The 461,373-nt window shown below is 45.9% G+C and carries 404 protein-coding genes, 3 tRNA genes, 20 pseudogenes, 1 riboswitch and 5 other annotated features (2 of these 433 cut by a window edge); of the genes and pseudogenes, 194 read left to right on the top strand and 233 right to left on the bottom strand.

The features are described from left to right. Nucleotides 1-115, bottom strand: partial view of an RluA family pseudouridine synthase gene (locus NIT79A3_RS06530; RefSeq protein ID WP_013965423.1) — the 5' portion only. 899 nt of this gene lie to the left of the window's left edge; the window shows 115 of its 1,014 coding nt (coding positions 1-115); its start codon is at nucleotides 113-115; its stop codon lies beyond the left edge, outside the window. 477 nt (nucleotides 116-592) lie between these two features. Between NIT79A3_RS06530 and NIT79A3_RS06525 the strand changes: the two genes are divergently transcribed. Beyond that, on the top strand, nucleotides 593-3,136 hold the full coding sequence (locus NIT79A3_RS06525; RefSeq protein WP_013965422.1) for an Rne/Rng family ribonuclease: 2,544 nt from the start codon (nucleotides 593-595) through the stop codon (nucleotides 3,134-3,136). A gap of 37 nt (nucleotides 3,137-3,173) precedes the next feature. On the opposite strand, the gene polA is transcribed toward NIT79A3_RS06525, so the two are convergent. Further along, nucleotides 3,174-5,921: a DNA polymerase I gene (gene polA / locus NIT79A3_RS06520; protein ID WP_013965421.1), complete on the bottom strand. Its 2,748-nt coding sequence runs from the start codon at nucleotides 5,919-5,921 to the stop codon at nucleotides 3,174-3,176. Between the two features lie 15 nt (nucleotides 5,922-5,936). Between polA and NIT79A3_RS06515 the strand changes: the two genes are divergently transcribed. The 9 genes from NIT79A3_RS06515 (at nucleotide 5,937) to NIT79A3_RS06475 (ending at nucleotide 15,306) form a co-directional block, all read left to right on the top strand. Then, nucleotides 5,937-6,656 carry a TIGR00730 family Rossman fold protein gene (locus NIT79A3_RS06515; RefSeq protein ID WP_013965420.1) on the top strand — a complete coding sequence of 240 codons (720 nt, stop codon included), beginning with the start codon at nucleotides 5,937-5,939 and terminating at the stop codon, nucleotides 6,654-6,656. 111 nt (nucleotides 6,657-6,767) lie between these two features. Continuing rightward, the gene (locus NIT79A3_RS06510) at nucleotides 6,768-7,115 is read left to right on the top strand and encodes a DUF2782 domain-containing protein (protein WP_348225740.1); all 348 of its coding nucleotides are present in this window, start codon (nucleotides 6,768-6,770) and stop codon (nucleotides 7,113-7,115) included. An 83-nt stretch (nucleotides 7,116-7,198) separates the two neighbouring features. Then, nucleotides 7,199-8,149 carry a homoserine kinase gene (locus NIT79A3_RS06505; RefSeq protein ID WP_013965418.1) on the top strand — a complete coding sequence of 317 codons (951 nt, stop codon included), beginning with the start codon at nucleotides 7,199-7,201 and terminating at the stop codon, nucleotides 8,147-8,149. A gap of 44 nt (nucleotides 8,150-8,193) precedes the next feature. Then, nucleotides 8,194-9,177 carry a BPSS1780 family membrane protein gene (locus NIT79A3_RS06500; protein WP_013965417.1) on the top strand — a complete coding sequence of 328 codons (984 nt, stop codon included), beginning with the start codon at nucleotides 8,194-8,196 and terminating at the stop codon, nucleotides 9,175-9,177. Nucleotides 9,178-9,463: 286 nt separating this feature from the next. Further along, on the top strand, nucleotides 9,464-9,784 hold the full coding sequence (locus NIT79A3_RS06495; protein WP_013965416.1) for a hypothetical protein: 321 nt from the start codon (nucleotides 9,464-9,466) through the stop codon (nucleotides 9,782-9,784). Nucleotides 9,785-9,990: 206 nt separating this feature from the next. Next, nucleotides 9,991-10,905: a C1 family peptidase gene (locus tag NIT79A3_RS06490; RefSeq protein ID WP_013965415.1), complete on the top strand. Its 915-nt coding sequence runs from the start codon at nucleotides 9,991-9,993 to the stop codon at nucleotides 10,903-10,905. 109 nt (nucleotides 10,906-11,014) lie between these two features. Next, a complete protein-coding gene (locus NIT79A3_RS17775) occupies nucleotides 11,015-12,283 on the top strand; it encodes a hypothetical protein (protein ID WP_013965414.1) in 1,269 nt (422 codons plus the stop codon). A gap of 203 nt (nucleotides 12,284-12,486) precedes the next feature. Further along, the gene (locus tag NIT79A3_RS06480; RefSeq protein ID WP_013965413.1) at nucleotides 12,487-13,188 is read left to right on the top strand and encodes a ribonuclease T(2); all 702 of its coding nucleotides are present in this window, start codon (nucleotides 12,487-12,489) and stop codon (nucleotides 13,186-13,188) included. A gap of 186 nt (nucleotides 13,189-13,374) precedes the next feature. Beyond that, nucleotides 13,375-15,306: an alpha-amylase family glycosyl hydrolase gene (locus tag NIT79A3_RS06475; RefSeq protein WP_013965412.1), complete on the top strand. Its 1,932-nt coding sequence runs from the start codon at nucleotides 13,375-13,377 to the stop codon at nucleotides 15,304-15,306. A gap of 213 nt (nucleotides 15,307-15,519) precedes the next feature. Here the strand turns inward: NIT79A3_RS06475 and NIT79A3_RS06470 are convergent, their stop codons facing one another. Both NIT79A3_RS06470 and NIT79A3_RS06465 read right to left on the bottom strand, forming a co-directional pair. Next, entirely contained in the window at nucleotides 15,520-17,721 is a 2,202-nt protein-coding gene (locus tag NIT79A3_RS06470) for a UvrD-helicase domain-containing protein (protein ID WP_013965411.1), read from the bottom strand. 149 nt (nucleotides 17,722-17,870) lie between these two features. Beyond that, nucleotides 17,871-18,740: a phosphoribulokinase gene (locus NIT79A3_RS06465; protein WP_013965410.1), complete on the bottom strand. Its 870-nt coding sequence runs from the start codon at nucleotides 18,738-18,740 to the stop codon at nucleotides 17,871-17,873. Between the two features lie 335 nt (nucleotides 18,741-19,075). Between NIT79A3_RS06465 and NIT79A3_RS06460 the strand changes: the two genes are divergently transcribed. From NIT79A3_RS06460 to NIT79A3_RS06445, 4 genes are all read left to right on the top strand, one after another. Further along, nucleotides 19,076-19,597 (top strand): hypothetical protein, encoded by a 522-nt coding sequence (locus NIT79A3_RS06460; protein WP_013965409.1) that lies wholly within the window; start codon nucleotides 19,076-19,078, stop codon nucleotides 19,595-19,597. A 15-nt stretch (nucleotides 19,598-19,612) separates the two neighbouring features. Next, nucleotides 19,613-20,155, top strand: a complete 543-nt coding sequence (locus NIT79A3_RS06455; RefSeq protein ID WP_013965408.1) for a glycine zipper family protein — start codon at nucleotides 19,613-19,615, stop codon at nucleotides 20,153-20,155. 459 nt (nucleotides 20,156-20,614) lie between these two features. Further along, nucleotides 20,615-21,139, top strand: coding sequence for a hypothetical protein (locus NIT79A3_RS06450; protein WP_013965407.1), 525 nt, complete (start codon nucleotides 20,615-20,617; stop codon nucleotides 21,137-21,139). A 60-nt stretch (nucleotides 21,140-21,199) separates the two neighbouring features. Next, nucleotides 21,200-21,562, top strand: coding sequence for an exosortase system-associated protein, TIGR04073 family (locus tag NIT79A3_RS06445; protein ID WP_013965406.1), 363 nt, complete (start codon nucleotides 21,200-21,202; stop codon nucleotides 21,560-21,562). 80 nt (nucleotides 21,563-21,642) lie between these two features. Here the strand turns inward: NIT79A3_RS06445 and NIT79A3_RS06440 are convergent, their stop codons facing one another. The 4 genes from NIT79A3_RS06440 to NIT79A3_RS06425 all read right to left on the bottom strand — a co-directional run bounded on the left by NIT79A3_RS06440 (nucleotide 21,643) and on the right by NIT79A3_RS06425 (nucleotide 25,376). Next, the gene (locus NIT79A3_RS06440) at nucleotides 21,643-22,842 is read right to left on the bottom strand and encodes a hypothetical protein (RefSeq protein ID WP_041360205.1); all 1,200 of its coding nucleotides are present in this window, start codon (nucleotides 22,840-22,842) and stop codon (nucleotides 21,643-21,645) included. After that, nucleotides 22,839-23,693 carry a phosphate/phosphite/phosphonate ABC transporter substrate-binding protein gene (locus NIT79A3_RS06435; protein ID WP_013965404.1) on the bottom strand — a complete coding sequence of 285 codons (855 nt, stop codon included), beginning with the start codon at nucleotides 23,691-23,693 and terminating at the stop codon, nucleotides 22,839-22,841. The genes NIT79A3_RS06440 and NIT79A3_RS06435 overlap by 4 nt, the downstream gene beginning before the upstream one ends. Nucleotides 23,694-23,704: 11 nt before the next feature. Next, on the bottom strand, nucleotides 23,705-24,823 hold the full coding sequence (locus tag NIT79A3_RS06430) for an acyl-CoA dehydrogenase family protein (protein WP_013965403.1): 1,119 nt from the start codon (nucleotides 24,821-24,823) through the stop codon (nucleotides 23,705-23,707). Nucleotides 24,824-24,926: 103 nt separating this feature from the next. Then, the gene (locus NIT79A3_RS06425; RefSeq protein WP_013965402.1) at nucleotides 24,927-25,376 is read right to left on the bottom strand and encodes a hypothetical protein; all 450 of its coding nucleotides are present in this window, start codon (nucleotides 25,374-25,376) and stop codon (nucleotides 24,927-24,929) included. Between the two features lie 380 nt (nucleotides 25,377-25,756). On the opposite strand from NIT79A3_RS06425, the gene NIT79A3_RS06420 reads away from it, so the two are divergent. Further along, on the top strand, nucleotides 25,757-27,148 hold the full coding sequence (locus NIT79A3_RS06420; RefSeq protein WP_013965401.1) for an alkaline phosphatase PhoX: 1,392 nt from the start codon (nucleotides 25,757-25,759) through the stop codon (nucleotides 27,146-27,148). Between the two features lie 216 nt (nucleotides 27,149-27,364). Here the strand turns inward: NIT79A3_RS06420 and NIT79A3_RS06415 are convergent, their stop codons facing one another. From NIT79A3_RS06415 to NIT79A3_RS06405, 3 genes are all read right to left on the bottom strand, one after another. After that, nucleotides 27,365-29,956 (bottom strand): EAL domain-containing protein, encoded by a 2,592-nt coding sequence (locus NIT79A3_RS06415; protein ID WP_013965400.1) that lies wholly within the window; start codon nucleotides 29,954-29,956, stop codon nucleotides 27,365-27,367. A gap of 1,175 nt (nucleotides 29,957-31,131) precedes the next feature. Continuing rightward, nucleotides 31,132-31,410, bottom strand: a complete 279-nt coding sequence (locus tag NIT79A3_RS06410; RefSeq protein WP_013965399.1) for a hypothetical protein — start codon at nucleotides 31,408-31,410, stop codon at nucleotides 31,132-31,134. Between the two features lie 187 nt (nucleotides 31,411-31,597). Continuing rightward, nucleotides 31,598-32,032 carry a protein YgfX gene (locus tag NIT79A3_RS06405; RefSeq protein WP_013965398.1) on the bottom strand — a complete coding sequence of 145 codons (435 nt, stop codon included), beginning with the start codon at nucleotides 32,030-32,032 and terminating at the stop codon, nucleotides 31,598-31,600. A gap of 166 nt (nucleotides 32,033-32,198) precedes the next feature. Between NIT79A3_RS06405 and NIT79A3_RS06400 the strand changes: the two genes are divergently transcribed. Then, nucleotides 32,199-33,236 (top strand): folate-binding protein YgfZ, encoded by a 1,038-nt coding sequence (locus NIT79A3_RS06400; protein ID WP_013965397.1) that lies wholly within the window; start codon nucleotides 32,199-32,201, stop codon nucleotides 33,234-33,236. Between the two features lie 34 nt (nucleotides 33,237-33,270). Here NIT79A3_RS06400 and NIT79A3_RS06395 read toward each other — a convergent pair whose 3' ends face one another. Then, nucleotides 33,271-33,984, bottom strand: a complete 714-nt coding sequence (locus tag NIT79A3_RS06395) for a DUF502 domain-containing protein (protein WP_013965396.1) — start codon at nucleotides 33,982-33,984, stop codon at nucleotides 33,271-33,273. A 453-nt stretch (nucleotides 33,985-34,437) separates the two neighbouring features. On the opposite strand from NIT79A3_RS06395, the gene NIT79A3_RS06390 reads away from it, so the two are divergent. Both NIT79A3_RS06390 and NIT79A3_RS19385 read left to right on the top strand, forming a co-directional pair. Continuing rightward, the gene (locus tag NIT79A3_RS06390) at nucleotides 34,438-35,901 is read left to right on the top strand and encodes a dynamin family protein (RefSeq protein WP_013965395.1); all 1,464 of its coding nucleotides are present in this window, start codon (nucleotides 34,438-34,440) and stop codon (nucleotides 35,899-35,901) included. Between the two features lie 172 nt (nucleotides 35,902-36,073). Beyond that, nucleotides 36,074-36,902, top strand: a pseudogene (locus tag NIT79A3_RS19385) (IS3 family transposase); the annotation flags it as partial. 197 nt (nucleotides 36,903-37,099) lie between these two features. On the opposite strand, the gene NIT79A3_RS17770 reads toward NIT79A3_RS19385, so the two are convergent. The 8 genes and pseudogenes from NIT79A3_RS17770 to NIT79A3_RS19375 form a co-directional block, all read right to left on the bottom strand. Further along, nucleotides 37,100-38,263 carry a response regulator gene (locus NIT79A3_RS17770; protein WP_013965394.1) on the bottom strand — a complete coding sequence of 388 codons (1,164 nt, stop codon included), beginning with the start codon at nucleotides 38,261-38,263 and terminating at the stop codon, nucleotides 37,100-37,102. A 278-nt stretch (nucleotides 38,264-38,541) separates the two neighbouring features. After that, nucleotides 38,542-39,579, bottom strand: coding sequence for an IS630 family transposase (locus tag NIT79A3_RS06370; RefSeq protein ID WP_013965393.1), 1,038 nt, complete (start codon nucleotides 39,577-39,579; stop codon nucleotides 38,542-38,544). 109 nt (nucleotides 39,580-39,688) lie between these two features. Next, a pseudogene (locus NIT79A3_RS06365) lies at nucleotides 39,689-40,854 on the bottom strand (IS4 family transposase). A 210-nt stretch (nucleotides 40,855-41,064) separates the two neighbouring features. Further along, nucleotides 41,065-41,226 (bottom strand): annotated as a pseudogene (locus tag NIT79A3_RS19380) (IS110 family transposase); the annotation flags it as partial. A 10-nt stretch (nucleotides 41,227-41,236) separates the two neighbouring features. Then, on the bottom strand, nucleotides 41,237-41,785 hold the full coding sequence (locus NIT79A3_RS19075; RefSeq protein ID WP_348225761.1) for an IS630 family transposase: 549 nt from the start codon (nucleotides 41,783-41,785) through the stop codon (nucleotides 41,237-41,239). A gap of 8 nt (nucleotides 41,786-41,793) precedes the next feature. Beyond that, a complete protein-coding gene (locus tag NIT79A3_RS06355) occupies nucleotides 41,794-42,297 on the bottom strand; it encodes a winged helix-turn-helix domain-containing protein (RefSeq protein WP_013964644.1) in 504 nt (167 codons plus the stop codon). A gap of 58 nt (nucleotides 42,298-42,355) precedes the next feature. Then, a pseudogene (locus NIT79A3_RS06350) lies at nucleotides 42,356-43,276 on the bottom strand (IS110 family transposase); the annotation flags it as partial. A gap of 298 nt (nucleotides 43,277-43,574) precedes the next feature. Then, nucleotides 43,575-44,485 (bottom strand): annotated as a pseudogene (locus NIT79A3_RS19375) (IS3 family transposase); the annotation flags it as partial. Continuing rightward, nucleotides 44,091-44,207, bottom strand: a sequence feature (AL1L pseudoknot). Its footprint overlaps the pseudogene before it by 117 nt. Before the next feature lie 99 nt (nucleotides 44,486-44,584). Here NIT79A3_RS19375 and NIT79A3_RS18205 point away from each other — a divergent pair. Then, nucleotides 44,585-45,488: pseudogene (locus tag NIT79A3_RS18205) on the top strand (IS30 family transposase). A gap of 208 nt (nucleotides 45,489-45,696) precedes the next feature. On the opposite strand, the gene NIT79A3_RS06330 reads toward NIT79A3_RS18205, so the two are convergent. The 11 genes from NIT79A3_RS06330 to NIT79A3_RS06280 all read right to left on the bottom strand — a co-directional run bounded on the left by NIT79A3_RS06330 (nucleotide 45,697) and on the right by NIT79A3_RS06280 (nucleotide 54,955). Next, entirely contained in the window at nucleotides 45,697-46,152 is a 456-nt protein-coding gene (locus tag NIT79A3_RS06330; RefSeq protein ID WP_041360676.1) for a peroxiredoxin, read from the bottom strand. 11 nt (nucleotides 46,153-46,163) lie between these two features. After that, complete coding sequence (gene ccmI, locus NIT79A3_RS06325; protein ID WP_013965391.1) at nucleotides 46,164-47,498, bottom strand: c-type cytochrome biogenesis protein CcmI; 1,335 nt, start codon at nucleotides 47,496-47,498, stop codon at nucleotides 46,164-46,166. Next, nucleotides 47,495-48,025: a cytochrome c-type biogenesis protein gene (locus NIT79A3_RS06320; protein WP_013965390.1), complete on the bottom strand. Its 531-nt coding sequence runs from the start codon at nucleotides 48,023-48,025 to the stop codon at nucleotides 47,495-47,497. The genes ccmI and NIT79A3_RS06320 overlap by 4 nt, the downstream gene beginning before the upstream one ends. Nucleotides 48,026-48,039: 14 nt before the next feature. Then, nucleotides 48,040-48,570, bottom strand: coding sequence for a DsbE family thiol:disulfide interchange protein (locus tag NIT79A3_RS06315; protein WP_013965389.1), 531 nt, complete (start codon nucleotides 48,568-48,570; stop codon nucleotides 48,040-48,042). After that, complete coding sequence (locus NIT79A3_RS06310) at nucleotides 48,567-50,621, bottom strand: heme lyase CcmF/NrfE family subunit (protein WP_013965388.1); 2,055 nt, start codon at nucleotides 50,619-50,621, stop codon at nucleotides 48,567-48,569. The genes NIT79A3_RS06315 and NIT79A3_RS06310 overlap by 4 nt, the downstream gene beginning before the upstream one ends. An 83-nt stretch (nucleotides 50,622-50,704) precedes the next feature. Then, nucleotides 50,705-51,154, bottom strand: a complete 450-nt coding sequence (gene ccmE, locus NIT79A3_RS06305) for a cytochrome c maturation protein CcmE (protein WP_013965387.1) — start codon at nucleotides 51,152-51,154, stop codon at nucleotides 50,705-50,707. After that, nucleotides 51,138-51,302, bottom strand: a complete 165-nt coding sequence (gene ccmD, locus NIT79A3_RS06300; protein WP_292928103.1) for a heme exporter protein CcmD — start codon at nucleotides 51,300-51,302, stop codon at nucleotides 51,138-51,140. Before ccmD ends, ccmE begins: the two co-directional genes overlap by 17 nt. Before the next feature lie 32 nt (nucleotides 51,303-51,334). Then, nucleotides 51,335-52,078: a heme ABC transporter permease CcmC gene (gene ccmC / locus NIT79A3_RS06295; RefSeq protein WP_013965385.1), complete on the bottom strand. Its 744-nt coding sequence runs from the start codon at nucleotides 52,076-52,078 to the stop codon at nucleotides 51,335-51,337. A 221-nt stretch (nucleotides 52,079-52,299) separates the two neighbouring features. Continuing rightward, on the bottom strand, nucleotides 52,300-52,959 hold the full coding sequence (gene ccmB / locus NIT79A3_RS06290) for a heme exporter protein CcmB (protein ID WP_013965384.1): 660 nt from the start codon (nucleotides 52,957-52,959) through the stop codon (nucleotides 52,300-52,302). Nucleotide 52,960: 1 nt separating this feature from the next. After that, nucleotides 52,961-53,575, bottom strand: coding sequence for a cytochrome c biogenesis heme-transporting ATPase CcmA (gene ccmA, locus NIT79A3_RS06285; RefSeq protein ID WP_013965383.1), 615 nt, complete (start codon nucleotides 53,573-53,575; stop codon nucleotides 52,961-52,963). A 228-nt stretch (nucleotides 53,576-53,803) separates the two neighbouring features. Next, complete coding sequence (locus NIT79A3_RS06280) at nucleotides 53,804-54,955, bottom strand: class I SAM-dependent RNA methyltransferase (RefSeq protein WP_013965382.1); 1,152 nt, start codon at nucleotides 54,953-54,955, stop codon at nucleotides 53,804-53,806. Between the two features lie 43 nt (nucleotides 54,956-54,998). On the opposite strand from NIT79A3_RS06280, the gene msrB reads away from it, so the two are divergent. The 6 genes from msrB (at nucleotide 54,999) to NIT79A3_RS06250 (ending at nucleotide 60,052) form a co-directional block, all read left to right on the top strand. Next, complete coding sequence (msrB, locus tag NIT79A3_RS06275; protein ID WP_041360201.1) at nucleotides 54,999-55,466, top strand: peptide-methionine (R)-S-oxide reductase MsrB; 468 nt, start codon at nucleotides 54,999-55,001, stop codon at nucleotides 55,464-55,466. Nucleotides 55,467-55,473: 7 nt separating this feature from the next. Further along, complete coding sequence (gene nhaC, locus NIT79A3_RS06270) at nucleotides 55,474-56,898, top strand: Na+/H+ antiporter NhaC (protein ID WP_013965381.1); 1,425 nt, start codon at nucleotides 55,474-55,476, stop codon at nucleotides 56,896-56,898. A 14-nt stretch (nucleotides 56,899-56,912) separates the two neighbouring features. Continuing rightward, the gene (locus NIT79A3_RS06265) at nucleotides 56,913-57,308 is read left to right on the top strand and encodes a hypothetical protein (RefSeq protein WP_013965380.1); all 396 of its coding nucleotides are present in this window, start codon (nucleotides 56,913-56,915) and stop codon (nucleotides 57,306-57,308) included. Nucleotides 57,309-57,321: 13 nt separating this feature from the next. Continuing rightward, nucleotides 57,322-57,783 carry an isoprenylcysteine carboxylmethyltransferase family protein gene (locus NIT79A3_RS06260; protein ID WP_013965379.1) on the top strand — a complete coding sequence of 154 codons (462 nt, stop codon included), beginning with the start codon at nucleotides 57,322-57,324 and terminating at the stop codon, nucleotides 57,781-57,783. A gap of 503 nt (nucleotides 57,784-58,286) precedes the next feature. Further along, nucleotides 58,287-59,249 carry an IS5 family transposase gene (locus NIT79A3_RS06255; protein WP_013964369.1) on the top strand — a complete coding sequence of 321 codons (963 nt, stop codon included), beginning with the start codon at nucleotides 58,287-58,289 and terminating at the stop codon, nucleotides 59,247-59,249. Between the two features lie 182 nt (nucleotides 59,250-59,431). Beyond that, the gene (locus NIT79A3_RS06250; RefSeq protein WP_013965378.1) at nucleotides 59,432-60,052 is read left to right on the top strand and encodes a PEPxxWA-CTERM sorting domain-containing protein; all 621 of its coding nucleotides are present in this window, start codon (nucleotides 59,432-59,434) and stop codon (nucleotides 60,050-60,052) included. Between the two features lie 216 nt (nucleotides 60,053-60,268). Here the strand turns inward: NIT79A3_RS06250 and rimO are convergent, their stop codons facing one another. From rimO to NIT79A3_RS06230, 4 genes are all read right to left on the bottom strand, one after another. Beyond that, nucleotides 60,269-61,597, bottom strand: a complete 1,329-nt coding sequence (rimO, locus tag NIT79A3_RS06245) for a 30S ribosomal protein S12 methylthiotransferase RimO (protein ID WP_013965377.1) — start codon at nucleotides 61,595-61,597, stop codon at nucleotides 60,269-60,271. A 307-nt stretch (nucleotides 61,598-61,904) separates the two neighbouring features. After that, nucleotides 61,905-62,132, bottom strand: coding sequence for a hypothetical protein (locus tag NIT79A3_RS06240; protein WP_013965376.1), 228 nt, complete (start codon nucleotides 62,130-62,132; stop codon nucleotides 61,905-61,907). A 31-nt stretch (nucleotides 62,133-62,163) separates the two neighbouring features. Continuing rightward, complete coding sequence (locus NIT79A3_RS06235; protein WP_013965375.1) at nucleotides 62,164-62,862, bottom strand: hypothetical protein; 699 nt, start codon at nucleotides 62,860-62,862, stop codon at nucleotides 62,164-62,166. 129 nt (nucleotides 62,863-62,991) lie between these two features. Then, nucleotides 62,992-63,906, bottom strand: a complete 915-nt coding sequence (locus tag NIT79A3_RS06230) for a LysR family transcriptional regulator (protein ID WP_013965374.1) — start codon at nucleotides 63,904-63,906, stop codon at nucleotides 62,992-62,994. 191 nt (nucleotides 63,907-64,097) lie between these two features. Here NIT79A3_RS06230 and NIT79A3_RS06225 point away from each other — a divergent pair, with 191 nt between their 5' ends. From NIT79A3_RS06225 to NIT79A3_RS06210, 4 genes are all read left to right on the top strand, one after another. Beyond that, complete coding sequence (locus NIT79A3_RS06225) at nucleotides 64,098-65,519, top strand: form I ribulose bisphosphate carboxylase large subunit (protein WP_013965373.1); 1,422 nt, start codon at nucleotides 64,098-64,100, stop codon at nucleotides 65,517-65,519. A gap of 79 nt (nucleotides 65,520-65,598) precedes the next feature. Continuing rightward, nucleotides 65,599-65,955 (top strand): ribulose bisphosphate carboxylase small subunit, encoded by a 357-nt coding sequence (locus tag NIT79A3_RS06220; protein WP_013965372.1) that lies wholly within the window; start codon nucleotides 65,599-65,601, stop codon nucleotides 65,953-65,955. Nucleotides 65,956-66,062: 107 nt separating this feature from the next. Beyond that, on the top strand, nucleotides 66,063-66,869 hold the full coding sequence (locus NIT79A3_RS06215) for a CbbQ/NirQ/NorQ/GpvN family protein (protein WP_013965371.1): 807 nt from the start codon (nucleotides 66,063-66,065) through the stop codon (nucleotides 66,867-66,869). A gap of 57 nt (nucleotides 66,870-66,926) precedes the next feature. Beyond that, nucleotides 66,927-69,254, top strand: coding sequence for a nitric oxide reductase activation protein NorD (locus NIT79A3_RS06210; RefSeq protein WP_013965370.1), 2,328 nt, complete (start codon nucleotides 66,927-66,929; stop codon nucleotides 69,252-69,254). Between the two features lie 33 nt (nucleotides 69,255-69,287). Here NIT79A3_RS06210 and NIT79A3_RS06205 read toward each other — a convergent pair. After that, a pseudogene (locus tag NIT79A3_RS06205) lies at nucleotides 69,288-70,324 on the bottom strand (IS630 family transposase). Nucleotides 70,325-70,454: 130 nt separating this feature from the next. Between NIT79A3_RS06205 and NIT79A3_RS06200 the strand changes: the two are divergent. Further along, a complete protein-coding gene (locus tag NIT79A3_RS06200; protein ID WP_013965369.1) occupies nucleotides 70,455-71,318 on the top strand; it encodes a hypothetical protein in 864 nt (287 codons plus the stop codon). Nucleotides 71,319-71,571: 253 nt separating this feature from the next. On the opposite strand, the gene NIT79A3_RS06195 is transcribed toward NIT79A3_RS06200, so the two are convergent. Further along, nucleotides 71,572-71,958 carry a DUF86 domain-containing protein gene (locus NIT79A3_RS06195; protein WP_013965368.1) on the bottom strand — a complete coding sequence of 129 codons (387 nt, stop codon included), beginning with the start codon at nucleotides 71,956-71,958 and terminating at the stop codon, nucleotides 71,572-71,574. Between the two features lie 33 nt (nucleotides 71,959-71,991). Further along, nucleotides 71,992-72,387: a nucleotidyltransferase domain-containing protein gene (locus NIT79A3_RS06190; protein WP_013965367.1), complete on the bottom strand. Its 396-nt coding sequence runs from the start codon at nucleotides 72,385-72,387 to the stop codon at nucleotides 71,992-71,994. 441 nt (nucleotides 72,388-72,828) lie between these two features. Here NIT79A3_RS06190 and NIT79A3_RS06185 point away from each other — a divergent pair, with 441 nt between their 5' ends. The 4 genes from NIT79A3_RS06185 to NIT79A3_RS06165 all read left to right on the top strand — a co-directional run bounded on the left by NIT79A3_RS06185 (nucleotide 72,829) and on the right by NIT79A3_RS06165 (nucleotide 75,849). Continuing rightward, nucleotides 72,829-73,215: a hypothetical protein gene (locus NIT79A3_RS06185; RefSeq protein ID WP_013965366.1), complete on the top strand. Its 387-nt coding sequence runs from the start codon at nucleotides 72,829-72,831 to the stop codon at nucleotides 73,213-73,215. Nucleotides 73,216-73,610: 395 nt separating this feature from the next. Further along, nucleotides 73,611-74,213: a hypothetical protein gene (locus NIT79A3_RS06180; RefSeq protein ID WP_013965365.1), complete on the top strand. Its 603-nt coding sequence runs from the start codon at nucleotides 73,611-73,613 to the stop codon at nucleotides 74,211-74,213. Nucleotides 74,214-74,366: 153 nt separating this feature from the next. Further along, nucleotides 74,367-74,567: a YjfB family protein gene (locus NIT79A3_RS06175; RefSeq protein ID WP_013965364.1), complete on the top strand. Its 201-nt coding sequence runs from the start codon at nucleotides 74,367-74,369 to the stop codon at nucleotides 74,565-74,567. A gap of 53 nt (nucleotides 74,568-74,620) precedes the next feature. Continuing rightward, a protein-coding gene (locus tag NIT79A3_RS06165; RefSeq protein ID WP_156796972.1) for an IS3 family transposase occupies nucleotides 74,621-75,849 on the top strand; the annotation gives its coding sequence in 2 pieces (ribosomal slippage) (nucleotides 74,621-74,909 and nucleotides 74,909-75,849; 1,230 coding nt in all). Beyond that, nucleotides 74,899-75,015 (top strand) — a sequence feature (AL1L pseudoknot). Its footprint overlaps the gene before it by 117 nt. Here the strand turns inward: NIT79A3_RS06165 and NIT79A3_RS19070 are convergent. The 4 genes from NIT79A3_RS19070 to NIT79A3_RS06145 all read right to left on the bottom strand — a co-directional run bounded on the left by NIT79A3_RS19070 (nucleotide 75,817) and on the right by NIT79A3_RS06145 (nucleotide 80,086). Further along, the gene (locus NIT79A3_RS19070; protein WP_348225762.1) at nucleotides 75,817-76,554 is read right to left on the bottom strand and encodes a diguanylate cyclase; all 738 of its coding nucleotides are present in this window, start codon (nucleotides 76,552-76,554) and stop codon (nucleotides 75,817-75,819) included. The genes NIT79A3_RS06165 and NIT79A3_RS19070 overlap by 33 nt on opposite strands. A 174-nt stretch (nucleotides 76,555-76,728) precedes the next feature. Next, entirely contained in the window at nucleotides 76,729-77,787 is a 1,059-nt protein-coding gene (locus tag NIT79A3_RS06155; RefSeq protein ID WP_041360199.1) for a GGDEF and EAL domain-containing protein, read from the bottom strand. Nucleotides 77,788-77,843: 56 nt separating this feature from the next. Further along, a complete protein-coding gene (locus tag NIT79A3_RS06150; RefSeq protein WP_013965363.1) occupies nucleotides 77,844-78,575 on the bottom strand; it encodes a Crp/Fnr family transcriptional regulator in 732 nt (243 codons plus the stop codon). Between the two features lie 548 nt (nucleotides 78,576-79,123). After that, nucleotides 79,124-80,086, bottom strand: coding sequence for an IS5 family transposase (locus NIT79A3_RS06145; protein ID WP_013964369.1), 963 nt, complete (start codon nucleotides 80,084-80,086; stop codon nucleotides 79,124-79,126). Nucleotides 80,087-80,462: 376 nt separating this feature from the next. Between NIT79A3_RS06145 and NIT79A3_RS06135 the strand changes: the two genes are divergently transcribed. From NIT79A3_RS06135 to NIT79A3_RS06105, 7 genes are all read left to right on the top strand, one after another. After that, a complete protein-coding gene (locus NIT79A3_RS06135; protein WP_013965361.1) occupies nucleotides 80,463-82,337 on the top strand; it encodes a PAS domain S-box protein in 1,875 nt (624 codons plus the stop codon). After that, on the top strand, nucleotides 82,334-82,996 hold the full coding sequence (locus tag NIT79A3_RS06130) for a response regulator (RefSeq protein WP_013965360.1): 663 nt from the start codon (nucleotides 82,334-82,336) through the stop codon (nucleotides 82,994-82,996). The genes NIT79A3_RS06135 and NIT79A3_RS06130 overlap by 4 nt, the downstream gene beginning before the upstream one ends. A 108-nt stretch (nucleotides 82,997-83,104) precedes the next feature. Beyond that, complete coding sequence (locus tag NIT79A3_RS17755; RefSeq protein WP_013965359.1) at nucleotides 83,105-85,501, top strand: PAS domain S-box protein; 2,397 nt, start codon at nucleotides 83,105-83,107, stop codon at nucleotides 85,499-85,501. Between the two features lie 156 nt (nucleotides 85,502-85,657). After that, complete coding sequence (locus tag NIT79A3_RS06120) at nucleotides 85,658-87,565, top strand: PAS domain-containing protein (RefSeq protein ID WP_013965358.1); 1,908 nt, start codon at nucleotides 85,658-85,660, stop codon at nucleotides 87,563-87,565. Between the two features lie 9 nt (nucleotides 87,566-87,574). Beyond that, nucleotides 87,575-88,249: a response regulator transcription factor gene (locus NIT79A3_RS17750; protein WP_013965357.1), complete on the top strand. Its 675-nt coding sequence runs from the start codon at nucleotides 87,575-87,577 to the stop codon at nucleotides 88,247-88,249. 271 nt (nucleotides 88,250-88,520) lie between these two features. Then, nucleotides 88,521-89,330 (top strand): methane monooxygenase/ammonia monooxygenase subunit C, encoded by an 810-nt coding sequence (locus NIT79A3_RS06110; RefSeq protein ID WP_013965356.1) that lies wholly within the window; start codon nucleotides 88,521-88,523, stop codon nucleotides 89,328-89,330. A 116-nt stretch (nucleotides 89,331-89,446) separates the two neighbouring features. Next, nucleotides 89,447-90,001 (top strand): hypothetical protein, encoded by a 555-nt coding sequence (locus NIT79A3_RS06105; protein WP_013965355.1) that lies wholly within the window; start codon nucleotides 89,447-89,449, stop codon nucleotides 89,999-90,001. 74 nt (nucleotides 90,002-90,075) lie between these two features. Here NIT79A3_RS06105 and NIT79A3_RS06100 read toward each other — a convergent pair whose 3' ends face one another. After that, the gene (locus NIT79A3_RS06100) at nucleotides 90,076-90,624 is read right to left on the bottom strand and encodes a YMGG-like glycine zipper-containing protein (protein WP_013965354.1); all 549 of its coding nucleotides are present in this window, start codon (nucleotides 90,622-90,624) and stop codon (nucleotides 90,076-90,078) included. A 16-nt stretch (nucleotides 90,625-90,640) separates the two neighbouring features. Further along, a complete protein-coding gene (locus tag NIT79A3_RS06095; RefSeq protein WP_013965353.1) occupies nucleotides 90,641-91,066 on the bottom strand; it encodes a hypothetical protein in 426 nt (141 codons plus the stop codon). Between the two features lie 272 nt (nucleotides 91,067-91,338). On the opposite strand from NIT79A3_RS06095, the gene NIT79A3_RS06090 reads away from it, so the two are divergent. Further along, nucleotides 91,339-92,187 (top strand): endonuclease/exonuclease/phosphatase family protein, encoded by an 849-nt coding sequence (locus NIT79A3_RS06090; RefSeq protein WP_013965352.1) that lies wholly within the window; start codon nucleotides 91,339-91,341, stop codon nucleotides 92,185-92,187. A gap of 101 nt (nucleotides 92,188-92,288) precedes the next feature. Continuing rightward, entirely contained in the window at nucleotides 92,289-92,822 is a 534-nt protein-coding gene (locus NIT79A3_RS17745) for an MltR family transcriptional regulator (RefSeq protein WP_013965351.1), read from the top strand. Between the two features lie 106 nt (nucleotides 92,823-92,928). Here NIT79A3_RS17745 and NIT79A3_RS06080 read toward each other — a convergent pair whose 3' ends face one another. The 7 genes from NIT79A3_RS06080 to NIT79A3_RS19370 form a co-directional block, all read right to left on the bottom strand. Then, nucleotides 92,929-93,864 (bottom strand): carbohydrate kinase family protein, encoded by a 936-nt coding sequence (locus NIT79A3_RS06080; protein ID WP_013965350.1) that lies wholly within the window; start codon nucleotides 93,862-93,864, stop codon nucleotides 92,929-92,931. 123 nt (nucleotides 93,865-93,987) lie between these two features. Further along, entirely contained in the window at nucleotides 93,988-95,439 is a 1,452-nt protein-coding gene (gcvPB, locus tag NIT79A3_RS06075) for an aminomethyl-transferring glycine dehydrogenase subunit GcvPB (protein ID WP_013965349.1), read from the bottom strand. 22 nt (nucleotides 95,440-95,461) lie between these two features. Beyond that, nucleotides 95,462-95,956, bottom strand: a complete 495-nt coding sequence (gene tpx / locus NIT79A3_RS06070; protein WP_013965348.1) for a thiol peroxidase — start codon at nucleotides 95,954-95,956, stop codon at nucleotides 95,462-95,464. Nucleotides 95,957-95,993: 37 nt separating this feature from the next. Then, entirely contained in the window at nucleotides 95,994-97,346 is a 1,353-nt protein-coding gene (gene gcvPA / locus NIT79A3_RS06065) for an aminomethyl-transferring glycine dehydrogenase subunit GcvPA (RefSeq protein WP_013965347.1), read from the bottom strand. 75 nt (nucleotides 97,347-97,421) lie between these two features. Beyond that, nucleotides 97,422-97,811: a glycine cleavage system protein GcvH gene (gene gcvH / locus NIT79A3_RS06060; RefSeq protein ID WP_013965346.1), complete on the bottom strand. Its 390-nt coding sequence runs from the start codon at nucleotides 97,809-97,811 to the stop codon at nucleotides 97,422-97,424. 42 nt (nucleotides 97,812-97,853) lie between these two features. Next, a complete protein-coding gene (gene gcvT, locus NIT79A3_RS06055) occupies nucleotides 97,854-98,945 on the bottom strand; it encodes a glycine cleavage system aminomethyltransferase GcvT (protein WP_013965345.1) in 1,092 nt (363 codons plus the stop codon). Between the two features lie 43 nt (nucleotides 98,946-98,988). Then, nucleotides 98,989-99,091: riboswitch (glycine riboswitch) on the bottom strand. Nucleotides 99,092-99,519: 428 nt separating this feature from the next. Then, a complete protein-coding gene (locus NIT79A3_RS19370; protein WP_013965344.1) occupies nucleotides 99,520-103,632 on the bottom strand; it encodes an FG-GAP-like repeat-containing protein in 4,113 nt (1,370 codons plus the stop codon). A 1,562-nt stretch (nucleotides 103,633-105,194) separates the two neighbouring features. Here NIT79A3_RS19370 and NIT79A3_RS06045 point away from each other — a divergent pair. From NIT79A3_RS06045 to NIT79A3_RS06025, 5 genes are all read left to right on the top strand, one after another. Next, on the top strand, nucleotides 105,195-105,911 hold the full coding sequence (locus NIT79A3_RS06045) for a transposase (protein WP_041360195.1): 717 nt from the start codon (nucleotides 105,195-105,197) through the stop codon (nucleotides 105,909-105,911). Between the two features lie 31 nt (nucleotides 105,912-105,942). Continuing rightward, nucleotides 105,943-106,518, top strand: a complete 576-nt coding sequence (locus NIT79A3_RS06040) for a transposase (RefSeq protein WP_156797029.1) — start codon at nucleotides 105,943-105,945, stop codon at nucleotides 106,516-106,518. Between the two features lie 260 nt (nucleotides 106,519-106,778). Further along, a complete protein-coding gene (locus NIT79A3_RS06035) occupies nucleotides 106,779-107,993 on the top strand; it encodes a glycosyltransferase (RefSeq protein ID WP_013965342.1) in 1,215 nt (404 codons plus the stop codon). Continuing rightward, the gene (locus tag NIT79A3_RS06030; RefSeq protein ID WP_013965341.1) at nucleotides 107,990-109,510 is read left to right on the top strand and encodes a hypothetical protein; all 1,521 of its coding nucleotides are present in this window, start codon (nucleotides 107,990-107,992) and stop codon (nucleotides 109,508-109,510) included. Before NIT79A3_RS06035 ends, NIT79A3_RS06030 begins: the two co-directional genes overlap by 4 nt. Before the next feature lie 437 nt (nucleotides 109,511-109,947). Beyond that, entirely contained in the window at nucleotides 109,948-110,745 is a 798-nt protein-coding gene (locus tag NIT79A3_RS06025) for a WecB/TagA/CpsF family glycosyltransferase (RefSeq protein ID WP_049785341.1), read from the top strand. Nucleotides 110,746-111,138: 393 nt separating this feature from the next. Here NIT79A3_RS06025 and NIT79A3_RS06020 read toward each other — a convergent pair. Beyond that, nucleotides 111,139-111,366: pseudogene (locus NIT79A3_RS06020) on the bottom strand (transposase); the annotation flags it as partial. A gap of 51 nt (nucleotides 111,367-111,417) precedes the next feature. Between NIT79A3_RS06020 and NIT79A3_RS18200 the strand changes: the two are divergent. The 3 genes and pseudogenes from NIT79A3_RS18200 (at nucleotide 111,418) to NIT79A3_RS06000 (ending at nucleotide 114,305) form a co-directional block, all read left to right on the top strand. After that, nucleotides 111,418-112,635: pseudogene (locus tag NIT79A3_RS18200) on the top strand (IS3 family transposase). Continuing rightward, nucleotides 111,696-111,812 (top strand) — a sequence feature (AL1L pseudoknot). (Overlaps the previous pseudogene by 117 nt.) Before the next feature lie 121 nt (nucleotides 112,636-112,756). After that, the gene (locus NIT79A3_RS18620; RefSeq protein WP_156797028.1) at nucleotides 112,757-113,002 is read left to right on the top strand and encodes a hypothetical protein; all 246 of its coding nucleotides are present in this window, start codon (nucleotides 112,757-112,759) and stop codon (nucleotides 113,000-113,002) included. Nucleotides 113,003-113,138: 136 nt separating this feature from the next. After that, nucleotides 113,139-114,305 (top strand): hypothetical protein, encoded by a 1,167-nt coding sequence (locus NIT79A3_RS06000; RefSeq protein ID WP_013965338.1) that lies wholly within the window; start codon nucleotides 113,139-113,141, stop codon nucleotides 114,303-114,305. 272 nt (nucleotides 114,306-114,577) lie between these two features. Here the strand turns inward: NIT79A3_RS06000 and tnpA are convergent. The 6 genes and pseudogenes from tnpA to NIT79A3_RS05970 form a co-directional block, all read right to left on the bottom strand. Then, a pseudogene (tnpA, locus tag NIT79A3_RS05995) lies at nucleotides 114,578-114,951 on the bottom strand (IS200/IS605 family transposase). Nucleotides 114,952-115,313: 362 nt separating this feature from the next. Beyond that, on the bottom strand, nucleotides 115,314-115,862 hold the full coding sequence (locus NIT79A3_RS19040; protein ID WP_348225761.1) for an IS630 family transposase: 549 nt from the start codon (nucleotides 115,860-115,862) through the stop codon (nucleotides 115,314-115,316). Between the two features lie 8 nt (nucleotides 115,863-115,870). Continuing rightward, nucleotides 115,871-116,374 carry a winged helix-turn-helix domain-containing protein gene (locus tag NIT79A3_RS05985; RefSeq protein ID WP_013964644.1) on the bottom strand — a complete coding sequence of 168 codons (504 nt, stop codon included), beginning with the start codon at nucleotides 116,372-116,374 and terminating at the stop codon, nucleotides 115,871-115,873. 138 nt (nucleotides 116,375-116,512) lie between these two features. Beyond that, on the bottom strand, nucleotides 116,513-118,096 hold the full coding sequence (locus tag NIT79A3_RS05980) for an IS66 family transposase (protein ID WP_013964261.1): 1,584 nt from the start codon (nucleotides 118,094-118,096) through the stop codon (nucleotides 116,513-116,515). A gap of 49 nt (nucleotides 118,097-118,145) precedes the next feature. Next, the gene (gene tnpB, locus NIT79A3_RS05975) at nucleotides 118,146-118,493 is read right to left on the bottom strand and encodes an IS66 family insertion sequence element accessory protein TnpB (RefSeq protein ID WP_013964262.1); all 348 of its coding nucleotides are present in this window, start codon (nucleotides 118,491-118,493) and stop codon (nucleotides 118,146-118,148) included. Further along, the gene (locus NIT79A3_RS05970) at nucleotides 118,484-118,774 is read right to left on the bottom strand and encodes a transposase (RefSeq protein WP_013964263.1); all 291 of its coding nucleotides are present in this window, start codon (nucleotides 118,772-118,774) and stop codon (nucleotides 118,484-118,486) included. The genes tnpB (NIT79A3_RS05975) and NIT79A3_RS05970 overlap by 10 nt, the downstream gene beginning before the upstream one ends. 32 nt (nucleotides 118,775-118,806) lie before the next feature. Between NIT79A3_RS05970 and NIT79A3_RS19365 the strand changes: the two genes are divergently transcribed. The 3 genes from NIT79A3_RS19365 (at nucleotide 118,807) to NIT79A3_RS17735 (ending at nucleotide 120,738) form a co-directional block, all read left to right on the top strand. Further along, entirely contained in the window at nucleotides 118,807-118,959 is a 153-nt protein-coding gene (locus NIT79A3_RS19365) for a transposase (protein ID WP_348225739.1), read from the top strand. Between the two features lie 48 nt (nucleotides 118,960-119,007). Beyond that, on the top strand, nucleotides 119,008-119,979 hold the full coding sequence (locus NIT79A3_RS05965) for a hypothetical protein (RefSeq protein WP_348225738.1): 972 nt from the start codon (nucleotides 119,008-119,010) through the stop codon (nucleotides 119,977-119,979). A 435-nt stretch (nucleotides 119,980-120,414) separates the two neighbouring features. Next, the gene (locus NIT79A3_RS17735; RefSeq protein ID WP_049785340.1) at nucleotides 120,415-120,738 is read left to right on the top strand and encodes a hypothetical protein; all 324 of its coding nucleotides are present in this window, start codon (nucleotides 120,415-120,417) and stop codon (nucleotides 120,736-120,738) included. Here NIT79A3_RS17735 and NIT79A3_RS18195 read toward each other — a convergent pair. From NIT79A3_RS18195 to NIT79A3_RS05940, 3 genes are all read right to left on the bottom strand, one after another. Continuing rightward, nucleotides 120,735-122,372 (bottom strand): transposase, encoded by a 1,638-nt coding sequence (locus NIT79A3_RS18195; RefSeq protein WP_013965334.1) that lies wholly within the window; start codon nucleotides 122,370-122,372, stop codon nucleotides 120,735-120,737. The genes NIT79A3_RS17735 and NIT79A3_RS18195 overlap by 4 nt on opposite strands. 251 nt (nucleotides 122,373-122,623) lie before the next feature. Beyond that, nucleotides 122,624-123,928, bottom strand: coding sequence for an IS5 family transposase (locus NIT79A3_RS05945; protein WP_013965333.1), 1,305 nt, complete (start codon nucleotides 123,926-123,928; stop codon nucleotides 122,624-122,626). 121 nt (nucleotides 123,929-124,049) lie between these two features. Beyond that, complete coding sequence (locus tag NIT79A3_RS05940; RefSeq protein ID WP_013965332.1) at nucleotides 124,050-124,718, bottom strand: methyltransferase domain-containing protein; 669 nt, start codon at nucleotides 124,716-124,718, stop codon at nucleotides 124,050-124,052. A gap of 222 nt (nucleotides 124,719-124,940) precedes the next feature. On the opposite strand from NIT79A3_RS05940, the gene NIT79A3_RS05935 reads away from it, so the two are divergent. Continuing rightward, nucleotides 124,941-126,077: an IS4 family transposase gene (locus NIT79A3_RS05935; protein ID WP_013965331.1), complete on the top strand. Its 1,137-nt coding sequence runs from the start codon at nucleotides 124,941-124,943 to the stop codon at nucleotides 126,075-126,077. 590 nt (nucleotides 126,078-126,667) lie between these two features. On the opposite strand, the gene NIT79A3_RS05930 is transcribed toward NIT79A3_RS05935, so the two are convergent. The 12 genes from NIT79A3_RS05930 to NIT79A3_RS05875 form a co-directional block, all read right to left on the bottom strand. Then, nucleotides 126,668-127,585, bottom strand: a complete 918-nt coding sequence (locus NIT79A3_RS05930) for a sulfotransferase (protein WP_013965330.1) — start codon at nucleotides 127,583-127,585, stop codon at nucleotides 126,668-126,670. A gap of 146 nt (nucleotides 127,586-127,731) precedes the next feature. After that, entirely contained in the window at nucleotides 127,732-128,499 is a 768-nt protein-coding gene (locus NIT79A3_RS05925; protein WP_013965329.1) for a polysaccharide deacetylase family protein, read from the bottom strand. Between the two features lie 10 nt (nucleotides 128,500-128,509). Further along, nucleotides 128,510-129,382: a sulfotransferase domain-containing protein gene (locus tag NIT79A3_RS05920; RefSeq protein ID WP_013965328.1), complete on the bottom strand. Its 873-nt coding sequence runs from the start codon at nucleotides 129,380-129,382 to the stop codon at nucleotides 128,510-128,512. A gap of 263 nt (nucleotides 129,383-129,645) precedes the next feature. Beyond that, on the bottom strand, nucleotides 129,646-130,383 hold the full coding sequence (locus NIT79A3_RS05915; RefSeq protein WP_013965327.1) for a hypothetical protein: 738 nt from the start codon (nucleotides 130,381-130,383) through the stop codon (nucleotides 129,646-129,648). Nucleotides 130,384-130,499: 116 nt separating this feature from the next. Beyond that, entirely contained in the window at nucleotides 130,500-132,053 is a 1,554-nt protein-coding gene (locus NIT79A3_RS05910; RefSeq protein ID WP_013965326.1) for a hypothetical protein, read from the bottom strand. 182 nt (nucleotides 132,054-132,235) lie between these two features. After that, nucleotides 132,236-132,865, bottom strand: coding sequence for a class I SAM-dependent methyltransferase (locus tag NIT79A3_RS05905; protein ID WP_013965325.1), 630 nt, complete (start codon nucleotides 132,863-132,865; stop codon nucleotides 132,236-132,238). A gap of 159 nt (nucleotides 132,866-133,024) precedes the next feature. Continuing rightward, on the bottom strand, nucleotides 133,025-133,711 hold the full coding sequence (gene epsI / locus NIT79A3_RS05900; protein WP_013965324.1) for an exosortase-associated protein EpsI, B-type: 687 nt from the start codon (nucleotides 133,709-133,711) through the stop codon (nucleotides 133,025-133,027). 137 nt (nucleotides 133,712-133,848) lie between these two features. Then, nucleotides 133,849-134,742: an exosortase B gene (gene xrtB / locus NIT79A3_RS05895; RefSeq protein ID WP_013965323.1), complete on the bottom strand. Its 894-nt coding sequence runs from the start codon at nucleotides 134,740-134,742 to the stop codon at nucleotides 133,849-133,851. A 22-nt stretch (nucleotides 134,743-134,764) separates the two neighbouring features. Then, nucleotides 134,765-135,667, bottom strand: a complete 903-nt coding sequence (gene epsG, locus NIT79A3_RS05890) for a chain length determinant protein tyrosine kinase EpsG (protein ID WP_013965322.1) — start codon at nucleotides 135,665-135,667, stop codon at nucleotides 134,765-134,767. 34 nt (nucleotides 135,668-135,701) lie between these two features. Further along, nucleotides 135,702-137,069, bottom strand: a complete 1,368-nt coding sequence (gene epsF, locus NIT79A3_RS05885) for a chain length determinant protein EpsF (protein ID WP_013965321.1) — start codon at nucleotides 137,067-137,069, stop codon at nucleotides 135,702-135,704. A gap of 79 nt (nucleotides 137,070-137,148) precedes the next feature. Beyond that, nucleotides 137,149-137,949: a polysaccharide export protein EpsE gene (gene epsE / locus NIT79A3_RS05880; RefSeq protein ID WP_041360182.1), complete on the bottom strand. Its 801-nt coding sequence runs from the start codon at nucleotides 137,947-137,949 to the stop codon at nucleotides 137,149-137,151. A gap of 81 nt (nucleotides 137,950-138,030) precedes the next feature. Then, nucleotides 138,031-138,756 (bottom strand): peptidyl-prolyl cis-trans isomerase, encoded by a 726-nt coding sequence (locus NIT79A3_RS05875; RefSeq protein ID WP_156797027.1) that lies wholly within the window; start codon nucleotides 138,754-138,756, stop codon nucleotides 138,031-138,033. Between NIT79A3_RS05875 and NIT79A3_RS05865 the strand changes: the two genes are divergently transcribed. Beyond that, nucleotides 138,691-139,919 (top strand): IS3 family transposase gene (locus NIT79A3_RS05865; protein WP_156796972.1). Its coding sequence is split into 2 segments (ribosomal slippage): nucleotides 138,691-138,979 and nucleotides 138,979-139,919, totalling 1,230 coding nucleotides; the frame shifts between segments, so codons are not numbered across the junction. The genes NIT79A3_RS05875 and NIT79A3_RS05865 overlap by 66 nt on opposite strands. Next, nucleotides 138,969-139,085, top strand: a sequence feature (AL1L pseudoknot). (Overlaps the previous gene by 117 nt.) Here the strand turns inward: NIT79A3_RS05865 and NIT79A3_RS05860 are convergent. Continuing rightward, on the bottom strand, nucleotides 139,887-140,312 hold the full coding sequence (locus tag NIT79A3_RS05860) for a hypothetical protein (protein WP_198009395.1): 426 nt from the start codon (nucleotides 140,310-140,312) through the stop codon (nucleotides 139,887-139,889). The two genes, NIT79A3_RS05865 and NIT79A3_RS05860, sit on opposite strands and share 33 nt — an antisense overlap. Nucleotides 140,313-140,829: 517 nt before the next feature. On the opposite strand from NIT79A3_RS05860, the gene NIT79A3_RS05855 reads away from it, so the two are divergent. Together NIT79A3_RS05855 and NIT79A3_RS05850 are read left to right on the top strand one after the other, a co-directional pair. Then, entirely contained in the window at nucleotides 140,830-141,834 is a 1,005-nt protein-coding gene (locus NIT79A3_RS05855; RefSeq protein WP_013965319.1) for an NAD(P)-dependent alcohol dehydrogenase, read from the top strand. Nucleotides 141,835-141,879: 45 nt separating this feature from the next. After that, complete coding sequence (locus NIT79A3_RS05850) at nucleotides 141,880-142,200, top strand: cupin domain-containing protein (protein ID WP_013965318.1); 321 nt, start codon at nucleotides 141,880-141,882, stop codon at nucleotides 142,198-142,200. A gap of 116 nt (nucleotides 142,201-142,316) precedes the next feature. Here NIT79A3_RS05850 and rpmE read toward each other — a convergent pair whose 3' ends face one another. The 9 genes from rpmE to NIT79A3_RS05810 all read right to left on the bottom strand — a co-directional run bounded on the left by rpmE (nucleotide 142,317) and on the right by NIT79A3_RS05810 (nucleotide 152,238). Next, nucleotides 142,317-142,529 (bottom strand): 50S ribosomal protein L31, encoded by a 213-nt coding sequence (gene rpmE, locus NIT79A3_RS18185; protein WP_013965317.1) that lies wholly within the window; start codon nucleotides 142,527-142,529, stop codon nucleotides 142,317-142,319. A 239-nt stretch (nucleotides 142,530-142,768) separates the two neighbouring features. Then, complete coding sequence (gene rho, locus NIT79A3_RS05845; RefSeq protein WP_013965316.1) at nucleotides 142,769-144,028, bottom strand: transcription termination factor Rho; 1,260 nt, start codon at nucleotides 144,026-144,028, stop codon at nucleotides 142,769-142,771. A 147-nt stretch (nucleotides 144,029-144,175) separates the two neighbouring features. Next, complete coding sequence (trxA, locus tag NIT79A3_RS05840) at nucleotides 144,176-144,502, bottom strand: thioredoxin TrxA (RefSeq protein WP_013965315.1); 327 nt, start codon at nucleotides 144,500-144,502, stop codon at nucleotides 144,176-144,178. A gap of 225 nt (nucleotides 144,503-144,727) precedes the next feature. Continuing rightward, entirely contained in the window at nucleotides 144,728-145,777 is a 1,050-nt protein-coding gene (locus tag NIT79A3_RS05835; protein WP_049785410.1) for an ABC transporter ATP-binding protein, read from the bottom strand. A 10-nt stretch (nucleotides 145,778-145,787) separates the two neighbouring features. Beyond that, a complete protein-coding gene (locus NIT79A3_RS05830; RefSeq protein ID WP_013965313.1) occupies nucleotides 145,788-147,389 on the bottom strand; it encodes an iron ABC transporter permease in 1,602 nt (533 codons plus the stop codon). Nucleotides 147,390-147,493: 104 nt separating this feature from the next. After that, nucleotides 147,494-148,507 (bottom strand): Fe(3+) ABC transporter substrate-binding protein, encoded by a 1,014-nt coding sequence (locus NIT79A3_RS05825; RefSeq protein ID WP_013965312.1) that lies wholly within the window; start codon nucleotides 148,505-148,507, stop codon nucleotides 147,494-147,496. Nucleotides 148,508-148,623: 116 nt separating this feature from the next. Then, complete coding sequence (locus NIT79A3_RS05820; RefSeq protein ID WP_013965311.1) at nucleotides 148,624-149,385, bottom strand: DUF3750 domain-containing protein; 762 nt, start codon at nucleotides 149,383-149,385, stop codon at nucleotides 148,624-148,626. Nucleotides 149,386-149,458: 73 nt separating this feature from the next. Further along, nucleotides 149,459-151,012: a GTPase gene (locus NIT79A3_RS05815; protein WP_013965310.1), complete on the bottom strand. Its 1,554-nt coding sequence runs from the start codon at nucleotides 151,010-151,012 to the stop codon at nucleotides 149,459-149,461. Beyond that, complete coding sequence (locus NIT79A3_RS05810) at nucleotides 151,009-152,238, bottom strand: GTP-binding DUF697 domain-containing protein (RefSeq protein ID WP_013965309.1); 1,230 nt, start codon at nucleotides 152,236-152,238, stop codon at nucleotides 151,009-151,011. Before NIT79A3_RS05810 ends, NIT79A3_RS05815 begins: the two co-directional genes overlap by 4 nt. A 232-nt stretch (nucleotides 152,239-152,470) precedes the next feature. On the opposite strand from NIT79A3_RS05810, the gene NIT79A3_RS05805 reads away from it, so the two are divergent. The 4 genes from NIT79A3_RS05805 (at nucleotide 152,471) to NIT79A3_RS05790 (ending at nucleotide 160,943) form a co-directional block, all read left to right on the top strand. Beyond that, entirely contained in the window at nucleotides 152,471-153,202 is a 732-nt protein-coding gene (locus tag NIT79A3_RS05805) for a tail fiber protein (RefSeq protein ID WP_156797026.1), read from the top strand. A 106-nt stretch (nucleotides 153,203-153,308) separates the two neighbouring features. Further along, on the top strand, nucleotides 153,309-154,274 hold the full coding sequence (locus NIT79A3_RS05800; protein WP_013965307.1) for a tetratricopeptide repeat protein: 966 nt from the start codon (nucleotides 153,309-153,311) through the stop codon (nucleotides 154,272-154,274). A gap of 242 nt (nucleotides 154,275-154,516) precedes the next feature. Further along, nucleotides 154,517-160,555, top strand: coding sequence for a DUF4214 domain-containing protein (locus NIT79A3_RS05795; protein WP_013965306.1), 6,039 nt, complete (start codon nucleotides 154,517-154,519; stop codon nucleotides 160,553-160,555). A gap of 88 nt (nucleotides 160,556-160,643) precedes the next feature. Then, nucleotides 160,644-160,943 carry a hypothetical protein gene (locus tag NIT79A3_RS05790; RefSeq protein ID WP_041360180.1) on the top strand — a complete coding sequence of 100 codons (300 nt, stop codon included), beginning with the start codon at nucleotides 160,644-160,646 and terminating at the stop codon, nucleotides 160,941-160,943. Between the two features lie 306 nt (nucleotides 160,944-161,249). On the opposite strand, the gene NIT79A3_RS05785 is transcribed toward NIT79A3_RS05790, so the two are convergent. After that, on the bottom strand, nucleotides 161,250-162,554 hold the full coding sequence (locus NIT79A3_RS05785) for an IS5 family transposase (RefSeq protein ID WP_013965305.1): 1,305 nt from the start codon (nucleotides 162,552-162,554) through the stop codon (nucleotides 161,250-161,252). Nucleotides 162,555-162,700: 146 nt separating this feature from the next. Here NIT79A3_RS05785 and NIT79A3_RS05780 point away from each other — a divergent pair, with 146 nt between their 5' ends. Continuing rightward, nucleotides 162,701-163,669, top strand: coding sequence for a hypothetical protein (locus NIT79A3_RS05780; RefSeq protein WP_013965304.1), 969 nt, complete (start codon nucleotides 162,701-162,703; stop codon nucleotides 163,667-163,669). 70 nt (nucleotides 163,670-163,739) lie between these two features. On the opposite strand, the gene NIT79A3_RS05775 is transcribed toward NIT79A3_RS05780, so the two are convergent. Further along, a complete protein-coding gene (locus NIT79A3_RS05775) occupies nucleotides 163,740-165,044 on the bottom strand; it encodes a M18 family aminopeptidase (RefSeq protein ID WP_013965303.1) in 1,305 nt (434 codons plus the stop codon). 237 nt (nucleotides 165,045-165,281) lie between these two features. Here NIT79A3_RS05775 and NIT79A3_RS05770 point away from each other — a divergent pair, with 237 nt between their 5' ends. The 3 genes from NIT79A3_RS05770 to NIT79A3_RS05760 all read left to right on the top strand — a co-directional run bounded on the left by NIT79A3_RS05770 (nucleotide 165,282) and on the right by NIT79A3_RS05760 (nucleotide 168,683). Further along, on the top strand, nucleotides 165,282-166,916 hold the full coding sequence (locus NIT79A3_RS05770) for a L,D-transpeptidase family protein (protein WP_013965302.1): 1,635 nt from the start codon (nucleotides 165,282-165,284) through the stop codon (nucleotides 166,914-166,916). A 50-nt stretch (nucleotides 166,917-166,966) separates the two neighbouring features. Continuing rightward, complete coding sequence (locus NIT79A3_RS05765) at nucleotides 166,967-167,566, top strand: DUF882 domain-containing protein (RefSeq protein WP_013965301.1); 600 nt, start codon at nucleotides 166,967-166,969, stop codon at nucleotides 167,564-167,566. 343 nt (nucleotides 167,567-167,909) lie between these two features. Then, nucleotides 167,910-168,683: a hypothetical protein gene (locus tag NIT79A3_RS05760; protein WP_013965300.1), complete on the top strand. Its 774-nt coding sequence runs from the start codon at nucleotides 167,910-167,912 to the stop codon at nucleotides 168,681-168,683. A gap of 127 nt (nucleotides 168,684-168,810) precedes the next feature. On the opposite strand, the gene pyrE is transcribed toward NIT79A3_RS05760, so the two are convergent. Further along, complete coding sequence (pyrE, locus tag NIT79A3_RS05755; RefSeq protein ID WP_013965299.1) at nucleotides 168,811-169,452, bottom strand: orotate phosphoribosyltransferase; 642 nt, start codon at nucleotides 169,450-169,452, stop codon at nucleotides 168,811-168,813. A 26-nt stretch (nucleotides 169,453-169,478) separates the two neighbouring features. Between pyrE and NIT79A3_RS05750 the strand changes: the two genes are divergently transcribed. The 4 genes from NIT79A3_RS05750 to NIT79A3_RS19035 all read left to right on the top strand — a co-directional run bounded on the left by NIT79A3_RS05750 (nucleotide 169,479) and on the right by NIT79A3_RS19035 (nucleotide 173,467). Continuing rightward, nucleotides 169,479-170,252 carry an exodeoxyribonuclease III gene (locus NIT79A3_RS05750; protein ID WP_013965298.1) on the top strand — a complete coding sequence of 258 codons (774 nt, stop codon included), beginning with the start codon at nucleotides 169,479-169,481 and terminating at the stop codon, nucleotides 170,250-170,252. Beyond that, the gene (locus NIT79A3_RS05745; RefSeq protein ID WP_013965297.1) at nucleotides 170,249-171,625 is read left to right on the top strand and encodes an MFS transporter; all 1,377 of its coding nucleotides are present in this window, start codon (nucleotides 170,249-170,251) and stop codon (nucleotides 171,623-171,625) included. Before NIT79A3_RS05750 ends, NIT79A3_RS05745 begins: the two co-directional genes overlap by 4 nt. Nucleotides 171,626-171,631: 6 nt before the next feature. Beyond that, complete coding sequence (gene zapE / locus NIT79A3_RS05740) at nucleotides 171,632-172,843, top strand: cell division protein ZapE (protein WP_013965296.1); 1,212 nt, start codon at nucleotides 171,632-171,634, stop codon at nucleotides 172,841-172,843. 450 nt (nucleotides 172,844-173,293) lie between these two features. Continuing rightward, entirely contained in the window at nucleotides 173,294-173,467 is a 174-nt protein-coding gene (locus NIT79A3_RS19035) for a hypothetical protein (protein ID WP_013965295.1), read from the top strand. Nucleotides 173,468-173,816: 349 nt separating this feature from the next. Here the strand turns inward: NIT79A3_RS19035 and NIT79A3_RS05735 are convergent, their stop codons facing one another. Continuing rightward, nucleotides 173,817-174,203 (bottom strand): hypothetical protein, encoded by a 387-nt coding sequence (locus tag NIT79A3_RS05735; RefSeq protein WP_013965294.1) that lies wholly within the window; start codon nucleotides 174,201-174,203, stop codon nucleotides 173,817-173,819. Nucleotides 174,204-174,480: 277 nt separating this feature from the next. Between NIT79A3_RS05735 and NIT79A3_RS05730 the strand changes: the two genes are divergently transcribed. Further along, nucleotides 174,481-176,967 (top strand): cation-transporting P-type ATPase, encoded by a 2,487-nt coding sequence (locus tag NIT79A3_RS05730; protein ID WP_013965293.1) that lies wholly within the window; start codon nucleotides 174,481-174,483, stop codon nucleotides 176,965-176,967. A gap of 424 nt (nucleotides 176,968-177,391) precedes the next feature. After that, a complete protein-coding gene (locus NIT79A3_RS05725) occupies nucleotides 177,392-178,378 on the top strand; it encodes a malate dehydrogenase (RefSeq protein ID WP_013965292.1) in 987 nt (328 codons plus the stop codon). Nucleotides 178,379-178,414: 36 nt separating this feature from the next. Here NIT79A3_RS05725 and NIT79A3_RS05720 read toward each other — a convergent pair whose 3' ends face one another. Both NIT79A3_RS05720 and fur read right to left on the bottom strand, forming a co-directional pair. Continuing rightward, entirely contained in the window at nucleotides 178,415-179,599 is a 1,185-nt protein-coding gene (locus NIT79A3_RS05720; protein WP_348225737.1) for a lytic murein transglycosylase, read from the bottom strand. A gap of 91 nt (nucleotides 179,600-179,690) precedes the next feature. Then, nucleotides 179,691-180,131: a ferric iron uptake transcriptional regulator gene (gene fur, locus NIT79A3_RS05715; RefSeq protein WP_013965290.1), complete on the bottom strand. Its 441-nt coding sequence runs from the start codon at nucleotides 180,129-180,131 to the stop codon at nucleotides 179,691-179,693. Nucleotides 180,132-180,184: 53 nt separating this feature from the next. Between fur and NIT79A3_RS05710 the strand changes: the two genes are divergently transcribed. Genes NIT79A3_RS05710 through NIT79A3_RS05700 form a run of 3 tightly spaced genes read left to right on the top strand, consistent with a single transcriptional unit; the run spans nucleotide 180,185 to nucleotide 182,321 of the window. Next, the gene (locus NIT79A3_RS05710) at nucleotides 180,185-180,622 is read left to right on the top strand and encodes an outer membrane protein assembly factor BamE (RefSeq protein WP_348225736.1); all 438 of its coding nucleotides are present in this window, start codon (nucleotides 180,185-180,187) and stop codon (nucleotides 180,620-180,622) included. Between the two features lie 42 nt (nucleotides 180,623-180,664). Continuing rightward, nucleotides 180,665-181,471, top strand: coding sequence for a 4-hydroxy-tetrahydrodipicolinate reductase (gene dapB, locus NIT79A3_RS05705; protein WP_013965288.1), 807 nt, complete (start codon nucleotides 180,665-180,667; stop codon nucleotides 181,469-181,471). A gap of 46 nt (nucleotides 181,472-181,517) precedes the next feature. Continuing rightward, nucleotides 181,518-182,321: a symmetrical bis(5'-nucleosyl)-tetraphosphatase gene (locus NIT79A3_RS05700; RefSeq protein WP_013965287.1), complete on the top strand. Its 804-nt coding sequence runs from the start codon at nucleotides 181,518-181,520 to the stop codon at nucleotides 182,319-182,321. On the opposite strand, the gene NIT79A3_RS05695 is transcribed toward NIT79A3_RS05700, so the two are convergent. From NIT79A3_RS05695 to NIT79A3_RS05650, 11 genes and pseudogenes are all read right to left on the bottom strand, one after another. Beyond that, a complete protein-coding gene (locus NIT79A3_RS05695) occupies nucleotides 182,272-183,066 on the bottom strand; it encodes a lysophospholipid acyltransferase family protein (RefSeq protein ID WP_013965286.1) in 795 nt (264 codons plus the stop codon). The genes NIT79A3_RS05700 and NIT79A3_RS05695 overlap by 50 nt on opposite strands. A gap of 385 nt (nucleotides 183,067-183,451) precedes the next feature. Then, nucleotides 183,452-183,769: a nitrogen regulatory protein P-II gene (locus NIT79A3_RS05690; RefSeq protein WP_013965285.1), complete on the bottom strand. Its 318-nt coding sequence runs from the start codon at nucleotides 183,767-183,769 to the stop codon at nucleotides 183,452-183,454. Between the two features lie 43 nt (nucleotides 183,770-183,812). Next, nucleotides 183,813-184,772: a sodium-dependent bicarbonate transport family permease gene (locus NIT79A3_RS05685; RefSeq protein ID WP_013965284.1), complete on the bottom strand. Its 960-nt coding sequence runs from the start codon at nucleotides 184,770-184,772 to the stop codon at nucleotides 183,813-183,815. Between the two features lie 236 nt (nucleotides 184,773-185,008). Continuing rightward, on the bottom strand, nucleotides 185,009-186,298 hold the full coding sequence (locus NIT79A3_RS05680; RefSeq protein WP_013965283.1) for a HAMP domain-containing sensor histidine kinase: 1,290 nt from the start codon (nucleotides 186,296-186,298) through the stop codon (nucleotides 185,009-185,011). Next, nucleotides 186,273-186,968: a response regulator transcription factor gene (locus NIT79A3_RS05675; RefSeq protein ID WP_013965282.1), complete on the bottom strand. Its 696-nt coding sequence runs from the start codon at nucleotides 186,966-186,968 to the stop codon at nucleotides 186,273-186,275. The genes NIT79A3_RS05680 and NIT79A3_RS05675 overlap by 26 nt, the downstream gene beginning before the upstream one ends. A gap of 45 nt (nucleotides 186,969-187,013) precedes the next feature. Continuing rightward, nucleotides 187,014-188,087, bottom strand: coding sequence for a uroporphyrinogen decarboxylase (gene hemE, locus NIT79A3_RS05670; RefSeq protein ID WP_013965281.1), 1,074 nt, complete (start codon nucleotides 188,085-188,087; stop codon nucleotides 187,014-187,016). Nucleotides 188,088-188,261: 174 nt separating this feature from the next. Further along, nucleotides 188,262-189,383, bottom strand: a complete 1,122-nt coding sequence (locus NIT79A3_RS05665; protein ID WP_013965280.1) for a deoxyguanosinetriphosphate triphosphohydrolase — start codon at nucleotides 189,381-189,383, stop codon at nucleotides 188,262-188,264. Continuing rightward, complete coding sequence (aroB, locus tag NIT79A3_RS19360; protein WP_348225760.1) at nucleotides 189,376-190,476, bottom strand: 3-dehydroquinate synthase; 1,101 nt, start codon at nucleotides 190,474-190,476, stop codon at nucleotides 189,376-189,378. The genes NIT79A3_RS05665 and aroB overlap by 8 nt, the downstream gene beginning before the upstream one ends. Before the next feature lie 48 nt (nucleotides 190,477-190,524). Beyond that, nucleotides 190,525-191,104: pseudogene (locus tag NIT79A3_RS19355) on the bottom strand (shikimate kinase); the annotation flags it as partial. 31 nt (nucleotides 191,105-191,135) lie between these two features. Beyond that, nucleotides 191,136-194,291 (bottom strand): multidrug efflux RND transporter permease subunit, encoded by a 3,156-nt coding sequence (locus tag NIT79A3_RS05655; protein ID WP_013965278.1) that lies wholly within the window; start codon nucleotides 194,289-194,291, stop codon nucleotides 191,136-191,138. Between the two features lie 15 nt (nucleotides 194,292-194,306). Then, nucleotides 194,307-195,362 (bottom strand): efflux RND transporter periplasmic adaptor subunit, encoded by a 1,056-nt coding sequence (locus NIT79A3_RS05650; protein WP_156797024.1) that lies wholly within the window; start codon nucleotides 195,360-195,362, stop codon nucleotides 194,307-194,309. 475 nt (nucleotides 195,363-195,837) lie between these two features. On the opposite strand from NIT79A3_RS05650, the gene NIT79A3_RS05645 reads away from it, so the two are divergent. Continuing rightward, complete coding sequence (locus tag NIT79A3_RS05645; protein WP_013965276.1) at nucleotides 195,838-197,547, top strand: multicopper oxidase domain-containing protein; 1,710 nt, start codon at nucleotides 195,838-195,840, stop codon at nucleotides 197,545-197,547. Next, the gene (locus NIT79A3_RS05640; RefSeq protein WP_013965275.1) at nucleotides 197,547-198,530 is read left to right on the top strand and encodes a multicopper oxidase; all 984 of its coding nucleotides are present in this window, start codon (nucleotides 197,547-197,549) and stop codon (nucleotides 198,528-198,530) included. Before NIT79A3_RS05645 ends, NIT79A3_RS05640 begins: the two co-directional genes overlap by 1 nt. 160 nt (nucleotides 198,531-198,690) lie before the next feature. Here the strand turns inward: NIT79A3_RS05640 and NIT79A3_RS05635 are convergent, their stop codons facing one another. Beyond that, the gene (locus NIT79A3_RS05635; protein WP_041360609.1) at nucleotides 198,691-201,129 is read right to left on the bottom strand and encodes an ATP-binding protein; all 2,439 of its coding nucleotides are present in this window, start codon (nucleotides 201,127-201,129) and stop codon (nucleotides 198,691-198,693) included. A gap of 383 nt (nucleotides 201,130-201,512) precedes the next feature. Here NIT79A3_RS05635 and NIT79A3_RS05625 point away from each other — a divergent pair, with 383 nt between their 5' ends. The 8 genes from NIT79A3_RS05625 (at nucleotide 201,513) to ppa (ending at nucleotide 208,187) form a co-directional block, all read left to right on the top strand. Continuing rightward, a complete protein-coding gene (locus NIT79A3_RS05625) occupies nucleotides 201,513-202,175 on the top strand; it encodes a hypothetical protein (protein ID WP_049785338.1) in 663 nt (220 codons plus the stop codon). Then, a protein-coding gene (locus NIT79A3_RS05615) for an IS3 family transposase (protein WP_156796972.1) occupies nucleotides 202,102-203,330 on the top strand; the annotation gives its coding sequence in 2 pieces (ribosomal slippage) (nucleotides 202,102-202,390 and nucleotides 202,390-203,330; 1,230 coding nt in all). The genes NIT79A3_RS05625 and NIT79A3_RS05615 overlap by 74 nt, the downstream gene beginning before the upstream one ends. After that, nucleotides 202,380-202,496, top strand: a sequence feature (AL1L pseudoknot). It overlaps the preceding gene by 117 nt. A gap of 26 nt (nucleotides 203,331-203,356) precedes the next feature. After that, nucleotides 203,357-203,944 (top strand): hypothetical protein, encoded by a 588-nt coding sequence (locus NIT79A3_RS05610; protein WP_198009394.1) that lies wholly within the window; start codon nucleotides 203,357-203,359, stop codon nucleotides 203,942-203,944. A 102-nt stretch (nucleotides 203,945-204,046) separates the two neighbouring features. Next, nucleotides 204,047-204,622 (top strand): DUF2269 family protein, encoded by a 576-nt coding sequence (locus NIT79A3_RS05605; RefSeq protein ID WP_013965273.1) that lies wholly within the window; start codon nucleotides 204,047-204,049, stop codon nucleotides 204,620-204,622. Nucleotides 204,623-204,847: 225 nt separating this feature from the next. Continuing rightward, nucleotides 204,848-205,177 (top strand): metalloregulator ArsR/SmtB family transcription factor, encoded by a 330-nt coding sequence (locus NIT79A3_RS05600; protein WP_041360175.1) that lies wholly within the window; start codon nucleotides 204,848-204,850, stop codon nucleotides 205,175-205,177. A gap of 138 nt (nucleotides 205,178-205,315) precedes the next feature. After that, nucleotides 205,316-205,666: an arsenite efflux transporter metallochaperone ArsD gene (gene arsD, locus NIT79A3_RS05595; protein WP_013965271.1), complete on the top strand. Its 351-nt coding sequence runs from the start codon at nucleotides 205,316-205,318 to the stop codon at nucleotides 205,664-205,666. Nucleotides 205,667-205,680: 14 nt separating this feature from the next. Next, nucleotides 205,681-207,444: an arsenical pump-driving ATPase gene (arsA, locus tag NIT79A3_RS05590; protein WP_013965270.1), complete on the top strand. Its 1,764-nt coding sequence runs from the start codon at nucleotides 205,681-205,683 to the stop codon at nucleotides 207,442-207,444. A gap of 194 nt (nucleotides 207,445-207,638) precedes the next feature. Continuing rightward, on the top strand, nucleotides 207,639-208,187 hold the full coding sequence (gene ppa / locus NIT79A3_RS05585) for an inorganic diphosphatase (RefSeq protein ID WP_013965269.1): 549 nt from the start codon (nucleotides 207,639-207,641) through the stop codon (nucleotides 208,185-208,187). A 67-nt stretch (nucleotides 208,188-208,254) separates the two neighbouring features. Here ppa and NIT79A3_RS05580 read toward each other — a convergent pair whose 3' ends face one another. Then, a complete protein-coding gene (locus NIT79A3_RS05580) occupies nucleotides 208,255-210,135 on the bottom strand; it encodes an EAL domain-containing protein (RefSeq protein WP_013965268.1) in 1,881 nt (626 codons plus the stop codon). Nucleotides 210,136-210,362: 227 nt separating this feature from the next. On the opposite strand from NIT79A3_RS05580, the gene NIT79A3_RS05575 reads away from it, so the two are divergent. Further along, on the top strand, nucleotides 210,363-210,773 hold the full coding sequence (locus tag NIT79A3_RS05575) for a hypothetical protein (RefSeq protein ID WP_013965267.1): 411 nt from the start codon (nucleotides 210,363-210,365) through the stop codon (nucleotides 210,771-210,773). Nucleotides 210,774-210,927: 154 nt separating this feature from the next. Here NIT79A3_RS05575 and NIT79A3_RS05570 read toward each other — a convergent pair whose 3' ends face one another. After that, nucleotides 210,928-212,358, bottom strand: a complete 1,431-nt coding sequence (locus tag NIT79A3_RS05570; RefSeq protein ID WP_013965266.1) for an esterase-like activity of phytase family protein — start codon at nucleotides 212,356-212,358, stop codon at nucleotides 210,928-210,930. A 304-nt stretch (nucleotides 212,359-212,662) separates the two neighbouring features. Further along, nucleotides 212,663-214,537, bottom strand: a complete 1,875-nt coding sequence (locus NIT79A3_RS05565) for a pyruvate kinase (protein WP_013965265.1) — start codon at nucleotides 214,535-214,537, stop codon at nucleotides 212,663-212,665. 113 nt (nucleotides 214,538-214,650) lie between these two features. Between NIT79A3_RS05565 and NIT79A3_RS18605 the strand changes: the two genes are divergently transcribed. Further along, nucleotides 214,651-214,770 carry a VOC family protein gene (locus NIT79A3_RS18605; protein ID WP_156797164.1) on the top strand — a complete coding sequence of 40 codons (120 nt, stop codon included), beginning with the start codon at nucleotides 214,651-214,653 and terminating at the stop codon, nucleotides 214,768-214,770. Nucleotides 214,771-214,935: 165 nt separating this feature from the next. Further along, on the top strand, nucleotides 214,936-215,799 hold the full coding sequence (locus NIT79A3_RS05560; protein WP_013965264.1) for a DNA adenine methylase: 864 nt from the start codon (nucleotides 214,936-214,938) through the stop codon (nucleotides 215,797-215,799). A gap of 250 nt (nucleotides 215,800-216,049) precedes the next feature. Here the strand turns inward: NIT79A3_RS05560 and NIT79A3_RS05555 are convergent, their stop codons facing one another. The 3 genes from NIT79A3_RS05555 to NIT79A3_RS05545 form a co-directional block, all read right to left on the bottom strand. Continuing rightward, nucleotides 216,050-216,466, bottom strand: coding sequence for an NUDIX domain-containing protein (locus NIT79A3_RS05555; RefSeq protein WP_013965263.1), 417 nt, complete (start codon nucleotides 216,464-216,466; stop codon nucleotides 216,050-216,052). A gap of 464 nt (nucleotides 216,467-216,930) precedes the next feature. Further along, nucleotides 216,931-217,683: an AAA family ATPase gene (locus NIT79A3_RS05550; protein WP_013965262.1), complete on the bottom strand. Its 753-nt coding sequence runs from the start codon at nucleotides 217,681-217,683 to the stop codon at nucleotides 216,931-216,933. Then, the gene (locus NIT79A3_RS05545) at nucleotides 217,680-219,200 is read right to left on the bottom strand and encodes a CHAD domain-containing protein (RefSeq protein ID WP_013965261.1); all 1,521 of its coding nucleotides are present in this window, start codon (nucleotides 219,198-219,200) and stop codon (nucleotides 217,680-217,682) included. The genes NIT79A3_RS05550 and NIT79A3_RS05545 overlap by 4 nt, the downstream gene beginning before the upstream one ends. Before the next feature lie 574 nt (nucleotides 219,201-219,774). Here NIT79A3_RS05545 and NIT79A3_RS18180 point away from each other — a divergent pair. Further along, complete coding sequence (locus NIT79A3_RS18180) at nucleotides 219,775-219,927, top strand: PIN domain-containing protein (RefSeq protein ID WP_013965260.1); 153 nt, start codon at nucleotides 219,775-219,777, stop codon at nucleotides 219,925-219,927. Between the two features lie 2 nt (nucleotides 219,928-219,929). On the opposite strand, the pseudogene NIT79A3_RS18600 reads toward NIT79A3_RS18180, so the two are convergent. Next, nucleotides 219,930-220,091: pseudogene (locus NIT79A3_RS18600) on the bottom strand (IS630 family transposase); the annotation flags it as partial. 66 nt (nucleotides 220,092-220,157) lie between these two features. Between NIT79A3_RS18600 and NIT79A3_RS05540 the strand changes: the two are divergent. From NIT79A3_RS05540 to NIT79A3_RS05525, 5 genes and pseudogenes are all read left to right on the top strand, one after another. Beyond that, the gene (locus NIT79A3_RS05540) at nucleotides 220,158-221,135 is read left to right on the top strand and encodes an IS1595-like element ISNtsp3 family transposase (RefSeq protein WP_013965259.1); all 978 of its coding nucleotides are present in this window, start codon (nucleotides 220,158-220,160) and stop codon (nucleotides 221,133-221,135) included. 3 nt (nucleotides 221,136-221,138) lie between these two features. Then, nucleotides 221,139-221,300: pseudogene (locus NIT79A3_RS18595) on the top strand (IS630 family transposase); the annotation flags it as partial. A gap of 378 nt (nucleotides 221,301-221,678) precedes the next feature. Beyond that, the gene (locus NIT79A3_RS05535) at nucleotides 221,679-222,323 is read left to right on the top strand and encodes an NF038129 family PEP-CTERM protein (protein ID WP_013965258.1); all 645 of its coding nucleotides are present in this window, start codon (nucleotides 221,679-221,681) and stop codon (nucleotides 222,321-222,323) included. Continuing rightward, nucleotides 222,313-223,170, top strand: a complete 858-nt coding sequence (locus NIT79A3_RS05530) for a hypothetical protein (RefSeq protein WP_013965257.1) — start codon at nucleotides 222,313-222,315, stop codon at nucleotides 223,168-223,170. The genes NIT79A3_RS05535 and NIT79A3_RS05530 overlap by 11 nt, the downstream gene beginning before the upstream one ends. A gap of 22 nt (nucleotides 223,171-223,192) precedes the next feature. Continuing rightward, nucleotides 223,193-224,443 (top strand): hypothetical protein, encoded by a 1,251-nt coding sequence (locus tag NIT79A3_RS05525; RefSeq protein WP_013965256.1) that lies wholly within the window; start codon nucleotides 223,193-223,195, stop codon nucleotides 224,441-224,443. Between the two features lie 340 nt (nucleotides 224,444-224,783). Here NIT79A3_RS05525 and NIT79A3_RS19350 read toward each other — a convergent pair. Beyond that, nucleotides 224,784-224,960 (bottom strand): annotated as a pseudogene (locus tag NIT79A3_RS19350) (IS5/IS1182 family transposase); the annotation flags it as partial. An 83-nt stretch (nucleotides 224,961-225,043) separates the two neighbouring features. Between NIT79A3_RS19350 and NIT79A3_RS05515 the strand changes: the two are divergent. Continuing rightward, nucleotides 225,044-225,310 carry a hypothetical protein gene (locus NIT79A3_RS05515; RefSeq protein WP_041360170.1) on the top strand — a complete coding sequence of 89 codons (267 nt, stop codon included), beginning with the start codon at nucleotides 225,044-225,046 and terminating at the stop codon, nucleotides 225,308-225,310. Nucleotides 225,311-225,395: 85 nt separating this feature from the next. Here NIT79A3_RS05515 and NIT79A3_RS05510 read toward each other — a convergent pair. From NIT79A3_RS05510 to NIT79A3_RS05420, 18 genes and pseudogenes are all read right to left on the bottom strand, one after another. After that, nucleotides 225,396-226,963 (bottom strand): annotated as a pseudogene (locus tag NIT79A3_RS05510) (IS66 family transposase). 48 nt (nucleotides 226,964-227,011) lie between these two features. Then, nucleotides 227,012-227,359, bottom strand: a complete 348-nt coding sequence (gene tnpB / locus NIT79A3_RS05505) for an IS66 family insertion sequence element accessory protein TnpB (protein ID WP_013965255.1) — start codon at nucleotides 227,357-227,359, stop codon at nucleotides 227,012-227,014. Beyond that, nucleotides 227,350-227,640, bottom strand: a complete 291-nt coding sequence (locus NIT79A3_RS05500) for a hypothetical protein (protein ID WP_013965254.1) — start codon at nucleotides 227,638-227,640, stop codon at nucleotides 227,350-227,352. Before NIT79A3_RS05500 ends, tnpB (NIT79A3_RS05505) begins: the two co-directional genes overlap by 10 nt. A 384-nt stretch (nucleotides 227,641-228,024) precedes the next feature. After that, complete coding sequence (locus tag NIT79A3_RS05495; RefSeq protein ID WP_348225735.1) at nucleotides 228,025-229,134, bottom strand: hypothetical protein; 1,110 nt, start codon at nucleotides 229,132-229,134, stop codon at nucleotides 228,025-228,027. Nucleotides 229,135-230,273: 1,139 nt separating this feature from the next. After that, complete coding sequence (pstB, locus tag NIT79A3_RS05490; RefSeq protein WP_049785407.1) at nucleotides 230,274-231,053, bottom strand: phosphate ABC transporter ATP-binding protein PstB; 780 nt, start codon at nucleotides 231,051-231,053, stop codon at nucleotides 230,274-230,276. A gap of 168 nt (nucleotides 231,054-231,221) precedes the next feature. Beyond that, a complete protein-coding gene (gene pstA / locus NIT79A3_RS05485; protein WP_013965250.1) occupies nucleotides 231,222-232,067 on the bottom strand; it encodes a phosphate ABC transporter permease PstA in 846 nt (281 codons plus the stop codon). A 9-nt stretch (nucleotides 232,068-232,076) separates the two neighbouring features. After that, on the bottom strand, nucleotides 232,077-233,039 hold the full coding sequence (gene pstC / locus NIT79A3_RS05480; protein ID WP_013965249.1) for a phosphate ABC transporter permease subunit PstC: 963 nt from the start codon (nucleotides 233,037-233,039) through the stop codon (nucleotides 232,077-232,079). A gap of 118 nt (nucleotides 233,040-233,157) precedes the next feature. Further along, nucleotides 233,158-234,210 carry a phosphate ABC transporter substrate-binding protein PstS gene (pstS, locus tag NIT79A3_RS05475; protein ID WP_013965248.1) on the bottom strand — a complete coding sequence of 351 codons (1,053 nt, stop codon included), beginning with the start codon at nucleotides 234,208-234,210 and terminating at the stop codon, nucleotides 233,158-233,160. A 268-nt stretch (nucleotides 234,211-234,478) separates the two neighbouring features. Then, complete coding sequence (locus NIT79A3_RS05465; RefSeq protein ID WP_013965246.1) at nucleotides 234,479-234,736, bottom strand: hypothetical protein; 258 nt, start codon at nucleotides 234,734-234,736, stop codon at nucleotides 234,479-234,481. Nucleotides 234,737-235,315: 579 nt separating this feature from the next. Further along, nucleotides 235,316-236,920: a hypothetical protein gene (locus NIT79A3_RS19345; RefSeq protein ID WP_013965245.1), complete on the bottom strand. Its 1,605-nt coding sequence runs from the start codon at nucleotides 236,918-236,920 to the stop codon at nucleotides 235,316-235,318. A gap of 152 nt (nucleotides 236,921-237,072) precedes the next feature. Continuing rightward, nucleotides 237,073-237,351: a hypothetical protein gene (locus NIT79A3_RS05455; RefSeq protein ID WP_013965244.1), complete on the bottom strand. Its 279-nt coding sequence runs from the start codon at nucleotides 237,349-237,351 to the stop codon at nucleotides 237,073-237,075. Between the two features lie 239 nt (nucleotides 237,352-237,590). Beyond that, on the bottom strand, nucleotides 237,591-240,779 hold the full coding sequence (locus NIT79A3_RS05450; protein WP_013965243.1) for a TonB-dependent receptor: 3,189 nt from the start codon (nucleotides 240,777-240,779) through the stop codon (nucleotides 237,591-237,593). 324 nt (nucleotides 240,780-241,103) lie between these two features. Further along, nucleotides 241,104-242,279, bottom strand: a complete 1,176-nt coding sequence (locus NIT79A3_RS05445; protein ID WP_013965242.1) for a tetratricopeptide repeat protein — start codon at nucleotides 242,277-242,279, stop codon at nucleotides 241,104-241,106. A gap of 35 nt (nucleotides 242,280-242,314) precedes the next feature. Continuing rightward, the gene (locus tag NIT79A3_RS05440; protein WP_013965241.1) at nucleotides 242,315-242,950 is read right to left on the bottom strand and encodes an energy transducer TonB; all 636 of its coding nucleotides are present in this window, start codon (nucleotides 242,948-242,950) and stop codon (nucleotides 242,315-242,317) included. A gap of 5 nt (nucleotides 242,951-242,955) precedes the next feature. Beyond that, complete coding sequence (locus NIT79A3_RS05435; protein WP_013965240.1) at nucleotides 242,956-243,360, bottom strand: biopolymer transporter ExbD; 405 nt, start codon at nucleotides 243,358-243,360, stop codon at nucleotides 242,956-242,958. Between the two features lie 2 nt (nucleotides 243,361-243,362). Continuing rightward, entirely contained in the window at nucleotides 243,363-243,974 is a 612-nt protein-coding gene (locus NIT79A3_RS05430) for a MotA/TolQ/ExbB proton channel family protein (RefSeq protein ID WP_013965239.1), read from the bottom strand. Nucleotides 243,975-243,982: 8 nt separating this feature from the next. Further along, on the bottom strand, nucleotides 243,983-245,467 hold the full coding sequence (locus NIT79A3_RS05425; RefSeq protein ID WP_013965238.1) for a MotA/TolQ/ExbB proton channel family protein: 1,485 nt from the start codon (nucleotides 245,465-245,467) through the stop codon (nucleotides 243,983-243,985). Then, a complete protein-coding gene (locus NIT79A3_RS05420) occupies nucleotides 245,464-246,234 on the bottom strand; it encodes a DUF3450 domain-containing protein (RefSeq protein ID WP_348225734.1) in 771 nt (256 codons plus the stop codon). Before NIT79A3_RS05420 ends, NIT79A3_RS05425 begins: the two co-directional genes overlap by 4 nt. 383 nt (nucleotides 246,235-246,617) lie before the next feature. On the opposite strand from NIT79A3_RS05420, the gene NIT79A3_RS05415 reads away from it, so the two are divergent. Continuing rightward, nucleotides 246,618-247,064 (top strand): phosphate-starvation-inducible PsiE family protein, encoded by a 447-nt coding sequence (locus tag NIT79A3_RS05415; protein ID WP_013965236.1) that lies wholly within the window; start codon nucleotides 246,618-246,620, stop codon nucleotides 247,062-247,064. Between the two features lie 199 nt (nucleotides 247,065-247,263). Further along, a complete protein-coding gene (phoB, locus tag NIT79A3_RS05410) occupies nucleotides 247,264-247,992 on the top strand; it encodes a phosphate regulon transcriptional regulator PhoB (RefSeq protein WP_013965235.1) in 729 nt (242 codons plus the stop codon). Between the two features lie 126 nt (nucleotides 247,993-248,118). Here phoB and NIT79A3_RS05405 read toward each other — a convergent pair whose 3' ends face one another. Both NIT79A3_RS05405 and NIT79A3_RS05400 read right to left on the bottom strand, forming a co-directional pair. Then, nucleotides 248,119-248,721 carry a hypothetical protein gene (locus NIT79A3_RS05405; RefSeq protein WP_013965234.1) on the bottom strand — a complete coding sequence of 201 codons (603 nt, stop codon included), beginning with the start codon at nucleotides 248,719-248,721 and terminating at the stop codon, nucleotides 248,119-248,121. Between the two features lie 417 nt (nucleotides 248,722-249,138). Then, complete coding sequence (locus NIT79A3_RS05400; protein WP_348225733.1) at nucleotides 249,139-250,500, bottom strand: cytochrome C; 1,362 nt, start codon at nucleotides 250,498-250,500, stop codon at nucleotides 249,139-249,141. 294 nt (nucleotides 250,501-250,794) lie between these two features. Here NIT79A3_RS05400 and NIT79A3_RS05395 point away from each other — a divergent pair, with 294 nt between their 5' ends. Continuing rightward, the gene (locus NIT79A3_RS05395) at nucleotides 250,795-252,336 is read left to right on the top strand and encodes a M10 family metallopeptidase C-terminal domain-containing protein (RefSeq protein ID WP_013965232.1); all 1,542 of its coding nucleotides are present in this window, start codon (nucleotides 250,795-250,797) and stop codon (nucleotides 252,334-252,336) included. 65 nt (nucleotides 252,337-252,401) lie between these two features. Here the strand turns inward: NIT79A3_RS05395 and NIT79A3_RS05390 are convergent, their stop codons facing one another. Continuing rightward, the gene (locus tag NIT79A3_RS05390; protein ID WP_013965231.1) at nucleotides 252,402-253,961 is read right to left on the bottom strand and encodes a protein kinase; all 1,560 of its coding nucleotides are present in this window, start codon (nucleotides 253,959-253,961) and stop codon (nucleotides 252,402-252,404) included. Nucleotides 253,962-254,350: 389 nt separating this feature from the next. Here NIT79A3_RS05390 and NIT79A3_RS05385 point away from each other — a divergent pair, with 389 nt between their 5' ends. Beyond that, a complete protein-coding gene (locus NIT79A3_RS05385) occupies nucleotides 254,351-255,904 on the top strand; it encodes an APC family permease (protein ID WP_013965230.1) in 1,554 nt (517 codons plus the stop codon). 80 nt (nucleotides 255,905-255,984) lie between these two features. On the opposite strand, the gene NIT79A3_RS05380 is transcribed toward NIT79A3_RS05385, so the two are convergent. The 7 genes from NIT79A3_RS05380 to fdxA all read right to left on the bottom strand — a co-directional run bounded on the left by NIT79A3_RS05380 (nucleotide 255,985) and on the right by fdxA (nucleotide 266,662). Next, the gene (locus tag NIT79A3_RS05380; RefSeq protein WP_013965229.1) at nucleotides 255,985-256,365 is read right to left on the bottom strand and encodes a rhodanese-like domain-containing protein; all 381 of its coding nucleotides are present in this window, start codon (nucleotides 256,363-256,365) and stop codon (nucleotides 255,985-255,987) included. A 297-nt stretch (nucleotides 256,366-256,662) separates the two neighbouring features. Beyond that, nucleotides 256,663-257,925, bottom strand: a complete 1,263-nt coding sequence (locus NIT79A3_RS05375) for a methane monooxygenase/ammonia monooxygenase subunit B (protein WP_013964655.1) — start codon at nucleotides 257,923-257,925, stop codon at nucleotides 256,663-256,665. Then, a complete protein-coding gene (locus tag NIT79A3_RS05370; protein ID WP_013964654.1) occupies nucleotides 257,925-258,749 on the bottom strand; it encodes a methane monooxygenase/ammonia monooxygenase subunit A in 825 nt (274 codons plus the stop codon). Before NIT79A3_RS05370 ends, NIT79A3_RS05375 begins: the two co-directional genes overlap by 1 nt. Nucleotides 258,750-258,929: 180 nt before the next feature. Next, nucleotides 258,930-259,739: a methane monooxygenase/ammonia monooxygenase subunit C gene (locus NIT79A3_RS05365; RefSeq protein ID WP_013964653.1), complete on the bottom strand. Its 810-nt coding sequence runs from the start codon at nucleotides 259,737-259,739 to the stop codon at nucleotides 258,930-258,932. A 336-nt stretch (nucleotides 259,740-260,075) separates the two neighbouring features. After that, nucleotides 260,076-263,552 carry a UvrD-helicase domain-containing protein gene (locus NIT79A3_RS05360; protein ID WP_013965228.1) on the bottom strand — a complete coding sequence of 1,159 codons (3,477 nt, stop codon included), beginning with the start codon at nucleotides 263,550-263,552 and terminating at the stop codon, nucleotides 260,076-260,078. Then, nucleotides 263,545-266,310 (bottom strand): PD-(D/E)XK nuclease family protein, encoded by a 2,766-nt coding sequence (locus NIT79A3_RS05355; RefSeq protein WP_013965227.1) that lies wholly within the window; start codon nucleotides 266,308-266,310, stop codon nucleotides 263,545-263,547. The genes NIT79A3_RS05360 and NIT79A3_RS05355 overlap by 8 nt, the downstream gene beginning before the upstream one ends. A gap of 28 nt (nucleotides 266,311-266,338) precedes the next feature. Continuing rightward, nucleotides 266,339-266,662, bottom strand: a complete 324-nt coding sequence (gene fdxA / locus NIT79A3_RS05350; RefSeq protein ID WP_013965226.1) for a ferredoxin FdxA — start codon at nucleotides 266,660-266,662, stop codon at nucleotides 266,339-266,341. A 328-nt stretch (nucleotides 266,663-266,990) separates the two neighbouring features. On the opposite strand from fdxA, the gene NIT79A3_RS05345 reads away from it, so the two are divergent. From NIT79A3_RS05345 to NIT79A3_RS19340, 6 genes are all read left to right on the top strand, one after another. Further along, nucleotides 266,991-268,322, top strand: a complete 1,332-nt coding sequence (locus tag NIT79A3_RS05345; protein WP_013965225.1) for a transposase — start codon at nucleotides 266,991-266,993, stop codon at nucleotides 268,320-268,322. Between the two features lie 245 nt (nucleotides 268,323-268,567). Beyond that, entirely contained in the window at nucleotides 268,568-269,221 is a 654-nt protein-coding gene (locus tag NIT79A3_RS05340) for a DUF6629 family protein (protein ID WP_013965224.1), read from the top strand. Nucleotides 269,222-269,326: 105 nt separating this feature from the next. After that, entirely contained in the window at nucleotides 269,327-270,241 is a 915-nt protein-coding gene (locus NIT79A3_RS05335) for a peptidylprolyl isomerase (RefSeq protein ID WP_013965223.1), read from the top strand. A gap of 203 nt (nucleotides 270,242-270,444) precedes the next feature. Then, nucleotides 270,445-271,176: a hypothetical protein gene (locus NIT79A3_RS19030; RefSeq protein WP_198009393.1), complete on the top strand. Its 732-nt coding sequence runs from the start codon at nucleotides 270,445-270,447 to the stop codon at nucleotides 271,174-271,176. Continuing rightward, nucleotides 271,077-272,216, top strand: coding sequence for a hypothetical protein (locus NIT79A3_RS19025; protein ID WP_348225759.1), 1,140 nt, complete (start codon nucleotides 271,077-271,079; stop codon nucleotides 272,214-272,216). Before NIT79A3_RS19030 ends, NIT79A3_RS19025 begins: the two co-directional genes overlap by 100 nt. 100 nt (nucleotides 272,217-272,316) lie before the next feature. After that, a complete protein-coding gene (locus tag NIT79A3_RS19340) occupies nucleotides 272,317-272,439 on the top strand; it encodes a hypothetical protein (RefSeq protein WP_348225732.1) in 123 nt (40 codons plus the stop codon). A gap of 83 nt (nucleotides 272,440-272,522) precedes the next feature. On the opposite strand, the gene NIT79A3_RS05325 is transcribed toward NIT79A3_RS19340, so the two are convergent. Both NIT79A3_RS05325 and NIT79A3_RS05320 read right to left on the bottom strand, forming a co-directional pair. After that, the gene (locus NIT79A3_RS05325) at nucleotides 272,523-273,614 is read right to left on the bottom strand and encodes a chitinase (RefSeq protein ID WP_013965222.1); all 1,092 of its coding nucleotides are present in this window, start codon (nucleotides 273,612-273,614) and stop codon (nucleotides 272,523-272,525) included. A 65-nt stretch (nucleotides 273,615-273,679) separates the two neighbouring features. Further along, a complete protein-coding gene (locus NIT79A3_RS05320) occupies nucleotides 273,680-274,516 on the bottom strand; it encodes a hypothetical protein (protein ID WP_013965221.1) in 837 nt (278 codons plus the stop codon). Between the two features lie 457 nt (nucleotides 274,517-274,973). Between NIT79A3_RS05320 and NIT79A3_RS18580 the strand changes: the two genes are divergently transcribed. Together NIT79A3_RS18580 and NIT79A3_RS05310 are read left to right on the top strand one after the other, a co-directional pair. After that, a complete protein-coding gene (locus tag NIT79A3_RS18580; RefSeq protein ID WP_156797020.1) occupies nucleotides 274,974-275,126 on the top strand; it encodes a hypothetical protein in 153 nt (50 codons plus the stop codon). Between the two features lie 104 nt (nucleotides 275,127-275,230). Further along, nucleotides 275,231-276,994 carry an ABC transporter transmembrane domain-containing protein gene (locus NIT79A3_RS05310; protein ID WP_013965219.1) on the top strand — a complete coding sequence of 588 codons (1,764 nt, stop codon included), beginning with the start codon at nucleotides 275,231-275,233 and terminating at the stop codon, nucleotides 276,992-276,994. Between the two features lie 7 nt (nucleotides 276,995-277,001). On the opposite strand, the gene NIT79A3_RS05305 is transcribed toward NIT79A3_RS05310, so the two are convergent. The 4 genes from NIT79A3_RS05305 to NIT79A3_RS05285 all read right to left on the bottom strand — a co-directional run bounded on the left by NIT79A3_RS05305 (nucleotide 277,002) and on the right by NIT79A3_RS05285 (nucleotide 281,815). Continuing rightward, complete coding sequence (locus tag NIT79A3_RS05305) at nucleotides 277,002-277,724, bottom strand: phosphorylase (RefSeq protein ID WP_156797019.1); 723 nt, start codon at nucleotides 277,722-277,724, stop codon at nucleotides 277,002-277,004. Continuing rightward, the gene (shc, locus tag NIT79A3_RS05300; protein WP_013965217.1) at nucleotides 277,715-279,724 is read right to left on the bottom strand and encodes a squalene--hopene cyclase; all 2,010 of its coding nucleotides are present in this window, start codon (nucleotides 279,722-279,724) and stop codon (nucleotides 277,715-277,717) included. Before shc ends, NIT79A3_RS05305 begins: the two co-directional genes overlap by 10 nt. Before the next feature lie 152 nt (nucleotides 279,725-279,876). After that, nucleotides 279,877-280,620 (bottom strand): VacJ family lipoprotein, encoded by a 744-nt coding sequence (locus NIT79A3_RS05295; RefSeq protein ID WP_348225731.1) that lies wholly within the window; start codon nucleotides 280,618-280,620, stop codon nucleotides 279,877-279,879. A gap of 586 nt (nucleotides 280,621-281,206) precedes the next feature. Next, the gene (locus NIT79A3_RS05285) at nucleotides 281,207-281,815 is read right to left on the bottom strand and encodes a MotA/TolQ/ExbB proton channel family protein (RefSeq protein ID WP_013965215.1); all 609 of its coding nucleotides are present in this window, start codon (nucleotides 281,813-281,815) and stop codon (nucleotides 281,207-281,209) included. Between the two features lie 366 nt (nucleotides 281,816-282,181). Between NIT79A3_RS05285 and xseA the strand changes: the two genes are divergently transcribed. Continuing rightward, on the top strand, nucleotides 282,182-283,528 hold the full coding sequence (gene xseA / locus NIT79A3_RS05280) for an exodeoxyribonuclease VII large subunit (RefSeq protein ID WP_013965214.1): 1,347 nt from the start codon (nucleotides 282,182-282,184) through the stop codon (nucleotides 283,526-283,528). A gap of 56 nt (nucleotides 283,529-283,584) precedes the next feature. Beyond that, nucleotides 283,585-283,959 carry a DUF423 domain-containing protein gene (locus tag NIT79A3_RS05275; protein WP_013965213.1) on the top strand — a complete coding sequence of 125 codons (375 nt, stop codon included), beginning with the start codon at nucleotides 283,585-283,587 and terminating at the stop codon, nucleotides 283,957-283,959. Here the strand turns inward: NIT79A3_RS05275 and NIT79A3_RS18575 are convergent. Beyond that, complete coding sequence (locus NIT79A3_RS18575; protein ID WP_156797018.1) at nucleotides 283,940-284,140, bottom strand: hypothetical protein; 201 nt, start codon at nucleotides 284,138-284,140, stop codon at nucleotides 283,940-283,942. The two genes, NIT79A3_RS05275 and NIT79A3_RS18575, sit on opposite strands and share 20 nt — an antisense overlap. A 155-nt stretch (nucleotides 284,141-284,295) precedes the next feature. Between NIT79A3_RS18575 and NIT79A3_RS05270 the strand changes: the two are divergent. Continuing rightward, a pseudogene (locus tag NIT79A3_RS05270) lies at nucleotides 284,296-285,384 on the top strand (IS5 family transposase). A gap of 527 nt (nucleotides 285,385-285,911) precedes the next feature. On the opposite strand, the gene NIT79A3_RS19335 reads toward NIT79A3_RS05270, so the two are convergent. Both NIT79A3_RS19335 and NIT79A3_RS18565 read right to left on the bottom strand, forming a co-directional pair. Continuing rightward, nucleotides 285,912-286,253, bottom strand: a complete 342-nt coding sequence (locus tag NIT79A3_RS19335; protein WP_049785337.1) for a PEP-CTERM sorting domain-containing protein — start codon at nucleotides 286,251-286,253, stop codon at nucleotides 285,912-285,914. Nucleotides 286,254-286,377: 124 nt separating this feature from the next. After that, nucleotides 286,378-286,647, bottom strand: a complete 270-nt coding sequence (locus tag NIT79A3_RS18565) for a hypothetical protein (RefSeq protein WP_156797016.1) — start codon at nucleotides 286,645-286,647, stop codon at nucleotides 286,378-286,380. Nucleotides 286,648-287,031: 384 nt separating this feature from the next. Between NIT79A3_RS18565 and NIT79A3_RS05260 the strand changes: the two genes are divergently transcribed. Together NIT79A3_RS05260 and NIT79A3_RS05255 are read left to right on the top strand one after the other, a co-directional pair. Then, nucleotides 287,032-287,391 carry a hypothetical protein gene (locus tag NIT79A3_RS05260; protein WP_013965212.1) on the top strand — a complete coding sequence of 120 codons (360 nt, stop codon included), beginning with the start codon at nucleotides 287,032-287,034 and terminating at the stop codon, nucleotides 287,389-287,391. A 71-nt stretch (nucleotides 287,392-287,462) separates the two neighbouring features. Beyond that, a complete protein-coding gene (locus NIT79A3_RS05255; protein WP_013965211.1) occupies nucleotides 287,463-287,831 on the top strand; it encodes a DUF393 domain-containing protein in 369 nt (122 codons plus the stop codon). A 34-nt stretch (nucleotides 287,832-287,865) separates the two neighbouring features. On the opposite strand, the gene pyrC is transcribed toward NIT79A3_RS05255, so the two are convergent. Further along, complete coding sequence (gene pyrC, locus NIT79A3_RS05250; RefSeq protein ID WP_013965210.1) at nucleotides 287,866-288,903, bottom strand: dihydroorotase; 1,038 nt, start codon at nucleotides 288,901-288,903, stop codon at nucleotides 287,866-287,868. Between the two features lie 209 nt (nucleotides 288,904-289,112). Further along, complete coding sequence (rsmI, locus tag NIT79A3_RS05245; protein WP_013965209.1) at nucleotides 289,113-289,958, bottom strand: 16S rRNA (cytidine(1402)-2'-O)-methyltransferase; 846 nt, start codon at nucleotides 289,956-289,958, stop codon at nucleotides 289,113-289,115. Between the two features lie 10 nt (nucleotides 289,959-289,968). Between rsmI and NIT79A3_RS05240 the strand changes: the two genes are divergently transcribed. The 3 genes from NIT79A3_RS05240 to NIT79A3_RS05225 all read left to right on the top strand — a co-directional run bounded on the left by NIT79A3_RS05240 (nucleotide 289,969) and on the right by NIT79A3_RS05225 (nucleotide 292,759). Next, entirely contained in the window at nucleotides 289,969-291,087 is a 1,119-nt protein-coding gene (locus tag NIT79A3_RS05240) for a penicillin-binding protein activator (RefSeq protein ID WP_013965208.1), read from the top strand. Next, on the top strand, nucleotides 291,050-291,412 hold the full coding sequence (locus NIT79A3_RS05235) for a YraN family protein (protein ID WP_348225730.1): 363 nt from the start codon (nucleotides 291,050-291,052) through the stop codon (nucleotides 291,410-291,412). Before NIT79A3_RS05240 ends, NIT79A3_RS05235 begins: the two co-directional genes overlap by 38 nt. Nucleotides 291,413-291,593: 181 nt before the next feature. Then, nucleotides 291,594-292,759, top strand: a protein-coding gene (locus NIT79A3_RS05225; protein WP_156797015.1) for an IS3 family transposase whose coding sequence is annotated in 2 segments (ribosomal slippage) — nucleotides 291,594-291,846 and nucleotides 291,846-292,759 — 1,167 coding nt in all. Because the reading frame shifts where the segments join, the coding sequence is not laid out codon by codon here. A gap of 109 nt (nucleotides 292,760-292,868) precedes the next feature. On the opposite strand, the gene NIT79A3_RS05220 is transcribed toward NIT79A3_RS05225, so the two are convergent. Further along, nucleotides 292,869-293,609, bottom strand: a complete 741-nt coding sequence (locus NIT79A3_RS05220) for a pteridine reductase (RefSeq protein WP_013965205.1) — start codon at nucleotides 293,607-293,609, stop codon at nucleotides 292,869-292,871. Between the two features lie 84 nt (nucleotides 293,610-293,693). On the opposite strand from NIT79A3_RS05220, the gene NIT79A3_RS05215 reads away from it, so the two are divergent. The 16 genes and pseudogenes from NIT79A3_RS05215 (at nucleotide 293,694) to NIT79A3_RS05140 (ending at nucleotide 306,378) form a co-directional block, all read left to right on the top strand. Next, nucleotides 293,694-294,881: an SAM-dependent methyltransferase gene (locus tag NIT79A3_RS05215; protein ID WP_013965204.1), complete on the top strand. Its 1,188-nt coding sequence runs from the start codon at nucleotides 293,694-293,696 to the stop codon at nucleotides 294,879-294,881. 165 nt (nucleotides 294,882-295,046) lie between these two features. Beyond that, a complete protein-coding gene (locus tag NIT79A3_RS05210) occupies nucleotides 295,047-295,931 on the top strand; it encodes an HDOD domain-containing protein (protein ID WP_013965203.1) in 885 nt (294 codons plus the stop codon). Between the two features lie 94 nt (nucleotides 295,932-296,025). Further along, the gene (gene hisC / locus NIT79A3_RS05205) at nucleotides 296,026-297,111 is read left to right on the top strand and encodes a histidinol-phosphate transaminase (protein WP_013965202.1); all 1,086 of its coding nucleotides are present in this window, start codon (nucleotides 296,026-296,028) and stop codon (nucleotides 297,109-297,111) included. A 41-nt stretch (nucleotides 297,112-297,152) separates the two neighbouring features. Next, nucleotides 297,153-297,740: an imidazoleglycerol-phosphate dehydratase HisB gene (gene hisB / locus NIT79A3_RS05200; RefSeq protein ID WP_013965201.1), complete on the top strand. Its 588-nt coding sequence runs from the start codon at nucleotides 297,153-297,155 to the stop codon at nucleotides 297,738-297,740. A 26-nt stretch (nucleotides 297,741-297,766) separates the two neighbouring features. Next, complete coding sequence (gene hisH, locus NIT79A3_RS05195) at nucleotides 297,767-298,411, top strand: imidazole glycerol phosphate synthase subunit HisH (protein WP_013965200.1); 645 nt, start codon at nucleotides 297,767-297,769, stop codon at nucleotides 298,409-298,411. A gap of 54 nt (nucleotides 298,412-298,465) precedes the next feature. After that, the gene (gene hisA, locus NIT79A3_RS05190; protein WP_013965199.1) at nucleotides 298,466-299,221 is read left to right on the top strand and encodes a 1-(5-phosphoribosyl)-5-[(5-phosphoribosylamino)methylideneamino]imidazole-4-carboxamide isomerase; all 756 of its coding nucleotides are present in this window, start codon (nucleotides 298,466-298,468) and stop codon (nucleotides 299,219-299,221) included. A gap of 71 nt (nucleotides 299,222-299,292) precedes the next feature. After that, entirely contained in the window at nucleotides 299,293-300,066 is a 774-nt protein-coding gene (gene hisF / locus NIT79A3_RS05185; RefSeq protein WP_013965198.1) for an imidazole glycerol phosphate synthase subunit HisF, read from the top strand. Between the two features lie 55 nt (nucleotides 300,067-300,121). Continuing rightward, nucleotides 300,122-300,511 (top strand): phosphoribosyl-AMP cyclohydrolase, encoded by a 390-nt coding sequence (gene hisI, locus NIT79A3_RS05180; RefSeq protein ID WP_041360160.1) that lies wholly within the window; start codon nucleotides 300,122-300,124, stop codon nucleotides 300,509-300,511. Beyond that, on the top strand, nucleotides 300,508-300,834 hold the full coding sequence (locus tag NIT79A3_RS05175; RefSeq protein ID WP_013965196.1) for a phosphoribosyl-ATP diphosphatase: 327 nt from the start codon (nucleotides 300,508-300,510) through the stop codon (nucleotides 300,832-300,834). The genes hisI and NIT79A3_RS05175 overlap by 4 nt, the downstream gene beginning before the upstream one ends. 3 nt (nucleotides 300,835-300,837) lie before the next feature. Then, nucleotides 300,838-301,188: a histidine triad nucleotide-binding protein gene (locus tag NIT79A3_RS05170; protein WP_013965195.1), complete on the top strand. Its 351-nt coding sequence runs from the start codon at nucleotides 300,838-300,840 to the stop codon at nucleotides 301,186-301,188. 32 nt (nucleotides 301,189-301,220) lie between these two features. Beyond that, a pseudogene (gene tatA / locus NIT79A3_RS19330) lies at nucleotides 301,221-301,421 on the top strand (Sec-independent protein translocase subunit TatA); the annotation flags it as partial. Between the two features lie 226 nt (nucleotides 301,422-301,647). Next, nucleotides 301,648-302,046 (top strand): Sec-independent protein translocase protein TatB, encoded by a 399-nt coding sequence (gene tatB, locus NIT79A3_RS05160; protein ID WP_013965193.1) that lies wholly within the window; start codon nucleotides 301,648-301,650, stop codon nucleotides 302,044-302,046. A 65-nt stretch (nucleotides 302,047-302,111) separates the two neighbouring features. Beyond that, nucleotides 302,112-302,906: a twin-arginine translocase subunit TatC gene (gene tatC, locus NIT79A3_RS05155; RefSeq protein WP_013965192.1), complete on the top strand. Its 795-nt coding sequence runs from the start codon at nucleotides 302,112-302,114 to the stop codon at nucleotides 302,904-302,906. A 120-nt stretch (nucleotides 302,907-303,026) separates the two neighbouring features. Then, nucleotides 303,027-303,644 (top strand): hypothetical protein, encoded by a 618-nt coding sequence (locus NIT79A3_RS05150; RefSeq protein ID WP_013965191.1) that lies wholly within the window; start codon nucleotides 303,027-303,029, stop codon nucleotides 303,642-303,644. Between the two features lie 100 nt (nucleotides 303,645-303,744). Beyond that, entirely contained in the window at nucleotides 303,745-306,138 is a 2,394-nt protein-coding gene (locus tag NIT79A3_RS05145) for a heavy metal translocating P-type ATPase (protein WP_041360158.1), read from the top strand. A gap of 30 nt (nucleotides 306,139-306,168) precedes the next feature. Further along, complete coding sequence (locus NIT79A3_RS05140; RefSeq protein ID WP_013965189.1) at nucleotides 306,169-306,378, top strand: heavy-metal-associated domain-containing protein; 210 nt, start codon at nucleotides 306,169-306,171, stop codon at nucleotides 306,376-306,378. Between the two features lie 877 nt (nucleotides 306,379-307,255). Here NIT79A3_RS05140 and NIT79A3_RS05135 read toward each other — a convergent pair. Genes NIT79A3_RS05135 through NIT79A3_RS05125 form a run of 3 tightly spaced genes read right to left on the bottom strand, consistent with a single transcriptional unit; the run spans nucleotide 307,256 to nucleotide 311,576 of the window. Then, nucleotides 307,256-308,365: a lipocalin-like domain-containing protein gene (locus NIT79A3_RS05135; RefSeq protein ID WP_013965187.1), complete on the bottom strand. Its 1,110-nt coding sequence runs from the start codon at nucleotides 308,363-308,365 to the stop codon at nucleotides 307,256-307,258. Beyond that, a complete protein-coding gene (locus NIT79A3_RS05130; RefSeq protein WP_013965186.1) occupies nucleotides 308,365-310,914 on the bottom strand; it encodes an FtsX-like permease family protein in 2,550 nt (849 codons plus the stop codon). Before NIT79A3_RS05130 ends, NIT79A3_RS05135 begins: the two co-directional genes overlap by 1 nt. Beyond that, on the bottom strand, nucleotides 310,911-311,576 hold the full coding sequence (locus NIT79A3_RS05125; protein ID WP_013965185.1) for an ABC transporter ATP-binding protein: 666 nt from the start codon (nucleotides 311,574-311,576) through the stop codon (nucleotides 310,911-310,913). The genes NIT79A3_RS05130 and NIT79A3_RS05125 overlap by 4 nt, the downstream gene beginning before the upstream one ends. Nucleotides 311,577-311,734: 158 nt before the next feature. On the opposite strand from NIT79A3_RS05125, the gene NIT79A3_RS05120 reads away from it, so the two are divergent. The 3 genes from NIT79A3_RS05120 to NIT79A3_RS05110 all read left to right on the top strand — a co-directional run bounded on the left by NIT79A3_RS05120 (nucleotide 311,735) and on the right by NIT79A3_RS05110 (nucleotide 314,282). Next, nucleotides 311,735-312,016 (top strand): peptidylprolyl isomerase, encoded by a 282-nt coding sequence (locus tag NIT79A3_RS05120; RefSeq protein WP_013965184.1) that lies wholly within the window; start codon nucleotides 311,735-311,737, stop codon nucleotides 312,014-312,016. A gap of 690 nt (nucleotides 312,017-312,706) precedes the next feature. Beyond that, nucleotides 312,707-313,024, top strand: coding sequence for a hypothetical protein (locus tag NIT79A3_RS05115; RefSeq protein ID WP_013965183.1), 318 nt, complete (start codon nucleotides 312,707-312,709; stop codon nucleotides 313,022-313,024). A 427-nt stretch (nucleotides 313,025-313,451) separates the two neighbouring features. Continuing rightward, on the top strand, nucleotides 313,452-314,282 hold the full coding sequence (locus tag NIT79A3_RS05110) for a hypothetical protein (protein ID WP_013965182.1): 831 nt from the start codon (nucleotides 313,452-313,454) through the stop codon (nucleotides 314,280-314,282). A gap of 428 nt (nucleotides 314,283-314,710) precedes the next feature. On the opposite strand, the gene NIT79A3_RS05105 is transcribed toward NIT79A3_RS05110, so the two are convergent. From NIT79A3_RS05105 to NIT79A3_RS04985, 26 genes are all read right to left on the bottom strand, one after another. Next, nucleotides 314,711-315,673 (bottom strand): IS5 family transposase, encoded by a 963-nt coding sequence (locus tag NIT79A3_RS05105; RefSeq protein ID WP_013964369.1) that lies wholly within the window; start codon nucleotides 315,671-315,673, stop codon nucleotides 314,711-314,713. Between the two features lie 252 nt (nucleotides 315,674-315,925). Beyond that, nucleotides 315,926-316,486, bottom strand: a complete 561-nt coding sequence (locus tag NIT79A3_RS05100) for a hypothetical protein (RefSeq protein ID WP_013965181.1) — start codon at nucleotides 316,484-316,486, stop codon at nucleotides 315,926-315,928. A 245-nt stretch (nucleotides 316,487-316,731) separates the two neighbouring features. After that, a complete protein-coding gene (locus tag NIT79A3_RS05095) occupies nucleotides 316,732-317,415 on the bottom strand; it encodes a chitosanase (RefSeq protein WP_013965180.1) in 684 nt (227 codons plus the stop codon). 23 nt (nucleotides 317,416-317,438) lie between these two features. Next, nucleotides 317,439-317,927 (bottom strand): lysozyme inhibitor LprI family protein, encoded by a 489-nt coding sequence (locus tag NIT79A3_RS17715; RefSeq protein ID WP_013965179.1) that lies wholly within the window; start codon nucleotides 317,925-317,927, stop codon nucleotides 317,439-317,441. A 108-nt stretch (nucleotides 317,928-318,035) separates the two neighbouring features. After that, nucleotides 318,036-318,500: a DUF6882 domain-containing protein gene (locus tag NIT79A3_RS17710; protein ID WP_013965178.1), complete on the bottom strand. Its 465-nt coding sequence runs from the start codon at nucleotides 318,498-318,500 to the stop codon at nucleotides 318,036-318,038. A 51-nt stretch (nucleotides 318,501-318,551) separates the two neighbouring features. Next, nucleotides 318,552-321,728 (bottom strand): hypothetical protein, encoded by a 3,177-nt coding sequence (locus NIT79A3_RS05080; RefSeq protein ID WP_013965177.1) that lies wholly within the window; start codon nucleotides 321,726-321,728, stop codon nucleotides 318,552-318,554. A 6-nt stretch (nucleotides 321,729-321,734) separates the two neighbouring features. Continuing rightward, nucleotides 321,735-323,789, bottom strand: coding sequence for an AAA family ATPase (locus tag NIT79A3_RS05075; protein ID WP_013965176.1), 2,055 nt, complete (start codon nucleotides 323,787-323,789; stop codon nucleotides 321,735-321,737). Continuing rightward, on the bottom strand, nucleotides 323,786-325,792 hold the full coding sequence (locus NIT79A3_RS05070) for a hypothetical protein (protein ID WP_013965175.1): 2,007 nt from the start codon (nucleotides 325,790-325,792) through the stop codon (nucleotides 323,786-323,788). Before NIT79A3_RS05070 ends, NIT79A3_RS05075 begins: the two co-directional genes overlap by 4 nt. A gap of 27 nt (nucleotides 325,793-325,819) precedes the next feature. After that, nucleotides 325,820-327,766 (bottom strand): hypothetical protein, encoded by a 1,947-nt coding sequence (locus NIT79A3_RS05065; protein WP_013965174.1) that lies wholly within the window; start codon nucleotides 327,764-327,766, stop codon nucleotides 325,820-325,822. Between the two features lie 114 nt (nucleotides 327,767-327,880). Beyond that, nucleotides 327,881-329,254, bottom strand: coding sequence for a hypothetical protein (locus tag NIT79A3_RS05060; protein WP_013965173.1), 1,374 nt, complete (start codon nucleotides 329,252-329,254; stop codon nucleotides 327,881-327,883). Between the two features lie 30 nt (nucleotides 329,255-329,284). Then, the gene (locus NIT79A3_RS05055) at nucleotides 329,285-330,565 is read right to left on the bottom strand and encodes a hypothetical protein (protein WP_013965172.1); all 1,281 of its coding nucleotides are present in this window, start codon (nucleotides 330,563-330,565) and stop codon (nucleotides 329,285-329,287) included. A gap of 16 nt (nucleotides 330,566-330,581) precedes the next feature. Next, nucleotides 330,582-331,934, bottom strand: coding sequence for a hypothetical protein (locus NIT79A3_RS05050; RefSeq protein ID WP_013965171.1), 1,353 nt, complete (start codon nucleotides 331,932-331,934; stop codon nucleotides 330,582-330,584). A 42-nt stretch (nucleotides 331,935-331,976) separates the two neighbouring features. Continuing rightward, complete coding sequence (locus tag NIT79A3_RS05045) at nucleotides 331,977-334,919, bottom strand: phage tail protein (protein ID WP_013965170.1); 2,943 nt, start codon at nucleotides 334,917-334,919, stop codon at nucleotides 331,977-331,979. After that, a complete protein-coding gene (locus NIT79A3_RS05040) occupies nucleotides 334,919-337,282 on the bottom strand; it encodes a baseplate J/gp47 family protein (RefSeq protein WP_013965169.1) in 2,364 nt (787 codons plus the stop codon). The genes NIT79A3_RS05045 and NIT79A3_RS05040 overlap by 1 nt, the downstream gene beginning before the upstream one ends. 18 nt (nucleotides 337,283-337,300) lie before the next feature. Then, nucleotides 337,301-337,699, bottom strand: coding sequence for a GPW/gp25 family protein (locus tag NIT79A3_RS05035; protein ID WP_013965168.1), 399 nt, complete (start codon nucleotides 337,697-337,699; stop codon nucleotides 337,301-337,303). Then, the gene (locus tag NIT79A3_RS05030) at nucleotides 337,696-339,819 is read right to left on the bottom strand and encodes a hypothetical protein (RefSeq protein ID WP_013965167.1); all 2,124 of its coding nucleotides are present in this window, start codon (nucleotides 339,817-339,819) and stop codon (nucleotides 337,696-337,698) included. Before NIT79A3_RS05030 ends, NIT79A3_RS05035 begins: the two co-directional genes overlap by 4 nt. Before the next feature lie 4 nt (nucleotides 339,820-339,823). Beyond that, nucleotides 339,824-340,546 (bottom strand): phage baseplate assembly protein V, encoded by a 723-nt coding sequence (locus NIT79A3_RS05025; RefSeq protein WP_013965166.1) that lies wholly within the window; start codon nucleotides 340,544-340,546, stop codon nucleotides 339,824-339,826. Then, the gene (locus tag NIT79A3_RS05020; protein WP_013965165.1) at nucleotides 340,546-341,616 is read right to left on the bottom strand and encodes a contractile injection system protein, VgrG/Pvc8 family; all 1,071 of its coding nucleotides are present in this window, start codon (nucleotides 341,614-341,616) and stop codon (nucleotides 340,546-340,548) included. The genes NIT79A3_RS05025 and NIT79A3_RS05020 overlap by 1 nt, the downstream gene beginning before the upstream one ends. A gap of 34 nt (nucleotides 341,617-341,650) precedes the next feature. Beyond that, nucleotides 341,651-341,827, bottom strand: coding sequence for a hypothetical protein (locus tag NIT79A3_RS18560; protein WP_013965164.1), 177 nt, complete (start codon nucleotides 341,825-341,827; stop codon nucleotides 341,651-341,653). A 143-nt stretch (nucleotides 341,828-341,970) separates the two neighbouring features. After that, nucleotides 341,971-342,660: a LysM domain-containing protein gene (locus tag NIT79A3_RS05015; protein ID WP_013965163.1), complete on the bottom strand. Its 690-nt coding sequence runs from the start codon at nucleotides 342,658-342,660 to the stop codon at nucleotides 341,971-341,973. Nucleotides 342,661-342,665: 5 nt separating this feature from the next. After that, a complete protein-coding gene (locus tag NIT79A3_RS05010) occupies nucleotides 342,666-343,133 on the bottom strand; it encodes a phage tail protein (RefSeq protein WP_013965162.1) in 468 nt (155 codons plus the stop codon). A 2-nt stretch (nucleotides 343,134-343,135) separates the two neighbouring features. Beyond that, nucleotides 343,136-345,955 carry a phage tail sheath family protein gene (locus NIT79A3_RS05005; RefSeq protein ID WP_198009391.1) on the bottom strand — a complete coding sequence of 940 codons (2,820 nt, stop codon included), beginning with the start codon at nucleotides 345,953-345,955 and terminating at the stop codon, nucleotides 343,136-343,138. A gap of 113 nt (nucleotides 345,956-346,068) precedes the next feature. Next, nucleotides 346,069-346,521: a phage tail protein gene (locus tag NIT79A3_RS05000; protein WP_013965160.1), complete on the bottom strand. Its 453-nt coding sequence runs from the start codon at nucleotides 346,519-346,521 to the stop codon at nucleotides 346,069-346,071. A gap of 11 nt (nucleotides 346,522-346,532) precedes the next feature. Further along, nucleotides 346,533-348,248, bottom strand: coding sequence for a phage tail sheath subtilisin-like domain-containing protein (locus NIT79A3_RS04995; protein WP_198009390.1), 1,716 nt, complete (start codon nucleotides 348,246-348,248; stop codon nucleotides 346,533-346,535). A 250-nt stretch (nucleotides 348,249-348,498) separates the two neighbouring features. Beyond that, entirely contained in the window at nucleotides 348,499-349,362 is an 864-nt protein-coding gene (locus NIT79A3_RS04990; RefSeq protein WP_013965158.1) for a hypothetical protein, read from the bottom strand. After that, nucleotides 349,359-349,946, bottom strand: coding sequence for a DUF4255 domain-containing protein (locus NIT79A3_RS04985; RefSeq protein WP_013965157.1), 588 nt, complete (start codon nucleotides 349,944-349,946; stop codon nucleotides 349,359-349,361). Before NIT79A3_RS04985 ends, NIT79A3_RS04990 begins: the two co-directional genes overlap by 4 nt. 656 nt (nucleotides 349,947-350,602) lie before the next feature. On the opposite strand from NIT79A3_RS04985, the gene NIT79A3_RS04980 reads away from it, so the two are divergent. Then, nucleotides 350,603-351,709, top strand: coding sequence for a lytic transglycosylase domain-containing protein (locus NIT79A3_RS04980; RefSeq protein WP_013965156.1), 1,107 nt, complete (start codon nucleotides 350,603-350,605; stop codon nucleotides 351,707-351,709). Nucleotides 351,710-351,730: 21 nt separating this feature from the next. Here the strand turns inward: NIT79A3_RS04980 and NIT79A3_RS04975 are convergent, their stop codons facing one another. Continuing rightward, nucleotides 351,731-352,165, bottom strand: a complete 435-nt coding sequence (locus tag NIT79A3_RS04975) for a hypothetical protein (RefSeq protein ID WP_013965155.1) — start codon at nucleotides 352,163-352,165, stop codon at nucleotides 351,731-351,733. A gap of 283 nt (nucleotides 352,166-352,448) precedes the next feature. Here NIT79A3_RS04975 and NIT79A3_RS04970 point away from each other — a divergent pair, with 283 nt between their 5' ends. The 16 genes from NIT79A3_RS04970 to NIT79A3_RS04905 all read left to right on the top strand — a co-directional run bounded on the left by NIT79A3_RS04970 (nucleotide 352,449) and on the right by NIT79A3_RS04905 (nucleotide 365,327). Beyond that, nucleotides 352,449-352,670 carry a YezD family protein gene (locus NIT79A3_RS04970; RefSeq protein ID WP_013965154.1) on the top strand — a complete coding sequence of 74 codons (222 nt, stop codon included), beginning with the start codon at nucleotides 352,449-352,451 and terminating at the stop codon, nucleotides 352,668-352,670. Between the two features lie 145 nt (nucleotides 352,671-352,815). Next, complete coding sequence (locus tag NIT79A3_RS04965; RefSeq protein ID WP_013965153.1) at nucleotides 352,816-354,486, top strand: alginate export family protein; 1,671 nt, start codon at nucleotides 352,816-352,818, stop codon at nucleotides 354,484-354,486. A gap of 31 nt (nucleotides 354,487-354,517) precedes the next feature. Then, on the top strand, nucleotides 354,518-355,516 hold the full coding sequence (locus NIT79A3_RS04960; protein WP_013965152.1) for a sulfate ABC transporter substrate-binding protein: 999 nt from the start codon (nucleotides 354,518-354,520) through the stop codon (nucleotides 355,514-355,516). Nucleotides 355,517-355,564: 48 nt separating this feature from the next. After that, complete coding sequence (locus NIT79A3_RS18165; protein ID WP_013965151.1) at nucleotides 355,565-355,906, top strand: DUF2325 domain-containing protein; 342 nt, start codon at nucleotides 355,565-355,567, stop codon at nucleotides 355,904-355,906. 100 nt (nucleotides 355,907-356,006) lie between these two features. After that, on the top strand, nucleotides 356,007-356,831 hold the full coding sequence (locus NIT79A3_RS04955) for an EAL domain-containing protein (RefSeq protein WP_013965150.1): 825 nt from the start codon (nucleotides 356,007-356,009) through the stop codon (nucleotides 356,829-356,831). Nucleotides 356,832-356,881: 50 nt separating this feature from the next. Then, nucleotides 356,882-357,715 (top strand): sulfate ABC transporter permease subunit CysT, encoded by an 834-nt coding sequence (cysT, locus tag NIT79A3_RS04950; RefSeq protein ID WP_013965149.1) that lies wholly within the window; start codon nucleotides 356,882-356,884, stop codon nucleotides 357,713-357,715. 8 nt (nucleotides 357,716-357,723) lie between these two features. After that, complete coding sequence (cysW, locus tag NIT79A3_RS04945) at nucleotides 357,724-358,602, top strand: sulfate ABC transporter permease subunit CysW (protein ID WP_041360154.1); 879 nt, start codon at nucleotides 357,724-357,726, stop codon at nucleotides 358,600-358,602. Further along, nucleotides 358,599-359,699 (top strand): sulfate ABC transporter ATP-binding protein, encoded by a 1,101-nt coding sequence (locus NIT79A3_RS04940; RefSeq protein WP_013965147.1) that lies wholly within the window; start codon nucleotides 358,599-358,601, stop codon nucleotides 359,697-359,699. Before cysW ends, NIT79A3_RS04940 begins: the two co-directional genes overlap by 4 nt. 116 nt (nucleotides 359,700-359,815) lie before the next feature. Beyond that, on the top strand, nucleotides 359,816-360,676 hold the full coding sequence (locus NIT79A3_RS04935; RefSeq protein WP_013965146.1) for an EAL domain-containing protein: 861 nt from the start codon (nucleotides 359,816-359,818) through the stop codon (nucleotides 360,674-360,676). A 471-nt stretch (nucleotides 360,677-361,147) separates the two neighbouring features. Continuing rightward, nucleotides 361,148-362,806, top strand: coding sequence for an alginate export family protein (locus NIT79A3_RS04930; protein WP_013965145.1), 1,659 nt, complete (start codon nucleotides 361,148-361,150; stop codon nucleotides 362,804-362,806). Nucleotides 362,807-362,927: 121 nt separating this feature from the next. Further along, nucleotides 362,928-363,002, top strand: a tRNA-Gly gene (locus NIT79A3_RS04925). Nucleotides 363,003-363,115: 113 nt separating this feature from the next. Continuing rightward, nucleotides 363,116-363,189, top strand: a tRNA-Cys gene (locus tag NIT79A3_RS04920). Nucleotides 363,190-363,208: 19 nt separating this feature from the next. Then, nucleotides 363,209-363,298: transfer RNA gene (locus NIT79A3_RS04915), tRNA-Leu, on the top strand. A 172-nt stretch (nucleotides 363,299-363,470) separates the two neighbouring features. Next, nucleotides 363,471-364,283 (top strand): Arm DNA-binding domain-containing protein, encoded by an 813-nt coding sequence (locus NIT79A3_RS19325; RefSeq protein WP_348225729.1) that lies wholly within the window; start codon nucleotides 363,471-363,473, stop codon nucleotides 364,281-364,283. Then, a complete protein-coding gene (locus tag NIT79A3_RS19320) occupies nucleotides 364,240-364,740 on the top strand; it encodes a site-specific integrase (protein WP_348225728.1) in 501 nt (166 codons plus the stop codon). The genes NIT79A3_RS19325 and NIT79A3_RS19320 overlap by 44 nt, the downstream gene beginning before the upstream one ends. Nucleotides 364,741-364,829: 89 nt before the next feature. Continuing rightward, on the top strand, nucleotides 364,830-365,327 hold the full coding sequence (locus tag NIT79A3_RS04905; RefSeq protein WP_348225727.1) for a hypothetical protein: 498 nt from the start codon (nucleotides 364,830-364,832) through the stop codon (nucleotides 365,325-365,327). Between the two features lie 56 nt (nucleotides 365,328-365,383). Here the strand turns inward: NIT79A3_RS04905 and NIT79A3_RS18555 are convergent, their stop codons facing one another. Then, the gene (locus tag NIT79A3_RS18555; protein ID WP_156797014.1) at nucleotides 365,384-365,578 is read right to left on the bottom strand and encodes a hypothetical protein; all 195 of its coding nucleotides are present in this window, start codon (nucleotides 365,576-365,578) and stop codon (nucleotides 365,384-365,386) included. A gap of 69 nt (nucleotides 365,579-365,647) precedes the next feature. Between NIT79A3_RS18555 and NIT79A3_RS04900 the strand changes: the two genes are divergently transcribed. The 3 genes from NIT79A3_RS04900 to NIT79A3_RS04890 all read left to right on the top strand — a co-directional run bounded on the left by NIT79A3_RS04900 (nucleotide 365,648) and on the right by NIT79A3_RS04890 (nucleotide 367,735). After that, nucleotides 365,648-366,310, top strand: a complete 663-nt coding sequence (locus NIT79A3_RS04900) for a hypothetical protein (protein WP_013965143.1) — start codon at nucleotides 365,648-365,650, stop codon at nucleotides 366,308-366,310. A 79-nt stretch (nucleotides 366,311-366,389) separates the two neighbouring features. Next, on the top strand, nucleotides 366,390-367,112 hold the full coding sequence (locus NIT79A3_RS04895; RefSeq protein WP_013965142.1) for a sulfite exporter TauE/SafE family protein: 723 nt from the start codon (nucleotides 366,390-366,392) through the stop codon (nucleotides 367,110-367,112). Between the two features lie 212 nt (nucleotides 367,113-367,324). Beyond that, nucleotides 367,325-367,735 (top strand): plasmid recombination protein, encoded by a 411-nt coding sequence (locus NIT79A3_RS04890; RefSeq protein WP_041360152.1) that lies wholly within the window; start codon nucleotides 367,325-367,327, stop codon nucleotides 367,733-367,735. A 910-nt stretch (nucleotides 367,736-368,645) separates the two neighbouring features. Here NIT79A3_RS04890 and NIT79A3_RS19315 read toward each other — a convergent pair. Beyond that, nucleotides 368,646-369,236, bottom strand: a complete 591-nt coding sequence (locus NIT79A3_RS19315) for an FxDxF family PEP-CTERM protein (RefSeq protein WP_013965141.1) — start codon at nucleotides 369,234-369,236, stop codon at nucleotides 368,646-368,648. A 503-nt stretch (nucleotides 369,237-369,739) separates the two neighbouring features. Between NIT79A3_RS19315 and NIT79A3_RS04875 the strand changes: the two genes are divergently transcribed. From NIT79A3_RS04875 to NIT79A3_RS04865, 3 genes are all read left to right on the top strand, one after another. Then, entirely contained in the window at nucleotides 369,740-370,105 is a 366-nt protein-coding gene (locus tag NIT79A3_RS04875) for a hypothetical protein (protein ID WP_013965140.1), read from the top strand. A 125-nt stretch (nucleotides 370,106-370,230) separates the two neighbouring features. Continuing rightward, a complete protein-coding gene (locus NIT79A3_RS04870) occupies nucleotides 370,231-371,469 on the top strand; it encodes an SEC-C metal-binding domain-containing protein (RefSeq protein WP_198009389.1) in 1,239 nt (412 codons plus the stop codon). Between the two features lie 273 nt (nucleotides 371,470-371,742). Then, nucleotides 371,743-371,970, top strand: a complete 228-nt coding sequence (locus tag NIT79A3_RS04865) for a hypothetical protein (RefSeq protein ID WP_013965138.1) — start codon at nucleotides 371,743-371,745, stop codon at nucleotides 371,968-371,970. Nucleotides 371,971-372,050: 80 nt separating this feature from the next. On the opposite strand, the gene NIT79A3_RS04860 is transcribed toward NIT79A3_RS04865, so the two are convergent. Further along, on the bottom strand, nucleotides 372,051-372,545 hold the full coding sequence (locus NIT79A3_RS04860; protein ID WP_013965137.1) for a hypothetical protein: 495 nt from the start codon (nucleotides 372,543-372,545) through the stop codon (nucleotides 372,051-372,053). 410 nt (nucleotides 372,546-372,955) lie between these two features. Continuing rightward, nucleotides 372,956-373,291 carry a small metal-binding protein SmbP gene (smbP, locus tag NIT79A3_RS04855; protein WP_013965136.1) on the bottom strand — a complete coding sequence of 112 codons (336 nt, stop codon included), beginning with the start codon at nucleotides 373,289-373,291 and terminating at the stop codon, nucleotides 372,956-372,958. 342 nt (nucleotides 373,292-373,633) lie between these two features. Here smbP and NIT79A3_RS17705 point away from each other — a divergent pair, with 342 nt between their 5' ends. The 3 genes from NIT79A3_RS17705 to NIT79A3_RS04835 all read left to right on the top strand — a co-directional run bounded on the left by NIT79A3_RS17705 (nucleotide 373,634) and on the right by NIT79A3_RS04835 (nucleotide 376,290). Beyond that, nucleotides 373,634-374,197 (top strand): BRO family protein, encoded by a 564-nt coding sequence (locus tag NIT79A3_RS17705; RefSeq protein ID WP_049785335.1) that lies wholly within the window; start codon nucleotides 373,634-373,636, stop codon nucleotides 374,195-374,197. A gap of 423 nt (nucleotides 374,198-374,620) precedes the next feature. Beyond that, the gene (locus NIT79A3_RS04845; protein ID WP_013965133.1) at nucleotides 374,621-374,968 is read left to right on the top strand and encodes a hypothetical protein; all 348 of its coding nucleotides are present in this window, start codon (nucleotides 374,621-374,623) and stop codon (nucleotides 374,966-374,968) included. 425 nt (nucleotides 374,969-375,393) lie between these two features. Next, entirely contained in the window at nucleotides 375,394-376,290 is an 897-nt protein-coding gene (locus tag NIT79A3_RS04835) for a hypothetical protein (RefSeq protein ID WP_013965131.1), read from the top strand. Between the two features lie 70 nt (nucleotides 376,291-376,360). On the opposite strand, the gene NIT79A3_RS04830 is transcribed toward NIT79A3_RS04835, so the two are convergent. Beyond that, complete coding sequence (locus NIT79A3_RS04830) at nucleotides 376,361-377,653, bottom strand: DUF2130 domain-containing protein (protein WP_013965130.1); 1,293 nt, start codon at nucleotides 377,651-377,653, stop codon at nucleotides 376,361-376,363. 349 nt (nucleotides 377,654-378,002) lie between these two features. Here NIT79A3_RS04830 and NIT79A3_RS04825 point away from each other — a divergent pair, with 349 nt between their 5' ends. The 3 genes from NIT79A3_RS04825 to NIT79A3_RS04815 all read left to right on the top strand — a co-directional run bounded on the left by NIT79A3_RS04825 (nucleotide 378,003) and on the right by NIT79A3_RS04815 (nucleotide 379,671). After that, nucleotides 378,003-378,965 (top strand): methyltransferase domain-containing protein, encoded by a 963-nt coding sequence (locus NIT79A3_RS04825; RefSeq protein WP_013965129.1) that lies wholly within the window; start codon nucleotides 378,003-378,005, stop codon nucleotides 378,963-378,965. Between the two features lie 63 nt (nucleotides 378,966-379,028). After that, nucleotides 379,029-379,253, top strand: a complete 225-nt coding sequence (locus NIT79A3_RS04820) for a hypothetical protein (protein WP_041360148.1) — start codon at nucleotides 379,029-379,031, stop codon at nucleotides 379,251-379,253. Continuing rightward, complete coding sequence (locus NIT79A3_RS04815; protein WP_013965127.1) at nucleotides 379,243-379,671, top strand: PIN domain-containing protein; 429 nt, start codon at nucleotides 379,243-379,245, stop codon at nucleotides 379,669-379,671. The genes NIT79A3_RS04820 and NIT79A3_RS04815 overlap by 11 nt, the downstream gene beginning before the upstream one ends. A gap of 232 nt (nucleotides 379,672-379,903) precedes the next feature. Here the strand turns inward: NIT79A3_RS04815 and NIT79A3_RS19310 are convergent, their stop codons facing one another. After that, on the bottom strand, nucleotides 379,904-380,551 hold the full coding sequence (locus NIT79A3_RS19310) for a DUF4082 domain-containing protein (RefSeq protein ID WP_013965126.1): 648 nt from the start codon (nucleotides 380,549-380,551) through the stop codon (nucleotides 379,904-379,906). A gap of 637 nt (nucleotides 380,552-381,188) precedes the next feature. Here NIT79A3_RS19310 and NIT79A3_RS04805 point away from each other — a divergent pair. The 3 genes from NIT79A3_RS04805 to NIT79A3_RS04795 all read left to right on the top strand — a co-directional run bounded on the left by NIT79A3_RS04805 (nucleotide 381,189) and on the right by NIT79A3_RS04795 (nucleotide 385,803). Further along, complete coding sequence (locus NIT79A3_RS04805) at nucleotides 381,189-382,448, top strand: OFA family MFS transporter (RefSeq protein WP_013965125.1); 1,260 nt, start codon at nucleotides 381,189-381,191, stop codon at nucleotides 382,446-382,448. A 152-nt stretch (nucleotides 382,449-382,600) separates the two neighbouring features. Then, complete coding sequence (locus NIT79A3_RS04800; RefSeq protein ID WP_013965124.1) at nucleotides 382,601-384,814, top strand: endonuclease/exonuclease/phosphatase family protein; 2,214 nt, start codon at nucleotides 382,601-382,603, stop codon at nucleotides 384,812-384,814. Nucleotides 384,815-385,101: 287 nt separating this feature from the next. Further along, entirely contained in the window at nucleotides 385,102-385,803 is a 702-nt protein-coding gene (locus NIT79A3_RS04795; protein ID WP_013965123.1) for a hypothetical protein, read from the top strand. A 239-nt stretch (nucleotides 385,804-386,042) separates the two neighbouring features. Here NIT79A3_RS04795 and NIT79A3_RS04790 read toward each other — a convergent pair whose 3' ends face one another. Further along, nucleotides 386,043-386,492 (bottom strand): hypothetical protein, encoded by a 450-nt coding sequence (locus NIT79A3_RS04790; RefSeq protein ID WP_013965122.1) that lies wholly within the window; start codon nucleotides 386,490-386,492, stop codon nucleotides 386,043-386,045. Between the two features lie 295 nt (nucleotides 386,493-386,787). On the opposite strand from NIT79A3_RS04790, the gene NIT79A3_RS04785 reads away from it, so the two are divergent. Beyond that, nucleotides 386,788-388,392 (top strand): ABC-F family ATPase, encoded by a 1,605-nt coding sequence (locus tag NIT79A3_RS04785; protein ID WP_013965121.1) that lies wholly within the window; start codon nucleotides 386,788-386,790, stop codon nucleotides 388,390-388,392. 142 nt (nucleotides 388,393-388,534) lie between these two features. On the opposite strand, the gene NIT79A3_RS04780 is transcribed toward NIT79A3_RS04785, so the two are convergent. The 5 genes from NIT79A3_RS04780 to NIT79A3_RS04760 all read right to left on the bottom strand — a co-directional run bounded on the left by NIT79A3_RS04780 (nucleotide 388,535) and on the right by NIT79A3_RS04760 (nucleotide 395,545). After that, nucleotides 388,535-389,350, bottom strand: coding sequence for a hypothetical protein (locus NIT79A3_RS04780; RefSeq protein WP_013965119.1), 816 nt, complete (start codon nucleotides 389,348-389,350; stop codon nucleotides 388,535-388,537). Between the two features lie 211 nt (nucleotides 389,351-389,561). Continuing rightward, on the bottom strand, nucleotides 389,562-389,999 hold the full coding sequence (locus NIT79A3_RS04775; RefSeq protein ID WP_013965118.1) for a GNAT family N-acetyltransferase: 438 nt from the start codon (nucleotides 389,997-389,999) through the stop codon (nucleotides 389,562-389,564). A 154-nt stretch (nucleotides 390,000-390,153) separates the two neighbouring features. After that, nucleotides 390,154-391,473 (bottom strand): HipA domain-containing protein, encoded by a 1,320-nt coding sequence (locus NIT79A3_RS04770; protein WP_013965117.1) that lies wholly within the window; start codon nucleotides 391,471-391,473, stop codon nucleotides 390,154-390,156. 16 nt (nucleotides 391,474-391,489) lie between these two features. Beyond that, the gene (locus NIT79A3_RS04765; RefSeq protein WP_041360144.1) at nucleotides 391,490-391,858 is read right to left on the bottom strand and encodes a helix-turn-helix domain-containing protein; all 369 of its coding nucleotides are present in this window, start codon (nucleotides 391,856-391,858) and stop codon (nucleotides 391,490-391,492) included. Nucleotides 391,859-392,041: 183 nt separating this feature from the next. Then, on the bottom strand, nucleotides 392,042-395,545 hold the full coding sequence (locus NIT79A3_RS04760; protein WP_013965115.1) for a DEAD/DEAH box helicase: 3,504 nt from the start codon (nucleotides 395,543-395,545) through the stop codon (nucleotides 392,042-392,044). A gap of 184 nt (nucleotides 395,546-395,729) precedes the next feature. Here NIT79A3_RS04760 and NIT79A3_RS04755 point away from each other — a divergent pair, with 184 nt between their 5' ends. Then, nucleotides 395,730-396,665, top strand: coding sequence for a metallophosphoesterase (locus NIT79A3_RS04755; protein WP_013965114.1), 936 nt, complete (start codon nucleotides 395,730-395,732; stop codon nucleotides 396,663-396,665). A 6-nt stretch (nucleotides 396,666-396,671) separates the two neighbouring features. Here the strand turns inward: NIT79A3_RS04755 and NIT79A3_RS04750 are convergent, their stop codons facing one another. The 4 genes and pseudogenes from NIT79A3_RS04750 to NIT79A3_RS04735 all read right to left on the bottom strand — a co-directional run bounded on the left by NIT79A3_RS04750 (nucleotide 396,672) and on the right by NIT79A3_RS04735 (nucleotide 401,668). Continuing rightward, a complete protein-coding gene (locus NIT79A3_RS04750; protein ID WP_198009388.1) occupies nucleotides 396,672-397,181 on the bottom strand; it encodes a CDP-archaeol synthase in 510 nt (169 codons plus the stop codon). A 235-nt stretch (nucleotides 397,182-397,416) separates the two neighbouring features. Further along, nucleotides 397,417-398,628: an IS110 family transposase gene (locus NIT79A3_RS04745; protein WP_041360563.1), complete on the bottom strand. Its 1,212-nt coding sequence runs from the start codon at nucleotides 398,626-398,628 to the stop codon at nucleotides 397,417-397,419. 203 nt (nucleotides 398,629-398,831) lie between these two features. Continuing rightward, a pseudogene (locus tag NIT79A3_RS04740) lies at nucleotides 398,832-399,989 on the bottom strand (IS256 family transposase); the annotation flags it as partial. Between the two features lie 200 nt (nucleotides 399,990-400,189). Continuing rightward, nucleotides 400,190-401,668: an ISNCY-like element ISNtsp2 family transposase gene (locus tag NIT79A3_RS04735; RefSeq protein WP_013965111.1), complete on the bottom strand. Its 1,479-nt coding sequence runs from the start codon at nucleotides 401,666-401,668 to the stop codon at nucleotides 400,190-400,192. Between the two features lie 181 nt (nucleotides 401,669-401,849). Between NIT79A3_RS04735 and NIT79A3_RS04730 the strand changes: the two are divergent. The 3 genes and pseudogenes from NIT79A3_RS04730 to NIT79A3_RS04720 all read left to right on the top strand — a co-directional run. Beyond that, nucleotides 401,850-403,001: pseudogene (locus NIT79A3_RS04730) on the top strand (IS256 family transposase); the annotation flags it as partial. A gap of 41 nt (nucleotides 403,002-403,042) precedes the next feature. Continuing rightward, nucleotides 403,043-403,612, top strand: coding sequence for a transposase (locus tag NIT79A3_RS04725; RefSeq protein ID WP_348225726.1), 570 nt, complete (start codon nucleotides 403,043-403,045; stop codon nucleotides 403,610-403,612). A gap of 301 nt (nucleotides 403,613-403,913) precedes the next feature. Next, the gene (locus NIT79A3_RS04720; protein ID WP_013965110.1) at nucleotides 403,914-404,903 is read left to right on the top strand and encodes a M10 family metallopeptidase C-terminal domain-containing protein; all 990 of its coding nucleotides are present in this window, start codon (nucleotides 403,914-403,916) and stop codon (nucleotides 404,901-404,903) included. A gap of 277 nt (nucleotides 404,904-405,180) precedes the next feature. Here NIT79A3_RS04720 and NIT79A3_RS04715 read toward each other — a convergent pair whose 3' ends face one another. Next, a complete protein-coding gene (locus tag NIT79A3_RS04715; protein WP_156797013.1) occupies nucleotides 405,181-405,747 on the bottom strand; it encodes a hypothetical protein in 567 nt (188 codons plus the stop codon). A gap of 385 nt (nucleotides 405,748-406,132) precedes the next feature. Here NIT79A3_RS04715 and thiS point away from each other — a divergent pair, with 385 nt between their 5' ends. From thiS to trmB, 3 genes are read left to right on the top strand one after another with little or no spacing between them, the layout of a single operon-like run. Beyond that, complete coding sequence (gene thiS, locus NIT79A3_RS04710) at nucleotides 406,133-406,336, top strand: sulfur carrier protein ThiS (RefSeq protein ID WP_013965108.1); 204 nt, start codon at nucleotides 406,133-406,135, stop codon at nucleotides 406,334-406,336. A 47-nt stretch (nucleotides 406,337-406,383) separates the two neighbouring features. Next, nucleotides 406,384-407,208: a thiazole synthase gene (locus NIT79A3_RS04705; protein ID WP_013965107.1), complete on the top strand. Its 825-nt coding sequence runs from the start codon at nucleotides 406,384-406,386 to the stop codon at nucleotides 407,206-407,208. A 34-nt stretch (nucleotides 407,209-407,242) separates the two neighbouring features. Further along, on the top strand, nucleotides 407,243-407,908 hold the full coding sequence (gene trmB, locus NIT79A3_RS04700; RefSeq protein ID WP_041360142.1) for a tRNA (guanosine(46)-N7)-methyltransferase TrmB: 666 nt from the start codon (nucleotides 407,243-407,245) through the stop codon (nucleotides 407,906-407,908). A 64-nt stretch (nucleotides 407,909-407,972) separates the two neighbouring features. Here trmB and NIT79A3_RS04695 read toward each other — a convergent pair whose 3' ends face one another. The 5 genes from NIT79A3_RS04695 to NIT79A3_RS04675 all read right to left on the bottom strand — a co-directional run bounded on the left by NIT79A3_RS04695 (nucleotide 407,973) and on the right by NIT79A3_RS04675 (nucleotide 412,964). Beyond that, nucleotides 407,973-409,172: an HD-GYP domain-containing protein gene (locus NIT79A3_RS04695; protein ID WP_013965105.1), complete on the bottom strand. Its 1,200-nt coding sequence runs from the start codon at nucleotides 409,170-409,172 to the stop codon at nucleotides 407,973-407,975. A 353-nt stretch (nucleotides 409,173-409,525) separates the two neighbouring features. After that, nucleotides 409,526-409,897, bottom strand: a complete 372-nt coding sequence (locus NIT79A3_RS04690; RefSeq protein ID WP_013965104.1) for a hypothetical protein — start codon at nucleotides 409,895-409,897, stop codon at nucleotides 409,526-409,528. Then, a complete protein-coding gene (gene pepP / locus NIT79A3_RS04685; protein ID WP_013965103.1) occupies nucleotides 409,894-411,201 on the bottom strand; it encodes a Xaa-Pro aminopeptidase in 1,308 nt (435 codons plus the stop codon). Before pepP ends, NIT79A3_RS04690 begins: the two co-directional genes overlap by 4 nt. 40 nt (nucleotides 411,202-411,241) lie before the next feature. Next, nucleotides 411,242-411,976: an N-acetylmuramate alpha-1-phosphate uridylyltransferase MurU gene (murU, locus tag NIT79A3_RS04680; RefSeq protein WP_348225725.1), complete on the bottom strand. Its 735-nt coding sequence runs from the start codon at nucleotides 411,974-411,976 to the stop codon at nucleotides 411,242-411,244. Continuing rightward, complete coding sequence (locus tag NIT79A3_RS04675) at nucleotides 411,960-412,964, bottom strand: phosphotransferase (RefSeq protein WP_013965101.1); 1,005 nt, start codon at nucleotides 412,962-412,964, stop codon at nucleotides 411,960-411,962. Before NIT79A3_RS04675 ends, murU begins: the two co-directional genes overlap by 17 nt. A gap of 222 nt (nucleotides 412,965-413,186) precedes the next feature. Between NIT79A3_RS04675 and NIT79A3_RS04670 the strand changes: the two genes are divergently transcribed. Next, nucleotides 413,187-413,495, top strand: a complete 309-nt coding sequence (locus NIT79A3_RS04670; protein ID WP_013965100.1) for an accessory factor UbiK family protein — start codon at nucleotides 413,187-413,189, stop codon at nucleotides 413,493-413,495. Between the two features lie 77 nt (nucleotides 413,496-413,572). Next, nucleotides 413,573-415,084 (top strand): YifB family Mg chelatase-like AAA ATPase, encoded by a 1,512-nt coding sequence (locus NIT79A3_RS04665; protein ID WP_013965099.1) that lies wholly within the window; start codon nucleotides 413,573-413,575, stop codon nucleotides 415,082-415,084. 58 nt (nucleotides 415,085-415,142) lie between these two features. On the opposite strand, the pseudogene NIT79A3_RS04660 reads toward NIT79A3_RS04665, so the two are convergent. After that, a pseudogene (locus tag NIT79A3_RS04660) lies at nucleotides 415,143-415,736 on the bottom strand (IS4 family transposase); the annotation flags it as partial. Nucleotides 415,737-415,819: 83 nt separating this feature from the next. Here NIT79A3_RS04660 and NIT79A3_RS18160 point away from each other — a divergent pair. Then, complete coding sequence (locus NIT79A3_RS18160; RefSeq protein ID WP_013965098.1) at nucleotides 415,820-417,010, top strand: transposase; 1,191 nt, start codon at nucleotides 415,820-415,822, stop codon at nucleotides 417,008-417,010. Here NIT79A3_RS18160 and NIT79A3_RS04645 read toward each other — a convergent pair. Genes NIT79A3_RS04645 through NIT79A3_RS04635 form a run of 3 tightly spaced genes read right to left on the bottom strand, consistent with a single transcriptional unit; the run spans nucleotide 416,937 to nucleotide 419,198 of the window. Next, nucleotides 416,937-418,520 (bottom strand): IS66 family transposase, encoded by a 1,584-nt coding sequence (locus tag NIT79A3_RS04645; RefSeq protein WP_013964261.1) that lies wholly within the window; start codon nucleotides 418,518-418,520, stop codon nucleotides 416,937-416,939. The genes NIT79A3_RS18160 and NIT79A3_RS04645 overlap by 74 nt on opposite strands. Before the next feature lie 49 nt (nucleotides 418,521-418,569). Further along, nucleotides 418,570-418,917 carry an IS66 family insertion sequence element accessory protein TnpB gene (gene tnpB / locus NIT79A3_RS04640; RefSeq protein WP_013964262.1) on the bottom strand — a complete coding sequence of 116 codons (348 nt, stop codon included), beginning with the start codon at nucleotides 418,915-418,917 and terminating at the stop codon, nucleotides 418,570-418,572. Next, entirely contained in the window at nucleotides 418,908-419,198 is a 291-nt protein-coding gene (locus NIT79A3_RS04635; protein ID WP_013964263.1) for a transposase, read from the bottom strand. The genes tnpB (NIT79A3_RS04640) and NIT79A3_RS04635 overlap by 10 nt, the downstream gene beginning before the upstream one ends. 57 nt (nucleotides 419,199-419,255) lie before the next feature. Between NIT79A3_RS04635 and NIT79A3_RS04630 the strand changes: the two genes are divergently transcribed. After that, nucleotides 419,256-419,822 (top strand): transposase, encoded by a 567-nt coding sequence (locus tag NIT79A3_RS04630; RefSeq protein ID WP_156797012.1) that lies wholly within the window; start codon nucleotides 419,256-419,258, stop codon nucleotides 419,820-419,822. A 26-nt stretch (nucleotides 419,823-419,848) separates the two neighbouring features. After that, nucleotides 419,849-420,127, top strand: a complete 279-nt coding sequence (locus NIT79A3_RS18155) for a UDP-N-acetylglucosamine 2-epimerase (protein ID WP_083817942.1) — start codon at nucleotides 419,849-419,851, stop codon at nucleotides 420,125-420,127. A 211-nt stretch (nucleotides 420,128-420,338) separates the two neighbouring features. On the opposite strand, the gene NIT79A3_RS04625 is transcribed toward NIT79A3_RS18155, so the two are convergent. The 15 genes from NIT79A3_RS04625 to NIT79A3_RS04555 all read right to left on the bottom strand — a co-directional run bounded on the left by NIT79A3_RS04625 (nucleotide 420,339) and on the right by NIT79A3_RS04555 (nucleotide 436,904). Next, nucleotides 420,339-420,656 carry a DUF4389 domain-containing protein gene (locus tag NIT79A3_RS04625; protein ID WP_013965096.1) on the bottom strand — a complete coding sequence of 106 codons (318 nt, stop codon included), beginning with the start codon at nucleotides 420,654-420,656 and terminating at the stop codon, nucleotides 420,339-420,341. A 150-nt stretch (nucleotides 420,657-420,806) separates the two neighbouring features. Beyond that, complete coding sequence (locus NIT79A3_RS04620; protein ID WP_013965095.1) at nucleotides 420,807-421,301, bottom strand: NlpC/P60 family protein; 495 nt, start codon at nucleotides 421,299-421,301, stop codon at nucleotides 420,807-420,809. A gap of 53 nt (nucleotides 421,302-421,354) precedes the next feature. Further along, nucleotides 421,355-422,434, bottom strand: coding sequence for a chemotaxis response regulator protein-glutamate methylesterase (locus NIT79A3_RS04615; RefSeq protein ID WP_013965094.1), 1,080 nt, complete (start codon nucleotides 422,432-422,434; stop codon nucleotides 421,355-421,357). A gap of 37 nt (nucleotides 422,435-422,471) precedes the next feature. Further along, nucleotides 422,472-423,083 (bottom strand): chemoreceptor glutamine deamidase CheD, encoded by a 612-nt coding sequence (gene cheD / locus NIT79A3_RS04610; protein ID WP_013965093.1) that lies wholly within the window; start codon nucleotides 423,081-423,083, stop codon nucleotides 422,472-422,474. Between the two features lie 4 nt (nucleotides 423,084-423,087). After that, nucleotides 423,088-423,954: a CheR family methyltransferase gene (locus tag NIT79A3_RS04605; RefSeq protein ID WP_013965092.1), complete on the bottom strand. Its 867-nt coding sequence runs from the start codon at nucleotides 423,952-423,954 to the stop codon at nucleotides 423,088-423,090. Nucleotides 423,955-424,320: 366 nt separating this feature from the next. Further along, on the bottom strand, nucleotides 424,321-426,057 hold the full coding sequence (locus NIT79A3_RS04600) for a methyl-accepting chemotaxis protein (protein WP_013965091.1): 1,737 nt from the start codon (nucleotides 426,055-426,057) through the stop codon (nucleotides 424,321-424,323). A gap of 63 nt (nucleotides 426,058-426,120) precedes the next feature. Beyond that, nucleotides 426,121-426,633 (bottom strand): chemotaxis protein CheW, encoded by a 513-nt coding sequence (locus tag NIT79A3_RS04595; protein WP_013965090.1) that lies wholly within the window; start codon nucleotides 426,631-426,633, stop codon nucleotides 426,121-426,123. Nucleotides 426,634-426,706: 73 nt separating this feature from the next. After that, a complete protein-coding gene (gene cheA / locus NIT79A3_RS04590; RefSeq protein ID WP_013965089.1) occupies nucleotides 426,707-428,884 on the bottom strand; it encodes a chemotaxis protein CheA in 2,178 nt (725 codons plus the stop codon). A 143-nt stretch (nucleotides 428,885-429,027) separates the two neighbouring features. Continuing rightward, the gene (locus NIT79A3_RS04585) at nucleotides 429,028-429,393 is read right to left on the bottom strand and encodes a response regulator (protein WP_013965088.1); all 366 of its coding nucleotides are present in this window, start codon (nucleotides 429,391-429,393) and stop codon (nucleotides 429,028-429,030) included. A 67-nt stretch (nucleotides 429,394-429,460) separates the two neighbouring features. Beyond that, on the bottom strand, nucleotides 429,461-430,045 hold the full coding sequence (locus NIT79A3_RS04580) for a hypothetical protein (protein ID WP_013965087.1): 585 nt from the start codon (nucleotides 430,043-430,045) through the stop codon (nucleotides 429,461-429,463). Between the two features lie 380 nt (nucleotides 430,046-430,425). Then, nucleotides 430,426-431,664 carry an HDOD domain-containing protein gene (locus NIT79A3_RS04575; RefSeq protein ID WP_013965086.1) on the bottom strand — a complete coding sequence of 413 codons (1,239 nt, stop codon included), beginning with the start codon at nucleotides 431,662-431,664 and terminating at the stop codon, nucleotides 430,426-430,428. Nucleotides 431,665-431,825: 161 nt separating this feature from the next. Beyond that, nucleotides 431,826-432,626 (bottom strand): GGDEF domain-containing protein, encoded by an 801-nt coding sequence (locus tag NIT79A3_RS04570; protein ID WP_013965085.1) that lies wholly within the window; start codon nucleotides 432,624-432,626, stop codon nucleotides 431,826-431,828. Nucleotides 432,627-432,832: 206 nt separating this feature from the next. Then, the gene (locus NIT79A3_RS04565) at nucleotides 432,833-434,545 is read right to left on the bottom strand and encodes a diguanylate cyclase (protein WP_013965084.1); all 1,713 of its coding nucleotides are present in this window, start codon (nucleotides 434,543-434,545) and stop codon (nucleotides 432,833-432,835) included. Between the two features lie 138 nt (nucleotides 434,546-434,683). Continuing rightward, nucleotides 434,684-435,316, bottom strand: coding sequence for a response regulator transcription factor (locus NIT79A3_RS04560; protein ID WP_013965083.1), 633 nt, complete (start codon nucleotides 435,314-435,316; stop codon nucleotides 434,684-434,686). A gap of 16 nt (nucleotides 435,317-435,332) precedes the next feature. Further along, nucleotides 435,333-436,904: a histidine kinase gene (locus tag NIT79A3_RS04555; protein ID WP_013965082.1), complete on the bottom strand. Its 1,572-nt coding sequence runs from the start codon at nucleotides 436,902-436,904 to the stop codon at nucleotides 435,333-435,335. A 296-nt stretch (nucleotides 436,905-437,200) separates the two neighbouring features. Between NIT79A3_RS04555 and NIT79A3_RS04550 the strand changes: the two genes are divergently transcribed. From NIT79A3_RS04550 to NIT79A3_RS04515, 8 genes are all read left to right on the top strand, one after another. After that, on the top strand, nucleotides 437,201-438,652 hold the full coding sequence (locus tag NIT79A3_RS04550; protein ID WP_013965081.1) for a flagellin: 1,452 nt from the start codon (nucleotides 437,201-437,203) through the stop codon (nucleotides 438,650-438,652). Nucleotides 438,653-438,757: 105 nt separating this feature from the next. Beyond that, the gene (locus tag NIT79A3_RS04545; RefSeq protein WP_013965080.1) at nucleotides 438,758-439,129 is read left to right on the top strand and encodes a flagellar protein FlaG; all 372 of its coding nucleotides are present in this window, start codon (nucleotides 438,758-438,760) and stop codon (nucleotides 439,127-439,129) included. A gap of 32 nt (nucleotides 439,130-439,161) precedes the next feature. Beyond that, nucleotides 439,162-441,135, top strand: a complete 1,974-nt coding sequence (gene fliD, locus NIT79A3_RS04540) for a flagellar filament capping protein FliD (protein WP_013965079.1) — start codon at nucleotides 439,162-439,164, stop codon at nucleotides 441,133-441,135. A 55-nt stretch (nucleotides 441,136-441,190) separates the two neighbouring features. Beyond that, nucleotides 441,191-441,619: a flagellar export chaperone FliS gene (fliS, locus tag NIT79A3_RS04535; protein WP_013965078.1), complete on the top strand. Its 429-nt coding sequence runs from the start codon at nucleotides 441,191-441,193 to the stop codon at nucleotides 441,617-441,619. Nucleotides 441,620-441,650: 31 nt separating this feature from the next. Then, nucleotides 441,651-441,986 (top strand): flagellar protein FliT, encoded by a 336-nt coding sequence (locus tag NIT79A3_RS04530; protein ID WP_013965077.1) that lies wholly within the window; start codon nucleotides 441,651-441,653, stop codon nucleotides 441,984-441,986. A 66-nt stretch (nucleotides 441,987-442,052) separates the two neighbouring features. After that, nucleotides 442,053-443,114 (top strand): flagellar hook-length control protein FliK, encoded by a 1,062-nt coding sequence (locus tag NIT79A3_RS04525; RefSeq protein ID WP_013965076.1) that lies wholly within the window; start codon nucleotides 442,053-442,055, stop codon nucleotides 443,112-443,114. Beyond that, the gene (locus tag NIT79A3_RS04520; protein ID WP_013965075.1) at nucleotides 443,101-443,424 is read left to right on the top strand and encodes an EscU/YscU/HrcU family type III secretion system export apparatus switch protein; all 324 of its coding nucleotides are present in this window, start codon (nucleotides 443,101-443,103) and stop codon (nucleotides 443,422-443,424) included. Before NIT79A3_RS04525 ends, NIT79A3_RS04520 begins: the two co-directional genes overlap by 14 nt. 3 nt (nucleotides 443,425-443,427) lie before the next feature. Further along, a complete protein-coding gene (locus NIT79A3_RS04515; protein ID WP_013965074.1) occupies nucleotides 443,428-444,204 on the top strand; it encodes a flagellar brake protein in 777 nt (258 codons plus the stop codon). Nucleotides 444,205-444,271: 67 nt separating this feature from the next. On the opposite strand, the gene NIT79A3_RS04510 is transcribed toward NIT79A3_RS04515, so the two are convergent. Then, nucleotides 444,272-444,613, bottom strand: coding sequence for a YnfA family protein (locus NIT79A3_RS04510; RefSeq protein WP_041360547.1), 342 nt, complete (start codon nucleotides 444,611-444,613; stop codon nucleotides 444,272-444,274). A gap of 108 nt (nucleotides 444,614-444,721) precedes the next feature. Here NIT79A3_RS04510 and NIT79A3_RS04505 point away from each other — a divergent pair, with 108 nt between their 5' ends. The 3 genes from NIT79A3_RS04505 to NIT79A3_RS04495 all read left to right on the top strand — a co-directional run bounded on the left by NIT79A3_RS04505 (nucleotide 444,722) and on the right by NIT79A3_RS04495 (nucleotide 446,764). Then, complete coding sequence (locus NIT79A3_RS04505; protein WP_013965072.1) at nucleotides 444,722-444,976, top strand: Rho-binding antiterminator; 255 nt, start codon at nucleotides 444,722-444,724, stop codon at nucleotides 444,974-444,976. 82 nt (nucleotides 444,977-445,058) lie between these two features. After that, nucleotides 445,059-446,144 (top strand): A/G-specific adenine glycosylase, encoded by a 1,086-nt coding sequence (gene mutY, locus NIT79A3_RS04500; RefSeq protein ID WP_013965071.1) that lies wholly within the window; start codon nucleotides 445,059-445,061, stop codon nucleotides 446,142-446,144. A gap of 17 nt (nucleotides 446,145-446,161) precedes the next feature. Next, entirely contained in the window at nucleotides 446,162-446,764 is a 603-nt protein-coding gene (locus NIT79A3_RS04495; RefSeq protein ID WP_348225724.1) for a 5-formyltetrahydrofolate cyclo-ligase, read from the top strand. Between the two features lie 132 nt (nucleotides 446,765-446,896). On the opposite strand, the gene NIT79A3_RS04490 is transcribed toward NIT79A3_RS04495, so the two are convergent. From NIT79A3_RS04490 to lptC, 9 genes are all read right to left on the bottom strand, one after another. Then, on the bottom strand, nucleotides 446,897-447,514 hold the full coding sequence (locus NIT79A3_RS04490) for a hypothetical protein (protein WP_013965069.1): 618 nt from the start codon (nucleotides 447,512-447,514) through the stop codon (nucleotides 446,897-446,899). A 216-nt stretch (nucleotides 447,515-447,730) separates the two neighbouring features. Next, a complete protein-coding gene (locus tag NIT79A3_RS04485) occupies nucleotides 447,731-448,345 on the bottom strand; it encodes a flavin prenyltransferase UbiX (RefSeq protein WP_013965068.1) in 615 nt (204 codons plus the stop codon). A gap of 71 nt (nucleotides 448,346-448,416) precedes the next feature. Beyond that, on the bottom strand, nucleotides 448,417-449,376 hold the full coding sequence (hprK, locus tag NIT79A3_RS04480; RefSeq protein ID WP_013965067.1) for an HPr(Ser) kinase/phosphatase: 960 nt from the start codon (nucleotides 449,374-449,376) through the stop codon (nucleotides 448,417-448,419). Further along, nucleotides 449,363-449,830 carry a PTS sugar transporter subunit IIA gene (locus NIT79A3_RS04475; RefSeq protein WP_013965066.1) on the bottom strand — a complete coding sequence of 156 codons (468 nt, stop codon included), beginning with the start codon at nucleotides 449,828-449,830 and terminating at the stop codon, nucleotides 449,363-449,365. Before NIT79A3_RS04475 ends, hprK begins: the two co-directional genes overlap by 14 nt. Before the next feature lie 123 nt (nucleotides 449,831-449,953). Next, the gene (raiA, locus tag NIT79A3_RS04470; protein WP_013965065.1) at nucleotides 449,954-450,283 is read right to left on the bottom strand and encodes a ribosome-associated translation inhibitor RaiA; all 330 of its coding nucleotides are present in this window, start codon (nucleotides 450,281-450,283) and stop codon (nucleotides 449,954-449,956) included. Nucleotides 450,284-450,302: 19 nt separating this feature from the next. After that, nucleotides 450,303-451,751: an RNA polymerase factor sigma-54 gene (locus tag NIT79A3_RS04465; protein WP_013965064.1), complete on the bottom strand. Its 1,449-nt coding sequence runs from the start codon at nucleotides 451,749-451,751 to the stop codon at nucleotides 450,303-450,305. 54 nt (nucleotides 451,752-451,805) lie between these two features. After that, complete coding sequence (lptB, locus tag NIT79A3_RS04460) at nucleotides 451,806-452,528, bottom strand: LPS export ABC transporter ATP-binding protein (RefSeq protein ID WP_013965063.1); 723 nt, start codon at nucleotides 452,526-452,528, stop codon at nucleotides 451,806-451,808. A gap of 44 nt (nucleotides 452,529-452,572) precedes the next feature. Beyond that, nucleotides 452,573-453,103: a lipopolysaccharide transport periplasmic protein LptA gene (gene lptA, locus NIT79A3_RS04455; RefSeq protein WP_013965062.1), complete on the bottom strand. Its 531-nt coding sequence runs from the start codon at nucleotides 453,101-453,103 to the stop codon at nucleotides 452,573-452,575. Further along, nucleotides 453,100-453,666: an LPS export ABC transporter periplasmic protein LptC gene (lptC, locus tag NIT79A3_RS04450; RefSeq protein ID WP_013965061.1), complete on the bottom strand. Its 567-nt coding sequence runs from the start codon at nucleotides 453,664-453,666 to the stop codon at nucleotides 453,100-453,102. The genes lptA and lptC overlap by 4 nt, the downstream gene beginning before the upstream one ends. 370 nt (nucleotides 453,667-454,036) lie before the next feature. On the opposite strand from lptC, the gene nadA reads away from it, so the two are divergent. The 4 genes from nadA (at nucleotide 454,037) to NIT79A3_RS04425 (ending at nucleotide 458,312) form a co-directional block, all read left to right on the top strand. Continuing rightward, nucleotides 454,037-455,134 (top strand): quinolinate synthase NadA, encoded by a 1,098-nt coding sequence (gene nadA, locus NIT79A3_RS04440; protein ID WP_013965060.1) that lies wholly within the window; start codon nucleotides 454,037-454,039, stop codon nucleotides 455,132-455,134. Nucleotides 455,135-455,255: 121 nt separating this feature from the next. Beyond that, nucleotides 455,256-456,428 (top strand): cardiolipin synthase ClsB, encoded by a 1,173-nt coding sequence (clsB, locus tag NIT79A3_RS04435; RefSeq protein WP_013965059.1) that lies wholly within the window; start codon nucleotides 455,256-455,258, stop codon nucleotides 456,426-456,428. Nucleotides 456,429-456,484: 56 nt separating this feature from the next. Next, nucleotides 456,485-457,528 carry an L-threonylcarbamoyladenylate synthase gene (locus tag NIT79A3_RS04430; protein WP_013965058.1) on the top strand — a complete coding sequence of 348 codons (1,044 nt, stop codon included), beginning with the start codon at nucleotides 456,485-456,487 and terminating at the stop codon, nucleotides 457,526-457,528. A 1-nt stretch (nucleotide 457,529) separates the two neighbouring features. Then, entirely contained in the window at nucleotides 457,530-458,312 is a 783-nt protein-coding gene (locus NIT79A3_RS04425; RefSeq protein ID WP_013965057.1) for an HAD family hydrolase, read from the top strand. A gap of 626 nt (nucleotides 458,313-458,938) precedes the next feature. On the opposite strand, the gene NIT79A3_RS04420 is transcribed toward NIT79A3_RS04425, so the two are convergent. The 3 genes from NIT79A3_RS04420 to mrdA form a co-directional block, all read right to left on the bottom strand. Then, entirely contained in the window at nucleotides 458,939-459,898 is a 960-nt protein-coding gene (locus tag NIT79A3_RS04420) for a septal ring lytic transglycosylase RlpA family protein (RefSeq protein ID WP_013965056.1), read from the bottom strand. Continuing rightward, the gene (gene rodA, locus NIT79A3_RS04415; RefSeq protein WP_013965055.1) at nucleotides 459,895-460,995 is read right to left on the bottom strand and encodes a rod shape-determining protein RodA; all 1,101 of its coding nucleotides are present in this window, start codon (nucleotides 460,993-460,995) and stop codon (nucleotides 459,895-459,897) included. Before rodA ends, NIT79A3_RS04420 begins: the two co-directional genes overlap by 4 nt. A 206-nt stretch (nucleotides 460,996-461,201) precedes the next feature. Further along, a protein-coding gene (gene mrdA, locus NIT79A3_RS04410) for a penicillin-binding protein 2 (RefSeq protein ID WP_013965054.1) crosses the window boundary here: on the bottom strand, nucleotides 461,202-461,373 show its 3' end. Its footprint extends 1,742 nt past the window's final position; 172 of the gene's 1,914 nt are visible here — the last part of the coding sequence; its start codon lies beyond the right edge, outside the window; it ends in the stop codon at nucleotides 461,202-461,204.

Genomic DNA, 461,373 nt, shown 5'->3' with positions numbered 1-461,373 from the left:
ATAAAAAATTATCAATCCGCTGGTCGCTCCCTTCTTCTTCGATACATTCTTTGACGACTACTGCAAGTGGTTGAATATTATTATTCGAATTTTTAATTTTAAGTGTGGCTTTCAAGTTAGTTTACAAACTGCTGTGAAGAAATATAAGGATTTTGCTTATTTCATTTTAAGTTTCTTTCTGTAAGAATTAACAAATTAATTACAAAAAATGACATATCATTTTTTATAAGATACTGATTAGAAATCAAGGTAGCTTATAAAGAAGTTTTATTAACAATAATTAACATAAAACAAAGTTCCGTTTGGAACTTTATGTAAAATCTGTTACCTTAAAGGGGGCTAATAAAACTTATAACTTATGTATTAGAACAGAATAAATAGGTTTTATTCTGTTCAAGATTACAAAAACTTTCATAAAGAATAAATTAACATACTAAAATACATTAACAAAAAGAAATAAATAATTGATTAATAAATATTATAATAAAACTATTAAACCCAAACCTCGTCATTACAACTACGTATACCAAAAAAATCTATCTGAAGAACTTGTGGATAGTGTACCCATAAATAGAACACGTAAGGTTTGTAAATGAAACGAATGTTATTTAATGCGACCCAACCTGAAGAGTTGCGAGTTGCAATTGTCAATGGCCAAACATTGGTTGACCTTGATATAGAATCCATCAGCAAGGAACAACGCAAAAGCAATATCTACAAAGCTGTCATTACACGAATTGAACCCAGCCTGGAAGCTGCATTTGTAGATTATGGCTGCGAACGTCACGGTTTCTTGCCATTTAAGGAAATCGCTCCCTCCTGCTTCAATGAAAGCGCCGGGTCTAGCAATGGCCGCATCCAGGACCTCCTGCAGGAAGGCCAGGAACTGATCGTACAAGTCGATAAAGATGAGCGTGGAAACAAAGGCGCTGCACTGACAACCTACATTTCACTGGCTGGCCGGTATCTGGTTTTAATACCCAATAACCCAAATAGCGGCGGTGTATCTCGCCGCATAACCGGTGAAGAACGCAACGACTTGCGCGATGTCATCGCAAAGCTTGAAGTGCCTCCGAGCATGAGCATTATTGCTAGAACTGCAGGAATCGGCCGAAGCACGGAAGAACTGCAATGGGACTTGAATTACCTGACACAGCTCTGGTATGCCATTGAGGAAGCTGCGAATAATCAGAATGGCGTTTTCTTGATTTATCAGGAAAGCAGTCTGGTAATACGGGCTATTCGTGATTATTTCAGTCAAGAAATTGGCGAAATTTTAATCGATAGCCGAGATATCTACGAGCAGGCCAGCCAATTCATGGTGCATGTCATGCCCGCCAATGTAGACCGTCTAAAATTTTATCACGATGATGTGCCGTTATTCTCACGCTTCCAAATTGAGCATCAGATAGAAACAGCCTATTCAAGAAAGGTGTCGCTGCCCTCAGGCGGTGCAATTGTTATTGATCATACCGAAGCACTGGTATCGGTTGACGTCAACTCAGCCCGCGCCATTCGCGGATTGGATATCGAGCATACTGCATTGAACACCAATCTTGAAGCAGCGGATGAAATTGCACGTCAATTAAGATTGCGTGACTTGGGCGGACTAATCGTCATCGATTTTATCGATATGGATGTGCAACGCAATCAGCGGGAAGTCGAGGCCAGATTACATGAAGCATTACGGCAAGACCGTGCACGTATTCAGGTAGGAAAAATTTCGCGTTTCGGTTTACTGGAATTATCACGCCAACGGCTGCGTCCTTCGCTGGGTGAAAGTAACTATATTCCATGCGCACGTTGCAACGGAACAGGATTTATTCGCGGCACTGATTCCTCAGCGCTGCACGTGCTGAGAATCATCCAAGAAGAAGCCATGAAAGAAAACACGAGCGCGTTGCATGTGCAACTTCCGGTCGATGTCGCCACATACCTACTCAACGAGAAACGCGCTGAAATTTATGATATCGAGGTTCGACAGAGAATTAATATTGTTTTAATACCCAATATCCATATTGAAACGCCTAATTACACCATCACTCGCTTGCGTCACGAAGATATAAAATCAAACGAAATGGTAGCTAGTTATAAGCTGGTAGAGAAAAATGCCGAAGAAAACAGTCAGCTATCTATCGAACAGAAAAATAAGCCTGTCCGTCTTCAAGCTGCTGTTCAAGGCATAAAACTCGCGCAACCGGCCCCCATCCGGGAAGACAGGTCATCGCGTGACACCTCGCTGCTGGATAAATTTTTTAGTTGGTTTAAACCTGCCAATTCGGAGGAAGTTAAACCCAACATTGAAGAAAAACAACAGACTGAGATTGACAAAACAAAAGCACCGCAAGATCGCGGACGTTCGCGAAGCCGCCGTGGACGCAACAGAAATGAGCGCAATAAAGATATTTCTGCACATGATCAGGCCAAACAAAGTGATTCGACTGACCTCAGCAGCGATGCGAATGCCGCAAATATATTAGTGACTGAGCAACCGCGGCAGCGCACGGCAGTTTCGGAGCGAAAAAACAATAAAAAGAAACAGGTTCAGTCACCCGACTCGGATTCTGCAGCAGATACACTTCCAGAGGGCCTGTCCGCTATAGAACAAGAGAGTCCTGAGAATTCCAGTGTCAAATCCGACGATCGCCGGCGTGCACGCCGACATCGCGGCAATAAAAATCGCAATCAACCGGCACACGCTAAAAGTTCTGACGATGAACAAAATTTAGTGACGGAGGAGCCGCTCGATAGCACAACTGGTAGCGAGGATTTTTCAACAGAAACTCAATCGAATGTTGAGATAACATTACCGATCAACGATAAGCCAGCGGTTGCAGCAACTAGAAAACATCACGCAAAAAAAACAACTGCTGCAATCCCGGTTGAAATTCAGCCAGTTCCAATCACTATTGATGAGCAAGCACCGCTAGCTACAGTAGTCAAATCACCTGAGCCCAATGTAGTTAAAGAGCTACCGGATTTTACAAAAAGCGGGTTAGTGATGATTGAAACACCTCCTGAAAAGGTAGAAATGGTTACTGAAGAAATTATCTTGCCTAAACGACCGCGAAAAAGAGTAAAAGAAGCTGTCGTCACGCAAGCAGAACCTTTAATGCAAGTTGAAACGCGCGAATAAATAAAACGCCCTGCAATAATCAACAGGCGCATTTAACCTAATGTGCCTGCTCCCAATTGTCACCGACACCAACGTCTATCAACAATGGCACATCCAGCTGCAAAACATTGCACATACATCCCGGCAACGAATTTTTTATTAACACAATTTCATCATCCGGCACTTCCAGAACCAATTCATCATGTACCTGCATAATCAGCTTGCTGCGTAACTGCTCCTTGTGCAGCCAGCCATGCACGGCGATCATCGCCAGTTTAATGATATCTGCTGCGGTTCCCTGCATCGGTGCATTGATGGCAGCACGCTCAGCGCCTTGGCGGCGATTTCCATTCGCATTGTTGATCTCGGGCAACCATAACCTGCGTCCCAGCACGGTTTCGACATAACCCAGTTGTCTGGCTTTTTCCCGGGTCTGCTGCATATAGCTTTCCACCCCCGGATACCGCGCAAAATACCGCTCCATATAAGCGCGGGCAGCACTACGTTCAATCCCTAATTGTGCCGCCAGGCCAAATTCAGACATGCCGTATATCAAACCAAAATTAATCACTTTGGCATACCGGCGTTGCTCCTGGTCCACTTGCTCCAGCGGAATTCCAAATATTTCTGCGGCAGTCGCTTTATGAATATCTTCACCGGCTGCAAAGGCCTTTAAAAGACCTTCATCCTGAGAAATATGCGCCATAATCCGTAATTCTATTTGTGAATAATCGGCTGAAATAATCCGGTGGCCTGGTGGCGCGATAAACGCTTCCCGAATCCTGCGGCCTTCGCTGGTTCGCACCGGAATATTCTGCAAATTAGGATCTGAGCTGGCTAAACGTCCTGTCACGGCGACCGCTTGTGCATAATTGGTATGCACCCGGCCCGTATTCCGGTCCATCATCAGAGGAAGTTTGTCGGTATAAGTCGACTTTAACTTGGCAAGACTACGATAATTGAGCAACAATTTAGGCAAAGGATAATCCAGCGCAAGTTGCTGCAAAACATCTTCATCGGTAGAAGGAACGCCGGTCGGTGTTTTCTTGATGATAGGCAGTTTCAGCTGGTTAAACAGAATCTCCTGGATCTGCTTGGGCGAATTCAGATTAAACGGCTGCCCGGCAATTGTATAAGCCTGTTGTTCCAAAGTGTGTAATTTCTCGCCCAGCTCATGGCTTTGCTTTTGCAACAGCTTATAGTCCAGCAAAACACCGTTACGCTCAATTTCAAACAACACATCCAGAATCGGCATTTCGATCATACGATAGATATAATCCAGCCGATCGTCACTTTGGATGGCAGGATATAAAGCTTGATGCAACCGTAATGTGATGTCCGCATCTTCCGCTGCATACCGGGTAGCAACATCAATCGCCACTTCATCAAAACCGATGCGGCTCACACCTTTTCCGGTAACATCGTCATAACTGATTGTTTTAATATCCAGATGCCGCATTGCCATATTATCCATATTATGCGGGCGGTGAGACTCCAGAACGTAGGACTGGAGCAACGTATCATGCACAATACCGTTCAGTTGAATATCATGATTAGCAAAAACATGCTTATCATATTTTAAATTCTGACCCAATTTTGGTTTTTCCGCACTCTCCAACCATGGCTTAAGTTTATTCAATGCCTCATCCAGCGATAATTGCTGCGGCACACCGGTATAATTGTGCATCAATGGCAGGTAAGCTGCCTGATGACTTTCAATACAAAATGAAATGCCCACCAGCTTTGCCTGCATTGGACTTAAACTGGTCGTTTCACTGTCCACCGATACCAGTTGCGCAGCATCCAGCCGGACTAGCCAATCATTCAGCTCGTCTTCTGTAAAGATAGTCTGATAAGTTCCTGGATGTGTCTGAACGGCATTGTTGTTTCCATTATCCGCCGCCGCTGCTGTCTGATTTCTGTTGGGGCCGCCTGATTGCGATTGATTTGCGCTGCTTTGTTGCTGACCTAGCTCACGTAACGACGCCTTCATGTCCAGTTGTTCATAGAGCAGGATCAGTTGCCCGGTGTCCTGAGGCTTAGGTGCAAGATCGGTGATTCTGACAGGAAGATCCACATCACATTTAATCGTTATTAACTGGCGCGCGGTATCGAACCAATCCAGTGCTTTACGTAAATTGTCACCAATCGCTCCCTTGAATTCATCAGCATGTGCAATGATATTGTCCAGCGACCCATATTGTGTAAGCCATTTGACCGCAGTCTTGGGTCCCACTTTGTGCACACCCGGAACGTTATCGGCCGTATCGCCGATCAGCATCAGATAATCCAATATGCGTTCCGGCGTTACGCCAAATTTATCAACCACACTCGCCTCATCGAGTACTTCATTGCTCATGGTATTAACCAGCGTTATGTTTGCGTTGACCAACTGCGCAATATCTTTGTCACCAGTTGAGATGATGCACTGCATATTTTCCTCAACTGCCTGTTTTGCCAGGGTACCGATGACATCGTCGGCTTCCACGCCATCAATAATCAACATTGGCCAGCCCATTGCACGAATGCAGGCATGCAATGGCTCAATTTGAACAGCCAGATCATGCGGCATAGCCGGTCTATGCGCTTTATAAGCAGGATACAGTTCATCCCGGAAAGTTTTACCTTTTGCATCAAACACACACGCGCTATAATCCGCGGGGTAGTCCTTGTGCAAGCGCCGCAGCATATTGAGCACACCGTGAATTGCACCCGTCGGTTCGTTGTTACGATTGCGTAAATCAGGTAATGCATGAAAAGCGCGATATAAATAGGACGAACCATCAACCAGCAACAATGTTTTCATTTACAAAATTTTCCTATGAGCCTACGAGATAAACCGGCCACTCACCTATCTGTAGATAAACCCTGGTCAGCAAAAGAGTCATGGCGCCTGTTTGGAATTATGGCAGAGTTTGTTGAAGGAACAGAACGTCTTGATACCATTCAACCTGCTGTCAGTATTTTTGGCAGCGCGCGTACCAACCCTGACAGCCCACACTATAAATTAGCAGAGCAAATTGCCAAACAACTTTCTGATGCCGGTTTCTCAGTTATCTCCGGTGGTGGGCCAGGTATCATGGAAGCTGCGAATAAAGGCGCTTATTTTGGAAAATCACCCAGCATCGGTCTGAATATTCAATTACCCCACGAACAGCATCGTAATGCTTACCAGGATATCAGCCAGACCTTCCGGCATTTCTTTGCGCGCAAATATATGTTTGTTAAATTTGCCACTGCCTACGTAGTGCTACCCGGCGGCTTTGGCACCTTAGACGAATTAATGGAAGCGCTGACACTGGTGCAAACCGGGAAAACCCGGAAAATGCCCATTATTTTAGTCTATTCGGAATTCTGGCGCGGATTACTGGATTGGTTCCAAAAGACATTAATCGCCGAAGGATTTATTTCAGCGGAAGATATGAATCTGATCCAGATCATTGACGAACCCAGTCAGGTAGTCAATGCAATTTTTCAGTATTATGAAACCAGTGGATTTGAACCCACTGCGGCTGAAAGAGAAATTCAGCTCAATCTTTAACCGTCGTCTGCGATTTTAGGTAGAATACAAAATAATCCCGACACACCGGTAACCAATATGTATCTGTACCGACTTATTTTTATATTGCTGTTAAGCTCTACGATACCTGTCATGGCGCAAACTGAGCAGCCGAAACAGCCGAAAAAATCTTCACAGCCGGATAATTTAATACCGTTGCCTGAAATTCCTGAGTTACCCCGTGATTTGACCGATCCGCCACCGCTTCCGCCCGATATTCAACCGGATCCTGAGCTGGAAACACAAGTTACCATTATAAAACGTGGAGAAGATACTATTGAAGAGCACCGTGTCAATGGCGAGCTTCTTATGATTAAAGTTATACCACGTATCGGTCCGCCTTATTACCTGAAAAAAAACACCGGGAGAGGTTCGCACACGCATGCGGGTGAAGCGGGTATTGATGTCAGTCCACCAATGTGGCAACTGTTGAAATTTTAACTTTATTACAAAGCAAAACAAGACTTAATCCCATGAGGCTCGTCAGATCCTACTTCTTTTTCGTTTTTTTATCCTGTTAACTCATGTCTGTTTTTACACCAGTTACTGATAGCCAGCTCACAGCTTGGTTAAAAGATTATGCGCTTGGCCAGCTCATCAACCTGCAAGGTATCTCCTCGGGCATTGAGAATACCAATTATTTTGTCACGACCACGCAAGGCAAGTTTGTATTGACTCTATTCGAAAAATTAACCAGTCACGAATTGCCTTATTATCTGAATCTAATGGCGCATTTGTCGCAGCATGATATTCCCTGCCCGGCTCCGATCCCTAGACTCGATCACAAGCTCTTAGGTGAACTGAACAGTAAACCAGCTACTATCGTTACTTGTCTGCCGGGACAGTCATTAACGCACCCGACCGCAGAACACTGTGCAGAAGTTGGGAACATATTGGCAAAAATGCACCTATCTGGAAAATCTTATCCCGGAAGAATGAGTAATCCACGGGGATTAACATGGTGGCAAGCCAGAGCGCCCGAGATTTCCCCCTATTTATCTGCAGCTGAGAAATCGTTACTCGAATCAGAACTGAATTTTCAGTTATCACAACAAACCATGGCATTACCCCATGGGGTTATTCATGCGGATCTGTTCCGGGACAATATTTTATTTACCGGTCACAAAATAGGCGGTGTTATTGATTTTTATTTCGCCTGTAATGACGCTTTTTTGTATGATTTGGCAATTGTTGCCAATGACTGGTGCATGACCGAGGAAAAAACTTTGGATAGGCTGCGCGCACTTTCACTTATTAAAGCCTATCATACGATTCGTCCACTATCCGTTTCCGAACAGGATGCCTGGCCAGGCATGTTGCGTGCAGGTGCATTACGTTTCTGGATTTCTCGTCTCTATGACTACCATCTGCCACGCCCGGGGGAACTGACGCATGCCAAAGATCCGGCGCATTTTAGAGAAATATTGAAGAATCACGCGGCAGATCCTGAGAAATTGCGGCAGCTCTGGATATAAATAATAATTAAAACTGTTTACCGAACTTTACTGGAGAAACATCAATGGAAATTCATCAAGTCAACGCGAAACAGGGATTGCAATGGATTTTAAGCGGCTTCTATCTGTTTCTCAAAGCGCCACTGGCTTGGATATTTGTTTGCTTTACCTTGATGTTGATCGCGATGGCAATGGCATTCATACCATTGCTGGGAAAGTTTGTTTTTACTTTGATTTCACCGGTATTTCTGGCCGGAATCATGATGGGCTGTAAGGAGATGGAACAAGGTAAACCAATTGAATTGACGCATCTATTCATTGCTTTCAAAACTAATCCGGCACCATTAATTACCATCGGCGGTATCTATCTGATCGGGCAAATTCTAATCATCGGGCTGGTAATGTTGATTGGAGGTTCTCAGATGACAGACATGTTGTTATATGGAAAAAGAGTCGACGAAAGCGAGTTAATGGGTGTAATGAGCAGCATGCTCACATCTTCACTGATTGTATTGACACTTTCCATCCCACTGATGATGGCTTCCTGGTTCTCACCCTTATTGGTTGTATTCCATAATGTCCCGCCAATTGTTGCAATGCAAAGAAGCTTTTTTGCTTGCCTGAAAAACTTCATCCCGTTTCAGTTGTACGGTGTTACGCTCATAGTGCTGACCATTCTTAGTCTGATGCCCTATGGCCTTGGCCTCGTCATCCTGATTCCCACTATTTTCACTTCAATTTACGTCAGTTACAAAGACATTTTCCTGGCCGAACCACTCCGATTTAAAAATACTGAATCAGATAACGATCATCAGAAAACCAATTGGAACAATGCCGAGGAAGGACAGGCCGAGAATGAAAATAAATCAAAATTGGAAACAGTTCCCATAGAAAACAAACTAAAGGATCAGAGCGAACTGGTTCAATGCGCACGATGTAATATATTTATACCACGGAACGAGGCGATTGAAGACAGAGAGCAATTCTTTTGCAGCGAGGAACACCGCCAACAGCATCAATCTGAAGAGAATTCGATAAATAAGCAATGATCTATTGATGCCATTTAAAACTTGTCCATGCACAGCTAACATCTGGCATATTGGTCGCTTTCTTGCGCCGGGTTTAAATTCACCCCCTGTGCCGATTGAAATCTGACCAGGTGTTTTAATGGCCTAGCCACCCCATCGCTTTAAATAAATAAATTAATCAAGCTGTTTCGGCTCTCATCTCAATAAACATCGAACATTTTTTAGATAAAAATAAGCAAAATGCTTATATATTTCTTCAATCAATAATTCTATATTGGCTTGTCTTTGTCATTCGGGGGCAGTTCAAATGAAACAATATGAAATCCTAGATAATCATAAGATAAATAATTACTTAAGCGAATGGAAAGCTAACCATAAGTTTATTGAAATGGGTCAATTAAGACGTATAAAGATACACGCAGCGCGGCTTATTGATACTATTGATGACAAGAAAAGTGTATCTCCTGCACTGCATCAGCTAATAGAAGCGAGTCTGGTTCTGGAAACAATAGATTCCAAAATTCTCGCTGTTTACTTAAAACGACCACCTGCCATTATCCGTTCCGAGTTTCAAAGCATTCGCAGAATTCTCGGAGAATGCGAGAGAAATTCAATAAGTTTTTATTGATCAAGCCAAGGCGATAAAACTTATACCATTCATCAAGTAATTCCTCGTGTCAATAAAGCGGATATCAGAGTAAAGGTGGATGACAATATGGAATAGTGATCGCCGCAAGAAGAAGCATTTTTAGAATTACTCAGTGGTGTCATGAAATTTGCAGCTTATGCATACCCAGATATCAAACACGTTGTCATTTTTCCAGGAGAATAATTATGAATACTAATGACGTAAAAAACCGAGGAATGGGCTGGCTTCGCGACTTGCCAGATTTCAGAGACTACACACCTGAGCATGAAAAAATTCAACCATTGCTTGCAAAGATGAATGTAGCGAGACCTGCAGCACCAGCCTCATTACCAGCTTCAATCGATCTTAGAGCCTGGTGCTCTCCTATCGAAGATCAGCAAGACTTAGGTTCTTGTACCGCGCAGGCTGGAGCGGGATTAATCGAATTTTATCAAAACAGGGCTTTTGGTACCTACACGGATGTCTCAAGGTTGTTTCTTTATAAAACAACACGAAATTTACTTGGCTTGACGGGTGATACTGGCGCATATCTCAGTTCTACGATGGCTGCCATGACCTTATTTGGAGCACCGCCGGAAAAATACTGGCCGTATACCACGGTGAAACCTAGTCCTGTATCCCCGCCTCCGGCACCTGATTTCGACATGGAACCCCCTGCATTCTGCTATGCCTTTGCGCAAAACTATCAATCCATTGTCTATTATCGGCTTGATCCTATAGGGATCACACCAGCTGACCTGTTACAGCGCATCAAAACCTATCTAGCCGGGAATATGCCGTCTATGTTTGGGTTTACGGTCTACAGCTCCTACCGGCAATCTGGGTCCAATGGTCATTTGCCATTCCCATGTCCGAAAGAAAGTACCGAGGGCGGGCATGCTGTCGTTGCAGTTGGCTATGACGATGCCAAGAAAATCAAGAATCCAATATGTGGAAAAGAATCGACCGGCGCCTTGTTAATTAGAAATTCGTGGGGTACCGGGTGGGGTGAAAAAGGCTACGGTTGGATACCCTACGAATACGTTTTACAAGGACAAGCCGCCGACTGGTGGACGCTATTAAAACAGGAGTATGTAGACTCCAAGCAGTTTGGGTTGTAATGGATTAGCGAGGGGTAAGTAATACTTCTGTGCAAACCAAACTTAAAATAAATGGCGTTTCTGACACATGGATTTTTTGATTTATTGACTCTAACCCAAGGAGAACATCATGTTGAATCAATATATTAAGACTTTAAGCGTTGACGTTAAATGTTTCCATGTTCCTCGAGCAGACAACTATTGCGATTCTAAAAACAAACATGGATTCATTACATTAACGATTGTCGCTAGCATTCTTTTTTCACCCTATTACCTAGCGGTGGCAGCTGATGCTCGAGCACAACCAACAATGGAGATTACCAATCCCAATCTAAGTGGCAAGGATATAACTCAAGGGCAAGCGGTGGCACCGGAAAAAATCTATACGCGTGAAGAGATACTTAAAGCTGAGCCATTAAAGTGGGCACCAGCAGGAAAAGCTGATAAACGGTATCTCGACAATAGCAGCTTCAAGGAAAAACAGCCACAGGTAAAAGGCCGCGTCCAGTTGCAACCTCCCGGTCTACCGAACCCGGAAGCCAACAACCAAGCACAAAAGGAGTTCCCTGACCAGTGGCAATTGCTGAAGGAGCTTGACCAGCAGAGTACCGGGAAACCGATTCACAAGGAAACAGCAGAAACAGCTACACTTCCTGCGGCGGCTCCCGCAGCTACTAATTTTGGTACGCAGGATATTTATACCAGTTACAAGGGTAACTACTGGTCTGTGCAACAAACAGCATATCCTTGGGCAGTTGTTGGCAAGCTGCTTATTGATGGGGGAGGCTATTGCACTGCGCAATCCATTACGGGTGCCCCAAAAAATATCATTGTAACCGCCGCGCATTGCGTTTATGACGTGGACCAAGGATTTAAATCCGGCTGGACTTTCGTGCCGGCAGAGCGCAACGGGGCCGCTCCTTATGGTCAATTCAGGTGGGCCAGCGCTCGAGTTTTGACTGCTTGGACAACGGGCGGTGCCCGGCGCGACGATATTGCTCTAATCCGCCTGCAGAACAATAGCGCCGGCCGGCCTGTCAGCTACTACACTGGCTGGTTCGGATGGCGCCAAAACTATCCGTATACGCGCAGCCTGCATTCTGTCGGCTATGCGAGCAATATTTCTACAGCATGGACCTCAATATGCGCGGCGGAAAGTTTCTATGCCAGTTGTGAGGGTACGGATGTTTTGGTCAAGGGATGTAATATGACATACGGAAGCAGTGGTGGCGCTTGGATCGACGAATATAAGCCCTACGAGATCAGCGGTTATGTTGAAAGCGTAGTTAGTGGCCCTTCATGCGCTGGTGCTTTTGGCCAAACCTTTGTAGGTGCTCATTTCAGCGATGCGAATTTTGGTAAGCTGTGTGCAGCGGAAGGCGGCTGTACAACGCCGTAAGGGTTAAGTGAAAATAATTGTGATCAGCTCGATGGGGTCACAGCGCTTTCTACCCGCATCGGTAAACATAAGTCTGCTTAGCACATATGACGGATACGAAAAGCATGTGGCCCACCGCTGGATTCAGCGATGTGACAGGCAATGAGCATAGATTTTAGTTCTAAAGTTCTTGGAAGACTGTCTTTGTGTCAATTGGAGGATATATGAATAACAAAATATGGCTTATTGTCGTAGGTTGTTTCGCTGCATTTCAGGCAGTTGCCGAACCTTCATGCAATTTAGACCTCAACAAGAACCCTTATTATCGGTTGGAGTTAACAGTACCCGCGGCTTTCTGCAAAAGTGGCGCCAATAAAAGCGATCCCAGTTGTAGAGACTTCCCGAAAGAAGGCGCTATCCAACTGCATGGACTGTGGCCTAATTACTCGCAAGGCTATCCGGAAGGGGTTTGTAATACGCACGAATGCCCGCCCAATCGTCCCACCTATTGCGATTATCCATCTCCTCCCCGCTTGTATGAATCTGGCGGCTGGAAAACATTGAAAGGTTTTATGGCTGGGCTGGAAAAATGTCTGGAACGGCACGAATGGGTGAAACATGGCATTTGCTCACCGATGACGGCCCCGGCTTATTTTGAATGGTCATTGACCAAAGTCAAGGAAATTTCCGAAGCGATTGCACCGTATAAGGATAAGAAAATCAGCCGGAAACAATTCAATATGCTTATCGCCTATAAGCTCCCGGATATCGATGGTGCCATACGTTTGAAATGTTCCGGATCAGACTTGTATAGCCTGAGTGTGTACTATAAATGGGGCGATACCCCGCAAGAAGTCATTCCGACTACTAGTGGTCAGAATTCGTTCGGCAATTGCAAGCAGACATTTCGCATACCATCCAAATAATGTAGAAGGCCATTTGGGGAGAATCAAGTTACTGCGATAAGAATGCAAAAGCTTGCCAACCTTAAGTCGTATGAATGTTGTTGGAGAATCGTTTGTTAATAAGAAGTTGTGATGCTAATAAAGAATCCGCCGCAAGCAGCAGGGTATTAATTGCGATCTTCAATGAACAATTTGGTGTAATAAACCATGCAAGATATTGATAACAAAACTCACGACAATATCGAGCAGTCGATTGCAGATATCGATTGGGCGGCTTATCAAAAACGGCAATTCACACCTTCGCCCGCGGCCTGGGAAGATCAGGTTCTTTATTTTTTAATGCTGGACCGATTTTCTGACGAGAAGGAAAAGGATTATTTCGATAATAACGGTAACCGCGTAATTACCGGAACGACACCCCCTTTTCAATTTGAGCGTGATGCCTATAAAGCGGATCGAGCGCAATGGGCTAACCAGGGTAACCGTTGGCTTGGCGGCACATTAAAAGGTTTGGCAAGCAAGATAGGCTATTTGAAACGCCTGGGTATCACTGCAATTTGGATCAGTCCGGTATTTAAACAGATGCCGAAGGACGAGCATTCTTATCACGGCTATGCCATACAGAATTTCTTGGATGTCGATCCCCATTTCGGCACTCGTCAGGACTTGCAGGATTTGGTGGATATTGCTCATTCCCATGGTATCTACGTTATTCTCGATATAATTTTTAATCATGCTGGCGATGTGTTTGCATATGATGCCGACCGCTACACTTCCAGCGATGAGCATGGCAATCATTTTATGGATCCGCGCTGGGATAATTATCCCTATCGAGTTAAAGGATACCGCAATGCCGAGGGCATTCCTGAAATTCCATTTGCCCGGATCGATGCGGCTGCTCAGCCGGAAGCATGGCCCGATCAAGCCATCTGGCCCGCAGAGTTACAGGACTCAGAAACTTTCACCCGCAAGGGTCGCATTTCAAGTTGGGACTATGATCCGGAATTCCGCGAAGGCGATTTTATTACGCTGAAAGACATCGATCACGGAAAGCATGACTATGATTCCGGTGGCAAAAGGATTATTGATAGCTTTTATCCCTCCAAAGCTCTGGTTACCCTGTGCGACATCTATAAGTTCTGGATCGCTTTCGCCGACATCGACGGCTATCGAATTGATACTGTCAAGCACATGGAACCTGGAGCTACCCGCTATTTCACAGCAGTCATTCAAGAATATGCTCAAAGCCTGCGCAAGGAAAACTTTTATCTGATTGGTGAAATCACCGGGGGCCGGGAATTTGCTTTTGATCTGATGGAAACTACCGGACTCAATGCCGCTTTGGGTATTGACGATATACCGGATAAACTGGAATATCTGGCTAAAGGCTACCGTAATCCGCAATCCTATTTTAGCCTGTTTAGAAATTCAGTATTGGTTGGACAAGGCTCTCATGTCTGGTACGGAAAGCATATCGTCACACTTTTCGACGACCACGATCAAGTCCGTAAAGGCGGGAATAAAGCGCGTTTCTGCGGTGACACGCTAAATCGCGGCTATGCTCATTTACCTGCTGTTGTTGCCCTTAATCTCACCACGATGGGCATTCCCTGCCTTTATTACGGCACGGAGCAAGCCTTCAACGGTGCGGGAGATAATGATCGGTATTTACGTGAATGCATGTTCGGCGGAACATTCGGTTCGATTCAAAGCAACGGTCTGCATTTCTTTAATGAAGAACACAAGATCTACCGGATAATTGCCGCCATTAACCAAACTAGAAAAGAGCGCTTAGCGTTACGTAGAGGACGGCAATATCTTCGGGAGATTTCTGAAAGCGGCGAGGCAGGCACTTTCGGTTATCCACACATGATGGATGACCGGATTCTGTCTGTCGTCCCTTGGTCCCGTATCTTTGATAATCATGAAATAGTACTTGCAATCAATACGGATGTCGATCAGTCCCGAACCGCTTGGGTAACTATTGATAACGATCTGCACGGCGATAAATCGAAATTTCTAAAATGTATCTACTCAACCGACACAGCTCAGATCGATACCACAATTACTATTGAGCAAAAAAATGGCAAAGCGGTCCGTTTAACTGTTCCGCAAGGAGGTTTTGTCATCTATGAGTAGCCTGAACAGGCCAAGCTAACATAGCGAAATCATGTAGATTTGAACCACATTTTTCAAACTTACTCCAAGACAACGCGTGAATTCCTTAAGAAAATGCTGATTACGTTAACTATTTCGGTAACTATGGCCGAAAGCAAAAGTGGGATACCCATCTTTTGGCGCTACTTGCCGGCAAACAGCGGGGAACCGTTACCCCCCACCAGCACCATCACGCTAAACCGCAGTTAACTTTGCATACTCGAGCAATAACCATTTTATTCCGGCATGATCAAAATTAACTTGGACACGTGCTTCGCTACCGCTCCCTTCACAATTGATAATGACACCTCCTCCAAACTTGGCATGCAAAACGTTCTGCCCGATTCTCCATGGATTGCTGGAAAATTTTTGCTGGCTGTAAGTTGCAGTTCTTGGAATAGCTGTCATGGTCTGCTTGCCGGCACCCGAATAGTATGGTTTCTGATCAATTCGAGGCGTTGATTGCAACCATTTCAAGCAACCCTCTGGAATCTCATTCAGGAAACGCGATGCGATGTTATAGCGAGTCTGGCCATGCAACATGCGGCTTTGTGCAAAACTTAAATATAACCTGCGGCGCGCGCGTGTCATCGCCACGTACATCAGACGCCTTTCTTCCGCAATACCATTGATCTCATTCAAGCTGTTTTCATGCGGAAAAAGCCCTTCTTCCAAGCCACTCAAAAATACGCTATGAAACTCCAAGCCTTTGGCGGCATGCACAGTCATTAACTGCAAGGCATCCTGGCCGCTGCCCGCCTGGTGTTCACCGGCTTCCAGTGAGGCATGCGCGAGAAATTCTGCAAGGCTGTCGTCTTCGGCTTCGTGCACAAAACTGGTTGCCGCATTAATCAGTTCATTCAGATTTTCCAGTCTTTCCGCACTTTCTCGCTCTTTGGCATAATGCACTAGCAACTCGCTGTGCGTCAGCATGTTTTCAACAATTTGAGGCAATGGTATGCTGCTGCAGCTTTGACGCATCATCACGATCAACTGGACAAATCCTGCAATGCCTTTTAAAGATTTGGGCGATTCTTGCATGACGGCTGCTTCACCGCCGCATTTCTGCAATGCCGTGGCCCACAAACTGCCGCCTTGCAATTTCGCATCATCCAGCAATTGCTCCAGACTGCGCGCACCAATCCCGCGTGCCGGGAAATTAATCACGCGCAATAGCGCGCTATCGTCGTCAGGATTGGCAATCAAGCGCAAGTAAGCCAACGCATGCTTGATTTCCTGGCGATCAAAGAAACGCATACCGCCGTAAACACGGTACGATATGGCGGCATTAAACAAACTGTGTTCCAAAACCCTGGATTGCGCATTGGAGCGATAGAGCAATGCCATCTCAGACAAGGCAATGCCTTCCGCATGCAAGGTTTTGACTTCTTCAACGATAAATGCAGCTTCATCGAAATCATTCGGTGCATTGTAAACACGCAGTAGCTCGCCCTTGCCTTCGGCGGTCCAAAGATTCTTCCCTAGGCGTTCGCTATTGTTTTCAATCAGTGCGTTGGCAGCATCAAGAATATTGCCGTGCGAGCGGTAATTTTGTTCCAGCTTAATCACTTTGGAGATACCGAAATCACGTTCAAATTCTCGCATATTGCCAGAATAGGCGCCGCGAAATGCATAAATGCTTTGATCGTCATCACCGACCACAAAGACTGCCGCGACATTTTGGGTTCCGGCGCCAGCCAGCAATTTGAGCCATTTGTACTGCAATGGATTGGTATCCTGAAATTCATCCACCAGGATATGACTAAAACGTTCCTGATAATGCTTACACAGAATCTCATTGCGGCTCAGCAATTCGTAACTGCGCAGCAACAATTCAGGGAAATCCACCGCACCTTCCTTGTTACATTGCTGCTCATAAGCTTGATAAAATTCAAGCATGCGGCGGGAAAAAGCATCATCAGCTACAACATAGGCAGCGCGTAATCCAGCTTCTTTGGCATTATTGATAAACCATTGCACCTGGCGCGGCGGGAATTTTTTATCGTCGACCGACAAACTTTTCAGGATACGCTTAACTAAAGCCAGTTGATCAGCGGAATCCAGAATCTGAAATGTTTGCACCAATCCGGCATCCTGATGATGCGTACGCAACATGCGATGACACAACCCATGAAATGTCCCAATCCACATACCGCGTGTATTAATCGGCAGCATGGCGGTAATGCGGGTCAGCATTTCCTTGGCAGCTTTATTGGTGAAAGTCACGGCCAGAATACCGTGCGGACTTGCTTGCCCTGATTGGATCAAATAAACGATACGTGTCGTCAACACGCGTGTTTTTCCACTGCCAGCGCCGGCCAGCACCAATACCGATTGATGCGGTAGCGTAATGGCTTCCAGCTGCTGTGGATTCAGATCTGTTAATAAGGAAGTCATGTAACGATTTTAACCAAGTCTTCCAGGATCATACTGAAACAAATTGTATGAAATGGATTCTGACTCACACTGATTAATTCAGAATCCGTTAGGGGAATATTCGCATCCTCTCGTGATTCATGAATTAACCGGAGATCAGCTGGAAATTGCTACGCTTTGCTTTTTTTAACAATTTCCAAAATCAATGGAGTCAATATGAGTTCTATCGCCATGCCCATTTTTCCACCAGGAACAACAATGGTATTAGGACGGGACATAAATGAATCATGAATCATATTCAGTAAAAAAGGAAAGTCTGCTTTTACCGGATCCCTAAAACGAATCACCACAAAACTCTCATCCAATGTTGGAATTTCACGTGCGATAAATGGATTGGAAGTGTCAACAGTAGGCACACGCTGAAAGTTGATATGGGTGCGTGAAAACTGTGGCGTAATGTAATGCACATAGTCATGCATACGGCGCAGAATGGTGTGCGTTACCGCTTCTGCCGAATATCCGCGGGCATTGGTATCACGAAATATTTTCTGAATCCATTCCAGATTAACGATCGGTACCACGCCGACTAGCAAATCCACGTACTTAGCCACATCTGCCGTATCGCTTTTTGCACCGCCGTGCAGTCCTTCATAAAACAGCAAATCGGAACCGGGCGGGATAGGTGACCAGGGAGTAAATGTACCTGCTTTCTGTTTCCAGGGTTCCGCTTCTTCATCATTATGCAAATACAAACGTGTCTGGCCACTGCCACTTGCACCATATTCCTTGAACAAGGCTTCCAGTTTCTCAAATTCATTGGCTTCCGGACCAAAATGGCTGATCGCACGTCCGTTATTTTTTTCCGATTCTGCCACGGCTTGCTTCATTGATTCACGATCATAACGATGAAAACTATCACCTTCTACGATCGCAGCTTTCAAATGCTCACGGCGAAAAATATGTTCAAAGCTGGATTTTACCGTTGAGGTGCCTGCACCTGAAGATCCGGTAACGGCGATAACCGGGTGTTTTTGCGACATTTTAATATTCTCCTAAAAAATATAACATTTAAGTTCACCGGACCAAGTAAAAGTCATCGACGGCAATTCTGTATTAATATGATACTTCTTTCTTTTCATATTTGGCAGCGGTGATCAATTTGTATTCAGCACTGTTCAGATTGAAAGCGATACGATATCGGGGTCTTATTGGAACTTATAAAATTTAAATCATGTCAGATTGGTTGATTGCATACATAGCATGCGTATTGTATACCAAGACCACACATAAATTGTCTTTGGCATTTGCATAAGTCAGAAGAAAATTAAAAGACTGCTATCACTTGATGATTGGATTGTTTTAGGAAAAAATTCGTATGAAAAGTATCAAATGGCCATTGCTCTCAATTTCATTGCTCGCAATAGTGCTCAATAATTCTGTATTGGCTGAAGGAGATGGTGGTGGTGATAGCGGCGGGGATAGCGGTGGCGATTATGATGGCGACGGCCACCATGACGGCGATGGCCATCACCACCATAACCATAATCATCTTATTCTCGGCATTGGTGGCGGCTATTACGATCCCTGGTTTTGGGGTGGTTACGGTTACTACAATCCGGGATTCTTGGGAAATTACTATGGTCCGGGTTTTTATAGTCCTTATGGCTACCGCGCGTACGGTTATGCAGATCCTTTTTTCAGGCCGTATTATACCTATCCACCCGTTGTTACAGCTCCTTCGCGGCCGCCTGTCTATATACAGCAGCCGGAATCCAAACTCGCACAACCGAAAACCAACTACTGGTACTATTGCCAAAACCCGCAAGGATATTATCCGCATATTAAAGAATGTCCGGGCGGATGGACACAGGTCGCCCCTCAACCCTATGCACAATGATGAAGCGAGAACACCATGAAAGTAATTAAACGAATATTGATAGTAATAATGCTTTGTATATTAGCGGCGTGCGTCAGTTTGCCAAACGGGCCTAGCGTTATGACATTGCCAGGTGCCGGCAAAAGTTTTGACCAATTTCGCCATGATGATTACGACTGCCGTCGCTACGCGTACGAACAAGTGGGCGGCATCACGCCCCGGCAAGCATCGCAATCTAGCGGTATAGAAAGCGCTGCCATTGGCGCCGGACTGGGCGCTGCTGCTGGCGCAGCGATCGCAGGAGGAGGTGGCGCGGCAATCGGTGCCGGTACCGGCCTTTTGGCCGGCGGATTAGTCGGATCGGGCACTGCCAGCGGTTCCGCATACGTCAATCAACAGCGCTACGACATCAGTTACATTCAATGCATGTATGCCAAAGGTCATCGCGTACCAGTATCCGGCAGAATCACCAATGACCCGCCACCTGCAAGTGGCAATAGAGGAATTTCATCTCCGCCAGCAAACTTTAATCCGCCACCACCTCCGCCAGGTAATCCACCGCCTCCACCTCCGCGATAATTTATCATTCACCCGGATATTGCATGAATTCGCACGATGATCACGCATGATATTGGTTTCACAAGGGATTTTTCGAAGAAGCTGTGTAGTTACTCATACACCTGACTGAGACAAATTCCTTGTGGAATCAAGAGACAAGTGAGGGCGTGTGCAATTCATGCAATATCCGGGTTAGCTTGTTACTCGTTCCGGATAACAAGCCAACGAAGAAGCGGCACCGTATATGTTAACTTTGCTTACGATCTCTGGGCTAAAGTCTGAAAATTATTCAATACGCTAGGCACCTTCATCGACTGGCTTATCAAACAGCCAATAACTCAGTATCATATTAAGCTAGAATATGCAGTAGAACAGGATCAGTGATTCATCAGCAATCAATGTTATTCAGGATAACAGCTGAGATTTTGGTTACCCATAAACTACAACTGGATTTTAAGATAAAAACATAGGAGTAAAACTGTGCATCCGATTGTACCTATTATCATGGCACTTGGTGCCATTCTCTTTCTTGCAGGAATAGCCGTTCAAATTCGGCTTGGTTCGCAGCGTATTAACATAATAAAACTACGCGGAAAGGAATATAAAGTTTGGTTTTTTGTAGTGATTACTGTGGTCACAGGTGTGGCGTTAATTATGCTATCGGTTTTGATACCGAAATATATGCCTTATCAGCCTGATTCAGCATCTCAATCATCGCAACCCGTACTATCCAGCAACTTGAAATATGAACTGGATTCCGCTTTATCCAGTATGGATCTTAATAACGATACCATAATGAATGCCATCAGCCGGTTCCAGGTGGAATACCAGGAAGCATCGCAAAGAGGTGAGAAAAACACTATGGATTTGCTCATTCTGGAAATGGCCTATCGGATCAGAACCGAACTGCAGAAGAAGGACTACCCGGAAAACAAGATCGAACGTGAAGTAGAACGAATTATCGGCATTCTGAAGCAACCTGCTAAGCCGGGAAACGGAAAATAAAGAAATTACTCGATATTTCTGTAAAAATAATCACTTTATTAATTACTTAAGGAATTTACTATGAAGAAAATGATTCAAGCACTGTTGATGTTATCCGTCCTATTTTTAGCAGTTCCCAATTTAGCACTTGCAGATGAATATCCTGATAAGGCTCTAGAGAAACTGGGAACTGGCCTTGCTAATGCTGTGACTGGGGTCGTTGAAATACCTAAAACGATAATGATCATCGGCAATAGAGATGGCGTCGTCCATGGAATGACTGTCGGATTCATTAAAGGTATTGCCTATACTGTTGGCCGTTCATTGAGTGGCGCTTTCGATATCGCAACATTCCTTGTACCAACCACATCTATTGTCAAGCCTACCCATATTTGGGATGATTTCAACCGGGAAACAACCTTCGTTGAAGCAAAAATGCGCTAATGGATTTTTTCTCTGCATCATGACTGTGATTACTTAGCCGTCATTGCAATACAATAACAGAGACGCATCTATTCAAATCATTACATAAAATTACGCGTATGCAAGGCAGAGAGTGATTGCGCTCTCTGCCCATCAAAACCAATCTTACGCAAACGCCGCACACGCCCCTGCCCCATATCGGCAATCAGTATTTGCACTTTTCCCCAGCCGGCACGCAGCGCCTCGGGTTGCCATGAACCGGCAGCTAACAATACTAGAGAATCAAATACTTCTTCGTTAAGACCGGCAGTATGAGCCAGCGTATCATGACGGCGTTCAATGGCTGCTGCCAAGCGTTCCAGCAATGCCGGATCTTCTTTCACATGCTGCGTAAGATGGGCAACACCAAACGCAACGTGACGGGCTTCGTCCTGAGCAACCAGCCGCGCTATCTCGCCTGTCACCGGGTCTGGCGCGTGTTGATGCAGAAACTGCAATAATGATAAAAAACTGCCTTCGCCAAGCACCGAGAGTAGCATCGCCGATAATGCAAAATCCGTTTCATCAATCAACGTCTTAAGGGATGCCTGGCCACCGGCCGTGGATAAGCCCAGCTTCGATCTGCGCAACAGCGCTCGCCGGGTAAATACTTCGATGTGACGCGCTTCATCAGCCGCTTGGATCGCCAGTAACTGCATCACTTCGCGGAAATGCGGGTGTATTTGCGCGGCAAATCTGGCTGGAACAACTAGTGCCGCTGTCTCGTTCTCGATAAGGTACGTCATCACTTGCACGACTGCATCCTCAATTTCATCGTGCAACACAAATGGCTCATCCCACGGAATCGCTGTAGCAGGATTCCACTGCGCAGCAGCAGCCTGAGCATATAATCGCGCAGCTTCCTCCGCCCAGACTTCCGCACGCCTGTCGAGGGGAAAATCAAAAGCCGGCGCACCGGCTTCAACCGTCGCGCTTCGGCCTGCCAAACCCCAGTTGGCATGCGCTTGGATTTGCGGAGTGGCGGCCTCACCAGTCGGCTCTGCACCACGCCAGCGCCCATCTTCAGCGCCGCCACGGTATAGCACTGCGACCGGACCACCTGTGATTTGTGAAATTTCGATGTCGTGACCTTGCGCGCGGCACCAGCCGCGTAAATGAATGGCTAGTTCCGGTGCATTGCCATACACCGCAACCGGTGCATGCACCGGCACTGTGCGCAATGCACGTTTTATCAACAAATGCCCACCCTGATCCAACCCCAGCCCGCCGAGCTCGACGCGGCACATACCCTCCTCGATCATGGGCAAGACTTGCTTACGCTAGCAACAAATGCATCGATAGTTTTGAATCGATTGGCAGCTCTGGCCAATAATGCATATTTCTCAGTGCGTCCCGGCCTCCATTGTTTCAATCCTTCGAGATCCAGCAAAGGCCTGACTTGCGGATCATCGTACGACATTGACATCAAGAGAGTACAAAATTGCGCCACAGCCGCTTCGGGCGCATCATCCAGCACGGTAAAATTGCAATGATCATATTCACCAGTCTGTGCAAGAATGCGTGTGCTATTCGATGGCAGCGTACCTTCGCGGGAAAATAACAAATGATTGCCGTCGATCATACAGGCCGCATCGACTGCTCCCTCAATTAATGCTTTGGCGGCATGACGTTCACCCCCAATATGGTCGCCGTGTTTACCAACCAGCACATCAAACAGGCGCACCGCAAAATCTTTTTCCGGCTCAAGACCCGCCTCTGCCAAATGCAATAGCGGGATCAATGTCGCCTGCGGTGAGTCGGAGGCACCCACGGCAACGGTCTTGCCCCGCAAATCCTCAATCGACCGGATCGGCGAATCATTACGCACAATGATCACACTGGTGAGATCGCAATCGCTATCGCGCATGGCAATTGCTTTGACTGTGCGACCGGTTTGAACAGCAATGCGTTCGGTCTGCAACCATGCCAGCGGAGAATTCCATGCAACGTGAAAATGCCCGGCAAAATGCCCTTCCACTTGCCGTTCATAGTTTGAATACAGAATGTAATCAAAATCAAAATTATGCTGCGCAAACCACTTTTGAAAACCATCCCAAATGGTGACAACCTTCGGGTCGTATGCAACTGCTCCCAGTAATAAAGTCGCTGACATGCTGTGTTCTCTCAAAATACCGGCAGACCGCAGATAGCCTTGCCGATGAAATCATACAATTGATCGGTTGTCGGTGCCATCACGGTACCGGCGCGCGCATCGCGAAACCGGCGTTCCACACCAACTTCACGTCGAAACGAGGCACCACCGCAAACACGCATCGCCGTATCCAATACCTGAGTAGCGGATTCGCCGGAAGCGGCTTTGCATTCCAATACGCGCAACATCACATCTTCGCGATTTGTCTCCAACGCATGCAGCGTATCGAGCCACAGACAGCGCGCCTGGTCGGTAGCAATCCGCATCCGCGCAAGATACGCCCGGATAGTCGGCAGCTCAGACAATGACGAATCAAGATATTCATAGCGCGTCCCCATCACGTGATTACACGCAGCCGCCGTCGCACCCTCCATCAATCCGATTCCAGTGGCGGCTGTTAGCACATTGAACAATGGCAGCACCGTCTCGAGCATAATCGCAAGACCCTGGCCATCCCCGCCCAGCATGGCATGGACTGGGATTAAAACATTTTCTGCAGTAACCGGAGTGGAATCATTACCACGTAGACCGAGACCATCAAAACCACCCGCTATCGAAATCCCGCTGCTGTCACTCGGCACCAGCCAAAGGGTACTGGCGCCTTCGGCGGCGATGGGTTTGCTCGACCATACATACAAAGTCGCATGGTGCGCCGACGTCACCCAATTCTTTCTTGCGTTTAAACAGATCCCGTTCTGATCACGCCTTGCTGTGCTCACCGGCGCCCAAAAGTGGCTACGCGATCCCGCTTCGGAAAATGCCAATGTAGCCAGATGATTGCCTTGCGCGAGCTGCTTGCGTACCGCTTCAGCACCATACTTTTCTATGACAGCAGTTGCCGTATAATGCATACAGGTTACCATTGCCGTCGATGCGCATTCCCGTGCGAGACACTCAACCACCAGCGCGGCAGCGCGCGGACCTTGTCCCAGTCCGCCTACGCTTTTTGCACTGATCAATCCCAGCATACCGGTATCACGCAAAGCATCGATCGCCGCCTGCGGAAATGCGCCTGTTTGATCTACCTCGGTTGCGTTCTTCGCTACTATCTCTGTCGCGATTTTTTCTACACTTTCTAAATAGTCGGCCATGAATTTTTATCGATGTGGTGATTGCACCCAAACGGGTGCTAAAGTGTTGAGTTGATTCTTACAAGAAGCTACTTACAACAGGCACGACAGCCAAATCAAAAATTTAAATTGATCCGCCAAAACTTGCAGGCGGGGAATCCGCTGCAAGGCATTCTTTGAATGCATATCCATTTGTTCCCTCAGTTAATCCATTACTTTCAACGAGCACAAAACTGACGCATTCTTTCTCTTTAAAAGAATATCTATATTTATCAGGCTGCGCCATGTCCGGCAAAGCTATTTCATAAAACAAAGCATTCTGGACCCACCAGCGGCCTGATTCCGTAAAACTCTTTACCGTATCATCCGGTTCTGTAAAACTGAATTCAATCATATACGTGCCATCAGCATTTCTCGTTTGCGTCCAGCTTTTTATCGTGCCACCTTCTTCGGTATATTCGCCTTTCCACACCCCGATCAATTTGACGTCAAAAAATGGACTTTGATCACCCGCTGTGATTGAGTTGCAACCGGGTAAACCAATCACCAAAAGTATCAAAAAAACCAGTCTCATTACTTTTCCTTTTATTACTGTTAGCCCAGGCATTTTGATTGAGTTAATGTGAAGAAGAAATTATCGCATTTTTTCAATCCTACATTATCCTTATCAGTGAGTAGCGCGGAAATTTGCGCTGGTCTGCCTGCGTTTCTTTCCACCTTATCATCCGATTCATATTTTCAGATAGACACGTAATAGCGCTGCAATAGAGCCGTCATATTCGGCTTCTATAATCATTCCCGTACTGTAAAGCCATACTCGGTTGTATGCCGGGAACCGGAAAATCCAGGATCTGCAAGGGTAACCAGAAGAAATTTATGACTGCAGATAGCCAGACTGCCTGTACATACCATCGTATAAAAGCAATCTTTGTGCATTACTTTCAGGAGATTCATATGTTCAAGAAAAAAACACTCGCTTTTCTCGTTTCCGGCGCGCTCATAACCATGTCCGGAACCATGCAAGCCACTGCTGCGAGCACCGGGTTTGATAATTTTACTGCCTTATCTAGCAACGTTGCTGCTGGTTCTTTACCGGAATCCAGTCCATTTCAACTCGCTAATCCAAGTTGGACGCAAGTATCCATCGCCAATCGCACCAACCAGTTGACCCAAGGTCAAGCCAATAGCGGCAACTGGGACATGATTGCTGCTAACGAGACCGGAGCCGATGCAGGCCGTTACCTGTTTATGCCATTTGAAACAGGCACTGCAGGTGTTCAGCGCATTGATTTGCTGAATCCCGATTATAATACTCGCACCGTAACCCTCGTTGCACCGGGTACACAAGATTTCGTTTCAGGAGATGCCTCTCGCTGGACACCCTGGGGCAGTCTCCTGACAGCCGAGGAATCGTGGGGTGCTGGCAGCACTAAAGGCCGTCTGTTCGAACTGACCAATCCTGTTACTGCAACAGGCACAGGCGATTCAAATTTCGTGCAACGCTCTGTCATTCCGCATGTATCACACGAAGGCCTGGCGTTCGACACTAACAATAACTTTTACTTCATCGACGAGGTAAACGGCGGCGGCATCTACAAGTACGTCTCAGCCAATCCGAATGCAACCAACGGCGACGATTATTTTGCCGCCGGTCAAACTTTCGTGATGCAGGTCAACGGTGGTGGTAATGCCAATGCGACAGGCGCTATCACCTGGACTCCGATCACCGATGCCAACGGCGGCGCGTTAGCAGGCGTTTCCGTTCTCAACAGCGACGGCAGCATTGATGGCCGCTTGTCTGCCGACAATGCTTTAGGAACCGACTACCAGCGTCCGGAAGATCTGGAGATAGAAACACTGGCTAATGGTGACCAGATCTTGTACGTTGCAACGACTACCACGGACGAAATTTATTCCTTTAATCTTGGTAGCAACACCGCGAGTTTATTTGTCAATTCATCGACTCTCGATCAAGCCACAGGTCTCGGCGTAGGGGGAACATTTCATAATCCAGACAATCTGGCTATTGATGCTGAGGGTAACATATACATCGTTGAGGACCAACCTGGCGGTCAAGCCGACATTTGGTTTGCCACGGATGCCAATAATGATGGCGTAGCCGAATCAATCGGCCGTTGGGCTTCCATGTCCACCTTGGGTGCTGAACCAACGGGGCTTTATTTTGACAAATTCAACCCTAACGTAGCCTATGTCAATGTTCAGCATCCCCTGAGTGGTGATGACCGTACAATCATGATCTCCGTTCCTGAGCCCGAAACCTACGCCATGCTCTTGGCCGGTTTAGGTTTGATTGGTGTTTCTGCTCGCCGCAGAAAATTCCGCTAAATAAGTAATTCAATTACTTAGAACTATGCCAAAACGGGAGCCTCGGCTCCCGTTTCTATCTGGCTTGCAATCAGCAAGTCTTATGCTAAAATTATACTCAATAGTTACTTAAGATACAGTAAGTTATACACACGAAAATACTTTTTTTATTTTCATGTCGATGTAACATAAACGTTATATTATCTAAATTGAAATGAGCAAAGATAATTGCAATAATTAAACATGTATATTCTTTTTCTGCAAAAGCTGCTCAAAACTCTCAATTGGCAATGGTTTACCAAATAAATACCCTTGATAAGCATGGCAGCCCGATTTTGCAAGAAAATCGCGCTGAGCTTCAGTTTCCACGCCCTCAGCAATTACGCTAAGATCAAGGTTCTGCGCTAATACAATGATAGCTTTTGCAATAGAAGCGTCATTATGGTCTGTCAAAACATCGCGCACAAAAGATCGGTCGATCTTCAACTGATCCAGTGGCAGACGCTTCAAGTAAGATAGAGAGGAAAATCCGGTGCCGAAATCATCCAGCGAGAAACCCACACCTTCGGCTCTCAATGCAAACATCTTCTTAATAATTTCGTCTACATTAGAAATCAACAAACTTTCGGTCAGTTCTAATTTTAGTCGTCGCGGATTGGCGCCAGTATTCTTTAGTATTGCAAGAACCTGACCCACGAAGTCTTCCTGATGGAACTGGCGTGCGCTGACATTCACTGAAATGGTGAGATGGGCCATCTTAGGTTGGTTTGCCCATGTGCTCAGTTGATAGCAGGCGGTTTCTAATACCCGATGCCCCAAAGGCAGAATCAATCCGGTCTCTTCGGCCAGCGGAATAAATTCAGCAGGTGATACTATGCCGTATTTGGGATGCTGCCAACGCACTAATGCTTCGGCTCCCAACAGAAACATATCGCTATTCATCTGAGCCTGGTAATAAAGTAAGAACTGATTCTTATTAATTCCTTCCTGGAAATCTTTCTCAAATGTGGCTCGTTTTAACGCGATAGCCTCCATCTCCTGATCAAAGAAATGGAAAGTGTTGCGCCCCATTTCCTTTGATTTGTACATGGCAAGATCAGCTTGTTTCATGAGGTCCTCAATAGAAGACTGAAGGCCATTAAACAAGGTTACGCCAATACTTGCAGTGCTATGGTGTGAAATAGTATCGAGCTGATATGTTTGATTCAGCGTTGTAAGAATTTTTTTACAAACATTACCGACATGAATTGCAGAATCACTTTCATTCTCATTCAGATTCGTTAGCAACATAATAAATTCATCTCCTCCAAGACGCGCTACAGTATCTCCAGCGCGAACACATGTAATGAGACGCTGCGCAACCTGCTTTAGAAGCAGATCGCCCTTATTATGGCCAAGTGTATCATTGAGTGATTTGAAATTATCGAGATCAATAAATAATAATGCACCATGATTGTTACTACGAATATTTGCTAACATGGCCTGAGTTATACGTTCATTCAGAAGAAATCGATTAGGTAAGTCCGTTAGTTGATCAAAAAAAGCCAGCTTCTGGATCTTTTTTTCTGCATTTTTATGTTCAGTAATATCAGAATGCATAGCGACGTAGTGAGTAACAGCTCCGTCACTTCCTTTTACTGCAGAAATTGTTAGCCATTTTGGATAAACTTCACCATTCTTGCGTCGATCCCAAATTTCTCCCTGCCAGCCACCAGTTCTTTTGATGACCTTCCACATTTCACGATAAAAATCATTGTTGTGGCGGCCAGATTGGAGAATGCGTGGAGTTTTACCGATAACTTCTTCAGAAGTGTAACCTGTACTTTTTGTAAATGCCTGATTAACACGTAGAATATTACTTCTGACATCAGTAATCATCATTGCTTCTTGAGATTCAAAACAAATTGCAGCAATACATAATTTTTCTTCAGCTTCTTTTCGTTCATTCTCATGGATATACAGCTTTCTTTGCATATCTAGTAAATCTGCGAGTACGCTATTTTCCATGCCAGATAAGACTGGTATGCTAGTATTAAAATCACCTTGACCAATTCTGCGTATTAACGCATGAATTTCTTTTGCGGAACTCCCCAATGTTATCGACAGTGACACATAGAATCGCCAGAGAATGATAGTTGTGCTTAGAGTAACTGTAATAAATATGATCCGAAATATTAAGGCATTATCTCTTGCAGAATCGATGGCAGTTTGTGTACGTATTCTTACTAATTTATAAGATTCGTTGATAGGTGCCATGATCATTGCTTTGACTTGATGATAATTTTCGTCATGCAGCATTTGCATCGCTTTGGCCCGAGCGAATTCCATATCAGAATAACTAGCGGTCTCAATCAATCTCATGGCATTAAGTTCTAATTCAGCTAAGTTATCCGAATGGATCTTGGCTTCATGCATTTTTTCAAACTCATTGTCAACAAAACTTGTCTGTCGCATAAGATCCAATAATGAGATTGCTTGTCCATTTTCAACACGTCGCAATTGGCTATTTGCTGTTACCAGGTCCCAGTAAATAAACGAATACTCTGCTGGCCTAGGTTGTTTACCATCACGTATATCCAGTATGTCCTGAAAGTACCCTTTAAAACGTAAGTCACTTGTCGCAACATATGTTCTAGCCATCCGAGTCAAATCATCTGAGGTGCGACGCAATTCATCTGTCAATTGAAAGGAGATAAGACGCTGATTATTCGCACGATCAACCAACCTCTCAGAATTGACATAGAAATAAAAGGAAACATAAAGTAACAAGAACATGGCTATCACAAACCAAATCTTTTTAAGAAAAACTAATTTGTTTCTTAAATCCATGTTTTCTCTGTTTACCATGTTAGTTTGACTATCATTTTTGTAATCGCTTTTTATCTATTCAATAACTGAGGAAATCCATATGGTACAATTCAACGGCAGATTTATTGTTATCTTTCGTACAGTTATTAACAGAACTCCAAGGCGACTGCGCCGAAAAAACGGGTAGGGTAGAGAACAGGTTCTCGTCTCCCCTCCCTCATCAAACCGTACATGCGCTATTAACGCACACGACTTTCCGATGCTCTTAACGCCAAAGCATGCACATTTGCACGATCTAAGTTGACTAGCGCGGCTGAAGATGTCGCACCTGCGTTCAATCATCGAGCGCGGAACAGCAGGCTTTACTTGTTAGGCCTGTATAGAGCGTCCTCTGCAGCGTCCCGATCACATCCCAGGGTGGTTAGCAACATGGCAATCCCCTGGATCCTCCACTCTTCGGTTGCATGAACAAAGCAGGATTCCTTCCCTCGTCCGGGGTACTGGGCAATATATCTTCGATAACATGCCGACCCTGCTACCCCGGGAGTTAATGAGCGTAACTTCCGTTATCAGCACCCATCCAACGGCCTTCCCCTTCTGACCACAGGACCGGCTCCCTCAATTCGTTTACGAGGCCATGTGTAGGTTCACTTGCGTTACGGCCTGCTCTCTTGCTGTGTGAAAACTTACGACGCCGCTTCCTTATGCTACCGGGGCGAACGGACAACTCTCCGGACGCGACTTCAACCCGCCAGATTAATGCTGTTACTGTGAACGGTCAGATTGCCGCAATCACGGCTGTACATGGATTCACCATAGCGACGTGAGATACTGCGCCTTTTGTTGCCACCGGAGTACCTGTCATCAATCCTTGACAAGAACGATCTTAGGTATTTGTGTTAATGGCAGTTATCAAAGGAGCATCGTTATGCGAAAACGAGATAAAATGCGGGATTGACTGTGTCAAGGCGAAAAATGAAAAACAATGATGGAAAAACAACTTCCTAGATTCTGTTAAGAAGAATTAACAACAGTTTGTTTATTTTTCTTACACTTAAAGCGGATATGTTTATGAGGAGTTTAGCTTAAATTTGCTGATTATTGCTTGAAGATGGTTACACACAACACTACTTCACTTAAACCACCTAAGCCGATTACACCGGCTTAGGTTAGTTACAACAGTGTTTCTTCAAATACTAGCTGCACTTTCCTGTTTCTGAACCATCAGCTTTAGTTTCTGTGCCGTCTTCTTTCACACAAGAATTCTGGCAAACACCTGATTTCTTACATGCTTTACCGGCTGGAAGGCTCTTTTTCTCAATACAGGTTCCTTCAACCAGATAGCAAACTTGGTTAGCTGCACAGGCAGTTTTGCCATCTTTTTCGGTCTCCAGACTACAACCCGCAAAAGCCTGATTTGTTGCGAAAACCATTGCAATAACTAATATCAACGCATTAACTGTTCTTTTAAACATATTTTCTCCTTTTTTAGGTTTACAAATAAAAAAACTCCCCTCTTTCTTTAATTAGAATAGCAGAAAATTTTTCTATTGGGTGCAAATTGTTTTTACTGTTTACGTCAGAAAATTCTTCTGATAAATTTCAATCCGGCTCCCACTAAAGTGCATTTGATTAAATAGATTACTCGGCAAGTTATGGTTTTTACATACTATTTTTCCACTTCCAGCGCAACCATACCCGGAGCTGCCTGAATTCTTCCGCATCAATGCCGTCAGGCAATATTACTACGCTACGCGAAAAAAATTTTCCAGCAGGCTTTAGATTCAGTACCGTTAGATATGGTGTAACAAAGGTGCCACCTAATATGCCACAACTCATTGATTCACCCGAACGTGTAGTTAATGTGCATTGCATCTCGCCGGATAACTCAAAATACTCCACAGCATCGTTCGCAGTAAGCAAAGCATCCTGCCGCAAATAATAAATTAAACTGAATACCAGTGCGACAGCGGCAATCGCTTTGATATCCAAAGGCAGCTCCAATAGCCCTAATAAACCTGCCATGGCGAGATGAGCCAGACTGAGGATGGCCGCAAGCCGATAGGAAGGTTTGCGATGGATGATCAAAACAGACATAGCTAAAAATCACTTATCGATCATTAAATGTTTCAGTGGCTAGAAATTCGGACCATCTATCACCCCAGCAAAATCGTATCCAAGTTCATTACTTGTGGCTGGATCTTGATTTTACCCTGACGGGATACCGTATAATTACGCTTATCTATTTATTGACAGTTTATGTATGAATCCAGTCTGGCAAGCCTATCTACGCAAGCAACATGCTGTTATTGAAAATAATTGTGTGATTCATTTTGGCGATAGCACAAGGGAACTTAAAGATACGCAAACAGGGACTGTTATGGCTGATCTTTCCCATTATGGCTTGATTCGGTTTTCCGGAGACGATGCGCCAACATTTTTGCAAAGCCAGGTCAGTTGCGATATCCGCGAAATCAAGCAGCAAAAAGCACAATACGGCAGTTACTGCACCCCAAAAGGACGAGTTCTGGCAAGCTTTTTACTGTATCAACACAACGATAATTATTTTATGCAACTCCCAGCCAGTTTGCGCATTCCGATACAAAAACGTTTATCACTCTATGTCCTGCGTGCCAATGTGCAATTGGGTGATGCGAGCGATACTCTGATTCGAATCGGCATTGCAGGCCAAAATGCTGCAGCGCTGATTGAAGAAATCACTGGATTGTCCTGTACAAATGAACCGCTAGGGGTCATTCATCATGAAAATATCACCATCCTTTTCCTGACTCAGAACCGCATAGAATTGATCGCACCAATCGAAAATGCGTCTACACTTTGGGAACATTTTAGCCAACGTGCAAAGCCCGTTGGTGCCAATTGCTGGGATTGGTTGGATATCCAATCCGGAATTCCAGTAATTTTACCCGAAACCCAGGAAGAGTTTTTGCCACAAATGATCAATTTGGATGCGTTTGGCGGTATCAGTTTCAAGAAAGGCTGTTATCCAGGGCAAGAAATCGTAGCACGCACTCAGTATCTTGGAAAACTCAAGCGCCGCATGTTTCTCGCTCACATACCTGCAGTGGAAGCGGTAAAAGCCGGTGATGAACTATATAGCATTGATATGGATGATCAATCCAGTGGCAACATCGTCAACGCGGCATTATCGCCAAACGGAGGTTTTGATATTTTGGCGGTAATCCAGCAAAGCAGCGTTGATTCATCCCAGATTCGTTGGCAATCGCTGCAAGGACCTGTGTTGCAAATCAAATCACTGCCTTATTCGTTGCCTGCATAAAAAGACATCACAACGCTGACGGTGATTTTTATTCCTATTGTTTCTCCGCTGTCTGTTCTTGCTGCTTCGGTTTATTAGTGAAACGCAAACTTTCAGGTGCATTGGTACCGCCCGTCACAACAAATGTCATTGCCTCTTCGGTCGTCCAGTCCGTTAGTATCACGTCTTCCATTGGCAAGATTTCAATATAACCCGATGTAGGATTAGGCGAAGTCGGCACATAGACTGCAGCCAGCTTTCTTCCATTATCTTCGTCATGCATAATTTTCGTAATAAATCCAACAGCTTTCATTTCCGATGACGGGAAACTGATCAAAACAACCCGTTGTCCGGTAACAGGCGGCTTGCTTATTGTGTGCAAAAAACGTTTGGTGGCGCCATAAATCGTTTGTACTAAAGGCACTCTGGCCAGTATATATTCATAAATACTAATGACTTTCTTGCCAATAACAAAAGATGCCAGCAATCCAATACCATACAAACTAACTACCGTCAGCAGTGCTGCAACCGCATGCTGAAAGTTGGAATCCAGCAGCCAGCTCGCTGTAGTATCTGAAAAGGGGCGAACTGCACGCGCCATTCCTTTTAATAAAGGATCTCCAATACGCGCTAATAAATTTAATAAAAAATCAAACACTAGCCAGGTAACCCATAGTGGCGCTACCGTAAGAAAACCAATAAGTATGTAGCGGCCTACATGAGCCGAGCGCGCTGCGGGCTGCTCTCCATCATTTTTTTGTATCGTCATGCTCTAATGTCATCTCCAACCGAACAGTAAACCTACTTCAATTCTTTTTGTTTAATCAGCGCTTCTTTTCTTCCAGTGAAGAACTACGATCACCTATAATTTTTTTCAATGCTAAACAGGCTATGATAATATTATTTTGTGAAAGACCGGTATAAATATTAGAAATATCATTTACTGGCAAGGCAGCATGGTTCTTGGTAGAATCGCTGGGCTAATTGCTTTAATCTCTAACATAGAGACTAGTAATGAATGTGTTATATCAAATAATATCGCGATATCTGTTTTCAATTGCTTCGAAAAATTTGGTCAATTTGCACTCTTTTTCGTTCAAAGAACAAAATAACCTATTGAAAAACAGCATCGTATTATGCGAACTCAATTATTAAATAAAAAACATCACCCACCCAGCATCTGATTCAGGGTGTACTTCTATTAGAATGAAAAGGGACTGTTATGTCACATAGTTCAACACAAATCAATAAATATCTGAAGAGCTTACAAAAACACTTAGCTGACGAGCATCCAGATAATCCGACTCTGGCTAACGCTGTAAAAAGTTTTAGAAAAATGGATTATGTCGGACATAGTATGGGACTAATCGGTAAAGATGAGTCGTATGCAACTTGTGTGACATGGTGGCCTATGATCGCTGTATTAGGTACATTTTCTGCAGGCAAATCGACATATATCAACTCTTATCTGAATATGCCGCTGCAACGCACAGGAAATCAGGCTGTCGATGATAAATTCACAGTAATCTGCTACAGCCGCCATAATGAGGCAAAAACACTTCCTGGCATAGCACTCGATGCAGATCCGCGTTTTCCTTTTTTTCAGATAAGCCGTAGCATTGAAGAAATCTCTGAAGCTGGACAAGAACGTATTGATGCTTACCTACAACTTAAAACCTGCCCATCTGAGAACATACGCGGAAAAATTCTCATTGATTCCCCTGGTTTCGACGCCGACAACCAGCGTGCATCTACATTACGCTTAACGCAGCACATCATTAATCTATCCGATCTTGTTCTGGTATTTTTTGATGCGCGTCATCCAGAACCGAAAGCCATGCAGGATACTTTGGCTTATCTGGTATCGGCAAGTGTTAATCGCGCAGATGCCAATAAATTTCTTTATATTCTTAACCAGATCGATGTCACTGCACAAGAAGACAACCCTGAAGAGGTTGTCTCAGCCTGGCAGCGCTCGCTGGCTGAAGTAGGCTTAGTCACCGGACGATTCTATCGAATTTATAATCCAAGTGCTGCCGTACCGATTGCCAATCCGAATGTCAGAGAACGTTTCGAGAAAAAACGCGAAGAAGATATGGCTGATATCAATGCGCGCATGCACCAAATAGAAGTAGAACGCTCATACCGTATTGTCGGAAAGCTTGAACAAACAGCAAAAGGTATCAAAAACCAAATTGTCAATAAACTTTCTGATATGTTAAAAAAGTGGAAAAGCAGGGTCATTTTATTTGATGCTATGGCATTTGGCACATTGGCTGTATTAGCTGGTGTGGCTTTAACGATGACCGAATCCTGGAGTCTCTTAACAACATTCCCAGCTGAGTTCATGCAAGGCGATTCAAACACCTTAGCTATAGCTTCATTCTTGGCGATCAGCATTATTTATATTCATTTTTCTATTCGCCGCACTGTTGCCAACAACCTGTTGAAAAAGTTGGCTAATGAAATGGGAAATGAGCATGAAGCATACAAACAATATATGCGGGCATTTAACAAGAGTACCGCTGCTATTCGCCCGATGTTCCTGAAAGGTCCGGCCGGCTGGAATGAAGTTGCACAGCAAACCATTGATGAAATCATTAATGAAGCCAATGATTACATCCAAGCGTTAAATGACCAGTTTACGAATCCTTCAGGAAATGAAGGCGAGAATTCACAAGTTTAAAGTTTTTTATCTGAACAGGCTCATACTGAGCGTCCCCCGAAAAATAGTCTTCCAAATGTGACGTACAATTAACGTTACATTTGTGGGGAAGATGATGAGGAAGATACCGAAGCAGGAATACACGGTAGAGTTCAAGGAACAAGCGGTCAAGCAAGTGAAGATCGGGAAGTAAATTGGTTTGATAGCGAAGGAACTGGGCGGGTTGAACAAACGCTGCGCAACTGGGTGAAGATGGCAGCGGCAGGCAAGCTTACCGTTGCGGCTATTAAGGTTGTTACACTGGAACAAATGGATCTATCTCGGTTACGTGCTGAGAACGTAAGGCTGAAACGGGAGTGTAAAATTCTAAAAAAGCAACGGAAATTTTCCCTCGCCGAGATGTGTGCGATATTAGATGTCAGCGTGAGCGGTTACCGGTCGTGGAAGTGTGGTGGCAAACCGGATCGCAAACAGCCTCACGGATAATCAAATGCTAAGGCTGATCCAATCTATTCATGCCGAACTCAAGGGGATCTACGGTAAGTCCTAGAATGGTCAGAGAATTGCTTGACCGTGGGTTCCCAGCTTCCAAAGAAGCGGGTTGAACGTCTAATGCGAGAAAACGGCATTCGTGCAAGGCACAAGCGGCGCTACAAGGTAACGACGGACTCCAAGCACAATCTGCCGATTGTACCGAATCTGTTGGATCGGAATTTTAACCCGGTCGCGCCTAATCAGGTCTGGACATCAGACATCACTTACCTATGGACAGATGAGGGCTGGCTATATCTGGCTATCGTGCTTGATCTGTTTAACCGTGAAGTGGTTGTGGCTGGTCGCTAAAACCGCACATGACTGCCGACATCGTCACAGATGCGCTAATGATGGCATAGTTTCACAAGAAACCTGTAGCAGGATTGATGTACCACTCAGATCGGGGTAACCAATATGCCCGCAAAGAATTTCAGAGAAAGCTCAAGAAATACAGCATGATCTGCTCAATGAGCCGTAAAGGTAATTTCTAGGATAATGCCCTAACCAAAAGTTGGTTCAATAGCTTCAAGAACGAGCGAGTACATGGACTGCTTTATGAAAAGTGCGTAGAGATGACTGCCATGAGCTTCAAGTTAAATTGGCTGATCACTCAACAGCAGGAAGAACTGATAGCATAAAACTGTTCGCCTATTGGAAGAACAAAAACATAAGGAACCTCAACCACTTAATGGTTTCTAAATGATTCACTTGCTGAAGACTCTAATTGTTGAAAATGTTGTTTAGCGTACGTAAAAAGACTAAATCGATTTTTAATACCCAACTTGCTAAAAATGGACGTTAAGTGATTGCGCAGTGTATGTTCGCTCATACACAATTTAGCTGCTATCTGCTTGTTTTGTTCACCACCAGTTCCATCCGAAAATGCCCTAAGAATCATACATTCTTTACGGGCAAGCATTGTTATTTTCTCAGTACTCGCATCAGGCGAGATCTTTTCACGTATACGTGAATTTTGGAGAAAAATACGACCGGTTGTTATTCGATCAAGCCACAATTCCCCATCATGAATTTTTTCAATAGCTCTGAGTATCGTTTGCATTGATTCGTTCCTGTGCACTACACCTCGTGCACCGCTGAGTACTGCGCGATCAATTACTTCTTTATCATGTGTCTCTGTAAATATCACAACTCGCGTATTCCCATTGCCGGAAAAATCTGAAATATAATTCACGCAATCAATATCATCTAAGTAAATGTTTAGTATAAGAATGTCAGGTTGTTTCTCCATAACGAGCTGCTTGGCATCAGAAATGTTTGTTGCTGTACCAATAACTTCCATTCGTGGTTCGCTTTCTATAAGTTTTTCCAATCCCCAAAGCACAATTTGTTGATCGTCAACCAATAAAACCTTGATAGGCTGCACAGAAAATTGCTTGACAAGATTCTTAGTTTTATCAATACCATAATATTGACAAAAACATGACTCAAAATTAGTGTGATTCTTACCATTGCTATATTTATTAATATTACAACCCATTGCAGTAGCAATTGTCATGGTGCGTTGCACAATCAAATCACTGGCATAGGCAGTAAAATAGATACAAATATTGGTATCATCAGATTGTAAATTTAACCGCTGCGTTAAATAGATTCCATCGCAATCACCCAGCGTCATATCAGTTAGAATAAGATCTGGTTTGTCTTTTTTTACTCTTACTAAAGCTTCTTGGCTTGAAGTACAAACACCAGTGACATCATATTCCCACTCTGCAAGTATATTCTTTAGGATCTCACCAGAAATATATTTATCTACAACAATCAGAACCTTAGCGTCACCCATCCTTTTATGTGAGATTCTCGCAAGCACTTGATCTGTTCTATTGGCCATTTATTTTTACCTTTACCTTTAAACAGTTCTACAATAATCAAACATTAACACCCTAATCTACATTCCTGAATAAGCAAAATGCTTATTTCTAAAAATTGTTAAAGGGAAATCTTGCCAAATATAAATATTCTATGCTTTTTATTCTCTAAAGAGCAATTTCCGACAAAACTTACAGCCTTCTTAGAGTACTTATAATTTATAAATTTGTTTTCGGATTTAATTCACAAAACTTTAAATATTTTATGAATTCTATTGATCCGGCCTGATTTATCCGTGAATCAGGCTGCATACCTGACGCGTTCATCCTGGAAGAATTTTTTCGCGCGCTCTGGTGATTCTTCCAGAACCTGCATGTGCTCGGTTGTCGCGGCTCTCAGCTTGGTCTTGGTGCGTACCGGAACCTTCGTATAAAGTGCTTGCTTCAAGTCAGCGTTAAGTCTCTCTTCGGGGTTGAGTTCCGGGCTATAACTGGGTAGATAAAACAACTCAATTTTTTCCTTATGCTCTTCAACCCACGTTTTGACTGGCTTGCTGTGATGCACGCGCAAGTTATCGAGAATCAGAAACACTTTTCTTCCCGTATCCTTGATCAGTGCATCAAGGAATTCAATTAGCTTGTCAGCGTTGAATCCCTCATCAATGATCATCCAGCGTGTCTTGCCCTGATTGGTGGCGGTGGCGATCATCGACAGCTTGTGCCGTGTGCCGCCCACGGCAAAGGTTACGGGTATTTTACCTGTCGGCGCATAGCACCGACCTCGCACATCGGTATTCACCACCGCCGTTTCATCGCCCCAATGAATCTCGGCGCCTTCCAATTTGGCACGATGTTCTATTTCAGGATATATCTTGTCTAACCATGCTTGCACGGCTTCCGAGCTTCGCTCGTAGGCGCGTCGGATCGGCTTTTGTGGGGTGAATCCCCAGCGTTTGAGATAGTTGCCAACACCGCGAACCGTCAGCTTGATTCCATATTTGCGTTCAATCAATTGCATAACCGCAGCGCGGTTCCACAAGGTAAACTCCATCTTCAATTGTTCGGGGCGCTTGTCGCAGATCATTTTCTGAATTGTACGTTCTTGCGCTTCGCTCAGCATGCGCCCACCGCCGGCCTTCTTGCCGCGCGCGGCAGGCTTGAGCGCTGCTGTGCCAGCAGTTCGATAGCAGTTGATTGCAGTGTTTACCGCGTACCAACTGAGACCACTCTGCTCAACAATTTGCATCACTCGCATCCCTTTCCGGTACAGACGAATAACTTGTTTGCGTCTCTCGTGCAGTACTTCTCGCGACTGCTTGCGGGCATCTTCTTTTTCCATGACCAATATGACACATTTCGCCCCTTAAAGTTCACGGATAATTCGTTCCGGGTCAATAGTTAAGTACAGTTCTCAGATAATCTAATACGAATCATTAGTGTCCGGCAATTTAGTTGAATAAATTCAGTTGATTATAACTTTCTGGCGTATCCATTTGCACCTCGGTATTTTTAACCAATTGATCGATAGGCGTTTTCTCGAAAAGAGTCAGGCTTAAAATCTGCAGAATTGTGTAAAGCGAAGCTTCGGTATTGAGCCGCTTTTTCACGATGGCAACCAAGACATAAACTGATATGGCAATCCATATCTGCGTTTTGACTGCGTTCTCAGTAGTTCCGTAGAATCGCTTGATACGAAGATGTGCTTGATCCACTTGAAGAATAGTTCGACCTGCCAGCGACAACGATAAAGCTGAGCGATGGTCAGCGCAGGTAAGTCGAAGTTGTTGGCTAGAAATACCAGATGTTTGTCGTGTTCTGCATCATAGAACTTGATACGCCGCAGGTGCTGAGGATAATCCTTGCTAGCCTTGGGAGCCCTTAGGGCAATGGTTTAGTCACAGCGCAGTCCGGTGGATTTGTCCACGGAGCGAGAGTAGACGCGGCGAAAAAGCAGATTGGATTTAGCGCGTGTTACAAAAAATGCTTGTGCTTGGTGCATGGTGTACCAGCGAGAAAAATCGGTGAAGCCCCGATCCATGATGTAAAAGCTGCCAGCTTCGGGTGTCAGGATGTCGAACACATTGACCTCGTGCATCTTGCCATCGCTGATATGAATGAAGGTTGGAATATTGCCGCGCAGGTCAAGCAGCGTATGCATCTTAACGGCAGCCTTGGTGGAGCGGAAGCGTGCCCACGGAAAGACGCTCAAGCACAAGTCAATGGTCGTGGTATCGAGTGCGTAGACCGTTTGTTCCAGCTCGACAGCAAAGCTGTCGCTGGCGTAAAGCTTTCTGGCTGTCTGGATCAGGCTCATCGCGAAATCCATGTAGATGCGGCAGTCGCGCTGCTCGTTGGCATCGGCCAGCGTACTCTTGGCGATGTTGCCTCGTATGCCCAAATGGTAGAGCTTGGCTTGGTGGGCGCGCAGACAGGTTTCGATGTCGCGCAGACTCTCGCGGTAAGTCAGTTGTGCGAAAGCCATGCACAGAAACTGATCGAGATGCGAAAAAGTCTTGGTGGGATATTTGGAGGGGTAGCGTTGCACACAGCGACGGAATGTGTGAAGGGGTAAATGCTCTATGAGTTGTGCGAATACCAATTTGCCTGAATTCATGATGAGAAACCACGTAGATAAACTTCCAGTTTCGCAAAAAATTCACTTCCAAATCGGTGACACCCCAAAACATACTATTTTATTCTACAGATCAATCGCTTATACAATCATCTTGGTTAAATTGCCGGACACTACTGAATACGAATAGCAAAGCCGTGTTAGTTAGCAATGATAAACGCCTCAAGAGCGTCCCAGATGCCCTTCTAAGTGTCAAGTGGTAATTTGAGTGCTATTGACAACATTATTTCGTTTTCTCAAAGTGTAATATACCTCTCTTGCAATATAGCGTTTAACACAGCGAAGCGCTTCAAGTTTCGTGTGACCCTGAGTTAATCGTTTTTCGACATACTCTTTAGTTCTGGCATCTGTTCTTATTCCAATTTTATTTTAAAACAGCATTAATAATCCAATCCCATCCGGCAATGCTACGCATAGTTTCCTGGTTTAATTCAAAGCTTTTTAGCGCGCTTTCCAGATGTATCTCAAGCGCATCCAGACTATCGAAGGCGCGGTTATGAAAGAATTTTTCCCGCAATTCATCCCATACATGTTCCTGCGGGTTGAGTTCTGGCGAGTAAGGTGGTAGAAACAGGATTCGCATATTCTCTGCCAATTTCATGGTTTGGCTTTTGTGCCAGCCTGCACCGTCCATCACCATAATGATATTTTCATGCGGGTAACGTGCCGCGATTTCATCCACGAAAAGTTGCATGCAGTCCCCGTTCACCCAGGGCAGGATTAGGGAATCAAATCGCCCATCCAGTGGGCTGACTGCGCCATAAGCGTAGGTGTATTGTTGCGTCAGCATGGCACGTACCATGGGACGATGGGGCTTCTTGTCCCAGCGGTGCCGTACATCGCTGATGCGGCCGAAACGCGCTTCATCCTGAAACATTAGACGCAGCGGGCGCGAGACCGCAAAAGCCGCCACTTCCTCGGTTAGCCGCTCGGGGAGTTTTTTTTCCACGCCTCGCGCGCTGCTGGGTCGGCTTGTGGATGGCTTTTATCCGGGGCCAGTTTGCGCCAGCCATGCCGTGCCAACATTTGGTACAGAGTAGACAAAGCCAGTGGCTTGCCCAGCCTAGCTTCAACCGCCGGTTTCAAGGGCGGAACAATGACCACGCCACCGGTAGCAGCCTCACTCAGCACTTCATCCAGAATCCTGGCTTCCTGCTCCAAACTGGCCTTGGCCCGGTTACGTAATTCGCGTTTGCTGCGCGTGGCTTTCTTTTCCTCTCCCGTCGCTGGATCATACCGGGTACGCATTCTGCAGGTGACACCTACTGAACGGCCAATGGCAAGCGCTGTCTGCTCCAGACTCAAACCTAGCGACAATGGCAGCACTATCGCTTGCGCAGCTCGAAGTTCTGCCGCAGTCTTGGCTTTCTTTAACCGTTCCATCGCTACCTCAAGTTGCTCCGTCCCACTTGCCTTCCGTGCCATGATGGCCTCTACCAAAAATAAAAGCTATATTATTACTGTTTTTATCTGTAATTGGAATTAGTCTCCCTATAGCAATAATATGCAACGCACTGTTAGCCGCTCTATCACCACCACGATTTAACCTGTGCCTATTGACCTTGCCGGATGAGGCAGGAATCGGATTGACACCGCACGATGCTGCAAAGCTTGCTTCAGATTTTAAGCGCTCTGGGTTGTCTCCAACGGTAATGAGTAGTTGTGCTGCAGATTCATATCCGATGGCTTTACCTGCAATCAGCTCAGGAGCGAGTTCATCAACAATGACTGAAATCATCACATCCAAATCCGCAATTTCATCGTGTAACTCCAAATATCGCCGTGCAAGCGATTTCAATGCAATTTTGTATGCAGTCGAAATATCACGATACCCACTCAAATCTGGTCGTCAGGCGGCAAGGGTTCGGATTAATTGCATTCGAGTCATTGTGCGTAGCGATTCGTGAATCGCCTCTGGTGCAGAGATAATATTCATTTGGATCATTTGTAGTGCGATACGACGAGCTGCAATGGCGGTTTTCCTGCATAACTTGAGTACTCGTAACGATTCTACCATGCCATCACGAGCTTTCGGTGTCACGGTGCGTATTCCAGCGAATGCCGCATGTGTTGCATTTTCCGCATCGATTGTGTCGTCTTTGCCACGCTTGCGCCGGTCTGTTTTATCAGGTGCGGTGACTTCTAAAATTTCGATATCAAATTGTTGTAGATACCTTAGCAGACCAGCACCGTAAGTCCCTGTACACTCTACGCCAATACGTTTGACTTCACCAAATGACTGCATCCAATTCAACATTGATTTATAACCGTGTCGCGTTGTTGGAAAAGAATTGTTAGCAATTACTCGGTCGTATGCGTCGACTACGGCTGCGAAATGAAGATCTTTGTGTGTGTCGACTCCTCCGACGATGCCCTGATGATTGGATGATGATGGATTATTCATTTCAGCTCCCCATTTTCGAATAATGTTATTGAATAGGGATTCACCGAAACCGATTGCCGGGACAAGACAGTAAAGAGATAAGCGATCAGGCCCTTCTTGGGTCACAGGCAAAGGTGAGGTGAAACCTCACCGTCAGATGTTGCCAAGTAACCGACAGATCCGAGGAATGACACAAATGATGGTCGATCGCTGTGGGAGTCAGGAAACTTGGTAACCCTAACGGTACCAGAGCTCCAATAATTACTCATTCAATGATTGAGTCAACCCATTATTAAAAACTGGTACACGTATTCTTACTATCACTGTGATGAACCAATCCTGCGGTTTCCCGCCGTGCCCATAGCGCCTGTTCCAATGCATCCAGTATCAGATCCGTTCGTAATGAACGACTCACTCGCCAACCAACAATATACCGGGCAAAAACATCGGTGATAAAAGCCACATAAACAAATCCTGTCCATGTCGCTACAAATGTAATATCCGCCACCCACAGTTGATTGGGCCGAGTTGCTACAAATTGCCGGTTAACCTTGTCCGTTGGCCGGTCAAGCAAATCGTCCGCAATGGTTGTCCAACACTTTTTGCCGCGTCGAACACCTTGCATTCCAAGCTTCTTCATCAACCGTTCGACCGTACAACGAGCAATATCAATACCTTCTCGCAACAATTGCCGCCATACTTTGCGAGCACCATAAACCCGGAAATTGTCTTTCCATACCCACTGTATATCAAGTTCTAGTCTCATATCTCGCTTGATGCGATCAGGCAATCGATCGGGATCTCGCTCGCGCGCTTTGTGTTCGTAATAACTCGACGGGGCAATCTGTATTTGTCTGCTGATTGGCTCGACCCCTTATTCCGCTTTGTTGCTATCGACAAATGTCACCATCATTTCGGTCGGCGGTCGAGCTCCGCCTGCGCGAAATAGGCCGATGCCTTACGTAATATCTCGTTGGCTCGCTTTAATTCCCGATTCTCCTGCTCCAACTCCTTGAGCCGCTCACGATCCGCAGTCGATATGCCGCCTCGAATTCCCTGATCAATCTCTGTTCGTCTTACCCAGGTGCGCAACGTCTCCGCTGTACAGCCAATCTTTGATGCGATGGATTTGATCGCCGACCATTGCGAGTCATGCTCCTTTTGCTGCTCGAATACCAATCTTACCGCTCGTTCTCGTACTTCCGGTGAATAACTGATTTGATTCTTCATCTCTTCCTCCTCTCAAATCATTTTATCTCCAGAAAATCCGGGGCGATTCAGCACAGATGAAGCACTACAAGCAGCTTACCAGTGAGCAACTGATACCAGATTTCTGGCTTGAAGAAGGCAGGTTTGAACCAATCACAAATTGCGGATGAAGTGGGCGTACACAAATCGACGATTTCTCGGGAATTCAGACGGAACAAGGGTCGACGTGGCTGGCATTCCAAGCAGGCTCAGGAATTACGGGACGAGCGTCGAAAGGATTGCACCAATGCACAGTGTCACTCATTGCTGGAGTGGACGGAAGTTGAGCGATTGATTCGACAGGACATGAGTCCGGAACAAGCGTCTCAGCGGCTTGCTCTGGAAGGCGGACTGCCTATCAGTCATGAATGCGATCTACTTGCACATTTATGCAGATAAGCGCCGTGGTGGGGACCTGTGGCGGCACTTACGCTGCCAGAAGCCGCGCAGGAAACGATATGCGAGTGGTCAAGAGCGCCGAGGTACAATCAAGAACCGGGTCGGCATTGACGAACGTCCGGCGATCGTGGAACAGAAGAGGCGCATTGGTCACATTGGCCGAGAGGAAGTCGCGCTACATTCTGGCAGCGTAAGTGCCCAACAAACATGCATCGGGTGTGACGGCGGCAGTTACGCGGCTACTGCGCCCTCATAAAGGCAAGTGCTACACCATGACATCGACAACGGGAAAGAGTTTGCGGAGCATGAAACCATCGCGGCGGAACTCGATGCGGATGTTTATTTCGCCCATCCCTACCATTCATGGGAGCGTGGCTTGAATGAGAACAGCAATGGGCTACTGCGACAGTATTTCCCCAAGGGGATGGAATTGGTTGAGGTTACCCAAGAACAAGTGCAATGGGCGGTGGATAGACTCAACCATCGGCCACGCAAAGTGCTTGGATTCAGAATCCCGTTTGAGGTATTCTTCGGAAAGACGGTTCGCTACACCAAATCACCGTTAGCCGTTGCACTTCGAAATTGAATCCGCGACTTGAATATTTTAACATTTCCGGTCGTTATGATCATTAAGAATCAGTTCGTTTATAACTAATATCAGGATCTTATAGATATTTCAGGGTCGACTAATCAGAGGCATATATTGAGTCGACCATAAGCAGTTCGATTTTTTCATAATAGAGAAGGCCGGAATACGGAGATTCTAGTAAATTTTTTATGACCGGATCAATAACCTAAAGTGTCGCAACAAAATCTAAAACTTCTTTTACGTGTCCTGGCACTTTAACACCGCGCCATTCTTTTTTTAATATACCTTGGGCATCTATAACAAAAGTGCTGCGTTCAATACCTAGAACTTGCTTACCATACATATTTTTCATTTTTATGACATCAAATAACTCACAAACCTTCTCATCTTCATCACTTAACAGTTCAAAAGGAAATTGCATTTTTTCCTTAAAATTTTCGTGCGATCTAATACTGTCACGAGAAACACCCACAATTACACAGTTCTTCTCAGTAAAAGCATGCCAGTAATCTCGGAAATCCTGACCTTCTGTTGTACAGCCCGGTGTATCATCTTTTGGATAAAAATAAATAACCAGATTCTTACCAATGTTTCCGGCCAGTGAGAATGCCTTATCCCCAGTCGAAGGCAATACAAAATCGCTTACCACGTGCTCAAGTATTAGCATTACTATTATGGAATTTGTTTATTGATTACTATCGCAATCGCATCATTGCCAATTTTGACGGGGTTACTAAATCCTTGAAGATCCCCGCTAGCAGGAACAGCTTGTCCTGATTTAGAAATTCTTGCCTCAATGACCACCTCAGGAAAACTTGACATTTTCATGGTGGGTGTCATGGCCATATCATCTGTCAATTTAAACGTAGCTGGAAGATCACTTGCCTTCAAGCGTAAAATCGCCAAAGGCATTTTAGGTCCTGATTTGGCTCGTGCATAAATAAATAAAGTGTCATTCGCTGAAGCTTTTGATGCTAATTCTTGGCTAATAGTTACTTGACCAGAAACTGAAAGAGATGCTGGTGCAGTTGTCACAGGTGCATCTGAAGTCATTTTCTCCGGTTGTGTATTAATTTCTTGCTGTGAATTTGTTGCTTTAGCTTGCTGTTGCGTTGTTATTCCTTTACCGCCAGAAGCCAACAATCTAGCTTCAGCAATACTGGTTTTGACTGAATTAGCCAATTGAGAGTCCGCAGGAATCACTTCCAATAATTTTTCCCAATGCGCCGCTGCTTGTTCGAATTTTTCTTGTTCAAACTCAATAGTACCTGCCAATGCCAGAGCCTTCGGATATTGTGGATCAATGCGCAACGCTTCATAAATCAACTCGGCAGGCTTACCCGCTAGACTTCCTTGATTCTTCATTGCCAATACATCGGCATAATCGCTGAGTATTTGCGGATTATTTGGAACCAATTCTGCCAGTTTTGCATAAGTATTACTGGCCTCAGTATAACGTTCCATGATCGCGTAGGTTCGACCCAGCATTACCCATCCTTCAATGTCTTCAGGATTCTTTTTTAATCGTGCGATAAGATTTTCTAGAACTGATGAAAAATTGTCATGCCCTGCAGGTGAATCGCCACCACTTCCACGATTCATTTGGGTAGCATTTGCAAGCTGTGCTTGTGGCAATAATCCACGCGTATCTCCGATAACCAAATAAAGAAAAACTGCGGCTAGTGGTAAAGTCAATGCTATAAAGGTTGATATCGCGATATTATGAATTTTTTTATTTTTTTTGATAATCATTTTTTCTCTCTCAGAAACATCTTGCAACATACGTTGCTGTAACTCTTGTTTACTTTTGTTATATTGTTCCTGGGTCAGGATATCATTTTCCAAATCATTATCAAGTTCAGCGATTTGATCACGGTAAACCGTTATATTTACAGCATCATGTTCTATATATTCAAGCTGAGTATCTCTATTTCTTAATAGCGTAGGAATAATAAATAGCAAAGCTGTTACGACAAAAATTCCAGATATAACCCAAAATGACGTCATACGTTCTTACCTTTTTTATTTTCATTTAGCAAATCTTCAGCTCTCTCAAGTTGTACTTCAGAGAGTGATACATCTTCTATTTGTGCACGGCGACGTCTCAGATAAATTATCAATGATCCCAATCCAATTATGAATAAAATGACAGTACCAAACCATAAAAATATTGTTGTGGGTTTCATTGGTGGATTATAAAGAACAAAATCTCCATATCGATCAACTAAAAACTGAACAATCTCCTCATCAGTCTTATTTGCCTTAATTTGTTCACGAATTTCGCGTCTTATGTCATTAGAAAAATCAGCACGAGAATCGGCGATTGATTCATTCTGACAAACCAGACAGCGTAAATCCATTGTTAACGCCAGCATTCTCTTTTCGACTACCGGATCCTCTGCTACCGGGACAGCTTCTTTTGACCAGCCAACTGATGGAACAATAAGAAATAAAAAGAAAATAATAACCAATCCTTTTATACTATTAAAATGCCGTGATACGACAGAGCTATACAAATTATGATTTTTAAGCATATGAGATTAATTACCTAGGCTTGCTTCTGTAACTCAATTATGAGGGGAATGATCGTCTTTTGTAATGAATCTACTGTTACTGGACCAATTTGTTTATGTCTTATAATACCTTTTTTATCAATCACATAAGTTTCAGGAACACCATAAACACCATAATCAATCCCGACTTTTCCATCAGGGTCAACGATACTAATCGTATATGGGTCGCCATAGCGTTTCAGCCATTGCAACGCCGTAGTGCGCTCATCTTTGTAATTTAGACCATATATTGGAACAATCCCAGAATTAGCCAATTGAACTAACAGGGGGTGCTCGTCACGACAAGCCACACACCATGATGCCCATACATTCAGCAACCAGACTTTACCAAGATTGTCATTAGATGACATCAGTCTATCCGGTTTATGCAAATGGTTAAGCTGAAACATTGGTGCTGGCTTATCAATAAGTGGTGATGGAACTTGCCGTGGATTTAATGTCAAGCCAACAAGCAAGAATGCTGCAAGCACTATAAAAGCAAATAATGGGATCAAATATCGCATCATGCTTTTCTTGTCTCCGCTGCCAATACAGTATTACTCGCTGTCGAAGCAGTTGTTATAGGAATTTCTTCTTGTAAACGCTCTACTTCTGTATTCTTTGCAATAACAGGGCTCGTTTTGGTTATCTTTAAGCGATAGCGGCGATCAGTTACAGATAAGATGCCGCCGATTGCCATCAGCAAACATCCAAACCAGATCCAGTCTACAAACGGTTTGTGATAAGCACGCACTACCCAGGCATTATTGGCCAAAGGCTCACCCAGTGCAACATAAAGATCACGGAATAAGCCAGTATCTATGGCCGCTTCAGTCATTGCCATACCTGACGCATTGTAAGTCCGCTTCTCAGGATGCATTTCCCGAATAACCTTTTCATCTTGAATGACAGCAATGTCGCCACGTACTGCTTTGTAGTTAGGACCAACGACATCGCTCACGCCGTTAAATTGGAATGTATACCCTCCAACCGTCACTTTACTACCTATATCCATCCGCACATCTTTTTCAGTTTCGTAACTATTTACCAGGGTTACACCGATAATAAATACGGCCACACCTAAATGTGCGCAGTGCATTCCATAATAACTTCTGGATTGTTTAATTAGCCGTGAAAATAAACTACCTTGCCCACTATTATTAATTCGATGTTTTATATTAACAAAAGCACAAACTATGATCCAGAAAGCTAACAATAAGCCAAAGCTCACCATTGGTTTCCATTCACCCATAAAATACGGTGCAATCAAGGCAGAAACCACGCTGACAGCAAAAGCCCAACGCAAACGGATTGCTAAAGTCGGCAAACTCATTTGTTTCCAACGCGAAATAGGACCAACACCAATCAGAAAAATAGCGGGTGTCATAACCGGTACGAACACAGCTTCAAAAAAAGGCGGGCCAACCGATAGTTTGCCAAGACCGAGTGCATCGATAATCAAAGGGTACAGAGTTCCGAGTAAAACACTGCTTGCTGCTACCAATAATAATAGATTATTAGCCAGTAACAATGATTCACGTGACAACATATCAAACTTGCCACCCAAACCAACTTTAGGTGCGCGCCATGCAAACAATAATAACGAGGAACTGATGACGATGACCAAGAATGCAAGGATAAATACGCCACGCGCAGGATCCGTCGCAAAAGCATGCACGGAAGTTAGCACGCCCGATCGCACCAGGAATGTTCCCAGCAAGCTTAAGGCAAATGTGGAGATTGCTAGTAAAACTGTCCAGCTTTTGAAGCTGCCACGCTTCTCAGTGACTGCTAAAGAATGAACCAGTGCCGTACCCACCAGCCAAGGCATAAATGATGCATTCTCTACAGGATCCCAAAACCACCAGCCACCCCAGCCCAGCTCATAATATGCCCACCAACTACCCAGCATAATTCCTATCGTCAAAAATACCCACGCAACTATCGTCCAAGGACGCGACCACCGGGCCCAAGTCGCATCCAATCTTCCACTTAACAAGGCTGCAATGGCGAAAGCAAAAGCAACTGAAAACCCCACATACCCCATATAGAGCATAGGTGGATGTATCACCATACCAGCATCTTGCAACAACGGATTTAAATCACTGCCCTCTAATGCTGCTGGTAATAGGCGATCAAATGGGTTTGAAGTAAACAACATGAATAACAAGAAACCTACACTTACTAATCCCAATACACCAATAACTCGCGCTACGATATCATCCGGCAGCTGTTTGCTAAAGACACTGACCGCAACCGACCAACCTGCGAGCATTAATACCCATAGCAATAAAGATCCTTCATGGGAACCCCATGTAGCAGCCAGCCGGAAATGAAATGGCAATTCCGAATTTGAGTTCTTTGCCACATTCATTACTGAGAAATCACTACTGACAAACGAATACCCCAAACATAGAAATGCTATTAAAACAAACACAAATTGTCCCTGCACTACCGGCCTGGCGAGTGCTATCCATGACGGGATACCGCGTGCTGCACCAATAATAGGTAGTGTTCCTTGGATTAAGGCTAAAAGTAGTGCAAGTATTAGGGAAAAGTTACCAATTTCTGGAATCATGATTATATCTTATAAGTTAATGATTATTCAGGATTAAATTATGATATGTTCAGGGATTAGCAAGATAATTCCTGAGGGAATCTTTATTGTGCTAAAGAGGCTTTCTGGGCTTTACCCGCCTGCTCTAAGGCTTCTGCTGCTTCGGGCGGCATATAATTTTCATCGTGCTTAGCAAGTACTTCATCTGCCATAAAAATACCATCGGCAGATATTTTTCCCTGCGCGACAACACCCTTGCCTTCTCTAAACAAATCAGGAAGGATACCTGTATATACTACGGGAATTGTCTGAGCAGTATCAGTCACCGCGAAGCGTACTGTTGTACTATGGTCTTCACGCTTAACGCTACCCTCTTCTACTAATCCACCAATTCGAAAGCTTTTTCCAATAGGCGCTTCCTTTGCAACGACTTGTGATGGACTAAAGAAAAAAACCAGATTGCTTTGGAAGGCATTTAGTACTAAAACAGAAGCGACGCCTAATGCAGCAACTCCTGCAGTAATAATTACAAGTTTTTTATGACGTGGTTTCATTTTTTATCTCTTTTTTATTTAAGCCGTTAATGAGACCGTACTGTCTCTCTAAAGTTCGGCGGCGGTTTGAAATTAGAAAAATTTCACCAAGTATACAAATGAAAGTCACAGCGTATGAACCCCAAACATAGAGTCCGTACCCGCCCATCGCAAAAAACTCTGACAAACTTGACCAATTCATCACATAGCTCCCTTCTTTTGTAACTCTGCCACCCATGCTGTATGGCTTTCACGCTCAAGAATAATGATACGTGTGCGTTTTAATATTACAGCAATGGAATACATCCAGCTTGCCAGTACCATAATAAGCATACCCATCAACATTGTACTCGCCATTGCAGGTGCTTGATTAACGCTTACCGATGCACCTTGATGCAAGGTATTCCACCATTGCACTGAAAAATAGATTATTGGGATATTGACCACGCCTACCAAAGCGATAATTGCTCCAGCCTTATCTGCACGGCGCGGATCATCAATGGCTGCTTGCAGGGACATAAAACCGATATAAAGAAAAAATAGAATTAACTCAGACGTTAATCTTGCATCCCATACCCACCATGTTCCCCACATTGGCTTTCCCCATAGCGCTCCTGTCCATAATGCAATAAAGGTAAACATCGCGCCTGTGGGTGCAATTGCTGTTGCAAGCATGGAGGAAAGCCGTGTATTAAAAGCCAAGCCAATACCTGCCCAGAATGCCATTACAACATAGAGAAACATCGACATCCATGCTGCAGGCACATGAATAAAAATAATCCGGTAAGCTTCCCCTTGCTGAAAATCAGTGGGTGCAACAAAAAAACCAACATAAAGCCCTGCTGCCAGTAATATGAGCGCAACAAAAACGAATATTGGAATCATTTTCCCCGCCAGTGAATAGAAACTAGCAGGAGAAGAATATTTGAACCAATTAATAGCCATATTTATATATTAAAATTCTTTATTAAATTTTATTTCCGATCCAGCCCAGAATTTTGTAACCGCTAATTCTATACTAAAATGACAAAATCAAGAATTGCTTTCTATTAGCAGATTCAATACATTGAAAGTTTCACAAAACGTACTTTGTTTCGTAAAAATAGCAATTTACCGGAAAATATATTCCAGAAACTGAATTCATTGCAACGTAACTAATATTAGCGCTATTCCAATGAAACGCGTAAGGAAGAAGCGGCAGCCCATGGCGCGAAAACAAGCGATACTAAAAGAAATGCACCGATTAATGACAAATGTGCATCAAAACCAACTCCAGCCATATTCGCCTCAACAGCACCGGCACCAAAAATCAGTACAGGAATATAGAGAGGCAAGACTAATAAAGAAACCAATACACCGCCTCCCCGCAATCCTAGGGTCAATGCTGCACCGATAGCTCCAATTAAGCTTAAAACCGGAGTACCCAGCAACAGAGCGGTAGTTAAAACAAACAGCGCCTCAACCGGCAAGTCATATTGAATACCCAATACAGGCGCCATCAATACCAGCGGCACTCCGGTTACCAGCCAATGCGCCAAAGCTTTTCCAAGTACCAAAAGTGATAGCGATTGCGGTGACAACAACATTTGCTCTAATGTGCCATCAAGATAATCATTCGAAAACATTCTGCCGAGAGATAACATTGAAGCCAGTAAAGCAGCGACCCATACTACACCAGGCGCCATCGTGCGCAGCATATTCATTTCCGGCCCAACACTTAATGGAAACAGACTGACTACAATAATAAAAAAAAATAGAGTCGTTAAAACATCTGATTGACGTCGCATAGCCAGTAATAAATCACGTTTAATTATCCACATAAACATATCAGGCCAAGTGCAACTGCGTTGTTGATGTTGCGGTTAAATCAATTTCTTGGTGGGTCGTCATTACCACCATACCGCCTTGCTTCAAATGTCGCTCCAGTAACTCCTGAATCAATTTAACTGCCAGCACATCCAATGCAACTAAAGGTTCATCCAGAATCCATAGCGAAGTTTTACATACAAGCAAACGAGCCAACGCAACACGACGCCGTTGGCCTTGTGATAATACTTTGACAGGCAACACCTCTCTTCCGCCCAACCCCATATAGCCAAGTGCTTCACTTGCCTGGGTATCGTTGATTTCAAAACCTGCTAGCGCGCTTGAAATGCGTAGATTCTCAATGACTGTCAAATCATCTTTTGTACCACTCAAATGACCAATATAGGTCATTGTTGCAAAGTAATCGCCATTTAAGTTACGAATTGACGTGCCACTCCAAAGAATTTCACCAGCGGCAGGATTTGACAATCCACATAGCATGCGTAACAAGCTGGTTTTGCCACTTCCATTGGGACCGCGCACTTGCATTAAACCGCCGGCCTCAAGAGAAAAATTGATATCCTTAAAAAGCTCGCGATCACCACGAACACATGCGAGACTAATTCCTTGCAACATTATTTTTGATCAATCGGTGGAATAAGCAGGGGATTATAGCGCATTGATGATCCCTGTAACACTGCTAACTTAGTACAAGTATCTTGTCATTACTGTAATTCACAGAATATTTCTATCGATTGAAAAAATATCGCTTATCAATATGAATATAAAAAAACCAGCATCTATCATTTCAGCATGAATTACCTATGAAACCGCACGCTCGCGCTTTTCAACAAAGCTTAGTGGCTATCCCCTTCTGAATTCTGCCAAAGCTTCAATATGTGGAGTGTGGGGAAACAAGTCAACCAGTTGAATATCTTTGATTGACCAACCATTCTGATTAAAAAACCAGGCATCACGGGCGAAGGTTTCCGGGTTGCAGGAGATATAATAAATTGTTCTTAATGCGGCGAAGCTTGCGAAAAAACCGTGGTATTTTTTTAAGCCGGCACGGGGCGGATCGAGTACCAAGGTTTCTGCATCAAAGACATTTTTTCTAATATTGCTCCAGATAGAAGGTTTGAAAAGATCGGCGCTCTGGGTAGTTACTTTGGCGAGATTCCTCGCTTTGAGTGCCTGGATCGCACCGTGCTCGGATTCATAAGCAATGATAGATGTGCAATTCGATTCAGCAATGATTTCCGTGAAATTTCCTGAACCACAGAATAATTCCACTACTTTGCCCAAATGCGGATTATGTGCGAGTTTCTCCCGCAACCAGGCTTGCATTCGCTCGTTTTGTGCCGTGTTGCCTTGTTTGAAGGGGCGTCTCTGATTGATGCGAATTTCATCGACTTGCATGTCATCATCCAGATCAATAAATTGCCAGTTGTGATCAGAATCCGCTTGCCATGCGCTATTGGGTAGTTGCTGAAGGGTTGTTTTTATAAGACTCCGGCAGCGCTCATTGAGGACAATACAATCATTGATCGGCGCAATCTGATAAGAGTTATCCGATACAAAACCAAGTTTCTCACCGTCTGTTTTCACCTGACAGCGATTGCGATAGCCGTACAAATTCGGAGCTGGTTGAATGGGGCCGATATTTAATTGAGTAGTGTCAAACCCAGCTCTTTTCATGGCATACACAAAGCGATTCCGTTTTTGCTCAAGTTGGCTTGTATAATCGGCAATCATCCAGGGGCAACCGGTGCAGGAATTTTCTTCCAAGCCAACATGGAGGCATATGGGCGTTTGTCTTTGTGCGGATGAGTGCGTGAGCGTAATCAATTTGGCATAAGCAAATTTCTTGTTGTTGAGTGGCTTATCGATGACTTCAAACTCACCGATATCGCCCGGCCACGTGCCATAAACAAAATAAGACATGTTATTTTGATCGTTCTTGACAACACCCAGGCCTTTTTGTGATAAATGTGTAACCGTGCCATTAAATTTCATATTGAATAATTTGTTCTTGTTTTATTGATCAGGAGAATCCGCTGTGGCGAATCCCTATGAAAATTTTAGAAAAAATCCTGAGCTACTGGAAACCAGCTTGACTACTTTACAGTATCAGGTGACGCAAAATGCCGGTACCGAGCCACCGTTCCAGAACGAATACTGGAATCACAAGGCCGTCGGCATTTATGTCGATATTGTATCGGGTGAACCGTTGTTCGCGTCGATTCATAAGTTTGATTCGGGCACCGGCTGGCCCAGTTTTTCCCAGCCGATTAATGGGCAGGCTATCCAGCTCAAAAGTGATTATGAACTAAGGATCCCGCGCACGGAAGTCCGCAGTCGCTATGCAGACAGCCATTTAGGTCATGTTTTCAACGATGGCCCGCCGCCCACCGGCATGCGCTATTGTATAAACTCTGCTGCATTAAAGTTTATTAAAAAAGAAGATCTGCATACGATGGGTTATGGGGAATTAGCGGCATTATTTGAGGATGATGCAAGAAAGTAGAGATTCAATGGCAGAAAAAGATTCCCCTGTAGAAGAATTACTGACCGCCCAGCGGCCGCCTTCATTATTACATGCGGTCATTTGCTTTGCCGGCGTATTTTTGCTGATTTCGCTCGGTCTGTTTGTTTATGCAGCCAGCATTCATGCGCTCATTTTTCTGGCATTAATTTGGGTCAGTATGCAAGCGCGCTGGCTGGGTTACTCCTTTATCGATATCCGGCACATGATGGATGACGGTATCACCAAGGCGCTGCCGGCCATTTATATTTTTCTGTTGATTGGCATGGTCATAGCCAGCTTCATGCAAAGCGGCACCATTGCGAGTCTGCTTTATTACGGCATATACCTGCTCAGTCCAAGCATATTTCTGGCCACTGGATTGATCTTGTGCAGCTTTATGTCGGTTGCCACCGGCACATCCTGGGGAACCGTTGGAACGGTCGGGGTGGTATTGATGGGTATTGGTGATGCGATAGGCATTCCGTTACCGCTCGTGGCCGGCATGATCGTCTCCGGCGCCACTTTTGGTGATAAATTATCGCCTATTTCCGATACGACCAATCTGGCGGCCATGAGTGCTGGAACTAATCTTTACCGGCATATCGGCTCCATGCTCTATACCACAATTCCCACATTCCTCATTGTACTGGGCATTTTCATTTTCTGGGGCATGCAATATGGTGACAATGCATTGCCGAGAGATCATATTGATGGAATCCGTGTTGCATTAGCGGATGCTTACCAGCTAAATCTGTGGATAACACTGCTCCCCTTATTACTGATGTTTGGCTTGAGTATCAAACGTTATGCTGCTGAAGTCAGCATGACGGGTAGTATTGCCCTGGCCATGTTGATTGCCATTGTTTATCAAGGTAAAGATAGCGTGGATGTAATCAACGCACTTTGGCTGAATTCGGCGGGCACTACCGGGATTGGAAGTATCGATGCTTTGCTCGGGCGTGGCGGTGTTTACAGCATGGCATGGACATTATTATTATCCATCATGGCGTTGGCACTCGGCGGGATTCTGCATCATGCCGGTTTTCTGCGTGTGCTGTTGGTGCATATCATCGCCCGCATCCGGCGAATCAGCACACTCATCGCCACGACCATCGCATCCGGATTAATTGGTAATATGGCAATGGGAGAAGCGTATATTTCGATTATCTTGAATTGCCAGCTATTTAAAAGTGCGTATCAGGAACGCGGATTGGATAAAGCTGTGTTATCGCGCTCGGTAGAAGAAGGCTCCACGCTGACCACAGGGCTTATTCCCTGGACTACTGCTGGCACCTTCTATGCTGCAACCCTTGGGGTCCCGACATTGGACTATGCACCGTATGCTCTACTGAATTTACTGAATCCTTTAGTCTCTATTGGTATGACGTTATTGGGGATTGGGTTATTGCAAAGTAAAACCAGCACGAAATAAAATGGAAATTAAAAATGAAAGAAGAATCAAATCATCGTAGTAATTGGAAAGCTATGCTTATTATTCTAGTGGCCTTGATAGGTGGTTTTCTGTTGTCGTTCCTTGGGTTCGGATTGCTCTGGAGTGGTATAGCTTGGCACGTTCAACTCATCATGATTTTGCCATTTTCGCTTCTGTCTTATGCAATATTCCGCTGGAGTAATGGGATTATGATATCTTGCACTTTTATTTTCATTGGCGCAGCACCGCTTGGCATATTGATTTCCCAATTTCGCGATACGAATGGTTCACACTTGATGCCAATTCTTGTTGTTTTCAGTTGGATCATGGGCATGCTTGCCGGTTATTATTGGGGAAAATTATCGCGAGCCGCCGAATCTAAATCAGCTGAAGATATCGCTTCATCCTAGAGGAAACAATCACATGCATCGTCTCGAACTTAAAATTCCGCCGGTCGCTCTGGTACTCTTATTCGCGCTCGCAATGTGGCTTGTTGCACGAGCGAGTCCGGGGGCGGGTATTCAAATTCCCGATAGAGAATGGGTGGCATTGGTGATTTTGATTGCCGGGTTTGCGTTGATTATCGTCGGCGCTTCTGCATTCATTTCAGCCAAAACAACTGTAAATCCCATGACACCCGAGTTAGCCACATCCATTGTCAGCAGCGGTATATATAAGCTGAGCCGAAATCCCATGTATCTTGGTTTATTTATAATGCTTGCGGCATGGGTGATATTTCTGGGAAACATCCTTTCGGCCTTGCTGTTGCCGTTATTTATTTTGTGTATGAACCGATTCCAGATCATCCCTGAAGAAAATGCTTTGCTGGAGAAATTTGGTGATGGCTATGCCGGATACTTGAAATCGATTCGCCGCTGGCTATGACATCTTCATTTGTTTTATGGTTAGCCAAATAATTTTTCTTATATTTGTTTCCTGCTTCAGATTACCTCAGAACTTTTCTACGACATACTCCCAGCAATCGCTTTTAGCAGTTATATTTTTGATCTAACATCATTAATTACTGCAATCTAAGACACATTACCGGCAACCTGAGTCTCGCAAAATTCCCCTGCTACGCGGTTTCTTTCCTAATTTTCCTGTCCTGTTGATGGATTACCTTATTAACCAGGACAAAGGTACTAACACAAAGCTACCAACACAAAGCTACTAATAAATAAGGATTAATTGACTATAGCACTAGGTTGTTCTAAGAATTAATATGAAGCCATTCAAAAAGATTGCATAAAAGTTTAATGAATCAGGCATCAAAAAGAGTGGCTCTACTAATAGAGATCACATTGTAGTTTTATTAAGGAAACTCTGATTAAGTCCCAAAAACTTGTAAAATACGCGGTAGATTGTAACCACTGCAAGGGAATGCATTGATGAAACAATTAGTATTGTCGATTCCATTATTTATCAAGAAACCAAAAGTAACTCGCCGGCAAAAGTTTCTCGAAGAAATGGAGCAAGTGGTTCCATGGGTAGACTGGACGAATCGGATCGCGCCGCACTATCCGGTAGCAGGTTTGGGACGCAAGCCATTTGCGTTGGAAGCGATGCTGCGGATTCATATGATGCAGCAATGGTTTGGTTATTCAGATCCGGCAATGGAAGAAGCGTTACATGATGTGCCGATGCTACGTGAATTTGCAGGACTAGATGCGGGAGAAGATGTTATGCCTGATGAGACGACGATCCTCAAGTTTCGCCACCTGCTGGAGAAGCATCACTTGGCACAAAGCCTGTTTGCTGAAACAACTGGGCGGTTAGCGCAACAGGGATTATTGCTGCGTCAGGGCACGATAGTTGACGCCACGCTGATAGCGGCTGCGCCATCGACCAAGAACCGGCAACGCAAACGTGATGGCGAGATGAGTTCGACTAAGAAAGGCAACAACTATTACTTTGGATTAAAAGCACACATAGGCGTAGATGCCGATTCCGGCCTGGTGCATAGCCTGGAAATTACCACGGCCAAAGTGGCCGATGGCAACATGATTGATGCGCTGGTACATGGCGAAGAGGCAATTGTATTGGGTGATCGGGCTTATACTCGTAATGATCGCAATCTGGAAGCGCAACGACAGCCGGAAGAGCCGGTCTGGGGTATGCCATTCAAACGCAAGCGCGGTGAGGAATTGCCAGCAGAACATGCCGTGCTCAATCGTATGCTAGCTTCACTACGCGCAAAGGTTGAACATCCGTTTCGTATTGTCAAAAGACAATTTGGTTATACCAAAGTCCGTTACCGAGGATTGTTCAAGAATGCACAACAGCTTTATCTGTTGTTTGCCTTGGCTAATCTTTACCATGTCCGTAAGGTGTGGATGCCAACCACGGGATAATTCCGTCCAATATCCCTGAAAATCAGCATCAGGGGACAGAATAGTATGCAATCTGCTAAAAATTACAGTTATTAATCGCACAATAATGCCTATATTAGCTACTTTACCGATAGCTTTGTCGACAAAACTGGAATAAATAACTTAATCAGAGCTTCCTTAATAATTCCTTTGAGGTGAGAAAAATGAAGAAAAGATTTTTCATGCAACAAACAATAATTACTGCAGCGTTACTGATTGCAGGCGGCACTGCTAATGCGGGGCTTTCGTTTGTTCCAACAAATACAGTAACTCGAACCGAGGCATTTAACATCGGGGGTTTTGCAACCTTGTCCGTTGGCTCAACATTGAGCGTTGGTCATCTCGATTACACTGGCCCAGGGTCGCAAACGGTTACCTACACTTTTCTTGGCCAAGAATCGGGTTTTAACGATAAATTTTATGACATTTTAGGTGGCACCACGCTGCTTGAATCCAATCCGATTGGAACATCGGTCAGTTCATTGGTTAGCGCGATTGGACCGCTAAATTTCAAGTTTGAAGGTGACTCTGGAAAATTCGCATTCAATGGTGGAACATGGGATACCGGTACTTCAATTGGGCTGATTGGAACAAACATGCTCGTCGGCTCCACCATTTATCAGTATGTACTTGGCTACAACGATAGCGCGGGTAGCAGTCATCTTGGTGATTGGGATGATTTCGTTATTGGCGTCAGTGCCGTTCCAGAACCAGAAACCTATGCCATGATGCTGATCGGGTTTGGTTTGATAGGTTTTTCAATCCGCAAACAAAAAGTACGTTAAAGTTAAAGACTAGCTTCAAATTTGTTTAAAAAACCCTTGAATAAATTTGCTCCGCGTGCCCTGCGGCAAGACCGCAGGGCATTACAGCGCAGAAAACCAAAAAGCGGCGCGCTATACTAACGTCAAAAACGCAATCTATAATGATCCCCGTGGCAAAGCCACGGGGAATCGCAAGTTCAAATTGCTGTGCTCAGTGATATGCTGGAATATTGATGTTTAAGTAATAGCATACAAATCATGCGTATCCGAATCAGTGATCTCAACTTCAATAAAATCCCCCGGTTGAACGTGATCCGCTTTTTCCACGTATACCAATCCGTCAATTTCGGGTGCATCAGCACTACTTCTTGCAATCACCTGATTTTCAGTAAGTTCATCAACCATAACCACCATCTTTTGGCCAACTTTCGCTGCCAAACGTTGACGGCTGATTTCTTCCTGCAATTGCATAAACCGCGCACGACGATCTTCCTTAATTTCTTCCGGAACAGGATCGGCAAGCTGATTAGCTGTTGCACCTTCAACCGGTGAATAGCTAAAACACCCGACGCGATCTAATTGCGCCTCCTGCAAGAAGGCTAGTAATTCTTCAAACTCCGCTTCAGTTTCACCCGGGAAACCAACGATAAAGGTGCTGCGTAATGTGATGTCAGGACAAATCTGGCGCCATTGTTGAATGCGTGCCAAATTATTCTCAGCATTGGCGGGGCGTTTCATGGCTTTCAGAATACGTGGATTTGCATGCTGAAACGGCACATCCAGATAAGGCAATATCTTGCCCTCCGCCATCAGTGGGATCACTTCGTCGACATGCGGGTAGGGATAAACATAATGCATGCGCACCCATACTCCTAATGTACCCAATGCCTGCGCAAGCTCGGTCAAGCGGGTTTTAATCGGCCTGCCCTGCCAGAAACCTGTGCGATATTTTACGTCTACGCCATACGCGCTGGTATCTTGTGAAATGATCAAAAGTTCCTTCACACCGGCATTCACTAGATGCTCGGCTTCCTGCATAACTTGATGAATCGGCCGGCTTACCAAATCACCGCGCATCGAAGGGATAATACAAAACGTGCAGCGGTGATTACAGCCTTCAGAAATTTTGATATATGCGTAATGTTTGGGCGTTAACCGGATTCCTTGTGGCGGTACCAAACTGGTAAAAGGATCATGCGATTGCGGCAAATGGGTGTGGATAGCAGACATCACTTCCGGCAGCGCGTGAGGTCCGGTTACGGCCAACACCTGAGGATGGGCTTTTTTAACCACGTCCCCATCCTCTTTCGCACCCAGGCACCCAGTGACAATTACTTTCCCGTTTTCTGCTAGCGCTTCACCGATCGCATCCAGCGATTCCTCAACCGCACTATCAATAAACCCGCAGGTGTTAACAACGACTAAATCTGCATCTTCATAGGAAGATGATATTTCATACCCCTCGGCGCGTAACTGGGTCAAGATTTGTTCAGAATCCACCAGTGCCTTTGGGCAACCAAGAGAAATAAAGCCAACTTTTTGTGAAGCTTGTTTTAATGATGACATGAAATAAAAATTAAATGAAAATAGGATATTGCTAGTGAATACGCACTGAATTCTATCTGATTACGGACTGAAGCAATTTATTTCTTCGCATTGCTGGGAAAGGGAAACACTATAAATAATCTAAGAATCATGCAACATATTTTGAATGGAAACCAATCGGGTCAAGACTATTGAAGGTTTTCTGGAAGTATTCAGCGGAATTGAAGGAACTATCGGTTATCTTTGAAACAGTAACTCCGCTCTGACAGAAACACAGAATAGATTCGCTGATCAGAAGAAAACCGCCTGCACAAATTACAAGCCTACTTTAAGCCGGCCCTGTGAATCGTGCCGCATCAATGATTGACCATAGATGGAAAATTCCACCAATTACTGCAGGAACAATCAGCACGGCAAAAAAGTATCCCACACCTGTGATTACAAAAAACAAAAATGCCGACAATAAACGCCCCTGGACCAGTTGACCCAAACCCGGTATAAAGAAACTACAAACTGCCGCTAATACATTTCCACCCGATCCCTGCCCTGATAACATTGCTCTCCTCTCTCTATTTTCACAGCACTCATTATTTTTTGCTGATTGTATCCTCATCCTTTGCAGGATGCTCATAATCTATACCTATCGTATCACCCGCCATTCTTTTTTCACGTACCTCATCCAAACTACCCAGTTTATCGATTCGCTGTGATGTATCTTGGATAAGCACATCAAGCTTCTTCACGGATTCGGGCGACAGTGTTTTATTTGTCTCAATTTCAAACTTAAAGTAGTGTAAATTATTTAAGAAATTACCTGTGATATCTTGTACTGTTCGCATCGTAGCTTTTAAAACTCTTAACTTTTCTTCCCGTATTTCGACTTCTTTGATGGATTGTATGTTCTTTAATCGCTCTTGGTGTAACTCATGCGCTTTATTTCGTTGCATCAGTGTCAATACCGCTGTTACCCAGATCACTAATATTGCCATCGTGCGGTTTGCAAAAATTTGATACATCGGGATATCACTCGGCGGTGATCCGAGATATCCAACCCCTACCAGTATGGTGCAGATGAAAGCTACGATTAAGGTAAAGCGCTTTTCAGGCGACTTTAACGAGAGCAACACGACAACGACATAGGGAACACCGCTCGCCACACCAAGCGGAGTCATAAAATCCACCAGTAAAACAATCAGTGCGACAAAACCGCATGTCAGATAAACACCGACTCCTGTTTCGTTTTCAGTATCGAACTGATTCTCATTGATGAAGTCTGGTTGGGCCATATCAAACGCTATTGAATAAATTCTGATTAAGAGAGTGTATATGAATTACTTCAAACTATACCTGACAATATTCAGGCATATTCCTATGCATTTCATCAAATAGTGCTTTGACTTATCTTAGAGAAATCTCTATTTCTTTGAATTTGCCATCAATTCTGCAGCTTCTTTTAACAAAAATTCTCTGAAAGCATTGGCAACACCGGATAGGCGCTTATTCTTCCTGTGTACTACATGCCAATAACGGATAATAGGAAAACCCTGCACATCCAGAATCTTCAAACGATTCGTTTCAAGTTCCAATTCTGCCGTATGCTGCGACATAATCCCTAACCCCATACCTGCCTGAACCGCCTGTTTAATCGCTTCGGTTGTGTCTGCTTCCATCCCTTTATTGATTTTGACATCATGCGCTGCAAAAAAACGTTCCATGGCACCGCGCGTTCCTGAACCTGATTCACGTACCAGAAAAATTTCCTTGGCTAATCGCTTAACCGGTATATGCTGTTCTTTGCACAAAGGATGATCCGGCGGCGCTATCACGACCAATGGATTTTCTATAAAAGATTCACTATCAATATCGAGATCATCAGGCGGTTGCCCCATGATTGCAAGGTCGATCAAATTATCAGAGAGCTGTTTCAATACGGTTTCTCGGTTAGAGACATTTAAACTCACTGTTACACCTTTATAACGCTGGCAAAATTTTGCCAATAAATGCGGCGCAAAGTAATTGGCAGTTGTTACCACAGAAATATTTAACTTGCCCCGCTCCATGCCTTTCAATTCATCCAGTGCAACCTCCATATCAGCTAATTGCTGGGAAATTGAACGACTGTATTGATATAACTCACGTCCCGCCTCAGTCAGATAAATTCGTTTCCCCAGTTGCTCAAATAACGGCAAACTAATATTGCCTTCTAGTTGCTTAATCTGCATTGAAACAGCAGGTTGGGTCAAATGGAGTTCATCGGCGGCACGCGAGTAGCTCAAGTGCCGCGCAACCGATTCAAACACTTTCAATTGTCGTAAAGTAAGATGAAGCATACATCAACTCAGTGAGATTCTCATAAACATTACCTTATCATAAATATCAGAATTACTGATTTGTTCTTATAGATAAATAGCGCTATAGTGTGTTTCATAGATTTGAGTAGTCTTGTTTGTAACGCAATATCCTCTCTTTTCTGCCTGTGCTGTTGGCTGGAGTTGAGTGGAACTTAACTGGAGAAGAAACTATGGCAGTAAAAATATATAACGCTGGTGTGAAAGAATATAGACACACTTACTGGACCCCTGATTATACTCCGCTGGATACCGATCTTCTGGCATGTTTCAAAATTACGCCTCAAGCCGGCGTACCTCGTGAAGAAGTTGCTGCTGCAGTAGCTGCAGAATCTTCAACGGGTACCTGGACCACAGTGTGGACTGATCTTTTAACCGATTTGGACTACTACAAAGGACGTGCTTATAAGATTGAAGACGTTCCAGGCGATGACACTTGTTTCTACGCATTCGTAGCTTACCCTATCGATCTTTTTGAAGAAGGCTCCGTGGTTAACGTGCTGACCTCGCTGGTGGGTAACGTGTTCGGTTTTAAAGCGCTACGCGCACTGCGTCTGGAAGATGTTCGTTTCCCGATTGCCTACGTCAAAACCTGCGGCGGACCTCCAGCAGGTATTCAAGTAGAACGCGATCGTCTGAACAAATATGGCCGCGCGCTGTTAGGTTGTACCATTAAGCCTAAACTGGGCCTGTCTGCCAAAAACTACGGCCGTGCTGTATACGAATGTCTGCGCGGCGGTCTGGATCTGACTAAGGACGATGAGAACGTTAATAGTCAACCTTTTATGCGTTGGCGTGATCGTTTCGAATTCGTGGTGGAAGCTTGCCAAAAGGCTGAGCGTGAAACTGGAGAACGTAAAGGTCATTACTTAAACGTAACCGCACCAACTCCAGAAGAAATGTATAAACGTGCAGAGTTTGCTAAAGAATTGGGCGCACCGATCATCATGCATGACTACTTGACGGGTGGTTTAACTGCCAATACGGGACTGGCTAACTGGTGCCGCAACAACGGAATGCTGTTGCACATTCACCGCGCTATGCATGCCGTACTCGATCGCAACCCGCACCATGGCATTCATTTCCGCGTTTTAACCAAGGTACTACGTTTATCCGGGGGTGATCACCTGCATTCCGGTACCGTGGTAGGCAAACTAGAAGGTGACCGTGCAGCAACCCTCGGCTGGATCGATACTATGCGTGACAAATTCATCAAAGAAGACCGCAGCCGCGGCCTGTTCTTCGATCAAGACTGGGGTTCTATGCCAGGTGTATTCCCAGTTGCCTCGGGCGGTATTCACGTTTGGCATATGCCAGCACTGGTTGCTATTTTCGGTGATGATGCCTGCTTGCAATTCGGTGGCGGTACCTTAGGTCACCCATGGGGCAATGCTGCTGGTGCCGCTGCTAACCGCGTGGCATTGGAAGCCTGCGTCGAAGCACGTAACCAAGGTGTTGAAATCGAGAAGGAAGGCAAAGCGATTCTAACCAAAGCTGCTAAGAGCAGTCCCGAACTGAAAATTGCCATGGAAACATGGAAAGAAATTAAGTTCGAGTTTGATACGGTTGATAAGCTCGACGTAGCCCACAAGTAAGCAACACATGACTAAAGAAGAAGAGCCGATAGTTAACATAGCTTTTCTTCTTCATCTCTCTAAAAATGAGGAATAAAGAATGAGCGAAGTAATTGATTACAAATCACGTGTCAGTGATCCAGCAAGCCGTAAGTTTGAGACATTTTCCTACCTGCCTGCGATGTCTGACAAAGATATCAAGAAGCAAGTACAGTATTTAATTAGTAAAGGCTGGAATCCAGCCATTGAGCATACAGAACCAGAGTATGTAATGGATTCCTACTGGTATATGTGGAAACTACCCATGTTTGGTGAAACTGATGTAGACCGCGTGCTGGCAGAAGCTGCTGCGTGTCATAAAGCCAACCCGAATAATCATGTTCGTTTAATTGGCTACAACAATTTCAACCAATCGCAAGGCACTGCCATGGTGATATACCGCGGCAAGACTGTTTAAGATACAACGGGTTTCGTACCCTGGAACCCCCTTTACCTGTAAAAGGATCGGGGGTTTTTTTTGACCAAAATAAAGTACTTTTCAGACAGCTATAACAGGAGTTCATCATGAGCGAAATCATTGATCAATACCGTGTAACTACCGAGCCCTATTACCACCCCGTAGCTGATGAGGTGGAATTATATGAAGCCGCCTATTCGGTGCGCATGCCGATGATGCTGAAAGGTCCTACCGGCTGTGGTAAAACTCGTTTTGTTGAATACATGGCATGGAAATTAAAAAAACCGCTGATAACCGTGGCTTGTAATGAAGATATGACCGCATCCGATCTGGTGGGTCGTTTTTTGTTGGATGCCAATGGCACGCGCTGGCAAGATGGTCCGCTGGCTGTTGCGGCACGCTATGGCGCCATCTGCTATCTGGACGAAGTCGTTGAAGCACGCCAGGATACCACTGTGGTGATCCATCCATTAACCGACAATCGCCGTGTCTTGCCATTGGAAAAAAAAGGCGAGCTTGTTCATGCGCATGCTGACTTCCAGATTGTCATTTCCTACAATCCAGGCTATCAAAGCTTGATGAAAGACCTCAAGCAATCCACCAAACAGCGTTTTGGCGCACTGGATTTTAATTATCCTAACCATGACGTTGAAAGTGAAATCGTGTCGCACGAAACGGGGGTGTCCACTGAAATTGCTGAAAAACTGGTATCAATTGCGGAACGTGCACGCAACCTCAAAGGTCATGGATTGGATGAAGGCATCTCAACGCGTATGCTGATTTACGCCGGTAGCCTCATTGCCAAAAAAGTAGACGCGCATGCCGCTTGCCGTGTTGCTTTGGTTCGACCCATCACCGATGATCCCGATATGCGTGATGCACTGGATGCCGCAGTCAGCACTTTCTTTAATTAAGTGTTGTGATAATTCAGAAACCTATCGATTGTTTTGTAAAAATAAACAGGTGCTCCCATGAGTATTAATCTGGATGACTACAAAGAATTACTGGAAGATTTAGAACCAGAATCGGTTGAATTACTCAAGCATGCATGGCCAGAAGCCGTCAAAACTTTTTCGTCGCGCGGGTTGGATAACTACCTGAAAGGCGCTTCGGCTATTCGTGGATTAGGGCGCGGACGCAGTCTGGTGGATTGTTGGATCGATGAAGTCCCATTGGTAGCCAAAGAAATTGGTGAAGATATTATCAGTGATCTGGCGACTTCTGCACTTTCACTCGCCTCCAGAACTTCCGGCGCAGTGATCGAGCTGGTATTAGCCACCTCCCCCACTGCGGCGAAACGGCTCGGTGATGCGCAGCTATTCCAGAATTATCTGCAATTCCTGAATACCTTGATTGCACAAGCACCGCGCGGCATGCGTCCGATGCTCAACAAACTGGATATTCTGTTTGGGCAACTGACTCTGGGTGGACTGCGCCGCTGGGCGATGTGGGGAGCACATGCGCATCGCACGAATTACGAAGAGCAGATCAAATATTTTGGATTGGAATCCAAGGAATCACTCGCGGTACTGCAAAAAGAACGCAAGGGTACCCTGTTTGTGGATGTGCAACGCCGCATCAATATGTATCTACGCGCACTGTGGGCACGTGATTTTTTCATGAAACCCACCTCCGGTGACTTTGAAACGCGCGAAGGTTACAAACCCTATATCGAAAATTACTTCATTTACCTGCCTGATGCCTATGACAGTCATGCGGGCATACCCGCCACCGAGGTGTATCGTGCCGCTGCAGCGCACGCTGCCGCACATCTGGTGGAAACCAAACAACCGATTTCTGCGGAAGGATTGAGTCCGATGCAAATGGCAGTCATCTCCGTGATCGAAGATGCGCGCGTCGAAGAACGCTCCATCCGCCGCTTCCCGGGATTGCGTAAAACCTGGGCAGTCTTGCATACCGCCACACCGGATAGGGCTGTCACCATGGGCGATTATCTCAATCGCCTGGCACGCGCTATACTCGACCCGGATTATCAGGACAACGACCCTTGGATTATCGAAGGCCGTCAGCTTTTTGCAGCCGCACAGGACAAACTGGATACCTATCAAATCTCATGGGACATTGGCGTTCAACTGACGCATAGTTTTAGAGAAAAAAACATTCCCTTCGCCATGCTATCGGATCAGCTCACCGCACCGTATCGCGACGACAATCGGTATTTCTGGGAATTTGAGGAATTTGACTTAAACAAATCCCTGTCGGCTGGCTATGAAGCGCCCAAACAAATCCGCAAATACGTCAATGTGATGGAATTCGCCAACGAAGTCGAGGTGGAAACCGCCGGTGACGACGCGCAGGAAATCTGGGTCATGGGTACCGAATTTTTTCCTTATGAAGATACCGGCGTTTCCTACAACGACCTAGAAGGCAAAGAACCGGTGTCAGCACCCTACCACTATTCCGAATGGGATTACCAGATTCAACTGGAGCGCCCGGATTGGGCCACGGTTCAGGAAAAACGCGCCAAGCTGGGCGATATACAATGCATCGACGATATCGCGCAGCAATACAAGCGCGAAATCGCACGCATGAAGTTTCTGCTCGATGCCATGCAACCGCAAGGCACGCGCCGCATCCGCAAACTGGAAGATGGCGACGAAATCGATATCAATGCCGCGATCCGTTCAATGATCGACATCCGCATGGGCATGCAACCCGATCCTCGCATCATGATGCGCTCCGTGCGCAAAGTGCGCGACATTTCAGTGCTCGTGCTGCTCGATTTATCCGAATCGACCAACGAAAAAGTTTCTGGCCATGACTACTCCGTGCTAGATCTGACCCGCCAGGCGACGGTACTGCTCGCCAACGCCATCAACAAAATCGGCGATCCTTTCGCGATTCACGGCTTCTGCTCGGACGGGCGGCACGATGTGGAATACTACCGCTACAAGGATTTCGACCAACCCTATAACGAAATCCCCAAAGCCCGGCTCGCCGGCATGACCGGGCAACTCTCCACCCGCATGGGCGCGGCGATGCGCCACGCCACTCATTATTTGAAACTACAGAAATCCGCGAAAAAACTGCTGCTCGTCATCACCGACGGTGAACCCGCCGACGTCGACGTGCGCGACCCGCAATACCTGCGCCACGACACCAAAAAAGCCGTGGAAGAAGCCGGTCGCTCGGGCATTCTCACCTACTGCATGAGCCTCGACCCACGCGCAGATCAGTATGTGTCGCGCATTTTTGGTGAGCGCAATTATCTGGTGGTGGATCATGTGGAACGACTTCCGGAGAAATTACCAGTGTTGTATGCGGGGTTGACGAGATAGAGATAAGTTTATTGATCCGGCCATTAAATAGTTTTAAGCGGCATATTTTACGTACGGATCTTGGAAGTAAGAAGCAACGCGCTCTGGATTATTCTGCAGCATCAACATATGATCATCGACAGCGGCATGTAATTTCTCCTTGGTACGCACCGGAACTTTCGAACCGATAGCCTGCTTCAAATCTGAGTTTAATCTTTCTTCTGGATTTAATTCCGGACTGTAGCTGGGTAAATAAAAGCATTCGATCTTTTCCTTATTTTCTTCCAGCCAAGCCTTCACTGGTTTGCTGTGGTGCACTCTCAAATTATCCAGGATCAAGAACACTTTCTTCCCTGCATCCTTGATCAGTAGTTCGAGAAATTCAATGAGTCTATCTGAATTGAAATTTCCATCAATAATCTGCCAGCGTGCACAGCCTTTGTTGGTTACAGTGGCAATCATTGACAGCCGTTGCCGCGTGCCAGGAGCGTAGGTCACGGGTGTTTTTCCCTTGGGTGCAAAGCCACGTCCTCGCACATCCGTATTGACTAATCCTGTCTCATCACCCCAGTGAATCTCCCCGCCTTCAGTTCGAGCGCGCTTGGCAATATCCGGATATTGCTCATTGAGCCATTGCTTTACCGCCTCCGGGCGTTGTTCATAAGCACGTCGGATCGGCTTCTGCGGGGTAAATCCCCAACGCTTGAGGTAGTGTCCCACCGTGCGTATCGGCATGGATATGCCACATTCCTGCTCAATTAACTGTCTTATCGCCCCACGATTCCACAACGCAAAATCCATCTTCAGTTGCTCAGGACGCTTATCACAAATAAGCCGTTGCAATCTCAACTCCTGCTCTTCGCTTAGGCTGCGTTTGTCACCCGTACGTCGGCCCCGCGTCTACCAGGCTTTAGTCCAGCTGCACCACCTTCTTCATAAAGTCGAATAATCTTCTTCACAGCCGTGTCGCTCAGCTCCGTAACCTGCGCTATTTGCCCAGGTTTCCCGCCTCGCTTGTGAAGACGAATCACTTGCCGGCGACGTTCATGCAGCGCTTCATCTTTTAAGGTTCTTGCATCTATTTTTTCCATCCTCCTACGACATGCAAAATCAACAAAAATTCAAACTATTTATTGGCCGTATCTATAAATACAAATTTCATGAATAAGATAATTTATATAAAATTATGGAATAAAAAATTAATCTTCAGGGAATCAATTTATGGTTAAGCTTTATGTTATTAATGAAGAGCGAAGAAAAGCTTCGGATGAACTAGCTAACATCAGTTGTACCGAAACCACAAATCAGAAAAATAAACGCATTAATAAAAGTGTATTAGCGGAACATATTATAACAATTCAAGAAAGTAAAATAAGAGAGCAAGAAAAATTATGGGATCAACTAAATATTCGAGATTCCAAAAAATATGAAGTAGTAAAAATCTCATATGGAATATTTTCTATATTTTTATCAACTATACTTGCTCTTATAAGTTTTTCCGATAAAGGTAAATTTGACGAAATGGTAAATTCACCTGGATTTATTGCTCTTTTCTCCATAATCGTAATTGGAATGGCTTTAATAAATATGTCTATAATAATGCATATAATTTCCTTCAAACATTCAAGACTTCTATTTATTAGGCAAATCAACTGTCTTAGATATGCTATTGATTCTTGCGACTATGCACTTATTGTTGGAAATTTTCCTTGTAACTCAAAAGAGTTGAGGGATAAAAATAGTGAATATTACAGATGTATTGGGAAGCATCGAAAATTACCTGTAACAAATGATAAATTTAGAGAATTTCATAGAAGGATTTTTGAGTCAGCTGATAATTATACAATCTTGGTTATTGTTTTTCTAACGGTATGCTTGGCGTTACTGCCAATTTTTTATATGTGGAATTCAGGTAGTTCAAATATTATTGGTGCTTTTTCCGCAATCGTAGTTATTTTGTTTTGTCTGATGGTTTATTTTATCCACAAAAAAGCAAACTTAATGACAGATACTGCACTTAATGAAGGAAGAGATTATGACAATGAATCAGAAAAAAGCAACATTGAAATCAATTCTCCCAACTAAACAGCATCGTAATTGCTAGACTAGAGATTTGAACTGATAGCACGGTAGGTTGGAGTGACTCCAGGAACCCCAACCTACCCGTTACAAAAATTCCACTTTAATCGCACAGACGAGGTCTAGAACAGAGAATATTTTTAGGCTCAAGCTCGATAGGATGCGCCGACGCCAAAAGGCGCATCAGTTTTATCATTCAATTTCATAATCTTCATGACTTTTGCTAACCAGAACGCCTTTTCGTCGGCGTGTTTCATGCTTACTCTTTTGGCTGAGAAGCGTCACCCAGCAACAACGCCTGACTGTACTCTAAGAACTCATCCAAATGGGTTTCGATAATACTAATCAAGATGGGTAGTTGCAGCGCCAGATAGTCATGCACAGCAATGTTGCGAAAACCCACCATACGTTTGAGTTTGTCGGCAAGCACGGCATCGATCCAATCGCCCTGTGCCAGCAGTCCGAAGACATCACGCGTACTTTGCGGCACGCCCAGCTTTTCACCCCGGATTACGTGCTGTCCCATGTCCAGCGCTGCTTCGCAAGCCCGTTGAATGTTCAGGATGACCGCATCTTGCCGGGTGAAATCTATGGAAAAAGAGCCGGATTCTTTACATAGTCCTCCCGCGCCCGCGTCACACAGCACTCGATGGTGGCAGCCTTGTTGATCAGCACATCATCAGCCATAGACCTTTCCCCTTTTTTGAATGTCGGATAGCAACCCGGCACGAGCAGTGTCCAGTTCCGTTTTCTCACTCAAGATAGCAGTCTCGTACAAAGCCGCTTGTGCATCCAGTGCCCACCAGCGCTGACCGGTGGTGATGACTTGGTATTGCATCACGGTGGAAGCGGCACGCAGATCGAGCAAATCGACCGGGCAACCAGCCACATCCGCTAGATCACCCGCCAGCGCCCACAATACCAGAGGCTCGGCATAACCCGCGACCAGTACCGCCAGATCGAGGTCACTATCAATTTGTGCTGTGCCTTGAATGCGGCTGCCGAAAGCGTAGATGGCCAGCAGATTGGGCAAACTGGCTTGCAGTGTTTGGATGATGGCGGCTTGGTTCACCATGCGAAGCAGCTCGCTCCAACAAGCCAATCTGATGGTAAATCAAGATCTAAAAACATAAGTTCATGTGCTAAGGAAATCTAAAGAAATAAATTGATTTTGAGCATTTGATCGCATCGGCGTCGCCTAGCAATACTTTGATAAGCGCGCTCTTGTTGATTGTACCAGCCAAACCAATCAGAGTAAGCGCCATTTAACAGGCCGTTGAAAAACGTTTTCGAGGCAGCCGATGCAAGGCAAAAACAGGCGAAAAAGCGCAGTTTATGCTTAATAAATGAGCATTTTGAGTCTGTTTTTAACACCGCAGCGGCAACGCAGATAGTTTTTCAACGGCCTGTTAATGGTTTCCTTTAGTAAAAAACAAGGGTTTCCCCAATATACACAGTGCGTTAGTGAAGTTAAGATGGCATCGTTGGTTAAATAATTATCTGGAGGATACTTACCATGAAAGCACTAAAACTCTCATCACAACTACCACTGGCTGCGTTTATTGCGCTAGTCTTCTTCGCACAAATCAATTCGGTTAGCGCTTCACCAACCGATGCCGTTAGTGGCGACCATGATGCGGTAGCAAGACATTACGAAAATTTGGCTAATGACGCAAAAACAAGGTTACAAGAGAACCGGGCCATACTCGCGGAATATGAAGCACATCCTTATTATTACGGCCGTCAAGGTCAGGATCTTCTATCACACACGACTGCCAATATTCGCGAATACGAAAAGGCTTTGCAAGAAAACCTAAGTAATGCCGATCTCCACAAAAGAATGGCAGCAGAGTCTAATCATCGCGTCAATAAAGCAGCCATTAACTCAAATCATAAACTGTGATTTGACGACAAAGAATTCATATTTTTCTGCTCAAGAATGCCACAAATGCAATCACCGGTTGATGCCGGTGATTGTTCTAATCAAAAAATCCACACTATCCGGTCTTGATAATTTGCTTTTTATCACTGCGTTGATTGCACCCTCAACCAGTGTTGTAGTCAATTAAACAGATGCTTTTCTCAATGCTTTTTCAAATTCCATCCGTGCCGTATTACCGAGAGTTGTCTGGATATGGCTGGGCATTTAGCAGAATCACTTGTTAAGCAAGCCATCATCAGTTATGTTTACGGCACTTTGATAATTTCTGACTGACCCGGTCACGCCAATAAAAGCGGCGAATCCGATTTACTGACAGAAAAAATATTTACTTCTGTATTGAATTAAAAAGGATTGTTATGCTTTCCACGCCAAAATTGCCAGCCCGCAAATTTCCTATTGCTATTTGGGTAAGTGTCATCGCTGTTTTCGTAGCATTCGGAACATTGTATCGCACAAGCTCGCAAGGTGACTTATCCGAAACCTATCCGAAGGGTTTTCGCGGCGGCGCTTGCACTATCGAAACGGAAGCACTGACTATCGGTTACTCAGGTTATTATCTCCCCAAAGATTATGAATCCTCTGAGGATATAATCCGATCACCGTATGTACCCGTTCAATGCGGCAAAGTGCCTGAACCGGCTACACTGAATATTTCAATCGACCTGTTGTATCCGGAATCGGCTCGCGATTACCTGCTGGCAATGCGCTTAGTTCAAATAGAAGTGGATGAAAAAGAGCATCAGAAAGAACACGAGATACTATCGATACCCGCACAGCAACATCGAACGGGGGTGATCACACTGGCATTTAAGTTGCGCGAGCCAGGACAGTACATTCTGTATTTAAATGGCCAGAATACCGAGAACACGGATCTTCAGGTAAAAATCCCGCTACAAGTCGGCTTGAATTGGAAGGATCATCTCAGGAAGAATTTCTCGACATTCTTAAAGAATCACTGACAATTTTGAGCATTCCTCAAGACACACACTATCCACAGTATGTTCAACAAATTAAAAGTGAATCGAAGCGCAGTCCTGTATTTAATTATGTTCCTCTCAAAAAACTCACGCTGCTTGCCGCTATTAACAGTATAAAAGTAAAGGAGAGATTTTATGGATGTTACAGGTATAGCAAATGTGGCCACGGCAATGTCTGATGCCAGCACGAATCAAGCAGTCGGTATTGCAGTTCTTAAAAAAGCGATCGATCTGAATGCTGCCGGTGCGCTCGCTTTGATTGAAGCGCTTCCAGATAATAGTTCCACACAAAATCTACCGGCACATCTTGGAAAAAATATTAATACCATCGCTTAGTTATGAATCGCCCCGGGTTTTGAGGAGGCTCCAAATCTTGAGAGAATGGAGCGATGAACAAAACAAACAAATATTCCCCCGAAGTAAAAGAACGAGCAGTCCGCCTGGTGCAAGAGCATCGCAGTGAGTACCCTTCGCTGTGGGCGACGATAGAATCGATTGCGCCCAAGATCGGCTGCGCGCCGCCGACATTGCATGATTGGGTAAAGAAGCACGAGATCGACACAGGCCTACGAGATGGCATCACCAGTGAAGAGCGCGAACGCATCAAAGCACTGGAGCGTGAGGTCAAGGAATTACGTCGCGCCAATGAAATTCTGAAACTGGCCAGTGCTTTTTTCGCCCAGGCGGAGCTCGACCGCAAACTCAAATCCTGAGGTCGTTCATCGACCGGTATCGTGACACCCACGGGGTCGAGCCGATCTGCAAGGTATTGCAGGTCGCCCCGTCAGGGTATCGGCGTCACGCGGCCGAGCGGCGCAATCCGGCATTGCGTTGCACTCGTGCCCAACGCGATGAGGTTTTGATGCCAGAAATTCAGCGTGTGTGGCAGGCTAACCTGCAGGTGTATGGTGCCGACAAGGTATGGCGGCAACTTAAGCGCGAAGGAATGCAGGTAGCTCGCTGCACTGTTGAACGGCTCATGAAACGGTTGGGGCTGGAAGGTGTGCGGCGCGGCAAGGTTGTGCGAACCACGGTTCCGGACAAGGCGCTGCCGTGCCCGCTGGATCGCGTAAACCGGCAATTCAAGGCGGATCGCCCAAACCAGTTATGGGTGTCGGATTTCACCTATGTTTCCACCTGGCAGGGCTGGCTATATGTCGCGTTCGTCATCGACGTGTTTGCCCGGTGCATCGTGGGTTGGCGGGTCAGTTCCAGCATGCACACGGACTTCGTACTGGATGCGCTGGAGCAGGCTTTATACGCCCGGCAACCGGAGCTGGGTGCCTTGATTCACCACAGCGACCGGGGTTCCCAGTATGTCTCTATCCGTTATACGGAGCGGCTTGCCGAGGCTGGAATAGAACCGTCGGTTGGCAGTAAAGGAGATAGCTACGATAACGCACTAGCCGAAACGATCAACGGGCTTTACAAAGCTGAATTGATTCACAAGCAGGGGCCATGGAAAAACAGGGAATCCGTTGAATTGGCGACGTTGAACTGGGTGTTCTGGTTCAATCACCAGCGTTTGCTTGGACCCATCGGCTATATACCGCCGGCGGAAGCTGAGGCACAATACTACCGGCAGTTAGCCAACTTGGATTCTGCCAAAGTTACTTAAACCAAACAGCCTCCAGAGAACCCGGGGTGATTCAAGTTGTGGATGTTTCCAGCGCAGCAAGGCTTCTGCTTTAGTGATGTGTTGATTAGTTAAATCCAGAATAGGTTGATAGTAGACATGAAGCTCATTGCGTGTCAGTGCTCCCCTAAGATCACCGATAAGTGTCATTTTTTCATTTGCTTTCTGTTGCATTGCAGACGTAAAGTAACAAAAACGTCCGCGTCCTTGCTGTTTTGCAGCGTACATTGCCTGATCCGCGTGTTTCATTAAGCTTTCCATGTCCGTACCATCTTCCGGATAAACGGCAATACCGATACTGGTAGAGATATGATAAACAGCTGGATTTTGATTAAATTGAAACGATTTGCACAGCTCTTGAATAATGTGCTGAGCAACCATCTCAATACGTAGTTTGTTGGTGAATTCCGGTAAAATAATGATAAATTCATCTCCCCCAAGCCGTGCTACGGTATCGATTTCACGCATGCATGACTTGATGCGACTAGCAACTTCTTTAAGCAGCTCATCCCCCGCAGCATGACCGAGAGTATCATTGATGTCCTTGAAATGATCCAGATCAAGGAGAAACAATGACAGTGGTAATCCACTACGATGAGACTTTTTGATTTCCTGAGCTAGCCGATCCTTGAATAAATTGCGATTGGGTAAACCAGTGAGCTGATCGTAATTAGCTTGAGCTAAGATTAGTTCATCTTTTTGTTTTTTCTCAGTGATATCTGAGAACTGTGCGACATAGCAATAGATGTCACCACTAGGATAGCGAATAGCGCTGATGTTTAACCAACTGGCATAAATCGTGCCATTCTTATGGCGTTCCCATATTTCACCTTGCCAGTGATCTGTTTTCCTAATCGATTGTCACATTTCCTGATAAAAGGTTTTGTCATGGCGTCCAGAATTAAAAATTCTGGGGCCCTTACCCACTACATCTGCCAACTCATAGCCTGTCATGCGGGTAAATGCTGGGTTGATTTGTCTAATAATGTTATTTTCATCCGTTACCATAATAGCTTCGTTGCTTGATTGATAAATCGTGCTAGCTAACAACATGAAGTCATCTGACTCCATATGACTGGTAATATCCAAGTTCGTGCCTACCATGTGTAAGGGTTTCCCTGCAGCATCGTATACTACGGTAGCTATGACATGGAGACTACGGATAGTGCCATCTGGCCAACAAACACGGAATACGGTATCGAGTTTTTTTTCGCCACGTAACGCCATTTGGATTTCTTTCTCGATCCGTTGCAAGTCTTTTGGATATACACTTGTACTCCAGTCCTTGTAAACAGCACTGAAGTTATCTTTCGAGATGCCATACAGAGTAAACATCTGATCATCCCAAACCAATTTATCCTGGACTATGTCCCAATGCCAGATGCCCACACCGCTGGCATGTCTGGCTAGTGTCAGATGTTTGATAATTTGGTTAAGCGCATCCTCTGTTTGCTTGAATTGGGTGATATCTGTGGAAATCCCGCACAAACCAATGATTTGACCTTGATCATCGTATATTGGTTGCTTAACTGACTGGCAAATTCGCGTCTCGCCATTTGATTTGATGGTAATCTTTTCTTCTAGCTTGATTGTTTCTCCAAACTCGATCACGCGGCGGTCATTGCACTTTAACTCAGTGACAATTTCCGAATCGAAGAAATCGCAATCTTCCCGGCCGATAATATGGTCAATTGAAGTACGAAAAAGATCTTGAGCGCTCTCATTTACATACGTATAACGTCCCATTCTATCCTTCACGTAAATGAAGCAATCAAGCTGATTCAGAATCGTTTGTAACTCAATTTCTCTGTTTCCCAGCGAAATGACAGGACTATTTAACACAGAATATAGCGGGGATTCCACAGAAGTCATTGGAAATATTTCAGTTGAAGCGATTCTTATTGTTTCTTCTGATGCCATAGTTATGTCAATTCCACAACTACATCCACCGATTTGCTAAGCAGGTTGCCCTCACATCAATGCACACAGTGGATCAGGCGATCAGTTTCTACCCTAACTACTTGATAGCACTCACAAGACAGGCCTTCTAAGCCCGCCCGGTCTAGCACGGCAATATGGCCATGGTGGTGTTCAATTAATCCTTCTAACTGTAATTTTTGAGCAGCCTCCGTGATACCTTCCCGGCGCACCCCCAGCATATTAGCGATCAATTCCTGTGTGATGATCAACTCGTTCGAAGACTGCCGATCAAGAGTTGTCAGCAGCCAGCGGCAAAATCTTTGATCTATCGAATGAAACCGGTTGCAGACCGCCGTTTGTGCTACCTGTGTCATGAACACTTGAGTGTAACGTAGCACTAAATAGTGAAACGACTCATCATTAGGTTTCTCAGGAAGGTGCTCGAATTCTTTCAAAAATACATGTCTTGGCAACCGATAAGCACATCCCTGGCTGCGCACGGCGGCCCAACGCGGCATACTTTTTCCACCCATAAAGAGGGAAACACCGATGATACCTTCATTGCCGATCGCAGCTATTTCTGTACACCCGCCATTCTTCGTGTAGATAAACTTGGACACAATGCAAGTTGTGGGAAAATAGGCGTAAAGCAATTCTTCCCCCGGTTCATAAAGGATTTTTCCGTTGGTTAACAAAACACTCTCCAGATGGGGAGAAATACGTGCATAAACATCTGCAGGCAGGGCGCTGAGAAGATAATTTTGCCGAGTGTTATCCAAGTTATTCATATCTATTCTCCTGATTATAGAGTCGGCCATTAAATAGTTCGATTTGTCATAGCGGCGAAAGCCGGAATACGGAGATTCTAATCAATCTTTTTAATGGCCGGATCAATAGTTGTTATATCTGTTTTAAACTGACGGAAAATCACTGTTAACAGAATGTCTCTTCAAGTTCGTATTTTTTAACATGAAGCGTTTTGAGAAAAAATTAGGGCAACTACTTACTTAGGAGCTAATCTTTGGGTATTGAGGAGAATCGCATCTTGCAGGTTTTATGCGAAAAACGAACAACCAAACATGTTCGAACGTTAGAGAGAGAGAGAGAGAGCCATTAAACAATACGGCTCTCTTCAGTGCGATGAAGGCTTGAGCGCGGATATTCTACTCAAACTACTTAAGGAAGCTCTGATTAAGTTATTTATTCCAGTTTTGTCGACAAAGCTATCGGTAAAGTAGCTAATATAGGCATTATTGTGCGATTAATAACTGTAATTTTTAGCAGATTGCATACTATTCTGTCCCCTGATGCTGATTTTCAGGGATATTGGACGGAATTATCCCGTGGTTGGCATCCACACCTTACGGACATGGTAAAGATTAGCCAAGGCAAACAACAGATAAAGCTGTTGTGCATTCTTGAACAATCCTCGGTAACGGACTTTGGTATAACCAAATTGTCTTTTGACAATACGAAACGGATGTTCAACCTTTGCGCGTAGTGAAGCTAGCATACGATTGAGCACGGCATGTTCTGCTGGCAATTCCTCACCGCGCTTGCGTTTGAATGGCATACCCCAGACCGGCTCTTCCGGCTGTCGTTGCGCTTCCAGATTGCGATCATTACGAGTATAAGCCCGATCACCCAATACAATTGCCTCTTCGCCATGTACCAGCGCATCAATCATGTTGCCATCGGCCACTTTGGCCGTGGTAATTTCCAGGCTATGCACCAGGCCGGAATCGGCATCTACGCCTATGTGTGCTTTTAATCCAAAGTAATAGTTGTTGCCTTTCTTAGTCGAACTCATCTCGCCATCACGTTTGCGTTGCCGGTTCTTGGTCGATGGCGCAGCCGCTATCAGCGTGGCGTCAACTATCGTGCCCTGACGCAGCAATAATCCCTGTTGCGCTAACCGCCCAGTTGTTTCAGCAAACAGGCTTTGTGCCAAGTGATGCTTCTCCAGCAGGTGGCGAAACTTGAGGATCGTCGTCTCATCAGGCATAACATCTTCTCCCGCATCTAGTCCTGCAAATTCACGTAGCATCGGCACATCATGTAACGCTTCTTCCATTGCCGGATCTGAATAACCAAACCATTGCTGCATCATATGAATCCGCAGCATCGCTTCCAACGCAAATGGCTTGCGTCCCAAACCTGCTACCGGATAGTGCGGCGCGATCCGATTCGTCCAGTCTACCCATGGAACCACTTGCTCCATTTCTTCGAGAAACTTTTGCCGGCGAGTTACTTTTGGTTTCTTGATAAATAATGGAATCGACAATACTAATTGTTTCATCAATGCATTCCCTTGCAGTGGTTACAATCTACCGCGTATTTTACAAGTTTTTGGGACTTAATCAGAGTTTCCTTAATAACCAACTCAACAAATGTTTTGCTGATTACTTAGAAAGTGGATCGGTGCTTACCAATAAACCAATACTTACTGATGCCCATCACCGCATGGATAAAATTATTGCGTGGACTAGGGTAGTTCAAATAGAATCATTAAATTAAAACTAAATTCATTATAGTCTGAGAAAGAAATCCTTTCTTTCGTAAGTAATTTTTATGTGCGTACAGTTTTATGCAATGGATCAACGTTACCGCTTAACCTAACATTAAATTTAAAATCTTATTTCGGTTATAAAATGAGCATTGCCCCTAAAAAATAGATGGCCAAGCAATCAATAACCCAATCTGCTTTTCTTTATTTCGATACGCAGCCGCCTTTGTTTCACTACGCTCTGGCGATGCTGACAGTCACCTTAGCCTTGCTCGCGACGTTCAAAATTCCGGTCATTGGCGAGCGCACAGCATTCATGTTATTTTTTTTTGCAATTATCCAGTCCACATTCTGGCTCGGACGAAATCCTGGAATCTTTGCCATCGCTTTATCTTTAATTGCGATTAATGCGTTTATATTATTTCCGATTTGGGCTTCTGCACCCTACGATGCTTTTATTTTAAACGCGGGCTTTTGCATTTTGTCTGTTGTTATCATCGCCACAACCAATCTCCATCGCAGGTCAACTACGGCGCTGTGGAAAAGCCAGAAACGCTATATCGAGATAGTTGAGTCGGCAAGGGACGCGATAATCACAATCGATGCTGATCAAACTATTCTGGTGTTCAATTTAGCAGCGGAAAATATGTTCGGTTGTACCGCAAATGATGCAATCGGAAAACTCATTGAACGTTTTATCCCGGAACGCTTTCGCTTCGACCACTGCTGCATGCATATTCATGCTTCTGGGTATACCGGCTCCACGAACCATAAAACACCCGAACTTTACACTGTGACAGGTCTCCGTACTAATGGCGAGAAATTTCCTATAGAAGCCACCATATCTTGCTGCGAAACAAACGAAAAAAAAACGTTCACTGTCATCCTGCGCGATGTCTCTGAGCGATTGTGCACGGAAGTTGCACTGCGCAAAAGTGAAGCGCAGCTTGCCCTAGTAGTTGATGAGGTAAAGGCAGGCTATTGGGACTGGGATCTCATATCACACACATTATACTTTTCGCCCGAATGGAAGCAGCAAATCGGCATGGACGAAAAGGAAATACCCAACAGCTGGGAAGAATGGAAGAATCGTTTGCATCCCAACGACCAGAAATCGGTTTTAACAGCTATTGAAAACTATATCGGCGAGCGTCAACCAGTTTTTGATATAGAATTTCGCTTACGCCATCAGGATGGTTCGTACCGCTGGATTCACTCACGCGGCGGATTGTTGCGCGATCCCAATAATCATCCCTATCGGATGCTGGGTATCAATTTGGACATTACCGACTACAAGAAGGCAACGGAGCTGAATTTACGGCGCGATTCGATGGAAAGAGCGTTCCGATTATATGTCGCCAGCCAAACAGCCATCGCTATCGCGCATGAACTGAACCAGCCGCTCAGCGCCCTCTCATCCTATACGGATCTCGCATTGACTATGCTGCAAAACGCCAACAAAGATTCGCAAAAGTTCTCTTATATATTGAAAAATTGTTCTCTCCAAGTACTTCGAGCCGGGGAAGTGATACAGCAGTTGATGAGCGTATTGCATAAGGGAGAAACTGTTATCGAAACGATAGATATCAATAACTCGATCCATGAAGCAATCAATTTTATCAAGATGAGTGGATATTTAGATTTAGGTGCTTTTAAATTCGAAATGGATCTCGCAGACGGTCTGCCGCTGGTTGCGGCCAATGGTCTACAAATCCAAAAGATACTGACTATTCTGTTGCAAAATGGCTTAGAGTCTATGCAAGAAAGTGGGAGAAATACCGGAATCATCACCATCACATCGCGTTGCTGCGCCGATGATCCGTCTAGGGCACATGTAACAGTATGCGATAGTGGAATTGGCGTGAAGGACATCACCGCACTTAAACTCATTTTCCAACCCTTCTACACCACCAAATCCGAGGGCTTAGGCATGGGTCTCGCTGTTAGTCGTGCCTTGATAGAAGCGCACAACGGAAAGATGTGGGCTGAGAAAAATGCCATTTCTGGCATAAGTATCCACTTTACTTTACCCTTTGTGATATGAGTACTGAACCTTGTGTTTTTATTGTCGATGACGATTACGCGGTACGCGATGCACTCAGGCTGGTAATTGAAAATGCTGGCCTTACTTGCCAGACTTTTGAAAGCGCTGAGCACTTTCTGCAAGCTTCCTTTCTGAATGAATACGGCTGCTTGCTGCTCGACGTTAACATGCCGGGAATGAGTGGCGATGAATTGCAAGCCGAACTCAACCGTCGCAATATGCACTTTCCGATTATTTTCCTCACCGCGTATGGCAGCATACCTCAAACAGTTCGTGTAATGAAAGCTGGGGCAATCGATTATCTAACGAAGCCTATTTCAAACAATCTGTTAATAAAACGCATTCAGGCCGTGTTGCAAGAGGCAATTAAGCGGAAAGAAAAAGTTCTGGCGATACAAATGCTAAATAGCCGCTTAAACGAACTGACAAGCCGCGAATTAGAGATCTTGCCGTTGATTGCAGCAGGCCATTCCAATAAGGAAATTGGTCGGCAGCTCGGAATAAGTTACCGTACTATTGAAGTTCATCGCGCACGGATATTACGCAAAACCGGCATGACCAGTATCCTGGAATTAGGCCGCTTGTGCGAAGCATGCCAATTGGTGTCAGACCAAGCACCTCAAGAAATGAATGTAAAATCCAACTTTCCAGAATCATGAATTATCATCGTTCTGTAAACTTGTTTTAACAGGATACCGTATGAAAAATTGAAAAACGTTTAATTAAGCTGTCAGTAACACTAATAATCCTCAGAACTAAACATAGGCATGTTAATCGATAACAGATCGCGTGAAGCGCTATTAGCCGAGATAGACGCACTCCGCCTTCGGCTCGAAGAATCTGAACAGATACTGCAAGGTTACGAACGTGTATACCGGATTCTGGTCGAGACCATGAACGAAGGCGCCGCCATCCTAACAATGGATGGCGTCATCCTCTATTGTAATAACCGCTTGGCTACACTGCTGCAAGTAGCGCTAGATCAACTCATCGGATCTTCGTTAGGAGCTTATGTGACCCCCCCGGATTATCCATTGATCACATCCCTTCTGGAAAATCACACCCAGGGTTGCGATAATCAGGAACTCTCCTTGATAAGTGGAGTGGGTAAATCCATACCGGTGCTATTTTCCTGCTGCAGCATAGGATTTTCTGGCAACCAGCGGATAAGCGTGATCATCACCAACAACACTGAGTACAAGCAGACCGAGATGGAGCTTTTTGCCAGTGAAAAGGGGTTTCGTCTATTAGCCGAGGGCATACCGCAAATTGTCTGGGTCACTCGGGCAGATGGCTGGAACTGTTATTTCAACCAACAATGGGTGGAATATACAGGGCTCACACTGGAAGAAAGCTATGGTCACGGATGGAATAAACCTTTTCACCCCGACGACCAACAACGCGCCTGGGATGCCTGGCAGAATGCAGTAATAAACAATGACTCCTATTCACTTGAATGCCGGTTGCGTCGCGCTGACGGGATTTATCGCTGGTGGTTGATTCGCGGCGTGCCTGTTTTAAACAATGCGGGGAATATTCAAAACTGGTTTGGTACTTGTACTGATATCGACAATATCAAGCAAGCCGAGACACTAATACAGATAGCAGCCGAAGCCGAACGAGAACGTGCCGCTACGGCACTCCGCGAGAGTGAATCGTTGTACCGTGCTATCGGAGAATCCATTGATTATGGTGTTTGGGTTTGCGATTCAGAAGGTAGCAATATTTATGCAAGTTCGAGTTTTCTCAATCTCGTCGGACTCACCCAAGATCAATGCTCGAATTTCGGATGGAATAACGTGTTGCACCCCGACGATGCTGAAAGCACCCTTTTGGCTTGGCAAGAGTGTATCCGAACGGGTAGTGTGTGTGATATGGAGCATCGTTTCCGCGGGGCAGATGGGCAATGGCATCCAATTCTAACCCGCGGTGTACCGGTGCGGGACAAAAACGGAAATATCAAATACTGGGCTGGTATCAATCTCGACATCACCCAACAGAAAAAGACTGAAGCGCTACTGCGCGAATCAGACCGGCGCAAAGATGAATTCCTGGCCATGCTCGGTCACGAACTGCGCAACCCGCTCTCGCCCATCAGTAATGTGGCGCAGATCTTGTCTTCATTCCCTCTCCAGGAATCGACATTGAACTGGGCCACTGAGACGCTTAATCGTAATGTGACCCATATTACCAAACTTGTTGATGACTTATTGGATGTGTCGCGCATTACCAGAGGCCTAGTGAAGATCCAACGGGAACGCGTCGAGCTGGTTAAGCTGCTCAAAGATTTGACAGAATCAATTCTGCCATTAATCCAAACAAAACATCAGACGCTCAGTCTCGAATTGCCTTCACAGCCCATCTATCTGCTAGGCGATCCTATCCGTCTTACCCAGGTGTTCGCCAATCTGCTAAACAATGCTGTTAAATATACCGATGCGGGTGGCTGTATTGACCTGAGAGTAGGTGTCGAGTGTTCTTCAATCTTTGTTCACGTCCGGGACAATGGCATGGGCATTGAACCGCAATTGCTGCCTCATATCTTCGATTTATTCATCCAAGGAAGAATAGAACTCGACCGCTCCGAAGGTGGCTTGGGACTTGGTCTTACTTTGGCGAAGAAGCTGATCGAACTACATGGCGGCCAAATCACAGCTCACAGCCAAGGTGTCAACCAGGGTTCACAATTCTTGATTCAGTTACCTGGACTCGTAGACAAAACGATTCTGGCAAAGCCACTAATTCCGCAGAGCCCAACTAAAGAGACTGATCAAAGTCTGCGAATTTTGCTGATTGATGATAATGAGGATGTTGTGGAAAGTACCGCTTTATGGTTTGAGATGTCGGGACATCAAATAGCGATTGCACGCAACGGAACACAGGGCGTATCTACTGCACAGACATTTAAACCTGACGTCATTCTGTTGGATATCGGACTACCCGACATAGATGGTTATCAGGTCGTCAGAAAGCTACGTGATCTGCCTACTACCCGGCGGGTGTTGATTATTGCCTTGAGCGGCTATATGCTAAATAAGACTTTGCTCGAGGAAGTAACTGATTTTGATTATTATCTGTTAAAGCCGCCCAACTTTGACCAATTAAGGAATTTGCTTGCCGAATACAAACGCTCTAATCTGCGTACAGGAGATCTATACACATAAAAAGACTCATCTTCCGCTATCATTACCACAGTGTAATATTGCGTTTATGTGCGATCCCGGAAAAAGGGTAGCGAAAGAATATCAGAAATAACTTGCCTTTTAACCCTTTGGGCATGACGATTATCAACCGCCTTCAACTTCATAATATAACTTCTCATGATTTCTGGATCCAATTTTAACCCGACGGCTTTCGATTCGCTGGAATCCCAGCAAAAACGCCTTTACCGTCTCAGTAAAACAGCCGGAATTGGCGATTGGTCTCATACTTTCAAGACTAACATTACGATCTGGTCGGAGTATTTGTATGATTTTTATGAGTTAGATAAAAACCATGATTGCTCAACCCTGCTTGAAAGCACGCATTTTTATCAGGGATCTGAGAAAGAAAGAATGCTCGCATTGATTGCACAGGTCACCTCTGAGAGAACCGAGCGGACCGAAGAATTTATGATTGTGATGGATGATGGCAAATTCAAATGGCACACCACAACCATCTACCCGATGCTTGATGAGCAAGGAAGCCTAATCGGTTTGTATGGCATTTTGCAAAATATCACAGAAAAAAAACAGGTGGCAGAAAATAAGCAGAAAGAGCATCTTCTCTACAATTACATACTCGATAGATTACCTATCGAGCTGGTCGTGCTGAACAAGGAAGGCCGGTATATTTATGCTAATGATGCAGCCATTAAGAGCAAAGAGCGCCGCGGAATCGTGATTGGAATTAATCCTAGCGGGGATAGCGATCTTGAAAACTGGATTCCTGCTGCTGAATCTAGGCGCAATGAAGTCATGACAGAATGTACGGTTAATAAAAAATCAGTGACTTTTGAAGAGATACTTACTGATTCCGATGGCACAGAACGAACCTATATGCGCAACATGTATCCGCTTTTAGATGAAAACGGTGACGCAGAGCTGCTAATCGGATACGGCATGGACATCACTGCAAGAAAAAAGAACGAATTGGAGATACAGCGAATGGCCATTGTTGCTGAGAAAACCAATGGCATCGTGATGATTACCGATCCCGAAAAGCGCGTGATATGGATCAATAATAGTTTTGAAAAAATCTTGGGGTATAAGTCTGAAGAGGTGATTGGAATTGATCCTGGAATTTTTCTCCAAGGGCCGGAAACCTCTATCGAAACAATCTGTGAAATCACCCGCTCGCTAAGGGATACAGGTACATTCTCCGGTGAAATTCTGAACTATACAAAAAGCGGCGACAAGATCTGGCTTTATCTTAATATCGCTGCGGTTTATGATGACGCCGGCAAATTGATCAACTATGTGGCTGTTGAAAACGATATTACGCTAATAAAAATGGCGGAACAGCGACTTCAAAAAGCCATGGAAAAAGAACGCGAACTCAACCGCTTCAAAACTCAATTCGTCAATCTGGCTTCGCACCAATTCCGCACACCACTTGCAACCATTCGTTCGAGCATTGATCTACTGGATCTGAAAATGGAATCAACCAACCTCAGCACTTCCTTTATCGATTTCTTTCAGAAACACAAAACGATTATGGCAGAGGAAACAACCCGCATGACGGAACTGATGGAAAACATTCTGGACATCGGCCGGATTGACGAAGGCAAAATAGAATTATTCAAGAAAAATCGCCCATTCCAGCAATTTATGGATACATTTGTTCAGTCTAACATTGAACCCATTGGACAGCAGAGAATGCTGAACTACCATTTTGAAGCGCCAGATCGCATTATCAGTATGGATGAAATTCTGCTGCGGAATGTTTTACGCAATGTTGTGTCGAATGCTTTTAAATATTCTGAAGGCAAGCAAGCACCTGAACTTACTGTCACATTCCATGATAATGCTTACTTAATAACGATAAAGGATTATGGAATCGGCATTCCGGAAAAAGATCAGCCATTTCTGTTCCAGTCTTTTTTCCGGGCATCCAATGCCAAGGTTTTTCCCGGAAGCGGACTTGGGCTCATGATCGCCAAAAAATTAATCGTGATACACGGTGGTGATATCAGTTTTGCCAGTACTGCCGGAAACGGTTGTACGGTAACGATTCAATTGTGTTTATAAACAGGAACAATGAACAATACGCTGATTCTTGTAATAGAGGATGAAAAAGCACTACGTGAAAACATAGCCGAGATTATTGCGCATTATGGTTTTCGCGTAATCAGCACACCCACCGGTGAGGAAGGAATCAGAATGGCGCTGGAGTTTATTCCGGACATTATCATTTGCGACATCATGCTTCCTGGAATAGATGGCTTCGAAGTGTTCACCCGAGTAAAGCAGATACCGCAATTACCGGCTACAGCATTTATTTTTCTTACCGCAAAATCGACCCGTTCAGATACCCGCATTGGAATGAACATGGGAGCAGATGATTTTCTCACCAAGCCATTCACGAAGGAAGAATTGATTAATAGCATCAGGGCACGGCTTGAGAAATTATCCAAAAAAAGCAAGCATCAGCTGGAGAACGATGAATTGATTGAGGCGACACTTGAGAAACTGACGAGCCTCACTAAAGCAGAACGCAAAGTACTCAATGCGATATCTGAAGGATACACTACCCCGCAAATTGCTCAGAAGTTGTTTGTGAGCAAAAAAACAATAGAAAATCACCGCGTCAATATTTCCCGAAAACTCAATCTTAGCGGGCCTAATAGCCTAATCAGTTTTGCATTGCGCTTAAGAGCGCACCATTCAAACGATCACTCTCCAGATAGCCACACACCAACCGCATCAAATTAATCCTTCTTCAAACAGCGGTTTTTCGTCATTTGCAACAAATTTAGAATCCCCTCGCGCCTTTTACATTGATTGCCCACAGCCATTTCTCGTATCGAAGATTCTGTGCATCGCACTTAAAAATGAGTGGATCCACTCATTGTAAAAGAATAGCAATACGCTATTCTTAACTGCGTAAAAAAGGGTTTATGAAGACAATCTTATTATTTTAGGAATCAATATACTTTACTAAATCTTTACGCTGTATTCATTAACTAAACAAACGGAGGTTATGATGGCAACAACTTATGGCACAACGGGCGCAAGTTCGAGCGCTAACTATGACATGTCGCTGTGGTACGACTCAAAGTACTACAAGATAGGAATGCTCACCATGTTATTGGTGGCGATATTTTGGATCTGGTATCAAAGGACATTTGCATATTCACACGGCATGGACTCGATGGAACCGGAATTTGACAAAGTGTGGATGGGACTGTGGCGCGTACACATGACCCTGATGCCTTTATTTGCTTTGATCACCTGGGGCTGGATCCTGAAGACCCGTGACACGAAAGAACAACTGGACAACCTGGATCCAAAGTTAGAGATCAAACGTTATTTCTACTGGATGATGTGGCTGGGTGTGTATTTGTTTGGTGTTTACTGGGGCGGAAGCTTCTTCACCGAACAAGATGCATCGTGGCACCAAGTGATTATTCGTGACACTAGCTTCACGCCAAGTCACGTAGTGGTGTTTTACGGCTCATTCCCGATGTACATCGTATGTGGCATAGCCTCATACCTGTACGCGATGACCCGTTTGCCACTGTATAGCCGCGGCACATCATTCCCGCTGGTTATGGCAATTGCAGGCCCATTGATGATTCTGCCTAACGTAGGATTGAACGAATGGGGTCATGCATTCTGGTTCATGGAAGAACTGTTCAGTGCGCCATTGCACTGGGGCTTTGTGATTCTGGGCTGGGCAGGCTTGTTTTCAGGTGGTATCGCAGCACAAATTATCACCCGTTACTCCAACCTGACCGACGTTATCTGGAATAACTCAAGCAAAGAGATTCTGAACAACCGGATAGTTCCTTAATCTCTCTCTCTGGTGTATTTGTAACAATTTTCCGTGGCCTGTTTATACAGGCCGCGGAACTAAAAGCGTATAAAAATACTCCGTAGAATACCAATCAATAAGTGTAGGGGGTTTATATGATTAGACAAATAATAAAAATATGGGCTTTAGCAGCTATGCTTTCCGTAGCACTTTATTCTGGCTTTGCCGCCGCTCACGGCAAGGTATCTTTGGAAGCTGATGCTTGTGTACGTAATATATCCGGCAGTATGGTGCATTTGAGCACTTATCAGCCGCAACACGATCCGGAAGCGGAATACTGCACCGAAATCCCTAAAGAGGGTGAAACTTTGTGGGTTTTAGATCTTGTAGATCAGGCGCTACGTGACATGCCTATTATTATCAAAATTGTAAGAGGCAGCGGCCAAGCATTAAGTGATACGGTAACCTCTTTGTATTCAACCAATCATTCCGATGGCGTCATTAAAGGTGAATTTAATCTGGATGAAGGGCAATATACGCTATTCGTTACAGGAGAAGGCGTACCACCACTGCACTATGAGTATCCACTACGAATTCAAATGACCAATTACAAGGATACTTTTTTAACTGCCGTACCCTATATTATTACTTTCTTGTTACTCGCTTTGCTTACGGATAAATTACTGAAACGGCGAAGAATGCAGCACTAACAATTGTTTGCCTTAAGTTGAGAATACTACATCAGTGGCTTGCTATTTTTTTGATACCAAGCCACTGAGAAATATTATCGTGGAGGTGGAGGCGGCGGATTGCCGGGTGGTGGTGGCGGAGGTACAAAATTTGCTGGCAGCGTTGAAGTTCTCCTGTCTTTGCCGCCACTAGTACCCGGTGGATTATTCATAATTCTGCCATCAACGGGAACACGATGCCCTTTGGCATACATACACTGAGTATAACTGATGTCGTATCGCTGCTGACTGGCGTACCCTGAAGTCGTAGCAGTGCTTGATCCAATCAGTCCACCCAACAATAAGCCTGTGCCAGCACCGATAGCTGCGCCATGGCCGCCCCCTAAAGCAGCACCAGCAGCAGCACCAAGCCCGGCTCCAATAGCTGCACTTTCTATACCACTGGTTCGAGATGCTTGCCGTGGAGTAGTGCCGCCCACTTGTTCATCCGCATACTGTCTGCATTCGTATTCATCGGAACGAAACTGATCAAAACTTTTGCCAGAGCCAGGTAATGTCATCACACTTGGACCGGTTGGTATATTGACACATGCAGTTAATAGGCAGGCAATCAGTAAGACAAATAAAATTCTTGACGTTAACATGTTTTACCTCTTTGCATTATTGTGCAGGTGGTTGGGGAGCAACTTGTAGCCATCCGCCCGGGCAATTTTTGACATACGGATAGTAACCTTCAGGGTTTTGGCAATAATGCCAGTAATTAGTCTGTTGCCGGACCGGCCTGGCTTGTTCTTGCTGGATATAGACAGGTGGGGTTACCGGCACGACTACTGTAGGCGGGTAGCTATAATATGGTCTACTGAAAAATGGATCAGAGTAGCCATAAGAACGATATCCATAGAAACCCGAGCCATAGAAGCCAGAGCCATAAAAACCGGGAGAATATCCGCCTACACTGATACCTATATTGAAATGATTATGCCTGTGGCCATGCCCGTGCCCTCCACGCGCCCAAACGGCATCATTTGCTGTTAGTGCAAGCACGATAACTATAAATATTAGATATATCCAATTTAGATTCTTCATGTCCGCCACCTCGCCGATTAATCCTTAACTCACGCTCTCTTAGGGTGTTGCGGTTGATTATTAAGCCTGCTCCGCAATATCCTCAATTACCATGATTTAGGCCTTTTATTCGAATTGATTGTATTGTTTTATGGCTGAATGAAAGCTGAATAGTCAGAAAGACGCAATTTATGCAAAACAGATTAAAATACATCAAATAAATAACGTCATCCGTACATTCCGGTCAAGGTGATTCACATTGCCCGGCGGACATGACACAAAGGAGGAAAATAGTGAAACTGCTGACCTGGAATATTCAATGGGGACGTGGATTGGACGGACGCGTTGATCTGCAACGCATTTTACAGACTATTCACCAACTGGGAGATTTTGATGTTATCTGTTTACAGGAAGTTGCTGTCAATTTTTCCGGCTTACCAGGCAGCCAAGGTGAAGATCAGATTGCTGAGTTATCGGCTGGATTACCCGGTTACACTGCGATTTATGGTCCCGCGACGGATGTGCCGGATGGTCACGGCGGCCGCAGCCTTTTTGGCAATGCTATTTTCTCCCAGCTACCCGTCGGTCAAATCTGGCGGCATCTTTTGCCGTGGCAAACGGAATTAGCCACACCCAGCATGCAACGAGTAATGGTAGAAGCCGTTGTGACAGCAGATTTTGGTCCGCTACGTGTCATGACTACGCATCTTGAATACTACTCACAGCATCAGCGTAAAATCCAAATCGATGCCATCCGCCGTCTGCACCGTGAGGCTTGCACCATGTCAAAACGCAAATTACTAGCTGAAGAACAAGGCGGAACGTTTGAAGTTTTTCCCAGGCCTGCACAGGCTTTGCTGTGCGGAGACCTGAATTTCCCAGCCACAGCGCCTGAGAAATTGCGAATTCTTGCCCCTTTCAGCAATGACATACCCAGCTTTCACGATACCTGGTCGGTATTACATCCCGGCACACACCATGCACCGACAGTCGGCATTCACTCGGTAGATTTCGTCGACCGCCCAGAATGTTTTGATTTCGTTTTTATTACCGATGGATTAGTAAACCATCTCAAAGCACATGGTATTGATGCAGCAACTGAAGCTTCGGATCATCAACCGGTATGGGTTGAGTTTGGATAAAGTAAAAAATGTGAACAATCAGGTTGTGTCTAAATTCATTACACTAACTATCGCTAGGTAATATACTCAGCTCAATCGTTATTTTTACAAATAGGCATGTCATGATGAATATCGATAAATATTTTGATCGACTCCATATAGAGCTCGAAAAAGATACTGATAGATCTGTAGCAATAGTAGCTGCTGCTTTAGTAGATGACGTATTAAAAGAGTTATTAGCACGAAAGCTGCTACCCCACAAAGATAAAGAAAACTGTATATTCTCTAAACCAGGTAGTCCTATTGGTAGTTTTTCTTCTCGTATTAATGCAGCCTATCAATTAGGCTTGATTTCTTCATTAATGTATAGAGACTTACAGTTGCTGAGGAAAATACGAAATGAATTTGCGCATGAACCATTTGCCCTGTCATTCGATGATCCCTCAATAAAATCAAAAGTTATTGAGTTGGATAAAAAATCAGATTACATCAATCGGAATTCAGAAGCTCGACATAATATAGGGGGGAAAGGTACAAGAATTGACTTTATATTCCTAGTAGGTTGGCGACTTTATGCTTTAACGCGGGCAATTGAAGATATCGAAATAGTACAAGAAAAACCCCCAGAATTTGGCTATATTGACCTTGGTAGCTAATAATACAAATATATAATATACAAGTAATTCAGTCATATAGATAGACTATCACTCTAGTAGCTCGTGTTAACTCAAGTTAATCGCTACCTAAAATGCAAATCCTACTTTAGAAAATATGAGCACCAAAACTCTCAAAATAGTATTGATCAATCTCATCACGAGAAAACCGGTGATTCTGCCCGCCTTTCTGGGCGATTTTTAAGGAACCCATCAATGAGCCGAGTTGCCCGGTTGTTTGCCAATCCAAATTATTGACAATGCCGTACAACAGACCGGCACGATACGCATCGCCGCAGCCGGTTGGGTCAACAATATCTTTGGGTTTGACACAGGGAATCTCAATTTCTTTGCCATCGGCGTAGATGATGGAGCCTTGTGCGCCCAGTGTGATGATCAACGCCTTGGCTTGGTTCGCCAGCGATTCAAGACTGCGTCCTGTGCGGCCTTGCAGCATCTGGCCCTCATAGTCATTAACAGCGATATAATCGGCTTTGTCGATAAAATCCAGCAGTTCTTCCCCGTTATACATTGGCAGGCCTTGACCCGGATCAAAAACAAACGGAATGCCAGCTTCGTGGAATTCACGGGCATGTTGCATCATGCCATCACGCCCATCCGGCGCAATAATCCCTAGCTGAATGTTGCTGGTATCTTTCACGGAATTGAGATGCGAGAAATTCATTGCGCCTGGGTGAAACGCAGTAATCTGATTGTCCGCCAGATCGGTGGTAATGAATGCCTGTGCGGTAAAGGTTTCAGGAATATGCTGCACATGTTGTTGGGTCAGGCGTAATTGTTCAAACCGCGCAGCATAAGGCGCATAATCATCGCCAACGGTCGCCATCATGACCGGTTCACCGCCCAACATTTTTAAGTTGTAGGCGATATTACCGGCACACCCGCCAAATTCACGGCGCATCTCTGGAACCAGGAATGCGACATTTAACACATGAATTTTTTCCGGCAGAATGTGATTCTTAAAATGATCGGGAAAGACCATAATATTATCATAAGCGATAGAACCACAAATCAGTGTGCGCATAGTTTTTATAGCGGTAGTTAGAAAGATTGAAAAGTAACGACAGGTTTATCTGGTACCCTAAGATTCGAGGAAACTTTGATTTCCCCTGCCGTCATACTGAATGTGCGAGATGATTCTTCTTGATCAGGCGCTTGGCTTCCAGGCCAGATCCAGTTCACGCGCTGCTTTGACATCATCCAGTTTACGCACCGGCATGGTGTGTGGCGCGCCTTTTACCAGATCAGGTTGCAGTTCGATTTCCTTCAGAATTTCTTTCATGGATTTCACGAACGCATCCAGTGTTTCCTTGGATTCTGTTTCAGCCGGTTCAATCAATAAGCATTCGGGCACCAGCATCGGAAAATACGTTGTTGGTGCATGATAGCCTTTGTCGAGCAAGCGTTTGGCCAGATTCATCGCGGTGACACCGGTTTTATCTTTAATATCTTTTAGAGTGACAATAAATTCATGGCTGGCACGCCGTGTCGGATAGGCTATTTCAAAACCTGCTTTACTCAATTCGGCCATCAAATAATTGGCATTCAGTGTGGCAAATTCAGAAATGCGATGCATGCCGTGCATTCCCAGCAAACGAATATAGATATAAGCGCGCAGCAATACACCGGCATTACCCATGTGAGCCGATAACCGGCCAATCGATTGGGGTTTTTCTTTTTCAGTAACCCAACGATAAGTATCCCCTTCCTTGGCAACGATAGGAATCGGCATAAACGGCAGCAAACGCTCGGCAACACCCACTGGCGCAGAACCTGGTCCGCCACCACCATGCGGTGTGGAAAAAGTCTTGTGCAAGTTAATATGAATCACGTCAAAACCCATATCACCCGGTTTAACTTTACCCAGTACGGCATTGAGATTGGCACCGTCGTAATACAGCAATCCACCCGCTTGATGCACAACGCGGCTCATTTCTGCCACATTCTTTTCAAATACGCCCAGTGTGGATGGGTTGGTTAGCATCAATCCGGCAGTTTGGGGTCCGACAGCGGCTTTTAATGCAGCCAGATCGACATTACCTTCTTTGTCGGTAGCAATTTCTACGACCTTGAAACCACACATCACAGCGGTAGCCGGGTTAGTACCATGCGCCGCATCCGGCACAATAATTTCAGTACGTGCAAAATCACCGCGTGCTTCATGGTAAGCACGAATCATCATGACACCGATCAATTCACCTTGCGCACCGGCCATTGGCGTCAGGCTCACACCTGCCATGCCGGTGACCGCTTTTAACGTTTCCTGTAATTCATACATACAGGCAAGAAAACCCTGTCCGGTGTCTTCCGGTGCAAGCGGGTGCCTGGAAAGAAATTGTGGCAGCATGGCCAATGAGTTACATGCGCGTGGATTGTATTTCATCGTGCACGAACCCAGCGGGTAAAACTCGGTATCAATCGAGAAATTCTTTTGTGACAAACGTGTGTAATGGCGCACTGTATCCATCTCAGAGACTTCGGGTAGAAGTACTGGCGATTTGCGCAGCAAGTTTTGTGGAATCTTAGCCGTGCTTGCGACAGTCGCCGGTGACTGAGAATAATTACGGCGCCCTGGGCGCGAGTGTTCAAATATCAGCATTTTTTATGGGTAAAACGTTAATTTATTTTAAGGCAGCTAAGGCTGCTTCGTAATTCGGTTCATCAGCAATTTCAGGAACCAGTTCAGCATGGATGATGGTATCCGATTCGTCCAGAACAATGACCGCACGTGCTGTAATTCCAGCAAATGGACTATCTGCTATGAAAACGCCGTAATCCTTCATGAAATTTGCACCACGCATAGTTGAAAGTGTAATCACCTTATCCAGTCCTTCGGCATCGCAGAAGCGGCTCATAGCAAAAGGTAAGTCAGCAGCGATGATCAACACAACTGTATTGTCCATATTGCTAGCTTGCTGATTAAATTTTCGTGTCGAGATCGCGCATACTGGCGTATCCAAGCTAGGAACAATATTCAGCACTTTCTTTTTGCCGGCAAAATTAGCCAAAGTAACATCAGCCAAATCCCTGTTCACGAGAGAAAGCGCCGGCGCTTTCTGTCCGACTTTGGGAAAAGTACCTTCAATTTTGATGGGCTTTCCTTTAAGAGTAACCATAGTTTTTCCTTTATGACGAATTTAAAAAAGAATGTTTCTAACCAATCGCGTGCTTTAAGGCTTCAGCATAATTTTGCAAATCATTCGTTGTCTTAGTTTCTGTCGCACAAACCAGCAATGCATTGCCTAATTCCGGATAATGCCCCTGCAAATCAAGCCCTCCTAGTATGCCTTTTTGTTTTAATTTGGATAATACTTCTGCAACTGGCGCAGATAAAGTTAGCGCAGCTTCGTGGAATACCGGTCCGCTAAATGCTCTTTTCACGCCATTGATTTTCTCCAATCGTTCGACCAGTTCCAGCGTGTTAGCATGCGATTGTGCCGCGACGCGACGCAAACCTTCCGGCCCCAGTAACGACATAAAAATGGTGGCAGCGGTAACCATCAATCCTTGATTGGTACAAATATTGGATGTGGCTTTGGAACGGCGGATATGTTGTTCACGCGCTTGCAATGTCAGTACAAAGCCAGGTTTGTTATCCAGATCCGTGGTACGGCCGATAATACGTCCCGGCATCTGGCGTACTAAATCGTTTTTGCACGCCATAAAACCAAAATATGGACCGCCACTGGAAAGCGGAATACCCAGCGGTTGACCTTCTCCCACGGCAATATCAGCACCTTTGCTACCCCACTCACCGGGCGGGGTCAGTAATGCCAATGCAGTTGGATTCACAACACCAATGGCAAAGGCATTTTTACTGTGCGCCCAGTCGGTCAGGGCATCCACTTGTTCCAGCACGCCAAAGAAATTAGGTTGCGGAATCACCAGTGCGGCAAATTCTTCGTTGGCAAATTCAGACAATGATCCCGGCTCTACTTGCCCTGATTGTGTATTAAATGGCAGTTCGACCACTTCAATTTTTTGATTGCTGACAATCGCGCGAACGACTTGACGATAAACGGGGTGTACTGTTTTCGGAATCAGAATACGCCGTGACGATTTATGTGAGCGAACAGCCATCAAGGCAGCTTCCGCCAGCGCAGTTGCCCCATCATACATGCTGGCGTTGGACACATCCATGCCCGTCAGTGAAGCCATCATCGTCTGGTATTCATACAATAATTGTAAGGTACCTTGACTGGCTTCGGCTTGATACGGTGTGTAGGAAGAGTAAAATTCTCCGCGTGTAGTAATTTGCCAGACGGCAGCGGGAATGTGATGCTCGTAAGCACCCGCCCCGATAAAGTTCTGGTAGAACCCGTCTGTTGTAGCACGTTCCATCATCAGCCGGGTTATTTCCATTTCGCTGAGTCCGGGTGGAACGCCTGTCAATTCACCGCTGACTAATTCTTTAGGAATTTCATCAAACAGTTCTTCAATTGTTTTTGCACCAATGCTGGCCAGCATTTCGGCGATATCTTCTTCGGTGTGTGGAATAAACGGCATGATTTATTTAAAAAAACTTAAAGTAATAAGGTATAAAATAGACAAGCGAATTCAAATCTCAATGCAGATGTGATTTTAGTGGTCTTCGTTTTCAACCAGCACGGTATAGGCTGCGGCATCTAGCAATCCATCCAATTCGGACCCATTGCTCGGCTTCATTTTAAACAACCAGGCGGAAAACGCATCTTCATTAATTTTTCCCGGCTCATCTACCAATGGAGAATTAACCGCAATGACTTCGCCGGAAATAGGTGAATACACATCGGCGGCGGCCTTGACGGATTCAGCGACTGCGCATTCTTCTTTTTGTTTAAGTTTACGTCCAACTTCTGGTAACTCGACAAACACCATATCGCCAAGCAATTCTTGCGCATGATGGGTAATCCCAACAGTTACCGTGCCATCGGCCTCAGGTTTCACCCATTCATGGGATTTGCTATATTTTAAGTTTGTTGGAACACTCATTTTTTACTCCAGATTAAAATAATAATTTTCTACAGTTTCGAATTAAACCAATACATTTCCATTACGCACGAACGGGTATTTTACCACTTTGGCGCGCAGCTTCTTATCACGTACCACCACGTTAACTTCATCACCAACAGCTATCTGTACCGGTAGACGTGCCAAAGCGATCGATTGGTTCATTGTCGGTGAAAATCCACCACTGGTAATTTCGCCCTGATATTCAGCGCCATCGTGTTGACAGACTACTTGCTGGTGGCTGCGCAGCACACCGCGATCGATCAATACCAATCCAACCAGTTGTTGCGTCACAGCGGTATCCACTAATGCTTGTTTGCCAATAAAATCCCGCTCGCTTTTAAGATCTACCGTCCAGGCCAAACCCGACTCCAATGGATTCTTGGTTTCATCCATATCCTGACCGTACAGATTCATCCCGGCTTCCAGGCGTAATGTGTCGCGAGCGCCTAATCCGGCCGGTGCAACACCAACAGCATGCAATGCTTTCCAAAACGTCGGTGCGTCTGCGGCTGGCAGGATAATTTCAAAACCATCTTCACCGGTATACCCCGTGCGTGCAATAAAATACTGATTCACTACGGTGGATTGAAACAGCTTGAGCTCTTCTGTGGCTGCTTGAGAACCTGGAATGACCTGCCAAACTCTGGCACGCGCATTAGGACCTTGCACCGCGACCATAGCCAGATCACGCCGCGGCGTAATTTCTAAACTGGGCGCCAATTCATCGCGCTGTTTGAGCATCCAGGCAACGTCTTTGTCGGCCGTACCGGCGTTCACCACGATGCGGAACCAGGTTTCAGACAGAAAATAAATAATTAGATCATCAATGATGCCGCCCTGGGGGGTCAACATACAGGAATACAAGGCCTTGCCTGGGAGGGTCAGTTTATCAACATTGTTAGCGACCAATTTACGTAAAAAAGCGCGCACATTGTCACCTTTGATATCAACCGGGAGCATATGAGAGACATCAAACATGCCCGCATCCTGGCGTACTTTATGGTGTTCGTCTAACTGTGAGCCGTAATGCAGCGGCATATCCCAGCCACCAAAATCCACCATTTTGGCATTCATGTCGCGGTGGGTTTGATTAAGAGGTGTCATTTTCAGCACGGATTATTCTCCCGAAAATAAAAAAAAGCCATTTCAAATGACTTCGCGCCCCTCTGTCCTTTTTACCTGAGAGATTTACAGATTGCTATCCGCGTGCCCCTTCGGTGGCCAAAAATAATTTCTCGGCACTCTCCAGATTGCCTGTCACAAGCGGTTCTTAAGGAACAAGTTTAACTTGACCATGCCTGAGCGATTCCGGGGGGGTTACGCCTTCGGCGGCGCTGAAAAGAAAGCGCGCTCTCCTGCTTGGACTTTAATGGCAGAGTGCGAACTATACCTTAGTAGCGGCGGTTTATACAAGTCAAATACTGAGGTATGCTGATTTTCATGGAGTCCAAAGTTTCATAAAATAAAAATATGAAATGGAGGAGGAAGATGGAATTACCTCGTACACAATTAGTATAGCCATGAATTTCTGGAGCAATCGCTTAAGGAAGCTCTGACTAACCCTCCTATGTCATTCCGAACAAAGTGAGGAATCTTTGGCAATCAATACCATAGATTTCTCGCTACGCTCGAAATGACAGTTATTCAGAGTTTCCTTAAATTACCTCCGGCAAAGCCGGGCGATTCACTAGATCACTACAATATCCGCATTAGTCATAGCTAATCCAACGCCAATCGCAGCAATTTTTACTGCAGAACCAACACCACTGCCATCAGCATCATATAGCAATGAACCCGTTACATTGTTGTATATAATGAAGTCATTTTTATCCAGCGCTTGTACACCGCTTACAAACTGGTCAAAAGCTAAGATACCGGTAGTTGTTAATGACGTAAATACAGCATTTTCTAACTGGATGGTATCATCAACTACAATGAAATCAGTGATTGTATCGATGTGCCCTGCGGAAGTCAGTTTGAAGATATCTTTACCTATACCACCAGTTAACATATTGGCTCCTGTTCCTCCATCAAGGATATCGTTACCTGCTCCCCCATCTAACTGATTGGAGGCTGTATTTCCGGTGAGGCTGTTAGCCAGATCATTACCCGTGCCGTTGATAGCCGATGTATCTCGCAATATGAGATTCTCAACATTAGCTGATAGCGTGTAGGTCACGCTGCTGCTGACTTTATCAGTGCCCTCATTGATATTTTCAATAATGATATCTGCCCCGTTATCAACATTGTAAAAGTCATCACCCAATCCACCGATTAGGCTATCTGCACCAGCTACACCATTAAGCGTGTCGTTACCAGCACCGCCATTTAATTGATTGGAAGCCGCATTTCCGACGATGATGTTAGCCAGATCATTGCCCGTGCCATTGGTAGCCGACCCTCCTGTCAGTGTAAGATTTTCCACATTGGCTGATAACGTGTAGGTCACGCTGCTGCTGACTTTATCAGTGCCCTCATTGATATTTTCAATAACAGTATCAGCCTCGTTATCAACATTGTAAAAGTCATCGCCCAATCCACCGATTAGGCTATCTGCACCAGCTGCACCATTGAGCGTGTCGTTGCCAGCACCGCCATTTAATTGATTGAAAGCTGCATTTCCGGTAATACTGTTAGCCAGATCATTGCCGATTCCATTGATAGCCAATGCGCCGGTCAGCGTAAAATTCTCAACATTGGTGGGTAGCGTGTAAGTTACACTGCTATTGACTTTATCAATGCCCTCACTCAAATATTCCGTGATGACATCACCGGCATTGTCGACAGTATAAATATCATCGCCCAATCCACCGATTAGGCTATCTGTGCCAGCGCCGCCATTGAGTACATTTATTGCTGCATTTCCAGTGATAGTGTTAGCCAGACTATTGCCCGTGCCATTGATAACCGACCCACCTGTCAATGTAAGATTCTCGACATTAGCTGATAGCGTGTAGGTCACGCTGCTGTTGATTGCATCCGTGCCCTCATTGATATTTTCAATAACGGTATCAGCTTCGTTATCAACATTGTAAAAGTCATCGCCCAATCCACCGATTAGAATATCTGCACCAAGATTACCATTGAGCTTGTCGTTACCAGCGCCGCCATTTAACTGATTGGCGGCTGAATTTCCAGTGATGTTGTTAGCCAGATCATTACCCGTGCCGTTGATAGCCGAGGCATCTCGCAACGTAAGATTCTCCACATTAGCTAATAGCGCGTAGGTCATGTTGCTGTTGATTGTATCAATACCTTCATTGATATTTTCAATAATGGTATCAGCCACGTTATCAATAAGATAATAGTCATCACCCAATCCACCGATTAGAGTATCTGCACCAATATTACCATTGAGCGTATCATTGCCAATTCCTCCATCCAAGATGTTATTTTTCGCGTCGCCTACCAAACGATCGCTGTAATCACTACCAATCAGATTATCAATATTAGTCAGAATGTCTAATCCGGCACCGCCGGTATCTTGCTGAATGGCGATAGCTAAGGAAACCGTTACAGGAGCGGTAGAGTAATAATAAGTTACTGTATCGTTGGATAATGTGCCGACCAGAGTGTCGTTTCCGTCCGTATTGACTAGCAACTTACCTGCATCGAATAAAGTGACCGCAATGGTTAAAGGAGCACTCGCACTGAGTCCATGTGAGTCAGTGACAGTGACAATCAGCGCATAAGTTCCAAGATCAGCCAGACCGGGAGTTCCGCTGATAAATCCTGTGGTAGTATTAAACAGCATCCAGATAGGTAGTGGATTCCCATTGGCAAGTGTGGCGCTATAACTTAGGGAGTTAGAAGTATCTGTGTCACTAAAGGATATGCTTGCATCGTAGCTCCAATCAGTAGTGTCGTATTTCACAGCCTGATCGACTTGGGGGGCTATAACCGTTGGACCATCATTCACAGGTTCTGTTATTCGAACAAGTTGATCTGCGGGGATATTTTCAACGACTTGCACTCTACCGCTAGGCCAATTGATGATTAATTCCTGCGCACTGGTATTGTCCGCAAGTCCAAAATGGAGGCGCTGATAATTTTGTACTGCATTATGGATGCCACCAGATTGTTCGCGAAGCTGCGTCACGCCACCAGCAGTAAGAAAGACTTGTGCACCGATTCCGTCTCGATTAGAGGCCACACCTTGCAAATCAATTTCGAGCCAATGATTGCTATTGCCTTGGTTGTGAAACAGCTGGTAAGGAGCATTTGTAATTAATGGCGATGTTTTTTCTTGATGACCATTGGCTACCAATAAGTCGAGAAAACCATTTAAATCATAATCAGCCGCCATCACGAAATCGCCTTGTCCGATTTCAGTTCCCTCTGCCCCTCCAGCGCCCGAAATAGCGACAAAAATTCCATCACCCTGATTTTCTAAGAGTATATCTGGGGTGTTCAGCACCGAACGATTCGTAACAATGTAGATATCCTGATCCATGTCGTTGTCAAAATCGCCAGCAGTGACGCTTCTGCCTCGAATCGGTATGCTGTTGATCCCCGCCAGGTCGCTTTGATCAATGAATCCTTGCCCAGTATTTATCAGCAATTGATCATCAGGGGGGGGAGGATCCGCTTGAAAGCCAATGGCACTTAACTCGGAAATAGGTTCTGTAGTTTCAATGTTGCCAATTAGATTATTTACTTCTGAACTTGACAGCAATAGTTGCCAGCGCTGCAGATCAGCATCGAAGCCAATGTAAATGCCCCGATCAACCCCTTGAGTATGGGGTAAAATACCTCCTATATTGGTATCATTTGGTGATAAGGTAAAATTCCAGCTGATCGGATGGGTGCCATTTTTTCCTATATATATTTGGTTTAGCGGTATTTGAGATTTGTCAGAGTCGAGAGCTTGAAGGTCAAAAGTTACTTCCCCAGAAGTATCGAACTGGAGACCTTTTTCATTCTTATTCACGGACAAGCTCACTGTAGCCTTATCTGCTCCATTTTGATTCAGATCGCTATCATCACCAGCACCTATAGTCAGGTACAGATCCGGTCTTAAGTCTCCGTTGAAGTCAGCCACCGCCACGTCATAAGCCTTTTTAGCATTGAATATCGTCTCTGAAGTTATATCTCTAAAAGGAATTTGAGTCGTATCATAGACTGTGAATTTTTTGGAACTCCAATTAGCCTCGTTAGCAATCAGATCCAAATTACCATCCCCTGATAAATCAGAAAGGAAAAAGGATGATGCATTGGTTAAATTGAACCCCATGATTGCAGAGACATCCTCGAAAGTACCGTCAGTCCTTTGCTGAAAAATCTTGGCTGGCGCAACTAATCCGTCCGTTCTGGGAACTACGCCTACAACCAGATCCAGTAACCCATCCTTGTTAAAGTCGAACCAAAGTGGATTTCGCCCGCGGGCAAGGGGATAATCAACACCTAGGGAGATGGCTCGATCTTCTAATATTCCTCCTTCATTGACATAGAACTGCTTGGAATATTCAGGGCCGATTCCTACCCCCGCCCCTCCGCCCACTAATTGCACTAAGTCCTGGTCGCCATCGTTATCGAAATCAGCCCATGCCGTTCCATGCAAGTCGTAAATCGGCTGTTTTACAAAGATTTCGGCTGTGGCATCCCTAAAGGTCCCGTTACCTTGGTTCAAATATAGGATGCTATGAGCACCAAAGCTACCGGAGCCACCATAATGATTACCTACCCAAAGATCTGGATAGCTATCGCTGTTAACATCGCCCCAGGCCCCACCCCAAGTTGCTCCCGTATAATCAATCCCCGACTCTGAAGGTGGAATTGCATTGAAAAGAATATTGCTCATGATCCTATTCTCCCAAATTTACCGAATGTTACTTATTGATTTATATATTAAGCACACATAGAATATGTGTTTTCCTAGTAAAATACATTGATAACAAAATTAACGATGCATTATAGGCTTTATTTACTAAAGAAAAATAAGGGAAAGCTTATTTTTTATGAGCGCGAGTAAGCGAAGCGTTAGGCACGTATCAAAGATAAGCATAGATTGCATTTTAGCTAAAAAAACACATTACATTGAATCAGCTGGCTGAAATTTTTTGGCGTTGCAATCAATTAAGGCAGTCAATTAATTTTATTTGAGTGAGACAGACAGTTTGAGGAAATCATTGACAGTTGTTACAGCGAGCCAGGAGTGTAAGTAGCAGGTGTTTTTTCTTTCATTGTGTAAAGCCCATCCTCGCACATCTGCGTTGTACCAATGCCGTCCCAAAGTTATCTATCTATCTGGTGATTCAGGAAGCTCGAAAATGGACTATGCCGATCAAAAACTGAAAAGCAACCTTGAATCGTTTTATGATCAAATTCGACAGATACATCGGAGATTTTGTTTAAACAAGACAAATTTCCTCACAGTTTATTTTACAACCTTGCTAAGTTGATTGATAATTGAAACATGCGTCGATGTGTGTTTTCCGCCAACACTCGACGAAATTTATCAGTAATCGATCAAGTAAGAATATACACCCTTGTAGACGACGTATTACCCCCGCGGCAGAGTGAATTGAGGTTGGAGAAAAATACACGCAGAGCATATTGGTCAGATGCAGCGTAGAGTTAGGAAAAACGAGTGCGCTTGAGCATCAGTCGCGCTTCCTAGATGAACAACTCGTGCAAGCCGTTTGGTGTGGCTTGAAAGATGCGATGGAGAATGGAAAACAGTCAGTTTGATACTGATCACAGATACCACGCTGACTGCGGAACTGGTGATTGAAAATTATTGCCCGCGTTGGCCGATTAAACCTATGTTCAATCAACTGAAGCAAACTTGGGTAATAAAGTAAGCATGACAGCAAGCACAGCGAATCTTACTGCGTTGGGTTAATATTACAATGGTAAATATAAGTATTGGTACGCGGTTAGTCAGCTTCTTAAACAACTCAGCGGTGGGTGCGTGCTGTGCCAGAATGCGCTCTAACACAAAGAAAATCCCAAAACTGCCAGACAAATCAAATCCGCAAAAGATTAATCAAGCTCTTTTGACATATTACTGTCGAACAATGGCGGGATGCAACTTGCAAAAAATTCAGACCACCAAATCGGAAAAAAATAGAGATTGTGAGTATAAATTTCTTAACGTAGCGTAATACAAAGAAAAATAATCGAGTAAATAACAGATTCAAACGAGAAATTCCCAGTTTGATTGATTGAATTCACTCTAGTTATGAAACTAGAGTTTAGAGTCTCAGCCCCAAAGGAGGTAAATCACCGCAAGAAAATAAGAAAAAAGCTTGACAAAGTAGCATAAAAATCGTTGCCGCCTTTCTAAATATCTTTGTTTTTGAAAGATATTTAGAAAGGCGGCTTCCAGAAAGGAATTTTCATTCACTTCTGGAGGCCGCGATGAATGCAAAAGGATATTCTGGTATCCCAAGCGAACTGTGCCATTGGATAACATTTTTGAGCAAGGCGCTACCCATTAGATCAATCGGTACGTTTATCGAGTTGTTGATTGGAGCGATGTTAACACCGACGGGCTTTGTGACAGATGCGTATTTGATGGTGAATATGCGCAACCACTGGACGAGTTATTACAGGTGGTTGCAACATGGAAAATGGTCATGGCTTGGGTTGGCGCGGCAATTTGCACGACTGGTTTTAGCTTGTTTGAGGCAACATACGGTGTATCTGGTGATCGATGATACGCTGACGCTACGCGCAACGAAGAAAGCGCCGGGAAGCCAGATTCATCATCAGCACGGCAACAAGGCAAACCTAGCTGCATATGTGCTGGGGCAATGCTGGGTAAGTCTGGCAATGGTTGCCAAACGGACAAACGGTGAATCGGTTGCGTTGCCGAATCTATCTCGGCTGATGCCAAGCACCGGCAATACCGGCAAGTTGATTGCGGCCAATACGCTGGTACGCGCGATACAAGGCTTACTGCAAGGATTGAAGGTTTATGTGTTGATGGATAGCTGGTATATGCGGCGCCGTGTGATTTCCGCCAACACCCGGCTAGGTTTTTCGGTGATTGGTCAGGTAAGGATAGACACTCGCCTCTACGATCTACCGCTACCCCGGCGTCACGGCGAATTAGGGCGAAGTAGGGCGAAGTAGGAAGTATGGGGAGAAATACACGCCGGAACATATTGATCAACTGCATCGTACCATCACAACGCTCAAGATTTACGGCAAAGAACAACGCGTGCGATTGCGCAGCCAACTGGTCAAAGCGCGCTTTCTCGATGGTCAGTTAGTGCATGCTGTTTGGTGCGAATTTGAAAGAAGCAATGGAGAATGGAAGGCAGCCAGCCTGATATTGAGCACAGACATCACACTGACGGCGGAACAAGTGATTGAAAGCTATAGCCTGCGTTGGTCGATTGAGCCCATGTTCAATCAACTTAAACAAACTTGGGGCATGAAAGAAGCATGGCAGCAAACACGCAAAACCTTACATCGCTGGGTGCATATCACTATGGTGAGCTATGGCTTAGTACAATTGCTGAGTTGCTTAAACAACCCAACAATCGATGCGCTTTGTCAGCATACGCCTTGGCGCAAAGAAAATCCCAAAACTGCCGGACAAATCCGCAGAGGATTGACTCTTCTTTTTCGACATGTTGCGATCAGGCAGTGGTGGGATGCTACTTGCAAAAAATTCAGACCACCTGACTGGGGCAAAAATGAAGATTATAAGCATCAACAGCGTAACACAACGTAATGCAAAGAAAATTAGTGAAGCAATCAACAGACTCCAGCTGAAAATTACCAGCTTGAACTGATGGGTTCGCTCTAAACTCTAGTTATGAAATATATGTCCGATATTTCAGCTATGAGCCGATAGCGGCACTGAGACATCATGACGCTTTTTGTTAGTGAAAGAATGGTTACAACATGCTACTTACCGGATATACAAATGGATATGCTACGCTTTGAAAATAAATTATCTAGTTCTTGTTGCGAGTTGATAGAGAGGCTACCATGAAAATGCTCTACATTCTGGAAGATCGATTTCCACCATTCCGGGCAGACGTAGTGGAGCTGTTCGCCAAGCAGATGCCAGCGCGGGGTCATCGGGTCGACTGGCTAATGCAGCGGGGGCCGGATGCGGTTAATGTATCTTCACCCACAAACTGGTTGGGTAATAATGTGTTTCTCACGCCGCGTAGCGGACACAACGGCCTGCTCGGTCGAATACTGAATAACCTGTTGGACATGTTGGGGGATTTTATGATTCTGCCTCTGGCATTCAAAGGCCAGTACGATGTAATCCAAGTACGCGACAAGTTTTTTGCCTGTCTCATTGCTTGGCTGGCTGCTCGGTTGACCGGTGCTCGTTTTGTTTATTGGATGTCTTATCCATTCGCGGAATCCAAATTGTATGGGGCACGCAATCGGCTAGTAGCTTATCGCCATCTGGTGTGGCTCAAGGGGCAGATCATTTGGGGGTTGCTCTACAAAATCATTTTGCCACTGGCCGACCATATTTTTGTGCAGAGCGAAAGTATGAAGCAAGATGTAGCACAAAAAGGCATTTCTCCCTCCAAGATGACGCCAGTACCTATGGGTGTTCGTGCGGATCTGGTGGGTAAGGCTGAAGATGCTACTGCGCCGAATACACATGCTCCCTTACTACTCCACCTTGGTGTCATTATGCAGTCACGCCAGTCAGAAATTTTGGTGCGTGTGCTTGAGCGGGTGCGGTTACACTACCCAGATGCCCGTCTGTTATATGTAGGAGAAGGCCTGCACTCCAGCGACCGCCGAGCGGTGGAGGAAGAGGCAACTCGGCTGGGATTATCAGATGCTGTTAGCGTATCCGGTTTCCTACCAATGGAGCAGGCCTGGGATCTGGTAAAACGAGCTGACATATGTTTGTCTGCGATAGCGCCAATCCCAATCTTTTTGGTCTCATCCCCAACTAAACTCATTGAATATATGGCCATGGCTAAATGCATTGTTGCAAATGAGCTTCCCGAACAATGCAAAGCCATGCAAGCAAGTGGTGTTGGGCGTTGTATACCATGGGATGAGCAATCATTTGCCGACGAAATCTACCACCTGCTAAGGGATCCTGAACATGCACGGAAGATGGCAGCAAAGGGGCCGGACTGGGTACGGGCACACCGCACATATGACGTGATTGCTGACTTAGTGGAATCACAATATCGCAAATTACTCGGACTAATAGATTGAGTAATCCCGATCTCTATTCCGGAAAACGTTTCCGCCAGGCTATCCAGCATTTTTTGCTAGGAAAAACTGCTCAGGCGATAGCTTCTTTCATTTTTACACTTTGGCTCGTGCGCTTATTGGTACCGGCAGACTACGGCACCTATATGGTTTTGTGGGGCATGGTAGAGATGATGGTGCCTCTGAGTTCATTAGGTATGCTGGAAGCGGTAAGGCGCTTCCTTCCAGAATTGGCTGCACGGGGAGCGCCGGGTGCTCTGGAATGCTTTGTCCGCTGGATGACTCTAGTTCGTCTCGTCATCATGGTTGCTTGGGCGATGCTAATTGCCGCTTTCTGGTCAGAAATCGCCATATGGATGGGTTTCAGTACGCCGCATCAAGATACCACTATACTTGCAGTGGGACTCATCGTTACCGTAATAGGTTATCGCTATGCTTCAGAAATGCTGGAGTGCCTCCTAGAGCAGCGCTGGTCACAACTGGTGCATACTTTTATGCCTTTGGGGCGTCTTACTGGCTTGGTAGTGTTGGTAGTGGTTGACAATCTAACTTTGGAGCGAATACTGTGGGTGGATTTGATTGTTTCGCTGAATTGTTTTTTATTGGCTGAATTCTTCTTAATACGAAAATTGCGCATTTTACCCGGCACTGGTGATTTCCGAATTGGCGCACGCAAGATAGTAGACTTCTCCGGACACATGGCGGGGTTTAACCTGCTAAATGCCATTTCCAGCGCTGGTACGCTACGTATCCTAGTGGCACGTACCTTAGGAATCGAAGCAGCAGGCATATTCGCCTTTTTGCAGCAATTAGTGATGTTCATCGGGCGCTATCTTCCGGCCAACCTTCTATTCAATATTATCCGGCCCATGCTGATTTCTCGCTATGTGGCTGGGGATATAAACGTGGTTAAACAAGGCATGGCGCTGCTGTGGAAGAGTAACCTAATTATTATTACCGCCTACATGGCGATGATAGGCATTGCGGGTGACGAGCTTATGTCACTGGCCAGCAATGGGCAATTTCCCGATATAGGTATGACAATGCTGATTATGGTGTTGGGCTTGGGAGCCAGCAGCCAGCGCCAATTGGTTATCATGGTTATGCAGATTTTCCCATATACTCGCCAATTAAGCTACTTTAGTATTCTGACCGTGCTGACACCGTTAGCAGTTATTGTCGGTTCAGATTGGGGATTGTTTGGAGTGGCTAGTGGGATAGTGTTAAGTACATGGCTGATGAGTTGTCTGATTTTGTTTTGGCTGAATCGTCAGGTTGGACGTATTAACTTGGATTGGTTCGGCTCTATATGTGGGCTTGGTCTGGCGATATTGCTTGCATCCGTAGGCTGGGAGGTTAAAAGTGAATTTGGGCCATGGTGGGCGCTGTCTATAATACTACTAGCTTACGGGCCGGGCTTGGTACTGGTGAAGCCATTAAACTCGCTCGATATGGCGTTATTGAATCGAGGATTGCGTAAATATGCCCATTTTTTAACATTTTTAGCGCGAAAGGGATGATAACAGTGTAAATATATAACATGTTAAAATATTAAATATTTATATTGGGATTATAGAGTTATCGCTATTTGGTTAATGCATTGGAATTACTTTTTAATATTATAAAGCATGAATACAAGAGACATATATAGCTTCTTGATTACAGGTTATGAGCTTATCAAATGCAATATGGCAGTGGATAGATCGCGTTTATGATGGAATTATTGAAACATAAAAACTAGAAAATATAGCCAGGAAACTGTCCAGGGATCGTGATCGCAGCAATGAAATAACCATTTTGAGACAAAATTCTCGATGATTTGAGGCAAATAGTTGTGCTATTGAACGAGATCAATCAAAAAATATGACCAAAATATCTTTTCCGCAAAAGATTGCACTATTCTCAAACAAGTTTCGTCGGCTACGAGCACTTCCAACTATTGTATGAAAAAAATATCATGAGCCATTTTCCTTTATTTGGCCTGAATATAGAAGATAAAAGACTGGCTGAGGCTAGCACGGATATTGTTCGCGATGCGAAGTTAGGTACGCGGCAGAGGGTCTATTTTGTTAATGCTCATTGTATTAATGTAGCTGCCACCGATATAAAGTATCTTAGTGTATTGCAAGATGGAGCCTTGCTGTATGCAGATGGCAGTGGCATGCGGATGGCCTCTAAGCTGGCTGGTTTCTCGCTTAAGGACAATGTTAACGGGACGGATCTGTTTCCGTTGATCTGCCGTGATGCTGCAAATTCAGGGATCAAACTGGCTCTGCTTGGTGCGCGTCCGGGTATCGCGCAACGCTGCGCTGATAATATGAGGAATCAATTTCCTGACCTGAAGTTCGTTTGGATTCATGACGGCTACTTTAGCCTGGATGATGAAATGAACATGATCAAAACCATCAATGATAGTAGCGCACAAATTCTTTTTGTGGCGATGGGAGTACCCAAACAGGAGCTTTGGATCGCTCGCAATGCCGATAAGTTACACGTGCCGGTTATGCTTGGCGTAGGAGCGTTGCTTGATTTCTATTCTGGCACCATACCCCGTGCACCGCAAAGAGTACGTCAACTTGGTTTAGAATGGTTATTTCGTTTCATCTTAGAACCTAGAAGAATGTTTTCCCGTTACATCGTCGGAAACCCAGTTTTTATCATTCGAGCATTATGGTGGCGTTTTCGGGGCCGAAAATACTTGCAGGAAACACCGCTTATCGAAAACGTGAAAAACGGATCACATGGCCGTGACTAACCTAATTTAGTGTTTTATATTTTCCTGGCTATAATCCTCCGCATGCTCTTTGCTTTCAGTGGAGTGCATTAATAAATTTACTCCGCGCGCCCTGCACCTATCCCTGCGGTAAGACCGCGGGGAATCGCAAATTAATTTTTGGATACAATTAGTTTGGGTCTATGTGAATCGTAGTGGGCAAAATCAAAGTCAAGTTCGCTCACTATGGAATGGGGCGTTATTTTGAGGATACTGACTTGAATGTCTGTTTGGTGAAGTACGTTAATTTTCAGGGGATTGTCAACGCCAAATAGAAATGTCCACTTTATCTATTGATCCGGCCATTAAATAGTTTTAAGCGGCATATTTTACATACGGATCCTGGAAGTACGAAGCAACGCGCTCTGGATTATTCTACAGCATCAACATATGATCATCGACAGCGGCATGTAATTTCTCCTTGGTACGCACCGGAACTTTCGAACCGATAGCCTGCTTCAAATCTGAGTTTAATCTTTCTTCTGGATTTAATTCCGGACTGTAGCTGGGTAAATAAAAGCATTCGATCTTTTCCTTATTTTCTTCCAGCCAAGCCTTCACTGGTTTGCTATGGCGCACTCTCAAATTATCCAGGATCAAGAACTGAATCGCCCCGGATTTTCCGGAGATAAAATGATTTGAGAGGAGGAAGAGATGAAGAATCAAATCAGTTATTCACCGGAAGTACGAGAACGAGCGGTAAGATTGGTATTCGAGCAGCAAAAGGAGCATGACTCGCAATGGTCGGCGATCAAATCCATCGCATCAAAGATTGGCTGTACAGCGGAGACGTTGCGCACCTGGGTAAGACGAACAGAGATTGATCAGGGAATTCGAGGCGGCATATCGACTGCGGATCGTGAGCGGCTCAAGGAGTTGGAGCAGGAGAATCGGGAATTAAAGCGAGCCAACGAGATATTACGTAAGGCATCGGCCTATTTCGCGCAGGCGGAGCTCGACCGCCGACCGAAATGATGGTGACATTTGTCGATAGCAACAAAGCGGAATAAGGGGTCGAGCCAATCAGCAGACAAATACAGATTGCCCCGTCGAGTTATTACGAACACAAAGCGCGCGAGCGAGATCCCGATCGATTGCCTGATCGCATCAAGCGAGATATGAGACTAGAACTTGATATACAGCGGGTATGGAAAGACAATTTCCGAGTTTATGGTGCTCGCAAAGTATGGCGGCAGTTGCTGCGAGAAGGTATTGGTGTTGCTCGTTGTACGGTCGAGCGGTTGATGAAGAAGCTTGGAATGCAAGGTGTTCGACGCGGCAAAAAGTGTTGGACAACCATTGCGGACGATTTGCTTGACCGGCCAACGGACAAGGTTAACCGGCAATTTGTAGCAACCCGGCCCAATCAACTGTGGGTGGCGGATATTACATTTGTGGCGACGTGGGTGGGATTTGTTTATGTGGCTTTTATCACTGATGTTTTTGCCCGGTATATTGTTGGTTGGCGAGTGAGTCGTTCATTGCGAACGGATCTGGTACTGGATGCATTGGAACAGGCGCTATGGTCTCGGAAGGAAACCGCAGGATTGATTCATCACAGTGATAGGCAGCCAATATTTATCAATTCGCTATACTGAACGTTTGGTGCAGGCAAATATTGAAGCCTCTGTTGGTAGCATCGGAGATTCTTATGACAATGCCATGGCCGAGACCATCAATGGTTTGTACAAGACCGAAGTCATACGGCATCGCGGTCCTTGGCGCAGTATCGAAGAAGTAGAATTTGCTACATTGGAATGGATGGATTGGTTCAACAATCGAAGACTGCTGGATGCAATCGGATATGTCCCACCGGCAGAATTTGAAAAGGCGCATTATCGCGAACAGGAAGAGTCAGCTGATGCAGCTTGACTCAAGAAAACATGTCTCCGGAAAAACCGGGGCGATTCATTTTACGGGGCGATGTGTAATGCCAATTTTCCGCGCGGCCTATCAACTAAGTTTGCTTTGAGTTGAGGGAGAATAAATTGTCGTGCATATACACCCAGATTCTACGCCAGAGGCCTTTTCAGGCTGGCAGCAAAGGTTGCAAGCGCGCAATACAAAAATCAAAAAAGTTAATCTCTGTGTGCTAACGCACAGAAATTTTAAAAATTTTGTTGTTTGCATTATTATTATTTTGTGGTACTTTCTTATTTCCCGCACTTTCCTGTCATTAGAAATATCTAAAGTAATGTCAGAAAAAGCGGAACATTACCTCTCTTTTTTTCAACTTTGAAATTCCGCAAGTAAGCAATACTAAGAAGCGTCCTTTCTCTGACGAGAAAAGATTTGTTTAGTTCGTAATAACCTAATAGGTCACTTTCAATAGAAAATTGAGAAAATTATCTTAATATCAGATAGGAGTCTTTCGTATGCAAATTACTAATCCCATGAAATCCAAGATCAGCACCAACCTATCCATGGCCGCGAGACAAATGCATAGCATATTGGTCACAATATTGTTCATCATAAGCATGGTTTGGGTTCCCTACGGAACAGTGCATGCCGATGCCGCCGGCGGCGGCGTGACGTCCAGCTCAGTTAAATGGCATCCAGGCCATTACTATTCAATTATGAGTGGGCAAAAAAATGATCCTGCATATCTGAAGCAAGTATATAGCGAACTGGATAACACGCCAGCTCTGCGCGGGGTGCAAATTCGGTATTCTTGGACAGAACTGGAAACATCCTATGGTGTGTATGATTTCACTTCCATTGACAAGCGTCTTGCCGAACTTGCTGCAAAGAATAAACGACTTATAATTCTATTAAATCTAAGAACATTTGATCCTGACACAGCTCTCGTGCCAGACTACTTGAAAAATAATAGTATCTACGAAGGAGGCATATTTCCTTATGCAAGTGGTAGCAGCTCCACCATTAAAGGATACAACATCAAGCTGTGGAATCCCATGGTGCGTGATCGTCTGGCTGCATTATTTAGCGCATTGGGAAAGCGCTTTAATTCCCACAATTACTTTGAAGGTATCGGCCTGACAGAAACCGCCATGGGAACTCCTACAAAACCGCTAACCAGTGTTCAGATAAATGACTATTACAGCAACCTGCTCGTATTAAACCAAAATATGCAAGATTCCTTCCGCAATACTATGACATACCAGTACGCAAACTACTCGCGTCCAATTCTGCCATCATTAATAGACGGCCTCAAAGCGATGGGGGCAGCACTGGGTTGCCCGGATGTTTTCATTGAAGAGCCAGGATTACTCTATTCAGGGACTCCAAAAGGTGTCTATAAATACTATCCTGAAAATTCTGGGCTGATGCCCCTGACAGTTCAAGTGGAGGGTTCGAATTATGAGAATACTCGATATGATGGAACAGGCTATCAGCCTACTGTCTCAGAACTGCTTGCTTTCGCAAAATCCAAACTAAACGTCAACTACATTTTCTGGGTACGAGACTCGGATTATTATCCACAAGTGTTGGAAATGTTGAATTGGAATGGGCAAACAAGCAATCCTTCCGGCGGACTGGATTCGACCTGCCCCAAGAACTATACCTCTTGCATCAACTAGATGTATGAACAAGCCCAATTTTTGGCAAACCTCAAAAATTCCAATAAAATTGCTCCGCGTGCCCTGCGTCAAGATCACAGGATATTGCGTGCGGTGAGGAAAACCAAGAAACGGTGCGCTACGCTAACGTGAATAACGCAATCTATAGTGCTCCCCGTGGTAAGACCACGGGGAATTCAAGTTAAATTGTCAATTAAATTACATCCGGCAGAGCCGGAGGCTTATAGCTAGAGCCCCTCAAAGGGGCTGTTTGTGCGCCGCTAAAGCGGCATCTACATATCCAATTTCAACTGATCATATCGCTCATCTTCTTTTTCCTGATCTCGTATATACGCTCTGACCATTCCGTGAAGTTCTTTCTTCTTCCCAATTTACGCGCTATTGCTATCGCACTTTTACCTTTGATAAAACCCACAACATGTGATACCGAGTACTTCGGTGGAATGCTTATGCACATGTGGATGTGATCCAACATTAAATGCCCCTCTACAATCACGCTTTCTTTCTGATTCGCAAGATCATGCAGCACTGCTCCTATGTGCTTCCTAAGCTTACCGAATATCAGCTTCTTTCGCCTCTTGGGTATAAATACCACATGGTATTTACAATCCCAGCGTGTATGACTCAAACTTTGGTACTCCTTCATCTTTGACTCCTCGTCTCGTGGTTGGGACGAGAACGGTACGACGATTGCCGTAACGGTCAAACCTTCAGGAGTCCCCCGACTGAGCCGGGGGTTTACCTATTATTAAGTAGAGCTTACTCAAAAAGCATAACTAACTGATTGAGTTTAACAATATTTTATTTTTTGGTAAAATAGTGCACGTAAATATGTGAATTAACACCAAAAACCGTGCACTATGATTCGTTATATAAGCCAAAAGCAACTGCCCCTCGAAGGATTTGATACACCGCCAGGCATGATTCTTGATCCCAATAATCGCTGGGTAAAACTGAGGGATTGCCTACCGTGGGATGAGTTGTCCGAGAGTTATTATAATTCCAATTTTATTTTAAAACAGCATTAATAATCCAATCCCATCCGGCAATGCTACGCATAGTCTCCTGGTTTAATTCAAAGCTTTTTAGCGCGCTTTCCAGATGTATCTCAAGCGCATCCAGACTATCGAAGGCGCGGTTATGAAAGAATTTTTCCCGCAATTCATCCCATACATGTTCCTGCGGGTTGAGTTCTGGCGAGTAAGGTGGTAGAAACAGGATTCGCATATTCTCTGCCAATTTCATGGTTTGGCTTTTGTGCCAGCCTGCACCGTCCATCACCATAATGATATTTTCATGCGGGTAACGTGCCGCGATTTCATCCACGAAAAGTTGCATGCAGTCCCCGTTCACCCAGGGCAGGATTAGGGAATCAAATCGCCCATCCAGTGGGCTGACTGCGCCATAAGCGTAGGTGTATTGTTGCGTCAGCATGGCACGTACCATGGGACGATGGGGCTTCTTGTCCCAGCGGTGCCGTACATCGCTGATGCGGCCGAAACGCGCTTCATCCTGAAACATTAGACGCAGCGGGCGCGAGACCGCAAAAGCCGCCACTTCCTCGGTTAGCCGCTCGGGGAGTTTTTTTTCCACGCCTCGCGCGCTGCTGGGTCGGCTTGTGGATGGCTTTTATCCGGGGCCAGTTTGCGCCAGCCATGCCGTGCCAACATTTGGTACAGAGTAGACAAAGCCAGTGGCTTGCCCAGCCTAGCTTCAACCGCCGGTTTCAAGGGCGGAACAATGACCACGCCACCGGTAGCAGCCTCACTCAGCACTTCATCCAGAATCCTGGCTTCCTGCTCCAAACTGGCCTTGGCCCGGTTACGTAATTCGCGTTTGCTGCGCGTGGCTTTCTTTTCCTCTCCCGTCGCTGGATCATACCGGGTACGCATTCTGCAGGTGACACCTACTGAACGGCCAATGGCAAGCGCTGTCTGCTCCAGACTCAAACCTAGCGACAATGGCAGCACTATCGCTTGCGCAGCTCGAAGTTCTGCCGCAGTCTTGGCTTTCTTTAACCGTTCCATCGCTACCTCAAGTTGCTCCGTCCCACTTGCCTTCCGTGCCATGATGGCCTCTACCAAAGGTAAAAGCTATATTATTACTGTTTCTATCTGTAATTGGAATAAGACGTTATGTTCAAGACTGGGCCGCCCAGCCAAAGATGCCAGAATTGTGATTGGAGCGTATCCCTCCAACCCCACCATCTACTCACATTCCTTCAACAATGCTTCAATATCCTCCGGTGCAAGCGGTAGCAATTCATCGATTCGGCTATTAGGCCAGGTGGGGAGTTTTTCGAGGGTGTCGGCTAGCCATTGTGCGGGGTTGAGGCCGTTGAGTTTTGCGGTGCCGAGTAGGGTTTGAATGGCGGCGGCACGTTTTCCGGCGCGTTCGGAGCCGGTGAACAGCCAGTTTTTCTTGCCGAGCGCGATGGGGCGAATAGTGTTTTCGACGGGGTTGTTGTCAATCGGCAGGTGTCCGCTGCTGGCGTAGCGGATTAGGCTTTGCCAGCGCTTCAAGGTGTAGTCGATGGCTTTGGCGGTGCCGCCGCCATTGGCAGTTTGGGCGCGAGTTTGCAGTAACCAGTCGTGCAACGATTGCAGGATCGGCAGGCTTTTTTCTGCACGTAGTATCTGCCGGGCTTCGGTCGATAAGTGCTTGCCTTCGGCTTCGACGGCGTAAAGTCCGCCTATGCGCTGCAACACCTCATACGCGACGGTGCTGGCATTGGCTTGGTGCAGGTCGAAGAATTTGCGGCGCGCGTGCGCCCAGCACCCTAATTCAGTGCAGGGTGATGCTGTTTTGGAGAATAAAGCCTTGTAACCGCCATAGTCGTCTACCAGCAAGTGGCCTTGCCAGCTGTTGAGGAAGTTTTGCGCATGTTTGCCACTACGGCTGGTTTGGTAGTCGAATACGATGATGCGCGGCCCCAACTCAAAATCGTTACTGCGATACGCCCACAGATAGGCGCGTTGCGTTCTTCCGCTGCCGGGATCAAGTTGCGCCACCGGGGTTTCGTCGGCGTGTAACACAGAGCCATGCAATAAGTGCAAAATCAGCCGGTCAACCAGCGGTTGTAGTGCCACGCCTACACGTCCGATCCATTCCGCCAACGTGGAAAGCGATAAAGTGACACCTTCCCGGGCGGCGATTTGTGCGATGCGATACAGCGGCAGGTGATCGAGGTATTTGCAGATCGTGATCCAAGCAAGCAGTCCGGGTGTTGCCATACTGCCGTCGATCACCGCGGGTGGAACCGGTTCCGCGACCACGGTTTCGCAAGCCCGGCAGGCGTATTGCGGGCGGATGTGACGGTGCACGAAGAATTCGGCGGGTTTGACGTCCAGTTGTTCGCTGACGTCTTCGCCGATTTTTACCAGATCGCTGCCGCACTGTTTGCATTGGCAAGATTCCGGTTCATGCCGGTGTTCGATGCGTGGCAGGTGATCCGGCAGAGGTTGGCGCCCAGCGCGTGCACGCTTGGGTTTTTGCGGAACCGGCAGCGGCAGTTGCTCGATTTCCGCTTCGATCGCCGCCGCATCAGTTTGCCAGTCTTCTTCGAACAGGCTGAATTGTGGCTGCGACAGTGCTTCGCTCTTCGCGCCGAAACGAATGCGGCGCAAATGTGCCAGTTCCAGCTTCAGTGCCTGATTCTTCGCTTCCAGCAGTTTGAGCTCGTTTTGTGCTTGCGTAAGCAGTGATTGAATAAGGTTCGATACCTCGGTTTTAGCTTCCGGCGTGAGGTTCAAATGATCTAATTCGATTGACTGTTTTGCGTGCGTTTTCATGGCGTTATTATACTGCAAAACTTGCGCAAAGTGATTCCAGTATTGGCTTTCAGCTATATTTTCTTGCGCAGGATTGCAACCCCAAACGACACCAATCCACCCCGGCAATCAACCACTCCCATTGCAACGCAGTCAGTTCCATCCCGCCCGTATCCGAACGCCCCCAAACGAACCGTCCCTGATGCAAGCGCCGCTGGCACAACCACACGCCGGTGCCGTCCCACAGCAGCACTTTGATGCGATTGCCCGCGCGATTGCAAAACACAAACGCCGAACCCGCACAAGGCGAGCGCTGCAACGCCTGCTCCACCAATACCGACAATCCGTCAATGCCGCGACGCATATCCACCGGCTCAACCATCAACCAAATCTTCCCTGGATTCGCAATCAAAGACACTTCAACAACTCCCCCAGCCAATGCGGCGAAACCGTCGATGGCAGCTCCAACACATGATTGCCTTGACCGCGAAGACGTAGCGTGCTCGTCGGTGCAGGCATCGGTTTGATCGTGACCGGGACCAACGCAGGCGGCCGGATAACCTGACCGGCACGATGCTTGCGAACCCAATTGCCAAACGTCTTGGTATTCAAACCATGTTCCCGGCAATAAGCCGCCTGAGACTTACCGCTGGTTTGCCATGCTTCGATATGAATTCGTCGCGCTTCTGATGATGACATCGTCCCTCCTTGTAAAAGGTTTGAGGATAGCGATGACGTATCAGGGTGTTAATGTGGATGGATTGGAGGCTTACATTGGAGCGGTGATAATTAAACATAAATTATCGATTTCGGATGAAGAGACTGTTGAACAGATTCGAGAAAATCCGTACCTGCAATACTTTATTGGCCTGAAAGGTTTTTAAGCGAAGGCGCCGTTTGCGTCATCATTACTGGTTGAGATACGCAAGCGCATGGGTCAGACGGTATTTGATGAATTTTATGAGGCGATCATCGAAACGGTTGAACCTCGGCGGACAAAGAAGTCAGTCAAAGCAATTGATGATGACAATGACGGCAATGGTGTATCAAATAGCGGTGAGGTAGGCAGCAGCGACACGGGCACTGCAATGGAAGCAGAGCAATCTTTGGCCGATGAGCAGCCGCGCAATCACGGCAAATTAATACTGGATGCCACCGTTGCAGAACAGGCCATACGCTATCCGACAGATCTTGGGCTATTGAGCGAAGCGCGTGAATTGAGTGAGCGTATCATTGATGAACTGCATGCCAAAAGTAATCGTCCACAGAAAAAGAAGCCGCGCACTTATCGCGAGATTGCCAGAAAAGCCTATCTCAGCCTGGTCAAGCTGAGACGGCCATCCAACAGAAAACGCCGTGCCGGTATCAGGCAGCAATTGCAGTTCCTGCAGCGGAATTTAAATCATATTGAACATATGTTAACGGAATATCCGCTTGGCACGCCCATACCATTACCCAATTGGTTGTTGCGCCGCTACTGGGTATTGCCCCATCTGTACCGGCAACACTATGCAATGTACAAAACCAACACCAGACGTTGTGATGATCGCATTGTCAGTATCAGTCAGCCGCATCTTCGGCCCATTATCAGGGGAAAGCAAGGCAAGGCAGTGGAATTTGGCGCCAAAATAAGCGTGAGCTTGACAGGTAAAGGATTGGCGCATGTCGATAAGCTGCACTGGGAGGCGCAACATGAAGGCCATGATCTTCAAGCGCAAGTTGAAGCCTACAAAAAGCGTTACGGCTATTATCCTGAAGTCGTCATTGCCGATACGCTATATGGTTCACGTGATAATCGCAGCTATCTGGAACGCAAGCATATCCGCTTCGCAGGCAAACCACTGGGACGTCCGCCAAAGAGTACACCTGAAAACAAAGATGAGATCAAACGAAAAACTCAGTAGTGCCAGCCATTCATCTTCCGCTGTGGCTACATACCAGATCGTATTTCCTATCTTGGGCAGTGCGCCAAGATAGTGATGTGCCTGCATGAGATCCTGAAAATTGCGCTCCTGTGAGGGGTGAACTGGCGCTACCTGGAGTGATGAATAGGACAATCTGTCTCTCAACCGTTGATTTAAAAACTTCCTTTTACCTCAATTGACAGAGTTTGTCCAGAACTTAGGGTTATCTTTATGTTTCAATTAAAAATACTTAGGTAGCGTGAAACCGCCGTGAACCCCTCCATTGTAACTAGACAAAACTATAATCTATTAATCGCGTCATTATTTGTCATACGCATGGCTTTAGTTACCTTGTTAGCTGCATACGCGATCACCGCCACATATGCGCCAGTATCTGATCCGATCAAATGACATCCGGGTCATTATTATACAATTATGGGCGATAAAAATAATTCTAAATATATGGCAGCAGTATACAACGAACTGAAGAGCACGCCAGCCTTGCGCGGGGTGCAAATTCGTTATACTTGGGCAGAACTGAAAACATCCTATGGTGTGTATGATTTCACATCCATTGAGCAGCGACTTTCTGAACTTTCCACACAGAATAAACGGCTTGTCATTCTTCTTCAATTAAAATCATTCAATCTTAGAATGGCTCTCGCGCCAGACTACTTGAAAGCGGGAATATACGATGGTGGAGTATTCGCTTTTAAAAGTAGCGGCAGTGCTGCCATTAAACCTAAATTCCTCTGTTAGGTCACTCCAATGGCCAAAGAGGGTGGAAGGAAACCGAGGAGCTGTGAATTTTTCGGTCTGGTCGCAATAATTTTGTTAATGATATAGCGTACAAGTACGCCCCAATGATCCGCTATGGTCAACTGAGGCGCATTTGCCAGAACATGATCAAGACCTTTTCGTATATTGGAGATCATCGACTTGATATGATCTCCGGCTGCGTGAGTCAGAGTGAGCAGCAATCGGGATTGACCGGCATGCTGGGTCAGGCGGGCAATGCCGCTGAGCAACATGGGACGGCTAGTGATTGCCTCCAGGCGTGTCTTCGGGTGTGCCAGTCTGACATACCAACTCCACCAATTGTAGATGAGCGCGACTGCTCGCGCTGAGAGGTTGCAACGTTCCAGGTCTTGCGTGGTATAGCCACCCCAACCCCATTGGTTTTTCAGCTCATCGAAGCCGTTCTCGCAGTCGGCCCGATCCCGGTATAACTGGCCAATGGCGTCGAGGGAGTAGTTTGTATTGGTCACCAATATAGCGTATTCCCAGAGTTTAACCTTGTCTGAATGGTCAATGAAGTGGAGCATCGGCTGCTGGTTCTCATTGCTCGTCTCGGCTGCCGCCATGCTGTCTTTGATTCGCCGCCGCAGTACCACTACACGCCGCGCACCACTCCAACCCGTCAGCCGAAGCTTGCCTTCCACCGCGTCAAAGCCTTGCCCCGCGTTCTGCCAGTCGCCTTGCTGCCATTGCCGCTCGATCAGGCGCTTAACTCCGGCAGTTTGCCGTAGCTTGAAGAGGTAGTGCTGTTCAATTCGCTCCATCTCGACCATTACACCTTCATTACCAAAGGCACTGTCACCGCGCACCAGGGCGGAGCGTTCCTCGGCGGCGAGTCGCTCAATTAGCCGGCACAGGCGCGGTAGGCTATGTTTCGCCGCACTGGCTTTACCGCTTTGTACCTCGACATCGAGCACCAGTCGAATGTTGCCGATCCAGTAGGTGTGCAAAGTATGGCTCGGCCGTCCCGGCTTGGTTGGGTTGTAGCCAATCTCGGCACCTGCCTGGTGACCATACAACAGTTTGACGCTGGTGTCGGCATCGAGTATCCAGGGCGTGCGTAAAGATTCTTGGATGCTCTCACCCAGGGCTTTATCCATCCATGCTGTGCTCTTCGCCAGTTGGACTGCGTGGGCAGCGCGTTCTTCTTCGCTACCATACTTCTTGCATGGGGCCGGTGCCAAGTGCGCCAGTGCGCGACGCAGACTCTCGTCACTGATGATCTTGTTCATGCCGAGTATCCGGGGAGCAACTTCATCGCCGCGCAGCCCGGCAACATGTGCATAGCGCCGCTGTCCATCCAAGATCGATAATAGCCAGGTGCCAAGCACATCAACTACCTTGGGTGCGTTGGGACTGGTGTAATCCATTGGACATCCATCCACCCAGCGGGTGAATAACCCAGAAACTTCCAAAAACTCGGCAAAGAATGGTAATTGCCCCAGTGCTGTGGCGCTTCCGCCTTCGTCCCAGCGAACGTGAAACCGGCCACCAGGAGTGGCTACGCTTTGTTCAGCCGTCGTTTGTTCCGTCTCCTGCAAAGTAGTATTGATCGCCTCGACCAGTGTCTTCTTCTCAAATTTAATTTCACCCATTGGGTGAGCCTCCTATTCTGTCGAAAACCCTTACCAGAAATACATTCGTGGCAATTTTACTGGAATCAACTGAGGAAAATAGGTTTAAGAATAAGATCATTCCAGCATAATATCAAGTGCTTGTGGATATTTCAGAGTAAACTATTTACTTAGTCGACCCTGAAAAAGTATCAAACGACAGTTGTTCTGGAAAAGCTACCCGAGAAAACTGGTGCCTACTAAAATGCATGCCCTGGTAGTTTAAATTTCCATCAAGGAATCCGATAAATTTGCAGTTTCCGCCATGGGAAAAAGAGCCAAAAAATGGCCAGCAGCCATTGTTTCAGATTCCAGGCGGCAGCAGCCATCAGCAGGTTGATGCGATCGCCAATAGCGCCTTTCAGATAGTTCCTCGCCATTCGATAATCCGATTTCAGGTGGCCGATAATGGGTTCAATCGCGGCACGCCTCCTGCACTGTTTTCGCTTCTTGTCTTTCTGGTATCGGGTATCCTTCTTTAATGCCTTTCCAGGCAAAATGATCTGGGTTCCATTGACTTCACGTTTGCCGCGGTAGCCGCGATCGCATACGGCTTGCTTAGCTGCTTTCCCGCGCGAAATCTCAACATGACGCAAGATCTCTGGTAACGTATTGCTGTCATGCAGATTCTGTTCGTGACTGATTACGCCGACGATCAGATTACCTTTTGCGGTACTGGCGACCGATGCTTGGCTAGCGTACTCATATTGTTTGTGGTCTTTCCCCTTGGCGACACAGTACACTTGCGGTTCATGCAATGAGTAGATCTTGTTCTTATCGTTTTGCTGTTGCCGTAATACGCGCTCATACAACAGAAAGTCCCGTTGATAGCATTCAAACAGACAGTACTGCGGTAATTCTCTCCTGAGCTCCCGTATCAAGACACCTGCAATGGTTCTGAGCCGCTTTAATGCGCGTTTGGCCTTGGCTCTTTTCTTCACGTGCCGGTAGTGCCGAATATCCAGGCGCAGTGACTTCACTTCTTTGACGAAAGTGCGCCGCTGTGAAATGCCGTGGACGGGGCCAATCTTGTTGAGGCGATTGATAATCTTGATCGCTAGTTTGCTATCTGTCGGGTACGTGATGTTCTTCTCATGCACAGTCGTGTCAACATGAACCACATCTTCCAGCGCTGACTCCCCATGCAAACCAACGCTCATCCGGAAAATCCGCTCTACACCTTGCGCACCTATGCGCTTGCGAAAATGCACCAGCTCCGTGCTATGGCAAGGCAGCTTCTGCTGGAATTCTTTCATGCCGCAAAAGGCCTGGTAATAAGGATTGCGCTTCCACTGCAATACTATCGATTCGTCACTCAGATTCTCTAACTGCTTCAGTATCAATAACCCAACCATCAGCCGGATCGGCTTACTCGGCGCACCTGCCGCCGCCGCGTAATGGATGGAAAATGATTCCTCAAATTCTTGCCAGGGTATCGCTGATGCAAGCTTCAGCAACAAATCATTGGGATCAAGTTGCATCAACAAATCTGTTCCAAACAAATTCGGTTGATGAATCGTACCGCTATGTCTTAGCATTTATTAATCACCATTTCGACCAGAAAACACTTGGATATTTTAACATTTCCGGTCGTTATGATCATTAAGAATCAGTGCATTTATAACTAATATCAGGAGCTTATAGATATTTCAGGGCTGACTAATTAATTTTCAGTCTGTTACAGATAACTGTATAGGTCATCGGAATCCCCAAAAATCTGTTGCGAATAATTTTGTAAGAAGCGCACCCAGATAACTTAAGAAGTTTCTCTAGACGATTATACGAAAACAAATACAAGGTATCCTGGTTAAAGAATGGTCTGAATTTCTTGCACCAAACATAAAACAATGTGTTATTCCAATGTAAAAATGGAACCAACGTGTGAGTTTCTATCGGGAAAAATTTATTTGGTGTTGTAAAATAAACAACACTCCCTACTCTTAGCATTTCTTTCAGAAAAAATAGCTGCCTCGCCTCATCACCAACATGTTCAATTACGGCATTGCTAAAGACTCTATCAAACGACATGTCATCGAATGGAAATTTTTCCCCGTTATACTGCACAAAGTGTTTTCCTGGAAATAACTTATCCATGCTATCCATGTTTTGGATTCCCAGTCCAGTATACTGTTCAGGTGCAAAGCGGAAAGTTTTTAAAAAATAATTTCTTGTTGCTCCCCCAGCCTTGCATTCAGACGAGACACCAACATCCAGTATTTTCTCTGTTCCAGAACAAAGACTATAGAATTGATTCATCTTGTTTTCTCTTGATGCAAACTTAATACGATCTTTAATATTCGTAATGAGACTCTTATCAGCTCTTGTCATATATACTACCCTCTTTTTAGATTCAACTTGCGGTTCCCTGTGGCCTTACTTTATGGTGCGCGGAGCATATTTATTCATGTCTTTTCAGTAGTATCCGGCAATTTAGCCAAGATGATTGTATAAGCGATTGATCTGTAGAATCAAATAGTATGTTTTGGGGTGTCACCGATTTGGAAGTGAATTTTTTGCGAAACTGGAAGTTTATCTACGTGGTTTCTCATCATAAATTCAGACAAATTGGTCTTCGCACAACTCATAGAGCATTTACCCCTTCACACATTCCGTCGCTGTGTGCAACGCTACCCCTCCAAATATCCCACCAAGACTTTTTCGCATCTCGATCAGTTTCTGTGCATGGCCTTCGCACAACTGACTTACCGCGAGAGTCTGCGCGCCCACCAAGCCAAGCTCTACCATTTGGGCATACGAGGCAACATCGCCAAGAGTACGTTGGCTGATGCCAACGAGCAGCGCGACTGCCGCATCTATATGGATTTCGCGATGAGCCTGATCCAGACAGCCAGAAAGCTTTACGCCAGCGACAGCTTTGCTGTCGAGCTGGAACAAACGGTCTACGCACTCGATACCACGACCATTGACTTGTGCTTGAGCGTCTTTCCGTGGGCACGCTTCCGCTCCACCAAGGCTGCCGTTAAGATGCATACGCTGCTTGACCTGCGCGGCAATATTCCAACCTTCATTCATATCAGCGATGGCAAGATGCACGAGGTCAATGTGTTCGACATCCTGACACCCGAAGCTGGCAGCTTTTACATCATGGATCGGGGCTTCACCGATTTTTCTCGCTGGTACACCATGCACCAAGCACAAGCATTTTTTGTAACACGCGCTAAATCCAATCTGCTTTTTCGCCGCGTCTACTCTCGCTCCGTGGACAAATCCACCGGACTGCGCTGTGACCAAACCATTGCCCTAAGGGCTCCCAAGGCTAGCAAGGATTATCCTCAGCACCTGCGGCGTATCAAGTTCTACGATGCAGAACACGACAAGCATCTGGTATTTCTAGCCAACAACTTCGACTTACCTGCGCTGACCATCGCTCAGCTTTATCGTTGTCGCTGGCAGGTCGAACTATTCTTCAAGTGGATCAAGCAACATCTTCGTATCAAGCGTTTCTACGGAACTACTGAGAACGCAGTCAAAACGCAGATATGGATTGCCATATCGGTTTATGTCTTGGTTGCCATCGTGAAAAAGCGGCTCAATACCGAAGCTTCGCTTTACACAATTCTACAGATTTTAAGCCTGACTCTTTTCGAGAAAACACCTATCGATCAATTGGTTAAAAATACCGAGGTGCAAATGGATGCATCAGTTAAAATACACTGTCAACAATAAACGCCATGAGTAGCATCCACGAGAATTAACTTACCTCACCAAACAGGCATTCAAGTCAGCATCATCAAAATAACGCCCGGTTTCATGGTAGGCGAACTTGACTTTTTTTTTACCCACTACCAATCATATAAAGCCAGAAAAAAGTTTGACTCAGTGGTTTGACTGGTACAATCAGGAACGTTTTCATCAAGGTCTTGATAACCAAACTCCCAATGAAGTTTATTATGGTTATGTAACAGTTGATTGTTGAATTTTCTAATTCACTGATGGCAAATGATTTTTTGATAGCCATAAAAACACATAACCAATTGATTAAAAATGAATCGTGTTATTTTGAAAGTCATTTCTAACAACAAATTGTGACATAGCCTTTATTATCAATATCAAGCAATTCATCAGGCTGCCTGAGCTTGATTAACTAGCATTAGCAGAGCTTAATTCTGCCCTCAGGTTGTGCAGTTCATGGGAGCCGCTTCAAGCTTTACACCCCCTGGATATCTCTCTCTCAGTCTGGTCAATTCTCAACCAGCACAGGTAGTTAATTTAAACTCAGCGTTTACACATATGGATTCCATTTTTGTCAGCACATCTCATTCGTCAGTTGTAATAAATCCCCAGCGGCGCAGAGCATCTTTCTGTAGAGCAAGTACCAAATTCAATTCTGATTCAGTCCAGTTGCGGACCCACTTCTCCTGTTTTGGTGCGATTTGCAAGGACTCTATGATCTCCCAGAAAGTTTCATCTGCTTGTGTTTTCACTTCCATGAAATCAAGGATTTGCTGCAATTGACCACAGGGGTCTTGCAGCAGATCGTCATATCGCACCTCCAATAACTGGCTGCTCGGAATTAAAGCAATTCCTTGCTCCAGTGTTTGCATATCCTCAATCCAGTTTCTCGCTGCAAGTTCCAAGGGATTAAAGCCCGCTGCAATCATCTGCTGTGGTGTCTTGCCCGCCCAGTATAAAATGTGGTCGTTCCACCAAGCGACACGTAGCAAAGAATAGGCAACCGCACGACCATCCCTGACTAGATGTATATACTTTGCATCAGGAAATATCTGTTTGAGAATTGGTATACGGCGGTTATTGGCAGTACGTTTGGTCAACAATACTTGCCCATGGGACATCTGGCGAATACGGTCAAATCTGTTTTGCAAACATCCCGACGATTGAGGCTGCAGAAGATAGTCAACAGCGGGTGTTCGTGGAATTCCGCAACTGGCATACACCGATTCACCCTCGTATGGAGTTGGTACAATAGAATGCAGCCACCTGCGCCCTTCATTGAAGTAAGCATTACCCTGCTCTTTGAACCATGACTTACGCTTCAATTCAGGAAACTGGTTGAGAATATGATGCAAGTAAGCCAAAGAAGGCCACTTTGGGAAGCGCATTTGGTAATTGCTTAAATAGGATACACTAGGATGAATGGATAGTATCTTATAGAGTAATGTAGTACCGGAGCGGCCCGCTCCAAGAAGGAATACTACTCTGTTCTTTCTATTCATACCGACACCTTAAATCTTTAAACGCAGTCTCGCAAACAAACAGCAGATAGCAATTGTCAGCCATTAACTATCCGCCGACTTTCCATATCACAAGGAAAGGCAAAAATTCTTTCGTTAATAGTCCGCGCCAATCACACGTAGCGAAATTACCTCAATTTCTTCAGTGTTTGGCTCACTATACGGCGTGCATCAGAAATTAGCGGCATATCATCGGTCGAAAATTTTAATTTCAAGCGAAACTGCCACGGGGCATCGCTCCCTTTTATTTCCAAACGGCGCAAAAGGTATGGGTCTGTACCCTTCTGATTGCGTCCAGATATAGTCGAACATGCTCCTGTATAGCCAGCCTCTATGACAGCATTCCGTGCTAACGAGCTCCAACTTCCAAAGGGATACGCGAAGTGAGGCACTTGTTTACCAAGTATATCTTCCAATGCCGCCTTACTATCATGAACTTCTTTAGCTACGACATCCTTCTCGATCTTTCCAAGCCAAAGATGGTTAACAGTATGACTACCTATATCCACACCAGATCCTGCCAAAGCACGAATCTCAGAGGCGGTAAGCATGCGCCTGCGTGGGAATCCAAAAACTTCAGCATAGTCGTTATACCCGCCTATACGGCCGGCTACAACAAAAACTGAAGCTGGATAATCGAATTCCTGCAGTATCGGAAAAGCGTTTTCATATGCGCATGATATTCCATCATCAAATGTAATCGCCACAGCCTTATCTGGAAGCTCGATTCTACCTGCTATCCCATCCAATACCCTCGCAAAAGAAAGGACTTGGTAACCAGCCTGCCGAATTTGCTCCATATCCTTTCGGAACTCATCTGGCGTTCGACAAAACCGAGCCTCAGCAGCATTCTTTGGAATCGCAATTACATGGTACATAAGCATCGTCACTGGCATAAACAGACTCTCAACTTGATTTTTTACACAATGCCATCCAGCTTGGCCAAGGCAAATCTTTCCGCCCAAGATGATGTGCAAGTTCGTGCATATCATCAGCCAGCATATCTTGCAAATACTTCCTTGTCTCCTCGCGCATGGGTGGAATCACTTGACGTAGCTCAATCTGATTATAGTTGCGGCGTAACTGACGAACCCAATCATTTCTCTTAACTGCTTGAACCACTCCGCCACCGCCCAAAGACCGACAGAGCCTCCCTAAGCGCTTGAGAAACAGATCCAACCCTGTATTTTTATTGATTAAACTCTCATTCACTTTTTTCTCCAGGAACCAGGATTGATGGTCTTCAGTCACACCCAAGAAACGATACAAATTCCTTGCTTGCGTGAAGGGGTCATCGCGAATTTCCTCCTGGAAAATTATTAGTATCTGATCTCTTGGAAATATTGCTAACCAGCGAGCAAGTTGCTTTCCGTAGTGTGACTGCTCAAGGTACATGGGGTTATTTGCTAGCCCGTTCTCAAATTCAAGATTCTGGCCAGTCAAATGGCATAATTTAATTTCATTTAAATGATTGGAGTAAGCTCTTTCAATCGGATCTCGTAGAGAAAGCACGATTCGCATATTTGGATTATAGAGAAATACGCGACTAGGGGTATCGCTATCAGAAAAATATGAAGTGGACACCTCGCCTCGCGTTTTCACAGCATCAACATCACCTAATTGACTTTCATACCATTGATAACCGCGATTATAATAGTTTGAGAAATAATCAACCTCTTTTCCTGAATAAACCCCTATTTCTGGGTGATCAGATAGAACACCATGTACCCAGGTAGACGCGCACTTTTGTGCTCCAATACCTATGAAATCAACCTTCATTTATATATAACCAAATATAAAATGTTGCACGACGCAAAAACTATAGATACATAATGTTTATTCATATAATACCAATCAAAACCATAGGGCGAATGGTAGTTAAGCTAATATCTTCGGCTCCTCTTACCCCCTTTAGAAAAACTCTGGATAAGTTAATTAAATTTATAGTTTGACGCGAGGACAATCGACAGCTCACCCTTCGCGAGGGTTTGACGAGGAACCTAATCACTACTTTCCTAAGGTAAGATGAGTTAATTAATTTTTTAATCTCGGAAAGCATATATATTTCTCCCTGCAGTTCTTTGAACTTTTTTCCCTGCAATCACATGCAAACCGGATTTTTTCAATTCCTTCATTACCTGGGAGTGCAACAATTCGCCATCCTTGGAATGCAAGGATCGAATTAGAATTGATAAATCACGTGTATCAAGAATCCTAGTCATTCCTTTAAGGGCCTCCAATTCCAAGCCGCTTATTGTCATGTGGATATGATTAATGTTATAGATCCCTAAATCAAACATAATATTGTCAAGCGTGTCTAATTCTATACTTTCGATGCCGATAAAATCATTTCCTGACAATCCGTCTTCTATTCGACGCCCGGCTAACTTATTAAAATCCGCTTTTCTTCCAACTTCAATGTTACCTGCTTCACGTCTGGAAGATACACCTTTCGCGACATACACAATATTATTGATACCCCAATTTAGATGAGTCTCTAAATTATACTTGATATTATCTAAGTATCGGGGAATGGCTTCAACCAACACCAGCTTACCTGTGGCGCCAACAGATTCCGACCATTCCATCACAGTATCAATTCTATGCACCCCCACTAGAACAACAATTTCTCCGGATTGGCATAACAAAGAAGGATGAAGTCCATCTTTTGCTTTTAAAAGCAGAGATCGTAGACTGCACTTCAACCCAGGAATAGGTGAATAAGAAATAACCATCTGCAATATACGACGCATCATCTGTTTAGAAATAGATTCAGTCATTAACACTCCCACAAATATCAGATCTCAATTCTCGATTATTTTAATAAAAATTGGCTCCGCGCGTCCTGCGCCAAGACCACGGGAATTACAAGTAAACGATGACATAGCCTATTTCTTTAAGGAATTTTTGCATAAGGCATATATTTAGTTTTTGCATCTAAACGACCGAGATTGTTACTTACTAAATGTGACCAATAGGCTGCCTGACCTAGCATCAGCATCATCAGGAACTGGATGGGAACAGAAGAGAAATGAAATTGCTTATAAGGCAAGGTAATGGCAAGCAACAATAGACCGGTTTCGCCCACTCTGAGGAGTAAACGATGAATTTCTGGAATAGCTTCATTTTTAGCGGAGCACCCCGAGGTTTGCGCACCAGACAGCAGTATAAGAAGAAAGGCCAGGTGTCCTAAGATACCCGTTTCCCATAGCAAAACAAGAGTGGAAGTATCGTTGATCGGATAAGAATATCGCTCTACCAATTCGCCCACACCAAATCTGCTGGCATAAGTTGCTGCCATGCCATAGCCGAACAGGCTATGGTGCACATCGCCACTTTTAACGTTGACATCCCACCACTTCACTAATTGAGCCACGCGTCCCAATCCTTGTGCAGTTTCATTCTCTGGATCTATCGCTCTTATTATTCGATCATAAGTTGAAATAGCCTGATTCATTCCGGCTGCAGGATTATTTTCATAGTGAATCTTTTCGTAGCCAAATAACAAACCGCCAACAAGTAGGATTGCACCGACCACAGCCACGATCGCTTCTATAGGTCGCTGCAATAGCTCTTTACGGTAATACAGGCCAATGACAACCGGAAGCAGCATAACTGATGCCTTGACTTCCGCTAGAGCTAACGCGCCAAGCCCCGACATTATGACCAAAGCCATCCATACTCCATGTAACTTACCTCCACGCCATAACGCAATGCCAAGCAGCATAGCAAGCAGCAACATGACAGCCATAGCGGCACTATCTCCACCACCCTCTATATTGCCATGAAATGTACCTATGACAGCATCCCAGGGAGAACTCCGTGCACTTTTTAGAGCCACGAAGAAATATTGATAAATTGCCATGGGAAATTGCAATATCGCTACAATCATAAGAGCTTTCCACAATTGCACCACCATCTCCTGGCGCACCAGTCCAAACATAAAAACCAGCATTATCGGCCACATGAGCAAATAGTGGCGAGATGCATTCACAAAATCCGCGAATTTAGGATCGGTGATGACAGTGGAGAAAGCTAATAGCAGAAGAAAGATACCAGGCCATAAAAGATTACTTGAGACTGTCGCCGACGAAATTCTGGTTTTGCTACGTAGCAAGTAAGACAGCACCGGCAACAATAATGCTGCACTCACCAAAACAGTTAGCCATTGAAGCTGCGTAAAACGTAAGAAATAGGCACTCGGCCCAGTAATCAGAAACGCCGCCCAAAATATTATCCAGACGGTCCAGCCCACGGGTGCAGAAAGAATAAAAAAAACTCCATACAGCCCCAGCAAAGCAAGTAGAAGATATAAATTACCAAACGCTGCAAGTATGCCGCTTAACACTGACAAAAATAAAATACTAATCAATATTAGAGCAATAGTTAACACCCCCGAACGGGGATTATTATTAGCCTTTAAAAAAGTCGATGCTTTCAAAATAATCAATTCGTTTTGTTAAGTAATATGGCTTTTATGTCATCGTCTATCAAACCAGACCAAGCAATAAGCGACATTTCCAGCCACCGGAATTATTGGCAACACAATATAAAATGGCAAATAAAATCGTTTCTATTACGCGTAATCGATATTTTCCGATCCACTTGTAAGACTATAGAATTCATTGCACGTCAACTACTCTTCAATTTAAAAGCTATACAAAGGGTTTCTGCGAATTTTGGCCGAAACCTGACTAATATATAATTGATCGGAAAGAATATTATCCATTTCCAGCCACGATAATACTGGTATGAATCATCTACGTAACGGACATCAATTACCTCAAAGTTGTATCGATCGAAAAGCTGCCGTATCACCTGCTCCGTAAACCAACAAGTGTGCTCTGAATTTGCACCGCTCTCTCCACGAAGAAGAACACTAATAAAGCGCAACGGATTGATCGGATTTGGAGTTGTCAGTATGAATACCCCATCAGGATTCAGATGCTCCTTTACGCGTTCTATGAACTTACCAAAGTTGTTCAGATGCTCAATCAAGTCTCCAGCGACAATCGCATCAAACTTCTCATCCAATTGCATCACTTCAACATCTGCGCAGACCACTTCATATCCTTTTTGCCTCAACTGTAAAACAGGTTGTTCCAAGTAGTCGACACCAACGACCCTTCGCGCTACCTTTTTAATCTCGCTATGAAGCCACCCTGGTTTTTCTGTTTCTTCAATTGAGTGCCGCACACATCCCAAATCCAATACGGATTTTCCTGTAACAAATCCAATCATCCAACCAATTCGCGGATCCATTAATTCCTCATTGTAAAGTTACAACATTATTTAAAGGCTTATAGCAGCACACAATCTCTCCGTAACGGCATACTGCTTTAATTCCACGATGCAAAAAGATCAATATTTCAATCGACTGCTCTTTTGTGGATGTATCAACACGTCAACAAACTCTGTATTTTATACTTCAGAAGTTCCTATTAATCTGACGCGTTTCTTAACATCAACTGCTGTTAACAAATCCTGTATAAAAATAGACTGGAGCTGATAGGCTTTGTCTTTATCATTATCTATGGAAGAAACACGCACCAACATACCGTCAGGCACCCGTCCGGTCAAACCATAACGCAATTGCTGTAATTTTTGATCGATGCCTGGCAAAACCGCTTTGTTGCCAACTGTAACCCAGTAAGTGATAGGTTCGTTACGATTACCTTTAATCGCTAACAAACGCTTTATCGGTAATTTTCCGTAGCTTGTAAGCAGTTCATCAGCAAAAATCTTCATTATCTCAAAACCCTGCGCGTAATAACATACTTCAGGTTTATGTACTGCCAGATTATCGCTCTGATCTCCACCATACGCCACAGAAAGCATAATACGCTCACCCAGAGTGTTAATATAGGTTCTCGATATCGTTTGGTTATATATCTTATCAAGCTGGGACTGTGTTTCTGCATCTACTTGGAGTGGTATAATAGAACTATCGATTTGCCAATTCCCAAATTGGGCAGGAATCAAAGCATCTAGATTTAGCATTTCCTGTTGATCTGCAATTTTAACAGTGGGAGTCAGGGCCATTGTTAAGGCACCTGATGACACCATCAATATACCTAAAATGATGCTGGTGATTAAAGACTTTTTCATTAATTCTCCTTAGTACAATATAAAATTTATCCGATACAAAAAACTCGTATCAATCAAAAATCACTAAAATTCTGAAAAAAGAATTGTTACAAAACTTACCAGATCTCTAAATCTTTAGATATTTCCCAACTTATTGACTACTTACTTGCAAATTGAGTGGCATTCATAGGCTGTGTCCTAACAAAATATTGCAGTATTGAATCTATTCCCAAAATAAGTATTAATGCGCTAATGAACAAAACCATTCCAGCAAATCCATGCAGAAAACCCTGTCCAGCGGCATCACCATAATGGAAAGTAATCAAGGTAAGAACGATAACGCGAATAACATTAGCAGTAAAAGAAATCGGTATGATAAGAATAGCCAATGTCACATTCCGGAATATTGAAGTATGGTGAACAAGATTCAGATAAAACAACCCCAATGCCTCCAAAGTCAGCAGTGTTTGGAGTCCAGCACAAGCATCAGCTACAAGAAGTTGATATTGTCCAATTTGCAAGATAACGCCATTACGTGCTATAGGATAATTTGCCCAAAATAAAATATTCTCGGCAGTATATGAAACCGCCATTTTCATAGGCATAGTAAGCAAACTAACTAACGTGCCTGGCAATGGAATCATAAACAACAAGAAGAAAATCGGAAACCACATAGCTTTCAGAGCACTGCTACCTCGTTTAATAAGCAAGACAGACGCCAGAACCAGAATAAAAGATCCCATTTCAAAAATTATTATCTGCTGAGAACGGCCGATAATATAAAGAAATAGAGCTATGAAAAAAAATATCCACCCCAGAACTGAGGTTGGTTTTCCTTCACTTCTTTTTATCATTTCTGGCCACTTGCGATAAATAAGCCAGAGCGAAAGGAATAGGATAATTGGGCCATGCGCTTGCTCTTCATTAGTCCACATCCCATTTGCAAGATTATAGAAAGTAGGTATATACAAAGCCAATAGCCCTAACAACACTGGCAACCAGTCTGCTATAACCTGCTTCTCAGTATGAAGTTTGTATGGAATAGTAAACATGTCTCTACCGATGATTAAAAAATCAGTCCATTAAAATGGAACCTATAACTTCGGCTCCACTGCATTTAAGTTGTTCATTCATAGTGCTTATATCATCCAAACGAGTATTATTTTTTTGTGCAACTATCAAAACCCCACTTGTACGAGCAGCGATAGCAAGTGCATCGGAACCACTCGTGAAAGCCACAGAATCGTAAAGAATAATATCAAACTGATTTGCAAGATGATCATTCAGTTCATCGAATGAAGTACGGTTAAGAAGCTCCAAAGGATTAGGTGGAAGTGTTCCTGCTGGCAAAACAGAAAGATCTATGAACGAATCAATTCTGGCAATCACCTCAGAAATATTAGCACGGCCGGCAAGGACATCAGATAAGCCTTGCTTATTTTTTAAATTAAAAATTTCATGTTGATGCGGATAACGCAAGTTCGCATCAACTAGCAATGTGCGCTCACCGAGTTGGGAAAATACTACAGCCAGATTAGCTATAAAAAGACTTACTTCATCGCCGGGATTATAACTAACGATTGTCAGCGCTTTACGTCCTGAAGTAAACCAACGTAACATCAACTGACTACGCACTGCACGAAAAACTTCTACTTGCGCACCGAATGGTTGATAAGCAACCACTAACCCTGGCGGATGATTCCCTTGCCCTGGCAACAGATAAGGGTAGTCAAATTGCTGTGCCAGCACTAACTGAATATCTGCCTCTGTAATCAAACCCAATTGAAGCGCAGCATCACCGAAACGTAGACCTCTCTCTTTTTGTAAGCGCAGTACACGTTCCGCTTCAACAGGTGTAATTTTCCCCATATCTAGCAGTATGTGTCCTATACTGAATTTTCTTAGGGGAGGTACATTGGTACTAATAGAGGCGGTGCCACTAAATTTCCTTGTTTCAGAGGAACCTTGAATGCTCATTTTCTTCTTCCTAATTTAATAAGCTTATATTGATTCATCGTAGCAAACGTAACCAACCTAATTGCAATCGGCCCTGTTGTTTGGGAACCCCTCGCTTTATAATACCAAGCACAGGAACTTGGAGTATATCGACCAAATCTTCTGCAGAACGCACACGCCGGTCAAGCATTTCGGCTAGCAAACCAACGCCTAATGCTAGAGCACTACCCAGAAATACTGATAGAATTATATTGAGCAATATTTTGGGACTGTCCGGTGTATCTGGAATTTTTGCTGTATCGAGTATAGAGACACTTGACAGATTAGATTGCCCCTCGAGACTTGTTTGATTTAAACGTTGCATTGCAGCATTATATGCCTGCTGAGCACCTTCAACATCTTTAACAAGAGGCAGGAGTTCGTCTCTCGCGCGATTAAGAGCCAATACTTTAGCTTTTTGCTCTTCAAGTGCCATGCGGATTCCACTTTCTTGATTGATAGCGGTATTTGTGACAACTCTTATGTGCTTATTCAGCTCAGCTCTCAGTTTTTCAACCTCTGCTTTTGCTCCCGCATAGCTGGGGTGATTACGCCCTAATTTCTGCGAAATCTCTGAAAAACTTGACTCAGCTTGCGTCAAACTAAACTTGAGATTATTAATCATTGGATTTCTACTAATACTATTTTTTTCACCATCGGAGCTATTGTTTTTCGCCCCAGATACTGCCCCCATTACTTCCGCTTGAGCAACTATCAATTGACTAGAGAGATCATTTAGCCGCTTTGTTTCAACATCAAGACGATAATCCACATCGACGATTCCTTGCTCATGTTGGAACTGAGATAGTTTTTTTTGTGCCACTTCTAGTCTGTCACCCAACACGTTAAGCTGCTCAGTAAAGTAGGCTGCTGCTCTTTGTGAGGGCTCAACTGTGAGGCGAATGCTCATCTCCTGATAGGCATTAGCAAATGCATTTGCAATGATAGAAGTAAACATAGGATCGGCACCCTTAAAGCCAATACCAATTACATTGCTATCTCGCGAGGTTTCAATATCCAAATTCTTAACTAGCCAGGCAGCCAACCAATCACGCAATCCCAGATTACTATTGCTACTCTCAAATTGCGCTTTTACTGCTTCACTCTGATCAAGCCTAAGTTGATCTATCACCATCAATGCAATCCTAGAGCTTTTAATGACATCTAACTGAGTTGCCATATAACTTGCATTTAACTGTGCGGGCATTATCACGCCCGTAACAGGATCAGCCCCCTTATTTGTAAGCACCAGAGTTGCTACCGACTTGTAATTTTTGGGCAATAACAGACTCACAACCAAAGTAGTCGCTACAGTCACAATAAGTGTAAGAAGGATAAGTTTGTGACGGGCTAATATAATAAGAAAGAATCGAGATAAATCCATGTGTAAATTCCAGTTTAAACCTAATCTAGTTACAATAGCTGCTTGATATAAAAATACTTAAACAGTTCCTGAACGAATATCAGAACAAGCTTTCTTTGATATAAAGCACATCGTCAGGCTCAACCAAATCACTGGATTTTACTGTTAACATCTGCAAATTACCCTCAGCATCGCGACGCTGAATCCGCAGACCGCGTTCAGTACCCCGTTGGGTCAATCCACCACCAACTGACAGTGCCTGTATAACCGTCATATTACGTTCAAGTCTATAAGTTCCAGGACGCTGAACTTCCCCGTAGATGTAAAAACGGAGAGCCCTCTCAACGTAGATAAGATCTTCACTGCGCACGTTCAAATTTCGAGTTAAATCACCGGAACGAACCATTTCTATAACATCAATGATTTCTTTATTAAATTTGCTCCCGTCCGAACGGATCAGAGTAACCAACTCTCCACCATCAGGAGTTATTCCTCCAGCCATGGCAAGAATATCAGTCAGACTACGCTTACCTTCGATCGGATAACGGCCTTGATTACGAACATAACCAAGTACAGATACCATTTGACTCTGTAGTGAACTGGTTAAGATATTTACTTGGGGTTTACGCAAAATATCACGACTTTCCAGTAGCTTTACTATCTTTCGTTCTGCAGCAGATGGAGTTAATCCATCAACTAATATCTCGCCCAACAGGGGAAAAGTTATACTCCCGGATTCGCTTACTCTCGCTTCAGTAGTGAGATCGGGCTGCCCATAGACAAATATTTTTAATGTATCACCGGGTCCCAATACACTTTCCCTACTATCACCGGCAACCACACTGCCAATACAAATCATCCAAAGTATTGGAAAGATCATCAGAAACTTCAGTTTTTTCATAACATATATCATTTGCCTACAATCCTTAAATCATAACGCGATAGGTTGATAAAGATAAAGCCTTTGAGCAAAAATTTACACTTATTTTATTCCCATGATACCACGCTCAATTGCCCCTTCTGAAACTGGCTCTTCTGTTAGATTTAAATTATTAGTAACATCAGAGGGAGGGGCCACTGTTGATTGAGCAACCGGCTTTTCCGCATTGGATATTGACGTTTTCGCATTAAGATATTCTATTTTTGCTGCCGCGCGCAAGCGAGCAACTTCTGCATCGGTTGCTTCCTTGTATTTTTGATTCATCAAAAATTTCTCAATCTGTGGTGCCGCAACAGCAGCTGTGATTGGACTATCCTTGATCGCATTGACGGAAATAAGCAAACTATTACCTTGCTCGTTGATAATAAAAATAGTGTCTTTACTTTTCTGCTGCATCATTGTCGCCATCTGAGCCGGCAGATCAGTGGTACTTCGCGACGCTAAATTACGGAGATACTGTACTTTATTTTTATCAAGCCACGCCACCACTTCGTCTAGAGACTTAGCTGCATCTATGATTTTTTTTAATTCATCGCCAAGGTCTTTAGTTGCAACGCGCACTATCGTTAAATCAAATTGCTTGCGTTGTGCAAAATATTCGGGATGTTTTTGGTAATAATCATCAATCTCAGCTTTGGATGGTTTAGCGACTTGAATCGCCCCGGGTTTTGAGGAGGCTCCAAATCTTGAGAGAATGGAGCGATGAACAAAACAAACAAATATTCCCCCGAAGTAAAAGAACGAGCAGTCCGCCTGGTGCAAGAGCATCGCAGTGAGTACCCTTCGCTGTGGGCGACGATAGAATCGATTGCGCCCAAGATCGGCTGCGCGCCGCCGACATTGCATGATTGGGTAAAGAAGCACGAGATCGACACAGGCCTACGAGATGGCATCACCAGTGAAGAGCGCGAACGCATCAAAGCACTGGAGCGTGAGGTCAAGGAATTACGTCGCGCCAATGAAATTCTGAAACTGGCCAGTGCTTTTTTCGCCCAGGCGGAGCTCGACCGCAAACTCAAATCCTGAGGTCGTTCATCGACCGGTATCGTGACACCCACGGGGTCGAGCCGATCTGCAAGGTATTGCAGGTCGCCCCGTCAGGGTATCGGCGTCACGCGGCCGAGCGGCGCAATCCGGCATTGCGTTGCACTCGTGCCCAACGCGATGAGGTTTTGATGCCAGAAATTCAGCGTGTGTGGCAGGCTAACCTGCAGGTGTATGGTGCCGACAAGGTATGGCGGCAACTTAAGCGCGAAGGAATGCAGGTAGCTCGCTGCACTGTTGAACGGCTCATGAAACGGTTGGGGCTGGAAGGTGTGCGGCGCGGCAAGGTTGTGCGAACCACGGTTCCGGACAAGGCGCTGCCGTGCCCGCTGGATCGCGTAAACCGGCAATTCAAGGCGGATCGCCCAAACCAGTTATGGGTGTCGGATTTCACCTATGTTTCCACCTGGCAGGGCTGGCTATATGTCGCGTTCGTCATCGACGTGTTTGCCCGGTGCATCGTGGGTTGGCGGGTCAGTTCCAGCATGCACACGGACTTCGTACTGGATGCGCTGGAGCAGGCTTTATACGCCCGGCAACCGGAGCTGGGTGCCTTGATTCACCACAGCGACCGGGGTTCCCAGTATGTCTCTATCCGTTATACGGAGCGGCTTGCCGAGGCTGGAATAGAACCGTCGGTTGGCAGTAAAGGAGATAGCTACGATAACGCACTAGCCGAAACGATCAACGGGCTTTACAAAGCTGAATTGATTCACAAGCAGGGGCCATGGAAAAACAGGGAATCCGTTGAATTGGCGACGTTGAACTGGGTGTTCTGGTTCAATCACCAGCGTTTGCTTGGACCCATCGGCTATATACCGCCGGCGGAAGCTGAGGCACAATACTACCGGCAGTTAGCCAACTTGGATTCTGCCAAAGTTACTTAAACCAAACAGCCTCCAGAGAACCCGGGGTGATTCAACTTTACTTACAATAGTTTGCATATATGCTTGTGAAATAATTTGAGCATTAGCTCTTTCACGCGCCTGCATGACATCGGGAGTCCGATCAAGTTTGTTACTTATAGCTTCGTCCATAATCAATTGACGAGCAATGAGTGATTCCAATAATTGTTTGCTAGCTGCTTCATACTGATCAGGGCGAATATTGGCACGTTTTATTTCATCATTAAGTTGAAGCATGGTAACTTCTTTGCCATTAACACTAACTAAGGCTTGTCCGGATTTTTTTTCTTTAGGTTCACTGTCGCAAGCTGTAAGAACTAAAACAAAAATACTCACAAACCCAATCAATGCCATCTGCCTATATGTTAATACCATAGTACTTTTCCCTTTATAGTTACAAATATATAATGAAGCAACTTTCAATGTGTCTTACATATCGCCACATTAAACACAAAATAAAATCAATAAGATCGAGCGATCATTCTCAAATTAGCTACGACAATTAAACTAGAAACTTTAACACTTAAAGTATTATCTCACAAAATACACCAATATCCATTACAAATCAAACATATATTAAACTGCAGAACCATATATTATAAAAGCTTATTACTCACTTACTGAGCCACCTATGAAGAAGAATTCTGAATAAGTAGATTATTTGCGCCTTATTTGACAATGAATTTCGTCATTTTGTTTCAGCGCAATTACTTCTACAGCAGGATAAAACTATAAATATTTGGACTATTTAAAGTTGATTCAGCTTCCAAAACTCTCTGCTAAAATGCATTTATAGCCAATAAATAATAGAGCAATAAGCTTAATATACTAAATATCAGTTTCATTTTAATGACATAACAATCAAATGATAAATTATCTCGAGAGGAAATTAATGATTAAAGCATATGCTGCATTTAAAGAGGGCGGAGAAATTCAACCCTTTGAATACGAGCCAGGATTATTGAGTACTCACGATGTTGAAATAGCGATTGAGCATTGTGGTATTTGTCATAGCGATCTGAGCATGCTACACAATGAGTGGGGAATTACTCAATATCCATTTGTACCAGGTCATGAAATTATTGGCACGATTGCAGCAAAAGGAGCACATGTGCAAAATTTTCAACTCGGGCAACGAGTCGGCCTTGGTTGGCACGCTGGCTATTGTATGATCTGCCATAGTTGCATGTCCGGCGATCACAATCTTTGCGCACAAGCGGAATCAACGATTGTTAGTCGTCATGGGGGATTTGCAGATAGAGTTCGCGCCAATGCTGCCAGCATTATTGCCCTACCGGATAGCATAAACGCACAAACTGCGGGACCTCTTTTCTGTGGTGGAATTACTGTTTTTAATCCTCTACTGCAATTCAATATTCAGCCTACTGCCAGAGTTGCGGTTATTGGCATAGGAGGTTTAGGGCATATTGCCTTACAATTTCTGAAAGCGTGGGGTTGTCAGGTAACTGCCTTTACATCCAGTGATGATAAAAAGAAAGAAGCACTGGCGTTAGGTGCACACAAAGTTCTGAATACGCGCAACCCAGCTGAACTTGGCGCTGCAAAAAACCAGTTTGACTTAATTTTATCGACAGTGAATGTGAAACTCGACTGGAATGCCTATATAGCGACCTTGCGCCCCAAAGGCCGTTTACATTTCTTAGGTGTAACCCTTGAATCTCTGGATATCAACGTATTCCCTTTAATTTCAAATCAGTGCTCAGTTTCAGGTTCACCTGTCGGTAGTCCAGCAAGTTTGAAAACGATGCTGAATTTTGTAGAACAACATGATATTGAACCAATCGTTGAAATATTTCGTTTTGATCAGATCAATGAAGCATTAGCAAGATTAGCAAGTGGTAAAGCGAAATATCGTATTGTCCTTAGCAATCATTAGTGCTATCTATCAGCGAAATAACGGTATGGGCAACACACATCAAAAATGAAATCACAAAATATTTTTTCTAAAACTCCTCAAAACTTGGAAAAAGAAGAGTTCTTTGAAATTCTTATCAAGAATGATGCGGTAACAATAGAAAAAATTATTTCAAAAGGCCATAAATCTCCAGAATCTGATTGGTATGATCAGGAAAAAAATGAGTGGGTTATGGTTTTAAAAGGAAAAGCTATATTATCTTTTGAAGACAAAACGTCAGTCCATCTTAATGAGGGGGATTTCATTAATATCCCCTCTCATAAGAAGCACAGAGTTGCATGGACAGATCCTGATAACGAAACTATCTGGCTTGCTGTTCATTATTGAGGCGCTGCCTGAATTGGAACCAACTACTTGGATAATAGAATCCGACTTATCCGAGCAACATGTAAACGGAGAAATTCAGCTGGTGAGTCGATATCACCATGACATGGCGCCGGCAATTATTTGGACGCTTGCCTGCCGTATTTCTGACGAAATTTCTCAACCCTACCAGCGGTATCTACAATCTTCTGTTTTCCCGTATAAAAGGGATGACAAAGAGAACACACCTCAATATTCAGAGGTTTATTCATGGTCGAGCGTGTATTAAAAACACTACCACAACTACAAGTTACCGTTATCTCCTGGTAATCTGGATGAATGTCTGCTTTCATTGCCAATATCCTCAATTATTCCATCCCTAAAGGGGAATTAAAAAACCGTGCATTATCCTTTAATGTACGTACCTGTGCAACTATCAATCGATAGGGCACCTCTAAAAATCCAAATTTAGTCACAATACTTTGATACTCACAAAAAATGTTTCCTTACATATCAGTTATATGCTGAGTCACAATTTTTTGCTCGCGCCTCGTTTTGTTTAGAATTTTGAATTTTTAGAAGCACCCTATACTTAGACACGTCTCATCGAATCAAAGAAATCAGAATTATTCTTGGTCGCCTTGATTTTATCCAGTAAAAATGCCATGGCATCCATATCATCCATTGGATGCAATAATTTACGTAATACCCAAATTTTTTGCAAAACCTCTGGAGGAATTAGTAATTCTTCTCGACGAGTGCCTGATCGATTCACATTGATCGCTGGATATATCCGTTTCTCAGCCATTTTCCGATCAAGATGGATCTCCATATTGCCAGTACCCTTAAATTCTTCATAAATCACATCATCCATACGTGATCCCGTATCGATCAATGCTGTTGCAATAATAGTCAGTGATCCGCCCTCTTCAACATTACGGGCAGCGCCAAAAAAACGTTTAGGCCGTTGCAGCGCGCTTGCATCTACGCCGCCAGTTAGTACTTTACCAGAAGCAGGCACCACCGTATTATAAGCGCGTGCCAGCCGCGTGATCGAATCGAGCAATATGACGACATCCTTCTTATGTTCTACCAAGCGCTTAGCTTTCTCAATCACCATATCAGCAACTTGCACGTGCCGCATGGCCGATTCATCAAAAGTGGAAGAAATTACCTCCCCCCTGACAGAGCGAATCATCTCCGTTACCTCTTCAGGACGCTCGTCAATCAGCAACACTATTAAAATCACATCAGGATAATTAGCTGCAATGGCATGTGCAATATGCTGCAACATTACGGTTTTACCTGATTTTGGGCTAGCAACCAGTAAACCGCGCTGACCTTTACCGATAGGCGCAATCAAATCAATAATTCGGCTTGTAATATTCTCTTCAGCCTTAATGTCACGCTCAAGAATAAGCCGTTCATCAGGAAATAGTGGCGTCAGATTCTCAAACAGGATTTTTTGTTTAGAATTCTCTGGAGGCTCGTTATTAACTTTATCAACTTTAACCAACGCAAAATAGCGCTCACCATCTTTAGGAGGACGAATCTCACCATCAATTGAATCGCCTGTATGCAAGTTAAAACGTCTGATTTGACTGGGTGAAATATAAATATCATCAGGACCCGCCAAATATGAGGTATCTGGAGAACGTAAAAAACCGAACCCATCCTGTAATACTTCCAGTGTTCCATGGCCATAAATATTTTCGCCTTTCCGCGCCTGATTTTTTAGCAATGCAAAAATCAGATCCTGCTTTCGCATTCGGTTAGCACCATCAATTTCATTTTCGATGGCCATTTTTACTAATTCAGTTACATGTAGGTTTTTTAGATCTGATAAACGCATGAAGAAGCTCGTGAAAAAAGAATACTTACTTAAAAGATAGTGACGCTGGAAGGAAAGTTGTTACGGACGGGATAATTAAATATAGGGCTGTGGTTTTTTTAAATCTGTATCACCCACAAATCAACTATTTATATAAGACTAGCGGGTTTAAATATGACTGTCAATAAATGCTGTTAATTGCGATTTTGATAATGCCCCGACTTTCGTCGCTTCAATATTTCCATTCTTAAATAACATCAATGTGGGAATACCGCGAATACCATATTTCGGTGGTGTTATCTGATTTTCATCGATATTCAGTTTGGCTACTTTAAGGCGCTCACCATATTCACCTGCAATTTCATCGAGTATTGGAGCTATCATCTTGCACGGACCACACCATTCCGCCCAGTAATCAACCAGCACGGGCGTTGTCGATTGCAAAACTTCCGCATCAAAATTAGCATCAGTAACGTAATGAATATGCTGACTCATATAATCCTCATTCAAATTATTCGGTTTTTAAGATTAGTAATCCCCAACATTATCTCAGAGATTGTTTTAAGGGATTATTTGGAATAAAGCTGTAAAAGAAAGGTATACACACTAATTTGCTATGCTATAGAAAAAATTGTTAAAAGGGAAGCATCATTTTTTTAAAAAATGCTCAGAAAAACAAATTGAGTAAAGTTTCTACACAAAATGAGTTCAAAACGACTGTCATAGCACTGACTGACGGAATGCAACAATATGATCAGCTTCAAGCTTGATGCCTATTTTCTCACCAATCACATGATTATGGTGGCTAGGCACCAACGCTAGTACCTTGGCTCCGCCAGAAAGACGCAATGTATATAAAATCTCTGCACCGCGAAATGCTTTATTAATAACTGTTGCCTGCAACGGACTGTTATCATCATGTACGATATCATCTGGACGCACTAACACATCTACTTTACAGCCATTATCGCAGTACTGCGGAATCTCGCCATTTAAAATTCCCAATTCGATCGCAACCTGCTGTGCACTAATAACTGTACCTGGAAGGAATACCCCTTGACCGACAAAATTTGCCACAAAACGATTTGCCGGACGATGATAAAGATTGAAAGCTGTATCCCATTGCTGAATTTCACCTTGCTGCATAACGCCAATCACATCGGCAATCGCAAATGCTTCCGCTTGATCATGGGTTACCAGAATAGCTGTAATCCCCTGATCCTTAAGAATCTCACGCACTTCCACGCTTAAGCGTTCACGCAAGCTGACATCCAGATTGGAAAAGGGTTCATCTAACAACAGCAACTCGGGTTTAGGTGCCAGTGCACGCGCAAGGGCTACCCGTTGTTGTTGACCACCTGATAATTCATGCGGATATTTGCCGGATACACTAACCAGTTGTACAACCTGCAACAACTCATCCACACGCCGTTCGCGTTCCGTTCTGGTTAATCGATGCAAACCAAAACCGATATTGGCAGCCACATCCAGATGTGGAAATAACGCGTAATCCTGAAAAACCATACCAATCCGTCTTTGTTCCGGCGGCACAAGAATATCTGCGCTACTCACACAAACACCATTGAGCAAAATTTCTCCTGCAGACACCGGCTCAAAACCAGCAATACACCGCAGTGCGGTAGTCTTACCACAACCACTGGGACCCAGCAAACAACCGATATTCCCTTTTTGTAATGCCAGTGATAAATCATGAATAACGACTTGCTCGCCATATGCTTGCCGGACATTGTTAAGTTGCAGCAGTGCGATACTCATCAATCTACTTCTCAGTTTGGCGCATAAACAAGAAAATCGGTATCAATCCAGCCAGCACTAGCGTCACAGCGGGCAAAGCCGCTTGCTCCCATTGTCCTTCCGAAGTCATCTCGAAAATCCGGACAGCCAGTGTATCCCAACCGAATGGACGCGTCATCAGTGTGATCGGCATCTCTTTCATGACATCGACGAACACTAAGGTGGCAGCCGTATAAATACCCGGCTTCAACATCGGAATATGCACCTTCCTTATCATTGCCCAACCATGCATCCCAAGGCTCATTGCCGCCTCATCGATACTATGTGTAATACGTTGCATGGCGCCATCGATGGGATAGTGACTGACCGCCATAAACCGTATCAAATAGGCAATCAGCATAGTGATCAATGTTCCTTGTATCAACTGCCCCGTTTCGATCTGAAACCAGCGCAAAGCTAATTCGCTGAGCTGCCCATCCAGCCATGCCAGCGGTACATACACACCAATCGCCAAAATTGTACCGGGCAATGCATAGCCTATCGTTGCTGTTCGTACTGCATACCGCGTAGCTGGGCCCGGATAGCGCCGTGAAGCATAAACCATAGTAATCACAACCAGGCAAATCAACAAAGCTGCCAAACCCGACAATGATAATGAATGCCAGAGAAATTCTAAGTACCGGGCTACGTCATAATCTGGTGTAAACGACTGTATGGCCCAAATACATAATTGTGTAACCGGCAACAAAAATGCCAATAACAATACACACAGAACAAAACCCGTAACCGCCCAATTATGCCAGCCCATAAGCTGAATACGCTGCGCCCGCTCAGTTCTTTTATTTTCAGCATAACGCATACGCGACCTGAATTGCTGTTCCAGAACAATCACGACGAAAACAATAACAATCAGCAACGAAGCCAACTGAGAAGCCGCATGCAACGAAAACATACTGAACCATGCCTTGTAAATGGCTGTCGTAAATGTATTGTAGTTAAACACTGCGACCGTGCCGAAATCCGCCAATGTTTCCATCAATACCAGCATGATACCCCCGGCTATCCAGGGACGCGCCATCGGCAACACCACTTTAAAGAAGCCTTGTTTGCGGTTAAATCCGAGGGATTGCGCTACTTCCAGCGATCGTTTTCCCTGACTCAAGAAAGCATTCCGTGCCAGTAAATACACATAAGGATAAAAAGCCAGGGTCATAACAATGATGACCCCTGCCCTGTTTCGTATATCCGGGAACCAGGATAAATCGGAATCCAGCCATGCACGCAGTGTGGTTTGTATAGGACCGGTAAAATCAAACAGGCCCAATGCAACAAATGCCGTCACATAAGCAGGTATCGCCAGTGGTAACAACAAAGCCCAGGAAAAAAAGCGGCGGCCGGGAAATTCATAGACAGCCGTAAACCAAGCCAGACTGATACCCAGCAATGCGGTACCAACGATCACACCCAATGCAAGCCAAAGCGTATTGATGAGCAAAAGAGGTAGCGTGGTTTCCACCAGGTGTTGCCAAATATCACTGGCAGGCGCAAAAAAAGATGAAACAATCACACCGACAGGCGCCAGCACCAACGCAGCAGCTATAAAAGGAACCAAACGCCAGAAGCTCATAAGCAATGAGGGATTGAATAATGCAGAAAAATTCCCGGTTGAAGAGATTCTATTTTTTACCAACCTATGCGGTCTGCATCGTTCTTTGCATTCAACCTGATTTTTTACCGGTAACCCGCACGATCCATCAATTTCACAGCGGTTGTCTGTAATTCACCGGCTTTAACCAAATTCATTGGATTTTGCTTAAAACTGCCCCAGGCCGCAACAAATGGATCCACGCTAATTCTTGGATTGGCTGGATACTCCATATTTACATCAGCAAAAAGATTTTGTGCTTTATCGGATGATAGAAATTCCAGTAATTTGATGGCAGCTTGCTCATTGCGATTGTAACGCGTAATCCCTGCACCTGAAATATTGACATGCACGCCGCTGTTATTCTGGTTTGGCCAAAAAATTGCCAACGGCAAGTTGGGATCTTTCTGCATTAAACGGCCAAAGTAATAGGTATTGACCAAAGTCACATCACATTTACCGGCCGCAACAAATTCCAAAGCCCGGGTGTCATCCGACAACGGATCTGTTGCCAAGTTGGCCACCCAGCCTCTGACAATTTTCTCCGCTTCAGTTTCACCGTGTTCCGCAATCAACATCGCTACCAGAGATTGGTTATACACTTTCTTGGAGGTGCGCAAGCATAACCGTTTGTTCCATTTGGAATCAGCCAGATCTTCGTACGTGGAGAGCTCGGAAGGATTTACTTTTTTTGTGTTATAAATTAATGTGCGTGCGCGTATTGACAAGCCAAACCATTCATTACCGGGATCCCGCAAATGCACCGGAATATTGTTCTCCAGCACCTCTGATTTGATAGGTTTCAGCAATCCTGCCCGCGCCGCCGCCCAAAGGTTACCGGCATCCGCCGTTATCAGCATATCAGCCGGAGTATTTTTTCCCTCTGCTTCCAATCGAGCAAGCAAAGCGCCTTCATTGTCCGTTGTATATTTGACCTTAATCCCGGTTTCCTTGGTAAAAGCGTCAAACATCGGTTTAATCAGTTGCTCAATCCGTGCAGAATAAACCACCACTTCTTCGGCATGTGCTGAGTGCGCGACAAACAAAGAGAAAAGAAAAGAAACTGCGACAACAAAACGGCTTGCGTTAAATCTTGGCATGACAAAACTTCCAGGCAAAAATGTTCATAGGCTCAATGCATCATTCTTGTTTACTATATTATGAATACGAATAATTATCAATTAAATATCGCAGGCTCAGGATCTTACGATTACAACTATTTTTCAATCACTGGCTGAGGCCATAAATCCAAATCTTTGCGTCCCACCAGTGGCAATCTGATTGCTGGCGAGTTCCAATTAGCACCAAACGACAGACCTAACAGATTGAATTCAATGCCTTCAACAGCGCTGACCAGAACACCCAACAAACCAAAAAATGAAATCTGAAAGCCGCTGCCACTCGGTGCTTGCGAAATCAACCGATAGCCCAGATAATCCTTACCGATCGCCGTTGGCGGCAGATCAAGCTGAAGTTCCGGTACCGACCGCGAAACCCAAGCCGTAAACGTATTGGAATTGGGTCCCGGCCAAATCGTATACTCTTTCGCATAGGGATAATTCCGTGCCGCTTGATCAATTTTCTCAATCAGTGCATCCACGCCATCACCGCGTTTCTCCAGCAATATTTCAGGCATATTGCCGTACCAGCGCCTATCGGGCACATTCTCGTAAATCACTAATACCGGCATTCTCCTGCGTTGCAACCATCCGATTACTTCATAGATGGTATAGAACTTTGCTTGAGCGGGTTTCACGGCGATCCAGGTATGGATTCCCAAATAACCCCGCCAGCCATAAGCACGCGCACCATAGATCTGAATAATCGCTTCCGGCGTTGCAACAGGATCAGGCGCCAACCCAACCGGTTCACGGCTGGCATTCCACCAGTATTGCGCCTGCGCACGATCAGGAATAACCGCTAATACGATGAAACTAAGTAAAAGAAGAAAGGGAAATACAAATTGCTTTATAAACATTTCTTAGTCTATCCGCTATTCGCAAAATTAAAATCACGCAATTCGTCTTCTGATTTGATCCAACCCATGCGCACTACCGCCCGGAACGTTTACCCAGCATCTCCGGCAAATCCCGCAGAAACCGTCCGGCACCGGCCATCTGTCGACGCAACATGACCCAATCTTCGGCGCGTTTTCTGGCATCCAGACAACGTATCAGACGCGCTCTGAGCGCTTCATCCTGATGACTCAATATGCCTGCCCACAGCGTGTCATCCACGTTATACACTTTTCCTTCCAGCAGACAAACTGGAATGACCTGCTCAACCGGTACAGCCAAATCAGTAGCGATGGCCCGCACTGCAGCAGTGATGTTGACTGCCTTGATATCCTGCCGATTTGTCAAATCGTAAGGGGGATGCCATTCATTTACTGGCCGCAAGCGATCGATAAAATTGGCAACAACCAGCAATGGCGGGGAGCGGCGATCCATTCGCGCAGCCAGGAATGCACGCAAAGTATCGATGCAGTTACGCTCAGTCTGCCGATCGGGACGATTAGCCGGGCTAATCCATAAAATCAAATCGGCATTCCCGGCTGCCGTCAACATTTGCTTATCGTCAAAAAAAGGGCTGTCACATCCCGGGCTATCGAAGATCAATGCCTGGGTTAGCCCTTCACGTGACAAAATGAATGGTTGAAGTGCTTGGGTCGTATCAGGCAATACATCCGTGGTGGTTGTGAGTTTCCCAAACAAGGCATTGATCAAACTGGATTTACCCGCATTGGACCGTCCAAGAACAAGAATACGCAATGGCTCAACAGTTGACTTTGCCTTTTCCTCAACTTGTTCTAGGTCTGCCTGGGATTCCGGTGTTGGTGATGTTGTAGGCTCTTCGTCGCCCAGCGGTAGACGGCCGCTATACAGATCAATCGCGTAATAGCCGACCTTGCAGATATAGGCACGCAAAAACCAGCTATGCAATTCATTCCTGGCCTGATCAAAACTGCGTTCGCGCAAATGCCGCCACGCTTCACTAAGCAAAGCATTGACCGGATTGAAAATGACGCTGCCTGCCCGGTAGATATTCACTATTTGTTCTGCCTTGGCCTTCCAGCGCTGTATCCGGAACAAATCACCGATAGTCAGGCGATTGCTAAATGGTATTTTTTCAGCGACATCCCGGCGCAAATCACGGCTCGCGCGTTCGATAATCAATAAGGTATGCGGCACAGTCAGTTCAAGCAGCGGCTTTTCAACATTCGGGTGATAACAATGCGCAACGGTTTGCAGTGCTTTCTGCCCCAGTTCCAGCACCCATGTGCCGTCTTCAAGCGGCCAATCCTCTGGATTACAGGTTTCCGCCAATGCTTCGACTTTTCGCCACACGACTTCCGCACTCGGCGGCCAATCCGGGTTAGGCTCGGTAACCGTATCCGTTAGTAATTGTCGTTCACGCCGCACCAGCCACTGCTGCAAACCGTAACCCAGACCGCCGCATACCACCATCGCAATCAACCAAATCTGTAAATTGCCGCTCTGCCACAACCACAACACCCCAAAGCCAAGCAACGCCAACACGGGCAATATCAGCAGAATGAGTACCAATAATCGTAGCGGATCAACGACTGGAAGTGGCGCTTTCATCCTGGTTTACCCCGCAAACGTTCCTTAAGTAGCGATGCCCCACGCTCCAGCTCATCCGCATAGATGCGGCGCAATGCCTCAGGATCGACATTCAAACCATCCTTGCGCCGGATAAAGAAATAGATCGCTGCCTTGCCTAATGCATACGTAGTCGCACCACTGGAACTGGCACCCCACACTGCACCCACCGTTTGCCCCCAGAAAGGAATCACCTTAACCACCGCCCGGCTGAGCAACCGTATCATATAACTGGACGCAATCCCCGCACCCATCAACCCCAAAAATTCTGTCATAGTGCTTTTATCCCAGCGCTGCCCGTATAAGATAGCCAGGCTATGCAAGAGTTTGGCCTGAACCGCCGACACTGCAACCAGGTCCACCACCGGCAAAGCACCCAAGCCTGCCGCTGCAAGCGCATAACCCGAAATTTGCTGGTGCGCAGCACGTGCATACAGGTCATGCACTTCTTTATCACCGCTGAGTTGCTGTTGCAAACCTAACGGCAAAAGTGACTCAATCGCTTGCCACAAGGCTTCTAAACCATAATCCGGCGGGTCAAACCCATCTTCAGGCAACGTCAAATCGACCGCTACCCAGCGCGACGGGGAAAATCCAGGTAATTGCTTTAAAGTATCCCGTTGCGCCAGCAAAGCGCGGCGCAAATCGAGCGGAATAGTTTCCGGTAAGGGATCCTCGGCATACGGCCACGGATGCAAATGTCCGAATTGATCAGGATAAAGCTCGTGCAAACCGGTCTGCACAATCAGCAAAGGCCATTCGGGATGGCGCTGACGAATGGTATGCAGCACGTCAAACACCGCAATCTGATTGATATCAGCCACTTTCATCACAGCAACCAGCAAATGCGCCTGAGACTCGCAATACTGCATATCGTCACCGGGATCATATGAAATCTCACCCAGACCGCGCGTATCCAGAAACCGGATAACCGGCACTTCAGCCGGGAAATCATAAAAACGGGAACTGCGCGTGCACGGCTGGAAACCATTACCGATCTCAGCGGTTTCGCTACCGGTCAACGCTCGGATAATCGAAGTTTTGCCAGATTGTGTCTTACCCAGCAGCCATAGTACGGGAACCGGCATCTTCGCGCGTGCCTCGCGCAACGATGCTTCCAGCAATGTTTTGTCAACACCGGGTTCGAGCAGCGCCGTGCGGAGTTGCTCCCAGTATTCTGTCCAGTTTTTTAGATCGCTCAGTTTCATCAGACTGCCATCTTATCATCAGTGTAAAACAGATTTAAGTTTGAGACCGTATATTGATTCAAGACAATTTCAATTGTCCGGGTGCTTTCAACGGAATAAAGGGCATAAAGCACCTTATTACAACATTATGTTAGGATTAGTGCACTGTTACGATAAAAGGAGAAATTCATCGCCAGTATCAAATGTTACGCTTGAAATTAAAAGCCAAATCTTAATCAAAGGGGAAGGACTGATGAAACACACGAAAAAGACGCAAGGTTTTTTTACTCTCACCACAGCCATAGCACTCCTGGCTGCAACACCTGACGACGCCACTGCCGCCTATGAGCCATTTGTTGGGGAAATCAGTTATGTCGCATTTAATTTTGCACCGGACGGGTGGTTTCAATGCAACGGGCAAACACTGCCCATCAACCAGTACGCAGCACTTTACTCCTTACTGGGCACTACCTACGGCGGGGATGGTGTCACTAACTTTAAGCTGCCTGACATGCGAGGAAAAGTACCGGTACACCAGGGACAATCCCCAGGATACTCAAATTTCACGATGGGCCAAACCAGTGGCGCTGAAAATGTTACGCTCACGGCCACGCAACTGCCGATACATTCGCATCCAGCTACCGCAGTTTCAACATCCACTTCTGCGGTTGCCCCCGGCGCTAGTGCAACTTCCACACTCAAAGCTGCCAATGCAACGGGTGACATGACTACTCCAGGCAGTAATGCAATTGCCACATCGTCTGCAGCCCTTATCAAGATATATTCCTCCACAACGGCGCCAAACGTGAATATGCACGCCGGCTCCATTGAAACCACTCTGAGTGGCGTTAATGTGACGACCACAACCAATACAGCGGTCACAGTAGGCAATACCGGAAGCTCTCAGCCATTCTCAATCATGCAGTCCTACACAACGGTTAACTGCATCATTGCCTGGCAAGGTGTTTTTCCGTCACGGCCTTAAACCGTAAAGAAATTTTAAACATGAAATAAGGAATCACCGGATTAACGGGCAATCAATGAATACACGCATCGATGACGCCTATTATCCGTGATTCCTGCTGACAAAAATGAAAAAAGCGTTACTGATATTTTTATCTGCTGTGCTGTTGTCCGAAAGCAATCCCGGTGGCGCAAATGCACAACTGGACAGCAGTCAGGTGATGAAGGATGCGCAAGTGGCCCTGGCATCTGGGGAATACGAAAAAGCCTTTGCCGGATACGATGCCGCTGCCAGGAATGATCAAAACGCGCTGGCACAATTCACCCTCGGCCTTTTTTACCAAAATGGCTGGGGACGCGCAATTGATAAGACCGCCGCCTGCCAATGGTTTGAAAAAGCCGCACAAGGCGGCATTCCGGTTGCGCAACATCTGACCGGAATCTGTCTTGACGATGGCACGCACCGCCCGGCAGATCCAACCGCAGCTGCCAGCTGGTTTCAGAAAGCGGCACAGGCTGGACATTTTCATTCTTACTGCCATCTCGGCAATCTGCTTATGACTGGCAGAGGCGTGCCCAAGGACCCCGTAAAAGCCCTTGAACTCTGCCGTCCCGCTGCACACCAAGGTTCGATTCCGGCACAGCTATGGCTGGGAAAATTTTATTTGCAAGGCGATCCATCTATCCAGGATAAACAGGAAGCTTACCGCTGGTTTTCTGCCGCCGCGCAAAAACTAGCGCCTGAAGGTTTTTATTATTTAGGCATACTCATGCAACAAGAACCACCGGAAGAACAAACCGCGAGAAAAACTCGGCAACTGTTTGAACAAGCCGCCGCACTCAAATTTGTACCGGCATATTTTCAAGCAGGAAATCATTTTTATCATGCAGAACCGGATCCGGAAACAAACCAATTATCGGCAGAAAATCTGGCAAAAGCGTATTTGTGGATATCTGCCGCCATACAACGATCCGAGGATACCGAAGAAATTCTTGCTGCCCAATCAATCCGGCAAAAAATACTCGCCATCATGCCAGAAACCTGGTTAGCCGAACTCGACCAGAAAATTGCACAACATTTACAGCGAAAGTAAGCAGAAACATTTGATGAAATCCAATCGCACCGGTATCAAAATGACCACCTAAACACCAGTGACTCTTAAGGAACCTCTGAATAACTGTCATTTCGAGCATAGCGATAAATCTATCCTGTTGATTCGTGAAGATTCCTCACTCCGTTCGGAATGTCAAAGATGGGTTATCCGGAGACTCCTTAAGTGATGTATTGACAACAACGGTTAATCTGCAGTTCTAAAGCACTTAAAGGAGTAACGCAATGACGACTACCAATTTCGACAGCGGTTCGCTAGTCACTAACGATGGCGTTACTTCGGCCACCTATAGCGGATGGACATTCGGTGCCAGCAGCGCAATCGATTTCGCAAATGCCAGCGCTGCGGATCTTCCCGTGCTTCTGAATCAATCCGGCGGACGATCGATTATTCTCAATTATAACGGTGCCAATGTAACCAATTTCTATTTCAAATCTTCCGATGGCTCCGATTTTCAGCTCAATTCATTCAAGATTGACAATGGCCCGAATGGCGCCTCAAGTTCTTTGACCATTGCCGGTTACCGGGATGGCGCTTTGATCGTTGCGGCGGAATCGGTCAATTTAACCAGCAGCGATGCGGCTGGAAATATCACTTATACGCAGCAAAACAATGCAGCAACAGAATATAGCGGATTGCTGTCGTTCAACTCTGCATTTAACAATGTTGACGAAATACGTTTTGTTTTTGGTAGTCTGGTAGAACTAACCGTTGATGATATTGATATTTCAGCAGCGGTTGTCCCTCCCACCATCACCTCAGCCACTTACGACGCCAGCACCAATTCGCTAGTTGTGACTGGTACCAATCTGACCGCAACTTCCGGTGCTTTGAACGACATCGATGTGTCAAAACTGACATTGACCGGACAAGGCGGCGCAACGTATACGCTCACTTCGTCAAACGTTGAAATCGACTCGGCCACTCAGTTTACCGTTGCTTTGAGTGCCACCGATCAGATTAACGTGGAAGGACTGCTAAACAAAAACGGCACTACTTCGGTAGGCGCCACCACCTACAATATCGCGGCAGCGGCTGACTGGAATCCTGCGCAAACTGGTAATGCGGATGCTACCGGTAACGCAATAACCGTCAGTAATGTACAAACGCCCGCCATCACTTCAGCCACTTACGACGCCAGTACCGGCAGTTTAACTGTCACCGGCTCAAATTTAGTAAAAGCCAGCGGTGCCACCAACGACATCGACGCCTCAAAACTCACGTTCACCGGTGAAGGCGGCACGACCTATACGCTGACCGACTCCAGCGATGTTGAAATTACTTCCGGAACTGCATTTACCGTGACACTGAGCAGTACCGACAAGGCCGCCGTCAATCAAATTATCAACAAAAATGGCACCAGTTCAACCAGCGCGACAACCTATAACCTGGCGGCTACCGATGACTGGAATACGGTAATTGGCAATACCGATATCTCGGATGCAACCGGCAACGGCATTACCGTCAATAACGTGGCCGCGCCCGCGATCACGTCCGCCACGTACGATGCCAGTACCGGTGCATTGGTAGTCACCGGTACTGGCTTCTTTAATCTGAGCGGTGCAACCAATGATATTGATGCCTCCAAATTCACGTTCACCGGCGAAGGCAGTGCCACCTACACACTGACCGATTCCGCTGATGTTGAAATCACGTCCGGAACCGCATTTACCGTGACTCTGAGCAGCACCGACAAAGCTGCCGTGAATCAAATTATCAACAAGAATGGCACCAATTCTACCGGCGCAACAACTTACAATTTGGCGGCTGCGGAAGATTGGGCGGCCGGTGCCGATGCATCCGTCAATGTGGCCGATGCGACGGGCAACGGCATAACAGCATCCAATGTGGCTACACCGGCCATCACATCGGCTACTTATGACGCCAGCACCGGCACACTGGTTATAACCGGTACCGGTTTCTTGAAAAGCAGCGGTGCGGCGAATGATATTGATGTCTCCAAATTCACGTTCACCGGTGAAGGCAGCACAACCTATACGCTGACCGATTCCGCCGATGTCGAGATTACTTCCGGCACAGCGTTCACTGTTACATTGAGCAGTACCGACAAAGCTGCCGTCAATCAGATGATCAACAAGAACGGCACTTCCTCAACCAGCGGTACCACTTACAACCTGGCTGCGGCGGAAGATTGGGCCTCCGGTGCGAGTGCGGCGGTTACTGTGGCCGATCTCACCGGCAACGGCATTACCACTTCCAACGTTGCCGCGCCGGCCATGACGTCCGCCACATATGACTACAGCAGCAACGTATTAACCGTTACCGGAACCGGTTTTTTGCAGAAAAGCGGCGCCAGCAATGACATCGACCTTTCCAAGCTGACCATCACTGGAGAAGGTGGCGCAACCTACACGCTCACCACTGCTACGAATATAGAAATCACGTCGGGAACTGCTTTCTCGGTGACACTAACCGGCGCTGACTTGATCAATGTTGAGACATTACTCAATAAAAACGGCACATCAGCGGTCAGCAGCACGACGTATAACCTGGCCGGAGCCGAAGATTGGGCTGCCGGAGCCGATGCCGCAGTGACTGTGGCCGATCTGACCGGCAACGGTATTACGGTCAGTAACTATGCGGCACCCGCCATTACTTCCGCTACTTTTGACACCAGCACCAACGTGCTGACGGTCACCGGAACCAATTTGGTTTCTAACAGCGGTGCGACTAATGATGTAGCAGTTTCACTGCTTACATTAACGGGTGAGGGCGGAAGCTATGCGTTGACTTCGCCGACTGTGGAAGTGACTTCGGCAACTTCCTTCAGCGTCACGCTGAATGCTGCTGACCAGTTGGTGGTTCATGGATTGCTGAATAAGGATGGCACGGCTTCTTCCAGTGCAACGACCTACAATGTCGCGGCGGCTGAAGACTGGATGGCTGGCAGCGCATCTTCGATCACCATCGCCGACCTGACAGGCAACGGAATCACGGTGAGCAATGTGCAGACGCCCGCCATTACTTCAGCCACATACGACTCCGACTCCGGAATATTGGTTGTCACTGGCACCAATCTCTTCAACAAGGCCGGAGCAAGTAACGACATTGATATTTCAACGCTGACCTTGACCGGCGGTACTGCAAGCGCGACCTACACCATTACCAGTGCCTCGGATGTGGAAATCACTTCGGCGACTTCTTTCAGCGTAACGCTATCCGGCGCAGACAAAACCAGTGTCGATGCCTTGCTGGACCAAACCGGCACGACTTCTTCCGGCGGTTCTACCTACAATCTGGCCGCCGCAGACAACTGGCTGGCGGGTGCCAATGCGACACCCGATATCAGCGATGCAACCAATGCAGTCACGGTTTCAATCAATCCGCGGATTACTTCGGCTACCTATGATGCCTCATCCGGTTCCCTGGTCGTTACCGGCACAAATCTGCAAGCCAATGGCGGCGGTTTCGACATCGATGCCTCCAAATTAACTTTCACCGGCGAAGGCAGCGCGACCTACACGCTGACCGATTCCGCCGATGTCGAAATCACCTCCGGCACGGCTTTCACTGTCACACTCAGCGCCACCGACAAAGCGGCCATCAACCAGATCGTCAACAAGAACGGCGCAATTTCAACCGGCGGGACTACTTACAACCTGGCTGCGGCAGATGACTGGGATACCAATGTCACCACCGGCGATACCTTGGATGCCAGCGGAAATGGCATCACCGCATCCAACGTAGCCGCACCCGCCATTACTTCGGCCACCTATAACGCCAGCACCGGCGCGCTGGTTGTCACCGGTACCGGCTTGCTGAAAAGCAGCGGCGCGGCCAATGATATCGATGCATCCAAGTTCACATTCACCGGCGAAGGCGGCGCGACTTATACACTGACCGATTCCGCCGATGTCGAGATCGCTTCCGGCACAGCATTTACAGTAACATTGAGCAGCACCGACAAGGCAGCAGTCAATCAGATCGTCAATAAAAATGGCACTGCTTCCACCGATGCAACCACCTACAATCTGGCCGCTGCAGAAGATTGGGCCGCAGGCGCTAATGCGGCGGTCAACGTAGTCGATGCCACCGGTAACGGCATCACCACTTCCAATGTTGCCGTACCCGCCATCACATCCGCCACTTATACTGCCAGCACCGGTGCGCTGGTTGTGACCGGCAGCGGTTTCCTGAAGGCAAGTGGTGCCGCCAACGACATCGATGCCTCCAAGTTCACTTTCACCGGTGAAGGCGGCGCTACTTATACGCTGACCGACTCCGCCGATGTCGAAATCACTTCCGGCACTGCATTCACAATCACTTTGAGCAGCACGGACAAAACCGCTGTGAATCTGCTGCTGAACAAAGATGGCACAGCTTCTACCGATGCGACAACCTACAATCTGGCCGCAGCGGAAGATTGGGCGGCAGGTGCCGATACGGCGGTTACTGTTGCGGATCTGACCAGTAACGATATTACTGCAACCATCTCGGTTTCTTCATCCGGTGGCGGCGGCACTGGCGGAGGCAGCACGAGCACAACGACCACGATCATAGACGGCACGGTTACCCAAACCACCATTCAACCGGATGGCACTGTGGTAACAACTATCCCGGCCGTCACTGCAGAACGGCAGGATGATCCCGCTTCGTTATTCAATGATTATGCGGATATTCCTATTATCACCAATGCTACGGGCGATGCCCTGTTGACAGCCAGCTTGCCGGCCGGAGTCGGTTTGAGTATTGCTGGCCAGGCGAAGGAATTGAATCTGGCAGATGCCAAAGATGATCTGATTCAACGCATCGAGCAAAAAACTGGCGTAAATAGTGACTTGAGTCAGGAAGCCATCCAGCATGCCGAGGATTTTCTATCCGCATTGGCTGCGGATGAACAAGTTATCGTGCAAGTTGTCACCCCGGCAGTCAGTAATAATCGCGTGCCGGATGTGCCCATTGTCATTACTGGATCGAATCTTGCCGGCAGTAGCAAACAAATCCTCATCATTGATACCAGCAATCTCCCATCCGGCACCATCATCCAACTGGATAATGTCGCGTTTGCATCGATTATCGGTGCCGTGCGCGTAATAGGCGGTAACGGCGAGAATTTTGTCGTTGGCGATAATCACAACCAGTTCATTGTTCTGGGTGCGGATGACGACATATTGTTCGGCGGCGGCGGTAATGACACAATCGGCAGTCTGGGCGGCAACGATCAAACTTCCGGCGATGCGGGTAATGATACCGTTTATGGCGGTACCGGAAATGACCTATTAAACGGTGGAACCGGCAATGATCGTCTCAACGGCGGTTTGGGTTTTGATAGCGCAGTTCAAGCAGGACAATTATCCGATTACCGGGTTGCAGTGCATGGCAACGCGATCACGCTAACGCATAGTAATGGCGAAATCGATACACTGACCGATGTTGAGCTAGTCCGTTTTGCCAGCGGCCCCAGTCTGGCGATTGCATACTCCGAGGTTGAAGCGGTTGCCCATCATCTGGCTAAAACCTGGCTGGAGCGAGATTTGACGGCCGCAGAAGGCAGCGCGGTACAAAATTGGGTGGGTGCAACGACGGACGATATTTTAGCGGCCTTCCACAGCTTGCCTGAAGCAGCGGCATTCCGAGATAAAACCAGCGACGAATTACTGGCCGGACTGGAAACCAATCCAAACATTATCCGGGTCGATACAATCCGTGACTTTACCGGCGGTGATGAAGATAATCAGGGTTATTTGCCGCTAGGACTGGCCATCAATGCCGATGGCGGCGCAGGTTTTGATGTATTGCGCATGCTGGGTCATCGTGACGACGTGCATCTGGAGTTTGTCGATAATCGTCTGGAATTGACACAACTCAGTGATGGCGCCATGTTCAGCATTAAGAGTGCCGAAATGATTACATTCGACAACAATGAAACCGTCGTGATTGCGCATAATCAAACTGAAGGTATTCTGGCACGCCTGGTGCACAGCTTCTTTAACCGCGATGCCACCGCAGCGGAATGGCAACTCGGACGCGAAACACTGCAACAGCCTTACGATCCGGATGCAATTCTGGATTGGTTCCAGCAGCATGCCGGTTTGCAAGATCTATCCGATACCGACTATGTGCAAACGATTTATACCCAGACATTGGGGCGATCTGCAACCGGCGATGAACTCAATCTGCAATTATCTCGGCTGGAAAGCAACCAAGTCGATCGCAATTGGCTGCCAGTTGAGATTGCACAAAGTTCCGAAGCTGTCACCCATCTGATTGGCAGTGTCCTATTGCAGGACGGGTGGGTATAGTTTCCAGGGAATCTCTAAAAAATTGTCATTTCGAGCAACGCGAGAAATCTATAGCGTAAATACGACAAGATTCCTCACTGCGTTCGGAATGACAAATGCTGGTTATTCAGAATCGACTTCACCGGGTAAGGCTGTCGGCGATTTGACAGGATCAGACAACAATAACGAAAAAAATATTCCAATCAATCTCAGGCCCATTAATTGGGCACAATCCTACCGCGAAGTGCGGACGTTAGCGGGGCTTCTCCAGCGTTTCAATCAGGAAGAGAATTTCGGCGGCCATCGCGTAATTCAAATCTGGCGCATCGGCAAGCGTGCGGTCGCGGTTGCCAGTCAACGCTCGGATGGTCGAAGCTTTGCCAGACTGCGTCTTGCCCAGCAGCCATAACACGGGAACCGAGATCTTCGCGCGCGCCTCGCGCAACGAAGAACTGGAAAGGCGTAATAATGAAATTGATTTGCTTGAAGTCAAGGCAGATTTTTATAGGCAGAAGCTAGTGCTTGAAAGTCGTTTTAGGATGATGTAGCAGAGAAGTTTTTAAAGCTGTGTAAGTATCAAATTTAGTGATATATTCACGGAAATAATATGTAGCTAGTCGACCCTGAAAAAGTATCAAACGACAGTTGTTCTGGAAAAGCTACCCGAGAAAACTGGTGCCTACTAAAATGCATGCCCTGGTAGTTTAAATTTCCATCAAGGAATCCGATAAATTTGCAGTTTTCGCCATGGGAAAAAGAGCCAAAAAATGGCCAGCAGCCATTGTTTCAGATTCCAGGCGGCAGCAGCCATCAGCAGGTTGATGCGATCGCCAATAGCGCCTTTCAGATAGTTCCTCGCCATTCGATAATCCGATTTCAGGTGGCCGATAATGGGTTCAATCGCGGCACGCCTCCTGCACTGTTTTCGCTTCTTGTCTTTCTGGTATCGGGTATCTTTCTTGAGTCCTTTTCCGGGCAAAATGATCTGGGTTCCATTGACTTCACGTTTGCCGCGGTAGCCGCGATCGCATACGGCTTGCTTAGCTGCTTTCCCGCGCGAAATCTCAACATGACGCAAGATCTCTGGTAACGTATTGCTGTCATGCAGATTCTGTTCGTGACTGATTACGCCGACGATCAGATTACCTTTTGCGGTACTGGCGACCGATGCTTGGCTAGCGTACTCATATTGTTTGTGGTCTTTCCCCTTGGCGACACAGTACACTTGCGGTTCATGCAATGAGTAGATCTTGTTCTTATCGTTTTGCTGTTGCCGTAATACGCGCTCATACAACAGAAAGTCCCGTTGATAGCATTCAAACAGACAGTACTGCGGTAATTCTCTCCTGAGCTCCCGTATCAAGACACCTGCAATGGTTCTGAGCCGCTTTAATGCGCGTTTGGCCTTGGCTCTTTTCTTCACGTGCCGGTAGTGCCGAATATCCAGGCGCAGTGACTTCACTTCTTTGACGAAAGTGCGCCGCTGTGAAATACCGTGGGCGGGGCCAATCTTGTTGAGGCGATTGATAATCTTGATCGCTAGTTTGCTATCTGTCGGGTACGTGATGTTCTTCTCATGCACAGTCGTGTCAACATGAACCACATCTTCCAGCGCTGATTCCCCATGCAAACCAACACTCATCCGGAAAATCCGCTCTACACCTTGCGCGCCTAGGCGCTTGCGAAAATGTACTAGCTCCGTACTATGGCAAGGCAGCTTTTGCTGGAATTCTTTCATGCCGCAAAAGGCCTGGTAATAAGGATTGCGCTTCCACTGCAATACTATCGATTCGTCACTCAGATTCTCTAACTGCTTCAGTATCAATAACCCAACCATCAGCCGGATCGGCTTACTCGGCGCACCTGCCGCCGTCGTGTAATGGATGGAAAATGATTCCTCAAATTCTTGCCAGGGTATCGCTGATGCAAGCTTCAGCAACAAATCATTGGGATCAAGTTGCATCAACAAATCTGTTCCAAACAAATTCGGTTGATGAATCGTACTGCTATGTCTTAGCATTTTTAATCACCATTTCGACCAGAAAACACTTGGATATTTTAACATTTCCGGTCGTTATGAGCATTAAGAATCAGTGCATTTATAACTAATATCAGGAGCTTATAGATATTTCAGGGCTGACTAGCTATTTACATGGAGATCGTATCTTGACATTAGTCGTTGCCAGATTAATCAATAACGAAATTTTTGTTGTTGCTGATACAAAGTTTACGATTCCCCAAGAAAAAAAACCATTATCCTCTAGAAGAAACGTAATCACTCAAGCAGAGCAATATTTTGGAGGCTTGAAAGTAATCATACTTTTTCCAGGACTATTTGTAGCATTTGCAAACGAAATTTCATTTGCTAAAGATGCGATTGAAAAGATTTATGATAAAAAAATAAATTTAATCAACAAGGATCAAACAATTGATTACTTTTTTGATCGACATTGCAGAAGTCAATATCAAACAGACTTCATTATCGGGTTTATATGCAGCAGTGACAATAATCCCGAAAATTTTGAAAAAGAAATAGTGAAAATTTCCGAAGGCCATATAGAAAGAGGAAAAAATGTTGTATATATCGGTGATAAAGATGCCTTTACAAAATTTCAGAGTTATTCACTTCTAAAAGAACTTAAGCATCCATCTCCTAATTTCACATTAAGAAGATTAGGAAAAGAAAGTAACCCTGATTTTCAACAAAATTTGGTTAATTCTATCCATGCGATAGATCAAGTTATAAGAGATCTTGAAATTCCAACTGTTGATGGGGTTTGTACAACCCTTACATCCGAGAACGATGAATTTCGCTACATGGAAAGTGTGGAATTTTTCGGAAAACCGATTCCAATAAAAAAAGAACCAAGCTCACCAGTTTATTTCGGCGGAGCAGCAGAAGGATCTGACAACCGGCATATAGGAGCGTACTTAGTTCCGGGAGTTGGGATTTTCTCCGTTTTTTTAGATTCTGGAAAGTTTGGTGTCATTTATAACCCAATAGAATCTTTTAATCCTGAAATTGTTCACTGCAATTCTATGGAAGAATTCGCTATATCTATTAAAAAAAGAACTGATAAAGCTATAGAAAAAATCAAAATCTATCAGGAATCACAATTAATGCAATTCGTTTAGCGCACAGTTTTATTAAAATCATCAGTTAATACAAACGGCAAGCACTTCGTCCCTAAACTGGTTGCCGCGCCTAATCGCTAAAAAACCGCTTCAGCACCTTAATCATATAGTCATGATCCTGCACACCGGCGCTTTCGCGGATGCTGTGCATCGCCCACATCGGGCAGCCGACATCGATACTGCGGATGCCGAGCTTCGCCGAGGCGATCGGGCCGATCGTGCTGCCGCACGGCAAGTCACTGCGGTGCGAGTAGCGTTGATGGGGAACACCGGCTTCTTCGCACCACTGGATAAAGCGCGCGGTGGAGACGCTTTCGGAGCTGTAGCGGCGGTTGGCGTTGGATTTGATCACCGGGCCTTTGTTGACGAAAACTTTGTGATCTGCGTCATAGGACGAAGGGAAATTGGGGTGATAGGCATGCGCCATGTCCGCGCTGATCAAGAAACTCTGCGCCAACGCGCGCGCCGTGTCTTCGCGCTCCAGCGATGTGGCGATGCTGATGCGTTGCAAGACATCGGATAAAAAGCTGCCTCCAGCGCCGATATGGCTTTCGCTGCCGATTTCTTCGTGATCGAAAAACGCGCACACCAGTGTGCTTCCCGCATTGTTCAGGATGGTATCGTCGAGCAAGGCTTGCAGCCCGGCGTGGCAGGAAGCCAGGTTGTCGATCTGACTATCCGCGTAAAATTCCTGATTCGCGCCCCAGAACGTGCCTTTTTGCGTGTCGTAAACCGCCAAATCCCATGACAAAATTTGCGTGGCGCCGATGCCTGCCACCTGTTCCAGCAACGCCATAAAATAAGGTTGTGGCAACTGGTCTCCGGTCAATTGCGCGAACAGCAGCAGCAATTCGTTTTGTTTGTGCAGCTTCAAGCCGTCTTCATTGACGCTCCGATTCATGTGAATCGCCAGATTCGGCAAGCGCAGCAGTGGCCGGTCGAAGCGCACCAATTTGTAGGCAAGATTTCCCTTTTCATCGCTATAGCTGATCCGTCCGGCCAGACTCAGATCACGATCGGCAAAGGTCGCGAGTATCGGCCCGCCGTAAATCTCAACCCCGAGCCGGGCGATGCCGTCGCTCACAGTTGCGGCATTCGGCCTGATGCGGAATCCCGGTGAATCCGTGTGCGCGCCAACAATCTTGAACCCTGATTCGGCGGGTGCTTTGTGTCCCAGCACGAACAGCACGATCGACGAATCATCGCGCACCACATAATACCGCCCGCCCGCTTGCAATTGCCACTTGGCCGTCTCATTGAGCCGGACAAACTGAAATGCTTCAATTGCCGCTTCAATCGACGCGACCGCATGCCAAGGACTTGGGCTTTTGTCGATAAAGTCCAATAACTGTTTTACGTGCTGTTTAGCTGTCATATTTATATTCTAATTCAATTGCTTATATGAGAATCTCTGTTCTCCCCGCACAAAATATACGTAATGCCGGATATTTAGTCAAACGCCCTGCTGCGTGTTCAATAAGCGTTATTTGATTAAAAAATCGAGAAATGCGCGGTGATTTTACCTTTCAGCCAAATATGTGAAAGCAGGCATTGATGGTAAAATCCGGAAACTCCCTGATAAAAACATTGCCGCATCGAAAGGAACCACAGTTTGCCGTGCTACCCACTTAAACCCCTCTCACTAATTTTACAATTCTTTTGTTGCGCTCTTTTACTATTAAATTCTCCGATTTCTCATGCGCTGGCCATTGAAGCCAAACAAATAGAAAAACAACTCTCAAAACCCGCTTTGTTTGGCTTGAGCAAAACCGAAATTGCGGATTTGCAGCGATTTTATGCCGCCCGGAATCATCAGCCGGTGTGGATAACATCGGAACCGGAATTAACTCTACTCGAAATAGCATTAAATTTCATCGCCAATGCGGAATCCGAGGGACTGGATAGCCACGATTATCAATTGCAGCAGTTGCAGCAACTGCTGCAGCAAATCGGTCAATCTTTGCCCGCAGCAATTGAGCTGGAAATACGCACGACGCATGCACTGTTGATATTGGCACGCGATTTATCGCGCGGGCGGTTCACAGCGGCCAAAGCTGACGAGGATTGGCATATTCCACAAGCCGGCTTCGATGCGGTAGCCTTCTTGCGCGAAGCAATCAGAACCAACCGTCTGCAACAATCACTTAATGATTTGCCCCCAAAGCAACCGAGCTATCAGTTGCTCAAGCAAACACTGGCGCGCTACCAGGCACTTGCCAACAGCCATATCGAGTGGGTGCATATTCCTAGCGCACCGTCGATCCGGCCGGGAGACACGCACACAAACATCCCATTGATCCGCCAACGCATCGCGCAAGCGTATGCCGCCGATGGAATCGACGACTATCACATTGCTCCCACTGCAAGCGAGCACTACGATGACGAGCTGGTTACGGCCATTCAAGCATTTCAAGCGCAACATGGGTTGAATACCGACGGTGTTATCGGCAAAAACACCATCCGCGCCCTCAATGTCCCGCTTGACAGAAAAATCCGCCAACTGCGTATCAATATGGAGCGCTTGCGCTGGCTTCCGAGAAATCTGGGGGAACGCTACGTGCTGGTCAACACGGCCGGGTTCCGGCTTTCAGTCGTCGAGAAAGATAAACAGGTTCTCGATATGCGCATTATCGTCGGGCGCGATTACCGCTCAACGCCTACCTTTAATGGCAGGCTCTCGCATATGATTCTGAATCCGTACTGGAATGTTCCTGACAGTATTGCGCGCAAAGACTTACTACCGAAACAACAGAGTGACCTGAGTCATTTCGCCTCATTAAATATCAAAGTCTTTCCGAATCACAACCGGAATGGTGAAGCCATCGATCCGGACACGATCGATTGGCAAGCAATCAAACACAGATTTCCCTATGTTTTGCGCCAAGATCCAGGAAAAAACAATGCATTAGGCAGAATTAAATTCATGTTTTCCAATTCATTTGATATTTATCTGCACGACACGCCCTCCAAATCACTTTTCCAGAGGGATATTCGCACATTCAGTTCCGGGTGCATCCGGCTGGAAAAACCGCTGGAATTTGCGGCATTTGCACTGGGGAAACAAGAGCTACCGGAGAAATTCCTTGCTGACCTGGAAAGCAGCCAAACCACCACCGTGTATTTACCCAAACCACTGCCCATTTACTTAGTGTATATTACGGCCTGGATTGATGAGCAAGAAAAGCTGCGCTTTTCCCCTGATATTTATGACCGGGATATGCGCGCTTTGCGGTATGCTCGCTGGTAATAATTAATTATTCGCACACATTCGCAACATTTTCAAGGAGAAAATAGCCGATGATACGAAACCTTCTAAATCAAACCCACGTATCCGAAACAGAACCAGAACCAAGCCGCCGCCGCTTTTTAAAAGCCGGATTAGGCGCATGCACTTTACTGACCCTTCCAATGGCTGCAACGTCTGTCCATGCAGCAATCAAGAGACCATTCGAGAAAAAACTGAGTTTTCTTAACTTACACACCGGCGAACGCACGCGTGCGACCTTCTGGGCCAATGGCCGCTATATTCCTGAAGGAATGCGCGCTATCAATCATGTGCTGCGCGACCATCGTACCGGTGATCGCTTTGCGATAGATCCTGATCTATTCGATATTCTGCATCAGTTGCAATACAGATTGAGAACCAATCAGGAATTCCATGTCGTTTCCGCGTACCGCTCCCCTGCCACCAATGCCAAGTTGGCGGAACAAAGCGGTGGCGTTGCTAAAAACAGCATGCATACGCATGGAAAGGCCATCGACATTCGCTTGCCAGGACGTAAATTATCCGATCTGCGCGCTGCTGCGTTGTCATTACAAATGGGTGGTGTCGGTTATTATCCCTCGTCCAATTTTATTCATTTGGATACCGGGCGCGTGCGCTTTTGGGGCGGTTAAGTTTATTGCATTACTCTAATCAATCAACTGCTGGCTTTATTGCGTAATGCATGCGAGCAAAGCAATTTGATAAAGTTAGTATTATTGATCTTCTCGCTCGAATCTGTGTTTTATGCAAACAGATCGAATCAAACCTACTCGATTAACGTTCTAACAGCATGCTCACTGGCATTCTCTGCGTTTGCTTTGCTTGTGTTCTTCGATTTATAGTATGCTTTAATTCCCAAACCCAAACCCATACCAATAGAATAAAAAAGCATCAACCTAAGATTATTAAGATCAGTATTAACAATGGTCTGGGTGGAAAAAAGCAGTAAACGACAACTATTCAGGAGCAAGAAACATGAATAAGCCACTAGCGATTCAACAATCGAAACTTATGCTTGTTTTTACAGCATCACTGGCAATTCTATTTCCATTATCCGGCAAAGCTGATTCACTCATTGACGATAACTGCATCAATGTGACCAAACGTCCCCTTTCTGATTTCCTAAACGCGCAAGGAACCTTGAACGATCCCCCCCAATTTTTCCCGCCTGTAAAAGATTATTCTGGCTGGGCTGGTGGCGATGGAATTAACTTTGCTTTGGTTGACTACGCCGGACTAGCCGATAAATATATCCAAGCCCAAACGGGGCACTCTATCGGCACCAAAGTTCATGGCGTTGTGTTGGAATGCGCACTCCCCAATGGCAAAGCTCAGGTTTCGGTTACACTGATTACTACCAAAGCATTAGGATTTGCGCAATCCATTCAGGATCTTGTTAACAATAATTTTGATTTTCTCAATACTCCCACAATTTTCGGTACTAAAGTTCAAGACGTGATCAATGGAGCAAAACCTGCCACCGGATCGGTCGACCTTTCAACAACTTTCTCCATTTCTGCGCCAGGCACCAGCTTGCCTGACCTAATTGATGTCGTGTTTAATCCAGCAGCGTACGCTCCAGTCAAAATAAGCTTTAAGTCAACGACTCGCGGAAAGTGTACCAACAGTGAAGCTGAAGCCCATCTAGATGTACACCAAGTTGGCGCCACAAATGAGAGCAATGCATTAGTTTTCCAGAAAGAAAAAGTAAGTATTAATGGCAAAAAAGGTGGCAACTGCGGCAGTTAAAAGTAAGAATATTCCCCGCTGGAGCAAATTAATCCTGTTTCGGAAGCATTTGCTCCATTCGAGTAAATCAACAAATCCAATATTGAAATATAATACAATAAAGTCAAATAATTATAGAAAATTCTTTTCAGTCAATACCATATTGTGCGCGATAGCTTTGCACTGCATCTAAATAATGCGTCAATTCCGTGTGATCGTGTAGGTACTCAATCAAATCGTCCAGATTAATAATCGAAGTCACCGAGAGGCCGTGCGTTTGCTGCACTTCCTGCACCGCAGAGAGCTCTCCAATCCCCCGTTCCATCCGATCAAGCGCAATCACAACACCGCTTGGCGCAGCATCCGAGCTTTTAATCAGATCGACCGATTCGCGCACTGAAGTGCCCGCAGAAATCACGTCATCGACTATCAACACTCGTCCTTTCAGCGGAGATCCGACCAGCACACCGCCTTCTCCATGATCTTTCACTTCCTTGCGATTAAAGCAGAATGGATAGTTGTGTCCCATTTCTGCCAGCGCGATAGCAATCGTGCTGACCAGCGGAATCCCCTTGTACGCGGGACCGAACAGCATATCAAACGGAAGCTGGGCAGCGACAATCGCTTTGGCGTAAAATTGCCCGAGCTTACGCAGTGAATCGCCATCGTTAAACAAACCGGCATTGAAAAAATAAGGGGACATGCGCCCTGCTTTGGTTTTAAATTCACCAAAGCACAACACATTGCGCTCAATGGCGAACTGAATAAATGCCTGCCGGAAATCGGACATAACTTGATCAATCCAAAAATAAAGATATGCAAATTATAACGCTTAACCTGAACGGCGTTCGCGCAGCCGCAAAAAAAGGCTTTTTTGAATGGCTGGCCGTACAATCGGCGGATATTGTGTGTGTGCAGGAATTAAAAGCGCAATTGCCCGATCTTTCCGGCGACATGCTGTCACCCGACAGTTATCACGGTTACTTTCATTGCGCGACGCAAAAAGGCTACAGCGGTGTCGGTATTTATTGCCGCAAGCAACCGGATAACGTCATTGAAGGCATCGGCATCCCGGAGATTGATGCCGAAGGCCGTTTTATTCAGGCGGATTTTGGCAATTTGAGTATCATTTCACTCTACCTGCCATCCGGATCCAGCGGCGAACACCGGCAGATTGCGAAATTCTTTTTTATGGAAAAATTCTTTCCGGTACTGAAAACATTGATGGCCAGTGGCCGAGAAATTATTTTGTGCGGCGACTGGAATATCGCACATAAGGAAATTGATCTGAAAAACTGGCGTTCCAATCAGAAAAATTCCGGATTCCTGCCTGAAGAACGTATGTGGTTGTCGAATGTTCTGGATGACGTTGGTTTTGTCGACGTATTCCGGCAGCTTAATCCGGAACCCGATCAATACACCTGGTGGTCGAATCGCGGACAAGCCTGGACCAAGAACGTGGGTTGGCGGATCGATTATCAGGTTGCCACACCGGTGATTGCACAAAAAGCGCGCAGTGTTTCCATTTTTAAAACGGAACGTTTCTCCGATCATGCGCCGTTGATTATCGACTACGATCACATTTTATGAAATCCACAGGATTTTCCGGTTGGTTGCAGGCACTGCATGTCTATACGAATCCGCGCGTGCTGGGCATGCTGTCACTGGGATTTTCCGCCGGGCTGCCATTGTTGCTGATACTTGGCACGCTGTCATTCTGGTTGCGCGAAGCGGGCATCGATCGCACCACGATTGGCCATCTCAGTTGGATCGGCTTGGCGTACAGTTTTAAATGGCTGTGGTCGCCGCTGGTCGACCGGTTATCGCTGCCGCTGTTGACGCAACTGCTGGGCCGGCGCCGTGCCTGGTTGTTGCTGTCGCAAATTATCATTACCGTGGCATTGGTGGGGATGGCCAGCACCGACCCGGTTGTAAATCTGACCCAAATGGTGTTCTTCGCGCTTGCCGTGGCCTTTGCTTCCGCCACGCAGGACATTGCTTTGGATGCCTACCGTATCGAAGCGGTTGCAGTCGAGCTGCAAGGGGCTATGGCTGCGACTTATCAAGCCGGGTATCGCGTCGCGATGATTTTGGCCTCGGCGGGTGTACTGTGGATCGCTGCGGCGGTGGATCTCTCAGCGGATGCCTACGATCACGCGCCGTGGCGCTTCGCTTATCTGGTGATGGCTGCCAGCATGGCCGTCGGCATTATCTCGACACTGATCATTCGTGAACCGGACGTTCCATACAGCAAACTCATTTCAGAAAACGAAGCAATTGCACAACTAGCGATTGCACACTGGAACCTTCCTCCGCGCCTCAGGGCCATGTTGATATGGTTGTACGGTGCACTAATCGCCCCTTTCCGCGATTTTATCGTGCGCCATGGCCGGCAAGCCTTGCTGATCTTAGGACTGATCGCCATCTACCGCATTTCCGATGTGGTGATGGGTGTGATGAGCAATCCCTTCTATGTGGATATGGGCTACAGCAAAGATGAAGTCGCCACGATTTCAAAAGTATATGGTGTGATCATGACCATCGCCGGTGCGGCGATTGGCGGTGTGCTGACCCTGAAAATCGGCATTATGCGCACATTGTTCCTGGGTGCGGTGCTATCCGCTGCAACAAACTTGTTGTTTGTCTGGCTGGCAGGACGCGGCCACGATGTGAGCGGATTGATTTTTACCATCTCAGCGGATAATCTGTCTGCCGGCATTGCTTCCTGCGCTTTTATTGCTTACTTATCGGGCCTCACCAATTCCGCCTATTCGGCCACTCAATATGCGTTATTCAGCTCAGTGATGTTGTTGTTGCCTAAATTCATCGCCGGTTTCAGCGGTCAGTTTGTCGATGCGTACGGTTATGAAAATTTCTTTATCGCCACGGCGCTGTTGGGTCTCCCTGTTTTGGTACTGGTCTGGCTTGCCGGGCAAGCAAAATTTGCAACTTCTGCTAAATAACCAACCATGCAACAGAAATTAGAAAAAACAGGCCCGGAAACTGAATACCAAGCCCTGATGCAAGCGGGCGAATTAAAACCGGATGACGATCAAGTCAAAGCAGTTGCTGTATTAGATCGATTACACCACGAACTCATCGAGTACCCGGCAATTGGAAATAAACGTGATGGCTTCGCGCTCAAAAGCTGGTTTCCTGCCGGTATCTTTCGTTGGCTGGGTAGTAACAAATCTGCCCCCAAAGGCATCTATCTCTATGGCGGTGTCGGTCGCGGCAAGTCTATGTTGATGGATTTGTTTTATTCCGTCGCTCCGATTGCATCAAAGCGGCGGGTGCATTTCCATGAATTCATGCTTGACATCCATGCCCGGCTCAAGCAATGGCATGATCTTTCCGTACGGGAACGCGCACAGCACGGTAGCCGTGCGAATGACGATGACCCGATGCCATCCATCGCACGGCAAATAGCCAGTGAAGCGACGCTGTTATGTTTTGACGAATTACAAGTCACTGACATTGCCGACGCCATGGTTCTGACACGATTGTTCAAGGAGTTGTTCGCCCAAGGCGTAATTGTGGTCGCCACATCCAACCGCCCGCCCGATGATCTTTACAAGAGTGGTTTGAACCGCCAGCGCTTTCTGCCTTTCATTGCGCAGCTCAAGGAAAAACTTGAAATTATTCCGCTTGAAGGCCCAACAGATTATCGCTACAACCGTTTGAAAGGCGCAGAAACTTATTATTTCCCGATAAATGCAGAAACCACGGGCCAATTATCAGCGACTTTTTTCCGTCTGACCGACCGCCGTATTGAAGATCGGGCGAAAGTCCCTAGCGAAGTATTAAATGTGCAGGGACGCACACTGTTTGTACCCAAGTCCGCGCGGGGAGTTGCTGTTTTCTCATTTAAACGCTTGTGTGCAAATCCCTTGGGGACAGCAGATTATCTCGCCATCGCCAGAACCTATCATACCGTCATCATGGTCGCGATCCCGCAATTCAACGCGGAAAATAGCGATGAGGCCAAGCGCTTTGTGAATTTCATCGATGCGCTCTACGAACATGGCGTCAAATTCCTTTGCTCGGCCGCTGTGCCGCCGAAATCCCTATATACCGGGGGCGATGTCGGTTTTGAATTTGAACGCACGATTTCGCGTTTGATGGAAATGCAATCGGAAAGCTATCTGGCAAGCGGTCATGGTAAAACTATTGCAGTTTAAGAGCACCTTTTAGGCAGCGCATTCCTGACAAATCACCAATAAGAACAGGAACACAGCCGCACACTTTATTTTTATCAATGCGACTCACAAATCCGGCATCAAACTTTTGCGCTCGAACATTGCATCATTTCAATCACTGTGTGTATGTCTGCTGCATTCAAATTTCACACATTATTAACATTTTTAATGTTATCCTTAAATCAGAATAAGCAAGTTTACTTATTCTTAGTTACATCGCTTAATTACTTCAGAAATCATATCTTATTTTTATAGAAGATTAAGTTTGTACAAGTATTTAGTCTTCTCAAAGTATATTTTGTCTGTGAAACTGAAATTTATTTCCAGATAAAAAACTATAGACTAGGTATGTAGCTTGTAGCTAATTGAGTTTCAACGTAACGCTGAATATATCCATTAACATCATTTGATATTAATACAAAGGAGATTGTCATGAAATATTCATTAATTGCAGTTGTACTGTTAGCCATCATGTTGACCGGGTGTAAAGGCGAGGGTAAACCAGGTCAATACCCACCAAGCCTCTATAAAGAAAGAGACAGTGCATTAACTGATGCCGAGCTCGAAAAAAATAAACAAGAAGCCGCAGGGAAAAACGGAAAATAAGTGTTTCTGCTGTTGATTCTTAATATTTCATAGAGAGTCGATTCTGAAGCATCAGCAACAAGCTAAAGAAGTAAATGAATAAGCATTTTATTATGCATAAGCAAAAACTATAATGAGCAAATGAAATGCTAAAGCTTGTTCTCCTAGCGTCCCTGGTGAAATACCGGGGGCGCTTTTTTAAAACCAGGATTTAAGCAAATAACCCGTCAATCCTATCGCAAGCGATGCAGTGACAAATACATTGCGCAGCTTAAATCTCGATTCTTCTATTCCTATTGAAAAAAAGCGACTCTGGCATTTCTACCAGAATCGCAGTTATCTTTAAAGCCTTTCTTGTAGGGCTTTCTTCTTAATAACCACCGCGACGAGGTTCTGCTTTATCTTCAGTAGGATGATCATCATCATCATCATCATCATCATCATCATCATCTGTTTTAAGTTCCTCTTCTGATTTTGCATACGGTGCTTTGGGAGCTTCGGAAGAATCAGTTTTTTCAACTTTCTCTGTTGTCAATTCCTTATCAGATTTAGCATGCGGCACTACAGGATCATCGGCTGGATAGACTTTTGCTGCAGTCTCTGCGGCTTGTTTCTTATTTTTTTCGAGTTCGGCATCAGTCAATGCACCTTCTCGTTCTTGATATAGGCTTGGAGGATATTGACCTGGTTTACCCTCGCCTTTACACCCGGCCAACATAATAGTGATTACTACAATAGTAAGAAGCTGATATTTCATTATATTCTCCTTGTATCGAAAAAAATGCAATCAACGAATAACAATAGCGCATCGAACTACACTCACCTACACAATACACATTTACGATTTCTATCTAAAAAACCATATCGCTCTGAAGATTTAGCTTCCTATAAGAAAGAATCCACACCCAATATGCTATTCTTCTTTGAAGAAAATAAAAATAAGCAAAATGCTTATTTCTTTCCGGATGATCTAAATGTATAAAAATTACAGGTAGATATTTAACGAATCCAATCAATAAGTCTTAAACAACATAATGCGTCTTGTACCAAAGAATCGTCTTGAAGATCTGGGTTCTCTAGAAGATGGGCTCGATTCTTTCCGCGTACAGCGCCGCCAGCAACAATATGGCAGCAATCGGATTATTGAAACGCCGTCTTCTGGTTGGTGGAATATCCTTCGCGATACATTGAAAGACCCGATGTTATGGTTTCTGCTCGGCACCAGCGGATTGTTCTTGGCAGTAGGAGAACTGACCGAAGCGATCATCTTACTCATCGCACTCATTCCATTTCTCGGTATGGATGCGTATCTGCACCGGCGTACGCAAGCATCCATGGCCGGTTTAAGCAGTTGTCTGACCGCACAAACCACGGTGATGCGTGGTGGCCAGCAACTCCGAATCCCTACTGAAGAATTGGTGCCAGGGGATTTGGTATTTTTGGGTGCGGGCGAATCATGCCCTGCCGATGGGCTCGTTGAATACTGTGAGGACGTGTTATGCGACGAATCATTGCTAACCGGAGAAGCGTACCCGGTTCATAAGCACGCAATTCCCTCATTGCCGCAGAGCGAACTGGCTGCACGTATCGCCAGGGATTCCTGGCTATTTGCAGGGACACGCCTATTAAAAGGCACCGCCAGGCTACGCATCGTATTCACCGGCACAGAAACCTTGTACGGAGAAATCGTACACTCTGCAATGCTCGGGGCGCATGCACGCACGCCGTTACAAAGTGCCGTGGGAAACCTCGTTGCCATACTGCTCGGCGTAGCTGCCGTGATTTGTTTCGGATTGGCTTGGGTACGCTGGGAACAAGGGCATGGTTTGCTCGATGCACTACTCAGCGCGGTGACTCTGGCTGTGGCTGCCTTGCCCGAAGAATTTCCCGTCGTCCTGACTTTCTTTCTCGGTGTCGGTGTATACCGATTAGCCAAACGGCAAGCATTGGTGCGGCGTGCCGTCGTTGTTGAAAACATAGGCCGCGTGTCATGTATCTGCTCTGACAAAACCGGCACGCTGACCGAAGGCCAATTGCTGCTCACCCATCGCTATCCGGCAAAAGACATCAGCGAAGACCGTTTGCTGGAAATAGCCGCAACGGCATCCCGTTATGAAACCGGCGATCCGATGGATCTGGCCATTCTCGGTGCACTGACCACGGCATTGCATACAACACCGGCCGAAGTCTTTCCATTTACCGAAGACCGCAAATGTGAAACCGCCATTGTCCGTTTGAACAACACCTTACTGGCTGCGCTCAAAGGTGCTCCGGAAGTTGTGCTGGCGCGGTGTCAAATGGAAAGTGCAGTCCTCGCTGATTGGCAAACGCACATCGATGAATTAGCCAACGGCGGCCATAAAGTGATTGCCTGTGCATGGCAAACGCTCGACACTGCAAATTGGCACGGCGGCGAACCCGACCGGGATTTTATTTTCGCAGGCGTGCTGGCCTTTGAAGACCCGGTGCGTGAAGGCGTACAAGAAGCGATACGCCAGTGCCGCAATGCCCGCATCTGGGTCATCATGGTAACCGGAGATCATCCGGCAACCGCACTTGCTATCGCACGAGAAATCGGTTTGGGCGGAACCACGCCGCATGTAGTCAAAGCGGATGATCTGCAAGCACAATTGGAGCGCGGTGAAGCCGGCGTATTGCGTGATGTCGATGTAATTGCGCGTGCAATACCCGCACAAAAACTGTTGCTGGTGCAAACCTTGCAAAACAGCGGTGAAATCGTTGCCGTGACCGGCGACGGCGTCAATGATGTGCCTGCACTGCAAGCCGCAGATATCGGTATCGCCATGGGACAGCGGGGCACGCGCAGCGCTCGGGAAGTTGCCGCGATCGTGTTGCTCGATGATAATTTTCAAAGCATCGTGCGGGCCATTGCCGAAGGAAGGCAACTGTTCACCAATCTGCAACTGAGTTTTCAATACCTGCTGATAATTCATTTACCGTTAGTGCTCACCGCAGCCATCATTCCGCTGGCTGGATACCCCATGCTCTATATGCCTGTGCACGTCGTCTGGCTGGAATTAATCATTCATCCCACCGCTTTGCTGGTATTCCAGGCAATAACCGTAAACGGACAACTGACCTACCAGCCGCGTTCAAAACAGCTGCGTTTCTTCACAAACTGGCAGTGGTTCGTGATTGCGCTGGTAGGTTTAACGGTGACGCTGATCGTCACATTAGCCTACGTTCGCAGCCTGGGAGCAGGATACGATGTAGATCATGCGCGTGCCATGGCACTGGTTTCACTAACCGCCGCCAGTGCCGGTATCACCGCTGCGCTCAGCCGTATGCAGTCACGCACCGCGTGGTACATTGTCGCCATCACCATCGGATTATCACTAGTACTGGCGCAAACACCCGCCCTCGCCGGATTCCTGCATCTCGCACCCCTACATAGCGATGACTGGTTATTGGCCATCGCAGGCGGAATACTCGTTGCGGCATTAACACTACTGAATTCAGCATGCCAGCCGAATGCTGTGCACAATCGGGAAACAAAATAAAACGCCATCACCTGGAATCCCGCGCCGTATTGTGACAAAAATCACATACACAACAGAACAATTGCTGGATACTGTTCCTACCGTACTGCAGAAAATAAACTCTCTCCTACTTCTGCTACGTTCTCCAGCTTTTGACGATAAAGTTTGAGATACTTCCCGGTCAAATGGACTTAACTGTCCATTTGACTTTTTTCTTTGTCATTTCGAACGAAGTGAGGAATGACAAAGGTGAATTATTCAGAGATTCCTTTACATTCCAGATACTCCTTGTATTTCAATATGCAATCAACGCCCTATCACATTTCTTTTTTCTTAAGCAAACTTGCTCTTCCGTGAGACTCTGATTGCAAGTATAATTCGTTCACTTTTCCCCATATACCGCCAATTTTCTAAGCCATTGGCGGCTTCTCGAGGATTGGAAAAAATGAAACCGCCTATTCGTATTGCTGTCACCGGCGCAACTGGACAGATTTGTTATAGCTTGCTATTTCGCATTGCAGCTGGCGACATGTTTGGCAAAGACCAACCGGTTATTCTGCAGTTGCACGATATTACTGATGCACAGCCGTTTTTCGAGGCCATTGTCATGGAGTTATATGACTGTGCTTTCCCATTATTAACTGAAATTATCACTACCGATAATCCAGAAGTTGTATTTGATAATGTGGACATTGCCCTGCTGGTAGGTGCCCGGCCACGGGGTGAGAATATGGAACGCAAGGATCTCCTTGCAGCCAATGGTCCTATTTTCATCGCGCAAGGAAGAGCACTGAATGTCGCTGCCAAACGTAATGTCAAAGTGCTGGTCGTCGGCAATCCTGCCAATACGAATGCTTACATTACCCTAAAAAATGCACCCGATCTGGATCCTGCGAATTTCTCAGCGATGTTACGGTTGGATCATAATCGTGCAGTGTCTCAAGCCGCGCTGAAACTCCATGTCCCTGTGTCAGACATAAAGAAAATGATCGTGTGGGGCAATCATTCCAATACACAATTCCCTGATTTAAGCCATGCAACCGTTGGCAATGACAAAGTAGCGTCGCTAATTGGGGACACCGCTTGGATAGAAAATCACTTTATTCCAACGGTACAAAAACGCGGCACGGCGATTATTGAAGCACGTCGCGGCAAATCGAGCGCAGCCAGCGCGGCCAATGCGATCATCAATCATATGCAGAGCTGGATTTTTGGTACGCCGGAAGATGATTGGGTATCTATGGGGGTGCCCTCCAATGGATGCTACGACATACCCAGAGGGGTGATTTTCAGTTACCCGGTCACCTGCAAGAACGGCCAGTATAAAATTGTTGAAGGATTAGAAATAACTCCGTCGGACCGGGAAAAAATGCAGAAAAGCTATCAAGAACTGATCGCTGAACAGGAAGCTATTAAGCATCTGTTCGCTTAGATCGAAAGCACCTATCAATTCTCTGCAGGTCTTTCTTTAGCGCACCATACTCGCAGCTTCACGAATAGCGATCAATAAGGATGCATCCAAGTGGCCATCCGCAATACGCTGTGTATTTTTTTGGAAATGGCTGATTGCCTGACGGGTCACCGAACCCATCACACCATCCGCTTCACCGGCATCAATACCCAGTGCAGACAAATCCATCTGAAGCTGGCGTACTTGTTCGCGGGATATTTTTTCTGTATCAGCCCGTGGTGTACGATGTAATGCAGCCGCGCCCGCAATGCGATCTGCCAGATGCCCGACTGACAACGCATAAAATTCAGAGCGATTCCAGCGCATAATCACATAAAAATTCTTGGTCACCAAAAAAGCCGGTCCTTGGTGGCCTGAAGGAACGAGCAATGCGGCTTTTTGTTCGGTGGGTGGTAATGGCGTTCCGGCGGTTGTGACAACCCCCAGTTTTGCCCATTCCGCCTCACTCAGCATTTGATCACGCCCCGCCAGTGAGTAATCGAAAGCTGGCGGCAGCCGGATTTCCCGCCCCCAGTCCAAACCAGGCGTCCAGCCTAATTGCCGTAGAAAATTTGCCGCGGATCCCATGGCATCAGGGATACTACCCCACAGATCACGTCGCCCGTCACCATCGATATCTTTGGCATAGCGTAAAAAGGTAGATGGCATGAATTGCATATGCCCCATGGCTCCCGCCCATGAACCGATCATTCGTTCCGGAGAGATATCTCCGGCATCGACTATGCGCATGGCATTGAACAGTTCCTGTGTGAAAAAGGTGCTGCGGCGCGGATCACAGGCAAGCGTGGCTAATGAATCGGTCACTGACCAATCGCCAAAATGTCCGCCATAGTTAGTTTCCAGACCCCAGAATGAAACCAGATATTGTGCCGGAATACCTGTCTCCTGCTGAATCTGATTCAATAAAGGACGATGTCTGGCAAATAATTCCCGGCCACGCTGAATCCGCTCATCATTGATACGCGTGGTAAAGTAATTTGCAAATGTTTGCGTGAATTCAGGTTGACGCCGGTCCAGTTCTATCACACGGGGTATGTATTTGACCTTATCCAGCACCTTATTGACTGTATTATCAGGAATACCTTCTACTTTTGCTTGTGATTTTATTCGGGCAATGCACTCGCCAAAATCGTTATTTTCGGCATGAACAGTGCGTGTGAACGCCAAAACAGTGAGCGCCACGATTCCTGTGCATATCTTCCGGCAACATGCACTATGCGCTAGGGAAAATTTTAATGCTGAAAAATAGCGTGTAGCGTTCACTGACATTTTTTTATTTTCGATGTGGGCAGTTTGGTTTAATACAATCCGCATAGAGTGACAATGAATGTTCCTGCAACGTAAATCCTCGCTCTTTCGCAATGGCTATCTGGCGCTTCTCTATCTCCGCGTCGTAGAATTCTTCGACACGGCCACATTGTAAACAAACCAAGTGATCATGATGACCATCTCCTTTTAGCTCAAAAACAGCTTTTCCGCTTTCAAAATGATGCCGCTCCAACAATCCAGCCTGTTCAAATTGTGTTAATACACGATAGACAGTTGCCAATCCAATATCTTCACCTTCGCCGATCAATTCTTTATAAACATCTTCAGCGGATAGGTGACGCACACTGCTTTGCTCGAACAAATTCAATATTTTTAGCCTAGGTAATGTTGTTTTTAGGCCAATGTTTTTAAGATCCTTACTTTTCAGATCGTCGAAGTTACCCATGGTTCTCTCTGTTCAAAATAGTATTTACTGTATCATATAGTGCTGTGTTCACTTTGGAAACATATAATATCAACAAAATGGTTGCAAAAATTTTCGTACTGCTTGCTTGCCTGCTGCTGGCAGGATGTTCATTCCTTCCTTCTATTCTCTACAAGATTGATGTGCAGCAGGGCAATGTTGTTACAGAAGAAATGGTGGAAAAATTAAAACCCGGCATGACCAAATCCCAAGTACTTTTTGTCCTGGGATCACCGCTCATCATGGATGCTTTCCGTGATAACCGGTGGGATTATGTCTATTTGTTCCGCGAGAAAGGGGAGTTAGTCGAACAAAAAAGAATGACTGTTTTTTTTGACGATGACGTGCTGGTGAATATTGAAAATTATCTGTCTTTCTCTAAAAATCCCGTCAAACCCAAACCGGCCCAAACTGCCCCTGATGCAGAAAAAGCAAAGCCAGATGATGCGGAAGCTAAGAAAGCTGATCAATGATATTAATTCTTTATTAAAATTTAAAACCATAGTGAAAATAAAATGATAATTCAAAAGATTGCTATCGCGGGCAGCTCCGGACGCATGGGCCGCACTTTGTTGGAGGCAGTTACCCAAGCACCCGATATGCAGCTCTCTGCCGCACTCGAGAGAACTGGCAGTCCCTATCTGAATAAAGACGCAGGTGAATTAATCGGCGCCAGTTGTGGCATCCCTATTGCGAGCGATTTTTTTAACGCTTTAGAAGGTTGCCATCAATTAATTGACTTCACGCGCCCGGAAGGCACACTGGCTCACCTTTCTACCTGCCAAAAAGCTGGCGTAAAAATGGTGATTGGCACAACCGGTTTCTCAGCGGAAGAAAAAACCCTTCTCAAAGCAGCCGCAAAGGATATCGCTATTGTATTCGCGCCCAATATGAGTGTTGGCGTGAATGTAACTTTCAAGTTACTGGAGATTGCTGCAAAAGTCCTGAATGAAGGCTACGATATTGAAATTATCGAAGCGCATCACCGGCACAAAGTGGATGCGCCATCCGGCACCGCACTGCGTATGGGCGAAGTAATCGCGGAAACCTTGGGAAGAGACTTGAGTAAAGTGGCAGTTTACGGACGTGAAGGGGTAACCGGTGAAAGAAACCCGGAAACCATCGGATTTGCGACCATCCGCGCGGGCGATATTGTGGGTGATCATACCGCGCTATTTGCCGGTATCGGCGAACGCGTGGAAATCACTCATAAAGCCAGCAGTCGCATGACTTTTGCGATGGGCGCATTGCGCGCGGTACGATTTCTTGCCGACAAACCCAATGGCTTATTCGATATGCAGGATGTGCTGGGACTCCGTTAATACTCCCCATCAGTAGCGACACATTTCACTCAGCGACAATCCAAAGATGGCAACGTATGCAATCGGTGATTTACAAGGCTGTTTTACCGCATTCCAACGGCTTATTGATCTAATCCGGTTCGATCCGGCACAGGATAAATTGTGGCTGGTTGGAGATATCGTCAATCGCGGCCCCGATTCATTATCCCTATTGCGTTATATCAAACAAGCAGGCGATGCGATGATCATGGTGCTAGGCAATCATGACTTGCACCTGTTGATGGTTGCGGCAGGTATCGCAAAAAACCATTCCAGTGACACAATTCAACCCATCTTGGATGCGCCTGATCGGGATGAATTATTGTATTGGTTGCGACAACAGAAGTTATTTTATACCCAGGAGCAATATGCCATGGTGCATGCCGGTTTGTTGCCATGCTGGTCAATTGTGCAAGCCGAGCAATTAGCGCATGAAGCTGAGCGTGTTTTGCGTCAGGATAACTATCAGGAATTTTTCTCACAGATGTATGGCAATAAACCCAATTACTGGCAAGATGAATGGACTGATTATACCCGCTTGCGGGTGATCATCAACGCCATGACGCGGATGCGTATCTGCACCACGGCAGGCAAAATGAATTTTGCTTTTAAAGGTGATCTGCAATCCATTCCCCCGGGCTTTTTGCCGTGGTTTAACGTACCGCAACGAGCCAGCCAGGAAGCAACCATTATTTGCGGGCACTGGTCGGCATTAGGGCTACACATCACAGATAACTTGATTGCATTGGATACCGGTTGTGTCTGGGGCGGGCAACTGACCGCTATTCGTCTGGAAGACCGGAAAGTTTTTCAGCTTCCTTGTGCGCAATAGGCAGCACCAGCGTATCAGCGATCGCTTGTTCCGATAAGCGTGCCAATTCCCGCCGATTCTTCAAGCCACATTGAATCGGCTGATTAAAAGTCAAATTAACATCAATGCTAGTCTGGCTCAGTATTCTCTGTAACGACAAGACCAGGGAGGGTTCTATATAAGCAGCTTCCTGACAAATATCGCCTGCGCTATTACGATAACTAATGGCCACGGGATAAAGTAATGCATCGGATGTTACTGCCGATTGCAGCAATGACGCATGAAAATGATTTAAGTGCATACCAGTGGTTGTCGTACCCTCGGGAAATACGGTGACGCGCTCGCCCTTTTCCAGTACTTCACTGATTTGCTGATTAATACGCAAGGTATCGCTACGTTTTGCACGTTCTATAAATAATGTGCCGGCATTTCGACTCAACAGCCCCAACACCGGCCATTTGCTGATTTCTGCTTTGGCCACAAAACGAGTTGGGCAAGCTGCCATGAGCACACAGACATCCAACCAGGATACGTGATTAGCCGCAAACAACACGCGCGGCACTTCCGCTGCTGGCAAGCTGCCATAACAATGCAGCCTGATTTCGAGAATAGATAGTAAACCGACTGCCCAATTCTGCATCATACGGCGCTGAATTTTCTGGGGAAAATACGGATAGACAATGGATTGCAGTAATCCTGAGGCAATTTGGAACGGCAAGCGGACCATGCGAATAACACGCAGTAACAGAGGAGTGGTTTTTTGCATGTAGCGAACTGTGCTGGGTAACGGTTGCGTAGATCTCAGGTAGTCAGAAATTTACCAGGACGACTCACCGGTAGTTACTTTTATTGTGTCCCGTGGATCCGGTTCTTATCAAGATTGGGATAATGGGATTATACAGACAAATGTGCGTGAACTTCTGTATTGGAATACTAATATGTGCCAGACATGGAATTAAACGATAAAAAATCTTTAAATCTTGCGCAGATTATAGAAAGTAATACGTGTGATTGGATGGATATTGCTTTGGTAACTTCACATCACATATCACCAGGCTATTAAACGAAAAATTCTGCAATACGCGCAACTCACAACTTAAAATCATTGCGCGTATTACAGAACAATACAAAGGATCTAAAAGAATCCGGAATTAATAAGAAACTGCCGGCCCTTCAACCCACTGGCACTCGGAAATCAGGCACATACCACCCAGCCCCTTTAGTGCAGGTCTGATTTCATTAAGTACTTTTTGTGCTTGATCTTCTTTACAAGCAAGAACTACCATGACATTTTCTTGTTCCATCAAAACATCACCGGGGTCTCGCACACCGCGTGAACCGAGTCCGCCTGCATTTTTAAGAACAGTGTAACCACGCACTGAGCATTTTTCTAACAATTCCGTCAATCGTTCGAGTTGTTCAATACCGACAACAATCTCAAATCGTTTCATTGCTATTGTGTTATTCATAAATTTTTCCCATCAATAAACATTCAATAAAATTCAATCGTTATTAAACCACGATGCTATGGAACCAATGCGACATCTCCCAGTAAATCGGTACACCGATAAATATGTTAAACGGGAAAGTCACGCCGAGAGAGGCCCCTAAAGAAAGCGCGGGATCCGCATCGGGTACGGCAAGACGCATGGCTGCAGGCGCAGCGATGTAGGAACAGCTGGCATATAAGACTGCCAACAACATCGTACCACCCTCTGACAAACCAAACAACCAGCCCAGATAAGCGCCAAACGCTCCCATAAGCAACGGGAAAAGTATACCAAAGGAAATGATGAATACGCCTTTTGCTGCAACTGCTTTTAGCCGTGCCGCTGCCAGCAATCCCATTTCCAACAGGAAGAAGGCTAGCACACCCATAAATAAATCCATGAACATTTTATCTAGTGGAGATACAAGTTTCACTATTCCAGCGTAATAACCAATAATCACGCCAATTATCAATAGATAAAGGCTGGTACCGGTCAGAATTTCGTGCATCAACTTGCCCCATTGGGTTTTTTCGCCGCCAGCGCCTGCGCGTGCCAAGATCGTACCGGTTACCAATGCTGGTATTTCCATCAGCGCCATAATCAGCACCATATAACCTTCGGAGGGCTCATCCTTGGCAGCCAAAAAGGCGACGCCCACAGCGAAAGTTACCGCGCTCACCGAGCCATAGTGCGCGGAAATTGCGCCCGCATCAGCCTGAGTGAACTTACCTATGTACCTTAATATCGGGTAAGCCGTCAGTGGAATTATCGCCGCTAAAACAACCATAGACAGAGCTATGGGCAGCACTTCCATGATTTCATACTTCGCCATTGACACGCCACCTTTAAAACCAATAGCGATTAACAGAAAAATACTCAAGCTCTTATATAATGCTTCAGGTATTTTCAGGTCTGATTTTATCACCCCTGCCAAAACCCCAAATACGAAAAATAATACTACTGGTTGTATAGTAGTTGACATGCAAAAAACTCCCTATTCATTTGATGATATTTAATATTCTATTTTTAAAAGAAATTCGCCCCATACCACAGTCACTTCTTCAAAGCTTCGCAAATTCAGAACAAAACTAACCCGAACAAATTCTGTAGGCAGCAAAACACTATGATCCTAATTTCTATCTGAAACACTACGAAGCTCTAAGGTTGAAAACGTTAACACAGGAAATGTGAAGAATTCGTGAATAAAGCACGGTTCAACTAACTGTTAGAGTGCTCAGGAAAAACAATATGAAAAGTTGTGCCCTGCCCAGGCGTACTATTGACTTCAATCAGCCAACCATAGTGATCACAGATTCGCTTAACAATAGCAAGTCCGATCCCTAGCCCTTGTCCTTGTGTTGAGCCACGAAAAAAACGTTCATAAAGCAATGGCAGATAAGCCGGCTCTATCCCGATTCCGGAATCTGAAATAGACAATCGTTGATTATTAAATCCAACTCGAATATACCCTCTCTGAGTATATTGCACAGCGTTACGAGTCAGATTCATCAGTACCGTATGCAATGCTTGCCGATTGACCGTAAGCACCACATCAGGAGCAATTAGCACTTCAAAAGCAAGTTTCTTTCTGGAAATTTCGGCCATTAATGGATCTGCTGCATCATGAACACATTCCGCAACCGCCACTGTCTCTATGACGCCAAGCGCCTGTTCACGCGCAAGGAATAACAAGGCTTGTATCTGTTCACCCATGCGGGTAGCAGCGGCCTCAATCATTTTTATTCGTTGATAGGCCTTGATGGGTATGTCGGCCGCCGCAACCAGCAACTCACAGCTGGTCAATATGGTTGTAATGGGCGTTCTTAATTCGTGACTGATATTGGCGGTAAATTCCTGCTCACGTTGCAGCATGCGCTTAATACGATTCTGATAATCATCCAGCGCTCGTGCAAGTTGCGCAACTTCCTCATCCATTCCGGGTTGCGTCAATAATCCAACCTGAACATCTCCAGGGGCTAGTAAATTGACTCGCTCAGCCAGATCTGTCACTTGTTTTACCAATATTTTGGCAAGTAGGTACCCAACAACAAACGCAATAGCAACTACTACAACCCAGGATAATAAAATAAGTAATCTCAGTTTACTGAGTCGCTGTTGATGAAGTGCAATCCGATATGCTACAAGAAATTTCACTTCATTAATAACACGTACTAAAACATGAAAATCTTCAACGCCGTAGTAGATCCGATGATAGCCAGCATTTAATCCGCGCAAATAAGCAGGAATCTGCAGTTCATCGTCTATATCATGAATAACATAGGTTTTTAGATGGGAACCAACTTGAGAAATAAAATCAGAATGCTTCTGATAGCGGTGAACAAGATGATCCATTTCCATCTCAATCACTTGTTCAATATGATCTTCCTCAATGTTGTCAGAAGCAAAATAAAGAATAATGCACAGTGTACCAACAGTGAAAATGCTAAATGTCGCCAACGCTACAGCAACACGATAGCGCAGACTACGTTCTATCGGGAATCTGTGCACGAGATGTCAGACAGTAACCAAGACCATGGACCGTCTCAATTGGATCGTAACCGCCAGCCTTAGTTAAGGCGCGCCGTAAAATATGCATATGACTACGTAACGTATCACTCGTTTCCTGGACATCTTCCCACGCCTCCAGTTCAAGTTCTTCCCGGCTGAATACCCTGCCAGGTTCACTCATCATCAGTGCCAATAAACGTATGCACTTGGGCGGAAGTTTTACATTCTTATTTTCAAAAAGAATAGAAAGTGTTTTCGGGTCAAAAGACAGTTTATCAAACTCCAATTTGCGATTTGCGACCTTCCCGACATGTCTTTTATGCATCGCCAGCAGACGTGCTTCAACTTCTTTTAAGGCAAATGGCTTAACGAGATAATCATCCGCACCTTGTTCAAAACCAGCCAGCTTATCTTCCAGTGTATCGCGCGCTGTTAACATCAGAATCGGCGTATCAATCTGTGATTCCTGGCGTAATTTACGGCACAAAGTCATTCCATTCATTCCAGGCAAACCCAAATCAAGCAAAATTGCGTCAAATCGCTGTGTTACAGCAAGATGAAGTCCCGCAATACCGTTGACAGCAGCATCTGCTGTATGTCCTCGTGATTCAAGAAAATCATAAAGATTGGCAGCAATCGCCAAATCGTCCTCAATAATTAATATATGCATAAACTCACAATTACAAAATTACTTGCGATGATCATTCAAATCTGTTTACGCGCTCACCGAATGAAATTTACGGCTCAGTGTATGAACAGCCTCTACCAGTGCCGCCGCATTTTCAGGGGGGGTAAACTGCGAAATACCATGCCCCAGATTAAATACATGACCACTTCCATTGCCATAACTGGCAAGTATCTTTTCTACCTCTGCAGCGATTACTTCGGGTGATGCAAAAAGCACTGAAGGATCAAGATTACCTTGCAAAGCAACTTTATCGCCAACACGGCGGCGTGCGTCACCAATATCTATTGTCCAGTCTAACCCGACGGCATCACAGCCAATATCCGCAATGGCTTCCAGCCACAAACCGCCGCCTTTGGTGAAAACAATGCTTGGAATGTGCATTCCATCCTGCTCACGCTTTAATCCGGCAACAATCTGCTGAATATAACGCAGTGAAAACTCCTTATAAGCCGCATGTGAAAGCGCCCCACCCCAGGTATCAAAAATCATTACAGTCTGCGCACCGGATTCAATCTGTGCGTTCAGGTAAGCCGTCACAGCCTTCGCATTCACATCCAGTATGTGATGCAGCAATTCAGGGCGCTGATACAACATGGTTTTGATTTCACGAAACTCAGTACCGCCACGACCCTCTACCATATAACAGGCCAGTGTAAACGGACTGCCGGAAAAACCAATTAGGGGTACTCGGTTATCCAGCGCTTTACGGATTTCTGCAACGGCATCCATCACATAACGCAATTCTTGATCCGGATCCGGTACCTTCAATGCACGAATTTCTTTTTCTTCGCGTAAAGGACGCTCAAACATGGGTCCTTCGCCCTGTGAAAAATATAATCCCAATCCCATTGCATCCGGAATTGTCAGAATATCTGAGAACAATATTGCAGCGTCCAGCGGAAATCGCGCAAGCGGCTGCAATGTCACCTCAGTAGCAAAGCCCGGGTTCTTGCATAAAGAAAGGAAATCTCCGGCACGAGCGCGCGTTTCATTATATTCCGCCAGATACCTGCCTGCCTGGCGCATCAACCAAACCGGTGTATATTCAACAGGTTGCTTCATAAGTGCGCGCAAAAACGTATCATTCTTAAGTGTTGTCATTAAAAAGCCTATATCTTATTGTTCTTTTGAAAGGCTACTCTCAAGCAAGTATGTTAACCTTTTCCCAACTGGCAATATTACCAGTGAATAGCTATCACGTATATTGTCTATCCGGCATGAAAACTAATCTGCCTTGATAAAGAAGTATTCTTTCAATAAAAACTCTGTTCATAATTAATTTTCTGTAATAGAAAATAAGCGTTGATACTCTTTAATCGCATACCGGTCCGTCATCCCAGCAATATAGTCAGCGATCGCCTGGTGTCCTTCGTACTCAAATTTTTTCTGATATTTGATAGGCAACAGTCGTATCTCAGAACTGAAAGCTGCAAATAACTTTTCAATTGTATGACGTGCTCTGTTATTCATACGTACTACACGAAAATGCCGGTATAGGTTATCGAACAGAAATTTTTTCAATTCTTGCTGTTCCTTTTTGATCTGCTGGCTAAAGCCGATCAGGGGCGGCGCTGTATGCACCGCCGACAGCGTATCAATACCTGCATCTTTGATATTGCGGGTACTTTGCTGAATAAGATCGGTTACTAGTGTATTGATCATGCTGCGCACCGTTTCATAAACCATACGGCGTTCCGGCAGTAGCGGATATTTATCTTTCACTTGTATCAAATGACGCGAAAAAATAGATACTTCTTCCAATTGATTCAATGTAATTAAACCCGAACGTAACCCATCATCCACATCGTGATTATTGTAGGCAATTTCGTCGGCAAAATTGGCTAACTGTGCTTCCAGAGAAGGCCTTTTTTGCTGCAGAAAACGTTCTCCTAATGCACCAAGCTTTGCGATATTTTTTTTAGCCACATGCTTGAGTATTCCTTCCCGAGTCTCATAGCAAAGATTGAGACCATCAAAAGCAGCATATCGTTCTTCAAGAACATCCACAACCCGCAACGATTGGAGATTATGTTCAAAACCGCCATAATCCCGCATGCAATCATTCAATACATCCTGACCCGCATGCCCAAATGGGGTGTGTCCCAAATCATGGGCAAGTGAAACCGCTTCAACCAAATCTTCATTCAACTCCAGGTTTCTTGCAATCGAACGTCCTATCTGCGCAACCTCCAGACTGTGTGTCAGACGTGTACGAAACAAGTCCCCTTCATGATTGACAAAAACCTGCGTTTTATATTCCAGGCGGCGGAAAGCTGTAGAGTGTATGATTCGATCCCGGTCACGCTGAAACTCACTCCGTCCGGCAGGCGGTTCTTCAGGAATCATTCGTCCTCGTGAGTTATCAGAAGACACCGCATAAGCAATCCGCTTATTCATCACTCATACAAGCTAAAATCGTTTCGTTCAATAAGGCAGGTGGAATATCCGCCCGCATCACGGCTTCACCGATACGATTGAGAACAATAAAGCGTGTTCTGCCAGCATCCACTTTTTTGTCCAGCATCATCAATTGCAAATATCTTTCCGGCGGCATTTTGGGTGCGGCAACCGGTAATCCCGCCTGTAAAAAAATCTTACGGATACGGCTAACATCCGCTTCGCTGATGAGCTTCATGCGCCGGGATAGATCGGCTGCCAGCACGATTCCTGCCGCAACTGCTTCACCGTGCAACCAGACACCGTACCCCATCCCATTTTCTATGGCATGTCCAAACGTATGGCCCAGATTCAGCAAAGCCCGCACTCCTTCTTCCTTTTCATCCGCAGCGACTATTTCAGCTTTATTCTCACAGCTGCGTTGGATCGCTTCATTCAACGTCACCGGATCCCGTGCTAACAAGCGATGCATATTTCGCTCCAGCCAATCAAAGAAGGCTGGATCACGAATCAAGCCATACTTAATAATTTCAGCAAGACCCGCGCGCAACTCTCTATCCGGTAACGTATTCAGTGTTGCGCTATCCGCCAATACCATACGTGGCTGATAAAAGGCGCCGATCATGTTTTTACCTAAGGGATGGTTAATACCGGTCTTACCTCCTACCGAGGAATCAACCTGCGCCAGCAATGTCGTTGGAATCTGAATAAATGGCACGCCCCGTAAATAAGTCGCCGCGGCAAATCCGGTCAAATCACCGATCACACCGCCACCCAACGCCAAAATGGCAGTATTTCGCTCGCAGTGATTTTTCAGCAGCGCATCAAAAATTAAATTTAAGGTTTCCCAATTTTTATGCGCTTCGCCATCCGGCAGGATAATCGAAACAGAAATAACCCCCTGTTTCTCCAATGCTGTGCGCAATTTATCCAGATATAGCGGCGCAATCGTTGTGTTGCTGACGATAGCGACTCTTTTTTGCGGCAGGCAAGACACGATCAAGTCAATTTGCTGCAGGATTCCGTGACCGATATGTATCGGATAGCTGCGCTTTTCTGACGAAGGCGTAAAATCTACCGTGATAGTTTGCATGACATTTTTGTTATTATTTTGCATTATATTGTTGAAATCAATGGATATTAACTTATTAATGAGTTTTTGTAGTAAAAAACGCACACCTTGTTTCCCGCTATCGATGATGACATGCGCTGTTTCACGATACAGCGCATCCCGCTGTACATAGAGTTCATTCAATCTTGCGAACAAATTTTGTGTCTGAAGTAATGGCCGGTTTTTGTCATACCGGGTGCGCCGGTACAAATCATTAACCGACGCCCGGAGATAAATAACGATCCCGCCACGCCGCAGTATCTGCCGATTCTCCCGGCTCAGAACTGCGCCACCGCCGGTAGCCAATACGATATTATTCTTCTTAACCAGCTCAACCAGCACTTCAGATTCACGTTTACGGAAGCCAGCTTCACCTTCAATCTCAAATATCACCGGAATTTTTACACCGGTACGGTCCTGTATCTCATGGTCTGAGTCGATAAACTCCTTGCCTAGAGAATTGGCTAGTGCTTTACCGATGGTAGTTTTACCGGCACCCATCATTCCAACCAGGATTATGTTGGTATGCCCCAGTTTTTCCTGAACGGGTTGGAGTATTTTCGTTTTTCTTAAATTCATACCTGCGATTGTAGCAGCAGTAAGTACGCAGATACACTCACAGGTTAGTCATGCCTTGTCAGCTAATTCTGAATCTTTTTAACCGGCTTGAAGGATAGTGCGGGCTGTTTCGGAATATATTGTTTATTCCCAGGCTGTTTGGGACCCTGCTTACTCACAAACCAGGAAAAAAATAACGGCACAAATATTGTTGCAATCAAAGTTGCCATGATCATTCCGCCAAAGACGCCCGTTCCCATCGATTGCCTTGCCGCTGAGCCAGCACCGGTCGCGATCACCAAAGGAACAACTCCTAAAATAAACGCCATAGAAGTCATTACAATGGGCCGGAAACGCAATTGTGCTGACTGAATTGCTGCTTGTTTTATGGCAACACCTTCTTTCATTCTCTGGTTGGCGAATTCGACGAGCAAAATTGCATTTTTAGCCGTCAGCCCAATTAATGTCACCATTCCGATTTGAAAATAAATGTCATTCGGCATATCGCGCAACAAAATCGCCACCAACGCACCCACCATCGCGAAAGGAATCGCCATAATGACAGCCAATGGCAGTGCCCACGTTTCAAATTGCGCTGCCAGAATCAGGAAAACCATCACGACGGCTAGGCTAAACGCAAAAATTGCCGCCGAACCCATCTTTTTTTCCTGAAATGCAGCGCCGGTCCAGGCAATTTGATAACCTTCCGGCAATGTTCTGGCTGCAATACTTTCAACCAATGCAATCGCATCCCCGGAACTGACTCCGCTTGCACCGCTTCCCATAATTTTTGCCGACAATAGCCCGTTGAATCGCTCCAATTGCTCTGCACCCACGATATGCTTTACTGTGCTCAGTGCAGATAAAGGAATCATCGAACCGGATTCTGAACGCACATAAACCTTGCCCAAATCCTCCGCTTTCATGCGATAAGCAGCTTCAGCTTGCAGCTGCACACGATAGGTCCGTCCGGAACGATTAAAATCATTCACATAAAATGATCCCATAGTGCTTTGCAACGTTGCATAGATATCCGCAATGGACACTCCTTGCGCAATGGCTTTGGCTTCATCCACTTCAACAAAATATTGCGGCACCGATGTTCGCAAGAAAGTATTCACAGTCGCCAGTTTGGGTTCCTGTTTCAGGGTTTGTACCAGCTCATTCACCACACTGGCCAATTGCGCCGTCTCTGAATTTGTCCGGCTTTGAACAAATAGTTCAAAGCCGCCCGTACTACCCAAGCCACGTATCGCCGGTGGATTAAAGGCTATCGCCAAACCATCCGGTTGTTGCGCGCCGATCAGAAACAACTTTTTCACAATATCCGTAGCAGTTGTGGTGCGTTCTGACCAATCCTTTAAACGGATGAACATGGTCGAAACATTGGTTTTATTGCCACCGCCAATAAAATCCAATCCATTGACCGCGAACTGAAAAGCCACGGCAGATTCTTTTGCCATCTCGGCATTGATGGCATCCGCCGTTCTGACTGTTCTCGCCAGTGTTGCACCATCAGGCAAGATCACTGACGCTATAACATAACCTTGATCTTCCGGCGGAACAAAGCTTTCCGGAATATTTTTTACCAAATAAACCAGACCAGCAATCATCACCAGAAATATCAGCGCGCTTCTGGCCACATGGCGCAAACTCAAACCAACCATACCCACATAGAACTTCCGTGCACGCTCAAAATGCGCGTTAAACCAGGTAAAAAAAACAAATTGACGGTGTGCGGGCCGGAGTAATACTGCACACAACGTAGGCGTCAGCGTTAAAGCGACAATACCGGAAATAACTCCGGCGACAGCTACTGTCACGGCAAACTGCTGGTACAACTCCCCTGCGATACCGCCGAGAAAAGCAACCGGGATAAAAACCGCCACCAGAACCATGGTCATCGCCACCACGGCACTGGATACCTGCTGCATCGCTTTGATGGCGGCATCAACCGGCGACAACTTTTCCTGCGACATCAGCCGTTCGATATTTTCCAGCACGACAATCGCATCATCGACCACAATGCCGATCGAAAGCACCATCGCAAACAGCGTCAACGTATTGATCGAGTAGCCCAGTAACCATAATCCGGCAAATGTGCCGATCAAGGAAATCGGGATGGCAATGATCGGAATCAACGTGGCGCGCCAGCTCTGCAGAAACAAGTAAACTACCAGGACCACCAACAACATGGCTTCTCCCAGAGTTTTTACCACTTCCCAGATCGATTCTTTGACGAACACGCTAGTATCATAGGAAATAACGTATTCCATGCCTTCCGGAAAATATTGCTTCAGCTCAATCATCCTGGCCTTAACGGCTGCTGCAGTATCCAGCGCATTGGCGCCAGAACGCAGAAAAATACCAATCCCTAGTCCAGGCTCGCCGTTAAGCAAAGTACGCGTCGCATAGTCTTGCGCACCCAACTCAATTCGCGCCACATCTTTAAGATAGAGTACCCCGCGCGGCCCGCCTGAACGCAAGATAATATTCTCAAATTGTTCAGGTTCTAATAACCGCCCTTTCGCGGTCACGGTATAAACCAATTGTTGATCCGCCAAGGCCGGTTCCTGACCTATTTTCCCGATGGCTTGCTGCGCATTCTGCGCCCGGATGGCACTTGCAATGTCAGTGGTTGTAATACCCAACTGCGCCATCCGGTCAGGCCGCAACCAAATCCGCATGGAATAGTCCTGTGCGCCAAAAATCCGGGCTTCCCCCACACCACTGGCGCGTCTCATATCATCCAAGATATTGATCGTAATGAAATTACTCAAGAATAGCGGTGTATGCTTCGGATCTTTGGAAGTTATCGCAAAGACCAGTAACAGATCGTTGGAACGTTTCTGAACGGTAATGCCGGTGCGCCTCACTTCATCGGGCAAACGTGCCAAGGCGGTATTGACTTCATTGCTGACATTGAAAGTAGCCCGGTCAATATCGGTTCCAATTTCAAAAGTGATGGTAATCGTCAGACGGCCGCTTGAGTCTGCACTGGAATTAAAGTACAACAAGCCTTCAATTGCGCTGAGTTTCTCCTCGATCGGTGCAGCCACGGTTTTTATCATGGTCTCCGCACTTGCACCCGGAAATGTTGCCGTCACAATAACCGTTGGCGGTGTGATCCTAGGATACTGTTCGATTGGTAATTGCGTTGCCGCAGCCAATCCTGCTAGAACTATAATAATCGACAGAACCGAAGCAAAAATCGGTCGGGTAATAAAGAATCTGGCCATGTGCGCAGTTGCTATTTAATTAGTGGATCCAGCATTTGATTGAGCAGAAGGTAACGTATCCCGCAACTGAGGATCAACCGCTTTGCCGGGCGTTAATTTGATCATATTGTCTATAGCCACTCTATCCCCTGCATTCAATCCATCCAGAATGATCCAATCCTTTCCGATCCAATTACCTGCAACGACAGGGCGCTGCATCACTGCATTGTTCTCATTGATGACATAAACATATCGCCCCAGATCCGAAGTCAGCACCGCAACCTGCGGCACCACGTAAACAGCTCGGGATTCTCCCGCGGTAACCCGCACACGCACAAATTGACCGGGCAAAATGCGCTGATCGCTATTTTCAAAGGTTGCGCGCAATTGTTGTGTACCGAGTAACGGGTCGATTTTACTGGCGGCAAAATTGAGTTTACCTTCCTGCTGATACTCAGACCCATCGGGCAAAATCATGCTGACACTGCGTACATTTTTTTCATTTAAATGACCGCCGAATTGCGCCACTTCATTGTCTGAAAAACTAAATCGCACCCAGATTGGAGAGAGTTGGGTCAATGTTGTCAACAAACTGTTATTGGCGGACACCAGCGCACCCTCGGAGAAAAGAGCACGCCCCGTCACTCCATTCACCGGTGCTTTGACCGTGGTATAGGAAAGATTAAGTTCCGCCTGTTGAACACGCGCTTTTGCAGCTTGTAAGGCTGATTCCGCAATAGCCAGATCCGCTTGCGCCATATCATAGGCACGTTGACTGACAAAGTTCTCAGCCAGTAATTGCCGCTGGCGATTTTCCTCACTTTTTGCGCGCAAGACACGAACATTCTGTTCAAGTAACCCTGCCTTGGCTTCAGCCAAAGCATTCTGAAAGGGTTCCGGATCAATTAAAAATAAGGATTGTCCAGCCTCAACCGTCATACCCTCTGTATATAGCCGCTTATATAGAACTCCTCCGACTCGCGGCCGGATTTCAATTTCTTTGGCGCCTTCGGTTTGCGCAATCGTTTCCAGGCTAACCGGCATGCTGACCGGTTTTACAGCGATAAATGTAACCGGTATGGCTCGATTCATAGCTGCTGCCGGCTGGGTTGATTCGTTACCGCGGCATGCAATCAATAACAAACTCACTAATCCAAAACACAAAAAAATAACGCATTCTTTCTTTGCTGACTTAATGATTTGCGGACATTCAAGATGGCTCAAGATGGTAAAAAGAATTTTGTTCGTCACTCGTATAATTACTGCGTAAGATAAAAATTTAAAATCTAATCAACGATGGAAAAACCACAAAAGCGTAATAGGGTTCTGTATAATGGATAAAATAATAGCTTGACGGATAATGTAGAAGTATTACATATATGCAGATAAGATATTTCTCATAATTTTACCTACCTACAGATACACAATTAAATGTATTTTGTTCCTACCGATCTGTCATACCAGATAGATACAGGCTATTAAAACTGATACCGGTCATTAATAAACTGCATGATCCGATCAGCTCTATTTGTTTTTACTATTAGATAAATTTTTAAGGTGCGTTGATATGCCTATCCATATTTTTATTGCCCTATTAACCTTCTTCATGCTGATGTCAGCAACGATTGCTCAGGCCTCTCTGAAACTGCCTGAAACAGTAAAAGTTGATCCGGCAGCGTTAACCGCTGAACCGGCGTGCGATCCGAAGATTTCTCCTGCATGGCGGGAAGCCCAGGAAATTGAAGGGGTCAAAATTGAAGCATCACCGGGTTGCAGCCCGGATAACCCCGCTTGGATTGCCGCCGCGGTTAAAGGAACCAACCACATATCGATGGATACATTGATGAAAACGGGTCTTTCACCTGATGCCATCATTAAAACCGATGATTTGGATGGTGACGGTGATCCCGACCGGATTATCATCAAACTGGAAATCATGGAACTGAATGGCAAATCGCCCGATTTCCCAGGATTGGTCCCAACGTTTGATATCGCTCCTGGCATACAACCCGGTGCCTGGGTTTTTGCGCCGAAAACCAGCGGTATGTCGACAGAAAATTTTGAGAGCGTCAGAGCCAATCCTTTATTAAGACTTCCTTCACCGGTTATTCGCGTTGAAGTTGGAGATATTGTACAAATCGTTTTGGAAAATACGCATTATTTTCCGCACAGTATCCATTTACATGGTGTAGATCATCCATTCTCACATAAAGATCATGGCGGAAATGATGGTGTACCACAAACCAGTGAAAGGGAATTGATGCCCGGAGAACGGCGTATCTATGAATTTCAAGCACGCCAGCCGGGTACCATGTTTTATCACTGTCATGTGCAAACGCATACCCATTTAGCGATGGGGCTTGCCGGGATGATAGTTGTTGAAGAAAACAAACCGAATAATTGGCTGCAAACCTTAAATATTGGCGCGGGACATGTTCGCCATCCTTCCGTTGCCGTGCGCGAGCAATTCGATCAGGAATATGATCTGCACTATCACGCGATGGATAAGGAATTGAGTGACATTATTCAAAAATATAACGATCCGCGACTCATCGCACGCGATATGAATCAACGTTATGACATCACCGATTCAACCGAGGATTACTATACTTTGAACGGCTTATCTTTCCCCTACACGCTAAGGGAATCTCTGATCATTGTTGAGCCGGATCAGAAAATCAAACTACGCCTGCTGAACAGTGGCGGTGAACTGATCGCCGTCCATACACACGGTCACCATGCCACAATTACGCATTACGACGGTGTGGAGCATAACCCGGTTGCACAGATCATGCGTGATGTTTTTGATATGGTGCCAGCGCAGCGTCTTGACCTAAAATTAGAAACCATCGATGATGGCAAACACAGCTATGGCGAAGGCGATTGGCTGATTCATGACCACCGGGAAAAAGGAATTACCACGAACGGCATGGCGGAAGGCGGCAGCATGAGCTCCATTGTTTACAAATCCTATCTGAATGGAGATGGTTTACCCAAGGTAAGTCACTTTGGCATCGATTTAAACAAATATTTCACCAAAGAATATTACGAACGCAGGCTCCCGGTGTGGCAAGACCTTGATGCATGGGCAAGTCTGGGTTCGCCTGCCGGACAGATAGGTGTTGATGCTGCGACACAAACTTCGCTACTCAATGCGCTCTATGGATTGTTGGCAGGGCTTTTACTCTATTTAATTTTCGCTAAACGGGAACAAATCAAACAATGCGCTGTTGCAGCGGTTTCACGTCTAAAAAGCCCAAAAGGGAGTAACCAATAATGGCTAAGACTACAACAATTACTTTCTTACTTGCAGGTCTTCTTGCTTTCAGTGCGCATGCAATGGCACAGCAACAGATTAAACCCAGCGAACATGACCACCATGACCATAGCGGTCATGACGTGAGTCAGCAAAAAGCCACCACAACAGATCATAGTCATGATCATGATGCTATGGATCACAGCGGTCACGACATGGCTCCTGATCAAACGATTGATCACGGTGATCACGACCTAAGTGCTGAACACCCGATTGATCACAGCGATCATACTGGCAGTACGCAATCCGCGGAACATGGCGATGCGCACCATCATCATCACATGGATCATGATCACATTATGGATCACGAAGGCACGATGATCATGGGGCAAAACCTGGACAAACTGCCCAGCAGCTGTAAAAGCATTTCAGAAGAAGTTGAAATTACCGTGCGGGCCGGCAGAAAATATGCCGCAAACTTCCCCGGAACGGCTTTCGCGTTTGATCAGCAGCAATGGCATGTTAAACCTTGCTCAAAAGTAACCTGGCACTTTATTAACGAAGATAATATCCGCCATCAATTCATGATGCACGGTTTACCCAAGTATCTCTATAAATATGGCATGTTCCACCTCGAAGTCACCGGACCCAAAACCGTATCCGGCACGATTATCGTCCCGGGAACCGATGATACGTTTCTGGTTCACTGCGACATTTCCCATCACATGGAAAAAGGCATGAAAGCACAATTGGTGGTTGGTAAAGGCGGGGAAAATATACCCAGTATTCCTGGGGTAACACCATACAATATCAACGACACCTATGAAGCTGAGAATCTCCCTAAAATCTCGGACAAAGCGGAACAAAGCGCCATGGTCAGACAAATCACTGCGTTCACCAACAATAATTTCCAAAACTATGGAATGATGCTGATTGGGCTTCTTATTGGTTTGTTGTGTATCCCGCTATTTAAGAAAATTCCGTTTTGCAAAAAAAGTGATTAGCGTTTAATTATCGCTTAGCTTTTAATTCAGAGACCGGTCAAATGGATTCAATTTGAATTTGTTTGACCGGTTTTTATATGGCTGAAAATAAATCAGATTCTTAATCGCACCTATACTCCGCTGATATAAAGCAGTCATTTTAGAGAAGAATTGGGTGCAATTATTTTTCCGCGCGCGATGGCAGCCGTCTATGCTCTGTTTTAGGGTGTTGGGTTAACTGACAAGCGCGGCGGAAAACCAGCAATGCTCGCTGTGCATACCCCAGAACCGTATCCGGCGAATAACCCATTGTCCGACTTTGTTCGGTAAGTCCCGCTGGGCAACCGGTTAGCAATTCCAGGCCCTGTGTGACATGCTCCATGGTATAAATCGCAAACAAGCCTTTTTCAACGGCCTCCATAATTTTGTAATCTAGCACCAAGTGTTGCCGGTTATGATGCGGAATCAGCACACCTTGTTCACCGTTTAAACCCATTTTTTCACACAGCTTGAAATAACCTTCAATCTTGTCGTTAATGCCACCCACCGGCAGCACTTCACCGTATTGATTCAGCGCGCCGGTCACCGCAATACTTTGTTTCAGCGGCGCTTCCGCCAGCGATGACAGCAAAACGAAAAATTCAGCGCAGGAAGCGGAATCACCTTCGATGCTGGAGTATTCCTGCTCAAAAACTATCGACGCACTGAGTGCGAGCGGCGCAATATGCGTAAATAATCCGGTCAGGTAGTTTTGCAATATGAACATACCCTTATCGTGAATCGGTCCGGACATGTCCACTTCACGGGCAATATTCAGCACCCCGTCCTCCCCGGCAAAAGTGCGTGCAGTGACCCGCACCGGCGTACCAAAGCGATGGTCGCCCAAATCGATCTGCGTCAATGCGTTGAGTTGCCCTACTTCTGCACCATGTAATGCAATGGCGATTTCGCCCTCCATAATGGATTCCTGCAAGCGCAAATCCGGATAATTATGGCGGAGTGTGCGCGCTTGGAGCGCTGCGGAAATATCCGTAACTTCCACGACACGCCCGTGACGGGCACCGCATAAGGCAGCACTCTCCAGCACCAGCATTTCGGTGCGCGCAAAAATTGCGCTTTGGCGTTTTTGATCCTCCACTTCCCGGTGCGATTCTTCCAGTAACCGCGCGACTGCGGCGGCAGAAAAATGCGGTAACTTTGCCGCTTCGCAGGCGTGCGCGACAAAAACAGACGATGCCTGGTAGGTTTCCGCGCTGGCGATGAAGCTTCCGGCAAAATCCACTTTCACACGGAAGCGCCGCATGAACTCAGGATCAATTTCCTCCAATTCATAATATTCATCCCGCGATCCGATCAGAATGATTTTGACATTCACGTCCACTGCTTCCGGTTCGAGGAATACGGGCGTATTCGAGGTTAATGCGGAGCCGGGCTCTTCGATTTGTAACCGTTTACTTCGCAAGAATCGCCGCAGCTTTACCCATAGCTGGCCATCCGTCAGCAAATCATCCAGGTGCAGCATGAGAAATCCGCCATGCGCCTTTAATAAACTGCCGGCGCGAATACGCATGAAATTAGTTTTTAGTCTGCCTTCCTCAAACTGATAATCGATACTGCCAAACAATGCACACGCTGAGGGGTTATCTTCAATAATGACCGGCGCTCCATGCAGATCCGCATTATCCACGACGAGATTGATTTGGAAGCGCGAGAAAATCTGATTTAATTCTGCCTGCTGCTTCTCTTCGTCGACGTTATTTGCTTCAAACAGCACCAGATTATCGAGAATATCCGATTCTATTTGTTCAAAATAAGTCTTAAGCCGATCCAGTTGTAATGACTGTTGTAATTCATCCTGAATTTTCTTCAAGGTAAGATTCAATAAGGGTTGCACACTGCAGCGTTGCAATGCAGTCAACGCCACATCTTTTTCTTTCTCTACCCGTTTGAATTCCTCAAAATAGAGAATAATCGCTTCACGTAATTCCTGCTCCGCCTGCTCTATTTCAGCTCGGCGTGTCCTGGGTAACTTCAGTAAATTTTCTGCAGTCAGGATCTCGCCTTTTTCATCCAATAAAGTAAATACAATCCGCTCGTCTTCGCGGTGAATCGTGAAATGCAGTGATTCCGAAATCTTGTCCAGCTTGGCATACGCTTGCGTTGCTTCCGTTTTGAATTTTTTCTCAGTGCGATCACTTTTGAGCTTGAAATCCTGCCCACTCAAGCATTGCGCGATTTCCGCCGGCAGCGATTTAGCCAGTTGCAGTAGCGACTGACGCAACATCCGCCCCTGCCCGGCAGGCAAGTGCAAAGCCAGCGGCTTCTCAGGCGCGATAAAATTATACAGGTAGCACAAATCCGCTGGCGCTGGATGGTCAGCCGCCGCGTCTATCATCGCTTGATGCAACAACGAAGTGCGTCCCGATCCCGCTTCCCCCAGCACAAACAAATGATAATCCGGCTGCATGATGCCAAGACCAAAACGCGCAGCCGCTTCTGCCCGCTCCTGTCCGATCCAGGATAACGGCCGTTGCAGTAATTCCGAAGTATCCGAAAATCCCAGTGAATCCGGGTCGATGGTAATGCGTAATTGGGAAGAATCTAAAGATTGAGTCGACATGTTTGGGTTAGTAACCATAGAGCGAGAGTTTTCGCGAATTGCCGGTATTGTACCCATTAAGAGACTATTGCGTCATAAAGTAATCCACGAAGTCAGATCTGTTATGTTTGAGTCCGAATTCACTGCGAGCTCGCCAGAAGCAGGAATTTATTTGGTCACCGTATTTTGTGGATCACAATGAGTCTGATATTATCGGAATGATGGCAGTTCAATCGATCGATGATCATAAAAGATAAGGGAATATCTTGAAGCTTACCGCATTGATTCATTTTTTTGACGCAATCAATTGCGTCATTCCGGAAATCTAATTCTAGCTGGGCGTCGCAGTCCCAGCTCGCCGCAATCTCGGACGCCCCGAACTCCATCACGCTTCCGCGAACGCAATGCTCACTGACATCTTTGCCTATCGATACCTGAAGTACCCAATCTGGTCGGCCTACTCCGAGTCAGAGAGACGACTCTTGAATCAGACTGTCACCCTCGCGAAGGACGTCTTCCCCTACTACAACGCCGAGGGGAAGAAGATCGACGCCAATGAGGCGAAATGGAAGCTCATCCACGATCGCCTTGCACGCGAGCTAGGCATCAATGAATTGGCCCAGCGCTACTACTCGTACACGCAGAAGGGTCCCGCGGGGCAAGACTGGCCTGTGTCCGGCTTCTTCGGTTGGGATTACGCGTGCGAGCAGTTCGTGAACGCACAGCCTCCTCCCAATCTCGTCAGTCCCGATGCCTTCGTCAAGGAACGGCTCAGCTTTATCGAACTCGCCATGCGCATTCGCGAGGAAGAGGTCGCACAAGCGAACACGCGGTTCCCGAATACTCTACTCGAAGCTAAGTTGCACGACGGATCACCCACCAAAGGACTTCGCTTGCCCGGTAGTGCCATCGACGGAGTAAAGGCATGGAACGCCTCGCTAAATGAATCGCCCCGGGTTTTGAGGAGGCTCCAAATCTTGAGAGAATGGAGCGATGAACAAAACAAACAAATATTCCCCCGAAGTAAAAGAACGAGCAGTCCGCCTGGTGCAAGAGCATCGCAGTGAGTACCCTTCGCTGTGGGCGACGATAGAATCGATTGCGCCCAAGATCGGCTGCGCGCCGCCGACATTGCATGATTGGGTAAAGAAGCACGAGATCGACACAGGCCTACGAGATGGCATCACCAGTGAAGAGCGCGAACGCATCAAAGCACTGGAGCGTGAGGTCAAGGAATTACGTCGCGCCAATGAAATTCTGAAACTGGCCAGTGCTTTTTTCGCCCAGGCGGAGCTCGACCGCAAACTCAAATCCTGAGGTCGTTCATCGACCGGTATCGTGACACCCACGGGGTCGAGCCGATCTGCAAGGTATTGCAGGTCGCCCCGTCAGGGTATCGGCGTCACGCGGCCGAGCGGCGCAATCCGGCATTGCGTTGCACTCGTGCCCAACGCGATGAGGTTTTGATGCCAGAAATTCAGCGTGTGTGGCAGGCTAACCTGCAGGTGTATGGTGCCGACAAGGTATGGCGGCAACTTAAGCGCGAAGGAATGCAGGTAGCTCGCTGCACTGTTGAACGGCTCATGAAACGGTTGGGGCTGGAAGGTGTGCGGCGCGGCAAGGTTGTGCGAACCACGGTTCCGGACAAGGCGCTGCCGTGCCCGCTGGATCGCGTAAACCGGCAATTCAAGGCGGATCGCCCAAACCAGTTATGGGTGTCGGATTTCACCTATGTTTCCACCTGGCAGGGCTGGCTATATGTCGCGTTCGTCATCGACGTGTTTGCCCGGTGCATCGTGGGTTGGCGGGTCAGTTCCAGCATGCACACGGACTTCGTACTGGATGCGCTGGAGCAGGCTTTATACGCCCGGCAACCGGAGCTGGGTGCCTTGATTCACCACAGCGACCGGGGTTCCCAGTATGTCTCTATCCGTTATACGGAGCGGCTTGCCGAGGCTGGAATAGAACCGTCGGTTGGCAGTAAAGGAGATAGCTACGATAACGCACTAGCCGAAACGATCAACGGGCTTTACAAAGCTGAATTGATTCACAAGCAGGGGCCATGGAAAAACAGGGAATCCGTTGAATTGGCGACGTTGAACTGGGTGTTCTGGTTCAATCACCAGCGTTTGCTTGGACCCATCGGCTATATACCGCCGGCGGAAGCTGAGGCACAATACTACCGGCAGTTAGCCAACTTGGATTCTGCCAAAGTTACTTAAACCAAACAGCCTCCAGAGAACCCGGGGTGATTCAAAACGCCACATTTCAGGCCCAGGTTGAAGAATTGAACGAACGCTTCCGCCGCGCTGGCGCTCCCCTTACCTACCACAACGGCTTCATTCAGGTTTCTCTCGATCAGACGATCGAACAGCACATCGCGACACCTTTCTGGCAACTCGTCGCTGATCCAATGTGGAAGAACGTCGACATCGACATGAAGGAAGCTCTTGATCGGCGTGACTCCAACGACAAGGATCCAGCCCTCTTCGCCGCGAAGGCACTAGAGAGTGCTAACAAAGTTGTGTCGGACGCAAAGGGGTGGACGAGGGGCAACGAGAGCGGTGCGGCTGCGTATATTAACAATCTGGTGAGCAAGAACAACGGCTGCCTTATAGCTGTATGGGAAGGCGACATGCTCAAAGAGTACTTCCGGAAGGTGCGAAACTCCCTCGGACACGGTCCAGGGTCCGAGCCAATGCCCACTCTGACGCCCGCCCAAACAGATTGGGCAATCGAAACCGCAATGTCTTGGGTTCGTACGCTCATTCGCAGAATGTACAAGCAACGCCTAACTCAAACGTTGAGGTTTCTTAAGAAACTCCATGAAATTTGAATTGTAAGAGCTTGAGGAATACTCTGGCAATGGGCTTCCGCCGAAATTACGTCGCATTGCTGAGTCGATGAACGGCCAACACTTCACTAAGGACTCAAAACCATGACCTACGAACTGCTAAAACTCGCGCACATCATCGGCGTCGTCTTGATTGGCAGCGGTTTGATCGGTGTTTGGTTGAGTGATTTACGATCCCGGCAGTCGCGTGAACTGGTGCGTTTTTCCGAGTCCGTGTGCAACATTGCGGTGTTTTATGACGGCGTCGTTGTCCCGGGTGCAATTGTTCTTCTCATCTCCGGCACCTGGTTGATTGTTGAATTCTTTGGTGGCTGGAATTTTATTTCCATACCCTGGCTTGCGGGCATGGTCTTTCTGTTTGTTTTTGAGTTCATCGAGGGCAATACCGTTACCAGGATCTACTTCATGCGCTTGCGGCGTTTGACCCAAGAAGCTTTACAGGTTGGCGAATTTACACCCGAATTGGAAAAAGCACGCGCCGAGAATGTACCGGCATTCACGCATTTTCTCGATTTACCCATGCTATTGCTGATCATCACGTTGGGCGCGCTCAAACCCGATACTTGGGAAGTGTTTGTTGCGGGTTCATTGGTCGCCATAGCGCTTGCCGTTGCCCTGACGCTATTTATTCCGCGTCTTTATCCCTGGACAGCAAAATAATAAGCCGTTGTCCCGCTGCAACCGCACACCCACGCAATCGAGTCATCCTTCGCCTGACTCGGGCCATTAGGGTATTTTAAGAGAACTGCCATTTCAAGCACCGCGAGAAATATTTACTCTCGATCCGCAAAGATTCCTCACTGCGTTCGGCATGACAAATGAAGCTTCTGAATAAATTACAGCAAAAGAATTGACATAATTCTTTATTTCCAATATTATGGAAACATGGAAATGGGCATTGCAGTTAAAGCGCTTGCCGCCCTAGCACAGGAAACCCGCCTCACGATTTTCCGGGTTCTGGTTCAGGCCGGCGAAACGGGACTTCCGGCGGGTCAGCTTGCCAAGGAATTGAACATTCCCAATGCAACGCTATCTTTTCACCTGAAAGAATTGACGCATGCGGAGCTGGTCATTGCCCGGCAGGAAAGCCGCTTTATTTATTACTCGGCGAATTTTGCGACCATGAATGCGTTATTGGGTTATCTCACCGAGAATTGCTGCATCGGGATTCCGTGTAGTTCCGCTGAAGTTTGCTGTGATGAAAACAACAGCTGAATAGTTGACTAAAAAATAGCAGGATGAAAAACTTTCATGCTCCTATCGCAGCCGATAATCTGCAGGCAAACATCCGTTTCTATTCTGTGTTAACTGGATCCTATCGAAACTTTATTACTCAACCATTGGAGAATCAAAATGACAACTATCCATGTATTTGACCCTGCTTCATGCTGTAGCTCAGGCGTTTGCGGTTCCGACGTAGACCAGGAATTGGTCGGTTTCTCCGCAGATGTCGATTGGGTCAAACAGCACGATGTTGCAATCGAGCGCTTTAATCTGGCACAGCAACCCATGGCTTTTGCAGACAATTCTACGGTGAAAGGATTTTTGGAGCGCTCCGGTGCTGAAGCGCTGCCATTAATACTGGTAGACGGAGAAGTGGCATTGGCAGGCCGCTACCCGCAGCGTAGCGAACTCGCGCGCTGGGCGGGAATTCCTCTTGAGGAAGAAGTCGAAGAATCGAGTTGCTGCGGCGGCTGTTGCTAACACAAACCCGCCTCATGACCAAACCCAAATTTCTCAATCAGCCGCCGCGTTTTCTGTTTTTTACCGGTAAAGGCGGGGTCGGCAAAACGTCACTGGCTTGCGCCACGGCGATAACGCTGGCCGATGCCGGTCAACGGGTATTATTGGTCAGCACTGATCCGGCTTCTAACGTTGGCCAAGTGTTCGGTATCACGATTGGGAATCAGGTTACGGCAATTACCGCAGTACCCCGTTTAGCCGCTTTGGAAATAGACCCGCAAGCGGCTGCCCAAGCTTACCGTGACCGCATTGTCGGTCCGGTGCGCGGTGTGTTGCCGGATACGGTAGTCAAAGGTATCGAAGAGCAATTATCCGGTGCTTGCACGACCGAAATTGCCGCCTTCGATGAATTTACCGCGCTATTGACCGATTCGGCGCTGACTGCGGACTACGATCATATTATCTTCGACACCGCGCCGACCGGCCACACCATTCGGTTGCTGCAATTACCCGGCGCGTGGAGTGATTTTCTTGCGGAAGGCAAAGGCGATGCGTCATGTCTTGGCCCGTTGGCTGGTCTGGAAAAACAGCGCACCCAATACAAAGCAGCGGTAGACGCTCTCGCTGACTCGAAGCGCAGCCGATTAATATTGGTGGCTCGTGCGCAACAAGCCACGTTACGCGAGGTAGCGCGGACGCATGAAGAATTAACGGTTATCGGATTGACGAAACAATTTCTGGTCATCAATGGCTTATTGCCGCAAGCCGAAACGTCACGAGATCCTTTAGCTGCTGCAATCTTCCAGCGCGAACAAGATGCTCTGGCGGCCATGCCGGAAGTTCTCAACCACTTGCCTTGCGACCGCATTGCGCTTAAATCATTCAACCTGGTCGGATTGACCGCGTTACGGAAATTACTGATTGATGCTCCGCCTGACGAAGGTGGCAAAGAATTTATTCATACTGCAATCCCATTTCCCAGCTTATCCAGTTTGATTGATGAGATTGCCGAGGACGGATGCGGTTTAATCATGTTGATGGGCAAAGGCGGTGTCGGCAAAACCACACTGGCTGCGGCTATTGCCGTGAATCTGGCGCATCGTGGCTTGCCAGTGCACTTGACCACATCAGACCCGGCAGCGCATTTAAGCGAAACGCTCAGCGGGGCGATGGAGAATTTACTGGTTGACCGGATTGATCCGCATGTAGAAACCGAGCGTTACCGTCAGCATGTCCTGGAAACCAAGGGCGCACATCTGGATGCCAAAGGCAGGGCTTTGTTGGAAGAAGACTTACGCTCGCCTTGCACCGAAGAAATTGCCGTATTTCAGGCATTCTCACGAATAATCCGCGAAGCGGGTAAGAAATTTGTCGTGATGGACACTGCACCGACCGGCCACACGTTACTATTATTGGATGCTACCGGTGCTTATCATCGCGAAGTCATCAAACAAATGGACAGTTCCATCGTGCACTACGCAACACCGATGATGCAACTGCAAAACCCTAAGCAAACCAAAATATTGCTTGTTACATTGGCGGAAACGACGCCCGTGCTGGAGGCCGCCAGCCTGCAAGCCGATTTGCGTCGCGCTGGTATTGAGCCGTGGGCGTGGATCATCAATAACAGCGTTGCTGCAACGACGGTCCACTCACCCTTATTGTGTCAGCGCGCTAGCAACGAGCTAGCAGAAATCGAAACAGTTTCGTCTATTCACGCACAACGCTATGCCGTCGTACCATTGCTTAAAGAAGAGCCGGTCGGCGTCATAAGATTATTGGAGTTAGCAGGCCGTTAGGCAAAAATAGCGTTAAGCATTAGTTCTCCCGGTCAACATCTATGCTTTCTTGCTTCAGGTATGCAAAAATACATTTTCCTGCTTCAATAGCCGGAATGGATATTTACCAGTGACTTTTGGCATAAAACCATTCTGTTATCAACAATAAATATTTATCGCTATACTGTAATACTCATTCTGCATCTGGAGATAAAATGAATCTTGATCGTGTTGGTTCGGGAACAGATATTCCAAATGACTTTAATGTCATTATTGAAATTCCGATGAATGCTGATCCCATAAAATATGAAGTCGATAAAGAAACAGGCGCAATGTTTGTTGATCGATTCATGTCAACGTGCATGCATTACCCATGCAACTATGGCTATATCCCGCACACGCTATCCGATGACGGTGATCCAGTTGATGTGCTGGTTATTTCACCAGTCGCGTTAATCACTGGCGTTGTAGTACGTTGCCGTCCGCTCGGTATGCTAAGAATGTCCGATGAAGCCGGAGAAGATGCAAAATTGTTAGCCGTCCCCATCAACAAATTATGTAATCTTTATGAAGATATCCAATCCTGCGAAGATTTACCGCAGCTTGTTTTATCTCAAATTGCGCATTTTTTCGCACACTACAAAGATTTAGAAGAAGGAAAATGGGTAAAAATTCAGGGTTGGGATGGGGTTGAGTTGGCAAAATCTGAAATCATGGCTGGGATACAACGTTTTCAATCAACAACAAACAAACCAATGTTCTAAACCTAACGACTGTTGTAGATTGCGACGCAAATAATCCGTACAAACACGCAGAATTTTTAGGCTAGCATCAGATACCATTCACACATCGCGTTGAATCTACCCGCTCCATATGCTGCAAATAGTGCTCTCGCCGTTCAATAAAAAGACTATTTCCCGCTATGCGTTTTGCCTGATGTTTGGCAGTTGTTGCGATGGTCGAAATTTCATGATGCGAACTAAATATACCTGGGGCTACCAAAACTGCGCCGATAGAAAGTGTAACCAGTGAATGAAATACGCGTTGCCCCTTGCGATCTATCGAAGAATATCCTCCTTGATCGCAATGCTCCGGTTTAAAGAAATGCATGATTTCACGTGTGAAGCTTGCCAATACATGGCGACAGCGAATTTCCCAGTCGAGACTTTGAAACAAAATGATGAAATCATCTCCACCAATATGCCCGATAAAATCCCGCTCCAAGTCGCACGCTTGTGACAACATATTGCCTGTAACGCGAATAACCTCATCCCCTTTGCGATACCCATAAATATCATTAAATGGTTTGAATGCATCCAGGTCACAATAGCAAACACAGAATATGACCTGACTCTCCAGCAAACGGTCAATATGTTCATCAATGGGCACATTCCCTGGTAACAAGGTAAGCGGATTGGCGTAACGTGCTGCCGTTATCTGCAACTGGGTAATCTCCCGCATTAAATCATGGCCGGTACCGACACCGAGGTATTGACCCCGGTCAGTGATGATGAAACCATTCGACAAATGGCGCTGCCCGGCAGCCACAACCGCATTACTCAATTCTTGTAAACTGATGTTTTTATCCACCACTAACGGTGCCGAATCCATAAATAAGGTGCAGGATTTCTTGCCGTATAGTTCCCGCCAATAAGGTCGCGCGTAAGCATCAATTAACCGGTTTCGGGTAATGATTCCAATTGGAATACCCTGTTCGACCACAGGCAGTGACTCCAGAGCCAGTTGCGCATTAAAACGGTCATACACTTCATCGTTATCCATTTCAGGTGTAACAGGCGGCACTGAAATCAACAGTTTCATGGTAGACAAAGTTTTCTGAATAACGGTATTTTTCCGGGGAAAAACCATAATTCCATTATGATTCAGGCTATTGGCAGCATCCGTCGATATGATGGTGGCTGGTATCGCATTGGGGCGGGCGATGAAATAACCTTGCCCGAGTAAAATGCCAAGATCCTTAACAATCATAAATTCAGCATGGGTTTCGATACCCTCCGCAATGATCTGAGTGCTCGAATTTTCAGCGATTTGCTGGATAGATCGCACGAACTGCAGTTTGATTGGATCCTGATTGATGTTCTGGATGAAGTGCTGATCGATTTTGACATATTCAGGCCTGAGTTCAAACCACAGACGCAGGCTGGAAAATCCTTCGCCCAGATCATCAATGGCAATTTCCAGTCCCATTGAGCGGTAATGCCGCACAGCTTCGAGCAGCAGAGAATAATCATAGGTTGGCTGGTTCTCAGTTAATTCGATGACAACACGATGCGGCTCTAAACCCAGTGAACGCATGTAATCCAACGTTTCTCCATTCTTAAAATTTGCATCAAGCAAGCATTCAGGGCTCACGTTCAAGAAAAGCTTTCCCATTAGTTTTTGTTGAACAAAAGCTTCCAGCGTAACCTGACGGCACAGCCGCTCTACTTCCAGCAGCAATCCAAATTGCCCAGCCGCTCTGAACAAACTGAGCGGTGAATGCAACGGACTGTTGGATGGTCCGCGAATTAATCCTTCATAGGCGTAAATCTCGCCTGTAGCCATAGAAATGATGGGTTGGAAGTTCGGAGTTAGCTGACGCTGCTCGATAATCTGGATAAGCCGCAAGAATATTTCGCTACGGCTCGATTCATGGGTTACAGCAAAATCAATTGCCCTATCGGGTAAAATTTTTCTTACATTCACATCCATACAATAACCCTGCAAACAAATTGTCATGATCAACTTTAACAAAGAAATATGTAATTTTTATTACAAAACATGTTATGCAATCAATCAACAGCGATAGATTGATGAGAAATTGGATTTCAATGAAGATTCACTCATAAAGATAGTAATTGATATATACTGTATAAATAGTTTATATTGTTCTTCGTAAGCTATTCCATTTCCAATTCATCACTCTAAGGGGATTAATCATGACAAAGAAAACCACACCAAATGAAAAAACAAAACCTGTATCAACTACTGAAAGTTCTGTCGCAAAAGCGCCTGTTGCCGTAGTAAAAAAAGCAGCCATACCTAGCAATACTGCAAGCAAAGAAACTAAGGCAGCGCCTCCTGCAACCAAGGGCGATACAGAGAAGCAATCGAAGAAAGACAAACCCAAGAAAATTAAAATGATCCGCGATAGCTTTACTCTGCCTGAAGGCGATTACGCCAAACTGGCTGAACTGAAAAAGAAATGCCTTGAAGCAGGAGTACATGTAAAAAAGAGTGAACTGATGCGGGCAGGGCTATTACGCTTATCCAAGCTGAATAGATCAGCATTACTCCAAACGGTAGCCCAGGTGGAAATAATCAAAACAGGACGACCTGCAAAAGAATAATTTGTAATAGTCGCGCCCCGGCCTGACAGTCACTTCATCCAGCCGGATCGCGACTATTCCAATTGAATAGCAGATGCTGCCTGTGCTTTACGTTTCGCAGTTTTTGTTGACAATACAGTCAATAATTAATTACGGATGTATCGTGTAAGTCATTTTAAACTAATGATTCTTTGCTACGACGCACCATGAATCCCAGTAAGCCTAATCCGGCTAACAACATAACATAGGTTTCGGGCTCTGGAACTGCCGCCACCGTTTGAGGTAGATAAACAGAGCCTCCCAGATCTGCATCCTTGAAGCCGATTACGAAGAACTGATTATCTCCGGCCGCGGTTGTAAAATCATTATCGTTGGTTAATATCAGTGTGTGATAGGTATCTGTACCGACGATTACATCATCACCGAAAGCCGCACCTTCCAGCTTGGCTGGGATGTTTGCATCAGTAATTCCGTTTGCATTGAGCAATGCCCTGATATCAAGGAACAAACTTTTATCCGGATGCCCTTGATTAGCTAACAGATTTGTTTGGCCACTAATACTCGTTATGTCGGTAGCGCCATCCAGATCAACCTTCCACAACTGCTTGATCGCCGCATTTGAGCCGTCACCTAGTCCCTTACCATCCCGTTCGAGAACCAGGAATTCATGATTATTAATGGCGAGTATTTCACTGCTGTTGTAATTTTTTGTGCCAATCTGATTATCATACGCAAATTCATGCGTTGCGCCGGTAGCAATATCTATTGAAACTATGCGATTGGCCCGCCCACCGTCGCCACCATCCTGCAACAATGGGCTTTGCATAAATCCAAATAGAGTTGTGCCGTCCGGGGAAATCGCTAGTCCCTCCATGCCTTTGTTGGCAACCCGGCCATCGGTATTGCCGCTGATCTCTGCGGCACCATTTGAACTCAGGTTTTCTACGGCTAAATTACCCGGCAAAGCGAAAGAATTGATACGATCGCCAGTCTGGCGATCAAACTGGTAAACATAAGGGCCGTATTCATCTGAGATAAACACGCTTTTACCATCATTCGAAACACGAATGCCTTCAGGGTCAAGACGTCCGTTATTTGGATTGAGTGAGTTGCCTGCTCCAAAATTATCCGAGCGGCCACTGAAATAATTAGTTGTCGCAGTGTTTATAGCCGGTGCGGCGCCGGGTGCATACGTCAAGGATGTGGCGCTTGAAAGCAAGGTGGTATCGTCTAAGGTAGCTGTAACTGTGAGAGGTAATGTAGTACCGGCCGAATAGCTTAAGCCGATCGTATGAAAGCGGGAGATATAGGATGTAGTGTTATCCACGGCACTTCCGCCGGTATAGGCGAGAGCATTCGGACCTCTATCTGGCAGTGCCAAGAAAGTATTGTTGCCAGCATAGGCAAAGCCAGAGCCCATTCCACCTAGAAGATTAGCAGAGATTCCACTTTCGAGTGTGCCAGTCAAGCCTGACAAATCGCTTCCGGCACCTGGAAGACTACCGATACCAAGCAATACTGGCGCTGCTTGTGCAGCGGATGCCACCAATGAGAATGCCAGAAGCACTGGTAGAATTATTCTTGATTTTTGTTTAAAAGTTTTCATGCTTATTTCCTTTGAGGTTTAACGAAATCCTGCCAGTCAATCAATACTGACACGGGATAGTCTTGAAATTTTTGCATGATGGAATGACAGCATCATGACAAAAATATTAATCGAGTGAGTCGCGAGTAGTAGAGGGATGGCCAAGACTATGTGTTGAAAGCTTTGAATCTGCGATTTTCGCAATCTTGGCCATTACAGACATAGAACTCTGAGGAGGTTGATCTATCAAATTTTTGGGTGGGTTCTGAATTCATAGAAGCTTCTTATGAATAAGAAGAAAAACTTACTTGCTCCCAGCGATGGCTCACCAATGAAGGCGACGCAACAACGATATCTTCTTATTCTGATGGGATTGCATGCGATGCAGGATGTCATCCAATGACTGGATTGCTTCGATAATATGTGATCCTTTGTTCAGCATAACGCATTCGGCACGCACACCCATCGCCGCATCGGTAATTTCAGCGCGGCTGGGTTTGCCGCTCTTGGATAATCCCTCCAATACCTGCGTAGCCCATATCACTGGCAAACGCGCCGCCTCGGCCAGCCAAAGAATTTCTTCCTGCAATTCCGCTAATCTCTCATAACCACATTCCACCGCCAGATCACCACGCGCAATCATTACACCGACATTTGATGATCGCAGCAAAGTCAACAACAGTTCCGGTAGATTCTCAAATGCGGCACGCGTTTCTATTTTCAGCACGATACCCAATTTTTCAGCTTTCAAACGCTTCAAATGCTTTTGTAATAAAAGAATGTCAGCAGGCCTTCTGGCAAATGAAAGTCCGACCATATCAGCATGTTTCACGACAAATTCCAGATGCTCGATGTCCTGTGCCGTCAGGCCATTCAACTCAAGCCGGCTATCCGGTAAGTTGATGCCTTTATTTGCAAGCAATTTCTCTCCACCCTCGCGGGCTTGCGTGATTTCAACAACTAATCTATTTCTACAGACACTGCGAATTACGCCACCGATTCTGCCATTATCAATCAGGATACGTTCGCCTGGCTGGACGTTTAGAAATACTTCCGGCAAGGAACAGGCAATACTGGCCGCATGCAGCAACCGTCCGCGCGCATCGAATTGCGCTGGCTTACCCGGCAAAGGTTCAGACGTAATATTCAGACTATCTCCAATGTGCAAGCGGATCAATTCGGGTATGGGGGATAGCGCACCGACAATGCCGGCACAACCAGTCCGGCGCGGGTGTCCGGACATGGGTACCCGTAGGCGATTGAGCTCTATACCAGGCGTGATATAGGTGGTTTGATTGGATTCACCCCAAAAGCCTGTCCCAATTTGACTAACCAATTGCACGATACGGGAGGAACCCCGTGCGTCAATAAATTCAATAATATCGCGCGATGTCGCTTTTGCCAGCCAATCGCCCTGTACAGGCAGACAAGCATCTGCAGGAGCCGGGCTGGGAGAAGTATCGCTTTCGGAATGCAACCATATTCGCGCGGGTGCAATTACGTTGCCATATAGATTTCGTTGTGGTTTCCATTTGAGAACGGACGGACCGGGGGCAATTTCGCCGGTGCGCAACTTGGGGCCTCCCAAGTCCATGAGGATACGGCAAGGCCTGCCGGTTTCACGGCGTGCCAAATTGATATGCTCAATCATGCGGTTCCATATTTCAGGTGTATCATGCGCACAATTGATTCGGGCGCAATCCATACCATGGATGAGCATGTCTTTGATCAGCAAATAATCGTCTGCCACTTCGCCTGGCATCGTGACCATGATCCGGACTCGGCGATGCGAGGGAGACTTGCCAAATAACTGATTGGTATTGCTTTCAAGCTGTGCCGCGCCTCCCCCAGAGGCGGTAGGCGATATTTTGTCAGCCGATTTCTTGCTTAATGCGCAACTCAAAAGATCAATGATCGCATTGAGATTGGCGAAGACATGCGATTCCATGCGACCTAACGACGAGAGACCTACTGCCGCCAATCTTTCTTGCAGCGACCGTATATCCCGTCGCCTCAAGCCAAGATAGTGAATCAGATTAATGGTACTGGATAGATGGGAAGGATTTACATGCTGCAGTGTTGTCGAGGATGAATACTCAAGTTCCAACAGCTCACTCCGCAACCCTTCCAGTTCATTCAGCAAGCTGACATAGGGATGCAATTCTTCAGATTTGCGTAAACTCGGTTTCTGTTTGTTCATAATCCCAATAATTTTCAGGGATTCAAAAAGTAATTTTATAAATTATAGAAAAATTTGATTACATAAATATGACGAACCACTAGTTGCACACACTTATTTGAAAGTTAGCTCAAATTACACTGATTACGGTTGGCGCCAATGACTTGGAAAAATCACTACGCTTTTATCGCGATTGTCTTGGTCTTGCAGCACAAGAGATCTTAGGCACAGAATTTGGAGCGATTGGAATGTGATGTCAAATAGGGAGATCAAGTAAATTTCTTTTAAATTTTAACTAACCTTGATAGCCGGTATTGAACCGAGCATCCCCCTTATATAAAATGTATACTTAAAATGGTTTTATTTCTGCGTGAGAGCCTGGTTGCTAGCATCGCATCAAATTCACAATGGAGTTTCCGATGAAACTCAATACCCCTTTGCGTTATCCAGGTGGAAGAGACAAATTATCCGAGTTCATTAAGTTAATTTTTGAACAAAATAATCTATTAGATGGAAATTATGCTGAACCATACGCGGGCGGTGCGGGGATAGCATTAAATTTACTAACCCACGGTTATGTATCTTGCGTCCATTTGAACGATGCGAATCCTGCCATATTCGCTTTCTGGCACAGTGTTATCAATCAACCGGAAGCACTTTGCAGAGCTATTCACGATGTGGAAATAACAATGAAAGAATGGCAACGGCAGAAAGCCATTCTAGATTTCCCTGCGAGTCACAGTCCACTAGAAGTGGGATTTTCAATTTTTTTTCTAAATCGAGTTAATCGCTTAGGAATCCTCTGGGGAGGATCTGACGATGGAGTGAACCAAGATTGTCATTGGAAACTTGATGCACGCTTTGACAAGGTTGACTTAATTCGCAGGATCGAGTGGATTGCGCTGTACCGTTCACGGATTCATCTATATAACCAAAATGCGGCAGATTTTATTAAAACCGTATTGCCGACACTTCCCGAAAAAACACTTATTTATATTGACCTCCCCTCCTTTGTCAAAGGACGCCGGCTTTATGAAAACCACAATTTGCATAATGCTCACGTAAGTATTGCAGAACTGGTCAAGGAGCATATCACTCAGCACTGGATAGTTTCATGCGACAGCAATCCGGAAATTATTCAGATGTACAGAGGTTATCCGACCAAATTCTGTGATATCAATCACTACTCACGACATCACGGCAAAGATCCTAAGGTTATGTTTTTCAGCAAAAAACTAATCATTCCTAACTTGAAGAATTCATCAAATCTAAAGACTGCCTAGAATCATAGAGACAAGCTATGATATGCCGCTATAGAATTCTCAGTAGGGCGTGTAAAGGCCGAAAATTCATCTAATTTGTATGAAAAAGAAAATTTTAAAGCATCTATCCATTTAAAATAGATCAAACTGAAGATGATCAGCAGGAATAAATAACAATGACTTAAGTTTTCTTAGCGGAAGATCCCGCTCGCTTATGTCTAGAAATCCAAGAAATTGAAATAAAATGCAAAACGGGAAGCATTATTAAATTCTAAGCACATATATTTTTTGCTAACTTTCGTTTTAGCTTTCTATTGGAAACTGACTTTAAATATTTTTTCAAACTTACCAGTTTACGCTTGCGGTCATGAATTTCTGGCCAGCACTTTAATATACGCTTGACGTAGAGCAAAAAAACCGTTGTTTTGCGCTTATGTTTGCCACTGGGACTTTGCAGCAAAACTTGTTCTCTGAAATGTTTATCAAGCTTACCGAGAATACCGGCCTCTTCAAATGCTTCCAGTGCCGCTACTTGTCTGTTATTGAGCTTCTTCTCCAATTTCCCTGTGGGTATAATCCACTTTCGTTCCGCACGACTGGTTATCAGATATACCTTGAGCCTAGTTTTGCTCATGACGATAGGGACCACTGCGATTCGCTTTTTCTTATGATGTTGCTTGCTAGCCATAATCCCGTTTATCTTCCTTGACCGGATGGGCATTCTGATAGCGTTTGTATTCAATCATACCTAAAGCTGCAAACTCCGACGGTGTAAAGGCAACAGCTTCCACTTTAGATTAGAACTCTACTTCTAAAAATATCAAAGGTCTGTGTGTTTCATTATAAATACCCTACTCAATTCAATGACCATTCGGAATAAAACTATAACGCGATTTTTCTAGCTGCATATCCTTGGTCATGGATCATGGAAATTCAATACGTGCTCGTTACTAAAAATCTCGGATTTTTTCCGGCGCAAGTCCGAATTTTTTCTCAATTAAATAGAATTTTTCACCCTTATGGCAAACCCGCAATTCTCGATTCGATTCAAGGATAAGATATCTTTATTGCATATCTACTTTGACTGCATTTGCCATTGCGGATAGCATCAACTCGCTGAATAAAAATTTTTTCCATCTCAATTGCTATAACTTATCCACACTTTCTCGCGGTTTCTGAAACTTCCTTCCAAAGTTTTATATAAGCGTAATTAGCTTGTTGGGACTTAGCAAAAACATCGACAGGTGCTTTGTGTACGCCCATTTTCTCGATATCTGATGAATAAGGAATGGTTGTAGTCAGAAACATCTTGTATCGTGCAGACATGGCATCCATTGTTGCTTTGTGCAGTGATTTTTGTACCTGAACCATTGAGAAAAAAGGTACGATCTTATTCTGCGGATAATCATTTTCCTCAAAAAATGCAATCAGCTGCTCAAAAGTCCGTTCTGAAAGCGGGGTAGGAATAACAGGCACCAAAACCAAATTAGATGCGATAAATATAGATTCCGACAGATAGCTAATGGATGGCGGACAGTCTAATATCACCATGTCATATTCTTTATTGAAGCCTTTTAATATGCGCTTCAAACGATTTTTGCGTTTTTTGAAGCCTGCCAACAGTGTATCAAAATTACGAAAACTCAAGTGTGCCGGAATAATATCCAGATTTTCAAAGTCACTTGCTTTAATGTGTTTTACCAAGTTTTCATACGCATTAAAAAAGCGCTTTGCCCACTTCTTTGAGGATGGCTTGATTCTGAAATAGAAGGACGAGGCACCTTGAGGATCCAAGTCAATTAGTAATGTTTTTAACCCGGATTTGGCAGCCCAGTAGGCAAGATTGACTGCGGTAGCCGTTTTTCCGACGCCTCCTTTCATACTATAGCAAGCAATCACTTTCATTCTGAATCTCCTGGCTCAACTGCACCAAATACCAAATCGAATTCAATGGTCATATTTTCTGTGAAAAAATCTGCTAATGCGCCTTCAACTTTCGGACGTTCTTCTGTTTTCTTTTGATACAAAATTGCTATCAAACCACTCAAGGCTTTTGACAGCTCAATCCGGGTATCATCAATATAACTGTTTAAAAACTCGATCTGAATACAATAGTCATTGTAGTCTCCCAATACTGTTTGTATCTTTTTAATTTCACTGACTATTCTACCTGTACGTTTCTTTGGTAATAAATCAACAAAAAATTCGATCAAGTAGCGAAGCTTTTTAAATTCAATACGTAATTCATGAATTTTTTCATCTGCTGACTGATTATTAATAACCGCGTTCATTGCGAGCATTTTATGATAGCGCTTTAACAATAATTTTTTTACAACTTGCAATACCGGTTTTGATGCCATGGGTGTTTGAAAAGTAGAGCCCTGAGATAATTCTTCCGCACAGGCAGCGGCATCGCTCCTATACTCTGTAGAGGACAGATATCTAGCCACTTTATTTTTTTCTTGCTTGCGCTGTTTTTCAATTAAGCGGTACAGCTCGTTTAAGCCGCTTTCAAAATTTGCTGGCAGCATCGCACGATAACTGTCTTGCGTCAGTATAAATACGTCTAGATCCCGCAGCTTATTCGTTTTGCTTGCAATTGAAGTTAGTCTGGGTTTTAGCGTATCCAGCATTGAGGCCGGCAATGCTTTTTTTAACAAACTGATTAATGATCTTAGTTTTCGAACGTTAACTCGAAATTGATGCAAAAACTCGGTATCAGTATCTGCAATTACGCCACCAACATAAAGTTTTGTCTGATCAAGCATAGCAATGGCTATTGCTCGTACCGCTTGCTCTGTCCGCATATCCTCCGTCAGGAATAGTAGAGTGCTTTGTTTGGGTTCGAGAGCCTGGATATCTTGATTCATTAACAGGAATCTCAATCCAAAATGACTAATTTCTGCCTTAATGAAGGGCTTGAGTAGCTGTTCAGCCCGAGTATAGTATTTTGTATAGCCACGCAACGCTTGTAGCGTGAGATAAAGGGAAATTTTGTTGCCAACCATCGTTTGTGTTAAACGACCTTTCACCACTATTTTTTGATCGCCATTGCGTAATGAAAAATCCGTCTCAAGCAAGTCTATGGATGCGATAGGTAATACCGCGCGCAAACCAACTAAACTTTGCAATTTGTCTTTAGCCTGACTCTCTGAAAATTCCCACCAGAATCTGGCATCGCTTGATGCGCTAGCTTCGTCAATACTGTCAAAAGGATCAATGAGCCGAAACTGCTGTTTATCTACTTGGCAAAGTAGATAATTCGCCTTCCATAGATGAGAATCAAAATCATCGTAAAATTGTAGTTTAGAGGTTGTGCCCGGACAAGCTTCAATATCAAACTCAGATGATATTTCAGCGAGAATGTCGGTGTTCTTAGCCACTTCATTTAATTCCCAGGTATTTTCTGGCAATGAATTCATTTTTTAATTTGGCGCTGCTGTTTAAATATCAAGTATATTGCTTTCTAATCGTAACAAGGTGTTTCTTTGTCTAATTTAGGAGAGTCTAAAAAAGTAAGGGCTTCTCTGCAGCGACAGAATCTTACGGACACATAACAGAATATGCCCCTCTACCGTTTTTAGTTTAATTTGAGTACGAATCAAACAAGCATTGAGTAGCCGGAATGATAGTTCTGTCTCCCATGTTCTCCAGTTTGCGATAGGGCGTAATATGTTCCCAATTAAAAGCCTTAAGGTTCACAGACGGGGCGATGTGCACCCATGACGGTGTCAGCAGTACGACTGGTGCTCACAAGCCGCCTCATTCAGAAAATGACGTTCGGATTCCGGCAGCGAGCACGGGAATGGCAAATCATCCTGCCTAAGCACGTTAATAGTCACGATTATTCCAGTGGGTGATGCAGATATTCAACATACTATCGATAGTATGTATGGGAGACAACCAGATAAGCATGAATTATTCAATACATGACTTACACGATACTGTAATAATTAATGACTAGTATTGTCATTTTATTAAACAAATTAGCTATCCATGCCGCGAAAGCAAAAGAAGATATATGTTCCTGATACTTCAGTTATTTTATACAACCACAACGCAATCTATAGCTTTGAAGAAAATAATGTAACCATTCCAATCACCGCACTTGAAGAACTTGATCATTTTATTGATCCGGCCATTAAATAGTTTTAAGCGGCATATTTTACATACGGATCCTGGAAGTACGAAGCAACGCGCTCTGGATTATTCTGCAGCATCAACATATGATCATCGACAGCGGCATGTAATTTCTCCTTGGTACGCACCGGAACTTTCGAACCGATAGCCTGCTTCAAATCTGAGTTTAATCTTGGCTATGTCACCGTTAAATAGTGGTCTATACTGTTTTCATATGAATCAATGAGATAGGATCTTTGATGAAAACTGAAGAATTCCAAATATTAGCGGCAGAACTTGCAAGATTGACGCCGCACCAGAGAAGGTTATTAGCAGATTGTTTGCACAAGATTGGGCATATTCAGGCCGTCAGTACGTTGATTGAAAATCGTATACTGGTCACGCCATTGTGCCCCAAGTGCGGTCATAACCAAATTGCACGCTGGGGATCGGCTTCTGGGTTACAACGCTATCGCTGCTGTGCCTGCCGCGTCACCTTCAATACACTAAGCGGAACACCACTGGCACGCCTGCGCCATAAGGACAAGTGGCTGGAATACGCGCAACAAATAGCATCAGGTCAGAGCGTGCGCACCAGCGCAAAAGTCTGCGATATGCATCGCAACACGGCATTTCGTTGGCGCCATCGTTTTCTTAAGCTGCCTAATGAGCAGAAAGCCACAAGTTTGGTTGGCATTGCTGAAGCTGACGAAACCTTCTTTCTTGAATCATTCAAAGGTAAGAAACACGGTATGACGCGCCCGCCACATAAGCGTGGCGGCAAAGCATCGAAGCGTGGTTTGTCCTCTGAACAGATTCCTGTGTTGATTTGCCGTGACCGTACTGGGAACACATCTGATTTCGTTTTGGAGAAGGCTGACAAAGAGCACATTGGCGCGGCACTCAAACCATTGCTGGCAAACGATGCAGTTCTCTGTACTGATAGCGGCAAGGCATTGGGTACCGCAGTGCGGAAAATCGGCATCGCCCACCGCCCAATCAATCTGGCTGCAGGTATCCGGGTTGTCGGCAAGATCTACCACGTGCAAAACGTGAATGCCTACGACGGTCGACTCAAAGAATGGATGCGCCGATTTCACGGCATCGCCACACATTACCTTGCCAATTATCTCGGGTGGCGACGACTGATTGATCGTGCTCATGGTTCCTTGTCTCCCCGCTCAGTTTTGCTTGCCGCGTTGGGTATGAATGACATTCAACAATTAACGGTGACATAGCCAAGATTAAACTCAGATTTGAAGCAGGCTATCGGTTCGAAAGTTCCGGTGCGTACCAAGGAGAAATTACATGCCGCTGCCGATGATCATATGTTGATGCTGCAGAATAATCCAGAGAGCGTTGCTTCGTACTTCCAGGATCCGTATGTAAAATATGCCGCTTAAAACTATTTATTGGTCGGATCTATAATAGCCAACTCTATACAAATCTGATTCTTCCAGAAAATCTTCGGGACAACTTCTGGGCACTTCAGGACAAATGACATCTATCAAAAAAATTAAGGCAATGTCACAATTGGCTGTTGAAAATGATTTGCAAAATAACATGATTTATTTTTAATCAATTGGTTATATGTTTTCATGGTTATCAAAAAATCATTTGTCGTCAGTGAATTGGAAAATTCAACAATTAACTGTTACAGAGCCAAAATTAACATCGTTATAATCAAGCTGGTTCCAGATCGAAAAAAAGTTTGTATTTTGGCTTTCGCTGATATGATAAATCGTACTGCTTAATGGCCGAATCTATAAATGGAGAAAATTGTGATAAAGAAACAGATACAAAATAATAAAAGGAAATCTGTGTATTTCATTTTATGCTGCTTTACTTTGGTGTTTCAATTACTTGTAGGAAAAGAAGCTTTAGCAATCAGTTTTAATATATCGACCACTTCGCTAACTGGACAAACTGGGCAAGTTGCCTTTGATTTTATAGATGGTGGATCTCCTGATAATTCATTCATAATCTCCAATTTTGACTTCGGGATAGGTTCGTCAATAATATCTACCTCTCTAATTGGCGGTGTTTCTGGTGATGTTTCTTCAACTATTTTATTTGCTGATTCTGATTTCTTTAATGAGCTTCTTGTATCTCTCACGTTTGGTAATAAGATAAGCTTTGATATCGTGACAGCAACTAACTTATCTCCAGGCGGATCTTCTTTTCCTGATGCATTTTCTATTTTTCTACTTGATGAAACTGGTCAAGTGTTGATAAATACATTTGATCCAACTGGAGCTGATTCTCTTTTTCGCTGGGATTCTGGAAGTAGCCCAACTGCTAATATTTATTCACCAATTGTTTCCTCTGTTCCAGAGCCCGGTATTATTTTATTCTTGCTTGTTGGAATACCTATCATAATGTATTCCGCTCGAAGCAAAAAAGGGAGACTTAGCAATGCGTATTAAAATACAAATAATCCATTTTTATATATCAGCGTGTTTATCACTTTTATTTTTACTTAGTGGTGGGTCTGCATTGGCTGTTAATGGGAATCAGATATCTTTATCTGAAAGCGCAACTGACTTAACTAGTTTGTTTAAAGTAGATAGATCGGGTCTGGTATTTAATCGATCAACTAATACTTATGACTCAATAATTAGTATCACAAACAAATCCAACCAACAAATACAATTACCTGTTGCTTTAGTAATACTGGACACTCCGGCAGGGGTGTCTGTTAACTCTCCAAGCGGTATAACTTTAGAAGGGAATCCTTACCTTATTGCTGGTTCATCAGGCCAATCACTCTCCTTTGAAGAGTCGCTGACCATTAAATTAAAATATTCTAATCCATCGAGATTCAAAATTTCATCGACATTTAGAATCCTTGCATTTCCTATAATTAGTGATGACGGATTAGGTGGCTCTGATAACAACAATAATGGTGTACGTGATGCCATTGAAGCAAACGTTACTTTTCATTTTAATAGTTCTGCCAGACAACAAGCAGCAGCTTTTCAAGTACTAGCTGCATATCGTACGGCTCTATTAAATCAAGGTACTGTACAAGAAGCATTCGATTCAGTATCTAACTATTTCAAAGCTGAAGAGTGCATGAAAAATATAATGGGGGCCTTTACGGGTAATTACGAAGCGTATAAACAAGGATCGAATTATCTTAGAAACATTATGCTTGATAATAAGGACAGAATAAAAGCATGGCTACAGTTAGGCGATATGGCAGCTGGCCAGGTTTTTTCGGATCCGGTAGGGCAGCCATGCACTTTCGATTCTAGTTCTTTGCCAAATTAAAAGGTATTCCATGAGGATAAAAATGAAAACCATATTTTTTGTATTTTTACTAACGCTTTCATTGTCTAATAGCGCATATGCCACATTAAACAATGTCTGTTCTTCTGGATATAGTGTTTTTTTTGGAAATGGTGTAAACAATGACATAAATAAAATGGACCGCTCGTTAGATCAAGTCCGGCTGATACTCGGTAAAAATTATAATAGTGAGCAAATTCAGTATTATAAAGCTCAGAATGATAGTAATGGGTTATTACTTGATCTGCTGACTACTTTTGAACAGAAAATGGCTGAGGACCCAACTCTAGTATGGAGTATGCTTCTTGATTTTATATCCGGTGAAACAGTTTCTCATGCAATAGTAAACTTCTTATCAGATTACTTCCTAGGCAGTCAGATTGACTATACAACTCAATTAAAACAGAATCTCGCCCAGTTCACTCAATACTCGGACTCAACTTTAATCGGCCATGTTGAAGCCTACACAATGCAATTAACACAAGGAAGGAAAGTGATGGTTGTTGCCCATTCGCAGGGAAATTTGTATGCCAATGCTGCATATTATAGACTGGCGAGCAATCCACACATCGAGATTGATGCATTTGGCATTGCTGGAGTGGCAGATCCTGCAAACGAAGTGGCTGGAGGAACACCATATGTAACTTCAAAAAATGACATGGTCATTAATGCTCTTCGAGCTATTGAAACAGCCACGTTACCATATAACGATTCTTCTGTACCCATAAATACAAACGATTTATTGGGGCATGGTTTTGAAGAAATATACACAAATTCTACTTACTCAGCTATTAGGTCACACACAACATCGGTTATGAATACTACATTAAGTAGTCTTCACACTAATGTTAATAATACCAATGGACCAATCACGGCAACACTTACGTGGGATATTCCTGGTGACATTGATTTGCACATATATGAACCAAGTAGCACCCATGTCTATTACGCTTCTAGGCAAGGTTTAGCAGGATCTTTGGATCGTGATGATACAACTGGAACCGGCCCTGAACATTACTATACGTCTTGTAGTAATGTCATACCAGGAACATATTCATTTGGCGTAAATTATTATAGTGGCTCTGGTGCAAAAACTGCAACGATTCAACTAAATGTATTGGGAGAAATCCTCCCTAGTCGTAGTATTATTTTGCCACAATCGCGGGGTTCTGGTGGTAATGGCTCACCATCAATCTTATTTAATGTAACCCTTAAAAAAGATCTGGATGGAAGTTATACTTATAACTTGCAATAACATGTTCGTCAGTATAAAAAATTCGGTCGCTTGCGGCCGAATTTTGAATAAGGAATTTCTGCATTTTGAGTAGCATGTGGGCTGGGGTAAGCTAAAAACCCCAGAGGTGCAATAGCAAAATTTTATATCAGAGAGATGTAATGACCATGCTACTAAGACCAACCAATCGAAATACCCCTGATCACAAAATGTTGTGTTTATCGGTTTATTAAAAATTGTCAAAGACCGCCGGGCTTACTTAGTCGTCCCTGAAAAAGTATCAAACAACAGTTGTTCTGGAAAAGCTACCCGAGAAAACTGGTGCCTACTAAAATGCATGCCCTGGTAGTTTAAATTTCCATCAAGGAATCCGATAAATTTGCAGTTTTCGCCATGGGAAAAAGAGCCAAAAAATGGCCAGCAGCCATTGTTTCAGATTCCAGGCGGCAGCAGCCATCAGCAGGTTGATGCGATCGCCAATAGCGCCTTTCAGATAGTTCCTCGCCATTCGATAATCCGATTTCAGGTGGCCGATAATCCTATTTTCCTCAGTTGATTCCAGTAAAATTGCCACAAATGTATTTCTAGTAAGGGATTGCGGCAGAATAGGAGGCTCACCCAATGGGTGAAATTAAATTTGAAAAGAAGACACTGGTCGAGGTGATCAATACTACTTTGCAGGAGACGGAACAAACGGCGGCTGAACAAAGCGTAGCCACCCCTGGTGGCTGGTTTCACGTTCGCTGGGACGAAGGCGGAAGCACCACAGCACTGGGGCACTGGGGCAATTACCGTTCTTTGCCGAGTTTTTGGAAGTTTCCGGGTTATTCACCCGCTGGGTGGATGGATGTCCAATGGATTACACCAGTCCCAATGCACCCAAGGTAGTTGATGTACTTGGCACCTGGCTATTATCGATCTTGGATGGACAGCGGCGCTATGCACATGTTGTGTATCCCTCCAACCCCACCATCTACTCACATTCCTTCATTAATGCTTCAATATCCTCCGGTGCGAACGGCAGCAATTCATCGATTCGGCTATTAGGCCAGGTAGGGAGTTTTTCGAGGGTGTCGGCTAGCCATTGTGCGGGGTTGAGGCCGTTGAGTTTTGCGGTGCCAAGTAGGGTTTGAATGGCGGCGGCACGTTTCTCGGCGCGTTTGGAGCCGGTGAACAGCCAGTTTTTCTTGCTGAGCGCGATGGGGCGAATAGTGTTTTCGACGGGGTTGTTGTCAATCGGCAGGTGCCCGCTGCTGGCGTAGCGGATTAGGCTTTGCCAGCGCTTCAAGGTGTAGTCGATGGCTTTGGCGGTGCCGCCGCCATCGGCAGTTTGGGCGCAGGTTTGTAGTAACCAGTCGTGCAACGATTGCAGGATCGGCAGGCTTTTTTCTGCGCATAGTATCTGCCGGGCTTCGGTCGATAAGTGCTTGCCTTCGGCTTCGGCGGCGTAAAATCCGCCAACGCCAGCACCTCATACGCGACGGTGCTGGCGTTGGCTTGGTGCAGGTCGAAGAATTTGCGGCGTGCGTGCGCCCAGCACCCTAATTCAGTGCAGGGTGATGCTGTTTTGGAGAATAAAGCCTTGTAACCACCATAGTCGTCGACCAGCAAGTGGCCTTGCCAGCTGTTGAGGAAGTTTTGCACATGTTTGCCACTACGGCTGGTTTGGTAGTCGAATACGATGATGCGCGGCCCCGACTCAAAATCGTTGCTGCGATATGCCCACAGGTAGGCGCGCTGCGTTTTTCCACTGCCGGGATCAAGTTGCGCCACCGGGGTTTCATCGACGTGTAACACAGAGCCATGCAATAAGTGCAAAATCAGCCGGTCAACCAGCGGCTGCAGTGCCACGCCTACACGTCCGATCCATTCCGCCAACGTGGAAAGCGATAAAGTGACACCTTCCCGGGCGGCGATTTGTGCGATGCGATACAGCGGCAGGTGATCGAGGTATTTGCAGGTCGTGATCCAAGCAAGCAGTCCGGTTGTTGCCATACCGCCGTCGATGACGGCGGGTGGCACGGGTTCCGCGACCACGGTTTCGCAAGTCCGGCAGGCGTATTGCGGGCGGATGTGGCGGTGTACGAAGAATTCGGCGGGTTTGACGTCCAGTTGTTCGCAGACATCTTCGCCGATTTTTACCAGATCGCTGCCGCACTGTTTGCATTGGCAGGATTGCGGCTCATGGCGGTGTTCGATGCGCGGCAGATGATCCGGCAACGGTTGGCGCCCAGCGCGTGCACGCTTAGGTTTCTGTGGAGAAGGCAGCGGCAATTGCTCGATTTCCGCTTCGATCGCCGCCACATCGGTTTCCCAGTCTTCTTCGAACATACTCAACTGTGGCTGCGACAGTGCTTCGCTCTTCACATCGTAACGAATGCGGCGCAAGTGTGCCAGTTCCAGCATCAGTGCCTGGTTCTTCGCTTCCAGCAGTTTGAGCTCGTTTTGTAACGCTTGGATCAGATTCGATACCTCGGTTTTAACCACTGGCGCGAGGTTCAGATGATCCAATTCAATTGACTGTTTTGCGTGCATTTTCATGGTGTTATTATACTGCAAAACCCGCGCAAAGTGACGTCAGTATTGGCTTTAGCTATATTTTCGCGCGCAAGATTGTAACCCCAAACGACGCCAATCCACCCCGGCAATCAACCACTCCCATTGCGACGAAGTCAGTTCCATCCCACCCGTATCCGAACGTTCCCAAACGAACCGCCCCTGATGCAAGCGGCGCTGGCACAACCACACGCCGGTGCCGTCCCACAGCAGCACCTTGATGCGATTGCCCGCGAGATTGCAAAACACAAACGCTGAACCCGCACATGGCGATCGCTGCAACGCCTGCTTCACCAACACCGACAACCCGTCAATGCCGCGACGCATATCCACCGGCTCAACCATCAACCAAATCTTCCCTGGATTCGCAATCAAAGACACTTCAACAACTCCCCCAACCAATGCGGCGAAACCGTCGACGGCAGCTCCAACACATGATCGCCCTGGCCGTGAAGACGTATCGTATTCGCCGGCATAGGCATTGGCTTGATCGTGACCGGAACCAACGCAGGCGGCCGAATAACTTGACCGGCACGATGCTTGCGAACCCAATTGCTAAACGTCTTGATATTCAAACCATGTTCCCGGCAATAAGCCGCCTGCGACATATCGCTGGTTTGCCATGCTTCGATATGAATTCGTCGCGCTTCTGATGATGACATCGTTCCTCCTTGTAAATGGTTTGAGGATAGCGATGATGTATCAGGGTGTTAATGTGGAAGGGTTGGAGGCTTACATTTCAGACATATGATTATTCGATGAAGTTTAAGTGAATTTAGGATGAATTGATCTTGTGAGCAGATTTGAAAGCCACTTGGCCAAGATCTTCATTAAACAACTGGCTACCACCGGTTTTTATGACTCAAGCAAACAATTTCATTTTGGTTGGAAGTACCGGAAAAGACAAAAACCATCTGGTAATTTTTGGGCAGCTCGGCCTTTCACTTGGGAGGATGTGCAAGTTTCTATACCGCCAGTAAGTACCTTGATAGTTATTAGATCCTGCGATGGTGCGAGCTTTCTACCGAAAGCTCGCTTGTTCAGGTTTATTGGCAACTATTCAAAGGATCAATGCAGTACGCCACATTCGTCCAGCTGAAAGGCTGAGGCTTCCTTGGATCAATGGTCAGACGCAACCATTCGGAAGGCGCTGTAGTTGATCCCTGTACGGTAATTCGAGTCAAATTGGGCACGGCCTGGGTGTGATGGATAACACCAGTAGCGCTATTTGGGTTAGCTAAGGGCTGGTCACTGCCATAAACATGAGAGTCACCATTTAATAGCAATACCGGCCCGCCGAAGTCCTGCACCAGGTCAGCCAATTTCTGTACGATGGGCGTGTAGTCGGTAAGTTCACCTGCTGTTACTGCTTCGGGATCCCACATATCAGCCTGAATGCTTATTACCACAGCCCGGGCATGCGTTTCTTTCGCCATATCGAATGCAGATTCCAACCAGCGGATATCAGCGCCTGTACGTTCGGCGACTTCTTGATTCTGGGCGGTCGGATTATCGAAGCCGCCAGTCCAGGGCAAGGTGTCGTTGTTTGATCCGGGTATGTTCAGTGTCACGAATACGACTTTGCCTTGTTTCCACATCACGTTTTCTACGAATTTGGCATCGGTAGGATAAGCCGGATCAAAATATTGCGCCTGACTTTTTACTTGCTTTTCCTTACCCAGTGTAAAGCCGGGTTTGGCAAAGAACAAGCTACGTAGGCTAGCCAGTTCCTTAAGTGGATCGCCGCTCTTCAGTTGCTTGGATTTATGGCAATCAGCCCATTCGTTGTCGCCCGGTGTGTAAATTACTGGCTTATTGAATTGCTGGAATTGGAAATAGACTTTCTGGTTATAGCCTGGATTAGATTCTGGAATCGGTGGGAAGATGTCGGCGCTGGTGCAAGGCATGCTGCCGGCATGGATATCACCCACGTGAATTAAGTGGCTGACAGCGGCATCTGCATTGACGGAATCTGTTAGTAAGTGCGCATTATCTAGTAAATTCTTATTATATGGCCAATCTCCGATCACCGCGATGGTAATGGGGCGGTCAGAGTGTTCGTCTTCATGGTTTTTGTCGACAGCGTAGATGGAGGCCGCATAAATTAAGCCGATGCCGCACAAGAATGAGGCCGGTAAAAAATTTTTCAAAGTCAAAAGAGGCATTTTCATTGTTAGTTGTTCCCTTATAAATCCTGAATTGCTAGGAAAGATAGCCACCCATGCACATGTGAGGAGAATGCTGGGGTAGCCCACTACCAGCGCAAGATAGATCACTGGTAATTCAATTATAAATAGGCCACATTACAACTTGATGTACACTTGTTGACAGTAACTGCTGCACGTGCGGCACGCAGAAAGCTGAGTGCCGCAGCATATGCTACAAATTTACCCTCTTGCAGGCCGCCCTGTATTGATCACCACCTGGGTCAGGTACCGAATCGCGAATCCCATACCGGCAACGCACACACCGAGAATCACAAAACAAAAATCATACTTAATTCATCAGCTATATTCACAACCCGCGACCAGTCCATACGCTTTCCTCGCAGCAGAATTTTTTTCAATGAATGTTCTTTAGTATAAAATGAAGCCTATATAAATTGACATGAGATATCTGGTTAATGGCCGAAATGATAGAAATTATTTTTTATTCTGTAATTGCACTGGTTGCAGGATTAAAAGTTGCGCAGATAATAAAGGAAAAGTTCTTAAAATAAGAACACCAAGTATCTCCATGAACAGGCAGTTGAGAAGCGCATTCAAGGCGGCCGATGCAAGGCAAAATGCTAATAAAGCAAACTTAGAGTCTGAGTTTTAACGCACCGCTGCATCGCTGGGGTCTGGTACCGCATCACGAATCCAAAACCGGCAACATACATACCTCAGAGTTACAACACAAAAATCATACTTAACTCATCGGCAATATTCTCAATCCGCGACCTGTCACCATGCTTCCTGAAGGTAGTGGGGAGGGTAAAGTTCTGCAAAACTTAATGAACTTGATTGGATACCCGCTTGACCAGTCCCTCCAATTCCTCCAGAAGCTTGATCAGTCTTTTCAGAACTGAACGAAGTTGATTGCTGCTTAATCATATCAATTAATTTCCGGGTAATTAAATTCAGCAGTTACATGATCACTAAGGAGCCGCTGAATTATTAGAAATGTGTCATTCCGACAAAAACCGGAATCCAGAAGAATCAACGAACTGGGCACCGGCTTTCGCCGGTGCGGCGAATAATTCAGTAGCTCCCTAATTATGTCGGATTGCATAAATAGGATAGAGAGAACCGTACTAACCAAATTTGCCAGTAATATAATCTTCTGTAGCTTTCTGCCTGGGTTTGGTAAAAATCGTATCGGTATCACCAAATTCGATCAGTTCTCCCAGGTACATGTATGCCGTATAGTCGGAAACACGCGCTGCTTGTTGCATATTGTGGGTAACAATAACGATGGTGTAATCCTCCTTGAGCGAAAAGATCAAGTCTTCAATCCGCGCGGTAGAAATCGGATCAAGCGCTGAGGTCGGCTCATCCAGCAACACCACCTCGGGTTTCACCGCGATCGTGCGTGCAATACACAGGCGTTGTTGCTGGCCGCCGGAAAGACTGATGCCACTTTGGTTCAGCTTATCTTTAACCTCCTCCCATAAAGCAGCTTTTTGTAGCGCCCATTCCACCCGCTCTTCCAGCTCGTTGCGAGTTAAGCTTTCATACAGTTTTACGCCAAACGCCACATTATCGAAAATTGACATCGGGAATGGGGTAGGTTTCTGAAAAACCATACCGACTTTAGCCCGCAGCATATTGATATCCTGCCTCTTGTCGAGAATATTCATGCCGTCCATCATGATTTCACCATGAGCTTCCTGGCTGGGATAGAGCTGATACATACGGTTAAAAGTGCGCAATAGCGTGGATTTTCCGCATCCGGATGGGCCGATGAATGCGGTAATTTTTCTCTCCCAGATGTTCATGTTAATAGATTTCAGTGCCTGGCATCTGTCGTAGTAAAAGTTTAAGTCATTGATGGTGGCTTTGGCAGCAGTCGATTTCGAATGGCTTATATTCATCTCAGTTTTTAATTTAGGTTCGTGCATCGTTGATTGTTGGTAATCATGCGATCCAATGAATTTGCTGTAAAACAGCATTTGTTGGTTTCTCATATTAATGATCCTCTTATAAACGTTAACCCGAAATTATTTACAGTGGCCTAGGAGGCTATCCGAGAATAGAGCAATCTAATTTACCAAAGCTTGTTTACGTAAAAAGAATCGTGCTGCGATATTCAATCCCAAAACGCTCAGCGTGATGAGTAGCGCCCCAGTCCAGGCCAGCTCCTGCCAGTTTTCGTATGGACTCATAGCAAACTGAAATATGACAACGGGCAAATTGGCCATGGGTTGGTTCATGTCCGCATTCCAGAATTGGTTGTTAAGTGCAGTAAAAAGTAACGGTGCGGTTTCTCCGCTGATGCGTGCAATGGCCAGCAGCACACCGGTCATTATGCCGACTTTGGATGCGCGCCAAGTGACCAGCGTTACTATTTTCCATTGCGGTGCGCCCAAAGCGGCAGCCGCTTCGCGCAAACTATCCGGAATAAGCCGTAGCATATCCTCAGTGGTGCGCACAACAACCGGAATGACAATCAACGACAGTGCCAACGCCCCGGCCCAGCCGGAGAAATGTCCCATCTTAGCAACATAGACGGTATAAACAAAAAGACCAATCACAATTGACGGCGCTGACAACAGGATGTCGTTAATGAAACGAGTGACGGGAGCAAGCCAGCCGCGCTGGCCATATTCAGCCAAATAGGTGCCCGCCATGATGCCGATCGGCGTACCAATCAAGGTAGCAAGTATTACCATCGCCAGACTGCCGGCGATCGCATTGAGCAGACCACCTTCACTACCCGGCGCCGGTGTCATCTGGGTAAATATGGCCATGCTGATTCCGCCGAAACCTTTTTCAAATAAGGTAAACAATATCCAGAATAGCCAGAACAAACCGAAAACCATGGCCAGTGTGGCGAAGGTAAGATTAATGGTATTGACAATGCGCCGCCGGGTATATATTGGGATCATGATGCGCCTCTAGGTAACTGTACCTTCACGCTTTTTAAGTTGCACCAGCAAAATCTTAGAAAACGCCAGCACGACAAAAGTAATAAAAAACAAAATCAAACCCAGCTCAATCAGCGCTGAGGTATAGAGCTCGCCGTCGGCCTCAGTGAATTCATTGGCCAGCGCTGAAGCGATACTGTTTCCGGGCATAAAAAGTGAAGCATGTAACTGGTGTGCGTTGCCGATCACAAAAGTAACCGCCATGGTTTCACCCAAGGCACGGCCAAGGCCGAGCATGATAGCGCCGACTACGCCGATCTTGGTATAGGGGAGGACCACGTACCAGATCACTTCCCAAGTAGTAGCACCAAAGGCATAGGCTGATTCCTTGAGCATGGGCGGCACAATCTCGAACACGTCACGCATGACTGCAGCAATGAAAGGAATCACCATAATCGCCAGGATAATACCGGCGGTCAGCATGCCGATACCCATGAAAGATCCTTCGAATAGAAAGCCGATTCCCGGTATTTGCCCCAGTGTATCCTGCAACCAGGGTTGAATATATTGAGCAAAAAGCGGCGCAAATACGAACAATCCCCACATACCGTAAATGATGCTGGGAATTCCAGCCAACAACTCAATCGCCGTCCCGAGCGGGCGGCGTAACCACGGCGGCGATAATTCCGTGAGAAACAGCGCAATGCCAAAACTAACTGGAATACCGATCGACAGCGCAATCACTGAGGTAATCAACGTACCCACGATGGGCACCAATGCGCCAAATTTCTCAGTAACCGGATTCCAGTCGGCGCTAACAAGGAAATCGAAACCAAAGGCTTTGATGGCTGGCATACTGCCAATTATCAGTGAACCAATAAGCGTAGCCAGCAATGCAAAAACGACAAATGTAAAGAACCAAGTGACTTTATGAAATATACGGTCAAATAGAAGCTGTCTTTTTAGCTTTGCTGCAAAGTGTATTTTTGACATCGTTTTGTTTCACCTAGCTGAAAATACACTAGAACTTATTTCTAGTTGACGCACTTGGCGATCACCAGGAGTGGCACTGAATATATCTCGCGCTATGATTTGCGGCCTTTTACTTTTATCAGTGCTTAACTGAGAAAATGGCTTTACCATCTTTACCTTTGATATTCGCTTCCCAGGAGTCCTCGATCAGTTTCACCACACTATCTGGCAGCGGAATGTAGTCCAGTTCCAGTGCCATTCCATCGCCGTTGGCATACGCCCACTCAAAGAATTTCAGCACTGCTAGAGCCTGAGCAGGATTTTCCTGAGATTTATGCATTAGGATAAAGGTAGCACCGGTAATCGGCCAACTGTTCTGGCCAGGTTTGTTGGTAAGAATTTCGTAAAAACCGGAGGCTTTATCCCACTGCGTGTTGGCAGCCGCAGCTTTAAAACCATCCTCAGCGGGTATAACGTATACACCATCGCGGTTCTGCAACTGGACATAATTCATTTTGCTTTGCTTCACGTAAGCTGCCTCGACGTAACCAATAGAATTCTTGATCTGTTTCACGAAATTAGCCACCCCCTCATTACCTTTACCGCCAGTACCAACAGGCCAGGCTACGGAAGCATCCGCGCCGACTTTTTCTTTCCATTCCGGGCTGACTTTGCTTAAATAATCGGTAAACAAGAAAGTCGTACCTGAGCCATCGGCACGATGGACTACAGTGATATTGCTGGCTGGCAAATCAATACCGGCATTAAGATCAGCAATCGCAGGATCATTCCAACGCTTTATTTTGCCCAGAAAAATATCTGCCAGAACTGTTCCGCTTAAATGGATCTGTCCTTGTTTGACACCATCTATATTGATCACTGGAACCACGCCGCCTAGTACCGTCGGGAATTGAGTCAGACCGTTTGTTTCCAGCTCTTCCAGTGTTAAGGGTTTGTCAGATGCCCCGAAATCAACGGTCTTGGCTTTGATTTGTTTGATGCCGCCGCCGGAACCAATGGATTGGTAATTCATGCGAACGCCGGTTTGTTTTTTATAGGCATCAGCCCATTTGGCATAAACCGGATAAGGAAAAGTTGCGCCAGCGCCGGTAATATCGGCAGCATAAGCGACGGGAGTAGCGATCAATGCTGCAGTGGTAGCAAGCAGCACAAGAACAAATTGCAGCTTCATCTAAGAATCTCCTATCGGAAGAAATGGAACTTGAATAAGATGAGATCATAATCAGATGATGTTGCAGAATTATGACAGGCAGATTAATCCTCCCAACGACTGTCAGCAGTTAGCTGACTGGGAGGTGCGGTTTGAGATAATGAAACAAAGCAAACATAGAACCCAATTCAACACGCCCCCGATCTCCTGGATCGTTGTGACACTCCTGGCTACAGAAGTGCTTGGGTTAAGCGATTTTTCTACACTAACAGAGGGGAGCGTAGAATGACTAGCGGGCAGACAAAGGCCTATAAGATTCCTTCGATAACATTCCGGAATTGCTTCCTTCCGGAGATTGCTTCTGATTTTTGGGTTTGTCCCAGATAATTCTCAGCAAGAGGTAAGCCTGATAGAGATAAATCCCAAGGATGAGGTCTGAAATGCTATCCCAGTCTATCGCTACGCCATAAAATACAATGCCGCAGATAATACTCAATATAACAAAGCAAATCCCCGCCGCTAAGATAATAAAAATATTGTCGCCCATGGCTTTATACTCCTCACAAATTTTTCATCGCTCATTAGTGCGGTATCGTGTCGACACAAAACATTAGTAATGCTTAACAGGCCGTTGAAAAACTATCTGCGTTGCCGCTGCGGTGTTAAAAACAGACTAAAATACTCATTTATCAAGCATAAACTGCGCTTTTTCGCCTATTTTAGCCTTGCATCGGCTGCCTCGAAAACGTTTTTCAACGGCCTGTCAAAGACAATCCGATGAAAATAAACCGCACTAGCCGCTGTCACTTTATAACCACAACATTACCCGCTGATGTCAGCAGAATGAATTTTTTATGTCGATGATTTTGTGTTTGTCCCGAAAGACTGTTCTTTCAGTCCGGAATCTTAGAAGAACAGTGAACAAAGAATATCAATGAAGAAATTACCGGAAGCGTAGTAAAAATCAAATTTCCAGAACAATATCTGCACAGCTTTAAAAAGAAAAAATCGCTGGGCTGATAAAACCAAACCCAGCGATTCTTTTATTCAACAGAAGGAGATTAGTTGAATTGATCAAAAGCATTTCTACTTAGCGCATAAGCAAAAATGCTTTTTTTATAACGATTTAATTAAATGGAAAAGTCCATTCTTCGGTCCAGTCGTCATCCGAGTCCTTGAACGCGCCAACGTAATCCACTACCGTAAAGAAAGGATCGGGAACAGCAACACCGCCTAGTATCAGCGGCGATCCGGCAGCCGGCAAATAGCCATTCAGATGAGGATCTTCTGCTTTGTTCTCAGATTGAGACGTGAACCAGTCAGACACTTTAAATGTAGCTCCTGTGCCATCTTTGTAGTTACTAGCGCAGTTAACAAAAGAATTTACCATGGTTAATTCACCTGTCAAACTACCCGGTGATCCGGCATTCGCGAAGGTCGAAGCGCTATCAATCATTAAACAAGTTGGGGAACCAGTAACGACCGTGTTAAAGATATTTGCACCTGTGCCGCGACGTAATAATATGCCTTGCGTTGCAGTCGTACCAGAACGGCCCAAAATTGTAACATTGGACACAATTGGTTGAGCGCGAGGCAGGCTATCGTTGTTTTTCTCGTTGTTGTCGGCTTCAATTCCACGGTCACCAACACTTGGTGATTGTTTGATCAGAACAAACTGCACGCGGCCTTTCCAGCCACTTGTCCAATCCAAATTATCATCTTGATTGTTCGTCAGCACCAGATGTTTCATCTGAACCGTGCCGCCAAACACTTCAACGCCATCGTCCAGTCCTTCATGGACTTGCACATAGTCAATAATCGTTCCTGAACCAACACCGTTGAGCGTAAAACCATTGAGCTCTTCATCCGGGCGAATGGCGTTTCCGGCAAAGAGAATTTGCACATACTTAACTACACCGCTGCTATCCGTTGGATTGTTACCGCCAAAGAACTCAGAGGTAACTGCCTCGAATGGCACTTCACAAAGGGGTACACCCACATTACAACCATTCACCGGTGCATTGCCGGAAATGAGCAAACCACCCCATTCCCCTGCCGATGTTTGCAGCGGTCCGGACATTACAATCGGATTATCCGGTGTGCCTTCTGCCATGATTTTCGAGCCGCGTCTGATCCACAAATAGTCAGCACCTGCCTCGCCAAATATTTTGGTTCCCGGATTAATGGTCAGTGTGGCACTTCTAGTTTTATCGCCACCAATATAGACGCCACCCGATAATACCCAAGTGATGTTTTTGGTCAGTGTAATATCGGAGTTAATCTCACCGCTTATAACACAAGCTCCTGCCGTTGCGCCCGGAGTTGCAAAACTGGGGCAACCTTGAAATGCGTTATTGACAAGCTGTTCCACTGTAAAGCGCAAAGGATTAGACCCAGGCACTAATTTCAATTTAGCATAATAATCGTCTGCTCCGACAACGACAGAAGCAATATGGACTGCACTCGTGTCAGAATCAAAAACATTACGTTGCCCTTTCGTTGCTGCAATAGGACTAGCAGCAATCAACTGCAGATCGCCCCCGCTGAGTTGTAATTTAGCGCTATAAAATGAAGAAGATCCACCACTCAGAACTTCAACAACCGGAAGATCTACAATCCCTGCTGACGGATCAAAAGTCGCTGTTGCTGCATATCCATTTAATGTGACAGTGGTCAATAGAACTGCTGACGCAGCCATTAATTTTTCTTTTATACAATTTAATTTAAACATAATTCGCCCACCTCCAAGTTTTTTAGGGTAGCGCAAATCTAACAGGCGAACATGACAGGCGTATTACATTACTGTGTAAAACACCTGCCATGAAATAAATTGAAATAAAGAAATATTTTTCCTGCAAGCACATCCAGATTGTTGCCGATCCGCTAAAACCTTGTCCAATGATCAGCAACAATTTGTCCGTTTTCGATGATGAAGCGATAGTTGTACTGATCTATTTTATAGTTCCACACTTCCCGTTTAATGTAGACAATTCCGCCAAAAGCTCGGGTTTGAACAAGCCCTAAATCAGTCCGTACAGTCGGCTTACCAAGATTGATAAGCAATTTATCTGAGAAATCACCTTTCGAAATGATATTGCCATTAGGAGCACGAAATCCGGTTAACAACATCACTGCAATCAAAATGAGTAGTAGCTTATTCATGATGGAATCCTTTTTGAGCACGCCATTGTTATTGATCAATCCTATCTTCAACTGCTAGCAACTACTCTAGTTTGAAGATGGTTAATCTAGGCTGAACAAACGAAGGGATTTATCTACACCAAGGTGTATTGACGACATCCATGTATCGACAAATAGCGGGGCGTTCGCAAATAACCGGGTGAATGCACGGGATGAGGATGATTGCTGCCACTGAAACAAAGAACTGCGTTGATACAATATCAATATGCTAAACGGACACTCAGATTAAAAAATCGCCCGCGACGGAATTGCCGCGTAATTTCATCGCCTTGCGTAATGCGAATTTCAGAATCTAGTAAATTTTGCATGGAAGCCTGCATCGACAATCCTTTATATAAATTCTGGCTCAGCACAAAATCCAGTTGATGCACAGGTTGTTCATATTTGTCCGGCGCACCCAATACCCCGGCAGCCATGATACGTTTGCTGGAAACGTTGTATAACAACGTGGCTTGTGTTTTCCAGGCCGGATTATCGTAACCGATCTGAAAATTAAAAATCTGTGCGGAGTGTCCTTGTAATGGCCTGTCGTTCGTCGTTTGCGCTGTGAGATTCTCGGGAGTCAGAATAACGTTGGATGCAGACAAAGTGTAATTACCCCCGATATAAAAATTTTGCAGAAGCGGATTTATAAAATCCAACTTCTTTAATAATTCCAGCTCAATTCCATAGACCTTTGCTTTATCGGTATTCTGATAGGTATTAAGACCAGCAGTGCCTTGAACCGCAATCAACTCAACCGGATTGGTTAAATCTTTCCAGAATAGACCAGCAAAGATATTTTCAGTAGGCGATAAGTAATATTCCCAGCGTGCATCCCAATTGGTAATAGCTGCTTGTTTCAAGTTGGGATTACCGACGGTTTCCTGGTTGGTATTGATATCAGTAAAAGGCGCTGACGATAATTCTCTAAAATCCGGTCTTGACAACGTTTGACTGAAACCCGCACGGAGTTGCTGCTTATCTGTGAGGAAAAGCGTGGCAGTTACTGATGGCAACATATCAACTCTGTTGAGCCCGGCAGTAGTTGGCCTATTATTCAAAGAAACAGTATCGACTCTCTGATTATTGTCTTCCCAGCGCAATCCGCCCGATATATTGACCCTGTCATATAACATCCAATCCATTTTTCCATAATAAGCAAAAAGATTCTGGGAAGCGGTATACCGATCGCTGGGACGAGTCACGTCGCGAAGCTGGTACCCATTTGCACCGATATGATCGGGCCGCAGAATACTTTCCACGGATGGTTGTCCATAAACTGCCGGGTTAGAGGCATCCGGACCGAACCGGAAGTAACTAAAGCGTTGAATATTCGAGTCTCTATTTTTTTTCTGGGCAATAAAACCACTACTCAAGGTGACCTTGTGATTCGTTAGTAGCTGAAAAGGTAATTTCCCGTCAACTCGCCAACTCTGATCCTTGTCAACCAAGTCCGAAAACATGGTCTGATTGCTATCCGCTCGCTGAGAAAAGAAATAAGCACCCGTGTCTATATTGGAGTCATAACGATAATCGCGCGTTTTAGGCTCGTCTCGATTGGCAGTTGCATTGGTGTATAACCAGCTAATGGACAAATCTTTCAACCAATCAAATTGATGTTCCCCTCCTACCTGATTCATCAACAACTGATTAGAAAAGAACTTGAGTCTGGTTCGGCGGATAGGGCTCGTCTCTGCATCGGTAAAACCTTGGGTAACCCTGGCTTCATCAAACGCTTGACGCAAAAACATCGTCTTAGCAAATATCCGGTGCGTGTCTTTGTACTGAAGTTCTGTTGCCGCATAACCGGTTAGCTGAACTTCCCGCAGCGATCTTTGCATATCGAAATCCTGAACCTTTCTTAAACTGCCATCGCCCGTATCGGCAGCGGCAAACTCACGATTAACTTCATTCTGCTTCCTGAATTCCTGCTTCCAGCCTGCCGCGGCGATATAACCCAATCTAAAATCACCCAGTGAAAAACTATCTCCCATTGAACCCTGAATACCGGCGTCAGGTCCGCGTTTTTTCTTATCGACATCCCATACCCCTGATAAATCCTCGCCCAGCTTCTCGAGCTGCGCAGGTGGCGTTCCATGTGGATTTAAAGGAGTCGCTGGCTGTATTTTCTCGCCGTTCTGGGTTGCGTCAGCAATGGAGCCGGGCAATGCACGCGCTCCATCGTCATAGCTCGTAAAATCAGTGCCGCCTCCTTTATAAGTCAAGCCATCCTGGAAAGTCGTATTATCGTTCATACCCGTTTGCAAATTTAAATTGAAGAAAAATGCATCGGGAATTCCGCGTGTACGCAGTTCCACCGTACCACCTGCAAATTCCGCAGGACGATCTGGCGAATAGGTCTTTTGCACCATTACGCTTTCAAGAATATTTGTCGGAAAAAGGTCCAACGGCACAACACGCCGTGTCGCATCCGGACTGGGAACCGCGGCACCGTTCACCAATGTCGTGGAAAAACGTTCGCCCAATCCACGGATAAAAATGAATGATCCTCCTACCAGCGTTAATCCGGATGCCCGTCTTAAAGCACTGGCAGCATCACCATCGCCAGCCCGGCTAAACTGCTCAGCACCTATCACAGTTGCAACTGCCGTTGATTTTCTTTGTTCTTCGATAATAGAAGCAACCGTACCTGCAAGATGAGGCTCCAACACCACATATTCAGCTAACTCAACACCTGCGGGCGTCAGCTTAAAACTGAGATCGGTTGTTTGTGCATTCTCAATTTTCACATCATCCTGCGTTTGACTGCTATAAGCACTATGCAGCAACGAAACACTGTAACTGCCTGCTGGTACTGTCGCGATGATTCTCCCCTGCTCATCTGTTCTTAACTTCTGCTTTGACCCGCTTAAAAAAACCTGTACGTCTTTGATTGGTTTTTGCGTTTCTGCAGAGATCACTTGTACATTGACTGTGCCCTCACCTTGTTCTCGCGGTTTTTCAGCAGCGATATCTGGCCCGATAATGCCGGACAATGAACTTTCAATATTGAGTAATGGTTTCTTTTTATTCGGATAGAAAGTGACCAGGATTTGCGTGTTCTCTGCCGGACGCAGCGGCAAATCAAATTTAAACACCTGATCTTTCGTCTTGATCGTCATGTGGTAAAACCCAGGCGGTAATTTTCCTGCCACACTGCCATTTGCATTGGTCTTAATGGAAGTCCCATCCGCTCGCCAGCTAAACGTAGATGGAATGGTCTCAAAGATCATTTTCGGATTCGATTTCTCGTACACATCGCTGCTAATGGACAACTCAGCATCCTCAATAGGCAATCCATCCTGAAATAGGTGAATTGAGAATTCGGCTTTTTCCGTGTCTCCCCAAGCAGAAGGACTTACCAGACCTATAGAAATGAAAACGAGCAAAAAAAGCAAGGAGTGCATCAGGATATTTCGACGGCTTCCGCTTTGAAAATTAGAAGCAGATTGATAGTCAAAAATTGTTCGCAAAACACAAGACCGGAGAAATTCGTAAGATTGAGTGTTCATTTGGCGTACAAAGCCCTCTCTTCACCTGCAATATGATTGCTCGTGAAGATAAATTAGAGTTAGTCAATTAAGGGAATAAGCTAGATAGGCACTAAGGCGGCATAAATAAAAATACAACAGACGATGATGTTTTCCGCTCGGAGTTTTCAGCCGATTGATTGGTTACAGACCGTGATATCAAATACCCGCTGCACGATGCTTGAGTTGTAAGTAACGGTATTACGTACATTGCCATGGCTCTGTTTTACATACTTCCATCAAACGACGAAGCTCTGTTCCTTTTCTAAATAGCTCAGCATTTTTTAAATGATCCAAGTGCTTATTCGCTTCGGGAAAGCGCCCGCTTGAAAATAAGGCATAGGCCAGCGCATAGCGCACATCTTGATCTTCCAATAACCCAGTGCGATACAAACTGGATTCCATATTGGCCGCACGCTCGAACTGCTTTAATGCCAGAAGAATAGATAACCGCTGCTTCAACTTAATTTTTTGATCGCCGATACTTTCATTAAGCGTTAATGCCTTATGAAAACGGCCCGCACGTCGATAAATCTCTGCTGCTTCAGCCTGTAGCGCAGGATTCAGTAAAGCGGCTTGCTCAAGAATAAATGCCGCCGAGTTGAATTTTCCTTGATCCAGATAGGTATGCGCGAGCAATTTTGCGATCATTTCATCCTGCGGAAACTGCAATCGGGCAATCTCTAAAATACTCAATGCTTCTGGGTATTCTCTACTGAGTCTCAGTGCATTTCCAAGGGCAATATAATCGGCTGCAGCCGCTTTTGACCGCTTAAGGTATTCTCTGCCGAGATTAGTGGCTTCCTGGTATAGCCCAAGTTCAACAAAATAAAAAACTTTGCGTTTCAGAAAGCGGAAATCTGCGGGGAAAATTTTCTGCCCCTCATTTAAAGCATTAATGGCCGCATCGGTTTCTTTCAAGTGCCAATAGGATTCCGCTTTTAAGCTGATTAAAGTAGCATCTTGATTGGCCTGATCACCCGCTTTGACAATGGCCTGAATCGTTTGCTTATAATCTTTCAGTCCGAAATAGACTTGCGCCAAATAGATGAAAATCGCCGGGTCTTTTTGTCCATTTTTGACAGCCTGTTGCAAACTGTCCTTGGCTGCCTCGAGGTCATTCAGATTCATATAAGCGAGACCCTGCAGCGTGTAGAATCTTGCCAAATCTGTTTTCTTATTTTCCAGATCAACACTTTGCAGCGCCATTAAAGCACGATCATTATGACCGTCCTTCAGCATCACCGCAGCCAGTTCAATAAAATCCGTGGGCTGTACTTTCTTCTCGGATGCCCATGCAACGCTGCTGCAATATCCAAGGATAAAAACAACAAGGAAGTATTGAATCTGCTTAGCTATCCGGGTCTGGTATTTCATTTTATTTCGCCGCGATTAAACATTAAGCGAGAACATCAGGAAAGATCAAAACGTATTTTTTGTTTTGCCCATACTCTGACCGTATCCCCTTTGTATTTTGCCGGTTCGAAATGCCATGCGCGAATACCCTGTAATGCAGCCGCATCAAAGATTCCCGATGGATTTGACTCCAATACTTGCACCTGATTAACTGAACCGTCCGTTTCAACCAATACCGATAAAAGCACATAACCTTTTACACCATTCTTTTTTGCCGCGGGCGGATATCTAAAAGCCCCTCTGGTGATAGGTTTCGGTGGAACATCCACCAAGTCTGCTGTCATCACCGCATTACCTGTTTTACCTAACAGACCATCATCCAAACCTCTTCCCTGCCCATCATCTAGCCCCAGCGATCCCAAATCAATGCCAGACAGTGCCGTGTCGAGTCCTTTGAAAGGCGCAGGTGCCTGAGGCCGAGTGACTTTCTTGGGCTCTACTTTCTTAATCTCCTTCTTCGGCTCTTGTTTGATCTCTTTGGTCATACTGATTTCTGTCACTTCTTGTGCAGGCGCTCTCTCGAGCTTTCCCATGTAATGATTCATCGTTATTATCAGACCGAAAACCAAAATCAGTCCCAATAACATGGACACAGCCCCTGCCAAGTGTTGATTAAAATGTTTTGTTTCCATCTCAGTTACCCCGCTTCTTTTTTAGTTGCAACACCTACACTCTCTGCTCCCGACAAGCGCGCTTGATCGATAACTTCAATCAATTTCCCCGCAGGAACACCCTCATCCGTAACCACTAAAATCACTTTGCTGGAAGCAGTACTCAATAAATCACGCAATTTACTTTGTATCAACCACAAACGAACCGGTTCGCCATCCATATAAGTATCGCCATGCCGGTCAATAAACAACCGAATGGCTTTACTTGATGCGGCCGTCGAACTACTCGCCTTGGGGCGTTCCAGCTCCAATTTCATATCTTTTACGAAGGTCGTCGTTACCATGAAGAAAATCAGCAAAATAAAAACAATGTCGATCAATGGCGCCATATCGATCGTGGCTTCCACCTCGTTGGATTCATTGGGTCTCATAATTACTTCTCGTTAAATTTAGTTGTTTGATGACACAATAGGTCTTTGATCTGCAAAAGATCCTGCTCAATCTGGTGCTGCTTCCTAATGAGGATGCTATGCGCTAATAGCCCGGGAATCGCAACGGTTAGACCCATTTGCGTAGTAAACAAGGCTTGTGAAATCCCGCCGGCAATTCCACCCGATTGCGAGTGCAATGTCATGGTTGCCAGCGAATCAAATGTTTCGATCATTCCAATTACGGTTCCCAATAAGCCCAGCAACGGGGAAATAATAATAACTACGCGCACGAGAACAGAAAATTTTCCAATTTCTCTTTCATACTCATAAAAAGCCGCATCCAGGTGACGCCGCAGGTTTTTGACGCCTTTCTTTTTAAACTCCAGGCCTTGCTTGATCGCACGCGCTACAATATTTTTGGCTGGTTTTTCACTGTGCTCCTGATAGTATTTCAGCATATCGCGCACCCCCATCAATTTGGGTTCTTTCATGACCCAGAATCGATAGCCCAATCCGTACCAAAGTAACAAAATGCAAAGCACCAATGGCGGCATGACTACCCCGCCTGCAACAAACAACTCCTTGGTCAATATAATGAGTTCTTTTGGATCCATTTCGTGCGCTATAGAACAGCGAAATTTTCTTCAACAGCCGCCACATTCGACTCATCCAACTCAAGCCCGCCGCCCAGAAAAACATTAATGATCCTAAGTGCCGAATGTTCCATGTCGCGTTTAATGTTTTTTGCCCAGGAAGACAATATGGATCCCAGCAACAAAGTCGGGATTGCAACAATCAGTCCCAATTCGGTTGTAACCAGTGCGATCGCTATGCCTTCAGAGAGTAATTTAGGATCACCGGTACCAAACTCAGTAATCATGTCGAAAGTTTCGATCATCCCGGTTACCGTACCCAATAAACCAAGTAGCGGGGCGATTGAGGCAATAACCAGAATGGCTGGCCCAAACCGGTCTAACGGGCCCGATTCTTGCAGGATAGCCTCGTACACAATGCCTTCCATGTGATCTCTGTCATCTTTCAAATGACGCAAGGTATAGTGCAGAACCCTTCCAATGGCGGATGAGTCGTCTTCACAGCTTTTTTTAGCGACATCCAGTTCACCTGCAGCAAACTGCTGAATGATCTGGTCCGTAAGCTTATTTGTGTTAGCGCCATTTGAGCGCAACAACTGTGTCCGGATCAGAATAAGAAACAGTGCAACGCCGCCAAGTATTACGATGACCCAGCCAATAGGCCCTCCTGAATCAATAATGCTCACGATTGTTTTCTCGCGGGTTTCTTCAATTGCGTTGGTGCGCGATTCAAATAAAAACAACTTTAATAGCTCAGGCTGCTCATTCTTACTCAGTGCAACAGCATTATCAGCACCGGAGTCTTTCCATACTTTGAAATTACCGCCGCCTGCGGGTACCAAACCACCGCTTCCCTCATCGCTGACACCGTAGGCTGCTATATTGCCTAAATGAATAATTGACCCTTGCGTTTGTTTGCCATTCTCTAAAAAGAAATTCCCTGGTTTTGTCTGAATCGCTCCAAGCCCCTGAATTAAAGACAGCGCTTGCCTAAACAAATACCCTACTTTGACGAGATCATTACCCTGTGTTTCTTTAATCGATGCAGGTATCTCAATACCATGATTCTTAAGAGTCGCTTCTGCCTGTAGATAGGTTGTTTCCAGAGCATCACTGCGTTCAGTTACGGAGGCTTCCTTACGTTCGACTTCTGCCAGCTGTGCATTCAGTTGATCAATTTTTGCCGAACGTTCAACTGAACTCCGCTCAAGGCCATTAATTTTACTGCTTAGCCCCTGCTCTTCACGACTGGCGCTGGATTGATAGTTTTTTAGCCGGTCAACCAATTCCCGCTTCTGTGCTTCCAGGAAAGCATATTCACGTTTGTAAGCAGTTTCCAAATTAACTGTTTCCTGCTTAGGCGAATTCTGCTTTCTGGGTGCGGCTACATTGGATTTCTCTTCGGGTGCTGATACGGATACATCTTCAGAAGAAACTGTGGATTTATTTTCTTTGGCATAAACTGTATTTGCCATCGCAAACAACAGTAACGATATCAATAATGCTTTATTCATTTTCTCAACGGATTAGGTAATTCAAAATAACCTTGGCGTATTTGTTTCTTCAACGAATCAAATAAATTCTTAATACGCTCAATATCGTTAGTGTCATCGACAGTTTCATATTTCCAGCCACCATCAGACAATCGTTTAGCCATCCCGAATCTGTTATCTCTGGTTTGGAAGAAAAGAAAAACGGTGCCTAATTTTGCAATATCAACCAGTACATTTTCTCCATCTAGAAATATAACTTGTTGATAGATCCCATTTTCCTTACTTAAACGAATTTCATCCTCTATCAGAGACCATGCCTGATTAACTGCCTTATTAGGATCAATCAACTGATTAACAACATTATTCTCCAGGTCTCCCAGTGCCCTGATGCGATCTTCCGGCTTGAATGGAAAACCTGTCTGAATATGCTGCCGGTAATCTGCTAGCATCGCTAATAACACGGGTTTCAGACTCTCACCCGATTGTTCCGCTTTCTTGGCGTTAACAGTCATTTTTTCTATCGAGTGCTGTAGTTTTTCGATACTCATTTTTTGCCTTCTTTCCTCAACACTCAAATCTGCCAATTGCGAAGTCAGCGCAGACATTCTGCTACTATGCTTATCCTTCTCGGTATCCAGTTGTGTTTGCAATGTCTCGACTTCACCCCGGATCTTCGCCAGCGCTTTTGCCAAATTCTCCAGGCTACTTCCCTTTGCCACAGAGGTAACAAGGAGTAGCAATACCATTCCGGCAAATGAAATTATTTTTTTAGAAAAATACTTATGCATAAATCCCATTGAATTAAATAATTTGAGTGCAATAAACAGCATTAAATCTGATAGCAATCCCTCATCAGTAATGCCTGTGCATACTACAAGCTGAATATTTCACTTTCATGACATTTAGATGTCATTTGGATTTAATCAAAATGTATAAAGTGCTGAAAGGAGAGCTTGGGCATATTCACTGACTTGTTGTGTAAGTCATAAATATTCGAGAATTTATAAAGGCATACATCTTCAATTGAAGACAAGAAATGATTTATTCATACTTCCTCATCATCATCCAGGCTATTGATGGAATGCTGGCGGTACGAACCAGGCTGTCATAAAACTTTTATATTGCACCGCTAAGATGAGAATCCTTGTTACGCGGCGACTGGAGGATGAAGATGATTAATCAAACGATAGCTAAAAGAAAAGGCACATTCCTGTTAACCGACACAGATTGGCACACGCGTACCATACAATTGATTGTCGGTATTCTGATGTTAGCGCTCTACTTGTGGATAGGCGCCGGCATTCTGAGTTTACTGTTAAATCTTCCCGATATTCTCAAGAATGGATGGGCATACGTTGCCGAGCATATCATTGTTGATATCGTGCTGATCCTGGCAGTACTCGAACTGATTCGTATATTGCAATCTTACCTGGCACTGGGACGTGTTAAGGTAACCTTCATCCTGGATGTGGCATTAGTCGTGTTAATCGGAGAATTGATCGGTCTCTGGTATAAAGAATACACGTTGTTGGAAGTTGGCTTACACATTATGGTAATTGCCGTACTGACATTATTGCGTATTGTTTCCATTCGTTTTTCACCCGATGCGATCGACTGATTCAACCGAGAATTTATGTTCAGTTTAATTCTATCCGCTCTTCAGAATAGAATTCGCCGGTTTTAGCTGATTAATCAAGGCAATTAATCAGGCATTCATTGCAAAAAGTATAATATTCATCATACTGTCATAAATATGTAACGCTTTATTTATATTATCTCAATATCTTTTAGCTACATTTATATAAATGGAGTAGTTCATGGCTGTAACAATACTAATCGTTGAAGATGAACTTGCGATCCAGGAATTAATTGCACTCAATCTGAAAAGAGCGGGGCATATGGTCTTATGCGCTGATAGCGCTGAGCAAGCAAAAAAAATGGTCAACAACGTTTTGCCTGATCTCGTATTATTGGATTGGATGCTCCCCGACATGAGTGGCATCGAATTTGCACGCAAACTCCGGCGAGAAGATCGCACCAAAGCGATTCCAATTATCATGCTGACTGCTCGCATTCAGGAAAGTGACAAAATTGCCGGGCTGGAAGCTGGCGCGGACGACTACATTACCAAACCTTTTTCACCGCGCGAGCTACTTGCCCGGATTAAGGCGGTGCTTCGCCGCCGCTTACCCGAAATGTCGGATGAAATTATTGAAATAGGCGGTTTAAGACTTGACCCAACAACACACCGAGTGCATGTGTATGCCAACGATGAGCCAGAGAAACTCTCTGAAATTGCATTGGGACCCACGGAATTTCGTCTGTTGCATTTTCTGATGACCTATAAAGAGCGGGTACATACACGCTCACAACTGCTTGATCGCGTTTGGGGTGATCACGTCTTTATCGAGGACAGAACAGTCGATGTCCACATTCGCAGGCTGCGAAAAATTCTTGAAGCGGTAGATAAAGAGAACTTGGTACAAACAGTGCGGGGAACTGGTTACCGGTTTTCAGTGGAGTGTAACGAAGAAAGTGTAGAGTAGCAGTGCTTGCTCCAAACCTATCCGGCCATACTACTTTGTGTTTGCCAGATCCATTACTGGAAATTATCAGGCAATAAAACCCGTCAGAGCGGGTTTTATGCACAGCAGAGACGATTTGAACCCGAATTATTTTATCTTTTGGATATTATAATTCCGGCTGGTACTGACAGATCCACTCCAGGGTCCGTCCATGGAATTAACAGTCCCGATCATATCTGCAGAAAATTGGTAACTCTTATTAGCATACTTCCATGACTCTCCGGGAGACATGGATTTGCCATGCCCAGCTGATGCACTGCGATAATCATTAGTATCGTGCCCGCTCAGGTCGATCACAACGGGTGCGGTTACGTTGGACGCAGTGCAATTTACATCAGCAGGATCCAGCGTGCCTTTTAAACCTAAGATCCAATCTTCATTCACCTGCTTAATGGACACCGCATCCCCGCCAGCAGGAAAGTTACAGGAAATAAACCACGAATCGCCGGTTGCTTCGTTATAGTAGCCGGCGTATAGACTGGTCGACACGACCCCTGAAAAATCATCGTATACACTCCCGCTCACATTCAGAGAGACATTTCCGTCATAAAAACTTGCCCAAAGGCTGTCGTAATATGACTTGTATTTAATAACCTGTTGTACTCGATCACCAATTGGAGCACTGTGCACCAGAGGGGCTGCCATCAAAGTGCAACCCAGTAAACCAGTTACCAAAACTCGAATCTTCATATTGTTATTCCTTTAAAATTTTTGTTTCATTTGTGAGCTGGATGCGCTCGCCGGTCAATCGCGAGCCAAACCCAGATTCGTATTGACAGCAAAAGGAAATTTCCACATAAGCCCTCCATGAGGCAATCATGCAGGCAACCTAAATGAGCGAAATCACCAGCAGGGAATATACCAAGGTAGTCTTTAAAATCCGGGTTGTAAAAGAAGGCTCTTTTACCCGTAATTTATCAATAGCGGAGAATTTATCGCGAAATCGGTGATGCACCTACTGTCACTCATGATCGCAGGAGGTGTAATCCGGAATTTTTATGTCATAGGCTAGTAAGAGCTGATGAGATCAACTCTTACTAGCACAACTGGTAAAATATGTTTATTTTTTCAACGATTTGAAGCAACAGAAATTTACAAAAGTAGAATTTAGAAAGCCAGCCACGCATTAAAGTAAAGCGTATCGTTATTAACAGCATTACGGCCTAGCCCATCATAATTATGGACGCTACCATTAAATTTGAAATTGTGAACGTATTGCACGGCAAGACGCAGATTTACGAATGTGCTCATGACCGAAGTATTGGTTTTTCCAAAAGGGGTATAACTGGCTTCCGCAGTGAAAGCTTCACTATTGGGGTTGCCCGTGCGGCTGCCACTGATGGGATCGCCAAAACTATAGATAACCGTATCGGCCGTTCCGGTAGTTTGACCGTAAAACAGATTCAGACCATACGTTTGCAAATACGTGTAACCAGCCCTAAGCCGAACCGTATCGAGGTTACTCTTTAATCTGTCCGCCAATCCCAATGCGGCACTGGCGTTCATATTGCGGTTTTCCCGAATATAGGTAGCGGTAAATTCATAAATGTGTACCGGATTTGCCAGATATTGATAGGTCATATCAAATCCGAAATCATCATAGGTGTCAGTACCCGCACCCGTTAGCCGTTGCGGATTAACATTCCCGTGCATGCCAAAAGAACCAATCGATCCATAATGTCCGTTCCAATCTTTCTGCAGTGCAACCCGCCAATATGGTGCACCGCCATTTAATCTGGCTTGTTCCGCATCAAACGTTCCAATTCCTTGTTGTGCATTTTTCGGTAGACTGGTATAACCGCCAGCTTCTACATAAAGAATATTATTCAACATCATATAGGCAGTTGCGCCGATGACTTGAGAACCCAGCGATTCAATAAGAGTTCCTGCCGATTGCGTAGGGGATAAAGGCGATGAACTCCACGGAAAACCCCATACGGGTGTTGTATTCCAAAGATCTGAGACCGTTGGATTGTTATTTGTCGTAAGACCATAAACCAGCTTTTGACCCGCCAATTCGAAATGATCTGCAAAGCGGATATCTGTATTATCCAACACCCCTTTATTTTCTACGCCATCATAAGTTCCTTCGATAAATGCGCCTATCTTGGGAGTAATGCGGCCAGCTAAGAAAATAGCTGCTTCATCGATCGTACCATTATTATTATTCCCAAAGCGAGCAGCCGCACCATCTGGTTGTCCCTCTTGCGTGTGTGTAAATGAGCCTCGAATCATGCCACTTAATGGAATCAAATTATTATTCTTACCGTCTGTTTGCGTATAACCATTGAGTTTAAAATTCCTGCCGACAGAAGTAAGATTAGGCCCGAAAGATTGCACGTGACAAGAACTGCATGCCATACCGGTTTGACGTGCAAAGCTTGGCAACGCATTGGCGTCAAGACTCAACAGGAAGAATGTTACAAAAACGACTAATAAAGACATTGTATTCTTGACTACGATCATCATTTCACCTTATATAAAGAAACGATCAAACAAGTTTATTTTTCAGCAAGGAAAGCAGTTTAAAAAAAGATTTAGCGAATTACCCGATAAGCGACTAGAATTTAAGCTATTAAATTACCAAACTTTGTAATTATTTTACGAGAACATATATTATTCCCATACATATGAATTATTTGTGAAGTGCATGAAGATCTTTTGTGAAGTTTTCGATATAAGTCTATTTTAACAACACACATTTAAATTATCGCTAACGCCGCACGCCAATTACTCAATTTCTCGTTTATTAGGACCCTTATCATGGCAACACCTTTAACCGCTAGCAGTGTTATTTACACTGATCCGGCCAATGACAATCAGATTGATTCTTTATTGGGCGGTACACGCTGGACAAATTCAACCATTTCCTACAGTTTTCCAGCCAGTAACAGTTCCCTGTTCTGGTCCACGCTTTCCGGATCGGGTTATGGTTCTCAGTTCGGAGATGGTGAGCCCTGGAATAGCGCAGCTAAGCCATTGACCAGCGCAGACCAGGACTACTTTGAGCAGGCTTTACAACAATGGGCCAACGTTGCCAATATAAACTTCATCAAGGTAGCGGAAACTCCCAGTGCAGTAGGAGATATTCGCGTAGCCTATACGGAAGATACGGATGATTCGACATTGGCTTGGTCTTATTTACCCAGCAACAGTACCAAATCGGGTGATATCTGGATCAACACCAAAAGTCTTCTCAATTTTCAGGATTGGACTCCCGGCACCATATCCTTTGAAACACTCTTACATGAGATCGGCCATGCCCTGGGTTTTAAACACCCCTTTGCGGATCCTGATGACCCAACCGCAAAAACGCTCCCGCCTGTACTGGATAGCATCATGCATACCATCATGAGCTATACCTATTCAAATCTGCAAGGAGAAGAAGGCAACGAATTTTCATTACATCCCACCACACCGATGGTGCTGGACATAGCCGCTATGCAATATTTATACGGCGCCAATAATCATTATCATGCCGGAAATGACATATATACCTACACCGATACAAATACTTACCACGAAACTATCTGGGATGCCGCCGGTCCTTCCGACACCATTCAGTATGCAGGTGCGATTTCCAGCCGCATTGATTTGAATCCAACCAGTGCATCGTTTATCGGTGAACCGATCTATGTTCAATCCAACGGTGTGAATGTCGGCCTGCCCATTCCGAATGTATGGATTGCTGACAATGTGATAATTGAAAATGCCATCGCCGGTCAAGGCGACGACGTGCTGATCGGAAACGACAGCAGCAATACCCTAGATGGAGATTCCGGAATTGACACCGTACTGGTGCAAGCGCCGCGTGATAACTACACACTGAGTAAAACTTCCAGCGGCTATACCATCACCGCCAACGCCAATCTCGGCAATCAGGACACACTGATGCATATTGAACGCCTGGAATTTAATGACATGAGGCTGGCGCTTGATCTGGATGGTTCCGCCGGGGAAGTTGCCAAATTACTCGGCGCTGTTTTTGGCGCTTCTGCCGCCGCCAATCAGGACTATGTCGGCATTGGCCTGACAGAAGCGGATAAAGGTCTGAGCTATGAACAATTGGGGGAATTCGCAATCCATGCGACAGAACTCACCAGCCACGACAAAATCGTAACCTTGTTATGGCAAAACTTGTTTGGCGCCGCGCCGTCAGATACTCAAAAATCGCCTTACGTCAAAATGCTTGATACCGGTGAAATATCATCCGGCGGTTTAGCGATATTGGCCGCAGACAGTGGTGTCAATGCTGAGAATATCCATTTGACGGGACTGGTGCAGACAGGCGTTGCGTTTGTTTGATGCAGTGTTGCATCGAATTGGTTCAAAAAATTAGCAACAACTGAGGCTGACAGGTACTAACTTATTTATTGCGCAGCCAATTCCTTCCGAATATTCTGTAGCTTAGGATCATCCGGCAAAACCGACTCCGCTCTTTGCAAATAGAGTCTAATCATATTGAGCTTACCTTCAGTTTTCGCTTTTTCAATAAACTGAACATACCGGTCCACTATTTTCTGCAACCCGGCACGCGCTTCCGCATTGCTGGGTTCCATGGTCAATACTATCTGATAATATTTATAGGCATTACCTCTCGACGGGGTGGTGAAATGCCCTGCTTTATAAGCTTTCTCAGCAGCAACCAAGTGCTTTTGGATTAAAGCTTCATCTGTGTTAGTTTTTAATGGTGTTGTTTCGTCTGCCAGCTCGGGTAGTTTTACGGGTTCAGCTACCTTGACTGAATCTGACTCTGGATTTGATTGTGCGACAATTGCAGGAGCGGCGGGTTGGTTTTCTTTAATCTCTGGTGTAACGATGGTCTTGCCGGGATTACGTTGGAATAAAGGCTGAGTAGCTACTGTACTTTGCTTGCCATCCACTGTTTCTGCCGGTTTTTTATCAAACCATAATCCAAATGTCACCAGTGCAACGATCCCGGTCATGATACCAATCCACAGATATCTCTGGTTATTGCGGTTTGCATCGCTGACGGTTTGCTCAGAGTTTGAAGTTCCCTCTTGGCCATTGCTGGCAGACTCTGATTTGAGTAGCGACAGAATCTCGCCCGCTGCTTGCGGCCGGCGGCTGTATTCGGGTTGCAACATCCAGTCAATCGCTTGCAGCAATTCGGCACTATAGGCAGTACCAGCTGACGCAGAAAGTGAGCCCATCGGATCGGATTCGCCTTGGCTTAAAGCCGCAACCCGGCTCTGCGCAGCAATGGGTTGGCGATGCGTGATACACGCAGACATTGTCGCGCCCAGCGCATAAAAATCGGTTGCCGGTCCGGGCGTATTCACAGACTCATATTGCTCCGCTGGCGCGTATCCGCTAGCTAATTCAGCAGCAAACTGAGCCGTGCGCGCGGCAATCGCTAATCGTGCAGCAGCAAAATCCGTCAGTAGTGGTTCGCCATCCTTACCCAAAAAGATCGCTGCCGGTTGAATACCGCCATGCACCATTCTGTATTCATGAATTTTCTGCAATGCATTCAGTATCGACACCAGAATGAATTTTAATTCCGTCTCAGCAAATGCTGTTTCCGACTGGATTAACTTGGAAAGCGACACACCTTCCCGGGTACTCATGATCAGATAAGCCGTGCCATTGAATAACAAGCTGTTCTCCGCCACGACAAGATTGGGATGCTCGATTTGCGTCAGCATCTCGGCCTGATCCAAAAATGCCTTTAACCCATAGTCAAAATTTTCTTCGTCTTCCGGAGATTTGGGCGCAACACCCAGCCCATCACTTGTGCGAACAGCGAAAACGTGCGGAAAATACTCTTGTATCTTCACTGGCTCCTTGAGATGGTGATTCCAGGCACGATAGGTAATATCGAACGGATTGACTTTTACCGTACCCTTAATTTCGTAGACACCGATTTGGGTCCCTGCAGGCAGAATTTGATCGTGTATGTTTGTCATGATAAGTGTTTATCTCTATCTTTAATCTCGATTAATGCTTTCGGTGGTGCAACTGACCGATTTAGAAACGCGTTATCGCCTAGTTTAAAGTAACTGAGTTTGATATACACCTCTATTTTCCGCTTGGAATGAAACCAAGTTGCGGCGGGCTTTTTAAATAGGAGGTGCGAATAGTACTCAGCTTGTGCAAAACTATCAGAAAATATCCGTAATCAGTCTCCCCGCAATTCTTTGAGACAAACCCGCTATTATTTGCGTAATCCACCTGTCCCAAATTGTACAACGCCAATCTCTTTCTACGTTTTTGACTTCACTGCAAATTTTTGCTACTTTCCAGCGCTTATCAGAAATTCTCTTTTCCTAATTCGCAGAAAACCATGAGGTATCAGATGCACGAAGAATCCGCGATGCACGGGCTGAAAGCCAAGGGATTAAAAAAAGGATCGGTATCCAAATCCGCTGCCGTCACGATTGGATTGGCAGCGACCGCTCCGGCGTACTCGTTAACCGGTGCATTGGGTTACGGTGCTTCCGAAAGCGGTTATCAGTTACCGATCGTGTTCATCCTGTCCGTGATTCCGATGTTCTTTGTGGCATTGTCCTACAAACACCTGACTACCTCAGCGCCGGATTCCGGTACGGTTTTCACATGGGGGGCCAAAGCCCTTGGGCCACGTTTTGGCTGGTTCGGCGGCTGGGCGTTGTTATTGGCGAGCGTGCTGGCGGGTGTCGCTGCAACCCAGGTCATAGTCAACACGACAGCCATCGTCTTTAATTTAGGCGAAACGCCCTTGTGGTTTCACTTTGGCGTAGCTATTCTATTCATCCTCAGCACGACGTATCTAACGGCACTCGGCGCTGAGGAATCTTCTCGCACCACCATGATTCTGACGATCGCGCAATATGGTGGTCTCATTGTACTCGCGGCCATTCTGCTAATGCGCGTTATGCAGGGGGGCGCGGTGAGTACTGCCGAGCCATTTTCAATGGAGTGGCTCAACCCGTTTGCAATCTCTTCTTTTAGTGCGTTTTTGAATGGATTTCTTGTGGCGTTATTCCTATTCTGGGGATTTGATGCGTCGCTGGCAATGTCTGAGGAAACAGAAGGCAGTTCAGAGCAAGCAGGCCGAAGCGGCCTTATCGCGATGACGATTACTGTGATTACTTATGTAGTTTTCTCTACTACAGCGTTAGCATACGCTGGTATCGATGCGCAGGATAAATCAAGCTTGACGTTCAAAGACAATATCGATTCGATCATCACCGTTCTGACGACCGATATGATCGGCGCCAAAGGCGCACTGATTGCTGCATTGATAATCGGGGTTTCGGCTTTCTCGTCGACGATGTCTACGATCATGCCAGCAGCGCGTGCTGCGCTGGCAATGGCAACGTACCGGGCCATTCCACGCAGATTTTCTTCAGTCAGTGAAGCAACACAAACACCGAAGTTTGCAACTTGGACAATCGGTTTGATGACGCTGGTAATTTACTCGACCCTGAGTATGATCAGCGAATCAATTGTCAAAGATTCGATCCACAGTGTCAGCATTGCCATCTGCACATACTACACAGTAGCAGCGCTATCCTGTGTACTCTATTTCCATCGTACCGCATTTAGCCATTGGCACACAGCGCTATCGCAGGTGATTTTGCCTGCAATTGCTGCGGTGATTCTGATCGCGGTGGGTATTCTTCAGGCGTGGAACATGATGGATCCCAATTACGGGTCCAGCGGATCGATTGCTGGCGTAGGTACTGTATTCTTGATTGGGGTTGTCGCGCTATTCCTCGGTGTTCCGTTGATGGTATTTTGGAATATACGCGAACCCAGATTCTTTCTGGGCGAGACACTTCCCCTTGAAAGAGCGCATATGGTGTTCGATAACCGTGATGGCATTCGAGAAGCTGGCAAAAATCTACTTAGCAAATCAAAAGAGTGAAACACTCTGGTATTAGGTGAAAAAGGCCGATTAGATTTTACATAAGCAAAACTGACAAATCTAAAACTGTTGCATCGCTTCTAGATTGATTTATCTTTTTCGAGCGGAAAACCAGCATCACGTAAAGCTCTAATACCACCACTCATTGATATCACATTGGTATAGCCCATCTGTTGCAATGCATCCGCAACCAGAACTGAACGATACCCACCTCCACAATACAGCACAATGGGGGCTTGCTTATCAGGTATCACATTTTCAATATCGCGTTCGATGATACCTTTTCCAAGATGACGAGCGCCTGCCGCGTGGTCAACCCAGAATTCATGATCTTCCCGCACATCGATAAAATGGAATTGTTCTCCCCGCGTCAATCGGGCCTGCACATCAGCAACGGTACATTCCTTCACGCGTTGTTTAGCTTGTTCCACTAACCGTAGAAACCCTGCATTGTGTTGCATTATTCTCCCCTATTATTAACACTATGTGATTATCAGAAATCGAGTTGGAATGTATCAAAGATTTTTCATACGGTCAAAACGAAAGCAAGCACACAAAATTACACTGAAATCAAACTCTTCCACTATAGGTGTCGCCTTGCTGCGATTAGAAAATACACTTAACTGTCTCAGATTGAGTGGACATGTATAACGGGCAGAAATACTGCATCAGAAAAATTTACCGGAACTAGGATAAAAAAAGCCGGTACACCGGCTGTCTTGCGACAGTGGTGTACCGGCGTTGATGCTTAACTAAGCTTATAGCTTGGTAAAGACTGGGATAACTGCACCAGCAATACTATTAATATAGCGATTGCCTTCTTGGTCCCAGGTCATCAGTAAGCCACCAAAGCGGCTTTCTGGGTCACCCAACAGTGCCATCAAACGTTGTACTTCCCACAACGCATCTTTGGCTTCCATCTTAACTTCACGGGTTTCTCCAGGCTGAATTCCTTTGTCGTCATCCATTGATAAACCAGTTGCTACCAGTTCTCTTGGATAATCTGGATCCAGGTGTTGCTGTCCCAATTTGTTAACAAAACGTACACCTGCTGTGGTGAATTCACCGATGTTGACCGCTGAGTCTCCATTGTTGGTGATTTCCATGGTCACACGTAATGCGCGGCCTGGTACGTCATAGTTAGCATGTGTTACTTTGATTGCAACTGGGTTCGGTGCAATCGGCATTGGTGCTACTTTAGATTCACCAGCTTGGATCGGTACTGTGTATGGATGCACGCTTTCTGTATAACGATAGCCTCCCCATACCACTGCACAGGTCAGGATCGCAACTGCCAATCCAACTTTTCTGTCCGTTGGTGATGTCAGTAACTCATCACCATACGCCAGCAATACACGGCTACGTGGCAGGAACATCGGTTTCGCTACAAAGTAGCCAATCCAGAAGCAGCCGATAGCTAGCCATAATACATGCCAGAATATGCCATTGCTGAAGTTGAAATTCTCCAGGTCAATGGTTTTACCAGTCAGTGTGGTGATTGGGTTGGTGAAGTCATCCCAACTTCCAGAGATGTTCATCCAAGAGGCTGGGCCTGCAATAGGTCCTGCGTCCTTGATGTTTACCATCGCGTGCATGTGATGACGTCCTGGAATCCTTGCTTTCAGTTTCACTTCAAATTCATAGTCACGTCCAATTTCCAGTGGGCCTGATATGAAGGTCGGTTCGCCATTCAGCTTGGTGCTTAAACGTACAAACACCGGGCTAGGACTTCCTACGTTAAAAAATGCACGTGTTGGCTTACCTACCGCACGTGGCCAATCTTCTGCTAAGTGAAACTTCCCTGTCATGGTAGCAATGTCATTGACTTTGGTGACTTTCGGTTGCCATTTCAAGTCGTACCATTGAATACTACGCATACGCAGGAACGGTTCTTGTGAACGTTCACCGTGTGCCGCTGCCGGTGCTACGTCTACTACCAGCGTTACCGCCAGTGATGCCGCTCCTATCGCAGCTCCATACAGGCCTAATACGCCCAGCTTTAAAATGCTTTTTATATTCATTATTTGATCCCCTGTGCAAAGCCTTTTTCACCAAAAGCTGTTACGTCGTTCTTCATAGAGATACGACCTCTTTCACCTTTAACATAGTAGAAAGCGGTGCAATATAATTTGCCAAAGTACCACCATACACAGAACATCAGCATGGATACAAAAGCCCCGAAGAAGGCCGCAATCACTGTGGTGTGTCCACCAAACGTACGCAGTGAGCCTTGTTCAATCAAGCGCACATATTCCGGTGTACCAGTCCGCACATACAGGAATCCTGTGTAGTCAGCTACTGACAGTAATACACCTTCTACTACCACTGGTAAGTGGGTCGGGCCAAATATCGGCCAGTTGCCTGGATAGAAAAACAATCCCCAGAAACCACCGCCTAACAGTGCTGTAATCAGCCAGTTACCCGTCAACAGTAAAACTGTATCTAACATCAGCGCACCAGGAATCATGGTTGATGGCAATACAAAGTTGATTGGGTAATGTGACCACCAGTAGAAGCCCCAGTAACGGGTCAGCCATTCACCTACTAACAGGCATACGATACAGAGTGTCGCGCCAAATGGCAGGCGATAGTTTACCCACAGGTAATACTGAAGCGCTGCACAGTACATGATACCTACAATCGGTGTTACAACAGGCCACCATTGACGGTCTTTCCAGTCAAGCCAAAAATCCCAGTCTCCTGCCAGTAGCATGAAGTGCATGTGATAGGTACCAACCAGAAGAATACAGAGAATTGGAAAATACACCGCATCTATATATCTGGACATTCTGACTGCTTCTGGCGGCATCTTTGCCGCTGCTAAAATTTCGTCTGTTCTACTCACTAGACCCTCCCTTCTTCTTTTCGTGTGATATTAAATATGAAAACTCTTTGACGATTCCTTTACTACTACTTTGCTGCTAATTCGTCGTCGCGATACATTTCGTTTCCATAACTGCAAGTAACTTAAATCTCTTTACCACTCCTATCTCTCTTCGAGACAGGAGTGGTAATCTCGCCTAGATTAAGGAACTATCCGGTTGTTCAGAATCTCTTTGCTTGAGTTATTCCAGATAACGTCGGTCAGGTTGGAGTAACGGGTGATAATTTGTGCTGCGATACCACCTGAAAACAAGCCTGCCCAGCCCAGAATCACAAAGCCCCAGTGCAATGGCGCACTGAACAGTTCTTCCATGAACCAGAATGCATGACCCCATTCGTTCAATCCTACGTTAGGCAGAATCATCAATGGGCCTGCAATTGCCATAACCAGCGGGAATGATGTGCCGCGGCTATACAGTGGCAAACGGGTCATCGCGTACAGGTATGAGGCTATGCCACATACGATGTACATCGGGAATGAGCCGTAAAACACCACTACGTGACTTGGCGTGAAGCTAGTGTCACGAATAATCACTTGGTGCCACGATGCATCTTGTTCGGTGAAGAAGCTTCCGCCCCAGTAAACACCAAACAAATACACACCCAGCCACATCATCCAGTAGAAATAACGTTTGATCTCTAACTTTGGATCCAGGTTGTCCAGTTGTTCTTTCGTGTCACGGGTCTTCAGGATCCAGCCCCAGGTGATCAAAGCAAATAAAGGCATCAGGGTCATGTGTACGCGCCACAGTCCCATCCACACTTTGTCAAATTCCGGTTCCATCGAGTCCATGCCGTGTGAATATGCAAATGTCCTTTGATACCAGATCCAAAATATCGCCACCAATAACATGGTGAGCATTCCTATCTTGTAGTACTTTGAGTCGTACCACAGCGACATGTCATAGTTAGCGCTCGAACTTGCGCTCGTTGTGCCATAAGTTGTTGCCATGTTTCTATCTCCTAACTGTTAATCAAAACTACTTCCCGTTCTTACTACTTCTTATCACTTTTAATACTAATTAATTAGTACTGCTTTAAAATTCGGCAGCTAAATCTTCCCTGCTTACTTCTCTCAATTTAGCTACACCTCTCAGGCTAGTCGACCTTGGGGTTTAAAGTCAAGTCATTTGTCATAAAATCTCCTACCTTCCCCAATGGTCTTACACCCCAATATTCAAACTTTTTCCTTTACTCACAATAAGTAAAGGGATAATTGCCTTCCTCCAAAATTTTGTGAAATTTTCTGCTGTGAATTGAGAATAATATCCCGAGCCTTGCACAATTTTTACCACTCTCGCCAACCACCTATTAATGGAAAATAAATCCCTAATCTTATAGGGCGTGAGTCTATCTGCCGCATAATTTTTGCATAATGATTGAGCTGATGCTGGTAACGCATCTGTTCGCGATCTAGGAAATCATTTATATCTGAACCCTCATGGCTGCTTGTTTTATAATCTATAATCCATCGCACTCCACTGGAATCACAGAAAGTTCTGTCGATCACCCAAGTCATTGGCACATTATCAACGATACCAGTGATCCTTAATTCATTTTGTGCAGACTGCTGCGGTCCCAGGATCCATTGCCCGTTTTTATCGGTGATTGCATATGTCAACGCCAGAGTAATGCGTTCAACTGCGTAGCTCACCTCATTATTATTCCCGCTCATTCCACTAGCGCACAAATTTTGTTTAAACTGATCTTGCAACATTTGTATGCGTACAGTACTCCAGTCATGCATTTCATCTTCAGCAATTTTTTGTAACCATCGATGCACTACATTACCCACATGACGAGCCATTTCGCTCGCCCAAGAAAATTCTATTTCTTCTTGTATTTGTATACTGGCATGCGGTTCTTGCCAAGTTACTGATTTTGGAGCATCCGGTAAAATCCATCCTGCCCTCAATCGATAGATTTCTTGATTATCTATACCGTCCATGTGCATCTCACTATCTTTGCCATCCAGTTGACAATTCCCAGATGCGGTATTTTTTTCTATTGCATCAATATAAACTGATTGCACAATTAACCATAGCCTGTTTAGTAATGTGCCAATGACTGGCTTCTTAAGCATTGTTTTTCCATCACTATCGGAAGCCAAACCGGCATGGCCCAATAAATGTAAAAAACTTTTTGCACGCGTTGCAGCAACATAAAGCAAACGATCGGTTTCGAGTTGCTCCTTGTTTCGATCCAGTTTCTCCATCCATAAGTAGATTGAATCAGCTTCTGCCCCTGTTTCCTGAATCGGCGCAAGTAATAAATCTGGAATCGACACACCGCTTACATCTATAACTTCGTTTTGTGGTTGTTCGATCCATTTCAGCAACCGCTTATCATTATTACGCGGCGCTCGACCGAGTCCGGGTACGATCACCGTATCAAATTCAAGTCCCTTGGCTTTATGTATCGTCATGATCTGCAAGGTGTCATCAGCATCCAGATCTGGTGAGGCATACAGCGCATTTAGCCCCTTTTCAAAGTTCGCCAAATCTTGAATAGCACCAGCTTCTTCTTGCTCCTCAAGATAATCCAAATAAATCATGGCATCATCCAGATTGTTTGCCATGTAATTCCCATTTTTTTCAACTGGATTTATGCAACCCGGACCGCCAAGCGCTTGCCAAAGTGCTTCTACCGTCATGCGTAATGATTGGCGCTGCCGATGATTCATACAAGGTTCCAATATCTCCCGTATCCGGCGTATGCGCATCATTGCATCGGTCGAAATGCTATGCCAATGATTTTCATCGCACATCAACTCCCACACAGTCATTTCTTTGGCGATCACACCGTGAGCATTTTCATTCTTTTTAATACTCGCTAACGCGGCAATATCCATGAGCAAAAGACCACACCAGGGGGCTCGTAACACTGCAAACCAGGCAAGACGATCGGCCGGATTTATGAGTGCACGCGTGAGCGCTAGCAAATCCTGTACCACAGACTTGTGATACAACAATTCGATGTCAATCGCGCGAAACTGCAACCCGGCTTTTTTTAATTGCCCTACAATTTCGCGTAAATGACTACGGTTACGCACTAATATTGCTATCGTTCCAGTTGGGTTATCACGTTGCGTTCGCGTGATAATTTCCACAACTTGTTCGGCCTCTGCAACATGATTTTTTTCAAAAAATGGATATAGCTGCACCGCATTGCCAGTAAGCCGAGAATGTGTCGCAATCGAAGCGCTATAAGCCACTGCACCTGTTGCGACATCCTCGCAACCGGGCATGATTTGTGCAAAAGCAGTATTAATCCAATCAATAATACCTTGCTGTGAACGGAAATTAGCTCTGAGCGTGAGCGGCTGTAAAACCAGATGACCAATCCCTGAATTTCGTGCTTGTAAAAAAAGTCCCACTTCTGCTTCACGAAACCGGTAAATGGATTGCATTGGATCACCCACTGCAAATAGGCTACGCCCGTCCTCAGCTTCCCAGCCGGCAACAAGTTTCTCGATCAACTTAAACTGACTGATTGAAGTATCCTGGAATTCATCAATCATCAAATGCTTAATGCGATAATCCAACGCTAATGCCAGATCTGTCGGTGACTCAGAATCACCGAACGCAATCAATGCACGCTGCGCCACTTCTGAGAAATCCACATAACCGCTGGCTTGAAAAATGATACTAAGTTGTGCAACGGCATATGGCAGCAATCTTATTATTGCTCCCAATATTTCCCATTGTTTATCGGAATAACAAGACGGTGGAAGTTGGCGCATATCGTGCAGTGCTCGCCGGAACGTATCCTCCGGATTAAGTGACTCAATCAGAATTTCTAGTCGATTCTTCCACGCTTTCGCCTTGTCTTTTTCAGTCTTGGTGTTACCGGTTGGAAATCCTTCGTTGACAGAAATTCTTTTTCTCCATGCGCCCTCTTTGGTCAGCAATAATTCAGCAATACCACACCAGTGCTCAACATCCGCCGCCGATAATGCTTCTAGCCGATCACAGAAACTAATCCCCGATGATTTGCCTTCTGAAGAAAGAAGATTCGAAGCGGCATACCGCAGCAAATCCAGCAATTCATTTTGCATTGCCTTTGGAAATACCCGGGAAACATAGCGCAATGCATTGCGGCGTGAATTTTGCAGCGAAGTTTCCAGCTCCTCTCGGGTTCTGCCATGAATATGGCGCAACCAATGATCGCGTCGCGATAACATCTCGGCAAGCAATGTCTCAATGCGCGCCATGTCGTTATCCAGATGTTCAAGCAACCGCTTCACATCCTGGGCGATCACATTGTTTTGTTCAATCAGCTGCAACGTAGCACGCGCCGCTTCAAGATAGAGATTTGTAGCATCCTCGACTGTTTCGGGTTGTGCGCCGAATTTCGACAGCATTGGCATTTGCCGTGTCAATGAAGCGCATAATGAATCAATCGTTTGTATCCGCAACCGCTCCGGATTCTCGGCGATATGCCATCCAGCCTGACGATCTCGCTGTAAAACAGCAGCCGACAGCTCACGGTTCAATTTTTCATAAGCCGTTTCCGCATCGGTAAGTTTCTTTTCAACTTCGAGTGCTGCCAAAACACGTACACGCATTTCTGCTGCGGCTTTCCTGGTAAACGTAATCGCCACAATTTCTTCCGGCGCATCAACACAGGTCAACAATCGGAGATATCGCTGAATCAGAAGCGCAGTCTTTCCCGATCCTGCCGGTGCCTGCACGATAAATGATTGCGCAGGATCCAATGCGCGATAGCGCTCATCTGCATCAGGAATGGGCGTACCGTCATCCATTTTCATCATCCTGCTCAGTGAGCCTCTCGCCAATCCGCTCATGAATCCGGCAAAACAGTTGCATATCGCAATGCTCACAGGTTGCCGGGAAATTCTTGGGATTTACTCTGGTATCACCATTGCAAAAACCCTCCGCAAGGCCCGTCAAATGCTGCCGCCATGTCGCAATCACATGATCCCAGGAGTCGAATTGCTTACATGCATTTAATTGCGAAAATGCTTTAACTCCCGGCAACAAATCCGGATCTCGTACGATCGCTGCAAACCCCATTTCTCCTCGCTTAACAGCAGCGAACGCAACGCCTGCAGCCTGCTGCTGTACCTCAGTCATTACCAGATACAATGGAAGTTGCGGCTCATCCGGACGCTCTCCGAGCATAGTCTGAACGGATTGTTTCCGGGTTTTGTAATCAATAACGATGTGCTGCCCATCCTCCAATTCATCGACTCGATCCAGACGTGCATTCAATACCAGTTCGCCTATCCGGATCGCGCGTGTTTCTTCGGTTGCAATCACGGCAAAATGCCCGCGCTTCTTTTCCTCATCCAGCCATTCACGCACCAAACGTAATAGACGCCATTGTTCAATCTGCGCAAACCGGCCTGAAAGTGCATTCGGTCTATATTGCCGCATTTGCAAAATTGCGTTATCGGCGGCACTTGCCAGTATTTCTTCGAGGTTATGATCACTAATGGTATCGAGCGTATTCTTGGTTTTCAGCTGACTCCAAATCTGCGCCAATACCTGATGTACCAATGAGCCCCGTTCCATCGCATTTAAACCGGTATGTGGCACACCCACGCTTTCTATTAACAGTCGGTACTTAGCCCAGGCGCGAAATGGGCATGCGGCATAATCCTTAATCACGGCCGTACCACCCCTGATACCTTGATTGGCAATTTCCTTTTCCAGAGGTAGCACCTGACTGTCTTCAATCTGCTCCAGCTCACAGGATTGGGTAATAAGATCGCGATGCAGCGAAACGACGGGACACTCTTCCCTAATCTCCGCTATCGATTTAATGAGCAGGCTGGGCTTTAATTCATGTCTGTCACGATCGTCACTATATTGGGGGTAACTTAAAATCACTTCATTCGCGCAGGATAGCCAGCCATCCGTCAATCTTCGGCAGTAACCCAGTGTTTCCAGTGCTGACCCCAGGGGCAATTTTTCCCGGCGCTGCAATTCAAGCGGCAGAAATGGATTGGGACTGGCGTGCAAAGGCCATTGCTCATCCGACAAACCCATGACCCAGAGATGATCAAACACCATCCCAGCCGCCTCCAGCAACCCGAGAATCTGAATAGGCACTTCGGATGTTTCTGGTTGAAACAATGTATCGTTTGCCATTCGCCTCAGGCGGTTGATCGCTTGACGATAACTTACTTTTGCGCTGACATGATCCAGTGTTGCAAAATCCGCGACTAATGCTTGCCATTTTTTAAATGTTTGGTATTCAGTGGAATCCAGACCGCGCTCTCCGGGAAACCCGGAAATCTGCAGTACTTCAGAAATAATTTTGGCAAAAACGGCATGACTCTCCGATCCGGGGAGCTTTGTTTGACGGAATGTGACTAATGCTGACAAGCGTTGTAGCAGAACCGGACAATTTGCTTGACCACCAGCTTGCTGCACGAGTGTTACTAATCGATCCATAGTGATTAAAGGCTCGGCATACCGCCGTATACGCGCGTCCAGCAACGCACGCTGCGACATCTCCGTTTCTCCGCCATCGAGAAATGGAGACCGTAACCAATGACTTACACGGACAAACTCCATTTCCTGACTCAGCAATTCCAGAATTGCAAAAGCTGCATCAATCAGCGGATATTCCGTTAGCGCCAAACCCAACGAAACATTGAATGGCGCAACTGGCCGCGCAGAGCCCGGTAATGCAAATCTAATATCCGGATGCATCACCGTATTAAAAATACGGATCAGCGTGCTGCGGCAACTGGCCAAAGCGGGTACCACGATGCCGACACGAACCGCATGATCCGCTGTTTCTATTTTGGATCGCGCCCATGCTGCTGCCTGAAAAATCTCTTCACGACTGCTCGCATATTCAATGCGCCGGGCACCACCCAAAATTAATGAATGCTTAGCTGCCGGAGCGGCTATTACGACCTCGCACCCAGTGGCGGTCAATTTCTTTAAGAAAGTGATTTGTTGCGGTGTAAAAACATCAAAACCATAGCAAACCAGAGAAGATGGTTTTTTTATATCCAGGTATTCGTATTGTTCTGTGATCAGATCACAAATACGTGCTTGGTCTGTTTGCCGGTTACGCGCTGTTTTGTCTTGATAGGATTTTGTCCAATCCAGAAACGCTTTACCATCTTCATTCGGATAAAAATCTTTAAGTTTCGGGATAAGCTGCCATGCATGCGCCAATTGCCATGCTTCCTGAACACATTGCGCAGTCTGTGAAATCCTCAGTAATGTTTTTCCTGCTGCAGAGGATTGAATAATCGATTCCCACAGCACCTGTTCCTGTGCTGCGGACAGCAACAACGGCAAAGTAGATGTTTGCTTGACATACAGCGCATCAAGGTAAATTCGCTCAATTAAGGCTATAAATGGCAGTACATCAGCCGAGTACCAAACCGCCAATTTTAGGCCGATTTGATCTTGATTGAATTGTTCTTTAAGCGCCAATGCAAGCCTGCGGTTCGGTGTTACAACCGTAGTACCGGCATTTATGCGCTTAAAAACCTCACTAAAGGGGATTTGCGGGAATAGTGAAGAGTCAAACATGCGGCATCTGAATTACCGCAATTTCTTATTAGCGCTGCAAATATTTGAGTTTATCCGCAACGCCTGCCCACTCGTCCGCATCGGGAGGGGCATCTTTTTTCTCAATGATTGGCCGCCATTTTTTAGACAACTCAGCATTCAGTTTGATGAAATTAAGCTGCTGATCAGGCACATCATCCTCTGCATAAATTGCTTCTACCGGACATTCTGCAACACATAATGTGCAATCAATACACTCATCGGGATCAATGACCAAACAATTGGGCCCTTCGCGGAAACAATCCACCGGGCATACATCCACACAATCTGTATATTTACATTTAATACAATTTTCGGTTACTACATAAGCCATGACAACTTTTCCTTGCTTGACACTTTTATAGAATTTCGCATTTTAGCAGAATTCTAACAAACAACGCCATCATCAAAACCACCAAAACTGTATCTACTAAAGTTTCACGCTTTTTTTATGAACCGATGATTCAATTGTCTGGGATTTTGGATTATCGGGATTTTTTCTTGAGTGGCAAGATAGCGCTGATATCGACCCTGTTCATCGTAGGGTAAAAATCGAAATATATCCTTTAAATACAGCAAGATATGATTGCAGCGACGCACGGGTTTTGTTATAATTTCATCTGCTAAGCAACTGAAACCAATAATAAAAAAGGCATCGCCGCATGTTCATTCTACGCAATATCCTCTTCCCCCTCCAGCAGGAATTTAACCACCGCGGCAAAGGCGATGAACGAGGTGTCTGGTTTGTTTATACGCTCCTGGCTGTTATCACTCATTTCACTTCTTCACGCAGCGCCAGCCTATTGCGATGCTTGCGGATATTGTTCGGGCTGTCGCTTAGTCAGCGCCGATTTTACATCTTCATGGCCTCATCAAAATTGCCTTGGTCACGCCTTTGGATGACGCTGTGGTCTCTGATACCCAACCCGACGACAAAAGGACGGCTATTACTGGCCTTGGATGACACCATCAATCCCAAGACTGGCAAAAAGATTTTCGGCTGCGCGTCTTTCTTTGACCATGCTGCCAAGACCAACCAATCGCAATACCCCTGGTCACAAAATATTGTGTCCATCGGTTTATTAAAAATTGTCAAAGGCCGCTGGGCTTGCTTAACGCTGGCTTTTCGTTTCTATCACATGGAAAAAACGATTGCGGCCAAGAAGGTTAGGGTTGATGGCAAGATACCACCGTTTCAAACCAAATTTGAGCAGGCCATTGAAATGCTGCTGGAAATTTCTGCCGCTTTTCTTGGTATCCCATTGCTGATCGTTACCGATAGCTGGTTTGGAAACGACGGCTTGCTTAAACCGATGCGCAAAACCGTTGGACAGCACTATCATATGCTTTCCAGATTGCGCGTCAACACCACTTCGTTTGCGCTACCACCCGAACACCAAAAACATCAGCTCGGCCGATCCAAAAAGTATGGCCATAAGATGGGCAATGCCACAACACTGGCCAATAAATCCCTTGAACGCGCTACCACTTATTCGGTTAACCTCCACGGCAAACAACGCGATGTTCTGGCCTTTGACAACATCATGATGTTGAAAACACTCAAATGTGCCGTGCGCGTTGTTTGGATCTACCGAAGATCACAATGGGTCGCACTCTTTACCACCGATCTCGATCTCACCGTCGAGCAGATCATCGAATACTACGGCGCACGCTGGAAAATAGAAGCCAGTTTCAAAGAGATCAAGCAGGAAATCGGTAGCTCAAAAAGCCAAACCCGAAACTACCATGCCGTTACCAATCATCTCAACTTCTGCATGATGGCCGCCACCGTAACCTGGATATACGCCGATCACCTTGATAAAACACCGCAGCGTTGTTACGCTGTTAACAATCGAAGTCACTTTGCCTTTTCCGATGTCAGAAAACTGATTACTCAGGCTGCGCTCAATAAGGATTTTGTTAGCTTTTGCCCTAAACCAGATAAACCTATTCAAAATTCTTTTATCGATGCATTATTGCATATGGTTGCTTAAGAGAAAATGTAAAGTTTAGTTCAAAACGGTGAAACTTCAGCTGTATCTATTGACACAACAATAAAAGGTAGTAGTCGCGCATTTCAAGGCATCATCGAATATTTCGGTTAGACATTAAACAGATTTAGGTTGCCGGATAGATAGCAATTAATTACTGGACTTTGTCCGGCTAGTTCGATTAAGGTGTTAAAAAAGCGCTATGCTTAAAATATAAAAAATTAGTTGACTAGGAACAGATAATCAAGATGTGTTTTTCAGCAGAAGCAAGCTTTATAGTGGGTGGCACACTTTTGATTGTCAGTGTCGCAACAATCCGGAAAAGCATTCACAAAAGAGATCTTCCAATAGCGCTTATTCCACTTATCTTTGCTATCCAACAGATCATAGAAGGATTATTGTGGATTTTTCTAATCGATAACGATGCAGTGCAAATTCAATTCTGGTTAAGTAATATTTACGGTGTTTTTATCGGCATTATCTGGCCACTATTTGCACCCTACGCAGTCTATTGCTCAGAAACAAACAGTAAACGCAGGAAAACTATTGCATTAATTGGCATAGCAGGTATTGGGCTTGCGATATATACCGCGATCGGTCTCCTTAAACAGCCTATCATCGCAGAGATTATCAATCACAGTATCAATTACAAACATGATGTCGCTGGTTATCAATTTGTCATTGTTTTGTATCTATTAGCCACCTGCGCACCATTTATTTTTTCCAGTTATCGGCACTTGTATATTGCGGGCATCACGATAACAATAGGATTCTTCGTTGCTTATTTTACTTTTCTGGAAACCTTTGCTTCAGTTTGGTGCTTCTTTGCAGCCATCACGAGTGCACTGATTTATTTTTTCTTTGTGCATCGCGTTAAAAACCCATTAATTCCGATACCGTAGCATCTCTTTGCTACAAAGCTGAAGCTTATCAATAATAAAACAATTGCTTCACGCTGATTTCTGTCAGTACAATCCAATTTTATTCCTCATACACTTTCAATCATTATGCGCCCTATTCAAACATCTTATAAAACCGCACTATTTGCCTGCTTGTTTTTTTTATCACCCATTACACAAGCTAATCCAGTCGCTTGTTTTAATACCAATATGGGTCAATTTTGTATCGAACTGTTTGAAACACAAACACCGCTTACCACAGCCAACTTTCTCAACTACGTCGATAGCGATGCCTATACGAACGGGATCTTCCACCGCAGCGCTCCTGGCTTTGTCATTCAAGGCGGCGGTTTCAAGATCGTCGATGGTGCCGATGAAAAAACACTCGTGCCGGTTAATACATTTCCTCCGATTACCAATGAATTCAAGATTTCCAATACACGCGGAACCGTTGCCATGGCGAAACTTTCCGGCAATCCAAACAGTGCAACCAGCCAATGGTTTGTCAATCTCGCAGATAATTCCTCGAATCTGGACAATCAGAACGGTGGCTTTACGGTATTCGGGCGGGTTATTTTTGATGGAATGAACGTCATTGATGCCATTGAAAAACTGCCTATAGCAAACTTGGGTGGTAACCTGACTGCCACACCAACGATAGGTGCTATTAGTTCAACAGTTTCCACCGATAACTTTGTTCAAATTAGTCAAGTTGCAGTAACCGATACAACAGGTGTTTTCAGCGAGGGTATTCTCAGCTTCGCTGTCGATATTGGAACAGGTGAAGCATTGACGGTTAATTTACGATTGATTGAAGATAGTCCAGCCTACGTATTTGAACTTGAACTGGCCAGCGTTACATCATTACCAGCAATCCCGGCCAGTATCGCAACTTTCTCGAGCGGAAACGGCCAATTACACATTCCATCTATAATGATCAACGCTTCCACAGTTGTTAGTAATGTGCTAATGCAATTGACCAATGCAAAGTCATATCAATTTACTTTATCAAGCTATGAATAAGAAAATTAATTAGCAAGCCAATGAAAATCGCATTTGAAACGGCCAGTGCATAGCAAAAATGGGAGAGAAAGTGCAGTTTGCGCGGGATAAATGCGAATTTTTAACCCTATTCTATCGCCGCAACGGCAACACAAACAGTTTCTTAACAGTAACCCGGGATTCGAAACAAAGGGCGGCGTATTTAATTCAATAGGCAGTATTTCATGAAGAAACCGATCAGCCGGATTCTAATTATCAACGATGAGAAGTTGGTACTAAAAGAATTCATCAAAGGATTAAATGCCGCTGCCAAATCTATGGAGAATCCGTTTGGCATCATCTTTTCTGGTGTTACCACTGCACACGAGGCACTCCAATCACTTGAACAAGACGGTGATATTCAAGGGTTAGTCGTTGATGACCGGCTCTACACCCTAAAAAATCATGGGAAGCATGCGCGCGATTTGCAAATTACTGCGCTGGAGTTGGTGCAGAAAGTTAACCTTTTTCGGCCGGAATTGAATATTTACATCCTGATCGCGCAAGAACAGGAAGATGAAGTTGTCGATGTACTTTTTTCCGAAACCGTTGATGGTTACTTTTATCGGGAAGAACGTGATTACCGCGGCATGTACCGAATCCTCAACGCGCAGCTTCAGGAAAAAGCGCGCACGCCTTTTTATGATCAGCTTAAAAACTATGTACTGATGGCTAAGGACGCATGGCATACTCCAGGACATTCTTCCGGCGATTCACTGCGTGACAGCCCATGGGTAAGCGATTTCTATGAATTCATCGGGGAGCACATATTCCGTGCTGATCTATCAGTATCTGTGCCGATGCTCGATTCTTTGATCTGGATTCCTCAGTCAACAAAAAATTTAATATTTACGGACCGGTACCCAAGCAAACGCTATTCAAAGCAATCGAAGAACATAGTGATGCGCAAGCACTGATACTGACCAATCGCACTTATGATGGTTTGCGCTATGATTTACCACCGATTATTCAAGCGGCGCATGCCAAAGGCATGAAAGTAATCATAGATGAAGCGTGGTATGGCTTTGCCCGCTTTCATCCTGCTTTCCGGCCCACTGCACTGGAAGCCGGGGCAGATTATGCCACCCAAAGCACCCACAAAGTATTGTCCGCTTTCTCACAATCCAGCATGATTCATGTCAACGACCCTGATTTCAACGAACATCTGTTTCGCGAGATCTTCAACATGCATACATCGACCAGTCCACAGTACAGCATGATTGCAAGTCTTGACGTGGCAAGAAAGCAAATCGTTCTGGAGGGATATAAACTTCTTTCACGCACATTAGAGCTGGCAAAAGAATTACGCGCGCAAATTAATTCCACTGGAGCATTCCAGGTGCTGGAACTTTCCGAACTACTGCCAGATGAAATAAAACAGGATAATGTTCAACTCGACCCCACCAAAGTAACGGTAGATATCTCCCGTTGCGGATTCACCATTGAAGAATTAATTCACGAACTGTTCGAGCGCTTTAATATCCAGGTAGAAAAATCCACTTTCAACACGCTCACTTTACTCCTTACCATCGGCACCACCCGCAGCAAAGTATCACGCTTATATGATGCGATGATGCGAATCGCCCGTGAAAATCGCGCACCGCAAAGACTCTATCAAACAGCTGAAATTCCTCGCTTCACTGAACTAAAGTACCTACCGCGCGATGCATTCTACTGCGACGGCGAACTCATGCCGCTTCTGGATGAACAGGATAAGGTCAACTCAAATCTGAATGGACGAGTAAGCGCCGATCAGATCACCCCATACCCGCCGGGGGTCCCGGTGCTAGTTCCTGGGCAAATGATTACACAAGGAATCACACAATACTTGATCAGTATGTTACGTTCGCAAAAACGGATAGAAGTGCACGGAATCGTTTATGATGGTTATCTGCCCTGCCTGAGATTATTAACTACTGCTGAAGAAAGAAGTTTAATGAAACTAGACAATCTCTAGCCAAGCTGAATTAATCTGATAGTTTAGAAAATATAGCTATCAATCAAAAGACTCCTGTACACCCCATTCAATCCAGAAACTTGCCTTGACAGTATAGCCCATGAAATCTTCTACACGTTACACTTTGGCACAAGCTTTTTCTCAGCTCGATAGAATTGAGGGGGCCGAATTCGGTCAATTGACACAACAGCATTCGCTATATCAATCTGGCAAGCAAGGTTGAAAAGTAGAAAGCTTCTTTTCCCATCATAGCAGCAATGAAAAAAGAAGCTTCATACTTATCAATCGATACTGATTTTTTGGTACTTAGTTGATAAAAATCCCGAGGTAGGTTGCGTTGTTTGCATCACTTCGCTCTGCAATACTGCCTTTATAGTCGATAATCGCGCCAAGCCAATATGTTTGCCCGCTAACGAGATTAGCGGGTATCACCAAATAGGTATTTGAGGTGGTATCAGGAAATCCACGGTATAACGTTACGCTTCCTTCGCCAAGAAATGTATCACTCGTGGTAATCAAGTCATTGGTCGATACGTAATAACCGACCGGAACAGTCAACGGGCTGGTTCGTCCCATATTCTCGTAAGTCATTTCGAGCTTAACCGTCTGTCCCTTGTTGACTCGATAAACGGGCTCGGCGGTTCCAGCAACTTTAGTTAGTTCGACATTAGAGGTATTGAATAAACGGGTCCGTCCATGAGTACTGTACTCTCCACTGTTACCGGTATATCTCCAGTGTACGACACCAAGATCTTCGGGTCCGCCAGCCCATAGCCCATACACCGCCACCAGCCCTGAATTGGCATCCTCACCGCTATATGCCATAGCGGTAGACCCGTTCGCGTGGATATGCGTCCAGTCTTGCCCCATGATGTTATAAGTATTTGCAGTATGCGCCAGCCCGCCCGCATGACCGAATTCGTGCATTGCAGTCGTTTGAAACGGGCGAGATGCCCCTCCATAAGGCCAAAGGCTCGTTTTACTGGTTGTGTAGTGATAAGCCACGCTGTTATTGAAAATAACATCAGCTTCCTTAATATTGCAGCTGCTGTTGAACCACGTATAGGTGACTGCTGGGTAAGTCCCGATATTGGATCCATTATTCGCTTCCCACCAGGTTTCATTTTCATTGTTATTGGCCGCCACACCCGGTTCATCCCACACAACACCATAACTCAAATTACTGGGATTTCCGTTCCAGTGCGTGATGACAGACGATAAGGCATCGCGCCACGACCCCACCGGGAACCCGACCGATGAGGCTCTAACAGTATAATTATTGCCAGCCCATTTGGCAGTATTTCCATTACACTTAATGGTTGTGTATGCGAAGGTTTGCTGCGCCATGGCAGAAAACACCATTACTACCAAAAGTTTATTTAATTTGCGTAAGTCCATTTTCAATCTCCTATTTATCTAGTTCGAACATGAATCGGCTATCTTATTCTGATGGCTTGCACCGCTCATTTTGTTTGGAGTGGCTCACTGCCGCTCGATGGCACCGATTCATCACTGTTAGTAGTTTGTGGCGCATTGACTTGTAGCACAGCAGGTCCTGCAACCGGTTGCGCGGCCCCGACTGTAAATCGCTCATTAATATTGACACTCTTGGCCGCCACAAGGCTGCTAAGTACTTGTGGCGTGAATTGCTGACGAACGCTTTCTGCGAGATATTTTCTGAATTGTGCTGCCATTGCTCTTTGTGCACCGGGCTGTGGTTTCCAGCTTGACTTATCTTTGGTTTCGAAGCTAAATTCGTTGGCGCCGATACGGTGCGTCACAACAGATTTATCCGGATTTAACTTGCCATGATCGATTCGGCCGTTGCTTAGCAGCCACACTTCTTGCCAGGAATCGGAAAAAATTTCGTTGTTGTCTACACGAAAACGGCCGTGGTTACCACCCACGACCGGGGAAAGCTCCTGTCCATTGCCGCTCACGAAAACGATATCATAGTCACCAATATTGAATAGCGGAACGCCCGAAATAATGAGCGTATTTCCTTGGTCATCTGGACCGCCGCGAAAACGCAACGTAATAAATCGGCCTTCGCTCGAGCGGCCTTTGTAGTTTGTCTCGATTTCGTAAGTGACAAATGTATGCGGCATCGCAACCTGATCACTCGATTCAACATCGGATGAACGATATTCCACGTCGACCACCTTGCCCTCTAAAATCAAATCTGCTTTTAGCACAAGATCCGGTGTACCAACGTCATCTGGATGCGATGCCCGGATGTCCATCATCGCCGACACCAGGACAATACTTAAAACTGTCGTTAGAATAAACTTTATTTTCATGATAAATCTCCCTAGAACTTAGTATTAATGCACCATTCGATAAAATGGCTCTGTTACAATTTAGATAAATCAGAATTGTTTCCACAAGATAGTTTGTTCTAGTCGCGCTGTCAGTGAGAAATATCACATTGCAAATTAGGTTAAAAATCAATCGCATCCAACTCTATTGATTCTATTGAGAGAAACAGCATGGTTATAAAATGCAGAGGGAGACAAATTCTTGTTCACGGTCTGGTGTTGGCTCTGTTCGGAGTGATCTGGGGAGTCGCCGCGCCACATCCGCGCCCTCATTCAATTCGTACTAACAGGCCGTCGAAAAACCTATTCGAGGCAGCCGTTGCAAGGCAAAAACAGGCGAAAAAGCGCAGTTTGTGCTTACTAAATGAGCATTTTGCGACCGCAGCGGCAATGCAGATAGTTTTTCAATGTCCTATTAAACGGTATGTTGTTCGTGCTGATGACAGTTCTTTTCCTCGTGCTGCCGCATAATATCAGCGCGCGCTCGGCATTGGTCATGCTGATAGCAATCTACTTAACATGGCTCACAGCACCCTCTGTGGCGGCTAATGTCTGGTGGGGCACGACTGAAGCGCCTTGTTGCAGGAATTGATTGTGAACCCAATACACATCAGTGCAGGCGTTGGATTGATCGTCGCATGGATACTCCACATAGGCGGGTTCGTAATAAAACCGGCTACTAAGAACTAGTGATTCATGGCAAAACTTCCACACACCGCGCAAACCCGCTGGCAATCCATCAAAAAAGCGGCACAGTTTATCGCTCCTTACCAGCGCCAGGTCGTCTACAGCTTGCTGGCTCTGTTATTTACCGCGACGATTACCTTATCGATCGGACAAGGCATCCGTTTGCTCATTGATCAAGGATTTGCGACACAGTCAAAAGATCTGCTGAGTCAGTATGTGGTGATCTTTTTACTGCTGGTGATAGCCCTGGCTGCAGGTACATTTACCCGTTACTACTGGGTTACCTGGCTTGGCGAGCGAGTGATTGCGGATATTCGCAGCAAAGTATTCAATCATCTGATTCATCTGCATCCGGGATTTTTTGAGGAAAACCGCAGTCTCGAAATTCAATCCCGCCTGACAGCTGATATGACGTTACTGCAAACCGTGATCGGATCGTCCGTATCGTTCGCGTTGCGTAATTTGATTATGTTGATTGGCGGTATTATCTGGTTATTCATTACCAATGCGAAACTCACTGCACTGGTGACGATCTGTGTACCGCTGGTGGTCATTCCGATTTTGATCTACGGCCGCCGCGTGCGGCATTTGTCGCGCCAAAGCCAGGATAAAGTTGCTGCGGTCGGCGCGTATGTCGGTGAAGTGCTTGGGCAGATCAAAACGGTTCAAGCCTATAATCATCAATCCATTGACCAGCGCAAATTTCACGAGCAAGTAGAAGAAGCCTTTGCCGTAGCTAAACAGCGCACTCTGCAACGCGCATTACTCATTACCCTGGTTATTTTACTGGTAATGGGTGCCATCGGACTGATGCTATGGGTGGGAGGGATTGATGTGATCGAAGGCCGCATCAGTGCCGGAGAATTGGCTGCTTTTGTTTTTTATAGCGTCATTGTCGGTTCGGCCGTTGCTTCTATTTCGGAAGTGATTGGTGAGTTACAGCATGCCGCCGGGGCGGCCGAGCGGACGATAGAATTATTACAAGCGCCGAATCTGATTCAATCGCCTGAAAAACCCAGTCCATTACCGAAAGTATCTGGAAATATCGCCATTGATCAATTGTGCTTTGTCTACCCTTCCCGTCCCGATGTGCTCGCTATCGATCATTTGACGCTTACTATCCGGGCGGGGGAGACTCTGGCACTGGTGGGTCCTTCGGGTGCAGGAAAATCCACGTTGTTTGATTTGTTGTTGCGCTTCTTTGACCATCAGTCCGGTTGTATCAAGCTGGAGGGTATTGATATCCGGCACCTGGATATTTTTGCGTTACGCCAGTGCTTTGCCTTAGTCGCGCAAAACCCGGCTTTATTTTATGGCACCATCAGCGACAATCTGCGCTATGCCCGCCCCGATGCCAGTGATGCAGAAGTGGAAGCTGCGGCCGAGGCAGCCTATGCGCACGATTTTATCAGCAAATTGCCGCAAGGCTATCAAACACAGTTGGGGGATTCCGGATTGGGGCTGTCGGGCGGGCAAAAGCAACGGTTGGCCATTGCACGCGCCATACTGGCTGACGCGCCGATACTTTTATTAGATGAAGCCACCAGCGCGCTGGATGCGCAAAGTGAGTTTTGGGTACAACAGGCACTGCAACGACTGATGCGCAACCGCACCACGGTGGTCATTGCCCATCGTCTGGCAACTGTACAATCCGCCGATCGTATCGCCGTGCTCGACCATGGACGTTTGGATGCATTGGGGACACACACTGAATTGCTGCAATCAAGCGTGTTGTATGCACGGCTGGCCGCGCTGCAATTGCAACCGCAATAGCGCACCCTTACGCCGATTGATCGGTTAATTGACTATTGAGTCCGGCACCGGCTGATTGAATAACGCATGATAATGTTTTGCGTGCGGCGCGCATCCCCGCTCCCATTTGCAAGAGTGTAGTTAAATGGACTGAGCGTTTTAGTATCAATGCCATCAGACGCATGGAATTTATGCCGCCATCCGGATACACAGCTCCGAGAAGTGCTTCCGGGGGTGAGAATTGAAGCGGATCGATGATGGCGCGCACAGCGATAAACGGAATGCCTGCCGCCGCCGCTACTGCTGCAATTGCAGCGCTTTCCATATCCACCGCACAGGCGCCTGTTACTTGCGCCAGATCCTGTTTGGCTTTGGTACCTGTCAATGGCGTATCACTGTTCGCTAAGATACCATTCCATACGGTAATATCTGCCGGCAGCAAATTCTGCAACCGGTCTCGCCAGGTAATGTTTACCGGCAGCTGGATACCCGCATGTATCGCATCCGGCAATACCAAATCACCTGGCTTCAAATCGGGATTCAATGCACCGGCAACACCGAAGCTCACCAATGCAGTGACCCCATGCTGATGCAATCCTTCAGCCGCTGTCCGAGCAGCCTGAGCACCCATACCGCTGAGCCACAAAACCGCCAGGTCATCAACCGGCATTATTGCGTTGAACGGGATTCGCGCCGGTGATACGCAGTTGGCCTCAGTGCGTAAGGCTGTTACCAGTCCGGTTATAGGCACGCAGCTACTGTTCTGGTCAACGCACGGTAACGTGCCAGCGCCCATAATGGGAAGAATTTTGAGTATCCGTGATAGCGTAGATAGAAAACGCGCGGAAAGCCGGGCGCGGTGAACCAGGGTTCTTCCCACAAATGATCACTCGATTGATTGCGCAATAAGTAATTAATGCCTCTGCGTACCGATTCGCTGTTTACCTCACCGGCCGCCATCAAACCCAGCACAGCCCAAGCGGTTTGAAACGCGGTACTGGTCTCGGGAAACTTACCAGCAAGCTGGGTATCCAGATAAGAGTCGTTGGTTTCACCCCAACCGCCATCCGCTCTTTGCATGGATTCTAACCACTGCACGGCACGGCGCACCGACTTATGTTGCATATCAAACTGAACCAAACGGAATGCTTCCAGAACAGACCATGTACCATAAATATAATTAGTACCCCAGCGCCCGAACCAAGCACCGTTGGACTCCTGTTCCCGCAACAAATAGCTGATACCGCGCAGCACAGCATGCTGGTGATGCGATCTACCATATTTTCCAAGGAAACCAACACAGCGCGCGGTCACATCACTGGTCGGCGGATCAATCAACGCACCATGATCAGCAAATGGAATCTCATTCAGATAATGATAAGTATTGTCGATGTTAAAGGCTGCAAATCCGCCATTACGCGACTGCATGCCACACAGCCAGTTGGCTGCGCGTTCCAGAGGCTTTTGATAACGCTCTGCATCGCCCTGGTCCATTGCCCAGGCAACCGCAGCGGTATCATCAAGGTCAGGATAATGCGGATTCGCATATTGAAAAGCCCAACCGCCACCCGGCAAATCCGGACAGTTATCGCGCCAGTCGCCCGGCTCATCCAGAATCTGTTGTTCCACCAGCCAATCCAGCGCCTGCAGCACCGGTTTCTGATCCGTCATTGGATCTTCCTGTAACGCCAGACTTGTCAACACAGTATCCCAGACCGGTGAGGTACAAGGCTGGCACCAAACGCGCTCGCCTTCATCGACCAGCAATCCTCGCAATGCATTGCGGCACTGCACGCGATTGGGATGATCATACGCATAGCCCAGTAATGCCAATGATTCATGTGCGTTGACCATGGCTGGAAAAATAGCACCGATGCCACATTCTCCGTTCAAACGTTCAAGGGTCCAGCTTTCTGCACGGCGTATGGCGTATTGACGTACTGATCGGGGAAGTCTGGGTTCTATTCGCGACAATACGCGCTCAGTCAACATAAAAAAGCGTTTCAGCAGCGTTTCCGCCTTTGGGAAATAATTCTTTTCTTCTTCTGGTGCAATGATAAACAATTCACGAATGTTCACTTGCCGCGGATTAACAGCGGACGCCTTCATCGTACACAGAATGGACAAGGGCACCATCACGGTACGTGACCAGTAAGAAACTTTGCTAAGATGAAAAGGAAACCAGCGCGGCAGCAAAACAAGTTCTGCAGGCACAACGGGTACGCCACGCCAAGGAATCTGGTCATACATTGCCAGCAACAAACGGGTAAAGACATTCGCTTTGGCTGCGCCGCCGCGCTCCAGAATGGCTTCCCGTGCGCGCACCATATGCGCCGCATCGGGAGAGTCACCCACCAGTTTCAGGGCATAATACGCTTTAATGGTGCAACTGATATCAAAGGCACCGCCATAATACAGCGGCCAGCCACCATGACTAAGATCCTGTTTATCACGAATAAAACGCGCTATTTTTGTCTCTAATAAAACATCCACTTCATCCATGAAGTGCATCATCAAAATATATTCTGCCGGAATTGTGCAATCCGCTTCCAACGGAAAACACCAGTGTCCATCCGATTTCTGCAAGGACAACATAGCCTCGCGAGCTTGGGTAAATTTATTCTCCAGCTCAGCGGTATTGATTGCTTCCTGACTCAGGTTTGATGCTGTATTCGATAAAGGTGTTTCGTCATTAAGAACAAAATCATCGTATTGCTGTGATACATCCGATATTCTTTGAAACCCGTCCATATTCCTAAGTGCCCTGTCTGTTACAAATTTCCCAATAGATTTAATGCATAATACCAATCTTGTCTGACTGAAATGGATTTTTCACATAAGACCTCTTCCTGTAAATATCTGACAATTTAGTTTAAGTCATCTGACTATTAAACTATGTTTGATCATAATTTCTTTTCTGTTTTTGTTTTTGTTTTTGTTTTTTCAGAGTCTTTCTCAAACGGATTATCCTGAAAAGGATCGTAATAAAGGTCTAATGGCAGCTTCCCATCATGAATTAAAAATTCACGTTGCTGTAACGATGCTTCACGGACAAACAAATAAGGATCCAATGCGGCTTCATCACGAATTCTCATTGGACCGGATAAACGTGCACGCTTATCGATAGCACCCAGAATAGTTAAAGGAGCAGCAAATGATGTACCCACCGCAAGTCCTGCGTAAAATAGCACATTAGTAAAAAGCCCTATTGGAATATTGGTTACGTCACGTTCACTACTGGGACCTAAAAACGGGATAAATAGATAAGATCCAGGATTCACTCCCCATACGCCTAATGTTTGACCGAAATCTTCATCATGCTTTTGTAATCCCATATGGGTTGCCATATCAAAAAGGCCAAACAAACCGACCGTTGAGTTCACAACAAAACGCAGCGTATCTTCAGTTCCTTGCTTTACTTTGCCTTGTAAGAAAGAATTTAAAACAACATTAGGATAAGACAAGTTATCGTAGAAATTTCCAATCGACCGTTGTGCCGCATCAGGTACATAAGTAATGTAGGAATTGACGACGGGTTCAAACACCATCCGGTCTACTTTGTCAGTAAAATCATATGAAACGCGATTAATTTTTTCGTGCGGATCGACTGGGTCCAATTCCTGACCACCATTCTTTGGTGTCGACACACAGCCTTGTAAAACTATAATGCAGAGAAACAACACAATAACAATCCGGTAGTTATGATTTATTATCGAATTTATATTTCTCAAGATTCCAGTATTCCCATTCATTTACGTGTAAAACGATCAATCTACAAACTGCTCTCAAAAAAGCGAGCGCCGAATAACCAATCCGTTATTCAGCAACCATTCAATTTCATTAGCAAATGCGCATATAATCCAAGTCGATAAGCATCTTATATTATTATATTAAGAAAATTATTGAGCGGCAGTAAGGGAAGGCTTTAATGTTTATACCGCACTCTATATACCAGCCTGTTCTTAAGTGCATTTCCGGTCAAAATCGATTCAGCCGAAGTATACACTACTCCATCAATATCATGCTTCGTTATCCCGGTGAAATCACCCGGATACCTTCAAACTTGAAGAAATTAAAGCTATTTTTCCGGTAACCAAAATTGGAACTGCCGAGAATAAATTTTTGAATTCCCATGAGTGCTTTCCGAAGCATTCCAGAAACAGGATTGATCAATCTTTGACAGACCATGCGCTCAAAAGCAGTTAATGCAATAGCCAATCTCCTGCAGACATCTCAACTTTCTCGCTCTCCATGCACTATTTCCACTAATTTCAAAGCCTGCAACTCCATTTCAATAACAAAATCATCAACCTTTGCACGGAAATGGCGATAAAAAATCATGCTGGGAATCGCCACGAGTATGCCAAACGCTGCATTATACAGAGCGACAGAAATACCATAAGCAAGCTGCGCCGGATTGCTACCAGTAGGAGAATTCGACCCGAAAATCTCAATCATACCGACCAAGGTACCAAACAACCCCATCAAAGGACTCAGCGCAGCAATAGTCCCCAAAGTAGTCAGGTAGCGACTCAGATCATGCGCAATCACACGACCCGATTCTTCAATCGATTCTTTCATGATCTCACGCGAACTTTTCACATTTTTAAGCCCGGCAGCAAGAATTCTTCCTAATGGAGAATGTTTCTGCAGACGCGCAAGCATCTCCGGATTGACGCCACCTCTTTTATATTCGTTTAATACCTTAGGCAATAATTCTTTAGGCGAAATAACACTCAAACGCAATGTCCACATCCGTTCCCCGATGATGCCCATGGCAACTATGGAGGCGATGATAATTGGCCAGATTGGCCAGCCAGCCGCTTGAATTAAAGATAACACGTGATAGTCTCCTCACTCACTGTAGATCCAGGTATTATTCCGTAGCGTACTATATTACCTGAATCGATTATTTTATAACTAAGTAACCAATTTGGCATGAAATGTATCTTGATCGTGTATTTTCAGCAAGGAAAGCAGCCATTTTTATCCACATCTTTTGTGGATAAGTTTGTGAATATGTAACTTATATTAGAATTAAGTTCTCAGACCTAAACATCTTTTCTAAGTTGATTATTTTTTAATCCCATAATAAATATATTAATAAATATACTATTAATTACAAATATCCTTATAACCACGCACTTTACCTAAACATTACGATCACACTGTTTCAGAAAAATATGTGGATTATTACACAATATTAAAATGAGTCTGTTTCCAATCGCCAATCTTTCCCGTACCGTGCTAACGGTAAGCGAGTTAAACAACAACACTAAGCAATTTCTAGAACAGAACATACCTTTACTGTGGGTTAAAGGTGAAATTTCTAATTTAAAGTGCTATCAGTCAGGCCATTGGTATTTCTCCCTAAAAGACGCCAGCGCACAAATACGCTGCGTCCTATTCAGCCACAAGAATCAATACATTGATTGGCAGCCTAAAGATGGCATGCAAGTCGAGGTTCTGGCGCTCGTTACACTGTATGAGCCGCGCGGTGATTTTCAGTTGAATGTTGAAACCATGCGGCGCGCCGGTTCAGGTGAGTTATTTGAGGCATTTGAGAAACTTAAATCCAAATTGGAAAAAGCCGGATTATTCAGCCCCGCAAATAAAAAACCATTACCCGCATTCACACAGCAAATCGGCATCATCACTTCGCCGGACACTGCGGCATTGCGCGACGTATTGTCGACATTACAACGCCGCATGCCTGCATTACCAATCATCATCTATCCCACTTTGGTGCAGGGAAAGACAGCAGCCAATACTATTGCTGATGCCATTAAAACTGCGTGTCAACGGGCGGAATGCGATGTATTGATACTCTGCCGGGGTGGTGGCAGCATTGAGGATTTATGGGCATTCAACGAAGAAATTGTAGCGCTTGCGATTGCTGCCAGTTCTATACCGATTATCAGCGGCATCGGTCATGAAACAGATTTCACCATTGCAGACTTTGTCGCCGATATCCGTGCCCCCACGCCGACCGGAGCCGCTGAACTGGCCAGCAAGGATCACAAGGAATTAAGCCAGCTTCTGAAAACATTGCACCAGCGTATGTATCGGATCACTTTGCATCACATTGAATACGCAATGCAGAAAATGGATATCCTGGCGCATCGTTTAATTCATCCTGGTGACCGGATCAAACAGCAATATGTTCATTTACAACATTTACAGAATCGATACATCAAGACCTGGGCACATCAAATCGAGAAACAACGCTGGAAATTACTCGAATTCAATCAACGGCTAGCGGCTGCAAGCCCGAGTATTGCTCGGCTGGAGGTGCAGCAAAAAGAATTCGCCGCACGTTTCCGTTACACATTTTCCCGCTATTTCGAAAAATTGGCAGTCAATCTGCAGCATTTACAAACGCAGTTATCGCACCTGAATCCGCAATCAGTACTGGAACGCGGGTATAGCATCACCTATACCCTGCAAAACACAGTGATCCGTGACAGCAAACAAATTCATTCCGACGATAGAATTCAGGTAAAATTCGCGCACGGAATGTGTGAAGCTGATGTCAGCAAAACAAAAGATTCTTGATAAAGCACAGGGATCTCGCATTAATTCCACTTTATTTAATAAGGACTAGATTTTCGATGCCAAAAACTTTTCTGATTCTGGGTGCCATAAATGCCTTTTTATGCATCGCACTGGGCGCCTTTGGTGCACACGGCCTGAAACAAACACTATCAGAAAGTATGCTGGCAGTGTATCAAACCGGAATTCAATATCATTTTTATCATGCCTTCGGGATTCTCATCATTGGCCTGTTGTTACTGCATTTTCCCAAGTCTCGCTTAATCCCGATATCCGGCTGGTTGATGATGGCCGGGATTATTTTTTTCAGTTTCAGTCTTTACGCACTAAGTCTGACCGGAATGCGCGGACTTGGCATGATCACACCATTCGGCGGCATTTCGTTTCTCAGTGCGTGGGCTTTGCTTGTCTTTGCTATTTGGAAAGAGAAATAAGTACGCAATCATAACGGCAATCGTGATCGGCACGACCATGCTCTAACAAAAACACACCCTTTTTAGTAATCGCTACAGTTTCCTGGATTGCATACATACTCTCCATACTTTTCTTTTCCATACTTCTCATTAAGTAACCTTCTTCTACTTTTGCTTTGGCATATTCAGGTTTGATGCGCAACTTTTATATGAGGAGGCAAGCTCCGTTAGCAGTTGGGCTTCTTGGTCGATGAAATGAAGGAGCAAGATAAAGAGTTATAAGCAGCTCACTAACAGGCCGTTGAAAAACCCACCGAGTCGGGTAAAATTTGATGGAACCCACTCATTTCATAAATCATGCGCAGAATTGAACACTCGCAACAACAGCTTTTTAGCTACGTCAATCTGGAAGAACGGATCCCTGTCAGTCATGCACTGCGCCCTTTGAGGGTATTGGTGGATGGCATACTCAAGGGGATGGATCATCAGCTTGAAGCTGTTTACTCGAAAGAAGGGCGCCCCTCGATACCGCCGGAGCGATTATTGAGAGCATCGCTGCTGCAGGTACTGTTTACGATCCGATCTGAACGGCAACTGGTCGAGCATATTGAATACAACCTGCTGTACCGCTGGTTTGTTGGATTGGGCATAGATGATCCGGTATGGGATCACAGCACCTTTACCCAGAACCGGGATCGTTTGCTGGATAACGAGATGTCCGGGCATTTCTTTGCAGGTGTCAAGCAATTGGCGGAGTAGGTGGAATTGAGTGGTGACGAGCACTTCAGCATCGATGGCACACTACTGGATGCCTGGGCCTCGCACAAAAGCTTCGTGCGCAAAGATGGCAGCAGCAACCCGCCGGATGACAACAGCCGCAACCCAAGCCGGGACTTTGCAGGGGAAAAGCGCAGTAACGCCACTCATGAATCGACTACTGATCCAGATGCACGCCTGGCGCGCAAGAGCGACGGCGATGCCAGTCGTCTGTGCTACATGGGGCATGTATTGATGGAGAACCGTAACGGCCTGGTAGTAGATGTCAGCGTATCGGCGGCAACAGGAATAGCTGAACGGGAAGAATCGCTCAAGCTGCTGCAAGCCAACACCAAATCGGGAGCCACGGTTGGAGAAGATCGTGGTTACGACGTAGACACACACATCAAAGCAGTACAGGCACTGGGCGTGATTCCGCATGTAGCGGCCAAACGCAAAGGCAGCGCCGTACCGGACGATTTTCGCCAAGATGAAGGCTATGCAATCAGTCTGAAGATTCGCAAACGAATTGAGGAAGTATTCGGTTGGATGAAGACAGTAGGCGGAATGCGCAAACTGAAACTAATCGGGCGAGAGAAAGTCAGCGGGCAGTTTCGATTTGTTGCGGCCATTTACAATCTGGTACGTATCGGAAGCCTGACTGGTTGGTGGGCTGGTTCGCACACATAGGGACAGTACGCCCTGAATCCGCATAAAACGTGCGGATAAGGGCAAAAAGACGGGAATTGCAGAAAATTCTCACAAAATTGCACAAAGAATGAACATTCCGGATAAAAAAACAGATCTGGAAAATAACTGAAATGCTCGCAGCTTTTTAAAAACGAGAATTCAGACTGAAAGTGCCGGGTTTTTCAACGGCCTGCTAGCGGGCAACACTATCATAATTCGAGTTATCATCTTATTTGTTATAGTGTCTTATTGATTATCCACAGTTCCTGTTGATAAGTTTGTTAATAACTATTTAGTTTGAGTGATTAACTCATAAATTTCTAAGGGTTTCCTTAGATTGATTAATAATTTAACACTTTAGTTATGTTAAATATATCATATAGTTAAAGGCTATTTGTCATCTTGGCATGAAATTACCTAAAGTAATTTCTATAACTTCTTCAACCTGTGGATCATTTGAATTGTCAAGAAATAGAATATGATTTAATTGCAGAAAAATATGCGAAAAAATTGAATCCACCATCCGGTTATACGTTTTGTTGCTTGCGTCTCGCTACGAAACCCAGCAATCCCAATCCGGCCAATAGCATGGCGTAAGTTTCTGTTTCTGGTTCTGGAATAGGCGCGGCATTGAATTCCACTTCGCTGAGAAAAACCCATGTGTTATTCCTCTCGATAGTAACCACAAGATCATTACCGGCGAACGATAAGCCGTTAGCAACGAAAGAGAATGGAGACGGACCGCTTGGATCAGCGATCAGGAAGTTGATGCCGTCGACAGTGACACTTGCCGGTGCGCTAACACCACCAGCACCGTCGGCATCATCGAAATAAAAAGCTGCCGAACTGATGTTGACCGGTGAATTCAAGTGAAAAGTGATCGTCGGATCTAAAGTCCAGCCTACATATAGAGTCGGCCATTAAATAGTTCGATTTGTCATAGCGGCAAAAGCCGGAATACGGAGATTCTAATCAATCTTTTTAATGGCCGGATCAATAAGGTCCATTCCCAGCAGGCGCTTCGGTGACAAACCAGTTGTCGGTCGCGACAATCCCGTCGGTCAGATCACCGCGGCCGCCTGTTAAAGCTGCATTATCGCACGTCACGCAACCGGAACCAGTATAGGTTTCATCCCAATAATTATAGGAACCGGTGTTACCGTTCAGCATGCTGTAGCTGTCAGGCATAAGACCAGCATAAGCGCTATTTGCTGCACTCAAAAAAACCAGCGTAGTTATATTTGCAAATATTTTTATTTTCATTGTTCCATCTCCATTCTTGAAAAAAATCACATAAAAAACCTTAATGCGGTAAAAATTTGATAATTCTCGCGCTATTTGATGATCAATCCTATTATTGATTTCTTCACACATTTATCTTTTTTTCATTTAATCACAATAGCAATCTAGCAAATATAGTTGATCTGTCATTTTTTTCAGGACATTGATACTATAAACCGATCAGCAGATAAATAGATTAGAGTTTCTCGCATTCCGGTCCTCATTGTAATCCACATCAAATCCAATCTTATTGAAGCTATAAACTTTTCTGGCTGCTTACCGATAAACAATAAAAACAATTCGGATCAGGGTTTTTATCTGATTCATTCAAATTTATTAAAAACTCTACTCGTCAAAAATAAATAAATGCCTAAATTACGCTTAAAGATCACTAAACAAAGAGCAAAGAACCGTCCGTCTCATTCCAGTAATTTTCTTCGCAACTCTGGTCGTTTAATTCAAGAGAAAGTCGATACAATTTTGGATAACGATGTATTACCCTTAGTTATTGCACCGGTTATTTTTATTGTTCTTGCAGGTTTGGAGTGGTTGCTCTGGAATCTGGAGATATCCACGCCTTCTCCGGTTCTTTTAGCAACTATCGCATTTGGCTTTGGTGCGTATTGTTCTTACAAATTATTAGGATATAGAAAAAGCGAGGATAAGCAGGCTTCTGCCAGCCAGCACCCTAAGCTGCACGCAAAAAAGGTGTCGAATATCTCTTGATCTGAAAGCATTTTAAATTTGAGCCTTAGAAAGTTTATACTTCTGGTTTGTTTCTTGAAAGAAGCTTCGAAATGCCCAATAAAGTCTATTACAACAGTGCTTGCCCCGTTTGCAATGCAGGAATCAAAGATCAGCGCAGACGCATGCAGGAATGTGGGGTTAACGATATTGAATGGGTAGATGTGCATAACAACCCGGATACAGTTTCCGAGGTAGAAAGCTCACTTGAGCAAGTACGCGAACGATTGTATGTCAAAGATGGCAAGGGCCAGCTTAATATTGGTATCGATGCATTTATCCATCTTTGGCAGCAAACACCGAGTCAGCGCTGGCTGGCTAGGTTGTTTCAATTGCCCGTCATCCGATCACTCGCACGGATTGCCTATAACGGCTTTGCCTGGCTGCTTTATCGCTGGAACCGGGCATTAAGACATTGGTAGCCCGATCTTAGCATTGCTCTTCCAAGAAAATACTTTACACCATTTTCCAGCCCAGACTGGTCTCTGCATAGAGCGGTATCAGCTTCTCTCCAGCAAACTCATATTGTTCCGGAACAGCCCATTTTTCTTTATTTAACGTGATATGGCCAATATTGCGCGGCAATTGATAGAAATCTGCGCCATAAAAGCTGGCAAAAGCTTCCAGCTTATCCAATGCGCCAGCTTGCTCAAATGCTGTCGCGTATAACTCAATGGCTGCATGGGCTGTAAAAATTCCAGCACAGCCACAAGCATTCTCTTTACTTGTTTGCGCATGCGGCGCGCTATCCGTGCCAAGAAAAAATTGGGGATTACTGCTGGTTGCTGCTTCCAGCAGAGCTTGCCGATGAATCTCACGTTTCAATACAGGCAAGCAAAAGTAGTGCGGACGGATACCGCTTTGAAAGATTGCGTTCCGATTCAGCAATAGATGATGTGCGGTAATGGTGGCCGCAACCTGCCGGGATGCTTCTGTAACAAATGCCACAGCATCACGGGTGGTGACATGCTCAAACACGATGCGCAAATTAGGAAAACGCTGTGTTAATGGCGTAAGTATCCGGTCGATAAAAACTTTCTCTTTGTCAAACACATCCACATCGGGATCCGTTACTTCACCATGCACCAGCAATGGCAGATTACTCTTTTCCATTGTCTCCAGAGCGGCATAGCATTTGGCAATATCGGTCACGCCGGCATCTGAATTCGTCGTTGCGCCCGCCGGATACAATTTCACACCGTGCACTACGCCGCTCTCTTTCGCCCGGATGATTTCTGCTGGTGGGGTATTATCCGTCAGATAAAGCGTCATCAATGGTTCAAAACGGGATTGCAGGGCTGCCGGCAATGCTGCCAGTATTCGTGCACGATACGCCAGCGCCATATCAGTCGTTACAACCGGCGGTTTAAGGTTCGGCATAATGATGGCGCGCGCAAATTGTTTTGCTGTATGGGGTAACACGGCACGCAGTTGCTCACCATCGCGCAAATGCAAATGCCAGTCATCAGGGCGAGTAATGGTTATGCTGGTCACGTTTTGTCAGTTGTAATGTTGATTGTGATTGCATTATAGCGCAGCCATTTAGGCTATTCGCGATATCCTGCCGTCTTTAACAGGCCGTTTAAGAACTATCTGCGTTGCCGCTACGGTGTTAAAAACAGACTCAAAATGCTCATTTATTAAGCATAAACTGCGCCTTTTCGCCTGTTTTTGCCTTGCATCGGCTGCCTCGAAAACGTTTTTCAACGGCCCGTTAAATCCAGTGCCAGTTGATAAAGTGTATTTTTGTTTTCGCCTGTAATTGCTGTGGCCAATTTAACTGCCTGCTTTAATGGCAATTCAGCGAGCAAACATTCTAATGTATGCCGGGCGTGTTCGCTGGTCTCAGATTTATCCAGGATTTCTGCACCGGACAGCAACAAAACAAACTCGCCTTTTTGCTGGTTGGTATCTGCCTGGAGCCAGGCAAGCATTTCTTCCAGTGTTCCCGTATGGATCGTTTCAAATAACTTGGTTAATTCCCGGGCAATGGTCAGTTGGCGATGCGGCCCAAAAATATCCATCATATCAGCCACGCATTCCAGAATGCGATGGGGTGCTTCATAAAATACCAAAGTACACTGCTGGGATTTTAATGCGGTTAATTCACGTTTGCGCAACCCGGATTTAGCAGGTAGAAAACCGTAAAACAGAAAATGCGGGTTCATGATACCGGCTGCGGACAGAGCACAGATTGCTGCATTAGCGCCTGGAACTGGAATAACCGGATAACCTTGTTCACGCACGTGCTTAACCAGAATTGCGCCGGGATCGGAAATACCGGGAGTACCTGCGTCAGTCACCAAGGCAACACTTTTCCCGGAATTCAATAGTGTTAATATTTTGTCCGTAACAGCCGTTTCATTGTGCTGATGCAAGCTGATCAGCTTTGCCGTAATAGAATGCGCTGCCAATAAATGCCTGGAATTTTGTATGTGCTCAGCCGCAACCACATCCACTTTCGCCAGTATGTCCAGTGCACGCAAGCCGATATCGCTTAAATTTCCTATTGGTGTGGCAACCACATATAATGCAATTTTTTCCAGCATAATCCTCACTATGCAACGTTTTTTTACAATTGTCCTGGTAGCAATCCTTGCACTATACGGCAGCCGGCTGGCAATGGCCACTCAACCGGAAGAACACCCTCAACCGGAAAGCACCTATGAATCGCCACTTGTGCCACATATTGCCCTGCTATTACCGCTAGAATCGTCGTCATTTGGGGCAGCGGCCAACATCGTAAAAGACGGCTTCGTAGCCGCCACAATGCGCGGTCAACCACTGCCATTGATCATCCGGGTATATTCCACTACGGACGATCCGCTCGATATTCTCGTTACTTATCATGAAGCATTGACTGCTGGCGCTGTATTCATTGTGGGGCCACTTACCCGCGATGGTGTTTCGGCCATGGCCTCCAGCAACCTATTAAAAGTACCTACTTTAGCATTGAACACAGTGGACAATACTGTTGCATTGCCGCCCAAATTTTATTTGTTTGGCCTGCAAATGGAAACAGAGGCCAGTCAAATCGCAAAATTGGCGCAGAATAGCGGCAGAAACCATGCCATTGTCATCGGCGATGACGGCCCGTTATCCAAACGCTTGCAAAATGCTTTTATGCAACAGTGGCAAAGTGAAAATGGCAAAACTGCTGAATCATTCCGCTATTCCGAGGATCCAGCCAGACTGCAACAATTCCGTAATTTGACAGCAGGTAGCAATCATCTGGTTTTCCTTGCTCTGGATTCCGCCAAGTCACGTGTGCTGCGGACATACCTTGACCCGGATGTGCCGGTGTATGCCACATCGCAGATTTTTACCGGCGCCGATAATTTCCTGCTCAATAATGACTTGAATGGCATCCAGTTTCTCGATATGCCCTGGTTAATACAACCCGATCACCCTGCTGTCATGGCCTACCGCCACACCGGCAATGCCAAGAGTGCCGATATGGAACGTCTCTATGCTTTGGGTATTGATGCATTCCGCTTGATGACCTATCTACTGCAACCACAATCCCTTGAAGAAATTTCTTTTGACGGTGTAACCGGATATATTCACTTTGCACCACCCAATCAATTTATCCGTGAAGCCGTTGCTGCTCAATTTGAGCAAGGTAAAGTACGGCTTCTGGATGTACAAAAAAATACCACAGAAAATGAAAGGCAGTGATGCCGAGCAAGTAGCCGTATCGTATCTGCAACGGCAACATTTGGTGCTGATCGCACAAAACTATCACTGCCGCTTTGGAGAAATTGACCTGATTATGCGCGACGGAAGCACGCTGGTGTTTATTGAAGTGCGCATGCGAACTAACGAGATGTTCGGCGGCGCTGCTGCCAGTATCACACCGGCAAAGCAGACCAAGCTATTACGTACCGCACGGCATTATTTGTCTGCAATAAACTGCGAGCCGCCCTGCCGCTTTGATGCAATATTACTGTCGGGTGATAATGGGCAAGAGATTAACTGGATCAAAAATGCGTTTGGTGAGTAAGCAATCTTCCCACCATTTGTTGCAAACCTAATTTATTGATCCGGCCATTAAATAGTTTTAAGCGGCATATTTTACGTACGGATCTTGGAAGTAAGAAGCAACGCGCTCTGGATTGAGCTTCCCCCGAAAAATAGTCTTCCAAGGATGACGTACAATTAACGTTACTATTGAGAGGAAGACGATGAAGAAGATACCGAAGCAGGAATACACGACCGAGTTCAAGGAGCAAGCGGTCAAGCAAGTGAAGATGGGAAAGTCGATTGTTCTGGTAGCGAAGGAACTGGGACTGGTAGAACAAACACTGCGCAACTGGGTAAAGTTGGCGGAGGCAGGCAAACTTAACGGTAAGGGTACCAAGGTTGTCACACCGGAACAAATGGATCTATCCCGGTTACGTGCTGAGAACGTAAGGCTGAAACGGGAGTGTGAGATCCTAAAAAAAGCAACGGCGTACTTCGCGAGAGATGTTGTGTGAAGTACGCCTGGATTGATAAGCAACGGGAGTTTTCTCTCGCCGAGATGTGTACGATATTAGATGTCAGCGTGAGCGGATACCGGTCGTGGAAGCGTGGTAGCAAACCGGATCGCAAACGCCTCACCGACACTCAAATGCTGACGCTGATCCAATCTATTCATGCCGAACTCAAGGGGATCTACGGTAGTCCGAGAATGGTCAGAGAATTGCGTGACCGTGGGTTTCCAGCTTCCAAGAAGCGGGTTGAACGTCTAATGCGAGAGAACGGCATTCGTGCAAGGCACAAGCGGCGCTACAAGATAACGACGGACTCCAGGCACAATCTGCCGATTGCACCGAATCTGCTGGATCGGAATTTCAACCCAGTCGCGCCTAATCAGGTCTGGACGTTCGACTTCACTTACCTATGGACAGATGAGGGCTGGCTATATCTGGCTATCGTGCTTGATCTGTTTAACCGTGAGGTGGTTGGCTGGTCGCTGAAACCGCGCATGACTGCAGACATCGTTACAGATGCAACGATGGCATGGTTTCGCAAGAAACCTGCAGCAGGATTGATGCACCACTCAGATCGGGGTAGCCAATATGCCAGCAAAGAATTTCAGAGAAGGCTCAAGAAATACGGCATGATCTGCTCAATGAGCCGTAAAGGTAATTGTTGGGATAATGCCCCAACCGAAAGTTGGTTCAATAGCTTCAAGAACGAGCGAGTACATGGACTGCGTTATGAAACACGCGCAGAGATGGCTGCCATGAGCTTCGAGTACATCGAGGTACTTTACAACCGGAAACGGCAGCACTCAACGTTAGGCTATAAATCGCCAATGAGGTTTCTAAATGACTGGCTAATCCTCAACAGAAGAAAAAGCTGATAGCATAAAACTGTTCGCCTGTTGGAAGACGAAAAACAGAGGGAACCTCATTTTGGATTTGTTACTGTATGTTGTCATTCTTCCGCTCTCTCGCGATGACCATCTCACACTACAAATGAATACTCCGCCCGCCATCCACAGCAATAATCTGCCCGGTAATATAAGGCGCATCGGCAATTAGAAATTGTACGGTTTTGGCAATATCATCCGGTTCGCCGCAACGTTTGAGCAGTGTACTGGCGATTATATGCTGGCGCGCCGCTTCGTCGGCCCACTCCCCATCTTCCGGCCATAAAATAGGCCCCGGCGAAACACCATTGACACGCACTTCGGGCGCCATTTCCACGGCCAGTGACTTGGTCAGTGATAATAGCCCGCCTTTGGCGGCATTGTAGATCATATAATTCTTTAATGGCCGCTCGGTATGGATATCCACAATATTCACGACACAACCCCGTTGAGCTTTCAGATAAGGTGCTGCTGCTTGGGATAAAAACAGTGGCGCCCGGAGATTACTGCCGACAAGATCATCCCAGTCTTCTAGCGTGCATTGCTGCAGCAATGTCGGGAAAAAGCTCGAGGCATTATTAATCAACACATCCAGTTGCCCGAACCGGTTAGTTGCCTTTTCTATCAATTCTGGCAATAATTCTGTGTCAAGCAAATCTGCCTGAACCAAAGCAATTGAATCAGAACGCTTTTGAGTTAATTCATCGTACAATACCTTGGCTTCGTCGAGTGAAGACCGGTAATGCACAACCAATCTGGCTCCTTGTGCATGCAACCTGCGGCAGATGGCGGCTCCTACCCGCTTCGCTCCGCCGGTAACCAATATCACTTTTCCTTGCACATACGCCTCCTTCAAAGTGCTGCTAAACTATGACCCGTTTCATTGACAACTTTTGCAATCTACCACAAAGAAATATACTTGCTTATGTCTTTACATGCCACCTTGCCACCTGCCAGTGAAATCGCACTGGCTCACAGTCACGCTGTACAAACGTTGATTCGCGATAAGATTCATGCAGCGGGTGGCTGGATTCCATTCGAACAGTTTATGAATCTGGCTTTGTATGCACCGGGAATGGGCTATTACAGTAGTGGAGCAACCAAACTGGGAAGCGCGGGTGATTTTGTCACGGCACCGGAAATTTCTTCGTTGTTTGGCCGCACACTGGCACAACAGGTTCTACAAATTTCCCAGCAAATTGAACACGCAGACATTCTTGAATTTGGTGCCGGATCCGGAAAACTGGCACTGGACTTACTGCTCGAACTGGAAAAATCCGATGCTTTACCCGGAAAATATTTTATTCTGGAAGTCAGTACCGAGCTACGTCAGCGGCAGCAAATGCTGCTTGCCAATAAAGCACCCCACCTTGTGCATTTGATCGAATGGCTAGAGCAATTGCCCGCTCAATTTACTGGCACCATTCTTGCTAATGAAGTGCTGGATGCAATGCCAGTCCACATTGTGAAGTGGTATAATGATAAATTATCTGAGCGAGGTGTTACATGGCAAAGCAATCAATTTGCGTGGCAAGATCGGCCTATTAATCTTGCAGAACTCAATCATATTGCCAACCAGTTAACACCTCAGATCAATCCGGAAAATCTCTTGCCCTATTCCTATGTCAGCGAAATTAATCTGACGGCTGGTCACTTTATGCGCAGTCTGGCAAGTATCTTACAACAGGGCGTCATTCTATTGATTGACTATGGTTTTGGCCGTAGCGAGTACTATCATCCTCAGCGCAATCAAGGCACACTGATGTGCCACTACCGGCATTATGCACATGATGATCCTTTTTACCTACCCGGCTTGCAGGATATCACCAGTCATGTTGATTTTAGTGCCATTACCCAGGCTGCGGAAGATAGCGGACTGCCGCTTCTGGGTTATACCACCCAAGCATATTTTTTAATTAATTGCGGCATTACCGCAATCCTGGCACAAACACCCGCAGAAGATACGAGCAGCTTTTTGCCACAATCCAGTCAACTACAAAAACTGATCAGTCCTGCTGAAATGGGTGAACTGTTTAAGGTCATCGCTTTTGGAAAAAATTTCTCCGAACCCCTTATCGGGTTTAGTGCTGGAGATATGAGCCGTTTGTTATAAATATTCCATTAAAGAAAGCAAAAAAACTGCCGATAATGATTACGGCAAATTTTCCTCATATTTTTAGCCATCGCTCTTCAACGAAATTTCTTGCAGTGCAAAAGCTCACAAAAATAAGAATTGAGCTGGCGCTACACCATAAACTAAAATCGTGAGATCGTATTAATGTTGATTTTTAACAAGCTGGAATTCAGCCAGAACTTCCGCAGCATCCTACAACAAGCTGGGCAAGTTCCTCCGTTTCCAGAGACAGCTCGCGAACTTTTAAAGCTACGCAATACTCCCGATGCAAACCTGGAACAACTTACCAGTTTAATTGAAAAAGATCCCAGTTTGGCTGCTTTTATTCTAAAGTATGCCCGCATGTCTGTTTTTGGCTATGGCAACCGGATCAACTCAGTTCATCATGCCATATCTTTGGTCTTGGGCTTTAATACTGCGCTCAATCTTTCAATGAGCATTGCCTCATCGGGTTGCCTCAAACTACCCAATCATGGCACACTAGGCCGTGTTCGTATCTGGAGCCAAACGTTTGAATGCGCCGCACTATGCCGCGAACTCTGTCATATTATGACAAAGAAAAACCTTATAAACTGCGAACTTGCCTTTCTCAGCGGGCTATTTCACAATTTTGGATATTTATTATTTGGACACTTGTATCCCAAAGAATTCTCTTATCTGAATGATTTGGTTACCCGCTATCCGGGGCAAGATGCACGCTCACTGCAATTACAGGTTTTCGGCATCACACATGATACGATTGGCATGTATCTGATCAAAGTATGGAATTTGCCGGAAGAGATTGCAATCACCGTGGCTGAACAGCATTTTCCGGATTACTCTGGCAAACATGCATCCTATGTAAAGCTGCTCGCCATAGCCAATCGGTTACTACAAAATCCGGCGCTGACTGATGGCTGTCCCTATGTCGACACGTTAACACTCATGGAAAGCTTGGGAATCAATGAATTGGAAGCTAAAGCGGCACAAGAAAAAATTCGTGGGTGTCAAAGCGAATTTCTCACACTGGCTCAAGAGTTAGCAGCTTAGAAAGCTCAGCGATGCAATTTGCCATCGCCAGTGTAGTCAGATTCTCAATGACAATTTTAACTATAAAACCCGTATTGAGTTAAAATAAACATCTATGCCTAATTTTTATCATCCCGATCAAATTATCCGCCCGGAAATTCTCGCACTCTCGGCTTATCATGTGCCCCCAGCAACCGGCATGATTAAGCTGGATGCCATGGAAAATCCCTATCCGTTACCGCCTGTATTACGTGAAGAAATTGCACAACTCACTGCCAATGCTCCGGTAAACCGCTATCCCGATGCCAGTGCTGCCTCACTGAAAGCAGCGTTGCGTCAGGCGTTATCCATTTCCGATGATATGGAAATCCTGCTAGGCAATGGATCGGATGAAATCATCCAGATCATTGCCATGGCACTAGCCAGACCCGGTGCGGTATTAATCAGTGTTGAACCTGCATTTGTCATGTTCCGGATGATCGCCGCATTCGCAAATATCCAGTATGTTGGAATACCCTTAAAAAAAGATTTCTCGCTTGATCTGGAAACCATGTTAGCTGCAATTGCAGAACATAAACCTGCTGTCATTTTCCTGGCCTACCCTAATAATCCAACCGGGAATTTATTTGACTCTGCAGCGATTTTAAGCATCATTCAAGCAACTTCTGGTATTGTAGTTGTCGATGAAGCTTATCATGCATTTGCTGATGCAAGCTTTATGGATAAGCTAGCCCAGTATCCTAATTTGTTGTTAATGCGCACTCTATCCAAATCAGGATTGGCTGGTTTAAGATTGGGGCTATTAATCGGCAGACCGGAATGGCTAATGCAATTGGAAAAGGTGCGTTTGCCTTATAATATTGGCATAATGACACAATTAATTGCAGAGAAGGTATTGCACCATACCGCAGTATTATCGGAGCAAGCAGAAGCGATCAAGTCAGAACGCACAATAATGAGCGCATTTCTTGGTACAATAGCCAATATTGAGGTATATCCTTCGGACGCCAATTTTATTTTGTTTCGTATCCATGCAGCCAGTCAAATCTTTCAGGCGCTTAAGAAACGCAAGATACTAATCAAGAATCTAGATGGCACACATCCATTATTAGAAAATTGTCTGCGCGTAACGGTAGGTACACCTGATGAAAATTCTCAATTTTGCGCAACATTTCATACCATACTGAGTGAAACAGTTTAAAATCCACTCAATTTCCTTGTATTAATCAAAGATTCTATTCTATGCGACGGGCACAAGTCACACGAAATACACTGGAAACTCAGATCAGCATCACCCTGAACTTAGATGGGACAGGCAAATCTGTTCTGGAAACAGGCGTGCCTTTTCTGGATCATATGCTCGACCAAATTGCTCGCCATGGCATGATAGATCTTGAAATTGCTGCCAAAGGTGATTTGCAAATCGATGCACATCACACTGTTGAAGATATCGGCATTACTTTTGGGCAAGCCCTCACCAAAGCGGTAGGAGACAAAAAAGGATTGCGCCGCTATGGTCATGCCTACGTACCACTTGACGAGGCGTTATCCCGTGTTGTCATTGACTTATCCGGGCGCCCCGGTTTGGTATTCAATGTTGATTTTGTCCGGGCGCGTATTGGTGATTTTGACGTCGATCTCATCCATGAATTTTTTCAGGGATTCACTAATCATGGCTTGATAACCCTGCATATCGACAATATATCCGGAAAAAATGCGCACCATCAAGCCGAAACCGTGTTTAAAGCATTTGGGCGTGCGTTGCGCATGGCTATAGAACATGACCCGGCGGCGACCGGGATCATTCCATCCACCAAAGGCACTTTATAAGTAACCTTGTTTAACGACATCACCGTATGACTGATATCGCAATTGTTGATTATGGAATGGGAAACTTACGTTCCGTACATAAAGCACTTGAACATGTTGCACCGGCTGCCTCGATTGCAGTTACCAGCGACCCGGACGTTGTGCGGAAAGCAAAACGTGTAGTCGTTCCAGGGCAAGGCGCCATGCGCAATTGTATGCATGAGCTGGAAATTCGCGGATTACGTGAAGCCGTCATGGAAGCTGCTATTCACAAACCGTTTCTTGGCATTTGTATTGGCTTGCAAATGCTATTTGAAGAAAGCGAAGAAGGGCATGTGAAAGGTTTAAATATTCTGCCCGGCAAAGTCGTACACTTTCCTGCCGCAGCCATGGCAACGGCAGACGGACAAAAACTTAAAGTACCCCATATGGGTTGGAATCAAGTTTATCAGGCCATTACACACCCTTTATGGGAAGGTATCGCAAAAGATGCGCGTTTTTATTTTGTGCATAGCTATTATGTCGAGACTACTGATTCTGCATCAATAGCAGCACGAAGCAATTATCCTTTCCCATTTACTTGTGCTGTTACAAAAGATAATATTTTCGCTGTACAGTTCCATCCAGAAAAAAGCCAATTAGCAGGATTAACCTTATTAAGTAATTTTGCCAAATGGACACCACATTTCTAAAACCGGAAAGTAACAAACTGACTTTATTAATCAACTATTAACTCTGATTAAGCCATGCTGATTATTCCTGCAATAGATCTCAAAGATGGGCACTGTGTTCGACTCAAACAAGGGGTTATGGAAGATGCGACCGTATTTTCTAAAGAACCTAGCGAGATGGCGACACATTGGTTAAGTCAAGGTGCAAGGAGACTTCATCTTGTCGATTTAAACGGTGCATTTGCCGGCAAACCAAGAAACGAAGCAGCAATACGTGAAATTGTGCAGGCCATCGATGACCAGATTCCAATTCAACTGGGCGGCGGTATCCGTGATCTCGATACAATCGAACGTTATCTGGATAATGGTATCACCTACATCATTATTGGTACTGCGGCGATTAAAATCCCCGGTTTCTTGCAAGATGCCTGCAATGCCTTCCCGGGCCAGATTATGGTCGGATTGGATGCAAAAGATGGTAAGGTTGCTGTCGATGGCTGGTCTAAAATAACCGGGCATGACGTAGTCGATCTGGCAAGAAAATTTGAAGGCTACGGCGTAGAAGCTATTATTTACACCGATATCGGCAGAGATGGCATGCTCAGTGGCATCAATGCCAAGGCCACGGTTGAATTGGCCAGAGAATTAACCATACCAATCATTGCCAGCGGTGGAATTACCAATATTGATGATGTACACACACTGTGCGAAATTGAGTCAGAGGGTATTATGGGTGCTATTACCGGCCGAGCTATCTATGAAGGCTCGCTGGATTTCAAGGAAGCACAGATATTGGCTGACAAACTGAGTAAGAGTACCGTTATTCCATAAAATAAGCCCTGGCAATTAAATACCAGCACAATTCATTTTTCCCTTATTCTCACAACCGGCTTTTACAACTGATGAGCCTCGCTAAACGTATTATCCCATGTCTGGATGTAACCAATGGACGTGTTGTTAAAGGTGTTAACTTTGTTGAATTGCGTGACGCAGGTGATCCGGTAGAAATTTCACGCCGCTATGATGAACAAGGCGCTGATGAGCTGACTTTTCTGGACATCACAGCCAGCTCCGACAATCGCGACCTGATCTTGCATATCATCGAGGATGTCGCTGCACAGGTATTTATTCCTTTAACCGTTGGCGGCGGTGTGCGTCAGGTAGAGGATGTTCGCCGGCTACTCAATGCCGGCGCTGATAAAGTCAGTATCAACACATCAGCAGTGCTGAATCCGCAACTGGTAGCAGACGCCTCCGATCATTATGGTTCTCAATGCATCGTAGTAGCGATTGATGCCAAGCAGGTCAGCTCAACTGAGGGTTCGCCGCGCTGGGAAGTTTTTACCCATGGCGGACGTAAGGCAACCGGCATTGATGCCATTGAGTGGGCAAAAAAAATGCAGTCCCTGGGAGCCGGTGAAATTTTACTCACCAGCATGGATAGAGATGGCACACGCAACGGTTTTGATATCGCCTTGACACGCGCTGTTTCAGATGCAGTTGATATACCGGTTATTGCCAGTGGCGGCGTTGGCAATTTGGATCATCTGGTTGAAGGCATTCTGCAAGGACATGCAGATGCTGTATTAGCAGCGAGTATCTTTCACTATGGTGAATTTACCGTGCAACAAGCTAAACAGTATATGGCACAGCATGGTATTGAAGTGCGATTATAATGTTAAAATTGTTTATGGAATTTGTAACTTAACTCTAAAAAATCCTAATTTATTTATGCCTGATACTTGGCTTAGCAAAATCAACTGGTCTGAAGATGGATTGATACCAGTGATCGCTCAGGAAGCTGATAGTGGCAAAATTCTTATGGTCGCGTGGATGAACCGGGATGCACTCAAGCTGACGGTAGAAAAACGTGAAGCAGTATACTGGTCACGTTCGCGCAAGAAACTTTGGCATAAAGGTGAAGAATCTGGCCACATTCAGAAAATAAAAGATATCTATTTGGATTGCGATGAGGATGTACTGCTTCTCATCGTGGAACAAATTGGGGGAATTGCCTGCCATACCGGCAGACACAATTGCTTCTTTCAGAAACTCGAAGGCAATGAGTGGGTCATCGCAGCTCCCGTTATTAAAGATCCGGAAGAAATCTACCATAAATGACTGACATAACTATTCTTCGCCGTCTGGCAGAAACTATTGAATCGCGTAAGTTAGCCGATGCAAACAGTTCATACGTTGCCAAGCTGCTTCATGGCGGGCAAGATAAAATACTCAAGAAAATTGCGGAAGAGTCTGCAGAGATATTGATGGCTTCGAAAGATGGTAATGCCGAGCAGGTTATTTATGAGACGGCAGATTTGTGGTTTCATTGCTTAGTATTACTCGCCTACCATGGACTTACACCGGATGATGTATTAAAAGAGCTGGAAAGACGCGAAGGTGTATCGGGTATACAAGAGAAAGCATCACGAAAAACGGATTAAAACATGGATAATTGTATTTTTTGCAAAATTGCAAGAAGAGAAATTCCTTCCAATAAAATTTATGAAGACGAAGAAATTCTCGCCTTTAATGACATCAATCCCGCCGCGCCTGTTCATTTCTTGCTGATCCCTAAGCTGCATATTGACTCACTCGCCGACGTCCAAGATAATCATCAGAATTTATTAGGTAAAATGCTATTATTGGCAAAGAAATTGGCGAAAGAACAAGGCTGCGAAGATGGTTTTCGCACCATTATTAATACCGGTCGTGTAGGCGGGCAGGAAGTATTGCATTTGCACTTCCATATCATCGGTGGCCGGGAACGCCTACCTGGAATGATTCATCACGGTTAGGCCAGTACTGTTCCATTTAAAAGGAGAAAGTAATGGGCACATTCAGCATTTGGCATTGGATTATCGTACTGGTCATTGTTGTTCTGGTATTCGGTACCAAGAAATTACGCAATCTGGGTAATGATCTGGGAAGTGCCTTAAAAGGATTCAAAGAAGGCATGAAAGAATCGGATACTGAAAATACCCTATCGCGCTCAGCTTCTATCGATGAATCAGTGATAGAAGTCACGGCAAGCAAGGAAGCTTCCGCGGCGAATACTTTTAAAGATAACAAATCCGCGACGGACATCAAAAACAGCGCACCACAATCAACCGGTGCAACTAGTCCGAAAACGGACACCGAAACCAAGGAAAAAACACAAGCCAGGACTTAAATACTCCATTAATCTGGAGCAATTTCCAGGCATACTTAGTTCTGATCGATGTTTTCTTCAATACAGTTTCAGCCGGCAAAACAACATGTTTGATATCAGTTTTATGGAACTACTGGTCATTTCTATGGTTGCATTGATCGTGATTGGACCCGAACGGCTACCCACTGTAGCGCGTACATTAGGAAATTTATACGGACGCTGCCGAAACTTCGTTTATAGCGTTAGAACGGACATCCATAATGAAATGCGCATGGAGGAACTGAAGAACATGCAATCTTCCGTGCAAGAAACGGTTCAATCCATTGAGGATTCCGTGCAGCAAGGCGTGGATCAGCTGAAATCAACCGTTACTGCTGACGTCAAAAATGAAGATAAGCCGCCTATAGACTTGTCTTCATCACAGTTTCCTGATGAATCCGGGCAACCGCTCCCAGGTAGCAATGATCCACCCCATAGCTGCCATGATGACGAGAAAAAACAGTAATTCGGCTGTGTTCATATAATGTCAATCGATGTTCATTCAACGTAACCCGTTTCACAACGATCACCATGCTTGAAGGCTCATTTTTATCACACTTGGTAGAACTACGTACCAGAATGATACGTATTCTGGGCGGACTCGTGCTGGGCTTTCTTCCCTGTGCCTTTTTCGCGCGAGAACTCTACACCTTGTTGGCGCAACCGCTATTGGAAAAACTGCCGCAAGGCGGTCAAATGATCGCCACAGATGTCGCAACACCTTTTTTTGTACCAATGCAAGTTGCCATGATGATGGCTTTCGTCATTACATTACCGCATACTTTTTATCAAATGTGGGCTTTTGTTGCACCCGGCCTCTATTCTCATGAAAAACGCATGGCGCTGCCTCTGGTTTTTGGCAGCAGCTTTTTGTTTTTTTGCGGTATGGCATTTGCCTACTTTGCTGCATTACCGCTGGTTTTTGAGTTCATTACTTATTTTGCACCGGAAGGTGTCGCCGTGATGACGGATATCAGCAAATACCTGAGCTTTGTTTTATCCATGTTCCTCGCTTTTGGTATTACTTTTGAAGTACCGGTATTTGTTATCATTTTAGTCAGAACAGGCATAATTACTATTGCGAAACTAAAGGAAATACGTCCCTATGTGATTGTCGGCGCATTCGTCATTGCTGCCATCTGCACACCGCCGGATGTCGTTTCGCAATTTATGCTGGCAGTACCTTTATGCCTGCTCTACGAATTAGGCATATTCATCGCTGCTTTTATGATAAAGAAACAGAATCAAGAAGCCCAATCTGACGCATCAATAGCTCCCCAAAAAGATTCTTCAGAACAGAAAGATACTCCTACAAAGACAGACTGACCGATTTGATACCTGTCTCCAACATGGATAGATAGAAATCGTTATAATGCAACCAATTCTATCCTTCTTACTCTAAAAAGTAACCTATTGTATGGATGTCTATCTGCAAGGAGATCAGCGATGTCAAACAGCTTTCATGTTATTGATTTAGCGAGACTAGCTGCTGTTTCTGTCAGCATTTCCAGTATGTTTCCTGTCAATATGGCATTCGCACAATCGCCCAATGCAGATCATAGTAATCAGCCTCCCTCAAGTTCACAGAGCCTGACAACCCAGCCCGTACCTGAAATCCCGCCCGATCTCGGCAGACCGCCAAGAACCATTCATCGCGTCGGCACCGCCATTAGCACGCCGCGGAACAGCATCAGTATTAAAAGCACAGATGCTGGAATTATCCCCAGGCAACCGCCTGCATCAGGGTGCATCAATTGCGGCATTGTTGATTTCGTTAATAAGATTGGGCAAGGGAATAACCTGAATGCAATCGCAAGCGGTGTTGTCGCTGGAACAATTGCTCGAGAAATCATCCGTCCGCATGGCACCAATCACCCAGACACGATGGGCGGAACGCATGGCGATCACAGTGATAGTATGGCAAATCCAAGCAATCCGTATCATATTGGCATCACCATGAATGATGGCAAGCAAGCAATTATTGCACTGCCTGATGCGGCAAACTTCCAGCAAGGTGATAGAGTTAAGCTGATTGATGGCGTGTTGATGCTTGATCGCCAGTGAAGGTTATCTTCCAGAAAGTTGCCTGTATGTTTTATAAATTCCACCCTCCACAGCCCATGATACCGCCATTTTCAAATACCCCATTCATTGAGAAACACAATTGAATTCCTCAATCCTCAAAAAAATTGAATTACCTATTGAAGGAATGACTTGCGCTGCCTGTGCCGCACGTATCGAAAAGAATCTGAACAAACTCCCCGGTGTACAAGCGGTTGTCAACTTCGCCAATGAAAAAGCGCATGTCAATTATGATGAAAGCCAAATTAAAACGGGCACGCTAATTAGTGCCATAGAAAAATCCGGTTTTCATATTGCACCGCAGTTTGTGCAACTGCAATTGCGCAAAATGACTTGTGCTGCCTGTGCTGGTCATATTGAAAAAGCATTGAATAAATTGCCCGGTGTCACAGCCACTGTGAATGTGGCAACAGAAACAGCCAGAGTGAATTTCATACCAGGTTTGGTAACGGTCAACAATTTGATCGATGCCGTGATTGATGCAGGGTATGACGCCAGCGAAATCAGCGAATCCAGCCACACCGAAGAAAAAGCAAGGCGTCTGGCAGCCTATCAGGCTGAATTACGTTTATTCTGGATTTCCGCCGCCCTCACTCTACCGTTGGTGTTGCAAATGGGCGCCATGTTTGCAGGTCATGATATGGACATGCTGCCGCGATGGTTGCAATGGCTATTGGCAACCCCGGTGCAATTCTGGATTGGGCGGCGTTTCTATATTGGCGGCTGGCATTCCCTGCGTGGCGGCGGAGCCAATATGGATGTACTCATTGCATTAGGCACCAGCATGGCCTATTTCTTCAGCGCCGTAGTCACAGCACTCGCACTGAATCAACACGTCTATTTTGAAGCCAGCGCAGCGATTATTACCCTCGTTTTGCTGGGCAAATTGATGGAAGCGCGCGCCAAAGGAAAAACTTCTGAGGCCATTGAAGCGCTGATCAGATTGCAACCTAAAACAGCACGTATCGAGCGTAATGGAGAAATTCTCGAGGTGCCAGCAAGCAGTCTGCAAGTCAATGATATTTTTATCGTTCGCCCTGGCGAGAATCTGCCGGTTGACGGTGTCGTCATGGAAGGAGCATCCAGCATTAACGAATCCATGCTGACCGGCGAAAGCTTGCCCGTCAGCAAACAAACGGGCGCAAAAGTCTTTGCCGCCACGCTGAATCAACAGGGCCTGCTTAAATGCCGCGCAACCAGTGTCGGCGCACACACCCAGCTGGCTGCCATCATACATTTAGTCGAAGAAGCACAAGGTTCCAAGGCACCCATCCAACGCCTGGCGGATACAATTTCCGGAATATTTGTCCCCATTGTCGTGGCGATCAGCGTTTTGACCCTGGGAATTAACTGGTGGCTCACGAATGACTTTGTTTCCGCACTGATCAATGCTGTCGCCGTGCTGGTCATCGCTTGCCCTTGTGCACTAGGGCTCGCCACACCTACCGCAATTATGGTTGGCACGGGACGCGGTGCACAGGTTGGCGTGCTAGTCAAGAATGCGGCGGCACTGGAGAATGCCGAGAAGATACAAACCATCATAGTCGACAAGACCGGCACGCTCACCGAAGGCAAGCCGGAAGTCACCGACATTGTTCCCGTTGAACCGATCCGCACACAGGATTTATTGCAAATCGCAGCTTCTCTGGAACAAGGATCAGAACACCCGTTGGCTCGGGCGGTTCTGGACAGTGCGCAGAAAATGCAATTACCACTTCAATCCATTGATGATTTCTCGGCTATCACCGGCAGCGGCATCACAGCTCGCATAAATGGCACCCATTATCTGCTTGGCTCACCCAAATTTCTAACGCAACAAAATATTGCTTTAGATGAAAAGCAAATCACCACCCTGCAGGCAGAGGGCAAAACGGTCATCGGAATTGTATCCATTTCCGGTAACAACTCCCAGATCCTTGGCTATCTGGCCATTGCAGACCGCTTGCGAGAAACTTCTCTGAAAGCCATTGAACGCTTGCAATCAATGGGCATTGAAGTAGTAATGTTAACCGGCGACAATGCCGTGACCGCTGCTGCCATTGCTAAACGTACCGGCATTACGCAATATCGCGCTGAAGTCCTACCACAAGATAAAGCCGCGGAAGTGATGAAGCTGAAAGCAGATGGGAAATTTACCGCCATGGCTGGCGATGGCATCAATGACGCGCCAGCCTTGGCAGCAGCAGATGTCAGTTTTGCTATCGGCGCGGGTTCTGATGTCGCCATCGAAGCCGCTGATATCACCTTAATACGCAACGATCTGATGAGTGTTGCCGATGCCATTTCCCTCTCGCGCGCCACACTCCGGAAAATCCGTCAGAATTTATTCTTTGCCTTTGTTTATAATACGCTCGGTATTCCATTGGCCGCGATCGGCATGCTCAACCCGGTGATTGCCGGCGCGGCTATGGCCATGAGTTCTGTATCGGTTGTTAGTAATTCATTGTTATTGAAACGCTGGAAGGCGAATCATTAAAAAATTATTTAAAGGAAATGTGCCATCATCATGCAAACCACCACCATCAAAATAAAGGGCATGACCTGCATGGGTTGCGTCAACAGCATCAAAACCGTCTTAAAGAATCTGCCCGGTGTAATCCAAACGGAAGTTACTCTCGACCCAGCTCAAGCGATTGTTCAGTACGATCCCGCTACTACCAATATTACCCTGCTTAAAGAATCTATTCTCGATGCAGGGTTCGAAGTAGTTGATTAGAAATCAATGCTAGCCGGCATTCCATATCATTCCGGTCAATGCCATTCAGAACCATCGCTGTAAGGTAAGAATCCTAATCAACGCAAGCGATTACACAAAACAAGCTGGCACTCTTTATATTCGTTTTGAACAGAACACAGCGATGTTTGAACGAGAATTGCACATTAGTATTCCTGATGTGTCTTTCGATGAAAAATGCCCATCTGGCGGAGAAATAATATCCGCCAGATGGGCATTTATGGTTCTTGTTTTTGGAAGCATTTGACTGACTCTGCCCTGTCTATCACTTGCACTTGCAGTGATGGGAAAAGTTCTGATAGCGCTAAAAAACCAATTGCCAGCAAAACTTAAACCACTAAGGACATCAATAAAATTTTTTCAGTCTAGAAAACGCCGTAAATAACTGCTCCAATAACGATAAAAGCTGCTGCAGAAATGAAGAACAATCTTAAAACTTGTGCATCTGTTTCTCTTCTGTTGATTTCGCCCATAACTAATCTCCTTGTTTAAGGTATTTCTTTGATTAAGAATTAAAGTCGACAAATAATCGACCCCCCTGCTTACACGATCACAAAATTTTTGTGGTCATGAAACTTTATCTCCGCTCCTAAGATTCACTATTACAGTGATCCTTAATTGATGGAACCGAGTATTTGCTTCGCAATCATCTCACATCGCTTGATTATTGCGGTGACAAATTCTAACTCACATTTAACAACAATGAAAGTATTGAAATTAAGCAGCTCCCCTATTTACTGCAAAAACCTGCTCAATCTAGCAATTTTTTTACAAAAACTCCCAAACTGCCTAACGTTTCAGTCCGCTCAGAGTCACTTCCATCGATTGATTTGCAAATCCTCACGGATCAGAATCTCACTCATAATGCTAAAGACTTCACGTAGCCCGTGAGTTCCAGATAGCCACGCCCAGCAGGCTGATTATCTCTGGTCAGTGTCACTGCCCCTTCCCAGTAAACCGCTCCGGTAGATTGGCGTGAATCGAGTTCCTGATCATCCAGCAATGGCGTAAGCTGCCATTCAATCTCACCGGTACGAATATGCATCGCGACAGGATAAATCGCTTCGGTATGCGGCGATTTCCAGGTGCGCACAGGTGTAAATTCCACTTGTTCCGGATTAAAAAATTTAACCTCCCCTGATACATCGCGCAATGCGGCATAGGCCCAAACTTTACCACCATCCTTATTACGTATTTGAAAAGCCATCAAGGATGAGCCATCATCCAGATTGGCACCGACCCAATCCCATCCATCGGCTTCCGGATCCAGATAGGCAGTCGACCATTCGTGATCAAGCCAGGCGCGGCCGCTGACTGCAACTGGCTTATTTTGACGAAAAACCGTACCGGTTACACTCAAATGCGGTTCGCTGTAGTAATAACTTGCTTGCTCTGGTTTCGGGCCTTTGCGGGAAAAACCGTTTTGATCTTGCAACATCAGCATTTGTGTCGGCGACAATGATAGTTGCAAGCCAAAATCACCGGTTCGCATATCCACCTGATAACGTCCATCCTCCTCACGCACCAGAGTCCAATCATCCAGCTTCACGTCAGTATTGCCTTGTCTGGCATACGCCAGATCAAAACCTTCACGTGCAGACTTCTCGGTATGCATCAGTTTACCCACCGCAGGATCGGACAATGCCAGATGCGCGATGATTAAATATTTTGCTGCAAAGCGGCTGGGATTCTCATGATTATGGCCGGTGGCATAACGAAAAAAGGTAACCTGAAAGCCCAGTGGATTCTTGTCCTCAGTCTCCAGCCAGCCGGTGATATACCACCATTCAATACGAAAATCTTGATGCGCGCCGTAATCATGCGGGAAAGTCAGTTTGTAATCGGGCACAACCGGTAACAGCCGGGAAGATTCAGCGATAGTCTCCGCCGCAGCCAAGTTTAATATCAGCATAATTATGCTGACAAAATGCAAGCAATAACGTCCGCCGGTATTTTTACTCTCCGCCATTACCAATCCTCCCGTACTGCACGTATCACATTACCGGATACAGCCTGACGCCCGGCCAGCAATGCTGTCAATGCCGCTGAAACCAGCATAATCCCAGCGATCATCGTCAACCAACCCCAAGGCAGATGCAATTGCATGGTCCAATGAAAAGATTGCGGATTGACAATAAAAACCAGGATCAAACTGATACTCCACCCCAATACAAAGCCCAACACAATCCCAAGCAGCGTTAACAAACCACCTTCCGTTGCCAGTATCGCAAAAATTTGCTGCCGCATGACGCCAATATGCCGCAACATACCGAATTCTTTGGCACGCGCCAATGTTTGCGCCGAGAAACTGGCCGCTACGCCCAATAATCCAATCACAACTGCCACCATTTCCAATATATAAGTCACCGCAAAACTCCGGTCAAAGATTTCCAAGCTTAATGCACGCATATCACTCGACCGGGAGATCTCCAATGCCGCACCAAATGGCAATTGCCGCAAATTCGCAATAGCTTCGTCTGGCGCCATTCCGGTCTGTAACCACAAAGCGACCGTATTGACATTCAAATCTCCTGTTAATCGCTGATAATCAGCCAATTGCATCTGCACCGCGCCAAACTGGCGACCATAATCACGCCACACACCGGCAACCAGAAATTCATTGGATGTTACGCCGACCGGCAAAGTCACTTTTTCCCCCACTCGATAACCATATAAATCAACCATCGCTTCCGACACCCAGATCGGCATTACATTCTCGGGCAGTGCTCCCGGCGCAATCCTATCATCCGTCAACGGTAACGTATTCCGGGCATCCATTCTATCGACAGGGCGAGCGAACAAGGTGATTTCAGGCCGATCCACATCGAGTGTTAATTGCTGCGTACGGAAAAAATCCACACGATCAAAACCGGGCAGTTCAGCTATCGCCTTTTGCGCATCAAGTTGAAAACCGCCTTGATCACCGGTTGCCGCAGCACGCACATATAAATCAGCCGGCAAAACATGTCCAAGCCAGCCATCGATCGATACACGGAAACTCGTCACCATGATGGCCATTGCCACCATCAGACTAAAACTGGCTAGTATTCCACCCAGCGCGATAGCAGCCTGGTTAGGCGCATTCGCCAAACGCGCCAGCACCAAGGTAAGAACAGCGCTTAACTGGTAATGCTGCAATTGGTTCAGCAGCATCGAAAAAGCCCATGCCGCAAAGCGCGGCATCAACGCAATTCCGCCGATCAAGAGCAATGCAATCGCCAGATAGCCGAATACCGGCAATTCAAAAATGGGCGGCAGTTGTGTGAACAGCAGGGCAACCAGTAAACAAATCACAGCAAACCAAGGCGGTGAGAATTTTGCCATGGCCACATCCTCACTACCGGACCGCAATGCCAGCGCAGGCTTAGCACGTGCGGCCTCCAGTGCCGGTACAATACTTCCCAGCATTGTCACAATGAGTCCGACCAGGAAGAATATCACTGCAGCCAGTGGATCAAAATAAATGCTGGGCTTAACACCCGGAAAAAAGTTAGTGCCCAAATCTCCACCCAGCAACTGAATCGCCGTGGCGGCGATGGTATACCCTAAGCCCAGCCCCAGCAGCGACCCGATCATCCCGAGGATCGCCCCTTCGGTGATAATTTGCCGCAGTAGCTGTTGCCGTGTAAAACCCAGTACGCGCAACAACGCAAATTGCTGGCGCCTGCGGATGACAGAGAGCACCTGTGTGGAAAACACCAGAAACGTGCCGGTAAAAAGCGCCACCAGCGCCAGCATGTTCAAGTTGACCCGGTATGCGCGCGACATATTGGCAATCCGCTTTTCCTGATCGATTGCCTCAGTAACCCGGTACGATTCACCCAATTCGTCTGCCAGCTTGACTTTAAACGCTGCATGATTGACACCGTTCTTTAGTTTCAGCTCGATCCGTGACAATAAACCGAGCTGCTGGAAACGCCACTGCGCCGCGCCAATATCCATCACCGCAATACGTTGCCCTGCCCGCGCCCGCACCAGCCCGCCAGCCACGCGCAAGGTAATGGTTTGCAATCCCACATGCAATGCTAGCGAATCGCCTTGTTTCACTTGCAACCATTCCATTGCGGCTGGCGACAGAAAGAGAGCATCATCCGCAAGCCGATCCAGCGTTTTTCCTTCCTCGGTCAATCCCAGCAAATCGGGAGAAATCTGCACTGCCCGGAACATATCGACACCGATGATTTTCAGTTTATGATCGTTCCTGTTTTGCAGTTTACCCGGCACCACCACATCCAACTCCAAAACCGGATTGGCTAGTGCCACGCCTTCCGTGTTTGCCAGCAACGGATAAAGCGATTCATCAAAAAACGCTTTCCGGCCATAAATCTGCAAATCCGATTGTCCGGAAAGGCTCTTGCTCGCCGCAGAAAATTCATTGAATGCCGCGGTATTAATCAGATGGATTGAAAACGCCATGGCAACACCGATGGCGATAGCGATCAGCGCCACAACTATTTGCACAAAATGCGCTCGCCATTCACCAAACAGCAACCAACGGGATAATTGTGCCGAGTTCATTCGCTACGCTCTGATTTCACCGGATGCAAACCATCCTTGGTCAAATTCAACACAAAATCCGCCGTAGCAGCCGCAGCATGCGAATGCGTCACGAGAATGCCCGTAGCGCCATTGGTTTTGATTTCCTTGCGCATTAACTGGAGAATCTCATGCGCCGTATCCGGATCGAGATTTCCCGTCGGTTCGTCCGCCAGCACCAATTTAGGCCGATGTATTAATGCCCGCGCAATCGCAACACGCTGCAACTCGCCGCCGGATAGCTGGCGCGGAAAATGATGCCCGCGATCTTGCAACCCCACGTCAATCAACATGTGGTTCACACGATCTGTTGGCGCGCCATTGAGCAATAAAGGCAAAGCGATATTCTGGTTCAATGTCAGATGCGGCAATACATGAAACGCTTGAAAGATGAACCCAAACTGCTCGCGCCGCAATTGTGTGGCAGCGTCATCATCCAGCGATGAAATGGCTACACCATTAATGCGGATCTCGCCCGAATCCGGCGTATCCAACCCGGCAATCAGATTCAAGAGCGTTGATTTGCCCACGCCAGAATCACCCATGATGGCCACATACTCGCCAGCTTTCAGGGTATACGTTAAATTGGTCAGTACCTTCCGTCCCTCGGCGTAGGCCTTATTGACATTTATTAACTCAAGCATTTGCGCTGACACCATTGGATATTTTCATTAAAACCTCTATGACCTGGATAACCATCAAAAAATGGAACGATGCTTTATAAAGCATGGCAATTTATGCTTAAATGTACCACGTAACAAAAATTAATTTTAAGCACTTCTAAAAATACAGGAGAAACTCCATGGCACGAGCCAGCGCACGTCATATTTTGGTAAAAACAGAAGAACAATGTAACAACCTGAAAGCAGAGATCGAAAATGGCGCGGAATTCGGCCAATTGGCAAAACAACATTCATTATGCCCATCCGGCAAGCAAGGTGGTGATCTGGGTGAATTCGGCCGCGGACAAATGGTTAAGGAATTTGATACCGTCGTTTTCAGTGCACCCGTTGGTGAAGTACAAGGCCCGGTTAAAACGCAGTTTGGTTATCATTTGCTAGAAGTGACTAAACGAAGCGATTAGCGTCCAGAATGTCTAAACTATTCGCTAGCGCTCTGAAGGGGAGATCTCATGCGTAGCAGAAAGAGATTGAACTTGAAAAGACTAAGCAGTGCGATTTGGCATAGCGGCATGAGACCGGAATACCGAGATTCTAACATCCATTACACTAGTAACTAGTAGTCAGTCACGTTGAAAAACGCGGATACAAACGAACGTGCCAGTTTGCGAAAGCATCCTGAGAGGTGAAGCGCCAATTGACGCGAGCAGCTTTGGCATTGCGGGCATTGACATTTGCCTTTTTCAAAAAACAATAACAAGCAACTGATTACATAAGATATAAAAATATTGCGCTCTAATTACATTGCTATGTTTCTTTCACTTGACTTGCCTTCACCTGCGGGCTACTGCGCTAATAAACGCCACCAATTTTGATATATGCTATCGAAATTGGTGTTAGCAACACAGTCTAACAAAAACACTTGACTACAAAATCTTACTCCGATATAAATGAAAGCTAGGAACTTTTTTTCTCTTTGTTACCTCAATCTCATTACAAGAGTATAGAGACAATAGAGAATATATACGGGCTGATTAAGTTTTAAGCTTATGTGTAGTAAATTTAAGCTGTTTGGTTTTACGTTGGTAAGATAGCTTCAAACAAAATTTAGTTGACGATTACATTGATAACCATCAAGTCTCGATGAGGGTTTTATGAATGTCGCAATACAAAAACCCATAAGGCTATTCGGCGAAGCACTTGTTTCCTTTTTCGATATTATCCAAGCAGTATCTAAAGTAACAATTGCGCATAGCTTTTCGATTTTGCTTGATGCAATGCACAGCCAGCCTAGGATTGACCTTGTGTTAATTGACATGGAACAGGGCATAGACATAGAAGAATTACGGACATTCTCTAACCAGTGGGCACCTATTGCATTGATTGTTATAGGGTATCAAATTTATCATAAAGAATCATTCGATTCGGTCAGGTCGGATTCTCTGGTCACCTACTCCAGGATACATCCTTAACCCAACTCTATCAAACGAAGGAGGACTCACTTGCAAGAAAGCCTAATTGTGCGCCTGAGATCTCGGGAGAACTGTTTCGAACACTCTACCGTGAAAAATTCGTTACAGATGCGGAAGAATATGGCGAAGCACTAACGCCGCCAGAATGTGTAGTGTTTAGAGAGATTGGCAGCGGGTATTCAAACAAGGAAATCGCGCGAAAGTGAGGACTGAGCATATCGACAGTCAGCATCACGTACACAAAATATTGGGCAAATTGCATGTATCTTGCAGAGCTGAAGCAATGCGGAAAGTGCAGGATGGACCATGGATTGCCGGTTCGATACCGACAGGAGTAAGCGGGCACTGGGGGATGTGTGGACATCACAGCGCCTTAATTCACGCAAGGTCATAATTTCACCTGTTGCAAATTATAAGGATACATAAAATGAATGAAGCCCAAACATCCCCTTCAACTGTGAATACCCCTCCCACACACATCATTGCGGCCAAGGCCAAGGCTGGGCCCGACCAGGATCCTGTCGCAGCGAAGCAGGCCGAGCTCGAAAGCGAGCAATTAAAAGTTGCCTTGCTGCAAGAGGAACTCAAGGCGTTGAAGGTCAATATTGCAGAGTTCCAACAAAACACAGCTGGATATGACGCGGCGTATAACGCTATTATCCATAATCGAGACGAACTGAAGAAATTAGCCGCGCAGAAACAGGAAATTGCTGATGCCGTCATCAACCCCAGTGACATTACCCAAATCGACAAATTGATTCAGGACTTTGATGATAATTTAGAATTGGAAGGTAAGGAAGTGGAGAGTGCAGGAAATAATTCTGATTCGGCCAGACAAGCTGCTGAGAATGCTAATACCCTGCTGCAAACCAAACTCAATGTGTATGAGAATTTAAAGACAAGCCTGAAAAATGCTGAGACGAAATTGAAAGGAATAAAAAACTTAATTGAACTGGCCAACCAAATGGAAGCAAAGGGTAATTATGTCGTGCTTCATTTTCTGGCAAAGGAAGCATCGACTATGATGTTAAGTAAAGAGATTACAGGTATCGTCTCTGCGGATAAATTTCCCGGACAACTAAAGGACGCACAGGAGGCCGTAGAAATTGCAAGAAAAACATTCGCTCAAAAACAGAGCGAAGCAAAACAAGCATCAGATGCATTTAAAGCTATCAGTCAAAAACATGATGCTGCGCTAGCATCCCGTCGAACGGAATTGCTGAAAAATCTTGCAGAATTCAAGCAAACAGCAGTGTAAATAGCGCGATTAATGGGAATTAGCGGCTGTAAGCTCCTTGTTTGTTAACAGAATACCAACAACAACCAAGAGTGATCTTCCGTCAACGCATGGCCATCAAGAGGAATATCCATTGAAAATCGTGTATTCACTCCAATCAAACTCCTTACAGATGTTTTATCCATCGGTCTTAAGGAAGCTCTGATTAAGTCCTTCGACAGGCTCAGGACGAACGGTAATATATTGATTACGTTCGTGATGAGCTTGTCGAATCATGAATGTAATCAACTTAAGGAAGCTCTGATTAAGTTATTTATTCCAGTTTTGTCGACAAAGCTATCGGTAAAGTAGCTAATATAGGCATTATTGTGCGATTAATAACTGTAATTTTTAGCAGATTGCATACTATTCTGTCCCCTGATGCTGATTTTCAGGGATATTGGACGGAATTATCCCGTGGTTGGCATCCACACCTTACGGACATGGTAAAGATTAGCCAAGGCAAACAACAGATAAAGCTGTTGTGCATTCTTGAACAATCCTCGGTAACGGACTTTGGTATAACCAAATTGTCTTTTGACAATACGAAACGGATGTTCAACCTTTGCGCGTAGTGAAGCTAGCATACGATTGAGCACGGCATGTTCTGCTGGCAATTCCTCACCGCGCTTGCGTTTGAATGGCATACCCCAGACCGGCTCTTCCGGCTGTCGTTGCGCTTCCAGATTGCGATCATTACGAGTATAAGCCCGATCACCCAATACAATTGCCTCTTCGCCATGTACCAGCGCATCAATCATGTTGCCATCGGCCACTTTGGCCGTGGTAATTTCCAGGCTATGCACCAGGCCGGAATCGGCATCTACGCCTATGTGTGCTTTTAATCCAAAGTAATAGTTGTTGCCTTTCTTAGTCGAACTCATCTCGCCATCACGTTTGCGTTGCCGGTTCTTGGTCGATGGCGCAGCCGCTATCAGCGTGGCGTCAACTATCGTGCCCTGACGCAGCAATAATCCCTGTTGCGCTAACCGCCCAGTTGTTTCAGCAAACAGGCTTTGTGCCAAGTGATGCTTCTCCAGCAGGTGGCGAAACTTGAGGATCGTCGTCTCATCAGGCATAACATCTTCTCCCGCATCTAGTCCTGCAAATTCACGTAGCATCGGCACATCATGTAACGCTTCTTCCATTGCCGGATCTGAATAACCAAACCATTGCTGCATCATATGAATCCGCAGCATCGCTTCCAACGCAAATGGCTTGCGTCCCAAACCTGCTACCGGATAGTGCGGCGCGATCCGATTCGTCCAGTCTACCCATGGAACCACTTGCTCCATTTCTTCGAGAAACTTTTGCCGGCGAGTTACTTTTGGTTTCTTGATAAATAATGGAATCGACAATACTAATTGTTTCATCAATGCATTCCCTTGCAGTGGTTACAATCTACCGCGTATTTTACAAGTTTTTGGGACTTAATCAGAGTTTCCTTAATAATAAATAACATTTCTAAACTAATCTGTTAATCGAGTTTCCTCTAGCAGGCCGTTGAAAAACTATCTGCGTTGCCGCTACGGTGTTAAAAACAGACTCAAAATGCTCATTTATTATGCATAAACTGCGCTTTTTCGCCTGTTTTTGCCCTGCATCGGCTGCCTCGAAAACGTTTTTCAACGGCCTGCTAGATGATCACGAAAATCTTCTGACCACTTTAAGAGTTCTTGCTCATTAAGCCCCAGATTGGACAGTCCCAGATCTTTCCTTATCTCCATCAATACCTTGATGAATTGTGCCCTAACCTTGGGATCTGAAAAATGCGTTTCGGCTGCAAGTTGCCGAAGCTTAATGTAGGCCTGGATTATCTTGGGATTGGCCCAGAGGATGAATTGCTTTTCAAGCTCCTGTAGATCACTCGCATCTATCCCAGTTTGTTGCTGGGAGTTTTGCCAAAATACCTTTCTCCAGATTTGAATAAACTGCTCATACGCTAATCTTTTCTTGATATTCAATACATGAATATCCCTTTGTGACCCACGCAAAGCGCTCGCAATGATGCAACTAGAAATCAATAACGTGGCGGCAGCAATAGCGGTAATCGCTGAAAGTTGGGGATCGAGGCTGGCGAAGAGATTTTCTGTGACGAAATTGAAGGCATAATAGATCCCGACACCTAGCAGACCCAGTAAGGCAATCCCAAAAACTACCGAAAGTAATTGGCTAATAAAATTCATGTAAGCCTCCAATAGAACGCATACTTTTTTATAACATCAATCCGGTGATATCCATTAGGAATCCCTGAATAATTCACCTTTGTCATTCCGAACGTAGTGAGGAATCTTTGGTAATCAACAGTATAGATTTCTCGCTCTGCTCGAAATGACAGTTATTCAGAGGTTCCATTACTATTCCAATTACTCTCCAGACAGCTTCTGATTCTTTTCCGTGGATTCCACTTTGCATGCACGAACTGACTCAATCAGGTTCCCGATACCTTAGTGCCATGCGCATCGATCGGCAGTTGCGACAAATCCCAATTACCGCGCTGGATCTCGCGATTAAAGCATTCGGTACGGTACACCGTTCTGCGCAGAAGCTCGTTGCTATGGTTTCTCAGCCAGTTATCTCGCGCAGCCACATATTGTGCGATCCAATCCTGTTCTTCGCCACCGTTGGCTGGCGTTTTAGCTGGAAAAAGCTTACGCAAGAAACCGGGGATTGATCCACTATGGATAAATGAATCATAGATCACCAGCGCTGATAGAGCCTGGGAAAATCCGTTATCGCTGGCCCAGCGCATAGCAGGCTGAAAATAGCCTTCATCAAAAAACTCATCCTGCACCCGTTGCATCACCGGATCTTTGCCAGCTTGCCGCAGCAAATCCAGAAATTTATCATCATCGACCAAGGGCGTGTGACCAATCTTGTCGACAAACAGTTTGAGTTCATCGCTTAAGCTTCCACCGCTCTCAGCATACTTTTCCACCAGATCATGGAGTTTGCTGTACTCGGTGGTTTGCGAACGGCCATAGGTCACCTGCCGAATGCCATGGGGGCCATCAGCAAACTGCGCGATGGCACCATAATCACCGTGCATGCTTCCGGTTTCAAAAACATTCACGACTTGTTCACAAATGCGTTTTTGCTGGGTGGTAAGATTCATAATAATTCTCCTTTTGATGATTGTTACTTGGTTTGTGTGCGTTCTAGCAAACGTGCCTTCAGCTCCGCAAGCCGCTCCTCCGTGAACTGGCGAAACGCATCGCTATATTCCAGCGATGCAAGCGTTCCACCTTTGGAGACGACTGAAGCTCGCGCTTTCTCATCGCGTTGATTTAACCAACGCTTCTGTTCGTCGAACAGCTCAGTTTTCCCCTGAGTGTTAAGGGACTGCATCAACTGGACATAAGCAATGAAAAGCTGTGCGTCTCGAATATCCGCGAGGTTTTGGCTCGTCCGGTTGAGAACTTGCTGGGAGGCTTGCCTGTCCTCCTTGGAGGATTCTTCGATGGCTTGCGCTACCTGATCCAGCGAAGGTGTCCAGGATTCCGGGATGATTTGGAAACAATCAGAAAATTGGCCGAATTCTGATGCCTGCAATGTCGTCAAACACAAAAATAAGGAAACGAGTACAATGATTGCTCGTTCCCTGTTTTTCATGAGTTCTTTCTTCATTAGTTAATCCAGAATAGTTCAAACATGATCAGCCTTACGAAACTCTACAGTCAGCGCAAATTCCTTTCATTGATCATCCAGGCTATTGCGGCTGTATATTGGGCAATATCATTCAGTTTTCCGGATCGAAAACAGTAACAAGAATAGATAGCTTTTCTGGCTTACGACGCGGTATATGCACTCAGCATCCAATATCTGAGCAGCTATTGAGGCCATCGACCACGCTTTACCTTCGTCACAGGGCTCGAATGATGTACGCACCGTCCCAATGTCATTTTGCTCACCAAATTGGCGTACTTCCCCCATTTGTGCAGCCACAACTTCGGGCAAAGATTCATTGTCCCAAGCCCAGAGCCATGAGTCGGAAAGGGGTGACCAGCTTCCGGCGACTTGAATATCGGCTGAAATCTTTTCCACACCGTCTTCGTCGAAAAAACTTATCTTAGCTGTCGGAAGATCAATGTCGTAGCGCCGGTAAGAACCAAGACCAAAGCAAGCCTTTGCAGAATCTATACTTGCTTGGGCACGTAAACGTGCTGTTTCTACCAGTTGTTCATATTGTGTGGCTTTCACGATTTTTCCTTCAAAAAGTTAAGTCTCGGAATAGGCACCATCGTTCCTCCACTAATCAAGCTTGAACCAGCTCTTGATGGTTGCCTCAGCTGTCTTTGCAACTTCAGCGTATTTAGCTGCGTACTTGGTACGCAGGGCGATGAGCAAGTCCTGCAACTGTCGTGCCTTACCCGACTCAATGTGCTGCTGACCTGGTTTGGGTGCGTTTATTTTGATGTTAACCTCCGTAAGTATGGTTTCTGGCTCCATCCCCTTTAGTGCCGCACGGAATTTCGCGCCCATCTGCGAATTCATCCGCTGTTCGATCATCGCCATATTCTCGGGTGTGTCGGTTCCCGACATCTGCAATTCCTGCTGGTGATCTGCCTGCAACTTCGTCATCAGAGCCTTGGGGTCTGTCCGGTCGGCCTGGTCTGGAATACTGTCGATGAAGGAGTGTATTTGGGCGCGGAAACGATCCTGCCCGCCCTGGCGCAATGGCTTGGTCGACTTCTGCTTCTTGGTCTTGGGATCGAACGCCAACGTCATAGCTTTATCGGCTGTCTTCTTCTCAGTCGCGCTCTTGATCGCCTTGGCCTTGGAGTTGAACTCGTCCAACGGCCAATCAGGCTCGTGTTCGATCAACACTTTCGCTTCCGGCTTGTCCTTACCCACTTTCAGTTTTGTCTGCGTTACTGTGATCGGGTTGATGGTTGCCCGGATCGACCAGTACTCGCCCGCCTGCACGGGCTCTAGCGATGTCAGCCGGTAGCGAAGCTTAATTACGGCCAGTAGCGGCTTGAGTACGATGGCGCCAACCCGCTTACCGGAGAACTTTGAAACTGCGGAGAGCGCCGCCTTCGATGCCTCGTCCAGCCGCTTTTTCTTGTCTTCCTCCGAGTCCCCCTTACCCGAAATCTTCCCAAACAACTTCTTAACCACCCCCACAATCTTCGCAATCGCCTTATCGATGGCTTTATCAACCTTAGCTTGTACCTTCTTGATGAATTCCTTAATTTTTTCGCTGATACCACCCAGTCCGATCAAGCTAGCCAGGAAACCGATTAGGATTGGTACCATATTGCCAAGCGATTTTTCAATCCAGTTCGCGGCCCCGCCGATGGCACCCTGAGCGATGGCAGCGATGGAGTTGATGACTGATTCGACGAATTCCATGATCTGTGCGGCACGTTCGACCACGAAGCTCACCACGCTGGCGATCATCATGATGGCTTGGATGATTGCCCCAGCCGGGTTGAACATCGAGACGATCTTGGCGACGGCTTTCTTAACGATAGTGGTCACGATCCAATCTTGAATTGCGCCGATTACCATTTCCTTGAGATCAGAAAGATCCTCCTTCACTTTCTCCCACAGAGCTGCCGGTCCACCCTTGACTAGAACGGAAATGTATTCAACTACTTTTTCGATAGCCCCGACGGCACGTTCGCCAATCAGCGTCACGGCTTTGGCACGCATGCGCTCATACGTGATGCCAAGCACACCCAGCACAAGCTTGAGGATGGATGGCAGGGATAAGTCAGCAGGAATTTCGATACCCGCCTTTACCAGCGTACCAAACAGCCATTTCATGAAGCCTGTTTTTAAGTGCGTTAAGATGTTACCGACAAACTGATTGAAACCGGCTTTGATGGCGGAAATCAGGTTACCCAGAAAAGCAATGGGATCTTTCAGGATCAGTTCGATGGTATCCCCACCCTTGCGTAGAATGCCCATCAACCGGGCCTTGAATTCCGCCAATGCTTTGAGGATTTCGCCGATTTTTTCCTTAGCCTTGTCTACCAGTCCTCTGTTCTCATCCTGAATCGTCTTAAGGGATTCATCTGCCTTGTCAAAGGCTTCCTTATATTTCTGCGCAAGGCCTTCGGCGAGTTGCTGTTTCTTGTCGTCGATGCCCGATTCCAGTTCGGCAAATTTTCCTGCAAACTCGGCCTGTACCTCTGTCGCGCGCGCTTTCACACCGGGTGAAAGCGTGGCCGCTTGAGCGGCAATCTTTGCTTGACCAGCTTTCACATCATTCTTGGCAGCAGCCAATTCTGACTCAACGAGATTAGCCACCTGTGCAGCCAATACATTCATGGCAGCGGTGAACCGGATACGGCCCGATTCATAGAAGCGGTTGACTTCATCGGGCAAGTTGAGAATCTGGTCTTTGACCCAAAGCGCCAGGCCAACCAAGGGGACGGACAGATAACGCTTCAACTTGTACTGAAAGAGTTGATCTTCAACAAAACTCTTCATTGCACTGAGCGCGGCTTCCACGCCTTGGTCGAAAAGTGCGTTTACCTTGGTATCCAAAAGTTCGAGGCGATTGTCGATTGCCTGTTTGGTTTTCTCGAACGTGGAAACCACAAAATCACTGAAGGATTTAAGTTCTTGTTCTTCCTTAGCCTTTTGTTGTTCCTGCTTGGAGAGAACTTTCGTCTTGTTCCCCCCTTTCACGCTCAGTAGCGAAGCGGCGCCTTTTTTGGCAACATCCATAGCTTTGGATGCTGTTTGCGCGAGCGTGCCAACTTCCTTAGCGCGGTATTTCGCCGGACCTGCATCGGCTTGCTTGTTTACCGCATCCTTGGCAGTCAACATCGTGGAGTAGCGGGTATCCGTTTGCCAGGCGGATTTATTCAAATTGTCAATTTTGTTATTTTTCGTTTCCTCAGTCACCTCGGCCTTGGATGCTTGCAAGGAAACTTCAGTATCCGGTTTAGGCGCTGGCATGGCACCCGCAGCATCAATCTGCGGTACCGGCGCCGCAGGTTCCGGGGCGATTGGCGTCACTGGTTTGCCAGGCACACCCGCTTCAGAAGGCTGCTGCCCGGATGTGTTTTTGAGCGCTCCGGTGGCTTCCTGTTTCTGTTGTGCGACATTACCTTTGAGCGAGCCTTTCATTTGCTCACTCGAACCGCCTTTCATGAATTTCTCGGTGTCACCCAGAGTTTTGGGCATAGCCTTGGCAATTTCGGCCTGTAAAAGCGCTAGAAAACTGGAAGGCTCAGGTTTTTTGGTCTCTGCTTGTTCAAGCTTTACGACCTGGTTGGCGCGCGCACCAGCGGCTTTTTCATTGGCAGGCGGCTTGGCTGCTTTGGCAGGTTCAGCCGCTTTCTTTGCGGCGGGCGGGTGTTGTTTAAGCTTGCGGCTATCGGCGTTTAACTTATCAATCGCACGCTTGAAGCGCGGATCGCTTTGGGGGTTGGCTTTGCTCTTAGCAACAGCGCGCGCAGCCGCAGGCATAACAATCTAGCCCTTTGGTTTCAGAATAGGGCAATGCGCACCGGTTTTCCGGTACTCACGCACCAACGCGGCATACAAGTGCTCATCACGGACCAAACTCTGCGCATCCATGGCAAGGAGACAAGCGTGGGTGACCACATTACGCAACTGGCCGCCGGTAAATTCGCACCGGTACGCCACTTCCTGCAGCCAGCCATCATCGACCGCATGGTTGCGCAAGTGCATTTGAAGAATTTGGTAACGTTGCCATTCGTCTGGCGCATGAAATTGTATGACCACCTCCATGCGCCGCGCGAAGGCTTTATCGATACGGTCGGCTGCATTAGTTGTAACCAGCAGAATGCCGTTGAATGATTCGATACGCTGCAGCAGAAAATTGGTCTCAAGATTGGCATAACGATCATTCGAAGAACCGACATCAGTGCGCGAAGCCATCAGCGCATCACCTTCATCCAGCAGCACAATGACATCGAGCTCTTCTGCAGCACTGAAAGCATGGTCGATATTTTTTTCCGTTTCCCCCAGATATTTATTGACGGTGGCAGATAGATCAACCCGATACAAATCCTTGCCCAGTGTGGCTGCCAGTAAACGTGCCGACATGGTTTTACCAGTGCCGCTTGGACCGGAAAATAGCGCCCGGATTCCGGTCGAATGTTCTCCGCCATTTAACGCAATAGCTGCCAGCGGTTCGCGATACCGGCAACGCAATATCAAGGTGCTCAGTTCCGAACGCGTCACGTCATCGACGGCCAAATCATTGAGGTTGCCGCCGGTTTCTAAACGCGTCGCCAGTGTTTCCAGACGGGCGCTATGCAAACCCCGGCAAGCCAATTGCACATCGCGGCTTTCGATCGCATTGCGACCCTCCAATTGCGCATAACTTAAAGCGGTGCGCGCTGCACGGCGAATGTTGCCGCTGGTGAGATAAACCGACTGCGCTAAATGATTTAGAATGGCGGCACTTTGCGCAGGTAGTGCGTTTTGCCAGTGCAAGTAACGAAGATCGGCATCCGGCATCGACACTGCTACGGTCAATAAAGTACGTGTATCGTCGCCATAAATCCCTCCATGTGCTCCCATCACCACTGCAATGAGACCGGTGAACAGGGGCAGCGGCGGCAGAGTGCGATGTTCTCCCGGTGACAATGACAGTTCGATCACGGGCAATGCATCCAGCAGCACTGCAAGCACCCCGAGTAACCGCCAGCGTGATTCGTCATCCAGTACAGCCGCGTTCAACACCAGTATATCTTTGCCCAATTCATGTGCCACAGCGCCCGCCAAGGTTTTTCGCCCATTCTGGCGTGGTCCGCGGACGATGAGCATCTGCTCGGGTTGTGCTGCCAGTAATTGCGGCAACTTATTGTAAATATGCGCTGCAGATGGCGATGCGATATAACGTGAAAGCGGCATCAAATCAGCCTTTGCTACATGCCGTAACCAGGGTAACTCCGGCGGTTCGCCGCGCAATACATCCCAAACCGGTGACGCCACGGCGAGTGTCCATTCAGAACGCGGCGCTTCAGTGTTCAAAACTTGCAGCAAACCCGTCTGAACCAGACTGCGAATGCAGCGGCGCACCTCTTCGATACGATCCTGCCCGGCATCATTGCTACGCCACCAGGCAAGCAACAATCCCACAGTCGGTCGGCGTTCGCCTCCAGTTGCTTGCTCAAACAAAACCGCGAAACGCGGATCTTCCTCCTGCAAACCGGCAGCCAATAGTAATTCCAGCTCCAAGCGGCTGAGTCCCGCACGCAACAAAACAAGCAACGGAAGCTTAGTTGACGCCGCGCTTTCCCATGCGACGAGCGCTGCACGCCACTGCGTTGAGGTTGGATCGGGGTGCTGAAACAATGCGGCAAGCTCATCCGCATAATCCTGTAAGAATGGATAGGTTTCCAGTGCAGCAGCGCGGTCACCGTTGCCACAGGCTTCCATCAAATGCGCAATCACACCAAATAGCGCTAGGCGAAAGTGCCCTGGCACAGTCTGTGCAACGCCTTTGAACGGGTGTTCGGGTGTGATAGCTAAAATGGGTATGTTCTGCGCGTTCATTCGAAGTGGAAAGCGATCGTTCGGCTAGCAGCCGGAATCCAGCCGGGGTCGCGATCAAGGCCAGCGAAGCGCAACGAAATCGGCAAATCTGCCAAGGATAAATGCACATCAAGGGTAGTTGCTGTGCAATGGATTTTTGCAGCGTGACAGCACACCAACCTCGCTACAACATCCGGCATATCGTCTCCCAACGCCCGGATCAGACGAGCGTTCAGATAGAGTAAGATCCAACGTATCCAGCGGCTAAGCGAGCTGCGCGAGTTGATTCCCGGGATAAATTTCTGCGGCTGCTTGTCGATGCGTGCCAAGCGCGCTCCCTTCAAAGTTTCATGCTGCGCGCATAGCTGAGTAGCTTGAACCAATGGGGAAACACCCTTGTTACGTTCCACATCGATGATGACAAAACCTGCTTCATGCCATATTTGCAGCCGTTTTCGCGTCACATAAACCTGTACTTCAACTACTTCACCCCACGGCTTGAGCCATTCGTCTGGTATCACCCATGAATCCGGCGCCACAAAATCGCTGCCGGGAGGTTGTTTTGCTGTGCGTCCGGCCAATTCTGCAAGCAAGGGCCATACGGCATCCTGCTCGAAATCCCGGCGAAACCACGCTCGGCCGATCAATGCCAGCCAATCCCAAGGCGACAGCGCAATACCGGGCGTACGCGGCTGAGTGAAATCACCATACAGCTCAAGCGCTAAAGCCATATTGAACAGATAAAAAATACCGCCAAATTGTGTATTGATGCCGGGCGAGAACAGCGTCGCTGGTTCGTTATCAGGGTGCGGCGTGGATACAGGGGATAAAATGGACAGCGGCGGCGCAACTGGTCCTGATTGAGAGTCCGTATCCACAAAAACACCCGACGGAATCGTGTTGTGCTCAATTGGAGATGCAACGGACACCTGTTTATCCGTCAAACTGGTTACAGCCGATGAAGAAGCGTCAACAGATGCTTTCGACACAGAGCTTGAATCCAGCGGATGCTGCACTTGCGGACCGGAAGCTGGTAGCGGCAAGCCGTGATCCGGATCCGGAATTTGCTCTTCCTGCCGGAATTCATTGTTCGCCGCGGCAACGGGATCTGGAGTGTCATCCTTATCCAGCACAACGATTTCCGTCTCGAAAGCCTGCAGGGCGACCACCAATGCCGGGCTGCGTGTCCAGCTCGATGCGCGTTGCAAACCCAGTGAGAGTGCCAGCAAGCGCCGTTGCAGCAGTGTAAGGTTGTTTGCTTGCAATTCCGGAACGACTGCAAGCAAATATTGCCGTGCAGCGATCAAATCCTGAAGCTTGTCGCTTGATCGAACAGGCATAGAGGTTTGCATTTGCTGGTCTCGCAATGAAACCGGGGCGGCACTTGGCAGGGCTGTTTCCGTCCCCTGCGAAAACGGTGCAGGCTGCAGCCACTCCGGCAGTAATTGAATGGCATGGGCCTGAGTGACCGCAATCATGGCTTGTTTCGTTTCGGCTTCGCTTAAACGCGTGATCCAGGCGATCACTTCTCCCTGTGTTGCCAGGTGCGACAGCACAGCGGGCAATACATCACCGCGCGGCAGCACCGTACGACGCCACCATTCCGGCGCTGAAAAATCCCGCATTATCGTCCGCCACCACCAGCGCCCGGAAAGCCGGCCACGCAACCAATCCCGCAGCAGACAAGCCATCAGCTCGGATTCGTCAGCAAACAATACCGCTGCCGCCCCTACCGTATCTCCATGCAGCCATGGCCGGTGTGCCTGCTGCGCATTGCGCGTGAGCTCCGCCTGCACCGATTGCGCAAACGCAGCGCTACGCCCTGATGAATCCAGACGTAGCCGCGCGGCAGGTGCAATCCGCTGAACAATCAACAGAGCGTGCGGCGGCAGACCGAATGCTGCGGGATCCAGATCCGCCAACGCCGCCTCGAAGCGCTGGCGAGCCTGTATCCCGTCAAAACGGCCATAAAGGCGCACATTGTTTAAATGGAGATAATTGGATCCAATGCCGAAGGGAATCATCTGAGCGAACCCTACGCCGCCTAAATATTAAATGATGATAGCAATCAAAACGATGATCAGTAAAATCAAAAGCCAGACCCACCACGGCCAGCGGTGCCAGAAACCATCCTCCGTAACTGCCTCATACTTCACCTTCAAAACTGTCTTGCCATCCACGGGCACCCGAACTAGGTTAATTTTGCCGTCGCTGGCAATCGGCGTCAGAGCATCGCCTGTCAGCGAATATTCCCAGCGTTTGACCGGTCCTTCGTGCGACAGTACATGACTGTAACTGTCGGCCTCTTCAAAGATGGAATAGCTGGTATCACCCAGTGTTAGCGTTTGTCCCGTGCGCCGGAAAGCGCTAGTAACAGAAACCCAAGTGCTCATCGGCTCATTTGAGCTACCCCAGCGCTCGAATATCGCTCCCGCCAATGACGTGGCAGTCTGCCCCCATTGTCCATGGGAGCCCTCCCTCGTCTCACGGATCCTACCCTTGAGCCGAACATCAGGATTATCGTCCGGTTGTTGCTTCTTGGGCATCCAACCATCATAGGCCAGAGTCGATGACAAGAATCGATGACTGGTTACGAGTAAGAACTCGTGATCGGTCTCTCCTGCAGGAGAGGGACCGTAATCCTCACCGCTCACCACCACCTCGCGCTTCACCTCCGAAAGATTTGCAAAGGCGAGGTTACGGCGGTAACTGCTCTCGCGAAACGCCGCGTTTTGATCCGAATCCAACTCGACCAGCAGGCACTGGTCGCCGCCGTGGAATTCGTACTTATCCCGCACACCTTGGTCGATCTTCCAATCCATTTGAAGCTGTGTAGTTCCATTGTTTTTAAGTACTGTTACGCGATCTGTGGGGTTCTTATTGTTTGGTCCAGGAGTGGCGGAAGCCGCAGGATCGATCTTTCCCCAACTCCCGTTAGCGTTCGGATTTGGCCCGATCCCGAAATCCGCCAAACGAAATGTGGCATTGACCCTCAACGCATCGTCCGTCGTCGAATCGTTCTTTAGTTTAGCGACAAGCGTATTCACTGTGTTAAGTGTCGCATCGATTGTGCCGGTCACCACGCCCCCCGATAGGACTCCGATACTGTTCCAACCACCGTCGAAATAGACACCCGTTCCGGCACCGAGGATACCCTGGCCCATTCTGGCGGCTGGAATCATGATATCGTTCAGGGATTGGTAGGGGCCGTCGGGGTCATTATCTGAAATGACGTGACCTCGCGGCCAACTGAATTCCGTGAGCACAGCAAAAGTCAAGGTAGCAGGCGCTGTACTAAAGCGCAAGACATTAAAATACAGACCGAAACCGGCAGGATTCAGGGTAATCCAATCCGTGCCCCCCTTTGCAACAGTGGCAGGGAGCTTGATCTCCACACTCCAATCGCGGTCCCCATCGCCCAGATCCCAGGAGCGCGCTTTTATCTCAACGTTCTGAATCGGGACGACTACATCCTCCCAACTGGCAGGATTGCCACCAACGCCGGCAACGAATTTAGAAAAAATTGTGACTGCTTTGCGATTCGTTCGAATCGGTATCGAAACCGTTCCGCCGTCTTTTCCGGGAACTGTGAGGATCTTGTCGGGATTCAGATTCTGCGGATTATCGCCGGCACCTGCACCGATTGGTTCGATATTCGGACGAATCAAGATTCTCCGGGTACCGACACCGTGCTCCGCGGTGTTGAAGTTCGGTTGAAGTACCAAAATGATTGCGTCCTTATCATTGAATTGCAGGTCAAACCGAACAACGAACGACAGATAAATGAAATCATTTGAGTTCGAATCCTTGAGCGCTTGGAAGCTCACCACAGGAACCCCGCTCGCACCAGCATAAGTCAGGCGCGTGCAACCAACCCATCCGGATTCGATCAGCGGATCGGGAACGCCGATCTCCCATTCGGCAAATCCGTCTATATCCGGTGCACGATAGTCGAAAGGCAAACCCTGATAAGGGGGAAAACCGAGTTTTTCAGCCATAATATTCTCCTGATTAAAATAGGCAATTTTTGCCGGGTTGTGCGTGGCAGGTATTCGGATTCCGAACCCCCAAACGCCGTTTAGCCGAGGGCATTGTCCCCGGCTTATACTGTTTCACGGCATGTAGCCGCGGATGGAGATCGTGGTCCATGAGGTAAATGTTTCGGTATCCGTCGCTGGTGCTCCGGCTGGCGGTGTTCTGGTCGCCTTGATGGTCAGTGTTCGTGCCTCACCGTGCTGGGCATCCGCAGTCGCCAGCAGCTTGAGGATCACACCAATCAACTCGTTCTCACCGTTTTGCTTGCCGGTACTCGATAACGGGCTAGGTTTTATGGGCGCCCAGGCCCCGGCGCTGGCTGGATCCATAGTCACTTCGTAGCTGAAGTTTCCGGCAATCTTGAATGTTACGCGGAGCGTCATCAATCCCACGCTGCCGAATGGAATCTCAACGAATTCCTTGCCGGTGACAGAGTCGATAGTGCGTCTTGCCTTGTTAGTGGCAGTTGGTTGGGTCGGAACCTCGTTAACCCAGTCCACACGCGGATCACTAAACGGCAGCTTCTGCCCCACGGTTATAACAAGGGGATCAGAGCTCTTACTAAGACCAGCGTCATTATTGACGGATCGCACCCTGATGAATAGTTTAGCGATAGTGGTATTGGCAGTCGCGCCCGCTGGCACCACGACATGTGCAACGACCTTAACGGGCGTGAATGCGGGTAGCTTCAGCGGGGTTTCCGTAATTGCATCACCGGTAGCCGTCTTGAGAGTCGTTGCATCTTTCCATTGCTGTACTGTGAAACTCCCAACGGCGTCAATATAACCAGCCGAGATCACATAGGACTCGTCAACATCGGTTTGCGAATTGACCATGAACCCAATATCATAGGTGCCTGGTGAGGCAATAGCGGGAAGGTTTCTGTTGGCTGTATCTTCCGTAAATGATACAAAGCCTTCTGGAATGATCAGCCTAGGCAGGAGAGTAATGGCTTTGGATGTGAATCCTTTTTCAGTCTGTACCGAGACTTTGGTGTCGAGCTTTTCGCCTGTGATGTCGATGAGCGGGATGCCAAAAACCAGCTCACCATCCGGGCTGGATTGAAACCTTTCGATGGAAAAGCCAGCGATCTCAACAATATTCTTTTCAGGTGGTGTATTGAAATTCCTGCCGATGACCGTAAGAGTTCCACCAACCCGCTGCACAGCAGGGACAATCTGGTCGATGATGGGGGCCTGTCCGATCGACACACCGCTTTCCAATTGCGCCACGCGCAGATTCAGATTAATCAGGTCATTCAGGATCTGATTAATCAACTCGACAGTAATCAAATCACCTGGCCGCACCTCGCTCTTCTTTTGTGAAAGTATCGCGGAAAGCAACGCCTCTATCTCGGCGCTACTTAGCTTATCTTTGAGTTGATCAATGATCGCCGACAACGGAACAACGATATTCCCAGGATTTGCGTTGGTTATTGTTGATTGAACCATAATACTCTCCTTCGAAGGCCTGTTAATTTATTAGCGCGCTAGCGCATAGTTGCTGTAATTCCAACGAGCAAGATCAAACTGTGCATCAGCAATGTACGGCAGATGTCCGCTGGCAAAAACTAAATAGGATCGCGGTTTTTGCTTCCCACTAGCGAAGTCAATCGCCATGCGATTCTCCCGCACCCGATACAGCCACAGCATTTCCCCGCTTTGCGTATCAATCGGCGGATAGCAGAGACTGTCGCGTATCAGCGCTTCCAGCCGCGCGGCGTTGATAAAAACCGGTGAACGGTAGGTGAGGCCGGTAAAAAACTTTGTTGCCTGGGCATCGGTCGTATCGGTTTCTTCGGCAACCGGGATGATTCCTACCGGAGGACAATAGCGGAAATGACTTTGCGCGGTCACCGAACCCAGATCACCGTTGAGTTGGGGCAAACCTGCGATCTGCGCCTGGAACTGCTGGAACATCGCCTGACCGACAACAAGGCGGCGCCCGTCAACCAAACTGGGGAGCGCATCGGCGATACGTGACAGCGGCCTGCGCACGGCCCATGCATCGATGAATTGCAGATCAGCCACACCGGTAAAAAACATTAATCCCAGCGGCACTTCCCTATTGCTTAGCACCGTTTTACGCAATGTCTCCAGTAAATCATCCTGGCGTGGTGTGGTTTCCAGCAGATTTTCAAACCACGCAGGCTGGATGCCAGCGCCAAAACAACGGTAGGCCAGTTCGTTACGGAATGACGATGCCGCGACATTTAAATCCGCATACAACGAACGATTAATTCGGATGAGCCGGAATTGCACGGTTTCAACTGTGGTATCCGTGTTACAGCGAATCTGACTGGGGTCCAAACCATTGTTGGCGGCTTTGCCTTCGGATTTTTCCGCCGGCGCGATCGTTAAAAGATAGACACCTGCGCCTGCCACATAAGTGCCGCCAATGGGGTCCTTGCAGTTCCCAAATAGACAGTCGACACTGGTTGCTTCGAAACTGCGCGCTAATGCTACTTGCACCTCTTCGTTCAAGCGCAACGCCTGACCTTTGCCGTTGAAGGCTAAACCCGCTTTAACTTTGACCACCGGCTTATCGGTTTGACTAGCCTGCTTATCGTGCTCGATTTGCAATCCGAATGCCACACCTTCACCAAGCGCCAGCCCAAGCCGCGCATCGGCTTCGTGACGGGCATCCTGCTCGCGGGTAAAATCTTTGCTCGTGAGCAAGCGGCCATTAAAAAAGTTGACTGCACGGATACTACTCTCATCAGTCACCGGTTCTAGCAGTTGCAGGATAGAATTGCTATTCATAGCTATTTCCTTTTTATCAGGCTACCGCAATAACATGCCAGGTTTTTAGACCATCCGATACCAAAGTGATGGCTTTTTTGGCTGCCACAACCTTGGATTTCTCATCATCAATGAGATTGCCTGCCTGACTTTTAATCGTGGAATCCTTGTTGATACTTTTGACGATATAAATCCGCCCCTGGTTATCCGCTCCACATTTTGGCAAAGTCAGCGTTGGGCCATCGTTACAGACGATGCAATAGTGGCTTGCATTAAGTGTTAAGTCAGTGCTGGTAGAAGTAATCGCAATGGACACGGTTCCGGGTGTGAGACCCAAAACTTGCTCTGGCGCTGAATTGCATAGCAACCATTCCTGTAATAAGCGCATGTGCGCCAGATACGGCCGCATGCTTTCATCGGCAATAATCACATCTGCTGTTCCATCCACCTGCCAAGCTCCGGCTGGCGTTCCGCCCGCCCGGATTACCGGCACTTCCAGTCGAGCCAACAGCAGACACTCGTCATCGCTTCCGGGAAATGTTCCGCATAGGCGTGCTGTCCAGAGTGGCCGTAACTCAATAACCCAAAAGCGAAAGGCCAGACGCAAAAACTGACTGAGCTGTTCGCGTTTAACCGGCAAGATAATGGGGGTTGAACCGTCGACTAGATAATGTTTCAACGATTCGTACAATTCAGCTGCCGATTTGGCTGGATTTTCTTTCACTGCGTCGATCCACGGCTGGATTGCTTCTGTTAAACCCTTAATCCAGATTTTCTCATCGGCTGCTGTATCACTGATCGATACATGTTGTTTTAGCCAGGTAACAAAGTCCCGCGCGGCGTCTTCTTCAGTCTGGGGCGGTGCTTCAGCTTCAGTGCGTATTTCCAGATAGTAATCATCCGCAATGCGCGAATCCGCCATCAGTTTGTCTTCCGAGCGGCAAGGGTCACCGGGAATCGGCACTGGAATCGCTGTGCAATCTTTATAGCATAACGTGAGGAAGAGAAAAACCTTGCCATCATTAGCGGGAAGCGGCAATAGCTTATTGATTTTTTCCGCATTCTCGGGTTTAGTTAACCATTGATTGATCAGCGCGCATTGATCATTCGGCACGCATACCAATCGGCCGCTTGGAACAACAGCGGCTCCCCGCTTGACATGCACACGCGGCCCATCCACTCCGGCATCTTCGATAACAACCGCCAAGCCACTGGTCGTGCCATAGCCAAGCAATTCTCGCACCGCCCATTGATCACGATTCGAAAGATAGCTGAATTCCTGTGTAAAGTCATCGACGCCCAGTACCATACCTTTGGTATAGTTGACGTGTAGCGCCGGATTCTGCCCGGATTGGGTCAGGGCAGCCGAGGTTTCATTACAGCATCCCATGATATGCTCCCAGAAAATGTTTGAAAATGACCATATTTCACCTCAATGATTGAGCAGATATCTATCGGTATCTGTTGGCGATTTGGGGCCACCGGCAAAACTTGCGCCGAGGTAAACCCGGCCTAACACGGCATCCGGCAATAACTGCGGCGCCCGGCTACCGACATCCAGTAAAGTATCCAGCCCCAAACGCGCTTCACCAATGCGATTAAGTGCCCAGTAAAAGCGTACGTCAAACACAGTGTGCGCCGGTTTTTCCAATTCGACGATACGGCGTGCCAATTGCAAGTGCCGCTCCATTTCGGCTGGGTCTTCGGTAACGCTCATGACCGGTAATAACACTGAAAACCGATGTGCAGTCCGTGCTATCGCCAGCAGATGCTTTTCAAACTGTAACCAGTCGGTTTGTGCTTCATTAGTTTCCGGCAGAAAGTCCGACAAGGCGATAAGATCGAATGCCGGCCAGGAAGTCTGATAAACCATATTTAGTTTAGCAATGTGCCGGTAGCGGCGGGCAAGAAAATCCTGCCATTGCCTGCGAGTCATGTTAGGTAGCGCAGAAAAAGTGCGCCATTTTTCAGCCAGAGTTGAATCTTTTGGCCAATCGGATGGATATTTAGTAGAAATTAGATTGGGAGTTTGCGGCGCCTGCTCATCGTCTGTTTGCACTTGTAATGCCAGATAGCGCTGCCAATTCTGGCGGTCCGCTGCTCCGATGCTTGGCACAAATCCAAGATGCTGCTCACAAAATTGCCGCCAGCGCTCTTGTACAGCAACATCCGATGGCGGTGCTAATTCGAAGGAATTGAGTTGCTTTGCGATCTGAGGGTCTGACATAAACTCGGCATAGCGCTTCAGTAAGCCCTCATTATCTTCTTGCGGCGACCACTGCTCACCGGTCTTGACTATGCGAAAACCACCAGCGTCATCTCTTCCTGCATCCCCCGCAACTACTGCACCGACCTTGCGTATCTGATAAGTTTCAACAATGCGGATCGATTGTAAATGGAGCGTGTCTGGGTTTGGATCAGCAAAACTTTCGTCGGTCAGACAATTTTCGAAAGCAACGGCCAAGGCCAAACGTATCCCATGCGCCGTGCCACGCCAGCGAAAGAAGTCCATCGCATGTTTAATAAATAAACGGCGGCGCCATTCTTCCCACGTTGGATCAAGTGCAAGATCAAACCATCCGGCCAACCACTCCAACGCCTCCGCAGGAGCGCAGCGTGGATCAAACAATGACTGGATCTGAACGATACGGTCTTCGATCAGGGTGTTCATACCTTCCATATTCGCCAGGAAGCGCTCGAGAAAATCTCCTGCTATCGGGTCCTCGCGATACACCGCGGGCAAAAAGCGTTGCGAATAGGAAAAACGGGGATACCAGGCACGTAACGCGCGCAACCTCGGTGTGACCATGCCATTACCGTTGAAACGCAATCTGATTTGCAAATAGCGTCCGTGCATCTTCTGCAATAGTAATTCCCAGGTGCCGATGCCAGCTTCACGTTGAGTAGAGCGGATGGCTTCAACCCGTAACCACGGCAATTCAGCGCCATCACCACGCAGATAGAGCTTGGGTTGTTCGACCCAAGGATCAATAATTTCACAAAATTCAGCATTATCCAGGGGCGATTTTAATGCTGACGTCTCACATGGGACAGTTTCATCGGCAGCCCGGCAAAACACTTCGATGGATGAGCCGGATGGAATACAGGCATCGAGCATTAGGCGATCCCACGTGCATTGCTGTTCCAATCCATCGAATAGCGGTGTAACCAGTTCAGCGGTCTCGTGGTAACTTGCGCGTGGCTGCTGAACAATCGGCACCCATCGGATTGTTTTAAGTCCGCTGTCATAACGGGCAGTATCTTTGACTTTAATAACTGCCCGGCCGCCAAATAGCCGCAATGGAAATAACTCGGGAGTCTGGCTTAATGCCACAACGTTAGTTTCCTTCGTAACATCAAGTGCCAGCACCTGATTCCCAGATGCAGTAACCACAAACAATTGGGGTAAGAATGCCGTTACAGTATGTGTGTAAGCCTTTGATAGAACGAAATCATGTGCCAATTGATCCAGTTTATAGGCCATGCGAAAATTATTGCCCTGGCGCTGTAAGCAGAAGATGCGCGATTGATTTTCAGACTGATTCAATTCGAGAATCAAAATATTCTCTTCATCCAACACTTCAATCGATATAGGTTCGATATTTTCTCCAATAGCTGCAGCCAAAACAGCCAGATCAATCCCTGCCGGGAAAGCGCTTACTAAGTGCTCTCGGGGTGGCCCCTCCAGTGGTTGGAAAATATCCAGTTCCGGAGCTGCAGGTGTTCCTGAATCTTGAGTTTGACTGACGACGGCAAGGTTACGATCCAATTCCCACAAATGCGCATTTTCGTGATCTAACACCCACACTCCACCACCACGGCGCTGGGTCATATCGAATGGTGCAAAAGGGGGAATTGATGCAGGCCAGAGCGTCTCGACCGGGGGACCGCCAGCCATTAAATCAAAGGCAAGAAAACCTGTATTCGATTGCCCAGTAAATGCCACTACCAGATAATGATCCTCAGTTACCGCCAGAGCCTTGAAAGTTTGATTATTCTCTGTTTCTAATTCAACAGGCTCAAATTCACCATGACCGGGACGATGCGCGAAATTGCAATCCATAGGACCGTCTGGCCAAAATGCACTGTCGCTGTCACTGCCAACCGACCAGACACGTATTCCGGTTTGATCCGTATCGATCCAGTAGATATTGCCGTAACGATCTGCCGCCGCAGAACGACGGGCATCAAGCGTAAGAGGGGATTCTCCCGGAGTCGCAGCTAATAATACCGGTTTACTCTGCAAACGCAACTCGTTGCGTGTTGCATCCCAAACGGGCAGCGGTTCAACTGCTCCTTTATCTTGGCGTACAAGGCAGCGATTCCAATTGTCTTGTCCGAGCAATAAGTGGAAACGGCTATCATTGACGTTCATCAGCAGCTCTCCGGTATGATCGGAACTGGTAACAGCACTAATGGCGTACCCGATGTGCCACCTGTTGTACCGGAAGTTCCAATAGAAGAATCACCGCGTATATCGGAAATTGACACCGGTTCACCGGCCACTACCGAAATACCAAGAACTCGCGGCAGCTCCAATCCCATCATCTCGATTACTGCTTTGTTGGAGCCTGTTTCTTCAGCCAACAAAGCATCGTCGAATATCGAGGTCACACCCGGTACCCGCGCGGCTTCCGCTAATAACACTCTCGCACTGACTGATCTGCGCAAAGGCCAGCCTTGGGCAGCAGCCTCAGTTGCCGCTCCAAACAATAAACCAGTTTGCGCTGCATACCCTATTTGGCTTGGATCTGAAGGGATAGGGGCAAGAAATTGCCGCAAACGCCGCTTGACTGCTTCTGTTACTTCCGCCACAGAGAATCTCGCTTCCACATCAATGCCGATTGATATCCAGATCGATTTGTAAACAGGGCCGCATACCACTAATTCAGTCGTAACCAGTCTTCTCGGTTCAAGATGACGGCAAAGACTATTAAGAAACAATGTGTCAGCACGAGGAGCATCAGGTTGACTGGGGTCGAAACGCGGAATGGCCATCACGGTCACAACGCCGGGCACTGAACCAGGTTCATTTGGTACGAAGTCCGGATGAAAGGCTGGCAGAATCTCAATACGACCTATATCAATTCCTGGAGTACGCCAAGCGATAGCTTTGAAATCCTCAGCACTTACTAGGCGATCTCGATGCTGCAGAAAACGTTTAATTTGTTTCTCACCGTTTTGTGCCATTTCTGCATCTGCCCCTCCCCAGGTGCGTACCGGATTGGATACGCTAAAGCCTGAAGGTAATTGTGGCGCATTATTGATTGATAGCGGCGCGACGTTACCGGCCGATCCTTGGCAAAATTCATAACTGGCAAATACCCTGGTTCCTAAAGGCAGACGCCTGCCGCGGAGGCCATCGCCGAAAATCAGAATTCCTGCTTCATGGTCTGCCTGAAAGACGTTGACTCTATCGTCGTTGCGTTGTTTTACTTCCGTTCTAGCCGCCGCAGTGGGTGCGGAACGCGCATCTACCACTGAGACTTCAGGCTGGGCCGCCAGTAAATCGTCGATCTCAGTCCAAGAAAGCTGTGTCGTATCTGATTGCGTATAGACTTCGATTGATCCCGCAAGAACCGGAGCTCGCGACAATCTCCGGGTTTGATCCGGTGTTCCGTCTCCGTCAGCAAGCCGTTCACGCGTCACCCGTTCACGCTGACTAACAGGTACAGCATTGATTCCCGCCCACAAAACACGAGCTTGTGCTGCACCAGTCGCACGCACCCGTAGCCAGGTAATGAGCTTTGATAAAGTGGAATCTTCCAGCATAGGCGGTAAATCACCCACCCCTGCTTCAAGCGGATCCAGATCGCGCCATACCCCTAAAACTTGAGAATCAGGTAAGCTCAATTGCACGACTCCCGGCATCGCGAGCAAATCTTCCTCACCATGCGGTTCTAATTGCCTATAACTTGGCATTGGGCGTCCCTGACTGTCTCGCGGTATCTTATCATTACGATTGTTTATTTTTGGTAGCTCAAAGACCAGCATATCATTGGGACGGGCCTGACCACCGGCGGCTGTCCGCATTAAAGTTTTATCCAATGCGGGTACTAGGCCAAGTGTTAGCGTGCGGCCACCAATCTTGTCGTATACCGATTTCCACGGATCTTCTGGATCTAAGCTGCCGGGCTTATCATTCTTACGTGCCAGAATTGCAATCCACAGTGACCGATCGACAGTATCATTATGAAGATCAACCTGATCAACCACAGCAGGATCAAGCGCAATGGTCTCATACAAGTTAAGTTTAAACTCAAGAGGCATCGGCTTTTGATAGGAGGCATAAAGCAACCGGTAATATTCGACAAGATCAGTTGGTGCTGGTTTAAGCGGGCGCTTGAAAAATACCTGGGCTTCAACCGGCAATACATCAAGCCCTTGCTCTGTCCGGAATAATACGTTACCGGCACGAACTTCCAGATCTGATGGCAGGGTTTCTGTAACCAAAGCCCCTTTTTCATTATTAATCGTAACTAATCCGCGCGCTGCAGTCGCGGTTTCTAAATGTATCTTTAATAGCTGAAGAAATTTAATGCGGTTACGTTCTGGAATTAGGTTAGCGCGGTACAACAGATTTTCAGTAAGAAATGCGTACAGCTGCACTAATGTAACGCCTGGGTCGCTATCATTAAAATTTGTCCACTCCGGCGTGTGTACTGGAGCCCGCGCGAGTAATTCATCCACAAGCTGCTGGTAGCGGCGATTATCAATACGAGGCAGTTCAAGCGGCATAGTAACAATCCTTCTTTATCATGAGCTTTTCAGTGGAATAGCAACGCTGATTCTTTCTCGACCGCTGGTTGCTACCAATCGATAAGTAATCGTCGCAAGTGCAGCGGATAAATCGATGGGATCGGCAGCAACCTCAACCGATTCAACCTGGATCCTTCGTTCCCAGCGTGTCAGTGCCCCGGTAATTGCTTGTTCGATACGGGCATGAGTGGCTGCGTTGTTAGGCTCAAACAAAAAACGGCTGAGTCCTGCGCCGAAATCCGGCAGCGCAATGCGTTCACCTGGCTCGGTTTTGAGAATCACAATCAACGATTCACGAATATTACTTTCTCCTTCCGACCATGCAAAACGGCCATCAGCCCCGATTCGCAATGGAAATGACAAGCTACGGCCAAATATATTGTTCGAGTTACTCATTCAGACCCTCCTCGTTTGCCCTTTAAACCAGGAACAGGAAAGCACATGATGAAATACGGGATCCAACGAAAAATGAAATCCAGCAGCGATACGATAATTATCAAAAGAATAAGGGCGCAGATGGTAATGATCGGAATCGACAACGAGCAGATCATGCCAATGCTGCCGGCATTGTTGCTGCAGGCCCCCCCATCACCTACATTAAGATCTTTATGGAATGGCCAAGGTAAAACAGATCGTACTAAATCACCTAAGCCCAGACCCTTGGCACGTTGTATCTGTCCACAGAGCACGTCCGAGATAACGAATGCCGTATTTTTACGATACTTGCGCAACCCTGCGGGTGTAGTGTCCATCGGTAAGGTGATCCGAATTGGCCGAGCCGGCGCATCGTAATCAAAAAAACTGGCTAGTTGAAAACGCTGAGTCGATTCAGATAACGTCGGCGGATGCAGTGGGCCGCAATTCTGGATTCTGTGCACATAACGTATGACAAACCACCCGGCGTCGCCTTGGGTATCTTTCAGCGCTTTGCTGAGTTGCAACGCAAATGGTGGCTCCGGCACATCGGTTTCAGGTTTTCGCTCCAGTGCGCGCGCCACGAGAGCAGTCAAACGATCAAGCTTCTCAGCTTCAACTGCACCTTCAGCAATATTGTTACCCATCGCCACTTTCGGATCCTCTGGCACTTCACTGTTTATTTCATCCGGACTGGGGATTGCTAAGGCGGTAAGTGCTTTAAACGCGCCACTCGCTTGCATATCCGTATCAAGACCCGCAAGCAGAAAATGGAAATTCGGCCATTCCGCATCACTAGCGTTTATAACACCATACAATTTCTCTGCCCCTTCAAGTCCAGCTCGCACGGAAGGTTTCCAAACTGCCTTCAATGCTTCTCGCAAAGAAATTGAAGGTGGCTTGATCGGCGTTAAAGTAGGCATGGCATCAAAAAGGGCCTGAGTCATTTTGGCATCGCCGAGCCAGTTGTAGAGTGCTAAGCTTTGAGGTTTAAGCGCATTGATTCCCACTCCTTTTTCGATGGCTGTCCACACATCAGGTAAATATGTGGCCAAATAATCCGAAAAATCGAGCAGAATCAGCCAGGATTGCATCTGCCATTGCATATTGAGTGTTCCTGCACGCGGCAGTTGATCTTTGGTGGTTTCTGGCCCTCTGGGGTCACTAGATTCTTCCAACGAATCTTGCGCTTTATATGCAGCTCGAATCAGAGTTTTCCAAGGCTCGGCCACTTCCATTCTGAACTCAGTCATGCGAGCGGTAATGCTATCTGGCGCACTGGAAGTTTTTGATGGCTGCAGGGATTGCTGCTGCGCTTCCGTTAGTGATAGCGGAGCACTCCGATTGATCGCTGTGCCCATATATTCTTCGCGGCGCCCCACTGGAATCAATCCGGTCCAAAGCGTGCGTGGATGATCGGCCGCATCGCGGTAATTCAGCGGGAATAGCGGCAACAATTCTTCACTAGTTGCTAATTCTGCCGCACCCCCTTCATCCGCAAACACTTGCTGCCAGCGAGCACCTTGGTCATCTTTAACAAAAGCAAATTCAGTTAAATCGGCTTCGCCTTTGCTGCCCACCTTAGCAGGTAATAATCTTCGCAAAACGAAGCCTATCTGTTCTGAACCACCCTGGATTACAGCCCGCTCTGGCAGCCCTGCTACACGGCAGATCAAGCTTGCGCTTACCAGGTAATATCGCTGGTGCGCCGGTTGATAAAGCTTTAAGGATAAACTACGTTTTTGTTTTTTCTCTTCAACAGAAGAAGTCGACTCTACTGCTTGCACAGGTGATTTTGATCGTTTCAATGTAAAACGGCGAGCTAGTGCTTGCACGATCTTTGGCATAGCAACACGCTCTTTCATGTCTTTTTCATTAACGACCGGTGGCGTGCGCCATGTCTCTGGTCTCGCCAGCATGTTACCGATATGCGCAGGATCACGTGTAAGCGTGCTGATCATTTGCTCCATGAAGTCGTCGGTAGCAAACCGCAGAATCGCGGGACGAAACTGATCCGGTGCTGTAACTGCCACATCGGATGTCGCTCCAAAACGGGCCCATAAGGGTTCCGGAGCCTGCCATTGAATAGGATGAGTACTCATAGATTCACCATATATTCCCCGCACCCGGCGTATAAGATGCCGATATGACGCTGTTACTTATAATTGTGTCCGCTTGCACTACACCAGAAAATTTTGACATACCTGCATCCACTGTTACCATTCCGGCTGAAATTGCGATCTGGCTGGCATTAACAGTTACTTTTGCCGAAGCATTGATCGTAATACCGCTTGCTTCGAGTTTGACCGAATTGCCGTTACTATCAATGATTTCAACAGCCCCTAGCCCATCTTTAAGCGTAACCTTTTGACCGCCTGGCGTTTCCATCAATAGTTTTTCTTGTCCATCCTGATCGTCAAGCGTAATTTTTACACCATTGCGTGAGCACAGAACTTTCTTGTAGTTGTTACCAGCACTATCCATGGTTTCGGGTGCTTGATCACGACCGTTCCAAAGCCCCCCGAGTACATAGGGTCGTCGAGCATCTCCTTGCTCGAATGCCACTAGAACTTCATCGTCGACATCCGGCACAAACCAGCTACCGCGATTATTGCCTCCAAACAAAGTGGCAAGACGTGCCCAAGCTTCGTAACGTCCGCCTTGCGCATCGGGTGACCAGGGTAACGTAATCTTCACGCGCCCTTGGTTATCTGGATCCTTTATTTCGAGCACGACCGCCGGAAATACACCGTACCAGCGCCCTCCCCAGCCACTTGGTATTCGTTCATATAGCTGTTGCTCAAACGCGGAAAGATCAATTATTTTCATTACACGCTTCCTTTACCCAAGGATGGACGATCGCAACGAAACTCGGTGCGCATACCCGATTTGTCAAAACGGTGATGAACAAATGTCAATGTGTATTCCCCTTCGAATAATGGTCCCAGTCCGCTCAATTTAAGTTTGGCCCCTACACGAAGCTCAACTTGCGTTTCGGCTACACCCTGACCTACTACAAAACGACGCGCTAGATGGCGCAAACTGGCTTCAGCTAAAGTACGCGCTTCACTTGAGTTGCACGGCAAACCATGCGCAAGCGTATCTGCGCGTTTACCGAAGGCGCTGAGCAGCGTCGCCATTCCGCTATCGCCATCGTTGAGTTCAGCACGTATCGCAGCTTCATCAGCCTCATACCGTGCGGCTTGCTTGCTAGTTACATCCCATCCGGCTGCGATTAGGTTAGTTCTTTGATGTGCTAGATCAGCACTAACTCTAAACTCACGCAACTCCCCACCCCAAGCAAGCTCTACGGTCCCGCCGTTACGCCGCGAGCGTGTTGCTACCCTCAATGTTGTATTTTCTACCCAAATCTGAGCATCCTCGCTTCGTGCGACATCTCTTAAAAATACGAGATCGCTCTGATTCATCTGAGCTAAAACCTTGTGTTGTGGTCCACTTAAATCGACCTTGGCTTGTAAGCCGTGATCGTTAGCGATGTGTTGCACAACGTCACCCAGTGTGGCGTCGGCAAAACACCGTGTATGCCGCACCATGCGCAAATCTTGTAAACGATCTTCCGCACACACGCCGATCTGCGGAGGGCCTCCATCTGGAAATCGGGCGTTGATGGCGCTAATGCGTCCCTCAAACAAAGTATCGGTAGCGAGCTTCACCTTGATTATCTTGCCGAAATCGATTTGGGAGCGATCAAAATGCTGGAAGCCAGATTTTTCCGGGCCACCCCAATTACCCAATAGCAGTTCACAACGTGCCAAACCGTCATCCGAGTCAATAATATCGAGACATAACAGTGACGATGCCAGAGTAGTAGCACGTTGCCCCTCGATTTCTATCGAAGGTCTTGCCTCTTTAACCGGTATACTCATCACTGCAACCATAGCCGCACGCTTATCCTATTAAACATCTTGCCCGTTAATGAGCCCATGATCGCAATGATTGATCAGCTATGCTACGGAGTACAATTGCCAGATCATGCGGTTCGAGAGCACTGAGTTTGTTGCTGCTCTCATTTTCACCGCTCTCTTGTTTTTGTTTCTGTTGTTCCGGTACTTCAGCGATTGCCTCAAAGCTATTAATCACAATTGCCATGATCATTCTCCTTTCTGACCAAATTTATGAATCATCTCTACCATCTCACTAATTTCCTAATTTCCTCTGCGGAATTAGGATGGATGTTTTTCCTTTTTTTCATCCCAGAAATATACTTCCACGAATGAAGCGCTGTTTCATGATTACTTCGGAAAAATAATTCCTGTATTCCGATCAACACCTACATTCAAATCTATCAACTGACCCGGAGACAAACGCAAAGGATCCTCAATTTGATTGGCGGCAGCGATGGATTGCCAATTTCCCTTGCCACGCTTAGCAGCAATACTCTGCAACGAATCCCCGAACTTTGCACTTGTTAAAGGTTTGTGGCCTATACCGTTTCCTTCGAATTTTGCTTCGAGTATTTTCTGTTGTGATAAGTTAAGCGTAATACTTGCCCGCAATGGCTTACCTTCTGGTGAGAAAAATTCAATCGTTTCCTCGATCCCTTCTACCATACCGTCGAACACGAAGGATCCCCAAGAAAACCTCACCCCTGGGGGAACCTGCTTTTCAGAATCAATCTTCTGCGGGGTCATAAAGTACACTACCTTCTGAGTCAGGCGTCGCACGTCATCAACCGGGTCTTGTTGCATCGCCGTTACATCGAACCACAATTGCAAGCTGAGCTTGGTTGTACCCGCACCAACGAATTGGCGACCACCAGTGCCGCTGGCCTGGTCACCTCCCTGCGGTTGTACTATCTGATTGGCATAGCTAAGCTTTAGCGATTCAGGATTAAACTGCACTTCGATTTTTTGACCACCATCCTTCTCGTTCTTAAAATCACCGGTAAGCTCGATTAATTTTGCTTTTGCTAGTCCACTCATTATTTTTACCTTTTTGGTGATATGAATTTGAATTGCATCGATTCGTAGACGATTTGCAATTCCTCGATGGCAATCATTCCATCTTTGGCGTTTAGAGCCGGTGATTTGATTTTAACCGGCAAACAACGCTCCAGCGTGAAACGCACCCGCTCAGTGCTGCCATCCTCGGCCAGCATCACGATTGCCGCATTGGCTCTGAGGTGTGGCTGAGCGATGGTATCCTGAAACCAGCTCCACAGATCAAAGCTTTCCGTCATCCCTCGTTTCAGCGTAAGTTGGCCGTAACTGACCGGACCATTCAGACGGATTTGGCGGTTATTACCCCCCCCTTCACGGATGGTTTTTACTTCCATTGACATCTCTAGCCCGTCACACTCGGAAAACGCAGCATTCACCAAGGGCTTCCCGTCCTCACCCCGGTTGATTTCCACGGAGAAGTTAAAGGCTGTGAAAGGATAAATGAGGGCGGCCATAATCAAGCCTCTTCCCGGACGGTAAGGCGCTCGCCGCTTTGTACCAAGCGTACGGTCAGGAATCTCAGTGGCAGGGCAGGCGCCACCCGCAGTTCGACGAAGAATCGACCAGCCTCGCGGTCGATGGCGCGATTGATTGATTCACCGGCAACAACCTGGAAGGACTGCTCCTCCGTAGCCCCGGCAAAGGCACCACGCCGGAACAGGTCGACCAGCATCAGATTGAATCCCCGTTCCACGGCCCGGCGAAGGATATCGTCGTTGGGTTCGAACACATAGCTAGTACCTCGCCGCAAGGCCAAGCGCCGCAACAGGATGAGCAGCCGGCGCACGTTAATCGGTCGCAGCTCGGGTTCATCCGCTAGCGTATCGGCGGCCAAGGTAAGAAAGCCGCGCGCATCGGCCTGCACCAGGTTGATTTGTGCGTCCTGCAACGCCTGCCAGACATTGGGTTCGATCGGCGGGGTGAGTGCGGACACATCCCGGAACAGTTCGTTGGCGGGCGCTATCCAGGCACCTCGACGAGATGCACGGGAGGCCAACAATCCGGTAACGATGCCATTCGGTGGACAGCTCCGTTGCGCTTTGGAGAACGTCTGGCGAAAACCCGGAAAACTTGGCGCGGCAAAGACGATCCATGGATGGTAAAGCGCACCATAAGACAGGGCGCGACGTTCGTTGAAATCGAAGCCGCTCAAATCGGCCCCTTGCCCATGTCTGGCAGCCTGCAACGAAGCTGCATGGCGTATGGCTTCTGCCGACCGGTAGTGGCACGGAAGACCGAGAACGGCGAACAATTCCCCGCTGGCAGCAGCAAGGCGCAGGACAGCGCGATGGATGCTTAACAACTGAGCCGCACCGCTTTCGGCATAGTCCGCCGCCAACCGCGATACCCAAGCATTGTCACGCACTGCTACAGGTAATATTTCGGATGGCGAACTTGACTCGTCGCCCATAATTGCTGTAATCCGGTAATAAAAAATCCCCTCACTGCTGACGGATACATCGAATCGTTGTTCTGAGCCAATATAAATCTCGCGCGCGTCACCGAAATCGGCGCGACGGGCTTCCTCCAACAAGAAATCGGCCTTAAGTCCGGTATCTTGCCACTTCCATTCCAACTGGAAGTTACCATACGAAGCATCGTTCTGCGGATTTTTCCAGCTAGGTGTTTCCAGCTTACGCGTACTGCAATCCAGAAATCGGCCAAAATCCGGCTTATTAAGTTCTATTCCAGCGGGAATCGCAGCACAGAGACCACGATGAGTGTGCCAGTGCGCAGGAATCTTTGTTTGCACGGAAGGCGGAGCAAGTGGTTTTGCTAATAGACGTTTTTCCCAGCCGATATGCAAGGCATCAGGCACAGCGATAAGACTGGCTTCGTTGTACATGCCGCCGCTACCGATGGACAGTGCTGCGTGGATGCCGAGCGGCACCCTTGGCTTTTCAGCGAAAAAGCGAATCGCGTCGGCTTGTGCAATGAGCTGATCGGTATTGAGTGATGCCAGTTCGGGGTCGAGGAACAATTCGGCATCGAAGCGTGAGAGGCCATCCCGTTCCAATGGCGTAGCCGCCTGCTGCAACGGCGCCAGCGCTTCTCCGAACAAAGCCGTAACACCCAGAGGAATCCAAGCCATCGGCGCACCAATGCCGCGTTCCTCATCCCTGGCGGCTAGCGGAAATCGAGCGGATGCATCGAAAGGTTTGAATCCGACCGGCGCTGCGATCAGACCAACAGGCGGGGTATAATATACTGCATCGCTGACTTGCCGCCACCAAGCGTTGTGGTGTGCGGTCGTCAAGCCCACGTTGGTCAGATGAGCGATATTCGTTTGTTCGGCCAGCACGCGCAGATCCAGGGTCAGCGACGCGGCGCGAGTCGGAGCGGGGATCGGGAATGTCAACTCGGCTTTGGTCAGTTCGCGCCAAGCCGAACCCGCTGCTTCAAAATTCGTCTGGCCCTGTTGCTCCTTTTTCGGGCGAAACGATAGCCGATCGATCCGCAACCAGATAATTGTATTGCCACTCTTCCAGCGAATCCACTGGCCGACGCCCGGGCCGGAAGAGCCGGCCATAGAGAAACTGATCTTTACCTCGGATTCCAGTATTGAATCGCCTGTAACAATTTCTAAAGTTGCTTGCTGCAGAGTTCCTGGAATACCGAGGATTTCCACTTCGCCTAACGGGGAAGGTGGAGAATACAGGCTTCCTGTAATTGGTTTAAATGCAGCTCGAAGTGTAGCTTCCATCCATCGAGGCAGGGTTCCGGACACCGAATCCACAGTGGCGTAGCATTTGATTCCGGGAGTATCGGACACTGTGGAGTCGTACAACTCAATCAAATCACCCGCCTGCAAGGGCAAGTCAGCCAGGAAGCCAAAGCGTCGCACATCCGCATCCAGTGGAAACCGGCAAGCTCGCACTTCGAAACTCGACACAACTAGGGCTGTTTGCAACCGCAGGCCATCGGACCAGGAACCCAGACTACGAGCTTGAGCTTCCGCTGGGTCTAGCTTCGACCCGTCCCCGGACAACATCAAAACACCAGACACAGCGTAGCGGTTTGCTTCGGCAAGTTCACGCTTCTCAACCGTTCCTCCGGTCGCTTGGCGCCACCGGTCCTCCAATTCCAGCGTGCGGGCTACTCGAATCACCCAACAGCGCTGCCCGCCATTAGAAAAGAAGCCTCGGATCGCCGCATCCAAATAAGCCCAAACCCGTTCACCACGTTCAGCGTCAAATGCTAGCGGAACCTCCGATCCAAAGATTTCGGTATAACGCGTCACACTTTCAATAGCTACCGGAACATGTACCGGTCCCATCGCAGCGAAACCAACGAACACCGCCACATCCATACGCGGCAAAGCCTCTGAAGGGGGAGGTGGCGAAGCATCGACGCGTATGCCAGGAAGTCGGCTTAACGCAAGCATGATACTTATTCCATTTCCAGCCGTTCGTAGGCCAGCACCAGCTCTTCCATGGCTACGTCAGTGCCTTTGGCGTTGAATGGACCGCTAGTATGCTTAATAATACGTGCGCGCAGAAGTTTCCAGGTTTGTACTACTGCAGTATGGTCTTCACTTTGCAATTGAATTGTTACTGTCCGAAGTGCTTTTTGATCTCCATTTCGAATCTGATCCAGCCATTCGTAAAGATTAAGCGATCCTATGACGCCTCTTTTCATAGTGACATCGGTAGATTTATTCATACCCGTGACTTTCATCACGCTGTTCTCCTTGGAGTTGCCAGTACGGTACTCGGACACGGTAACCTCCATACCGATCCCGCTTAATTCCTGAAATCCTGCTTGTGGCCCCTCAGTAACTCCATCACCTAAATCAACAAGGAAATTAAATTGAACGTATGGACGATCTCTTAGTATTGCCATGATAAGCCCTCTTAGATTTTGCGGTCAGCGGTCCATTGACCGATACGAAAAATAACAAACTCAGCTGGTCGCAACGGCGCTAATCCGATAAGACAAACCAATCTGCCATTATCGATATCATTTTGCGACATAGTAGATCGATCACATTTAACAAAGTATGCCTTCTCAGGTTTCTCACCCAGTAATGCCCCACTCTGCCACTCGTTAAGCATGAAATCCCCAATCGTACGACGGATATTAGCCCAGAGCAGCTCGCCATTCGGCTCGAAAACCGCCCACTGGGTACCCTTGTCGATAGAATGCTCCAGATAAGCAAAATAGCGCCTCAGGTTGACGTACTTCCATTCCGGATCAGAACTGATAGTACGAGCTCCCCACAACCGCATTCCACGTCCTTCAAAAAAACGAAAGCAGTTGATGCCCTCGGGGTTGAGGACTTCCTGCTGCGGTTTATTCAGAAATTTCTCGAAACCGATAGCCAAGTTGACAACCTCATTGGCTGGGGCTTTATAGACTGCCCGGTTGATGTCATTACGGGCATATATACCGGCCACGAAACCGGATGGAGGTACATGGATTTCTTGTTGCGTCAGGGGATCTACGATCTTGATCCAAGGGTAGTAAAGAGCAGCATGCGATGAATCCAAACGCGCTCGCATAGCCCGCACTTCCGAGATGGCCTGGTTATTGCCGCTGTCGATAACGGCAATGCGGTAGCGCATCCGCTGGGCATGGCCGATAAGGTGGCCAATGATAGCTTGCGAATTTTGCTGATAGTCTCCTTGATAGCCGAAAGTAGAACCCGGTGCAGCGACAATGGAAATGTCCTCCAAGTCTTCGAATTGCTTGAGTCCAGTCTTGGGATCATCGCTTTCACCGCCGCCCTTGCCTTCATAGCTCGCCGAACTGGGCCGCATACCGTCATCACCATTGATTAGTTGAACAAAAACACTACGTTGCCGCGTGTTGCTTTTCGGGTTTCCGATATTCGCCAGTAAACCCGGATCGGTTGGAGAGGAGGCCTTATAGGAATCAATAAAATTCCTCATGACGTCGACACCTGTGGTGGCTTTCACTTCACCGTCGATAACGACAGGGATGGTACGTGCTCTCGCTAAGCTAGCCGGAGTTTTGTCGAAATATGCAAACACCGAGTCAGGCGAACCGGCCCGCTGATGCTTGGGATCAAGGGGAAGATCAGCAACGACAAATGGTTCGGATCCCGCCGCTAAGGGCTCGACCGCGACCGTGACGGTAACAATGCGGACTTCGTGTCCCGATGATGGGTCGAGATCTTGTAATTTCAGGGTTGCTGTGGACAGATCTTCCCCGGAAGCCGCAAATTTCCAGGTACGCAGATCGGCATCCCATAGCGCGAGGAAATAGTCACCGGTTTCACCCGGGGGCGAAAATGGAGATGTCACATCACGAATCAACACCACATCACGATCAGAAACAGAATTAAGTCTGTTCGTCGGGTTTGTGCTATTGGCTTCCTGTACCAAAACGTTTTGCCCAGCTTTCAGGATGAAAGTAACGCGGGCATCGCCTGCCTTGCCTGGAAACCGCGCACGGATACGGAAGAAGTGGTTAGTGCCGCCAACCAAGTCAACCAAGTCGCCCGCTGCATAACCGGATTCTGTATCAGGATCACTGGGCTCAAAGACTCGACTGACATAGAGCCGCTTGCCACCCTCCTCGAAAAAGGCTCGTACAGCGTGCCACATGAAGTTATCGATCTCTCCGTTGGAGAAGCTCAGTTTATTCCTCCCGCCGTAGGTGCGCTCGAATTCTACCAGGCTAGTGATAATTTCAGGTTCAATATCAAGCGGCCCAAAGCAGGTCGGGCCGATAAAACCGGTCGTTGTGGTACTGACACCCTCGATGGATTTGGCACGAAATGATGTTTCTTCTACATAGACACCTGGGGCTAAATATTCGGGCATAGCTGCTCTCCTCTCATTTTTTCAATGCGCATCAAACTGTGTTAACAAACAAAAAAGATGAATCTTGGCTACGAACTGTTAATGATTTTCCGTATTCAATCTCGAGTTGTGAAGTCTCAGGAAAAATTGTGCACGGTGAATCTGATTGACCAAGGATTGCTGCCAAGTCTGGAATATCGGGCGCTAAGATGGTTGCTGGTTGCGGCACATAATAGGCAGCCAACTCGATATTCCAACGAAAATCGTTGATGGCCGATAGTGGTGAAGTAAGTACTGGTCGTGGCCGTTCCGGGTATGGAAAAATAATCACAACGCGCCCCTCTTTATCAGCCACGCCAACCCCTCGGACTATCTTATCGATACTTACTGTGAGCAAACACCAAGCTGCGGGTCTATCCGTTCCATTCTCTCGCAGTTGTGACCGCACTACAGCAAATGTTCCTGGAACTTGCCGACTCGGTTTTGAAAACAAGGGAATATGTCCGACCATAGATGCCGGTGGAGAACCGTTATCAGTTGGCAAGATCAATGATTTTATTGGAGACGTCCAATTGAACAAACCGCGAACTGGCAAGTCCGCATCAAATGTGAATGGTTGGAAGCGATCAGAAGGATCTCGCACTTCGACCCGGTAGTGACGTAGCGCAGTCCGCCAGATTTCCACGTCATCTTCATCATTACCTAGTTCAAAATCGCGCAACCTTGGCAGACCCATCGCACAATAAATGCCGCTTCGATTGACAAAAGCACGTGTGCGTGATTGGGGTCGTGCCCGTGCCACAACATCGATCTCCAGTCCGTTCAATAAATGTGTGGCAGTGACAGCATCCCATAAGCTCAATCCGATCGGTGCACGGCGTGTAGCACGCTCCCAGATTTGCACTCTCGGTTTCATGAGATTAACTCACCCATATCAAAGCTACGCGTTTGGACTAGCGATCCATCAGAAATGCTCACACCAGAATCCACCATAACCATGCGCAGCACGTAGGTCATTGACAAAGGTAACGTCCTTAGTCGATCCCAAATAGTAAAATATTCATTTAAGGCTAGCGGTTCGCAGATAAGATCAATACTCTCAGTTTCTGCGAAGATATTGGTTTCAGCAACGTAGTGATTTAGATGACTTGAACTAAGCGTACCAACATCCTCTAACATTCGCATCACCCAGCCAAGCATGCGATGCTGACTCTCGGTACTTTCAGCCCATGGAGTAATCATGTAATACAAATCAAGCGGCAATGACGGTCTAAAACGCTGACCGTTTTCGGTACGCCGGTAGGTTGTGTTACGTACAGTTCCGTTTATGGCAACGCGATACAGATAGATAGAAAAACCATTCTCCATTGGTTTTTCGAAATTGCGAGTCTGATAGAGTTCAACGTTGAGAGTTGTACCAAACTCATCACGCGGATAGCGATCCCGGATAAGACCGGCAAGGGTAGCACTCGTCGCACCAATTGCTTTGAAGTTAGCCATCACGCACCTATTCCTAATCTTTCACTGGAACTATTCTCAGTGATTAGTAAAGACAAAGACTGCTTGAAGCATTAACACAAATATTAGAAGGTGAATCAGCGAGATTCCAGAATGCGCTGAAAGTAGGTTTATTGATCCGGCCATTAAAAAGATTTATTGAAACTCCGTATTCCGGTCTTCTCTGCTATAAAAAATCGAACTGTTTAATAGCCGACTCTATAGTAACCATTGAAGTAGTTAACTACTTCCCATTTTACGGTTTTTCCAGCGATAGCGTAAATTAGCCACACTACTTCCAATTGCATAATAGAGTAATTAAAGTATTTATGGCAAGTAATTTATGATGCATTGCTATGTGAAGATTTTCCAGAAAACAATAAATACGTTCTTAAAATTCTTACAGTTATTGACAGAACTCGATAGCAAGTATGCAAGTACAAATTATAGATTTTTCGAACACGATTTCCCCGCAAAAAAGAAGAGTGGCCGTTGAGTTAACTCCTCTATTTATTGCTGGCACACACAACACCCCAACCCGCAAGATGTCGTTTTGCTCATGAAAACGAATATCTAGAAAATACTTTCAACTTCGCGGCAGTTGTTTGTTAATCTGTTAAGATTCTATTGATTTATCAAACGTATCGACCCTTATGCCAATGGACAAGACGGCTCATCTCAGCAATCCAGAACTCAACAATATAAAGCCTAAACCCAGGCGCAGGCGTAGCCCAGTAGTACGTTCCGGCAAAGATAAACCGCAGAAACGGTTGAGAAAAAAACAAACCAGTGAATTCAAGTGGAATTTATTGCTGATCAGCTTAGAGATCCTCGGTTTGAGTATTATTGCGGTCTCGGCCATCATCGTGCTATTAGGCTATTCCGCAAGCCGGTTCTCAGGCACCAGTTTTTTCAGCAGCCTGCTTCCCTTCGCGATCGGCGTATTAGCACTGGTGTTGGTTGCCTGCGTGTTTCTCATCGGCTGGTGGAAGCTGAGAAAATGGCTGCAAGCGCATTCTGAATTATTGACTCCGGTCCTATCCCTTTCATTCGCCTTGCTGATCGCTTTTTTGGTTACCCATGATCAGTTCACTCTAGCTTACGGAAACTTCCGTACATTGGTAGGCGGAAAGGAGGAGGCAAGCCGGATAACAATCTCACATCAAGTCTATGCAGCTTATCGCAGACACAGCTCAGCACAACTGCAAAAAATGATTAGCCGCTCACAAGAATATCAACAAGCTATCGAAGATGCTGCCAGATCGTTCGATGTCGATGTCAATCTATTACAGGGTATTGCAGCAACAGAATCGTCATTCATACCCAGAGACAGCAGTGACGGCGGGCGCGGTTTATTCCAAATCACCCAAGTTCCGAAAACGGTCATGGCTCAGGCGCATAAACGGCTGGGCACTGAAAAAATCTCTCTGGAAAATCCCCGACACAATGCCTTTGTCGGTGCGGCCACATTCAAACACTATCTAGCCGAAATGAACGGCGACCTCTTTTTGGGTTTATTAGCCTATAACATCGGTCCGGCTAACGGGGGCCTACGTTTCATCATGCAGCAATACGGCGCTACCGATTTCACGACTATTCAGCCCTATCTACAAACACTGCCGCGCGATTACCCGATACGGGTATTGTCCTACTCCCTGGCATTCCGTCTCTGGCAAAAAGTAGGCAAATTGCTCGCTTACGAAGAAGGAAACAACGCTATTTATATACAACGGATCGGCATACCAGGGCTGCAAACTGGTTTGTAATTATTCAACGCAATACGCAATTTATTCTTTTGTTATTAACTTTACTTCATCAACCAGATCATTTTCATCATAACTGACTTGAAAAGCCATTTCGTCGCCATTAAACGTTATTTCAGCAGGTGTACCAACAAGTTCCCACAATCCTAACGTAGCAACACTTGCTGCGCCATGAAAGAAAGCCCTGCCTGCCTTGGCGCCTGTGCTATACCCTTGAACAAATTTGAAGATTTCAAATCTTTTATCATTTTTATATTCACTGATGACGGGGGCACCAAACTCAGAGATCAGTACTGCTCTTGATACGCCTTCTTTTAATAGGCTGATATCTTTCTTTTCGGGTTGTTTTGCCGCCATAAAAACAGAACACCCGGAAACTGAGATAGTCAATACAACCAGCAGCACTGTAGAAAGCATAAATTTTCTTAAAAAAATCATAGTTATCCTAATTTTACCCATCAAGACCTCCGGCAATAAGTTAGCATTATTATTAATCCGGATTCTCAGACGTGAATCATGGCCGGGTAGCCAAAAAACCAAATGATTATGAATATTCTCATAATCCCATGTGTTAATTCTACTGGAATCATTTCATTATTGCGTTGTTCTAGGCTTATTCAGAAGCTAAATTTTATATATAACTATAAGTTATAAAGTAATGAATAAATAATATTTCTATTTATATTAAAAAATTGCTATCTTTCGTTTCCGTTAACTTCTACTGCTTTGTTGGGAAATGTAAATGGTTACTGATTCCGGATTAGATCCAAAAATTATTACGGCCAAGGATATTGGCAAAAAGGTACCTACAGAAGTTGCTCAAGAAATTCTACGCGCCGTGGCTAGTATCGAGTATGGATCGATCGAAATCGTTATACACGAGAATAAAGTTGTACAAATAGAATGCCGTGAAAAGATTCGCGTGAGCCAAGGTGGATCTGGACGCAAGGCATCTAAATCATGAACGAATAAGTTTTGAGTCTGATGCAGCAAGATCAAACTGATCTCACAAACAACAACATAACACCGACCAACAAAATAGGAGGTGAAAGAAAAAATAATATCGGTGACTCAACCGGATTTCCGGAGAGCTCACTTAGGAGATGATAGTGAAGTTTATTTGGTTTTTTTTACACATTGTGGCATTGAGCGCATTTACGGTCAACCCAACCAAGGCGTCTTCAGACAGTAAATCGTCCGCAGATTTTCAAGCAACGCAACCGAGCGTTGTCCGAGTAGCACAGCAGATCGCTGTTGATACCGGCAAGCCATTAACCGATAAATCATCGGGGCAGACCAAACCATCCGAGTTGGAAAAATCATTACCTGCCATTGTGCCGAAAGCAAGCAGTCCATCAACCAGTTATCACCGGCGTTCCAACAGCTATGCCACCAATCCGGATTCTGATCCGCCACGGTATGTACGTCAGCTAAGTGATATCGGTGTTGAAGCATTTAAAGATATTAACTGGCTGGATATTGGCCTTGAGCACCGCACGCGTTATGAATGGCGGAATAATGACATACGACGCATCGAAGGCGGAGAAGATAATCCCTTCTTTTTACGTAACCGCGCATGGATTGGGATCAAGGATATCTTGGATCCATTCCGATTTGCAGTCGAATTCCAGGATTCCCGCGTTTATAACAATAAACACGCCATTACGGATCAGGAAAGAAATGAGTACGATTTGCTTAATGCCTACGGTGAGTTACATTTCAAAAAAGGACTCGGGGTCGATGATAGAAATCAGAATCGTCCGATTCGATTTCGCGTAGGCCGCATGGCCTATGAAACAACGGACCGGCGTTTTATTGCACGTAATGAATGGCGCAACACCACCAATACTTTTGAAGGCTTTCGCCTGAATCTGGGTCGCGAAGCCAATGATTGGGAGCTCGATCTGTTTGGTATGCAACCGGTTCGGCGTTTGCAAACCAAATTCGATGAAGCGAACGAAAATCTTTGGTTTTTTGGCGGGATCGGCACTTGGCGTAAGTGGTCTGACATCGCCACCATTCAGGCGTACTACATGGGTCAGAAGCAAACGGCTGATCCTCATGGCTTTACAGCGACTAATCGGCTGGATCGGCAAATTCATATGCCAGGGTTCCGTGTTTACGGCAAAGCGGGCGACATTCTTGATTTTGATGTCAGCTACAACCATCAGCTCGGGTTTTCCGGCCCCAATCGCGTGGATGCAAATGGGTATACCATCGAAGTAGGGCGGAACTTTGACTACGCTTGGAAACCTCGCCTCGGTTTGTTTTATGGTTACGCCAGCGGTGATAAAGATCCTAATGACGGCGTCGACAATCGTTTTGATCGTTTTTTTGGATTTGCCCGTCCTTGGTCAGCCGATCACTATGTGATTTATGAGAATCTGAAGGCTCCTAAAATCCGGTTTGAGTTCAGTCCGACGCAGAAATTAGGATTTGAATTGGGTTATGGCGCCTATTGGCTGGCCAGTAAAACCGATCGCATGTTCGATATTCTCGACGGTAACATCAGCAATACCATCAAGGATCCCGGATTCAACCGTGACCGGACTGGACAAAGCGGTGATTTCGGCGGCCATGCATTTGAAGGACGTATCCGCTATCAAGCCACGTCACGAATTAGCACCATCTTAGGCTATACCCATTTTACGGCCGGTGACTTCGTAAAAAATCGTATCGCAGCAAACTCTTGCGATGCCATCCACAAACACCCTTGCGTCGATCAACGCTCGGGCGATACAGACTTTCTATATTTTGAAGTGTTAATCAGTCTCTTGTAAGCAATCTTAAATTTTTATCGGAGGAAAAATCATGACAATTAAAACATGGCTCGCAACAAGTTTTTTAGTCGCAAGTTTCGCTATCAGCAATAACGTTCTGGCGGACAAAACCTTACTCAATGTTTCTTATGACCCAACCCGCGAGCTTTACCAGGAGTTTAATACTGCTTTTGCCAAACACTGGCAGGAGAAAACCAAGGAAACCGTCGCAATCAAGCAATCTCATGGCGGTTCAGGAAAACAAGCGCGATCAGTGATTGATGGTTTGGAAGCAGATGTTGTCACACTCGCTTTGGCGAATGATATCAATGCCATCGCCGAGAAAGCCAAATTGCTTCCCGAGGATTGGCAAAAACGATTAGCACTCAACAGCACGCCGTATACCTCGACAATCATTTTCCTGGTACGCAAGGGCAATCCCAAGGGAATTAAAGACTGGGATGATTTAGCGCGTCCTGGCGTAGCAGTGATTACCCCCAATCCGAAAACTTCCGGAGGCGCGCAGTGGAATTTCCTGGCGGCATGGGAATTTGGCAAACGGAAATATGGTGAGGACAAAGCACAAGGGTTCATCAGTAACATCTACAAAAATGTACCTGTCCTAGATTCCGGCGCGCGCGGTTCAACCACAACGTTTGTGGAACGCGCCGTTGGGGATGTGCTCATCTCCTGGGAAAACGAAGCTTTTCTGGCGCTAAAGGAATATGGTTCCGATAAATTTGAAATTGTAATACCGTCATTGAGTATTCTCGCAGAACCGCCAGTAGCAGTAGTCGATAAAGTGGTTGATAAGAGAGGCACACGACAAGTCGCTGAAGCCTATCTCCAGTATCTCTATTCCGAAGAAGGTCAGGAGATCGTTGCCAAGCATTTCTATCGCCCTACTAATCCGAAGATTGCTGAAAAACATGCCGGTAAGTTTCCAAAGGTTGAGCTATTCAAAATCGATGATGCTTTTGGCGGCTGGAAGAATGCGCACAAAATTCACTTTGCCGATGGCGGTACATTTGATCAGATTTACTTGAAGTAATAACAACGTAGCGCACTGCGGTGCGCTACAACCTATAAAGGATTGAACATGAGCGTTCTAATTGTCGGCGGGGATTATGTGACATCGTTCAAACACCACATTTCCACCCAGAACTATGCGCGTGTCGAACATTGGAACGGCCGCAAGAAAGGATTTAACAAGCGGCAAATTCCAAACGAAACCCAGTTAGTTATAGTTATTTGCGACTTTGTTAATCATTCCCTAGCCAATTCGGTGAAAGAGAAAGCAAATCGTGACGGTATCCCATTAATGTTTTGCCACCGTTCTGTCAACGAGCTGAAAGACAAGTTGAATACGCATCAAACAGATGAAGATTGTTGTTGTAGAAGTTTTTGCGAAGCCAAAAGCCAATTTCAAAAACTCCATTAATGGATCCAATTGGCAGCAGACAAAAATGATAGGTCAAGCCAATTCAAAAAAATTGATTTGATTTATCGCTAGCAACATCAATTTAAGTGGGAGTTGTTCCATGAATACATCAACAAACAATACCTTCGTTGTTGGAGATGAATTTGAGCTGATCCAATCAGCGACCGATTATTCTCTTAACCGCGCTGAAAATGGCTGGATAAGCGGACATTTTTATCATTGCGAACTAACCAGTGTTTTTCAACCCATTTTTAGTATCGCTCAGAAAAAAACCATTGGCCACGCAGCCTATGTACGTTCCCTATCAAACGGAGAAGTCGCGCTTTGGCCTTGGCAGGTTTTTTCCTTGGCATCAAAAGATGAACAATTGGTTGATCTGGATCGGTTATGCCGGGCAATTCACGCGCTGAATTACTATTTCAATAGTAATTCCAAAGTAGACAGTTTGTTTGTCGATGTGCATCCGCGACTTCTGGAAAGTGTTAAAGACGATCACGGTCGCGCATTTGAAAATTTTCTCGATTTGATTGGCATAAAAACCTCGCGAGTAGTCATCGAAATTCCGGCCATCGTCAATCGCAACTGGAAATTGCTCCAACATGTCATCACCAACTATCGTTCTCGTGGCTATCAAATTGCGGCTAATTACACCGGCACGCGTAGCGATTGGATGACGGAATTGGGAAGTTTGTATCCGGATATCGTGCGTATTGAGGCAAGCGATCTAGAACGCCATGAAACAGTTGCACCACTGGTAGATACCATACATAGCTTTGGCGCCAGTTTGCTGGTACGGGATATCGAAACAACCGAGCAATTAATCGCTGCCAGACAGAGTGGCGCGGATTATCTGCAAGGAAATCTACTCAGTAAACCGGCACATGCAATCGGAATGATCGAACTATTACCTATCCCAGAAAATTAACACATAGACAGGTGTAAACAAGAACACGATGAATTTAACAGGAGTTAGATTTGAATACCTTTAAACAACACAGCATTCTGCCGGGCTTTAACCTGGCGTTGGGATTTACCCTGCTGTATCTGAGCTTAATCGTACTGATTCCGCTTTCGGCAGCGTTTATCCGTACCGCCGAGCTAACCTGGCCGGAATTTTGGTCCATTGTCACCACGCCGCGCGTTGTCGCTTCGTACCGGCTGACATTTGGCGCCTCATTCGCCGCCGCATGCGTCAATGTGGTATTTGGGCTGTTAGTGGCATGGGTGTTGGTCCGCTATCATTTTTTCGGAAAAAAATTAGTCGACGCATTAGTGGATCTCCCTTTTGCCCTGCCAACTGCGGTGGCCGGTATCGCGTTGACCGCGCTGTACGCAGGCAATGGCTGGATCGGCCAGTTTCTTGAACCGCTCGGCATCAAGGTGGCTTTCACACCGATCGGTATTTTTGTGGCATTGACTTTTATCGGCCTGCCATTCGTAGTACGTACCGTGCAGCCCGTACTCGAGGATATCGAGTCGGAGCTGGAGGAAGCGGCAGCGACGCTCGGTGCCAATCGCTGGCAAACGTTTACCCGGGTGATTTTCCCGGCGATTTTTCCAGCATTAATGACCGGTTTCGCGCTGGCTTTTGCACGTGCGATTGGCGAGTACGGATCGGTGATTTTCATTGCCGGTAACATGCCGATGATCTCTGAAATCACCCCGCTACTGATTGTCACCAAACTGGAACAATATGATTATGCCGGTGCCACGGCATTGTCGGTGGTGATGCTGGTGATTTCTTTTATTTTGTTACTGATCATTAATCTGCTGCAATGGTGGAGCCGGCGCCGCAGTACTATTACCTGAGAACAACTATGTCCACAATTACATTTCCCGCATCCGGAGAAACTTTTAGGCAGCGAGCCACACAAGAGCCAGCCTGGGTACGCCGGTCCTTGATTGGATTGGCGTTAGCATTTCTAACGCTATTTCTTTTCATTCCACTGATTTCGGTTTTTTATGAAGCGTTCAAAAAAGGCGCAGAAGTTTATTTTGCTGCGATCACCGACCCTGATGCTGTTTCCGCCATCAAATTGACGCTGACCGTTGCGGCGATCGCGGTGCCGTTGAATCTGGTGTTCGGTGTTGCCGCGGCCTGGGCGATCGCCAAATTTGAATTTCGCGGCAAGAACCTGTTGATCACGCTGATCGATTTGCCTTTCTCCGTATCTCCGGTGGTCTCAGGGTTGATTTATGTGCTTGTCTTTGGTCTGCAAGGATGGTTAGGTCCTTGGCTGGCAGAGCATGACTTGAAAATTATTTTTGCTGTTCCCGGTATCGTGCTGGCAACCGTCTTTGTGACGGTGCCGTTTATCGCGCGTGAGTTAATCCCGCTGATGCAAGCGCAAGGCACTGAAGAAGAAGAAGCGGCCGTGGTGCTGGGAGCAAGCGGTTGGCAAACCTTTTATCAAATCACATTACCCAATATCAAATGGGGATTGCTGTACGGCGCAATCTTGTGTAATGCCCGGGCGATGGGAGAGTTTGGCGCGGTATCGGTGGTATCAGGGCATATTCGCGGCAGCACCAATACCATGCCGCTGCATGTCGAAATTCTCTACAACGAATACAACTTTGCAGCCGCCTTTGCAGTGGCTTCATTGTTGGCACTGCTGGCATTGGTGACGCTGGCATTAAAAACACTGATCGAATTCCGCAACAAACAACATCAAAAATCAAGAGGTCACGAATGAGCATTGAAGTCCTTAATCTCTCAAAACAGTTCGGCACTTTCACAGCGCTGCATGATGTCAACTTGCAAGTACATTCCGGTGAATTGCTGGCATTGTTGGGTCCTTCGGGATCCGGAAAAACCACTTTATTGCGTGTGATCGCCGGACTTGAAACAGCCGATAGCGGTCAGGTGCTATTTCACGGCGAGGATGCCACCGATCAACATGTCCGTGAACGTCAAGTTGGTTTCGTATTCCAGCATTATGCATTGTTCCGCAACATGACTATTTTCGAGAATGTTGCTTTTGGCTTGCGCGTGCGCCCCAAGAAATTCCGTCCTTCTGAAACGGAAATTCGTGATCGGGTCATGAAGTTATTACATCTTGTGCAGTTGGATTGGCTGGCAGATCGCTATCCCCATCAGCTTTCGGGCGGTCAGCGCCAGCGTATCGCGCTGGCACGGGCGCTGGCGGTAGAACCCAAAGTACTATTGCTGGATGAGCCTTTCGGCGCACTGGATGCCAAGGTGCGTAAAGAATTGCGTTCCTGGTTGCGCAGATTGCATGACGACATGCATATCACCAGTGTTTTCGTGACGCATGATCAGGAAGAAGCGCTCGAAGTCGCCGACCGGGTGGTTGTCATGAATGAAGGCCGGATTGAACAAATCGGCACTCCAGATGAAGTGTATGAGCAACCCGCCAGTCCCTTCGTGTATGAGTTTCTCGGCAATGTGAATTTGTTTCATAGCCGTCTGCATCGTGGACGCGCCTGGATTGGTGACATCGAAGTGGACGTACCGGAACACGCAGAAGCTGATGAACTCACGGCAGTCGCCTACGTTCGCCCCCATGAGATCGAAGTTGAACGCACGCATAATGGTGAAGCGGCATTGGCGGCCCGTGTCGTTCACGTTCTTTCCGTGGGTCCGATTGTTCGATTGGAGGTAGTGCGTATCGACGACGCAGACAAAACCCCGATTCAAGTTGAAATCAGCAAGGAACGTTTTCGTGAGTTACAACTGGTAAAAGGCGATGAAGTATTTATCAAACCACGCCGCCTTGATTTGTTTCCGAAACATCAAAATAACGTCAATGATACGGCACAAGCACACTAAAGCGTTTTGGATCACTAGCCTAAGCCAAAGCATACGATTGAGCAAACAACCTTTCAGGGCTTCAAAAAATTTTATGCTTGCTTTTTTTACAGCATGCTCAAAACAGGAGGAGAAATATGCCTTTACAACAACTCGTACAATATTTTAACGATCGCTTTGAGACCGAACATCATTCCAATATTCGTCCTTTTATTTTGGAAAAGGGATTGGTCAGCGGAATTTTCGGACCAATTCAGATCGGCAGTGTCTTCGAGCCAGTGCGCCGAGCTGACGATAATGAAAAGCTTGCCGGTCATATCGCAGAATTGTCGGTCACACCCTATGACAACAGCCAGCATAGCCAGCAATCTACAGAAATCGGTGATTTACTCACGGATGTTATTCCGCAGCCTGCCGATTTCCAATCCATTATCAGCTTGGACCGCCTGTGCCGTACTGTTCACATGTTGAATTATCTCACTTACTCGCATAAAGGCGGTGTGCTTTTTCTAGATGTTGATCCGAGACATATTCTGGGTATCAAACAGAATCATGGTGCCTATTTTGAGGAAATTATTATCAAATGCGGATTGGCAATCCAGAATATCGTCATTTCGATGACAGTGAATAGTTTTTATGCGCAGCACCATACCCAATTACTGGATGGTTTAAACAATTATCGTCAGCGCGGCTATCAAATCGCACTCAATATCGGTTCACTGTACGCTGCCCATGGACTTCGGGATTTAATCGACAAATTATCAGCAAATTATCTGCGTATTAGCGCACCTGATACTGCAACCATCCAGCATTCAAACAGTAACTGGCTTTCGACTCTCGGCCAATTGACAGAACTGCAAAACTTAATTGGCGGACAAACCATCTTGCAACAAGTGAAACAAAAAAATCAGGCTGATATAGCTATTTCCGCACGATTTAATCTGGTCCAAGGTGACTATTACAACAAACTGATTACAGATCATCTGAGATGCTTATGATCAGGCATTAAAATTTTAATATAATTTAATAGAATAACATTCTAACTAAACATTATTTCTGTTTATATAGAAATAATGCTATCTTTCGCTCCCGTTGACATTCTGACCAATCAGTTGATGTAAATGAATACCGATTCAAGAAGCGAAGTCGATGTCTAGAGTGCCAGCAAAAGAGTATCTGCAGGCATAAAACTCAAGAAATTTTGGACTGCGTAGCCGGTACCGAATAGAGATCAGCCGGCCTCGTTGCACATGAGGGTAAAGTTATGCAGATACTGTGTCGAAATGAAATTCGCGTGAGCCAAAACAGATCCATGCTTATGGCTACGAGATCATAAGAAATACAATGATCTCCAGATCACACTAGCTCCACAAATAATCAAAATATCACCGGCTAGTCATACCGGCGATGAAAGAGCAAAAAGATATCAATGACTCGACCGGAATACCGGAGAGTCCAAGGAGAAAACAGTGAAGTTGCTTTGGTTCTTTTCACATATTGCGCTTATAAGCGCATTAGCTATCAGTCCAACTGAGGCATCTTCAGATAATAAAACACCCGCAACGCATCAAACGGCTTACCCGAGTGTTGTCCGGGTAACGCAAGAGATTACAGCAGATTCAAATAAGCCGGGTAATCAGCCAGCAAATAAACCATCGGAACAGGCCAAACAACCCGAACTGGAAAAATCATTGCCCGCTATTGTGCCGGAAGCAAGCAAACCATTGACCACTTATTTTCGGCGCGCTGACAGCTACGCGGCCAATCCCGAGTCGGATCCACCCAGATATGTGCGCCGTTTAAGTGATATCGGTGTGAATGCATTTAAAGATATTACCTGGCTGGATGTCGGACTTGAGTGGCGTACACGTTACGAACATCGCCATAACGATATACGGTATGTTGACGGTGGAAATAATGATCCTTTTTTTCTGCGTTCGCGTGCCTGGCTGGGGATAAGGGATATCCTCGATCCGTTCCGCTTCGCTGTCGAGTTCCAGGATTCTCGGGTATATAACAATAGGCATGTCATCACTGATCAGGAAAGAAATGAATACGATCTGATCAATGCATACGGTGAGTTATATTTCAAAAAGGCACTCGAGGCAGATGACCGGGGTAATGACCGTCCGATCCGATTCCGCGTAGGCCGTATGGCTTATGAAACAACGGACCGGCGTTTTATCGCGCGTAATGAATGGCGCAACACCACCAACTCATTTGAAGGCTTTCGCCTGAATCTAGGTCGCGAAGCCAATGATTGGGAGCTGGAAATGTTTGGCATGCAACCGGTCAGACGCTTGCAAACCAAATTTGATGAGGCTAACGATCATCTGTGGGTTTTTGGCACAATCGGTCATTGGCGCAAGTGGTCTGACATCATCACGATACAACCCTACTACCTGGGTCAGAAGCAAACGGCCGACCCCAATGGTTTTACAGCAACCAACAAATTGGATCGGGAAATTCATATGCCCGGATTCCGCGCCTACGGCAAAGTGGGTAATCTCCTGGATTTTGATGTCAGTTTTAATTACCAGCTCGGGTATAGCGGCACCAAGCGTCAAGATGCCTACGGCTATAATGTTGAGGTAGGCCGGACCTTTAACCACCAGTGGAAACCACGAGTCATGGGGTTTTACGGTTATGCCACCGGTGACCGTGATCCTAATGACGGCGTCGATAATCGTTTCGATCGTTTCTTTGGCTTTGCGCGGCCTTGGTCGGCAGATCACTATGTAATTTATGAGAACTTAAAGACTCCCAAAATCAGGTTTGACCTTCAACCGACCGCAAAGCTTGGATTTGAAGCCACATATGCGTGGTTCTGGCTGGCCAGCAGTACCGATCGCATGTTCGATATTCTCAATGGCAACATCAGCAACACCCTCCCGGATCCCGGATTTAATCGAGACAAAACTGGGCAGAGTGGTGACTATGCCGGCAGCGCATTTGAAGGACGCGTACGCTACCAAGTCACACCACGAATTAACACCATATTGGGTTATACCCATTTCTTTGCGGGAGAATTCGTAAAAAATCGTATCGCAGCACAACCCGCCCATGTTGACCAACGCTCAGGCAACACTGACTTTTTGTACTTTGAAGTGTTAATCAGTCTCTTGTAACAATCTTGGATTGCCAGTTTTGGTCAACAATCATCCCGCATTTTCTTGACAAAACGTACAGCATCTCTATAATCCACCCTTTGTTTCTGAAGTGATACCAGTCGCACAGCAACTTCATATTGCGGGAATAGCTCAGTGGTAGAGCACAACCTTGCCAAGGTTGGGGTCGCGAGTTCGAGCCTCGTTTCCCGCTCCATTTTTCGAAGAAAATGGCTCTTGTGAAATGTTATTTTATTGTCGGAAATCGGATAGCCAATTACAGGCTTTTTTCCGTAAGGCTTACAGCTCATATAGAAGTTATGCAATAATGGCGGGGTGGCAGAGTGGTCATGCAGCGGCCTGCAAAGCCGTCTACGCCGGTTCGATTCCGACCCCCGCCTCCACCGATCTGATACTTCTATCGCCCGGGTGGTGAAATAGGTAGACACAAGGGACTTAAAATCCCTCGGGCTTAAACCGCCCATGCCGGTTCGATTCCGGCCCCGGGCACCACCAGATAGTATTATACAGTCCAAGAAAGTCCACCAAACCAGCATAAACAAATGATTTGCGTGTTTTTTATGTCCGGCAAAATGCAGTAACATCCTCTATAATCCAGCCAAATATGCAGTAACATTTGCAGTAACTCACCCTGTTACTGCTTTTTCTTTTGTGAGTTACTGCAATGGCCCGACATAAAATCAAAGCTGACGCGGCAATCAAAGCCGCAAAACCTATGTCGACGATGTACCGCTTGAATGATGGCGACGGTCTGTACCTACTGGTTAAGCCGGATGGCGCCAAGTGGTGGAGATTTGATTACTCAATCGGTGGCAAGCGTAAAACCCTATCTGTGGGGGTCTACCCTGACACACCCTTGAGTGCAGCGCGTAAAAAAGCCAACGATGCGCGAGAATTGGTAGCGGCTGGAACAGATCCAAGCGATATTCGCAAGACTGCCAAGCAAGTACAGACAAAACGCCTGGAAGCCGAACGGCGTATCAGTGAAGGATTACCTGCTGTCGGTTCTTTTGAAGATATTGCGCGAGAATGGGCATCTGTCCCAACAGACAGACGATCCGACAAGCAAACGGAAAAAATTATCGGCTGGATGGAAAAGGATATTTTTCCTTGGCTGGGGAAACGACCCATAAATGAAATCACTACGCCTGAAATAGATGCAACCATCCAGCGCATTGTAGATAGGGGCGCACTGGATATTGCCCGGCGCGTCCTTTGGAACTGTGGCCGTATATTTGGATATGCCGCCAAAAAAGGATATTCGCAAGGCGATCCTACAGCACGTTTATGCGAATACATGCCAAGCAAGAAAGTTGAATACCACGCCGCCATCACCGATCCCAAAGCCGCTGCCGAGCTACTACGCGCCATAGATGGCTATCAAAGGCTACTTCGTTACCAAATGTGCCCTGCGCCTTTCTCCGCTGTTTTTTGTGCGTCCCGGCGAACTACGCAAGGCGGAATGGACGGAAATTGATCTGGATAATGCGGAATGGAACATACCCGCCGAGCGGATGAAGATGCGTGAACCGCACCTTGTTCCTCTATCCATACAAGCGGTGGAACTTCTGCGCGAACTCCACGCGATGACGGGCGGCGGGCGCTATGTGTTTCCGGGGGCACGTACCAATGACAGGCCGATGAGTGATAACGCCGTGCTGGCCGCCTTGCGGCGCATGGGATACGCCAAGGACGAGATGAGCGGTCATGGCTTCCGCGCAATGGCACGAACGATCCTTGATGAAGTGTTGGGGATACGCCCGGACTTCATTGAACACCAGCTTGCCCATGCTGTGCGCGATCCGAACGGACGCGCATACAATCGCACCGCGCACCTCGCGGAACGTCGAAAAATGATGCAACAATGGGCGGATTATTTGGATAAATTGAAGGCAGGTGCGGAAGTAGTATCGCTGCACAGCCAATTGGCCTGACGTTTTCCGTCCCTGTTTTTGCTCTACTGGCGGTAAATATTGAGGAAAAAATGACTGGAGCACCCATTAGTACCCCACCGCAAGCATACATGGGCATTATCAGTCCTTTGATTGACAAAGCCCGGGGGTTTCTGGAGGCCGGAGAAAAGCTTCAGGCAATGGCATTCGTTGGCAATCTGACCGCCAAGGAATTCATCCCAGTGATAATTCAGTCGGGAAGCATCGAGGACAAAAACCAGTCTGCGCAGACAATCCAGTCAGTAGCATTGGCACTGGAGGCTGATTTCGTGTTCGTGATCATGGAAGCATGGGCGCTTCGACCAGACAAAATGCACCAAATGAATGCTATCATCGACAAGTACGGAAGCATAAGTAAATCGCCCTATGCGATAGATACGTGTTCGCTTATGTTGGAAACAAGGCATGGAGTGTGGACTGCACAACCGCAGATCAAGACAAAGGGAATTTCGAAGAAGAAACGAACAATTGAAGTAGTAGAGTTTCGCTATTTCACAGAAGTTACGAGCAGATTTTCACACCTGCTACCCCAAAAAGAAGGCGATGAGCCAACGACGATTTTGCATTAATGGATAAAAATAGATTCGCTTTATCTCAGCCTTTCTATGGCGTCCACTCTCATACGCTAAACGCTATTTGCCTGCATACCCACACCAACAGCGCGAAATTTCTTTAACATGGCCTCCGCGAATTCGTCAGCCCCAGACTGCATGGTCAGTTGTGGCGTGGCCAAATCCCGGATGATTTCCCCTTGACGCTGACATGCAACCCCGCCATAGCTCAGAAAAGTCGTTAATACTTCGTCCTTTCTTAGACACAAATAAATACTTATTGACAGTGTGGTATTTAAAATACATTATGCACTGCTTTAAAATCTCCCTGAGTTTTCATGGAAATAGAAACTAATGCATGTAAATATCCGGCAGAGAATTTGTCATTTAGTTTACGCATTGTTAAATCACTTGATGATCTGAAGAAAGCTGCAGAATTACGTCAGAAGGCCTATGCGCGACATGTTCCGGAATTCGCTAAGCAACTTTCTATCCTGGAGTCCGCAGACACTGATCTCGATACGTTTGTGTTGTTGGTTGAATCAAAGAATGATGGATCGCCGCTTGGGACGATGAGAATTCATGTCAATCGCTACACCCCGCTTCCGCTTGAAAGCTCGATCAAACTTCCAGAACAATTAAAAAAGTTAAGCTTGGCCGAAGCTGTACGTTTTGGAATTATCGAAGGAGCAAATGGCAAGCAGGCCAGGGATGCTTTATTCAAGGCATTTTACCTGGTATGTTTAGCGCTAAAAGTGGATAGAATGCTTGTTTGCGCTCGTTTTCCACTTCATAAGCTTTATCTCAGCTTGCTCTTTGAGGATGTGTTTCCTTCTGGTGAGTATATTAAATTGAAACATACTGGCAATATTCCTCACCGCGTACTTTCATTAAATTTACATGATGTTGAATCTCGTTGGCGCAGTAACCAACATCCTCTTTATGAATACGTTTTCCAAACAGATCATCCGAATATTAATTGCTTCGTTGATCAGATTTGATTGTTAAATTAAGCATACCCATCAAAATCATCCTTAATTGGCTGACGATTTGCTTTAAATAGCCTAAAGGAAATTTTCCATGGATATGTTTTTATTTTCTCTTATCATATTATTCTCGTGTTTTTTTCACGGCATTACCGGTTTTGGCGTAGCTCTATTTGCAGTGCCCTTAAGTCTTTTATTTTTAGACAAAGTTACCGTAATGGTGGCTTTGCCGTTTTTAAGTATTTTTCTTAATGGATTCCTGATTAAAAGGATAGACCAACCAGCAGACATGCCGAAGATTAACTTAATGTTATTTAGTAGCCTGTGTGGTATGCCCATCGGGATTTATTTATTGCAAATCACTTCAACGAGCCATCTTCAAATCGTCGCAGGCAGTATTTCAATTTTATTTGCCGCGCTAGTCTTTTCTAAGAATATTGAATTATCCCCCAACAAGATTACAGCAGTCTTGATTGGTTGGCTCGCTGGCTTATTGCAAACAAGTATTGCAATGAGTGGTCCTCCGGTCGCACTGCTGATTGCTTCAACCTACGAAAACAAAAATATGATCCGTAAAAATCTTGTTGTCTTCTTTATGTTTATGACTGGGGTTTCGTTTCTAATGTATTGTTTAAGCGATGTACCGGTTCTAACAGGTTTGATTTTTGGATTAGTATCTTTACCTTTCGCGTTACTCGGAGCGTTCTTAGGTGATAAGGTAGTGCAATTAATATCCAGAGATACATTTGTTAACTTAGCATTTATGGTAATTTGTTTAACAGGTATTTACACAACTTATAGAGGTTTAGTTTATTGAAAGTGGTTTTGGATCTTTGATCGAGGCTAGAAGCTGGGAGGGCGAGTAACGGTCCGGAGCTTTATCGACAGGTCAATTAACAAACCAGCGTAAAATTTCTTTGTCATAATCGTTCCCTCCTTGGTTAGGGTAACGATGAATCAAAACTATCTCATAGGCAATCAGGCTATTTTGTCCAACTTATGCCGACGAAATACAATTGAAGTGGCTACATGCATCTGGATGAAAGCGCGCCCCATGCTCACGCATTAACTTTGCCATTAGTGGATAACAAAATGCAGGGCAACAAGATCATGGGCGGCAAAGGTAATCTAAAGCGTTTAAACAATCTGTTTCATGCAGAAGTTGCCCGGCATTACGGCCTAAGCAGAAACGAGATTAAACGACTCACCAGCAAAGCCAAGGAATCACTGGAAAGACAGGTTTTGGCTAGATTGGCAATTGATCCGGCGATGCAATCCATGATCTGGCCATGTGTGCGTGATGCTATCCACAATGATCCGCTACCCTATGCGCAATTATTGGGGATTGATCAAAAACACCAGCCTGCAAGCTATACCGGAAAATCATTCGTGCAGATCATGACTTCCAAAGGCAAGGGAAAAGAGATAAACACTATATAGCGTTTCAACCTTGAAAAACATCAAACACTATCCTGTGTATAGCGTTTCGTTTGCAGTCTACTTAGAGGAATCCATCATGAAACGTTAGATAATTGAAAAAAAACAAAATTTATCAAGTTATGGCAATCGTGGAAATAGTCAATGGAGGTATAGAAAAGCTATTGGAATGATTGATTGGTTTTCTAAAAATGCACTGCCAGTTTATGAATAGTTCATCTATCACTCTATTTAACATAAGGTTTTTTCTATTATCCACAATTTCTGTGGATAACTTTGTGTATAACAGTTTTATTTGAATAATTAATTCATATAAATCTAAGGATTTTACTTAGATTGATTAATTAGTTAACACTTTCATTAGGTGATATTTATCATATGGTTATTGGTAATTTGTCATATTGATATGAAGTTGCGCAAAGTAACTTCTTTATCTTGTTAAAACTGTGGATGATTTTAAAAGTCAAGCAAATAAAATCTGAAATTGATCGTAGGAATTTGTACAAAAAGGCAGGTACTTTCCAGAGCTTTTATTGATGCGGGTAATGAATGCCCCGTAAAAATTCTAGTGTAGCGAAAAATTTAAGTCCTAAAATTTTTTCATTGCATATATTAGCTCAACAATAGAAAACGTTAACTAAACAGCTAAACAACTAAACTTCAGAAAGTTAACCGGTCGGTTAACACTTTGAATGAATTAGAGTGGCTTTTAGATGGCACTGGGAACACCCTTCAATTCTTTACAATTTTCAATTGACAGTACCGCGCTTAGAATCTTCTTTCATAAACATCTACAAAAAAAGTTTTGTCGGATTATTAAAAAATAAAAGTGGTTTCCACGAGTTCAACGAAGATGCTCAAGAAACAGAAACGGGAGCCTAAGCCCCCGTTCTGGATTAAATCTAAGTCTAATTTAAACTGCTGATTCTTTCCTGCGACGCGCCATAAAACCAAGCAAGCCTAATCCAGCGAGTAACATAGCGTAAGTTTCAGGTTCTGGCACAAGAGACACATTAGCGAGAATGCTACCTATATTATCCCCATTATTTTGATCGAAGTAGTAAAGGTTCAAAGTATTGCTGGCAGCAATTCCAGCAAAATTAGTACCGATACTAAAAAAACTTATACCATTATCAAAAGAGCCGACAAGAGAACCAAACGGTGCATTCAGGCCACCTTGAGTCCAGTTACCAAAAATATCCGAACCGATGACTGTGCCTGCAGAAACACCTGGATCGTCGCCATTAGTATCTGGCAAGCCGGTAGCAAGCAAATCAGGGCCATCTATACCATTCGCATTTGACCAGCGAGGAATAGCCCCTGCACTCCATAAGTCAAGGGGATCAACGGATACTGAAAAAGAATTACCTGATAAAACAGATACGCTTGCACCGCTCCCACCGCTCGTGGAATTCAGTTTTGCATCAACGTTTACTACCGTCGCCATAGAGTGTATTGGCATAATAAGTGCGAGAAATGCCATAATTCCGATTAATTTTTTCATATTTATCTCCTACTAAGGATTATAAAAAGTCGACAAGCTGCCACCCAAGAACATATAGAAATAAAGAAACCCTACTTTTGAAATTCTAGACCTTATTGATTAATAATAATATAAGTAAATTGCTTATTTTTTGGCATGAGTATGGAAGCGATAGAACGTATATTAGATTGAGATTTGTTTTGGCGGAATGTTAATCTATACCATCCATGAGCCTTAGCTGGCTTATGGAGCATTATGAAGAATTGCACACTGTTAATTGTTTTGTGAATCAGTTGAGATTACACGCGTTTTTATTGCTGATTAACTTGGTAGATTGAACAGATATTCCTGCTAGAGTAAGAATTTGACGGTATCTTTGACGGTACTTTACAAAAACACAAATTCATAACATGCATGAATATTGGATTTCGGGATGTTATGCGATTCCGGCCCCGCCCAATCAATAAGTTAGCCTCAATACCTCGAAGAAATATTTTTACTTTATTTTTATTTGCGGGGCACTAATGGGACACTTAACCCAAACAAAGCACAACTCTCCCCACCCAGAAAAAACAATAACTTGCTTCGCTTTTATACATAATGGCGATGCGAGCGCTTTACTGGGTGATGAATGGAAAGGATATCGTTTTAAAGGTAATTTGTTTTATGTTCCTGAGTGGAAAAACGGTTTTCCACCGCATGAAATCAGAGCGTTATTCTGGAAATGTCAAAAGGTTTGGAGCTTAGAGCATGAAATTGAGTTGCTGAAGCGAGAATTAAAAAGACTTAATGAAGAGTTTGATAGTCTTGAAGTTAAAGCCGCTTTTTATAGGCGCCAGTTAGTACTTGAGAGCCGGGTTAGTATGATTCTGCAGAGAAGTTTTATTTAATTTCTATTTAAATTTTTTCTTTTTATATCAAATAGCTAGCATTCCCTGCTAAAATCTATTTTCTGAAATAGAAACTGAAAAACCTTATGCGCAGACTACTAGCAACTGATTTGGGAATCTGGCCGATGGCCGCAGATCAACATTTGCCATCCGACATGATGATTTCCACACCCGATTATTGGGCGCGACTTGCGGAATACTTATTATTGTACGACCAAATAATTATTCCGACAGGAAATATGCAAATACTAGCTGTACTTAGAATAATGCTAGGTGATAACATCTTTGACGAGTTGATTCGCAACAAAATAATTGTATTAGCCCGTTACGATATGTGGTTCGGGTATCTAGGAGCCGGTGGAATTGGGTTTTACCAGGTTTTTGACAACCCTGAGATGCAAAAGAATTCTTTCCCAAACATGGCTACAAATCACTTCGAGCATCTAGATCAAGCAATAGAAAATGCTCTAATTGCAACAAACCCACCCTCAACAACAAAACGAAAAACGGTAATCAAGAATTTACTTCTAGATAACACGATAGTCTTGCCCATGGAAACGATCTTCAAAGGTGTTAAGGAAGAAGCCTTTAGCGATATTAGAAATAGTTCATATCTACAAAATATTCTTTCACTTAAAAATGCCGACTGCTTAATAGGTAATATTGGAAAAAGCAATCCAAATTCTTTCACTATCTTCAACCCACACGTTACGCCCAAGAAGGTCATACCTGAAATTGAAGCCCTTAACCGTGTGGTATTTGAGAATTTGCTATTAAGTATTGGGGGGCACACTCAAGCAACGGCGCTTACTGGTGACAATTCCACACTAAGTGTTTTGAATGCGAAAGGACAGAGAATTGGGTTTTCACCACAAGGAAGAAAAGCGTTTGCTGATCTTCAGAAGATAAATGGTGTCCCTGATATCGGCTTGGCTTTCTCATCAAAGCAGTTATCTGCAGCGCAGATTTTTGATCTACGAAGCTCAGAACATGCGGCAGACCTACGAATCTGGCTCGATAAAGGTTCTCCAACCGAAGAAGCGACTGAAACCATTGCGCGCTATATCGAAACCATAAAAAATCCGAGTCTGGTCGAAAGATGGCCTGTCAAAATTCTCCGTTTTGCTATTACAGCAACTTGGAGCACTTTAGAACCTGTTACTGGCATTGCAGCAACAGCAATCGACAATTTTTACTTAAAAAAATTGTATTCGCACAAATCACCAGATCTTTTTATGCGACAAGCAAAGATCGTATTAACCAACACTCCAGTCATTCACCCACCAATCAGGAAAGGCCGAGACCGGAACGCAGTTTGCTCTTGCGGAAGCGGGAAAAAATACAAGACATGCTGCGGGATATAATCGCTTGTAGATTATTTAGGCGCATACACTCCGCACAGATTATGCTTCACAAAATCAAAATCTGTTTAGCATTGAGGTGAATTCAGGATAAAGATAAGCCGCGTTAGGGATCGGGCAGCATACCCCCTTTCGAATTCGGGGCCATACCCTTCGCGCCGTTCGGCGGCGCGACCCTTGAGCGTTCGGTAGGATTAAGAGAAAGGCCTATATGTATTAACATTACTGAATTATGTTGTTACAATATTCGTTATTGTTAATACTTAAGGGAATATCTTGATTACATTAAAACAAGCGAAAAGAGATTTTGAATTAGGTTATTTGAACAAATACCGGATAGAAAGATCACCATTAAAAGATGGATGGGTACTAATACTTGGTGAACGAAAGGCAGCGGGCGCACTTGTTGACGCAAGAAACAAAGAACCGAAAGTGTATAAATCATTGGATAGCGTGATTTCAGCTTTAGAGGATATAGGCTTTGCAGTTAACGTTCTGGCGTAGTCTGAATGTCAGGAAGTTTTTGGAGTCATACCCTTCGCGCCGGTCGGCGGCGCGGCCCTGGTAAGTGAGAAGGTTTTAAGTTAATGCAGTAATTGGCTCGTTGCTCGCTGTTGCTGCGGAAACAGATGGGTTATCTCTTCCTTGTGTATTTGAAAACTGTGCATGAAAGGGATAATTTTAAATTGAATGAATTGACCCAAGTCATTCTCCTTAGAGAAATTGGCAGCAAAGCGCATGAAAAAATCAAGAACTTTATCCTCCTCTACCTGATGATATGGTTGCAAGGTATGGCTACACAATAAATGACTTGTAGAGCACAAGAAAGGCGTTAAACGTTGAAACTGTTCAAAATCTTCGGATTCATAATAACAACACGTCAAAAGATTGGCGAAATTGTTCTCAAGAGCAGCTAAGCGCAAGTTATGGAAAAAAGCAACGGTATGGAATTGAAAAGAATTCTCAGGAATCTGCATAGCAGTTTCATAATCAATCTCTGGAATATGCAAATCAGCAATACATTGCAAATGATTAAACAATGAATAGCACATTCCACCTACTTGTTTATCTGATTTCATTGGATTCACCTCTAATTATAGAGACAACTTAATTAAAAGTTTGTTCTGCCTTTCAAATAACAAAGCAAGATGCAATAAGTATAAATCCATGAAATTATAGCGAATGCTTTAAAAAAGCAGATTATAGGGTCTATTTGTAATAAATTTGTCTAAAACTCTTTAGCAGGCCGTTGAAAAACTATCTGCGTTGCCGCTGCGGTGTTAAAAACAGACTCAAAATGCTCATTTATTAAGCATAAATTGCGCTTTTTCGCCTGTTTTTGCCTTGCATCGGCTGCCTCGAAAACGTTTTTCAACGGCCTGTTAGGTACAACCAATCCATAACTTATTGCAGCGTTGCAGGAACTGAAAGCACTATTAAAAACGGCGAATCCTTTTAAACCACTTTATAGTATAAAAGCTAACAAAAATTAATTTGTAACCTCAGTAAAATGTTTTAAAGCATCATTCGCGGCTTTCCTGGCAGCTTCAGCATTACCATCCATACCTTCTCTAATAGCGCCATCTAAGCATTTAATGCCATCATCCATCTTTTTATTATCGTATTTGTTATGTTTATCAGCTTTCGCAGCGTTCGCATGGTTTTTCGCCATCTCTGCATGTTTGGCGACATCCATGCCATCTACCGCGGTAACGGCCCTTTTTGTATGCTGAATTGCATCAATTAATCGATTATCTCCTGCCACAGCACTTAAAGAAAAAACAACCATAACTAATATACTTGCAAATAAAGTAATATTTTTCATATTGATTAACTCCACAAAAATCAATCGAAGGAATGATCACAGAAGATTTCTATTTTTCCAAGTCATTTAATACTAGCATATCTGGGAAAATGGAGATTAATCCGTACGATACCGAACGTAGTGAGAGTATGAGCAGCACTTCATGCGATGCTTTGGATATGGGTTTGTTTAACAAGCCGTTGAAAAACTAGCTGGACTTACTCCAGGATAATCATGCTAGCTTTTTCCGCATAAAACTAAACTGTTCTGCAATCCCGACAGAATCATAATTTTTTTCGCTAGAAAATCCTGAATTGTTGATAGTTTGACAAACAAAATAATTTAGGCGCAGAATTCGGGCAGATGCTGAGCACACCACAGCAAGCGAACAACCTCGCGCTCGATAATCGTGGTTTTTTTCATCCAACGTTTGTTTATTGCCGGGTAGCAAGCAACAATACAATACCGGTGCGAACCGGGAAAGTTACAAGCCGTTTTGCTGCGGTGTTCAAGTATCCGACCGCTTCTCTGAACAGGAATCGAAATTTGAACATAGCAGCAAGGAAGCCAGTCATGGCCAGTCAATCGGATGGTGTAATCACACCTATCGTATTCAGTTTTAATTCCCTATCAATTCGCGCCGAAACTGATGAGCATGGAAATACTCGATTTATTGCCAGTAATGTATGCAAGACTCCTGGATATATAAATTGCCGTCAATCGATCAATGCTTATCGCCGTGAGGATGGCGTATCGAAACGATATACCATCGACAGAATTGGACGTAGACAAGAAACAATAGCCATCAACGAAGTCAACCTATACCGCCTGATCATCCAGTTCAAGAAACCGGAAGAAGAAAAATTTGAACGGCTGGCGATGGAAGAAATCCCCCCGGAATTCGCAAAACAAGAAGCCATCATGTAAACCCATACCGGAATAAATATTGCGCACATCAAATGAGTAACTGTCCGGACTCTTCCCGAGCAGCTTAATTGAAAGAATTACAGGAGGTAGTGAAATGATTAATAGAATATTTTATGGTTTAGCAGTCTTGTTAATGATTCTTGTAATTGCATGGGGTGGATCGTGGTTATATCAAGCTATATTGAAACAATTCACTGAAATTATTTCATGATGAAACAATGCGATAATTATGAGTTTGGGAGTCTGGATAAGTGTTTAACAGGCCGTTGAAAAACGTTATCGAGGCAGCCGACGCAAGGCAAAACAGGTGAAAAAGCGCAGTTTATGCTTAATAAATGAGTATTTTGAGCCTGTTTTTAACACCGCAGCGGCATCTCATATAGTTTTTCAACGGCCTGTTAAAAGCTCTAAGGAAGTATAAAAATGGCTGAATGGAAAGAATGGAACGGATCCAGAGAACAGCTGGATGAAATGCGCACTGCTAAGGAAGGTTTTATCTTGCGCGGTATTGAACACGCCTATGAAGAAGAAATTACATTTCATAATATAAGCGGTCTTTCTTGTGTGGATATGTCGAATGTAACGCATTACCTAATCTGTCAGCCTGTTCCTCAATTCGAAATGAGAGTACGGCAGGCGCAGACAGGTCAGCCGGTTTGGTGGAGAGCAAAAGATAATCACGGTGAGTCTGATTGTGATTGCGCAAATATACCTTGGGATCATTTAGGTTATGATTTCTCTTTCATTCCATTCAATGAGGTCAAATCATGAGCGAGAAGATAAAAGTTTTTTTGTATACACTCCTTTTAATTGCGATATTAATAACATCGTTTATTTATTCTAATAACGAAAAAGAGTCTTGTGAATCCATCGGTGGCAATTACGCTAGGCAGTCCATGACTTGGTCGTATGAATGCATAATACCCAATCCCGCTCAGATAACACCATGAGCGGCTGGTAAGAATTGCCGAAGGAATCGGAATAATAAATTACTTGACAATGAGTATTTTTAGTCTGTTTTTAACACCGCAGCGGCAACGCAGATAGTTTATTTGTTCTCTACACGGCATTACCAATTCCCATGCAGTCTCGCCGTTAGAAGCGTAGAATAAAATGCGCAGTGATTGAGCTTTGCAAGAGATGTTATCCATTACAAACAACTTGTATAAAAAATTGTTTTCTTAACGGAGAAAATCATGCCCCATGTCAGCGTACATTACAAAGTTATTATTCCCGCAGGCCATCATCGTCAACCGCGCAATGCCAATGGAGAGCTCGAGCCTTATCCATCCAGTGAAGTTGATGTCGATGAACCGGGAAATATTTCGCCACTATACGTCCCTGAAATTCAATACACCTACAATGGCGCCACCGGTATGGCGCACATGTTATTCTGGAGCGTAACTGATGGAACGCAAGGGCAAACCTATCCGGCAGGAACATTAACTCAATCAGTCGGCAGCAGTCCGTTAACGATTACCGCGTGGTACTACCCCACAGGCGGGGATGGACCCGGACGCACCGTCATTATTGATGATGCATTTTCCGCCATCAAAGGGGATTTCATCGATGATACTTTTGTCACGGTAACCAGTGATCCGAGTCTCACCAGTCAGGCCAATGTTGTCGGCGTCGTGCCAACTGCCAAGGCACAAACCCTGCAAGCCTCAGCATCGGTTAATTCCACCCCCGAGCCATTTTCCAAATGGATATCCTATGGTGCCGGAACAGCAAACAACAATGTAATCGATGTGCCAGCCGGTGCAACCGGAATAGCCATTGCGGTTTATGAAAAATCCGATATCAATATTCCCAAAATAGATCCGGATGCTTTCGGCGCTATTTATGGAACCATTATCGGCGGTGTGGCGGTTGATGGCGGCGGAGCGATTATTATCAACGGCAAACCTCATCCCATTGATCCATGGGGTCCGCTGATGATCAATCTTGTTAACGCATCGCTGGCATCAGCAGCATCCAAGCATTTGGGCCGATCAACACAAGCGGAGATGCAAAAGATTGCCGCTCAATCCGTACTTGAAGCAATCAAAGTAGCAGTACCCAAGATCGAAAAGAAGATGATTAAAAAATAATAGTCCGTTATAAAACAATTGGTTCTCCTTTCCGGGAGAACCAATTGTTCCAAAACAAACCACCCGCTACTTATTCGCCCATTTTCTCGGGCCCCATATCTTCTAAGGCAGAAAACTCAAGCCCTTTAATTTCCTGCAAAGACTTCCCCGCAATTCCCTGCAGATCCCCATACATACCGACGGTAGCCCCCATCACGCGCTCAATCTGCTCTTCGCGCTTAGCCCATTGCTTCATAATGGCTTTACGCTCTTTGTCCAGGTCTTCCTGCATGGTGGAGAACGCTTCAACGATGGCTTCCACGCGCTGACGGAAACGCGGGCCGGTGAGATATTGGTAGACCATTTCGGTTTTGGTTTGCTGGCCTTCTGAGGATTGGCGTGCCAGAGCGATTTCCAGCAAGGATTGGCGCAGAATCATGGCCACCGGCAAAGCGGCGCGCGGGTGGGTAACCCAGACACCTTCAACCATTTCAAAGGTTTCCACACCTTTCGGCAATATCTGGCTCACGATCACGGCAATTTCCGCCTTGGCGGTGCGTTGATCATCGCGCAGTTTTACCAGCCAGGCATCGCTCCAATTCTTGGTGCGTTTGAATTCCCACAAAATGGTGCCTCCGGCCTGACCGCCCGTGCTAACAACCCGGTGCAGCACATCCCCGCCAAATTCACCCTTAGGGACTGGCTCAATCGCATCGAAAGGAAATTTCATGCGCAGCAGGTTTTCCAGTTCGAGTTCCTGCACTTCCCCTTGCAGTTGCTGCGAGCCCTGCTCGGCTCTGCGTTTGAGGTCTTCGATCTGTTTCTGCATCGCGGCGATGGTCTGTTCCTTTTCCATCACCTTGAGTTTCTGTTCATCCTCGGCTTCTTTTTTGGCGAGTGTACGCACCTCGGTCAATCCGTCCTGCACCCGCTTTTCTACGGTGAGTTCCAGTTCACGCTTGGCATCGTCGAGTTCGCGCTGTTTTTTGATGAGTTCGGCTTGTGCTTTTTGCGCTTCTGCCAATTTCTCGTCGCGGGATTTGAGCACTTCTTGCAATTCCGCCAGTTCACGCGCTTTGTTTTCCAGCTCGGCTGCACTGGCCAGTTTGGCTTTCTTGGATTCTTCCGCAATCACGCGGGCACGCTCTGCTTTCAACTGATCCGCCACTTGACTGGCCACCTGATCGTCAAGCTTGCGTTTATCTTCCGTCAATTGCTTTTCTTTTTCACGCATGGCCTGCTCGCGCTGAATGATTTCAGTGTCTTTTTGCGCCAGCCTTTGCTCAAATTGCCTGCGCGTCGATTCAATCAGCGGCGCCGCCAATGATTCAGTGAGTTTGATTTCCGTTTTACAGTTCGGGCAGACAATCGTTGGTTCTGTCATAACAATATTTATCCTGTTTATACCGGCGATAAGATAACGAAAAAATGGATTTTATGCTTTGAAATATTACGCTGTATTTCTGATGAGCGCTTATCGGTTATTGAAGTAATCTTGGCTTGCTATTGGTGCATTGCTGGAAGTCCCGATTTTTGCATGCCGAGCTGCAGGCACGAACCCAATTTTTTTCGGCAATATTTGCCGCCCTTGCCGTCTATTCGCCAGAAAAAACCAAGTATAAATGCGCCCGCACTGCCAGCGTATGCCATTCCGCAGACTGGCATGATCATTGCTAACAACAGTTACAGCAACCCATTAGTCAATCCGTAGCGCTATACATTCAGGAATCCCTATGAAAAATAAATTCGAGAGCTTGGAACTCGGCCAATTCATTCCCCTGCATTACCATCACAATATGTTGAATGACACAATCCGGATGAAAGGTTTTAGAGAAGCGATTAATCTGGTGGTCAAACCCGGCGCTAAGGTTCTGGAACTGGGTGGCGGCACCGGCGTGCAATCCTTTTTTGCCGCGCAAAAAGCGCAGAAGGTTTATTGTGTGGAACGCAACCCGGAACTGGTGGGTGCGGCGCGCAGCTTTCTTGCTAAAAACATCAATGGCGGCAAAGTCGAAGTTATCCAGGCTGATGCGCTGCATTACTTGCCGCCGGAACCAGTCGATGTGGTGATCTGTGAAATGCTGCACACCGGCTTGTTACGCGAAAAGCAAATGCCTGTTATCGATTCCTTTAAAAAACGTTACTGGGAAAAGTTTGGCAGCCCCCTGCCTGTCTTTGTGCCAGAAGCCAGCATTCAAGCCATTCAGCCGATAGAACAAAACTTTCATTTTGAAGGTTTCTACGCACCCACGATTTTATTTCAAGATCCCCGCGCAATTCAGGAAAGAAGCAAAAGCCTCGGGAATCCTGACGTATTTCAAGTGTTGTCTTATGCTGAACCATTTAGCCAAACCTGCCACTGGGACGGAGAAATCATCATCGCCGAGGACGGCCAACTCAATGCATTACGGCTCATCACCAAAAATATACTTGCCATTAATATGCTGACACACAGCACCGTCGATTGGCATACCCAATACATCATCATTCCACTCTCCACGCCAATTGCGGTTTCCAAAGGCGACCATATTTCAATACGTTTCAGCTACCAAGGCGGCGCTCCCCTTAACGCACTGTCAGATTCGCTGGAAGTTCGCCTTGTAAGCAAGCGGGTTCCGGTCTTGGAATTAGCACTTGAAGCGTTAAATTACCCATCGAAATTTCGGTCAAATACCTCTCAAATGCACCATCACTGATCCATGCATCATAAATAGTGTACACTATTGCCGTGTACACTATTTCAGGAAAGAATGCTACAGATGAAAAATATCACCCTAAGCGCGGATGACAAATTGATTGAAGCGGCTCGTGAACGGGCGCGCGCCGAGCAGACCACACTCAACGAACAATTCCGCCGCTGGCTGGCGGATTATGTGCGGCAAGAGCAACAAACCGGATCCGCCATGGCATTGATCGAGGAATTGCGTGGACAAGTACGTACGGGCGGCCGCAAATTCACGCGAGACGAAATGAATGAGCGGTGAATTTATTGATACCAACGTCTTCATCTACCTCTTCGACGAAACCGATGAACACAAACGCAATATTGCAGAACAGCTGATTCGAAGCGCGCTGGAAACCCGTAGCGCCTGTATCAGCCATCAAGTTGTTCAGGAGACACTCAACGTTGTAACGCGCAAACTGCCATTCCCCATGAGCGCAGAAAATGCCCAGCGTTTTCTGGAACAGATTCTGGCGCCCTTATGGCGCGTCATGCCCAGCCTGGCACTTTACCGGCGCGGTCTTGATCTTCAATCGCGCTACGGTTTCAGTTTTTACGATGCTTTGATTGTAGCTGCGGCCCTCGAATCCGGTTGCACGCGTTTATACACGGAAGACTTGCAGCACGGCCAGCAGATAGATGGATTGGTGATTGAAAATCCGTTTTTGACTGAGGATTGAATGGGATTGCGCAGAACCAGTGAAATCAATCGAATCTGAACCTATCGATTTCAAGAAATTGCTGTGAAACGAGTGAAGAAAAAGATGAGAATATTAAATGCGGCCCTTAATCGTGGTTGGATATTTTTTCAGGGACGACTCTTCATAGATTGAAAAACAGCAGGCAAGAAAAACCCGCCATATAGGCGGGTTTTTCATTCGACCGAATAAGTTTAATAAAAATAACTGATTTTTAAGCTTTCTTGTTACGCAATGTAAAGCCTATTAATCCCAATCCTACTAACAGCAGCGCATAAGTTTCCGGTTCTGGCACCGGCGACAACAGCATGTTAGGTGTCGCATAGATGTCATAACCAGCGAAAGCGGTTGGGAAGGCTAACGTTGGGCCATAGGAATAAAGACTGGCATTATCGCCGATTGAAATCAATGGATCGACCGTTAGCGTGATTGGCGGCACAGTACCGAAACGGTACCCGTCACCCGCCGTGGTATGGGCGGCCAATACATATTCAGTACCCGCCGTTAATGTGTAAGCGCTGCCAAGCGTGACGTAACGATACTCTCCGATCAGATCACCTGCCGTGCCATCGGGAACGGTCGCGGTGGCGAGCAGTGTACCGGACAGATCATACAGTCCTACATCGTGTGCATTGAAGAGTCCGTCCAGACCTTCATCGTGGTAGCCAAGTGCGGTCAGGTTGCTAGCTGCCTCAGCGGTGAATTTGAAACCCGCGGTCACCGGCCTATCGGAACCGAGAAAACCCGATCCTGTGACGGAATACGCCGGTGTATCAAGTGCAAGAGCATGAGAAGCGCCGCATAGCATCGCCAAAGCGAGCATCGCTCTCCCTTTCGAACCAGCAATAAAAGAATATCTCATGATAATTTCCTTTGTATTAATATTAAATGTTATTGATGGATATATTCAGTATTACGTTAAAACTCAATCAGCTACAAACCATAGTCGTAGTCAACAACTTTTATCTATTTATCTGTAATTTAATTGCCGTTCTACAGACAAAAAGCTTTCAGAGGGCAATATTTTGTACAAACTTGACCCTCTAAAAGTATAGGATCTGATCTCTGCGGTAAATCAACTAATTACCGATTCTCATTGGATCACAATAGCAACCCAGCTGGATATAGTTGGTCTGTCATTCTCAGCCAGTACATTTGTACTATAAAACTCCGGCAAATACTATTTTGCCAATCAACTTTACACACATCAGATCTCAGGTACAAAATTGTCGCCCCAATACAAGAAAGAACCCAATCAGGTGCCAGATTCATAACCAAGAATTCTTATTCTTATTCTTATGCAGAATAATCCCAATCGCCCTTGGGTGAGCCAGATAACTATCCCGTGGGCACAGTCATAGCCTATCCCGTTACAGTTATCGCAGCTATCATTCAGATTAAGACCCGGCAGAAGACAAGAAACGGTAAGATCATGAGAAGAGTCTCCACGGCAAGAGACAGTGCTGATTGAAATAACAAGGTGATGGAGAACAACTGAAATGGCTGTGCAGAATTTGAAACTATTCGGAATGGAAGCGGAACAAGGCAGATGGATACTTGTTGCGACTGGATTATTAATCAATGTTTGTCTTGGGTCCATTTATGCCTTCAGTGTTTTCAGAAAACCTTTGGAAGCATTGTGGGGCATATCTTCGAGCCAAAGCGGTTACCCCTTTATGGTATTCCTTGCAGTCTTCGCAATTGCGATGCCATTTGCAGGAAATCTAGTGGCGCGATGGGGTCCCAAAAAGACGGCTACGTTTGGGGGCTTATTGGTTGGGACAGGATGGATTGCTGCAAGTTTTTCTCCGGATATTACTGTCCTGACCATTTTGTACGGTGTAATAGCAGGATCCGGGGTCGGTATCGTTTACGGCTGCCCGATTGCAGTGGTCGCGAAATGGTTCCCGCAAAAAAGCGGCTTGGCGATTGGCTTCACGGTGATGGGTTTTGGCGTATCGGCATTGGTCATCGCGCCGCTTATGAAAACGATGATTGATCATCCGGATATTGGAATACTTTATACCTTTCTTTACTCAGGAATCGCTTTCCTGGTTGTGATCATACTTTTAGCTCAATTACTGAGTTTCCCGCCCACTGGGTGGGCACCTCCGGGAGTAAAAACAACTTCTGCTGTAACTGATTTAATGCCATCATTAAACCTCAGCAGGCAAGAAATGTTAAAGACCCGTAGTTTCTATGCGCTGTGGGCTACGTACACGATCGGATGTTTGGCTGGATTAATGGCAATCGGCATCGCATCTCCGGTCGGCACCGAAGTAGCTAAACTGGACGGGGCAACGGCAGCGCTTGCCGTTTCATTGTTTGCGGTATTTAACGGTTTGGGGCGCCCCCTATTTGGCGCCATTACCGATAAGCTAGGCCCGAGACATACCATCATCATCTCATTTGCCATGATTCTTGGCGTATCGTTACTGGTGACCTTTTTTGGACAAGGCCACGCAATGCTGTATTTATTTGCATTTTGCGTATTATGGCTATGCCTGGGCGGATGGCTGGCCATAGCCCCCACAACCACCGGAATATTTTTTGGAAAACTTCATTATGCGCAGAATTACGGACTGGTGTTTACCGCCTATGGTGCCGGTGCCATCCTAGGAACACTGCTATCCGGTAATATTAAGGATATCACCGGAAGTTATTTAGGTGCATTTCCAATTGTTGCAGGATTGGCGATTCTTGGAATGATTATTGCCGCGATTGGATTGAATCCTGTTAAATCCGAACAAACACTTTAGGAAAGCTCAGAGTAATTGTCTGCACAAGCGGAAAATCAGCGCAGTTTATATGGAATAAATGAGAATTTTGAGACTATTTTTAACACCGTAGCGGCATCACAGATAGTTTTTCAACATTCAGTCAATCACCCAACTGAGGGAGTGCTTCCATCATGAGAAATATCAGAATTTTAACCATGAACATCCAGGCTCAGGCTTGGCCTGCGGGTCCACATAGCGATGCCAAATGGCGCGCCGAAGCGGCGGTCAAAGCACTCGATCCCGGTAATTTTGCTTTTGATGAGCATCCCGATGTGGTGGTGTTCAACGAGGCGGATAACGAAGATGCAAAGGAGATTCTGGAGACAGGACTTAAGGATATGTATCCCCATTTCATCGTGTCGTTCAACGGCGGCAGCGGCGATTTGAACGACGGCGGGCTGGCGATATTCAGCAAATTCGAGTTTCGCGAATTGCCACCGTCGGACTATAACTTTTCAAATAACCGCAGCCGGTTTTATCCCTACATTAGTGCTGGCATTGCCGGAATGTTTTACCCGATGAGCGCGAGCGATGACGGCTTGGCGGAAAAAGGCGTCGCAATCGTACAGATTAGTACGGGATTGCACTTTGAAATCGTCACCATCGCCTTGACGCATTTACAGGCATTCTATGAAGAAGTCGGCGAACATCACACTATCCGCTTGCGGCAATTGAAAGTGATCGAAGCCGAACTCATCGACCTCATCGGCGCGCCGGAAGATAATGGCAATTGGGATAAAGTCATTGTGTTGGGCGACTTGAACATCCGCGGCGACACGCCGCCCTACTCCACAGAGGGTCATGGCGAATGGACCAACGTGTTTATCAACAACGGCGGCCCGTACAATAACGCCTCGCAAGGGATTGCCGTCAGACAAAATAAGCTGATTTTTACCGAACAACTGATCGACGGCTGGCGCACGTTTATGACGCCGCCCGGCGCCTTCATGGAAGCAGATCCGGGCCTGACCAATACTAATCTGAAAGAAGGCGAGCATTTGCCGGCGGGATTGAAAGAGCGGCTGGATTACATCTGCTTTCCAAAGCAACGCACCGATGCCATGGGCGAAACACCTCGCCATCTGGTTGCGCAGCACATGCGGATTTTGCCGTCCAATTTCTCCGCGCTGGATATGGCATTCGAAAGAATCCAAAGCGACCACAAAGGCATTTTGGCGCAGGTGCATTGGCAATTTAAGTACAACACCCCCAATCAAGCCAAACTGCAAGGCGACTTTGTACATTTCCAGGCACCGGATTCACTGGTCAAAGTCAATATCGCCAATGATCTAAAGATACCTTCCCCCGGCGTATTCCAGTGGATTTATATTCATGAACCGGGTACTTACACGTTCACTTATAGCCCCAATCTGGAAGCCGCTTTCTATTACGAAAACGCTATGTCCACAAAAATTGACCCGTTCAATCAAGTCAAATGGGGCGAACTGGGGCTCGACCTCGACTGGTTAAACAGTCTGCAACATGAATTCGGGCTGTCTGAGGTAGGCGATCAGGTCGACGTGCACCGGCCGATGTTCATCCGCTTGAAAGCCGCGGAGAGAGATGATCAATTCACCGGCAACATCGCTTTTTCTTTCATCAAGCACACCGGCGAAAACCGCTTCCTCGCCATCGGCTTATTGCCGAATGACATTCCCAAAGATCCGCGCTTGCCGGTGGGTCAGAAAAACGGCAAAAATGACGAATGCTGGTTCCGCGCGCCGCTGGCCGAGCAATTACTAAGCGGCAATCCTTACCCGGCGCAGTTTTACATCAAAAACGATTTTGAACGGAAAATCCGCCTCAGTCTGTTCGAAGGCATCGCCGCCCCGGCGCCTTTTGCGCAGGTAACCAATGAAGACCGGCTCACAGTAATCGACTATGATCGTGCCGCCGACATCCAGGATGTTTATATTTTGCTGGAACGCAGCCAGACAACGGACTATGAATTCCTGGCGGGCTATCGCTACAGTATTTCCTACCTGAATCACCTAGAAATCTACAGCATCGAAGACCAAAGCGGCCTGGGCGCGGACGAGATCCACCTCACCATGACCGCCGACGATATGGCGGCCAATTTTCTCGACTTCACCGACGAAGATTTCGACGACGATGAACGGCGGATGCTTAATTCTTATTACCCTAAAAATACCGCTTTTGACAACCGGCTCAACGTCACCGTATTCGAACTCGACAACGGCGATGATGATGACGACGGCCCCTTCACCGGCACGATTCCGGCGTTGAAGAAAAGCGAAAACAGCCGGGAATCGTCGATCATCATTGAAGCGGAAGGCGCAGAGTATCAGATTAGTTACAAACTGAGCCGGAATCCGAACCGGTGAAGGCACGATGCATTTATCTTTTTGACGGCTTGCCTTCAGCTTCGTAGGACGGATACCCGAAGGGTGATCCGTCAAATCAAAACCAGCGCCAACCTATCATCCAACGCCATCATCACTCTCATTCGGCGTGTTCATGCGGGGTGGAACTCTTTCATTCGGCGGAACGCTTTAAGCTTCCGCCTTACGCGGGTTGACATAAACTTGACACATATCAATGTACCTTTTTATTAGCAAGAGATAATGAAATGTATCATTAATATGTTTTAATATTAGGAGGTTGCATCATCATGAAATTCAGAACTTTTTCTTTCGGAATTATGTCGGCGTTTGTGGCTGTCATGGTATTTGGCACTTCCGTGTGGGCAGTTACTACCGTGCAAGTTGGGGCCAGCGGAAAAACATTTGCATCCACTATGGTGTCATGTGCCGCTAACCCAGCAGACTCGGGCGTGCAATCACCGGTAGTAGAAGCTGGCCTGTTTAACCCGACACGCAAGACGATCGCCACTGTGTCACTCAACGGCGTCCCTGTGGCAAACGTCACAAGCGCTAATCCAGTCGCCCATATCTGGCTCGCAGATGGCGACAACACGGTGGTTGTGGCGCTGAGTAAAAAGAAGGCGGATAACTATGCGTTTACCGTACAGCCTGGGATGTGCACCCTCCCAGACACATCTGGCAATACATTCAGCGCCGACGGCACATTAGAATACGCCGCCAGTGGAAAATCATATGCAACAGTGCAACCCGGCTGTGCATTGAATCCTGGTACTGGCCGTGCGCAACCGTACGTAAACCTGTTTGATAATGGTAGCTACATGCTCAATGTTTCCGTAAATGGCGTACCGCTAACACAACTAAGTGCAAGCCGCCCTCATACCCCCGTCTTTCTGAGCGCAGGCCAGAATGTTATCTCGGCCGCCAATGGCAGTTTATCCATTGACTATTACATTCGCGACGGGGGTGATGGCAGTTGCATACTACCTTAGTGGTGCAATATGTCTACAATGGGGAAGGAGGTTCGCTAACCATATATCAATCGAGTCTGACCCCATTGATACGATCCCTATACCAGCTGGGTGGCATCTTCGGTTGTCCTGGGTATTTCATAGCATCCTTAAAAACCTATCGTTAAGCCTAACACCTGAGTTCAGCCGATCAGATACCAGAGCGAAGCGATGGGTATCCGATCGGCTGAAACGACTGGTCATGTTCTATATGTCCACGACTAATTTTGAGTCTGATTAGCTATCCGTTTCAGAAACTCTCTGTAGATTTCCTGTGACTGATTGTGAGACAAACAAAATTTGGATTCTTGGTTGAGAGAAAATGAAAGATCGGGATCTGCGCTTTCTAAGCGCGCCCTCCAGCTTGTTATTGCACCTTCGTAAATACTATCTGCGGTACTGGCCAGATTTTCCGATCTCCAGTCGGCAGCAAGTAGTGCCCCCATTGTGGCTATGCGCCAACTGTTTGATTTTAAGGCAGCATCTTTTGCTTGAATGAGCTGGTTCTGAGCAGCGTAGAGTTGGCTCATGAAACTTAGGAATCCAGCACATCTTCCCAATACTTGTGCATCAGAGTACGCTTTATGTTGTTGAACAGCTTGTTCATTTTCGGCAGCAGAAGCAGACAAAGCGAAAAGAATAAGACCTGCGCTGAGTATCTTTCGAATCACTGATTAGACGCCCGGAATGACGTAATAGATTACCTCAAGCGTAATAGCTAATCCTGTAATGTGCATTCTATCTCCTTATTTTTTATGGAACAGTCACCGCTTTAAGTTTCATCGCAAAAAGGTATTTGACCCGCACCCAAAGATTCAATTCTTGCGAAGCATATCCCCCAATCACCGTTTCATGCAATTAATAATCGAATCTGTGAATTAACATTCACCGTAACACAGCAGAATCATTGAAAAACGTATAGAATATGCGCCCCTTTCTTGCAACAATAATCCGCAGGTATCCACTTTGATTACAACCGCCAATATCACCATGCAATTCGGCGCCAAGCCGCTTTTTGAAAATGTTTCCGTAAAATTTGGCGGGGGTAATCGCTATGGTTTGATTGGCGCGAATGGTTGCGGCAAGTCAACATTCATGAAGATTTTAGGCCGGGATCTTGAGCCCACTGCGGGCAATGTCATGGTTGACAGCGGTGAACGGGTGGGAAAGTTGCGTCAGGATCAATTCGCTTTTGAAGATTGTTTCGTCATTGATACGGTACTGATGGGGCACGCGGAGTTATGGCACGTCAAACAGGAGCGTGACACCATTTATGCCAATCCGGAAGCCACGGAAGAAGAATATATGCATGCCGCCGAACTGGAGTCTCAATTTGCCGAACTGAATGGGTATTCTGCGGAAGCGCGCGCCGGAGAGCTGCTGCTTGGGGTAGGCATTCCTTCTACCCAGCATCATGGATTGATGAGTGCGATTGCGCCAGGATTCAAGTTACGGGTGTTATTAGCACAAGCATTATTTTCCGATCCGGAAATCTTATTACTGGATGAACCGACCAACAACCTCGATATTAATACGATCCGCTGGCTGGAAGATATCATCAACGCCAGCAAGAATACCATTATCATCATCTCTCACGACCGGCATTTTTTGAACAGCGTGTGCACGCATATGGCTGATCTGGATTACGGCGAACTGCGGATCTATCCCGGCAACTATGATGACTATATGATCGCCTCGACCCAGGTTCGCGAGCGCATGCTGACCAATAATGCCAAGAAGAAAACGCAGATTGCCGATTTGCAATCTTTTGTCAGCCGTTTTTCTGCGAATGCGTCGAAAGCCAGACAGGCAACCAGCCGTGCGCGACAGATTGAGAAAATAAAACTGGAAGATGTCAAACCATCCAGCCGCCAATATCCTTATATCCAATTTGAAGTGGATGACCGGGATAAGCTGCATCGTCTGGCGGTTTCCATCAAAGAAATCAGCAAGCGTTTCCCTGGAATGGACAAGCCTTTATTTGACCATTTAAGCTTTGACATAGAAGCCGGCGAGAAAATCGCCATCATTGGCCCTAACGGAATCGGAAAAACCACGCTCCTGCGTTGCCTTACCGGTGAGCTAATACCGGAGTCCGGTACGATCAAATGGCCCGATAAGGCACGTCCCGGTTATTACCCGCAAGATCATGCGGCTGATTTTGAAGAAACCCTGTCATTGACCGAATGGATGGATCAGTGGCGGCAAGGCAATGATGACGATCAAACGATCCGCGGCACATTGGGCCGATTGTTGTTCTCCGGCGATGACGTCAAAAAATCCACTCGCGTAATTTCTGGCGGAGAACAAGGCCGCATGCTCTTTGGCAAATTGATTCTGCAGAAACCGAATGTATTGCTGATGGACGAACCGACCAATCATCTGGATATGGAATCCATCGAATCACTGAATAGTGCACTGGAGAAATATACCGGCACTTTGATTTTTATTTCCCATGACCGGGAATTTGTTTCTTCACTGGCCACACGAATTCTTGAAATGAAACCGGAGGGGATTAATGATTTCAAAGGGAATTATGAGGATTATCTTAGATCGCAAGGGATCGAATAGTATGAAACATATGAACAGGCTTGTTATGTTTCTTTTTGCATCTTATCCGTCAAAATTTAAAATATTGGATTTGAAAAAACTATAGGTTGAGTGATGTTGGGATTCCTATTGTCATCCCAACCTACCGTGTTGAAACAGAACATTAGAATGGTTTAATTTCTTGAAAGAGAGCTACGTCATCTTCGGGAACAGTACATATACCAAGAGTCTTGTACCCACTTTTCTGAAACGGCTTTGCCATTAAATTAAATTTAGTGCGCAGCCATGAATGCTTAACTTTTATAGATGGGTCTTTTTTATTTGAAAGACCTTTCACTACAGCTCTGAGTTTTTCTAAATAATACTGGACGTCAACCCAGTCTTCATTGAAATCGTCTGGATGGATATTGAAGTAATCTATATAGAACAATCCATCAAAATCCTCTGCAACCATTGAATTTATGGTGCGAGAAAGGCTCGGGGATGGCGACCTCTTTAGTCCTGCCTCATCCAAAATTTCACCATCTAGAATAACTCTTGGATAGTTTGCAAGTCGCTCCAATGCTACTGCTTCATTCAATGCCGGCCCGAAAACAAGTTTCTCATCATGATATAGTTGGCCAGCCGTGATAGCGCCTCTTAGCAGGATCCCTCGTTGTAATAGCGCTAATTGTAAATTATGAACATCCATGAGGATGCTCGTTACTCCAGTTCCATGCGGCTCGTTTCTGAGGTACGAAACAATCACGGAGTCCGAAAACTGGGTAACTCTTCGGGAAGTAGAGCGTAGTTTTCCTGATATCTCTACTGCGTCTCGATAATGGACATCCACTGAAATTTGATCCAAAGCTCCCTTTAACTTTGTAAAGGTCATCGCACTCTTGTTTTTGTTTCCGCCCTTTATGGTTTCATCTACATGAGACTGGAAACCCAGTATGTCCAAAAAAAGACAATATCTATCCTCGTACTCCTGATTCACAGCTTAACTCCTTGCGTGAGTTCACTGGCTCTACGTGCACACATCACTACAATTAGAAACGTCACGAAATAACGTGATTATCATATCTAAAACTGCAGAATTCATTCTATTTCCTTATTTTTATGCGATTACCACCGATTTAGGCTTCATCATAACAAACTTTGTCAAATCCACAACACAATGAGCAGCGAATACAGTCACCAGCAACCAATCATGTTATTTCCATCACCGTATGATGTCTCGCACGATCGATCTGACGGAATCCTAATTTTTGATAAAGCCGGTAAGCGCCCCGATTGGCATGCAGCACTCTCAGGCATAGGGGAAAATGGTGTGCGCGCGCTCTAACGATCAATCGCCCGATCACTTCCGTGCCGATGCCCTGATGTTGATAGCGAGGATCGATTTGAATCTCATCCAGCCACAAATGATCCGCGTGCTCATCGACAATGAACATGCCGACATTCTTCTCATCAAGCATAAGAATTTCAATAGGTTTCGATTCCCAGGCTTTCATGAACAAGTCCAATTCCTCGTCTTCATCCCAATATCCGAATTCTAGCGTAATCAAATCCCGATACACGGTATGGTGCAATTCAAGCAACCACTGATAATCGGAATTACGGGCAGGTCGTGTCTGGATATTCATACAATCAATAGTCTTGCAAATTTATGGAGCCACTGAATAACTGTCATTTCGAGCACAGCGAGAAATCTATGCTGTTGATCCCCAAAAGATTCCTCATTCCATTCGGAATGACAAAGATGGTTACTCAGAGTTCTCCATTAATATTCGCAGGATTTCAGAGGAACGGTTGCAGCCGTAAGGCACTGTGTATCTTGTCACGATGATCCTGGCTCACGCCCGCCACATCGGCATAATCTCTCCAGCGCGAAACCACCTGCTGCACATCGTGCAGGATCGCCTTGGCTTGTCCGCGTTTCAAACCGGCCACTTTTTCAACCGCAACAAAATCGGCCAGATCGAATCCATCGCGTTTGCCATTCAGCGTCATTTGGTGCGTGGAAGTCCAACGCCCGGCGGGTTGATAACTGTAGGTGACGTCAAACGCGGGCGCCAAAAACCAAGTACCTTGCTTATCCATCAGGAATGCGATGTTTTTGACATGATCGTCCTGATTGCGTGCGACCACATTGAACACCATGCGCCGGAATTGTTGCTCTACGTCGCGCATTGGTAGCTGCAGCCGTTTAATAACTTGCAAAGCTTGTTCATAACTGTAAGCGCCCGCCAGGTTGAAATCGCAATGGGCCAGCGCACCCAACGATTGCATATGCAATTTGCCGCCGCTATCGGGATGATCGAGACGATCGAAACGCTTGGTCATGAAGTGCTGGCGGCCTTTTTCTTCCAGCAATCGGGATTCGTTCATGTGGATACCGGCATCGCGCGCCATCAGATAATAGGCATACTCAATTGCGCCATAGCCTTTGGGATCTTCCTGCTCCTTGTCTTTATTGCCGCTGACGCCGTCAAACTTCAGCAGCCAATAACCAAACCCTTCCGGCGCTTTCACCTGGCCGGAGCGCACTTCATGCGTAGCAGGATTCCAGGCAATCACTGCCTTGGCGCGCGCGCCACCGGCTGAGGTGCCTACTTGCAAGATCTGCTTGAGCGCACTGGCTTTTTGCGCATCATCGCCAAAAGTTTCTGCAAGCTGCTGACGATGCTTGAGTACTTCCGATGCCAGCTTAACCAACTGTTCAACTTGGATTTTCTGCGACGTGCGCGCCTTTGGGCCTTTTGCCGGTGAAAATTCTAGCGCTCCCATGCCACGGCTGCCGGTATAGCACAGCCGCTCCACTACATTGAAGGAACCCGGCTGACGGCCCTGCGTGGCGAGCCAAGCGTCGATCAAGGCATTACCAAACTTATCCGGTAGCGAATCGGCCAATAGGCCGGGCAAGCCATGGAAGGTATCCCGCCCCAGTGCCGGAAAACGATAAATCGTACCGGCCAGCGGCATCGTCAGCGGCGCAATCTCGATGCCGCTACGGGCAAACTCGCTGTCGTATTCAAAGCTCGCCACAGTACCGCCGTCTGCCAATGCCACAGCACCGATGGTACGCCCCCACAATTTCACTTCCGCAACTGTGCTCATGATGTTGGACAGCTTTTTAAGATGACGAATCACCCCAAGTCCAGGGTTTTTGGCCTGATTTCATGACCGGTGCAGTACGGCGGCCTCTTGCCCGTTGCCGGCCCTTACCTGTCTGCTTTTCTTTTAATAGCGCCATTGGACTTGGACCTGTTTCCGGCAACCACTGATCCCATCCAGCCATCAAATCCAATACACGGCACAGACGCACCAATGTTACCAACTGCACCGATTCACCGGCCTCAACCCGCTCCACCGTGCGCTTGGCCACTCCAGCTTCCGCCGCCAATGCCGCCTGAGATAGCGATCGCGCGATGCGCCGTTGCGCCAGGCGTCCGCCCAGTTCAGTCAAGATAGTCTCATCGGACAGTTCATTATTTATCTTCATATTCGCCATTTATGTCGACTTAATGCAATTAATATACAACATATCGTCATACATGGCGAATTAATTTATTTTTATTCTGATTAAGACTGGAAACTTGTCCTTGAACCAATTAATCAGTACAAGCACATGATTTATCGTGTTAATGGTAAAAGTTACACGGCGCCGCAAAAGATGAAGCGAAGATCACCCCAAACTAAAAACATCCTTTAGTTCGTTATTGCTCAGATTCCCAATCCATTTTTCCCCGCTACCTACAGTCATATCAGCAAGATTGCGCTTGGACTGAATCATGTCATTGATGCGTTCTTCGAAGGTGGCACGGGTAATCAGGCGATGCACCTGGACATTATGCTGCTGACCAATGCGATAGGCCCGGTCGGTTGCTTGCGCCTCAACGGCCGGATTCCACCACAAATCAAAGTGGATCACATTGGCGGCGGCTGTCAGGTTGAGGCCGGTGCCGCCTGCTTTGAGCGAGAGCAGAAATATGCGTTCGGTACGGTCATTCTGAAAGCGCTCCACCATGCTATCGCGTGTTTTGCGTGCAACACCGCCGTGCAGGAATTGCGGTTCCCGTCCGAATCGCTCTTTGATCCATGCCGACAGCAATTCGCCTGCCTCACGGAATTGCGTAAACACCAGTACCTTCTCATGCGCAGCAAGCAAGGGTTCAAGTAAATCAAGAAACAATTCGGCTTTGCCTGACAAATTGGCGCTGGTATCTCCCTTTTTAAGGTATTGCGCAGGATGATTACAGATTTGCTTCAAGGCCATGATCATTTGCAGCACCAACCCCTGGCGTTTGAATGTGTCGGATTCGCCGCTGATCACCCGCAAGGCTTCACGCACAACGGATTCATACAATGCCGCTTGTTTTTCCGTCAGCTCACAATACTGATTCTGTTCAATCTTGTCGGGCAGATCGCTGATAATGCTTTTGTCCGATTTGAGCCGCCGCAGCAAAAACGGGCTGGTGATGCGCTTAAAACGATTCGCCACGTGTTGATCATGATGGCTTTGTATCGGTACCGCAAACTCTTTGGTAAAACTGGTGAGATTCCCCAGAAAACCACGATTGGCAAAATCCATGATGCTCCAGTATTCGGACAAGCGGTTCTCAACGGGTGTGCCGGTCAAAGCAACGAAACTCCCCGCCGGGATCGCCTTGACGGCTTTGGTCTGTTCAGCAGCCGGGTTTTTGATGTTTTGTGCTTCATCCACGATGACGAGACACCAAGTCAATTTTTTGAGCTTGGCCAGATCAGATCGCACCAAACCGTAGGTCGTCAGCAACACATCCGGACGCTCTTTCTCCAGTACTCGTTCCGTACCATGAAAAATATCCACCTTCAGCGCCGGTGCAAAGCGTGCGATTTCTTTTGTCCAGTTGGTCAATAAACTGGTCGGCACAATCACCAGCGCTTTTGCTTCTTCCAGCTTTCCTTCCTCCTTGAGTTTCAGCAAAGTAACGATCACCTGGAGAGTTTTGCCCAGACCCATGTCGTCAGCGATAACGCTACCGAAACCGATACGGATATTCCGATACAACCAGGCATAGCCGCGCTCCTGATATGGCCGCAGGATTGCATTGAGCGCACCAGGCAGCGGCACACTGCCTATTTCGGTAAGTTCACGAATCATGTCACGCGCTTGAGCATCCAGCATTACGGGTGAACCCAGATACTCCTCGGTCAAGGCAATACGCAACAGTTCCGCCTGTGTGGTGCGCGGCGGTTTTTCCAGCTGCAGGCGCAGCCGTTCAATTTCGGCAGGATCCAGATAAACGTATTCGCCCCGGAAACGCACAATTCCGTGGGCAGTTTTGACCAGTTCTTCAAATTCCGCTTGTGTGAGTTGGTTATGCCCAATCGCTACAGTCCAGTCGAAACCAAAAATATCGTTTGCATTGAGATAGCCGGAACTGCCGCTATCCTTGCCGGATAATTTCATCGACAAACGTGGCCGCAGCACGCGGTCCAGCGCTTTGGGCAGCAGCGCGCGTATCCCCAGCAGCCGGATAACAGGCAGCACATCAAACAAAAATGCCGGGAGTGCTTCAGCACTCAGCGCGATCGGCGTTGTTGCGCCGGTATTGATATAACCGTTAAAGTCCGGGAAGAATTCCGCCAGCAAGGCCACCGTTCTCAATACACTATAACGATTTTCCTGCCATGCCGGATCGGTCAGCAAGCTGGCAAATGAGGCAGGTTCCTGCAGTAGGTCATTACGTGCCGCCACGCCCAGCGACAGGCTAAATCCAATATGCTCCTCCTCTAACCGCAACACCGGCACATGCGCTTGATGACCAATATGAAAGCGTGCCAGCCATAATTGCACCCCGCTGCCCACTTCGCCTTCACCGGGTCCTTCAAACCGCGTGTGGCCGTGACCAAAAAAAAGATCGATCAGTTTGTTACCATAGGGCTTTTCAGCACCGGCATCACTCCAACGACGTATAAACTCACTCAGAAATAAACTGCATAGCGCTACGGCTTGTACTTCTCCCGAGAGATTGACCACCTGCTTGTCACCGTGAAATGCCAACAACCCGGATGGCAGACGCGCAGCCAACTGGCCGATCAAAGCGCTCACCGTCTCATCCAGCATCGCCGGTAACCAGCGCAGCCCCACGCCCAATTTATCTGCATTGAACACCTGCGGTAAGACTGCGCCCTTTGCCAGCAAATGCAAACTGGTCATACGCGCATGAAGCATAGCCGCCACTTCGGGCTGGAGGTCAGGCAAATCAGCTTCGGCAATCTGTTGCAGATCGGATACCCAATCTGGCCAGCGTAATGGCGCTGTCAATCCGGCAAGGGCCGGCTGATAGCTAGTATTGAGTGTTATGTGCGGCTTATCCGCAGCGGTAATAGCGGATTTCGCCTGATCCGTTTCCACAACAGAATTGAGTGCAAGCCGCGCCTGCTTGATCACTCGCTTCATCACTTTTTCATAGATCACACGAAAATCACCCTGCTGAAAGAAAGCAGGATTTGCAGGCAGCACACTCACCAGAGAAACCGCAAGATCAGGCAATGTCGAGTAATCCAACACGCTGTAGTAGTCCGTTGCATCAGCAACATCCGGCACCGTCGCGGCATGTTGATGTGATTGACCCAGCAAGTCATCGGCTATCGGCAGCGCTGCCTTGGCTTCGCTTTCAATCGAAATATGGCGGGCTTTCAGTTCCTGGATGAGATCGACTCCCTTCAACGAAAACACCATAAAAGGATTGCCATCAATTTCGCGGCTGATCAAATAAATCACCGCAGCCAGATGTTTGCATGGCACGGCCCAATCCGGACAGGAACAACTCATGGAAAGATCCGACCAGCGCGCCGGAAAAATATCGATCTTCAGCATCCTGACGCGCTCCAAAACAGCAGGATCCAACTCACGGTTGAGCATTTTCGAGATAACCACCGGATCCAGCGCCAGCGCATCGAGTAAAACCTTGGCCTGCGGCTTTGGCATGGCCGGAACCTCGATTTTCACCGTGTAAGGCTGCGGGCGGGAACCTTTGACCTTGGCATGAATGTTTCCCTGCCGAATCTCAATTTTCGTCACTGAACCTTTATTGGCATAACTGCGCCCCCGCGGCAATCGATTGTCATAGTCGATCTGTGAAAGCGAGTTAAGCCACTGCGCGCCCCACCATGTTTGTCCGTAACCTTTATGTGCTGACATGATTCATGAATTTTAGAAAAAAATGAGTTTAAAAGAATTTAACCCGATATTTCATGTGCACCAAGAATATAAGCAATTTTGGAACCCTGTGTGATTTTTATTGCTTGCGGGAAAGCATGGTAACAAAGTGTTGTGACGAAATTTGGATTCTTAGAGATGCTCCAACGTATAATTACCGGCAAAAATGGATACCATAGAACAACAACTAGAAGCTCGCCTCGGTCGAATACACGCCAGGCAGCGGCTTGGAATCGAAGCGGAGCATGGGCACCGCGTCTTTGGGCGCGGATTGAATTTTTTTCATCCTGAAAACTGGTATTCCGCACATGCATTGATCCGCTTTGCCATCCAGTTGGTTGGCATGTACGAGCGCGGGCAGAGTAATGCGCGCAATTTACAGGTCAAGAACAATCGGATTCACTTGCCTCATTTACCCCAGGCATTTCATGATTTCAAGATCCTGCACCTGACTGATTTGCACGTGGATATGGATGATCGCAATCTCGCTGCATTGATTCAGACAGTCGCCGGTCTGGATTATGACATCTGTGCCTTAACCGGAGATTATCGTGCCCGGACTTTTGGTGAAATTGATGGTGCCGTTGCTGGCATGCAGCGGCTGATTACCACATTGAAACAACCCGTCTACGGCATTCTAGGCAATCATGACTCGATACGGATGTTGCCTGCATTGGAATCGATGGGGGTAATCATGCTGATGAATGAAGCAACTACTTTGGAAAAAGACGGGGCGAAAATTTTCCTCGCAGGCGTAGATGACCCGCACTATTTCCGTGTCGACAATATCCAAAAAGCTGCCCGGGACATACCCGAAGAGGCTGTTTCTTTGTTGCTTTCGCATACCCCGGAAATTTACCGCCTGGCTGCGCATGCGGATTTTGATGTGATGTTCTGTGGCCATACGCATGGCGGTCAAATCTGCCTACCGGGTGGAATTCCCATCACGCTGGATTCCAAGTGCCCGCGATATTTGGGTGCTGGCAAGTGGCACTATCAGAAAATGCAGGGCTATACTTCCGTTGGCGCAGGCACATCGATTGTAAACGCACGATTTAATTGTTTACCTGAGGTGACCATCCACCATTTATTGCTGCCCTAAGCACGCTTAATATGGTGTTTTCCGAATGCGGAGCCAGAATAATAGCTGCGAAAGTATTAGATCTATCAGAAAGAATGCCACTACAACCACAACAATTTGCTCTACGCTGATTCCCAGCAAATCATTACAGCCCAGCAGCGGAAACAATGATTCTGGAATTTGATCCAATCCCAATGCCATCGAACTCGATACCAAACTCAAACGCCGCTTGATAAAGCTCGTTGTCATATCGCCCATCATCGATAGTGCACCAAATAACAAGCTAGTGTGGAGAGGAATCGCAAAAATGCTGCCAATCAGAACCGACACCAGCAGCGCAGATATCAGACCCCGGAAGGTTTTTGATGGACCCAGAATAGGCCGGCCATCGGAAAATACCCGATTGCAGTCAATAGGACAGGAAAATCGTTGGCCGAGCAATTTTGTCAGCAGAATGGGGGCGCCATTGATCCCTATCAACCAAAACAGCACAAATATTTCCAGTTGCAGTTCTTCCATGAGATCGGGCAATGGCAAAGTTAACGCAGAACGGTGTCACAGACACCCTATCAGATCCAGAATCAAGAATCCCAAATAAAGACAAAAACTAATCCGTTGTTAGCCATTCGGTTTTGTAACATCACCCATCATTGCCGGATAACTACTCCATAGCCATGACACAGCCAATTAAACTAATCGGAGTGGTCTTGTTATGGCCTGCAGTATATATCAATTTTTCTTTATTCGCGACCTGAACATCCCGCTAGAATTTTCAAGTGTTTTCGTCGATTTTTTTACGTATCTCATAGGCACGATTTTGTTTCAGCATTCTGAATATAATGCGGCAAAGTTGTCGGCCAAGCGCCCGAATTGCCTGATTATGTGATTTCCCCTCAATCCGTTTTTTCTCATAGTAACGCTGTGATTCAGGTACGCATTTTCGATGCTTGTCTACAGCGGCCATCATCGCGGTTTTGGCGCGTTTGTTGACATGTTGCGGTGCTTTTGAACCTCGAAACTTCCCTGAGCTGTTATCAAGGTTGGCCATTCCCAAATAGAGCGCCAGACTGCGTTCGCTAGCAAATCGATCAATGGTGCCAATCTCGCCCGCCAACTCTGAAGCACAGATCACAGCGAACCCTGGAATACTGTCAATTAACTGCGCAGCTTGGGATTCTTGCATTAACATCTTGCAACGTAATTCCAATGCTTTGATGTCGTTTTTGAGCGCCAGGATACGCCGGGCATCTTCAATGATCATCTCGCCGACCCATTCCACTTCATGACTAAATGACGCATGCGATTGCCATGCGACAATACTATCGGCGTACTTGCGGCCCACACCAGGAATCTTTAGCAAGGTAGATACGCGTAAACGCGACAGCTTGGTCAATTCATCAACGCTGGTGATAAAGCGTAAGAACCAAAGATTATCTGCATCTTTTGTGATGTCCAGCAGGCCGGGGCACACTGCGTGAAGATCGCCCTGAAGACGACTTTGCAGGCGGCTCTTTTCATCCACCAAAGCACGACGACGGCGACTCAGCCGTTTGAGCATATCGTTTTCCCGTGGTGTCGGCATGATTTCCTGAAGAACGTCTTTAGCCAATGGCAGGTGATCCCGCAGTTGGAATAGCTCCAGGCCTTTGCAAGCATCAATGCGGTCATTCTTGGCCGCAGCCGGAAAAATTTCCTTAAAGCGAGCCAGCTTCAGATTGTTGATGTTGTAGAGTTCATAACCGCGTACTTTCACCAGACTGTCCAAAGGGCGGGCATAGCCATTGTAGCCTTCCATTGCTACCGCTACCGCACCACCATGGCGTTGTCGATGATGTTCAATACGTTCAAAGAATTGTTTAAAACCTTCCGGGCGGTGGAAAATGGCAAACTCATCCAGCACATCGCCATTGGACAGGCCTATTGCTACACTGTGCTGACGACAACCTATATCAACACTGACATAAATTTGTGGGGTATTATCCATGATCATGGGGCCTCCGTACTGTTGCAACTAAACCGATAAATCATCCGTCGGTCTCGTCTACATACAGAGCCACAATCTACTGATCGGCACCATCCCGAACGACACACCGGATGACGCAGGAGGACGGGGACGGCATTTCAAGTCTAGCGAACCAGAATCCCAGCCGCTGACCCCATGAGCCACATCCCCGTCCGTTTGCTATATTAAACTATGGTTCTGTGGCCTGTCATCCTGCAAAATACGATGGTAGACCCCATTATGTTTCTGTTTAACGCAGGTTTCCAATCGCGCAGTGGCATCGTCCATTTCTTGCTGATATTGATCAGTGCCAAATAGAACAATTTAGTAACAGCTTCATCATTTGGAAATGAGCTCCTATTTTTACTAACTTTACGTAAACTCATGTTCACCGACTCAATGGCATTGGTGGTGTAAATGATTTTGCGTATTTCAGGGGGGTAATCGAAGAACGGAATAATACGCATCCAATTGTTACGCCAGGATTTAGCAATTGGCGGATAAGCACCATCCCATTTCACTTCAAATTCAGTGAGATATTGCTCTGCCTCGTCTGCTGTTGATGCGCTGTAAACGCGCTTCAAATCAGTTGCAACCAGACCGCGTTTATTCCAGCCCACGTAATTTAAACTATTACGCACCATATGCACAATTCAAAGCTGTACCGTGGCTTGCGGGTAGACCGCCTCAATGGCTTCAGGAAAGCCTTTTAAGCCATCCACACAGGCGATGAAGATGTCTTGTATGCCACGGTTCTTAAGTTCAGTGACAACGCCCAGCCAGAATTTAGCACCTTCAGTCTGTGAGACCCATAAACCCAGCACTTCTTTTTCGCCTTGCATGTTTATGCCAATGGCAAGGTATACGGCTTTGGTACGCACCGCACCGGCATCACGGACTTTGACGTGGATGCAATCCAGATAAATGACGGGATAGACTGCATCCAGCGGGCGGGACTGCCATTGCTTCACATCTTCCATCACTGCATCGGTAACGGATGAGATCAGTGTAGGCGAAACCTCCGCACCATACATCTCGATCAGGTGACTCTGGATTTCGCGTACCGTCATACCACGCGAGTACAGTGATATGATCTTGTCATCAAAGCCAGTCCAGCGTGTTTGGTGCTTAGAGATCAGTTGTGGTTCAAAGCTGCCCTCGCGATCACGAGGGATTTCAATCGGCAACTCACCAAATTCACCCTTAAGGGTCTTGCTGCTTTTGCCGTTGCGGGCATTGCCAGTGAGGTTGCTGACAGTAGCATGTTTGTCATGACCCAAGTGCTCAGTCATTTCCGCTTGTAACGCACGTTCAATCAGCGCCTTGGTGAGTTGCTTAAGTAGTGTCAGCCCGAAAACCCCATTTTTTGACAGCGAGCTACCTAAATTTCAATCACTCCTGAAAAATGCAATGAGGATACGCATTCAAAAAAGCTTCCGATTGCATTTTTTTGGGAGACGTAGCACAAAAAACTCGATTTTTACCCAGCACCACCCGCTGATTGCTCACAATCAGGCGGTTTTTACGTTTGATAGACAGCTGTTTAGGCTGCTGATCGATATTTTAAATATCGCTCTTTCGCTTTGCGCTCACGTTCCACATCTTGCTGCCACAGGATATCACCCATTCGACGGATGTTCCTGGTGACAATGGCTAGTGCAACATAACGTTTAAAACCATCGATGCCATGGTCTGGACATTTGTCTAAACCATGTATCCCCAATGCATTGATTGCTGACTCTACCGCTGAGTGTGCCCGACGGGCTTTAACAAATTCTTCGGTTCGTTCTACCGCTTGACGCTCTTTGCTTAGTTTGCCTTTTCTAGGGAGCGTGACCTGGTCGAGATGTTGGGTCAATTCAGCTTGGTTGGCGGGTGAATGAAAGCCTTTGTCGAAACTACAGGCATTGAGTTTGGGAAAGCGTTTTTTAGCTTCTGCGATCATGGATACTGCAATCTGATCATCGGTTTGTTTTTCCATCACCTGATGATGCAAGATGAATTGATGCTGGTCTTCCAGGATGCATACTTTGACACCCAACTCAACCGGTACGCCTGCCTTCCCTTTGCTGATCCATTCGGTGTGGGGTTCAAAAATGGAGAATACCTTTTCTGCGTGAGGAATCATTTCACCTTTAATGACACGACGTTCGATTTGGTCGATTTGGCGCTCGGCGTGTTTGATGTAGCCTTCAATTTCAATCTTTTGGAGTAGCTCAGTAGGCGCAGTCGCGGTCAGTTTGGTTAAGGTGTCTTGAATTTTGTCTAAGTGATTTTTGGCTTGGTCAATATAGGCCTGGTGCGCTTGCGTAACTTGTGCGTCGATTTTGTCTTGTCGTGCTTTAGCGACGCTGCGCTTTTTGTTCTGCGCACAACGCATGAGTCGTTTTAATTGGCGCAGGTTGTAGCTATATTGCCGCCAGTCGCTTAATTGCTGCCTTTCACACCAGTATGCCGTCAGCGTAATCGCTTTGCGCAGGGCATCCCACAACAAGTTGATGTCGGTTGGAAAATGCACATCGGTTTCAACAACAAAGGAGTCGCACCGCCCACGCAGGACTCCTTCGCCCTTTTTTATAAGGGCATGCCCTCCTTCAACAATGATTTGGTTCAATTTGTCCAAAAGCTCCGGCGCGAGCAGGCCAACATTATCCACCAAAGTTTGATAGGCATAGCTTTTGTCTTCATCATACAGACTATGCCCCAGCATCTCGCGCAAAGTTTTATGCTGGTTAACTAATTCGTGAAGACGGTCATAATCAGCATTTAAGTCCAGGCGTAATACGCCACAAACCAGTATGCTCCAGAGTGTCATGCCAGGGCGGCCATTGCGCTTACTAACCTCGGAAGCAATTTCACTTTCCAGTAATGCAAAAACACTCTGGCGCAATTCCTCATTCATGTACAGGTGCTGTAATCCGCGCAGTATCTTCGGTATGTCATCTCGTGATCTCAAATCGAATTTGATTTGTGATACGTCAATTTCACCTAATTCCATCTGTGCAGTTCGGACTACGCGCATCTGATCTCCAATCGAACGAAGTTTGTTTCTGACAACGATATTCTCGCCGATTTCAATCGAAGTTTGAGGTTATTTTGCTTTAAAATGCACCAGAACTACCTAATAACAGCAGTTTAGCTCAATTTCTCAGAATTCTTCATCACCTTAATTACTAGCAACCTGTTGTTTCTTATTGGGATAGATGGTTTTCTGGCTTGCACTACTTAAGCAACTCACCAAGGCGCTGATTGAACGTGCGTTACAAGCGGAAATGACTGAGCACTTGGGTCATGACAAACATGCTACTGTCAGCAACCTCACTGGCAATGCCCGCAACGGCAAAAGCAGCAAGACCCTTAAGGGTGAATTTGGTGAGTTGCCGATTGAAATCCCTCGTGATCGCGAGGGCAGCTTTGAACCACAACTGATCTCTAAGCACCAAACACGCTGGACTGGCTTTGATGACAAGATCATATCACTGTACTCGCGTGGTATGACGGTACGCGAAATCCAGAGTCACCTGATCGAGATGTATGGTGCGGAGGTTTCGCCTACACTGATCTCATCCGTTACCGATGCAGTGATGGAAGATGTGAAGCAATGGCAGTCCCGCCCGCTGGATGCAGTCTATCCCGTCATTTATCTGGATTGCATCCACGTCAAAGTCCGTGATGCCGGTGCGGTGCGTACCAAAGCCGTATACCTTGCCATTGGCATAAACATGCAAGGCGAAAAAGAAGTGCTGGGTTTATGGGTCTCACAGACTGAAGGTGCTAAATTCTGGCTGGGCGTTGTCACTGAACTTAAGAACCGTGGCATACAAGACATCTTCATCGCCTGTGTGGATGGCTTAAAAGGCTTTCCTGAAGCCATTGAGGCGGTCTAACCGCAAGCCACGGTACAGCTTTGCATTGTGCATATGGTGCGTAATAGTTTAAATTACGTGGGCTGGAATAAACGCGGTCTGGTTGCAACTGATTTGAAGCGCGTTTACAGCGCATCAACAGCAGACGAGGCAGAGCAATATCTCACTGAATTTGAAGTGAAATGGGATGATGCTTATCCGCCAATTGCTAAATCCTGGCGTAACAATTGGATGCGTATTATTCCGTTCTTCGATTACCCCCCTGAAATACGCAAAATCATTTACACCACCAATGCCATTGAGTCGGTGAACATGAGTTTACGTAAAGTTAGTAAAAATAGGAGCTCATTTCCAAATGATGAAGCTGTTACTAAATTGTTCTATTTGGCACTGATCAATATCAGCAAGAAATGGACGATGCCACTGCGCGATTGGAAACCTGCGTTAAACAGGTTTACTATTCAGTTTGAGGAAAGGATGCCTCAGCAGTATTTACCGCCACTTACACAAAATTTAGGATACCCTCTGGTGTGGGCCGCAAGTACGCCGATAGTATTGTCGCATGGCAATCGCATGCGTCATTTAGTCATGAAGTGGAATGGGTCGGCGAGATGATCATTGAAGATGCCCGGCGTATCCTGGCGCTCAAAAACGACATCAAAGCATTGGAATTACGTTGCAAGATGTTAATGCAAGAATCCCAAGCTGCGCAGTTAATTGACAGTATTCCAGGGTTCGCTGTGATCTGTGCTTCAGAGTTGGCGGGCGAGATTGGCACCATTGATCGATTTGCTAGCGAACGCAGTCTGGCGCTCTATTTGGGAATGGCCAACCTTGATAACAGCTCAGGGAAGTTTCGAGGTTCAAAAGCACCGCAACATGTCAACAAACGCGCCAAAACCGCGATGATGGCCGCTGTAGACAAGCATCGAAAATGCGTACCTGAATCACAGCGTTACTATGAGAAAAAACGGATTGAGGGGAAATCACATAATCAGGCAATTCGGGCGCTTGGCCGACAGCTTTGCCGTATTATATTCAGAATGCTGAAACAAAATCGTGCCTATGAGATACGTAAAAAAATCGACGAAAACACTTGAAAATTCTAGCGGGATGTTCAGGTCGCGAATCAAGAATTCACAGCCTGCCCTATGCTTCTCTAAACTTTCACAACTCGCCGCTTATGCCATTTACCCGCAAACCCGCTACCACAAGCTTACTTCGACGCTCTAAAGAAAGAGAATAATAATCCATTCGCGGAATTTGGGTCTTCCAACATGGTTTTCCAATACGCTTGACCAAATATTCGATTTATATATAATGAATTTGAGAAAAAAGCGTTTATTTTTACTATATGCCTCTAATCATATTGGCACAAATTACTAAAACAAGGAGAAGCGAATGGCCATCATTAATGGAACTGAATTGAACGACATTCTCACTGCGCTGAATGTGGATATCAACGGGATTGGCGACGAAATATATGGCCTTGGCGGCAACGACACAATCACTGGATTTTTAGGCAGTGACAAGTTGTTCGGTGGCACAGGACGCGACACGATCTATGGTATGGACGGTCACGATACGATGGATGGCGGCGCTGACAATGACCGGCTGTTTGGTGGCAACGGCAATGATGGCATGATCGGCGGTGCTGGTAACGACTATCTGGACGGCGAGCTGGGATATGATGCGGTGGACTATCGCGGGGTCACGGGCACGCGCGGGGTGACTGTTGATCTTCGTATTACCAAGGCCCAGAATACAAAGGCTGATGGATACGATACGATTGTTAATGTCGAGCAGGTCTGGGGTTCGAACCTCAATGATACGATCACCGGCTCGAACGGCGACAATGATCTTTATGGCTTCAATGGCAGCGACATCATCAACGGCGCTGGCGGAAACGACAATATCTTTGGCGGCGAATTCGGAGAAACCACAGGTAACACCCTGTCCGGTGGCGATGGCAATGACAACATTCTCGCCTCATCTGGTGCAGACACGCTGCGTGGCGATGCGGGGAACGACCGCCTGACGGGCTCGCTTGGCACCGACCGGTTGACGGGTGGCACTGGCGCTGATCGATTTGTATTTGACAACTTGGCCGATTCCACGGTGGCCGCAGCCGACACGATCACGGATTTCAATGGCGCTGAAGACCTGATCATGCTGGCACCCCTACAATTCACCGCATCGCAGACCTTTATTGGCGCGTCGGCTTTCTCGGCAACCGGTGGGGCCGAACTGCGGGTGACAACGGCAGCGGGCGTTCAGACGCTTCAGGCCGATGCCAACGGTGATGGCACAGCCGATATGGCCATCAAGGTGATCGGCACGGCACTTGCCGCTGATGACTTCATCTATTCACCTGGCGGTTTCGGCATCTGATCCCGCAAGGGATTGCATAGTTGCAAGCCTGGGTTCGCTATTTGGCGTGCCCCGGCTTCAATTTAATGTCGCTTGCTTATACTGATATGGCCTGCGGCATGATAGGCGATAATCGTTAGGGTCAGGAACCGAATCTCGAATCCAATACCGGCAACGCACACCACCAGGTTACAAAACAAAAATCAAATTTAATTCATCGGCTACATCGGCTATATTCTCAATTCGCGACCTGGCCCCACCCTTTGGCCCCACCCTTACTAGCACTTTATTGGGTATTTCAACCGAAAACTTTAACCAAACGCCACAGCAAATCGAGAAGGCGCGAGATTTGATGCTCCGAAAGACCATCTGCAGGCCCATGTACTGCCGTATTTCTGACTTTCCAGAATTCCTCGAATGCATCGACCTCGGATGATGTGATAAATCCTTCTTCTAAAAGGAGTTGCATCCCCGTTCTGGCACCTAATCGACCAGATTTACTTAACTCCAGTTCATTAACAGTCTCTTGGATCATTCTCTCAGCAAGCACTGCACCTAGAATGATTTTTTCACGTCCTGGCAACGGACTCGACACTATACTTTGATACTCTTTGACGTATGAATCATACAGCGGTGCATAACTAACGCCACTAGAACGCTTACTTGTTCGCGTTTCGCTCTCCGCAACGACAATCTTCTGTTCCAACTTTCGGAGATCTTTTTCAAATTCCGCTTCGAATTCTCCCCATTTGACCTTCTTTACTTTTGAGAACAGAGTGACCAACTCTGGAAGCAGGAAGGAGAGGGCAGCAACACTGAGTAGTATAAGTGCACTATGGTCGATTCTATCGTTTTTTTTAGCCACATGTATTGCCGCTAGAAGCGCAGCTACTCCTCCGACTATTTCAAATCTGCTCAATCTCAAGGGAACCACACCATGTAATTATTGATAGACATTCCAATCGTCCATTATAAAGATGTTTTATAAAAAAATTGATTCAAATAGTAATTATCTAAGTTTTTTTCAGACAAGTCGCTGAGGTAAGCCGCCGGGGTCAGGTACCGAATCACGAATCCAATACTAGCAACACAGATAGTTTTTCAACAGCCGTTTTAGTAAAACTGAGCCGACTCAAAGTAATATCCATAAATTTTTCAAATTACCCAATCCCCACATGATAAAATTCATCCTGATTTTTGATTGTTCATCATTTGGCTAACCTGAAATATCAATCCCTGCTTTATCATCTATGATACAACTCACCATTAATGGACAACCGCAGCAATTTGAGTCGCCGATTAACGTGACGCAGCTTATCGACCATCTTGCATTGCACGGCAAACGCATCGCCATAGAGCGCAATGGCGAGATTATTCCGCGCAGCCAATTCTCGGAACAAATTCTGGTTCATGGGGATCAGCTGGAAGTTGTGGTGGCCGTCGGTGGCGGTTAAATCTCGCGCTATTCAACAAATATACCTTTGGTACAAAAAAGAATTTCATGGATAACTTAGTTATTGCCAGCAAAATCTATACATCCCGGTTACTGGTCGGCACAGGTAAATACAAGGATTTCAACGAAACCCGCGCAACCGTTGAAGCAAGCGGTGCTGAGATCATTACTGTCGCGATCCGGCGCACGAATATCGGGCAAAATTCTAATGAACCCAATCTGTTGGAGGTTTTGCCGCCCTCGCAATACACCTTATTACCCAACACAGCGGGCTGTTATACCGTTGAAGACGCGGTGCGCACACTGCGCCTGGCGCGTGAATTACTGGATGGGCACAGTCTGGTCAAACTGGAAGTGCTGGGTGATCCCAAAACACTGTATCCGAACATGGTGGAAACCCTGAAAGCCGCGGAGATTCTGATCAAGGAGGATTTTCAGGTGATGGTATACACTTCGGACGATCCGATTATTGCCAAACAACTGGAAGACATGGGTTGTGTCGCCGTCATGCCGTTGGCTTCGTTAATTGGCTCGGGCATGGGCATTTTGAATCCATGGAATCTGCAAATCATCATCGACAATGCAAAAATCCCGGTATTGGTCGATGCGGGTGTCGGCACGGCGTCCGATGCAACCATTGCGATGGAATTGGGTTGCGATGGCGTACTGATGAACACGGCGATTGCTGCAGCCAGAAATCCGGTATTGATGGCATCCGCAATGCGCAAAGCCGTTGAAGCCGGACGTGAAGCGTATCTGGCCGGACGCATGGCAAAAAAACTCTACAGCGCCAGCCCCAGCTCGCCAACGGATGGCGTCATCGCCAATTCAGACACAGTTACAAAGAAATCAGCAACAGGTAAACCGGCCTAATTCCCCGCACGCACGCCCCCAATTTTACCAGACGATGCAACAAACCATACGCAGCTTCGTTCTTCGCCAAGGGCGCTTATCCAATGCGCAACGCCGCGCCTGTGAAACATTACTGCCCCGGTTTGGCATTCCATTTGGCGAGAACCGGCTAGATCTGGACCAAGTTTTCGGCCGCCCGGCACCCAAAATCCTGGAGATCGGATTCGGCATGGGCGAGAGTACCGCGACTATCGCAACGGCGCATCCTGAAAATGATTATCTGGGAATTGAAGTACATACGCCCGGAGTCGGCAGTCTGCTCAATCAAATCGAGCATCTCGAATTGACGAATTTACGTATCATCCAACATGATGCCGTCCAAGTACTGGAACACATGCTGCCCGCAGAATGTTTGCATGGCATTCACATCTTTTTCCCCGATCCCTGGCCTAAAGCCAGGCACCACAAACGCAGATTGATCCAACCGGCGCTGGTTACTCATTTGTGTGCACATTTAATGACGGGCGGGTATATCCATGTGGCTACCGACTGGGAAGACTATGCCGTACAAATTCTGCAGGTTTTAAGTCAGGAATCCCAACTCGCCAACACCGCAACAGATTATGCGCCACGGCCGGAATACCGGCCATTGACCAAGTTTGAGCAAAGAGGACTCAAGCTCGGGCATGGCGTTTGGGATTTGATTTTTCAGAGAAACTGAGTTACCGGCGTTTTACAGTAGATGTTCTGTTAACAACCTGTTAAAGCGCAGAGCGCTGAATCACTCATATTCCTTGTATTTTATTGATATCAAAACCCCATTTAATCGGGTCTTCAATGTTTTCAATATTATCTGTTCCTTTTGACAAATCTATAATTTCTACCGGAATATGCGCATTCGATCGCGTAGAAAAGAAAATCTTAATAATCGGCGTTGTCAATTTTTTCTGGGATTGCTCAATCACCACGCCCAATCGCCCGGATTTGAGTCTTATCAAAGTACTGGTAGGATAAATACCAATTGTTTTAACAAAAGCCTGGAAAACCTTTTCATCAAAATGACCGCTCCATGTCGCCATTTTATGGATTGATTCAGCAGGCGACCAAGCATTCTTGTAACAGCGGCTTGAAGAAATTGCATCATAAACATCGCAAACCGCCCCCATACGTGCAAATAAAGTAAGCGCATCACCGGATAATTTTTCCGGATATCCGTGCCCATCCACACGTTCATGATGATGCAAACAAACATCCAAAGCTGATTCATGAACTTGGTAACAGGATTTAAGTATTTCCCAGCCGCGTTGTGGATGGCTTTTGATAATAGTAAACTCTTCATCCGTCAATTTTCCAGGCTTATCCAGTACTTCACTGGGAATTGCCATTTTCCCAATGTCATGGAGTAACCCGGCAACGCCAGCTTGTCTGAGCTGTTCACCACTTAACCCTAGTTGTCTTCCCACTGCAACCATCAGCATACAAACCGCAACGGAATGTAAGTAAGTATACTCATTGACAGTTTTTAGCCGGATCAGACTGAGTAACGCATTCGAGTTCCGTTCCATGGATTGATTAATTTCATCGACCAACGATACTGCTTCTTCGATTTCAAGCGCTTTACCCATGCGAACATCGCTGAACATGGTAGTAACCGTTTCTTTTGCCTTTTTATGTATTTTTTTTGCAGCATCCAGCTCCTCACCTACCGAAACTTTTTTAGGCGGACGTGGTGTTTCAGTTTTTGGTATGTCTGAATCAGGATTAACCATATTTGCAGTTTGCGTTTGTTCGCTTACGGCAACATCAAGGCCTTTATTGGTATCAATCCATATTTCTTCCAGGACACAACTCAGGAGTTTATCCAGGTCTTTCTGCTGATCCAGTAGGAAAGATTTTCTCCAAAACGGATGCTCTAACCAGTTCCCCTTAATTTCATGAATATACATACCCAATCGAACGTCGCCAGCTTGTACTTTTTTTATCATAGAACTCAATATCGAAAGTAGAAAAGAAACGGCAAATTCATTAACCTGCCACCCCAATTAATACTGATAAATTAAATCACACAGACCACAACGGATCCTATGTTCTAAAATGAACCCATTTAGTAACGGCCAACCTAAGAATTTATAAAGTAATATAATAACTCGATGCTATTTTTCTTTAAATTTCAACAGCGAGTTTGATAATAAAGGGAAAAGCTATGGAGTTTTTGGATACGGGTGAAAAAAGTGATGGGTGAGAGAACTACTCTATAACGATGATAAATGGCCTTCGCTCTCATTCTTGCAGGCAAACTAAATGCATCTGTACAGCAGATAAACCGCCCCATACTAGTCTAGTGTTTCTTTTGCTCAGTCCGGTGAACTTCCGTTTCTTCAATAATTTGCGCATCTTCGATGATAATCGTCTGATCTGCTTCAGCTTGCCGATTTATATCATCAGGTTGATGCATTGCGTTTTCAAATTTTCTGCGCAGCCACCAGAAGCGTATTCCGACCACCACGACTGCCACTACGAGTAAAGCAAGGAAAGCCGCAAAAAAGAAAACACCCAATACAGCCATGAGCGCGACAACCGGAATAAGTATTGCAATGGTAATCCAGCGGTTGACGGGAGATATCGGCGGCACACGGTGATATTCTCCCGATTCATTCTGACGGTATTCAGAAACCTTGCTGATAATAATTTTCCTTTCTTCATCGTTCATTGCATGAGCTCCTCTATCTCGGCTATGGTTTTGGGTGCTGCCAGCGTCAAAAGTTCATGGCCGGTTTGTGTGACAATCACATCGTCTTCGATGCGTATCCCGATATTCCAGAAATGTTGCGGCACATTATCCGCCGGACGAATATAACATCCCGGTTCTACAGTCAATACCATACCGGGTTGCAGCAGACGCCAGTCGCCTTTTTGTTTGTACTCACCGGCATCATGCACATCCATTCCCAGCCAGTGCCCGGTCCGGTGCATATAAAAACGTTTGTAATCTTCCGATTCCAGCACGGCATCCACACTACCCTGACATAATCCCAGATCAATAAAGCCTTGCGCCAGTATATGCAATGCAGCTTTATGCGGATCGTTCCAGTTATTTTCCGGTTTCACTTGCGATAGTGCCGCAGCCTGTGCAGCCAAAACCAGTTGATAAACATCCCTCTGCACTGTGCTGAATTTTCCATTGACCGGGAATGTCCGGGTAATATCCGATGCATAGCCATCCAGCTCACAACCGGCATCAATCAACAATAAATCACCTGATTTCAACTCGGCATTGTTCTCCACATAATGTAACACGCAGGCATTGGCACCACCGGCAACAATGGATGTATAGGCTGGCGCTTGCGCACCATGCCGGTAAAAAGTATAGAGCACTTCCGCTTCAATTTCATACTCACGCATTCCCGGGCGAGTTGTCTGCATCGCTCGCTGATGCGCCTGGGTCGAAATATCTGCCGCGCGCTGCATTATTTGTAATTCATCCGTCCCTTTAATCAGGCGCATTTCATCCAGCAGTGCCCGGCAATCATGAATTTCACCTGGCACAACTACGCCTGTGCGCGATTGTTCTCGCACCCGACTTAACCAGCCGACGATGCGCTGATCCCACGTATGATCCTGTCCCAATGCGGTGTAAACAGCAGGCTGATCCGCCAATAGTTTGGGGAGCAATTCATCCAGTTTGGCAATCGGATACGCTTCATCAAAACCAAAAGCTTCTTTGGCAGCTTCCGGACCATAGCGAAAACCATCCCATATCTCGCGTTCCATGTCTTTCTCGCGGCAAAACAAAACATGCTTTGCCGGTGTTTGTTCTGTCGCGGCAATGAGTACCAGCACAGCCTCAGGCTCGCGAAAACCCGTTAAATAATAAAAATAGCTGTCAAACCGGTAAGAATAATGTGCATCCCGATTACGTAGCCGTTCCGGGGCCGTTGGGACAATAGCGACACCGCCATGCATTTTGGATGCCAACAGCTGCCGGCGCGCGATAAAAGGTTGGATGTGTGTCATAGCAGGATACTTTGAATTTTTAAACTGAGACCGTTGTTGATCATTCTAATTGAGACTTGAGTTGCTTATCCAGTAATTCAAGCCGCTCCGGTGTTCCTACATCAACCCATTGCCCGGAAAAATATTCACCGCTTACTTTTCCCGCTTGCATTGCCTGCTGCAGCAGTGGCGCCAGTTTTACCGGCAAGCCTGGTTTTATTTCGTTAAAAAATTGTGGGTGATAAATACCGATACCGCTAAAAGTCAATCTGTTATCACCAGTCAGTTGCACTTGATCTCCCCGCAACACAAAATCACCCTCAGCATGATGCAGCGGATTGTCGATCAAAACAAGGTGCGCAAGCCGCTGGTGAGTGTTTAATCGCAGCGCACGCATTGCCGGTAACAGCGAAGCGTAATCCATATCACAATAAATGTCCGCATTGACGACCAGAAAAGGCAAATTTCCAGATTGGTCCGTCAAAAGCGGCAAAGCATTGGCAATCCCGCCCGCGGTTTCCAAAACAACTTTCTCGGGTGAATACTGAATGTTAACACCATACCGTTCCCCATTACCCAAAGCATTTTCGATCACTTCACCGAGATACGCATGATTAATCACAATATCGATAAAACCCGCGCGTGCCAGATTTTTTAACTGATATTCGATTAATGCGCACCCTCCCGCCTTTAATAAAGGTTTCGGCAAAGAATCGGTGAGCGGACGCATGCGTTCTCCGCGTCCTGCCGCGAGAATCATAGCTTTATAGGGAAAATTATTAGAAGGTATAGCCAATTTTCTGGTCTGATTCAATCGGATTCAGTTCATCCAGCAAGTTCAGCAGCAGATGAAGTTCCCGGTAGCGTTTACAAGTTTTACGTAAATATTCCATCACCAGTGGCATATCATTCAGATAATTCTCTTTACCATCACGGTAATACAGGCGAGCAAAAACCCCCAAAATCTTAATATGCCGCTGCACGCCCATCCACTCAAAATCCCGGTAGAATTCCGCAAAATCAGTGGACACAGGTAATCCGGCCTTGCGGGCTTTTTCCCAATAACGAATCATCCAATCCAAAATCCGTTCCTCGTCCCACCGGATATACGCATCTTTAAATAACGACACCAAATCATAAGTAATCGGGCCAACCACGGCATCCTGAAAATCGATAATGCCCGGATTGGGAGATGTCACCATCAGATTACGCGAATGATAATCGCGGTGTACCAGCACTCTGGGCTGTGCAAGATTGTTTTGTATAATTCGCGTAAAAATTGATTGCAGAACGGCTTGCTGTTTTTCCGTTATAGCTATCCGCAAATGTCTCGAGACATACCAATCCGGAAATAAGTTGAGTTCTCTCAGCAATAACGCTTCATCGTAACCGGGCAAACCTTCCACCTGTTGCGACAATTGCAGCTTAATCAGCGCATCAATGGCATCGCCATAGAGCTGATCAGCGCTGTCCATTTGATTGTTGAGTGCCTGCAAAAAAGTCGTATCACCCAAATCAGATAGCAATAAAAAACCTTGATCCAGATTCTGCGCTACTATTTTTGGCACGTGCACGCCGGCCGCAGCCAGAATCTCCGCTACTTGAATGAATGGCGTGCAATCCTCCTGTTGCGGAGGCGCATCCATAGCAATCAGCGTTTGATCCTTAAAGGAAACACGGAAATATCGCCGGAAACTGGCGTCAGCAGAGGCTGGTTGCAAAGTAAACGGCTTTGCCGGAAATTGCACCTTCAGCCAATTTTCAAGTAGTTGTATGCGTTCCATTTATGTATCCGGACAATTAACCGTTAATCAGAAAGACAATTCTCCAATGCATCATTGAACGAAGGGAGTAGCATGGCGAAATAACCCTGCTTCTTAATACTGGAACCCTTCTCAATAACAGAGGATAATCAGATCTTGTACAGCAAGATCACATTATGGGATTTTATCACGTCACTATCATCCGCTGATCAGGTGATGGATCAGTCAATCAGGAGAACAACAATGCTTAATAAAAATGTAATCGATGAAATCAATGCCAAGGTCAGCGAAATATTGCACAACAGTCCGGCCAAAGACATTGAAAAAAATATCCGGATGCTATTATCAGGGGCCTTTACACGGCTTGATTTAGTCACACGTGATGAATTTGATGTCCAACAGGAAGTTTTACAACGCACCCGTGAAAAATTAATGGTCCTCGAAGGTAAAGTCTCCGAATTGGAAGCTCTGCTGAAGAAACCTACCTACCTATCCGCTGAGAATCATGCGGCAGAAGAGAAACAAGATAATGAAGATATGCATGAAAAATAAGTTTAATTAACTTATCGCTCGTTATCCTTGCGTTAATCTCTGCTCGTACCAGCACACCCAGGATTACTAATTCTCAAATGTCACTCGCTGTCCTGTATAGCCGCGCACTTTCAGGGATACAAGCACCGTTGGTGACGGTAGAAACACACATCGCCAACGGCCTACCCAGCTTCACCATTGTCGGACTGCCTGATACGGAAGTCAAAGAAAGTAAAGACCGCGTCAGGTCCGCATTGCAAAATGCACAATTCAAAATTCCCGCACAGCGCATTACCATTAATCTGGCCCCTGCCGATCTGCCTAAGGAAAGCGGGCGTTTTGATTTACCCATCGCATTGGGTATTCTGGCAGCTACCGGACAAATCCCCAATGACAAACTGGATCAATATGAATGGGCGGGTGAGCTCGCTTTAACCGGTGAATTGCGCCCGATCCACGGCGCACTGGCAATGACTTACAATGCATCCCAATCCGGCCGCAGTTTCGTATTACCCCAGCAAAATGCCGCGGAAGCCGCCCTTGTGAAAAAAGCCACCATTTATGCAGCCAAATCACTGTTACAAATTTGCGCCCATCTGAGCGGACGCGAACCCTTACAAATTTACAAAAACCCATTCGAAGACAACACCGAAAGCGGTGACTCAGCTTACCCTGATTTTGATGAAGTCAAAGGTCAAACTCATGCAAAACGCGCATTGGAAATAGCCGCCGCCGGTGGCCATAGTCTCTTGATGATCGGCCCTCCGGGCACTGGAAAATCTATGCTGGCCGCGCGTTTTCCCGGCATTCTTCCACCCATGACCGAAGCGGAAGCACTGGAATCCGCAGCCATACAATCGCTCAGTTACGGCAGCTTCAATATCAGCAACTGGAAACACCGCCCCTTTCGTTCCCCGCACCACACCGCCTCCGGCGTGGCACTGGTGGGTGGCGGCAGCCACCCTCGCCCAGGCGAAATTTCACTGGCATTGCACGGCGTGCTATTCCTTGATGAATTGGCAGAATTTGACCGAAAAGTCTTGGAGGTACTGCGCGAACCGCTTGAATCCGGCAAAATCACCATTTCCCGCGCAGCACGTCAAGCCGAATTTCCAGCACAATTCCAACTGATTGCTGCGATGAATCCATGTTTGTGCGGCTATTTGGGCCACCCTAACGGGAAATGTCATTGCACGCCTGACCAAGTTGCACGTTATCGCGCAAGGATTTCTGGCCCACTACTGGATCGTATCGACATGCAAATTGAAGTTCCCGCCGTGCCGCAGCAGGAACTAATGAAACAACAGACAACAGGCGAAAAAAGCAGTGTAATCCGTCAGCGCGTTGAAAAAGCCCACCAATTTCAGCTTGACCGGCAAGGAAAAACCAATAGCCGCTTGGGTGTCAAAGAAATCGATCAGCATTGCGCTTTAGATAACGCCAGTGAAAATCTACTCAAACAAGCCATCAGTCGTTTGAATTTATCGGCACGCGCATACCATCGTATTCTCAAAGTAGCACGCACCATCTCGGATTTATCGGGAGTTAAGAAAATCAGCAATCAGCACATTGCGGAAGCGATTCAGTATCGCAGGTTAGATAAGAAATAAGAAAATCCAAGTATTTACTGAATCAAACATATAGCTAATTGCAGAAGTGTCCGGAGATTTAATTGAATAGATTCAGTTGGTTATTATTTTTCGACATGGTTATTTGCACATCGGTATTTTTAACCAATTGATCGATAGGTGTTTTCTCGAAAAGAGTCAGGCTTAAAATCTGTAGAATTGTGTAAAGCGAAGCTTCGGTATTGAGCCGCTTTTTCACGATGGCAACCAAGACATAAACCGATATGGCAATCCATATCTGCGTTTTGACTGCGTTCTCAGTAGTTCCGTAGAAACGCTTGATACGAAGATGTTGCTTGATCCACTTGAAGAATAGTTCGACCTGCCAGCGACAACGATAAAGCTGAGCGATGGTCAGCGCAGGTAAGTCGAAGTTGTTGGCTAGAAATACCAGATGCTTGTCGTGTTCTGCATCGTAGAACTTGATACGCCGCAGGTGCTGAGGATAATCCTTGCTAGCCTTGGGAGCCCTTAGGGCAATGGTTTGGTCACAGCGCAGTCCGGTGGATTTGTCCACGGAGCGAGAGTAGACGCGGCGAAAAAGCAGATTGGATTTGGTCCGTGTTACAAAAAATGCTTGTGCTTGGTGCACGGTGTACCAGCGAGCAAAGTCGGTGAAGCCCCGATCCATGATCCTATTTTCCTCAGTTGATTCCAGTAAAATTGCCACGAATGTATTTCTGGTAAGGGTTTTCGACAGAATAGGAGGCTCACCCAATGGGTGAAATTAAATTTGAGAAGAAGACACTGGTCGAGGCGATCAATACTACTTTGCAGGAGACGGAACAAACGACGGCTGAACAAAGCGTAGCCACTCCTGGTGGCCGGTTTCACGTTCGCTGGGACGAAGGCGGAAGCGCCACAGCACTGGGGCAATTACCATTCTTTGCCGAGTTTTTGGAAGTTTCTGGGTTATTCACCCGCTGGGTGGATGGATGTCCAATGGATTACACCAGTCCCAACGCACCCAAGGTAGTTGATGTGCTTGGCACCTGGCTATTATCGATCTTGGATGGACAGCGGCGCTATGCACATGTTGCCGGGCTGCGCGGCGATGAAGTTGCTCCCCGGATACTCGGCATGAACAAGATCATCAGTGACGAGAGTCTGCGTCGCGCACTGGCGCACTTGGCACCGGCCCCATGCAAGAAGTATGGTAGCGAAGAAGAACGCGCTGCCCACGCAGTCCAACTGGCGAAGAGCACAGCATGGATGGATAAAGCCCTGGGTGAGAGCATCCAAGAATCTTTACGCACGCCCTGGATACTCGATGCCGACACCAGCGTCAAACTGTTGTATGGTCACCAGGCAGGTGCCGAGATTGGCTACAACCCAACCAAGCCGGGACGGCCGAGCCATACTTTGCACACCTACTGGATCGGCAACATTCGACTGGTGCTCGATGTCGAGGTACAAAGCGGTAAAGCCAGTGCGGCGAAACATAGCCTACCGCGCCTGTGCCGGCTAATTGAGCGACTCGCTGCCGAGGAACGCCCCGCCCTGGTGCGCGGTGACAGTGCCTTTGGCAATCAGGGGGTAATGGTCGAGATGGAGCGAATTGAACAGCACTACCTCTTCAAGCTACGGCAAACTGCCGGAGTTAAGCGCCTGATCGAGCGGCAATGGCAGCAAGGCGACTGGCAGAACGCGGGGCAAGGCTTTGACGCGGTGGAAGGCAAGCTTCGGCTGACGGGTTGGAGTGGTGCGCGGCGTGTAGTGGTACTGCGGCGGCGAATCAAAGACAGCATGGCGGCAGCCGAGACGAGCAATGAGAACCAGCAGCCGATGCTCCACTTCATTGACCATTCAGACAGTATCCCTCCAACCCCACCATCTACTCACATTCCTTCAACAATGCTTCAATATCCTCCGGTGCAAGCGGTAGCAATTCATCGATTCGGCTATTAGGCCAGGTGGGGAGTTTTTCGAGGGTGTCGGCTAGCCATTGTGCGGGGTTGAGGCCGTTGAGTTTTGCGGTGCCGAGTAGGGTTTGAATGGCGGCGGCACGTTTTCCGGCGCGTTCGGAGCCGGTGAACAGCCAGTTTTTCTTGCCGAGCGCGATGGGGCGAATAGTGTTTTCGACGGGGTTGTTGTCAATCGGCAGGTGTCCGCTGCTGGCGTAGCGGATTAGGCTTTGCCAGCGCTTCAAGGTGTAGTCGATGGCTTTGGCGGTGCCGCCGCCATTGGCAGTTTGGGCGCGAGTTTGCAGTAACCAGTCGTGCAACGATTGCAGGATCGGCAGGCTTTTTTCTGCACGTAGTATCTGCCGGGCTTCGGTCGATAAGTGCTTGCCTTCGGCTTCGACGGCGTAAAGTCCGCCTATGCGCTGCAACACCTCATACGCGACGGTGCTGGCATTGGCTTGGTGCAGGTCGAAGAATTTGCGGCGCGCGTGCGCCCAGCACCCTAATTCAGTGCAGGGTGATGCTGTTTTGGAGAATAAAGCCTTGTAACCGCCATAGTCGTCTACCAGCAAGTGGCCTTGCCAGCTGTTGAGGAAGTTTTGCGCATGTTTGCCACTACGGCTGGTTTGGTAGTCGAATACGATGATGCGCGGCCCCAACTCAAAATCGTTACTGCGATACGCCCACAGATAGGCGCGTTGCGTTCTTCCGCTGCCGGGATCAAGTTGCGCCACCGGGGTTTCGTCGGCGTGTAACACAGAGCCATGCAATAAGTGCAAAATCAGCCGGTCAACCAGCGGTTGTAGTGCCACGCCTACACGTCCGATCCATTCCGCCAACGTGGAAAGCGATAAAGTGACACCTTCCCGGGCGGCGATTTGTGCGATGCGATACAGCGGCAGGTGATCGAGGTATTTGCAGATCGTGATCCAAGCAAGCAGTCCGGGTGTTGCCATACTGCCGTCGATCACCGCGGGCGGAACCGGTTCCGCGACCACGGTTTCGCAAGCCCGGCAGGCGTATTGCGGGCGGATGTGACGGTGCACGAAGAATTCGGCGGGTTTGACGTCCAGTTGTTCGCTGACGTCTTCGCCGATTTTTACCAGATCGCTGCCGCACTGTTTGCATTGGCAAGATTCCGGTTCATGCCGGTGTTCGATGCGTGGCAGGTGATCCGGCAGAGGTTGGCGCCCAGCGCGTGCACGCTTGGGTTTTTGCGGAACCGGCAGCGGCAGTTGCTCGATTTCCGCTTCGATCGCCGCCGCATCAGTTTGCCAGTCTTCTTCGAACAGGCTGAATTGTGGCTGCGACAGTGCTTCGCTCTTCGCGCCGAAACGAATGCGGCGCAAATGTGCCAGTTCCAGCTTCAGTGCCTGATTCTTCGCTTCCAGCAGTTTGAGCTCGTTTTGTGCTTGCGTAAGCAGTGATTGAATAAGGTTCGATACCTCGGTTTTAGCTTCCGGCGTGAGGTTCAAATGATCTAATTCGATTGACTGTTTTGCGTGCGTTTTCATGGCGTTATTATACTGCAAAACTTGCGCAAAGTGATTCCAGTATTGGCTTTCAGCTATATTTTCTTGCGCAGGATTGCAACCCCAAACGACACCAATCCACCCCGGCAATCAACCACTCCCATTGCAACGCAGTCAGTTCCATCCCGCCCGTATCCGAACGCCCCCAAACGAACCGTCCCTGATGCAAGCGCCGCTGGCACAACCACACGCCGGTGCCGTCCCACAGCAGCACTTTGATGCGATTGCCCGCGCGATTGCAAAACACAAACGCCGAACCCGCACAAGGCGAGCGCTGCAACGCCTGCTCCACCAATACCGACAATCCGTCAATGCCGCGACGCATATCCACCGGCTCAACCATCAACCAAATCTTCCCTGGATTCGCAATCAAAGACACTTCAACAACTCCCCCAGCCAATGCGGCGAAACCGTCGATGGCAGCTCCAACACATGATTGCCTTGACCGCGAAGACGTAGCGTGCTCGTCGGTGCAGGCATCGGTTTGATCGTGACCGGGACCAACGCAGGCGGCCGGATAACCTGACCGGCACGATGCTTGCGAACCCAATTGCCAAACGTCTTGGTATTCAAACCATGTTCCCGGCAATAAGCCGCCTGAGACTTACCGCTGGTTTGCCATGCTTCGATATGAATTCGTCGCGCTTCTGATGATGACATCGTCCCTCCTTGTAAAAGGTTTGAGGATAGCGATGACGTATCAGGGTGTTAATGTGGATGGATTGGAGGCTTACTTCAGACAAGGTTAAACTCTGGGAATACGCTATATTGGTGACCAATACAAACTACTCCCTCGACGCCATTGGCCAGTTATACCGGGATCGGGCCGACTGCGAGAACGGCTTCGATGAGCTGAAAAACCAATGGGGTTGGGGTGGCTATACCACGCAAGACCTGGAACGTTGCAACCTCTCAGCGCGAGCAGTCGCGCTCATCTACAATTGGTGGAGTTGGTATGTCAGACTGGCACACCCGAAGACACGCCTGGAGGCAATCACTAGCCGTCCCATGTTGCTCAGCGGCATTGCCCGCCTGACCCAGCATGCCGGTCAATCCCGATTGCTGCTCACTCTGACTCACGCAGCCGGAGATCATATCAAGTCGATGATCTCCAATATACGAAAAGGTCTTGATCATGTTCTGGCAAATGCGCCTCAGTTGACCATAGCGGATCATTGGGGCGTACTTGTACGCTATATCATTAACAAAATTATTGCGACCAGACCGAAAAATTCACAGCTCCTCGGTTTCCTTCCACCCTCTTTGGCCATTGGAGTGACCTAACAGAGGAATTTAGGTTTAACGGTGACATAGCCTTAATTATTACCGATAGCGGCTGTATTCAGGAAGAAGCGTATATTTTTGGCGTACCTTGTGTGACCGTGCGAGACAATACAGAACGGCCGGAAACCATGATACCGGGAGCCAACGTTCTAACCGGCTTTTCTCCAACCATTATTCGCGACAGAGTACGTTCGCAACGACATTGCCGCAATCAACCATTTCCGTCCGTATATGTTGAATCTGGCGCCGGTCAAAGGATTGTAAAAACTCTGCAGGAATGTTTTACGAATTGGCGTAATTACTAACTTACTCATTGCTTGAATTTAAGTTGATACAGGCATTGGTCGCCTCGTTAAGTTGGCAAGTACACTTCGATTGCTCAAAACGGATCGTTGGTCCGAATTTGTATGCCGCATATCGTAAACAAAATTATCGCGACCAGGTAAAAAATCTCAGCTTCTTGGCATGCTTCATTTTGTTTGATATCTGGTGGCCTAACTGGCAGAGAAATCAGAACTAATCGTTTGTGTTGGTATCTTTAATCGGATCAATATCGCTTGTACCATTGGGCCATACGCTAAATGGAAATGGGCATTGATCACTGTTAAATGACAGAAAGATGATTATTTGGTGGATATAAATGCCTAAATTTTGACTGAATCCAAGTAGCAAAATATTTGTTTGGCCAGTTAATATCAATGTAGCATATTGAAAGAAGAAAATACTGATAATCAGGAAATTAGAAAAACCATAGATACACATAAAAAGAATCATATAAAGGCCACGCTGCCAGATTTCTTTTTTTTGTAACCTTTGTTTAATTTCTTCATTCATTTTACATTCCTACAAAAATACAGCTTAGCCACGGCTCATCTGTCTACAATCAAGAACATAAACTATATGACGAACTAGGTTTGCCAAGTGCAGGACAAACACCTAGCTTATTCGTTTAAAGAAAACTAACGCATCATTTCCGGAACTATTTTATATACGAACTGATTTCCAATAGTTAGATTTCCAATATGCGTTATCTAACCGGGATATTGTGACGCCTTGTTTTTGAGAGGCATGTAGAAATTTATTCTTTTCCAGATAAATCCCTACATGTTCTGAGGCTGAGCCAGTCTTAAAGAATATCAGATCACCGGCTTTCAAATCATCTTTCCGGATTTCTTTTCCTATTTTTGATTGCATTCTAGTCGTTCTAGGCAGATGCAAGCCAAGTTTTGATTTAAACGTCAAATGCACAAAACCAGAACAATCAACTCCCCGCTGACTGAGTCCGCCCCGTTGATAACGCACACCCTGCCATTCATTAAACTGAGAATAAAGCGCTTTTTTGACGTGACTGGTATCAGTAGATTTATTAGCAGGAAGATTAGGGTCAAACTTAACTACAGCTCTTTCCTGAAGAGAACCGCAACTCACTAAAAAGGCGATGCCAATAAATACTATAAATCGGGAAATAATCTTTTTCATTGACGATGTACTTTTTTACTTTACCTCAAATCAAGAAATAAGTATGAATGCAGCTAAATACGATTACCGTGTGATCCCATACTAGAAACTTTTGACAATACCGATTTGGCCATGTCTCTCAGTGAAACGATATCGTTCACTCCGCCCGCTGCAATTGCTTCTTTAGGCATTCCAAAAACAACACAGCTTGCTTCATCTTGTGCAAAATTATAAGCGCCCGCTTTACGCATTTCCATCATTCCAGCAGCACCATCCTTACCCATACCTGTCAGAATCACACCAATAGCATTTTTGCCAGCGCAATTCGCTGCTGATCGAAATAGTACATCAACTGAAGGCCGATGTCGACTAACCAGCTCACCTTGATTTAATTCAGTCATGTAATTTGCACCACTACGCTTGAGCAATAAATGCGAATGTCCTGGGGCGATATATGCATGCCCTGGCAACACTCTTTCTCCACCTTGCGCTTCCACCACCGATATTTTACAAAGACTGTTTAAGCGATTGGCAAATGACTTGGTGAATCCCTCCGGCATATGTTGCGTAACCAGAATCCCTGGTGAGTCGGGCGGCATGCGTATTAAAAATTCTTTAATCGCTTCCGTACCACCGGTAGAAGCACCCACTATGATTAATTTTTCAGTTGAAGCGATACGATTTGAAACTGCTGGCAAAACTGCATCCGCTGAAACACTCTTTGTGACTGGCATAGGTGCATGTCGCCTGAGTCTTGCTGATTTTGCAATACGAATTTTATTTGCGATCTCATTGCCATATTCTTTCAATCCTGTCGCAAGATCAATTTTCGGCTTAGAAACAAAATCAACCGCACCCAGCTCAAGCGCACGGAATGTTACATCAGAACCTTTCTCAGTTAGTGTTGAAACCATTACTACCGGCATTGGCCTCAACCGCATTAATTTTTCCAGAAAATCGAGTCCATCCATTTTTGGCATTTCAACGTCCAATGTCAATACATCAGGATTCAGCTCTCGAATCATTTCGCGTGCCACCAAAGGATCGGGTGCTGCACCAATAGCTTCCATATCAGGCTGACTATCAATAATTTCACTTAATAATTTACGAATTAAGGCAGAGTCATCAACAATCAAAACTTTAATTTTTTTCATGATAGGTACTCAATTTAGTACGAGAAGTAAAATTGTTTTAAGTAAATAACTCTATATCTCCACCAGAGTCGACTTTACGTAAACGCTGCCTATAATCTTTCTCTCGCTGAGAAATCGTGGTGTTATGTAAATTACGCAACTTCTTCACCATCACTTTACTATTTTTTGGAAAGAAATAAACTTTCCGAGGAAAAATATCGACCAGATCTTTTGCGACGACTCTTATTTTTTCTGTTTGTAAGAATTTCAGAACAAAATCAGCATTCCGTGGACCGACATTTGCAACCGTTAATCCGTCTAGAACATTTCCGCCGCCAAATACTTTAGCTTCAAGGTTGCATCGACGGGCACCCAGTTTTAATAGCTGGTTAATCAGTATTTCCATTGCGTAAGTACCATATCGGGCTGAAGCATTTAACGGACTTCCTGCATCCCCTCCTCCATCCGGAAGCATAAAATGATTCATACCGCCAATACCACTGTAACAATCACGAATACAAGCCGCAACGCAAGAACCGAGCACTGTTACCAAGAGCATATCCTTGTCTGTAACATAGTATTCGCCCGGCAACAACTTAACGGCTTGGCTGTTAAAGCTCTTGTCAAAATATAGATTCGTTGCAACTTGCTCATCAATGATCTCAGCCATACGATTACCTCAATCTATTAGCTAGCTCATAAACGGTTTTCTCACGCAACTTAAATAAATCAACCGCATGCTGAAAACTCTCAGAATGGCCTGCAAACAATAATCCATCCGGGGCCAGTAGCGGCACAAACTTCTTCAGAATTTTGTATTGGGTTGGTTTATCAAAATAAATCATTACATTACGACAGAATATTGCATCAAATGGGCCACGTATCGGCCAACTCTCATCGAGCAAATTCAATTGCCGGAACGTTATCATATTACGTAATTCTGGGCGCACCCTTGCCGACCCAGAGTGATGCCCTTTACCTCTCAAAAAAAACTGTTTCAGCTTTTCCTTGGGTATTTTCTCTAACTTATCGAGAGGATAAATACCGAGTTGTGCTTTAGCGAGAACATTGGTATCCAGATCCGTGGCTAAAATATGAACTGGCGGTGTAAATGTTTTAAATGCTTGCACCATTGCCATAGCCATTGAATAAGGTTCTTCTCCAGTAGAAGATGCACTGCACCAAAGCTGAATTTTATTCTGATTCTTGCGATGCTCTACATGTTTCTCAAGAATCGGAAAGTGATGTTGTTCGCGAAAAAAAGCCGTCAGGTTAGTCGTCAGGGCATTTGTAAATGCCTCCCACTCCTCAGGATTTCCACGCTCCAGAAAATTCAAGTATTCATGAAAATTATTTAGACCACTAGCACGCACACGCCGGGCAAGTCGGCTATACACCATATTTTTCTTACCCGTGGAAAGTGAAATGCCTGCATGTTGGTATATCAGTTTTCTAATACGATCAAAATCCGCTTGAGTAAAAGCATATTCACGCGTTCTGTTATCAGAGTTTTCTTCAATACCACCTAAAATCAATTCCATAATATATCCATCCGAATTAGAGTAGATACCGCTTTGCGAGCAGCGATTATTTCCGGCAGTATCAAACTCCAGAGCTTTATCGCTTCATTATTAGACATCATGCAAAAATACATGGATAAAATAATGATCTAAAACCAACGCGCTTCAATAAATTATTTTCATGAAGCGGATAATTCAAGAATCTGGTTCTACAAAGTAAAATCAGAATTAATAACTAACTAATATCGGTCGTTCCAAGAATCAGGGGACGTTTCTAACTATCGACTACCTACAATACGCCCAACACAATCACGCACCTTCTAGACCCACAGTTCAATTTCCCGATGAACACCACCCGGTTACCGGGTGGTGTTCGGGTATGATGACTTAGAATTCTTCCCACTCGTCACCGCCACCGCCTGACGCAACTTTGCGCGGTTGTGCCGGTACCGATGGGAATTCTTTGTTTGAACTTACAGAGGCCTTTTTCGTAGCAGGACCACGATTGGGCAATTTGGCAACTGTGGCAGGACGGTTACTTCTTTTTACGGCCGTTGATGGACGGCCGCCATCGCCAGACAGTTTGAAGGTACTGACTGCTTGAGTGAGTGTTTGCGCTTGTTCCTGCATGGATTCTGCCGCTGCTGCTGCTTCTTCCACCAACGCCGCGTTTTGTTGCGTGACTTCGTCCATTTGAGTCACGGCTTGATTAACCTGCTCAATGCCTGAACTTTGTTCCTGCGACGCCGCAGAGATTTCAGCCATGATGTCGGTCACACGTTTGACAGCACTGACGATTTCATCCATGGTTGCGCCCGCTTCATCAACCAGGCGCGTGCCATCTTCCACTTTGCTGACTGAATCGCTGATCAGCTCTTTGATCTCTTTTGCTGCAGCCGCTGAGCGTTGCGCCAGTGTGCGTACTTCTGTTGCTACCACTGCAAAACCACGTCCTTGTTCACCGGCACGCGCCGCTTCTACCGCTGCGTTTAACGCCAGAATGTTGGTCTGAAAAGCAATGCCATCAATGACACTGATAATGTCGACAATCTTCTTGGAGCTTTCATTGATTGAACTCATGGTTTGTACCACTTGCCCTACCACGGCACCGCCTTTTACCGCAACTTCGGAAGCACCCGCTGCCAATTGATTGGCCTGACGCGCATTGTCCGCATTTTGTCTTACTGTGGAAGTCAATTCTTCCATCGAAGACGCAGTTTCTTCCAGGCTGGAGGCTTGTTCTTCCGTGCGTTGACTCAAATCCAAGTTACCGGAAGCAATCTCACCGGATGCAGTGCTGATCGTGTCGGTACCGCTACGTATTTCACTGACGATCTTAACCAGACTATCCTGCATTTCTTTAATTGCGAATAACATGCTATTCGGGTATTTTGTGTTAACCGCGATATTGCTCGACAAATCACCCGCGGCAATTTTTTGCATGACTTCCGCCGCATATTTCGGTTCACCGCCCAATTGCGCCAGCAGATTACGTGTGATCACCAAGGCAAGCACGATCCCGATAGCAATGGCAATTGCCAATAATGCGATGACCAGCGTTTGGGACATTGCGAAGGTCTGATCGGCTACTTCGCTGGCCGCAATTCCTCCCGCAGTATTCAAATCCGATAACTTAATTAACTGATCGGACATTTCATCATAGACCTGCTTGGATTGACCATTCATAAATGCCCGCGCTTCTTCGGTTTTGTTTGCACGAGAAAGCGAAATCAGTTGACGATGCGCAGCTAAATATTGCCCCCATCGTTCAGAAAATAAATCGAATATCTTTTGTTCCTCAGGAGAAGAAATTAGCCTTTTGGATTCTTCGCTAGCTTTTTCTATCCTAGAAAGCAAATTGGCAATTTCTTTTTCATAATGCTGCATATCCTGTTCGGATGTGGAAAGCACATGACTCATTTCGCCAATCCTGAAATCGGATGTAAAAAGATTCAAATCCGCTGCAGCTTTCGAGGCAGGCAGCCATTCCCCGGTAATTGCAGTTGCAGCTTTATTGAGGCTATTTAACTGGAATAACGAAAAGACACCCAGAAAAATCATAAAACCAAGCAGTACCATAAAGGAACCAGACAGCTTGGTGCCGATTTTCATATCATTCAACATGTTCATTACTCCTAATAAAGACTGTTATTGCAACTTGTTTATTTTCAAACAAACTCATACTCATTAATTAATGTTTTGATCAATTAAGCCCATTTCGCTACTACCCATCAGCTTTTCGATATCAATTAATATCAGCATGCGTTCTTCGACTGTTCCCAATCCCATGATATATTCCGTATCAATGACTGAGCCAAATCCCGGTGTCGGCCGCATCTGCTCGGCTTCCAGAGTCAGCACGTCGGATACCCCATCCACCACGATACCCATGACGCGGCCCGCTACATTTAAAATAATGACCACGGTAAATTGATCATAGTCCGCAGTGCCCAGCCTGAATTTGATCCGCATATCGATAATCGGCACGATAATCCCGCGCAGATTGACGACTCCCTTAATAAACTCGGGCGCATTGGCAATCTGTGTGATCGAGTCGTACCCGCGAATTTCTTGCACCTTAAGTATTTCTATCCCGTATTCTTCGCCGCCCAGACGAAAGGTCAGAAATTCATTGGCCATATGACGGGTAACCGGGCCGGATGACTTTGCTGTCGCAGCTATTGTTTGCTCTTGTGCCATGATATAAGTTCCTTGTTTCTTAATAAGATGCAATATGAAAGTATGCGATAAACATATCAGTGATCAATATCACCTATACCGCTTCTTGCTGTGATGTCATCACTAATGCAGCAGTATCAAGAATAAGTGCAACTTTTCCATCGCCCATGATCGTCGCACCTGAAACACCCTGCACTCTCCGGTAATTACTTTCAAGGCTCTTAATAACAACTTGATGTTGCCCAACCAGATCATCGACAAACAACGCCGCCTTGTGACCTTCAGCCTCAAGAATAACAAGAATCCCTTCATGTACTTCGGTAACATTGGGACGTAAGTTAAAGATTTCGTGTAATGCAATCACTGGTAGATATTCACCGCGCACTTGTACAACCCGCCCATGACCGCTTACCGTTTTAATGTCAGCAGCAGTCGGTTGTAACGATTCGATAATGTAATTGAGTGGCACAATAAACATTTGACCGCCAACCGCCACAGACAATCCATCAAGAATAGCCAATGTCAACGGCAGGCGAATAGATATGCGCGTGCCCACACCAAACGCTGATTCAATGTCAATGCGCCCGCCCATACCTTGTATATTACGTTTTACCACATCCATACCCACACCGCGCCCAGATACATCGGTAACTGTATCGGCTGTAGAAAAACCTGCTTCAAATATCAGTAACCAGACTTCCTGATCGGTCATTCCATCATGCACTGGTAACCCGCGTTCTTTAGCTTTGGCAAGAATTTTCCCTCGGTTTAATCCTGCACCATCATCATTGACCTCGATCACGATACTACCGCCTTGATGGAATGCACGTAGCGTGATCGTACCTTGCGCTGGTTTACCTGCTGCAATACGCTTATCGGGTATTTCTATGCCATGATCCAAACTATTCCTGACTAAATGAGTCAGCGGATCAGCAATCTTTTCAATTAAACCTTTATCCAGCTCTGTGTTTTCACCAACGGTCTTTAATTCAACACGTTTATTCAGTTTTGATGCCAAGTCACGTACAACACGCGGATATCGGCTAAATACGAAACTAATCGGCATCATTCGAATTGACATAACAGATTCTTGGAGATCCCGCGTATTCCGCTCCAATTGATTCATCCCGCTATGTAGTTTTTCAAAAACTACAGGATCAAATTGAGATGCTGTCTGAGCAAGCATTGCCTGTGTAATCACCAATTCACCGACCAGATTAATCATTTGATCGACTTTCTCTATACTTACTCGTATTGATGAGGTTTCGCTGACAGGAGCTGCTGCTGTATTGGCTTTACTGGAGGATTTATTCAGTATGGCATTTGCTTCATTTTTGCTATCACTGGCACTTTGTTGCAGTGGAGAATTCAAATTCGATTCTGCATCATCGATGTCCTTTGGTGCAGCAGGCGCTCCCGGAAAGAAACCATAGCCAGGTGCAGGCGGCATATTAGCCATTGAAAATTCTTCTTCATCAACAATTAATTTTACATCAGTTCTGTTGGCATCCATGTTCTCCGGCTCTTTTTCGGCAGCCTCACCGCTCCCGGATGTATCGACTACAATTTTTAAGGTTGCCGGATCGACAACAAATGCCAGCGTCTCCCAAATATCTTCTTCACTTTTATTGGTAGTGAGTTTCAATTTACACAGATCTATCACATTGGCTGGTGTAAGATTTTCCAGGTTGCCCAACTGCTTCAAATTAGTAAATAGATTTTCTAGGGTAGCATTGCTCATACCGGTACCGGAAAACTCTATACTGTAGGTAAGTTTCGATGGATCATCAATTAGTGAGGTTTCAACTTCAGCAACTTCGGTTTCTACTTGCATTGCTTCAGTATTGGTTGCCGGATTCTTTAGCTCTTTAGCTGACACTTGTGTTTCGTCACTTAATTTTTTCAGTTCCTCACAAATTGCTTCGGCAACAGCAGGATCCGCTTTGCCTTCCCCGCGATGTCCTGCCAACTGCGCTTTAATGACATCACCAGCCTTTAGAAAGGCATCAACCATCTCACTGCGTACTTCGAGTTCCCCCTTGCGAAGTTTATCCAGTAATGTTTCCAACATATGCGTCATCTCCGTCATATCTGTAAAACCAAATGTACCAGCCCCGCCCTTAATAGAATGCGCGGCACGAAATATAGCGTTTAAATCTTCCAAATCCGGTGAATTTACATCAAGCCTTAGCAAACACGTTTCCATATCCGCGAGTAATTCTGAGGATTCCTCAAAAAATATTTCATAAAATTGTTCGAGATCTGTACTCATAGGTAACCCTATTCCAAGTTGAGTTGTTAGGCTAACACCCTAAAGAAGCAAGCAAATTAAAAAACAGAAGTATAAAAATTATTTAATCTCAAAATTAAGCAAGTTATCTGTGATTTATTAATCTGACAAAGAAATATTAATATCTAGCCAATAACCTTACCGATTACTTCCAGTAATCGCTTGGGATCAAACGGTTTTACCAGCCAGCCTGTTGCTCCTGCCGCCCTACCTTTTGCTTTTATCTCATCTCCTGATTCTGTAGTCAGCATCAAGATAGGAACAGTTTTGTAGTGCGTCAATTTGCGCAACAATTCAAGCAGTTTCAGTCCGTCCATACGTGGCATATTAATATCGGTTAATACCAGATTGACCTTATGAATATTCGCTTTGTCCAATGCATCTTGACCATCAACTGCTTCAATGACTTCATAGCCCGCACCTTTAAGCGTAAAAGTAACCATTTGCCGGATTGATGCAGAATCATCTACTGCAAGTATTGTTTTAGCCATTTACCTCACTCCTCTTGCTAATGTTGTTAATTTGCTTGATAAAAATTCGTATTCCAAACAACTTTTATCAAAAAAGCTCAATGTCACCCATCTGCATACCTTGCTGCACAACTGGTTTTCTTTTACTTTTAATTTTTGCCACATCAACTGCCTTCGAAATTCCTTCATGTATCGTATGCAAGGATTCCTTTCCAATTTCCTTCTTCCAGTTACTTTGCCGATCAACACGCTGCAATTCCATATTTAATATCTCTACTTGATGCGTAGTATGTGCCAGCAACTGCGTGACCAAGTCACCAAACTGTAATGAAGTAACAGCCATTTCTAATTCCTGTTCGATTTTGTCAGCAATAACCATCTGTTTCTCCAATAATTCAAGAATAGGTTTGCTTCCTTCAGGAGCAGCCATTTTCTCAATGGCCAAAACCATATCATGGTGTGATTTGGTCAATTCACTGATATATCTAAAGTTAATGACCAAATTATTGACCGCATCACTAACTAACCGATCAATTTGATTTAATTCTCCCTTGATACTCATAAAGTACTCATCAGCCTCGGCAGTGCATAAAACCCAATCCTGATCTTCAGGCACCAGTTTATCGACCACCTGATTCTTAATTTCGTCGTCTACCGATTGCATTTCAGTCATAACTTCTCTCCTCGTTGCTCATCTTGATCAAAGCTATTCATGCTGCCTCCTGATCTAAGTAATCCACTCTTAGCGTGATCTGATTATGAATTACCTGTAGACTAGAAGGTGATGTATCAAACTCTGCAGAATATCTCCGCCATGATTCTCATTACATTATGAAATCATATTCTTAGTCAGGAAGTTAACGACATCACCTAGAATAACTTTAGCTTCATAAATCCCGAAAAATACAGCAAGCCTAGAAAGCCAGCATATCCAGACTGTACATTCCATTAATCGAGAAAATATTAGTGAATTTCTTTGGTAATTGGCATGAAGCCAAATTCAGCCAAGCTGGCCGATGCATATATCAAGATAAAGTTTGATGAGCAATACAATTAATTAACAGCTTCACCGATTCGGTTAGCCCAACCAATTGCTTGTATTTCAATGTCAGCCAACTCGCTCAGACTCAAAAAACCCAGTTCAGTTATTATGGATTGAACTGTATTAACCTCACCCTTCTCATTCGCTTCAATTAATTTCAATTCGTGACCCAAACGCCCCTCCCGGGCTAATAATGCTTGGCTCATGTCTTCTGGAATTCCAAGTTTCTCAACTATTTGCTGCATTTCAATGCCAAGCAACACATCCAGCAGGGATAAAATTCCTACCATAAATGCTCTTTCCTGGTGATTTTTGTCATGCGGGCGTTCTGTTGTTGCAACTAACTCCATTAACTTACCCCGCGCTGCCGCTGTTTGCATTAAGGCATTTGACATACTATCGTCCGACTGATTAGCGGTATAAAGTAATAATTGTATCCATCTCTGCAATTGCTTACGCCCCAGTATCATGATTGCATGCTTGATGGAGTTGATTTTCTGAGGCACTCCACTGGCAACTGAGTTCACCATACGCATCAAGTTATAACTTAATCCGGGCTGGTGTTTAAATTCCTTTTCAATTTCCTCAATATCACTATCACCCATGACTAATGTCAATAGCTTCAATAATGACAATTTTCCTGGATCAGCACGTTTAACGGCCAATACCTCTGGCCGTGCAAAATAGTATCCCTGGAACATCTGAAAACCCAACTGCATGCAGTATGTTTCCTGTTCACGGTTTTCTACTTTCAATGCCAGAAGCAGAACCGGCCAGCGATTTAATTCAGTTACAAGTTCCGCGAGTTCCTTCTTTTCAAGCGCAAGAATATCTACTTTCACTACACTGACCAAAGGCAGCAATTGTTCAACTTTAGTGTTCATTGCAACGACATTATCAAGCGCAAATTGATAGCCTTTTTTCTTTAATTCGTTACAACGCTGCATAAATTCTTCCGTAATAAGCGCTATCTCTTTTATTTCCAGCACGACATGCTTGGCGGGCAATAAACTAATAATGTCACTCATAACCAGATCAGGGTCTGCATTGATAAAACCGCGCTGCTTACCTAACACATTTTGGATACCCAATTGACAATATGCATTGATAATGACATTAGCTGATGCAGATAAATCGTTAATGACATTTGCCGATTCATCAGTCTCTTCTTGTCTAAAAAGTAATTCAAACGCTACTAGGTTCTGATTACGGTCTAGAATTGGCTGCCGCCCAAGAAAAAAACCTTCCATTTACTCCCCCGCATTAATCCATCGTTTAATAAAAATGTTTTAGCTCATCGGCTGCATTGCGTGTTTCTTAAGTATTACTTGTATTTAATAAACAATATCGATCAGCGCTCCTGTTTTTTAGAACAGAATCCTTATTTTTCGCGAACTTTCAATTTATTTCATTAAATTAATGCAGGTATTGCCTGGTTCTTCCCGGTACGCTTCGCCTGATAAAGCGCTTTGTCGGCACGACTTATGACTGAATTCTGATGTTCGCCAAATGAACGTAATGCTACACCTGCACTAAATGTTACTGGTATAGATTGTTTATCCACTTGAACTGAGAAAATTTTTCCCAGATTATTCTGTAGCCTGGAAATAATAGTTAAGGCGTCTTCCATCTCGACATCAGGCAATAATATTACAAATTCTTCCCCGCCAAACCGCGCCACAATATCGGAAGGACGTAATGTTTCTTTGGCTACATTGACGAAATTGATCAGCACACTATCTCCGTACTGATGGCCAAAGTTATCATTAATCTGCTTGAAGTTATCCAAATCAATCAAAACCACCCCTAAAGACTGTGCATTCCTGTCGGCACGGGCCGCTTCACGTTTGAAAATATCATCTAACCCACGGCGATTGAAGGCGCCTGTCATTTGGTCAGTTTGTACGAGCCCTCTCAGTTGTTCCAATTCACTTTTCAATGATTCAATCTTTTGTTCCGCGCGTTTTACTTGTTCCTGCGCAGTAAAAACTTCATCACTAAATCTCAGACCTCTAGTTTCAGACAACACAATATCTAGAATACTAATGATTTCATCAGCATTTCTTGTATTGCGAATCTGTTCAGCGTAACGTTCTACTTGCTTATAATAGTCCTCAGAATCAATCATGGGTTTCTGCTCACTTTTAATAGCATCTGTCGATTTAACCAATCTCAGCATTCTTTTCTGTTTTTGTTTAATAGCTTCTTGCATTGCTATCCTCCTCAATTGACATCACTAGATGCCAGACTATTCCAGCTTTGGGGGTAATTCGTTGGATTGCGAAGGAGAACCCATTCCGGTATAGACTGCCATGTAGACAACGTTAACAGAGCAAACCAGAAATGGATTTAATGAATAAAAAGGGAAATCGGTACTATTTATCGGAAACTACGATATATCTCCTAACTAACAGAGAGTTACACAGATGTGAGTATCTGATTCTTACCGCCTCTTTTTGCACGATACAATGCTTCATCGGCGCGTTTGAAAATACTTTCTTGTGATTCTCCCGGCTGGAGCTGAGCAACACCCGCACTAAAAGTGATTAACAAACGTTTATTTTCATGCAAAAAAAACTTCTTGGTTAAATTACGCCGGATCCTGGATAAGATATGTACAGCTTCTTCAAGATTTGTGTTTGGCAATAGAATTACAAACTCTTCACCACCATATCGTGACACAATATCTTCAGGGCGCGTTGTCTCCTTGACTGACTCAACCAAGTACACTAGTGCATCGTCACCCACTTGATGGCCATGCGTATCATTAAGCAGTTTGAAATTATCAATATCCAGCAGTGCAAAACATAAAGGAACCTGATGGCGCATTGAACGCGAGGTTTCGCGGTCAAAAGCATTATCTAAACCACGCCGATTTAATATTCCTGTCAGGTGATCTTCATGCACTTTCTCACCCATTTCATGTAACTCGGTTTCGAGCTGATTGATTTTATTCTGCGCCAAACTAACTTCTGCTCGAGCAGCCAAAAAATCATTGCGGTAATTTAATGTGCTTTTTTGCATCAGACTGGTTTCTTCCATAATCAGCACAAGCAGCTGATTAAGTTCTTTTATATCATCAGTATTACTGATTTTTTCAGAATATTGCTCAAGCTTATTCTGATATTCACCCGTCGTATCGGTAAGTTCTTCAATATTAGTGATTAAGGAAGTTACCATCTGCTTCAGGGTCACCTTGGCTTCACTTAAACTACGTCCGATTATTTCTTGTCTTTGCGTTATTTCTTCTAGATAATGCTCAGCTTGTGCTATCACCTGATGATCCAGTGGCCTGGAGATTGTTTCACGCAATTTACTTATCTGAACACCAATCCATTGATCTTCTGAGAGTAATTCTCCCGTGCTATCCATGAGCATATTGAGCAATTTGAGTAAGCCTTGCTGCAACTTGAGACCACTCTCACCATATGCATCAAACTTACCGCAAAATTGTTGAAAACCCGCTATGAATTGTTCCATTTCTGGCTTATCTTGAATTTTGCGCACTTGATGCGCTAACGTTCTGGCTTCTTCAACCAAAATTACGTCACCAATCTGTTTAGCAACAACCTGTTCAAGCAAGTGTGCCAGCAATTCCAATAGCTGATCAGCAAAATATCCGGCGGTCGGAGTCTGTTCTGTAACAGCATGCTTTAATTGGGAGCCTTGTGTGTCCTGATCAACCTGCGGCACTTGCAATGAGGGATTTTGCACTTGCCCATCTTCATTTGAGTCTTGGGTTGCGGCAGCCAATGCTCCCCATGAATCTACCAGCGCCTTGAGTTTGTTATGCAGTTGGTTTGAATCTTTCGAGTATTTGGCAAGAACTCGATTGACGCCATCCCGTTTCTTTGCAGTGGTCAGCGCTCCTTGCTTCTTTTCCAGTTGCTTCAACAGTGCTTCTATCGTATCTCCCCAGGTCACAGCGGATTCTATTGTTGGATTATCAACAATTCTTTGCTGATTTGTTGATGTTACCGCCGCGGAATTCACATCATCTCCGGAATTACCTGAAATCTGGTCATACAGTTTGTGATAATTATCTGGTGTTGGAGGAATTCTGAGCGATGCAAGCTGCCGCAATGTTTCACGGGCAATAATGGTTGGATTCGAATCTTTAAGCGGCTTCATAAAATTGGTCAAGAAATTTAAATTAGTGTTACCAGCAAGCTTGGAACTAAAAATATCGACCAGTCCACGTGAATCTTGATCTTAATTTATAAGGCAATCTAAGAAATATTTGGGTTAACTTGCAGAACAATTATAAAATTAGTCGACCAATTTATTCTTTATAGCATAACGAATTAATTCTGAATTATTCGTCAACTTGAGTTTCTCCAGCAAGCGCGCACGATAAACACTGACTGTTTTTGGGCTTAAAAACATTTCGGCTGATATTTCCGATAATGTTTTACCTGCGGCAATAAAGCATAGAGTCTGATATTCCCGATCGGATAAAGTGGCATAAAGCGGCTTGTCTAAATCAGAATTAATAATGTTGGCAAGTTCCTGTGCAACAACCGGACTCACATACTTATCGCCCATTGCAACCTGACGTATTGCCACTACAAGCTGCGCCGGTGCACTTTGTTTATTGAGATATCCGGATGCTCCCGCCTTTAATGCACGAATTGCAAATTCGTGTTCATTGTGCATGCTTAGCATGAGCACTGCAAGATTGGGTTTATCTTTCTTTACCTGCTTCAATATCTCGATACCATTCCTATCCGGTAAAGAAATATCCAATAACATGACATCAAAATCTTGCTGCCGTGCAATTTTTACTGCTTGAAACCCCGTCTCTGCTTCACCGGTTACTTTAATATCATCCGTTTCGCTAAGTATCTGTTTCAAACCTTGGCGAACAATTGCATGATCATCAGCAATCATCACACTTATCATGCGCACCTCCGGCTACTCAGAGCCGAGAAACCTTCTTTTTTTTCTTCATAGGCTCAGACTGCTGGGTTTCTCCAAACTCACCTTCCAGCCTATCTATATGCCCGGATTGATACTCCAGATTACTCATAGGTATCAGAATAGTCACTTTTGTACCTTTCTCCGCATCCCCCGAAATATGGAAATTTCCCTTCAATTGTTGGCAACGCTCACGCATCCCTCGAATCCCAAAAGAAGCCTGTTTTTCCATATCGATATCGGTAATACCACAGCCATTATCAATTACTTCCAAAAGAATCAGTCCTTCTAGCTCCACGAGCTTTACCTGAACACGGGATGCATTAGCATGCTTGGAAATATTTGTTAGTGTTTCCTGAAAAACACGGAAAACCGCTATCGCCAAATCAGAATCTAAAGCTATTTCATCGTTTATGCATGATACTTTACAAACAATACCTGTACGATCACTAAATTCTTTTGCCTGCCATTGAACCGCCGCAATGATACCGCAATCCAGAATACCCGGCCGCAAATCCAGAGAAATCCGGCGTGTGCTGTCAATCACGCGGTCCACTAAAGATTCTATAGATTTCGATTTTTGCTGATAAAATTCCGGCTTCCTTGCCGTTGTGTCCATACATGGAAACAACTCACATTTAATAGCAGTTAATGTTCCTCCGATATCATCATGAATTTCTCGTGCAATTCTGGCGCGCTCCTGCTCTTTGACTTTTTGCAAATAAGAGGATAATTCTGCCAACTGTTCCCGGGAACGTACAATCTCTCGTTCAGCCAGTTTGTTTCGAGTAATATTGATCATGATGCCATCCCATAACGTCGTGCCATCCGGCATTCTCCTGGGTGTTGCACGCAAACTGATCCATTTGATATCACTATCACCTTTTACTTGAATACACCCTTCCCAGTTCCAGGTCGCAAGTTGTTCCGCAGAGGTTATCATCAATTGATGATAAGACTTTCTATCATCCGGCAAAATCAACTCTGGAAATAGTTCGGGTTTATCCATCAGCTTCTGGGGTGACAGCCCCAGTAGTGTTTCACTGGCATCACTGACATAAGGAAAGCTAGTTTTTTTATTGACTGATAGCAGAAACTGAAAAACCACCCCGGGAAGATTAGATGTAATCGCTTGAAAAAGTGCTTCGCTCTTTTGCAAGGCAGTCTGTGCAGTAATAAAACGCTGGTAGTTTCCTACTTCATGCAAGCTACGCCTTATTGCTGGCATCAGTCTGGCAAGATTTTCCTTCATCATGAAATCATAAGCTCCTAGAGCCATGATATGCTCTGCCGCTTCTTCACCAACATGACTGGATACAATTATCAAAGGTATATCAAGGTATTGGGTTCTTATGGCTTGCAGCACCTCCTGCGCATTTAGCTGCGGCAAATCATAATCGGACAAAATCACATCCCAGTCCCGGATCAAAAGGGCATCGTGCAAAGCAGCAGCAGTGCTAACGCACAAACATTCAGTCTGGAAACCGCCCTGTAAAAGTATTTGCAGCACCCGATCTGCATCCTCTGCAGAATGTTCGACCATTAATATTTTTAATTTCTCTTCATTGACCATCTCAGCCCCCACCAGTTGAAGCCGATATAACTCCTAAAATTAACTTCCCAAATTAACTACCTGAATATTTATCTAATTTTACAAGATAATTTATGAGAAAAAAACAATTTATACCACGAATAGCCGATATTAACCAAATGATTAGATAAAAACCATGAAAGCAAAAATCCTAAACTTTTCAAAATGCTGTCCGATAACTGCAATCAACGGCGGTTACAAACCCTCTTGGATTGCGGGGAAAACCAACGGAACTGGCAATTATGCCAAACACATAGATATTAGAAAGGAGAACCCAAATGCCACAAATTATAAACTCTAATGTAGCCTCATTAAATGCACAACGTAACTTAAATACATCGCAAAACTCATTAAATACATCTTTAACACGTTTATCATCCGGCTTGCGTATTAATAGCGCTAAAGACGACGCTGCAGGTCTAGCGATTTCAGAAAGGATGACCTCACAAATCCGCGGCTTAAACCAAGCTGTCCGTAACGCGAATGACGGTATTTCACTGTCACAAACCGCTGAAGGTGCGTTGGGTGAAATCGGCAACAATTTACAGCGTATTCGTGAACTGGCTGTTCAGTCTGCCAATGCATCTAACAGCGCCAGTGACCGTGCTTCACTACAAGCCGAAGCTTCACAATTGAGTGCCGAAGTTACGCGGGTTGCCAGCCAAACCCAGTTTAACGGCTTGAACTTGCTGGACGGCTCTTTCCTGAATCAGAGCTTCCAAGTCGGTGCCAATGCTAACCAAACCATCAACATTGCATCAATTGGCGATGCTCGCTCTACTGCATTAGGTAGTCACACACTCACCACCAATGGAACAGCAATGGGCACAGCAACGGCTTCTGCCGCTGCTCTTGCTGCCAATGGCGTTGCTGTTGAAGCCGGCTTAACACTTGCCAATAATAAAGGAACAACCGGTAACATTAGTTATGCAGCAGGCGATGATGCCAAAGCCATTGCTGCAGCCATTAATACGGCTGCTTCCAGTATCGGCATCACTGCAACCGCATCTAACAGTGCCACGCTCGGCAATTTATCAGCCGCCGGTACTGTTGCTATGACATTAAACGGCAGCACAGTTTCTACCACTATCACTGATACTGCTGACTTAAGCGGCTTGGCATCAGCCATTAATGGATTACAATCTTCAACCGGCGTTACTGCCTCGTTCGCATCTACGACCGACAAGTCAGTAATAACGCTGTCAACAACAGATGGCAGAGATATCGTACTTTCAGATTTCACTAATGGCGTAACAACAGCTGATGTCACTGCAGGAGCGACCACAAGAACGCTAACCAGCGGTGGTAATGACTCAACGACAGTAACGGGTACCGTCGAACTTTCAAGCTCTGCTGGCCAAATTACTGCAGCTGGTTCAAATGCCACGGAATTTGGCGCTACTACCAGCTCATTCAATTCAGTCGCTACGTTGGATTTATCCACATCAGCTAATGCACAAATTGCATTGAAGACGCTGGATGCTGCTTTAAATGCCATCAGCAGCTCTCGCGGTGATCTGGGTGCAATTCAGAACCGTTTCAGTTCAACCATCTCGAATTTGCAAACCACCTCTGAGAATCTATCCGCCTCCCGTAGCCGGATTCAGGATGCTGACTTCGCTGCTGAATCAGCCAACCTGACACGTGGACAGATCCTGCAACAAGCTGGTGTAGCGATTCTTGCACAAGCAAATTCATTACCCAATAATGTTCTCTCACTGTTACGTTAAGCTGTCCGTAGCAAATGATACACCGCATTAAATAAAGCTGATGATCGCGGGCGGGATGTTATAAAAAACCTACCCGCGTTCATTTCAACTTTAAGGACTCTTATTATGAGCATCAATCAATTAAATGGAACAGGCACACTTCCGTTGCTTTCGACAACAACGTCGACTGTTCAGAAAACATCCGTGCCTAATACAGATAATGCCCCATCACCTGCTTCACCTGCCCGATCTAAAGTTGGCAATAAGCCAGAATCAGAAGAACAAATCAAACAAGCAGTTCAGAAAATCCAGGGTGCAGTTGATAATCTGGCACACAATTTGCGTTTCTCAATTGATGAAGATACTGGCAAAACGATCATTAAAGTAATGGATGTTCATACTGAAGAAGTCATCCGGCAGATTCCAACAGAAGAAGCTGTTCAGTTAGCTCGTACGTTGGATAAAGTACAAGGGCTGTTATTTAACGATAAAGCATAATCAAAAAATTCTTATATCAACAGGACTTAGAAATGCTTGCATCCCCAGGAATTGGATCCGGTTTAGATGTCAACGGTATTGTCAAACAGCTAATGGCTGTAGAGAGTCAGCCTCTTACGGCTCTTGATAACAAAGAAGCTAAACAGCAGACTCGACTAACCGCCTTTGGTACGCTAAAAGGAGCATTATCCTCATTCCAAAGCAGTCTTTCCGCATTATCCGATCCGGCAAAATTTACCGGCGTAACGGCTAACTTTGCTGATGCTACATTGGCCAGTGTAAGTGCAACCTCGTCTGCAGTAGTAGGAAGTCATTCCGTAGAGATCCAAACACTTGCACAGTCGCATAAATTAAAATCTGCCAACTATGCAACCACAAGTACTGCAATTGGCAGCGGTACTTTAACTATACAATTTGGCACTTACAATGGTGGTACATTTACGCTCAATCCAGATAAAGCTGCACAATCAATTACTATTTCCTCCGATAATTCATCATTGACAGGAATCCGGGACACAATTAATCAAGCTAACGCAGGTGTAAGTGCCAGTATCGTAAATGATGGCACTGGCAATCGTTTAGTAATTGCTTCAAATGATACCGGTTTAAGCAATGCCTTAAAAATAACAACAACCGATGCTGATACAAATAATACTGATAATGCAGGATTATCTCAGCTTGCCTATAACGCATCGACGGGTGGCACGACTAACCTTACTCAAACTGCAGCAGCTAGTAATGCCACATTGGTAATCGATGGCATCTCAATTAGCAAAGCATCCAACACAATTACAGATGCCATTGAAGGTGTCACTTTTAACTTACTGAAGGCAAATGCTGGTACAACAACCACCTTAAATTTGTCTCGAGACACAGCCAGTGTTCAAAGTACAGTATCATCATTTGTTAAAGCTTTTAATGATCTGAACAAAACCATCGTTGATCTCTCAAAATATGATGCCACTACCAAGCAAGCATCTATTCTAACAGGAGATTCAACAGTTCGAACAATCCAGACACAACTACGTAATGTAATGTCTAATCCGCTGACCACAGCAGGTGGCGGCTTAAGCATACTCTCAGAAGTCGGCATTACTTTTCAAACGGATGGAACACTTAAGTTTGATTCGGCCAAATTAACTAGTGTGATGAGCGATCCAACCAAAGATGTTTCAACCCTATTTGCCTCAGTTGGAAAAACCAGCGATAGTCTGGTGTCATTTGTCAGCGCCAAGAACGATACAGTAAATGGTGAATACTCGCTAAATATCAGTCGAATTGCAACACAAGGTACCGCAGTAGGTAGCAGTGCTGCCGCATTAACCATCAACACGGGGGTCAATGACAAGTTAGATCTCACCATTGATGGTGTAAGCGCTAGTGTAACTCTCGCAGCAGGCACTTATACGGCAACTTCATTAGCAGGTGAAATTCAATCAAGAATCAATGGTGTCTCGGAAATTTCCTCAGCCGGAATCAAAGTCACACTCAGCGAATCTGCTGGCAAATTAACCATTACTTCCAATCGATATGGCTCAGCATCGACCGTATCAATTACAGGCGGAAATGGCAAACTGGATTTATTCGGCACACCTGTCGAAACAAGTGGCGTAGATGTAGCAGGTACGATCAACGGCATCACTGCAACAGGCTCCGGCCAGACCCTAACAGGCGCCGCTGATAGCAGCGGATTAGTTATCAAAATAACCGGGGGCGGGACAGGCGCCAGAGGAACCATAGATTTTGCTCACGGTTTTGCTAAAAAATTAGACAAGTTAGTTGATGACATGCTAAACGGACATCTTATTGATAGTCGCATTGATGGTATTAATGCATCCATAAAAGATATTGATGCACAACGCGATACGCTGAATCAGAGACTTGCAGACACCGAAAAGCGGATACGTGCACAATATACCGCACTGGACACAACCATTGCCAGCATGACACAGACCAGTAACTTCTTGCAGCAGCAATTATCCAACTTACCCAGCACAAGCTCATAAGAATCAACAGGTAGTTTAGAAAGCTAGGCTCTTTACAATATAAAAGAGGTACAAAATGTTTTCCGCTATGAATAACGCAATATCAGCCTATCAACGCGTCGGTGTTGAAACAGGCATTGAATCAGCTGATCCGCATAAGCTTATTTTAATGCTTTTCGAAGGTGCACAAGAAGCTCTGGCAAAAACCAGAATTCACATGCAACACAATGAAATTGCGGAGAAAGGGCAAATGATCTCAAAAGCTATCATGATTATTGATCATGGTTTGAAAGCAAGCTTAGATATGAATGCCGGCGGTGATTTGGCAATCAAACTTCAAGCGCTCTATGATTATATGACGCATCGATTATTAGTCGCTAATATTCAGAACAATATTGAGATTGTTAATGAAGTTAATAAGCTTCTATCAGAATTACATGGTGCCTGGAAAGAAATTAGGCAATCAAATGAGACTCCTATTGCAAAAAATGCAGCGGCGATTTAAAAAAATTTAGTAATAAAGGATACACATATAGATGAATAGCGCACAGACTCTCATGACTTATGACGCCATTTTAGCAATTACCGGAAAGATGCTTGCCGCTGCTCAGAATAACAAATGGGATCAATTGATATTATTAGAACAAGAGTGTAGAAAATTGACTGATTTGCTGATAAAGCATGACCCAGAACCTATTCTAGATAAGGAACTACTTCAGAAAAAGGTAAAAATTATTAACCAAATTCTGGCGGATGATGCTCAAATCAAGGCAATCACCGAGCCATGGATGATAAAACTACAAGATATGCTCAACGCCAATGGACATACTCGCAACCTTCAGCATGCCTATCAACCCATAAATAATATGTGAGCACTTAATAGAGCACACTTGCATGTTATTTCCGGGAAGATACTAACAAAATTAAGATAAGCTGTTGTGATTCCAACCACCATCAAAACTGATTTAGTCGCAACCCAAACTCATATAACTCCTGTTACACCCGTAACACCAGTTACAGCAATTCTTGATTCACCAAGTTCTTTTGTTGAATTTGTACAAGGTCAGAAGTATCAGGCACTAATAGAGGCACGTTTATTTAATGGAAATTCTCGAGTGTTAGTTGCGGACAAGCTCTTGCAAATGCACTTACCAGACAATTTTCAACCTGGCAGCAAAATGGAGCTTGTTTTTATTTCGCAAGAGCCGAAATTAAAGTTTCTTATCCTAAATGAAACACCATTAGATACCGGGAAGAATAATACATCAATTAGTACTATAGGACGTTTTCTGGGCGTTCTGATGCAAGACGCATTAAAGCAAACATCTGCCGGCATAACCACAACAAGTACCGCTACCACACATACACAATCTCTCACCAGCCCAACACCTATCCTAACTAGTCAGTCAATAAATAGCACCGAATTACCCGGTTTATTACAAAAAGCAATTGTTCAAAGTGGATTATTCTATGAATCACATCAGGCACAATGGGTTTGTGGAGAAAATACACTTGAAAACTTACATCAAGAACCTCAGGGTAAATTAATGCTAGTTACGGCCGATCTGCCTGCTGCAAAAGTGTCCGTGTCCGCATCTGCTGCGCTAAACCCTGAAATGCCAGTACATACTCAGGCTATCCCTTTAGTGCAACAACAGCTTACTACCTTAGAGACTGGGCATTTGTTCTGGCGCGGAGAAATCTGGCAGGGTCAGCCCATGGAATGGGACATTTATGAGAACCCCCAAGACAAAGAAAATGAAAATGAATCTGATCAAGCAGCACAATGGCGTACGCAACTCCGGCTATCAATGCCGCAACTAGGAGATATCGCCGCGACTATTGTACTAAATGCCCAAGGTATTAACATTAAGCTAAATACTTCGCAACCAGAAACCGCTAACTTATTAAGAAATAATCAATTACCACTCACAATGGATATGCAATCAGCCGGATTAAATATTCAGGCCGTAGAGATTCAACACAATGACAAAGAATGAACCATACCTCACTGCAGTAGCACTCGCTTACCGGGAAGGGCAAATTGCGCCCAAGGTTGTTGCTAAAGGTCGCGGTCTGATTGCTCAGGAGATTATTAAACGTGCTAAAGAAGCAGGAGTCTATGTCCATGAATCAAGTGAATTGGTTGCATTATTGATGCAAGTAAATCTCGATGATCGCATTCCGCCGCAGCTTTACGTTGCAGTTGCCGAGCTATTGGCATGGCTATATCGCTTGGAACAAGGAAAAACAAATCCCCTCATCACGAAAAACCTTGGCACAAAGACTACACAAAAAATTCCGGAGTAATTAATGATGCATGGATCTGATCAAAGTATTGAAGTATTACAGCCCACCCAATTTTCTCAAGAAGAAATAGATGAAAATTTTCGTATTCACTCGGAAATTGATATTCTCTTTATTCTTCGTGGAATTATGCAATCAAACTCACTAATCACGCTCTATCCCGATTATGAAAATGACTTCATCCTCACATCGATAGTAGCGATAGATGCTGATAACAAAGAAATGATAGTAGATTATGGCACTAATGAAAGAAATTGCCAGAAGGCACTCCAATCCAAAGCATTAATCTTTGTGACCACACAAAATAGAGTTAAAATAGAGTTCGCCTGCGATCAAATCAAGAAAATACAATTTAAAGGTGAAAACGCCTTTGCAGTCAACATACCCAGATCACTTCTTCGTATACAACGAAGAAATCATTTTCGTATTTCCACTCCTATTGTTAAACCACTTAAATGTGTTATTCCGATTACTGGAAAAGGCACAGCCTCCAAAGCTGAAGTAGCACTACTTGATATCAGTTGTGGCGGTATAGCAGTAATTGATCAACATCCTATTATCAATTTTGATCCGGGAATAATTTATAGCAATTGTCAAATTGCTCTTCCAGAAATTGGTACTATCAATGCCACCATTCAGGTAAAAAATACCTATGAAATCACTTTGCGCAATGGACAGAATTGTATGCGCGCCGGATGTCAATTTATTGATCTAGCAGCCAGTATGGAAGCCATGATACAGCGTTATATTATCAAGCAAGAACAAATAAGAAAAATAAAATAAGCACCTAAAACCATACAGAAACAAACAATGATTGCTTTAAATTCACCTAAAAGCAAAATCAATCTTTCTAAATATTCCTAATAAGCTGCTTCCCATACATAATAATAATCACACCAACTAAACAGAAACTCACGCCAATCCAATCGGTAACAGTCGGGCGGATAGCATCCACCGCCCATAACCACATTAGCGCCACACAAATATAAACTCCACCATATGCGGCATAAACGCGTCCCGCTGCTTGAGGATGGAATGTGAGTAGCCAGACAAAAATCCCTAAACTAATTGCCGCGGGAAGAAGTAGCCAAAAAGATTTGCCTTCTTTCAAATAGAGATAAGGCAAATAACATCCGATTATCTCGGCGAATGCGGTAACAACGAATAAACCCAAGGTTTTAAAAATTTCCATCATTTAGTTTTGAAACGCTATTACAAAGATTTCATCCACATTATTGCTATCTTGCTGCCGGTATCGTTATATTATGCCTATTTACATCTCTTAAAGGAGTCTACAACCATGACGCAAGATACAATTTCGTGTGAGCTCCATGACTTTGTGGAAGTTGCTTGCATGTACGGCTATCGGCTAAAACTTATCTTAAAAAACAACCAAATCATAGAAGGCAAAGCTATTGATGTTGTCAATTCACCTGAAAAAGGTGAATGTCTGGTAATTGATAGTGATTCGAGACAACATATCGAGTTAATCCAGCTTGTCAGAATGGAAGTGCTTACACCGAATGCCAAATTTAGCGAAGTGATTTTCCAGTAAAGTCTTACAAAAAGACCAACACACCCTACCCTAACACAACAATACACCCAACTTAAGTACTCCAGATTTACTTCCCTTAAATATGTCACCAATCGCAACCCAGTTAATCCTCTGGCATAAAGATCATGGCCGTCATCACCTTCCGTGGCAAGGGAGTCGTGATCCCTATGCTGTCTGGCTATCTGAAATCATGCTACAACAAACACAGGTAAACACGGTCATCCCTTATTATGCACGATTCATGCAAGAATTCCCCACACTTAGCAGTTTGGCACAGGCGCCACTTGATGCTGTACTTGTTATCTGGAGCGGCCTTGGATATTATTCGCGCGCCCGCAATTTACACCTAGCAGCGCGTATGATTATGCAAGATTATCAGGGCCAATTTCCTGATACTCGGGTAATTCTTCAGAAACTACCCGGAATTGGCCGTTCAACAGCCGCTGCCATAGCGGTTTTTGCTTTTAACAAACGTGAAGCCATTCTGGATGGCAATGTTAAGAGAATCTTAACGCGTTATTTTGGAATTGCAGGTTATCCGGAAGAAAGCAGGATCAAGAACCTGCTTTGGGAGAAATCTGAAGAAGTGTTACCGGTTACCTGTCGTGAGAACCAAATTGAAACATATACACAAGCTTTGATGGATTTGGGAGCTACTGTTTGTATACGCCACACCCCTATTTGTAAAGCCTGTCCACTTCAACATAATTGCGTCGCATTTAAAGAAAAGCGTGTAGATCAATTCCCAACCACCAGACTTCGCAAACCATTACCAAAAAAAGAAGCGGTTTTTTTACTACTCATGCAACATCAGAAGTTACTTTTGGAAAAAAGACCTGCTTCTGGAATCTGGGGAGAGTTATGGTGTCCACCTGAGATCAAAACTGGGATCGACGCTGCGAGTTATTGCCAGCACCAATTAGGCATAACAGTTCAATCGCCGATTGAGTTACCAATTTTAGACCATCAATTCACCCACTTTAAATTACGGATTCATCCGCAGCTGTTGCAAGTTGTCTCAAATACTCTCGATCCACATAATAAATTTATTTGGATTAAACCATCCGATGCACTTGAATATGCTATTCCGGCACCTGTCAGAAAACTGCTAAAACAAAATTTCTTATTGGATAACCACGATACCTCTAACCATCTGAACACAAATTAAAAATAATGGATAATCTGTTGGAATTGAGGAAACATCAACGCAAACAGCTAATTGCAGCTCGTGAAACTTTATCTGAAGTTACTCATCAGCAATGGAGTCAAACAATTTCAGATCTTCTCAAACAAGGCTTTCCAAAACTTCAGAAAATGAATATTGGAATTTATTGGCCATTCCGGGGTGAATACGACCCACGGTCAATTGCCCTGTATTTTATGCAACATGGCGCAACGCTTGCACTACCGGAAATAGTTGGTAAGGATAAACCGCTTTGTTTCCGTGAATGGCGGCCTGATGCGCCCTTGAAAAATGGGGCTTATGGCATCCCTGTGCCTATAGAGGCCAGGGCAGTTAGTGTTGATGCAATTATTATTCCCGTGGTAGGCTTTGATCAACATGGCTATCGTTTAGGCTATGGCAGCGGTTATTTTGATCGCACCTTGGCTACTTACCATCCACAGCCATTAACTATCGGAATAGCTTTTGAAATGCAGCGATTAGAAAATGTTTACGCTCAGCCGCACGATATCGCGCTGCATTATATTGTGACAGAGACAGGTATATTCCGTACTGAAAATCATGAACTCAAACTCATCCCTGCATCTCAGTGCGCTGAGGAATAAACAGCTAAAATAGTATTGAATTCTCTTTCTGATCTCAAACGAAGCAAAATATGTGTGGTTTGCATATGGTCCAGAATACCAGCAACCACAAATACAAACCACGCCTTTTGGCGTGGTTATCTAAAAGGCAAGTTAAGCGTTTTGTTTTCTGTAACGTGCCACGAAACCCAGTAGACTCAATCCAGCCAACAACATCGCATATGATTCTAGTTCAGGAATTGCAGCAATAGGGGTATTGAATGCAGCACCGCCAAAAATTGCGACATCACCTTTGGTAGAATTTGGATTATGTTGACCGAGTTGTACAATTCTTAATGAATGTTCCATAGAATCTAATTCCGTCACTACTAAAATTCTATTTCCTGTTCGATACATATCGTAGGTGCCAACATCTATGTTATCAACAAAAAATTGGGCAAAGCCATCGTTATGATCCCCAGCCATGATAAAACCAACACTATTGCTGATTACGGAAAACTGTGTGGTCGCTTCGCTCGTTCCAGGTATACCTGCTGCTGAATTATCAAACAACCACAGTTCCCTTACACCCAATCCCCCTCTAGGTCCAGTACCCGTAACATCCCAGTCAATTCCACCTCGCCCAGCATTTCTATATTCAATTACTGGATTCCCATTAATATCGATTGGGTTTCCTTGACGTGTTGCTGCCCCTAAGGGTATCCATTGTGTAGATAAGGCTGATGCGTGCGAACTAATCAACAGTAGTGTAACTACTAGTATTCGCGTCATTTTCTATCTCCCATCTCAGTTTAAGTAATAAGACAAAGGAATTATATTTTTTAATAAAATATATCAATATGGGAACATTCTATCTGACAAACAGATATAGAAAAATAGGCTATTTATCCTGAAGTTGTCTTGTATTTATACTCGGACAGGTATTGTCTTGTTGTATTAATGAGATTGCCGGATATTAGCTAAAGTATCATGCTTATTCAATGTAGATCAGCTTTCTGTTCCCCAACGAGGAATCATGGTATGTATGATCCCCAGATGATCCAAAATACGAGCAACAACAAAATCAATCATATCCTGCACCGTCTGCGGGTGATGATAAAAACCGGGATTCGCCGGTAGGATAACGGCACCGCTACGCACCAGCTTGAGCATATTTTCCAAATGAATTGCAGAAAACGGCATCTCCCGTGGCACTAAAATAAGTTGGCGATTTTCCTTCAACATGACATCTGCTGCCCGCTCAATCAGTTTCTGATTCATACCTGCGGCAATAGCTGCCAAGGTACCCATGGTACAGGGACAAATCACCATCGAATCCGCCGGATTAGAGCCGGAAGCAACTGGCGCAAACCATTCCTCACGTCCAAATACACGCAACTGTCCATCCGGAGCATTGTACTGGCGATTAAAAAAAGCTTCCGCTTCCTTAGCACTGGAAGGCAGTGCCAAGTTCATTTCCTGCTGTGCAACAATTTGCGCTACTTTTGAATACAGGAGGTATACTTGCTTTCCTTCCCGCAACAACATTTCAAGCAAACGAATCCCATAAGGCATCCCAGATGCGCCGGTCAATGCCAAAGTAATCGTCTGAGAATTTTTCATCTAAATCCACGTTGATTTGGGAAATCACTCCGAAAGAGGCTTACAAAAAGAAACTATACGAATCATCCATGCTAGTACTGGTCTTTATCTGCCGATTCGTTATTCATTTCCCGTTCATGGCGTTCAATAAATTCCTTCGTGCCATCAATACCCCGCAATTGCAAAACATAATTTCGCACTGCTGCTTCCACGAGAACGGCCAAATTCCGGCCAGCCGCTACAGGAATAATGACTTTACGGATGTCAACATTCATAATGTTCTCATTAAGATCACTGATGGGCAGTCGTTCTAATAAACCAGAGTTTGCTCCACCGCTATTCTGCAAATGAACGATCAACTTCATATTTTTACGACGCCGCACTGCAGTTTCGCCAAAAATTGTACGTATATTCAGCATGCCTAACCCCCTTACTTCCAGATAATCTCTTAGCATTGGGGGACAGCGGCCTTCCAATGTCTCCGGGGCAATACGTCGCAATTCCACGACATCATCCGCTACCAAACCATGACCGCGGCTTATTAATTCGAGGGCCAACTCGCTTTTACCGACACCGCTTTCACCGGTTATCATGACCCCCATACCCAATACATCCAGAAGTACGCCATGCAAACTACAAGAAGGGGCTAGTACGCTTCCCAGGTAAGTGCGGATCAGCCAGATAACTTCAAGACCAGGGTAAGGTGAATGCAGTAAAGGGATATCGAATGCACTGGCCATACTCAGGATAGACGCAGGTATCTCGGCATTATCCGCCACGATAATACATGCCAGGTTACTATGTGTCAGCTGGTTTATCTTTTTCTCAAGTGAAGCAGCATCCAGCTTGTTTAAATAATGAATCTCATCACTACTGATCACCTGGATCCAGTCCGGGTGGATGAAATTCAAATGACCAATCATACCCTGACCAGATTGCGCAATCGCTTCATCACTGAGCACTGTATTGCCACCACGTTGTCCCGCGACCCAGGTTAGTTTCAGTTTCTCCTTCTTATCTTCAAATAGCTGAGCGATACTAATCTTCGACATTCGGTTTCCAGTCAACAATGAGTTTATGAATCTTTGCAGCATCCCTGCATTGAAGAATTCCTTCACGAAACTGCTTATCGCTAAACATCTGCGCCAGTTCACTAAGAATCTGCAAGTGCTTGTCAGTAGCTTTCTCCGGGACCAGCAAAATACAGGCAATATTGACTGGCTGACCGTCAGGTGCATCAAAGGGTATCGCTTCTTTCATTGTTACTAAAGCAGCAACCGCTTCGCGCAATCCCTTTATGCGGCCGTGCGGGATAGCCACACCTTGTCCTAAACCTGTTGAGCCAAGTTTTTCCCGCGCAAAAAGACTATCAAAAACCTGACTGCGCGCAATCTGATTGGTATTTTCAAATAATAATCCAGCTTGTTCAAAAACACGTTTCTTGCTGGTAACATCCAGATCGACAATGACATTGGACAGCGGTAATAATTGCGAAATTTGATTCATGTAAAATAGGATTATTTCGTTCAAATGATAATGAAGCGTACAATTTCTTGACTACAATTATGCGGGATTCCAGAAGGAATCAACATTTCTTGCTATGAAAATAGAAGCATGCTCAATTATCTTCTATTGTTCATCAAGATCTTGATTTTTCAATGCACCGTGGTTCCGGCGTTCAAGATTCTTTTCCTTATGTTTAAGTATCTGCCGGTCCAACTTGTCCACAAGACTATCAATCGATGCGTACATGTCTTCGCTGTCAGTTTCGACAAAAATATCTTTACCACGCACATGAACATTCGCTTCCGCCTTTTGTTTAAGCTTTTCTACCGACAGAATGACACTGACGTCAATGACATGATCAAAATGGCGTGTAATTTTACCGATTTTTGAAATGACATATTCGCGCATGGCATCGGTAATTTCCACATGGTTGCCGGTAAGTTTAAGGTTCATATCCTTCCTTTTCTTCTGATTAAAATGATTTACGAAGATTTGCTGCAGGAATTTGTATTGATTCCCGGTACTTCGCAATGGTTCGACGAGCAACAACAATTCCTTGTTGTTCAAGAATAGTTGAAATTCTGTTATCGCTGAGTGGTTTCCTTGGGTTCTCTTCCTGTATCAGTTGCTTGATCAATGCACGGATAGCCGTTGCTGAACAAGCTCCTCCTGAATCCGTGGAGACATGACTGCCAAAAAAATATTTAAGTTCAAAAATACCTCGCGGAGTATACATAAATTTTTGTGTAGTTACCCGTGATACTGTTGATTCATGTAGATTCAAGGTTTCAGCAATATCTCGTAATACAAGCGGACGCATAGCAACTTCTCCATGTTCAAAAAATTGCTGCTGACGTTCCACAATCGCACTGGCTACTTTCAGAATTGTACTTGAGCGCTGCTGAATATTCTTAATCAGCCACTTCGCTTCATTCAACTGGCTTACTAGCCCACGCGAAGAATGATGTTCCTGTTTCAGGATGTTAGCATAGAGATGATTAATATTAAGGCGTGGGATTGCGGCCATATTAAGGTTTGCCCCCCAAGTTCCATTCTTTTTAGTCACCGTAATATCTGGCACAATATAGCGTTCGTTTTGAGAGTTAAACTGAGCGCCTGGTTTAGGGTTCAGATTAACAATCAGCTTCTGAATAGCTCGTAAACTTTGATCATCACATGCCAATAATCTCTTAATCTGGACAAAATCGTGCGATGCCAAAATTTCCAAATATTCTTGCACAACTTTTATTGCCTGGTCACGATAAGCATCATCAGGCAACGCTTGCAACTGCAGTACCAGACATTCTTGTAGATTACGTGCCCCCACACCAGATGGATCAAGGCGCTGCAAATACTTGAGCGCATCCTGCAAGTCCTGCAGACTGATGCCCAGTTCTGCAGGCAGCATTTCCATCAGTTCATCCAAATCTTGCAGCAGATAGCCATCCTCATTCAGACTATCAATCAACAAGCTAATAATGTTTTTCTCACGCTCGGAAATTTGACTCAGGCAAATCTGAAAATTTAAATGTTCACGCAGGCTTAATGGTCTCGCCGGTATTTGCGGCGCTTCATGATCATCATCTTCATAAGTGCCATGAGAAAAAATGTTTTCCTGCGGCCATTCAGAATCTGATTCAAAATTTTCCTCGGACTCTGCTTGAACTTCAGAAACCGCCGCTTCTGGTGGCACACTATCAAAATCTGCCACATCATCAGAAAATTCTGGATGTTCGAATGTATTCTCGGCCACAGGAGCATTCCAGTCCTCACGCAACTCCAGCAATGGATTTTCCTGCACTATCCGCTCAATCTCCTGATTTAGTTCAAGCGTTGATAATTGCAGCAACCGGATAGATTGCTGCAACTGAGGGGTAAGCCTAAGTTGCTGTGATAACTTTAGTTGGAGTGTCGGCTTCATGATTCTGGAAAAGCAGCAATTGCTAAATGATTCAACTTCAATGCATTCGTTATTTTACAATCGGAAGTGTTCTCCCAAATAAACTTCCCTGACCTTTTCATTATCTATGATCTCTTCAGACTTACCCTGAGCCAGCACGTGACCTTCGCTGATGATATAAGCTCGATCACAAATCCCCAACGTCTCTCGAACATTATGATCCGTAATCAATACGCCAATTTTCCGCTCTCTAAGAAAAGAAATGACTTTCTGTATATCCACAACAGCGATCGGATCAACGCCTGCAAAGGGCTCATCCAGTAAAATAAAACGTGGTTGCGATGCCAGTGCACGAGCTATTTCGACACGGCGGCGCTCACCTCCCGACAAACTGATTGCAGAATTATTACGCAAATGACCAATATGCAAATCGTGTAATAAGTCATCTAAACACCGCTGTTTCGATTCTTCATCCAAATTTTGCAACTCTAATACCGCAAGAATATTCTCTTCAACAGTCAAACGCCGGAAAATGGATGCTTCTTGAGGCAAATAACTCAATCCAAGCTTTGCTCTTTGATGAATCGGCAATTGACTTAAATCTTGCTCATCCAGATGTATCCCGCCGCCATCAAGAGGCACCAAGCCAACGATCATATAGAAGCAGGTTGTTTTTCCGGCACCATTGGGTCCGAGTAATCCAATCACTTCACCGCTGCTGATTGAAAAAGAAACATCCTGCACCACAGTGCGCGACTTATAGCGTTTTTTTAAATTACTGGCCTTTAATTCGCTCATTCTTTGAGATTACATCCGTTTCTAATCTAGGGTTGCTTTTTGTGTTATTCAGATTTGTTTTTAGGTTGAATCGTTATCCGCACACGCTTGTCCGGGCCTGTTTCATCTCCACGCTCCTTACTGCCAATCACTTTAAAGAATTCAGTCTTCATATCATAGGAAATATAATCACCCTGCACTTCATCGGAACCACGTTTTAACCGTGCCTGCCGGAACAATTCGATTTTATCCGTTTTACTATCGTATTCAGCGCGCTGACTCCATCCTTCAACATACTCATTTAGACCATCGCGTTTCTGACGAAAACTAACAAGATCTCCAATGGCTGTGGCATACCGGAATCCATGCAAATCTTCTTTCATAATCACTTTGTCAGCACTAATCCGCAAGGTTCCCTGCGTCAGGATCACATTTCCGGTAAATACACTGACCCGGTTAGATTCTTTACGATTCACATCTTCAACGGTTGCACGATCAGCTTCCAGATAGATCGGTTTTTCACGATCCGCCCGCTCAGCCCAGACAAATTGGGTAAAGCACAAACCAAACAAGCCTATAGCGATAATTAGTTTCATTTATTATTCACAGCTTTTACTTTTGATAGGAGCTGTATCACCCCAATACGATTATTGAATTCCAGACCGGTCGAATGAATCGTGGTATTCAATCTTGAAATAGTCACCGCGTGATCTGTCTTAACCAGATTCTCGTCTGGAATAAGATGCAAGAAATCAGTCATTAAAGTGATTTTACTCTTTTCATCATCAGCTCCTCTGATTGCAGTTACATTTCCCGTTAAATAAATATTCTTTCCTTTACTTTTCACTTCAGCTCGATCTGCGCTCAACCGCATCAGCGGTTTTTCCGGTTCGGTATTAATAAAACTTACTTGCTCCATCTGTGTAACCTCTTCGTCGAGGAAGTGAAATAGTCTCTCAGCTGTGAATTTACGCTGAATCTCCCGCTCGTGATCCATTCGAATACCGGATAAGTCTTCTACAATATAGTCTGGATTGACGTATAAATTATTATCTCCAATCGGTTCAGATGGCCGGGTTATCCGATCCAGCCAAAACGTCAATAACGCAAGAAGAATTAGGAGAATCAAAGGAGAACTGATATGTAGGCGATTAACCATTTAGAAATACTGCCCGTTTCATTAATCCCAGAATATTGGGTATCCATCTAACAGGCCGTTGAAAAACTATCTGCGTTGCCGCTACGGTGTTAAAAACAGACTCAAAATGCTCATTTATCATGCATAAACTGCACTTTTTCGCCTGTTTTTCCTTGCATCGGCTACCTCGAAAACGTTTTTCAACGACCTGCTAACCCTATCGATTAAAAAAATGTACTTTTTTAAATTATAACAGAACACTAATCTCCATTTAACGAATCGATTCTTGTACCAAGTTTTCAATAGCTCTTTAAATGTCATGCATGAATCCATATCTTAGGATAGAGTAATGTGCATTATTTGATAAACCATCGGGAAGAATAGAATCGCAATGCATCAAGAAGCCTTTGAATTTGAAAAATATGATCAGTTACAGGATGAAACATGCGCACGGCGTATTATTGCGGCCAAAAATACTCTGGGAAAACACGCTGTTATTCTGGCGCACCATTATCAGCGTGCAGATGTATACCGCCATGCCGATCTAACGGGTGATTCCTTAAAACTTTCTTACCTTGCAGCACAAACCGACGCTGATTATCTGGTTTTCTGCGGGGTTCATTTTATGGCTGAAGTGGCGGACATCCTCTCCAGCCCGGAACAAATTGCTATTTTACCCGATATGGCTGCCGGTTGTTCAATGGCAGATATGGCCAATCTCTCCAATGTCGAGCGTGCCTGGCGCGAGCTTGCAGAAATATTGGATCCCGATGAAGCGGTCACTCCGATCACATATATTAATTCTGCGGCTGACCTTAAAGCTTTTTGTGGCGAGCACGGCGGTATTGTCTGCACATCCAGTAATGCCGGTAAGGTTCTACAGTGGTCATTTAATCAACGGGAAAAGGTTTTGTTTTTCCCTGATCAACATCTCGGCCGTTGGAGCGGACATCAATTGGGCATTCCACTCGATGAAATGCCGGTATGGAATTTTGATGAACCAATGGGTGGACTGACCGTTGAACAAATTAAGAAAGCTAAAATTTTACTCTGGAAAGGCCATTGCTCAGTTCATCAAATGTTTCAGCCACAACACATCATTCGTTTCCGCAATCTATACCCGGATGGTATCGTCATTTCTCACCCGGAATGTAGTTTTGAAGTTTGCAAGGCATCCGATTACGTCGGATCTACGGAATACATCATTAGAACCATTGCAGAAGCAAAAAGCGGCACACGCTGGTTAGTTGGCACTGAACTCAATCTGGTCAGCCGGATTACTGAAGAATTCAAATCCAAAGGAAAAATTATCCAGTTTATGTCACCTATGGTATGTATGTGTTCGACGATGGCACGAATTGATCCGCAGCATCTGGCTTGGGCACTGGAAAACCTGGTCAATGGCAATGTCGTGAATCAGATCAAAGTCCCACAAGATGAAGCCAAGCTTGCAAAATTAGCGTTGGATAGAATGTTGAAGATTTCATAGCGACACCTATAACCAGTGCCTAAGAATCTGCAAATCGTGAGCCATACGCCCGAAAAGATTTTTCCGGCGCTAACCAGCACATAATGGTACATGCTGCACTATCAACGAATCTAAACCCTACATGAGAAATCTTCATTTTGTTGATAATAACCGCATAACCCTGCTGCACAATGGCGATGAATATTTCCCGGAATTAGAAGCAGCAATAGAAAAAGCGCAAATTGAAATACATATTGAAACGTATATTTTTGAATACGACGCGATTGGCAGCAAAATCTCAGCGGCCTTAAAACGTGCTGCACAACGTGGCGTAACCGTACACCTGCTGCTGGATGGCTTCGGTTCGCAGGATTTTCCGCGAGAAGAAATTGACAGCATGCTTAAGGCCGGCATGAAAGTACTGATATTCCGGCCTGAAATTATTTTTTCAATGCCCCGTCGCTATCGTCTTCGCCGGATGCATCGCAAATTAGTCATTGTTGACGCACAAATCGCTTTCGCCGGTGGAATCAATATCATTGACGATCAGCATAATCCGGAAAAACTAACACCACGTTTTGATTACGCTGTTGTTATTAAAGGCCCGTTGCTTATTCCGATACATAAAGCGATGAAGCATTTATGGATGTTGGTCGCATGGGTGCATTTAAAGAAACGCTGGGTTATCCCGGCTACTATAAAACCGGCTGACAAACCTTGCGGAAATCAAAAAGCCGCATTTTTGATACGCGATAACTGGCGCCATCGTCATGACATTGAACACGCTTATTTAGATGCCATCAACCAGGCACATACCGAAGTCATTATCGCCAACGCTTATTTTCTACCAGGAAGAAAGTTTAGTAACGCGCTAAAAAATGCCGCCCAACGTGGTGTAACTGTTGAGCTCTTATTGCAAGGTAAAATTGAATATCGTTTGCAGTACCATGCAACCCAGGCACTGTATGAAAATTTGCTGAAAGCCGGGATAAAAATTTATGAATATAATCGCAGCTATTTGCATGCCAAAGTAGCGGTTATTGATCAACATTGGGCAACCGTGGGTTCTTCCAACATTGATCCTTTCAGTTTACTGCTCGCGCGCGAAGCCAATATCATCATTGAAGATCATCAATTTGCGCTTGAACTCAGAACAAGTTTAAAAACCGCGATTACAGAAGAATCCATAGCAGTAACGTCCACACATAAAAACTTCTTCTCATGGCGCAATTATGTTGTGAATTGGCTGAGTTTTTATATCGTACGTATGATGCAGGGCGTGCTCGGTTATGATTGGCATGACAATATACCGTGATTTCATTAATGAACCACTTTCATTTAATTCGGAAATCAAGAAATATCACCACACGAATGGAACACACGCAATACAAACAAAATAGGCCCAATTTGACACCGAAGCAGCAGGATCAGATTACTGCAGCCGCTCAGGTATTGAATGCAGGCGGCACAGTGGCTTTCCCTACCGAAACGGTTTATGGCCTCGGCGCAGATGTCACCAACCCGGATGCCATCAATAAAATCTACAAAATAAAACAGCGGCCGATTGATCACCCGCTCATCGTTCACATCGGCGATATTTCCGATTTGCATTATTGGGCCGAAGAAATACCGGATTCTGCCTGGAAGCTAGCCAATCATTTTTGGCCCGGGCCACTCACGCTAATTCTGCAACGCAGCCGCCACATACCCGATAGCGTTACCGGCGGCCAAGATACTGTGGGCTTGCGCATACCGGCTCATCCTGTTGCACTGGCTCTACTTGCTGCATTGGGACCGGAAAAAGCGCTTGCAGCACCATCTGCAAACCGTTTTGGACGAATCAGTCCGACTATAGCGGCACATGTGCGCGAGGAGTTGGGTTCGGCGGTCGATATGATCCTGGATGGCGGCGCCTGTGAAGTAGGCTTGGAAAGTACGATCATCAGTTTTCATGATCAATCACCGATGATACTGCGGCCGGGTGGAATCGCGGTATCCGCACTGGAATCCGTGCTGGAGGATCCGGTTATATTAGCGCACAACACCAGCCAGATGATACGTACATCCGGATCATTACCAGCCCACTACGCGCCTGCAACGCCCTTAAGAATATATTCTACGGAACACATATGGGATCGCGCTTTAGCTTTAGCTGCACAAGGCTTGCGAGTGTTGGTCATGACATGGTCTGATATCGCTCCATCACAACCTTCGGATCAATCTATTGAACAATTCTCCATGCCTTCGGATCCAATCGCTTATGGCCAGCAACTCTATGCAAAATTACGCCAGTTTGATCAAGCAGCATTTGATTATATGATAATAGAGGCACCGCCTGATCATCCAAGCTGGTTAGCCATTACGGATCGCCTGCAACGCGCCAGCTATAATCCATTTGATAATAAACAGAATTAAGATGACAAATACACAGAATAAACTTCAAGCCGTACTTTTTGATGTTGATGGCACGCTTGCTGACACTGAGCAAGATGGCCACCGTCTTGCCTTCAATGCAGCATTTAAACAATTTAATCTGGACTGGAATTGGGATATAGATCTTTATGGTGAACTATTACAAGTCACTGGCGGAAAAGAACGAATCCGCTATTATATAGAAAGGTATGTTCCGGCCACACTCAATAAAAGCGATTTAACAGACTGGATTATCAGCTTACACAAAACCAAAACTAAATATTTCGAATCATTGATGGAAACCGGTAGCATCCCATTACGCCCTGGAGTCGCGCGATTAATCCATGAGTTGCGCCAGGAAAAAATAAAAATCGCGATTGCAACAACAACGACCATGGAGAATGTTACCGCGCTGCTAAAATCGACTTTGGGCGAAGAATCGGTTGGCTGGTTCGACGTGATCGGTGCCGGTGATATTGTGCCGATGAAAAAACCGGCACCCGATATTTACCAATGGGTACTCAATCAACTTAAACTTACCGCGCAACAATGTATCGCTATCGAAGATTCGGAAAATGGTTTGAAGTCAGCTCTGGCTGCTAACCTCCCTACGCTTATCACGGTAAGTGGTTACACCCGCTCACAAGATTTTAATGGCGCAATTGCAGTTTTATCAGATCTTGGCGAACCGTCCCAAGTGTTTACAAAGATCAAAAGCATCAAAACTTTTGATAGAGGGTGGGTTGATTATAGACTACTCAGCAGCCTATTTAACCATCATAACTAGGGTTCCTGCCGGACTTAAGCAATCGTTGCGAACCAAGTGGGAGAACGAGCGCATATTTACTCAATTTTGAGGCGCATAGCGAGACTAAGCAATAAGAAATTGAGTAAATACGAACCGTTGCCTCATTTGCGCTGTAAATTAGCCTTAAGTCCGACAGAGTCCTAAAAAGTAAAACACAATAAAAATCCGATTGCTGCAGTATGCCGGTTTTCATGAAATCCATAGCTTCATGGAGTGAAGATCAGAGATGGCGCAACTATCCCCCGCCTGATATAACAAAAATTCCGGAAACAGTCGATTAAGTCTTTCTAAAGAAAGTAATTCTGTCCTGGCCGAGCTGATAGCAAGACAAAACTTCTGCATGCGTGTGCTAAAAGTCACAGTTATAATTTAAATATAGCGGTATATTCCCTCTCTGTTTTCATCTTCAAAGCTACTCAGTAGGTATTAAACTTGAAATCATGTAATCGCAATCGATTCGAGAACATCGAAGCCGGAATGTAAAAAATGTAGCGATGCCTTTACTGAGGAAGATGTTTTACATTTGACCAGCTGATTGTGATGAATGATTTTATGACGAGGCCCTTTAATCCCTATTGCTTGCAATAGGGATTTTTTTGTCTCTATCAATCGATCACCAACACAGGTTTTATCTCAAGCTGTTGCGTAATCGAATTAGCCGCCAACTGAGCAACGACCTGATCTGGATAGGGACCCGCATGAATTTTGTACAAACCATTATTTCTGGTAATACTGACCGTATCGTTGAGCCACGGAAGTTTCTTCCGTACCTGTGTAAGAAAATTATGTGCATTGTCCGATGAGCCAAATGCGCCCAGTTGCAGGTAAACCATATTCATTTCTGCATTACTATCCGCAACAGGCAGTGATGCCGATGGTTTAGAAACAGCCAGTCTCGGTGTATCGCCAGGCAATATGCTTTCAACCTCAACCTGACCACTCCCACCAGCCAGTATTCCGAGTTTATAAGCTGCCGTATAAGAAAGATCGATTAAGCGATCCGCTAAAAATGGTCCGCGATCATTCAGACGCACAATCACTGATTTGCCATTCTCCAGATTGGTTACCCGGGCATAGCTAGGTAACGGCAACGTCGGGTGAGCCGCTGTCATTGCATACATGTCGTAAACCTCCCCCGATGCCGTATTGTTTCCATGATAGCGGCGGCCATACCATGAAGCGGTTCCTCGCTCTTTATAGGGACGTAGTTCGGTCATCGGTTTGAAATTTTTCCCTAGTGCAACGTACGGCTGCATATTGGCCGGACGAAGCGATTCAACTCTGGGTACGGGATCTGGAACCAAATGCAGATTAGGAGGCGGATTATCACCCGGACCATCATCCAGATAATATCCCCCTCCTTTTCTAGCTACCGGACCTGGGCCTGAGTGAGATATTGAAGCAGAAAATGCGTCTTTTTGTGGCAACGCACCTTTATTTTGCGGCATACTGCTGCATGCTGTCAGCAATGCAAAGACCATTGCCAATGCTAATCCAATAACCGGTGCAGATAATCCAGATAAATATTTGCGAGCTTTCTGAAATAGGAGAAAAGTGTTTGTCATGTTTTGACTAGTTTAGGATGTGTTTGAATACTCATCAAAATACCAAATCCGAGCAACATTGTCACCATTGATGTACCACCGTAGCTGATGAGTGGAAGCGGAACGCCTACAATGGGAAGGATACCACTAACCATTCCCATATTAACAAAAATATACGTAAAGAAAGTCAGTGTAATTGATCCAGCAATCAAGCGAGTAAACTGTGTCGAGGCATTGGCCGTAATCACCATGCAACGCCCAATTACTATTAAGTACAAGAATAATAGTATGGTATTACCAATGAGGCCGAACTCTTCGGAGAAAACTGCAAAAATAAAATCAGTGCTTTGTTCCGGTAAAAAATCCAATTGTGCTTGTGTGCCATTTTGCCACCCTTTACCAACAATACCGCCAGAACCTATCGCGATGGATGATTGTATGGTGTGATAACCAGCTCCCAGCGGATCTTGTGAAGGATCAAGCAATGTTATAATACGCCGTCGCTGGTAATCATGCATGATCGACCAAAATACCGGCAGGCTAGCCGCTGCCGCTATCACCAATCCGGCAATAATGCGCCATGATAATCCAGCCAGAAACAATACATAAAAACCGCTGGCCGTAATTAATAATGCGGTGCCCAAGTCCGGTTGCCGCAAGATCAACAAAACCGGCAACATTAACAGAACCGTTGCACCCAGATAATCTTTTAGCCGTAAGGTGATTTCGTGTTTATCGAAATACCAGGCCATCATCAGCGGTATGGCAATCTTCATCAATTCGGATGGTTGAATTCTTGTCACCCCGATATTGAGCCAGCGCCTCGCGCCATTGTTGATTTCTCCAAACAAGGCAACACCGATCAGTAAGACGAGTCCCACTATATACATCGGTAGTGCAAGGCGCATGATTTGTTGCAAAGGAATATTGGCAACCAGCCACATGATCACCAAGGCCACCAGCATGTTGATGATTTGATTACTGACTCTACTCATATTTGCGCCTGTAGCACTGTAGAGCACAATCAACCCCACAGCCATTAATGTGAGTATTCCGATCAACAGAAAACTATCCATATAGCGTGTGAGATAGTGCCAGATTTTTTTAATTTCTATCATGCTTAGATTTAGTCAGCTGTCATCGTTTAATGGATTGTTTAACCAATCGCCTACCCTACCCCTTAGCAGGCCGTTGAAAAACGTTTTCGAGGCAGCCGATGCAAGGCAAAAACAGGCGAAAAAGCGCACTTTATGCTTAATAAATGAGCATTTTGACTCTGTTTTTAACACCGCAGCAGCAACGCAGATAGTTTTTCAACAGCCTGTTAGAGATGATCATGAATATGTTCCTCAACTGGCTCATTTAATTTTGCAACAGCCGCTTCAGGCAATTTCCCTAATAAATAATAATCAAATACTTGTCTGGCAATAGGTGCTGCGGTTGAACCGCCGGTGCCAGTATTCTCAACCAGTACCGCCAGTGCAATTTTAGGGTTA

Origin of the sequence: Nitrosomonas sp. Is79A3, from assembly GCF_000219585.1 — a bacterium.
Taxonomy (GTDB): Bacteria; Pseudomonadota; Gammaproteobacteria; order Burkholderiales; family Nitrosomonadaceae; genus Nitrosomonas.
Note: the sequence above shows the minus strand (reverse complement) of the source record. Positions and strands in the feature narration are given on the sequence as shown.

Excerpts from the sequence above, each read along its gene's own strand:
- NIT79A3_RS05365 (WP_013964653.1), bottom strand. The coding sequence starts at position 259,739 with ATGGCAACAACTTATGGCACAACGAGCGCAAGTTCGAGCGCTAACTAT.
- NIT79A3_RS05580 (WP_013965268.1), bottom strand. The coding sequence starts at position 210,135 with ATGGATGTGAATGTAAGAAAAATTTTACCCGATAGGGCAATTGATTTT.
- NIT79A3_RS06250 (WP_013965378.1), top strand. The coding sequence starts at position 59,432 with ATGAAGAAAAGATTTTTCATGCAACAAACAATAATTACTGCAGCGTTA.
- NIT79A3_RS06175 (WP_013965364.1), top strand. The coding sequence starts at position 74,367 with ATGGATGTTACAGGTATAGCAAATGTGGCCACGGCAATGTCTGATGCC.
- NIT79A3_RS05275 (WP_013965213.1), top strand. The coding sequence starts at position 283,585 with ATGCCAAAAACTTTTCTGATTCTGGGTGCCATAAATGCCTTTTTATGC.
- NIT79A3_RS05425 (WP_013965238.1), bottom strand. The coding sequence starts at position 245,467 with ATGAATAAAGCATTATTGATATCGTTACTGTTGTTTGCGATGGCAAAT.
- epsE (WP_041360182.1), bottom strand. The coding sequence starts at position 137,949 with ATGAAAAAACTGAAGTTTCTGATGATCTTTCCAATACTTTGGATGATT.
- ccmC (WP_013965385.1), bottom strand. The coding sequence starts at position 52,078 with ATGGCTATTAATTGGTTCAAATATTCTTCTCCTGCTAGTTTCTATTCA.
- NIT79A3_RS05945 (WP_013965333.1), bottom strand. The coding sequence starts at position 123,928 with ATGCTAAGACATAGCGGTACGATTCATCAACCGAATTTGTTTGGAACA.
- clsB (WP_013965059.1), top strand. The coding sequence starts at position 455,256 with ATGAGAAATCTTCATTTTGTTGATAATAACCGCATAACCCTGCTGCAC.
- NIT79A3_RS04420 (WP_013965056.1), bottom strand. The coding sequence starts at position 459,898 with ATGACAAACACTTTTCTCCTATTTCAGAAAGCTCGCAAATATTTATCT.
- NIT79A3_RS05415 (WP_013965236.1), top strand. The coding sequence starts at position 246,618 with ATGATTAATCAAACGATAGCTAAAAGAAAAGGCACATTCCTGTTAACC.
- NIT79A3_RS04795 (WP_013965123.1), top strand. The coding sequence starts at position 385,102 with ATGAAATTCAGAACTTTTTCTTTCGGAATTATGTCGGCGTTTGTGGCT.
- cheA (WP_013965089.1), bottom strand. The coding sequence starts at position 428,884 with ATGAGTACAGATCTCGAACAATTTTATGAAATATTTTTTGAGGAATCC.
- NIT79A3_RS04875 (WP_013965140.1), top strand. The coding sequence starts at position 369,740 with ATGGGACACTTAACCCAAACAAAGCACAACTCTCCCCACCCAGAAAAA.
- NIT79A3_RS18565 (WP_156797016.1), bottom strand. The coding sequence starts at position 286,647 with ATGAAAATAAAAATATTTGCAAATATAACTACGCTGGTTTTTTTGAGT.
- NIT79A3_RS05050 (WP_013965171.1), bottom strand. The coding sequence starts at position 331,934 with ATGGGATGCTGTAATGAAACCTCGGCTGCCCTGACCCAATCCGGGCAG.
- NIT79A3_RS19340 (WP_348225732.1), top strand. The coding sequence starts at position 272,317 with ATGAAATCTTCTACACGTTACACTTTGGCACAAGCTTTTTCTCAGCTC.
- NIT79A3_RS06230 (WP_013965374.1), bottom strand. The coding sequence starts at position 63,906 with ATGCTTCATCTTACTTTACGACAATTGAAAGTGTTTGAATCGGTTGCG.
- NIT79A3_RS05795 (WP_013965306.1), top strand. The coding sequence starts at position 154,517 with ATGACGACTACCAATTTCGACAGCGGTTCGCTAGTCACTAACGATGGC.
- NIT79A3_RS05940 (WP_013965332.1), bottom strand. The coding sequence starts at position 124,718 with ATGACAAGAGCTGATAAGAGTCTCATTACGAATATTAAAGATCGTATT.
- hprK (WP_013965067.1), bottom strand. The coding sequence starts at position 449,376 with ATGTCGAAGATTAGTATCGCTCAGCTATTTGAAGATAAGAAGGAGAAA.
- raiA (WP_013965065.1), bottom strand. The coding sequence starts at position 450,283 with ATGAACCTTAAACTTACCGGCAACCATGTGGAAATTACCGATGCCATG.
- ccmI (WP_013965391.1), bottom strand. The coding sequence starts at position 47,498 with ATGACGTCATTTTGGGTTATATCTGGAATTTTTGTCGTAACAGCTTTG.
- aroB (WP_348225760.1), bottom strand. The coding sequence starts at position 190,476 with ATGCAAACTATCACGGTAGATTTTACGCCTTCGTCAGAAAAGCGCAGC.
- NIT79A3_RS04615 (WP_013965094.1), bottom strand. The coding sequence starts at position 422,434 with ATGAAAAAAATTAAAGTTTTGATTGTTGATGACTCTGCCTTAATTCGT.
- NIT79A3_RS06220 (WP_013965372.1), top strand. The coding sequence starts at position 65,599 with ATGAGCGAAGTAATTGATTACAAATCACGTGTCAGTGATCCAGCAAGC.
- NIT79A3_RS05570 (WP_013965266.1), bottom strand. The coding sequence starts at position 212,358 with ATGAAAACTTTTAAACAAAAATCAAGAATAATTCTACCAGTGCTTCTG.
- hisH (WP_013965200.1), top strand. The coding sequence starts at position 297,767 with ATGACTGATATCGCAATTGTTGATTATGGAATGGGAAACTTACGTTCC.
- NIT79A3_RS05075 (WP_013965176.1), bottom strand. The coding sequence starts at position 323,789 with ATGAACGCGCAGAACATACCCATTTTAGCTATCACACCCGAACACCCG.
- arsD (WP_013965271.1), top strand. The coding sequence starts at position 205,316 with ATGACAACTATCCATGTATTTGACCCTGCTTCATGCTGTAGCTCAGGC.
- NIT79A3_RS04555 (WP_013965082.1), bottom strand. The coding sequence starts at position 436,904 with ATGGTCAATGAAGAGAAATTAAAAATATTAATGGTCGAACATTCTGCA.
- NIT79A3_RS17735 (WP_049785340.1), top strand. The coding sequence starts at position 120,415 with ATGGGCGATAAAAATAATTCTAAATATATGGCAGCAGTATACAACGAA.
- NIT79A3_RS05700 (WP_013965287.1), top strand. The coding sequence starts at position 181,518 with ATGGCAACGTATGCAATCGGTGATTTACAAGGCTGTTTTACCGCATTC.
- NIT79A3_RS05095 (WP_013965180.1), bottom strand. The coding sequence starts at position 317,415 with ATGAATCTTACCACCCAGCAAAAACGCATTTGTGAACAAGTCGTGAAT.
- NIT79A3_RS04695 (WP_013965105.1), bottom strand. The coding sequence starts at position 409,172 with ATGATAAAAAAAGTACAAGCTGGCGACGTTCGATTGGGTATGTATATT.
- pstS (WP_013965248.1), bottom strand. The coding sequence starts at position 234,210 with ATGAAGCTGCAATTTGTTCTTGTGCTGCTTGCTACCACTGCAGCATTG.
- NIT79A3_RS06150 (WP_013965363.1), bottom strand. The coding sequence starts at position 78,575 with ATGAATAACTTGGATAACACTCGGCAAAATTATCTTCTCAGCGCCCTG.
- NIT79A3_RS04620 (WP_013965095.1), bottom strand. The coding sequence starts at position 421,301 with ATGAAAAAGATTATTTCCCGATTTATAGTATTTATTGGCATCGCCTTT.
- NIT79A3_RS06145 (WP_013964369.1), bottom strand. The coding sequence starts at position 80,086 with ATGAAACAATTAGTATTGTCGATTCCATTATTTATCAAGAAACCAAAA.
- NIT79A3_RS05235 (WP_348225730.1), top strand. The coding sequence starts at position 291,050 with ATGTACAAAAAAATACCACAGAAAATGAAAGGCAGTGATGCCGAGCAA.
- NIT79A3_RS05010 (WP_013965162.1), bottom strand. The coding sequence starts at position 343,133 with ATGGCCGCCCTCATTTATCCTTTCACAGCCTTTAACTTCTCCGTGGAA.
- NIT79A3_RS05925 (WP_013965329.1), bottom strand. The coding sequence starts at position 128,499 with ATGCCAGTGACGATGCTTATGTACCATGTAATTGCGATTCCAAAGAAT.
- lptA (WP_013965062.1), bottom strand. The coding sequence starts at position 453,103 with ATGAAACTAATTATCGCTATAGGCTTGTTTGGTTTGTGCTTTACCCAA.
- NIT79A3_RS05800 (WP_013965307.1), top strand. The coding sequence starts at position 153,309 with ATGAAAAAAGCGTTACTGATATTTTTATCTGCTGTGCTGTTGTCCGAA.
- NIT79A3_RS05695 (WP_013965286.1), bottom strand. The coding sequence starts at position 183,066 with ATGCAAAAAACCACTCCTCTGTTACTGCGTGTTATTCGCATGGTCCGC.
- NIT79A3_RS04515 (WP_013965074.1), top strand. The coding sequence starts at position 443,428 with ATGATGCATGGATCTGATCAAAGTATTGAAGTATTACAGCCCACCCAA.
- NIT79A3_RS17750 (WP_013965357.1), top strand. The coding sequence starts at position 87,575 with ATGAACAATACGCTGATTCTTGTAATAGAGGATGAAAAAGCACTACGT.
- NIT79A3_RS04960 (WP_013965152.1), top strand. The coding sequence starts at position 354,518 with ATGACAATTAAAACATGGCTCGCAACAAGTTTTTTAGTCGCAAGTTTC.
- NIT79A3_RS05320 (WP_013965221.1), bottom strand. The coding sequence starts at position 274,516 with ATGAAAATAAAGTTTATTCTAACGACAGTTTTAAGTATTGTCCTGGTG.
- NIT79A3_RS05345 (WP_013965225.1), top strand. The coding sequence starts at position 266,991 with ATGTTCATTCTACGCAATATCCTCTTCCCCCTCCAGCAGGAATTTAAC.
- NIT79A3_RS05530 (WP_013965257.1), top strand. The coding sequence starts at position 222,313 with ATGCGTATTAAAATACAAATAATCCATTTTTATATATCAGCGTGTTTA.
- NIT79A3_RS06185 (WP_013965366.1), top strand. The coding sequence starts at position 72,829 with ATGAAAGCACTAAAACTCTCATCACAACTACCACTGGCTGCGTTTATT.
- NIT79A3_RS05360 (WP_013965228.1), bottom strand. The coding sequence starts at position 263,552 with ATGGATGACGGTACGCCCATTCCTGATGCAGATGAGCGCTATCGCGCA.
- cheD (WP_013965093.1), bottom strand. The coding sequence starts at position 423,083 with ATGGCTGAGATCATTGATGAGCAAGTTGCAACGAATCTATATTTTGAC.
- pyrE (WP_013965299.1), bottom strand. The coding sequence starts at position 169,452 with ATGTCCGATTTCCGGCAGGCATTTATTCAGTTCGCCATTGAGCGCAAT.
- NIT79A3_RS05445 (WP_013965242.1), bottom strand. The coding sequence starts at position 242,279 with ATGAAATACCAGACCCGGATAGCTAAGCAGATTCAATACTTCCTTGTT.
- NIT79A3_RS05805 (WP_156797026.1), top strand. The coding sequence starts at position 152,471 with ATGAAACACACGAAAAAGACGCAAGGTTTTTTTACTCTCACCACAGCC.
- NIT79A3_RS05405 (WP_013965234.1), bottom strand. The coding sequence starts at position 248,721 with ATGAAGATTCGAGTTTTGGTAACTGGTTTACTGGGTTGCACTTTGATG.
- NIT79A3_RS04485 (WP_013965068.1), bottom strand. The coding sequence starts at position 448,345 with ATGAAAAATTCTCAGACGATTACTTTGGCATTGACCGGCGCATCTGGG.
- hisA (WP_013965199.1), top strand. The coding sequence starts at position 298,466 with ATGCTGATTATTCCTGCAATAGATCTCAAAGATGGGCACTGTGTTCGA.
- NIT79A3_RS05130 (WP_013965186.1), bottom strand. The coding sequence starts at position 310,914 with ATGAACTCGGCACAATTATCCCGTTGGTTGCTGTTTGGTGAATGGCGA.
- NIT79A3_RS06095 (WP_013965353.1), bottom strand. The coding sequence starts at position 91,066 with ATGAAGAATCTAAATTGGATATATCTAATATTTATAGTTATCGTGCTT.
- NIT79A3_RS04870 (WP_198009389.1), top strand. The coding sequence starts at position 370,231 with ATGGCCGCAGATCAACATTTGCCATCCGACATGATGATTTCCACACCC.
- hisF (WP_013965198.1), top strand. The coding sequence starts at position 299,293 with ATGAGCCTCGCTAAACGTATTATCCCATGTCTGGATGTAACCAATGGA.
- NIT79A3_RS05210 (WP_013965203.1), top strand. The coding sequence starts at position 295,047 with ATGTTGATTTTTAACAAGCTGGAATTCAGCCAGAACTTCCGCAGCATC.
- NIT79A3_RS06525 (WP_013965422.1), top strand. The coding sequence starts at position 593 with ATGAAACGAATGTTATTTAATGCGACCCAACCTGAAGAGTTGCGAGTT.
- NIT79A3_RS05170 (WP_013965195.1), top strand. The coding sequence starts at position 300,838 with ATGGATAATTGTATTTTTTGCAAAATTGCAAGAAGAGAAATTCCTTCC.
- fur (WP_013965290.1), bottom strand. The coding sequence starts at position 180,131 with ATGGGTAACTTCGACGATCTGAAAAGTAAGGATCTTAAAAACATTGGC.
- NIT79A3_RS05310 (WP_013965219.1), top strand. The coding sequence starts at position 275,231 with ATGGCAAAACTTCCACACACCGCGCAAACCCGCTGGCAATCCATCAAA.
- NIT79A3_RS05540 (WP_013965259.1), top strand. The coding sequence starts at position 220,158 with ATGAAAACTGAAGAATTCCAAATATTAGCGGCAGAACTTGCAAGATTG.
- NIT79A3_RS05395 (WP_013965232.1), top strand. The coding sequence starts at position 250,795 with ATGGCAACACCTTTAACCGCTAGCAGTGTTATTTACACTGATCCGGCC.
- NIT79A3_RS05745 (WP_013965297.1), top strand. The coding sequence starts at position 170,249 with ATGAAATCCACAGGATTTTCCGGTTGGTTGCAGGCACTGCATGTCTAT.
- NIT79A3_RS04760 (WP_013965115.1), bottom strand. The coding sequence starts at position 395,545 with ATGTCAGCACATAAAGGTTACGGACAAACATGGTGGGGCGCGCAGTGG.
- NIT79A3_RS05775 (WP_013965303.1), bottom strand. The coding sequence starts at position 165,044 with ATGACAGCTAAACAGCACGTAAAACAGTTATTGGACTTTATCGACAAA.
- NIT79A3_RS05725 (WP_013965292.1), top strand. The coding sequence starts at position 177,392 with ATGAAACCGCCTATTCGTATTGCTGTCACCGGCGCAACTGGACAGATT.
- NIT79A3_RS06400 (WP_013965397.1), top strand. The coding sequence starts at position 32,199 with ATGAATCCAGTCTGGCAAGCCTATCTACGCAAGCAACATGCTGTTATT.
- NIT79A3_RS06280 (WP_013965382.1), bottom strand. The coding sequence starts at position 54,955 with ATGAAATTTAATGGCACGGTTACACATTTATCACAAAAAGGCCTGGGT.
- NIT79A3_RS06240 (WP_013965376.1), bottom strand. The coding sequence starts at position 62,132 with ATGTTATCAGGGCAGGGATCGGGTGGAAATGTATTAGCGGCAGTTTGT.
- NIT79A3_RS06455 (WP_013965408.1), top strand. The coding sequence starts at position 19,613 with ATGAAAGTAATTAAACGAATATTGATAGTAATAATGCTTTGTATATTA.
- NIT79A3_RS06180 (WP_013965365.1), top strand. The coding sequence starts at position 73,611 with ATGCTTTCCACGCCAAAATTGCCAGCCCGCAAATTTCCTATTGCTATT.
- NIT79A3_RS06025 (WP_049785341.1), top strand. The coding sequence starts at position 109,948 with ATGAGCCATTTTCCTTTATTTGGCCTGAATATAGAAGATAAAAGACTG.
- epsI (WP_013965324.1), bottom strand. The coding sequence starts at position 133,711 with ATGAAAAAGTCTTTAATCACCAGCATCATTTTAGGTATATTGATGGTG.
- NIT79A3_RS17755 (WP_013965359.1), top strand. The coding sequence starts at position 83,105 with ATGTTAATCGATAACAGATCGCGTGAAGCGCTATTAGCCGAGATAGAC.
- NIT79A3_RS05380 (WP_013965229.1), bottom strand. The coding sequence starts at position 256,365 with ATGCAACACAATGCAGGGTTTCTACGGTTAGTGGAACAAGCTAAACAA.
- NIT79A3_RS04775 (WP_013965118.1), bottom strand. The coding sequence starts at position 389,999 with ATGAATATCCAGACACGACCTGCCCGTAATTCCGATTATCAGTGGTTG.
- NIT79A3_RS05790 (WP_041360180.1), top strand. The coding sequence starts at position 160,644 with ATGACAAATGCTGGTTATTCAGAATCGACTTCACCGGGTAAGGCTGTC.
- NIT79A3_RS05550 (WP_013965262.1), bottom strand. The coding sequence starts at position 217,683 with ATGAAAGTGATTGCTTGCTATAGTATGAAAGGAGGCGTCGGAAAAACG.
- NIT79A3_RS04720 (WP_013965110.1), top strand. The coding sequence starts at position 403,914 with ATGGCCATCATTAATGGAACTGAATTGAACGACATTCTCACTGCGCTG.
- hisC (WP_013965202.1), top strand. The coding sequence starts at position 296,026 with ATGCCTAATTTTTATCATCCCGATCAAATTATCCGCCCGGAAATTCTC.
- NIT79A3_RS05500 (WP_013965254.1), bottom strand. The coding sequence starts at position 227,640 with ATGTCATCATCAGAAGCGCGACGAATTCATATCGAAGCATGGCAAACC.
- NIT79A3_RS05525 (WP_013965256.1), top strand. The coding sequence starts at position 223,193 with ATGAAAACCATATTTTTTGTATTTTTACTAACGCTTTCATTGTCTAAT.
- NIT79A3_RS04630 (WP_156797012.1), top strand. The coding sequence starts at position 419,256 with ATGGATTGGAGGCTTACTTCAGACAAGGTTAAACTCTGGGAATACGCT.
- cysW (WP_041360154.1), top strand. The coding sequence starts at position 357,724 with ATGTCCACAATTACATTTCCCGCATCCGGAGAAACTTTTAGGCAGCGA.
- hisI (WP_041360160.1), top strand. The coding sequence starts at position 300,122 with ATGCCTGATACTTGGCTTAGCAAAATCAACTGGTCTGAAGATGGATTG.
- fdxA (WP_013965226.1), bottom strand. The coding sequence starts at position 266,662 with ATGGCTTATGTAGTAACCGAAAATTGTATTAAATGTAAATATACAGAT.
- polA (WP_013965421.1), bottom strand. The coding sequence starts at position 5,921 with ATGAAAACATTGTTGCTGGTTGATGGTTCGTCCTATTTATATCGCGCT.
- ccmA (WP_013965383.1), bottom strand. The coding sequence starts at position 53,575 with ATGTTGCAAGGAATTAGTCTCGCATGTGTTCGTGGTGATCGCGAGCTT.
- NIT79A3_RS06200 (WP_013965369.1), top strand. The coding sequence starts at position 70,455 with ATGGTTAAGCTTTATGTTATTAATGAAGAGCGAAGAAAAGCTTCGGAT.
- NIT79A3_RS06420 (WP_013965401.1), top strand. The coding sequence starts at position 25,757 with ATGTTCAAGAAAAAAACACTCGCTTTTCTCGTTTCCGGCGCGCTCATA.
- NIT79A3_RS04425 (WP_013965057.1), top strand. The coding sequence starts at position 457,530 with ATGACAAATACACAGAATAAACTTCAAGCCGTACTTTTTGATGTTGAT.
- NIT79A3_RS05760 (WP_013965300.1), top strand. The coding sequence starts at position 167,910 with ATGAATAAGCCACTAGCGATTCAACAATCGAAACTTATGCTTGTTTTT.
- NIT79A3_RS04955 (WP_013965150.1), top strand. The coding sequence starts at position 356,007 with ATGAATACATCAACAAACAATACCTTCGTTGTTGGAGATGAATTTGAG.
- NIT79A3_RS05820 (WP_013965311.1), bottom strand. The coding sequence starts at position 149,385 with ATGTTTATAAAGCAATTTGTATTTCCCTTTCTTCTTTTACTTAGTTTC.
- NIT79A3_RS06445 (WP_013965406.1), top strand. The coding sequence starts at position 21,200 with ATGAAGAAAATGATTCAAGCACTGTTGATGTTATCCGTCCTATTTTTA.
- NIT79A3_RS05355 (WP_013965227.1), bottom strand. The coding sequence starts at position 266,310 with ATGTTTGACTCTTCACTATTCCCGCAAATCCCCTTTAGTGAGGTTTTT.
- NIT79A3_RS05565 (WP_013965265.1), bottom strand. The coding sequence starts at position 214,537 with ATGAACAAACAGAAACCGAGTTTACGCAAATCTGAAGAATTGCATCCC.
- NIT79A3_RS04815 (WP_013965127.1), top strand. The coding sequence starts at position 379,243 with ATGAGCGGTGAATTTATTGATACCAACGTCTTCATCTACCTCTTCGAC.
- NIT79A3_RS05735 (WP_013965294.1), bottom strand. The coding sequence starts at position 174,203 with ATGAAATATCAGCTTCTTACTATTGTAGTAATCACTATTATGTTGGCC.
- NIT79A3_RS04675 (WP_013965101.1), bottom strand. The coding sequence starts at position 412,964 with ATGGAACGCATACAACTACTTGAAAATTGGCTGAAGGTGCAATTTCCG.
- tatC (WP_013965192.1), top strand. The coding sequence starts at position 302,112 with ATGCTTGAAGGCTCATTTTTATCACACTTGGTAGAACTACGTACCAGA.
- NIT79A3_RS05785 (WP_013965305.1), bottom strand. The coding sequence starts at position 162,554 with ATGCTAAGACATAGCAGTACGATTCATCAACCGAATTTGTTTGGAACA.
- phoB (WP_013965235.1), top strand. The coding sequence starts at position 247,264 with ATGGCTGTAACAATACTAATCGTTGAAGATGAACTTGCGATCCAGGAA.
- NIT79A3_RS05825 (WP_013965312.1), bottom strand. The coding sequence starts at position 148,507 with ATGCCAAGATTTAACGCAAGCCGTTTTGTTGTCGCAGTTTCTTTTCTT.
- NIT79A3_RS18195 (WP_013965334.1), bottom strand. The coding sequence starts at position 122,372 with ATGGGTGAAATTAAATTTGAGAAGAAGACACTGGTCGAGGCGATCAAT.
- NIT79A3_RS05625 (WP_049785338.1), top strand. The coding sequence starts at position 201,513 with ATGCTCACTGACATCTTTGCCTATCGATACCTGAAGTACCCAATCTGG.
- ccmD (WP_292928103.1), bottom strand. The coding sequence starts at position 51,302 with ATGGGCGGGTACGGACTCTATGTTTGGGGTTCATACGCTGTGACTTTC.
- NIT79A3_RS06315 (WP_013965389.1), bottom strand. The coding sequence starts at position 48,570 with ATGATGCGATATTTGATCCCATTATTTGCTTTTATAGTGCTTGCAGCA.
- NIT79A3_RS05045 (WP_013965170.1), bottom strand. The coding sequence starts at position 334,919 with ATGAACGTCAATGATAGCCGTTTCCACTTATTGCTCGGACAAGACAAT.
- NIT79A3_RS06235 (WP_013965375.1), bottom strand. The coding sequence starts at position 62,862 with ATGGCCCAACCAGACTTCATCAATGAGAATCAGTTCGATACTGAAAAC.
- NIT79A3_RS04510 (WP_041360547.1), bottom strand. The coding sequence starts at position 444,613 with ATGGAAATTTTTAAAACCTTGGGTTTATTCGTTGTTACCGCATTCGCC.
- NIT79A3_RS05105 (WP_013964369.1), bottom strand. The coding sequence starts at position 315,673 with ATGAAACAATTAGTATTGTCGATTCCATTATTTATCAAGAAACCAAAA.
- NIT79A3_RS05560 (WP_013965264.1), top strand. The coding sequence starts at position 214,936 with ATGAAACTCAATACCCCTTTGCGTTATCCAGGTGGAAGAGACAAATTA.
- NIT79A3_RS04570 (WP_013965085.1), bottom strand. The coding sequence starts at position 432,626 with ATGCAAGAAGCTATTAAACAAAAACAGAAAAGAATGCTGAGATTGGTT.
- NIT79A3_RS04505 (WP_013965072.1), top strand. The coding sequence starts at position 444,722 with ATGACGCAAGATACAATTTCGTGTGAGCTCCATGACTTTGTGGAAGTT.
- fliS (WP_013965078.1), top strand. The coding sequence starts at position 441,191 with ATGTTTTCCGCTATGAATAACGCAATATCAGCCTATCAACGCGTCGGT.
- mutY (WP_013965071.1), top strand. The coding sequence starts at position 445,059 with ATGTCACCAATCGCAACCCAGTTAATCCTCTGGCATAAAGATCATGGC.
- NIT79A3_RS05025 (WP_013965166.1), bottom strand. The coding sequence starts at position 340,546 with ATGAAAATAATTGATCTTTCCGCGTTTGAGCAACAGCTATATGAACGA.
- NIT79A3_RS04465 (WP_013965064.1), bottom strand. The coding sequence starts at position 451,751 with ATGAAGCCGACACTCCAACTAAAGTTATCACAGCAACTTAGGCTTACC.
- gcvPA (WP_013965347.1), bottom strand. The coding sequence starts at position 97,346 with ATGCCGTTTATTCCACACACCGAAGAAGATATCGCCGAAATGCTGGCC.
- NIT79A3_RS05375 (WP_013964655.1), bottom strand. The coding sequence starts at position 257,925 with ATGAATATAAAAAGCATTTTAAAGCTGGGCGTATTAGGCCTGTATGGA.
- NIT79A3_RS06320 (WP_013965390.1), bottom strand. The coding sequence starts at position 48,025 with ATGCTTAAAAATCATAATTTGTATAGCTCTGTCGTATCACGGCATTTT.
- zapE (WP_013965296.1), top strand. The coding sequence starts at position 171,632 with ATGCAACAGAAATTAGAAAAAACAGGCCCGGAAACTGAATACCAAGCC.
- NIT79A3_RS05030 (WP_013965167.1), bottom strand. The coding sequence starts at position 339,819 with ATGAGTACTCATCCTATTCAATGGCAGGCTCCGGAACCCTTATGGGCC.
- NIT79A3_RS05055 (WP_013965172.1), bottom strand. The coding sequence starts at position 330,565 with ATGAATAGCAATTCTATCCTGCAACTGCTAGAACCGGTGACTGATGAG.
- NIT79A3_RS06515 (WP_013965420.1), top strand. The coding sequence starts at position 5,937 with ATGAGCCTACGAGATAAACCGGCCACTCACCTATCTGTAGATAAACCC.
- NIT79A3_RS05980 (WP_013964261.1), bottom strand. The coding sequence starts at position 118,096 with ATGAAAACGCACGCAAAACAGTCAATCGAATTAGATCATTTGAACCTC.
- NIT79A3_RS05150 (WP_013965191.1), top strand. The coding sequence starts at position 303,027 with ATGTCAAACAGCTTTCATGTTATTGATTTAGCGAGACTAGCTGCTGTT.
- NIT79A3_RS05640 (WP_013965275.1), top strand. The coding sequence starts at position 197,547 with ATGGCTAAGACTACAACAATTACTTTCTTACTTGCAGGTCTTCTTGCT.
- NIT79A3_RS05430 (WP_013965239.1), bottom strand. The coding sequence starts at position 243,974 with ATGGATCCAAAAGAACTCATTATATTGACCAAGGAGTTGTTTGTTGCA.
- NIT79A3_RS04805 (WP_013965125.1), top strand. The coding sequence starts at position 381,189 with ATGGCTGTGCAGAATTTGAAACTATTCGGAATGGAAGCGGAACAAGGC.
- NIT79A3_RS05730 (WP_013965293.1), top strand. The coding sequence starts at position 174,481 with ATGCGTCTTGTACCAAAGAATCGTCTTGAAGATCTGGGTTCTCTAGAA.
- ppa (WP_013965269.1), top strand. The coding sequence starts at position 207,639 with ATGAATCTTGATCGTGTTGGTTCGGGAACAGATATTCCAAATGACTTT.
- NIT79A3_RS05930 (WP_013965330.1), bottom strand. The coding sequence starts at position 127,585 with ATGAATAGAAAGAACAGAGTAGTATTCCTTCTTGGAGCGGGCCGCTCC.
- NIT79A3_RS06130 (WP_013965360.1), top strand. The coding sequence starts at position 82,334 with ATGAGTACTGAACCTTGTGTTTTTATTGTCGATGACGATTACGCGGTA.
- NIT79A3_RS06395 (WP_013965396.1), bottom strand. The coding sequence starts at position 33,984 with ATGACGATACAAAAAAATGATGGAGAGCAGCCCGCAGCGCGCTCGGCT.
- NIT79A3_RS05830 (WP_013965313.1), bottom strand. The coding sequence starts at position 147,389 with ATGAGCTTCTGGCGTTTGGTTCCTTTTATAGCTGCTGCGTTGGTGCTG.
- NIT79A3_RS05080 (WP_013965177.1), bottom strand. The coding sequence starts at position 321,728 with ATGCCTGCGGCTGCGCGCGCTGTTGCTAAGAGCAAAGCCAACCCCCAA.
- xseA (WP_013965214.1), top strand. The coding sequence starts at position 282,182 with ATGAGTCTGTTTCCAATCGCCAATCTTTCCCGTACCGTGCTAACGGTA.
- NIT79A3_RS05455 (WP_013965244.1), bottom strand. The coding sequence starts at position 237,351 with ATGAATAAGCTACTACTCATTTTGATTGCAGTGATGTTGTTAACCGGA.
- NIT79A3_RS18180 (WP_013965260.1), top strand. The coding sequence starts at position 219,775 with ATGCCGCGAAAGCAAAAGAAGATATATGTTCCTGATACTTCAGTTATT.
- NIT79A3_RS04890 (WP_041360152.1), top strand. The coding sequence starts at position 367,325 with ATGCATCTGGATGAAAGCGCGCCCCATGCTCACGCATTAACTTTGCCA.
- NIT79A3_RS17715 (WP_013965179.1), bottom strand. The coding sequence starts at position 317,927 with ATGAAGAAAGAACTCATGAAAAACAGGGAACGAGCAATCATTGTACTC.
- hisB (WP_013965201.1), top strand. The coding sequence starts at position 297,153 with ATGCGACGGGCACAAGTCACACGAAATACACTGGAAACTCAGATCAGC.
- NIT79A3_RS05450 (WP_013965243.1), bottom strand. The coding sequence starts at position 240,779 with ATGCACTCCTTGCTTTTTTTGCTCGTTTTCATTTCTATAGGTCTGGTA.
- NIT79A3_RS05115 (WP_013965183.1), top strand. The coding sequence starts at position 312,707 with ATGAATGTCGCAATACAAAAACCCATAAGGCTATTCGGCGAAGCACTT.
- NIT79A3_RS17745 (WP_013965351.1), top strand. The coding sequence starts at position 92,289 with ATGATGAATATCGATAAATATTTTGATCGACTCCATATAGAGCTCGAA.
- NIT79A3_RS06255 (WP_013964369.1), top strand. The coding sequence starts at position 58,287 with ATGAAACAATTAGTATTGTCGATTCCATTATTTATCAAGAAACCAAAA.
- NIT79A3_RS04550 (WP_013965081.1), top strand. The coding sequence starts at position 437,201 with ATGCCACAAATTATAAACTCTAATGTAGCCTCATTAAATGCACAACGT.
- NIT79A3_RS06355 (WP_013964644.1), bottom strand. The coding sequence starts at position 42,297 with ATGGCACGGAAGGCAAGTGGGACGGAGCAACTTGAGGTAGCGATGGAA.
- pstC (WP_013965249.1), bottom strand. The coding sequence starts at position 233,039 with ATGTCAAAAATACACTTTGCAGCAAAGCTAAAAAGACAGCTTCTATTT.
- NIT79A3_RS04560 (WP_013965083.1), bottom strand. The coding sequence starts at position 435,316 with ATGATAAGTGTGATGATTGCTGATGATCATGCAATTGTTCGCCAAGGT.
- NIT79A3_RS05815 (WP_013965310.1), bottom strand. The coding sequence starts at position 151,012 with ATGAAAGCGCCACTTCCAGTCGTTGATCCGCTACGATTATTGGTACTC.
- NIT79A3_RS05915 (WP_013965327.1), bottom strand. The coding sequence starts at position 130,383 with ATGACTGAATCTATTTCTAAACAGATGATGCGTCGTATATTGCAGATG.
- lptB (WP_013965063.1), bottom strand. The coding sequence starts at position 452,528 with ATGAGCGAATTAAAGGCCAGTAATTTAAAAAAACGCTATAAGTCGCGC.
- NIT79A3_RS04645 (WP_013964261.1), bottom strand. The coding sequence starts at position 418,520 with ATGAAAACGCACGCAAAACAGTCAATCGAATTAGATCATTTGAACCTC.
- NIT79A3_RS04835 (WP_013965131.1), top strand. The coding sequence starts at position 375,394 with ATGCCCCATGTCAGCGTACATTACAAAGTTATTATTCCCGCAGGCCAT.
- NIT79A3_RS06475 (WP_013965412.1), top strand. The coding sequence starts at position 13,375 with ATGCAAGATATTGATAACAAAACTCACGACAATATCGAGCAGTCGATT.
- epsG (WP_013965322.1), bottom strand. The coding sequence starts at position 135,667 with ATGAGCATTCAAGGTTCCTCTGAAACAAGGAAATTTAGTGGCACCGCC.
- NIT79A3_RS05970 (WP_013964263.1), bottom strand. The coding sequence starts at position 118,774 with ATGTCATCATCAGAAGCGCGACGAATTCATATCGAAGCATGGCAAACC.
- NIT79A3_RS04690 (WP_013965104.1), bottom strand. The coding sequence starts at position 409,897 with ATGAACGATGAAGAAAGGAAAATTATTATCAGCAAGGTTTCTGAATAC.
- NIT79A3_RS05920 (WP_013965328.1), bottom strand. The coding sequence starts at position 129,382 with ATGAAGGTTGATTTCATAGGTATTGGAGCACAAAAGTGCGCGTCTACC.
- nhaC (WP_013965381.1), top strand. The coding sequence starts at position 55,474 with ATGGCAGAAAAAGATTCCCCTGTAGAAGAATTACTGACCGCCCAGCGG.
- NIT79A3_RS06080 (WP_013965350.1), bottom strand. The coding sequence starts at position 93,864 with ATGCGCACACTGATTTGTGGTTCTATCGCTTATGATAATATTATGGTC.
- NIT79A3_RS06435 (WP_013965404.1), bottom strand. The coding sequence starts at position 23,693 with ATGTCAGCGACTTTATTACTGGGAGCAGTTGCATACGACCCGAAGGTT.
- NIT79A3_RS05555 (WP_013965263.1), bottom strand. The coding sequence starts at position 216,466 with ATGGCTAGCAAGCAACATCATAAGAAAAAGCGAATCGCAGTGGTCCCT.
- NIT79A3_RS19030 (WP_198009393.1), top strand. The coding sequence starts at position 270,445 with ATGAAGAAACCGATCAGCCGGATTCTAATTATCAACGATGAGAAGTTG.
- NIT79A3_RS05965 (WP_348225738.1), top strand. The coding sequence starts at position 119,008 with ATGGGTCAGACGGTATTTGATGAATTTTATGAGGCGATCATCGAAACG.
- NIT79A3_RS04845 (WP_013965133.1), top strand. The coding sequence starts at position 374,621 with ATGGCTGAATGGAAAGAATGGAACGGATCCAGAGAACAGCTGGATGAA.
- NIT79A3_RS05420 (WP_348225734.1), bottom strand. The coding sequence starts at position 246,234 with ATGCATAAGTATTTTTCTAAAAAAATAATTTCATTTGCCGGAATGGTA.
- NIT79A3_RS05765 (WP_013965301.1), top strand. The coding sequence starts at position 166,967 with ATGATACGAAACCTTCTAAATCAAACCCACGTATCCGAAACAGAACCA.
- NIT79A3_RS06045 (WP_041360195.1), top strand. The coding sequence starts at position 105,195 with ATGAATGCAAAAGGATATTCTGGTATCCCAAGCGAACTGTGCCATTGG.
- NIT79A3_RS18165 (WP_013965151.1), top strand. The coding sequence starts at position 355,565 with ATGAGCGTTCTAATTGTCGGCGGGGATTATGTGACATCGTTCAAACAC.
- NIT79A3_RS05340 (WP_013965224.1), top strand. The coding sequence starts at position 268,568 with ATGTGTTTTTCAGCAGAAGCAAGCTTTATAGTGGGTGGCACACTTTTG.
- NIT79A3_RS05215 (WP_013965204.1), top strand. The coding sequence starts at position 293,694 with ATGTCTTTACATGCCACCTTGCCACCTGCCAGTGAAATCGCACTGGCT.
- pstA (WP_013965250.1), bottom strand. The coding sequence starts at position 232,067 with ATGATCCCAATATATACCCGGCGGCGCATTGTCAATACCATTAATCTT.
- NIT79A3_RS04585 (WP_013965088.1), bottom strand. The coding sequence starts at position 429,393 with ATGGCTAAAACAATACTTGCAGTAGATGATTCTGCATCAATCCGGCAA.
- NIT79A3_RS06470 (WP_013965411.1), bottom strand. The coding sequence starts at position 17,721 with ATGACTTCCTTATTAACAGATCTGAATCCACAGCAGCTGGAAGCCATT.
- rpmE (WP_013965317.1), bottom strand. The coding sequence starts at position 142,529 with ATGAAAGCAGACATTCATCCAGATTACCAGGAGATAACGGTAACTTGT.
- NIT79A3_RS04990 (WP_013965158.1), bottom strand. The coding sequence starts at position 349,362 with ATGAAACCGAGAGTGCAAATCTGGGAGCGTGCTACACGCCGTGCACCG.
- NIT79A3_RS19345 (WP_013965245.1), bottom strand. The coding sequence starts at position 236,920 with ATGTTTAAATTAAATTGTATAAAAGAAAAATTAATGGCTGCGTCAGCA.
- NIT79A3_RS18560 (WP_013965164.1), bottom strand. The coding sequence starts at position 341,827 with ATGGCAATTGTGATTAATAGCTTTGAGGCAATCGCTGAAGTACCGGAA.
- NIT79A3_RS06260 (WP_013965379.1), top strand. The coding sequence starts at position 57,322 with ATGCATCGTCTCGAACTTAAAATTCCGCCGGTCGCTCTGGTACTCTTA.
- NIT79A3_RS17705 (WP_049785335.1), top strand. The coding sequence starts at position 373,634 with ATGCTGAGCACACCACAGCAAGCGAACAACCTCGCGCTCGATAATCGT.
- NIT79A3_RS05005 (WP_198009391.1), bottom strand. The coding sequence starts at position 345,955 with ATGGGACCGGTACATGTTCCGGTAGCTATTGAAAGTGTGACGCGTTAT.
- NIT79A3_RS04530 (WP_013965077.1), top strand. The coding sequence starts at position 441,651 with ATGAATAGCGCACAGACTCTCATGACTTATGACGCCATTTTAGCAATT.
- NIT79A3_RS05545 (WP_013965261.1), bottom strand. The coding sequence starts at position 219,200 with ATGAATTCATTGCCAGAAAATACCTGGGAATTAAATGAAGTGGCTAAG.
- NIT79A3_RS05035 (WP_013965168.1), bottom strand. The coding sequence starts at position 337,699 with ATGAGTAACTCGAACAATATATTTGGCCGTAGCTTGTCATTTCCATTG.
- NIT79A3_RS17770 (WP_013965394.1), bottom strand. The coding sequence starts at position 38,263 with ATGGCCAATAGAACAGATCAAGTGCTTGCGAGAATCTCACATAAAAGG.
- NIT79A3_RS05650 (WP_156797024.1), bottom strand. The coding sequence starts at position 195,362 with ATGAATCGAGCCATACCGGTTACATTTATCGCTGTAAAACCGGTCAGC.
- NIT79A3_RS05140 (WP_013965189.1), top strand. The coding sequence starts at position 306,169 with ATGCAAACCACCACCATCAAAATAAAGGGCATGACCTGCATGGGTTGC.
- NIT79A3_RS06265 (WP_013965380.1), top strand. The coding sequence starts at position 56,913 with ATGAAAGAAGAATCAAATCATCGTAGTAATTGGAAAGCTATGCTTATT.
- rimO (WP_013965377.1), bottom strand. The coding sequence starts at position 61,597 with ATGTCATCATTAAAACAAGCTTCACAAAAAGTTGGCTTTATTTCTCTT.
- NIT79A3_RS06415 (WP_013965400.1), bottom strand. The coding sequence starts at position 29,956 with ATGGATTTAAGAAACAAATTAGTTTTTCTTAAAAAGATTTGGTTTGTG.
- NIT79A3_RS04755 (WP_013965114.1), top strand. The coding sequence starts at position 395,730 with ATGGATACCATAGAACAACAACTAGAAGCTCGCCTCGGTCGAATACAC.
- NIT79A3_RS04625 (WP_013965096.1), bottom strand. The coding sequence starts at position 420,656 with ATGAATGAAGAAATTAAACAAAGGTTACAAAAAAAAGAAATCTGGCAG.
- NIT79A3_RS05175 (WP_013965196.1), top strand. The coding sequence starts at position 300,508 with ATGACTGACATAACTATTCTTCGCCGTCTGGCAGAAACTATTGAATCG.
- thiS (WP_013965108.1), top strand. The coding sequence starts at position 406,133 with ATGATACAACTCACCATTAATGGACAACCGCAGCAATTTGAGTCGCCG.
- xrtB (WP_013965323.1), bottom strand. The coding sequence starts at position 134,742 with ATGTTTACTATTCCATACAAACTTCATACTGAGAAGCAGGTTATAGCA.
- NIT79A3_RS04575 (WP_013965086.1), bottom strand. The coding sequence starts at position 431,664 with ATGGAAGGTTTTTTTCTTGGGCGGCAGCCAATTCTAGACCGTAATCAG.
- NIT79A3_RS04765 (WP_041360144.1), bottom strand. The coding sequence starts at position 391,858 with ATGAAGATAAATAATGAACTGTCCGATGAGACTATCTTGACTGAACTG.
- NIT79A3_RS06100 (WP_013965354.1), bottom strand. The coding sequence starts at position 90,624 with ATGTTAACGTCAAGAATTTTATTTGTCTTACTGATTGCCTGCCTATTA.
- NIT79A3_RS05675 (WP_013965282.1), bottom strand. The coding sequence starts at position 186,968 with ATGCATATATTAATTATTGAGGACGATTTGGCGATTGCTGCCAATCTT.
- NIT79A3_RS05875 (WP_156797027.1), bottom strand. The coding sequence starts at position 138,756 with ATGCTCTTGCACCAGGCGGACTGCTCGTTCTTTTACTTCGGGGGAATA.
- NIT79A3_RS04665 (WP_013965099.1), top strand. The coding sequence starts at position 413,573 with ATGTCACTCGCTGTCCTGTATAGCCGCGCACTTTCAGGGATACAAGCA.
- NIT79A3_RS05860 (WP_198009395.1), bottom strand. The coding sequence starts at position 140,312 with ATGGTATTAACATATAGGCAGATGGCATTGATTGGGTTTGTGAGTATT.
- NIT79A3_RS04975 (WP_013965155.1), bottom strand. The coding sequence starts at position 352,165 with ATGGGTAAAATTAGGATAACTATGATTTTTTTAAGAAAATTTATGCTT.
- NIT79A3_RS04580 (WP_013965087.1), bottom strand. The coding sequence starts at position 430,045 with ATGACTGAAATGCAATCGGTAGACGACGAAATTAAGAATCAGGTGGTC.
- NIT79A3_RS05605 (WP_013965273.1), top strand. The coding sequence starts at position 204,047 with ATGACCTACGAACTGCTAAAACTCGCGCACATCATCGGCGTCGTCTTG.
- NIT79A3_RS04820 (WP_041360148.1), top strand. The coding sequence starts at position 379,029 with ATGAAAAATATCACCCTAAGCGCGGATGACAAATTGATTGAAGCGGCT.
- NIT79A3_RS05685 (WP_013965284.1), bottom strand. The coding sequence starts at position 184,772 with ATGTCAACTACTATACAACCAGTAGTATTATTTTTCGTATTTGGGGTT.
- NIT79A3_RS05125 (WP_013965185.1), bottom strand. The coding sequence starts at position 311,576 with ATGCTTGAGTTAATAAATGTCAATAAGGCCTACGCCGAGGGACGGAAG.
- NIT79A3_RS05065 (WP_013965174.1), bottom strand. The coding sequence starts at position 327,766 with ATGGCTGAAAAACTCGGTTTTCCCCCTTATCAGGGTTTGCCTTTCGAC.
- NIT79A3_RS04860 (WP_013965137.1), bottom strand. The coding sequence starts at position 372,545 with ATGAAATCAGATAAACAAGTAGGTGGAATGTGCTATTCATTGTTTAAT.
- NIT79A3_RS06210 (WP_013965370.1), top strand. The coding sequence starts at position 66,927 with ATGAGTATTAATCTGGATGACTACAAAGAATTACTGGAAGATTTAGAA.
- ccmB (WP_013965384.1), bottom strand. The coding sequence starts at position 52,959 with ATGTTTATGTGGATAATTAAACGTGATTTATTACTGGCTATGCGACGT.
- NIT79A3_RS06495 (WP_013965416.1), top strand. The coding sequence starts at position 9,464 with ATGAAACAATATGAAATCCTAGATAATCATAAGATAAATAATTACTTA.
- NIT79A3_RS06465 (WP_013965410.1), bottom strand. The coding sequence starts at position 18,740 with ATGTCGCAAAAACACCCGGTTATCGCCGTTACCGGATCTTCAGGTGCA.
- NIT79A3_RS06460 (WP_013965409.1), top strand. The coding sequence starts at position 19,076 with ATGAAAAGTATCAAATGGCCATTGCTCTCAATTTCATTGCTCGCAATA.
- NIT79A3_RS04745 (WP_041360563.1), bottom strand. The coding sequence starts at position 398,628 with ATGGATAATACCCCACAAATTTATGTCAGTGTTGATATAGGTTGTCGT.
- NIT79A3_RS05600 (WP_041360175.1), top strand. The coding sequence starts at position 204,848 with ATGGAAATGGGCATTGCAGTTAAAGCGCTTGCCGCCCTAGCACAGGAA.
- NIT79A3_RS04895 (WP_013965142.1), top strand. The coding sequence starts at position 366,390 with ATGGATATGTTTTTATTTTCTCTTATCATATTATTCTCGTGTTTTTTT.
- tpx (WP_013965348.1), bottom strand. The coding sequence starts at position 95,956 with ATGGTTACTCTTAAAGGAAAGCCCATCAAAATTGAAGGTACTTTTCCC.
- rho (WP_013965316.1), bottom strand. The coding sequence starts at position 144,028 with ATGCGTTTATCAGATCTAAAAAACCTACATGTAACTGAATTAGTAAAA.
- NIT79A3_RS06430 (WP_013965403.1), bottom strand. The coding sequence starts at position 24,823 with ATGGCCGACTATTTAGAAAGTGTAGAAAAAATCGCGACAGAGATAGTA.
- NIT79A3_RS04900 (WP_013965143.1), top strand. The coding sequence starts at position 365,648 with ATGGAAATAGAAACTAATGCATGTAAATATCCGGCAGAGAATTTGTCA.
- NIT79A3_RS04705 (WP_013965107.1), top strand. The coding sequence starts at position 406,384 with ATGGATAACTTAGTTATTGCCAGCAAAATCTATACATCCCGGTTACTG.
- NIT79A3_RS06225 (WP_013965373.1), top strand. The coding sequence starts at position 64,098 with ATGGCAGTAAAAATATATAACGCTGGTGTGAAAGAATATAGACACACT.
- gcvH (WP_013965346.1), bottom strand. The coding sequence starts at position 97,811 with ATGAGTGTTCCAACAAACTTAAAATATAGCAAATCCCATGAATGGGTG.
- NIT79A3_RS05635 (WP_041360609.1), bottom strand. The coding sequence starts at position 201,129 with ATGTCGACTCAATCTTTAGATTCTTCCCAATTACGCATTACCATCGAC.
- NIT79A3_RS06135 (WP_013965361.1), top strand. The coding sequence starts at position 80,463 with ATGGCCAAGCAATCAATAACCCAATCTGCTTTTCTTTATTTCGATACG.
- NIT79A3_RS04905 (WP_348225727.1), top strand. The coding sequence starts at position 364,830 with ATGGGCATTATCAGTCCTTTGATTGACAAAGCCCGGGGGTTTCTGGAG.
- NIT79A3_RS04830 (WP_013965130.1), bottom strand. The coding sequence starts at position 377,653 with ATGACAGAACCAACGATTGTCTGCCCGAACTGTAAAACGGAAATCAAA.
- NIT79A3_RS19315 (WP_013965141.1), bottom strand. The coding sequence starts at position 369,236 with ATGAAAAAATTAATCGGAATTATGGCATTTCTCGCACTTATTATGCCA.
- NIT79A3_RS05515 (WP_041360170.1), top strand. The coding sequence starts at position 225,044 with ATGGGTGAAATTAAATTTGAAAAGAAGACACTGGTCGAGGTGATCAAT.
- NIT79A3_RS06110 (WP_013965356.1), top strand. The coding sequence starts at position 88,521 with ATGGCAACAACTTATGGCACAACGGGCGCAAGTTCGAGCGCTAACTAT.
- NIT79A3_RS05255 (WP_013965211.1), top strand. The coding sequence starts at position 287,463 with ATGCCCAATAAAGTCTATTACAACAGTGCTTGCCCCGTTTGCAATGCA.
- NIT79A3_RS04430 (WP_013965058.1), top strand. The coding sequence starts at position 456,485 with ATGGAACACACGCAATACAAACAAAATAGGCCCAATTTGACACCGAAG.
- NIT79A3_RS04825 (WP_013965129.1), top strand. The coding sequence starts at position 378,003 with ATGAAAAATAAATTCGAGAGCTTGGAACTCGGCCAATTCATTCCCCTG.
- trmB (WP_041360142.1), top strand. The coding sequence starts at position 407,243 with ATGCAACAAACCATACGCAGCTTCGTTCTTCGCCAAGGGCGCTTATCC.
- NIT79A3_RS05015 (WP_013965163.1), bottom strand. The coding sequence starts at position 342,660 with ATGAGTGGACTAGCAAAAGCAAAATTAATCGAGCTTACCGGTGATTTT.
- NIT79A3_RS04980 (WP_013965156.1), top strand. The coding sequence starts at position 350,603 with ATGGACAAGACGGCTCATCTCAGCAATCCAGAACTCAACAATATAAAG.
- NIT79A3_RS04970 (WP_013965154.1), top strand. The coding sequence starts at position 352,449 with ATGGTTACTGATTCCGGATTAGATCCAAAAATTATTACGGCCAAGGAT.
- rsmI (WP_013965209.1), bottom strand. The coding sequence starts at position 289,958 with ATGCTGGAAAAAATTGCATTATATGTGGTTGCCACACCAATAGGAAAT.
- nadA (WP_013965060.1), top strand. The coding sequence starts at position 454,037 with ATGCATCAAGAAGCCTTTGAATTTGAAAAATATGATCAGTTACAGGAT.
- tatB (WP_013965193.1), top strand. The coding sequence starts at position 301,648 with ATGTTTGATATCAGTTTTATGGAACTACTGGTCATTTCTATGGTTGCA.
- NIT79A3_RS04985 (WP_013965157.1), bottom strand. The coding sequence starts at position 349,946 with ATGGCTAACTTCAAAGCAATTGGTGCGACGAGTGCTACCCTTGCCGGT.
- NIT79A3_RS05100 (WP_013965181.1), bottom strand. The coding sequence starts at position 316,486 with ATGAATTTTATTAGCCAATTACTTTCGGTAGTTTTTGGGATTGCCTTA.
- NIT79A3_RS05665 (WP_013965280.1), bottom strand. The coding sequence starts at position 189,383 with ATGAATAAGCGGATTGCTTATGCGGTGTCTTCTGATAACTCACGAGGA.
- pepP (WP_013965103.1), bottom strand. The coding sequence starts at position 411,201 with ATGACACACATCCAACCTTTTATCGCGCGCCGGCAGCTGTTGGCATCC.
- NIT79A3_RS04565 (WP_013965084.1), bottom strand. The coding sequence starts at position 434,545 with ATGAAGCCGCTTAAAGATTCGAATCCAACCATTATTGCCCGTGAAACA.
- NIT79A3_RS04800 (WP_013965124.1), top strand. The coding sequence starts at position 382,601 with ATGAGAAATATCAGAATTTTAACCATGAACATCCAGGCTCAGGCTTGG.
- ccmE (WP_013965387.1), bottom strand. The coding sequence starts at position 51,154 with ATGAAACCACGTCATAAAAAACTTGTAATTATTACTGCAGGAGTTGCT.
- NIT79A3_RS06500 (WP_013965417.1), top strand. The coding sequence starts at position 8,194 with ATGGAAATTCATCAAGTCAACGCGAAACAGGGATTGCAATGGATTTTA.
- NIT79A3_RS05810 (WP_013965309.1), bottom strand. The coding sequence starts at position 152,238 with ATGAAACTGAGCGATCTAAAAAACTGGACAGAATACTGGGAGCAACTC.
- NIT79A3_RS05240 (WP_013965208.1), top strand. The coding sequence starts at position 289,969 with ATGCAACGTTTTTTTACAATTGTCCTGGTAGCAATCCTTGCACTATAC.
- NIT79A3_RS05575 (WP_013965267.1), top strand. The coding sequence starts at position 210,363 with ATGACAAAGAAAACCACACCAAATGAAAAAACAAAACCTGTATCAACT.
- NIT79A3_RS06405 (WP_013965398.1), bottom strand. The coding sequence starts at position 32,032 with ATGTCTGTTTTGATCATCCATCGCAAACCTTCCTATCGGCTTGCGGCC.
- NIT79A3_RS05465 (WP_013965246.1), bottom strand. The coding sequence starts at position 234,736 with ATGGGCGACAATATTTTTATTATCTTAGCGGCGGGGATTTGCTTTGTT.
- NIT79A3_RS05060 (WP_013965173.1), bottom strand. The coding sequence starts at position 329,254 with ATGGTTCAATCAACAATAACCAACGCAAATCCTGGGAATATCGTTGTT.
- NIT79A3_RS05645 (WP_013965276.1), top strand. The coding sequence starts at position 195,838 with ATGCCTATCCATATTTTTATTGCCCTATTAACCTTCTTCATGCTGATG.
- NIT79A3_RS04935 (WP_013965146.1), top strand. The coding sequence starts at position 359,816 with ATGCCTTTACAACAACTCGTACAATATTTTAACGATCGCTTTGAGACC.
- pstB (WP_049785407.1), bottom strand. The coding sequence starts at position 231,053 with ATGAATATAAGCCATTCGAAATCGACTGCTGCCAAAGCCACCATCAAT.
- NIT79A3_RS05435 (WP_013965240.1), bottom strand. The coding sequence starts at position 243,360 with ATGAGACCCAATGAATCCAACGAGGTGGAAGCCACGATCGATATGGCG.
- arsA (WP_013965270.1), top strand. The coding sequence starts at position 205,681 with ATGACCAAACCCAAATTTCTCAATCAGCCGCCGCGTTTTCTGTTTTTT.
- NIT79A3_RS06505 (WP_013965418.1), top strand. The coding sequence starts at position 7,199 with ATGTCTGTTTTTACACCAGTTACTGATAGCCAGCTCACAGCTTGGTTA.
- NIT79A3_RS06370 (WP_013965393.1), bottom strand. The coding sequence starts at position 39,579 with ATGGAAAAAGAAGATGCCCGCAAGCAGTCGCGAGAAGTACTGCACGAG.
- NIT79A3_RS05385 (WP_013965230.1), top strand. The coding sequence starts at position 254,351 with ATGCACGAAGAATCCGCGATGCACGGGCTGAAAGCCAAGGGATTAAAA.
- NIT79A3_RS19365 (WP_348225739.1), top strand. The coding sequence starts at position 118,807 with ATGACGTATCAGGGTGTTAATGTGGATGGATTGGAGGCTTACATTGGA.
- NIT79A3_RS19310 (WP_013965126.1), bottom strand. The coding sequence starts at position 380,551 with ATGAGATATTCTTTTATTGCTGGTTCGAAAGGGAGAGCGATGCTCGCT.
- NIT79A3_RS05325 (WP_013965222.1), bottom strand. The coding sequence starts at position 273,614 with ATGGACTTACGCAAATTAAATAAACTTTTGGTAGTAATGGTGTTTTCT.
- NIT79A3_RS05020 (WP_013965165.1), bottom strand. The coding sequence starts at position 341,616 with ATGGTTGCAGTGATGAGTATACCGGTTAAAGAGGCAAGACCTTCGATA.
- NIT79A3_RS04995 (WP_198009390.1), bottom strand. The coding sequence starts at position 348,248 with ATGTGGCACGCTGTACGAGCCTTTTTCGAGGAGGGTGGCAAGCGGCTC.
- NIT79A3_RS05335 (WP_013965223.1), top strand. The coding sequence starts at position 269,327 with ATGCGCCCTATTCAAACATCTTATAAAACCGCACTATTTGCCTGCTTG.
- NIT79A3_RS04595 (WP_013965090.1), bottom strand. The coding sequence starts at position 426,633 with ATGGCACAAGAGCAAACAATAGCTGCGACAGCAAAGTCATCCGGCCCG.
- hemE (WP_013965281.1), bottom strand. The coding sequence starts at position 188,087 with ATGACAACACTTAAGAATGATACGTTTTTGCGCGCACTTATGAAGCAA.
- NIT79A3_RS06310 (WP_013965388.1), bottom strand. The coding sequence starts at position 50,621 with ATGATTCCAGAAATTGGTAACTTTTCCCTAATACTTGCACTACTTTTA.
- NIT79A3_RS06215 (WP_013965371.1), top strand. The coding sequence starts at position 66,063 with ATGAGCGAAATCATTGATCAATACCGTGTAACTACCGAGCCCTATTAC.
- fliD (WP_013965079.1), top strand. The coding sequence starts at position 439,162 with ATGCTTGCATCCCCAGGAATTGGATCCGGTTTAGATGTCAACGGTATT.
- NIT79A3_RS05400 (WP_348225733.1), bottom strand. The coding sequence starts at position 250,500 with ATGATGATCGTAGTCAAGAATACAATGTCTTTATTAGTCGTTTTTGTA.
- lptC (WP_013965061.1), bottom strand. The coding sequence starts at position 453,666 with ATGGTTAATCGCCTACATATCAGTTCTCCTTTGATTCTCCTAATTCTT.
- NIT79A3_RS05750 (WP_013965298.1), top strand. The coding sequence starts at position 169,479 with ATGCAAATTATAACGCTTAACCTGAACGGCGTTCGCGCAGCCGCAAAA.
- NIT79A3_RS04940 (WP_013965147.1), top strand. The coding sequence starts at position 358,599 with ATGAGCATTGAAGTCCTTAATCTCTCAAAACAGTTCGGCACTTTCACA.
- NIT79A3_RS04735 (WP_013965111.1), bottom strand. The coding sequence starts at position 401,668 with ATGCGCGTAGTCCGAACTGCACAGATGGAATTAGGTGAAATTGACGTA.
- epsF (WP_013965321.1), bottom strand. The coding sequence starts at position 137,069 with ATGGATTTATCTCGATTCTTTCTTATTATATTAGCCCGTCACAAACTT.
- NIT79A3_RS05000 (WP_013965160.1), bottom strand. The coding sequence starts at position 346,521 with ATGGCAATACTAAGAGATCGTCCATACGTTCAATTTAATTTCCTTGTT.
- NIT79A3_RS06105 (WP_013965355.1), top strand. The coding sequence starts at position 89,447 with ATGATTAGACAAATAATAAAAATATGGGCTTTAGCAGCTATGCTTTCC.
- NIT79A3_RS04490 (WP_013965069.1), bottom strand. The coding sequence starts at position 447,514 with ATGACGCGAATACTAGTAGTTACACTACTGTTGATTAGTTCGCACGCA.
- dapB (WP_013965288.1), top strand. The coding sequence starts at position 180,665 with ATGATAATTCAAAAGATTGCTATCGCGGGCAGCTCCGGACGCATGGGC.
- NIT79A3_RS05390 (WP_013965231.1), bottom strand. The coding sequence starts at position 253,961 with ATGACAAACATACACGATCAAATTCTGCCTGCAGGGACCCAAATCGGT.
- NIT79A3_RS05070 (WP_013965175.1), bottom strand. The coding sequence starts at position 325,792 with ATGATTCCCTTCGGCATTGGATCCAATTATCTCCATTTAAACAATGTG.
- NIT79A3_RS04605 (WP_013965092.1), bottom strand. The coding sequence starts at position 423,954 with ATGGAATTGATTTTAGGTGGTATTGAAGAAAACTCTGATAACAGAACG.
- NIT79A3_RS04475 (WP_013965066.1), bottom strand. The coding sequence starts at position 449,830 with ATGAATCAAATTTCGCAATTATTACCGCTGTCCAATGTCATTGTCGAT.
- rodA (WP_013965055.1), bottom strand. The coding sequence starts at position 460,995 with ATGATAGAAATTAAAAAAATCTGGCACTATCTCACACGCTATATGGAT.
- NIT79A3_RS05440 (WP_013965241.1), bottom strand. The coding sequence starts at position 242,950 with ATGGAAACAAAACATTTTAATCAACACTTGGCAGGGGCTGTGTCCATG.
- NIT79A3_RS06190 (WP_013965367.1), bottom strand. The coding sequence starts at position 72,387 with ATGGTGAACCAAGCCGCCATCATCCAAACACTGCAAGCCAGTTTGCCC.
- NIT79A3_RS17775 (WP_013965414.1), top strand. The coding sequence starts at position 11,015 with ATGTTGAATCAATATATTAAGACTTTAAGCGTTGACGTTAAATGTTTC.
- smbP (WP_013965136.1), bottom strand. The coding sequence starts at position 373,291 with ATGAAAAATATTACTTTATTTGCAAGTATATTAGTTATGGTTGTTTTT.
- NIT79A3_RS05850 (WP_013965318.1), top strand. The coding sequence starts at position 141,880 with ATGAAATCACAAAATATTTTTTCTAAAACTCCTCAAAACTTGGAAAAA.
- NIT79A3_RS05120 (WP_013965184.1), top strand. The coding sequence starts at position 311,735 with ATGGCACGAGCCAGCGCACGTCATATTTTGGTAAAAACAGAAGAACAA.
- NIT79A3_RS06425 (WP_013965402.1), bottom strand. The coding sequence starts at position 25,376 with ATGAGACTGGTTTTTTTGATACTTTTGGTGATTGGTTTACCCGGTTGC.
- NIT79A3_RS05855 (WP_013965319.1), top strand. The coding sequence starts at position 140,830 with ATGATTAAAGCATATGCTGCATTTAAAGAGGGCGGAGAAATTCAACCC.
- NIT79A3_RS05135 (WP_013965187.1), bottom strand. The coding sequence starts at position 308,365 with ATGGCGGAGAGTAAAAATACCGGCGGACGTTATTGCTTGCATTTTGTC.
- NIT79A3_RS04545 (WP_013965080.1), top strand. The coding sequence starts at position 438,758 with ATGAGCATCAATCAATTAAATGGAACAGGCACACTTCCGTTGCTTTCG.
- NIT79A3_RS06390 (WP_013965395.1), top strand. The coding sequence starts at position 34,438 with ATGTCACATAGTTCAACACAAATCAATAAATATCTGAAGAGCTTACAA.
- trxA (WP_013965315.1), bottom strand. The coding sequence starts at position 144,502 with ATGAGTCAGCATATTCATTACGTTACTGATGCTAATTTTGATGCGGAA.
- NIT79A3_RS05260 (WP_013965212.1), top strand. The coding sequence starts at position 287,032 with ATGCCTAAATTACGCTTAAAGATCACTAAACAAAGAGCAAAGAACCGT.
- NIT79A3_RS06410 (WP_013965399.1), bottom strand. The coding sequence starts at position 31,410 with ATGTTTAAAAGAACAGTTAATGCGTTGATATTAGTTATTGCAATGGTT.
- NIT79A3_RS04770 (WP_013965117.1), bottom strand. The coding sequence starts at position 391,473 with ATGAGCACAGTTGCGGAAGTGAAATTGTGGGGGCGTACCATCGGTGCT.
- NIT79A3_RS04670 (WP_013965100.1), top strand. The coding sequence starts at position 413,187 with ATGCTTAATAAAAATGTAATCGATGAAATCAATGCCAAGGTCAGCGAA.
- NIT79A3_RS06155 (WP_041360199.1), bottom strand. The coding sequence starts at position 77,787 with ATGGCATCAGAAGAAACAATAAGAATCGCTTCAACTGAAATATTTCCA.
- NIT79A3_RS05905 (WP_013965325.1), bottom strand. The coding sequence starts at position 132,865 with ATGGATCCGCGAATTGGTTGGATGATTGGATTTGTTACAGGAAAATCC.
- NIT79A3_RS06035 (WP_013965342.1), top strand. The coding sequence starts at position 106,779 with ATGAAAATGCTCTACATTCTGGAAGATCGATTTCCACCATTCCGGGCA.
- NIT79A3_RS06510 (WP_348225740.1), top strand. The coding sequence starts at position 6,768 with ATGGCGCAAACTGAGCAGCCGAAACAGCCGAAAAAATCTTCACAGCCG.
- gcvPB (WP_013965349.1), bottom strand. The coding sequence starts at position 95,439 with ATGCTGATATTTGAACACTCGCGCCCAGGGCGCCGTAATTATTCTCAG.
- NIT79A3_RS04520 (WP_013965075.1), top strand. The coding sequence starts at position 443,101 with ATGACAAAGAATGAACCATACCTCACTGCAGTAGCACTCGCTTACCGG.
- NIT79A3_RS06490 (WP_013965415.1), top strand. The coding sequence starts at position 9,991 with ATGAATACTAATGACGTAAAAAACCGAGGAATGGGCTGGCTTCGCGAC.
- shc (WP_013965217.1), bottom strand. The coding sequence starts at position 279,724 with ATGGACGGGTTTCAAAGAATATCGGATGTATCACAGCAATACGATGAT.
- NIT79A3_RS05690 (WP_013965285.1), bottom strand. The coding sequence starts at position 183,769 with ATGAATAACACAATAGCAATGAAACGATTTGAGATTGTTGTCGGTATT.
- NIT79A3_RS18580 (WP_156797020.1), top strand. The coding sequence starts at position 274,974 with ATGACAGTTCTTTTCCTCGTGCTGCCGCATAATATCAGCGCGCGCTCG.
- NIT79A3_RS19370 (WP_013965344.1), bottom strand. The coding sequence starts at position 103,632 with ATGAGCAATATTCTTTTCAATGCAATTCCACCTTCAGAGTCGGGGATT.
- NIT79A3_RS05985 (WP_013964644.1), bottom strand. The coding sequence starts at position 116,374 with ATGGCACGGAAGGCAAGTGGGACGGAGCAACTTGAGGTAGCGATGGAA.
- NIT79A3_RS06480 (WP_013965413.1), top strand. The coding sequence starts at position 12,487 with ATGAATAACAAAATATGGCTTATTGTCGTAGGTTGTTTCGCTGCATTT.
- NIT79A3_RS19035 (WP_013965295.1), top strand. The coding sequence starts at position 173,294 with ATGAAATATTCATTAATTGCAGTTGTACTGTTAGCCATCATGTTGACC.
- NIT79A3_RS04635 (WP_013964263.1), bottom strand. The coding sequence starts at position 419,198 with ATGTCATCATCAGAAGCGCGACGAATTCATATCGAAGCATGGCAAACC.
- NIT79A3_RS04600 (WP_013965091.1), bottom strand. The coding sequence starts at position 426,057 with ATGTTGAATGATATGAAAATCGGCACCAAGCTGTCTGGTTCCTTTATG.
- NIT79A3_RS06000 (WP_013965338.1), top strand. The coding sequence starts at position 113,139 with ATGCAAATTACTAATCCCATGAAATCCAAGATCAGCACCAACCTATCC.
- NIT79A3_RS06120 (WP_013965358.1), top strand. The coding sequence starts at position 85,658 with ATGATTTCTGGATCCAATTTTAACCCGACGGCTTTCGATTCGCTGGAA.
- NIT79A3_RS18160 (WP_013965098.1), top strand. The coding sequence starts at position 415,820 with ATGGGTGAAATTAAATTTGAGAAGAAGACACTGGTCGAGGCGATCAAT.
- NIT79A3_RS05040 (WP_013965169.1), bottom strand. The coding sequence starts at position 337,282 with ATGCCGCTTGAACTGCCTCGTATTGATAATCGCCGCTACCAGCAGCTT.
- NIT79A3_RS05110 (WP_013965182.1), top strand. The coding sequence starts at position 313,452 with ATGAATGAAGCCCAAACATCCCCTTCAACTGTGAATACCCCTCCCACA.
- NIT79A3_RS05655 (WP_013965278.1), bottom strand. The coding sequence starts at position 194,291 with ATGGCCAGATTCTTTATTACCCGACCGATTTTTGCTTCGGTTCTGTCG.
- NIT79A3_RS06440 (WP_041360205.1), bottom strand. The coding sequence starts at position 22,842 with ATGATCGAGGAGGGTATGTGCCGCGTCGAGCTCGGCGGGCTGGGGTTG.
- NIT79A3_RS19325 (WP_348225729.1), top strand. The coding sequence starts at position 363,471 with ATGGCCCGACATAAAATCAAAGCTGACGCGGCAATCAAAGCCGCAAAA.